The 461,373-nt window shown below is 54.6% G+C and carries 424 protein-coding genes, 21 pseudogenes, 4 riboswitches and 1 other annotated feature (2 of these 450 running past the window's edge); of the genes and pseudogenes, 272 read left to right on the top strand and 173 right to left on the bottom strand.

Features of this window, described 5'->3' with window-relative positions; translation table 11 throughout:
* Positions 1-671, bottom strand: partial view of a glyceraldehyde-3-phosphate dehydrogenase gene (gene gapA, locus PYR66_13805; protein ID WEF26410.1) — the 5' portion only. Its footprint begins 325 nt before the window's first position; 671 of the gene's 996 nt are visible here — the first part of the coding sequence; it begins with the start codon at positions 669-671; its stop codon lies beyond the left edge, outside the window.
* 338 nt (positions 672-1,009) lie between these two features.
* Between gapA and msrB the strand changes: the two genes are divergently transcribed.
* Positions 1,010-1,423: a peptide-methionine (R)-S-oxide reductase MsrB gene (gene msrB, locus PYR66_13800; protein WEF26409.1), complete on the top strand. Its 414-nt coding sequence runs from the start codon at positions 1,010-1,012 to the stop codon at positions 1,421-1,423.
* 43 nt (positions 1,424-1,466) lie between these two features.
* The gene (locus tag PYR66_13795; protein WEF26408.1) at positions 1,467-1,745 is read left to right on the top strand and encodes a YeaC family protein; all 279 of its coding nucleotides are present in this window, start codon (positions 1,467-1,469) and stop codon (positions 1,743-1,745) included.
* 96 nt (positions 1,746-1,841) lie between these two features.
* Here the strand turns inward: PYR66_13795 and PYR66_13790 are convergent, their stop codons facing one another.
* Positions 1,842-3,098, bottom strand: a complete 1,257-nt coding sequence (locus PYR66_13790) for a glycoside hydrolase family 18 protein (GenBank protein ID WEF26407.1) — start codon at positions 3,096-3,098, stop codon at positions 1,842-1,844.
* A 495-nt stretch (positions 3,099-3,593) separates the two neighbouring features.
* Between PYR66_13790 and PYR66_13785 the strand changes: the two genes are divergently transcribed.
* From PYR66_13785 to PYR66_13750, 8 genes are all read left to right on the top strand, one after another.
* A complete protein-coding gene (locus tag PYR66_13785) occupies positions 3,594-4,670 on the top strand; it encodes a zinc-binding dehydrogenase (protein ID WEF26406.1) in 1,077 nt (358 codons plus the stop codon).
* A gap of 26 nt (positions 4,671-4,696) precedes the next feature.
* Complete coding sequence (locus PYR66_13780) at positions 4,697-6,076, top strand: MFS transporter (protein WEF26405.1); 1,380 nt, start codon at positions 4,697-4,699, stop codon at positions 6,074-6,076.
* A gap of 18 nt (positions 6,077-6,094) precedes the next feature.
* Positions 6,095-7,138, top strand: a complete 1,044-nt coding sequence (locus PYR66_13775; protein WEF26404.1) for an NAD(P)-dependent alcohol dehydrogenase — start codon at positions 6,095-6,097, stop codon at positions 7,136-7,138.
* A gap of 24 nt (positions 7,139-7,162) precedes the next feature.
* A complete protein-coding gene (locus PYR66_13770; GenBank protein ID WEF26403.1) occupies positions 7,163-7,999 on the top strand; it encodes a ketose-bisphosphate aldolase in 837 nt (278 codons plus the stop codon).
* A 4-nt stretch (positions 8,000-8,003) separates the two neighbouring features.
* Positions 8,004-8,951 (top strand): sugar kinase, encoded by a 948-nt coding sequence (locus PYR66_13765; GenBank protein ID WEF26402.1) that lies wholly within the window; start codon positions 8,004-8,006, stop codon positions 8,949-8,951.
* 9 nt (positions 8,952-8,960) lie between these two features.
* Complete coding sequence (locus PYR66_13760; protein WEF26401.1) at positions 8,961-9,944, top strand: aldo/keto reductase; 984 nt, start codon at positions 8,961-8,963, stop codon at positions 9,942-9,944.
* 136 nt (positions 9,945-10,080) lie between these two features.
* Positions 10,081-10,839 (top strand): DeoR/GlpR family DNA-binding transcription regulator, encoded by a 759-nt coding sequence (locus PYR66_13755; protein ID WEF26400.1) that lies wholly within the window; start codon positions 10,081-10,083, stop codon positions 10,837-10,839.
* 141 nt (positions 10,840-10,980) lie between these two features.
* Positions 10,981-12,339: an MFS transporter gene (locus PYR66_13750; protein ID WEF26399.1), complete on the top strand. Its 1,359-nt coding sequence runs from the start codon at positions 10,981-10,983 to the stop codon at positions 12,337-12,339.
* A 73-nt stretch (positions 12,340-12,412) separates the two neighbouring features.
* Here the strand turns inward: PYR66_13750 and pncA are convergent, their stop codons facing one another.
* The 3 genes from pncA to sppA all read right to left on the bottom strand — a co-directional run bounded on the left by pncA (position 12,413) and on the right by sppA (position 16,075).
* On the bottom strand, positions 12,413-13,054 hold the full coding sequence (pncA, locus tag PYR66_13745; protein ID WEF26398.1) for a bifunctional nicotinamidase/pyrazinamidase: 642 nt from the start codon (positions 13,052-13,054) through the stop codon (positions 12,413-12,415).
* 10 nt (positions 13,055-13,064) lie between these two features.
* Positions 13,065-14,081: an asparaginase gene (gene ansA / locus PYR66_13740; GenBank protein ID WEF26397.1), complete on the bottom strand. Its 1,017-nt coding sequence runs from the start codon at positions 14,079-14,081 to the stop codon at positions 13,065-13,067.
* A 140-nt stretch (positions 14,082-14,221) separates the two neighbouring features.
* Positions 14,222-16,075, bottom strand: coding sequence for a signal peptide peptidase SppA (sppA, locus tag PYR66_13735; protein ID WEF26396.1), 1,854 nt, complete (start codon positions 16,073-16,075; stop codon positions 14,222-14,224).
* A 165-nt stretch (positions 16,076-16,240) separates the two neighbouring features.
* On the opposite strand from sppA, the gene PYR66_13730 reads away from it, so the two are divergent.
* On the top strand, positions 16,241-16,792 hold the full coding sequence (locus tag PYR66_13730; protein ID WEF26395.1) for an NAD(P)H nitroreductase: 552 nt from the start codon (positions 16,241-16,243) through the stop codon (positions 16,790-16,792).
* 126 nt (positions 16,793-16,918) lie between these two features.
* On the opposite strand, the gene PYR66_13725 is transcribed toward PYR66_13730, so the two are convergent.
* Entirely contained in the window at positions 16,919-17,665 is a 747-nt protein-coding gene (locus PYR66_13725; GenBank protein WEF26394.1) for a phosphatase PAP2 family protein, read from the bottom strand.
* Between the two features lie 225 nt (positions 17,666-17,890).
* Between PYR66_13725 and selD the strand changes: the two genes are divergently transcribed.
* Positions 17,891-18,934 carry a selenide, water dikinase SelD gene (selD, locus tag PYR66_13720; protein WEF26393.1) on the top strand — a complete coding sequence of 348 codons (1,044 nt, stop codon included), beginning with the start codon at positions 17,891-17,893 and terminating at the stop codon, positions 18,932-18,934.
* Positions 18,935-18,938: 4 nt separating this feature from the next.
* Complete coding sequence (locus PYR66_13715) at positions 18,939-20,888, top strand: DNA topoisomerase III (GenBank protein ID WEF26392.1); 1,950 nt, start codon at positions 18,939-18,941, stop codon at positions 20,886-20,888.
* A gap of 43 nt (positions 20,889-20,931) precedes the next feature.
* On the opposite strand, the gene gdhA is transcribed toward PYR66_13715, so the two are convergent.
* Both gdhA and PYR66_13705 read right to left on the bottom strand, forming a co-directional pair.
* Complete coding sequence (gdhA, locus tag PYR66_13710) at positions 20,932-22,275, bottom strand: NADP-specific glutamate dehydrogenase (GenBank protein ID WEF26391.1); 1,344 nt, start codon at positions 22,273-22,275, stop codon at positions 20,932-20,934.
* A gap of 191 nt (positions 22,276-22,466) precedes the next feature.
* On the bottom strand, positions 22,467-22,865 hold the full coding sequence (locus PYR66_13705) for a pyrimidine (deoxy)nucleoside triphosphate diphosphatase (GenBank protein WEF26390.1): 399 nt from the start codon (positions 22,863-22,865) through the stop codon (positions 22,467-22,469).
* A gap of 100 nt (positions 22,866-22,965) precedes the next feature.
* Here PYR66_13705 and PYR66_13700 point away from each other — a divergent pair, with 100 nt between their 5' ends.
* Positions 22,966-23,598: a CDP-alcohol phosphatidyltransferase family protein gene (locus tag PYR66_13700; GenBank protein ID WEF26389.1), complete on the top strand. Its 633-nt coding sequence runs from the start codon at positions 22,966-22,968 to the stop codon at positions 23,596-23,598.
* Positions 23,599-23,603: 5 nt separating this feature from the next.
* On the opposite strand, the gene PYR66_13695 is transcribed toward PYR66_13700, so the two are convergent.
* From PYR66_13695 to xthA, 8 genes are all read right to left on the bottom strand, one after another.
* The gene (locus PYR66_13695) at positions 23,604-24,911 is read right to left on the bottom strand and encodes a sulfurtransferase (protein WEF26388.1); all 1,308 of its coding nucleotides are present in this window, start codon (positions 24,909-24,911) and stop codon (positions 23,604-23,606) included.
* An 87-nt stretch (positions 24,912-24,998) separates the two neighbouring features.
* Positions 24,999-25,631 carry an ATP-binding cassette domain-containing protein gene (locus tag PYR66_13690; protein ID WEF26387.1) on the bottom strand — a complete coding sequence of 211 codons (633 nt, stop codon included), beginning with the start codon at positions 25,629-25,631 and terminating at the stop codon, positions 24,999-25,001.
* Positions 25,631-27,163 (bottom strand): ABC transporter permease subunit, encoded by a 1,533-nt coding sequence (locus PYR66_13685; protein ID WEF26386.1) that lies wholly within the window; start codon positions 27,161-27,163, stop codon positions 25,631-25,633. The genes PYR66_13690 and PYR66_13685 overlap by 1 nt, the downstream gene beginning before the upstream one ends.
* The gene (locus PYR66_13680; GenBank protein ID WEF26385.1) at positions 27,136-28,314 is read right to left on the bottom strand and encodes an ABC transporter substrate-binding protein; all 1,179 of its coding nucleotides are present in this window, start codon (positions 28,312-28,314) and stop codon (positions 27,136-27,138) included. Before PYR66_13680 ends, PYR66_13685 begins: the two co-directional genes overlap by 28 nt.
* A 9-nt stretch (positions 28,315-28,323) precedes the next feature.
* Positions 28,324-28,887, bottom strand: a complete 564-nt coding sequence (locus PYR66_13675; GenBank protein ID WEF26384.1) for a carboxymuconolactone decarboxylase family protein — start codon at positions 28,885-28,887, stop codon at positions 28,324-28,326.
* Positions 28,884-29,594 (bottom strand): TVP38/TMEM64 family protein, encoded by a 711-nt coding sequence (locus PYR66_13670; GenBank protein ID WEF26383.1) that lies wholly within the window; start codon positions 29,592-29,594, stop codon positions 28,884-28,886. Before PYR66_13670 ends, PYR66_13675 begins: the two co-directional genes overlap by 4 nt.
* Entirely contained in the window at positions 29,578-30,309 is a 732-nt protein-coding gene (locus PYR66_13665; GenBank protein ID WEF26382.1) for a TVP38/TMEM64 family protein, read from the bottom strand. Before PYR66_13665 ends, PYR66_13670 begins: the two co-directional genes overlap by 17 nt.
* A 130-nt stretch (positions 30,310-30,439) precedes the next feature.
* Positions 30,440-31,246, bottom strand: a complete 807-nt coding sequence (gene xthA / locus PYR66_13660) for an exodeoxyribonuclease III (protein ID WEF26381.1) — start codon at positions 31,244-31,246, stop codon at positions 30,440-30,442.
* Between the two features lie 446 nt (positions 31,247-31,692).
* Here xthA and PYR66_13655 point away from each other — a divergent pair, with 446 nt between their 5' ends.
* The 6 genes from PYR66_13655 to spy all read left to right on the top strand — a co-directional run bounded on the left by PYR66_13655 (position 31,693) and on the right by spy (position 38,554).
* Positions 31,693-32,913: an aspartate aminotransferase family protein gene (locus PYR66_13655; protein WEF26380.1), complete on the top strand. Its 1,221-nt coding sequence runs from the start codon at positions 31,693-31,695 to the stop codon at positions 32,911-32,913.
* Positions 32,910-33,944 carry an arginine N-succinyltransferase gene (gene astA, locus PYR66_13650; protein ID WEF26379.1) on the top strand — a complete coding sequence of 345 codons (1,035 nt, stop codon included), beginning with the start codon at positions 32,910-32,912 and terminating at the stop codon, positions 33,942-33,944. Before PYR66_13655 ends, astA (PYR66_13650) begins: the two co-directional genes overlap by 4 nt.
* Positions 33,941-35,416, top strand: coding sequence for a succinylglutamate-semialdehyde dehydrogenase (gene astD, locus PYR66_13645; protein ID WEF26378.1), 1,476 nt, complete (start codon positions 33,941-33,943; stop codon positions 35,414-35,416). The genes astA (PYR66_13650) and astD (PYR66_13645) overlap by 4 nt, the downstream gene beginning before the upstream one ends.
* Positions 35,416-36,741 carry an N-succinylarginine dihydrolase gene (gene astB, locus PYR66_13640; protein ID WEF26377.1) on the top strand — a complete coding sequence of 442 codons (1,326 nt, stop codon included), beginning with the start codon at positions 35,416-35,418 and terminating at the stop codon, positions 36,739-36,741. The genes astD (PYR66_13645) and astB (PYR66_13640) overlap by 1 nt, the downstream gene beginning before the upstream one ends.
* 10 nt (positions 36,742-36,751) lie before the next feature.
* Entirely contained in the window at positions 36,752-37,714 is a 963-nt protein-coding gene (astE, locus tag PYR66_13635) for a succinylglutamate desuccinylase (GenBank protein WEF26376.1), read from the top strand.
* Positions 37,715-38,071: 357 nt separating this feature from the next.
* Complete coding sequence (gene spy / locus PYR66_13630; GenBank protein WEF26375.1) at positions 38,072-38,554, top strand: ATP-independent periplasmic protein-refolding chaperone Spy; 483 nt, start codon at positions 38,072-38,074, stop codon at positions 38,552-38,554.
* Positions 38,555-38,713: 159 nt separating this feature from the next.
* Here spy and nadE read toward each other — a convergent pair whose 3' ends face one another.
* Positions 38,714-39,541 carry an ammonia-dependent NAD(+) synthetase gene (gene nadE, locus PYR66_13625; GenBank protein ID WEF26374.1) on the bottom strand — a complete coding sequence of 276 codons (828 nt, stop codon included), beginning with the start codon at positions 39,539-39,541 and terminating at the stop codon, positions 38,714-38,716.
* Positions 39,542-39,835: 294 nt separating this feature from the next.
* On the opposite strand from nadE, the gene osmE reads away from it, so the two are divergent.
* The 9 genes and pseudogenes from osmE (at position 39,836) to cedA (ending at position 46,158) form a co-directional block, all read left to right on the top strand.
* The gene (gene osmE, locus PYR66_13620; protein ID WEF26373.1) at positions 39,836-40,174 is read left to right on the top strand and encodes an osmotically-inducible lipoprotein OsmE; all 339 of its coding nucleotides are present in this window, start codon (positions 39,836-39,838) and stop codon (positions 40,172-40,174) included.
* A gap of 274 nt (positions 40,175-40,448) precedes the next feature.
* Entirely contained in the window at positions 40,449-40,769 is a 321-nt protein-coding gene (gene chbB / locus PYR66_13615; GenBank protein ID WEF26372.1) for a PTS N,N'-diacetylchitobiose transporter subunit IIB, read from the top strand.
* Between the two features lie 43 nt (positions 40,770-40,812).
* Positions 40,813-40,906 (top strand): annotated as a pseudogene (locus PYR66_13610) (hypothetical protein).
* Between the two features lie 11 nt (positions 40,907-40,917).
* Positions 40,918-42,276 carry a PTS N,N'-diacetylchitobiose transporter subunit IIC gene (gene chbC / locus PYR66_13605; protein ID WEF26371.1) on the top strand — a complete coding sequence of 453 codons (1,359 nt, stop codon included), beginning with the start codon at positions 40,918-40,920 and terminating at the stop codon, positions 42,274-42,276.
* A 53-nt stretch (positions 42,277-42,329) separates the two neighbouring features.
* On the top strand, positions 42,330-42,677 hold the full coding sequence (chbA, locus tag PYR66_13600; protein WEF30450.1) for a PTS N,N'-diacetylchitobiose transporter subunit IIA: 348 nt from the start codon (positions 42,330-42,332) through the stop codon (positions 42,675-42,677).
* 27 nt (positions 42,678-42,704) lie between these two features.
* Positions 42,705-43,529 (top strand): transcriptional regulator ChbR, encoded by an 825-nt coding sequence (gene chbR, locus PYR66_13595; protein ID WEF26370.1) that lies wholly within the window; start codon positions 42,705-42,707, stop codon positions 43,527-43,529.
* Between the two features lie 102 nt (positions 43,530-43,631).
* Complete coding sequence (locus tag PYR66_13590) at positions 43,632-44,978, top strand: 6-phospho-beta-glucosidase (GenBank protein ID WEF26369.1); 1,347 nt, start codon at positions 43,632-43,634, stop codon at positions 44,976-44,978.
* 12 nt (positions 44,979-44,990) lie between these two features.
* Complete coding sequence (gene chbG / locus PYR66_13585; GenBank protein ID WEF26368.1) at positions 44,991-45,749, top strand: chitin disaccharide deacetylase; 759 nt, start codon at positions 44,991-44,993, stop codon at positions 45,747-45,749.
* 169 nt (positions 45,750-45,918) lie between these two features.
* On the top strand, positions 45,919-46,158 hold the full coding sequence (gene cedA / locus PYR66_13580; GenBank protein WEF26367.1) for a cell division activator CedA: 240 nt from the start codon (positions 45,919-45,921) through the stop codon (positions 46,156-46,158).
* A 66-nt stretch (positions 46,159-46,224) separates the two neighbouring features.
* On the opposite strand, the gene PYR66_13575 is transcribed toward cedA, so the two are convergent.
* Positions 46,225-47,616: an L-cystine transporter gene (locus tag PYR66_13575; GenBank protein ID WEF26366.1), complete on the bottom strand. Its 1,392-nt coding sequence runs from the start codon at positions 47,614-47,616 to the stop codon at positions 46,225-46,227.
* Positions 47,617-47,805: 189 nt separating this feature from the next.
* Positions 47,806-48,222 carry an IS200/IS605 family transposase gene (gene tnpA / locus PYR66_13570; GenBank protein ID WEF26365.1) on the bottom strand — a complete coding sequence of 139 codons (417 nt, stop codon included), beginning with the start codon at positions 48,220-48,222 and terminating at the stop codon, positions 47,806-47,808.
* A gap of 22 nt (positions 48,223-48,244) precedes the next feature.
* On the opposite strand from tnpA (PYR66_13570), the gene PYR66_13565 reads away from it, so the two are divergent.
* Positions 48,245-49,420, top strand: a complete 1,176-nt coding sequence (locus PYR66_13565) for a transposase (GenBank protein WEF26364.1) — start codon at positions 48,245-48,247, stop codon at positions 49,418-49,420.
* 72 nt (positions 49,421-49,492) lie between these two features.
* Here the strand turns inward: PYR66_13565 and PYR66_13560 are convergent, their stop codons facing one another.
* Positions 49,493-50,083, bottom strand: a complete 591-nt coding sequence (locus PYR66_13560) for a metal-dependent hydrolase (protein WEF26363.1) — start codon at positions 50,081-50,083, stop codon at positions 49,493-49,495.
* Between the two features lie 128 nt (positions 50,084-50,211).
* Positions 50,212-50,880, bottom strand: coding sequence for a hexitol phosphatase HxpB (gene hxpB, locus PYR66_13555; GenBank protein WEF26362.1), 669 nt, complete (start codon positions 50,878-50,880; stop codon positions 50,212-50,214).
* 216 nt (positions 50,881-51,096) lie between these two features.
* Here hxpB and PYR66_13550 point away from each other — a divergent pair, with 216 nt between their 5' ends.
* Positions 51,097-51,633, top strand: coding sequence for a YniB family protein (locus PYR66_13550; protein ID WEF26361.1), 537 nt, complete (start codon positions 51,097-51,099; stop codon positions 51,631-51,633).
* 33 nt (positions 51,634-51,666) lie between these two features.
* Here PYR66_13550 and yciA read toward each other — a convergent pair whose 3' ends face one another.
* The 4 genes from yciA to PYR66_13530 all read right to left on the bottom strand — a co-directional run bounded on the left by yciA (position 51,667) and on the right by PYR66_13530 (position 53,987).
* Positions 51,667-52,065: an acyl-CoA thioester hydrolase YciA gene (gene yciA, locus PYR66_13545; protein ID WEF26360.1), complete on the bottom strand. Its 399-nt coding sequence runs from the start codon at positions 52,063-52,065 to the stop codon at positions 51,667-51,669.
* 144 nt (positions 52,066-52,209) lie between these two features.
* On the bottom strand, positions 52,210-52,749 hold the full coding sequence (locus PYR66_13540; GenBank protein WEF26359.1) for a septation protein A: 540 nt from the start codon (positions 52,747-52,749) through the stop codon (positions 52,210-52,212).
* A 53-nt stretch (positions 52,750-52,802) separates the two neighbouring features.
* On the bottom strand, positions 52,803-53,546 hold the full coding sequence (locus PYR66_13535; protein WEF26358.1) for a YciC family protein: 744 nt from the start codon (positions 53,544-53,546) through the stop codon (positions 52,803-52,805).
* Between the two features lie 57 nt (positions 53,547-53,603).
* The gene (locus tag PYR66_13530) at positions 53,604-53,987 is read right to left on the bottom strand and encodes a YkgJ family cysteine cluster protein (protein WEF30449.1); all 384 of its coding nucleotides are present in this window, start codon (positions 53,985-53,987) and stop codon (positions 53,604-53,606) included.
* Between the two features lie 268 nt (positions 53,988-54,255).
* On the opposite strand from PYR66_13530, the gene ompW reads away from it, so the two are divergent.
* Positions 54,256-54,894, top strand: coding sequence for an outer membrane protein OmpW (ompW, locus tag PYR66_13525; GenBank protein ID WEF26357.1), 639 nt, complete (start codon positions 54,256-54,258; stop codon positions 54,892-54,894).
* 32 nt (positions 54,895-54,926) lie between these two features.
* Here ompW and PYR66_13520 read toward each other — a convergent pair.
* Positions 54,927-55,178 (bottom strand): annotated as a pseudogene (locus PYR66_13520) (integrase).
* A gap of 81 nt (positions 55,179-55,259) precedes the next feature.
* Here PYR66_13520 and PYR66_13515 point away from each other — a divergent pair.
* Entirely contained in the window at positions 55,260-55,346 is an 87-nt protein-coding gene (locus PYR66_13515) for a hypothetical protein (protein WEF30448.1), read from the top strand.
* Between the two features lie 24 nt (positions 55,347-55,370).
* Here the strand turns inward: PYR66_13515 and PYR66_13510 are convergent, their stop codons facing one another.
* From PYR66_13510 to PYR66_13490, 5 genes and pseudogenes are all read right to left on the bottom strand, one after another.
* Complete coding sequence (locus PYR66_13510) at positions 55,371-55,667, bottom strand: contact-dependent growth inhibition system immunity protein (protein WEF26356.1); 297 nt, start codon at positions 55,665-55,667, stop codon at positions 55,371-55,373.
* 3 nt (positions 55,668-55,670) lie between these two features.
* Positions 55,671-56,495, bottom strand: coding sequence for a hypothetical protein (locus PYR66_13505; protein ID WEF26355.1), 825 nt, complete (start codon positions 56,493-56,495; stop codon positions 55,671-55,673).
* Between the two features lie 218 nt (positions 56,496-56,713).
* A pseudogene (locus PYR66_13500) lies at positions 56,714-56,959 on the bottom strand (type II toxin-antitoxin system HicB family antitoxin).
* 281 nt (positions 56,960-57,240) lie between these two features.
* Positions 57,241-57,987 (bottom strand): sialate O-acetylesterase, encoded by a 747-nt coding sequence (locus tag PYR66_13495; protein WEF26354.1) that lies wholly within the window; start codon positions 57,985-57,987, stop codon positions 57,241-57,243.
* Positions 57,988-58,426: 439 nt separating this feature from the next.
* Complete coding sequence (locus PYR66_13490) at positions 58,427-59,374, bottom strand: zinc-binding alcohol dehydrogenase family protein (GenBank protein WEF30447.1); 948 nt, start codon at positions 59,372-59,374, stop codon at positions 58,427-58,429.
* Positions 59,375-59,449: 75 nt separating this feature from the next.
* On the opposite strand from PYR66_13490, the gene PYR66_13485 reads away from it, so the two are divergent.
* Complete coding sequence (locus PYR66_13485) at positions 59,450-59,905, top strand: MarR family winged helix-turn-helix transcriptional regulator (GenBank protein ID WEF26353.1); 456 nt, start codon at positions 59,450-59,452, stop codon at positions 59,903-59,905.
* 30 nt (positions 59,906-59,935) lie between these two features.
* Here the strand turns inward: PYR66_13485 and trpA are convergent, their stop codons facing one another.
* From trpA to PYR66_13460, 5 genes are read right to left on the bottom strand one after another with little or no spacing between them, the layout of a single operon-like run.
* On the bottom strand, positions 59,936-60,745 hold the full coding sequence (gene trpA / locus PYR66_13480; GenBank protein ID WEF26352.1) for a tryptophan synthase subunit alpha: 810 nt from the start codon (positions 60,743-60,745) through the stop codon (positions 59,936-59,938).
* Positions 60,745-61,938, bottom strand: a complete 1,194-nt coding sequence (trpB, locus tag PYR66_13475) for a tryptophan synthase subunit beta (GenBank protein WEF26351.1) — start codon at positions 61,936-61,938, stop codon at positions 60,745-60,747. The genes trpA and trpB overlap by 1 nt, the downstream gene beginning before the upstream one ends.
* 14 nt (positions 61,939-61,952) lie before the next feature.
* Positions 61,953-63,311: a bifunctional indole-3-glycerol-phosphate synthase TrpC/phosphoribosylanthranilate isomerase TrpF gene (gene trpCF, locus PYR66_13470; GenBank protein WEF26350.1), complete on the bottom strand. Its 1,359-nt coding sequence runs from the start codon at positions 63,309-63,311 to the stop codon at positions 61,953-61,955.
* A gap of 3 nt (positions 63,312-63,314) precedes the next feature.
* Entirely contained in the window at positions 63,315-64,910 is a 1,596-nt protein-coding gene (trpD, locus tag PYR66_13465; GenBank protein ID WEF26349.1) for a bifunctional anthranilate synthase glutamate amidotransferase component TrpG/anthranilate phosphoribosyltransferase TrpD, read from the bottom strand.
* Positions 64,910-66,472 carry an anthranilate synthase component 1 gene (locus PYR66_13460; protein ID WEF26348.1) on the bottom strand — a complete coding sequence of 521 codons (1,563 nt, stop codon included), beginning with the start codon at positions 66,470-66,472 and terminating at the stop codon, positions 64,910-64,912. The genes trpD and PYR66_13460 overlap by 1 nt, the downstream gene beginning before the upstream one ends.
* Before the next feature lie 35 nt (positions 66,473-66,507).
* Positions 66,508-66,603, bottom strand: a sequence feature (Trp leader region).
* Between the two features lie 159 nt (positions 66,604-66,762).
* Between PYR66_13460 and rnm the strand changes: the two genes are divergently transcribed.
* The 4 genes from rnm (at position 66,763) to PYR66_13440 (ending at position 71,126) form a co-directional block, all read left to right on the top strand.
* The gene (rnm, locus tag PYR66_13455; protein WEF26347.1) at positions 66,763-67,644 is read left to right on the top strand and encodes an RNase AM; all 882 of its coding nucleotides are present in this window, start codon (positions 66,763-66,765) and stop codon (positions 67,642-67,644) included.
* Positions 67,641-68,261: an L-threonylcarbamoyladenylate synthase gene (locus PYR66_13450; protein ID WEF26346.1), complete on the top strand. Its 621-nt coding sequence runs from the start codon at positions 67,641-67,643 to the stop codon at positions 68,259-68,261. The genes rnm and PYR66_13450 overlap by 4 nt, the downstream gene beginning before the upstream one ends.
* Before the next feature lie 425 nt (positions 68,262-68,686).
* Positions 68,687-70,342 (top strand): site-specific integrase, encoded by a 1,656-nt coding sequence (locus tag PYR66_13445; GenBank protein ID WEF26345.1) that lies wholly within the window; start codon positions 68,687-68,689, stop codon positions 70,340-70,342.
* 82 nt (positions 70,343-70,424) lie between these two features.
* On the top strand, positions 70,425-71,126 hold the full coding sequence (locus PYR66_13440; GenBank protein WEF26344.1) for a hypothetical protein: 702 nt from the start codon (positions 70,425-70,427) through the stop codon (positions 71,124-71,126).
* Between the two features lie 116 nt (positions 71,127-71,242).
* Here the strand turns inward: PYR66_13440 and PYR66_13435 are convergent, their stop codons facing one another.
* Positions 71,243-72,340, bottom strand: coding sequence for a hypothetical protein (locus PYR66_13435; protein ID WEF26343.1), 1,098 nt, complete (start codon positions 72,338-72,340; stop codon positions 71,243-71,245).
* A gap of 673 nt (positions 72,341-73,013) precedes the next feature.
* On the opposite strand from PYR66_13435, the gene PYR66_13430 reads away from it, so the two are divergent.
* The 14 genes from PYR66_13430 (at position 73,014) to PYR66_13365 (ending at position 87,904) form a co-directional block, all read left to right on the top strand.
* Positions 73,014-73,613, top strand: a complete 600-nt coding sequence (locus PYR66_13430; GenBank protein WEF26342.1) for a hypothetical protein — start codon at positions 73,014-73,016, stop codon at positions 73,611-73,613.
* Positions 73,614-74,560: 947 nt separating this feature from the next.
* Positions 74,561-74,734 (top strand): hypothetical protein, encoded by a 174-nt coding sequence (locus PYR66_13425; protein ID WEF26341.1) that lies wholly within the window; start codon positions 74,561-74,563, stop codon positions 74,732-74,734.
* A 123-nt stretch (positions 74,735-74,857) separates the two neighbouring features.
* A complete protein-coding gene (locus tag PYR66_13420; GenBank protein WEF26340.1) occupies positions 74,858-76,327 on the top strand; it encodes a hypothetical protein in 1,470 nt (489 codons plus the stop codon).
* Between the two features lie 26 nt (positions 76,328-76,353).
* Positions 76,354-76,746 carry a hypothetical protein gene (locus PYR66_13415; GenBank protein WEF26339.1) on the top strand — a complete coding sequence of 131 codons (393 nt, stop codon included), beginning with the start codon at positions 76,354-76,356 and terminating at the stop codon, positions 76,744-76,746.
* 30 nt (positions 76,747-76,776) lie between these two features.
* Entirely contained in the window at positions 76,777-77,052 is a 276-nt protein-coding gene (locus PYR66_13410; protein ID WEF26338.1) for a hypothetical protein, read from the top strand.
* A 542-nt stretch (positions 77,053-77,594) separates the two neighbouring features.
* Positions 77,595-77,819 carry a hypothetical protein gene (locus PYR66_13405; protein WEF26337.1) on the top strand — a complete coding sequence of 75 codons (225 nt, stop codon included), beginning with the start codon at positions 77,595-77,597 and terminating at the stop codon, positions 77,817-77,819.
* Entirely contained in the window at positions 77,806-78,156 is a 351-nt protein-coding gene (locus tag PYR66_13400; protein WEF26336.1) for a hypothetical protein, read from the top strand. Before PYR66_13405 ends, PYR66_13400 begins: the two co-directional genes overlap by 14 nt.
* Positions 78,157-78,197: 41 nt before the next feature.
* Entirely contained in the window at positions 78,198-79,238 is a 1,041-nt protein-coding gene (locus PYR66_13395; GenBank protein ID WEF26335.1) for a major capsid protein, read from the top strand.
* A 420-nt stretch (positions 79,239-79,658) separates the two neighbouring features.
* Positions 79,659-81,479: a hypothetical protein gene (locus PYR66_13390; GenBank protein ID WEF26334.1), complete on the top strand. Its 1,821-nt coding sequence runs from the start codon at positions 79,659-79,661 to the stop codon at positions 81,477-81,479.
* A 190-nt stretch (positions 81,480-81,669) separates the two neighbouring features.
* Positions 81,670-81,846 (top strand): DUF3606 domain-containing protein, encoded by a 177-nt coding sequence (locus PYR66_13385; protein ID WEF26333.1) that lies wholly within the window; start codon positions 81,670-81,672, stop codon positions 81,844-81,846.
* 246 nt (positions 81,847-82,092) lie between these two features.
* Entirely contained in the window at positions 82,093-82,995 is a 903-nt protein-coding gene (gene rluB, locus PYR66_13380) for a 23S rRNA pseudouridine(2605) synthase RluB (protein WEF26332.1), read from the top strand.
* 180 nt (positions 82,996-83,175) lie between these two features.
* The gene (locus tag PYR66_13375) at positions 83,176-84,537 is read left to right on the top strand and encodes an MFS transporter (protein WEF26331.1); all 1,362 of its coding nucleotides are present in this window, start codon (positions 83,176-83,178) and stop codon (positions 84,535-84,537) included.
* A gap of 18 nt (positions 84,538-84,555) precedes the next feature.
* Positions 84,556-86,907 (top strand): glycoside hydrolase family 3 C-terminal domain-containing protein, encoded by a 2,352-nt coding sequence (locus PYR66_13370; GenBank protein ID WEF26330.1) that lies wholly within the window; start codon positions 84,556-84,558, stop codon positions 86,905-86,907.
* Between the two features lie 22 nt (positions 86,908-86,929).
* Positions 86,930-87,904 carry an AraC family transcriptional regulator gene (locus tag PYR66_13365; GenBank protein WEF26329.1) on the top strand — a complete coding sequence of 325 codons (975 nt, stop codon included), beginning with the start codon at positions 86,930-86,932 and terminating at the stop codon, positions 87,902-87,904.
* Here PYR66_13365 and cobO read toward each other — a convergent pair.
* Together cobO and PYR66_13355 are read right to left on the bottom strand one after the other, a co-directional pair.
* Complete coding sequence (gene cobO / locus PYR66_13360; GenBank protein ID WEF26328.1) at positions 87,876-88,466, bottom strand: cob(I)yrinic acid a,c-diamide adenosyltransferase; 591 nt, start codon at positions 88,464-88,466, stop codon at positions 87,876-87,878. The two genes, PYR66_13365 and cobO, sit on opposite strands and share 29 nt — an antisense overlap.
* The gene (locus PYR66_13355) at positions 88,463-89,224 is read right to left on the bottom strand and encodes a YciK family oxidoreductase (protein ID WEF26327.1); all 762 of its coding nucleotides are present in this window, start codon (positions 89,222-89,224) and stop codon (positions 88,463-88,465) included. The genes cobO and PYR66_13355 overlap by 4 nt, the downstream gene beginning before the upstream one ends.
* Before the next feature lie 252 nt (positions 89,225-89,476).
* On the opposite strand from PYR66_13355, the gene sohB reads away from it, so the two are divergent.
* Positions 89,477-90,523 (top strand): protease SohB, encoded by a 1,047-nt coding sequence (gene sohB / locus PYR66_13350; protein WEF26326.1) that lies wholly within the window; start codon positions 89,477-89,479, stop codon positions 90,521-90,523.
* Positions 90,524-90,604: 81 nt separating this feature from the next.
* Here the strand turns inward: sohB and PYR66_13345 are convergent, their stop codons facing one another.
* Positions 90,605-90,856 carry a YciN family protein gene (locus PYR66_13345; GenBank protein ID WEF26325.1) on the bottom strand — a complete coding sequence of 84 codons (252 nt, stop codon included), beginning with the start codon at positions 90,854-90,856 and terminating at the stop codon, positions 90,605-90,607.
* A gap of 410 nt (positions 90,857-91,266) precedes the next feature.
* On the opposite strand from PYR66_13345, the gene topA reads away from it, so the two are divergent.
* The 3 genes from topA (at position 91,267) to acnA (ending at position 98,606) form a co-directional block, all read left to right on the top strand.
* A complete protein-coding gene (gene topA, locus PYR66_13340) occupies positions 91,267-93,864 on the top strand; it encodes a type I DNA topoisomerase (protein ID WEF26324.1) in 2,598 nt (865 codons plus the stop codon).
* 312 nt (positions 93,865-94,176) lie between these two features.
* Positions 94,177-95,151, top strand: coding sequence for an HTH-type transcriptional regulator CysB (cysB, locus tag PYR66_13335; protein ID WEF26323.1), 975 nt, complete (start codon positions 94,177-94,179; stop codon positions 95,149-95,151).
* 782 nt (positions 95,152-95,933) lie between these two features.
* Positions 95,934-98,606, top strand: a complete 2,673-nt coding sequence (acnA, locus tag PYR66_13330) for an aconitate hydratase AcnA (GenBank protein WEF26322.1) — start codon at positions 95,934-95,936, stop codon at positions 98,604-98,606.
* Positions 98,607-98,651: 45 nt separating this feature from the next.
* Here the strand turns inward: acnA and ribA are convergent, their stop codons facing one another.
* Entirely contained in the window at positions 98,652-99,242 is a 591-nt protein-coding gene (gene ribA / locus PYR66_13325; GenBank protein WEF26321.1) for a GTP cyclohydrolase II, read from the bottom strand.
* Between the two features lie 163 nt (positions 99,243-99,405).
* On the opposite strand from ribA, the gene pgpB reads away from it, so the two are divergent.
* From pgpB to yciH, 5 genes are all read left to right on the top strand, one after another.
* A complete protein-coding gene (gene pgpB, locus PYR66_13320) occupies positions 99,406-100,164 on the top strand; it encodes a phosphatidylglycerophosphatase B (GenBank protein WEF26320.1) in 759 nt (252 codons plus the stop codon).
* A 142-nt stretch (positions 100,165-100,306) separates the two neighbouring features.
* Positions 100,307-100,615 carry a LapA family protein gene (locus PYR66_13315; GenBank protein ID WEF26319.1) on the top strand — a complete coding sequence of 103 codons (309 nt, stop codon included), beginning with the start codon at positions 100,307-100,309 and terminating at the stop codon, positions 100,613-100,615.
* A gap of 6 nt (positions 100,616-100,621) precedes the next feature.
* On the top strand, positions 100,622-101,791 hold the full coding sequence (lapB, locus tag PYR66_13310) for a lipopolysaccharide assembly protein LapB (GenBank protein WEF26318.1): 1,170 nt from the start codon (positions 100,622-100,624) through the stop codon (positions 101,789-101,791).
* A 193-nt stretch (positions 101,792-101,984) separates the two neighbouring features.
* Positions 101,985-102,722 (top strand): orotidine-5'-phosphate decarboxylase, encoded by a 738-nt coding sequence (pyrF, locus tag PYR66_13305; protein ID WEF26317.1) that lies wholly within the window; start codon positions 101,985-101,987, stop codon positions 102,720-102,722.
* Positions 102,722-103,048: a stress response translation initiation inhibitor YciH gene (gene yciH / locus PYR66_13300; GenBank protein WEF26316.1), complete on the top strand. Its 327-nt coding sequence runs from the start codon at positions 102,722-102,724 to the stop codon at positions 103,046-103,048. Before pyrF ends, yciH begins: the two co-directional genes overlap by 1 nt.
* 110 nt (positions 103,049-103,158) lie before the next feature.
* On the opposite strand, the gene osmB is transcribed toward yciH, so the two are convergent.
* The 7 genes from osmB to PYR66_13265 all read right to left on the bottom strand — a co-directional run bounded on the left by osmB (position 103,159) and on the right by PYR66_13265 (position 109,763).
* Positions 103,159-103,377, bottom strand: a complete 219-nt coding sequence (gene osmB, locus PYR66_13295) for an osmotically-inducible lipoprotein OsmB (protein ID WEF30446.1) — start codon at positions 103,375-103,377, stop codon at positions 103,159-103,161.
* Positions 103,378-103,645: 268 nt separating this feature from the next.
* Positions 103,646-104,395, bottom strand: coding sequence for a DNA-binding transcriptional regulator YciT (locus PYR66_13290; GenBank protein ID WEF26315.1), 750 nt, complete (start codon positions 104,393-104,395; stop codon positions 103,646-103,648).
* 71 nt (positions 104,396-104,466) lie between these two features.
* Positions 104,467-104,649, bottom strand: coding sequence for a hypothetical protein (locus tag PYR66_13285; protein ID WEF26314.1), 183 nt, complete (start codon positions 104,647-104,649; stop codon positions 104,467-104,469).
* A gap of 172 nt (positions 104,650-104,821) precedes the next feature.
* Entirely contained in the window at positions 104,822-106,756 is a 1,935-nt protein-coding gene (locus tag PYR66_13280; protein WEF26313.1) for an exoribonuclease II, read from the bottom strand.
* Positions 106,757-106,837: 81 nt separating this feature from the next.
* Positions 106,838-107,998: a CMD domain-containing protein gene (locus PYR66_13275; GenBank protein ID WEF26312.1), complete on the bottom strand. Its 1,161-nt coding sequence runs from the start codon at positions 107,996-107,998 to the stop codon at positions 106,838-106,840.
* 192 nt (positions 107,999-108,190) lie between these two features.
* Positions 108,191-108,979 (bottom strand): enoyl-ACP reductase FabI, encoded by a 789-nt coding sequence (gene fabI, locus PYR66_13270; GenBank protein WEF26311.1) that lies wholly within the window; start codon positions 108,977-108,979, stop codon positions 108,191-108,193.
* Positions 108,980-109,220: 241 nt separating this feature from the next.
* Complete coding sequence (locus PYR66_13265; GenBank protein WEF26310.1) at positions 109,221-109,763, bottom strand: HutD family protein; 543 nt, start codon at positions 109,761-109,763, stop codon at positions 109,221-109,223.
* Between the two features lie 210 nt (positions 109,764-109,973).
* Between PYR66_13265 and PYR66_13260 the strand changes: the two genes are divergently transcribed.
* Entirely contained in the window at positions 109,974-111,407 is a 1,434-nt protein-coding gene (locus tag PYR66_13260; protein WEF26309.1) for a cytosine permease, read from the top strand.
* Positions 111,408-111,450: 43 nt separating this feature from the next.
* Here PYR66_13260 and sapF read toward each other — a convergent pair whose 3' ends face one another.
* The 7 genes from sapF to PYR66_13225 form a co-directional block, all read right to left on the bottom strand.
* Complete coding sequence (sapF, locus tag PYR66_13255; GenBank protein WEF26308.1) at positions 111,451-112,260, bottom strand: peptide ABC transporter ATP-binding protein SapF; 810 nt, start codon at positions 112,258-112,260, stop codon at positions 111,451-111,453.
* A 1-nt stretch (position 112,261) separates the two neighbouring features.
* Positions 112,262-113,254: a peptide ABC transporter ATP-binding protein SapD gene (gene sapD, locus PYR66_13250; protein WEF26307.1), complete on the bottom strand. Its 993-nt coding sequence runs from the start codon at positions 113,252-113,254 to the stop codon at positions 112,262-112,264.
* Positions 113,254-114,144: a peptide ABC transporter permease SapC gene (gene sapC / locus PYR66_13245; GenBank protein ID WEF26306.1), complete on the bottom strand. Its 891-nt coding sequence runs from the start codon at positions 114,142-114,144 to the stop codon at positions 113,254-113,256. The genes sapD and sapC overlap by 1 nt, the downstream gene beginning before the upstream one ends.
* Positions 114,131-115,096, bottom strand: coding sequence for a putrescine ABC transporter permease SapB (gene sapB / locus PYR66_13240; protein WEF26305.1), 966 nt, complete (start codon positions 115,094-115,096; stop codon positions 114,131-114,133). Before sapB ends, sapC begins: the two co-directional genes overlap by 14 nt.
* Complete coding sequence (gene sapA, locus PYR66_13235) at positions 115,093-116,739, bottom strand: peptide ABC transporter substrate-binding protein SapA (GenBank protein ID WEF26304.1); 1,647 nt, start codon at positions 116,737-116,739, stop codon at positions 115,093-115,095. Before sapA ends, sapB begins: the two co-directional genes overlap by 4 nt.
* Before the next feature lie 258 nt (positions 116,740-116,997).
* Positions 116,998-117,162: a hypothetical protein gene (locus PYR66_13230; GenBank protein ID WEF26303.1), complete on the bottom strand. Its 165-nt coding sequence runs from the start codon at positions 117,160-117,162 to the stop codon at positions 116,998-117,000.
* Between the two features lie 194 nt (positions 117,163-117,356).
* Positions 117,357-119,714 carry a helix-turn-helix domain-containing protein gene (locus PYR66_13225; GenBank protein ID WEF26302.1) on the bottom strand — a complete coding sequence of 786 codons (2,358 nt, stop codon included), beginning with the start codon at positions 119,712-119,714 and terminating at the stop codon, positions 117,357-117,359.
* Between the two features lie 171 nt (positions 119,715-119,885).
* On the opposite strand from PYR66_13225, the gene PYR66_13220 reads away from it, so the two are divergent.
* On the top strand, positions 119,886-121,055 hold the full coding sequence (locus PYR66_13220; protein ID WEF26301.1) for a M20 family metallopeptidase: 1,170 nt from the start codon (positions 119,886-119,888) through the stop codon (positions 121,053-121,055).
* A 24-nt stretch (positions 121,056-121,079) separates the two neighbouring features.
* Complete coding sequence (locus tag PYR66_13215) at positions 121,080-122,471, top strand: MFS transporter (protein ID WEF26300.1); 1,392 nt, start codon at positions 121,080-121,082, stop codon at positions 122,469-122,471.
* Here the strand turns inward: PYR66_13215 and pspF are convergent.
* On the bottom strand, positions 122,462-123,448 hold the full coding sequence (pspF, locus tag PYR66_13210) for a phage shock protein operon transcriptional activator (GenBank protein WEF26299.1): 987 nt from the start codon (positions 123,446-123,448) through the stop codon (positions 122,462-122,464). The genes PYR66_13215 and pspF overlap by 10 nt on opposite strands.
* Positions 123,449-123,600: 152 nt before the next feature.
* Between pspF and pspA the strand changes: the two genes are divergently transcribed.
* The 8 genes from pspA (at position 123,601) to PYR66_13170 (ending at position 130,905) form a co-directional block, all read left to right on the top strand.
* Entirely contained in the window at positions 123,601-124,269 is a 669-nt protein-coding gene (pspA, locus tag PYR66_13205; protein ID WEF26298.1) for a phage shock protein PspA, read from the top strand.
* Between the two features lie 55 nt (positions 124,270-124,324).
* Positions 124,325-124,549, top strand: a complete 225-nt coding sequence (pspB, locus tag PYR66_13200; protein WEF26297.1) for an envelope stress response membrane protein PspB — start codon at positions 124,325-124,327, stop codon at positions 124,547-124,549.
* Complete coding sequence (gene pspC, locus PYR66_13195) at positions 124,549-124,908, top strand: envelope stress response membrane protein PspC (GenBank protein ID WEF26296.1); 360 nt, start codon at positions 124,549-124,551, stop codon at positions 124,906-124,908. The genes pspB and pspC overlap by 1 nt, the downstream gene beginning before the upstream one ends.
* A gap of 33 nt (positions 124,909-124,941) precedes the next feature.
* Complete coding sequence (gene pspD, locus PYR66_13190) at positions 124,942-125,160, top strand: phage shock protein PspD (GenBank protein WEF26295.1); 219 nt, start codon at positions 124,942-124,944, stop codon at positions 125,158-125,160.
* A gap of 103 nt (positions 125,161-125,263) precedes the next feature.
* Positions 125,264-126,661, top strand: coding sequence for a YcjX family protein (locus tag PYR66_13185; protein ID WEF26294.1), 1,398 nt, complete (start codon positions 125,264-125,266; stop codon positions 126,659-126,661).
* Complete coding sequence (locus PYR66_13180; protein WEF26293.1) at positions 126,658-127,719, top strand: YcjF family protein; 1,062 nt, start codon at positions 126,658-126,660, stop codon at positions 127,717-127,719. Before PYR66_13185 ends, PYR66_13180 begins: the two co-directional genes overlap by 4 nt.
* A gap of 346 nt (positions 127,720-128,065) precedes the next feature.
* Positions 128,066-129,607 (top strand): transcriptional regulator TyrR, encoded by a 1,542-nt coding sequence (gene tyrR, locus PYR66_13175; GenBank protein WEF26292.1) that lies wholly within the window; start codon positions 128,066-128,068, stop codon positions 129,605-129,607.
* Between the two features lie 260 nt (positions 129,608-129,867).
* Positions 129,868-130,905, top strand: coding sequence for an AbrB family transcriptional regulator (locus PYR66_13170; GenBank protein WEF26291.1), 1,038 nt, complete (start codon positions 129,868-129,870; stop codon positions 130,903-130,905).
* Positions 130,906-130,936: 31 nt separating this feature from the next.
* Here the strand turns inward: PYR66_13170 and tpx are convergent, their stop codons facing one another.
* Positions 130,937-131,443: a thiol peroxidase gene (gene tpx, locus PYR66_13165; protein WEF26290.1), complete on the bottom strand. Its 507-nt coding sequence runs from the start codon at positions 131,441-131,443 to the stop codon at positions 130,937-130,939.
* Between the two features lie 102 nt (positions 131,444-131,545).
* Between tpx and ycjG the strand changes: the two genes are divergently transcribed.
* Positions 131,546-132,511, top strand: a complete 966-nt coding sequence (gene ycjG / locus PYR66_13160; protein ID WEF26289.1) for an L-Ala-D/L-Glu epimerase — start codon at positions 131,546-131,548, stop codon at positions 132,509-132,511.
* Here ycjG and mpaA read toward each other — a convergent pair.
* Positions 132,502-133,215 carry a murein tripeptide amidase MpaA gene (mpaA, locus tag PYR66_13155; protein WEF26288.1) on the bottom strand — a complete coding sequence of 238 codons (714 nt, stop codon included), beginning with the start codon at positions 133,213-133,215 and terminating at the stop codon, positions 132,502-132,504. The genes ycjG and mpaA overlap by 10 nt on opposite strands.
* Positions 133,216-133,403: 188 nt before the next feature.
* On the opposite strand from mpaA, the gene PYR66_13150 reads away from it, so the two are divergent.
* Positions 133,404-135,020: an ABC transporter substrate-binding protein gene (locus PYR66_13150; protein WEF26287.1), complete on the top strand. Its 1,617-nt coding sequence runs from the start codon at positions 133,404-133,406 to the stop codon at positions 135,018-135,020.
* Between the two features lie 90 nt (positions 135,021-135,110).
* Here PYR66_13150 and PYR66_13145 read toward each other — a convergent pair whose 3' ends face one another.
* From PYR66_13145 to PYR66_13115, 7 genes are all read right to left on the bottom strand, one after another.
* Positions 135,111-135,677 (bottom strand): DJ-1/PfpI family protein, encoded by a 567-nt coding sequence (locus PYR66_13145; GenBank protein ID WEF26286.1) that lies wholly within the window; start codon positions 135,675-135,677, stop codon positions 135,111-135,113.
* Positions 135,678-135,854: 177 nt separating this feature from the next.
* Positions 135,855-136,049 (bottom strand): hypothetical protein, encoded by a 195-nt coding sequence (locus tag PYR66_13140; GenBank protein ID WEF26285.1) that lies wholly within the window; start codon positions 136,047-136,049, stop codon positions 135,855-135,857.
* Between the two features lie 203 nt (positions 136,050-136,252).
* Positions 136,253-137,335 carry an oxidoreductase gene (locus tag PYR66_13135; GenBank protein ID WEF26284.1) on the bottom strand — a complete coding sequence of 361 codons (1,083 nt, stop codon included), beginning with the start codon at positions 137,333-137,335 and terminating at the stop codon, positions 136,253-136,255.
* Between the two features lie 13 nt (positions 137,336-137,348).
* Positions 137,349-138,095 (bottom strand): DeoR/GlpR family DNA-binding transcription regulator, encoded by a 747-nt coding sequence (locus PYR66_13130; protein WEF26283.1) that lies wholly within the window; start codon positions 138,093-138,095, stop codon positions 137,349-137,351.
* 268 nt (positions 138,096-138,363) lie between these two features.
* Positions 138,364-140,181, bottom strand: a complete 1,818-nt coding sequence (locus PYR66_13125) for an ABC transporter ATP-binding protein (protein ID WEF26282.1) — start codon at positions 140,179-140,181, stop codon at positions 138,364-138,366.
* Between the two features lie 3 nt (positions 140,182-140,184).
* On the bottom strand, positions 140,185-141,636 hold the full coding sequence (locus PYR66_13120; protein WEF26281.1) for a M81 family metallopeptidase: 1,452 nt from the start codon (positions 141,634-141,636) through the stop codon (positions 140,185-140,187).
* A 13-nt stretch (positions 141,637-141,649) separates the two neighbouring features.
* A complete protein-coding gene (locus PYR66_13115) occupies positions 141,650-142,783 on the bottom strand; it encodes an ROK family transcriptional regulator (protein ID WEF26280.1) in 1,134 nt (377 codons plus the stop codon).
* 232 nt (positions 142,784-143,015) lie between these two features.
* Between PYR66_13115 and PYR66_13110 the strand changes: the two genes are divergently transcribed.
* The 7 genes from PYR66_13110 to dbpA all read left to right on the top strand — a co-directional run bounded on the left by PYR66_13110 (position 143,016) and on the right by dbpA (position 150,556).
* A complete protein-coding gene (locus PYR66_13110; GenBank protein WEF26279.1) occupies positions 143,016-144,548 on the top strand; it encodes an ABC transporter substrate-binding protein in 1,533 nt (510 codons plus the stop codon).
* A 24-nt stretch (positions 144,549-144,572) separates the two neighbouring features.
* A complete protein-coding gene (locus PYR66_13105) occupies positions 144,573-145,493 on the top strand; it encodes an ABC transporter permease (GenBank protein ID WEF26278.1) in 921 nt (306 codons plus the stop codon).
* A gap of 1 nt (position 145,494) precedes the next feature.
* On the top strand, positions 145,495-146,355 hold the full coding sequence (locus tag PYR66_13100) for an ABC transporter permease (protein WEF26277.1): 861 nt from the start codon (positions 145,495-145,497) through the stop codon (positions 146,353-146,355).
* Positions 146,352-147,281 (top strand): ROK family protein, encoded by a 930-nt coding sequence (locus tag PYR66_13095; GenBank protein ID WEF26276.1) that lies wholly within the window; start codon positions 146,352-146,354, stop codon positions 147,279-147,281. The genes PYR66_13100 and PYR66_13095 overlap by 4 nt, the downstream gene beginning before the upstream one ends.
* A gap of 434 nt (positions 147,282-147,715) precedes the next feature.
* Positions 147,716-148,699, top strand: a complete 984-nt coding sequence (gene zntB, locus PYR66_13090; GenBank protein WEF26275.1) for a zinc transporter ZntB — start codon at positions 147,716-147,718, stop codon at positions 148,697-148,699.
* A gap of 277 nt (positions 148,700-148,976) precedes the next feature.
* A complete protein-coding gene (locus PYR66_13085) occupies positions 148,977-149,168 on the top strand; it encodes a hypothetical protein (GenBank protein WEF26274.1) in 192 nt (63 codons plus the stop codon).
* A 14-nt stretch (positions 149,169-149,182) separates the two neighbouring features.
* Positions 149,183-150,556: an ATP-dependent RNA helicase DbpA gene (gene dbpA / locus PYR66_13080; protein WEF26273.1), complete on the top strand. Its 1,374-nt coding sequence runs from the start codon at positions 149,183-149,185 to the stop codon at positions 150,554-150,556.
* A 47-nt stretch (positions 150,557-150,603) separates the two neighbouring features.
* On the opposite strand, the gene ttcA is transcribed toward dbpA, so the two are convergent.
* The 3 genes and pseudogenes from ttcA to xisR all read right to left on the bottom strand — a co-directional run bounded on the left by ttcA (position 150,604) and on the right by xisR (position 152,064).
* Positions 150,604-151,539, bottom strand: a complete 936-nt coding sequence (gene ttcA / locus PYR66_13075) for a tRNA 2-thiocytidine(32) synthetase TtcA (GenBank protein ID WEF26272.1) — start codon at positions 151,537-151,539, stop codon at positions 150,604-150,606.
* Positions 151,539-151,847: pseudogene (locus PYR66_13070) on the bottom strand (tyrosine-type recombinase/integrase). The gene ttcA and the pseudogene PYR66_13070 overlap by 1 nt, the downstream one beginning before the upstream one ends.
* Before the next feature lie 23 nt (positions 151,848-151,870).
* Positions 151,871-152,064 (bottom strand): annotated as a pseudogene (gene xisR / locus PYR66_13065) (excisionase family protein).
* A gap of 474 nt (positions 152,065-152,538) precedes the next feature.
* Between xisR and PYR66_13060 the strand changes: the two are divergent.
* Entirely contained in the window at positions 152,539-152,673 is a 135-nt protein-coding gene (locus PYR66_13060; GenBank protein WEF26271.1) for a hypothetical protein, read from the top strand.
* A 298-nt stretch (positions 152,674-152,971) separates the two neighbouring features.
* Here the strand turns inward: PYR66_13060 and PYR66_13055 are convergent, their stop codons facing one another.
* On the bottom strand, positions 152,972-154,003 hold the full coding sequence (locus PYR66_13055; protein WEF26270.1) for an alginate lyase family protein: 1,032 nt from the start codon (positions 154,001-154,003) through the stop codon (positions 152,972-152,974).
* Between the two features lie 282 nt (positions 154,004-154,285).
* Here PYR66_13055 and PYR66_13050 point away from each other — a divergent pair.
* Positions 154,286-154,390 (top strand): annotated as a pseudogene (locus PYR66_13050) (IS200/IS605 family transposase).
* A 66-nt stretch (positions 154,391-154,456) separates the two neighbouring features.
* Here the strand turns inward: PYR66_13050 and uspF are convergent.
* The 5 genes and pseudogenes from uspF to PYR66_13025 all read right to left on the bottom strand — a co-directional run bounded on the left by uspF (position 154,457) and on the right by PYR66_13025 (position 160,858).
* On the bottom strand, positions 154,457-154,891 hold the full coding sequence (gene uspF / locus PYR66_13045) for a universal stress protein UspF (GenBank protein ID WEF26269.1): 435 nt from the start codon (positions 154,889-154,891) through the stop codon (positions 154,457-154,459).
* A 145-nt stretch (positions 154,892-155,036) separates the two neighbouring features.
* Positions 155,037-156,179 (bottom strand): porin OmpC, encoded by a 1,143-nt coding sequence (ompC, locus tag PYR66_13040; protein ID WEF26268.1) that lies wholly within the window; start codon positions 156,177-156,179, stop codon positions 155,037-155,039.
* A gap of 363 nt (positions 156,180-156,542) precedes the next feature.
* Positions 156,543-160,070: a pyruvate:ferredoxin (flavodoxin) oxidoreductase gene (gene nifJ, locus PYR66_13035; GenBank protein WEF26267.1), complete on the bottom strand. Its 3,528-nt coding sequence runs from the start codon at positions 160,068-160,070 to the stop codon at positions 156,543-156,545.
* A 102-nt stretch (positions 160,071-160,172) separates the two neighbouring features.
* A pseudogene (locus PYR66_13030) lies at positions 160,173-160,436 on the bottom strand (tyrosine-type recombinase/integrase).
* A gap of 191 nt (positions 160,437-160,627) precedes the next feature.
* The gene (locus PYR66_13025) at positions 160,628-160,858 is read right to left on the bottom strand and encodes a hypothetical protein (GenBank protein ID WEF26266.1); all 231 of its coding nucleotides are present in this window, start codon (positions 160,856-160,858) and stop codon (positions 160,628-160,630) included.
* Between the two features lie 165 nt (positions 160,859-161,023).
* Between PYR66_13025 and PYR66_13020 the strand changes: the two are divergent.
* From PYR66_13020 to PYR66_12980, 9 genes and pseudogenes are all read left to right on the top strand, one after another.
* Positions 161,024-161,743: pseudogene (locus tag PYR66_13020) on the top strand (DUF1073 domain-containing protein).
* A pseudogene (locus PYR66_13015) lies at positions 161,717-161,938 on the top strand (DUF4054 domain-containing protein). The pseudogenes PYR66_13020 and PYR66_13015 overlap by 27 nt, the downstream one beginning before the upstream one ends.
* A pseudogene (locus tag PYR66_13010) lies at positions 161,938-162,057 on the top strand (hypothetical protein). The pseudogenes PYR66_13015 and PYR66_13010 overlap by 1 nt, the downstream one beginning before the upstream one ends.
* Positions 162,045-162,254: pseudogene (locus PYR66_13005) on the top strand (hypothetical protein). Before PYR66_13010 ends, PYR66_13005 begins: the two co-directional pseudogenes overlap by 13 nt.
* A 104-nt stretch (positions 162,255-162,358) precedes the next feature.
* Positions 162,359-163,186: a restriction endonuclease gene (locus tag PYR66_13000; GenBank protein WEF26265.1), complete on the top strand. Its 828-nt coding sequence runs from the start codon at positions 162,359-162,361 to the stop codon at positions 163,184-163,186.
* A 59-nt stretch (positions 163,187-163,245) separates the two neighbouring features.
* Positions 163,246-163,731 (top strand): annotated as a pseudogene (locus PYR66_12995) (Gp138 family membrane-puncturing spike protein).
* A gap of 131 nt (positions 163,732-163,862) precedes the next feature.
* Positions 163,863-165,002 (top strand): hypothetical protein, encoded by a 1,140-nt coding sequence (locus PYR66_12990; GenBank protein WEF26264.1) that lies wholly within the window; start codon positions 163,863-163,865, stop codon positions 165,000-165,002.
* Positions 165,003-165,041: 39 nt separating this feature from the next.
* A complete protein-coding gene (locus PYR66_12985; GenBank protein ID WEF26263.1) occupies positions 165,042-165,206 on the top strand; it encodes a hypothetical protein in 165 nt (54 codons plus the stop codon).
* 470 nt (positions 165,207-165,676) lie between these two features.
* A complete protein-coding gene (locus PYR66_12980) occupies positions 165,677-165,943 on the top strand; it encodes a DUF333 domain-containing protein (GenBank protein WEF26262.1) in 267 nt (88 codons plus the stop codon).
* Between the two features lie 16 nt (positions 165,944-165,959).
* Here PYR66_12980 and hslJ read toward each other — a convergent pair whose 3' ends face one another.
* The 3 genes from hslJ to PYR66_12965 all read right to left on the bottom strand — a co-directional run bounded on the left by hslJ (position 165,960) and on the right by PYR66_12965 (position 168,146).
* On the bottom strand, positions 165,960-166,382 hold the full coding sequence (gene hslJ, locus PYR66_12975) for a heat shock protein HslJ (GenBank protein ID WEF26261.1): 423 nt from the start codon (positions 166,380-166,382) through the stop codon (positions 165,960-165,962).
* Between the two features lie 127 nt (positions 166,383-166,509).
* Positions 166,510-167,499: a 2-hydroxyacid dehydrogenase gene (locus PYR66_12970; protein WEF26260.1), complete on the bottom strand. Its 990-nt coding sequence runs from the start codon at positions 167,497-167,499 to the stop codon at positions 166,510-166,512.
* 146 nt (positions 167,500-167,645) lie between these two features.
* Positions 167,646-168,146, bottom strand: a complete 501-nt coding sequence (locus PYR66_12965; GenBank protein ID WEF26259.1) for a VTT domain-containing protein — start codon at positions 168,144-168,146, stop codon at positions 167,646-167,648.
* 186 nt (positions 168,147-168,332) lie between these two features.
* Here PYR66_12965 and PYR66_12960 point away from each other — a divergent pair, with 186 nt between their 5' ends.
* The 3 genes from PYR66_12960 to PYR66_12950 are packed head-to-tail and all read left to right on the top strand — an operon-like array spanning position 168,333 to position 171,482.
* Positions 168,333-170,966, top strand: a complete 2,634-nt coding sequence (locus PYR66_12960) for a YdbH family protein (GenBank protein WEF26258.1) — start codon at positions 168,333-168,335, stop codon at positions 170,964-170,966.
* A complete protein-coding gene (locus PYR66_12955) occupies positions 170,963-171,148 on the top strand; it encodes a YnbE family lipoprotein (GenBank protein WEF26257.1) in 186 nt (61 codons plus the stop codon). The genes PYR66_12960 and PYR66_12955 overlap by 4 nt, the downstream gene beginning before the upstream one ends.
* 7 nt (positions 171,149-171,155) lie before the next feature.
* Positions 171,156-171,482 (top strand): YdbL family protein, encoded by a 327-nt coding sequence (locus tag PYR66_12950; GenBank protein WEF30445.1) that lies wholly within the window; start codon positions 171,156-171,158, stop codon positions 171,480-171,482.
* 4 nt (positions 171,483-171,486) lie between these two features.
* Here PYR66_12950 and feaR read toward each other — a convergent pair whose 3' ends face one another.
* On the bottom strand, positions 171,487-172,395 hold the full coding sequence (gene feaR / locus PYR66_12945; protein WEF26256.1) for a transcriptional regulator FeaR: 909 nt from the start codon (positions 172,393-172,395) through the stop codon (positions 171,487-171,489).
* A 235-nt stretch (positions 172,396-172,630) separates the two neighbouring features.
* Between feaR and PYR66_12940 the strand changes: the two genes are divergently transcribed.
* Positions 172,631-174,130, top strand: coding sequence for an aldehyde dehydrogenase family protein (locus tag PYR66_12940; GenBank protein WEF26255.1), 1,500 nt, complete (start codon positions 172,631-172,633; stop codon positions 174,128-174,130).
* Positions 174,131-174,291: 161 nt separating this feature from the next.
* On the top strand, positions 174,292-175,242 hold the full coding sequence (locus tag PYR66_12935) for a zinc-dependent alcohol dehydrogenase family protein (protein WEF26254.1): 951 nt from the start codon (positions 174,292-174,294) through the stop codon (positions 175,240-175,242).
* 9 nt (positions 175,243-175,251) lie between these two features.
* Here PYR66_12935 and tynA read toward each other — a convergent pair whose 3' ends face one another.
* Complete coding sequence (tynA, locus tag PYR66_12930) at positions 175,252-177,519, bottom strand: primary-amine oxidase (GenBank protein WEF26253.1); 2,268 nt, start codon at positions 177,517-177,519, stop codon at positions 175,252-175,254.
* 183 nt (positions 177,520-177,702) lie between these two features.
* On the bottom strand, positions 177,703-179,748 hold the full coding sequence (gene paaZ, locus PYR66_12925) for a phenylacetic acid degradation bifunctional protein PaaZ (GenBank protein ID WEF26252.1): 2,046 nt from the start codon (positions 179,746-179,748) through the stop codon (positions 177,703-177,705).
* Between the two features lie 286 nt (positions 179,749-180,034).
* Here paaZ and paaA point away from each other — a divergent pair, with 286 nt between their 5' ends.
* The 13 genes from paaA (at position 180,035) to paaY (ending at position 191,177) form a co-directional block, all read left to right on the top strand.
* A complete protein-coding gene (gene paaA / locus PYR66_12920) occupies positions 180,035-180,964 on the top strand; it encodes a 1,2-phenylacetyl-CoA epoxidase subunit A (protein WEF26251.1) in 930 nt (309 codons plus the stop codon).
* Between the two features lie 11 nt (positions 180,965-180,975).
* Entirely contained in the window at positions 180,976-181,263 is a 288-nt protein-coding gene (gene paaB, locus PYR66_12915) for a 1,2-phenylacetyl-CoA epoxidase subunit B (GenBank protein WEF26250.1), read from the top strand.
* A gap of 7 nt (positions 181,264-181,270) precedes the next feature.
* Positions 181,271-182,026 carry a phenylacetate-CoA oxygenase subunit PaaC gene (gene paaC / locus PYR66_12910; GenBank protein ID WEF26249.1) on the top strand — a complete coding sequence of 252 codons (756 nt, stop codon included), beginning with the start codon at positions 181,271-181,273 and terminating at the stop codon, positions 182,024-182,026.
* Positions 182,027-182,037: 11 nt separating this feature from the next.
* The gene (gene paaJ, locus PYR66_12905; GenBank protein WEF26248.1) at positions 182,038-182,535 is read left to right on the top strand and encodes a phenylacetate-CoA oxygenase subunit PaaJ; all 498 of its coding nucleotides are present in this window, start codon (positions 182,038-182,040) and stop codon (positions 182,533-182,535) included.
* A gap of 7 nt (positions 182,536-182,542) precedes the next feature.
* Complete coding sequence (gene paaK / locus PYR66_12900) at positions 182,543-183,613, top strand: phenylacetate-CoA oxygenase/reductase subunit PaaK (GenBank protein ID WEF26247.1); 1,071 nt, start codon at positions 182,543-182,545, stop codon at positions 183,611-183,613.
* Complete coding sequence (locus PYR66_12895; protein ID WEF26246.1) at positions 183,610-184,377, top strand: 2,3-dehydroadipyl-CoA hydratase; 768 nt, start codon at positions 183,610-183,612, stop codon at positions 184,375-184,377. The genes paaK and PYR66_12895 overlap by 4 nt, the downstream gene beginning before the upstream one ends.
* Before the next feature lie 2 nt (positions 184,378-184,379).
* The gene (gene paaG, locus PYR66_12890) at positions 184,380-185,168 is read left to right on the top strand and encodes a 2-(1,2-epoxy-1,2-dihydrophenyl)acetyl-CoA isomerase PaaG (GenBank protein ID WEF26245.1); all 789 of its coding nucleotides are present in this window, start codon (positions 184,380-184,382) and stop codon (positions 185,166-185,168) included.
* Between the two features lie 3 nt (positions 185,169-185,171).
* Positions 185,172-186,593: a 3-hydroxyacyl-CoA dehydrogenase gene (locus tag PYR66_12885; GenBank protein ID WEF26244.1), complete on the top strand. Its 1,422-nt coding sequence runs from the start codon at positions 185,172-185,174 to the stop codon at positions 186,591-186,593.
* Complete coding sequence (gene paaI, locus PYR66_12880) at positions 186,583-187,005, top strand: hydroxyphenylacetyl-CoA thioesterase PaaI (GenBank protein WEF26243.1); 423 nt, start codon at positions 186,583-186,585, stop codon at positions 187,003-187,005. The genes PYR66_12885 and paaI overlap by 11 nt, the downstream gene beginning before the upstream one ends.
* Positions 187,005-188,210, top strand: a complete 1,206-nt coding sequence (pcaF, locus tag PYR66_12875) for a 3-oxoadipyl-CoA thiolase (protein WEF26242.1) — start codon at positions 187,005-187,007, stop codon at positions 188,208-188,210. The genes paaI and pcaF overlap by 1 nt, the downstream gene beginning before the upstream one ends.
* 26 nt (positions 188,211-188,236) lie before the next feature.
* Positions 188,237-189,553 carry a phenylacetate--CoA ligase gene (gene paaF / locus PYR66_12870; GenBank protein WEF26241.1) on the top strand — a complete coding sequence of 439 codons (1,317 nt, stop codon included), beginning with the start codon at positions 188,237-188,239 and terminating at the stop codon, positions 189,551-189,553.
* Between the two features lie 85 nt (positions 189,554-189,638).
* Positions 189,639-190,565 (top strand): phenylacetic acid degradation operon negative regulatory protein PaaX, encoded by a 927-nt coding sequence (gene paaX / locus PYR66_12865; protein ID WEF26240.1) that lies wholly within the window; start codon positions 189,639-189,641, stop codon positions 190,563-190,565.
* Between the two features lie 9 nt (positions 190,566-190,574).
* Positions 190,575-191,177 carry a phenylacetic acid degradation protein PaaY gene (gene paaY / locus PYR66_12860; protein ID WEF26239.1) on the top strand — a complete coding sequence of 201 codons (603 nt, stop codon included), beginning with the start codon at positions 190,575-190,577 and terminating at the stop codon, positions 191,175-191,177.
* A 36-nt stretch (positions 191,178-191,213) separates the two neighbouring features.
* On the opposite strand, the gene azoR is transcribed toward paaY, so the two are convergent.
* Positions 191,214-191,819: an FMN-dependent NADH-azoreductase gene (azoR, locus tag PYR66_12855; GenBank protein WEF26238.1), complete on the bottom strand. Its 606-nt coding sequence runs from the start codon at positions 191,817-191,819 to the stop codon at positions 191,214-191,216.
* Between the two features lie 258 nt (positions 191,820-192,077).
* Between azoR and hrpA the strand changes: the two genes are divergently transcribed.
* Entirely contained in the window at positions 192,078-195,923 is a 3,846-nt protein-coding gene (gene hrpA / locus PYR66_12850; protein WEF30444.1) for an ATP-dependent RNA helicase HrpA, read from the top strand.
* Between the two features lie 84 nt (positions 195,924-196,007).
* Here the strand turns inward: hrpA and PYR66_12845 are convergent, their stop codons facing one another.
* The 6 genes from PYR66_12845 to PYR66_12820 form a co-directional block, all read right to left on the bottom strand.
* The gene (locus PYR66_12845) at positions 196,008-196,667 is read right to left on the bottom strand and encodes an O-methyltransferase (protein WEF26237.1); all 660 of its coding nucleotides are present in this window, start codon (positions 196,665-196,667) and stop codon (positions 196,008-196,010) included.
* 21 nt (positions 196,668-196,688) lie between these two features.
* The gene (locus tag PYR66_12840; protein ID WEF26236.1) at positions 196,689-198,065 is read right to left on the bottom strand and encodes an efflux transporter outer membrane subunit; all 1,377 of its coding nucleotides are present in this window, start codon (positions 198,063-198,065) and stop codon (positions 196,689-196,691) included.
* On the bottom strand, positions 198,062-199,147 hold the full coding sequence (locus PYR66_12835; GenBank protein ID WEF26235.1) for an HlyD family secretion protein: 1,086 nt from the start codon (positions 199,145-199,147) through the stop codon (positions 198,062-198,064). Before PYR66_12835 ends, PYR66_12840 begins: the two co-directional genes overlap by 4 nt.
* A gap of 27 nt (positions 199,148-199,174) precedes the next feature.
* Positions 199,175-200,827 (bottom strand): MFS transporter, encoded by a 1,653-nt coding sequence (locus tag PYR66_12830; protein WEF26234.1) that lies wholly within the window; start codon positions 200,825-200,827, stop codon positions 199,175-199,177.
* Positions 200,827-201,258, bottom strand: coding sequence for a MarR family transcriptional regulator (locus PYR66_12825; protein ID WEF26233.1), 432 nt, complete (start codon positions 201,256-201,258; stop codon positions 200,827-200,829). The genes PYR66_12830 and PYR66_12825 overlap by 1 nt, the downstream gene beginning before the upstream one ends.
* A 389-nt stretch (positions 201,259-201,647) precedes the next feature.
* Entirely contained in the window at positions 201,648-202,922 is a 1,275-nt protein-coding gene (locus tag PYR66_12820) for a Glu/Leu/Phe/Val dehydrogenase (GenBank protein WEF26232.1), read from the bottom strand.
* A 535-nt stretch (positions 202,923-203,457) separates the two neighbouring features.
* Here PYR66_12820 and PYR66_12815 point away from each other — a divergent pair.
* Genes PYR66_12815 through PYR66_12790 form a run of 6 tightly spaced genes read left to right on the top strand, consistent with a single transcriptional unit; the run spans position 203,458 to position 210,977 of the window.
* Entirely contained in the window at positions 203,458-204,663 is a 1,206-nt protein-coding gene (locus PYR66_12815; protein ID WEF26231.1) for a bifunctional succinylornithine transaminase/acetylornithine transaminase, read from the top strand.
* An 18-nt stretch (positions 204,664-204,681) separates the two neighbouring features.
* The gene (gene astA, locus PYR66_12810) at positions 204,682-205,704 is read left to right on the top strand and encodes an arginine N-succinyltransferase (protein WEF30443.1); all 1,023 of its coding nucleotides are present in this window, start codon (positions 204,682-204,684) and stop codon (positions 205,702-205,704) included.
* Positions 205,695-207,161 carry a succinylglutamate-semialdehyde dehydrogenase gene (gene astD / locus PYR66_12805; protein ID WEF26230.1) on the top strand — a complete coding sequence of 489 codons (1,467 nt, stop codon included), beginning with the start codon at positions 205,695-205,697 and terminating at the stop codon, positions 207,159-207,161. Before astA (PYR66_12810) ends, astD (PYR66_12805) begins: the two co-directional genes overlap by 10 nt.
* 22 nt (positions 207,162-207,183) lie before the next feature.
* A complete protein-coding gene (gene astB, locus PYR66_12800) occupies positions 207,184-208,524 on the top strand; it encodes an N-succinylarginine dihydrolase (protein ID WEF26229.1) in 1,341 nt (446 codons plus the stop codon).
* A gap of 10 nt (positions 208,525-208,534) precedes the next feature.
* Positions 208,535-209,530 carry a succinylglutamate desuccinylase gene (gene astE, locus PYR66_12795; GenBank protein WEF26228.1) on the top strand — a complete coding sequence of 332 codons (996 nt, stop codon included), beginning with the start codon at positions 208,535-208,537 and terminating at the stop codon, positions 209,528-209,530.
* A gap of 10 nt (positions 209,531-209,540) precedes the next feature.
* Positions 209,541-210,977, top strand: a complete 1,437-nt coding sequence (locus PYR66_12790) for an amino acid permease (GenBank protein ID WEF26227.1) — start codon at positions 209,541-209,543, stop codon at positions 210,975-210,977.
* Between the two features lie 64 nt (positions 210,978-211,041).
* Here PYR66_12790 and tnpA (PYR66_12785) read toward each other — a convergent pair whose 3' ends face one another.
* On the bottom strand, positions 211,042-211,458 hold the full coding sequence (gene tnpA / locus PYR66_12785) for an IS200/IS605 family transposase (GenBank protein ID WEF26226.1): 417 nt from the start codon (positions 211,456-211,458) through the stop codon (positions 211,042-211,044).
* A gap of 22 nt (positions 211,459-211,480) precedes the next feature.
* Here tnpA (PYR66_12785) and PYR66_12780 point away from each other — a divergent pair, with 22 nt between their 5' ends.
* Positions 211,481-212,689 carry a transposase gene (locus PYR66_12780; GenBank protein ID WEF26225.1) on the top strand — a complete coding sequence of 403 codons (1,209 nt, stop codon included), beginning with the start codon at positions 211,481-211,483 and terminating at the stop codon, positions 212,687-212,689.
* A 92-nt stretch (positions 212,690-212,781) separates the two neighbouring features.
* Positions 212,782-213,573 carry a YdcF family protein gene (locus PYR66_12775; protein WEF26224.1) on the top strand — a complete coding sequence of 264 codons (792 nt, stop codon included), beginning with the start codon at positions 212,782-212,784 and terminating at the stop codon, positions 213,571-213,573.
* Positions 213,574-213,615: 42 nt separating this feature from the next.
* On the opposite strand, the gene gap is transcribed toward PYR66_12775, so the two are convergent.
* Positions 213,616-214,614, bottom strand: coding sequence for a type I glyceraldehyde-3-phosphate dehydrogenase (gap, locus tag PYR66_12770; protein WEF26223.1), 999 nt, complete (start codon positions 214,612-214,614; stop codon positions 213,616-213,618).
* A 326-nt stretch (positions 214,615-214,940) separates the two neighbouring features.
* On the opposite strand from gap, the gene PYR66_12765 reads away from it, so the two are divergent.
* On the top strand, positions 214,941-215,843 hold the full coding sequence (locus PYR66_12765) for an endonuclease/exonuclease/phosphatase family protein (GenBank protein ID WEF30442.1): 903 nt from the start codon (positions 214,941-214,943) through the stop codon (positions 215,841-215,843).
* A 151-nt stretch (positions 215,844-215,994) separates the two neighbouring features.
* Here the strand turns inward: PYR66_12765 and PYR66_12760 are convergent, their stop codons facing one another.
* The gene (locus PYR66_12760) at positions 215,995-216,456 is read right to left on the bottom strand and encodes a GNAT family N-acetyltransferase (protein ID WEF26222.1); all 462 of its coding nucleotides are present in this window, start codon (positions 216,454-216,456) and stop codon (positions 215,995-215,997) included.
* Positions 216,457-216,582: 126 nt separating this feature from the next.
* On the opposite strand from PYR66_12760, the gene PYR66_12755 reads away from it, so the two are divergent.
* Complete coding sequence (locus PYR66_12755; GenBank protein ID WEF26221.1) at positions 216,583-218,052, top strand: PLP-dependent aminotransferase family protein; 1,470 nt, start codon at positions 216,583-216,585, stop codon at positions 218,050-218,052.
* A 22-nt stretch (positions 218,053-218,074) separates the two neighbouring features.
* Here PYR66_12755 and PYR66_12750 read toward each other — a convergent pair whose 3' ends face one another.
* On the bottom strand, positions 218,075-218,554 hold the full coding sequence (locus tag PYR66_12750; protein WEF26220.1) for a GNAT family N-acetyltransferase: 480 nt from the start codon (positions 218,552-218,554) through the stop codon (positions 218,075-218,077).
* Between the two features lie 413 nt (positions 218,555-218,967).
* On the opposite strand from PYR66_12750, the gene cybB reads away from it, so the two are divergent.
* The 3 genes from cybB to PYR66_12735 all read left to right on the top strand — a co-directional run bounded on the left by cybB (position 218,968) and on the right by PYR66_12735 (position 221,052).
* Complete coding sequence (gene cybB, locus PYR66_12745; GenBank protein WEF26219.1) at positions 218,968-219,495, top strand: cytochrome b561; 528 nt, start codon at positions 218,968-218,970, stop codon at positions 219,493-219,495.
* A gap of 138 nt (positions 219,496-219,633) precedes the next feature.
* Complete coding sequence (locus PYR66_12740) at positions 219,634-219,909, top strand: metal/formaldehyde-sensitive transcriptional repressor (GenBank protein WEF26218.1); 276 nt, start codon at positions 219,634-219,636, stop codon at positions 219,907-219,909.
* Positions 219,910-219,933: 24 nt separating this feature from the next.
* Positions 219,934-221,052, top strand: a complete 1,119-nt coding sequence (locus tag PYR66_12735; protein ID WEF26217.1) for an S-(hydroxymethyl)glutathione dehydrogenase/class III alcohol dehydrogenase — start codon at positions 219,934-219,936, stop codon at positions 221,050-221,052.
* A 41-nt stretch (positions 221,053-221,093) separates the two neighbouring features.
* Here PYR66_12735 and PYR66_12730 read toward each other — a convergent pair whose 3' ends face one another.
* The 4 genes from PYR66_12730 to pcaH form a co-directional block, all read right to left on the bottom strand.
* Positions 221,094-223,466, bottom strand: a complete 2,373-nt coding sequence (locus tag PYR66_12730; protein WEF26216.1) for a glucose/quinate/shikimate family membrane-bound PQQ-dependent dehydrogenase — start codon at positions 223,464-223,466, stop codon at positions 221,094-221,096.
* Positions 223,467-223,791: 325 nt separating this feature from the next.
* Complete coding sequence (locus PYR66_12725) at positions 223,792-224,715, bottom strand: LysR substrate-binding domain-containing protein (protein ID WEF26215.1); 924 nt, start codon at positions 224,713-224,715, stop codon at positions 223,792-223,794.
* Positions 224,716-224,900: 185 nt separating this feature from the next.
* Positions 224,901-225,521: a protocatechuate 3,4-dioxygenase subunit alpha gene (gene pcaG / locus PYR66_12720; protein ID WEF26214.1), complete on the bottom strand. Its 621-nt coding sequence runs from the start codon at positions 225,519-225,521 to the stop codon at positions 224,901-224,903.
* Positions 225,518-226,258, bottom strand: coding sequence for a protocatechuate 3,4-dioxygenase subunit beta (gene pcaH / locus PYR66_12715; GenBank protein WEF26213.1), 741 nt, complete (start codon positions 226,256-226,258; stop codon positions 225,518-225,520). Before pcaH ends, pcaG begins: the two co-directional genes overlap by 4 nt.
* A gap of 279 nt (positions 226,259-226,537) precedes the next feature.
* Here pcaH and PYR66_12710 point away from each other — a divergent pair, with 279 nt between their 5' ends.
* A complete protein-coding gene (locus tag PYR66_12710; protein ID WEF26212.1) occupies positions 226,538-227,881 on the top strand; it encodes a VOC family protein in 1,344 nt (447 codons plus the stop codon).
* Positions 227,882-227,923: 42 nt separating this feature from the next.
* On the top strand, positions 227,924-229,432 hold the full coding sequence (locus PYR66_12705) for a carboxylesterase/lipase family protein (GenBank protein WEF26211.1): 1,509 nt from the start codon (positions 227,924-227,926) through the stop codon (positions 229,430-229,432).
* Here the strand turns inward: PYR66_12705 and PYR66_12700 are convergent.
* Positions 229,371-230,267 carry a LysR substrate-binding domain-containing protein gene (locus PYR66_12700; protein WEF26210.1) on the bottom strand — a complete coding sequence of 299 codons (897 nt, stop codon included), beginning with the start codon at positions 230,265-230,267 and terminating at the stop codon, positions 229,371-229,373. The genes PYR66_12705 and PYR66_12700 overlap by 62 nt on opposite strands.
* 172 nt (positions 230,268-230,439) lie before the next feature.
* Between PYR66_12700 and ycaC the strand changes: the two genes are divergently transcribed.
* Positions 230,440-231,063, top strand: a complete 624-nt coding sequence (gene ycaC / locus PYR66_12695) for an isochorismate family cysteine hydrolase YcaC (GenBank protein WEF26209.1) — start codon at positions 230,440-230,442, stop codon at positions 231,061-231,063.
* Positions 231,064-231,114: 51 nt separating this feature from the next.
* On the opposite strand, the gene PYR66_12690 is transcribed toward ycaC, so the two are convergent.
* The gene (locus PYR66_12690; protein ID WEF26208.1) at positions 231,115-232,461 is read right to left on the bottom strand and encodes a cation:dicarboxylase symporter family transporter; all 1,347 of its coding nucleotides are present in this window, start codon (positions 232,459-232,461) and stop codon (positions 231,115-231,117) included.
* A gap of 289 nt (positions 232,462-232,750) precedes the next feature.
* On the opposite strand from PYR66_12690, the gene PYR66_12685 reads away from it, so the two are divergent.
* The 4 genes from PYR66_12685 (at position 232,751) to rimL (ending at position 237,224) form a co-directional block, all read left to right on the top strand.
* Positions 232,751-233,920 (top strand): pyridoxal phosphate-dependent aminotransferase, encoded by a 1,170-nt coding sequence (locus tag PYR66_12685; protein ID WEF26207.1) that lies wholly within the window; start codon positions 232,751-232,753, stop codon positions 233,918-233,920.
* 11 nt (positions 233,921-233,931) lie between these two features.
* Complete coding sequence (locus PYR66_12680) at positions 233,932-234,705, top strand: ABC transporter substrate-binding protein (GenBank protein WEF26206.1); 774 nt, start codon at positions 233,932-233,934, stop codon at positions 234,703-234,705.
* 237 nt (positions 234,706-234,942) lie between these two features.
* Entirely contained in the window at positions 234,943-236,598 is a 1,656-nt protein-coding gene (locus PYR66_12675) for a glucan biosynthesis protein (protein ID WEF26205.1), read from the top strand.
* Between the two features lie 65 nt (positions 236,599-236,663).
* On the top strand, positions 236,664-237,224 hold the full coding sequence (rimL, locus tag PYR66_12670; GenBank protein WEF26204.1) for a 50S ribosomal protein L7/L12-serine acetyltransferase: 561 nt from the start codon (positions 236,664-236,666) through the stop codon (positions 237,222-237,224).
* A 4-nt stretch (positions 237,225-237,228) separates the two neighbouring features.
* On the opposite strand, the gene ydcK is transcribed toward rimL, so the two are convergent.
* Positions 237,229-238,209: a YdcK family protein gene (gene ydcK / locus PYR66_12665; GenBank protein WEF26203.1), complete on the bottom strand. Its 981-nt coding sequence runs from the start codon at positions 238,207-238,209 to the stop codon at positions 237,229-237,231.
* A gap of 111 nt (positions 238,210-238,320) precedes the next feature.
* Between ydcK and tehA the strand changes: the two genes are divergently transcribed.
* Together tehA and tehB are read left to right on the top strand one after the other, a co-directional pair.
* Entirely contained in the window at positions 238,321-239,319 is a 999-nt protein-coding gene (gene tehA, locus PYR66_12660; protein WEF26202.1) for a dicarboxylate transporter/tellurite-resistance protein TehA, read from the top strand.
* 2 nt (positions 239,320-239,321) lie between these two features.
* Positions 239,322-239,918 carry a tellurite resistance methyltransferase TehB gene (gene tehB, locus PYR66_12655; GenBank protein ID WEF26201.1) on the top strand — a complete coding sequence of 199 codons (597 nt, stop codon included), beginning with the start codon at positions 239,322-239,324 and terminating at the stop codon, positions 239,916-239,918.
* On the opposite strand, the gene pepT is transcribed toward tehB, so the two are convergent.
* Positions 239,915-241,144: a peptidase T gene (gene pepT, locus PYR66_12650; GenBank protein ID WEF26200.1), complete on the bottom strand. Its 1,230-nt coding sequence runs from the start codon at positions 241,142-241,144 to the stop codon at positions 239,915-239,917. The genes tehB and pepT overlap by 4 nt on opposite strands.
* A gap of 112 nt (positions 241,145-241,256) precedes the next feature.
* Between pepT and PYR66_12645 the strand changes: the two genes are divergently transcribed.
* On the top strand, positions 241,257-242,849 hold the full coding sequence (locus PYR66_12645) for an ABC transporter substrate-binding protein (GenBank protein ID WEF26199.1): 1,593 nt from the start codon (positions 241,257-241,259) through the stop codon (positions 242,847-242,849).
* 131 nt (positions 242,850-242,980) lie between these two features.
* Positions 242,981-243,649: a DUF3313 domain-containing protein gene (locus PYR66_12640; GenBank protein ID WEF26198.1), complete on the top strand. Its 669-nt coding sequence runs from the start codon at positions 242,981-242,983 to the stop codon at positions 243,647-243,649.
* A 43-nt stretch (positions 243,650-243,692) separates the two neighbouring features.
* Here the strand turns inward: PYR66_12640 and PYR66_12635 are convergent, their stop codons facing one another.
* Entirely contained in the window at positions 243,693-244,589 is an 897-nt protein-coding gene (locus PYR66_12635; GenBank protein ID WEF26197.1) for a DMT family transporter, read from the bottom strand.
* A 182-nt stretch (positions 244,590-244,771) separates the two neighbouring features.
* Between PYR66_12635 and PYR66_12630 the strand changes: the two genes are divergently transcribed.
* Entirely contained in the window at positions 244,772-245,641 is an 870-nt protein-coding gene (locus PYR66_12630; protein ID WEF26196.1) for an AraC family transcriptional regulator, read from the top strand.
* Here the strand turns inward: PYR66_12630 and PYR66_12625 are convergent.
* Complete coding sequence (locus PYR66_12625; GenBank protein ID WEF26195.1) at positions 245,618-246,784, bottom strand: benzoate/H(+) symporter BenE family transporter; 1,167 nt, start codon at positions 246,782-246,784, stop codon at positions 245,618-245,620. The two genes, PYR66_12630 and PYR66_12625, sit on opposite strands and share 24 nt — an antisense overlap.
* Before the next feature lie 96 nt (positions 246,785-246,880).
* Between PYR66_12625 and PYR66_12620 the strand changes: the two genes are divergently transcribed.
* Both PYR66_12620 and PYR66_12615 read left to right on the top strand, forming a co-directional pair.
* The gene (locus tag PYR66_12620) at positions 246,881-247,426 is read left to right on the top strand and encodes an XRE family transcriptional regulator (GenBank protein ID WEF26194.1); all 546 of its coding nucleotides are present in this window, start codon (positions 246,881-246,883) and stop codon (positions 247,424-247,426) included.
* Positions 247,427-247,653: 227 nt separating this feature from the next.
* Positions 247,654-249,615, top strand: a complete 1,962-nt coding sequence (locus PYR66_12615) for a U32 family peptidase (protein ID WEF26193.1) — start codon at positions 247,654-247,656, stop codon at positions 249,613-249,615.
* A gap of 69 nt (positions 249,616-249,684) precedes the next feature.
* Here the strand turns inward: PYR66_12615 and PYR66_12610 are convergent, their stop codons facing one another.
* Genes PYR66_12610 through PYR66_12600 form a run of 3 tightly spaced genes read right to left on the bottom strand, consistent with a single transcriptional unit; the run spans position 249,685 to position 252,217 of the window.
* Complete coding sequence (locus PYR66_12610) at positions 249,685-249,810, bottom strand: DUF2474 domain-containing protein (protein ID WEF26192.1); 126 nt, start codon at positions 249,808-249,810, stop codon at positions 249,685-249,687.
* A complete protein-coding gene (cydB, locus tag PYR66_12605) occupies positions 249,810-250,820 on the bottom strand; it encodes a cytochrome d ubiquinol oxidase subunit II (protein ID WEF26191.1) in 1,011 nt (336 codons plus the stop codon). The genes PYR66_12610 and cydB (PYR66_12605) overlap by 1 nt, the downstream gene beginning before the upstream one ends.
* Positions 250,820-252,217 carry a cytochrome ubiquinol oxidase subunit I gene (locus PYR66_12600; GenBank protein WEF26190.1) on the bottom strand — a complete coding sequence of 466 codons (1,398 nt, stop codon included), beginning with the start codon at positions 252,215-252,217 and terminating at the stop codon, positions 250,820-250,822. The genes cydB (PYR66_12605) and PYR66_12600 overlap by 1 nt, the downstream gene beginning before the upstream one ends.
* Before the next feature lie 536 nt (positions 252,218-252,753).
* Here PYR66_12600 and PYR66_12595 point away from each other — a divergent pair.
* The 6 genes from PYR66_12595 (at position 252,754) to patD (ending at position 259,845) form a co-directional block, all read left to right on the top strand.
* A complete protein-coding gene (locus tag PYR66_12595) occupies positions 252,754-254,166 on the top strand; it encodes a PLP-dependent aminotransferase family protein (GenBank protein ID WEF26189.1) in 1,413 nt (470 codons plus the stop codon).
* Positions 254,167-254,494: 328 nt separating this feature from the next.
* On the top strand, positions 254,495-255,640 hold the full coding sequence (locus tag PYR66_12590; protein ID WEF26188.1) for an ABC transporter substrate-binding protein: 1,146 nt from the start codon (positions 254,495-254,497) through the stop codon (positions 255,638-255,640).
* 17 nt (positions 255,641-255,657) lie between these two features.
* Positions 255,658-256,671 (top strand): ABC transporter ATP-binding protein, encoded by a 1,014-nt coding sequence (locus PYR66_12585; GenBank protein ID WEF26187.1) that lies wholly within the window; start codon positions 255,658-255,660, stop codon positions 256,669-256,671.
* A 1-nt stretch (position 256,672) separates the two neighbouring features.
* Entirely contained in the window at positions 256,673-257,602 is a 930-nt protein-coding gene (locus tag PYR66_12580; GenBank protein ID WEF26186.1) for an ABC transporter permease, read from the top strand.
* Positions 257,592-258,398, top strand: coding sequence for an ABC transporter permease (locus tag PYR66_12575; GenBank protein ID WEF26185.1), 807 nt, complete (start codon positions 257,592-257,594; stop codon positions 258,396-258,398). Before PYR66_12580 ends, PYR66_12575 begins: the two co-directional genes overlap by 11 nt.
* Positions 258,399-258,420: 22 nt before the next feature.
* The gene (patD, locus tag PYR66_12570; protein WEF26184.1) at positions 258,421-259,845 is read left to right on the top strand and encodes an aminobutyraldehyde dehydrogenase; all 1,425 of its coding nucleotides are present in this window, start codon (positions 258,421-258,423) and stop codon (positions 259,843-259,845) included.
* Positions 259,846-260,131: 286 nt separating this feature from the next.
* On the opposite strand, the gene PYR66_12565 is transcribed toward patD, so the two are convergent.
* On the bottom strand, positions 260,132-260,254 hold the full coding sequence (locus PYR66_12565) for a small membrane protein (GenBank protein WEF26183.1): 123 nt from the start codon (positions 260,252-260,254) through the stop codon (positions 260,132-260,134).
* Between the two features lie 504 nt (positions 260,255-260,758).
* On the opposite strand from PYR66_12565, the gene PYR66_12560 reads away from it, so the two are divergent.
* The gene (locus PYR66_12560) at positions 260,759-260,998 is read left to right on the top strand and encodes a hypothetical protein (GenBank protein WEF26182.1); all 240 of its coding nucleotides are present in this window, start codon (positions 260,759-260,761) and stop codon (positions 260,996-260,998) included.
* A 49-nt stretch (positions 260,999-261,047) separates the two neighbouring features.
* Here the strand turns inward: PYR66_12560 and yncL are convergent, their stop codons facing one another.
* Complete coding sequence (gene yncL, locus PYR66_12555; protein WEF26181.1) at positions 261,048-261,140, bottom strand: stress response membrane protein YncL; 93 nt, start codon at positions 261,138-261,140, stop codon at positions 261,048-261,050.
* Between the two features lie 173 nt (positions 261,141-261,313).
* On the opposite strand from yncL, the gene PYR66_12550 reads away from it, so the two are divergent.
* Both PYR66_12550 and PYR66_12545 read left to right on the top strand, forming a co-directional pair.
* Complete coding sequence (locus PYR66_12550) at positions 261,314-261,487, top strand: GhoT/OrtT family toxin (protein ID WEF26180.1); 174 nt, start codon at positions 261,314-261,316, stop codon at positions 261,485-261,487.
* A 73-nt stretch (positions 261,488-261,560) separates the two neighbouring features.
* Positions 261,561-262,310 (top strand): alpha/beta hydrolase, encoded by a 750-nt coding sequence (locus PYR66_12545; GenBank protein ID WEF26179.1) that lies wholly within the window; start codon positions 261,561-261,563, stop codon positions 262,308-262,310.
* Positions 262,311-262,326: 16 nt separating this feature from the next.
* Here the strand turns inward: PYR66_12545 and PYR66_12540 are convergent, their stop codons facing one another.
* Entirely contained in the window at positions 262,327-263,760 is a 1,434-nt protein-coding gene (locus PYR66_12540; protein ID WEF26178.1) for an aldehyde dehydrogenase, read from the bottom strand.
* 269 nt (positions 263,761-264,029) lie between these two features.
* Here PYR66_12540 and PYR66_12535 point away from each other — a divergent pair, with 269 nt between their 5' ends.
* The gene (locus PYR66_12535) at positions 264,030-265,628 is read left to right on the top strand and encodes an ABC transporter substrate-binding protein (protein WEF26177.1); all 1,599 of its coding nucleotides are present in this window, start codon (positions 264,030-264,032) and stop codon (positions 265,626-265,628) included.
* Positions 265,629-265,644: 16 nt separating this feature from the next.
* Positions 265,645-265,878, top strand: coding sequence for a YdcY family protein (locus PYR66_12530; protein ID WEF26176.1), 234 nt, complete (start codon positions 265,645-265,647; stop codon positions 265,876-265,878).
* A gap of 8 nt (positions 265,879-265,886) precedes the next feature.
* On the opposite strand, the gene PYR66_12525 is transcribed toward PYR66_12530, so the two are convergent.
* Together PYR66_12525 and PYR66_12520 are read right to left on the bottom strand one after the other, a co-directional pair.
* Complete coding sequence (locus tag PYR66_12525) at positions 265,887-266,336, bottom strand: DMT family transporter (protein ID WEF26175.1); 450 nt, start codon at positions 266,334-266,336, stop codon at positions 265,887-265,889.
* The gene (locus PYR66_12520; GenBank protein ID WEF26174.1) at positions 266,333-266,851 is read right to left on the bottom strand and encodes a GNAT family N-acetyltransferase; all 519 of its coding nucleotides are present in this window, start codon (positions 266,849-266,851) and stop codon (positions 266,333-266,335) included. Before PYR66_12520 ends, PYR66_12525 begins: the two co-directional genes overlap by 4 nt.
* A 161-nt stretch (positions 266,852-267,012) precedes the next feature.
* Here PYR66_12520 and PYR66_12515 point away from each other — a divergent pair, with 161 nt between their 5' ends.
* Entirely contained in the window at positions 267,013-267,588 is a 576-nt protein-coding gene (locus PYR66_12515) for an XRE family transcriptional regulator (protein ID WEF26173.1), read from the top strand.
* A 64-nt stretch (positions 267,589-267,652) separates the two neighbouring features.
* Positions 267,653-268,690: an NADP-dependent oxidoreductase gene (locus PYR66_12510; GenBank protein ID WEF26172.1), complete on the top strand. Its 1,038-nt coding sequence runs from the start codon at positions 267,653-267,655 to the stop codon at positions 268,688-268,690.
* A 56-nt stretch (positions 268,691-268,746) separates the two neighbouring features.
* Here the strand turns inward: PYR66_12510 and rihA are convergent, their stop codons facing one another.
* Positions 268,747-269,682: a pyrimidine-specific ribonucleoside hydrolase RihA gene (gene rihA / locus PYR66_12505; protein ID WEF26171.1), complete on the bottom strand. Its 936-nt coding sequence runs from the start codon at positions 269,680-269,682 to the stop codon at positions 268,747-268,749.
* Here rihA and PYR66_12500 point away from each other — a divergent pair.
* A pseudogene (locus PYR66_12500) lies at positions 269,644-269,745 on the top strand (hypothetical protein). The gene rihA and the pseudogene PYR66_12500 overlap by 39 nt on opposite strands.
* A 127-nt stretch (positions 269,746-269,872) precedes the next feature.
* Positions 269,873-270,172 (top strand): DUF406 domain-containing protein, encoded by a 300-nt coding sequence (locus PYR66_12495; GenBank protein WEF26170.1) that lies wholly within the window; start codon positions 269,873-269,875, stop codon positions 270,170-270,172.
* Between the two features lie 77 nt (positions 270,173-270,249).
* Here the strand turns inward: PYR66_12495 and pqqU are convergent, their stop codons facing one another.
* Positions 270,250-272,361: a TonB-dependent receptor PqqU gene (gene pqqU, locus PYR66_12490; protein ID WEF26169.1), complete on the bottom strand. Its 2,112-nt coding sequence runs from the start codon at positions 272,359-272,361 to the stop codon at positions 270,250-270,252.
* A 264-nt stretch (positions 272,362-272,625) separates the two neighbouring features.
* On the opposite strand from pqqU, the gene PYR66_12485 reads away from it, so the two are divergent.
* Positions 272,626-273,687: a YncE family protein gene (locus tag PYR66_12485; GenBank protein WEF26168.1), complete on the top strand. Its 1,062-nt coding sequence runs from the start codon at positions 272,626-272,628 to the stop codon at positions 273,685-273,687.
* A 145-nt stretch (positions 273,688-273,832) separates the two neighbouring features.
* Positions 273,833-274,054, top strand: coding sequence for a YgdI/YgdR family lipoprotein (locus tag PYR66_12480; protein ID WEF26167.1), 222 nt, complete (start codon positions 273,833-273,835; stop codon positions 274,052-274,054).
* 50 nt (positions 274,055-274,104) lie between these two features.
* On the opposite strand, the gene ansP is transcribed toward PYR66_12480, so the two are convergent.
* Positions 274,105-275,562 (bottom strand): L-asparagine permease, encoded by a 1,458-nt coding sequence (gene ansP, locus PYR66_12475; protein ID WEF26166.1) that lies wholly within the window; start codon positions 275,560-275,562, stop codon positions 274,105-274,107.
* 187 nt (positions 275,563-275,749) lie between these two features.
* Positions 275,750-276,637, bottom strand: coding sequence for a LysR family transcriptional regulator (locus PYR66_12470; protein WEF26165.1), 888 nt, complete (start codon positions 276,635-276,637; stop codon positions 275,750-275,752).
* Between the two features lie 139 nt (positions 276,638-276,776).
* Between PYR66_12470 and PYR66_12465 the strand changes: the two genes are divergently transcribed.
* The 10 genes and pseudogenes from PYR66_12465 (at position 276,777) to pptA (ending at position 286,225) form a co-directional block, all read left to right on the top strand.
* A complete protein-coding gene (locus PYR66_12465; GenBank protein ID WEF26164.1) occupies positions 276,777-277,337 on the top strand; it encodes an adenylate kinase in 561 nt (186 codons plus the stop codon).
* 91 nt (positions 277,338-277,428) lie between these two features.
* Positions 277,429-278,430, top strand: a complete 1,002-nt coding sequence (locus PYR66_12460; protein WEF26163.1) for an MsnO8 family LLM class oxidoreductase — start codon at positions 277,429-277,431, stop codon at positions 278,428-278,430.
* Positions 278,427-279,548, top strand: coding sequence for an amidohydrolase (locus PYR66_12455; GenBank protein ID WEF26162.1), 1,122 nt, complete (start codon positions 278,427-278,429; stop codon positions 279,546-279,548). Before PYR66_12460 ends, PYR66_12455 begins: the two co-directional genes overlap by 4 nt.
* Before the next feature lie 24 nt (positions 279,549-279,572).
* Positions 279,573-281,836, top strand: a pseudogene (locus PYR66_12450) (NtaA/DmoA family FMN-dependent monooxygenase).
* A gap of 11 nt (positions 281,837-281,847) precedes the next feature.
* On the top strand, positions 281,848-282,357 hold the full coding sequence (locus tag PYR66_12445) for a GNAT family N-acetyltransferase (protein ID WEF26161.1): 510 nt from the start codon (positions 281,848-281,850) through the stop codon (positions 282,355-282,357).
* Positions 282,358-282,366: 9 nt separating this feature from the next.
* On the top strand, positions 282,367-283,293 hold the full coding sequence (locus PYR66_12440; protein WEF30441.1) for an amino acid ABC transporter permease: 927 nt from the start codon (positions 282,367-282,369) through the stop codon (positions 283,291-283,293).
* Positions 283,277-284,053, top strand: a complete 777-nt coding sequence (locus PYR66_12435) for an amino acid ABC transporter ATP-binding protein (GenBank protein ID WEF26160.1) — start codon at positions 283,277-283,279, stop codon at positions 284,051-284,053. The genes PYR66_12440 and PYR66_12435 overlap by 17 nt, the downstream gene beginning before the upstream one ends.
* Positions 284,050-284,943 carry a transporter substrate-binding domain-containing protein gene (locus PYR66_12430; GenBank protein WEF26159.1) on the top strand — a complete coding sequence of 298 codons (894 nt, stop codon included), beginning with the start codon at positions 284,050-284,052 and terminating at the stop codon, positions 284,941-284,943. Before PYR66_12435 ends, PYR66_12430 begins: the two co-directional genes overlap by 4 nt.
* A 75-nt stretch (positions 284,944-285,018) precedes the next feature.
* A complete protein-coding gene (locus PYR66_12425) occupies positions 285,019-285,723 on the top strand; it encodes a YoaK family protein (GenBank protein WEF26158.1) in 705 nt (234 codons plus the stop codon).
* A 274-nt stretch (positions 285,724-285,997) separates the two neighbouring features.
* On the top strand, positions 285,998-286,225 hold the full coding sequence (gene pptA, locus PYR66_12420; GenBank protein WEF26157.1) for a tautomerase PptA: 228 nt from the start codon (positions 285,998-286,000) through the stop codon (positions 286,223-286,225).
* Between the two features lie 53 nt (positions 286,226-286,278).
* On the opposite strand, the gene PYR66_12415 is transcribed toward pptA, so the two are convergent.
* Positions 286,279-286,863, bottom strand: coding sequence for a flavin reductase family protein (locus tag PYR66_12415; protein WEF26156.1), 585 nt, complete (start codon positions 286,861-286,863; stop codon positions 286,279-286,281).
* A gap of 211 nt (positions 286,864-287,074) precedes the next feature.
* Between PYR66_12415 and PYR66_12410 the strand changes: the two genes are divergently transcribed.
* The 4 genes from PYR66_12410 to nhoA all read left to right on the top strand — a co-directional run bounded on the left by PYR66_12410 (position 287,075) and on the right by nhoA (position 291,377).
* Positions 287,075-287,779: an ABC transporter ATP-binding protein gene (locus PYR66_12410; GenBank protein ID WEF30440.1), complete on the top strand. Its 705-nt coding sequence runs from the start codon at positions 287,075-287,077 to the stop codon at positions 287,777-287,779.
* Entirely contained in the window at positions 287,776-288,744 is a 969-nt protein-coding gene (locus PYR66_12405; protein WEF26155.1) for an ABC transporter substrate-binding protein, read from the top strand. The genes PYR66_12410 and PYR66_12405 overlap by 4 nt, the downstream gene beginning before the upstream one ends.
* 56 nt (positions 288,745-288,800) lie before the next feature.
* Positions 288,801-290,456: an iron ABC transporter permease gene (locus PYR66_12400; GenBank protein ID WEF26154.1), complete on the top strand. Its 1,656-nt coding sequence runs from the start codon at positions 288,801-288,803 to the stop codon at positions 290,454-290,456.
* Between the two features lie 75 nt (positions 290,457-290,531).
* Positions 290,532-291,377: an N-hydroxyarylamine O-acetyltransferase gene (gene nhoA, locus PYR66_12395; protein ID WEF26153.1), complete on the top strand. Its 846-nt coding sequence runs from the start codon at positions 290,532-290,534 to the stop codon at positions 291,375-291,377.
* Between the two features lie 383 nt (positions 291,378-291,760).
* Here nhoA and narI read toward each other — a convergent pair whose 3' ends face one another.
* From narI to PYR66_12365, 6 genes are all read right to left on the bottom strand, one after another.
* Positions 291,761-292,441 (bottom strand): respiratory nitrate reductase subunit gamma, encoded by a 681-nt coding sequence (narI, locus tag PYR66_12390; protein WEF26152.1) that lies wholly within the window; start codon positions 292,439-292,441, stop codon positions 291,761-291,763.
* On the bottom strand, positions 292,438-293,133 hold the full coding sequence (gene narW, locus PYR66_12385; protein WEF26151.1) for a nitrate reductase molybdenum cofactor assembly chaperone: 696 nt from the start codon (positions 293,131-293,133) through the stop codon (positions 292,438-292,440). The genes narI and narW overlap by 4 nt, the downstream gene beginning before the upstream one ends.
* Positions 293,133-294,659 carry a nitrate reductase subunit beta gene (gene narH / locus PYR66_12380; protein WEF26150.1) on the bottom strand — a complete coding sequence of 509 codons (1,527 nt, stop codon included), beginning with the start codon at positions 294,657-294,659 and terminating at the stop codon, positions 293,133-293,135. Before narH ends, narW begins: the two co-directional genes overlap by 1 nt.
* On the bottom strand, positions 294,656-298,396 hold the full coding sequence (locus PYR66_12375; protein WEF26149.1) for a nitrate reductase subunit alpha: 3,741 nt from the start codon (positions 298,394-298,396) through the stop codon (positions 294,656-294,658). Before PYR66_12375 ends, narH begins: the two co-directional genes overlap by 4 nt.
* A gap of 57 nt (positions 298,397-298,453) precedes the next feature.
* The gene (narU, locus tag PYR66_12370; GenBank protein ID WEF26148.1) at positions 298,454-299,842 is read right to left on the bottom strand and encodes a nitrate/nitrite transporter NarU; all 1,389 of its coding nucleotides are present in this window, start codon (positions 299,840-299,842) and stop codon (positions 298,454-298,456) included.
* A gap of 183 nt (positions 299,843-300,025) precedes the next feature.
* Entirely contained in the window at positions 300,026-300,607 is a 582-nt protein-coding gene (locus PYR66_12365; protein ID WEF26147.1) for a TetR family transcriptional regulator, read from the bottom strand.
* A gap of 121 nt (positions 300,608-300,728) precedes the next feature.
* Here PYR66_12365 and PYR66_12360 point away from each other — a divergent pair, with 121 nt between their 5' ends.
* Complete coding sequence (locus tag PYR66_12360; protein WEF26146.1) at positions 300,729-302,219, top strand: MFS transporter; 1,491 nt, start codon at positions 300,729-300,731, stop codon at positions 302,217-302,219.
* Positions 302,220-302,222: 3 nt separating this feature from the next.
* On the opposite strand, the gene PYR66_12355 is transcribed toward PYR66_12360, so the two are convergent.
* On the bottom strand, positions 302,223-303,020 hold the full coding sequence (locus PYR66_12355; GenBank protein ID WEF26145.1) for an IclR family transcriptional regulator C-terminal domain-containing protein: 798 nt from the start codon (positions 303,018-303,020) through the stop codon (positions 302,223-302,225).
* A 213-nt stretch (positions 303,021-303,233) separates the two neighbouring features.
* Between PYR66_12355 and PYR66_12350 the strand changes: the two genes are divergently transcribed.
* The 7 genes from PYR66_12350 (at position 303,234) to PYR66_12320 (ending at position 309,483) form a co-directional block, all read left to right on the top strand.
* On the top strand, positions 303,234-304,397 hold the full coding sequence (locus tag PYR66_12350; GenBank protein WEF30439.1) for a muconate cycloisomerase family protein: 1,164 nt from the start codon (positions 303,234-303,236) through the stop codon (positions 304,395-304,397).
* Positions 304,398-304,409: 12 nt separating this feature from the next.
* Entirely contained in the window at positions 304,410-304,700 is a 291-nt protein-coding gene (catC, locus tag PYR66_12345) for a muconolactone Delta-isomerase (protein WEF26144.1), read from the top strand.
* A gap of 72 nt (positions 304,701-304,772) precedes the next feature.
* Positions 304,773-305,699: a catechol 1,2-dioxygenase gene (gene catA, locus PYR66_12340; protein WEF26143.1), complete on the top strand. Its 927-nt coding sequence runs from the start codon at positions 304,773-304,775 to the stop codon at positions 305,697-305,699.
* 107 nt (positions 305,700-305,806) lie between these two features.
* Positions 305,807-307,189, top strand: coding sequence for a Rieske 2Fe-2S domain-containing protein (locus PYR66_12335; protein ID WEF26142.1), 1,383 nt, complete (start codon positions 305,807-305,809; stop codon positions 307,187-307,189).
* Entirely contained in the window at positions 307,189-307,674 is a 486-nt protein-coding gene (gene benB, locus PYR66_12330) for a benzoate 1,2-dioxygenase small subunit (GenBank protein ID WEF26141.1), read from the top strand. The genes PYR66_12335 and benB overlap by 1 nt, the downstream gene beginning before the upstream one ends.
* Before the next feature lie 9 nt (positions 307,675-307,683).
* Positions 307,684-308,700, top strand: coding sequence for a benzoate 1,2-dioxygenase electron transfer component BenC (gene benC, locus PYR66_12325; protein WEF26140.1), 1,017 nt, complete (start codon positions 307,684-307,686; stop codon positions 308,698-308,700).
* Between the two features lie 9 nt (positions 308,701-308,709).
* A complete protein-coding gene (locus PYR66_12320; GenBank protein WEF30438.1) occupies positions 308,710-309,483 on the top strand; it encodes a 1,6-dihydroxycyclohexa-2,4-diene-1-carboxylate dehydrogenase in 774 nt (257 codons plus the stop codon).
* Here the strand turns inward: PYR66_12320 and yddG (PYR66_12315) are convergent.
* Complete coding sequence (gene yddG, locus PYR66_12315) at positions 309,480-310,358, bottom strand: aromatic amino acid DMT transporter YddG (GenBank protein WEF26139.1); 879 nt, start codon at positions 310,356-310,358, stop codon at positions 309,480-309,482. The genes PYR66_12320 and yddG (PYR66_12315) overlap by 4 nt on opposite strands.
* A gap of 224 nt (positions 310,359-310,582) precedes the next feature.
* Here yddG (PYR66_12315) and fdnG point away from each other — a divergent pair, with 224 nt between their 5' ends.
* The 3 genes from fdnG to fdnI are packed head-to-tail and all read left to right on the top strand — an operon-like array spanning position 310,583 to position 315,178.
* Positions 310,583-313,630: a formate dehydrogenase-N subunit alpha gene (fdnG, locus tag PYR66_12310; GenBank protein WEF26138.1), complete on the top strand. Its 3,048-nt coding sequence runs from the start codon at positions 310,583-310,585 to the stop codon at positions 313,628-313,630.
* An 11-nt stretch (positions 313,631-313,641) separates the two neighbouring features.
* On the top strand, positions 313,642-314,529 hold the full coding sequence (fdxH, locus tag PYR66_12305; protein ID WEF26137.1) for a formate dehydrogenase subunit beta: 888 nt from the start codon (positions 313,642-313,644) through the stop codon (positions 314,527-314,529).
* Entirely contained in the window at positions 314,522-315,178 is a 657-nt protein-coding gene (gene fdnI / locus PYR66_12300) for a formate dehydrogenase-N subunit gamma (protein ID WEF30437.1), read from the top strand. The genes fdxH and fdnI overlap by 8 nt, the downstream gene beginning before the upstream one ends.
* Before the next feature lie 41 nt (positions 315,179-315,219).
* Here the strand turns inward: fdnI and PYR66_12295 are convergent, their stop codons facing one another.
* The 3 genes and pseudogenes from PYR66_12295 to ppk2 form a co-directional block, all read right to left on the bottom strand.
* Positions 315,220-315,537, bottom strand: coding sequence for a CcdB family protein (locus PYR66_12295; GenBank protein WEF26136.1), 318 nt, complete (start codon positions 315,535-315,537; stop codon positions 315,220-315,222).
* Positions 315,538-315,542: 5 nt separating this feature from the next.
* Entirely contained in the window at positions 315,543-315,743 is a 201-nt protein-coding gene (locus tag PYR66_12290; GenBank protein ID WEF26135.1) for a hypothetical protein, read from the bottom strand.
* A 170-nt stretch (positions 315,744-315,913) separates the two neighbouring features.
* Positions 315,914-316,734, bottom strand: a pseudogene (gene ppk2 / locus PYR66_12285) (polyphosphate kinase 2).
* A 196-nt stretch (positions 316,735-316,930) separates the two neighbouring features.
* Between ppk2 and PYR66_12280 the strand changes: the two are divergent.
* Complete coding sequence (locus tag PYR66_12280; protein ID WEF26134.1) at positions 316,931-317,239, top strand: monooxygenase; 309 nt, start codon at positions 316,931-316,933, stop codon at positions 317,237-317,239.
* Positions 317,240-317,252: 13 nt separating this feature from the next.
* Here PYR66_12280 and PYR66_12275 read toward each other — a convergent pair whose 3' ends face one another.
* Together PYR66_12275 and PYR66_12270 are read right to left on the bottom strand one after the other, a co-directional pair.
* Entirely contained in the window at positions 317,253-317,438 is a 186-nt protein-coding gene (locus PYR66_12275) for a hypothetical protein (GenBank protein ID WEF26133.1), read from the bottom strand.
* 56 nt (positions 317,439-317,494) lie between these two features.
* Entirely contained in the window at positions 317,495-317,773 is a 279-nt protein-coding gene (locus PYR66_12270) for a hypothetical protein (GenBank protein ID WEF26132.1), read from the bottom strand.
* Positions 317,774-318,398: 625 nt separating this feature from the next.
* Here PYR66_12270 and PYR66_12265 point away from each other — a divergent pair.
* The 6 genes from PYR66_12265 (at position 318,399) to araJ (ending at position 324,678) form a co-directional block, all read left to right on the top strand.
* Positions 318,399-319,514: a branched-chain amino acid ABC transporter substrate-binding protein gene (locus tag PYR66_12265; GenBank protein ID WEF26131.1), complete on the top strand. Its 1,116-nt coding sequence runs from the start codon at positions 318,399-318,401 to the stop codon at positions 319,512-319,514.
* Between the two features lie 111 nt (positions 319,515-319,625).
* On the top strand, positions 319,626-320,540 hold the full coding sequence (locus PYR66_12260; GenBank protein ID WEF26130.1) for a branched-chain amino acid ABC transporter permease LivH: 915 nt from the start codon (positions 319,626-319,628) through the stop codon (positions 320,538-320,540).
* 8 nt (positions 320,541-320,548) lie between these two features.
* Positions 320,549-321,835: a high-affinity branched-chain amino acid ABC transporter permease LivM gene (gene livM, locus PYR66_12255; protein WEF26129.1), complete on the top strand. Its 1,287-nt coding sequence runs from the start codon at positions 320,549-320,551 to the stop codon at positions 321,833-321,835.
* Entirely contained in the window at positions 321,832-322,704 is an 873-nt protein-coding gene (locus PYR66_12250) for an ATP-binding cassette domain-containing protein (protein ID WEF26128.1), read from the top strand. The genes livM and PYR66_12250 overlap by 4 nt, the downstream gene beginning before the upstream one ends.
* Positions 322,704-323,420 (top strand): ABC transporter ATP-binding protein, encoded by a 717-nt coding sequence (locus PYR66_12245; protein WEF26127.1) that lies wholly within the window; start codon positions 322,704-322,706, stop codon positions 323,418-323,420. Before PYR66_12250 ends, PYR66_12245 begins: the two co-directional genes overlap by 1 nt.
* Before the next feature lie 76 nt (positions 323,421-323,496).
* Entirely contained in the window at positions 323,497-324,678 is a 1,182-nt protein-coding gene (gene araJ / locus PYR66_12240; protein WEF26126.1) for an MFS transporter AraJ, read from the top strand.
* A 66-nt stretch (positions 324,679-324,744) separates the two neighbouring features.
* Here araJ and adhP read toward each other — a convergent pair whose 3' ends face one another.
* Positions 324,745-325,755 (bottom strand): alcohol dehydrogenase AdhP, encoded by a 1,011-nt coding sequence (adhP, locus tag PYR66_12235; protein ID WEF26125.1) that lies wholly within the window; start codon positions 325,753-325,755, stop codon positions 324,745-324,747.
* Between the two features lie 252 nt (positions 325,756-326,007).
* On the opposite strand from adhP, the gene PYR66_12230 reads away from it, so the two are divergent.
* Positions 326,008-326,622, top strand: coding sequence for an inorganic diphosphatase (locus PYR66_12230; protein WEF26124.1), 615 nt, complete (start codon positions 326,008-326,010; stop codon positions 326,620-326,622).
* 65 nt (positions 326,623-326,687) lie between these two features.
* Here the strand turns inward: PYR66_12230 and PYR66_12225 are convergent, their stop codons facing one another.
* From PYR66_12225 to PYR66_12210, 4 genes are all read right to left on the bottom strand, one after another.
* Positions 326,688-328,394 (bottom strand): ABC-F family ATP-binding cassette domain-containing protein, encoded by a 1,707-nt coding sequence (locus PYR66_12225; protein WEF26123.1) that lies wholly within the window; start codon positions 328,392-328,394, stop codon positions 326,688-326,690.
* A gap of 354 nt (positions 328,395-328,748) precedes the next feature.
* Entirely contained in the window at positions 328,749-330,446 is a 1,698-nt protein-coding gene (locus tag PYR66_12220) for an NAD-dependent malic enzyme (GenBank protein WEF26122.1), read from the bottom strand.
* A 184-nt stretch (positions 330,447-330,630) separates the two neighbouring features.
* Entirely contained in the window at positions 330,631-330,771 is a 141-nt protein-coding gene (gene sra / locus PYR66_12215; protein ID WEF26121.1) for a stationary-phase-induced ribosome-associated protein, read from the bottom strand.
* 176 nt (positions 330,772-330,947) lie between these two features.
* Entirely contained in the window at positions 330,948-331,799 is an 852-nt protein-coding gene (locus PYR66_12210; GenBank protein WEF26120.1) for a Vmh family MBL fold metallo-hydrolase, read from the bottom strand.
* 112 nt (positions 331,800-331,911) lie between these two features.
* Here PYR66_12210 and PYR66_12205 point away from each other — a divergent pair, with 112 nt between their 5' ends.
* The 6 genes from PYR66_12205 to PYR66_12180 all read left to right on the top strand — a co-directional run bounded on the left by PYR66_12205 (position 331,912) and on the right by PYR66_12180 (position 337,598).
* Complete coding sequence (locus PYR66_12205; GenBank protein ID WEF26119.1) at positions 331,912-332,796, top strand: LysR family transcriptional regulator; 885 nt, start codon at positions 331,912-331,914, stop codon at positions 332,794-332,796.
* Between the two features lie 45 nt (positions 332,797-332,841).
* Complete coding sequence (locus PYR66_12200) at positions 332,842-333,273, top strand: OsmC family protein (GenBank protein ID WEF26118.1); 432 nt, start codon at positions 332,842-332,844, stop codon at positions 333,271-333,273.
* Positions 333,274-333,389: 116 nt separating this feature from the next.
* Positions 333,390-334,259: an oxygenase MpaB family protein gene (locus PYR66_12195; protein WEF26117.1), complete on the top strand. Its 870-nt coding sequence runs from the start codon at positions 333,390-333,392 to the stop codon at positions 334,257-334,259.
* Positions 334,260-334,444: 185 nt separating this feature from the next.
* Positions 334,445-335,374 (top strand): cation diffusion facilitator family transporter, encoded by a 930-nt coding sequence (locus PYR66_12190; GenBank protein WEF26116.1) that lies wholly within the window; start codon positions 334,445-334,447, stop codon positions 335,372-335,374.
* A 266-nt stretch (positions 335,375-335,640) separates the two neighbouring features.
* The gene (locus tag PYR66_12185; protein ID WEF30436.1) at positions 335,641-336,387 is read left to right on the top strand and encodes a Dyp-type peroxidase; all 747 of its coding nucleotides are present in this window, start codon (positions 335,641-335,643) and stop codon (positions 336,385-336,387) included.
* 293 nt (positions 336,388-336,680) lie between these two features.
* Complete coding sequence (locus PYR66_12180; protein ID WEF26115.1) at positions 336,681-337,598, top strand: bestrophin family ion channel; 918 nt, start codon at positions 336,681-336,683, stop codon at positions 337,596-337,598.
* A 53-nt stretch (positions 337,599-337,651) separates the two neighbouring features.
* Here PYR66_12180 and PYR66_12175 read toward each other — a convergent pair whose 3' ends face one another.
* From PYR66_12175 to PYR66_12165, 3 genes are read right to left on the bottom strand one after another with little or no spacing between them, the layout of a single operon-like run.
* Complete coding sequence (locus PYR66_12175) at positions 337,652-337,813, bottom strand: DUF2474 domain-containing protein (protein WEF26114.1); 162 nt, start codon at positions 337,811-337,813, stop codon at positions 337,652-337,654.
* Complete coding sequence (cydB, locus tag PYR66_12170) at positions 337,813-338,823, bottom strand: cytochrome d ubiquinol oxidase subunit II (protein ID WEF26113.1); 1,011 nt, start codon at positions 338,821-338,823, stop codon at positions 337,813-337,815. The genes PYR66_12175 and cydB (PYR66_12170) overlap by 1 nt, the downstream gene beginning before the upstream one ends.
* Position 338,824: 1 nt before the next feature.
* Positions 338,825-340,234, bottom strand: a complete 1,410-nt coding sequence (locus PYR66_12165; GenBank protein ID WEF26112.1) for a cytochrome ubiquinol oxidase subunit I — start codon at positions 340,232-340,234, stop codon at positions 338,825-338,827.
* Positions 340,235-340,685: 451 nt separating this feature from the next.
* Between PYR66_12165 and PYR66_12160 the strand changes: the two genes are divergently transcribed.
* Complete coding sequence (locus PYR66_12160; GenBank protein ID WEF26111.1) at positions 340,686-342,986, top strand: FdhF/YdeP family oxidoreductase; 2,301 nt, start codon at positions 340,686-340,688, stop codon at positions 342,984-342,986.
* Positions 342,987-343,187: 201 nt separating this feature from the next.
* Positions 343,188-344,078, top strand: coding sequence for a LysR family transcriptional regulator (locus PYR66_12155; protein ID WEF26110.1), 891 nt, complete (start codon positions 343,188-343,190; stop codon positions 344,076-344,078).
* Positions 344,079-344,208: 130 nt separating this feature from the next.
* On the opposite strand, the gene PYR66_12150 is transcribed toward PYR66_12155, so the two are convergent.
* Positions 344,209-345,615 (bottom strand): MFS transporter, encoded by a 1,407-nt coding sequence (locus tag PYR66_12150; protein ID WEF26109.1) that lies wholly within the window; start codon positions 345,613-345,615, stop codon positions 344,209-344,211.
* A gap of 319 nt (positions 345,616-345,934) precedes the next feature.
* On the opposite strand from PYR66_12150, the pseudogene PYR66_12145 reads away from it, so the two are divergent.
* The 3 genes and pseudogenes from PYR66_12145 to mgtR all read left to right on the top strand — a co-directional run bounded on the left by PYR66_12145 (position 345,935) and on the right by mgtR (position 349,404).
* A pseudogene (locus PYR66_12145) lies at positions 345,935-346,063 on the top strand (hypothetical protein).
* A gap of 494 nt (positions 346,064-346,557) precedes the next feature.
* The gene (gene mgtA / locus PYR66_12140) at positions 346,558-349,290 is read left to right on the top strand and encodes a magnesium-translocating P-type ATPase (protein ID WEF26108.1); all 2,733 of its coding nucleotides are present in this window, start codon (positions 346,558-346,560) and stop codon (positions 349,288-349,290) included.
* A 21-nt stretch (positions 349,291-349,311) separates the two neighbouring features.
* Positions 349,312-349,404, top strand: coding sequence for a protein MgtR (gene mgtR / locus PYR66_12135; protein WEF26107.1), 93 nt, complete (start codon positions 349,312-349,314; stop codon positions 349,402-349,404).
* 300 nt (positions 349,405-349,704) lie between these two features.
* Here the strand turns inward: mgtR and PYR66_12130 are convergent, their stop codons facing one another.
* Positions 349,705-350,688: an amidohydrolase family protein gene (locus tag PYR66_12130; GenBank protein WEF26106.1), complete on the bottom strand. Its 984-nt coding sequence runs from the start codon at positions 350,686-350,688 to the stop codon at positions 349,705-349,707.
* A gap of 46 nt (positions 350,689-350,734) precedes the next feature.
* A complete protein-coding gene (locus PYR66_12125; protein WEF26105.1) occupies positions 350,735-351,442 on the bottom strand; it encodes an SDR family oxidoreductase in 708 nt (235 codons plus the stop codon).
* 152 nt (positions 351,443-351,594) lie between these two features.
* Between PYR66_12125 and PYR66_12120 the strand changes: the two genes are divergently transcribed.
* The 3 genes and pseudogenes from PYR66_12120 to zapE all read left to right on the top strand — a co-directional run bounded on the left by PYR66_12120 (position 351,595) and on the right by zapE (position 353,974).
* Positions 351,595-352,536, top strand: a complete 942-nt coding sequence (locus PYR66_12120) for a LysR family transcriptional regulator (GenBank protein ID WEF26104.1) — start codon at positions 351,595-351,597, stop codon at positions 352,534-352,536.
* A gap of 52 nt (positions 352,537-352,588) precedes the next feature.
* Positions 352,589-352,834: pseudogene (locus tag PYR66_12115) on the top strand (Tn3 family transposase).
* Positions 352,835-352,951: 117 nt separating this feature from the next.
* Complete coding sequence (zapE, locus tag PYR66_12110) at positions 352,952-353,974, top strand: cell division protein ZapE (protein ID WEF30435.1); 1,023 nt, start codon at positions 352,952-352,954, stop codon at positions 353,972-353,974.
* A gap of 75 nt (positions 353,975-354,049) precedes the next feature.
* On the opposite strand, the gene katG is transcribed toward zapE, so the two are convergent.
* Both katG and PYR66_12100 read right to left on the bottom strand, forming a co-directional pair.
* Entirely contained in the window at positions 354,050-356,227 is a 2,178-nt protein-coding gene (gene katG, locus PYR66_12105) for a catalase/peroxidase HPI (GenBank protein ID WEF26103.1), read from the bottom strand.
* A gap of 268 nt (positions 356,228-356,495) precedes the next feature.
* Positions 356,496-356,603, bottom strand: a pseudogene (locus tag PYR66_12100) (LysR family transcriptional regulator).
* A gap of 96 nt (positions 356,604-356,699) precedes the next feature.
* Positions 356,700-356,779: riboswitch (ZMP/ZTP riboswitch) on the top strand.
* Positions 356,780-356,796: 17 nt separating this feature from the next.
* On the opposite strand from PYR66_12100, the gene PYR66_12095 reads away from it, so the two are divergent.
* Both PYR66_12095 and mrdA read left to right on the top strand, forming a co-directional pair.
* Positions 356,797-357,429 (top strand): LysE family translocator, encoded by a 633-nt coding sequence (locus PYR66_12095; GenBank protein WEF26102.1) that lies wholly within the window; start codon positions 356,797-356,799, stop codon positions 357,427-357,429.
* Positions 357,430-357,572: 143 nt separating this feature from the next.
* Positions 357,573-359,492, top strand: a complete 1,920-nt coding sequence (gene mrdA / locus PYR66_12090; GenBank protein WEF26101.1) for a penicillin-binding protein 2 — start codon at positions 357,573-357,575, stop codon at positions 359,490-359,492.
* Positions 359,493-359,503: 11 nt separating this feature from the next.
* On the opposite strand, the gene pqqF is transcribed toward mrdA, so the two are convergent.
* From pqqF to PYR66_12055, 7 genes are all read right to left on the bottom strand, one after another.
* The gene (gene pqqF / locus PYR66_12085) at positions 359,504-361,801 is read right to left on the bottom strand and encodes a pyrroloquinoline quinone biosynthesis protein PqqF (protein ID WEF26100.1); all 2,298 of its coding nucleotides are present in this window, start codon (positions 361,799-361,801) and stop codon (positions 359,504-359,506) included.
* Positions 361,801-362,943 carry a pyrroloquinoline quinone biosynthesis protein PqqE gene (gene pqqE / locus PYR66_12080; protein WEF26099.1) on the bottom strand — a complete coding sequence of 381 codons (1,143 nt, stop codon included), beginning with the start codon at positions 362,941-362,943 and terminating at the stop codon, positions 361,801-361,803. Before pqqE ends, pqqF begins: the two co-directional genes overlap by 1 nt.
* Positions 362,930-363,208: a pyrroloquinoline quinone biosynthesis peptide chaperone PqqD gene (pqqD, locus tag PYR66_12075; protein WEF26098.1), complete on the bottom strand. Its 279-nt coding sequence runs from the start codon at positions 363,206-363,208 to the stop codon at positions 362,930-362,932. The genes pqqE and pqqD overlap by 14 nt, the downstream gene beginning before the upstream one ends.
* 2 nt (positions 363,209-363,210) lie before the next feature.
* Complete coding sequence (gene pqqC / locus PYR66_12070; protein ID WEF26097.1) at positions 363,211-363,966, bottom strand: pyrroloquinoline-quinone synthase PqqC; 756 nt, start codon at positions 363,964-363,966, stop codon at positions 363,211-363,213.
* Positions 363,967-363,968: 2 nt separating this feature from the next.
* The gene (gene pqqB, locus PYR66_12065) at positions 363,969-364,886 is read right to left on the bottom strand and encodes a pyrroloquinoline quinone biosynthesis protein PqqB (protein WEF26096.1); all 918 of its coding nucleotides are present in this window, start codon (positions 364,884-364,886) and stop codon (positions 363,969-363,971) included.
* Between the two features lie 54 nt (positions 364,887-364,940).
* Complete coding sequence (gene pqqA, locus PYR66_12060; protein WEF30434.1) at positions 364,941-365,012, bottom strand: pyrroloquinoline quinone precursor peptide PqqA; 72 nt, start codon at positions 365,010-365,012, stop codon at positions 364,941-364,943.
* 139 nt (positions 365,013-365,151) lie between these two features.
* On the bottom strand, positions 365,152-366,171 hold the full coding sequence (locus PYR66_12055) for a dipeptidase (protein ID WEF26095.1): 1,020 nt from the start codon (positions 366,169-366,171) through the stop codon (positions 365,152-365,154).
* Between the two features lie 250 nt (positions 366,172-366,421).
* Between PYR66_12055 and PYR66_12050 the strand changes: the two genes are divergently transcribed.
* From PYR66_12050 to PYR66_12035, 4 genes are all read left to right on the top strand, one after another.
* Complete coding sequence (locus PYR66_12050; GenBank protein WEF26094.1) at positions 366,422-367,414, top strand: alpha/beta hydrolase; 993 nt, start codon at positions 366,422-366,424, stop codon at positions 367,412-367,414.
* An 86-nt stretch (positions 367,415-367,500) separates the two neighbouring features.
* Positions 367,501-368,241 (top strand): response regulator, encoded by a 741-nt coding sequence (locus PYR66_12045; protein WEF26093.1) that lies wholly within the window; start codon positions 367,501-367,503, stop codon positions 368,239-368,241.
* Positions 368,238-369,590: an ATP-binding protein gene (locus PYR66_12040; protein ID WEF26092.1), complete on the top strand. Its 1,353-nt coding sequence runs from the start codon at positions 368,238-368,240 to the stop codon at positions 369,588-369,590. Before PYR66_12045 ends, PYR66_12040 begins: the two co-directional genes overlap by 4 nt.
* An 89-nt stretch (positions 369,591-369,679) precedes the next feature.
* The gene (locus PYR66_12035; protein ID WEF26091.1) at positions 369,680-370,867 is read left to right on the top strand and encodes a cytochrome c biogenesis protein/redoxin; all 1,188 of its coding nucleotides are present in this window, start codon (positions 369,680-369,682) and stop codon (positions 370,865-370,867) included.
* 71 nt (positions 370,868-370,938) lie between these two features.
* On the opposite strand, the gene PYR66_12030 is transcribed toward PYR66_12035, so the two are convergent.
* The 6 genes from PYR66_12030 to PYR66_12005 form a co-directional block, all read right to left on the bottom strand.
* Entirely contained in the window at positions 370,939-372,420 is a 1,482-nt protein-coding gene (locus PYR66_12030; protein WEF26090.1) for an aspartate aminotransferase family protein, read from the bottom strand.
* A gap of 9 nt (positions 372,421-372,429) precedes the next feature.
* On the bottom strand, positions 372,430-373,815 hold the full coding sequence (locus PYR66_12025) for a diaminobutyrate--2-oxoglutarate transaminase (protein ID WEF26089.1): 1,386 nt from the start codon (positions 373,813-373,815) through the stop codon (positions 372,430-372,432).
* A gap of 307 nt (positions 373,816-374,122) precedes the next feature.
* Positions 374,123-375,052, bottom strand: a complete 930-nt coding sequence (locus tag PYR66_12020; GenBank protein ID WEF26088.1) for an ABC transporter substrate-binding protein — start codon at positions 375,050-375,052, stop codon at positions 374,123-374,125.
* A 26-nt stretch (positions 375,053-375,078) separates the two neighbouring features.
* Positions 375,079-375,819: an ABC transporter permease gene (locus tag PYR66_12015; protein ID WEF26087.1), complete on the bottom strand. Its 741-nt coding sequence runs from the start codon at positions 375,817-375,819 to the stop codon at positions 375,079-375,081.
* Entirely contained in the window at positions 375,816-376,541 is a 726-nt protein-coding gene (locus PYR66_12010; GenBank protein ID WEF26086.1) for an ABC transporter ATP-binding protein, read from the bottom strand. Before PYR66_12010 ends, PYR66_12015 begins: the two co-directional genes overlap by 4 nt.
* On the bottom strand, positions 376,538-377,233 hold the full coding sequence (locus tag PYR66_12005) for a TenA family protein (protein ID WEF26085.1): 696 nt from the start codon (positions 377,231-377,233) through the stop codon (positions 376,538-376,540). The genes PYR66_12010 and PYR66_12005 overlap by 4 nt, the downstream gene beginning before the upstream one ends.
* 65 nt (positions 377,234-377,298) lie before the next feature.
* Positions 377,299-377,402: riboswitch (TPP riboswitch) on the bottom strand.
* Positions 377,403-377,654: 252 nt separating this feature from the next.
* Here PYR66_12005 and PYR66_12000 point away from each other — a divergent pair.
* The 3 genes from PYR66_12000 to PYR66_11990 all read left to right on the top strand — a co-directional run bounded on the left by PYR66_12000 (position 377,655) and on the right by PYR66_11990 (position 380,922).
* Complete coding sequence (locus tag PYR66_12000; GenBank protein ID WEF26084.1) at positions 377,655-378,779, top strand: BamA/TamA family outer membrane protein; 1,125 nt, start codon at positions 377,655-377,657, stop codon at positions 378,777-378,779.
* 14 nt (positions 378,780-378,793) lie between these two features.
* Positions 378,794-379,747 (top strand): hypothetical protein, encoded by a 954-nt coding sequence (locus PYR66_11995; protein WEF26083.1) that lies wholly within the window; start codon positions 378,794-378,796, stop codon positions 379,745-379,747.
* Between the two features lie 68 nt (positions 379,748-379,815).
* Complete coding sequence (locus tag PYR66_11990; protein ID WEF30433.1) at positions 379,816-380,922, top strand: DUF4056 domain-containing protein; 1,107 nt, start codon at positions 379,816-379,818, stop codon at positions 380,920-380,922.
* A 33-nt stretch (positions 380,923-380,955) separates the two neighbouring features.
* On the opposite strand, the gene PYR66_11985 is transcribed toward PYR66_11990, so the two are convergent.
* The 4 genes from PYR66_11985 to PYR66_11970 all read right to left on the bottom strand — a co-directional run bounded on the left by PYR66_11985 (position 380,956) and on the right by PYR66_11970 (position 385,674).
* The gene (locus PYR66_11985) at positions 380,956-382,275 is read right to left on the bottom strand and encodes an FAD-binding oxidoreductase (protein ID WEF26082.1); all 1,320 of its coding nucleotides are present in this window, start codon (positions 382,273-382,275) and stop codon (positions 380,956-380,958) included.
* A 120-nt stretch (positions 382,276-382,395) separates the two neighbouring features.
* On the bottom strand, positions 382,396-383,097 hold the full coding sequence (locus tag PYR66_11980; protein ID WEF26081.1) for a GntR family transcriptional regulator: 702 nt from the start codon (positions 383,095-383,097) through the stop codon (positions 382,396-382,398).
* Between the two features lie 171 nt (positions 383,098-383,268).
* Positions 383,269-384,762 carry an aldehyde dehydrogenase gene (locus tag PYR66_11975; GenBank protein WEF26080.1) on the bottom strand — a complete coding sequence of 498 codons (1,494 nt, stop codon included), beginning with the start codon at positions 384,760-384,762 and terminating at the stop codon, positions 383,269-383,271.
* 9 nt (positions 384,763-384,771) lie between these two features.
* A complete protein-coding gene (locus tag PYR66_11970) occupies positions 384,772-385,674 on the bottom strand; it encodes a dihydrodipicolinate synthase family protein (protein WEF26079.1) in 903 nt (300 codons plus the stop codon).
* A gap of 363 nt (positions 385,675-386,037) precedes the next feature.
* Here PYR66_11970 and yddG (PYR66_11965) point away from each other — a divergent pair.
* Both yddG (PYR66_11965) and PYR66_11960 read left to right on the top strand, forming a co-directional pair.
* Positions 386,038-386,948, top strand: a pseudogene (gene yddG / locus PYR66_11965) (aromatic amino acid DMT transporter YddG).
* Positions 386,949-386,986: 38 nt separating this feature from the next.
* Positions 386,987-388,366, top strand: coding sequence for an MFS transporter (locus PYR66_11960; GenBank protein ID WEF26078.1), 1,380 nt, complete (start codon positions 386,987-386,989; stop codon positions 388,364-388,366).
* Between the two features lie 27 nt (positions 388,367-388,393).
* Here the strand turns inward: PYR66_11960 and PYR66_11955 are convergent, their stop codons facing one another.
* Positions 388,394-389,413: a helix-turn-helix domain-containing protein gene (locus PYR66_11955; protein ID WEF26077.1), complete on the bottom strand. Its 1,020-nt coding sequence runs from the start codon at positions 389,411-389,413 to the stop codon at positions 388,394-388,396.
* Positions 389,414-389,590: 177 nt separating this feature from the next.
* Between PYR66_11955 and PYR66_11950 the strand changes: the two genes are divergently transcribed.
* The 4 genes from PYR66_11950 (at position 389,591) to PYR66_11935 (ending at position 392,334) form a co-directional block, all read left to right on the top strand.
* Entirely contained in the window at positions 389,591-390,016 is a 426-nt protein-coding gene (locus PYR66_11950; GenBank protein WEF26076.1) for a hypothetical protein, read from the top strand.
* 5 nt (positions 390,017-390,021) lie between these two features.
* Complete coding sequence (locus PYR66_11945; protein ID WEF30432.1) at positions 390,022-390,582, top strand: RNA polymerase sigma factor; 561 nt, start codon at positions 390,022-390,024, stop codon at positions 390,580-390,582.
* Between the two features lie 181 nt (positions 390,583-390,763).
* On the top strand, positions 390,764-391,021 hold the full coding sequence (gene hipB, locus PYR66_11940; GenBank protein WEF30431.1) for a type II toxin-antitoxin system antitoxin HipB: 258 nt from the start codon (positions 390,764-390,766) through the stop codon (positions 391,019-391,021).
* On the top strand, positions 391,021-392,334 hold the full coding sequence (locus PYR66_11935; protein ID WEF26075.1) for a type II toxin-antitoxin system HipA family toxin: 1,314 nt from the start codon (positions 391,021-391,023) through the stop codon (positions 392,332-392,334). The genes hipB and PYR66_11935 overlap by 1 nt, the downstream gene beginning before the upstream one ends.
* 89 nt (positions 392,335-392,423) lie before the next feature.
* Here the strand turns inward: PYR66_11935 and PYR66_11930 are convergent, their stop codons facing one another.
* From PYR66_11930 to PYR66_11910, 5 genes are all read right to left on the bottom strand, one after another.
* Positions 392,424-393,053: an NrsF family protein gene (locus tag PYR66_11930; protein WEF26074.1), complete on the bottom strand. Its 630-nt coding sequence runs from the start codon at positions 393,051-393,053 to the stop codon at positions 392,424-392,426.
* Positions 393,040-393,594: a sigma-70 family RNA polymerase sigma factor gene (locus PYR66_11925; protein ID WEF26073.1), complete on the bottom strand. Its 555-nt coding sequence runs from the start codon at positions 393,592-393,594 to the stop codon at positions 393,040-393,042. Before PYR66_11925 ends, PYR66_11930 begins: the two co-directional genes overlap by 14 nt.
* Before the next feature lie 19 nt (positions 393,595-393,613).
* Positions 393,614-394,846: a thioredoxin family protein gene (locus tag PYR66_11920; protein ID WEF26072.1), complete on the bottom strand. Its 1,233-nt coding sequence runs from the start codon at positions 394,844-394,846 to the stop codon at positions 393,614-393,616.
* Positions 394,847-394,861: 15 nt separating this feature from the next.
* On the bottom strand, positions 394,862-395,434 hold the full coding sequence (locus PYR66_11915; protein WEF26071.1) for a peroxiredoxin: 573 nt from the start codon (positions 395,432-395,434) through the stop codon (positions 394,862-394,864).
* Positions 395,435-395,584: 150 nt separating this feature from the next.
* Positions 395,585-396,922 carry a glycoside hydrolase family 10 protein gene (locus PYR66_11910; protein WEF26070.1) on the bottom strand — a complete coding sequence of 446 codons (1,338 nt, stop codon included), beginning with the start codon at positions 396,920-396,922 and terminating at the stop codon, positions 395,585-395,587.
* A gap of 225 nt (positions 396,923-397,147) precedes the next feature.
* Here PYR66_11910 and PYR66_11905 point away from each other — a divergent pair, with 225 nt between their 5' ends.
* From PYR66_11905 to PYR66_11700, 42 genes are all read left to right on the top strand, one after another.
* Entirely contained in the window at positions 397,148-397,462 is a 315-nt protein-coding gene (locus tag PYR66_11905) for a DUF2502 domain-containing protein (GenBank protein WEF26069.1), read from the top strand.
* Positions 397,463-398,111: 649 nt separating this feature from the next.
* Positions 398,112-398,606 carry an SH3 domain-containing protein gene (locus PYR66_11900; GenBank protein ID WEF26068.1) on the top strand — a complete coding sequence of 165 codons (495 nt, stop codon included), beginning with the start codon at positions 398,112-398,114 and terminating at the stop codon, positions 398,604-398,606.
* Positions 398,607-398,630: 24 nt separating this feature from the next.
* Positions 398,631-399,137, top strand: coding sequence for a type VI secretion system lipoprotein TssJ (gene tssJ / locus PYR66_11895; GenBank protein ID WEF26067.1), 507 nt, complete (start codon positions 398,631-398,633; stop codon positions 399,135-399,137).
* Positions 399,138-399,161: 24 nt separating this feature from the next.
* Positions 399,162-400,505, top strand: a complete 1,344-nt coding sequence (gene tssK, locus PYR66_11890; protein WEF26066.1) for a type VI secretion system baseplate subunit TssK — start codon at positions 399,162-399,164, stop codon at positions 400,503-400,505.
* 17 nt (positions 400,506-400,522) lie between these two features.
* A complete protein-coding gene (locus tag PYR66_11885; protein WEF30430.1) occupies positions 400,523-401,749 on the top strand; it encodes a DotU family type VI secretion system protein in 1,227 nt (408 codons plus the stop codon).
* A gap of 2 nt (positions 401,750-401,751) precedes the next feature.
* A complete protein-coding gene (gene tssM, locus PYR66_11880; GenBank protein WEF26065.1) occupies positions 401,752-405,366 on the top strand; it encodes a type VI secretion system membrane subunit TssM in 3,615 nt (1,204 codons plus the stop codon).
* Positions 405,367-405,381: 15 nt separating this feature from the next.
* Positions 405,382-406,089, top strand: coding sequence for a type VI secretion system-associated protein TagF (tagF, locus tag PYR66_11875; protein ID WEF26064.1), 708 nt, complete (start codon positions 405,382-405,384; stop codon positions 406,087-406,089).
* A gap of 11 nt (positions 406,090-406,100) precedes the next feature.
* Positions 406,101-407,111 carry a type VI secretion system protein TssA gene (gene tssA, locus PYR66_11870; GenBank protein WEF30334.1) on the top strand — a complete coding sequence of 337 codons (1,011 nt, stop codon included), beginning with the start codon at positions 406,101-406,103 and terminating at the stop codon, positions 407,109-407,111.
* A gap of 75 nt (positions 407,112-407,186) precedes the next feature.
* On the top strand, positions 407,187-407,711 hold the full coding sequence (gene tssB, locus PYR66_11865; GenBank protein WEF30333.1) for a type VI secretion system contractile sheath small subunit: 525 nt from the start codon (positions 407,187-407,189) through the stop codon (positions 407,709-407,711).
* A 3-nt stretch (positions 407,712-407,714) separates the two neighbouring features.
* Positions 407,715-409,214, top strand: coding sequence for a type VI secretion system contractile sheath large subunit (gene tssC / locus PYR66_11860; GenBank protein WEF30332.1), 1,500 nt, complete (start codon positions 407,715-407,717; stop codon positions 409,212-409,214).
* 96 nt (positions 409,215-409,310) lie between these two features.
* Positions 409,311-409,733, top strand: a complete 423-nt coding sequence (locus tag PYR66_11855; protein ID WEF30331.1) for a T6SS amidase immunity protein Tai4 family protein — start codon at positions 409,311-409,313, stop codon at positions 409,731-409,733.
* A gap of 496 nt (positions 409,734-410,229) precedes the next feature.
* Positions 410,230-410,712, top strand: a complete 483-nt coding sequence (locus PYR66_11850) for a type VI secretion system tube protein Hcp (protein ID WEF30330.1) — start codon at positions 410,230-410,232, stop codon at positions 410,710-410,712.
* 581 nt (positions 410,713-411,293) lie between these two features.
* Positions 411,294-411,419, top strand: a complete 126-nt coding sequence (locus PYR66_11845) for a hypothetical protein (protein ID WEF30329.1) — start codon at positions 411,294-411,296, stop codon at positions 411,417-411,419.
* Complete coding sequence (locus PYR66_11840) at positions 411,416-411,829, top strand: hypothetical protein (GenBank protein ID WEF30328.1); 414 nt, start codon at positions 411,416-411,418, stop codon at positions 411,827-411,829. Before PYR66_11845 ends, PYR66_11840 begins: the two co-directional genes overlap by 4 nt.
* 97 nt (positions 411,830-411,926) lie before the next feature.
* On the top strand, positions 411,927-412,331 hold the full coding sequence (locus PYR66_11835) for a hypothetical protein (protein ID WEF30327.1): 405 nt from the start codon (positions 411,927-411,929) through the stop codon (positions 412,329-412,331).
* 189 nt (positions 412,332-412,520) lie between these two features.
* The gene (tagH, locus tag PYR66_11830) at positions 412,521-414,320 is read left to right on the top strand and encodes a type VI secretion system-associated FHA domain protein TagH (protein ID WEF30326.1); all 1,800 of its coding nucleotides are present in this window, start codon (positions 412,521-412,523) and stop codon (positions 414,318-414,320) included.
* Complete coding sequence (locus PYR66_11825) at positions 414,320-415,114, top strand: protein phosphatase 2C domain-containing protein (protein ID WEF30325.1); 795 nt, start codon at positions 414,320-414,322, stop codon at positions 415,112-415,114. The genes tagH and PYR66_11825 overlap by 1 nt, the downstream gene beginning before the upstream one ends.
* Positions 415,115-415,135: 21 nt before the next feature.
* Positions 415,136-416,143: a hypothetical protein gene (locus PYR66_11820; GenBank protein ID WEF30324.1), complete on the top strand. Its 1,008-nt coding sequence runs from the start codon at positions 415,136-415,138 to the stop codon at positions 416,141-416,143.
* A gap of 9 nt (positions 416,144-416,152) precedes the next feature.
* Positions 416,153-416,947 (top strand): type VI secretion system accessory protein TagJ, encoded by a 795-nt coding sequence (locus PYR66_11815; protein WEF30323.1) that lies wholly within the window; start codon positions 416,153-416,155, stop codon positions 416,945-416,947.
* On the top strand, positions 416,944-417,507 hold the full coding sequence (tssE, locus tag PYR66_11810; GenBank protein WEF30322.1) for a type VI secretion system baseplate subunit TssE: 564 nt from the start codon (positions 416,944-416,946) through the stop codon (positions 417,505-417,507). The genes PYR66_11815 and tssE overlap by 4 nt, the downstream gene beginning before the upstream one ends.
* Positions 417,508-417,509: 2 nt before the next feature.
* Positions 417,510-419,381 (top strand): type VI secretion system baseplate subunit TssF, encoded by a 1,872-nt coding sequence (gene tssF / locus PYR66_11805; GenBank protein WEF30321.1) that lies wholly within the window; start codon positions 417,510-417,512, stop codon positions 419,379-419,381.
* Positions 419,378-420,421, top strand: coding sequence for a type VI secretion system baseplate subunit TssG (gene tssG / locus PYR66_11800; protein ID WEF30320.1), 1,044 nt, complete (start codon positions 419,378-419,380; stop codon positions 420,419-420,421). Before tssF ends, tssG begins: the two co-directional genes overlap by 4 nt.
* Positions 420,422-420,471: 50 nt before the next feature.
* Complete coding sequence (tssH, locus tag PYR66_11795) at positions 420,472-423,084, top strand: type VI secretion system ATPase TssH (GenBank protein WEF30319.1); 2,613 nt, start codon at positions 420,472-420,474, stop codon at positions 423,082-423,084.
* A 24-nt stretch (positions 423,085-423,108) separates the two neighbouring features.
* Positions 423,109-424,548 (top strand): serine/threonine-protein kinase, encoded by a 1,440-nt coding sequence (locus tag PYR66_11790; protein ID WEF30318.1) that lies wholly within the window; start codon positions 423,109-423,111, stop codon positions 424,546-424,548.
* Between the two features lie 93 nt (positions 424,549-424,641).
* Positions 424,642-425,031 carry a hypothetical protein gene (locus tag PYR66_11785; GenBank protein WEF30317.1) on the top strand — a complete coding sequence of 130 codons (390 nt, stop codon included), beginning with the start codon at positions 424,642-424,644 and terminating at the stop codon, positions 425,029-425,031.
* Entirely contained in the window at positions 425,028-425,402 is a 375-nt protein-coding gene (locus PYR66_11780; protein ID WEF30316.1) for a hypothetical protein, read from the top strand. Before PYR66_11785 ends, PYR66_11780 begins: the two co-directional genes overlap by 4 nt.
* Before the next feature lie 39 nt (positions 425,403-425,441).
* Positions 425,442-427,700, top strand: coding sequence for a type VI secretion system tip protein TssI/VgrG (gene tssI, locus PYR66_11775; GenBank protein WEF30315.1), 2,259 nt, complete (start codon positions 425,442-425,444; stop codon positions 427,698-427,700).
* A 12-nt stretch (positions 427,701-427,712) separates the two neighbouring features.
* The gene (locus tag PYR66_11770; GenBank protein WEF30314.1) at positions 427,713-428,111 is read left to right on the top strand and encodes a hypothetical protein; all 399 of its coding nucleotides are present in this window, start codon (positions 427,713-427,715) and stop codon (positions 428,109-428,111) included.
* 54 nt (positions 428,112-428,165) lie between these two features.
* On the top strand, positions 428,166-428,555 hold the full coding sequence (locus PYR66_11765; protein WEF30313.1) for a hypothetical protein: 390 nt from the start codon (positions 428,166-428,168) through the stop codon (positions 428,553-428,555).
* 84 nt (positions 428,556-428,639) lie between these two features.
* Positions 428,640-428,987 carry a DUF3592 domain-containing protein gene (locus PYR66_11760; protein ID WEF30312.1) on the top strand — a complete coding sequence of 116 codons (348 nt, stop codon included), beginning with the start codon at positions 428,640-428,642 and terminating at the stop codon, positions 428,985-428,987.
* A gap of 84 nt (positions 428,988-429,071) precedes the next feature.
* Positions 429,072-429,419, top strand: a complete 348-nt coding sequence (locus PYR66_11755) for a hypothetical protein (protein WEF30311.1) — start codon at positions 429,072-429,074, stop codon at positions 429,417-429,419.
* Positions 429,420-429,566: 147 nt separating this feature from the next.
* The gene (locus tag PYR66_11750; protein WEF30310.1) at positions 429,567-429,947 is read left to right on the top strand and encodes a hypothetical protein; all 381 of its coding nucleotides are present in this window, start codon (positions 429,567-429,569) and stop codon (positions 429,945-429,947) included.
* Positions 429,948-430,020: 73 nt separating this feature from the next.
* The gene (locus PYR66_11745; protein ID WEF30309.1) at positions 430,021-430,398 is read left to right on the top strand and encodes a hypothetical protein; all 378 of its coding nucleotides are present in this window, start codon (positions 430,021-430,023) and stop codon (positions 430,396-430,398) included.
* Between the two features lie 9 nt (positions 430,399-430,407).
* On the top strand, positions 430,408-430,806 hold the full coding sequence (locus PYR66_11740) for a hypothetical protein (GenBank protein WEF30308.1): 399 nt from the start codon (positions 430,408-430,410) through the stop codon (positions 430,804-430,806).
* Positions 430,807-430,812: 6 nt separating this feature from the next.
* On the top strand, positions 430,813-431,193 hold the full coding sequence (locus PYR66_11735) for a DUF3592 domain-containing protein (protein WEF30307.1): 381 nt from the start codon (positions 430,813-430,815) through the stop codon (positions 431,191-431,193).
* A 19-nt stretch (positions 431,194-431,212) separates the two neighbouring features.
* A complete protein-coding gene (locus PYR66_11730; protein WEF30306.1) occupies positions 431,213-431,584 on the top strand; it encodes a hypothetical protein in 372 nt (123 codons plus the stop codon).
* A gap of 57 nt (positions 431,585-431,641) precedes the next feature.
* Complete coding sequence (locus PYR66_11725) at positions 431,642-434,182, top strand: DUF2169 domain-containing protein (GenBank protein ID WEF30305.1); 2,541 nt, start codon at positions 431,642-431,644, stop codon at positions 434,180-434,182.
* The gene (locus PYR66_11720) at positions 434,179-435,249 is read left to right on the top strand and encodes a pentapeptide repeat-containing protein (protein ID WEF30304.1); all 1,071 of its coding nucleotides are present in this window, start codon (positions 434,179-434,181) and stop codon (positions 435,247-435,249) included. The genes PYR66_11725 and PYR66_11720 overlap by 4 nt, the downstream gene beginning before the upstream one ends.
* A gap of 11 nt (positions 435,250-435,260) precedes the next feature.
* Positions 435,261-435,866: a DUF3540 domain-containing protein gene (locus PYR66_11715; protein ID WEF30303.1), complete on the top strand. Its 606-nt coding sequence runs from the start codon at positions 435,261-435,263 to the stop codon at positions 435,864-435,866.
* 10 nt (positions 435,867-435,876) lie between these two features.
* On the top strand, positions 435,877-436,269 hold the full coding sequence (locus PYR66_11710; protein ID WEF30302.1) for a DUF4150 domain-containing protein: 393 nt from the start codon (positions 435,877-435,879) through the stop codon (positions 436,267-436,269).
* A 23-nt stretch (positions 436,270-436,292) separates the two neighbouring features.
* Complete coding sequence (locus tag PYR66_11705) at positions 436,293-437,255, top strand: hypothetical protein (protein ID WEF30301.1); 963 nt, start codon at positions 436,293-436,295, stop codon at positions 437,253-437,255.
* Complete coding sequence (locus PYR66_11700) at positions 437,255-437,842, top strand: hypothetical protein (protein WEF30300.1); 588 nt, start codon at positions 437,255-437,257, stop codon at positions 437,840-437,842. The genes PYR66_11705 and PYR66_11700 overlap by 1 nt, the downstream gene beginning before the upstream one ends.
* A gap of 68 nt (positions 437,843-437,910) precedes the next feature.
* On the opposite strand, the gene ivy is transcribed toward PYR66_11700, so the two are convergent.
* Positions 437,911-438,360 (bottom strand): Ivy family C-type lysozyme inhibitor, encoded by a 450-nt coding sequence (gene ivy / locus PYR66_11695; protein WEF30299.1) that lies wholly within the window; start codon positions 438,358-438,360, stop codon positions 437,911-437,913.
* 226 nt (positions 438,361-438,586) lie between these two features.
* Here ivy and PYR66_11690 point away from each other — a divergent pair.
* The 3 genes and pseudogenes from PYR66_11690 (at position 438,587) to PYR66_11680 (ending at position 440,690) form a co-directional block, all read left to right on the top strand.
* Positions 438,587-439,007, top strand: a pseudogene (locus tag PYR66_11690) (hypothetical protein).
* Positions 439,008-439,054: 47 nt separating this feature from the next.
* Positions 439,055-439,843, top strand: a complete 789-nt coding sequence (locus PYR66_11685; protein WEF30429.1) for a mechanosensitive ion channel — start codon at positions 439,055-439,057, stop codon at positions 439,841-439,843.
* A gap of 7 nt (positions 439,844-439,850) precedes the next feature.
* Complete coding sequence (locus PYR66_11680) at positions 439,851-440,690, top strand: GNAT family N-acetyltransferase (GenBank protein ID WEF30298.1); 840 nt, start codon at positions 439,851-439,853, stop codon at positions 440,688-440,690.
* 87 nt (positions 440,691-440,777) lie between these two features.
* Here PYR66_11680 and PYR66_11675 read toward each other — a convergent pair whose 3' ends face one another.
* Positions 440,778-441,221, bottom strand: coding sequence for a MarR family transcriptional regulator (locus PYR66_11675; GenBank protein ID WEF30297.1), 444 nt, complete (start codon positions 441,219-441,221; stop codon positions 440,778-440,780).
* Positions 441,222-441,312: 91 nt separating this feature from the next.
* On the bottom strand, positions 441,313-442,800 hold the full coding sequence (locus PYR66_11670; protein ID WEF30296.1) for a UbiD family decarboxylase: 1,488 nt from the start codon (positions 442,798-442,800) through the stop codon (positions 441,313-441,315).
* Positions 442,801-443,270: 470 nt separating this feature from the next.
* Positions 443,271-443,331, top strand: a riboswitch (Fluoride riboswitch).
* Between the two features lie 124 nt (positions 443,332-443,455).
* Here PYR66_11670 and PYR66_11665 point away from each other — a divergent pair.
* The 4 genes from PYR66_11665 to PYR66_11650 all read left to right on the top strand — a co-directional run bounded on the left by PYR66_11665 (position 443,456) and on the right by PYR66_11650 (position 448,420).
* On the top strand, positions 443,456-444,655 hold the full coding sequence (locus PYR66_11665) for a cation:proton antiporter (GenBank protein WEF30295.1): 1,200 nt from the start codon (positions 443,456-443,458) through the stop codon (positions 444,653-444,655).
* Between the two features lie 51 nt (positions 444,656-444,706).
* Positions 444,707-445,126, top strand: coding sequence for a universal stress protein (locus tag PYR66_11660; GenBank protein WEF30294.1), 420 nt, complete (start codon positions 444,707-444,709; stop codon positions 445,124-445,126).
* Between the two features lie 238 nt (positions 445,127-445,364).
* Positions 445,365-446,903: a DNA mismatch repair protein MutS gene (locus PYR66_11655; GenBank protein WEF30293.1), complete on the top strand. Its 1,539-nt coding sequence runs from the start codon at positions 445,365-445,367 to the stop codon at positions 446,901-446,903.
* Complete coding sequence (locus tag PYR66_11650) at positions 446,900-448,420, top strand: DNA mismatch repair protein MutS (GenBank protein ID WEF30292.1); 1,521 nt, start codon at positions 446,900-446,902, stop codon at positions 448,418-448,420. The genes PYR66_11655 and PYR66_11650 overlap by 4 nt, the downstream gene beginning before the upstream one ends.
* Positions 448,421-448,484: 64 nt before the next feature.
* Here the strand turns inward: PYR66_11650 and PYR66_11645 are convergent, their stop codons facing one another.
* From PYR66_11645 to PYR66_11620, 6 genes are all read right to left on the bottom strand, one after another.
* Positions 448,485-450,824 carry an HAD-IC family P-type ATPase gene (locus PYR66_11645; protein ID WEF30291.1) on the bottom strand — a complete coding sequence of 780 codons (2,340 nt, stop codon included), beginning with the start codon at positions 450,822-450,824 and terminating at the stop codon, positions 448,485-448,487.
* Between the two features lie 100 nt (positions 450,825-450,924).
* On the bottom strand, positions 450,925-451,299 hold the full coding sequence (gene crcB / locus PYR66_11640; GenBank protein ID WEF30290.1) for a fluoride efflux transporter CrcB: 375 nt from the start codon (positions 451,297-451,299) through the stop codon (positions 450,925-450,927).
* A 221-nt stretch (positions 451,300-451,520) separates the two neighbouring features.
* Positions 451,521-452,807, bottom strand: coding sequence for a phosphopyruvate hydratase (gene eno / locus PYR66_11635; protein WEF30289.1), 1,287 nt, complete (start codon positions 452,805-452,807; stop codon positions 451,521-451,523).
* Between the two features lie 15 nt (positions 452,808-452,822).
* Positions 452,823-453,251, bottom strand: a complete 429-nt coding sequence (locus PYR66_11630; GenBank protein WEF30288.1) for a universal stress protein — start codon at positions 453,249-453,251, stop codon at positions 452,823-452,825.
* 3 nt (positions 453,252-453,254) lie between these two features.
* Entirely contained in the window at positions 453,255-454,217 is a 963-nt protein-coding gene (locus PYR66_11625; GenBank protein ID WEF30287.1) for a manganese-dependent inorganic pyrophosphatase, read from the bottom strand.
* Between the two features lie 42 nt (positions 454,218-454,259).
* A riboswitch (Fluoride riboswitch) is annotated at positions 454,260-454,336 on the bottom strand.
* A gap of 49 nt (positions 454,337-454,385) precedes the next feature.
* Entirely contained in the window at positions 454,386-454,637 is a 252-nt protein-coding gene (locus PYR66_11620) for a UvrD-helicase domain-containing protein (protein WEF30286.1), read from the bottom strand.
* Between the two features lie 712 nt (positions 454,638-455,349).
* On the opposite strand from PYR66_11620, the pseudogene PYR66_11615 reads away from it, so the two are divergent.
* The 3 genes and pseudogenes from PYR66_11615 (at position 455,350) to PYR66_11605 (ending at position 458,580) form a co-directional block, all read left to right on the top strand.
* Positions 455,350-455,457 (top strand): annotated as a pseudogene (locus tag PYR66_11615) (N-acetyltransferase).
* 368 nt (positions 455,458-455,825) lie between these two features.
* Positions 455,826-457,043 carry an FAD-dependent oxidoreductase gene (locus PYR66_11610; protein ID WEF30285.1) on the top strand — a complete coding sequence of 406 codons (1,218 nt, stop codon included), beginning with the start codon at positions 455,826-455,828 and terminating at the stop codon, positions 457,041-457,043.
* A 133-nt stretch (positions 457,044-457,176) separates the two neighbouring features.
* Positions 457,177-458,580, top strand: coding sequence for an MFS transporter (locus PYR66_11605; protein ID WEF30284.1), 1,404 nt, complete (start codon positions 457,177-457,179; stop codon positions 458,578-458,580).
* A gap of 73 nt (positions 458,581-458,653) precedes the next feature.
* On the opposite strand, the gene PYR66_11600 is transcribed toward PYR66_11605, so the two are convergent.
* A complete protein-coding gene (locus tag PYR66_11600; protein ID WEF30283.1) occupies positions 458,654-459,172 on the bottom strand; it encodes an Rrf2 family transcriptional regulator in 519 nt (172 codons plus the stop codon).
* 263 nt (positions 459,173-459,435) lie between these two features.
* Between PYR66_11600 and PYR66_11595 the strand changes: the two genes are divergently transcribed.
* The 3 genes in view from PYR66_11595 to PYR66_11585 are tightly spaced (at most 15 nt apart) and all read left to right on the top strand, a layout consistent with a single transcriptional unit that may run on beyond the window.
* Positions 459,436-459,888 carry a MarR family transcriptional regulator gene (locus tag PYR66_11595; GenBank protein ID WEF30428.1) on the top strand — a complete coding sequence of 151 codons (453 nt, stop codon included), beginning with the start codon at positions 459,436-459,438 and terminating at the stop codon, positions 459,886-459,888.
* Positions 459,889-459,903: 15 nt separating this feature from the next.
* Positions 459,904-461,082, top strand: coding sequence for an efflux RND transporter periplasmic adaptor subunit (locus PYR66_11590; protein WEF30282.1), 1,179 nt, complete (start codon positions 459,904-459,906; stop codon positions 461,080-461,082).
* Positions 461,083-461,092: 10 nt separating this feature from the next.
* Positions 461,093-461,373, top strand: partial view of a DHA2 family efflux MFS transporter permease subunit gene (locus PYR66_11585; protein ID WEF30281.1) — the start only. 1,258 nt of this gene lie beyond the right edge of the window; only the first 281 of its 1,539 coding nucleotides appear in the window; the start codon lies at positions 461,093-461,095; its stop codon lies beyond the right edge, outside the window.

Here is a 461,373-nt window from a genome sequence, read left to right as displayed (position 1 = left end):
CCGTTCAGTTCTGGCAGTACTTTACCTACTGCTTTAGCAGCGCCGGTAGAGGACGGGATGATGTTCTGAGCTGCGCCGCGGCCGCCGCGCCAGTCTTTGTGAGACGGGCCATCAACGGTTTTCTGAGTAGCGGTGGTGGCGTGAACGGTGGTCATCAGGCCTTCAACGATACCGAAGTTGTCGTTGATGACTTTAGCCAGCGGAGCCAGGCAGTTGGTGGTGCAGGATGCGTTGGAAACGATGTCCTGGCCTGCGTAAGTTTCGAAGTTAGCGCCACGAACGAACATCGGGGTGTTGTCTTTGGACGGGCCAGTCAGAACAACTTTTTTCGCGCCAGCGGTGATGTGCTTACGAGCGGTTTCGTCAGTCAGGAACAGACCGGTTGCTTCAGCAACGATGTCTACGCCTACTTCGTCCCATTTCAGGTTAGCCGGATCGCGCTCAGCGGTAACACGGATTTTTTTACCGTTTACGATCAGATGACCGTCTTTCACTTCAACGGTACCGTCGAAACGGCCGTGAGTGGAGTCATATTTCAGCATGTAAGCCATGTAGTCAGCGTCTAACAGGTCGTTGATTGCAACGATCTCGATGTCAGAACGTTTCTGAGCAGCACGGAAAACAATGCGACCGATACGGCCAAAACCGTTGATACCTACTTTGATAGTCATATATTCCACCAGCTATTTGTTAGTGAATAAAAGGTTGCCTGTAAAATTACAAAAACCTTACGCAGCGTCAAGCGGAATCGTGTCAATCATTGCGACAAATCAATCCTGAGCAGACCTTTGCGCGATTGATGTGCCTCACTCTCCCTTTGAGCCCAATTCCATATGGGGACTGCGCCCGGAATTTTAAAGGTCATTTAGGATAAAAACGTGATTTGCATCACAATTATCCGGCTGCCTGATGGCATCGGATAAGTTTAGAACAAAAGTGCAGGTTTCATTGTTAATGTTTTGTTAGAATCGACGCGTAAAGTTGCCCTTTCAAAGCGAGAAGTAATCACATGGCTAATAAACCATCTCCTGACGAGCTCAAACAAGATTTGAGCGAGATGCAGTTTTATGTGACGCAGAATCACGGTACCGAACCGCCGTTCACCGGACGGTTGCTGCATAACAAAAAAGACGGCGTCTACCACTGCCTGGTCTGCGATGCGCCGCTGTTTAACTCGCAATCCAAGTATGATTCTGGTTGTGGCTGGCCGAGCTTCTACGAGCCGGTCAGCGACGAGGCGATTCGTTATCTCAATGATTACTCCCACGGTATGCAGCGTACTGAAATTCGCTGCGGTAGTTGCGATGCGCACCTTGGTCACGTCTTCCCCGATGGCCCTCAGCCGACGGGCGAGCGTTTTTGCGTCAACTCGGCCTCTTTAAGCTTCACCGACGATCAAAACGGCGAGCAAACCAAAGGCTAAGAAACGATTCAGCAAATTATTCCAATACGGAGTGAAACAGACGATGGATATCGAGCAAATTATTGCCAGTATGACGCCGGAACTGTATCAACGTTTAGCCACGGCGGTGGAGTTAGGCAAGTGGCCGGACGGCGTCGCGCTGACCGAGGAACAGAAAGAGAACAGCATGCAATTGGTGATGTTGTGGCAGGCGCGTAACAACGCGGATGCGCAGCATATGACTATCGACACCAATGGTCAGATGGTGATGAAAAGCAAACAACAGCTGAAAGAAGATTTCGGTATCGTGCCGAAGCCGATTGCCACGCTGAAAATGCAGTAATTGCATATGCCTGTAACCCGGCAGGCGGCGTGAGCGCCTTAGCCGGGCTACCTTTCCTTGTGGCCCCGATAGCGTAGCGCCATCGGGGATCGCGCGCTACTGCGCTTTGATACCTAGCGACGCGGCCAACTGCCGGGCGAGCTGGTTTTTGTCATCGGCGCCATACTCCCAAAACATCCCGCCGGCTAATCCCTTGCGCTTGATATAATCCGCTTTAATGGCTACCGAACGCGGGTTCTCGTAGGAAATGGCGAACAGCGCTTTCCCATCAGCCGATTTTACGGATAGCCACGGCACCTTCGCCTCGTCATCCCAATGTTCCGTAAAACGCTTCTGCGGATCGTTCAACAATTTCGCCACAATATCGTTGTATTTCACATAGGTATCTTTGCTCAGATCATAACCCAACGACTTAAACAGCTCGACTTGCTGCGTGCCGAAGTAGGGTTCGGTGACGGGGTTTTTCTGTGCGTCTGGCTTACTCCAGTCAATACCCGGCTCGACGGCGCGTTTCGGTACCCGGCCATAGAAACCGATCCCGAGGTTCATCTGGCTGGGTTTAAGCCCGGCGGCCAGATAGTTGTTCACCACGAAATCGGCGCTGTATTTATCCGCGGCGGCCACTGTCGGCCAGTGGCGGGAGTCATACAGGTTTGAGTTGAAGTACTGGGTACCGTAGGCCATGGCGTAGGTCATCAGGTTGATATAATTCAGCAGTGGGGCGATGGCTTTCACATCGATCCAGCTCTTCGGGCTTTCCGCGTTAGCACCTACCGCAATGGTCAGCAGTTTTTTATCGCCGATGGCCGCACGGAGCTCTTTGAGCAGGGCGGTAAAGTTATCGCGATCCGCTGGTTGACTGGCGACCAGCCCCCAGGCGCCATTCACCGGATACTCCCAATCGAGGTCGATACCATCAAGGCCATACTGGTTAATGACTTGCTGGACCGAGCGGATAAATACCGCGCGGGTTTCCGGCGTTGCCGCTGCGCCCGAGAAACCTCGCGCGCCCCAACCGCCGACAGAGAGCAGAACGTTGAGGTCAGGATTTTGTTTACGCAGTGTGGGGAGTTTTTGTAAATCCGCCTGTACCTTTGGCGACAGCCAGATTTGGTGGAGATGGTCAGGATCTTTCAGGGCATCATTAGTCTCATCTTTCTCATCGTTGTAGATAAGGCCGAAGGAGTAATTGAGATGGGTTATCTGCCGGACATCCAGCTTGTTGATATCACCGCCAGGACCTGCGGTGACGTCGCCGCCGCCGTTAAAGTAACCCACTGACATCCAGGATTGCGCGGAAACGACAGAGGCGCAGAGCAGGGGTAATGCTGCCAGCAAGGGCAAAAGTTTCATCGGATTTCCTCTTTGACAATGATATACCCGTCATACTTCAAGCTGCAGATGCGTTGGCTGCGTGCACTCACCCCAGTCACATAGTTATCTATGCTCCTGGGGATTAATGAGGGACATCCTTGTCCCTCACCGAAGGCCAGCCTTTGGCTGGTCAAATTCGTTCCTGACGAATTTGTCGCGCCCTTGCCGCCTTTCTACAACTTGAATTATTTAGGGGATAAACAGGCACACGCCACGGAAATGGCGTGGCGAAAAAACAACCTGTCCAGTCTAGAGGTTTCCATCGAGCAAAACTGCGAAGGTGTTCACGGCACTGCCTGCCAGACGCCACGAGAGCCTCTTTTCTCCTCCTTTGAGCCGCATTTATCGGTATTTGTGATCTTGGTTGTGAAATGAAGATCATTGTCTGTGTTTTAAAGATTTTGTGTTGACCTTAAAGATTGTGTGGTTGAGTATGCTCCCACTGAAGCAAAAACCAACACAAAGGAAGACGCAATGAAAGCACTGGCAAGATTTGGTAAGGCCTTTGGCGGCTATAAAATGATTGATGTACCTGAGCCGTTTTGCGGCCCGGATGACGTAGTGATTGAAATTAAAGCGGCAGCCATCTGTGGCGCGGATATGAAACATTACAATGTGGACAGTGGCTCTGACCAATTCAATTCAGTTCGCGGCCACGAATTTGCCGGGTTGATTGTTCGGGTCGGCGATAAGGTCAAGGATTGGAAAGTCGGACAACGCGTGGTGTCTGATAATAGCGGGCACGTTTGCGGTGTGTGTCCGGCCTGTGAACAGGGCGATTTTCTGTGTTGTACAGAAAAAGTAAATTTGGGGCTGGACAACAATACCTGGGGCGGCGGTTTCTCTAAATACTGTTTAGTACCGGGAGAGATCCTTAAAATTCACCGCCATGCGCTGTGGGAAATCCCACAAGGCGTTGATTATGAAGAAGCGGCGGTGCTGGATCCTATCTGTAACGCCTACAAATCTATCGCTCAGCAATCCAAATTTCTTCCCGGCCAGGACGTTGTGGTTTTCGGCACCGGCCCATTAGGGCTCTTTTCCGTGCAAATGGCGCGCATCATGGGGGCCGTAAATATCGTGATGGTCGGGCTGGAAGAGGACGTCACCGTACGCTTCCCGATCGCCAAAGAGCTGGGGGCGACAGCGGTTGTCAACGGTTCCATCGAAGATGTGGTCGCGCGCTGCCAGCAAATCTGCGGCAAAGACAACCTGGGACTGGTTATCGAATGCTCCGGCGCCAATATCGCCCTTAAACAATCGATCGAAATGCTGCGTCCCAACGGTGAAGTCGTTCGCGTCGGCATGGGCTTTAAACCTCTGGATTTCTCCATCAACGATATCACCGCCTGGAACAAAAGCATCATTGGCCATATGGCCTACGACTCCACTTCCTGGCGGAACGCTATTCGCTTGCTCGCCAGCGGCGCGCTCAAAGTCAAACCGATGATTACTCACCGTATTGGCCTATCGCAATGGCGCGAAGGGTTTGATGCGATGGTCGATAAGACCGCGATAAAAGTCATCATGACCTACGACTTTGATGAATAGCCCCTTTATAAAAGGAATGTTATCGGATGGAACAGATTACAAAACCGCATTGCGGCGCCCGGTTGGATCGCCTACCTGATTGCCGCTGGCATTCATCAATGTTTGCCATGGTTGCCTTTGGGCTACTGGTTTGTTGGAGTAACGCGGTTGGAGGACTCATCCTCGCACAGTTAAAAGATCTCGGCTGGACCGATAATTCAACGACCGCCACGTTTTCTGCCATGACTACTGCAGGAATGTTTCTCGGCGCACTTGGCGGAGGCATTATCGGCGATAAAACCGGGCGTAAAAATGCGTTCATCCTCTATGAAGCGATTCATATTATCGCCATGGTGGTGGGGGCATTTTCCCCAAATATGACCTTCCTTATTGCCTGTCGATTTGTGATGGGGGTTGGATTAGGCGCGTTGTTGGTCACTTTGTTTGCCGGATTTACCGAATATATGCCAGGCCGAAATCGTGGCACTTGGTCCAGTAGGGTCTCATTTATCGGCAACTGGTCTTATCCGCTGTGTTCGCTGATCGCGATGGGGTTGACGCCGCTAATCAGCGCGGAATGGAACTGGCGTATACAGTTACTGATCCCGGCCATACTGTCGCTGGTGGCGACCGTTATTGCCTGGCGCTGGTTCCCGGAGTCGCCTCGTTGGCTGGAATCCCGCGGACGCTACGCTGAAGCTGAGAAGGTGATGCGGGCCATTGAAGAAGGGGTTGTTCAGCAGACCGGCAAGCCGCTGCCGCCTGTGGTAATTGAAGATGACGGCAAAGCCCCGCGTACGGTTCCTTATTCGGCCTTATTAACGGGTGTGTTACTGAAGCGCGTTATTTTAGGTTCCTTTGTCCTGATTGCTATGAACGTTGTGCAGTACACCTTAATTAACTGGCTGCCGACCATATTTATGACTCAGGGGATTAACCTGAAAGACTCGATTGTCTTAAATACCATGAGCATGTTCGGTGCGCCGTTCGGGATTTTTATCGCCATGTTGGTGATGGATAAAATACCCAGAAAGACCATGGGGGTGGGCTTATTAGTATTAATCGCCGTGCTGGGATATATCTACTCGCTGCAAACCAGCATGCTGCTGATTACGCTAATTGGCTTCTTCCTGATTACTTTTGTCTATATGTACGTTTGCTACGCTTCGGCGGTGTATGTACCGGAAATATGGCCGACCGAAGCGAAACTTCGCGGTTCTGGTCTGGCGAATGCGGTAGGGCGTATCAGCGGTATCGCCGCGCCTTATGCGGTCGCGGTATTGCTTAACGGTTATGGCGTAACGGGGGTTTTTGTCCTGCTGGGTGCGGTCTCCATTATTGTCGCTGTCGCCATTGCTACCATCGGAATTGAAACCAAAGGCGTCTCTGTCGAAAGCCTCGGTATTGATGCAGTTACCAGCAAATAATATTGATGGGGAAATAAAATGAAAAATTCAAAAGCGATATTAAAAACGCCGGGCACGATGAAAATTATTGCCGCCGATATCCCGGTACCCGAAGAGCATGAAGTACTGATCAAAATTGAATATGTCGGTATTTGCGGTTCAGATGTTCACGGTTTCGAATCAGGTCCCTTTATTCCGCCAAAAGACCCGAACCAGGAAATTGGCCTCGGACATGAATGTGCCGGTACGGTGGTGGCGGTAGGAAATCGCGTCAGTAAATTTAAACCGGGCGACCGGGTGAATATTGAACCTGGCATACCCTGCGGACATTGTCGCTACTGCCTGGAGGGCAAATACAACATCTGCCCTGACGTCGATTTTATGGCTACGCAACCCAATTATCGCGGCGCGTTAACCCATTATCTGTGCCATCCGGAAAGCTTCACTTATAAGCTGCCCGATAACATGGACACCATGGAAGGCGCGCTGGTAGAGCCTGCGGTGGTAGGGATGCATGCCGCAATGCTGGCGGACGTTAAACCGGGCAAGAAAATCGTCATTTTGGGGGCAGGATGTATCGGTTTAATGACCCTGCAAGCCTGTAAATGTTTGGGGGCTACCGACATCGCCGTTGTTGATGTCCTGGAAAAGCGTCTGGCCATGGCCGAGCAGCTTGGCGCGACGACGGTGATCAACGGAGCGAAAGAGGACACTGTTGCCTGCTGTCAGCAGTTCTCCGGCGATATGGGGGCCGATATTGTTTTTGAAACTGCCGGCTCGGCGATCACCGTCAAGCAGGCTCCGTACCTGGTGATGCGCGGCGGGAAAATCATGATCGTGGGGACGGTTCCCGGTGATTCGGCGATTAATTTCCTCAAAATTAACCGTGAAGTCTCCATTCAGACCGTTTTCCGCTACGCCAACCGCTATCCGGTCACTATTGAAGCTATTTCCTCCGGGCGTTTCGATGTCAAGTCGATGGTGACGCATATTTATGATTATGAAGATGTTCAGCGCGCGTTTGATGAGTCAGTCAACAACAAACGCGAAATTATCAAAGGCGTTATTAAAGTTAACCATTAATTTATTAAAAAGGGAGAAATAACCATGTTGGCAGATATCAAATATTGGGAAAACGATGCCCAGAATAAACATTATGCAATTGCCCACTTTAATGTGTGGAATGCGGAAATGCTTATGGGAGTTATCGATGCAGCGGAAGAATCTAAATCGCCGGTGATTATCTCTTTCGGCACCGGTTTTGTCGGCAACACGTCATTTGAGGATTTTTCGCATATGATGGTCTCTATGGCGAAAAAAGCCTCGGTGCCGGTGATTACTCATTGGGATCACGGGCGTAGCATGGAGATTATCCATAACGCCTGGACCCACGGCATGAACTCGCTGATGCGCGATGCCTCCGCCTTTGATTTCGAAGAAAACATACGCCTGACGAAAGAGGCGGTGGACTTCTTCCATCCGTTGGGTATCCCGGTTGAAGCTGAGTTGGGCCACGTGGGGAATGAAACGGTTTATGAAGAAGCGTTGGCGGGCTATCACTATACTGACCCGAGCCAGGCGGCGGAATTTGTCGAGCGTACCGGATGTGACTCACTGGCGGTGGCGATTGGCAACCAGCACGGTGTCTATACCTCTGAACCGAAACTGAATTTCGACGTGGTCAAACGCGTGCGCGAGGCAGTCTCCGTTCCGTTGGTACTGCACGGCGCGTCCGGCATTAGCGATGCGGATATCAAAAAAGCCATTTCATTAGGTATTTCGAAAATCAATATTCACACCGAATTGTGCCAGGCGGCGATGGTAGCGGTGCAAGAAAATCAAAATCAACCGTTCCTGCATGTTGAACGGGAAGTACGTAAAGCTGTAAAAGAACGCGCGCTGGAGAAAATCAAACTGTTTGGTTCTGACGGTAAAGCGGAATGACATTATGGATAATATCGAGGTTATTTGCATAGGGGCGGCAATCGTCGATATTCCTTTGCAGCCAGTGAGTAAAAATATTTTTGATGTAGACTCATATCCATTAGATAGAATCGCCATGACCACGGGTGGAGACGCAATTAATGAAGCAACAATTATTTCACGTCTCGGGCACCGTACGGCGTTAATGAGCCGCATAGGAGATGATGCCGCCGGTCATTTTATTGTTGATCACTGTCGTCGGGAAAATATCAATATTCAGAGCTTGAAGCAGGATGCTGATATTGATACTTCCATTAATGTGGGATTAGTTACCGCAGATGGTGAGCGCACCTTTGTCACCAACCGCAACGGCAGCCTGTGGAAACTGAATATTAACGATGTTGATTTTGACTGCTTCTCGCAGGTGAAGCTGCTGTCACTGGCCAGTATTTTTAATAGCCCTTTACTGGATGGTGAAGCATTAACGACGATTTTCACGCAGGCGAAGGCGCACCAGTTAATTATCTGTGCCGATATGATTAAGCCACGGCTTAATGAAACCCTCGACGATATTCGGCAAGCATTGAGTTACGTGGATTATCTTTTTCCCAACTTTGAAGAGGCAAAGTTGCTTACCGGAAAAGAATCACTGGATGACATCGCCGATAGTTTTCTGAATTGTGGCGTGAAAACGGTGGTGATTAAGACGGGTAAGCACGGCTGCTTTATCAAGCGTGCCGATATGAAAATGGTGGTCCCCGCCGTTTCCGGGATCACTGCCATTGATACCATCGGCGCGGGTGATAATTTTGCCTCGGGGTTCATCTCTGCGCTGCTTGAAGGCAAGCCACTGCGTGACTGCGCAATGTTTGCTAACGCAACGGCAGCGATATCGGTACTTAGCGTTGGCGCCACAACGGGCGTGAAAAACAGAAAATTGGTTGAACAATTTCTTGATGAATATGAAGGGTAATAGCGGCAGATGAAAATGATTCCTTTAGGCAGTACGGATATAACATTGTCCCGTATGGGATTAGGCACATGGGCCATCGGCGGCGGCCCGGCATGGAATGGCGATCTTGATCTGCAAATTTGCATTGATACCATTGTTGAGGCGCATCGCTGTGGTATTAACCTGATCGATACCGCGCCGGGATACAATTTTGGCAATAGCGAAGTGATTGTCGGTCAGGCGCTGAAACAACTACCGCGCACTGAAATCGTGATTGAAACCAAATGCGGTATCGTCTGGGAACGGGAAGGCAGTCTGTTTAACAAAGTAGGCGATCGCCAACTGTATAAAAACCTCACTCCTGATTCGATTCGTGAAGAGGTGGATGCCAGCCTGCAAAGACTGAGCATTGATGCCATTGATATTTACATGACTCACTGGCAGTCGGTGAAGCCCTGTTTTACACCGATTGCGGAAACTGTCGATACACTGAACGCACTGAAGAAAGAGGGGAAAATTCGTTCTATCGGTGCGGCGAACGTCGATGCTGGACATATCAGGGAGTATCTCAAACACGGTGAGCTGGATATCATCCAGGCGAAGTACAGCATCCTTGACCGGGCGCTGGAAGCTGAACTGCTGCCGTTATGCCAGCAGAATGGCATCATCGTACAGGTCTATTCACCGCTTGAGCAGGGGCTGTTGACCGGAACTATCACCCGGGATTATGTTCCCGGCGGCGCGCGGGCCAACAAAGTCTGGTTTCAGCGGGAAAATATGCTGCGGGTGATTGATATGCTTGAGCAGTGGCAGCCGCTGTGTGAGAAATACCGCTGCACGATCCCCGCGCTGGCGCTGGCGTGGATTTTAAAGCAAAGCAATCTCATCACCTTGCTGAGCGGGGCAACGGCGCCAGAGCAGGTACGCGAGAATGTCGAGGCGCTGAACATCAGCCTGACGGATGATGATTCATTATTGATGAGGCAAATGGCAGAGGTGTTAGATACAAAATAGGAGAGATGTTATTGACCTCTGTTTCTGTGTAAAATAGTATTTAAATCTGTGATTCAAACATGTTTTTTTGAAAATAAACATAGCCTGTGAGATACTACGGTTTTATTATTGCTTTGCAGGAAACAGAGGTATTATCGTGGCGGCAAAAGACAGGATTCAGGCCATCAAGCAAATGGTGGTTAACGATAAAAAAGTGGTGGTTTCTAATTTAAGTTCAATTTTTCAGGTTACTGAGGAAACAATTCGTCGCGACCTGGAAAAACTGGAAGATGAAGGCTTTTTGACCCGTACCTATGGCGGGGCGGTATTAAACACCAGCGCGCTGACTGATAATATTCATTTTTATAAACGTGCAAAATCTTTCTTTGAAGAAAAACAAATTATTGCCCGTAATGCGTTGCCATTTATTAAAAATAAAACGACTATCGCTGCTGATTCCAGTAGTACCGCGATGGAATTATTAAAACTGCTGAAGGATAGAAACGATCTCACGTTGCTGACCAATTCGGCGGAAGCCTTTCATGAATTAGCGCAGTCAGAAATTAACGTCGTTTCTACCGGGGGGGAGTTGAATAAAAATACGCTGTCGCTGCAGGGGAGGATCACCAAGGAAATTATTAGTCGCTATCATGTTGATATTATGGTGATGAGCTGCAAAGGCCTGGATATGCTCAGTGGGGCGCTTGATTCCAATGAGGCTGAGGCTGAGATCAAGAAAACCATGATTCGTCAGGCGACAGAAGTGGCACTACTGGTCGATCACTCCAAGTTCGATCGTAAAGCTTTTGTCCAGTTGGTAGATTTTAGCCATATTAATTACCTTATAACCAATAAGGCGCCAGGTGCGGAATGGATAGTATTTTGCAAAGAAAATAATATTCAACTCGTTTATTAACTTTAATGCTGCACGTGTCGATGTTATTTTAATTTGCACCTGGATAATGCCATGGAAATTTAATAATGATGGATGGCTCGGTAAAACTAACTTTGCCGCGGTCGCCATGTTTTATATTTTAGCTGAATTTGAGGCATCCAGATGGAACAATGTGACCCTATCGGCGCAAGATTAGACCGCTTACCCTTATCTCGATTTCATTTTCGTATTTTCAGTATTATTAGTTTCAGCTTATTAGTCACCGGGTTTCTCAGCTATTCCGGAAATGTGGTGCTGGCAAAATTAATCAGCAACGGTTGGTCAAACAATTACCTCAATGCGGCATTTACTTCCGCGCTGATGTTTGGCTATTTTATTGGCTCGCTGGCCGGCGGTTTTATTGGTGATTATCTTGGCCGACGTAAAGCATTTCGCGTGAATTTATTGATTGTCGGTGTTTCTGCCTGCGCGGCAACGTTTGTGCCCAATATGTACTGGCTCATCTTTTTCCGCTGCCTGATGGGTACTGGAATGGGATCGCTAATTATGGTGGGCTATGCCTCATTTACCGAGTTTATCCCGCCCGCGGTGCGCGGAAAATGGTCAGCTCGTCTGTCGTTTGTCGGCAACTGGTCGCCCATGCTGTCGGCGGCCATTGGCGTCGTGGTGATTGCCTTTTTAAGTTGGCGAATGATGTTCCTGCTCGGCGGCGCGGCAATGCTGTTAGCTTGGTATCTGTCGGGGAAATATTTCATTGAATCGCCGCGCTGGTTGGCGAGTAAAGGGCTGCGAAGCGAAGCAGAAAACCATCTTTTGCAGGTGGAATCGCAAATTGAGAAAGAGAAAAATATCACCTTGCCTCCCTGCCAGAGCGCTAGTCTGACCACGGAGCTATGCGCGGAAAACGGTTCATTCTGGCTCTTGTTTAAAGGTCAGATGCTGCGGCGTACTCTGGTGGCAATTACGGTGCTTATCGCGATGAACATTTCGCTTTACACCATAACGGTGTGGATCCCGACGATTTTTGTTAACTCGGGGATCGATGTGACGAAATCTATCTTTATGACAGCGATTATTATGGTTGGCGCACCGGTGGGGATATTTATTGCAGCGCTGATTATTGACCGTTTTTCGCGGCGATTGTTTGGTTCATCTCTACTGATGATTATTGCGCTACTCGGATATTTCTATTCGATTCAAACTGAAGAGCGGGCCATTTTAAGCTATGGTCTGGTGATGATTTTTTTCCTGTATATGTATGTCTGTTTTGCCTCTGCGGTGTATGTACCGGAGCTTTGGCCAACGCATCTCCGGTTACGCGGGTCTGGTTTTGTTAACGCGGTGGGAAGGATTGTCGCGGTATTTACACCCTATGGCGTTGCGGTTCTGCTTACTCGCTACGGTTCAATTACGGTATTTGTTGTCCTCGGTGTGGTGTTGGCGCTTTGCGCATTGATTCTGTTCTGCTTTGGTATCGAAACCCGGCAGATCTCAGTGGAGGACATTTCGAACCTGGGATGATTATCCTGCCAACAGCGAAGACAAGCGGCCTACAAGCCTTTTCGCAGAGATGGCTTGTAGGCCGCTTAAATGATTAAGGCTGGGTTTCCAGCCAGTCGTCGAGGGTATAGAGCGTAGCGCCTTCTGCCGCCATCTCCATAAAGGCGAGGGCGCTGTCCTGCGGTTGCAGGTTGACGCCGCGACAGCCGTCGGTAATCACGTTGACGGTATAGCCCAAATCCAGCGCGTCGAGCACGGTAAACTTGACGCAGTAATCCGTTGCAAGGCCGAGAATAGTCAGCTCCGATACGCCGTGCGCGCGCAACCAGCCGTCAAGTTCGGTTTTCTGCCGGTGGCCGCTATCGAAAAATGCGCTGTAGCTGTCGATCGCCGGGTTTTGTCCCTTATGAAACACCGCATCAATGGATTGCTGCTTCAGCAACGGATGCAGCGCAGCGCCATCGCTGTGCTGCACGCAGTGATCCGGCCAGTAAGTTTGCGCCAGGCCATCGAGCTCGCCCTGCGAATAAGGTTCGGCCTGGTGCTGGCTGGCAAAGCTGCCGTGGTTGGCCGGGTGCCAGTCCTGGCTGGCGACGACGGCCTCGCCGCGCGCCAGGCTCCAATCAATGAGCTGATTAGCGACATCCACGGTGCTATCGCCTTCGGGAACGGCTAACGCGCCGCCAGCGCAAAAATCATTTTGCAGGTCTACCAGTAGCAGGGCGCGATGGCTCATGGCATTCTCCTCACTCATCAGGGGTCAGCTCGCCGCGCAGGTTTTGCTGCATCGCGCCGCGGATGGCCTCAACGTCAAGATTCTGGCTCAGCAGGTAGTGCAACTTGGTCAGCGTCGCTTCTACGGTCATATCGAAGCCGCTAATCACGCCAGCTTGCGCCAGCGCGTTGCCGGTGGCGTAGCCGCCCATATTCACCTTGCCGGACATGCATTGCGTCAGGTTAATCACCACGATGCCGCGCTGGCTGGCTTCCGCCAGTACCTGGATAAACTCGCCGTTCTGCGGCGCGTTACCGACGCCATAGGAACGCAGTATCAGCGCTTTTACCGGCTGGCGCAGGAAGTTACGCACCACATCGGCGGAGATCCCCGGATAAATGGTGACCACGCCAATCGGCTGCGGGGTGATTGGGTGGACGATCAGCTCGCCTTCGCTGTGCGGCGCGGGTAGCGTACCGAGGCGGCGGATATGGATACCGGCTTCCAGCAGCGGCGCCAGGTTCGGCGAAGCAAATGCATCAAAGCCGTCTGCGTGGGCTTTGGTGGTGCGGTTGCCGCGATACAGCCGATTGTTGAAGAACAGCGAGACTTCGTTGATCGGGTAATTGGCCGCCACGTAAAGCGCATTGAGCAAATTGATTTGCCCATCGGAACGCAGCTCGGCGAGAGGGATTTGTGACCCTGTCACAATCACCGGTTTACCTAAATTTTCCAGCATGAACGACAGCGCCGAGGCGGTGAAGGCCATCGTATCGGTACCGTGCAGGATCACAAAGCCATCGTACTGGTCGTAGTGGTCGCAAATGTCGTCGGCGATATGTTGCCAGTCTTCCGGCGTCATATCCGACGAGTCCATCAATGGCGCGTATTCGTGAATGGTGAAATCCGGCATTTCCGGGCGGTGGAACTCAGGCATCAACGCCAGCTGGCGCTGCAGATGGCCGGAAACAGGGATATATCCGTGCTCGGAGCGCTGCATACCGATGGTCCCACCGGTGTAGGCAACGTAAATCGATTTCTTTTGCATGGCATCGCTTAGGTTGTACGTGAACAGGCGCAGTATAAAGTGGCAGGCAAAAAAATAAAGCGCTAACCCCGCGAGTTGCAGAGAAGCGCTTGAATTTTATTACGTTGAAACGCTGCCCCGCGGCGGGGGCAGACGGAGGATTAACGAATGTTGGCGCAGGTTAGACAGAAGGCGTAGCGGTTTTGCGGGTCATTGAAGGCCGCCAGTTTATCGCTTTCCGCTTTCACGGCGTCCGCTGCTGCTGCCACCGGCGCAGGCAGGTATGCCTGAATGGCTGCTGGCAGAGAGGCGCGAACCAAACCTGTCAGGCTATCCATCACCATGGCGAAGAACGTCGGCTCTTCCTGGTACCAGGTGATATGCCACTGTTTCAGTTTTGCCAGTTCCGCTGCTTTCGCTACCGCATCGTCGAAGTCGCCGAGGCTATCGACCAGGCCGTTCGCCTTCGCGTCTTCACCGGTCCAGACGTGTCCCTGTGCGATTTGGTCAACCTTCTCCGGCGTGCTCTTACGCGCGGTAGCCACCAGGGTGATAAAGCGCTGGTAGCCGTTCTCGATGCTCAGTTGCATCAGCTGCTGAACTTCCGGCGGCAGCGACTTGGTGGTCGATACATCAGCCAGCGGCGAGGTAGCTACGCCGTCGGTGTGGACGCCGATGGAGCCCAGCGTATTCTCCACGGTGTTGATCACGCCGAAGATGCCGATCGAGCCGGTGAGGGTGCTTGGGTTAGCCACGATGTAATCCGCTGGCGTGGAAATCCAGTAGCCGCCGGATGCCGCCATGCCGCCCATCGAGACCACTACCGGTTTGCCCGCCGCTTTCGCCGCGGCCAGCTCTTCGCGAATCACTTCCGAGGCGCTGACGCTCCCGCCCGGGCTATTGACGCGCAGAACGATAGCTTTCACTTTCGCGTCCAGACGTGCGTCGCGGATTTGCGCTGCGGTGGTGTCGCCGCCGACGTTGCCCGGGGTTTCTTCGCCATCCATGATCGCGCCGTTCGCAAAGATGACCGCAACAGCGGAACCTTGCTCAGTTGGCGCTTTGACGTTGTAATCGTAGTAGCTGATGGAACGGTAGTTGTTGTCCGTTTTGCTCCAGCCGAACTGCTTGGTCAGCGCTTTCTCCACTTCCGTTGAGGTGGCCAGTTCATCAACCAGCTTGTTATCCAGCGCGTATTTCGCCGTATCGCCATCCACCTTACGTAGGCCGTCGAGCACGCCCTGCGCGCCCGGGAACAGTTGCTGCGCGGTGATTTGGCGGTTGGCGGCGATAGTGTTGAGGTAGTTCTGCCACAGCTCGCCAATCCAGCGGCTATCCGCTTCACGTGCGGCCGGCGACATATCGTCGCGGATAAACGGCTCGACGGCGGATTTATACGTGCCGACGCGGAAAACGTGGGTCGAGACTTTCAGTTTATCCAGCAACGACTTGTAGTACAGGCCGTTAGTGGCGAAACCGTGCAGGTCGACTTCACCCTGCGGCGAGAGCCAAATTTTGTTGGCAAAGCTCGCCAGGTAGTATTGACCCTGGGTATAGCTGCTGCCGACGGCATACACCGGTTTACCGCTGTCGCGGAATTCGCGCAGCGCTTTGCCGATATACTGCATTGAAGGCTGATCGCCGCCGACGAAGTTTTTCAGATCCAGCACGATGCCCGTGACGTTGCGGTCATCTTTCGCCTGGCGGATGGTCTGCACGATATCGAACAGTGAATTTTCCTGCAAACGATCGGAGCTGGCGCCGAACAGCTGGCGGCCGATAACCCCAAGCTTGCTGCTGGCTGACGGTTTATCCACCACCACGCCGGTGATGTCCATCAACAGCGCGCCGCGAGCGGTATGTTCAACTGCATTGTTGCTAAACTGCGCCCAGATGCCGACGCAAATCAGCACCAGAACCAGGAACACCAGGTTCAGTGCAACCTGGCGAATGAAGTTAAGTATTCGCCATGTCCATTTAAAAAATCCGGCAAGTAAGCGCCAAAGGGTTCGCATGTATTCTCCCTAACATTTTCGATGATGGGTCAGCCGCAGGGGCTGCCGCGTCTGGCTATCCTAAAGAGAGTGCCGACGCTTGTCAGCAGGAATCACCCTCCGGGCTGTAACAAAATCCATGCGCATGTTAATTTTATGCAAAATGACATCACAGGAGTTACATAGATGGATGCTCTCGAACTACTGGTTAATCGCCGTAGCGCGTCGCGCCTGATCGAGCCGGCGCCAGTTGGCGAACAGCTGGAAAATATCCTCCACGCGGGGATGCGCGCGCCGGACCATGGGACGTTACAGCCGTGGCGATTCTTTATTATCGCCGATGATGGCCGCGAACGCTTTAGCCAACTTTTAGAAAAAGGGGCGCAGGCAGCCGGTCAGGATGAAAAAGCCATTGAAAAAGCGCGTAATGCGCCGTTCCGCGCGCCGCTGATTATCGCCGTGGTCGCACGCTGCGAAGATCACCCGAAGGTGCCGAAGTGGGAGCAGGAGATGTCCGCGGGATGCGCGGTGATGGCGATGCAGATGGCTGCGGTGGCTCAGGGCTTTAACGGCATCTGGCGCAGCGGCGCCTTAACCGATAGTCCGGTCGTCCGCGAAGGCTTTAGCTGCCGCGAACAGGATAAAATCGTCGGATTCCTTTATCTGGGTACACCGCAGCTGAAGGCTTCGACGACGATTGCGTTACCGGACACCGCGCCGTTCGTCACGCGCTTCTGAGTCAGTGTTTGTTATGCCGGGTGTCGGCTTGCGCCTTACCCGGCCTACGGTTCGAATCAATCGCGGGTTTTGTCGCCCGGATAAGGCGCATCAAGCGCCTTATCCGGGAATTCAACGGCGATGAAATTACTTCTGCCTGTTTGCGAATTCATCCTTTGCTTTCTGCAACTGCTGCTGGAAGGCCGGGTTGGTGTGCAGGGTGGCCACGACCGCCGAGCCGACAATCCGCGCCGCATCAACATCGCTCTGCCAGTGATAGCCGCAGATAACCCGGCTTTCGCCCAGTTCATAGCCGCGCTGAAGGATCTCATTCTGCCGTTGAGGGTTGATTTCGGCGAGGACCAGCGCGGTTGCCCAGCCAATAGACGTGTGGCCGGAAGGGTAAGAACCGTTTTTCGCGAGCTTGTCCTGCTCGGTGGTATTGCAGGTTGAGACGCCGTAGAAGGCGAACGGGCGGATACGCATGTATTTTTCTTTCGCACCGCGCGTCGCCAGATCGCCGGCATCCTCAATCATGTTGGTCAGTAGCTTATGCAGCTGCGGCGCGTCTTTCTCGGTGATCGGCGAACCAAACGCGCCGGAGAAAGCGTTCGCCACGCCGCCGCCGCTGAGGTTCGCATCTTCCGCCGCCAGCTTGCCGCGTTCGGTATTGCGCAGCAGGCGTCCTTTCTCATACATCGCCTGATCGTTTAAGAACGCAATACTGCCGACTTCCGGCGGCGGCGGTAGCAGCGCCAGGCTATCGATGGCCTGTGCGTTCTTCAGATAATAGAGATCGGGTTTAGTGGTCGCATCGTTACCGGCTGGCGCCAGGGCGAAGGCGCCGACGGAGAACAGACTGGCCAGGCAAAGGGCGAGAACGCGCTTTTTCATCTACATTTCCTTACGGTGTTATATGTCCAGAAGAAGGTTTTTGTTTTTGTCACATTTCTGTCATATGTAAGTAAAAGTTAAAATGGCGTTGAAAAAATTGTCCGGCATCGCAAAAACGCATATTTGTCTGCTTAATGAGCAACCACTCGCGATTTCAGACTGTCGCACTTATCACCTCGCCGTTTGAGCGCTACCATAGCGGGATTGCAATGACAGGAGATGTCCATGAGCGAGCAAGCTATTCGTTTAACGCAATACAGCCACGGAGCCGGTTGCGGTTGTAAAATTTCCCCCAAAGTGCTGGAAACCATTCTACATAGCGAACAGGCGAAGTTTGTCGACCCGAACCTGCTTGTCGGCAACGAAACCAGCGACGATGCAGCGGTTTACGATCTGGGTAATGGCACATCGATCATCAGCACCACCGACTTTTTCATGCCGATTGTTGATAGTCCTTTCGATTTTGGCCGTATCGCGGCGACCAACGCCATTAGCGATATCTTCGCGATGGGCGGCAAGCCGATTATGGCGATTGCGATTTTAGGTTGGCCAATCAACACCCTGGCGCCGGAAATCGCCCGCGAAGTGGTTGAGGGCGGGCGTTTTGCCTGTCAGCAGGCCGGTATTGCGCTGGCAGGCGGCCATTCCATCGATGCCCCGGAGCCGATTTTTGGTCTCGCGGTGACCGGCGTCGTGCCGACCGAGCGCATCAAGAAAAACAGCACCGCGCAGGCGGGCTGCAAACTGTATCTTACGAAGCCATTGGGTATCGGCGTGTTGACGACCGCTGAGAAAAAATCGCTGCTGAAGCCTGAGCATCAGGGGCTGGCGACGGAAACCATGTGCCAGATGAACCTTGCTGGCGCAGCGTTCGCTAATATCGAAGGCGTGAAAGCGATGACCGACGTCACCGGCTTCGGCCTGCTGGGGCATCTTAGCGAAGTCTGCCGCGGTGCGGGCGTTCAGGCGCAGCTGACCTATGCCGCTATCCCGAAACTGCCGGGCGTTGAAGCCTATATCGCCGCAGGCGCGGTGCCGGGCGGCACCGGCCGCAACTTTGCCAGCTACGGCCATCTGATGGGCGATATGCCAGCGGAATGGCGCGATCTGCTGTGCGATCCACAAACCTCCGGCGGCCTGCTATTGGCGGTTGCCCCGGACGCGGAAGCCGAAGTGCAGGCGGCTGCGGCGGAGTTTGGCATCAAGCTGGCGGCCATTGGCGAACTGGTAACCGCCCGCGGCGGGCGCCCAATGATCGAGATCCGTTGATTCGATGCGGCTGTTTATTGCAGAAAAACCGAGCCTTGGTCGCGCTATCGCCGAAGTGTTGCCTAAACCGCATCGTAAAGGCGATGGCTTTATTGAGTGCGGCAACGGTCAGGTGGTCACCTGGTGTATCGGCCACCTGCTGGAGCAAGCGCAGCCGGACGTCTATGACGGCCGCTACGCGCGCTGGAACCTGCTCGACTTACCCATCGTGCCGGAAAAGTGGCAGTTGCAGCCAAAACCGTCGGTCACCAAACAGCTGAATGTCATTAAGCGCCTACTTGGCGAGGCGCAGGAAGTGATCCACGCCGGCGACCCGGATAGAGAAGGGCAACTGCTGGTCGACGAAGTTCTGGATTACCTGCAGCTGGCGCCGGAAAAACGCCAGCAGGTGCAGCGCTGCCTGATTAACGATCTTAATCCGCAGGCGGTTGAGCGGGCGATTACTCGCCTGCGCGCCAATAGCGAATTCGTGCCGTTATGCGTATCGGCGCTGGCCCGCGCCCGCGCCGACTGGCTGTACGGGATCAACATGACCCGCGCCTATACCATTCTCGGGCGCAATGCCGGTTATCAGGGCGTGCTGTCGGTCGGCCGCGTGCAAACGCCGGTGCTTGGGCTGGTGGTGCGTCGCGATGAAGAGATTGAAAACTTCATCGCCAAAGATTTCTTCGACGTCAAAGCGCATATCGTTACCCCGAAGGACGAGCGTTTTGTCGCCTCCTGGGTGCCGAGCGAAGCCTGCGAGCCTTATCAGGACGAAGAAGGGCGTTTACTGCATCGTCCGCTGGCCGAGCACGTAGTGAAACGCATCGAAGGTCAGCCGGCGATGGTGACCGGCTATAACGATAAGCGTGATTCTGAACCGGCGCCGCTGCCGTTTTCGCTGTCGGCGCTACAGATTGAGGCGGCTAAGCGTTTCGGATTCAGCGCGCAGAATGTGCTGGATATCTGCCAGAAGCTGTATGAAACCCACAAACTGATTACCTACCCGCGCTCGGATAGCCGCTACCTGCCGGAAGAACATTTTGCCGGGCGCCATGCGGTGCTGAACGCGATTAGCGTTCATGCGGCGGAACTGCTGCCGCAACCGGTGATGGATCCGGAGATCCGCAACCGCTGCTGGGATGATAAAAAGGTCGATGCGCACCACGCCATTATCCCGACCGCGCGCAGCAGCCAGGTTAAACTCAACGATAACGAAGAAAAGGTATACAACCTGATCGCCCGTCAGTATCTGATGCAGTTTTGCCCGGATGCGGTGTTCCGCAAGTGCCAGATTGACCTTGAGATCGCTAACGGCAAATTTGTCGCTAAAGCGCGCTTCCTCGCCGAGGCTGGCTGGCGCGCGCTGCTCGGCAACAAAGAGCGCGATGAGGAGAACGACGGCACGCCGCTGCCGGTGGTGGCCAAAGGTGACGAACTGCTGTGCGAAAAAGGCGAAGTGGTGGAACGGCAAACCCAACCGCCGCGTCACTTTACCGATGCTACGCTGCTGTCGGCTATGACCGGCATTGCACGTTTCGTGCAGGATAAAGACCTGAAAAAGATCCTCCGCGCTACCGATGGTCTGGGGACGGAAGCGACGCGCGCTGGGATTATCGAGCTGTTATTTAAGCGCGGTTTCCTGAACAAAAAGGGGCGCTATATTCACTCCTCTGAAGCCGGGCGGGCGTTGATTCACTCTTTGCCGGAGATGGCCGCGCGCCCGGATATGACCGCCCACTGGGAATCGGTACTGACGCAGATCAGCGAAAAGCAGTGCCGCTATCAGGACTTTATGCAGCCGTTAGTGGGGACGTTGTTCCAGCTTATCGATCAGGCGCGGAGCACGCCGGTGCGCCAGTTCCGCGGGCTGGTGGCGCCTGGCGGGGCGAAAAAGTCGTTTAGTAAAGGTAAGGGGAAGTCGAAGGGTAAAAAACCGGCGGCGGACTCGGCAGCTGAAGCCTCGTCATAACGTAAAAAGCCCCTGCAGGCAGGGGCTTATGCGCGATCGCGGCTTAAATGACGCCCTGCGCCAGCATGGCATCAGCGACTTTAACGAAGCCGGCGATATTGGCGCCGCGCACGTAGTTAGTCTGTTTCTCTTCACCGCCGAACTCGACGCAGGCATGGTGAATATCCAGCATGATATGATGCAGGCGCGCATCGACTTTCTCTGCTTTCCAGCCCATACGCGCGGCGTTCTGCGCCATTTCGAGACCCGATGTGGCGACGCCTCCAGCGTTTGCCGCTTTGCCCGGCGCAAACAAGACGCCTGCTTCGAGGAACAAATCGGTGGCGGCGATGGTGGTCGGCATATTAGCGCCTTCGGCAACAGCCTTCACGCCATTGGCGATAAGGATTTGCGCGGACTCGACGTCCAGCTCGTTCTGCGTCGCGCACGGCAGGGCGATATCCACCGGGACTGACCACGGTTGCTGACCTTCCAGGTAGGTAAGGCCGAATTCGCGGGCGTAGTCAGCGACACGGCCGTGGCTACGTTCTTTAATATCGATAAGACGGGCCAGTTTCTCTTTGGTGAAGCCCGCCTCGTCCACGACGGTGCCATTGGAGTCGGAGGCGGTAACGACGCGCGCGCCGAACTCCATCGCTTTCTCAATGGCGAACTGCGCGACGTTGCCGGAACCGGACACCGCGACGCGCATCCCTTCAAAGCCCAGACCATGGCGCTTGAGCATCGCTTCGGTGAAGTACACCAGACCATAACCGGTGGCTTCCGGGCGGATCAGGCTGCCGCCGAAGGACAGACCCTTACCGGTGAAGACGCAGGCGCTGTTATTGGAGAGTTTACGCATCATGCCCGCCATAAAGCCGACCTCGCGACCGCCGACGCCGATATCACCTGCCGGTACGTCGGTATCCGGACCAAGGTGACGATACAACTCGGTCATCAAGGCCTGGCAGAAGCGCATCACTTCGCCATCGCTCTTACCTTTCGGGTCGAAATCGCTACCGCCTTTACCGCCGCCCATAGGCAGGGTGGTGAGGGCATTTTTAAAGGTTTGTTCAAAACCGAGGAACTTGAGAATCGACAGATTGACCGACGGATGGAAACGCATGCCGCCTTTGTACGGACCAATCGCGGAGTTGAACTGTACGCGCCAGGCGCGGTTAACCTGAACCTGATTGCGGTCGTCAACCCAGACGACGCGGAACTGGATGACACGCTCCGGTTCGACCAGGCGTTCCAGCAAATTGAGCTGACGATAGCGCGGATTCTGCTCAAGGAAAGGCCACAGCGTGGTCATTACCTCGCGGACGGCTTGAGCGAATTCAGTTTGATGCGGGTCGCGCTGTTGAACGCGGGCGAGAAAACTTTCCAGAGTACACGCCTGATCCATAGATGTAATTTCCCCTTACGGTTGTGGTTGCTTGTTATTTTTTATACACGGCCTTGAAAAAGCCGTTTTTCCGACTATAACACCGGCAATCGTTAGGCAGGCAAGGAAAAATTGAGCTGGGAGAAAAATTTATAATCCGACGGCGGTCATCACTAAAACCGATGACGCGCCAGCGGCAGTGTGAGGGAGAACTAGCTAGCCTGTTGAGCGATAAAGGCATTCAGCAACGGGATATCAGCCGGAGCCAGATCAAAATCTAATGCTTCCACCGGCGTACACCAGCGTAGCTCGCGATGATAACGGGCGATAGGCTCGCCGCTAAACTCGTTGACCCACCAGGCATGCAGATGAATTAACCGGCCGGAGACCTCCCGCTGGTGGCTGGCGATATAGCGCGTCGGTTGGGCGATGATAGCCAGCTCCTCTTCCAGCTCGCGCGTCAGAGCCGTAGGCTGGCTTTCGCCAGGCTCGACTTTGCCGCCAGCCAGTTCCCACATGCCGGGTTGATCGGCGTGGAGCGGGCGCTGTGCCAGCAAAATTTTGCCGTCCCGCTCAATAACTGCGGCGACCACATCAATGATTTTTTGCATATCTATCCTGAATCATTCAAATATCGGGCTGGTACATAATGGCGTATTATCACCGTCTTTACCGTATACCGACAACCTCTTAGCCAACTGGAGTTCCACCGTGCTTGATAGCCGCCTGCACCCCCGATTGAAGCCCTTACTCAACGCCATTGCCCGCGTGCTCGATCGTCCGGGGATTTCCGCCGATGGGGTGACGCTATTCGGCTTCGCCATTGGTGTGCTGGCGTTGCCGTTTCTGGCGCTGGGGTGGTACGGCGCGGCGTTGGCGGTCATTCTGATAAACCGGTTGTTGGATGGTCTGGATGGTGCGTTGGCGCGGCGACGCGGGCTCAGTGACGCCGGTGGTTTTCTGGATATCTCGCTCGATTTTCTGTTCTACGCGCTGGTGCCGTTCGGCTTTATTCTTGCCGATCCAGCGCACAATGCGCTGGCCGGCGGTTGGTTGCTGTTTGCGTTTATCGGCACCGGCAGTAGTTTCCTTGCGTTTGCCACGCTCGCCGCAAAACACCAGATCGCCAATCCGGGCTATGCGCATAAATCGTTTTACTATCTCGGCGGCCTGACGGAAGGGACGGAAACCATCCTGCTATTTGCGCTGTGCTGCCTGTTCCCGGCTTATTTCGCCTGGCTGGCATGGATCTTCGGCGCGCTTTGCTGGCTGACCACCTTTACCCGCATCTGGAGCGGGTACGCGACGCTGAGGGAGGCGCAGCGCCAGAGCCTCCCTCGGTAGGGCGGTTATTTACTGCTGTCCGGACCGCGGTCTCCGCGGGCTACCGGGTTCTGCGGGTTGCTGCTCCATTCGTACCAGCCGCCGTCGTAGACGGAGACGTTATTCCAGCCCATCGCGCGGGCGTACATAAAGGTCTCCGCCGCGCGCCAGCCGGTGCCGCAGTAAAACGATACCTGCTGCGTCGGCAAAATGTTCCACTGCTTCCACATGGCCGCAATGTCATCGGCGCTGCGCATGGTGCCGTCCGGGTTATGGAAATCTTCCATATGCGTGGCATCGCTGCCCGCATGACCCCAGCGTGCGCCGGCGATATCGCCCTTCGGCTTAATGTAGCTGTAGCCGCTGGTGGTGCCGATAAATTCAGGCCGCGAGCGAATGCTGACCAGCGAGGCATCCTGACGGTGCAGCAGCGCGCGCGCCTGCTCGGTGTTGAGCATCAGCTGCGGTTGGCCGGGGATTGGCGCGCCAAAATCAGCCTCCGCTTTTTCTTTTGCCGGCATGCCGCGTTCGACCGGCAGGTTGGCGTCGGACCAGCTTTTCCAGCCGCCGTCGAGCAGGCGTACGTCTTTCACCCCTGCGTACAGCATGATCTGCGCGACGCGCGCGGCGGCATAGACGTCGCGGCCGTACAGGATCACGGTGGTGTCATGACGAATACCGTGTTTCGCCAGCATCGTTTTCAGTTGTTCATCAGACACTTTGTTCCACAGCGGTTCGCTTTCGACTTCATTGGTATCGATGTAGCCGGCGCCGGGAATATGGTTCAGCAGATAAAATTTTGGCGCGCCCCAGGCCGCTTCGAACAGTTTCCAGTCGCCCTGCGGGGCGGCGGTAACGGTTTTACCCTGTTGCAAATCATGGATCCACTGCGGATAAACCAGTTGCTCAAAGTGCGGCAGCTTTTGCAGGCGTTCGCGCTGGCTGAATGCGTCGCTGAGCGTGTTGATCTTAGCGAATCCGGCCTCTTTCAGGCGCGCGGCGACCTGCGCATTATCGTCAGCGCTGCCGTACAACGCCATCGGCGTGTCGGCCTGTAGCTGATGCTGTTTGGCCCAGGCGCGCAACTGCTCGCCGTTCATCGCGCTAAGCCAACTGGCGGCGAGGTTTAACGCCTGCGGTTCATGGCCCTGAGGGCCGGTGGCGCTTTGTGGCCAGCCGTTATAAAAGGCGCTAAGGCGGGTGTCTATCGCCACGCCGTGCTGTTGTTGCAGCGTTGATAAATTCAGCGTTGGCATGGTATCAGCGGCGAAGGCGGTGGAAGCAGCAAGCCCCAGCAACAGGGCGAGTGCGGTCAATTGAGAAACACGTTTCATCGAAATGCCCGACGGTAGGAAAAGGAGGGCTCATTCTGTGCTCCTGATGGGTGAATTTCTTTGCGATAGCGCAGGTTAGGTGAAACTTCACTGCCAGGCGGTAAGATTCATACAGCGCCCGTGCGCGGGGAGATCCTGGCTATCGTGGGTCACCAGCACGGCCGGAACCGCCAGCCGCGCGATTTCGGCGAATACCCATTGGCGAAAATCGGCGCGCAGCGCTGCATCGAGACGGTTAAAGGGTTCATCCAGCAGCAACGCCCGCGGTCGCGCCAGTAGAGCGCGCAGCAGGCTGACGCGTGCGCGCTGGCCGCCGGAAAGGGTGGCCGGATCGCGTGAGGCAAAACCCGCCATCCCCGCTCGCGTCAGCGCCTGTTCGACTTCGGCCTGACGCGCCGCGCCGCGGACTTCAGCGGGTAGCGCCAGCTGTAAATTCTGCCCTACGCTGAAGTGGTCAAACAGCAGCGCATCCTGGAACAGAATGCCAATTTGTCGGGCTTCGGTGGCAAGCCCATCGCAGCGACGCTGGTTGAGCCACAGTTCGCCCTCAGCGTGAAACGTGTCCGCCAACGCGCCAATCATCCAGGTGAAAAGCGTGGATTTGCCGCTGCCGGAGGGGCCCATCAAGGTTAGCACCTCGCCAGGTGCGACGGTAAAATTCACCGCCCGCAGCAGCGGCTGGCGGTGAAGCGTTAATGTCAGGTTGTTCACGGTCAGCATTAGCGTAATCCCCGGCGGTGACGGCCAATAAACCAGGCCGTAAGCGCAGTCATCATAAAACAGAGCGTCGGCAGCAATAATTGCCACAGCGCCTGCGCGGCAAGCTGCATATTATCACCGCCGCTACTCAGAGCGACCGCTTCGCTGGTCAGTGTTGGCGTTCTCCCGCCTCCCAACCACATCGTCGGCAGATATTGCGCAATGCTGACCGAAAAACCGACCGCCAGCGCGGTCAGGATCGGACGTGCCAGAGAGGGCAGCGTGAGCAACCAAAAACGACGGCCGCGCCGCCAGCCGAGCGTGCGGGCAATGAGTTCCTGGCGCGGGTCGCGATGACGCCACGCCGGGCGCAGGATAAACAGCATCCATGGCACCACCCACAGCAGATGCCCCCACAGTACCGTTGTCAGTTGACCGTCCAGCCAGCCGTACAGCGCCAGTTGGTATTGCCCATCGGCGAGCGGCAGCGCCGGGATAATTAACGGCAACCATAAGCCGTTATATTTTGCCGGTCCGCACTCCAGCCACAGCAGGCATAGCACGGCTCCAAGTATCGCCGAGCCCGCTGCCAGCCACAGGCTATTGTAGATGGTATCGGCCGAGGGCAGCGTCATCTGCGACAACCCGCCCAGCAGCAAAGCGCAAACCAGCCCACAGGCGGGAACGGCCAGCGCCAGCGTATGTCCGGTCAATCCGACAGAGGGCGCGCGACGCAGGCCGCGAAGGTCGGGAATGCCTCGTCGCCACCCGCGCCAGGCAGCCCACGCCGCGGCGGCGAAGAGTAGCGTCAACGCCAGCAGCAGTAGGCTGACCAACGCCCCTTTAGCGTGCTGCTGCGCGCCGCCCTGATTGAGCCATTGCCAGGCCAGCACCGCCAGCGTCGGCGGGTTGCCTGGGCCAATCACCAGCGCGACATCGACCGCCGACAGACTCCAGGCGACGGTCGCCAGCAGAACCACGCTCATCGACGGCAACAGGCCAGGCAGAATAACCCAGTTCAGACATTGCCAGCGGTTGTAGCCGAGCGTTTTTAGTACCACGGCCTGAGCGGCAAGCTGTTTTTCACCCAATAACCCGTAGGCGACCCACAGCAAAAAGGAGCTCTCTTTGACCGCCATCGTCAAGCCCAGGCCGATGCCATAACGATCGGCCAGCGGGCTGAGCGCAGGGAACAGGCGATACAGCCAGCCGCCTTCGGCGAACAGCAGTAGTGCCCCGGTGGCGAAGGCGACATGGGGAACCGCCAGCAGCAGCGGCAATCGCCCGGCCAGCCGTTGCCAGCCATCAGAGGGCCACAGCGCGGCAATCACCGTCAGCGTGATGAGCAACGCGCCGCCCACCGCCAGCAGCGTGGACGCCAGCGTTGCCGTTAGCGCCTGTGCCAGTTGCGGGTCGCTAAACAACGCGCGCCAGGCTTCGGCATTGACCGCCGGGGCGGCCATCAGCGCGGCTGCGGGAAGCAGAGGCAGATAGATAAGCGCTATCGCCCCCCACGTCAGCAGGATTAGTGCGTACCGTAACGGCGCAGCCATTCCTGCTCCAGCGCATCGACCCAGGCGGCGTGTGGTTCCGCCAGCATCGGCGGCGTCTCTTTCGGTAGCGCGACGTAAAATGCGGCGCGCTGCGTCTCGTTTAGTTTCATTGGATCCAGCACGCTCGGATCGCCCCAGACTTGCGGATCGGCTTTGCGTAGCTGAGCCAGCGGCGACAGCAGAAAGTTAGCGACGACCTGCGCGCCTGCCGCCGCGCGGGCGTTGGCGGGGATGGCGACGAAATGCACGTTGCCGATCATTCCCTGGTTGAAACCGAAGCTATAGCTGTCTTTCGGCAGTTCGCCGCTGGCGGCCTTTTGTTGTGCATGTAATGGATTAAAGCTCAGCGAGAGCTGTAGCGTACCCTGTGCCAGCATCGCGTCCATGCGCGCCGGTGAAATCGGAAAGTCACGGCCCTGGCGCCAGAGCAGTGGATGTAGTTGATCAAGATAGCGCCACAGCGGCGCGGTCACCGTGGCGAAGTTTGCGTCTTGCGGCGGCTGGCGCAGGGCGTTCGGCCGATCGGTCAGCGCAAGCAGTAATTGCTCAAGGAAAGCGGTGCCGGTGAAATCGGGCGGCCGCGGATAGGTCACGCTTCCGGGATGCGCTGCGGCGAAAGCCAGCAGCGCCTGTGGGCTGCCCGGCGGTTTGGCAAGCTGCGAACGGCGGGCGATAAAGTTTAGCTGCGCGCCGCCCCAGGGGGATTCCGTGCCGTCGGTGGCGATTGAAAAATCTTCACGCACCGGCTTTTGCATATCGACGTAGCGCCAGTTCGGCAGGCTTTCCGCCCAACCGCTACGCAGTAAGTTTGCCTGTTTCAGCGTGCGAAAATTCTCGCCATTGATCCACAGTAAGTCGATGGATCCGCCGCTGGTGCGTCCGGCGCGCGCCTCGGTCTGGATACGTTTAACCGCGTCGGCGGCATCGGCGATATGTACGATACGTAGATCGATGGCGTAATCGCGTTTCACCTCGGCGCTGACCCAATCGAGATAGCGGTTGACCGCCGGGTCGCCGCCCCAGGCGTTGAACCATACCGTCTGGCCGCGCGCCTGCTGGCTGACACGCTGCCAGCTATCATCAGCGCGGACGATAGCCGGGGCCAGCAGCAGCGCGGCAAGCCAAATCAAACCATAACGCAGACTGCGCATAGTGACTCCTTAAGGGTGAGTATCGGAAGCGGGCGGCGCCGGAGGTTGGCACAAACCTTGCGCGGGGATCGCCAGCGCGGCATTAAAGCGCGCGGATAAATTTTGCAAGCCGATCAGGGCGGTCAGCTCAGTTAACGCCTGGGCAGTAAACTGCTGCGCTAACCGCGCGCGCAGCGCATCGTCGACGGTGGGTGGCGTCATGCTTGTCGCTTCCGCGTATTCCAGCGCCAATCGTTCGCTCTCGCTGAATAATGCGCTCTTGCGCCAGTCGTTCAACGCCCATAATTTATCGTTGCCGTCGGCGCGTTCCGCCAGCTTCATGCTGGTGATATCAATGCAAAATTCGCAGTGGCAAAGCTGCGCAATACGGGCGCTAACCAACGCGCGTAGCCGCGGGTCGAGCGGCGAACGCTTGCGATCCAGATAGCCGACGAACATCGAGACCAGATAAAACACCAACGGGATGCGTCCCCACCAGCGGATGGGGCTGAGAACCGCGCCATAGTGGCGGCGGTGCAGCCACGCCTGCGGGCGCAGGATAACGGGAATCGATTTTAACGGCGGTAAACTCATGGCGATTTCCTGTTGTGATGAGCAGCATAGTGCGTTTTAGCCACCGCAATAACGATCGCCAGCGCGAACAAAATAGATAAACCGGTGACCAGCCAGAAAAGTCCGCCAGTCAACAGGCTGCCAGCCCACGAATAGACGATAGTAGCCGGTAGCTGGCCGATGCCGGTGGCGAGCATAAAATGGCGAAAACGGATTGAGGTCAGTCCGGCGGCATAGCTCACCGGGTCGAAGGGGACGAACGGCAGCAGGCGACAGACCAGAATAGTGTGCTTGCCGTAACGCGTGAAGAACCCGTCCATACTCTGTAATACCGCTTTACCGGTTAGTTTTTCTACCACTTCGCGGCCCAACACGCGGGCGATAAAAAAGCACAGCGCCGCGCCAGCCATCGCGCTGACCCACGACAGTACGCCGCCCCACAGCGCGCCGAATAGCGAAGCATTGGCGAGGGTAATGAGAAACGCCGGCAGTGGCGCGACAACCGCCTGCAGGATCATCAGCGCGAAGGAGACCAGCGCCGCCTGCGGGCCATAAGAAGCAATAAAACGCTCAAGCGCCTGCTGATCGAGTGTGGCAAACGCATTCAGGCTATGCTGCAGAAAGGCGTGCATACCCGGCAGTACCCACCAGCCGCACAACACGGCTAGCGCCAGCGCCGCCATTGCCGCGCGGTAGAGCCACAGTCGTCGGTTATCCCTTTTCATCATTGACCCCAGGCGCTCCGGTGGTGACGTGTTTATGCCGGGCGTAACGTTTGGCGGCTTGAACGAGGGCAAACAGCGCCACACCGGCGATACCTATCTTAAAGACGAATGCCAGAGTGATGCCGTCGCGGGCCAGTTCGCTGGCCATCACAGTATAAATAAACAAACCCGGCAGGGTGGTGATGGCGGAGATGACGGTAAACGACCAGAATGGGATCGCGGTCAGACCATAGGCGTAGTTCTGAATATTATAGGGAAACAGCGGCACCAGCCGGGTCAGGATCAGAAAATCGCCGCCGCTGCGGACGATACCCCGTTCGATTGCCTGAAAGACGGCGCTGTGGCCGAAGTAGCGTTGCAGCGCTTCGCGACCAAGCGCGCGGGCCAGTAGAAACGACAGCGACGAGGCGATTGTTGCGGCGATGAGCGAAAGTAGTGTACCCAGCCATGGGCCGAAGATCATGCCGCCGGCGATAACCAGTACGCTGCCTGGCATCAGGCACAGGGTGGCGATGACAAATAGCAGAATATAGAGCGCATAGCCTGCGTTGCCGCTGTGCAGGATCAACGCCTGCAGGTCGTGGAAATGGGTCACCAGCCTGGCGAGTTCGGTGCGCCGGGCAATCAGCGCCAACAGGCCAAACAGGAGAAGGGCAAGCGGCAGTTTATAGCGTGTCGGGTAGCGGCTTCTTTTGCATGGGGGGTCTCCTGTCTCCATCTGCCCGGCAGGGAAAGCCGAGTGCGCGCGACAGTATAGTAAATTGCCGTTAGCGACAACGTATACCGTTCACTTTATTGATTTTGCTCAGGATAAGTTGAGGCTCCACGCGGGAGCCTCACAGGAAGGGTCAGGATTTAAAGGTTGCCCATACCGGCGCGTGGTCAGAAGGTTTTTCCATGCCGCGGATGTCGTAATCGATGCCGGTTTCAACGCAGCGCTGGGCCAGCGGCGAACTTGCCAGCAGCAGGTCGATGCGCAGACCGCGATTATCGTCGAAGCCTTTAGAACGGTAATCGAACCACGAGAAGTGGTCCTGGTTATCCGGGTTAGCCTGGCGCCAGGTATCGACCAGGCCCCAACCCAGCAGGCGGTCCATCCATTCACGCTCTTCCGGCAGGAATGAGCACTTGCCGGTGCGCAGCCAGCGCTTGCGGCTCTCTTCGCCAATGCCGATATCAAGATCGGTAGGGCTGATATTCATATCGCCCATGATCAGCACCGGATTCTCTTTGTTCAGCTCGGTTTCGAGGTAGTTCTGCAGGTTCTGATAAAACGCCGCTTTCGCCGGGAATTTGGTCTCGTGGCTACGGCTTTCGCCCTGCGGGAAGTAGCCGTTAATGACCGTGACATTGCCAAACGGCGAAGGGATCTCTGCCATGATGATGCGGCGCTGAGCGTCTTCGCCGTCGCCCGGGAAGCCGCGGCGTACGGCAACAGGCGTCTCTTTGGTCAGCAGCGCGACGCCATAATGGCCTTTCTGCCCGTGATAAAAGACGTTATAGCCCAGCTTTGCCACCTCTTCGAGGGGAAACATATCGTCGTGAACTTTGGTTTCCTGAAGACCGATAACATCAGGTTGATGTTTATCGACGATGGCGGCCAGTTGATGAGGTCGGGCACGCAGGCCGTTGATATTAAAAGAGATGAATTTCATAGTCGCTGCCACTGTGCAAGGTGAATAGTGCAGGGATGGTAGCAGAAATTAAGCGAACTGGCTGCCGGGAGGTGGTTAATTCTATCGATTGCTGCGGTTGGCGAGTTAATCGCACAAAATGTGCACCGTTATGGCGCATGTCGCGCCAAAAAAGCGCAGATATCTACGATAAATTTCGTAGAGGATCACAATTACAGAATTATATCTTATCCCTGCATAACTTCTCTTTGTTTTCCACTATCCAGCGCCGTTTATCAGATATTTATTCACTATTTATGCGTTTAAATTGAATAATTAGTATTTGTAACTGATTGATATTGCGTGATTGGGCTCAATTTATGCAGTTTTGCCTCTGGCTGGCACGAAGCGTGCAATCTACATTTACAGCGTAATAACTCATAATTTTTAACATTGCGCTTACTTTTAATTTACCGGAAGAGGTCGATATGTCTCAGTCAATTACGCGTAGCAATTTTGATCAATGGATGATGCCGGTTTATGCGCCGGCGGCTTTTATTCCGGTACGCGGCGAAGGTTCACGTTTGTGGGATCAACAGGGGAAAGAGTATATCGATTTTGCTGGCGGCATTGCGGTGAACGCCCTTGGACACGCTAATCCGCAGTTGGTTAAAGCGCTGACCGAGCAGGCGGGGAAATTCTGGCATACCGGCAACGGTTATACCAACGAACCCGCGCTGCGCCTTGCTAAACAGCTGATTGACGCCACTTTTGCGGACCGGGTTTTCTTTTGTAATTCCGGCGCCGAGGCCAATGAGGCGGCGCTGAAACTGGCGCGTAAATACGCCCACGATCATTACGGTAGCCAGAAAAGCGGCATTGTCGCCTTCAAAAACGCGTTCCACGGACGCACGCTGTTCACCGTTTCCGCTGGCGGCCAGCCGTCGTATTCGCAGGATTTTGCGCCGTTGCCGCCGCAGATCCAGCACGCCACCTACAACGACCTCGACTCGGCGCGCGCGCTGATTAACGACGATACCTGCGCGGTGATCGTCGAGCCGATGCAGGGCGAGGGTGGCGTGGTGCCGGCAACGGTCGAGTTTCTGCGTGGCCTGCGCGAGCTGTGCGACCAGCACAATGCGCTACTGATTTTTGATGAAGTGCAGACCGGCGTGGGGCGCACCGGCGAACTGTATGCCTATATGCACTATGGTGTCACCCCGGATGTCCTGTCGACGGCGAAAGCGTTAGGCGGCGGCTTCCCGATAGGTGCGCTGCTGGCGACGGAAAAATGCGCCAGCGTGATGACCGTCGGCACTCATGGCACGACCTATGGCGGCAACCCGCTGGCCAGCGCCGTCGCCGGGGAAGTCTTGTCCATCGTTAACACGCCGACGGTATTGAACGGCGTTAAGCAGCGTCACCAGTGGTTTAGCGAACGCTTGCGCGCGATTAACGCCAAATATGGCCTGTTCAAGGAAATTCGCGGACTGGGGCTGTTGATTGGCTGTGTGCTGAACGACGAATATGCCGGAAAAGCAAAAGCTATCAGCACCCAGGCGGCGGAAGACGGGCTGATGGTGCTGATTGCCGGCGCCAACGTTGTTCGTTTCGCTCCGGCGCTGATCGTGAGCGAGGAAGAGGTCAACACCGGCCTGGATCGCTTTGAACTGGCCTGCCGACACTTCCTCGCGGGAGTGTCATCATGATGGTGATCCGTCCGGTTGAAAAAAGTGATTTGCCGGGGCTTATGGCCCTGGCGGGGGAAACTGGCGGTGGCCTGACGTCGCTGCCAGCGGATGAGGCGACCCTGGCGGCGCGCATTGAACGCTCGCAGCAGACCTTGCGCGGCGAACTGCCGAAAAGCGAGCAGGGCTATGTATTTGTACTGGAAGACAGCGTCAGCGGTGCCGTTGTGGGGATTTGCGCTATTGAGGTCGCCGTCGGTCTTAACGACCCCTGGTACAACTACCGCGTCGGCACTCAGGTACATGCTTCAAAAGAGCTCAATGTTTACCATGCGCTGCCGACACTGTTCCTCAGTAACGATCACACCGGTTGCAGCGAACTTTGCACTCTGTTTCTCGACCCGGCATGGCGCAAAGAGGGCAACGGTTATTTGCTGTCGAAATCACGCCTGCTGTTCATGGCCGGTTTCCGCGACCGCTTCAATGACAAAGTGGTCGCCGAGATGCGCGGCGTCATTGATGAGCACGGCTCTTCACCATTCTGGGAGAGTCTCGGTAAGCGTTTCTTCGCTATGGAGTTTCCCCGCGCTGATTATCTCTCCGGCACCGGCAAAAAAGCGTTTATTGCCGCATTGATGCCGAAACATCCGCTGTATATCGACTTTTTATCTGCTGAAGCGCAGGCGGTGATAGGTCAGGTACATCCGCAAACGGCGCCTGCGCGAGCGGTGCTGGAAAAAGAAGGATTCCGCTTTCTTAACTACGTCGACATCTTCGATGGCGGCCCGACTCTGGAGTGCGATATTGACCGGGTGCGGGCGATACGTAAAAGCCGCCTGTTGGCGGTTGTCGAAGGCCAGCCTGCGCCGGGAGAGTGGCCGCTGTGTCTGGTCGCCAATGAACAATATCAGCAGTTTCGCGCCATCCTGGTACATGCCGACCCGGACAGCGACACCTTACTGCTGAGCGCGCGTGAGCTGGATATGCTCAAATGCCATCCTGGCGATCGGGTACGCATGGTTCGTCTGATCCCGGAGGAGAAAACATCATGAGTTTATGGATTAACGGTGACTGGCAATCCGGGTGCGGTCCGCAGCGCAGCAAGCATAACCCGGTGAGCCAGACGCTACTGTGGCAGGGGAATGACGCCGATGCCGGACAGGTAGCGCAGGCGGTTGGCGCCGCGCGCCAGGCTTTCCCTGGCTGGGCGCGTGAACCTTTCGCCGTACGCCAGGCGATCGTCGAAAAGTTCGCTGCGTTGCTGGAGGCAAACAAAAGCCAGCTGACGGCGATTATTGCCGCCGAGACCGGTAAACCGCGCTGGGAAGCGGCAACGGAAATCAGCGCCATGATTAACAAAGTGGCGATCTCGGTGCGCGCTTACCACCATCGCACCGGAGAGACTCAGACGGCGATAGCCGACGGCGCGGCGACGTTGCGCCATCGGCCGCATGGGGTGCTGGCGGTGTTCGGACCCTATAATTTTCCCGGGCATTTGCCGAACGGTCATATTGTTCCGGCGCTGCTGGCGGGGAACACCCTTGTCTTTAAGCCCAGCGAGCTTACGCCGCATAGCGGAGAGGCGATGGTGAAGCTGTGGGCCGAGGCGGGTTTACCTGCCGGAGTATTGAACTTATTGCAGGGCGGTCGTGAAACCGGCGAGGCGCTGAGCGCGCAAACAGATCTCGATGGGTTGCTGTTTACCGGAAGTTCCGCGACCGGTTTCCAACTGCATCGTCAATTGGCCGGGCAGCCGGAAAAAATCCTCGCCCTCGAAATGGGGGGTAATAACCCGCTGATTGTTGATGAGCCGCAGGATATCGACGCCGCGGTGCATCTGACTATCCAGTCGGCGTTTATTACCGCCGGGCAGCGCTGTACCTGCGCGCGTCGTTTGTTGGTCAAACGCGGTGAAGTGGGCGACGCATTTTTACAACGATTAGTGACGGTGTCACAAAAACTTATTCCCGCTGCGTGGGATGCGGAACCGCAGCCGTTCCTCGGCGGGCTGGTATCGCCACAGGCGGCGCAGAAGGTGCATCAAGCCTGGCTTAGCCACGTTGCGAGCGGCGGACAAACGCTGCTTGAACCGCGCTTATTGCGCGATGGCACCTCATTGCTGACGCCGGGGATTATCGAGATGAGCGACGTGCAACAGGTGGCCGATGAAGAGGTGTTTGGCCCGCTGCTGTGCGTGTGGCGCTATGACGATTTCGATGACGCCATCGCCATGGCCAACGCCACGCGTTTTGGCCTTTCTTGCGGGTTGATCTCCGCCGAACGCGAGAAGTTCGATCGTCTGTTGCTGGAGGCGCGTGCCGGGATAGTGAACTGGAACAAACCGCTGACCGGCGCCGCGAGTACCGCGCCTTTTGGCGGAACCGGCGCATCGGGTAATCATCGTCCCGGCGCCTGGTACGCCGCTGATTATTGCGCCTGGCCGATGGCGAGTCTGGAGTCTGCCGACCTGGTGCTGCCGGAGACGCTCAGCCCCGGTCTCGATTTTCAGCCGGACCCAAGCTGATGGCCGCCCGTGAGGTCAACTTTGATGGTCTGGTGGGGTTAACCCATCACTATGCCGGACTGTCGTTCGGCAATGAGGCGTCGACGAAACACCGCCTGCGGGTCTCGAACCCGCAGTTGGCGGCAAAGCAGGGGCTGCGGAAGATGAAAGCGCTGGCGGATGCGGGTTATCCGCAGGCGCTGATCCCGCCGCAGGAACGGCCGAACATATCGTTACTGCGCCAGCTCGGCTTTTGCGGCAGCGATGAGCGGGTGGTGGCAGTAGCTATGCAGCAGGCGCCGGATCTGTTGTCCGCCGCCAGCTCGGCGTCGTCGATGTGGGTAGCGAATGCCGCGACAGTCTCGCCTTCGGCCGATTCGCTGGATGGCCGGGTGCATCTGACCGTCGCTAACCTCAACGATAAGTTGCATCGCGCCAGTGAAGCGCCGACGACGGATGCGCTGCTGCGGGCGATTTTTGCCGATCCGCAGCGTTTTGTCATACATCAGGCGTTACCGCAGTCGCCGCGGTTTGGCGACGAAGGGGCGGCTAATCATAATCGTCTTGGCGGCGACTATGGCGCGCCAGGCCTGCAGCTCTTTGTCTATGGTCGTCAGCAGGAAAACGACAGTCGACCGCAGCGTTATCCGGCACGGCAGACGCTGGAGGCCAGTCAGGCGGTTGCGCGGCTTAATCAGGTCAATCCACGGCAGCTTATCTTCGCCCAGCAGAATCCGGCGGCGATCGATAGCGGCGTGTTCCATAACGACGTTATTGCAGTGACTAATCAGCAGGTGCTGTTTTGTCACCAGCAGGCTTTTGTCGATCAACCGCGGTTATTGCAACAGCTGGCGCAACGGGTTCCCGGATTTACGCCACTGGTGGTACCGACGAGCCGCATCTCGCTGGACGATGCCGTTGCTACCTATCTGTTTAACAGTCAACTGTTGAGCAACGCCGACGGTACGATGCAGCTGATCTTGCCGCAGGAGGCCCGGGAACATGCCGGGGTTTGGCAATATCTCAATGAGCTGGTAGAGCAGGACAACCCTATCGCAACTCTGCAGGTGTTTGACCTGCGTGAAAGTATGGCTAACGGCGGCGGTCCGGCTTGTTTGCGCCTGCGGGTTGTTCTGAGCGATGAAGAATATCAGGCGGTGAATCCAGCGGTCATGATGAGTGACGGGCTGTTTACCGTGCTTAATGACTGGGTGGATCGCTACTATCGCGATCGCTTAACGCAGGCGGATCTGGCAGATCCTCTGCTGCTGCGTGAAGGGCGTGAGGCGTTGGATGCGCTGACGCAGATCCTGCGCCTGGGCTCAGTCTATCCGTTTCAGCAATAGAGGAGGCGTCGTGGACGACTTTCTGGCATTAACTTTGGCGGGGCGCTGGCCGCACCATTTTCATGGCGAAACGGCCCATTTCCGCTGGCACTGGATCGATTGCGGTATTCTGCTGCTGACTCCGCACGCGCGCTGTGAGCGCTCCCTGGTGCTTTCCTGCGGGATCCACGGTAATGAAACTGCGCCGGTCGAGATGGTGGATGTACTGCTCAAGCAGTTGTTTGCTGGCGAACTCCCGCTACGCTGGCGCCTGCTGGTGATATTGGGCAACCCGCCGGCGCTGCGGCAAAACAAACGCTACCTCGATAGCGATATGAACCGCATGTTCGGCGAGCGCTGGCGCACGTTTGAACCCAGTGGCGAAACGGTGCGGGCGCGGCAGTTAGAGGGTGCCGTAACGCGTTTCTTTGCCGATAGTCACGGTACGCGCTGGCATCTGGATATGCACACCGCCATTCGCGGTTCGCTGCATCCGCGCTTTGGCGTGTTACCGGCGCGTGAGGAACCCTGGAGTGAAGATTTTCTTAGCTGGCTCGGCGCCGCCGGACTGGAGGCGCTGGTATTCCATCAGCAACCGGGGGGAACCTTTACCCACTTTAGCTGCGAACGCTTTGCCGCGCTGGCCTGTACCCTCGAACTGGGTAAAGCGCTGCCTTTTGGCGAGAATGATTTAGCCCACTTTGCGGCGACGCAGCGGGCATTAACCCGACTGCTGGTGGGCGATATGGCGGTGGAAGAGGCGTCTGCGCCGCTGCGCTACCGGGTGGTGCAGCAGATCACGCGTCATAGCGACCGCTTCCAACTGCATATGTCAGGGCAGACCCTCAACTTCACGCCGTTTAGCGCCGGGACGCTATTGGCGGAGGATGGCGACACGCATTACGTCGTTGAAAAAGCGCAAGAGTATGTGCTGTTTCCCAACCCCAGCGTCGCGGCAGGATTGCGGGCCGGACTGATGCTTGAGCGGTTTTAGTTGAAATTTACAGCCGCATCGCCTTGCGGCTGTAAATATTTTGCGAACCATCTCAATGCGCTTATCTTATTTATTCGTGCCATCGATATTGTTTGCAGATTATTCCTGGTTAAATGCTTTGTTTTTAATCTTTACTGCTTTATAATCTCCATAGTTTCCTTTTAAAACAGTCTGTTATTTATTTTTTGTTGCACATCTCTTCTCATTTTCCTTATTTTCTCCACAATTGGTGAGAAAATGTTTTTTACACTTTCATTGTTTTACTCTTGCACTGACTAATTGACGATAAAGTGCGTAAAGTTAATCTCGTCAACACGGCAATGCGCCGTCAGAATAACTGAAAGTAAGGATATAACCATGAAGAAGATGACTGCTCTGTTTGTTGCCTCTACTCTGGCTCTGGGTGCTGCTAACCTGGCTCACGCGGCCGACACCACCGCGGCCACCCAAACCGACAGCAAGCCGATGATGCACCACAAAGGCATGCCTGGTCACCACGATATGATGTTCAAAGGTCTGAACCTGACCGACGCGCAAAAACAGCAAATTCGCGACATCATGAAGAGTCAGCGTCAAAATATGAAACGTCCGTCTCTTGACGAACGCCGTGCGATGCACGACCTGATCGCCAGCGATACTTTCGACAAAGCGAAAGCCAGCGCGCAGATCGACAAAATGGAAGCACAACATAAAGATATGATGCTTTCCCGCATGGAAACGCAGAACAAGATTTACAACATTCTGACTCCGGAACAGAAAAAACAGTTCAATGCTAATTTTGAGAAGCATCTGACAGAACGTAAAGCGCCGGAAGGTAAAATGCCTGCACCTGCTGAGTAATTCAGCGCGCTGAATGAAGACCGCCGGTCTTGCCCAATTATTGCCATCACGGCTTTGGGCAGGGCCGGCGGTTTTTTTTCGTCGTTAAGAAAACTCAGCGAGCGGAAATGGCCAGAAGGGCAACCATCACCCCGGCGTTAGCCGGGGTGATGAGAAGGCTTATTTTTTCCAGAAATCGTCGAAGACGGTAATCGGCGGACGGCGTTTATGCTCGGTTTTCAGATACCAGCCTTCGATGGTGTTGGCGATCTTCTCGTCCAACGTTTTGCCTTCCAGATAGTCGTCAATGTTTTCGTAGGTCACCCCTAATGCCACTTCATCCGGTAGGGACGGGCGATTATCTTCCAGGTCGGCGGTTGGCAGCTTCATATATAGGTGTTCCGGACAACCCAGTTGCGCCAGCAGTTGTTTACCCTGGCGTTTGTTCAAACGGTAGAGGGGGTTGATATCGGTGCCGCCATCGCCGTATTTGGTAAAGAACCCGGTAATGGCTTCCGCCGCATGATCGGTACCGACCACCACGCCATGGGTCATTCCGGCGATACTGTACTGCGCTTTCATGCGTTCGCGCGCTTTCTCGTTGCCGCGGACAAAATCGCTTAGTTCAATGCCAGCTTCGCGTAAAGCCTGTTCGCTGGCCAGCACTGCGCCTTTGATATTGACCGTTAACACGCGGTCGGGCTGGATAAACGCGATGGCGTCCTGGCAATCTTGCTCATCCGCCTGTATGCCGTAAGGCAGGCGTACGGCAATAAACTGCAGGTGTTGGTCGCCGCTTTCCGCGCGCAGTTCATCGATAGCCATCTGGCACAGTTTACCGGCGAGGGTTGAATCCTGGCCGCCACTGATACCCAGCACCAGTGATTTAATAAATGGATAGGTCTGCAGATAGGATTTAAGGAAATCCACGCTGCGGCGAATTTCGCCTGTGACATCAATCTGGGGTTTTGCGCCCAGTGCCTGAATAATTTGTTGTTGAAGCGTCATCGCGCCCTCCGAAAAGTGAGCCTGTATGGCAACCCGCATGGTTTAAAGCTACCTCTTTGCCGCTGAAACGACAAGGCTGGCGCGGCCGACTGACCGAAAAGAAGGCAATCAACAACATAGCTTTTTTTTATGCCCGGGAACGCGGTCATCAGCGTAGGTATACGTAACGCGGTTTTTTGCTCACACCTGGTTACCAGAAAGGCGCTAAATTTACATGTAGGCTACATTCGGCTTGAAAAATAACGTTTTTTATTCCAGGCTTAAAACACGCCGATTACGTAACGAGGACGAAATATGAACAAGAAATTAGTAGGATTTATGGGCGCAGCGGCAGTATTGACTATGCTGGCAGGGTGTACGGCCTATGACCGTACCAAAGACCAGTTCACACAGCCAGTCGTTAAAGATGTCAAAAAAGGGATGACCCGTAGCCAGGTGATGCAGATCGCCGGCAAACCAGCGTCCGAGGTCACCATGATCCACGCACGCGGTACCTGTCAGACCTACATCCTGGGTCAACGAGATGGTAAAATGGAAACCTACTTTGTCGCGCTGGACGATACCGGCCACGTGATTAATTCTGGTTACCAGACCTGTGCGGAGTACGATACTGACCCGCGCAACAGCAAATAACCCGCGTGACTTGCTGATAGCTACGTAAGCCTGACCACGAGTCGGGCTTTTTTACGACCACTGATGCTTATTTAATTGCGCGAATTATTTGGGTGAAATGTGAGGGTAGTCAAAACGCGAGGTCAATGAGAGACAATTCTGTTCAACAGGGAATTATCCTGGTGCCAAATGTTGCCGTATACTCAATGCATAAACAAAATTAACCGAATGTTACAAGTCTTACCGGCTCTCAGTCGTTACTGAGGCCCTGGTCCTACAAATTGAGGAAGCGTTCATGGAAAAGAAACATATCTATCTGTTCTGCTCGGCTGGCATGTCCACTTCATTACTGGTATCCAAAATGCGTGCCCAGGCGGAAAAGTATGAAGTCCCGGTTATTATTGAAGCTTATCCCGAAACGCTGGCCGGTGAAAAAGGCCCGGAAGCTGATGTCGTTTTATTAGGACCGCAAATTGCTTATATGCTGCCTGAAATTCAGCGTCTGCTGCCGAGCAAACCGGTAGAAGTGATCGATTCAATTCTGTATGGCAAAGTCGATGGTTTAGGTGTTTTAAAAGCGGCCGTTGCGGCCATTAAGAAAGCTGCTGCACAATAATTTTATATTTTAAAACTCGCGATATTTTGGCGTCTGGCAATTCATTAGTGCTGGCCGCCACGATATTCAACAGTTTATTTTCCCGTCAAAGAGTAATTTCATACATCATCGCCGTAATATTTTATTGCGGCTCTTAAGGGTATTGACTATGAGTAAAGTGATCGATTCGCTTGAAAAGGTACTCCTTCCTTTTGCTGTTAAAATAGGAAAGCAACCGCACATTAATGCGATTAAAAACGGCTTTATTAAATTAATGCCGCTGACCCTCGCCGGGGCCATGTTTGTATTAATTAACAACGTTTTTCTGAGCTTTGGTGAAGGTTCTTTCTTTTATTCAATGGGGATTCGCCTGGATGCCTCCACCATTGAAACGTTAAACGGTTTTAAAGCCATCGGCGGTAATGTTTACAACGGTACGTTGGGCATTATGTCGCTGATGGCGCCGTTCTTTATCGGCTCGGCGCTGGCGGAAGAACGTAAAGTGGATCCGATGGCCGCCGGTCTGCTGGCAGTCGCCGCCTTTATGACCGTCACGCCTTATAGCGTTGGCGAAGCCTATGCCGTCGGCGCGAACTGGTTGGGCGGGCAAAACATCATCTCCGGGATGATCATTGGCCTGGTGGTAGCGGAACTGTTCACTTTCGTAATTCGTCGCAACTGGGTCATCAAACTGCCGGATAGCGTACCGTCATCGGTGTCGCGCTCCTTCTCGGCGCTGATCCCGGGTTTTCTGATCCTCTCGGTCTTCGGCATTATCTCGTGGATCCTGTCGAACTACGGCAGCAACTTCCACCAGATCATCATGGACTCTATCTCCACGCCGCTGGCGGCGATGGGCAGCGTCGTCGGTTGGGCGTACGTTATCTTTAACTCCCTGCTGTGGTTCTTTGGCGTACACGGTTCACTGGCGCTGACCGCGCTGGACAACGGGATCATGACCCCATGGGCGCTGGAAAACATCGCGCTGTACAACCAGTACGGTTCCGTTGACGCGGCCCTCGAAGCGGGTAAACAGTTCCACTTCTGGGCGAAGCCGATGCTCGACTCCTACATCCTGCTGGGTGGTTCTGGTGCGACGTTGGGTCTGATTATCGCCATCTTTATCGCCTCCCGTCGCGCTGACCATCGCCAGGTCGCTAAGCTGGCGCTGCCGTCAGGTATCTTCCAGATTAACGAACCGATTCTGTTCGGCCTGCCGATCATCATGAACCCGGTGATGTTCATCCCGTTTGTCCTGGTACAACCGATTCTGGCGGCGATTACTCTGGCGGCTTACAGTCTGGGGATTATTCCACCGGTGACCAACCTGGCGCCGTGGACGATGCCGACCGGTCTGGGCGCCTTCTTTAACAGTAACGGCAGCGTCGCTGCTTTGCTGGTCGCGCTATTCAACCTCTGTGTCGCTACTGCCGTCTACCTGCCGTTCGTTGTGCTGTCGAACAAAGCGCAGAGCACTATCGAGCAGGAAGAGAGCGAAGAAGATATCGCTAACGCACTGAAATTCTGATGTCGAGCGGTACGGGAGTCTTCCCGTACCGCCTGAGAAACGAGGGAAATATGATGTTTGATCTGGATAATATCGACGCGGTAGAGACCCCGGAAAATGACCTCGAAGAGGTGGTGATGGGGCTGATTATCAACTCCGGACAGGCGCGTAGCCTGGCCTACGCCGCGCTGAAGCAGGCAAAGCAGGGTGATTTCACTGCTGCGAAATCAATGATGGAACAATCGCGAATGGCGCTGAGCGAAGCACATCGCGTCCAGACCCAGCTTATCGAAAGCGATGAAGGCGAGGGTAAAATGAAGGTGAGTCTGGTGCTGGTTCATGCACAGGATCACCTGATGACCTCAATGCTGGCTCGCGAGCTGGTTGCTGAATTGATCGAGCTGCACGAGAAGGTACAATAGGCTATCCGAACGATGAGGCAGCCAAAGATGATGACCACAGAGATCAGTACCGCCAGGGAACAACAGCTGTTTAACGGGAAAAACTTTCATGTGGTCATCTATAACAAAACGGAGAGCGTCAGCGGGCTTCACCAGCATGATTATTACGAGTTCACCATCGTTTTAACCGGGCGCTATTATCAGGAAATCAATGGCAAACGGGTGTTGCTGGAGCGTGGGGATTTTGTCTTCATCCCAATGGGGTCGCACCACCAGAGCTTTTATGAATTTGGCGCGACGCGTATTCTTAACGTTGGCATCAGTAGACGTTTTTTTGAGAAGCATTATCTGCCGCTGCTGCCGTTCGGTCTGGTCGCCTCTCAGGTCTATGCGGTGCAAAGTGCCTTTCTCAGCTATATCGAGTCGGTGATTGCTTCGCTGAATTTTCGCGAGACTGAATTTGACGAATTTATTGAACTGGTCTCGTTTTATACCATTAACCGCTTACGTCATTATCGTGAAGAGCCGGTTGAGGATGTTATCCCGCACTGGCTGAAAAATACCGTCGAGGATATGCACGATAAGAATAAATTTGGCGAAGGCGCACTGGATAATATGGTGCAGCTTTCCGGTAAGACCCAGGAATATTTAACCCGGGCGACGCAGCGCTATTATGGTAAAACGCCGATGCAGATGATTAATGATATTCGCATCAACTTCGCGAAAAAACAGCTGGAAATCACCAACTATTCGGTCACTGATATTGCGTATGAATCAGGTTATAGCAGCCCAAGTTTGTTTATTAAAACATTCAAGAAACTAACCTCATTTACGCCAAGCAATTATCGTAAGCAATTGACCAGTATTAATTAACTCACAGCGGTATTTGCCGCGTAGTTTATACATTCAAGTTAACTGTCCGTTTTCAGGCGGAGAGCGGTCTACGCGCACGCGTAGCGCCTAAGGGAGAAATATATGAGCCAGAAATTGAAAATCGTGACCATCGGCGGTGGCAGCAGCTATACCCCGGAATTACTGGAAGGTTTCCTCAAACGCTATCACGAACTGCCGGTGACGGAACTGTGGCTGGTGGACGTAGCAGAAGGACAGGAGAAGCTCGATATCATCCATGCGCTATGCCAACGGATGGTGGAAAAAGCTGGCGTGCCGATGAAAGTCTACAAAACGTTGGATCGTCGCATGGCGCTGGAAGGCGCGGATTTCGTCACCACCCAGTTGCGCGTTGGGCAACTGAAAGCGCGTGAAAAAGATGAACGTATTCCGCTGAGCCACGGTTATCTTGGCCAGGAAACTAACGGGGCGGGGGGCTTGTTTAAAGGCCTGCGTACTATCCCGGTGATTTTCGATATCGTAAAAGATGTGCAGGACATTTGCCCGGACGCGTGGATCATCAACTTCACCAACCCGGCGGGTATGGTGACGGAGGCGGTGTATCGTCACACTAACTTCAAACGCTTTATCGGCGTGTGCAATATCCCAATCGGCATGAAAATGTTCATCACCGACGTACTGCAGCTGAGTCCGAGCGACGAACTGAATATCGATCTGTTCGGTCTCAACCACTTGGTCTTTGTTCGCGACGTGCTGGTGAATGGCGTCTCGCGCTTCGATGAACTGCTGGACGGCGTCGCGTCAGGCCGCCTGACGGCGAATTCGGTGAAAAATATCTTCGACCTGCCGTTTAGCGAAGGGTTGATTCGTTCTCTACGCCTGATCCCGTGCTCGTACCTGCTTTACTATTTCAAGCCGAAAGAGATGCTGGCTATTGAGATGGGCGAGTACTACAAAGGCGGCGCTCGCGCTCAGGTGGTACAGAAGGTTGAGAAGCAGCTGTTCGAGCTGTATAAAAATCCGGACCTTAACATTAAGCCGAAGGAGCTTGAGCAGCGCGGCGGCGCTTACTACTCTGATGCTGCCTGCGAGGTGATCAATGCCATCTACAATGATAAGCAGGCCGAGCACTATGTGAATATTCCGCATCATGGTCATGTTGATAATATCCCGGCCGATTGGGCGGTAGAAATGACCTGCACGCTGGGTCGCGATGGTGCGAAACCGACGCCGCGTATCAGCCATTTTGATGAGAACGTGCTGGGGCTGATTTATACCATCAAGGGCTTTGAAGTGGCGGCCAGCCAGGCGGCGATGAGCGGCGAGTTAAATGATGTGCTGCTGGCGTTGAATTTAAGCCCGCTGATTCATTCGGATCGTGATGCCGAGCTGTTGGCGCGGGAGATGATCCTGGCGCATGAACAGTGGCTGCCGAACTTTGCGACAACCATCAAAAAATTGAAACCGTAACAGGAGCTGCCGATGGAACGCGTATTGATCGTCAATGCCGACGATTTTGGCCTGAGCAAGGGGCAGAACTACGGCATTATCGAAGCCTGCAAGAATGGGCTGGTAACGTCGACTACGGCATTGGTCAACGGCGCGGCCATCGGCCACGCCGCCCAACTGAGCCGCAGTGTGCCGGAGCTAGCGGTGGGGATGCACTTTACGCTGACGCTGGGGGAGCCGTTATCATCCATGCCGGGGTTAACGCGCGAAGGACGGCTGGGCAAATGGATTTGGCAAATGGCGGAGGAGGACCGCCTGCCGCTGGATGAAATCGCTCACGAGCTGACGTGTCAGTATCATCGGTTTATTGAACTCTTCGGCAGCGAGCCGACGCATATCGACAGTCACCACCATGTGCATATGATTGCGCAAATCTATCCTATTGTCGCTGCCTTTGCGCGCGACAAGGGGGTCGCTTTGCGTATTGATCGCCAGGTGGCGGAATTGAGCGGCCTTGAGCAAGAGGCGGCACGCAGTAGCGATGGCTTCAGCAGCGAGTTTTATGGCGAAGCGGTATCGGCAGCGCTATTCCTGCAAACCCTGGATGCGTCGATTGAACGCCGGGAGCATTCGTTGGAAGTGATGTGTCACCCGGCGTTTGTCGATAACGCCATTATGGGGAGCGCCTACTGTTATCCGCGCCTGACGGAACTGGAGGTGCTGACTTCCAGCGCGCTCAAATACGCGGTAGCGGAACGCGGCTACCGGCTCGGTAGCTACCGTGACGTGTAAACACATTCAGCCCGAGGTGAACGCTTCGGGCTTTTTCCTGGTTCTCTTTTCTCCTGGCGCCTGAAAATTCGGCGCGCCGCTATTCCCGCACACAATGGGCGACGGAAGGCATCACAATCAGCTATGATAGGGGTTTATGTTCCCGCTTTGCTTAGTGAATCCATCTGTTATGAAATCATTGCGCCAACAAAATCGCCCCGTCATTAGCTATGTGCCGCGCGTCGAGCCTGCGCCGCCGGATCATGCCGTTAAAATGGACCATTTTCGTGATGTCTGGATCTTGCGTGGCAAGTATGTGGCCTTTGTACTGATGGGCGAGCATTTCCGCCGCTCACCGGCGTTTACCGTACCGGAATCGGCGCAACGTTGGGCGAATCAGGTGCGCCAGGATGGCGAAATAGAGGCCTGAACCTGCGAGTAGAAATAAAAAAAACCGCTGAGAATGAACTCAGCGGTTTTTTTGTGCCTGATAGATTTAGCGGTGCGCCAGTTCGGCGTCTTCTTCGCTATCGAGGATTGATTTATCGGTCTGGCGTAACCACTGGCTGGTCAGGGTACCGGCGGTCATTGAACCATTCACGTTAAGCGCGGTACGGCCCATATCGATCAGCGGCTCGACGGAAATCAGCAGCGCGACCAGCGTTACCGGCAGGCCCATCGCCGGCAGCACGATCAACGCCGCGAAGGTTGCGCCGCCGCCGACGCCAGCGACGCCAGCGGAACTGACGGTGACGATACCGACCAGGGTGGCAATCCACATCGGATCCAGCGGGTTAATACCGACAGTCGGCGCGACCATGACGGCCAGCATCGCCGGGTAGATACCGGCACAACCGTTCTGACCAATTGTCGCGCCGAAAGAGGCGGAGAAGCTGGCAATGGATTCTGGTACGCCCAGACGACGGGTCTGCGCTTCAACATTCAGCGGAATGGACGCGGCGCTGGAACGGCTGGTAAAGGCGAAGGTAATTACCGGCCACACTTTACGGAAGTATTTCAGCGGGCTAACGCCGTTGACGGCCAGCAGCACGCCGTGTACGACGAACATAATGCCCAGCGCGATATAAGAGGCGACGACAAAGCCGCCGAGCTTGATGATGTCCTGCAGGTTGGAACCGGCAACCACTTTGGTCATCAGCGCCAGGACGCCGTATGGCGTCAGCTGCATCACCAGACGCACCAGCTTCATCACCCAGCCTTGCAGGGTGTCGATGGCGGTCAGTACGCGCTGGCCTTTTTCCACGTCATCTTTCAGCAGTTTCAGCGCCGCGACGCCGAGGAACGCGGAGAAGATAACGATGCTAATAATTGAAGTCGGGTTAGCGCCGGTCAGGTCAGCAAACGGGTTCTTCGGTACGAAGGAGAGGATCAGTTGCGGAACGCTCAGGTCTGATACCTTACCGACATAGTTGCTCTGAATGGCATTCAGGCGAGCGGTTTCCGCGCTGCCCTGCACCAGGCCTTCGGCGGTCAGGCCAAACATGTTGGTCACCAGCACGCCGACCAGCGCGGCGATAAGGGTGGTGAACAGCAGGGTGCCGATGCTCAGGAAGCTGATTTTACCCAGCTGCGAGGCATTGTGCAGGCGCGCCACCGCGCTCAGAATTGAGGCGAAAACTAACGGCATGACGATCATCTGCAGCAGCTGAACATAGCCGTTACCGACGATATTGAACCACTGAATAGAATCTTTCAGCACCTGGCTATCGGCGCCGTAAATCAGCTGCAGGCCGAGACCAAAAATGACGCCGATAACGAGACCGACCAGTACTTTTTTAGCGAGGCTCCACTGTTTGTGGCGGGTTTGGGCCAGCGCAAACAGCAAAACCGCGAACACGACAACGTTCGCTATTAATGGAAAATTCATCCCCGTTCTCCTGATATCTTGTTACCTGGGTTGGTCTGACACCAACTCTTATGGCGCAAGAGTAGCAGAAGGCTTTATGGCTTTCTTATACTCAAATGGAATGGATTATAACTAAAAATGAGTTTGGCTTATCAGGTGCGCCGTAAAACCCCGTCCTTCAGGGCGGGGATACAATGCGCGGTTTTTCGGCTAACTTGGTGTTTGCTGCTGCTCGATGTATTGCCGGATGATCGAAATTGGCGCACCGCCGCAACTACTCGCAAAATAACCCGGTGTCCACAGAACGCCTTTGTAGTAATAGCGCAGTGCGATATCTGGCCGGTCACGGCGAAGCAATCTGCTGGAAACGCCTTTAAGGCTGTTGACCAGATTCGATACTGCGAGTTTTGGCGGGTAATTAATCAGCAAATGTACGTGATCGCATTCCCCGTCCATCTCAACCAGTTCAACATCAAAATCAGCGCATACGCTGGCAAAGTAGCTGCGGAGCTTTTCGATGGCATCCAGATCAAATATTTTTCGTCGATATTTGGCGACGAATACCAAGTGAACATGCATCAGGAAAACGCAGTGTCTTCCTCGGCGAATATCAGTTTCTTTTGTCATAGACCAAAGTATAATAGTACACATGAAACGACTTCAAGCCTTCAAATTCCAGTTAAGACCAAATGGTCAGCAGGAGCGCGATATGCGGCGCTTCGCTGGGGCTTGTCGCTTCGTTTTCAACTGTGCGTTAGCGATCCAAAATGAGAATCATGAGGCAGGAAATAAGTATGTTCCCTACACCAAAATGGCCTCATGGCTCATTGAGTGGAAAACACACCCTGATACCCTATGGCTCAAAGATGCGCCATCACAGCCGTTGCAGCAGTCACTAAAAGATCTGGAGCGCGGCTACAAGAATTTCTTCCAGAAGCGCGCAGCATTCCCCCGTTTCAAAAAAAGAGGTCGAAACGATGCTTTCCGCTACCCGCAAGGGGTGAAGCTCGACCAGATCAACAGTCGTATATCCCTGACAAAGTTAGGGTGGATAAGCTATCGCAACAGCCGTGAAGTCATGGGCGTTGTGAAAAACGTCACGGTCAGCCAGTCATGCGGCAAGTGGTACGTCAGTATCCAGACCGAATACGAAGTGGCTGAACCCGTTCACAACGCCGAGTCAATGATCGGACTCGATGCCGGAATAACGAAACTCGCCACACTTTCAGATGGGACGATATACCAGCCCGTAAATAGTTTTAAATCAAGCCAGCGCAAGCTGGCAAAGTTCCAGCGCCAGTTAAGCCGCAAAGTTAAATTCAGTGCCAACTGGCAGAAACAGAAACGAAAAATCCAGCGTCATCACTCGCACATTGCCAATATCCGGCGCGACTACCTTCACAAAGTCACGAATGAAATCAGCAAAAACCACGCAATGATAGTCATTGAGGATTTGAAGGTCAGTAACATGTCGAAATCGGCAAAAGGTACGGCAGAGCAGCCCGGACGGAATGTCAGAGCCAAATCAGGTCTGAACCGTTCGATACTGGATCAGGGCTGGTATGAAATGCGCCGTCAGCTTGAGTACAAGCAGCTCTGGCGCGGTGGTCAAGTTCTGGCGATACCACCGGCATATACCAGTCAGCGTTGCGCCAGCTGTGGGCATACAGCGAAAGAGAACCGCCTGTCACAAAGTCGATTCGAGTGCCTTGAATGCGGATATACCGAGAACGCCGATATAAACGGCGCTCGTAACATTCTAGCGGCAGGACATGCCGTGCTTGCCTGTGGAGGGATGGCGCATTCAGGCCACCCGTTGAAGTAGGAACCCACCGAGGTGATTCAGGCTCCGGTCTGAACGCGGTAGGAATCCCCGTCCTTTAGGGCGGGGAGGATGTCAACGTTCGCTTTGTTGGTTAATAAAACGGTTAAAGGTCACCTGCAGTGAGTTAATCATATTTGATGACCAGCGTACGGCGCTGTTTTCGGCCATGCTTTGCGGCATCCAGACGGCATAGACAAACAGCGCCATGCACAGCGCGCGCTCCAGTTGATTACCTTTGCGCGGAGCGAGGATCGGCAGACGGAAGCGCCAGCGGCAAGGCCACAGCAGCGGTACGCCAGCAGGGGTAAGCATATCGGCGAGGATATGGCTGAGGTAGCCGAGCACTAACCCCTGCAGCGCATCGGCCGGGATAATCCAGCTTTCCGGCACTTTTAAATAGAACAGCGCCAGCGCGCCGAATACCGCCAGCAGGCTATGGGTGAACCCGCGGTGACCGAAGGCGCGCGCCACCGGCTTTGCAATCCAGCTTAAACGCTGCCCGAGGAAAGATTTAGGGTGATCGATATCGGGCAGCAGACAGGTCAGCACGGCGGAAGGAACGATGTGCCACCAGTCGCCTTGCGCCAGTACAGGGGTTAATTCTGCATTTTTTGCAAATACCGCACAGGCGATAGAAAAGAAGAGGTGGCCTTCCGCCGTCATGATAAAAACCCTAAACTGTCAATTCATACAGTATAGGGTTTTTATACAGTATACGGAAGCGGTGACGTTGTAACTCTTTGTCACAAGACTGACATATCCTGACGACACCGCCGTAGCTTGTGCGGTGTTTACCCGCGCAGATCGGCTACCGTCAGTTGTTCCAGCGATGCCAGTTTGACATCGGCCAGCACAAAGCGCGGATCGCGGCTGTTCTCTTCTTCCGGGACGACGATCGATCGCATCCGCGCCGCTTTACTGGCGATCATTCCGTTGACGGAGTCTTCCAGCGCGACACAGCTCTTCGGATCGACGCCCAACTTAGCGGCGCAATCGAGATAGACCTGCGGATGCGGTTTGCTATAGGGTAGATGTTCGGCGGAGGCGAGGGCATCAAACTGGTCGCGCAGCTCAAACATGTCCAGTACTTTTTCCAGCATAGCTAGCGGTGATGCAGAAGCGAGACCAACCTTGAGCCCCTGCGATTTACATAGGGCTACGGCTTCACGCACGCCAGGCAGCAGCGGGCGCGACTCTTCCACCAGTTGAATCGCCCGGCGAATAATACAGGCGGTGACTTCCGCACGGTCCGGGCCGCTCCATGGCTGCTGGGCAAACCACAAATCGACCACCAGGTCGATACGCAGACCCAGCAGGTCCGGCAGTTCGTCACGGCGGCTAATATCCACTCCGAGGCTTTCCAGCACCTCCAGCTCTGCGCGATCCCACAGCGGCTCTGAATCGATAAGCAGGCCATCCATATCGAAAATAGCGGCAAGAATATTGCGCTTGGCTGACATAAGTTCCTCTCCATTGGCGTAAGTAGATAACGAATTTGTCCATATGGTATATCATACCGCGCTTAAGCAGGCGAAATTCGCCGACGAAGATAGACTTATACCCTAAATAATTCGAGTTGCAGGAAAGCCAGCGCGCATGCAACTTGAAGTATGACGGGTATAAACCTGATGGCATTTCGGGGATTGAGAATATAGCGTCTTAAACAAGGGGAACTCATGACGTATCAACAAGCTGGACGCATTGCGATCATTAAACGCATTTTGGGATGGGTTATCTTCATTCCTGCCGTGCTGTCTACGCTGATCTCCGTACTGAAGTTCATGTACGAGCACAGCGAAAAGAAACCAGGTATCGATGCGGTGATGATGGACTTCGCCCACCTGATGATCGAGATGGCGCGCTTCAATACGCCATTCCTGAATTTCTTCTGGTACAACTCGCCGCTGCCTGAGTTCAAACATGCGCTGAACATCGGCTTCTGGATTATCTATGTGCTGGTCTTTATTGGCATGGCGCTGCAGGCTTCCGGCGCGCGGATGAGTCGTCAGGCAACGTTTTTACGTGAGGGCGTTGAGGATCAGCTTATTCTGGAGCAGGCCAAGGGGGCGGAAGGCTTAACTCGCGAACAGCTTGCCGAGCGTATTGTGGTGCCGCGTCATACGATTCTGAAGCAGTACTTCACCCTTTACGTGCTGCCGATTGTGGTGATTGTGATCGGCTATCTCTTTTTCTCGCTGCTTGGTTTCCTGTAAGCAGGCGAACTGCCCGGCAAGCCGGGCAATGACTTATTCGGCAGGCAGCGCCCGCGGCTTGCCTTCATTATCTACCGCGACGTAGATAAACAGCGCTTCCGTCGCTTTATAGCGCTGACCAAGGGGTTCTGATGACACCTTCTTCACCCACACTTCAATATTAATGGTTATTGAGGTATTGCCGCGCTTGACGCAGCGGGCATAGCAACACACCACGTCGCCCACCGCGACCGGACGTAAAAAGGTCATGCCGTCGACACGCACGGTCACCACGCGACCTCGGGCAATTTCTTTGGCCATAATCGCGCCGCCAATATCCATCTGCGACATGAGCCAGCCGCCAAAAATATCGCCATTGGCATTGGTATCCGATGGCATGGCCAGGGTGCGTAAAACCATTTCGCCCTTCGGGGCGAGATCTGTTGTTGTCATTCTATACTCTGTACTGGTCAAAGAAGATCAGCGCGATGCTACTATGAAAACGGTGTAGAGAGAATAGGGGAATATGTAGCGTAAATTTGCGCAGTAGTCAGGGAAGGCGCGGTACGCGCCTGATTGCGCGTACCGTAGAGAAGATTAGTGCTTGTCGTCCTGCGGCATGTGGCGGTAGATATACACGCCGCTCAGCAGGGTAAACACCAGAGTCAGCGCGGTTAAGCCGAAGACCTTGAAGTTGACCCAAATATTCTGCGGCAGCCAGAACGCGATGTAGATGTTGGCCAGCCCGCATAGGATAAAGAACAGCGCCCAGGCCAGATTCAGCCGCGACCATACCTGTTGCGGTAGCGTCAGCTCTTTACCCAGCATGCGCTGAATCAGCGGCTTCTTCATCACCCACTGGCTGAACAACAAAGCGCCAGCAAACAACGCATAGATCACGGTCACCTTCCACTTAATAAACTCATCGTTATGGAAGAAAATGGTGAGACCGCCGAACACGGCGACCAGTACAAAGGTGATCAGCGCCATTTTTTCGACTTTGCGATAGCGTACCCAGCTGTAAATCAGTACGACAGCGGTAGCGACAATCAGCGCGGTGGTCGCGGCGTAAATATCGTAGATCTTGTAAAAAGCAAAGAACACTACGAGCGGTAAAAAATCGAGAAACTGCTTCATACATCAATTCCGTCGTTCAGGATGAGCCGGGGAGATCCCGGCCCAGATTAAAGTTAGTTGCGGATAAGCATATACAAGCGGAACAAATAGATCAGCAACAGCGCAGAGAACAGGTTGCTGATGGTATTGATAACCACCGCGCCGACGTTTGGCGACAACACGGCAAAGCTCGAAGCCACCAGTAACAGTGCGGTTTTTGCCAGCAACCAGCCAAGCACTGCTGGCGCGACCAAACGCATATTTGCCCATGCCAGACGCATGCTGCCTCGCATGGCGCCAAAGATGCCCATTTTATCCTGCACCAGCATTACTGGCGCAAACGCCAGTACAATGGCCAGCAACACGCCCGGCACCAGCACCAGCATCATTCCCATTTGCACCACGAAGGTGGTGAACAGGATCAACAGCAGCAGTTTAGGTAGAACCGGCGCCGCGGCGCCAATTGCCCGCAGCGCGCTAACGCGATGCCCGGCGGAGATCAATTGGATCAGCAACAACACGCCACCGACGAGGATGGCATTACCCACCAGGCCGGAGAAGGTCGAGGCTGCCGACGCGCGCAGCAGGATTTGCTGCTGTTCCGGCGTCATGTTCTGCACCAGTTCAAACAAACCAGCGCTGCCCGCCAGATTATCGCCTTCGCTAAGGATCGACAGTTGCTCTTCACTGGGTGAAAAGGCATGGCCAATGACTACCGTGATGAACGCGCATAACAACGCAATCAGCAGGATAGTAACGAACTGATTACGAAAAAAATTCCCCGTGTCACGGTAGACGGACTTCGCCGTGATAGACATGCATTCTCCTTGAGTCTTGCAGGTGTTTTAACTAGCCGGCGATTGTACCGCAAAACGTTACCAGGTAGCAGCCTCTGCTGTGGCCACGGTAAGTATATCTTTGTAAAGAGAACCCAGCGGCGGCAGGCCGTAGCGGGCACGGGCGCGATGGCACGCGTCGTTGAGCACGCCGTCTTCGCCGGACATGGCGAATTCGCGACAGGGAGAAGGACGCTGCTGATAGATAGAGCAATGCACTGATTCGCCGATTTCGCCGCTTAAGGCTGAACAGCGACACTGTCGTTGATTGGTGCCGCGCATGCAGCGCAGAAAAGGGGTAAGGGGTTCGGTGAGCTGCGTGGGCACGACGCCGCCGGCGTCGTCGGCTTCAGCCCAGTAGAAGGAGACTCGAAAATACGCACAACAGGCACCGCACGTCATGCACGGGTTGATTTCACTCATAATGACACCTGAAAAAAACGCATCAACAAAATTGTCGGTAATTAAATTATCGACCTGCGCGATCGGCGACAAGAGGGGGCAAACAATTTTTCATGGGGAAAGGTAAAAATTGATGTGGAAGCAAATCAGCGTGTTGCGATCTGCTTCAAAAATTAATCTGGATCAATAAATGTTAAATCTAATGACTTAGTGTGATCTAAAACAGATCAAAGCTAACCCGTTGTAGGTATATTTGCAGCCGCTGAAAAACCATAATGGGGAAGTGGATATGAAGAAAATAGCAGCGGCGGCTTTGGTTTTAGGAACTCTCTCTGGCGGTAACGCCTGGGCGCACGAAGCGGGAGAGTTCTTTATTCGCGCAGGGACGGCGACGGTTCGCCCGACAGAAGGTTCTGACAACGTGCTGGGGAGTCTTGGCGGTTTTAACGTCAGCAATAACACCCAGTTGGGTTTAACCTTTACCTATATGGCGACCGATAATATCGGTATTGAACTGCTGGCGGCGACGCCATTTCGCCACAAGGTCGGCACCGGGCCGACCGGCACTATCGCCACCGTACACCAGTTGCCGCCGACGTTAATGGCGCAGTGGTACTTTGGCGATGCGCAAAGCAAAGTGCGCCCGTATATCGGCGCCGGTATCAACTACACCACCTTCTTTAACAATGATTTCAATGATACCGGTAAGGATGCCGGACTTTCCGACCTGAGTCTGAAGGATTCATGGGGCGCGGCGGGACAGGTTGGCCTGGATTATCTGATTAACCGCGACTGGCTGCTGAACATGTCGGTGTGGTACATGGATATCGACACTGATGTGAAATTTAAAGCCGGCGGTGTAGACCAGAAAGTCAGCACCCGTCTGGATCCGTGGGTGTTTATGTTCTCTGCGGGCTACCGGTTCTAAATTCTTCTGCAAAACTCCTGCAAAACTGGTCATTATATGACCAGTTTTTTCCACTCTTTCCCGCGTGAATCATTGTATCGATCGGCCATTGTTTTACTGGTATGTCCGAGCAGAATTTGAGTATCAATTCCTTGTTCACGATAAAGCCGTTCAGATAACGATCTTTGTTCGTGAAAGCTTGGAGGTGTCCCATTTTTTGACCAATCGTAATCTACCTCATCCCTTGCTTTACTGAATGCCACTGTGAGCGTAGCAGATTTAACTTTGCCACCTCTAACCGATGAGATGCAGTTTCCTGCGGTCCATTCTTTGGTAAAGATATATCCAAACGGGCTCTTGGGCGAAAGCACTGCTTTTCTGAAGGGATGATCCGAATTAAGTTCCAGATGACTGAGGGGTTTATTGAAGAGTGCCTGGCTATGTTGGACATTCGACTGGAGATGGCTCATTAATACGGTATGGGCCTGAAGAGGCCCTCATTTAATGTTATCCAGATAACGAGATGCCTGGGCGGATATTATACTGAGAAATTGCTTTGCCGTAATTCCCCATAGTGCCGGATTAAAGTCAAATTTATACAGTTCGACAAATTCGAGTTCCGGATCACCACTTTTGTTGATGAAATTATGACAATCGTCAATGAGCCCCCTGGCATACTCCGGGCCCTCACATTTAAGGTATTCATCCATCACCTCTTCGATAGTTTCACCGAACAGGTCATAATCCTGATTGAAGTAAGCTCCCATCAAATGGTCTAAATATTTATTAATCATGATTTATCTCAGCACAGGGAACGCGGTTAGTACGTAGTATGGTTTATTATTGTAAATTTGTAGCTCTAGTACGACCCGCATTTTAGATGATTTAATTACGGGACCTGTCGCAGATTCAATACCAAATCCCACTTCCTTACCTGCGAAAAAATCAATATTTAATTTCGCACCGGTTCTTGCTGTTTTTGACCAGTTGGTAATATAAAGGGCATTGAATTTTAAAGCCTGCGAAATAGCCTCTTCTGCTAGACGACTGTTATAAAAAGTGCTACTCCCCGATAGTGTTGGCCTGTTAACCAGACGGGCTCTCAGGGCTTCTTCGCTTAATCCTACATGACGAGATAATGTATGCCCGCCGGGTTTGTATCCAGTGGTGGATTCGTGTTCTGTAAGCTTAATTCTGCCGACGCGAACGGATGCAACACGCACAGCACCGAGAGCCAGGCCAAAGGCAATCGGCACAGCAATATCTACCGTCAGGCCAATATTCATTGCTGTCTTTTCATCTGCACCCAACTGTTGTGCAGCATCAACTGCTAGCTGATAAGCCGCTGTACGAGTGTCGCGACCAGTGATTGTCTGGTCTATTGCCGTATGAAGACTGTCCAGTCCATGGGTACCTACAACAGCACATGCTGCTTTGGTCAGCATGGTAGGGTCTGGCGCAGCACACAACGCAGTAGCACCAACCAGCTCAACGGTACTCATTGCTACATTAAGACCACCAAGCAATCTGTTTTGCAGGGTTTCTGCCTCAGTAACTGTTTTATCAGATATGACTGCCGCCAGTTGAACGGGAGACATTACAACCTGTAATCCGTCACTCATAGTGCTACTCCTTTGTCTTTCAGGATATGGTAAAAAATATTAGTGCGTTACGCAAAAAGTATTGTAGTCTGATAAGAGTGGGCACTTCGACACATCGCTTAACAATCGAAACCCTGCCAACCGGCGGTTTTCTTGCTTTCCGTCGATACGACAGGGGTATTCGCGAGATGCATTGCATCAGTACCCCTGTCATAGCGCCGGAGAATTCTACGCTGGTCTCACTGCTTCAGTTCGTGTCGGGTAGCTTCAGCCAGAAAATGGCTTCTGTCACGATAGCTGGCGTTACCCTTTACGGCATTATCGATGCGCTTAATCAGCGTATCAGGCAGTGAAATATTGATACGTTGTGGCTTGCTTTCGAACTCAGACAAATCAACTTCAACCAGGGCCCAGCTGTCAAAGTCCTTATATTCTGGGTTATCTGCATACACCATATAACCGGCGTCTTTGATTTCATCGACACTGCGCCCAGCATCTTCGTTCAGGCACTCAACGCTTAACAGAATGATTACGGGTGCAAATTTTTATTCATACGCTGGTAATGATGGTTCCTGCGCAATTCTAGCGAAAACAGCAAGTCCAGGCAGTCTCTCTGGGAAAGGTACTGGCTCCGCTTTTGGCAAGGGAGGGAGTGCAGTATCCATTCAGGGCGATGGTATGGCTGCTTCAGGTCGAGGAGCTGGTGGTATCGTTATTGTAATGGAATATTTGTAAGGATAATGGAATAGGGGAATGTCCCCTATTATTATTTTATAGAATTACTGAATAACTCACCTAGTTTCACAATACCTTTCGTATCATAATGAAGGTTATCAGGCCCTTTGGTTAGGTCATCACAGCTAAACCATTTGTAACCCTTCATCTTAATACTTTCTTGAGCCTTTCTAACAATTGGGGTGTATTTGAAATATGGTGCTGGCGATGTTACACGACAGACAGAAAATGTAAGATTATTATTTCCTGTTTCTTTTTTAATATTTTTAATGAAAACTTCAAGGTTATGCTTATATGCTTCTGCATGCTCTTTAGTGATGCCGTCACTTTCGCCTTGCATCCACATGACACCCTTTATGGCTATGTTTTTAGTTTTCTCTGCTGATTTAATTTCAGAAATTGTCTTTTCGTAAAGGTATCCTTTAGGGGCTGAATTCCACTCTAAGGCTAACTTTGTATCACCTGCAGATACTTTAATAATGCCAACTTTTCCTTTTTTTGCTAACTCATGAGCAAAAGATACCTCTGGGCCAAACCCTTTGATCTCGAATGATGAGGGGGATACAGGTATCCATTTCCCGTCTTTATAAATGAGAGCGTTTTTATTAGGTTTTTGCATATTGCTGGGAAGATCAGCAGCTACAGATCTCATTCCAACCATGTTGCTCTGACCAAGTAGGAGATAAACCGGCATGGCGTTAGCCGCCTCTGTTTTTTCACACACAGAAATGAATAAGGCGGATGCCAATGTGACTGCAACAGCATATCTAATTTTCATAAACAACCTAGTTACTTATTTAAATAATGCCATAGAAAACGGCGAAACATGTTGATGATAACCCTCACAAACAAATAGCTGAAGTCCTAAATTGCAACAATGTTCACGTTAAAGGGGCAAGCGGATTCTGTAACACCTATAACGAAATCAAGGCCTATCACGCATCTACTTTGCTTGAAACAACGGATATAAAAACAACTGGTCATCAGGTGACCAGTTGTTTTATCTCTTAGCACGGTGTATGACTCTTCAGCTTCACTCTCGGTATACACCGCTCGCAAAAAAAAGCCCGCAACAAGTGCGGGCGAAAAATACTGGAAGCAATGTGAGCAATGTCGTACTGAATACCTGAGTTGTTTACTCAACTATTCAGTAATGAGAAAGATAATATTTCTCATTTGAGATATCAACCCCAGAGTTTGTGCGGAAGCGAATTTTTTTAATCGAGAGTGAAGACCGTACGTTTCTGACTGTTGTCACACGGCCAGGCCGCCGCGATGTCCCGCAGAGGTAGCGGGGTTTTGGCGATGGTAAATTTACCGGGTACCGCAGCTTGCAGCATTTCGCCGGTCGCCGCCAATAGCTGCGGCATCGATAAACTCCCTATGCCGCTGCCCATTAGCTGTAGCGGCGCGGCGCGCAGAACCGCGCCATTTAGCGCAATATCAGCCCCGGCAAGGGAACCCACCTGCACGTAACGCACCGGCCTATCGCCGGGAGTATGTTTCGCTAGCGCGGGTAGCAGCAGCTCTGCGCTACGTCCCCATAAATAATCCACCACCACATCAATTTGACCGGCGCTGGCCGCCGCAAATTGCGCGCTTAGTGTCTGCTCATCGTCGGTTAAGTTAATGCACTCATCGGCAGATAATGCGGCCAGAGCCTGTGCATTACGCCCGGTGGCAATGACTTTTTTCGCCCCGAGATAGCGGGCAATCTGCACCGCCAGTTGCCCGGCGCTGCCGGTGGCGCCGTTAATCAGCACCGTCTCGCCGGCCTGAAACTGCGCTCGCTTGACCAGCGATGCCCAGGCTGACATTCCCGGATTGGCCATCGCCGCAGCACTCACGTCATCCAGATCATCCGGCAGCGGCAGGCAGTTTTGCCGCGCGACCGGCGCGCGTTGCGCCATACTACCGAAAGGCGCGCTGGGGAAGGCGAAATATACGCGCTGACCGTCAGGGGTTGTACCCACGCCATCAATGCCGACGACGAACGGTAGGTTGCCGTCAAAACTGTAATGGCGCCCGGATGCCCGCGCCTTGACCACGTGACTGATGGCGGCGGCATGGACATCGATCAGCGTGTGTCCGGCTGCGGCCTGCGGCTCGGTAAAATCGGCCCATACCGGACCTTCGTTCAGATCAAACACCACGGCGGCTTTCATCACATTCACTCCTGACAGTAATTACGTGTAAGATGCACATATTGTTCAGGAGAACTATACGCGGTTAACTAATATATGCAAGATGCACATAATAATTACGACGTCACCGATTTTCACAGCGCGCTGTTGGATATCATCAGCGTGATGAATCAACCGCTGCGCGATGAGCAAATACTACAGGCGGCAGGCGTACAGCTTGAGCAGATGCTGTTTCCGCTACTGGTGGCGGTAGGGCGCTACGGCCCGGTGGGCGTGGTTGAACTGGCCGATCATTTGGGGCGTGATTACACCACCGTCAGTCGCCAGGTGAAAAAACTGGAGGCTCAGGGGCTTGCCTGCAAGCAAGCCAATGCCAAAGACCGGCGGATAAGCGAAGTGACGCTGAGCGCAAACGGGCAACGGATGATCGACAGTATCGCCGTTGCACGGCGGCGGCTAATGAATCAGATCCTGGCGGAGTGGCCGGAAGACGAGGTGTTGGCGCTGTTTCGTTTAACGCGTAAATACGCCAACAGTTTGCAGCAGAAATAGCCGCCCGGCGTGATGCCAGGCGGCGAGCGGTCAAGCGGCTTTGGTCGCCGCCTTCAGGCTTTGCACGAAAGCTTTCAACTCGTCGAGCATCTTTTGCGGCTGTTCGAGGTTGCGCTCGATAATCTTAACGATAGCCGAACCGGAGATAGCCCCGGCGGCCCCGGCGTCAATCGCGGCAGTCACCTGTTCCGGCGCGGAGATGCCGAAGCCCTGCAGCGGCGGCGCGGCGTTATATTCCGCCAGTTTTTCAATCAGATGGTGCAGCGGTAGCGCGGCGCGGTTTTCCGCACCGGTCACCCCGGCGCGTGACAGTAAATAGGTATAGCCGCGGCCATAAGAGGCAATCTGGCGCAGTAAATCGTCATCGGCATTTGGCGGGCAGATGAAAATCGGCGCGATGTTATGACGCAGCGCCGCCTGGCGGAACGGCGCCGACTCTTCGACCGGTACGTCGGCGACCAGCACTGAATCCACGCCGACGCGGGCGCACTCGGCATAAAACGCATCAATACCCGGGCTAAACACCAGGTTGGCGTACATCAGCAGGCCGATTGGAATCGTCGGATGCTTCTGACGGATCGCCGCCAGCATTTCGAAGCACTGCGCCGGCGTAACGCCAGCGGCAAAGGCGCGCAGCGTCGCCCCCTGAATCGTCGGGCCATCGGCCAGCGGATCGGAAAACGGGATCCCCAGCTCCAGCGCATCGGCGCCGGCTTCAATCAACGCGTCGATGATTTTTAGCGACTGTTCCGGCCCCGGGTCGCCGAGGGTGACGAAGGGGACAAATGCGCCTTCCTGGCGAGTTTTTAAGTGTGCAAACAGCGTTTCATAACGTTCCATCAGATTTCCCCTCGCGCTTTCAGGATGTCGTGTACGGTGAAGATGTCTTTATCGCCGCGACCGGATAGGTTAACCACCAGCAGCTGCTCTTTTTCCGGATTCTCGCGCATCATTTTCAGCGCGTGCGCCAGGGCGTGGGAAGATTCCAGCGCCGGGATAATGCCTTCATGGCGGGAGAGCGCTTTAAAAGCGTCCAGCGCTTCGTTGTCGGTGATCGACACATAGTCGGCGCGGCCGGTGCTGTTAAGGAACGCATGCTGCGGCCCAACGGACGGGAAATCCAGCCCGGCGGAGATGGAGTAAGATTCCTCAATCTGGCCGTCGGAGGTTTGCATCATCGGCGACTTCATGCCGAAGTAGATCCCAACGCGGCCGTGCTTCAGCGGCGCGCCGTGTTCGCCGGTTTCGATACCATGCCCGGCAGGCTCTACGCCGATAAGTCCAACGCTGGTTTCCTCGATGAAATCGGCAAACATGCCGATGGCGTTAGAGCCGCCGCCTACACAGGCGATAACGGCATCCGGCAGACGGCCTTCTTTCTCAAGGATCTGCGCTTTGGTCTCTTCGCCGATCATGCGCTGGAATTCACGCACGATAGTCGGGAACGGGTGCGGGCCAGCGGCGGTGCCAAGCATATAGTGCGCTTTTTCATAGCTGCCGGACCAGTCGCGCAGCGCCTCGTTACAGGCGTCTTTCAGCGTGGCGGAGCCGCTATGCACCGGGATCACTTCCGCTCCCATCAGGCGCATACGGAAGACGTTCGGCGATTGGCGTTCAACGTCTTTGGCGCCCATATAGATGCGGCATTTCAGGCCGAGCAGAGCGCTGGCCAGCGCCGACGCGACGCCATGTTGACCGGCGCCGGTCTCCGCGATAATTTCGGTTTTGCCCATGCGCTTAGCAAGCAGCGCCTGGCCCAGTACCTGGTTGGTTTTGTGCGCGCCGCCGTGCAGCAGGTCTTCACGCTTGAGGTACAGCGTGGTGCGGGTGCCTTCGGTCAGGTTGCGGCATTTGGTCAACGCAGTCGGACGACCGGCGTAGTTTTTCAGCAGGTCGGTGAATTCCGCCTGAAATTCAGGATCTTTTTGCGCGCTGACGAAAGCCTCTTCCAGCTGGCGCAGGGCAGGCATCAGGATCTGCGGAACGTACATCCCGCCGAATTCGCCGAAATACGGGTTCAGTAAAGTGCTCATTATTGCATTGCTCCTTAATATGCGCGCAGCGTCTGGAAAACGGCAGCCACCAGGCTTGCCTCTTTAATACCCGGCTGCGACTCTACGCCTGAATTGAAATCGAGTCCGGCACAGCCGCTTTTCGCGGCCTCTACACAGTTATCGGCGCTCAGGCCGCCTGCCAGCATTACATTACGCAGGTCCTGGCCTTGCAGCAGGGACCAGTCGAAGCGTTGGCCGCTACCGCCCTGGCCATTGTCAAAGACGTATCTGGCCACATGATTCAGGTTACGCGGCGGCAGCGTGTCGCTGACGCTCAGCGCTTTCCAAATCTGTATCTGCTCCGGCAGCGTCGCGCGCAGGGCGTCAATGTAGGCTTGATCTTCGCTGCCGTGCAGTTGAACGGCGGCGAGCTGCAGTTTTGCCGCGCGAGCGGCGATCTCCCCGATGGGCGCGTTGCGGAACACGCCGACGTAGCTGAGCGGAGCCGCGTCAATCACCACCTGCGCCTGCTGGTCATCAACGGCGCGCGGCGAGCTGGCAACGAAAATCAGGCCGCCGTAGATGGCTCCCGCGTCGTAGGCCGCCTGCGCATCCTGTGGACGGGTCAGGCCGCAGACTTTATTTTCCCCGAGCAGCACGCGCTTAACGGCAGCATTGAGATCCTGCTGTTCCATCAGCGCCGAACCAATCAGGAAGCCATTGGCAAAGTGGCTCAGCTCGCGGACTTCGGCATAGGTATGGATGCCGGATTCGCTGATCACGGTGACATCCGGCCCGAGACGCGGCGCCAACTGACGGGTACGATTCAGATCAATCGACATATCACGCAGGTCGCGGTTGTTAATCCCGACGACTTTGGCCTTCAGCGCAATCGCGCGTTCCAGCTCCTCTTCGTTGCTGACTTCGGTCAGCACGCCCATATTGAGGCTGTGGGCGACGGCGGCGAGCTGACGATATTGATCGTCATCGAGCACCGACAGCATCAGCAGACAGGCGTCGGCCTGGTAGTAACGCGCCAGGTAAATCTGGTAAGGATCGATGGTGAAGTCCTTACACAGAATCGGCTGCGGCGCGACCTGGCTGACGATCGGCAGGAAATCAAAACTGCCCTGGAAATATTTCTCATCGCACAGCACCGAAATAGCCGAGGCGTAGTGCTTATAAACCCCGGCGATAGTCGCCGGGTCGAAATCTTCACGAATCAGTCCCTTTGACGGCGACGCCTTTTTGCACTCAAGAATAAACGCGGTGCGGGCGCCCGCCAGCGCATCGTAAAAATGGCGCCCGGACGGAACGACGTCGTTTTGAAAACTGGCTAATGGTTGTTGTTGTTTGCGGGCTTCTACCCAAATCGCTTTGTCGGCAACGATTTTTGCTAAAACGGTCTGCATTATTTACCCTCTTGCCGCTAATGCGGTCACTCTGTCATAGGCCGCTCCGCTGTGCAGCACATCCAGTACCTGCTGGGCGTTAGCTTTCAGGTCTTCATGCCCGTGTAAACGCATCAACATGGCGACGTTGGCGGCAACGGCGGCCTGGTGAGCGGCTTCACCTTTACCTTGTAGCAAGCGCGTCAGAATGTCACGGTTTTCTTCCGGCGTGCCGCCCGCCAGCTGTTCCTGATGATAAGGCGTCAGGCCGAAGTCGGCGGCGGTCAGCTGATAGCTCTTGATTTCGCCGTTATGGAGTTCGGCGACCACCGTCGGCGCATGCAGCGACACTTCATCCATACCGCCGCTGTGAACCACAGCGGCGCGTTGATAACCGAGCACGCGTAAGGTTTCGGCGATAGGCAATACCAGTTCCGGGCTGTAGACGCCAATCAACGCCAGCGGCGGATGCGCCGGGTTGATCAGCGGCCCCAGCACGTTAAACAGAGTGCGCGTTTTCAACTGCTGGCGCACCGGCATCGCGTGGCGGAATCCGGTGTGGTATTTCGGCGCGAACAGGAAGCAAACCCCCAGTTCATCCAGCGCGGCGCGCGACTTATCGGCATTCATATCCAGATTGATGCCGAACGCGGCCAGTAGGTCGGACGACCCTGATTTGCTGGAGACGCTGCGATTGCCGTGCTTCGCCACTTTTAACCCGCAGGCGGCGGCTACAAAGGCGCTGGCGGTTGAAATATTGATACTGTTGCTGCCGTCGCCGCCGGTACCGACGATATCGGCAAACAGATAATCCGGGCGCGGGAACGGCGCCGCGTTTTCCAGCAGCGCGGTAGCGGCGCCGGCGATTTCCTGCGGTTGTTCGCCGCGTACCTTCATGCTGACCAGTGCGGCCGCCAGCTGCTCCGGCTTCACTTCACCGCGTACGACGGCGGAAAACAGCACGTGGCTCTCCTGTTGGCTCAACGTTTCCGCCTGGTACAGTTTTTCCAGAATCGGCTGCACGACATTCGTCTGCTCCAGTTTCTGCAGCGCCCATGCCAGCGTTTGTTCCAGCAGCAGCGCCCCCTGGGTAGTCAGAATCGACTCCGGGTGGAACTGGAAGCCGCAGACGCGATCGGCGTCGTGACGAACCGCCATCACCATGCCGTTGAAGTTGGCGTTAATGGTCAGCCCGGCCGGAATATTGCTCCCCACCAGCGAATGGTAGCGGGCCACCGGCAGCGGGTTAGTCAGACCGGCGAACATCGCCTGGCCGTCATGCTCAATGCTGGAGGCTTTGCCGTGAAGGATCTCGCCGGCCTGGCCGACATAGCCGCCGTAAGCTTCGACGATGGCCTGATGGCCGAGGCAAATCCCGATAATCGGCAGCTTGCCGCGCATGCGGGTTAGCAGCTCCGGCATACAGCCCGCTTCGCCTGGCGTCCCCGGGCCTGGAGAAAGCATCAGTACCGGGTTGTCCATGGTGCCAATGCGTTCAATCAGCGATTGTGCCGGGACGGTATTGCGATAAATCACCACGTTGTGACCGTTCGCCCGCAGCTGGTCCGCAAGGTTATAGGTAAAGGAGTCGATGTTATCGAGCAGCAGGATGTCGGCCATTAGAAAGTCTCCTTCGCGTGATGGGCCTGAGCAATGGCGCGCAGCACGGCGCGAGCTTTATTACGGGTTTCATCCGCTTCGGATTGCGGAACGGAATCGAGAACGATACCGGCGCCCGCCTGCACGGTGGCAATGCCATCTTCTACGTAGGCAGAACGGATCACGATGCAGGTATCGAGATCGCCATGGGCGGTAAAGTAACCGACGGCGCCGCCGTAACTACCGCGGCGTTTACCTTCGGCCGCGGCGATCAGCTGCATGGCGCGAACTTTCGGCGCGCCGCTGAGGGTGCCCATATTCATGCAGGCGCGATAGGCGTGCAGCACGTCGAGGTCGCGACGCAGTTCGCCGACAACGCGGGACACCAGGTGCATCACAAATGAGTAGCGGTCGACTTTCGTTAAATCCGCCACGTAGCGGCTGCCCGGCGTACAGATGCGAGCGAGATCGTTACGCGCAAGATCGACCAACATCAGATGCTCGGAAAGTTCTTTATGGTCGGTGCGCATTTCCAGTTCAATGCGACTATCGAGATCGCGGTCCAGCGAACCGTCGGCGCGACGGCCGCGCGGGCGAGTACCGGCAATCGGGTAAATTTCAATCTGACGGTTAACGGCGTCGTATTTCAGCGAACTTTCCGGCGAGGCGCCGAACAGGGTGAAATCGTTATCCTGCATAAAGAACATATAGGGGCTTGGATTGCTCTTTTTCAGTACGTCGTAAGAGGCCAGCGGCGACGGGCAGGGCAGTGAGAAACGACGCGAGGGCACGACCTGGAAGATTTCCCCTGCACGGATGGCGCGCTGCATTTTGCGCACAACCGCGCCATACTCTTCATCGCTCTGATCGACATCGCAGCGCATTTCCGCAAGGGTAGTGACCGGTAGCGGCGCAGGCGGCTCATTCAGCTGCTGGCGGAGCTGAGCGATACGTTGCAGCAGGCGCTGCTTTTCATTTGCCAACGGGGTAAACAGACTCGCCTGGATGCGGGTATTTTTGGTCTGATGGTCGATAACCAACAGGGTTTCCGCGAGATAGAAGCAGTAATCCGGGCAGGCGGTGTCGTTGTCAAGCTGCGGCAAATCTTCAAAACCGGCGACCAGATCGTAAGCGAACAGACCACCGAAGAACATCGCTTCGCGTTCCGCCTGCGGCACGCTTACCAGCTCTTGTAACAGACGGAAAGCGTCGAAGACGGATAATGAACACAGGCGCGCATCTTCATCCAGCAAGGCGCTAACCGGCGGGAAGGTTAAGACCCGGCTATGCGGCTGGCGGAGATTGTCAATGCCTGACGGCAGCGCGTTATCCAGCAGATCCAGCAGCGCCGCGCCGTTCGCAGAGAGCGCCTGGAGGGTGACGGTATTGCCAAGAGCGGTGATGCGCAGCGCGCTATCGACCAGCAGCAGGCTTTTTAAATCATCTTTACTATCGATATCCGCGGATTCCAGCAGTAAGGTTGCCGGACGTGCGCCGCACAGTTGATGGAACAACGCCGTCGGGTTTTCCCGGTAGATGGCGTCGCTGGTGAGAAGCTCGAGCGCTGGTTTTGATGTTTGCATTATCATTCTCGCCTGTTCTGTTCATTATTTTGTTCAAAAAAAAGCCCGCTCAGTGGCGGGCCGGGTATCTGTTTGCTGAGTGCAATACGCGATCACGCCGCCCGATTCCAGGAGAGACGCCACCAGCTATGGAGAGTGATAAATTGCGTTTTCATCAGAGATACCCGTTGTGTGAACTTTCGTACTAGTTAACTAGTCCATGAAAATAAAGTCAACCCTTGTTTGCAGATTTTCTTTCTGAGTCGTTATCATAATGCGCTTATTTCTGTTCAGGTTCAGTGGGAGCCATCTTGAGCGACACAAATTACGCAGTCATTTATGACCTGCACAGCCATACCGTTGCCTCCGATGGGCGATTGACTCCAGAAGAGTTGGTACACCGCGCTCACGAGATGCGAGTGGGCACCCTGGCGATTACCGATCATGACAGCGTAGCCGCGATCCCGGCGGCACGCGCCGAAATTGCGCGCGCCGCACTGCCGCTAACACTCATCACCGGGGTTGAGATTTCAACCCTGTGGGAAAATCACGAGATTCATATTGTCGGGTTGAATATCGATATTGAGCATCCGACGATGACACAACTGTTATCGGAACAGACTGAACGCCGCCAGCAGCGCGGGCGTATGATCGCCGAACGTCTGGAAAAAGCGCGCATCCCCGGCGCCTGGGAAGGGGCGTTAACCCTTGCCAACGGCGGAGCGGTGACTCGCGGTCACTTTGCGCGTTTTTTAGTGGAAGCGGGCTTTGCTGGCAATATCGCCGACGTTTTCAAAAAATACCTCGCCCGCGGGAAAACCGGATACGTTCCGCCGCAGTGGTGTACAATAAAACAAGCGATTGATGTCATTCATCATTCTGGCGGCAAAGCGGTGATTGCCCATCCGGGGCGTTACGATCTCTCCGCCAAATGGTTGAAACGGCTGTTGGCCCATTTTAGCGAGCAGGGCGGCGATGCGATGGAAGTCGCCCAGTGCCAGCAGGCGCCGCACGAGCGCGCGCAGTTGGCAAGCTACGCGAAACAGTTTGGCCTGATGGCGTCGCAGGGTTCGGATTTCCACCAGCCCTGTCCGTGGATCGAGCTGGGGCGCAAACTTTGGCTACCCGCTGGCGTAGAAGGGATCTGGCGCAGTTGGGAAGTGGCCGCAGAACAACTTGAGAGGGAAGTATGAGCCAGTTTTTCTATATCCATCCAGACAACCCGCAGGCGCGGTTGATTAATCAGGCGGTGGAAATCGTGCGTAAGGGGGGGGTCATCGTTTATCCAACGGACTCTGGCTATGCCCTGGGATGCAAAATCGAAGATAAAGGGGCGATGGAGCGAATCTGTCGCATCCGTCAACTGCCGGATGGCCACAACTTTACGCTGATGTGCCGCGATTTGTCCGAGCTGTCGACCTATGCGTTTGTCGATAACGTGGCGTTTCGCCTGATCAAAAACAATACGCCGGGTAACTACACCTTCATCCTGAAAGGGACGAAAGAGGTGCCGCGCCGCTTGCTACAGGATAAACGCAAAACCATCGGTATGCGCGTGCCAGCTAACCCCATCGCCCAAATGCTGCTGGAGACGCTCGGCGAACCGATGCTCTCGACGTCATTAATGCTGCCGGGTAATGAATTCACCGAGTCGGATCCGGAAGAGATTAAAGATCGTCTGGAGAAGGTCGTCGATCTGATTATTCATGGCGGCTACCTTGGCCAGCAGCCCACCACGGTTATCGACCTGACGGAAGATGCGCCGGTGGTACTGCGAGAAGGCGTCGGCGATATTAAACCTTTCCAGTAATACTCTCCGTGGGTGGCGCATCAGGCGCCGCTCGCAGGTTAAATGCCTTGCGGCTCACCGCGGTTTGTATCGCGTAGACCTTTTCCCCCTCCGACTGATAGACCAGGATTAAGTTTAACCATTAGCCCATACTTACCCGGTAACGAGTAAGCGGTATGGTCGTATTCAGCGAAATGAAACGCAGAGAAGCATTCATTTTGAAGTTAGTGTAGTATGTTCGCCCACGCAGGCGCGTGTACTGCATTTCAGTACTGACGAACAGCGCCTTAAAATGTGTAAAGTATTTATATAACAACAGGTTGGTGATTTGTCTTGACCTGTTGTTTGCCAAAGCATGTCAGACGCCTGGGAAGGCCATAAAACTATATAAGAAATCAAGTCGTTAGCGTTAACTCTATGAAATGAATAACAAAAGGGTCAACGCAATGGGTAACAGAGTGGACAACAAAGCCCCGAAATTCACTACCAAACGCGGCAACACTTTCTACATCAATTTTCGTCTCCCTGACGGGACTTTCTTTCGCCGTAGTTTAGGCACTGATTCACTAAGAGCGGTTGAAGTGACTATGAGCCGCCTAAGCCCTTACATTCCCCTTGTTCAAAATGGCTCGCTGTCTGTCGGGCAATTCAAAATGCATATTGATGGTTTCCGTGAGGCCACTCAGCGCGATTTTGATACCTATCTGTTGGACTGGTTGAGAATGGGAGTGGAAGAAGCTCAACGGATGCCGGAACTCGGACGAATACAGCGGCAGATCGATTCTGAGGCTACCATATCACCTACTGCCAGTGTCACAGAGGCAAAAGGCCGTACGGATATACATTTGAATCGTGTTTATAGCGGGGATGATTCTACTGCCCGAATGATGCTTGCCGCCCTTCACCAAAAGAAGGTTGCTTTCAGTCAAAAGGATTTAGATCAGGCCTATGAGGTGGCAGGGCAGATAGACATGCATCAAGCTATGCTGCACCAGGCTTATGAGGCGTTCTATTCTGGCGATATTGTCCGTTACCGCGCTCTTGTTGAATCCATGCAATCTCAATTAGCTGATACTGAAAAACTGAAGAAGCCAGTAATTAAACAGGCTGTAGCAACTGTTGAAGCTCCTGAAGCTGACAATACGCCGTTACTCTCGGAAGCGTGGAAACTGTTTGTTGCGGAGAAGGGGAAAACCTGGGCCATTACCATAGCTCGGGAGAATAATCGCTTCTACGAGGTGCTGATGTACGTTTTAGGGGATGTTCCTGTAGGGAGTATTACCAAACAGCACATACGCCAAACACTGGCAGTGATTGAGAACCTTCCACGCCGTAATCTCAAACCGTATTCTGATTTGAGCCTTTCTGAGTGCATAGATTTTGATGTTCCTGAAGACGATTTGATCAGTAGTGCTAACGTTAAAAAACACCTCAAGATTTATTCCTCGTTTTTCAAAGTGTTCCTTAAAGATGAAAAGGACATTTTAGAAAAAGCGCCAACTGAGGGGATCAAGTATGAGGTGACAGAGAACAAGGGCGGGCATTATTCAAAGCCAGAAATGAAACGTTTAATAGAACGGTTATCAACTTATACTGATTGGCGTAAAGATTACTTCCTGACCTTGATCTACACAGGTGCTCGCCGGGGTGAAATGGCGGCTATCCGTAAAGAACATATCCGCAAAGATGAGGAAACAGGGCGTTACTATATCTTTATCGAGGGAGGTAAAACTGAGCATGCGCAGCGGCAGATTCCCCTTAGTAAAAAGATAGAAACGCTGCTGTTAGCGCGTATCAAGCCCCTTAAGTCAGATGATCTTGTGTTTGGAGACCTGCCAACTTACGAGCATATTGCTCTCGTGTGGCGTAGCTTAATGAATGAGTGCAATATCCCTAAATACAACGAGTTTGGGCAGAAACGTGTGATTCATGCCTTGCGCCACACTTTCATATCTGAGGCTATAGCTAAAACTGGCAATGCAGCATTGGTGCAGTTTGTAGTAGGGCATAGTCGTACTCAGTCTTTGGGGATCACGGCGAGATATACGCATAGGCCAGCGCTGAGCCAACTGCTACCAGTGGTAGATTGCATTAGCTATTGAAAGGGATACTCTAATTGTTGAACGTGAGTATTTGATGAACAGAGGAAAGCAAAAATGCTAGCAGGCAAAGTAAGGGAGTCAAATGAGTATATCTGATGGAGTCAAGGTTCTTATTATAACAGTGTGTGGCTATACTTTCACATATGCTTATTATTTGGGGTATTATTTCGCTAAAGAAATTCCTATTGAATTTATTGATGTTTCGTTATTAAGCATGATGAAAATCGGCTTTGGTACATGTGCTATATTATCTTTTATATTGTATTGGTTTGATCTTTTTAAAGAGGAAATAGAAGATCCTGTTGGTATAAGTGTAAATACAAAAAGATTTCTAATTCGACATTCGTTAGGAATTATTACAATGTTATTATTTTCTGTTAACATGACATTGTCAGGGAAGTGGCTTTCTCTTATCCCTCCATTTATGATCTGGTATATTAGTTTAAAGCAAGATATTACCATTTCGTTTAAAGATTCAGAGATGAAACGCTTTAGATTTAAAATTGCATTAAAACCTTTGAAAAAATTAGGAAGCACTATAGTTGCAGAAAAACTAAATATCCATTCATATTATGCGTATTTTAGTTGGTATTTGGCTTTGTTATTCCTTCTGTTTAATATAGGAGGGGTGTTTTCGCACATTGCCAAAGAGACTCTCATTTGTAATGATAACAATTATGTAATTAATGTTAGTAGTTCTGATGTCCTAGTAACAAAAAATCATAAAATGTTCGAGTTTATGGATAAGAAAGATTGTAAATTTAGTATTCCAGAAGTAAAATAAAGACGATTTTTGGGTTGTAACATCTATGCTTTTTTGATTTATAGTGTGCTTTCCTTTGTAAAGTATATAATAGTGGAGCTTTGATATATAAAACTCCATTAATTATAATATTGGGCTTACTCCAATGATAGATTATTGTTTTTTAACAGTTCTGATATATCTGTGTACTGAGGTTTCATAAGGTTCGAATATTGGGAAATCTTCTTTAAATCATCACTGCTTACTGTGTTTATCATCTCTTTTGTCTGAGTTGATAATGAGTGCAGTTGTGGATATTGATTCTGAATAGAGTTAATGCTCTGAACTAATTTATGGAGCTTCTTATAGTTTGGACTATTGAAAGCATCGTTTGTGCTAGATATCAATTCCACAATATTAGGGTTTTTTGATAGCGGTTTTCGAATGTTCTCTAAGGCTGACTTATATTCTTTCTTAGAGCCATCGGTTTGTGGTAAAAGTGCGGCTCGATACGCTTTATTTATGTTTCTTAAAACACTAGCTGCTTCTTTTTCAGAAGGATCTTGTTTAGGGTTTGATATTACATTATTGAAGATTGTAGATATCTCATCTAAAAATCGCTGAATACTTTCATGATTGCTAGGAGAGTTGTATCTATTGAATATTTCTACAATGCTCTTAACCTTGAGCTGTAATGAGTCAATTTCTTTGTCTAGTTGATCTTTCTGTTGGTTATAAATCGAAATGTCGTGCTCAAGACTTGAACATTGCTCAGTCAGCACACCATGTTCCTTTATTAAACTTTCAGTATTGTATGGAAGTTGTTTTTTAGTTTCTTCAATTTCAACTAATTCTTTTTGCTTATCTGCCTCAGCAATTCTAGCTGCAAAATCACGTTCAACTTTTTTGTTCGCGGTATCTATATCCTTTTGATATGCAGCATTAATCCGACGCTTGTCAACTTCATTAAGCATTGATTCGCCGTACTCATGAGCTTTAGAAAAAGCCCATTTGATATATGGTGCGCTAGCTGCGAGCACACAACCAACAACTACTGGTATTATTAGGTAATGTAGGTAAAGATAGTCTTGGCTAGTAACAACTTTGATTCTTTCTTCAATTGTTGATTTACTAAAAAATAGTATCGCAATGTTTTTCCAGTTAAAACCAAACCAAGAAAGTGCTATATACCCCCACATGGGATTGCCAAAACGTTCACGAATAGTTTGAATTATTGAATCCTTTATATCATCCATGCTTATTCTCATCTGGTTATATTATACTTTCTAACTTCTAATTGGGTAGGACACAAGATCATTGGAATAATTTACCATATCCTTTGATTGATTTACTACCATTTATGCATCATTTAATCCCTATTTAAATCGATTTAAACAGACCTCTTTTGCTCTATAGCTAGGGTGCTAAGCACTGTCAAAGGCAACAGAACCTCATCGCTGATAATTTCAAAATATCATGGTCTTATTTCCTTACGACTTGCATAACCATGCATGTAACAGGTCAAACGGGTGGTTGATAACTGTTATATCTAAACTAATAACCATAACTCATTGTATTTATTGTATCTTTACTCTTAATATGAACTACACGCCAAGGTAGGCGACTAAGAAACTCACCTGATCACCACGCAATCACTCTCTCATTCCACGCAAATCTACCGACATTGCATCATGATATTTCCCTCATTGATCACCACTCAATCAAGAATTATTCTCACCTAAAGAACTGATCATTTATACAGGAAAAAATTTATTCAAAAAAATGAAGATTTTTATAATTGTTATATTATAACAATGAGAAGAGAGATAGCGTTGTTAAGTAATCTTGACCGTTAACTAAAAATAGGTGGTTTGGTTTACAAATAAAATGTTCTACTTTTAACATTTTGCCGTGTACAATGAAAATAAAATGAATAACAAAGATGGATTTATTCAAATGAAATTTATTATAGTCTTTTTATTATCAGTTGTAGCCTTCAATATCAATGCTAAAGAAAAAGGTTTCACAGGAGTATGCAGTGAAGGAAGAGAGTTAACTGGTAAGATTCTTAATGATTTTGATAACGCAGCATCATGTAACAATGATGATTCTTTTTCCAGAGAATTTAAGCGAGTTCAAGATTATTATCCTACATACACAGCATCAGAATTACATAAGATAGTTAAAGAAAATGAATTTACTTTGCAGAAAGATATTAAAGCAAAAGCTTATTTTCTTGTTGTAAAGGTAAAAAAGATAGAGAAAACCCAAATTGGTGAAAAATATGTGGTATATAATGGTGATCGAAACCCATATGCTGATTCGTTTGTTTTCACCGCATCCCAAGATTTTGATTTAACTTTCGGGAAGACGTTCTTTGGCAGACTTATGAAAAACTCTCGTGAAAATGACTTGCCAACAATAGGGAAGGGAGATGTTCTTACATTCATTTGCCCTAGTACCACTCCGAAATCTGTAGGTTCTTTATCAGAAAAATACACTGGGTGTTTTTATTTCTCGAAGAACTGAATTTATTTTAGTCGGGCGGCTTTAGTTGAATTTATGCTTCTCGTTAGAGAAGCATAATTCACCATGCTATAAAATGTATAATGGATAGATCACCATAGCATAATAGGTAATGCATAGTTTGCCATAGTTAATAATCATATAATGCATTAAAGGTAATACGCGATGCTGGAGCGATAGCGAACAGATTAGCGTATAGTTATTAATCATAATAGTTAATAAATTTAATTATATTAACTTTAAATTTTTTATAAACTATTAACTATGATCATCATACGCGACTCCACTGTCGCGGGAACATTCAGGCTATATCAAAGGATAAAACCATTAACATAGCCTGATGATATACACATAGCGTCATAGCTAACGATTGAACGATAGAGACTATTCAATCTATTACCTATTCCTGTTATAACCATAATAACACTATTAACAATCAAACGTGGTAAATCTTACTTATTGTTAATACTATTATTATGATAACTGATTCTAAGTTGCTAACTCATTTCATTCGTGATCAACCAACAATCAGTCACGTTCTCTATCCTCTCCTAATTTCAAAAGGGGTAATTTTAAGTCTTAAGTATCTTTAGAGTTATTTTTACCCTTTTTAGTGATGCTGTGATCTACCGGAGAGGAGAACGTAAAGGTCAACTAAAGCCGCCCAGGCTCCCCAGCCCACAACCTTAAACCCAACTTCAGATTTATAACAGGTCAAACCCCTTTACAAACACTGCTAACTGCTATAAGATATGTTGGGGTAAATATAAGTATTGACATATATATGCATATTAGTGTAAGATAATCTTAGATAAACACATTTCTTGTTTTATCCTCTAGCCAAGCAGTATCCCCGGCTGAACATACCAAACTAAACATAGCCCGTTTACGGGTGAACTTCATTCACTTCGTGAACAAAAATTTAATAACCTCACTGAGGAGGAACCCCTATGCGTAAACCTAAATGGCAAACCGTAGAGCAAATTGTAGCCGCTCTGCATGATGGAACAGCACGACTGGCAAATATTGAAAACCTTTACTATGCCGCGATCCGCAACAACTATCCAGACCGATTAGAACTTTTTAAAAATGCACTGGAACAGTACAAACAGGAGAAAAAATAATGCAAATCAGATTTGAACCTGAACTATTCACGAAACTGTACAAACTGGCCCACGAGGAGGATATGCATATCCCGGCCCTAGTAAATAAACTTTTAAACGAAATCCTTAGCGAAGAGGAAAAAAATGAACAAAACGGAACAATCCCTAACAGTAAAAATCGTTAACGCTATCTGTGGTAGTGGCAAGAGTTACAAACTCAAACAATATATAAAGGACAATCCTGATAAACGAATCCTAATAGCTGTCCCGACACACGATCTTGCTTCTCAAACACAAACCGACCTCCAGAAACTCGGCATTCCTGCATATCACAATCAAGTAGATAAAGGCGAAAGCGCAACACGATCATTAATAAACGCGCTGGATGATGATTTTGGGCGAAACGTTGTTATTGTGACTCACGAATGCCTACTACATTTTTGCCTATATGCGTATCGTGATGAGAAAACCCAGAATAAATTAAGTCTGTTTGAAATCTATATTGATGAGATCCCCTCTGCGTGGTATGGGGCTGAGATTGATTATAAAAATGAGGAATATCGAGATTCCAACTTTCCATTTCTCGGATGGTTAGAGGAACGGGACGGTCTAAGTTTTGTTCGTGATGAGGACAGAGAAAAATTTCTTGCATATTACGAGAGTGAACACGCTAATAGCAAACTTCTGAAACAAGCTCTATTCGCCATGTTGACGGGTCAGGGAATGCTCTTAGAGGAGGACAAATATTTTTTCTCATTTACTGCTAACCCAATCCTGTATAGCGCCCTCTGGGCTAAATCATTCACCGTATTGGGCGCTAACGTTGGGATTAGTGAGTTTGCCTACGCTGCTAAAACCATTCTGAATGCAGAAATCTCGCTGGCTGAGGATGAGTTGCAGCCTGACCTGATGCGCCGTGTCCACACTGACACAAAAAGAATCGAACTGATCCCTGTGTTTAGTCAGAAATGCACCAAAAAACTACTGAGTGAACACTACAGCGATATCCTGAACGGGACACGCAGAGCACTGAGAGACGGTTTTCTCTATACCAGCAACAACGATGAACAGTACAGCAACGGTTTCTATTATTCATCGCGTGCTGACGACGTGTTAGAGGGTGGTGAGCGTGTTTCGATGGCCTCCTATGGTCTGAACCATTTTCAGCACCTACATAAAGCGGCGTTTCTGGGGTGTGCAAACCTTGATGGGACAACTATTGGACACTGGCGCAAATACTGTGATCTGAACGGCTGGGACTGGCAGGAACTCGAAGAAAAGCGGCAAGCTGCATTGAACTATGAAAAGGTGTATCAGTTCGTTTCCCGTTGTTCTGTCCGTGTAAGGGGAAATAGCAACAAACAGGTTTATGTCATCCCGGATGTCGGTTGTGCTGAATATCTCAAACAACATTATTTTCATGATGCTGTGATCAAACCGGAAATGATAAAAACAGAGAAGAAAAAAAGAGATACGAGCAAGGGCGATGATAAATTTAACTTGGTTAAATCTCTAGTTGATCAAGGTTTGAAGAGAAAAGATATCGTAGAAAAAACCGGATTCAAAATAGACACTGTTAAGTTTTATTTAAAACAAATCAAAAAAGCAGCATAAAAAATCAACGGGGGCCGAAAGTTCTGGTGCCGTTAAATAAAAAAGAAGGGGGAATATTGGCATATGCACGACAAAATGTAGTATTTGAAGAAACAATTGAATTAGGATTTAATAACAGAAATCACAAGCTTAAGGTTTCTAAAAAATTAAAACCATTAGCAATCATTAAACTCTACGAAGAATCCCCGCCACTAACACCAGAAGAACAATCAATAATTAACTCTATGACTGGTGTTAAATGGGAGCCTCGCCAGAGGTATATAGGTTTTGAATTCAATAGAGAGCCACTAAAATTTGAATATCTTTTTGATAATATAAATGAGTATGAGGGGTGGCTTGAGTTCAACCGCTTGGAGAATGAAAACTTTAATGGGAATGATCTCGGGCTTGATTTTGATGCACTAGGCATCAGCGATTAAAAAAATAAAAGTAATAAAAGGAAGAAAAAAATGATTGATTTTGAACAGCATAAAAATATTGTAGAAGAGTTTGTAGAACAGCACTACACGCTGGCGCATAGCCTGATGAATGATAGCTACGCTGACCCAGCAACCTACTTTTCAAACTATCAAATGTTGCTGGAGGCAATGAATAAACTGCCTGAACATCCTGAGTACTTTTTAGAGTGGCTATTAGAAGATGATGCAGCTTTGTATATTAACCTGATGGAGTTAGTTGTCATCACCAGAACTGTTCACAACGTCTTTGAACAAGTAACAGCATAAAAGTTACCAAATAAATCATAGAACCTCTCAGAATGCGTTGCAGCGCGTTTTAAGGGTATATTTGAATGCTCCATGAGAACAATTATCCCTACAATAGAAATATTAATAAAAGCCTCCATTTATAGTCTCTAAATATTGACAGGTTATGTGTTTTTAATATATAATAGAGATATGAGGAACATAATTTAAATGGCTCTCCTCATCTTCTTGTTAATTTAAATCTGAGTTCGGTGATTCTCAGATTTTATCCTGATAGTTCTATGGATAATGCGAGCGCAAATCGCGAACTACAGGCGGAAACGGACCTAAGCAATCCTTGCCTCCGCCTTCCTTGGGAATCCTCACAGTAAGCTCCGGGCTTAATTCACCCATCCATGATAACTGTGAGGCAATTCTCAATATATATTTTCATGAGTGTATATTGAGAATTAAATCCTCCAAAAAGTTTAATTCGAGTTAATCAACGTTCTCTTCTGTATCAAGGCCACTATTTAGGTGGCCTTTCTTTTATTCTTTGCAAAGAAACAAAAGGATTTAAAAAAATGGTAACTATTAAAAAGGGCGTCAAAACGTTTGATGGGAAAATCCCCGTTACACTGTTAGTTGATGATGTCGAAACGGCTAACGAGTTAATTAAGCTCGCTAAAGCTGCAAATGTCCCTGTAGTAGAACAGGAAGATGATTCAAATAAATCTAAAAATAAAACCACTCAAGATAAACTAAAACGGATTATTAAAAATAAAGGGGTACCTGATGACACTAATTAAATTCCCACAACCTAACCTCAGCGTCTGCGACGTTCTAAGTCGTGAATTAAACGGCTATAGCCGAAAAGTGAAAGTTTTTCCAAAAATTCCTGATTGCGTCCCTGGCACCGTGATTGATGATAGCGGCGAAATTGTCGGTTCGGCTTCTACCTCTGCAAACGTGGTCCTTGAGTATAAGGATGCTGACACTACGCCTGTCGCTGTTCTGGTAGCAAATACGAACATTCATATTAAAGATTTCAGTTTGGTTTGTGATGATGTAGCCAAGGCTAAAGAACTTCTTTCTGCTGATCCCGCTGTTTATTTCAGCACTGGCAAATCATTGCCAACCACCTGATTAAAACAATCCACAAACTAAAATAATAAAGGATGACTAATATGTTTTCTTATGACGCCTATAAAATGGTAGACCTCGCCCCGATTTTTGAAGTCGCCCCTAGCGAGGGTTATCTGCTACAGAATTTGAATATTTTCGATAAGTCTTCGAGTAATGGTATTTACGTTATGCTTGACCGTCTGATTGAGGATAACAAAACCCTCCTGAACCAACCGAAAAAACGTTACAGTTTTGAACACGACTCAACGGCTCGGACTGCTGCAAACAGTTTCCCAGTAGAACTCTTACACCTGCATCGCGAGGATACTGTGAGCGCTGTTGATTTTCAGAAAGCTGGACGCAAACCGGGGACAGATGTTCAGGAAACCATGCTTGATATCGTCGCAGATTACACCATCAAACACGCTAAATCCTATAAGCGTTATATCGAGGCTGCATACGGTGATGCTCTGTTTCGTGGGCTGGTTCAGACCCCGTACACTCAGGAAGCGCCAGTTATTGATTATGCGGACAGTTTCGATGCTCCGATGATGGCAGACACTATTACTCTGTCCAACGGCTCTACCGATGCGCTGGAAGTGTTTAATGGCTTCCTGGATAAAATTAGCACTGCTACAGATGGTTTATGGACTGACGTTCGCCGTGTTGTCTGTTTTGCATCTGCAAGTTTCTATAATAGTTTGCGTTTCCATGCTTCTATGAAAAGTGCCTACCAGTACGTTGATCCATTCAACGAGATGAACATTGTTTATCAGCGTAAGGAGGTTCTCCCAAATGTGCAGACCTTCACCTTGCCAGGACTGAGCATAGACGTGATCAAGGTGACTGACCCGCTTCTGACCCCGTTTATAGCTGATGGTACAGCGGTCATGCTGCCAGTATTCCAAAGCAACACGAACGTTTATCAACATCTGTATGGTCCTGCCTCAGTTGATACTAACCTTGCGGCGTCTGGCATCACTCAGGAATATTTTTCTTATCAGTACGAGAAAGAGCGTGGTGAGGTTGAAATTGTATCAGAGGCGTCGGTGTTGCCTGTAAACCACGGTACCAATTTCAGTCTGGTTATTACTGCCAATTAATGATCCTCGCAGCAGCATTAACCGTGCTGCTTGTTGAATTATGGATTGGTGAGCAAATTCCAGTTCATATAATAATTATTCTATTGTGGAGATTGTTAAAAAATGACAGCACAAATAATTCTTAAAGATGAAAACGGAAACTTCGCTACTATTGACAATCTCAGCGATTGGGATTTATTTAGGTTAATCAATATTACACGGTTAGCTGAGAAAACTGGTGGGAATCGTCATACTATTGCAGCACGCGTATGCAGGCAATACCCCGATGGTGAGTATAGAAGTCTCGTTACAGCATTGAACAAATAAAAATAAATTATACAAAGCCTCTGCCCTCAATACCCCCGCTTGCGGGTGAGCAAAGCTCATTCCTGTTTAGGAAGGTTTACGGGTCAGGGGCTTTTTTATTAGGAGAATGTCAATATGGCAACTAAGGTAGAAGCAGCAACACTGGTTAACAGGATTGTTTATAAATCTGATTTAAACAGTCTGAAAAAAGTCAGAAACGATATGAAGAAGCTTCAACAGGAATTTTCTAAATCAAACAACCAGGTAGCTAAAGCGAAACAGGCAGCAGATAAACAAATTCATCAACAACAATTAAAACAACAGCGTGAATTTGATAAACAACAGAAACAAGCAGCAAAACAGGCGGCAGTAGATGCTAAAGCTAAACAGAATGAACAGAAAAAATTAGCGGCAGCGCAAGCTCGTGCTTTGAAAATTCAACAGCAGCAGGCAAAGAGGATGGCAACTCAGCAGGAAAATGCTGACTTAGCAAGAAAACGTGCCGCTTTCACTCTGGGGCGTCTTCAGAATATGGATGGTGCATCACGATATCAGGCGATAAAACAGGCTAATGCTATTGTAGATGCATATGCCAGGGGCAATACCAGCCTCAAGGCGATGAATCAGGCTCTGAGCCAGCATCTCGTCACCCAACGCAGTCTCGCAAGAAACAACGCCAAACAACAAAAGCAATCAGGAAGTAAAAATAAATCAAAGTCTGGTCGGTCTGGTAGTTCTGGTTGGTTATCCCAAAATGTTAACGCAATTGTCCCACAGCAATTATTATCAGGGGCAGCAGGTGTATATCTAGGACAACAAATGTACGCTATATCATCACAGGCAATCTCTGATTCACTCGCCAGAAATCAGGGACGAAAAATGATTTCAAGTATGGGTTTAAACCCATTAGAAGCTGATGCAGCCATTCAAGAGACATTAAAACGGACTGGTTTTAATATGAGTTACGAGAAAATCTCTGATATCTCTAAAGACGTACAGGATAAAATTGGTCAGTTAAGTCTTGGAGAGTGGAAAACTGATAAGAAAACAGGGCAATCCACATATTCAGGCGGTGGAGAAATGTCGGACTGGCTGCAAATAATGGTTAATCGTGGGGGGTATTCTCAAGAGGGCGCATTAGCAACATTAAGAAGTGTTAAAGGTCCAGTGGAACTAGCAGCCCTCTTAAAATCATTGCAGAAGAGCGCCAAATTAACAGATTCAGAGTTTACCGCCTTAGCCGAGACCATAAATGATTTTTCCTATCTGGCAAAATCTGTTGATTCAAATGGTCAGAATGTCATCGACACTATGAATATGATGGTTAACAGTGGATTAGCACTGAACAGTACTCAACAGAAAACTATTGACGGATTAAATCAAATGGGGATTGTGTGGGGCGCTATTAAGGATTCAGGGGCTGATCATTTTACATTAGGATTTGCTGAGGCAATGAAAGAGGCTAATTTAAATTCTGATAATCTGGTTAAATCATTCTCTGGGTTAAATCCTCTTATGGAGAATTTAGGCCAATCTGCTGGCGAACTCTCAAGAGTATTTCTGGATTTTGCAAACAAAATAGGATTGAACGTTGGGAAAGGGCAAACGTTGCCAGATGCTGTTTATAATACCGTGGTTGATAGCAGTGCGAATAGTGCCGCTGACTGGATACAAAATATGATCGGATTTGATACTCGCAGTGTAGGGCGCTTTTTTGGTTCTGAGTCCTCAGTCGCAGCACAAGTGCAGTCTGGAACGCTAATGAATCAAATGATGGTACAGACCCCAGCTATGCAATATCAGCCGATCATCCCGGATTTAAAAGCTGATTTTAATCTTACTGTGAATCCTAGCCCAGAGTTTGGAATGATGGTAGAGGCGGTAGCCGATAAACGCATAGAGTGGGCTTTTGATGACCAAAACTTCCAGATTAACCAGAGTATTTTAGGACAGTAAGCGGACAGGGGTGTTAAGTCCACGCTTTCCAAGTGGTAATGCCTAAACAGCAAATCTGCAAATCCGATAGCGACTTTTTACTGGTTTTATGATCAGTCGCAATTACTAGGGATATTCCGCTTTGTTGCCTTTATTTTGTTCAGTATAACTAATGAGCAGGCACAAGCCTGTCTAACTCAAGGCAATTCACATGGTAGATAATCTACAACGTCGCCAACCAGAAGATAAGCATTTCATAAGCTTGAGTGAGTCATGGGAGGTTGCCTACTGGACGAAAGCACTTGGTGTCACAGAAGCTCAACTTCGCGCCGCGGTTAAAGCAGTTGGAAATAGCACAGCTAAAGTAAAAGCCCATTTAGGCAAATAACACTGCCGGAATAGCTACAAGACTCAATGACATAATATATGAAGGGGCATTTCGCCCCTTTTTTCATGTCTAAAATTCCCTATAGAGCTAAACTTTTTATTACCAACGTACTGTACAACAAACAGGGTTACAAACTGGTGAAATGTGCGTATAATAGCATGCAATGAAATGTGCTAACGCATTGATTTATATAAGTTTATATAAAATATCCCGACGCCTGGGAAGGCGACACCTAAAGGAAGCTCAATGAGCGAGAAATTACAGAAAGTGCTGGCCCGTGCCGGCCATGGCTCCCGCCGTGAAATTGAAACGATCATCGAAGCTGGCCGCGTCAGCGTCGATGGTAAAGTCGCTACCCTTGGCGATCGCGTAGAAATCGTACCGGGTTTGAAAATTCGTATCGACGGTCATCTGATTTCGGTGAAAGAATCCGCCGAGCAGATTTGCCGCGTGCTGGCGTACTACAAACCGGAAGGTGAGCTCTGTACCCGTAACGATCCAGAAGGCCGACCAACGGTGTTCGACCGTCTGCCGAAACTGCGCGGTGCGCGCTGGATTGCAGTAGGTCGTCTTGATGTTAATACCTGCGGTCTGTTGCTGTTCACCACCGATGGCGAACTGGCTAACCGCCTGATGCACCCAAGTCGTGAAGTGGAACGCGAATATGCCGTTCGCGTATTCGGCCAGGTAGACGAAGACAAGCTGCGTCAATTGGCGCGCGGCGTGCAGCTGGAAGATGGCCCGGCGGCCTTTAAAACCATCAAATTTACCGGCGGTGAAGGGATCAACCAATGGTATAACGTGACGCTGACCGAAGGGCGCAACCGTGAAGTTCGTCGTCTGTGGGAAGCCGTTGGCGTGCAGGTGAGCCGTCTTATCCGCGTTCGCTACGGCGATATTCTGCTGCCGAAAGGGCTGCCGCGCGGTGGCTGGACCGAGCTGGATCTGGCGCAAACTAACTATCTGCGTGAACTGGTCGAACTGCCGGCGGAAACCGAAACCAAAGTGGCGGTAGAAAAAGATCGTCGTCGTATGAAAGCGAATCAGATTCGCCGCGCGGTTAAACGTCACAGCCAGACCAGCAGTAACCCGCGTCAGGGCAATAACGGCAATCGTCGTTCCAGCACCCGCAATAAGACTAACGGTTAATACATTACGTTCCGGCGGGCCTGCGCCGGGACGCTTCTCTTTCTCCCCCCTCGCTTGTGATATTTTTCACACTTTTGCATAAAGACAAGAAACAGGAATGACGCAGACAAATAACGCAAAGTGATGTTATTAGCATCGCCATATACTGTCGGCACTGATTACAAAAACAGGTAGCCCGGAATGAGTACGACAACAAAGTTATCGGCAAGCTATGTGGTCATCGGCGTTAAAGAAAAGATAGGCTATGGCTTCGGCGATTTTGCTTCTAATTTGTCATTCGGTTTTGTCTCTTTATTTTTACTGTTTTTCTATACCAATATTTATGGCATCAGCGCGGTACAGGCCAGTCTGATCTTTGTCATTGCGCGGGTGATTGATGCGATATTTAATATTCTGATAGGTTTCGCTATCGACAAAACGAAAAGTAAATATGGCAAACTGCGTCCCTGGTTGTTATATGGTTCGGTACCCTTAGGCTTTTTAACGGTTCTCTGTTTTGTACCATTCGGCGGAGAGACTAAATTTTACTTTGCCCTCGCGTCCTATACCATTTATTGCCTGGCGTATACGGCGGTTAACACGCCTTATTCCGCGTTGACTAACCGTCTGACGCAGCATGAAGCCTCGCGATCATCGCTCTCAGTATACCGTTTTGTACTGGCTATCATCGGCTATCTGATTGTTTCAACGACTGCTGATATGCTGATTTCGCCGTTCGACGATAAACAGTTAGGCTATGTCTTTGCCGTTTCCTGTTTTGCGTTATTGGCGACCTTTATGTTCCTGGCCTGCTTTGGCATGACCAAAGAGCGGGTCGGTGAAGAGGACGAAATGAGCGCGCCGACGCTGCGAGAGATGTTCCGCGCGGTATTAGGTAATGCGCCGCTGATTCATTTGTCATTATTTACCGTATTTTTCTATATCGCTTATACCGTATGGATGGCGATCGCCATTTACTTTATTAAATATATTATTGGCAGCGAAGGGTTTACCGCTACTTTCTTTATGATTCAGTCAGCCGCTTATATCGTCGGGACCATTGTTTCCGAGAAGGCGATTGCGCTGATGGGGAAAAAGAAAATGACGCTGCTGGCGCTGTTGATCGGCGTGCTGGGGGTGCTGATGCAATATTTTATTGCCGGCGATAATCTCTGGTTAATGATGACCGGCGTGTGTCTTTACAGTATTACGCTGGGTATGGGGTTTGTTGCGATGTGGTCGATGATTGCCGATACCGTCGAGTATGCGGAATGGCATCACGGCGTGCGCTCGGAAGGCGCGATATACGGTTTCTTTAATTTCATCACCAAAATTGCGATGGCTATTGGCGGCGGCTGCGCAGGATGGATGCTTGATTTCTACCACTACGACGCGGGCAATGTGACTGCCGACGCGATTAACGGCATCAATATCCTGATGACCCTGTTCCCCGGCGCGATGTTCGCCATCAGCGCCATATTCGTGGCCTGCTATTCGCTGGATGAAAAAACTTATCGCGACATCGTGCAAAAAATTAGCCTGCGTAAGCAAAACGCACTTTAACCTCAAGGACTCAGAGAGATGAACAGAGATTTCAATACCATTATCGCCGCCATGACGGCAGAGGAAAAAGTGGCGTTGCTGACTGGCAGCGGCTTGTGGCGTACGGCGTCTTTGCCGCAACATGACATCAGCGATATCGTGATGACCGATGGTACTTATGGCGTGCGCTATAGTAGCGCGCAAATAGACGGCAATGAGAAGTGGAGTATGGATGACTTCATTTCGGTGATTACCCAAACCGCCGACCAGGCCAGCGCCGAAGAGCCCGCGGCGAAAGGCGGCAGTGAAGCGCTGTTCAGCGCCTCGCTACCGGCCACCTGCTTTCCGAATGGCTCCAGTCTGGCCTGTAGTTGGGATGTTGAACTGGTGCAGGAGATGGGGAAGGCCCTGGGTCGTGAATGCCAACAGATGGGCGTCGGTATTCTATTAGGCCCTGGCATTAACATTCGCCGTACGCCGCTGGCAGGGCGCGGCTATGAATATTATTCCGAAGATCCGGTGGTCAGTGGCGATATCGCCGCAGCGTTAATCAACGGTTTACAGGCAGAAGGCGTCGGGGCCAGTCTTAAACATTTTGCCGCCAATAACTCAGAATATCGGCGTACTGAAATGGACTCGATTATTGAGGAGCGGGCGCTGCGCGAAATCTATCTGGCTGGTTTTCAGCGGGCGATTGCTAAATCCCAGCCGTGGACGGTGATGTCTTCTTATAACCGTCTCAATGGCGTACAGACCTCGCAAGATCCGTTTTTACTGACCCAGGTATTACGCGAGGAGTGGGGATATGACGGTCTGGTGATGTCTGACTGGTACGGCATTAAAGATCGTCCGGCGTCGCTGCTGGCTGGCAATGACCTGGCCATGCCGGAAACGCGGCGCGACAAACAAACTCTGCTGGCGGCAATCTCTTCCGGCGATGTACCAATGGCGGTGGTCGATCGCGCCTGTTTGCGGATGCTGGAACTGGTCGATAAAGTCCAACGTCATCGCCGCCCGCATACGCGCGCCGATTTTGCCGCACATCATGCGTTATCGCAGCGTTTAGCGGCAGAATCCATCGTATTACTCAAAAATGAAAATAACCTGTTACCGCTGGATGCGCGTAAAACGCCACGTATTGCGGTCATCGGTAAGCCTGCGCAGGAGCCGGTTATTCAGGGGTCCGGTTGCGCCACCACGGTGCCGTATTTCCTTGACCGTCCGCTGGACGAAATTTTCGATCTTGCCGGGGATGACTTTAACGTGACCTGGGCGCCAGGTTCGCCTGATGATAACCAAAGCGACGAGCAGGCTCTGGCGCAAGCGTGTGAAGTTGCCCAAGCCGCCGATGTTGCGGTGATATTCGTTAGCACGGCGGTGGGTGAAGACGGTGAAAATGGCGATCGTCAGGATCTGAATATTCTGTCGGTACATGAACGATTAATCCGCGATGTCGCGGCAGTTCAGCCGAATGTGGTGGTGGTGCTGGCCAACAGCGATGCGGTTGTGATGCCGTGGCTTAGCGAGTGTCGGGCGCTGCTGGAAACCTTTTTTGCCGGGCAGGGAATGGGGCGCGCCGTTGCCGAAATCCTGTTCGGCAAACGTAACCCTTGCGGTAAATTAACCGTCACGGTGCCAAACACCCTCGAAGAGACGCCGGCCTGGCTGCAGTATCCCGGGGAAAACCTGCGTCATCACTATGGCGAAGGTTTATTTGTTGGTTATCGCTATTACGATAAACGTCGCCTCATGCCACTGTTCCCATTTGGCTTTGGTCTCAGTTATACCCGCTTCAGCTATGCTAATCTGTCGCTTTCCGCAGCGCGGGTTACGCAAGGGGATACGCTGCGCGTGGCGTTTGATTTAACTAATGCGGGTGATCGCGATGGTAAAGAAATTGTTCAGTTATATGTTGCGCCCCCGGCTGGTGAGCTGATTCGCGAAGTACAGGCGTTGAAGGCGTTTACTAAGGTGTCTTTGGCGGCGGGCGAAACGCGCCGCGTTGAGCTCTCGCTGCCGGTTGCTGATTTAGCCTGCTATCATCCGGGGTTGGCAGATTGGGTGGTGACGCCGGGCCAATGGCAAATCCTCGTCGGGGCCTCATCCCGCGATCTCCCGTTATCCGCCAGCGTTGAGATTGATTGCCCTCCGCGCTATGTAGCGCTACGCGACGACAATTCGCTCCAGCAGCTCATTCAGCAACCGGAGGCGTTCTCCCGTGTTGTGGCGCTGCTCTCGGCGAAGAGCGGCGTCGCGCCCGCGCAGGTACGTGAAAAGCTAATCCGTCTGGCGCCGGATCTGTTCTGCGGGTTGTTCATCGCATTAACGGAATTCCTGGCGCTGGATATCGATCGCGACGAGCTCAATGCCGTGCTGGCAGGCCAGCAATAAGCACAGACTCTGGAGGTAATCCGTGTTCCCGTTTTCAGTGACTCATCCTCGTCAGGCGGCGCAAACCGGGCTGCAGACGGCAAATAGCGGCTATGAGCTGATCGCCTTCGATGCCGAGAAACTGAATGTCTTCGCCGCGGAGGTTCGTTACTGTGAACCTCACTGGCACCCGGCGCCCGAGCTTATTACCGTGCTTCGCGGCGGTTTTACGCTTGCCGTCGGGCTGCGGGAGTGGGCATTGCGCGAGGGCGATATGCTGTATATCAACGCGGAAGAGGTGCATTCGCTCCGTGCAGAGGGCGCCGATAGCCAATTGGTCACGGTGCAATTCTCGCCAGGCCTGTTCGATGAAATGCATCCGTCTCCGCGGCTTCACTGGTGTACCGCCGGGCGTGTTCTGGATAGCGGAGATCGGCAGGTGCGCCAGCGGTTAGCGGCCCTGCTGGAACAGATTGTCGATAACCGTACGCCGTTTCAGCGTATCGCGGCAATTTATCTGCTGCTTGATGCCCTGGTCGCGGCAGGGGAGCCGCTAGCACGCGAGGAGAGTTCGTTACGTGAGGAGTCGATGATCAAAAAAGGGATCGACTATATTAATCTGCATTACGATCGGCCATTGACGCTAAGCGAGGTGGCCGGGCATAGCGGCATGAGTTATTCGTGGTTTTCCCGGCTGTTTAAGAAGGTGAGCCGCTACAACTTTAAAGAGTATCTGACGCTGGTGCGTTTGAATAAGGCCCGCCACTTGCTGCGCGATACGCGCACGCCCATCACCGAAATCAGCCATAGCTGCGGTTTTCAGGAGCATAAATATTTGATCGCCGCATTCAACAAATACTGTGGTCTGACGCCGACGGAGTACCGTAAGCGCTTTATTTCGCGGCAAAACGTCCTCGACCACGAGCTGGAGCTCGGCGAGGACTGTTTATGTCTGCCGCTCAATCGCGCGCTACTGGCGCGGCTGGCGCTTAGTAATCAATCCCCATCTGCGCTTTAACGCCAGCGTCAAAGGCATGTTTCACCGGGCGTAGTTCGCTGACGGTATCGGCCAGCTCAATAATATCGCGATGACAGCCGCGGCCGGTAATCATCACCGTCTGATGCGCAGGGCGGTTTTGTAACGCCGTCAGCACCTCTTGTAGCGGCAGATAATCATAGGCCACCATATAGGTAAGCTCATCCAGCAACACCAGATCCAGCGTTTCGTCGGCTAACATCCGTAGCCCGTGCTGCCAGACGTCGAGGCAGGCGGCGGTATCGCTGTCGCGGTTTTGCGTATCCCAGGTAAAACCGGTGGCCATCACCTGGAACTCAACACCGTGCGGCTCCAGCAAATTACGCTCGCCGTTAGGCCAGGTACCTTTGATAAATTGCACAACACCGGCTTTTTTACCATGACCGACGGCGCGGGTGACGGTCCCGAAGGCCGCCGTCGTTTTGCCTTTACCGTTACCGGTAAAAACCATGATCAGACCGCGTTCTTGTTGGGCGGCGGCGACTCGTGCGTCGACCTTATCTTTTACCCGCTGCTGGCGTTCACGGTAACGTTGATCGTTCATTGGGAAATCCCTGGCTTACGCCCCGGTTGGGCATCAAAGGTCATGCCGGTTTTCCGCCGGCTATCGTCACCCATCAACCATAAATAAACCGGCATGATATCGGCGGGCGTTTTCAGTTTTTTCGGATCTTCGGTCGGGAAGGCGCTGGCGCGCATTTTGGTGCGCGTGCCGCCTGGATTGATGCAGTTTACCCGCAGATGGCGGCTTTGGTACTCTTCGGCCAGTACCTGCATCATCCCTTCGGTGGCGAATTTTGACGCCGCGTAGGCGCCCCAGTTGGCGCGTCCCTGGCGACCGACGCTGGAAGAGGTAAAGACCAGCGAGCCGGAATCAGACTTGAGTAATAAAGGAAGAAGCGCCTGAGTGAGCATAAAGGTGCCATTGACATTGACCTGCATCACCTGCTGCCAGACTTCAGGATCCTGCTGATCCATTGGACAGACGTCGCCGAGCAGGCCGGCGTTGTGCAGTACGCCATCCAGGCGCGGGTAGTGAATGGCGATTTTCTGCGCCAACTGCTGGCACTCTTGCGGTGTGCAGGTGAGCAGATCGAGGGTAAACCAGCGGGCCGGAATACCGCCAGCCTGTTCAATTTCTTGCGCGACGCCGCGCAGTTTCTCTTCACTGCGGCCAACCAGCACCACGCTTGCGCTGTAGCGCGCATAGGTAAGGGCGGCTTCGCGGCCGATGCCGTCGCTGGCGCCGGTGACCAGGATAATACGGTCTTTAAGTAGGTGATATTGCGGTTGATAATGCACGGCGACTCCTCTGCTGGCCGGTGGGCGGCCACGTCTTGTTCGGTATCTTACTTTTGCGCTTTATGCCTCAAACAATTGATGATTGCAATCAGTCAAAGGGAAACTCTTCGCAGAATTAATATCTTGCAACGATTTCATCACCGTGAAAAAAAACGGGAATCCGCCTCGCAGCGCACGGAAAGCGCAGAGACGCGACGATAAAGGCTGATGTACACTGTGCTTCAACGTCAGTGCTTTACACAAGGTGAAAACGTGGAATTACTTGCGCAATACGGCTTATTTTTGGCTAAGGCTGCGACTATCGTCGTCGCTATTGCGGCTATCGCCGCCATTATCGTTAATCTGACTCAGCGGAAGAAGCAGCGCGGCGAGCTGCGGGTGACGAATCTTAGCGAGCAATATAAGGAGATGAAAGAGGAGCTGGCGGTGGCTCTGCTTGATGGCCCGCAGCAAAAACTCTGGCACAAAGCCCAGAAGAAAAAACACAAGCAGGAGGCCAAAGAAGCCAAAGCACGGGCGAAGTTGGGCACGGCTGAGCCCAGCGGTAAAGCGCGTATTTGGGTACTTGACTTCAAAGGCAGTATGGATGCCCACGAAGTCAGCAGCCTGCGTGAAGAGATAACGGCAGTGCTCGCCTCGGCGAAAGCGCGCGACCAGGTGGTGGTGCGTCTGGAAAGCCCCGGCGGGGTGGTCCACGGCTATGGTCTCGCGGCTTCTCAGCTACAGCGCCTGCGCGATAAACAAATCCCGCTGACAGTGGCGGTAGATAAAGTCGCGGCCAGCGGCGGCTACATGATGGCTTGCGTGGCGAATAAAATCGTTTCTGCGCCGTTCGCTATCCTGGGGTCGATCGGCGTCGTTGCGCAGATCCCTAATATCAATCGCTTCCTGAAAAACAAAGATATTGATATTGAGCTACACACGGCGGGCCAGTATAAGCGTACCTTAACGATGCTGGGTGAAAATACCGAAGAAGGGCGACAGAAATTCCGCGAGGATTTAAATGAAACCCATCACCTGTTTAAGGATTTCGTGCATCAAATGCGTCCGGCGCTGGATATTGAGAGGGTCGCGACCGGCGAGCATTGGTACGGCGTACAAGCACTCGAGAAAGGGCTGGTCGATGCGATCCAAACCAGCGATGAATTACTGCTGAGCCTGATGGATAACCATGATGTTATTAGCGTGCGTTATCAGCAGCGTAAGAAATTACTCGATCGCGTTACCGGTAGCGCGGCTGAAAGCGCGGACCATTTATTGCTTCGATGGTGGCAGCGTGGGCAAAAACCGCTAATGTAAGTAAAGCAACGCGAGGGTGATACCTCGCGTTGTCGTTTCTGGTTGGCTTAAACCAGTGGCGGTCGTATTAAGGACCGACGCTTAATCCACCAGGTGATACTTATCAGACAATTCGTGGGCGAGATACTTGAACATGTTAAATACGGCGGTGCTTTTCGCCGTCGGCAAACCTTGCTCATCAAGATAAAACTCGCCGCTAAACACCAGAACTCCGCTACGCTGAACGACGTTGGTGGCTTCGATTCCGGCTAACGTATCTTCATGATCGCGAATGAGTTGGTTGGCAATTTCAAGTAACGCCTGGCGTTCAATAGGTTGGGTTGTACCTTGCATAACTGACTCCTGTAGTTCTTCGCCGATAGTCTACGCCGCGAGGCGGCGGTGGGCAAATTTTCCATTGATTGTGCAGGGGTAATGGTAACCGGCTAAGAAACATCACTTTACTGGCGGAGTTAGCTTTTGCATGCTAATAAAGTTGCGTAACGAATTTTATCAGGTACAGTGTGACGCTTTCAGCGATCTGGCAACAGATTTGCTTGACATTCGGCCAAAAATTCTTCGTGCTATGCAACCTGACTCGCAAAAGTCAGCAAACTCAGCTATCTGGTTTTATGGATGTGAAACTGGGCGTGCAGAGGGTTGATATCCACCGACGCGGCCGCAACATATGAGGCACGTCGCCAGTGGATGGTGAATCAATGTGCGATGTATTCCTGGATGAATTAAATTAGGTAAAGGTGAATATGGGTAAAGCTCTCGTTATCGTTGAGTCCCCGGCAAAAGCCAAAACGATCAATAAGTATCTGGGTAATGACTACGTGGTGAAATCCAGCGTCGGTCATATCCGCGATTTGCCGACCAGTGGCTCAGCTTCCAAAAAGAGCGCCGACTCTACCTCCACCAAAGGGGCTAAAAAGCCTAAAAAGGATGAACGTGGCGCTCTGGTCAACCGTATGGGCGTAGACCCATGGCATGACTGGAATGCGCACTATGAAGTACTTCCGGGTAAAGAAAAGGTAGTTTCAGAACTCAAACAGTTGGCGGAAAAAGCTGACCACATCTATCTCGCAACCGACCTTGACCGCGAAGGGGAAGCCATTGCATGGCACCTGCGGGAAGTTATCGGCGGTGATGAACAACGATACAGCCGCGTGGTGTTTAACGAAATCACCAAAAACGCGATTCGTCAGGCTTTTGATAAGCCAGGCGAGCTGAATATCGATCGTGTTAATGCCCAGCAGGCGCGTCGCTTTATGGACCGCGTGGTGGGGTATATGGTTTCTCCACTGCTGTGGAAAAAAATCGCCCGCGGCCTGTCCGCCGGTCGTGTGCAGTCCGTTGCGGTGCGCCTGGTGGTTGAACGCGAACGCGAAATTAAAGCCTTTGTCCCGGAAGAATTCTGGGAAATCGACGCCAGCACCACGACGCCGGGCGGCGATGCTTTACCGCTGGAGGTCACCCACAAGAACGACAAGCCGTTCCGTCCGGTTAACCGTGACGAAACCATGGCTGCCGTCGCGCTGCTGGAAAAAGCCCGCTACAGCGTGCTGGAACGTGAAGATAAGCCGACCAGCAGCAAGCCTGGCGCGCCGTTCATTACCTCCACGCTGCAGCAAGCCGCCAGCACCCGCCTGGGTTTCGGCGTGAAGAAAACCATGATGATGGCGCAGCGCCTGTACGAAGCGGGGCACATTACCTATATGCGTACCGACTCGACCAACTTGAGTCAGGATGCGCTGAACATGGTCCGCGGCTATATTGGCGATAACTTCGGTAAAAAGTACCTGCCGGAAAACGCCAATCAGTACGCCAGCAAAGAAAACTCGCAGGAAGCGCACGAAGCGATTCGTCCTTCCGACGTGAGCGTGATGGCGGAATCGCTGAAAGATATGGAAGCCGATGCGCAGAAACTGTATCAGCTGATTTGGCGCCAGTTTGTCGCCTGTCAGATGACGCCAGCGCAGTACGACTCGACGACCCTGACGGTGCAGGCAGGGGAGTTCAAACTGAAAGCCCGCGGCCGTACGCTGCGCTTTGACGGTTGGACGAAAGTCATGCCGGCGCTGCGTAAAGGCGATGAAGACCGTACGTTGCCGATGGTGAATCAGGGCGATAGCTTAACGCTGGTGGAATTGACGCCGGCACAGCATTTTACCAAGCCGCCTGCGCGTTTCAGCGAAGCGTCACTGGTGAAAGAGCTGGAAAAACGCGGTATTGGTCGTCCGTCTACCTATGCGTCGATCATCTCGACCATTCAGGATCGCGGATATGTGCGTGTCGAAAACCGTCGTTTCTATGCTGAGAAAATGGGTGAGATCGTCACCGATCGTCTGGAAGAAAACTTCCGCGATTTGATGAACTACGACTTCACCGCGCAGATGGAAGACCGCCTCGATCAGGTGGCTAACCACCAGGCGGAATGGAAACAGGTTCTGGATCACTTCTTCGGTGATTTTACGTCACAGCTGCAAACGGCTGAAAAAGATCCGCAAGAAGGCGGCATGCAGCCGAACCCAATGGTGCTGACCAGCATCGACTGCCCGACCTGTGGGCGTAAAATGGGTATCCGCACCGCCAGTACCGGGGTGTTCCTCGGCTGCTCCGGCTACGCGCTGTCGCCGAAAGAGCGCTGCAAAACCACCATTAACCTGGTGCCGGAAAACGAAGTCCTCAACGTGCTGGAAGGCGATGATGCCGAAACCAACGCGCTGCGCGCCAAACGCCGCTGTCAGAAATGCGGTACGGCGATGGACAGCTACCTTATCGATCCGAAGCGTAAACTGCACGTCTGCGGCAATAACCCGACCTGCGATGGCTACGAGATTGAAGAGGGCGAATTCCGTATTAAGGGTTACGACGGGCCGATCGTCGAGTGCGAAAAATGTGGTTCTGAAATGCACCTGAAAATGGGGCGTTTTGGTAAGTACATGGCTTGTACCAACGACGAGTGCAAAAACACGCGTAAAATCCTGCGTAACGGTGAAGTGGCTCCGCCGAAGGAAGATCCGGTACCGTTGCCGGAACTGCCGTGCGAGAAGTCAGACGCTTACTTCGTTCTGCGCGATGGCGCGGCAGGTGTTTTCCTGGCGGCAAATACCTTCCCGAAATCACGTGAAACGCGTGCGCCGCTGGTGGAAGAACTGTTCCGCTTCCGCGACCGTTTGCCTGAGAAGCTGCGTTATCTTGCCGATGCGCCGCAGCAGGATCCGGAAGGGAATAAAACGTTGGTGCGTTTTAGCCGTAAAACCAAGCAGCAGTACGTTTCTTCTGAGAAAGAGGGTAAAGCGACCGGTTGGTCCGCCTTCTTTATCGATGGCAAATGGACTGAAGCGAAGAAGTAATCCTTTAAAGGGCCGCAATGCGGCCCTTTCTCTCCTCGAAAGCCCACGCATGATGGCCCGATACGCGGCTTCCTTATAACTGACTTATTATTTTTCGTTACCATCTATACACTGTAGATATAAATGATATAGTGGTTATAGTTAATCGCTTTTTTATTATCAAATCGTCTTATACATCATCGTCTTCAGGATGCGTTGTGGCGCCAGTACGGCGAACTGCAGGGATTGTCTGGCCAGTTGTCGCCAGCAGGAAGTGGCCTGAACGTAAAATGTATTAAGCGGATTCATTTGACGCGTTTACGGATATCAGCCATGAAACTACAGCAACTCCGCTACATCGTTGAGGTTGTTAACCATAACCTGAATGTCTCCTCCACCGCCGAAGGACTGTATACCTCGCAGCCCGGCATCAGCAAGCAAGTACGCATGCTGGAAGATGAGCTGGGAATTCAGATTTTTGCCCGCAGCGGTAAACACTTAACTCAGGTCACTCCAGCGGGGCAGGAAATTATCCGCATTGCGCGCGAGGTGCTGTCCAAGGTTGAGGCAATTAAATCGGTGGCAGGGGAGCATACCTGGCCGGATAAAGGTTCTCTGTACGTCGCCACGACCCACACTCAGGCTCGATACGCGCTGCCGGGCGTGATTAAAGGCTTTATTGAGCGTTATCCACGCGTCTCTTTGCATATGCATCAAGGGTCGCCGACGCAGATTGCAGAGGCGGTATCGAAGGGTAATGCTGATTTTGCCATTGCCACCGAAGCGCTGCACCTGTATGACGATTTGGTGATGCTGCCGTGCTACCACTGGAACCGTTCGATTGTGGTTACGCCGGATCACCCGCTGGCGTCTAAGGGCTCGGTGTCGATAGAGGAGCTGGCGCAGTACCCATTGGTGACTTATACCTTCGGCTTTACCGGCCGTTCTGAGCTGGATACCGCGTTTAATCGCGCCGGGCTGACGCCACGGATCGTCTTCACTGCCACCGATGCCGATGTCATTAAAACCTACGTACGTTTGGGGCTGGGCGTGGGGGTTATCGCTAGCATGGCGGTGGATCCGGTCTCCGACCCGGATCTGGTGAAGCTTGACGCCAACGGCATCTTTAGCCATAGCACGACCAAGATCGGTTTCCGTCGCAGCACGTTCCTGAGAAGTTATATGTATGATTTCATTCAGCGTTTTGCACCGCATTTGACGCGAGATGTGGTGGATACGGCGGTTGCGTTGCGTTCAAATGAAGACATCGAAGCGATGTTCAAAGATATAAAACTGCCGGAAAAATAATCGATTCTTAAAAATGGCATTTCCTGTGGGGAGTGCCATTTACTAGCATGGCTCTTATTGGAACTTACGAACCTCGTTGTAATCACAATTCTGCTGATATCTTCTCATTATTTTCCCATTATGCCCGTCTCGATCAAAATAACGACTAAAAGTCATTTCGCGTAAACAGGATTAACTGGATTAATTCAATATACATAATTAAGATTAATCTGTACCTGATAGTTTTAGCAATTGGTGGTGATGAAATGATAACTAATATCGATTATGCAAAGCTAGTGATTCCGAACGATAGCGATGAAGTGGAAGTCGATCCTTTACTGCGTAGTAGGGTCTGGGCGCTGACGCTTGTGGGTCTCAGCGCGTTTTGGTGTGCTGTAGCATTGTTTGTATGGATTATTAGTTAGGGTAGTTTATCAGCGAGGGTTTTATTTCACTTTTATGACAAATGGAGGTTTGTAAAATTAGCACCTGGAATTGTGAAACACAGTGGAAGAATTTACTTTCCGATTTCTCATCTTTAAATACTAATCATCCCTGAGCTAATCACGATACATTTGTGATTAGCTCTTTTTCATTTCTGCCGGTTTGTAAAATTAAAAGTTAAGTTTTCTCTTCGAATAAATCCACGCTGTAATAACGATATCATCAAAATTTCTGAATCATATGGTTTTGTCAATTTTAGCAATTTGAGTTGTTATCAAAGTGTTATGTTGGCTTTGTGTTATCTTTAATAAAGACCCTGAGGAGTTCAGGGCATGAATCCCTGTGATAAAGGAGGAGCTATGTCGTCAACACTACGAGCAGCCAGCAAGGATACGCTACAGGTCAAAGACAAAACCTACCATTACTACAGTCTGGCGCTGGCCGCGAAACAACTGGGCGATCTCAGCCGACTGCCCAAATCCCTGAAAGTCCTGCTCGAAAACCTGCTGCGCTGGCAGGACGGTGACTCGGTAACAGAACAAGACATTCAGGCCCTGGCCGGTTGGCTGGAAAAGGCGCATGCCGACCGTGAGATTGCCTATCGTCCGGCGCGCGTGCTGATGCAGGATTTCACCGGCGTACCGGCGGTGGTTGATTTGGCCGCCATGCGCGAAGCGGTAAAACGGCTGGGCGGCGATACGGCGAAAGTGAATCCGTTATCGCCGGTTGACCTGGTGATTGACCACTCGGTCACGGTGGACCGCTTCGGTAATGAAAACGCCTTCGAAGATAACGTGCGTCTGGAAATGGAACGTAACCACGAACGCTACGTCTTCCTGCGCTGGGGGCAGCAAGCCTTCAGCCGCTTCAGCGTCGTACCGCCGGGAACCGGGATCTGCCACCAGGTGAATCTTGAATACCTCGGCCGCGCCGTCTGGAGCGAACAACAGGACGGCGAGTGGGTGGCCTACCCGGATACGCTGGTTGGTACCGATTCACACACCACCATGATTAACGGCCTCGGCGTACTCGGCTGGGGCGTCGGGGGGATTGAAGCGGAGGCCGCGATGCTCGGCCAACCGGTATCGATGCTGATCCCTGATGTCGTGGGTTTTAAATTGACCGGCAAACTGCACGAAGGGATCACGGCGACTGACCTGGTGCTGACCGTGACTCAGATGCTGCGCAAACACGGCGTTGTCGGCAAGTTTGTTGAATTCTATGGCGATGGTCTGGATTCTTTACCACTTGCCGACCGCGCCACTATTGCCAATATGTCGCCGGAATACGGCGCGACCTGCGGTTTTTTCCCGATTGATGCCGTAACTTTAAGCTACATGCGCCTGAGCGGGCGCAGCGAAGAGCAAGTTGCATTGGTTGAAGCTTATGCCAAAGCGCAGGGGATGTGGCGTCAGACGGGCGATGAACCGGTATTCAGCAGTACGCTGGCGCTGGATATGGGCACAGTAGAGGCCAGTCTCGCGGGGCCTAAACGTCCGCAGGACCGCGTCGCATTAGGCGATGTGCCAAAAGCCTTTGCCGCCAGCAATGAACTGGAAGTCAATCAGGCGCGTAAAGCGCGCCAGCCCGTTGATTATACGCTGAACGGTCAGCAATATTCACTGCCGGAAGGGGCGGTGGTGATTGCGGCAATTACCTCTTGTACTAACACTTCCAACCCGAGCGTGCTGATGGCTGCTGGCCTGCTGGCGAAAAATGCCGTTGAGCGCGGCCTGAAACCGCAACCGTGGGTTAAGGCCTCCCTGGCGCCGGGGTCAAAAGTGGTTTCCGATTATCTGGCGCATGCGAAGTTAACGCCGTATCTCGATGAGTTGGGCTTCAATCTGGTGGGCTACGGCTGCACGACCTGCATCGGTAACTCCGGGCCGCTGCCTGAACCTATCGAAGAGGCGATCAAAAAAGGCGACCTGACCGTCGGTGCGGTGCTTTCTGGTAACCGCAACTTTGAAGGCCGTATCCATCCGTTGGTCAAAACCAACTGGTTGGCATCGCCGCCGCTGGTGGTAGCCTATGCGCTGGCCGGCAATATGAATATCGATTTGACCCGTGAAGCGCTCGGCGTTGGCAAAGACGGTAAACGGGTGTACCTGAAGGATATCTGGCCAAGCGGCGACGAGATCGCCTGCGCGGTTCAGCAGGTATCCACCGAGATGTTCCATAAAGAGTATGCTGAAGTTTTTGAAGGCACCGAGGAGTGGAAAGCCATTGAGGTTGACCGCTCGGATACCTATGACTGGCAGGATGATTCCACCTACATTCGGTTATCGCCGTTCTTTGATGAAATGGGCGTTGAACCGAAGCCGGTGGAAGATATCCATGGCGCGCGGATCCTGGCGATGCTTGGCGACTCGGTGACCACCGACCATATCTCACCGGCGGGAAGCATCAAGCTGGACAGCCCGGCGGGACGTTATCTACAAGAACACGGCGTCGCGCGCGGTGATTTCAACTCCTATGGTTCACGGCGCGGCAACCATGAAGTGATGATGCGCGGCACCTTTGCCAATATTCGTATCCGCAACGAAATGGTGCCGGGAGTGGAAGGGGGGATGACGCGTCATCTGCCGGACGCAGAACCGATCGCCATCTATGATGCGGCCATGCTGTATAAAGCCGAAGGTACGCCGTTGGCGGTGATTGCGGGTAAAGAGTATGGCTCCGGCTCCAGCCGCGACTGGGCGGCGAAGGGCCCGCGCCTGCTTGGCGTGCGCGTGGTGATTGCCGAGTCCTTTGAGCGTATCCACCGTTCGAACCTGATCGGTATGGGGATATTACCGCTGGAGTTTCCGCAGGGCGTCACGCGTAACACGCTACAGCTGAGCGGTGAGGAACAGATCGATATCAGCAACCTGCAGTCGCTGCAGCCGGCGGCAACGGTTCCGGTCACGATTACCCGCACCGATGGTAAACAAGAGGTGGTTAACTGTCGCTGCCGTATCGATACCGCGACTGAACTGACCTACTATCAGAACGACGGCATCCTGCACTACGTGATTCGCAATATGCTGTAAAAAAAGGGCCAGCAAATGCTGGCCCTCATTCATTCTGGCGCTGAATTACTTGTTCAGCAGATGGCCCATTTTGGCCGCCTTGGTATCCAGATAGTGTTCGTTTTTCGGGTTGCGCCCGACGATCAGCGGCACGCGCTCAACGATATTGATCCCGGCTTCGGTCAGGATTTCGACCTTCTTCGGGTTGTTGGTCAGTAAACGTACCTGATCGACGCCGAGCAGTTTGAACATGTCCGCACACAGCGTGAAGTCGCGTTCATCGGCGGCAAAGCCGAGCTGGTGGTTAGCTTCGACGGTATCGTAACCCTGATCCTGTAGGGCGTAGGCGCGGATTTTATTCAGCAGGCCGATGTTGCGGCCTTCCTGACGATGATAAAGCAGGATCCCGCGACCCTCTTCCGCGATATGCGACAGTGCCGCTTCCAGTTGAAAACCGCAATCACAACGCAGACTAAAAAGGGCATCGCCCGTCAGACATTCGGAGTGTACGCGAGCCAGTACCGGGGATTGCCCCGAAATATCGCCATACACCAGCGCGACATGATCCTGCCCGGTTGCCAGTTCTTCAAAGCCCACCATCAGGAAATCGCCCCAGGGGGTTGGCAGTTTGGCTTCTGCCACACGTTTAAGCTGCATGTGATTCTCCAGATTCTGACAGCACCTGAATGTGCTTTCTGTTTACCACTATTTTGCCACAATGCCGCGACGTTCTCCTAATTACCAACGACTGCCTGCGCGGAAAGCGCACAAACGAACCACTTTCCGTTATGATATTGAGGAGGAAAGTGAAGGAGATACGATGCTGTTAATTGCCAGAAGGACCGCTGTTGGGGCGGCACTATTGCTCGTTATGCCGATTACGGTATGGTTATCCGGCTGGCAGTGGCGGCCCGGACACGCGCAGGCGTGGCTGAAGATGTGGTACTGGGTGACTGAAACCGTGACCCAGCCGTGGGGGATGATTACCCATGTGGTTCTATGCGGTTGGTTTTTGTGGTGCTTACGCTTCCGTCTGCGCGCGGCGCTGGTGCTGTTTTTGATCCTCGGGGCGGCCATTCTGGCGGGCCAGGGGATAAAATCGTGGATCAAAGACCAGGTGCAGGAACCGCGGCCGTTTGTTATCTGGCTGGAAAGAACTCAGCAGGTTCCCGTGGCGCAATTCTATGAGTTAAAACGTAAAGAACGCGCTAAACTGGTGCATGAACAGCTGGCGGAAGAACCGGCGATACCTGGGTTCCTGCGTAAACACTGGCAGAAAGAGACCGGCTTCGCATTTCCGTCCGGGCACACTATGTTTGCCGTCAGTTGGGCGCTGCTGGGCGTCGGGCTGCTGTGGCCGCGTCGGCGCTGGGCGACTATCGGCGTGTTGTTGGTGTGGGCGACGGCGGTGATGGGGAGCCGCCTGGCGTTAGGGATGCATTGGCCGCAGGATCTGATGATGGCGACGGGGCTGTCCTGGCTGTTGGCGATGGCGGCGATCTGGCTCACGCAGCGTGTTTGCGGTCCGTTAACGCCGCCGCTCGATGCGGCGGAAGGTATCAAAAAACGCGCAACCTGATCGGGTAATCGTTGAATTTCGCGACATCCGGCCGCATATCATGATGGGTGTCATGCTTTTCCATTTCACCGCTGCGGTGAAAATGATACTTTATAGGGCTTGAACGCGTTTTTTTCGCGCAACCCACATAACGGGAAGTCATGTGAAATATTTACTTATTTTCTTACTGGTGTTAGCTATCTTCGTCATTTCCGTGACGTTGGGTGCGCAAAACGATCAACTGGTCACGTTCAATTACCTGCTTGCACAGGGCGAATTCCGTATTTCTACGCTGCTGGCGGTGCTATTTGCTGCTGGCTTCGTTATCGGCTGGCTGATTTGCGGCCTGTTCTGGCTGCGCGTGCGCGTATCGCTGGCGCGCGCCGAACGCAAAATCAAACGCCTGGAGCAGCAGATTGCGCCGGCGACCGTCACGCCAGCTGACGCCAGCGTCCCTGCGGTCAAGGAATAACTTTCTATGCTGGAGTTGTTGTTTCTGCTTCTTCCCGTTGCCGCAGCATATGGATGGTATATGGGGCGCAGGAGCGCACAACAGTCCAAACAGGACGATGCTAATCGCCTGTCGCGTGATTATGTGGCGGGGGTTAACTTTCTGCTGAGCAACCAGCAGGATAAAGCCGTGGATCTGTTCCTCGATATGTTGAAAGAGGATACCGGTACCGTTGAAGCCCACCTGACGCTTGGCAACCTGTTCCGTTCGCGCGGCGAAGTAGACCGCGCTATTCGCATTCACCAAAGTCTGATGGAGAGCGCTGCGCTCACCTACGATCAGCGTCTGTTGGCCGTGCAGCAACTGGGGCGTGACTATATGGCCGCTGGCCTCTATGACCGCGCGGAAGACATGTTCAAGCAACTGGTGGATGAAACCGACTTCCGTTTGAGCGCCCTGCAGCAGTTGCTACAAATTTATCAGTTGACCAGCGACTGGCAGTCCGCCATTGAAGTCGCCGAACGACTGGTAAAAATGGGCAAAGAGAAGCACCGCAGCGACATCGCTAACTTCTGGTGCGAACTGGCGCTGCAGCAGATGGCCAGCAACGATCTGGATAAAGCCATGACGTTGTTGAAGAAAGGCGCATCTGCAGACCGCAACAGCGCGCGCGTCTCTATCATGATGGGGCGGGTGTGGATGGAAAAAGGCGACTACGCGAAAGCGGTAGAGAGCCTGGAGCGGGTGATCGGCCAGGACAAAGAACTGGTGGGCGAAACCCTCGAAATGTTGCAAACCTGCTACCAGCAGTTAGGTAAGCACGAAGAGTGGGAAGCGTTTTTACGCCGTTGTGTGGAAGAGAACACCGGTGCGACGGCGGAACTCATGCTGGCGCAGATTATTGAGCAGCAAGAAGGCGCCGAAGCCGCGCAGAGCTACGTTACCCGCCAACTGGAGCGCCACCCGACGATGCGTGTGTTCCATAAGCTGATGGACTACCACCTCAATGAGGCGGAAGAAGGGCGTGCGAAGGCGAGCCTTGGGGTATTGCGCAACATGGTTGGCGAGCAGGTACGCAGCAAGCCGCGCTACCGCTGCCAGAAGTGCGGCTTCACCTCCCATACGCTGTACTGGCACTGCCCGTCCTGCCGTTCGTGGGCGACTATCAAGCCAATTCGCGGCCTTGATGGTCAGTAGTTTCTAAAAAAAGCCCGACTTTAGTTACAACATACTTATCAATTTTTAACTCGCCCGAATCTGCCGCGCCGTACCTGGTTTTGTCTCCAGGTGGGGAAAAGCAGCCTGTCAATTTCCCCACTTCGCAGGTAGAATGCTGCCCGTTTACCTTTTTTGCGCTGCATCGGCGCTCATCAACAATTAAGGTCTGGTCATGACGTCTACTGCTACCTCTTCTCCTCGCGTTATTACATCCTCTCCCGTCGTTGTTGCGCTTGATTACGATAACCGCGACAAGGCGCTAGCCTTTGTCGACCGTATCGATCCGCGTGACTGCCGGTTGAAAGTGGGTAAGGAAATGTTCACGCTGCTGGGGCCGCAGTTTGTTCACGATCTACACCAGCGTGGCTTTGAAGTGTTTCTCGATCTGAAATTCCACGATATCCCGAATACCACCGCCCGCGCGGTAGCGGCCGCAGCCGATCTTGGCGTGTGGATGGTGAATGTCCATGCGTCCGGCGGCGCGCGAATGATGACCGCCGCTCGTGAAGCGTTGCTGCCATTTGGTAAAGATGCGCCATTGCTGATTGCGGTCACCGTACTCACCAGCATGGAAGCCAGCGACTTACAGGATCTCGGCATTACGCTTTCCCCGGCCGACCATGCGGCGAAACTGGCGGCGCTGACTAAACGCTGCGGTCTTGACGGCGTGGTCTGTTCCGCTCAGGAGGCGGTGCGTTTCAAACAGGAATTGGGTCAGGCGTTTAAATTGGTCACCCCGGGTATTCGTCCGCAGGGCAGCGATGCTGGCGACCAGCGCCGTATTATGACTCCGGAGCAGGCGCAGGAAGCCGGTGTTGATTATATGGTGATTGGTCGTCCGGTCACTCAGTCTGCCGATCCGGCGGCAACGCTGGCCAGCATTAATGCTTCTTTAAAACAGGGGGCGTAATGAGTGATGCTAACAGTCGTCTGGTCTATTCGACCGACAGCGGACGCATTGACGAGCCGAAAGCAACGCCGCAGCGGCCGAAAGGCGATGGCATCGTGCGCATTCAACGTCAGACCAGCGGGCGCAAAGGGAAGGGCGTATGTCTGATTACCGGCATCGAGTTGGATGACGATGCTTTGGCTAAGCTGGCTGCCGAGTTAAAAAAGAAATGCGGCTGTGGCGGTTCGCTCAAAGATGGCGTGATTGAAATTCAGGGCGATAAACGTGATTTACTGAAATCGTTGCTGGAAGCCAAAGGCATGAAAGTAAAATTAGCCGGCGGCTAAATTTCCTGCCAAATAAACAACAAGGCCACGGTAATTACCGTGGCCTTAATTATGGGCGTATGCGTGTGTTAGTTACTACGAAATTATTATTAGTTTAATATGCGGGGTGGTTATTTACCAACCTGGTGGCCAATGATGCCGCCAACCGCTGCGCCACCGAGGGTACCCAGGGTGCTGCCGTCGGTTAATACCGCGCCGCCCAGTGCGCCAGCGCCTGCGCCGATGGCGGTATTACGGTCGCGTTTAGACCAGTGTCCGCAAGCGCTCAGAGACATTGCTACAGTCACAACCAGTACGGCCGCAGCCATTTTCTTGCTCATTGAAGTCATCATTTTATTCTCCTGAATAATCTATTCATGGATACAACTTCCTTTAAAGCATAGCAATTGACTATGACTTAAGGGCTATTCCATGAAGTTAAGTTGCGCAGGTATTGCTCTAATCACGCAGGTGATAGTCACTTCCTGTTATATCGCTAATAATAATTCTACTTATTTTAAATTTTAACGTCAGGTAAAAAATCTTAATTGCGGCTCGGAATTCTCTCAGACGCGGGAACGCCGCCAACGCCGCAGAACAGGGCGCTGGCGAGCGGCATCAGGCGGGGTTAACGATATCGACGGCTAAGCCTCTGGCCGCCAGCTGCTGACGGATGGTTTCGCTCAGATTATTATCGGTAATGATGCGATTGAAACGGCCTATTGGCCCCAGTGGATAGGGGTGAACCATGCTGAATTTAGAGCTGTCGCTCAGCACGATAGCTTCGCAGTTTTTATCCAGAACCGCGTTAACCACATCGGCGCGCATCATGTCGCGGCCGGTGAAGCCGGTTTCCGCCTGCCAGCCGTCAATACCGATAAACGCTTTGCTGAAGTGTACCTGCTGAATACATTGACGGGTCAGCGGACCAACCATACTCTCGCTGCGCTTTTGGTATATGCCGCCCAGCAGAATCACCTCGGCAGGTGTTTCCTTCAGCAGATGCGCGATATAGCTACTGACGGTAATGATTGTGATATCGCCGCGCTCGGCTAATGTGCGGGCCAGTAGCGCGTTTGAGCTGCCGTTCTCGATGAATATGGTCTCTCCAGCCGCGACCAGCGTAGCGGCTCGGGTGGCCAGTTCACGCTTAATGGCGAAATGGGTCATCATCCGCGTTTCAACGTCTTCACTATCCAGCGGAATGGCAAAACCGTGAGTACGGCGCAGATAGCTTTGCTTTTCCAACGAGTTCAGGTCCTGACGAATGGTGACTTCGGAGACACCGGTCATTTTGGCCAGATCGGCAACGCTCATGCGGCCTTTGTCGATGACCATTTGCAAAATACTTTGTTGTCGGGCGTTCATAGCTACATCACAGTTAGAGGTCTATACAGTGCCCCGGCGGGTGCCTGGGCGCTCCCTGAGGCACAAAAGGGTCAGATTTCCCACGGGGCTTTGGGTTGCCCTGGCGCCGTTTCTGGCTCGTCATGAGAAAGTGCCTGGAGCTCGGCTTTGAGGATCTCCAGATTATGAATGGCGGAGTGATAGTCCCCGGCAACCAGAATATCCAGCACGGTATCGATACGTTGGGCGAGCAGGCGGGCATTCAGATCAGACATAGCATTATCCTGGTTACAAAAGCGAATGAAATCAATGATGCAAAAAACGGCTGCAAAAGAGAAGTGAAAAAAACGCAGATCCTTTAGCCACCAGCGATAATAGCCGAAAGCGCAGGGCAAAACGATGGGAGTGTAGAAAGAGATGGCCCCTGCGACGGGGCCATACAAGCGCTTACGCCGCCGGGCGGGCGATCACGCTACGGGTTTCCATACGGACTTCGGCAATAGTGACATCGATAACGTCAGTGACCTTATAAACGACTTCGCCTTTGATCTGCACGGTGCCATTTTCCTGGCTGCAGACCAGTTCGTCGCGAACGGCGTGCAGGAACGGCGCCGGAATAAAGGCGACAGCGCCGTTGTCGACCAGACGTACGCGCATGCCGCCGCGGCTGATATCAATGATTTCCGCCGGATAGCGAGTATCGGTACCGGCTTTATCATTGAGGAAGCGGGCATACAGCCAGTCTGCGACGTCGCGTTCCGCCATGCGGTTCAGACGACGGCGCTCCGCCATCTGTACGGTGACGTCATCCTGAGGGCGACCGATAGTTTCGCCTTTGATGATGGCTTTCAGCAGGCGGTGGTTGATCATATCGCCGTATTTACGGATCGGTGAGGTCCAGGTCGCGTAAGCTTCCAGACCGAGGCCGAAGTGCGGGCCTGGCTCGGTGCTGATTTCAGCGAACGACTGGAAGCGACGGATACGGCTGTCGAGGAAGCCTGATGGTTGGGCATCCAGCTCACGGCGCAATTTACAGAAGCCGTCGAGCGTCAACACTTCCACCGGGTCAACGTGTACATCGTGGGTTTTCAGCAGCGCGGCCAGTTGTTCGGTGTTTGCCGGATCGAACCCGGTATGGACGTTATAAACGCCAAAGCCCAGTTTGTCGCGCAGCACGCGCGCCGCACAGATGTTGGCGGCAATCATCGATTCTTCAACGATGCGGTTGGCAATGCGACGTGGTTCGGCAACGATATCCAGCACTTCGCCTTTGTCACCCAACACGAAACGGTAATCCGGGCGGTCCTTGAATACCAGCGCGTGGGTTTTTCGCCACTCGCTACGGCGCAGGCATACGTCCTGAAGCAGTTTGATCTGCTGGGCGATAGCGTCGTTGCCTGGCTGCCATTCACCGCTGTTTTCCAGCCAGTTAGAGACATCGTCATAGGCCAGTTTGGCTTTAGATTCGATAGTGGCGGCGAAGAATTCGATATCATCTTCAATGGTGCCGTCAGTTGCCAGAGTCATGCGACAGGCAAGTACCGGACGCACTTCATTAGCGCGCAGCGAGCACAGGTCGTCAGACAGTTCGCGTGGCAGCATCGGGATGTTAAAGCCCGGCAGGTAGTTGGTGAAGGCGCGAATTTTCGCGGCATTATCCAGCTTGCTGCCTTCGGCAATCCACGCGGTGGGATCGGCGATGGCGACGGTGAGGTGCAGTTTACCGTCGGCGGCGTTTTCGACGTACAGCGCATCGTCCATATCTTCGGTGCTGGCGCTGTCGATGGTGACGAACTCAAGTGCCGTCAGGTCGCGACGCGGCAGACCTTCGTCGAGCATCTCGGTTGCGACGCCGTTCGGTGCTTCTTTTTCCAGATTATGGCGCGCCAGGGTGACCCACCACGGCACGAAATGATCGTCGCTGAAGGTGATGAACTGCGTCAGTTCGGCATAGAAGCCGCGATCGCCTTTCAGCGGATGGCGACGCATTTCGGCAACCGCCCAGTCACCCTGTTTAAAGTCATGCTCAACACCGCGCGCGGCGCGGCAAGGAATGGCGTCTTTCAGCAGCGGATGATCGGGAACGATAGACAGACGATCGTCTTTTTTATGCACTTTACCGACGAAACGGGTCAGGAAAGGTTCAACCAGCTCTTCCGGTTCGGCGCTTTCACGTTCTTTTTCCGTATGGACCACGGCAATAATACGATCGCCGTGCATCACTTTTTTCATTTGCGGCGGCGGAATGAAGTAGCTTTTCTGCGAGTCGACTTCAAGGAAGCCAAAGCCTTTTTCCGTCCCCTTCACGACCCCTTCAACGCGCGGAGTCTGGGAATGCAATTGCTGTTTAAGCTGCGCTAGCAGCGGGTTGTCCTGAAACATAGTTTGGTATTTTCGTGGCTAAAAGAGCGGCTGACATTTTTACGCGAATATGCCTGCCTCAGCAAGCGCTGTTTCAGCATTTTACGTCGCTTGACGTACCTCGCCGAGAGCAATTTTAAGTCGATTAAGCCAGCCGCACAGCCCGCACCACGCCAGCAAATCGATAGCGTCAGCGCGGGAAAGCCCATATTCTGTGAGGGGAGTTAACTGCGCGGCGCTAAAACGGTCCGGCGCGCGGGTGAGTAGCTGTGCCGCCTGCAGGAAAACCTGCTCTGGCGGATGGCGCTGCGACCAGCGCTGAACGGCGCGTTCGTCGTGGCGCAACGCCTGTGGAAGTTCGTTATCGCCTGTCCACCTTGCGGTCCAGGCGTTAAAACAATCAGGGCTGCCATTTATCCGCGCCGCCAGCAACCCTGCGAGGGCAGTCAGGGGTTGGCGTGAGTTATCAAGCTGAGTCAGTAGCTGGTGTTGTAGCGTCAGCGTCGGCTCATCGCTGGCGAGCAGCGGCGCCAATGGCTGCAGGCCAGGATGGTTTTTCCATACGGCGAGCCTGGCTTGTCTATCGTCATTGGCGTAACGTTGGTCAGCGTCGTCCACGCCGGGAAGCCATTCTCCCGCAACATCAGCGAACAGTTCCGCGGGCGCGTCATCTTGCTGCGGCATGCCAGGGAGCCAGCGTACCGGCATGCCGACTGCGGCCTGGAAGGTGGCGATTGCGCGCGCCTGAAAGCCCACGAAGCCAATTATTTGGTTGATTAACACAATATCGCGGCTGGTCAGGCCGACTTCATCAAGCTGGCTGCGGGCTACTCCGGTGATAACCGACGGTGAACTTGCCAACTGGCGGGCATACTGGGTGATTTGCGCCAGCCGTCGATTGCTTTCCCGAGAAGAATCAGGGCCGGGCAGCGGCGCCAGGCGGGCGGCATAGTGATTACACAAGCGCTGTACGCCATAGACCTGAGCGACGGTTAGTGCGGTGCTTAGACGTTCGTAAGCGCTGAAGGTTTGTAATCGATTCACCGTGACGGTCGTTGGGAAAAACACCTTTGCTAACTGGCGAGCGGGCGTAAGCCAGCCTTCGTGAGGATGGCTGAGTTCGTCCGGGAGCGTCAGGTCAAGTAAAAACCGGTCTTCAACGTGAGCGGCCTCAGGAACCAGAGGCAGAACCTCGACCGGACTATTTGTTGACTGGGTCTCGTGATACCAGTGGTTTTTGCCATACACGCGGCGTTGCTCCATGGGCGTTCCTTGTTCGGTAGGTGGCGAACCGCCGTTTCGCGGTACCTCTATGCGCAACTATCCTGGCGTAACCCTGAAGCAGTAGAAAATATTGATACGGACTAATAAATAGCGGATTGGAATAACAGAGGGCAGGTGTAAGAAGAAAGAGGGGGAGAGACCCTCCTCACCAGGGCGAGGAGGGTAAAGAACTTATTTCAGTTCCAGTTCGTTCATCGCCGCGATGCTGAAGCCGCCGTCAACGTGAACGACTTCGCCGGAGATGCCCGCAGACAGGTTGGAGCACAGGAACGCTGCGCTGTTGCCGACGTCTTCGATGGTGACGGTGCGACGGATCGGGGTGACCGCTTCGCAATGCGCCAGCATTTTACGGAAATCTTTGATACCGGATGCCGCCAGAGTACGGATCGGGCCTGCGGAGATCGCATTGACGCGAACGCCTTCCGGACCCATCGCATTCGCCATGTAACGTACGTTCGCTTCCAGAGAGGCTTTCGCCAGACCCATCACGTTGTAGTTCGGGATCGCGCGCTCAGCGCCCAGGTAGGAGAGCGTCAGCAGAGCGGAATTCGGGTTCAGCATAGTACGGCACGCTTTCGCCATGGCGACGAAGCTGTAGGCGCTGATGTCGTGAGCGATTTTGAAGCCTTCGCGGGTTACCGCATTAACGTAGTCGCCGTCTAACTGATCGGCCGGCGCATAACCGATGGAATGCACGAAACCATCGAATTTAGGCCATACTTTTTCCAGTTCGCTGAACAGCGCGGTAATGCTCTCGTCTTCAGCGACGTCGCACGGCAGCACAATGTTAGAACCCAGCGCAGCGGCAAACTCTTCTACACGGCCTTTCAGTTTTTCGTTCTGATAGGTGAATGCCAGTTCAGCCCCTTCACGGTGCATTGCTTGCGCAATACCGTAGGCGATGGACAGTTTACTGGCCACGCCAGTGATCAGAATGCGCTTACCGGAAAGAAAACCCATAGCTTTAATCCTTATCGTTATTGCTTATTTTTACTCTAACAATCAAATGGTTAACGTTGTTATTTCAAAATAACTCAAATTTAGCCGGGAATTATATCCCACTGAAGACCCTTTGTGTCACGATTTTTCGTGACAACAGGCGCAACGAAACGCGTATTGATAAATGCGCTCATTCCAGTATATCACCGGATAACCACCGCGTTTTTCCGCCTTATCCCGGGCGTTACCGACATTTCTGCGGTTAACGGCGCACGATCGTGGTCAGTAGCAGCAGGGCGTCTGCGGTCAGCGGTGTGAATAAGCCCGGTGATTGCTGCTGCCAAAAAATGCCTGATTCCGCCTCACAGCGCTGTCCTCCCAGTTGCCAGCGGCCCTGGAGCACCCATGCCACTCCTTCTTCGCCGGGATGTTGCTCATCGCCGACGACCTTAACCTCAGCTGCGGCACGGCTGCGCTGGGTCATGATGTTAAAGTCCAGGCCGCGTTCGCTAATACCTTCGCTGCGCAGCGGCCATTCGCCGGCAAAAGCCCAGGGACGCCACAGCGCCAACGGTTGATCGATATTATCGCCTTTCAGGCGAAACGCTTTCCCGGCCAGCAAAGTGATGACCCGGTCGACGCCGGGAAAACAGGAAAACGGCCCGTCACATTGTAGGGTGGCGATGCTGGCGCGCCATAAAAAAGGCGCGTCGGGGGAGGGTACGCAGACTATCTCACGGGTTTCGCCACCGCCGTTTTTCCACGGCGTGACAGGGAGAGTAGACAGCTGGAAAGGGACGATCATGGATGTGATACCTCAGTTCAGTAACGCAAGCGCAGGCCTTATTAAGCGGCTTATCCATACAGTTGTTATGTTTTTGTTACTTTTTGCAATACAAAGAATTTACATATTCATCACAAAAATAGGATGCGTGCGGTGCGGGCGGTTGTCAATGCTTGTATATACAGGATCGGTCAGATGGGGAGTCAGTGAAATAATAATAGTGAGGAACCTATGTCTTCTTTTTCATCCACAGATGGGCAATCAAAGAATAATGAAGCGGGATTAACCGAAAGACGGTCGATTGATTACATTCCCGAACGCGAAAGGCATGGGCATCCGTTTAGTCAGTTTACCCTGTGGTTTGGCGGTAATCTGCAAATTACCGCCATTGTCACCGGCGCGCTGGCGGTGGTGTTGGGCGGCGACGTGGTATGGTCACTGCTCGGTCTGCTGCTTGGTCAGGTGCTGGGCGCGGCGGTGATGTCGTTGCACGCCCTGCAGGGGCCGCGTCTGGGCTTGCCGCAGATGATCATCAGCCGCGCGCAGTTCGGCGTATTTGGCGCGGTGGTACCGCTGGTGCTGGTGTGCGTGATGTATATCGGTTTCTCCGCCAGCGGTACCGTTCTGGCCGGGCAGGCGATGGCGAAACTGTTATCTATCAGCAACGTTGCCGGAATGCTGTTATTCAGCGCAATTATTATTGTTATCGCGGTGCTGGGCTATAAGGTCATCCATAAGCTGGGCAAACTGGCGAGCATTGTCGGCATTCTGGCTTTTGTCTATCTGTTCGTGACGCTGATGATGTCCGCTGATCTGAGCGCCATCGTGCAGAATAACCATTTCTCGCTACCGATGTTCCTGCTGGCGGTGTCGTTGTCTTCGTCATGGCAAATCGCTTTCTGTCCCTATGTCTCTGACTATTCACGCTACCTGCCTCGTGACGTTTCGGCGACGAAAACGTTCTGCTCGGTCTTTTTTGGTACCGTACTGGGCACACAGGCATCAATGACATTGGGCGTGTTCACCGCAGCGATCGCCGGTAGCGCTTTCCCCGGCCATGAGGTGAGCTATCTGGTGGGATTGGGCAAGAGCCAGGTGATGGCGATGGTTATCTACTTTGCTATCTGCTTTGGTAAAATTACTTTCACGACGCTGAATGCGTACGGCAGCTTTATGTCGCTGACGACGATTGTTTCCGGTTTTCGTCGCCAGACCGCGCTGTCGCAGAGGTGTCGTGTTGCCTTTGTGGTGCTCATGGTGGCGGCCTCCTGCGTCATTGCACTGCTCAGCGAGCCCGCGTTCTTAAAGAATTTCACCCATTTCCTGTTGTTCCTGCTGGCCTTCTTTGTTCCCTGGAGCGCCATCAGCCTGACGGATTACTATATTCTTTCCAAAGGCGCGGTCGATATTCCGGCGCTTAGCGATCCGCATCAGCGCTATGGTTTCTGGAATCTGTATGCGATTACGATCTATATCGTCGGTGTGCTGATCCAGCTGCCATTTATTGAGAACCCGCTGTTCCATGGTTCATTGACGTGGCTATTCGCCGGTAATGACGTGTCGTGGATTATCGGTTGGTTCGGTACCGGGCTGCTGTACTACGCGTTGCGTCGCTTTGATCGCCGCCCGCTGCCAACGGAGAGCGTGTTCCCGCAATCGTCATGATGAAGCAGGGGCGGCCAGCGGGCCGCCCCTGAGAGGAGGAGGTTTATTTACCGTCTTTACGCCAGGCATCGGCGGTCAGCGCTTCGCCGAAGTGGCCGGCAATCAGCCGTTTGGTTAACTCATGCAGCGGCGAGGCCAGGACATCGGCGGTGCTACCGCGTTCAACCACTTCGCCTTCATGCATCACCAGCACCTGATCGCTGATATGCTTCATCATCCCCAGGTGCTGAGTCACGTAGATGTAGGAGATCCCCTGTTTTTCCTGCAGCTCCAGCATCAGGTTAATGAGCTGCGAGCGCATCGACATATCCAGCGACGCCAGCGCTTCATCGCAGATAATCACTTTCGGGCGCAGGATCAGCGCACGGGCGAGCCCCAGACGCTGTTTTTGCCCTGGCGCCAGCATATGCGGATAGTAGCTGACGTGATCCGGCAGTAGGCCAACCATACGCATGGTTTCGATAATCTGTTTTTCCCGCGCCTCCGGTTCGAGGTCGGTATTGAGGCGCAGCGGGAAGTCGAGGATCTGCGAGATACGCTGACGCGGATTCAGCGAGGTCGATGGATCCTGGAAAATCATGCGAATACGCTGGCTGCGGAATGAGTAGTCGCCAAACTCCAGCGGATGGTCGTCAATGAGCAGCTCGCCAGTGGTCGGTTCCACCATACCAGCCAGCATTTTGGCCAGCGTCGATTTCCCCGAACCGTTTTCGCCGATAATCGCTAATGTCTGCCGTTCGCGCAGGGTAAAGCTTAACGGTTTCACCGCTTCTACCGTCTGGCGATGGAACCAGCCGGTACGATAGCGAAAGGTCTTACTCAGATTGCGTACTTCCAGCAACGTTTCGACCATTTCACTCTTTCTCCATGTTCAGCGGGAAATGACAGGCGTACAGATGATTACGCGCGCCGGTCAAACGCGGCGTGACAATACACTCGCGTTGGGCGTAGGGGCAACGAGGCCCCAGTCGGCAGCCAATTGGCAACTGCTCAAGCAAGGGAATCGCGCCGGGTAGCGTGTTCAGCCGGCTTTTGTGCGGCATGGAGCTACCGAAGTCCGGGATCGCGCGAATCAACGCCTGGGTATAGGGGTGGTGCGGAATGGTCACCAGTTCTTCGCTAGGGGCGGTTTCCACCGTTTGCCCGCAATACATGACATTAATCTTATCCGCCCATTTGCTGAGCATCTGCATGTCGTGGCTGATCAGTAAAATCGTGGTGTTGTTGTTCTGGTTGAGACGGGTTAGCAGGCGAATAATCTGCGCCTGGGTCGTCGGCTCCATCGCGTTGGTTGGTTCATCGGCGATCAGCAGGCGCGGCTGGTTGGCGAGGGCGATAGCGATCATCACCTTCTGACATTCTCCGTCGGTCAGCTCATAGGGAAAGCTGCGCATAATGTCTTTATGGTCTTTGATCCCTACCCGGTGTAGCAGTTCGATGGCGCGGCGTTTGCGCCAGCCAAAGCGTTGCCACCAGTGGCCTTTAAAGGTCCAACCGGGGATGTTTTGCATCAACTGCAGGCCGATGCGTTCGGAAGGATCAAGGCAAGACTGCGGCTCCTGGAAAATCATCGATACGTTGTGGCCAATGAGCTTACGGCGCTCGCGATTAGACAGGCGCAACAGGTCGATATCATCAAAGCGCATACGGTCGGCGGTCACCCGCCAGTTATCTTTGGTGACTCCGCAAATCGCCTTGGCGATTAAGCTTTTACCTGAACCGGATTCACCGACCAGGCCGCGAACTTCGCCCTCCGCCAGCGTCAGGCTGACGCGGTCGACGGCCTTCACCCAACCCTCGTTGGTTCTAAATTCAATGGTTAAATTGCGAATATCAAGTAACGGCATTATTGCACCCCGGCAATGATTGCACGGCGGATACCGTCGCCCAGCAGGTTAACCAGCAGGACGCTAAGCATAATTGCCGCGCCTGGCAGCATCACCGTCCAGGGGGCAACGTAAATCAGTTCCAGCGCGTCGCCGAGCATCGCGCCCCATTCCGGAGACGGTAGCTGGGCGCCGAGATCGAGAAAGCCCAGCGCGGCGATATCGAGGATTGCCATCGACAGCGCGCGGGTGATTTCAGTCACCAGCCCGGCGGTGATATTTGGCAGGACGGCAAACCATAAAATGTTCAACGTCGATGCACCGTCAAGACGGGCAGCAATGACATACTCTTTTTCCAGCTCGTCGTGAACCATGCTGTAGACCGAGCGCACCATACGCGGCAGCAGCGCCAGCCAGACGGCGAACATGGCGTGGCTGAGGTGCGGGCCGGCGAAAGCGACGACGATAATCGCCAGCAGCAACGACGGAATCGACAGCAGCGTATCGAGGATATGATTCATGATCGCAGAGCGCAGACCGTGGGTGGAACCCGCGACAACGCCAAGCACCAGACCGAACAATGTTGCGCCAAGGGTAACGACAAAGGCGCCGCCGACGGTGGGGGCCGCGCCGCTCAGCAGACGGCTGAGGACATCGCGGCCGAGGTCATCGGTTCCGAGGAAGAACGACACTTCGCCATAGCGCGACCACGAAGGCGGCAGCAGTTGATAACCGAGGAACTGCTGATCGATGCCATACGGCGCGAACCAACCGCCAAATACGCACAGCAGCACCAGCGCGCCGCAGCCATACAGACCAATCATCGCGGTGGTATCGCCGTAGAATTTACGCCATACGGTGCGCAGCGCGCCGGGCGGGCGCTTTTCGAGATAAACGCTATCGTAGGGCATACCATTCCTTATGCTTCAGTGGATTCGCCATGGCGCCTAAAATATCCGAGATCACGTTGACGATGATCACCAGCGCGCCGATAACCATAACCCCGGCGGAGATTGCCGCGTAATCCTGTTGGCGGATGGCGTTGATCAACCAGCGTCCCAGCCCCGGCCAACTGAAGACCATTTCGGTAATCATCGCCAGCGTTAACATGGTGGAAAACTGCAGACCCAGGCGCGGGATCACCGGCGGCAGGGCGTTGTGCAGCACGTGGCGATGCAAAATAGTCCGCCGGGTGACGCCGCGAGTCGCCGCCGCTTTGACGTAATTGGTATCGTAGACTTCGCTGGTGCTGATGCGCATCAGGCGGATCACTTCGGTGGTTGGGGCAACGGCCAGCGTTAGCACCGGCAGCACCATGTGGCGCGCGGCGCTAACGATCATCTCATGGCGCCACGGTGAATCGGAAAGCCAGGCGTCGATCAGCGCGAAACCGGTCACCGTTTTTACTTCGTACAACAGGTCAAAACGCCCGGATACCGGGAACCAGCCTAACGTCAGCGAGAAGAACAGCGTAAACAGCAGCGCCAGCCAGAACACCGGGATGGAGAAGCCAACCAGCGCCAGCGCGCTAATCAGGGTGTCCGGCCACTTATTGCGCATGATCCCGGCAATCATCCCCACCGGGATGCCGATCAGCAAGGCAAAGCCGAAGGCGAGGATGCACAGCTCCATCGTCGCCGGGAAGACCACTTTCAGCTGTTCGGATATCAGCTGGCCGTTGATGCTGGAGACGCCGAAGTCCCAGTGCAGCACCCCTTTGAACCAGAACAGCCAGGCGTTCCACAGCGAAGCGCCCTGCAGCGGCGCGTGCGGTGTGAAGTAGCTGAGGCTAAAACCGATAAAGGTGAGGAAAAAGAGCGTCACCAGCAACAGAAGCAGGCGGCGTAGGGTAAAAATAATCATGGTTTTTTCACCTCTTCTTTTTCACGCGACACGCCTGCGAAGGAGGCGTTGCCAAACGGACTTAGCACCAGACCTTTCATATCATAGCGATAGGCCTGCAGCCGCAGTGAGGAGGCCAGCGGCAGCACCGGCAGCTCGCGGGCGAGGATATGCTGCGCCTCTTTGTAGGCTTCGATGCGCGATGCCAGCTGCTGTGAAATCAGCGCTTTCTGCAGGACATCGTCAAACTCGCGGTTGCACCAGTGGGCGAGGTTGGTTTGCGAGCCAATCGCCGCGCAGCTCAACAGCGGGCGGAAGAAGCTGTCCGGGTCGTTACTGTCGGTCGCCCAGCCGGAAAGCGTTAGATCGTGGCTCATGTCCATCAATCGTGCCTCCTGGAAACGGCCTTCTACAGGAATAATAATGACTTTTACGCCAACCTGCGCCATATCCGCCTGAATGAGCTCGGCGGTTTTTAGCGGACTTGGGTTCCATGCCTGCGAACTGGTTGGCACCCACAGTTTCAACGTCAGATTATCAAGCCCCAGCGCCTGCAGGCGACGGCGCGCCTCCGCGGGGTTGTACTCGGTAATTTTAGCCTCGTTGTCGTAGGCCCACGAGGCGCGCGGCAGCATTGACGCCGCGGTTTCCGCGGTACCGTAGTAGATCGACTGCATCAGGCGCTGGTTGTTGATCGCCAGCGCCAGCGCGTGGCGTACTTTCGGGTTATCCAGCGGCGGCTTGGCGGTGTTGAAGGCCAGCCAGGCGATATTCATCCCCGGGCGCAGCGTCAGACGCAGACGCGGGTCGTCGCGCAGAATGGTGAGCTGGCTGGCGGCAGGCCAGGCCAGCACGTCGCATTCGCCGGTCAGCAGTTTTGACAACCGACCGGTGCCGCCGGAGCCAAGATCCACCACCACCTGCGGCATCAAAGGTTCGCCACGCCAGTAGGCGGAGTGGCGCTGCAAGCGGATATATTGACCGGTACGGTACTCTTCCAGCTTAAAGGGACCGGTGCCAACCGGCTCACGGTCGAGTTGTTCTTCACGGTCGGCTTTCGTCAGTTGAGCGGCATATTCCGCCGACATCACTGAGGCGTAGTGGGTGGCCAGATGCCACAGGAACGAGGCATCCGGGCGCTTGAGACGGAATTCAACGGTGCGGTTATCCAGCTTGCGCACGCTTTCGACGGTGTCGGCAAACTGCAGGCTATCGAAATAAGGGAAGCTGCTGCCGTTAACGTTATGCCACGGATCGTCGCGGTTAAAGATACGTCTGAAGGTGAAGATGACATCATCAGCGTTAAAGGCGCGGGTCGGCTTAAACCAATCGGTGGTCTGGAACTGCACCTTGTCGCGCAGATGGAAGCGGTAGGTCGCGCCGTTATCGAGCACCTCCCAGCTTTCCGCCAGCTCAGGCACCAGACGATAAGTATAAGGGTCGACGTCGAGCAGACGATCGTAGAGTTGGGCGGCGAGGGTGTCGACAATCAGGCCGCTGCTGACTTTTTGCGGGTTAAAGGTATTTACCTGCCCGCTGACGCAATAGACAAAACCGCTATCGCGAATATCGGCATGGGCTGGCAGCGCCGGGGTCGGTGCGGCAAAAGCCTGCCCGCACAGCATCGAGGCTACCGCCAAAAGAGAGGACAATTTCAGGCGCATATTTTCAGTTTGATCATAGAGCAAGGCTCTATCTTATTAATATTAAATGACATTTACCACCACCTTTACGACATCGAGGGGGATAATGCGGTCACCGGCAGCGCATGTTGTCCAGCCAGTTGGTCAAAATAGTGTCGGAAATAAACGTGTAATATGAAACATGGTATCTTTTTATTGCTGATTTCTCCAGTTAGCCGTCTGCCGGCCGTCAGGAAGACGGCGTGCCCTGAACGCAGGCACGCTCGGAAAAGAGGGCGATCAGAGCGGAAGTAGCTGGTTGTAGCGGGCAATATAATCTTTCGGCGTGATTTCCAGTTCTCCGCCGTCGCGATGAATGGCGACGAAAGTGCGCAGCACCAGTCCGCTTTTACGCTCTGCAATCTCCCAGCCTTGTTCGCTATAGGCATCGAGCGTGGAGCGCACGCAGAGATCGGAGAAATCATCATTAAAGAGAGGGCCGGCGCATGATGATTTTTCATGGTGTGGATCAAACTGGCATGGGCGGCGTAGCGGGTCAACGTATGAGAATTAACCGGAATCATGTGAGTTTTCAGTCCATTGAACGATATTGCCGCTGATGATAATTCACATCAAGACATCTTACCAGTTACAAATTGTTAACCCTTCATGCTTTCTCTGGTTGTATTCAGAATATCCGTGGTGACGTTGTCACGTAGCGAATTGTCGAGCGGCGTGAATTCATACAGCGCCAGCGCATTGCTTTGCAGGGAATCCACCCGCAGCCAGCCATCCTCCAGCTGTTCTTCATACACGCTCAACGCCGGGCGGGCATGGTGCTGTAACCAGCGATAGTCCTCCTCGTCCGGACCGCTGCGGCTACGAAACGCCTCAAACAGTGGAAACAGCGCGCCGTGGTGCTGATCGAACAGATGCTGCTTAATACGCCAGCGTCCTGTCATCCCTTCGAGTCTGACGGTATAGGGCTGGCGGAAGCGCTGAATAAACGCCTCTTCACTCGATAGCCAGGGGTTGAAAATCACCGTGTTGCGCAGCAGTAGCTGATAGTGACCGTGATGGCGCAAGAGCAGTAGATGTTTGTCGTTGATTAATACTTCGCCGCGCAACCGCCGCCATAGCCACAATACCCAGTACACCGGGCGCGGCAGACCATGCAGGTAATGCAGCGCCAGGCTGGAGGTATCGAGTTTACCGTTGGCCCGCGCTTCGCCCTGTAGTCCCGAGTTGAGCCAGAAGCCCGCCAGCCATACCTGATCGGCAATGCCCAGTAGGTTATCCATCAACAGCGCGCCGCGAAAGAAACGGCCATTCGTGTCGCGGGTGTCGCCGGTCAGGGTATTCCACGACAGCAACCACAGGGGCAACGATAGCTGCCGTTGGCGCAGGGCGCTGTGGATTTGGCGCAGCTTTTGCCGTGGATAGCTTTCGCTGGCGGCTAGCTTGCTGCTATCGGCCTGCGCCAGATCGAGCAGTTCATTTGCATCCGCCTGGCAAGCGAGAAAATCAGCCTCAATCAGCAAGGGAGAATGCAGCAGCGGGTCGGCGGCAATATCGCTTTCCGGGAAGCGATGCCAGATACCCATCTGCGGCTGTGGGAGCGTTGCCGCGAGCACCTCGCGCTGCTGTCGCCACGCCTGTTGGCGCGCCGCTTCACTGGCCTGCGGCGACCAGTGCCAGACGAACCGCCAACTAGCCAACGTGGCTGGCGAAAAGTGATTGGCGGCAAGTTGTAAAAAGCTCTGCAGCAAATCGCACCGAGTGGTTAAACCGGTATGGAGTGTTACCGTCCAATTCTTCTGCGCTAGCCAGCTAAATAGCTGCTGCAGATTGTACCAGCAGGCATAGCCTGCCAGCGTCGGGTCATCCCAGCCATCGCCGAACAAGCGGCTGCTGAGAAACGGATCGTGGATATCGATACCGTAGATGGGTAGCGTTTGCTGCAATTGTTCCAGTTCGCGGCGGACATCTTCGCGGAGTAGATCATCGAGTTCACGGACGGTGACGATCGTTCGGGTATGTCGTAGCGAGGGCGCGCGAGCCGTGAGCTGGCGTACATCTATCCGTCGCGTCTGCCGGGGGTTGAGCAGCAGCGGCGGCGCATCCTCGTTGTTTTTTTCCGCCTCGTTGAGGCGGGCGTACAACCGTTCCACTGCCACCGGATACCAGACTTCACTGGGATTAACCCGCGGTCTGGCGGCGGGCTGTGGCTGCTGCTGGCGAAATTGCCGCGGCGTCATGCCATGCTGGCGCTTAAACAGATCGCTCATGATACGGGTGCTGGCGAAGCCGTTGTCCTGCGCCACCTGCTGAACCGATCGCCGCGTCGTCAGGAGCTGCTCGGCGGCTTTGCCAAGACGCAGCGCGGTAATGTACTGCACGAAGCTGACGCCGACCTCTTTATGAAACAGGCGCGAGAGCCAGGCCTCTGAGACGAATTCGGCGGCGGCGACTTCCTGCAGCGAAAGTCGTCGCTGGTAGTTGGCCTCAATGCGCGCCACCACGTTGATTATTCGTCGGCTCCAGTTCTCGGCACCGCGACGCAGGCTGGGGACGATGGGCTGGGTAAAGCGGGTCGCCAGCAGTAGGGCAATTTCACTTAACCAGCGGTTAGCCTCCAACCGATAACGGGGCTGATGATTAACCAGCCCGGCGACCAGCAATTGGCGCATCAATTGGCGCAAATGGTCTGCCGCATCAATGTTTTCGACACTAACACGATAATCACTGGCAAAAAAATCGCTATCCAGCCGGGTTAGCCAACCCGCGGCAAGGTTCAGGATCATCACGGCATTCGCCTGCTCGCCAGAGAGCTGCCAACGCTGGCGACGATTAATCATCGCCAGTTCATCAACCCGCATCTGCCGCGGCGTTTCGCCGTGGTGCAGCGTCACACTGCCTTCCAGCAGCCACAGTAGCGTCAGGCTGTCGCTTTCCGGCGGACTGAACTGGCGAATATCGCGAACCGTGATGCTGAAATCGCCGAGATGGTGTTCCATGCGCCGCTCCTCGTGAGACAAAAAATAACAGGCTATTTTTTGTCATAACAGAATTGTATAGAAAACAGTCATTGATAATTCGTCAATATAAAACAAAAAAGCGCATTTTAAAGCCAGGTGGGGCGCATAAACTCGAAAGTGTCGTGCAAACACAACACAGGAATAATAAAAATGACACATCCACTGATTGAATCTTTACAGGTTAATGAAGCGCAGTTTGTAGCCTTACGTCGCCGTTTCCACCAACAGCCGGAACTCGGCTTTGAAGAACATAAAACCAGCGATGAAGTTGCTCGTCTGCTCAGCGAATGGGGTTATGAGGTGCATCGCGGTCTGGGCGGCACTGGCGTAGTCGGTACGCTAAAAGTTGGCAGCGGCGAGAAACGACTGGGGCTGCGGGCGGATATGGATGCGTTGCCGATGCAGGAAATGAGTGGTAAAGACTGGGCAAGCCAGGTGGACGGGCGCTTTCACGGTTGCGGCCATGACGGTCACACCACCACGCTACTGTACGCTGCGGAATACCTGGCGCGTACCCGCCAGTTTAACGGTACGCTGCGCTTAATCTTCCAACCGGCTGAAGAGTTATTGTATGGCGGTCGGGTGATGGTGGAAGACGGGTTGTTTGCGAAATTTCCCTGCGACGCCATTTTTGGCCTGCATAACATGCCTGGGCAGAAATTGGGCAAAATTGGCTTGCGCGACGGCGCAATGATGGCTTCATCCGATACGCTGCATATTGAAGTTAAGGGTGTCGGCGGCCACGGCGCGGTGCCGGAGCACACCGTCGATGCGACGCTGGTCGCCTGCCACATTACAGTAGCCCTGCAATCGATCGTTTCGCGTAATATCACGCCATTTGAGCCCGCTGTCGTCACCGTCGGCAGCATTCAGGCTGGTCATGCGCCGAATATCATCAACGATAAGGTGTTGATGAAACTGACCGTGCGTACGCTCAATCAGCAGGTCCGTGAGACGGTACTGCAGCGTATTCACGATATCGCCGTGGCTCAGGCGGAAAGCTTTAACGCCAGCGCCACCTTAACGCACGTCAACGGCAGCCCGGTGCTGCGTAACGATCCGGCGGCGAATGAACTGGTTCGTGAAGTGGCGACCACGCTGTTCGGCGAGGAGCAAGTAGGTACCGTGAATCCATTTATGGGCAGCGAAGATTTCGCCTTCATGCTTGAGCACAATCCAAACGGCTGCTACTTCACCATCGGCGCCGGTGATGAAGCGGACCGCTGCATGGTGCATAACCCGGGATACGATTTTAACGATCAAATTCTGGTCACCGGCGCGGCGCTGTGGTGCGGCCTGACGGAACGCTATCTGCGTTAATCTTTCGCTACGGGGGACCTGGTTATGAGTTCTGTATCGTTAAGCGAATCGCAGTTTGTCGGCAGCGATCGTCTGCTGGCAGGGATCGTTCTCAGCGTGTTGACCTTCTGGTTGTTTGCCCAGTCGGTCATTAACGTGGTTCCGGCGATGAAAAACAGCCTCGATATTTCGCTGGAGACGCTGACCCTGGCAGTCAGCCTCAGCGCCTTATTCAGCGGCTGTTTCGTGGTAGCCAGCGGCGGGTTGGCAGATAAATTCGGCCGGGTGCGAATGACCTTCATCGGCCTGGCGATGAGTATTATCGGCAGCGCGTTTTTGGTTGTGGCGCAGGGGCCGGGGCTATTTTTAACCGGCCGAGTCCTGCAGGGATTATCAGCAGCCTGCATTATGCCAGCGACGTTGGCGCTGATTAAAACCTGGTACGAAGGCAAAGCGCGGCAGCGAGCGGTGAGCTTCTGGGTGATCGGTTCATGGGGCGGCAGCGGGCTGTGTTCTTTTGTCGGCGGGGCGATCGCGACCGGTCTCGGCTGGCGGTGGATCTTCGTTTTTTCGATTGCGGTCGCGCTGCTGGCGTTGCTGCTATTGCGCGGGACGCCTGAGAGCCGCAGCGCTGGCGCCGATCGACATAAACTGGACGTTGGCGGCTTGTTAAGTCTGATTGCCTCGCTGGTGCTGCTTAACTTGTTTATCAGCAAGGGGCATCAATGGGGCTGGAGCAGCGGATTATCATTGTCGATGCTGGGCGGCGCATTGGCGGCGGGAGCGTGGTTTATCCGCAGCGGCCTGCGCAAAGGTGAGGCGGCGCTCATCGATTTTGCTTTATTCCGCAACCGCGCCTACGGGGCGGCGGTACTGTCGAACTTTATGCTTAACGGCGCCATCGGCACCATGATGATCACCAGCATTTGGCTACAGCAAGGCCATCATCTGAGTCCGTTGCAAACCGGAATGATAACGCTGGGCTACCTGGTGACCGTACTGGCGATGATCCGCGTCGGCGAAAAGCTGTTACAGCGCTACGGCGCTCGGTTACCGATGATGACCGGACCAATCTTTACTGCCGTCGGTATCCTGCTGATTTCCTGCACCTTCCTCGATAAATCTCTGTATATAGGCACCGTCTTTTTTAGCAACATTCTGTTTGGATTGGGTCTCGGTTGTTACGCCACGCCATCGACTGATACCGCCGTCGCTAATGCGCCGGAAAATAAAATTGGTGTGGCGTCAGGGGTTTATAAGATGGGTAGTTCACTGGGCGGGGCGATGGGGATAGCCGTGACGGCGTCACTTTTTGCCTTGTTCCTGCCGCTCGGCATGGCCAGCGCCGCGCAGTATGCACTGTGGTTCAATGCCGCCCTGTGTCTGGGATCTATGGCGGTCAGCGCGGCGATGCTGCCGCGCGCCACTCACAGCTGATGTTTCTTCAACAACGCGCGTAGCTGGTGGTAGGTGAGCCCCAGCAGCTCCGCCGCCTGTTTTTGATTGTACTTTGCCTGTTGCAGGCTTAACTGCAGCAGGCTTTTTTCTTGATCCTGCTGGTAAGCGCGCAGATCCAACGGCAACTCGGGCGTCCTGCTGGGTTCGGCGGCGGCGGGTACCGGCAACGCGCTGCGGAACGGGTTAATGATGATATTGTCCAGCTCGCTATCGCTACTGCCATGGCGGTAGACCGAGCGTTCGACGACGTTTTTCAGCTCACGAATATTGCCCGGCCAACGATAGCCGAGCAGCGTGTCGACGGCGCGCTCGCTAAACCCCGGAAATAACGGCAACCCCAGCTCGCGGCACATCTGAATGGCAAACTGGTTGGCAAGCAGCATGATATCGCTCTGGCGTTCGCGCAGAGGGGGCAGTTGCACAACGTCAAAAGCCAGTCGGTCGAGCAGGTCGGCGCGGAAATGTCCTTCCTCTACCATCTTCGGTAAATCGGCATTGGTGGCGCACACCAGACGCACGTTGACCTGCAGCGGCTGGCTGCCGCCGACGCGTTCCAGCTCGCCGTATTCAATCACCCGCAGCAGTTTTTCCTGAACCAGCATCGGCGCAGTTGCCAGTTCATCGAGAAACAGCGTGCCGCCGTCGGCGCGCTCGAAACGCCCCGGATGACGTTTGCTGGCGCCAGTAAACGCCCCGGCTTCGTGACCGAACAGTTCCGAATCCAACAGATTTTCATTTAGCGCCGCGCAGTTCAGGGAAATAAACGGCCCCTGCCAGCGCGAGGAGAGGAAGTGCAAGCGGTTGGCGATAAGTTCCTTGCCGGTGCCGCGTTCGCCGATGACCAGCACCGGCTTATCCAGCGGCGCTAGCTGTGAGACCTGCTCCAGTACCTCCAGAAAGCTGTTTGCCTCGCCGAGCAGGTTATCCTTGTATTCCGCCATGATGAATTTCGCCATTAAGTAGTGTGATTCGCCAACTCACTGTAGCAAGCAGGCGCGCACATCTCAATCAGCTTATTTAAAATCAATAAGATAAAAAGTTGGCACGGCATTTGTATTAGCCATGGCACAGGCCGCTGCCTGCTATCAGAACTATGAGGATTGAAATTATGGGTATTTTTTCTCGCTTTGCCGACATCGTGAACGCCAACATCAACTCTCTGCTGGAGAAAGCAGAGGATCCGCAGAAGCTGGTCCGCCTGATGATTCAGGAGATGGAAGATACGCTGGTTGAAGTGCGCTCCACTTCTGCCCGTGCGCTGGCGGAAAAGAAACAATTGACCCGCCGTATTGAACAGGCGCTGGCGCAGCAGGTGGAATGGCAGGAGAAAGCCGAACTGGCCCTGCGCAAAGAGAAAGAGGATCTGGCGCGTGCGGCGTTGATCGAAAAACAGAAGCTGACTGACCTTATCAGCAGTCTGGAGCACGAAGCGCAACTGGTGGATGAAACCCTGGCGCGCATGAAAAAAGAGATTGGCGAGCTGGAGAACAAGCTCAGCGAAACCCGCGCCCGTCAACAGGCGCTGATGCTGCGCCATCAGGCCGCTAGCTCTTCTCGCGATGTTCGCCGCCAGCTGGATAGCGGCAAAATGGATGAGGCGATGGCGCGTTTTGAATCCTTCGAACGCCGTATTGATCAGATGGAAGCGGAGGCGGAGAGCCATCGTTTTGGTAAACAACAGTCGCTGGATCAGCAGTTTGCCGAACTGAAAGCGGATGATGAAATCAGCGAGCAACTGGCAGCGCTGAAAGCCAAAATGAATCAGAATAACCAGTAATATTTATTGCGCGGCGCGGTGTTGCGCCGCGGCTCACCATCTGTAAGGAGTACACATGAGCATGCTTTTTCTTGCCATCCCGCTCACGCTGTTTGTGCTGTTTGTGTTGCCGGTCTGGCTGTGGCTGCACTACAACAATCGCTCGGCGGACGGCGCGTTAACCCAGAATGAACAGCAGCGTCTGTTGCAACTGACCGATGATGCGAAGCGGATGCGCGAGCGTATTCAGGCGCTGGAAGCGATTCTTGATGCTGAACATCCGAACTGGAGAGACAAATAATGGCCGGATTGGATTTTAATAAAAAATTGTGGCGGATTCCGCAGCGCGGAATGGTGAAAGGCGTCTGCGCCGGTATTGCGCAACACCTTGATGTACCGGTAAAACTGGTACGTTTGATCACTGTGCTGGCGATGATTTTTGGGCTATTTTTCTTCGTGCTGGTGGCCTACATCATCCTGACTTTTGCGCTAGATCCGATGCCGGATAGCGAACTGTATAGCGAGAAAGCCCCGAGCAATGGCGATTTGCTGGCTGCCGCTGATGCCGAACTGGCCTCCGGCGAGCGGCGTCTGCGTGAGATGGAGCGTTACATTACCTCCGACACTTTCACGTTGCGCAGTCGTTTTCGTCAACTGTAATTCCTTTTACTATCACCACCATTGAGGCAACGCATGAACATGAAATGGCAACAGGCAGGGCAAAAAGTGAAACCGGGTCTGAAGATCGCCGGTAAGCTGGTGCTGCTGACCGCGCTACGATATGGCCCGGCGGGCGTTGCCGGTTGGGCGGTAAAATCAGTGGCGCGCCGGCCGTTGAAAATGCTGCTGGCGGTGGCGCTTGAACCACTGCTCAGCCGTCTGGCCAATCGTTTTGCGCGCGGTATGAAATAATTCCTCAGTGAGAGGTATATCAGCGCGCTTTATATTGGCCTGTTTATCCCCATCTAATAGCTTATGATTAAACGACATTCCTTCTGGGCATAACGGATTGGCGATGAAGCGACTCAAAACTGAATTCAATGCGCTGGTCAACCGCGGGGTTGACCGGCATCTACGTCTTGCCGTCACTGGCCTGAGCCGAAGCGGCAAAACGGCTTTTATCACCGCGATGGTCAATCAACTGCTGAATATCCACGCCGGAGCGCGTTTGCCGCTGCTGAGCGCGGCGCGCGAAGAGCGCTTGCTGGGTGTGAAGCGGGTGCCGCAGCGTGATTTCGGGATTCCGCGTTTTACCTATGATGAAGGTCTTGCGCAGCTTTATGGCCAGCCCCCGAGTTGGCCAACGCCGACCCGCGGGGTGAGCGAAATTCGCCTCGCGCTGCGCTACCGTTCAAATGATTCACTGCTGCGCCATTTCAAAGATACCTCCACACTGTACCTGGAGATCGTTGATTATCCCGGCGAATGGCTGCTCGATTTACCAATGCTGGCGCAGGATTATCTGAGCTGGTCGCGGCAGATGACTGGATTATTGCAAGGGCAGCGCGCGGAGTGGTCTGCCCGTTGGCGGCAATTGTGCGCGGGGCTGGATCCGCTGGCGCCTGCCGATGAAACCCGGTTGGCGGACATTGCCGCCGCCTGGACCGATTACCTGCACGCCTGCAAGCGTGAAGGGCTGCACTTTATTCAGCCGGGGCGTTTTGTGCTACCTGGCGAGATGGCGGGGGCGCCGGCCCTGCAGTTCTTCCCCTGGCCGGATGTCGATGCCATTGGCGAAGCCCGGTTGGCGCAGGCGGATAAACATAGCAACGCCGGTATGCTGCGCGAGCGCTTTAAATACTATTGCGAGAAAGTGGTGAAGGGCTTTTACAGAGACCACTTCCTGCGTTTTGATCGTCAGATTGTGCTGGTGGATTGCCTGCAGCCGTTAAACAGCGGTCCGCAGGCGTTCAATGATATGCGCCTGGCGCTGACGCAATTGATGCAAAGCTTCCATTACGGACAGCGAACGCTGTTCCGCCGTCTGTTCTCGCCAGTTATCGATAAGCTATTGTTCGCAGCCACCAAAGCCGATCACGTCACCGTCGATCAGCACGGTAATATGGTGTCGCTGCTTCAACAACTGATTCAGGACGCCTGGCAGAATGCCGCTTTTGAAGGCATCAGTATGGATTGTCTTGGGTTGGCGTCGATTCAGGCCACCCAGGGCGGGTTGATTGAGGTCAATGGCGAGAAAATCCCGGCGCTACGCGGCGATCGTTTGAGCGACGGACAACCGCTAACGATTTTCCCGGGTGAAGTGCCGGCGCGGCTGCCGGGGCAGGCCTTTTGGGAACAGCAGGGCTTCCAGTTTGAGAACTTCCGCCCGAGAACGATGGATGTCGATAAACCGCTTCCGCACATTCGCCTCGATGCGGCGCTGGAATTTTTGATTGGAGATAAATTGCGATGAGCGAGCCGATAAAACCACGGATCGATTTCGATGGCCCTCTGGAGACGGAAAAAAACCAAACCTTAAAGTCGGCCCGGGCCTTCGACGCCGCCGATGCGGAAACCTTCGCCCCGGCGCTCATTGAAACGGCGGCTGAGGAAGAGGGGGCCGCCGAAGCGGTCGTCGAATCGGTACTGCGTCCAAAACGCAGCCTGTGGCGGCGGATGGTGAGCGCTGGGTTGGCTATTTTTGGCATCAGCGTGGTGGCGCAGGGCGTGCAGTGGACGGCGACGGCCTGGCAGACGCAGGACTGGATTGCGCTCGGCGGCTGCCTGGCTGGGGCGCTGATTGTCGGCGCGGGTGTGGGCTCGGTGGCGACCGAGTGGCGACGACTGTGGCGTTTGCGCCAGCGTGCGCATGAACGTGATGAAGCGCGGGATCTGATGCACAGCCACGCGGTGGGCAAAGGTCGCGCATTCTGCGAAAAACTGGCGCAGCAGGCCGGGTTGGATCAATCGCATCCGGCGTTGCAACGTTGGTACGCGGCAATCCATGAAACGCAGAACGATCGTGAAGTCGTGAGCCTGTATGCGCAACTGGTACAGCCGGTTTTGGATGCTCAGGCGCGGCGGGAAATCAGCCGTTCGGCGGCGGAATCGACACTGATGATCGCCGTCAGCCCGCTGGCGTTGGTCGATATGGCGTTTATTGCCTGGCGTAACTTGCGCTTGATTAACCGTATCGCCACGCTGTACGGCATTGAACTGGGCTATTACAGCCGCCTGCGTTTGTTCCGCCTGGTACTGTTGAATATCGCTTTTGCCGGCGCCAGCGAACTGGTACGGGAAGTAGGAATGGACTGGATGTCGCAGGATCTGGCGGCCCGCTTGTCGGCGCGCGCTGCACAGGGCATCGGCGCCGGGCTGCTGACCGCCAGGCTTGGCATTAAAGCGATGGAACTGTGCCGCCCGCTGCCGTGGATTGCCGATGATAAACCGCGGCTGGGCGATTTCCGCCGTGAGCTGATTGGTCAGTTGAAAGAGACGCTGCAGAAAAGCAAAACCAACGCAGAGAAATAGTCCCGATAACCGCAGGAACCGTAGCCCTGCTAAGCGTAGCGCAAGCAGGGACAATCCCGGTTATGCCGCTATGTTGTCGGGTGGCGCTACGCTTACCCGACCTACGTTTTCCCTGGTAAGTACCGGAACCGTAGCCCTGCTAAGCGCAGCGCAAGCAGGGACAATCATTTTGCGCTCCCAATGACCGATCCGCCGATCGGTCATTTTTGCTTATGCCTGCCTGACTTTACGGCATAAAGCCCATTTTTCCGTCATACTGTCAATAATTGTTGACAGCTATCTTCCCGTAAGAACATAACTGTCCTATCATTCATCCGTCATTGGCCTTTTTAGGGTGAAAACTCTTATGCGTCTGGAAGTCTTTTGTGAGGACCGTCTTGGTCTGACCCGTGAATTACTCGATTTACTGGTGCTGCGCGGCATCGATCTGCGCGGCATTGATATCGACCCAATTGGCCGAATCTACCTTAACTTCGCCGAGCTGGAGTTTGCGAACTTCAGCAGCCTGATGGCGGAAATCCGCCGCATTGCTGGCGTGACCGATGTGCGCACCGTCGCGTGGATGCCGTCGGAGCGCGAACATCTGGCGCTCAGCGCGCTGCTGGTCGCGATGCCGGAACCGGTGCTATCGCTGGACGCCAAAGGCAAAGTGGAACTCGCCAACCCGGCCAGTTGCCAGCTGTTTGGCCAAACTCAGGCCCGCCTGCGTACCCATCCGGTGGCGCAGCTGATTACCGATTTCAACCTTCAGCGCTGGCTGGAGGGTAACCCGCTGGAATCGCATACCGAGCATGTGGTGGTCAATGGGCAAAACTTTATGCTGGAAGTGACCCCGGTATATCTTGAAGGCGAACATGCCGAGCGCGTACTGACCGGCGCAGTTGTGATGCTACGCTCCACCGTGCGTATGGGGCGTCAGCTGCAAACGCTGACCACTCAGGATACCAGCGCCTTTAGCCAAATCCTCGCCGTCGGGCCGAAAATGCGCCACGTTGTCGAGCAGGCTCGCAAGTTGGCGATGCTCAGCGCGCCGCTGCTGATTGTCGGCGATACGGGTACCGGCAAAGATTTGCTCGCCCACGCCTGCCATCTGGCAAGCCCGCGCGCGGCGAAACCTTATCTGGCGCTGAACTGCGGCTCGATTCCGGAGAACGCCGTCGAAAGCGAACTGTTTGGCGATGCTTCCCAGGGGAAAAAAGGTTTCTTTGAGCAGGCCAACGGCGGCTCGGTACTGCTGGATGAAATTGGCGAAATGTCGCCGGGAATGCAGACTAAGCTGCTGCGTTTCCTCAACGATGGTACTTTCCGTCGGGTGGGTGAAGACCACGAAGTTCACGTCGATGTACGGGTTATCTGCGCCACGCAAAAGAATCTGGTCGAGCTGGTGCAAAAAGGGCTGTTCCGCGAAGATCTCTATTATCGCCTGAACGTGCTGACGCTGAATCTGCCGCCGCTGCGCGATTGTCCGCAGGATATCATGCCGCTGACCGAGCTGTTCGTCGCACGCTTTGCTGATGAACAGGGTATCCCACGGCCAAAACTGTCTGCCGATCTTAATACCGTGTTGACTCGCTATAGCTGGCCGGGCAACGTGCGTCAGTTGAAAAACGCGGTTTACCGCGCGCTAACCCAGCTTGATGGCTTTGAGCTGCGTCCGCAGGACATTCTGCTGCCGGATCACGATGTCGCCTCGTTACCGGTGGGGGAAGAGGCGATGGAAGGATCGCTTGACGATATTACCCGTCGCTTCGAGCGCTCGGTGCTGACCCAGCTGTACCGTAGTTTCCCCAGCACCCGTAAACTGGCTAAGCGCCTGGGCGTCTCCCATACCGCCATCGCCAACAAATTACGCGAATACGGTCTGAGCCAGAAGAAGGGCGAGGAGTAAATTGCTATAGCCGGCCGCCTTCGCGCGGCTGGCGTATTTTGCGTTTTTTCGACGACGTTTCTGTCTACATTTCGTTTCTATACCCTAAATAATTCGAGTTGCAGGAAGGCGGCGACGCAGAGAACCCCCAGGAGCTTACTTTAGTAAGTGACTGGGGTGAGCGAGGAAAGCCAACGTGCATGCAACTTGAAGTATGACGGGTATATTCATTTTTACTGGGAGGGTGACAGTTGGCGCTGCAACGGGATTGGCCTCAGTGGATGATGTTACTGGCACTTTCCGCCGTGCTTTCTTTTGTGCTGTTCTGGCTCCATCTCCCCGCGGCACCGCTGCTGGGCCCATTAATCGCCGGGATTACCCTCAGCCTCCGTGGCGCCAAAATTCGTCTTCCACGCCCATTCTTTATCGCCGCTCAGGCCATTATCGGCTGCATGATTGCCCGCGCGCTAACGTCGTCGATTTTCGGCGTATTAGCCGCCAATTGGGTACTGGTGCTGATTATCCTTGTCTCCACGCTGGCTATCAGCGCGCTCACTGGCTGGTTGTTGGTGCGCTATAGCTCGCTGCCGGGGGCGACGGGCGCCTGGGGCAGTTCGCCGGGCGGCGCGTCGGCGATGGTGGTGATGGCGCAGGAGTATGGCGCCGACGTTCGACTGGTGGCCCTGATGCAGTATCTGCGGGTGCTGTTCGTGGTTGGCGCGGCGGTGATGGTGGTGCGTTTCGCGCTCGGCGGCGAAGCGCAGGAGATGACCCAGCAGATCGTCTGGTTCCCGCCGCTCACGGTTAACCTACCGCTTACGCTGCTGCTTACCGCCGCTGCCGGCTGGCTTGGGCTACGTTTACGCATTCCTTCCGGGGCGATGCTGTTACCGATGCTGGCTGGCGCATTGGCGCAGGGCGGAGAGTGGGTTTTGCTGGAGTTGCCGGAATGGCTGCTGGTACTGGCCTATACCGCGCTTGGTTGGACGGTCGGGCTGCAGTTCAATCGCGAGATTTTTATGTTGGCGCTGAAGACGCTACCGCAAATCATCACGGCGATCGTCGGGTTGATCACGCTGTGCGCGCTGATGGCATTAGCGTTGACGCATCTGCTGCCGCTGGATTTCCTGACCGCCTATCTGGCGACCAGCCCCGGCGGGCTGGACACGGTGGCAATTATCGCCGTCGGTACCCGGGCGGACATGTCTTTTATAATGGCGATGCAGACGCTGCGTCTATTCACCATATTGCTGACTGGCCCGGCTATCGCGCGGTTGATTTCGCGCTATGCGCCGCGCAAAGAAAAAAGCCTCCGGTGAAGGAGGCTTAGCAGGATAGAAACTGAAGCGATTACGCTTTCAGCGCAGCCAGCGCTGCGTCGTAATCCGGCTCTTCGGTGATTTCATTAACCAGTTGGCTGTAGACTACCTGGTCGTTTTCATCAATAACCACGACGGCGCGAGCGGCCAGACCCGCCAGCGGGCCTGCGGAGATAGCCACACCGTAATCTGCCAGGAACTGCGGGGCGCGCAGGGTGGACAGCGTCACGACATTGCTCAGGCCTTCTGCGCCGCAGAAGCGGGATTGCGCGAACGGCAGGTCAGCGGAGATGCACAGCACAACGGTGTTGCTCAGCTCAGAAGCCAGTTGGTTGAATTTGCGAACCGATGCCGCGCATACGCCGGTATCGATGCTCGGGAAAATATTCAGTACTTTACGTTTGCCAGCGTATTGGCTCAGCGTGACGTCAGAGAGATCTTTGGCGACCAGCGTAAACGGCTGCGCCTTAGCGCCTGCCTGCGGAATGGCGCCCTGAACAGAAACTGGGTTACCCTGGAAATGTACGGTTTGGGACATGGTTATCTTCCTGTTTACATATAGTTAACGTCATAGTTAGTGTATGACATCAGCCAGCAACACGGCAAACTCTATTTAACATTTACCGATGAGGCCCAGGGAATGCGCAATTTTCGAGTGTTTGAAGAATCATGGCCGCTGCACACGCCGTTTGTTATCTCTCGCGGCAGCCGCAGCGAGGCCAAAGTTGTGGTGGTGGAAATAGAAGAAGACGGCATAAAAGGGGTGGGTGAATGTACGCCCTATCCGCGCTACGGCGAGAGCATCGCCTCGGTGATGGCGCAGATTGTGACGATCGGCGAACAGCTTGAACGCGGCGCCACGCGCGAACAGGTACAAAGCCTGCTGCCGGCAGGGGCCGCGCGTAATGCCGTAGACTGCGCGCTATGGGATTTAGCGGCGCGGCGCGTGGGCAAAACGCTGCCACAGTTACTTAGCGTGAATCTGCCGCGCGCAGTGACGACGGCGCAAACCGTGGTGATCGGCACCCCGGAACAGATGGCGGCCAGCGCCGCCGCGCTATGGGAGAAAGGGGCGCGGCTGCTTAAGATTAAGCTCGACGACTATTTGATTAGCGAACGGTTGATTGCGATTCGCGGCGTCGTGCCGCAGGCAACGTTAATCGTTGACGCTAACGAAGCGTGGCATAGCGAAGGGCTGGCGGCGCGCTGTCAGCTGTTGGCTGATATTGGCGTGGCGATGCTTGAGCAGCCGTTGCCAGCCGGAGCGGACGAGGCGCTGGACAACTTTATCCATCCGCTGCCGATCTGTGCCGATGAGAGTTGCCACACCCGCGAAAGTCTGGCGGCGCTGCAGGGGCGCTATGAAATGGTCAACATTAAGCTGGATAAGACCGGCGGCCTGACCGAAGCGCTGTTGTTAGCACAGGAGGCGGAACAGCTGGGCTTCGAACGGATGCTGGGCTGCATGCTCTGCACGTCTCGGGCGATAAGCGCCGCGTTGCCGCTGGCGCCGCTGGCCCGTTTCGCTGACCTGGACGGCCCGACCTGGCTGGCGGCGGATGTGGAGCCGGCGCTGCGTTTCAGCACCGGCGTACTTCATTTGTGAGTGTGCCAGTGCAGTAAATCGGTCATCGCCGTGAGGTACTTTTCTGTGGCGTCGTCGGCGGATACCGGCGGGAATTCGGCGGTAATGCAGGGCAGGCCGATATCGGCGCACCAGCTGCCGAAGGAACCGGGCGTTTCATAACCGACGCTACTCACCAGCGGCAAATTAAACGCTCCGGCGAGCCATTGCCCCAGCTCGCTATGGCCGGGATCTTCAATGCAGGCCAGCGGATCGTGGAAAGAGACCACCCACGCCGGGTGGATCTGATGGATCAGTTGGCATAGCGCCTGGGTTTCCGGTTCGGACCCCGGTTTTTCGCCGGTTAATAGCACCACATCGCGTGCTTCCGCGGCGCTATTCCAGCGATAGACCGTTTCTCCCGCCTTCCAGTTGGCGGCCGGGAAGTTGCGATTGAGATCGATGCCGCGCGCGTTGGCGCGCAATCCCAACTGACAACCATCCGGGTTAACCGTCAACACGACATGGTGGCGGCGAAGCTCTGGCTTGAGCGTGCGTAGCGCGCAGGAGAGGGTGACGATCGACGAGTTTTCATCGCCGTGGGTGCCAGCGATAATCAGCCCGCTACGGCTATCGGCCAGCGGAGCGGGAAACCATAACAGCGGCGCGCCGAGATGCGACTGGCCGTAGCGTTGCGTGCCTGGCGGGAAAGCGCCGCGTAGGGGGCGAGGGCGTGAAACGGGCATAGAGTATCCTGTCAGCAGGTTATTGTTAGCAGTGTTGTAGAAAAGCGTCCCGGAATCAAACAGTTTCCATCTCTGGCGAAAAAACTCGCCATGTCAATTTTCTATCACAAGCCGTTTGCAATTTCAGGTGGGGAAACAAATAATTATCGCTCTGCCAGCACTGGTTTGTTCATTTCAAAGGGGATCTTATGAAGTATCCTGTCACATTGACATGCGGCGCGCTGTGGTTAGCCAGCGTTTCTTCTCTTGCCTGGGCGGCGGATGTGCCTCCGGGAACCGTATTAGCCGAAAAACAGCAGCTGGTACGCCATATTAAAGACGAGCCCGCGTCATTAGATCCCGCCAAAGCCGTCGGCCTGCCGGAAATTCAGGTGATTCGCGATCTGTTCGAAGGGCTGGTCAACCAGGATGGCAAGGGCAATATCATTCCTGGCGTCGCGACGCGCTGGCAGAGCAATGATAACCGCGTCTGGACCTTTACCCTGCGTGACAACGCGCGCTGGTCAGACGGTACGCCGGTGACGGCGCAGGATTTCGTCTACAGCTGGCAGCGGCTGGTGGATCCGAAAACGACCTCGCCGTTTGCCTGGTTTGCCGCGTTAGCGGGTATCAACAATGCGCAAAATATTATTGATGGCAAAGCCGCGCCGGATACCCTTGGGGTCACCGCCGTCGATGCCCGCACGCTGCGCGTGCAGCTGGATAAGCCACTGCCGTGGTTCACTAATTTAACCGCCAGTTTTGCTTTCTACCCGGTACAGAAAGCCAATGTCGAAAGCGGCGCTAACTGGACTCGTCCGGGCAGCCTTATCGGTAACGGCGCCTATGTGCTGAAAGACCGGGTGGTGAACGAGAAACTGGTGGTCGTGCCGAATAGCCATTACTGGGACAACGATAAAACTGTGATTAAACAGGTCACCTTTGTACCGATTAATCAGGAATCGTTGGCGACTAAACGCTATCTGGCGGGGGATATTGATATCACGGAATCCTTCCCGAAAAACATGTATCAGAAACTGCTGAAGGATATCCCCGGCCAGGTTTATACCCCACCGCAATTGGGAACCTATTATTACGCCTTCAACACGCAAAAGGGGCCGACCGCTGATGAGCGCGTGCGCCTGGCGCTGAGCATGACCATCGACCGACGGATCATGGCGGAGAAGATCCTTGGCACTGGCGAGAAACCCGCCTGGCGCTTCACCCCTGACGTGACCGCAGGCTTTACGCCGCAGCCATCACAATTCGAGAGCATGAGCCAGGCCGAACTCAATGCGCAGGCTAAAGCCCTGCTGGCGGCAGCCGGCTATGGCCCGAACCGTCCGCTGAAGCTGACACTGTTGTACAACACCTCGGAAAACCACCAGAAAATTGCCATCGCGGTGGCGTCAATGTGGAAGAAAAACCTGGGCGTGGATGTAAAGCTACAGAACCAGGAGTGGAAGACCTATATTGATAGCCGCAATACGGGCAACTTTGACGTCATTCGCGCGTCGTGGGTCGGAGATTACAACGAACCGTCGACCTTCCTGTCGCTGCTCACCTCCACCCATAGCGGCAATATTTCGCGCTTTAACGATCCGGCATATGACAAAATCCTCGCCCAGGCGGCGCAGGAGACGTCTGAAAAAGCGCGCAATGATGATTACAACGCGGCGGAAAAGATCATCATGGCAAAAGCACCGATCGCGCCGATTTATCAGTACACCAACGGGCGTCTGATTAAACCGTGGCTGAAAGGATACCCGATCAGCAACCCGGAAGACGTGGCCTACAGCCGCACCATGTATATCGTGAAGCACTGATGCAGAGTGGTTGTCTGCGCACGCAGCAACCACGGCTACATTTGAAACTGGCGCAGTGCGCTGCGCCAGTTCTCGCCTGAAGTATACGATCTACTGTTGCAACACCTCGGCAAATTTTGCCAACCACTGTGGATGGGCGGGCCAGGCCGGGGCGGTCACCAGATTGCCGTCAACATGCGCCTGATCGATACCAATATCGGCGTAATGCCCGCCGCTGAGCCGGACCTCCGGGGCGCAGGCCGGATAAGCGCTGCAGGTACGTCCTTTAAGAATGCCCGCGGCGGCCAGCAGTTGCGGGCCATGGCAAACGGCGGCGATCGGTTTCCGCGCGGCGTCGAATGCCTGTACCAGTTTAATCACCTGATCGTTCAGGCGCAGATACTCCGGCGCGCGGCCGCCAGGGATCAGCAGGGCGTCATAGTCCTGCTCTGCGGCGGCGGCAAAATCGGCGTTAAGCACAAAACGGTGGCCGGGTTTTTCGCTGTAGGTTTGCGCGCCGTCAAAATCATGAATCGCCGTCATGATGTAGTCGCCTTTGACTTTATCAGGACAGACGGCATCGACCTGATGGCCAATCATCTGTAACGCCTGAAACGGCACCATGGTTTCGTAATCTTCCGCGTAATCACCCACCAGCATCAAAATTTTCTTGCCCATATCCTTGTTCCTCCCACGATAAAGATGAATAAGATATAGCCTGCCACAGGTCAGAAAGCGAACCGCGAGGAGGCTCAATTATCCTTATTGATGGCGGTTGGATGCAGAGATTTAGTCAGGGGAGTGGGGAAAGCTTTGCCGCCGCCAGCGGTAGCGGCAAAGAGAAGCGGTCAGATATTAATCCACGTTAGTGAAGTAATCGCGAGCGACCGCTTCAACACGCTTCGCTTCGAGGCCGGTCTTTTCGCTGATCCCGGCGATAAACGGCTTGAACTGCTCGGTCATGACGTGGCCGCCATCCCAGTGGGCGACGTAGTAGCGGCACTGATAGCGATAAAAGTGGAGGGTTTTTTCTCCTAACGTGTAATACATGACAATCTCCTGTCCAGTGTGTCGGGCGGCGTCCGCAAAGCTAGTGGGGCGTTACCACAATAATCAGGCATTCGATTATATCCTGCGCCCAATTGTGGGAAATTTCCAGTAAGCAATAGGCGACCGAAATGGCCACCTGTGCTCGTCAGGAAAGGGAGGAGTAGCGGCTGCGTTGAGGCGCAGCCGCAAGTCGTGGAGCAAACTTACTTAAGCCCGGCCAGCTCGTCGGCGGTTAACGCCAGCGTCTGCACGCTGCCGTTTTCTGACGAGGCAACCGCGGCTTCCAGTACCGCCATGACTGCCAGTGCCTGTAGCGGCGGCACCGGGTTGGCGATTTTGCCGACCAGGGCATCGCGCACCTGCATATAGTACTGGCGCTGATCGCCTTGCGGCGTGGCGAGCGTTTGCGCCTGCAAGCTGGCGTCAAACCACGTCATGTTGTCGTCATCCTGGCCCCAGCTTTCGCTGCCCGGAACGACACCTGCCAGCAGTTGGCTTTCCTGCTGATCCGCTTTCAATTTCACGACGCTGCCGCTATCGCCATGTACCGTAAAGCGCGAGACGCCGCCGGCCACCAGCATGCTGCTGTGCAGAATCACCTTATGTTCCGGGTAGTTCAGTACCACGTGCGCCCAGTCATTAATTTCGGCACCCTGACGCAGGGTCGCGATGTTGCCCTGTACCGACTGCGGCAGACCGAACAGTTGCAGAGTCTGGTCGATCAGGTGGGGACCAATATCAAACCACAGGCCGCTTCCCGGTACGTTCTGCTCACGCCAGCGCACGCGCACTTCCGGGCGGAAGCGGTCGATATGCGACTCAAAATGCTTAACCTTGCCGATCACCCCCTGTTCGATGATCTGTTTGATCCCGAGGTAGTCGCTATCCCAACGGCGGTTATGGAACACGGAAAGCAGCAACTGTTTTTCTTCAGCCAGTGCGATGAGCTCGCGCGCTTCCTGCATATCAAGGGTAAAGGGTTTATCCACCACCACATGCTTGCCAGCGTTGAGCGCCAGACGAGCCAGCGGAGCGTGGGTGGCGTTAGGGGAAGCGATCACCACCAGATCAATGTCCGGGTGCTGAATGGCTTCTTCCGGGGAGGTGATGACCGTGACATCGGTCAGATCCTGTTTGACCCTGGCTTCATCGCGGGAGGCGACGACGGCAAGCTTTAACCCTGCAACCGAGTTGATCAGCGGCGCGTGAAACGTTTTGCCGACAAACCCATAGCCGATCAGCGCGATGTTAATGTTCTTACCTTCGCCTGCGATAACTTTATGCATGACTTCCTCCACGTTATTCAGCGTCAGCGATGCTGACCTGTATTGCACTCTCTTCGCCAAGCTCGTGCCACGGCTTGTCGAGGAACAGACGATCGATGTATTTCAGTTCGGCGACCAGATAAGGCTCGCAGTGATTGAGTTTCAGATGGTCGGCCACCAGCCAGTGTTCGACGCTGGCCGCCAGCATGGCGCGTTTGACTTCCGCATCCGCTTCCTGGCTGGCGCTGAGCCCTTGCTGCGCATGGATCGCGCAGGCGCCGAGGATAGCGATATCGGCGCGGTAGCGCGCCAGCAGCGCCAGCGTTGCGCTACCGGCAAACAGCCGCTGCTGCATATCCCACTTTCCTCCCAGCAGGATGAGCTGGATGTCGGCGCGTTCGCCGAATAACCGGGCGATATCCATGGAGGCGGTGATCACCGTCAACGGGCCTTTAAGGCAGGAGGCAACGGCCAGTACCGTGCTTCCGGCATCTAAAAATAATGTTGATCCAGGCGGAATATGGCTGGCGACCAGCCTACCGAGACGTTGTTTGGTCTCCGGCAGCAGCGCGTTGCGTCCCTGACGATTCATTGCTGAGAGGTCGAGGGCGATCGCGCCGCCGTGGTTCTTCTGCAATAGCCCGCGTTTTTCCAGATCGCCCAGATCGCGGCGGACGGTATCAGCGGAAACCCGCAACCGTTCAACCAGATCGCTGATGCTGACCTGGCCGTTTTCGCTCAGGAGTTCGAGCAGGAATTTTTGTCTGGCGGTTTTGTGCATAAGAAGTAATTCCGCAAAATGCTGCAATAGGTTGCATAATACAGCATATAAGGCGAATGTGAACGGCAGAATGCTGCAAAAGATGCGATAGTCGCTGAGGGGGTCACTTTGATAGCGACTGGATGGCGGCAGGGAAGTCAGTATGGCGTCAGCGTGTAGCGCGATGCCGGGTTCCATGATATCGGCCTGACCTAAGAGCACTGTAGCCAAACCGCTCAATTTCTGCCGCGTCATCCGCCAGTCGCGCTGGCCGGGTTAACGATCTGTCTCAGCGCATAACCCAGTGCTGATTGCCGACCTGTTCATAACGGCGGGTCGGCGGCTGCCAGTTTTTATCGCGAAACGGCGAGGGCAGTTCATCGTTGTTGGCCTCACGCAGTAGATGGCGGCGAGACGGATCGGTTTTCGGAATCGCCGCGATCAGTTTTTGCGTATACGGGTGCTGCGGATTGGCGAAAATCGCCTGGCGCGGGCCAATCTCAACGATTTCGCCGAGATACATCACCGCCACCCGATGGCTGATGCGTTCAATAACCGCCATATCGTGCGAGATGAACAGGAAGGCGATTTTCATTGTCCGCTGTAACTCGATAATCAGGTTGACCACCTGCGCCTTCACCGACACATCCAGCGCCGACACCGATTCGTCGGCAATAATCACCTTTGGATTCATCGCCAGCGCGCGGGCGATACAGATACGCTGGCGCTGACCGCCGGAAAATTCATGCGGATAGCGATTAAGCACCGCGACGCTGAGGCCCACTTTTTCAATCAATTCATGGGAACGCGCCAGCGCCTGCTGGCGGGTGGCGAGGCCGTTCTCCAGCAACGGTTCAATCAATGTCTCCTGGATTTTTAGCCGCGGATTGAGGCTGGCGAACGGATCCTGAAAAATCATCTGGATATCCTGCCGCAGTTGCTTTTGCTGGTGGCGATCGGCCTGCAGGACGTCATAGCCATTAAGTCGCACATCGCCGGATTGCGCCTGAATCATGCGGATAAGGCTGCGTCCGGTGGTAGATTTACCACAGCCTGATTCGCCTACCAGTGATAGGGTTTCACCGGGCCATAAATCAAAACTGACGTTTTCTACAGCGTGAATATGTCCGGCTAACTGGTTAAAAAAGCCTTTTTTTACCGGAAAGCGGGTGATCAGGTTTTTGACCGACAGCACCGGTTCGTTGCTGGTCAGGCTGAGATCCGGTTCCGGCGGATAGCGCAGAGTCTCCCCTGTTTGCAGGTTCACCGACGGGAACTTACAGGGGGTGGAGGTTACATCCATTTCGCCTGCTGCTGGCACGGAGGCCAGCAGCGCGCGGGTATAAGGTTGCTGCGGGGCGGTGAACAGCGTCGCCGTGCGCTCGCACTCAATGGCATCGCCGCGAAACATCACCAGCGTATCGTCGGCGGTTTCCGCGACCACGCCCATATCGTGGGTGATAAACAGCACCGCGGTATTGTTTTCCGCCTGCAGGGTTTTAATCAAATCGAGGATTTGCCCCTGGATAGTGACGTCCAGCGCGGTGGTGGGTTCATCGGCAATCAGCAGTTTCGGCTTGAGAGCCAGCGCCATGGCGATCATCGCGCGCTGACGCATTCCGCCGGAAAACTGATGCGGGTATTCATCGAAACGCTGCGCGGCGTGTGGAATGCGAACCTTTTCCAGCAGGGCGATGGCTTCCTGCTTCGCCTGGCGTGCCGATAAACCCTGATGGCGAATAAACACTTCGGCGATCTGGTTGCCGATGGTAAAGGCCGGGTTGAGGCTGGTCATCGGCTCCTGGAAAATCATCGCCACCTCGGCGCCGCGCACGCGACGCATCTCCTCTTCAGGGAGTTCGAGCAGGGATTTGCCGCCGAGCAGCACCTGACCTTCGGTCCGGCTATGGCGCGCGGAAAGCAGCCGCATAATCGCCATCGCCGTTACGCTCTTGCCCGAGCCTGATTCGCCGACAATTGCCAGCGTCTCGCCCGGATTAAGACGAAAACTGATATTACGCACCACTTTCTGCCAACTATCGCCGTGGCGGAAGGCGACGCTTAAATTGTCGACGGTTAGCACCGGGGCAGGTGTTTCGCGGCTCATCACTCAGCACTCCCGGGCAAACGGCGCGCGGGCGGACATCAGCACCTGCGGCGTGAATTCGAGGTCGCGATGGAACGGCCAGGTCGGGGTCAACATTCGCAGGCGCGGCACGCGTTCGATATCCTGGTCGACGACGCCTTCCGATAGCGCCATCAGGTTGGGGTTGGCCAGCGGCGCCAACTCCGGCGACAAATACCCGGATTTAACCAGCAAAATTTTCACCTGCCGCGGGTCGAGCCCCAGAGCGCTAAAGTCGGCAATATCATGATACGGGCGACGACGGTCGGCCACGACCACGGTAATACCGCCAGTCTGCAGAACCGCCTGGTTCGCCGGACGCTGCGGACCGGCCGCCAGCAGGCCCGTGACGGTAAAGCGCGCGCTAACGCTGGCACCCGCCGGATCGAGGCTCGCGCCCAGCGTCAGCGGCAATTCGGCGCCAATGCCGACTTCAAACGCGGAATGCGTAGCCGGCGCATCGGTGATGCCAGCCACCAGCGTATTTTGCGCTCGCTGGCGCAGTAGCTCCGCTAAGACGTCGCCGCGATCGCCGACGCCGCCGCCGGTAGGGTTATCACCAGAATCCGCAAGGATCACCGGGCCTGTGGGGCTGGCGATGGCCTGGGCCACGCAGTCGGCGACGCTGCCGGTCTGGCAGCCGAAGACGAAATCTTCGCGCGCGTCCCAGTAAGCCTGCGCCAGCTTTGCAGCCTGTTGCTCCAGCACCGCGTGATCGGTACCGGTAAAAATGGCCGCGGCGGTAGCGCGCGGTTCATCGGCCCATACGTAGCCGACCATCAATGAACTATCGAGCACGCCGTCAAGCCGGTCGCTATGCGGCAGCAAGGCGTACAGGCTTTTCGCCGGCTCATCTTCCGTACTGGTGCGCTCGCCGGGCAACAGGACCGGGATCGGCGCCCATACCACGCCCGGACGCACGCCACTCTGCAGGCTATTCACCAGCATGGTGACCGAGCGGCGCATGGTCTCTTCAATATCGATATGCGGCGCGGTGCGGTAGGTTGAGTACATGTCAATGGCGTCAATGATGCGCTGGGTGACGTTGCCATGCAGGTCGTAGCTGACGGCAATCGGACAGTCGTCGCCGACGCAGGCGCGGGCGGCGGTGATCCAGTCGCCTTCGGCATCTTCCATGCCTTCAACGTACATTGCGCCGTGCATCGCCAGATACAGGCCGTCGATCGGCAACTGCGCCTGCAGGCGGCTGAGGAATTCGGCTTTGAACTGTTCGTAGGTTTCACGCGCTACCGGGCCGCCGGGGATCGCGCGGGTGTGCAGCGTCGGCAGAAACGTCGCCGGATAGTCGCGCAAGAACTGGAAGTAGGGCGCGTCCAGCAGAGCGTCGCCTTTGACCGTGCGAAACTCGGCTTCATGAGTCAGTACAGGGTTGAACGTGCTGCATTCAATATGTATTCCGCCAACGGCAATGCGCATAGAGACCTCGAAATTATTCTGGGAAAAGAACGTGAGTAAGAGCGACGCTCGCCGCGGCAAGCGCCCAACTGTCCTGCGCCAGCGGGCGATAAATCAGCGGTGTTTTGCCCGCCATTCCCGGAAGCAGGTTGGTTTCAATCGCTTGCTGCATCACGGTATTCAGTAAACCGTTAAAGCTCTCCGGCTGGTGAGCAAGCATGATCGCCGCCGGATCGTGGGTCTGGATCTGATGCGAGATAGCCATACCTAAGGCGTCGCCAGCCTGGTGCAGGATCTGGATGGCGGCGGTGTGACCTTTACGCGCCATCGCCTCCAGCTCATCCAATTGTTCTGTATCGATACCGGCCATGCGCGCCTGTTCGAAAATGGCCGTGAGCGACGCAATGGTGTCGAGACAGCCGCGTTTCCCGCAGCGGCAGGGTTTACCGGCCGGCGCGATGGTGCAGTGGGCAATCTCCCCGGCGCCGCCGTGGGCGCCGCGCCAGATTCGGTTATAGATAACCGCTGCACTGCCGATCCCGCTGCCGTGTGAAATCACCACCGCGCTGTCCAGCTTGCGCAAATAACCAAAAGTCTTTTCCCAGGTGGCTAACGCGCGGGTGTCATTTTCAATGAATACCGGGATCCCTCCGGTGGCGTGGCTTAACAGCGCGGCCAACGGCACCTGATGCCAGCCCAGCAGCGCCGACTGCACACAGACCGACTGGGCGGCATCAACAAACGCCGACAGGGCAAAGCCAATACCTACCAGCCGCTGGCGATCGATAGTCGCGTCGTTTAACAGGCGGTGGATCGCCTCTGCCAGTTGTTGGATGAGCGCGGGGATCTCGGTTTGCGGTATCAACTGACATGCGGCGATTTTTTCGCCGCTGGCGTTCATCAGCACCAGCATCAGTTGGCTATCAATCAACGAAATGCCGATGGCGTAAGCCGCATCCGGCGCCAGCGAGAGGGTGACGGATGGACGACCCTGGCCGCCGGAGGCGGCGATGTCGCTCTCCTGCAACAACCCGTCGGCCAGCATCTCTTTAACCAGCGCGCCAATAGCCGCTTTACTCATACCGGTCAGGCGGGCGAGGTCGGCGCGGCTGGCGCCTTCCTCGCTGCACACCAGATGAATCAATTGTTGATGGAGTTTATTCAGCATAGTTACTCAGCCATGACGCTTTTTTTTGAACATAATCGCGGGCTGGCGCTTTAGCAACCAGTTTATTTTCAAAAATAACTAAATCATCACATATAAGTTAAATTTATTACCTAATTAAGCGCTAATCATGGCTAATATCACATTTATGGGAATCTGTTTTGGGTAAAAAGAAAACCTAATAGCAACATAACAGCCACAATTGGCGACATAACAGACAGGTAGGGGTTAACGGATGAAGGCAATTATGAATAAATATCGACTTGCCGTTCTGGCAGGCTTACTGGCGGCGGGCGGGGCGACGGCGCTGCAGGCGGCAACGCTCAATGTCATGCAAAACGAACCTCCGCGCAGTATGGATCCGGGCGATCAAACTGCGACCTTTACCGATACTGTATTGAAACCGATGTATGAAGGCCTGGTGGATTTGTCGCCGGATTTCAAAATCGCTCCCGCGCTGGCAACCGCCTGGAAGGTCAGCGATGACGGCAAAGTCTGGACCTTTACTCTGCTTAAAAACGTCACGTTCCACGACGGCACGCCGTTTAATGCTGATGCGGTGGTGGCCAATATCGAACGACATATCGATCCGAAAGGCGGACTGGCCGCCAGTTCCCGCATGCGTAATGTCATCGCCTCGGTAAAGAAAATCGATGATGACAACGTCGAAATCGTGCTGAAAAAGGTTTATCCCTCCTTCCTCAACCTGCTGACCGGCGGCTCGGCGAAAATGGTGAGCCCGGCGGCGGCGAAAGCCGGCACCATTGGTCGCAAAGCCGATGGCACCGGCCCGTATATGTTGCAGGAGTACAAAACCGGCGAATACGTGCTGGAGAAGAAGAACCCGAAATATTGGGGCGAGAATCATGGCCCGGATGAGATTAAGTGGACCTGGAGCGCGGAGCCGTCGGTGATGAACATGGCGCTGCTTTCCGGCCAGGTTGATGTGATTAACCCGGTTCCGCCGCAGTTTGGTCTGCAACTGAAAAGCAACCCGCAGGTCAAGCTGGAGCAGGGCCAGGGGGCGTCGGTATTCTGGGTGGCGTTGAACGTCGAGCAGAAACCGCTTAACGATGTTCGCGTGCGTCAGGCGCTGAACCTGGCAACCGACAAAGAGGCGCTGCTGAAGGCGGTGATGTTTGGCTTCGCCTCGGCCGCCAACTCGCCGCTGGCGCCGGTTAACGAAGGTTATGATAAAACCCTCAACGACTACCCGTGGAATATCGATAAAGCGAAAGCGCTATTAAAAGAGGCCGGTTACCCGCAGGGCTTTGACATGAACATCGCCGTGCAGGGACCGGATGCGCGCACGGCGCAAATCCTGCAGGCAATGTGGGGCAAAGTCGGCGTGAAACTCAATATCCAGCAAATGGAGAGCGGCGTCTGGAGCAAAGCGGCGTTTGCCCCGGCAGCGGAAAAGCTCGCCAACCGTACCGACTCGGTGCTCGCCTCCTGGTCCTCCGGCCTTAATGGTTCTGATTTGCAGCTGCGTCCGCTGTACTACTCGCAGAGCGCCGCGCCAGCAGGGGCCAACCTTGGTTTCTACCACAATCCGCAGGTGGATATGCTGTTAGATAAAGCTGCCACCACCATGGACGACAATACCCGTATCGCCGAGTACGTCGCCGCGCAAAAAGCCATTATGCAGGATGCGCCGCACGTGATGCTTTACTTCCAGGATGACCTGTATGCCACCCGCGCCGCTATCAAAGGTGTGCGGATGGAGCCGGGCGGTGAAATTATCGTTACCGAAGCGCAAAAACCGTAACGCTGGGGTCAGTCTGGAGTTGTTATGAAAGCTTACGTCATCAAAAAACTGCTTTCTCTGCCGCTGATCCTGCTTGGCGCATCGCTGATCGTCTTTCTGGCGATCAGAATGCTCCCCGGCGACCCGGCCCGTCTGATGGCCGGGCCGCAGGCCACCCAGGATGATGTCAGCCGTATGCACACGCGTCTTGGTTTGGATGATCCGCTGGCGGTGCAGTATGGCCATTTCGTTAGTGGAATGCTGAAGGGCGATTTTGGCACGTCTCTGAAGTCCGGACAGCCGGTCTCCGCCGAGATGAGCGAACGCGTACCCTATACCTTAGGGCTGGCGCTGCTGGCGTGGATGATGGCGGTGATCCTCGGTATTCCGATGGGCATGTGCGCGGCGATTTACCGTAACCACGTTGCCGACCACGTGCTGATGCTGGTGGCGATTGCCGGGGCGTCGATTGCCAACTTCTGGCTGGCGCTGATCGCGATGGATACCTTTTCAGTGAAGCTGGGCTGGCTGCCGCTGCTGGGGGCGGAAGGCTGGAAAAGCTACCTCCTGCCGTCGGTCTGCCTGGGGATTTTCCCGATGGCAGTGATGTCGCGGATGACCCGTTCCAGCATGGTTGACGTGCTGGGCGAGGACTATATTCGCACCGCGCGCGCGAAGGGGCTGGCGCCATTCCAGGTCTATTTTAAACATGCGCTGCGCAACGCGCTGATCCCCATCGTCACCATTATCGCCCTTAACTTCGGCAGCCTGATTGGCGGCGCAGTAGTGACCGAATCCGTGTTTAACTGGCCGGGCATTGGCCGCTATCTGGTGGACTCGGTGCGCTATCGCGATTACCCGGTGATCCAGGGCGTGACGATGATTACGGTGGCGAGCGTGGTGGTGATGAATCTGGTCGGCGAAATGGTTATCGCCAGAATCAACCCGAAAATAAGGTTTGACTGATATGTCGGAAATCTCACTCGCCAAATCGCGCAGCGGCGTCATCAGCGGCCTGCGCTGGGGGATGGAACATCCCTCGCTGACCCTCGGCGGCGTCATTGTCGCTTTAATCCTGCTATGCGCCATCTTCGCGCCGTGGATCAGCCATTATGATCCTTACGCCCAGGATCTGCTGAATATTCTCTCGGCGCCGTCAGCCGACCACTGGTTGGGCACCGACGACTATGGCCGCGATATTTTTTCCCGCACGATTTACGGCGCGCGGATTTCGCTGATTGAAGTGGTGGTGAGCGTGGCACTGTCGTTATTGATGGGGCTGCCGCTGGGAATTATCGCCGCGTTATGCGGCAAAAGCGTTGATCACCTGATTATGTGGGTGATGGATGTGATTTTCGCCTTCCCCGGCATTGTGTTGGCGATCCTATTGGTTAGCGTACTTGGCGCAGGGTTGATGAATATGCTGCTGGCGATCGCCATCTTTTCGGTGCCGGTTTACGCTCGCTTAAGCCGCAACCTGACGCTGGGCATCAAGAATATGGAGTATATGGAAGCGGCGCGGGCGCTGGGGATTGGCTATCGTCGGCAGATAATCCACTACATCCTGCGTAATACGCTGGGGCCGATTACCGTGCAGGCGACGCTGACCGGCGGTTCGGTCATTCTGGCTGCCGCGTCGCTCTCGTTCCTTGGCATGGGCGTTCAGCCGCCGATGCCGGAGTGGGGAACCATGATGAGCGATGGACGTAACTTCCTTGGCATCAGCCTTGGCATTTCACTGTGGCCGGGGCTGGCTATTGTCTTCTCGGTATTGGGTTTCAACCTGTTGGGCGATGGCCTGCGTGATTTAATGGATTCTCGCCTATGAGTAACCGTGTGCTGTGTCTGGATATTGGCGGCTCCTTTATTAAAAGTGCGGTTTCTCCGGCGCCGGGGCAGCTGGTGATGTCGCGCCAGCGTGCGGTGCCGCTGACTTCATGGTCGGCGTTCGTCTGTGCTGTGCAGCAGATTATTGCGCAATATGGCGATGCGATTGACGGGCATAGCCCGCTGGCGCTCTCCTGCGCGGGCGTGGTGGACGTCGCTAATGATCGGATATTGTCGAGCAACATCCCACCGTTTGCCGGTATCGATATCACCCAGTCGCTACAGGCGGAGCTTGGGCGTCCGGTGGTGATGGCCAACGATGCTGACTGTTTTACCTTAGCCGAGGCGCGTTTCGGCGCGGCAAAAGGGTTACCGATCGTGCTGGGAGTGATCCTCGGTAGCGGTATCGGCGGCGGGATCGCCATCGACGGCAACATTCTCTACGGTAATCAGGGGATCGGCGCCGAGTGGGGGCACGGGCCGATTACGCGTACCCAATTGACTGTCGGTAAGCGGGTGATTGATTTGCCGCGACTGGCCTGCGGCTGCGGGCAGCAGGGCTGTCTGGATACGCTTGGTGGGGCAATAGGGATGCAGCGACTGCATCAACTGCTCAGTGGGCAGACGCTGACCAGCGTGGAAATTGTCGCCCAGGGGAAGGCGGGAGAAGAGACGGCGGCGTTAACCCTTGAAATCTGGCTGGAACTGGTGAGCGAACCGCTGGCCCACGCGGTGAATACCCTCGGGCCGCATAAAATCGTCGCTGGCGGCGGGCTGGCGAGCGAAACGGCATTGCTGGCGCGTCTTGATGCGGCGCTGCGGGCGAAAACTTTGCTCAAGACGAGCGAACCGCTGATTGTCGCCGGGCAATTTAGCCGCGAGGGTGGACTGCTGGGGGCGTCGATACTGGGTTGGGAAAAATTTTAATAAGCAATGTGGCAGATTTGGCGGTACCTTCTACGCTTAATTTGCTTATAACAATGGAGTAATAACCATGTGCACAAATTTACACGATAATGCCCGCCAGTATGCGGAAGAGAAAAAATGAACGTGTGCCGCTAATCCGCCGCGGCGCCAGCATCATGTATGGCGCGGGCTAATAATATGGATTAGCCGACGACTCGTCAGAATCAACCAGAACCCGCCAGCGGCGGGTTCTCTCTTTTGGGCGGCCTGGGTAGTTTGTGATAGACATAGAAATTTGGATCTAATCGTATTAGCAATACCATCGGATACCTCAAAAAACGGAGCCACTGATTTTTTGTTACGTGATCGCCTTGATTCCGTAAGGCGAAACACAGTTGAATAGCGTATCTTATGGATTATTATCGCTTTTTGAAGGCATTGTAATGGGAGGTTCAGTGGACGTAATCAAGGGCTCGGAACTGAAAGTACCGGACGCCATCTTTGCGTGGGTGCTCGACGGTCAGGGTGGGGTGAAACCGCTGACCGATAACGACATCATTGATAAGAGCAACCCCTGCTGGCTACATCTCAATTATACCCATACCGACAGCGCCGACTGGCTGGCCGCGACGCCGCTGCTGCCAAATAACATCCGTGATGCGCTGGCCGGGGAAAGTACCCGTCCGCGAGTGACGCGCATCGGCGATGGCGCGTTGATTACCCTGCGCTGCATTAACGGCAGTACTGATGAGCGCCCGGACCAACTGGTGGCGATGCGCCTGTATATGGACGAGCGGCTGATCATCTCCACCCGTCAACGGAAAGTGCTGGCGCTGGATGATGTGCTGGGTGACCTACGGGAAGGCAATGGGCCGACGGACTGCGGCAGTTGGCTGGTGGAAATTTGCGATATGCTGACCGATCACGCCAGCGAATTTATTGAACAACTGCATGACCGCATTATCGATCTTGAAGACGACTTGCTCGATCAGAAGGTGCCGCCGCGCGGTTTTCTGGCGCTGTTGCGTAAGCAGCTCATTGTGATGCGCCGCTATATGGCTCCGCAGCGCGACGTCTATGCCCGGCTTTCCAGTGAACGCCTGCCGTGGATGAGCGACGATCAGCGGCGACGGATGCAGGATATTGCCGAGCGTCTGGGGCGCGGCCTGGATGAGATCGATAGCTGTATCGCCCGCACGGCGATCATGAGCGATGAAATCGCGCAGATCATGCAGGAGTCGCTGTCGCGACGCACTTATACGATGTCGCTGATGGCGATGGTGTTTCTGCCCAGCACTTTCCTGACCGGTCTGTTTGGCGTCAACCTGGGCGGGATCCCGGGAAACAGTTGGCATCTTGGGTTTTCAATTTTTTGCGTAATGTTAGTAGTTATAATTGGCGGTGTTACTTGGTGGTTACATCGTAGTAAATGGTTGTAAGAAATCGCCTTTTCAGGCGATTTTGCGCCGCAAACCCCGGCAATAGTTGAGCGAAATCAATAAACCATCTACCCATTCAGGGCAATATCTCTCTCGCAGGTGAATGCAACGTCAAGCGATGGGCGTTGCGCTCCATATTGTCTTACTTCCTTTTTTGAATTACTGCATAGCACAATTGATTCGTACGACGCCGACTTCATTGAGTCGGCTTTTTTTTGCTCTCTGTCAGCCAACTTCTACGCTTAAATAATAGACCTGTAAATAGAGGGGATAAAATATGCGTAGAGACGCGTTATTGTTGCAGTCAATCCCAATCGGGCCTGAGCCAAATGATCCGGTGCCGGTTCCCGACCCACGCCCCCGACCGCATCCGCTTCCCGACCCGCCGCCGGACGATGAACCGATTAAATTGTCGCATCAAGAGCGGAGATCTGCGAGGATACGCGCCTGCAGATTGTCCGCCCTTTAATGCGAGAAAACATTGTGACCGCTTTTTCAACACTGAACCTTTTGCCCGAAGCTCAACTGAACAACCTCAACGAATTGGGATACCACGCGATGACGCCGGTGCAAGCCGCCGCATTGCCTGCGATCCTGGCGGGGCAGGATGTACGTGTACAGGCGAAAACCGGCAGCGGTAAAACGGCGGCCTTTGGTCTGGGATTGCTGCAACACGTTGACGCCGGTCTGTTCCAGACCCAATCACTGGTGCTGTGCCCGACCCGCGAACTGGCGGATCAGGTTGCCGGCGAGCTGCGCCGCCTGGCGCGCTTCCTGCCGAACATTAAGATTTTAACGCTCTGCGGCGGTCAGCCTTTCGGCGCGCAGCGTGATTCCTTACAACACGCGCCGCATATTATCGTCGCCACGCCCGGTCGCCTGCTCGATCATCTGCAGAAGGGCACCGTATCGTTGGATGCCCTGCAAACGCTGGTGATGGATGAAGCTGATCGTATGCTTGATATGGGCTTCAGCGACGCCATCGATGAAGTGATTCGTTTTGCGCCAGCTTCGCGCCAGACCTTGCTGTTCTCCGCCACCTGGCCGGAGGCGATTGCGGCGATTAGCGGCCGGGTGCAGCAAGACCCGCAAACGATTGAAATTGATAGCGTTGATGCGTTGCCAGCCATCGAACAGCAGTTCTTCGATGTCTCCCGGCATAGCAAAATCTCGCTGCTGCAGAAATTGCTCAGCCAGCATCAGCCAGCGTCCTGCGTGGTGTTTTGCAATACCAAACGCGATTGCCAGGCTGTCTGCGATGCGCTAAACGCCGCCGGGCAGAGCGCACTGTCGCTGCATGGCGATCTGGAACAACGTGACCGCGACCAGACGTTGGTGCGTTTTGCCAACGGCAGTGCTCGTGTACTGGTGGCCACCGATGTCGCGGCGCGTGGACTGGATATCAAATCGCTGGAGCTGGTGGTTAACTTTGAGCTGGCGTGGGATCCGGAAGTTCACGTTCACCGCATTGGCCGTACCGCCCGTGCAGGCGAGCGCGGGCTGGCGATTAGCTTCTGTGCGCCGGAAGAGGCACAGCGCGCCAATATTCTCGCGGAAATGCTGCAAATAAAGCTGAACTGGGTCAATGCGCCGACGGGCAGCCACATTGCGCCGCTGCAGGCGGAAATGGCGACCTTGTGTATCGATGGCGGCAAGAAGGCGAAAATGCGTCCGGGCGATGTGCTGGGCGCGTTAACTGGCGATATGGGATTTGATGGTGCGGATATCGGTAAGATTAACGTGCATCCCGCGCATGTCTATGTCGCAATCCGTCAGGGAGTGGCGCAGAAAGCGTATAAGCAACTGCAAAATGGCAAGATCAAGGGCAAGTCCTGCCGCGTACGTCTGCTGAAGTAAGGGCGGGCAAGAAAGCGTCTCGGGCGATTGCCTGAGACGCGTTAGTATTATTTCACTTCAACCACGTTCAGACGCAGTTCATCTAACTGAGTCTCTTCTTCTTCCGGCTGCCAGCCCGCAGGCTGCAGTGGGATCTCTTCGCGGTCAAATGCCAGATCGCCGCCGTCAACCACCGCAGAGCCGTGGGTGATCGCTTTAAAATCAAACAAATTGACATCACTCAGGTGCGACGGCACCACGTTCTGCATCGCGCTGAACATCGTTTCGATCCGGCCAGGATAGCGTTTATCCCAATCGCGCAGCATATCGGCGATCACCTGGCGTTGCAGGTTCGGCTGGGAACCACACAGGTTACAAGGAATGATCGGGAAGCCTTTGGCCTGCGAGAAACGCTCAATATCTTTTTCGCGGCAGTAGGCCAGCGGGCGGATAACGATGTGCTTGCCATCATCGCTCATCAGCTTCGGCGGCATACCTTTCATTTTGCCGCCGTAGAACATGTTGAGGAACAGGGTCTGCAGGATGTCGTCGCGATGGTGGCCGAGGGCGATTTTAGTCGCGCCCAGTTCGGTCGCGGTGCGGTAAAGGATGCCGCGGCGCAGACGAGAGCACAGGGAACAGGTGGTTTTACCTTCCGGGATCTTCTCTTTCACGATGCCGTAAGTGTTTTCTTCGACAATTTTGTATTCGACGCCCAACTGCTCCAGATACTCTGGCAGAATGTGCTCCGGGAAGCCTGGTTGCTTCTGGTCGAGGTTAACGGCAATCAGCGAGAAGGAGATCGGCGCGCTTTTCTGCAGGCTACGCAGAATTTCCAGCATGGTGTAGCTATCTTTGCCGCCGGAAAGACAGACCATAATGCGGTCGCCATCTTCAATCATGTTGAAGTCGGCGATCGCTTCACCGACATTCCGGCGCAGACGTTTCTGCAGTTTGTCGATGTTGTATTTTTCTTTTTTGCTAATTTCTTGATTTTCTTGCATTATATCTGTTCTCTAAATCCAAAAGAGGCATATAGGGGGCAAAGCCCAAGCCGGGAATTCAACATAGAAACCTGGTCGCCGTTCATCTCTTCTATCCATGTACTATAAACTTCGTACACCATTTGCGCGTTTTCATGCCCCATCTGATTGTCTATAAAAGACGGGTTTGCACCAGCCGACAGAAGCCAGCAGGCAAAAGTATGCCGCGTATGGTACGGATTCCTGCGACGAATGCCAGCGCGTTTTACTGCAGCTTCCCATCTGCTCCCAATGCTACTACGCGAATAGCAGGGCTTTTGTTTGCCGTTCCGTCGCCGTGGCTTCTATTACCTCAAACCTCTACGCCTGTAGGTGGTTTTGCCATTTTACTAATCTTGGATAAATTTATTTCCGGATAGTTGTACATGTAGCCTCACGTAAAGTTTTTCTGCCAGAAGGAGATACTCTTTTAAAGTGAATACCTTCTACCCATGCCACTTGCCGGTGGCTTTCAATCTGCCGGGCTCCAGGACTAGTTCGCGCCATTAGAGCTTTACGGTAACTTCGATGCCACGTTCTATACGTGGCGCAAGAAATACGGTGGCATTTCGCCCTCTGAGCTGAAGCACATACGCCAGTTGGAAGAGGAAAACCTGCGACTGAAGAAGCTGGTTGCCGATCTGAGCCTCAACAAGACCATGCTGCAGGACGTGCTGGCAAAAAAGAGCTGACGCTAGCACGCCTGCGCGAGTGGGGCAGGGATTTGCTGGTCCGCTACGGTGCCAGTGAGAGACAGGTCTGTTTTGCGCTGCGGGTCAGCCGCAGCTCGTTTTGCTATCGTTCTGTGGCCACTGACGACAGCGTACTGCGGCTGCGCATCCGTGAGATCACCGAAACCTGGGTGCATTACGGTTACCGCCGGGTACACGTGATGCTCAGGTGGGAAGGCTGGTGCGATAACCACAAAAGGATTTACCGGCTTTACAGCGAACAGGGGCTGTATCCGAATCATGTCTGGGCATGGACTTTGTTTCTGACGCCCTGTTTAACGGGCGACGGCTGCGCCTGCTGACAGCTATCGACCAGTATACTCGCGAATGCCTGGAGATCTGCATGGGACAAAATCTGCGTTTAACAGAAGTGGCAGAATGCTGAACAGCATCGCGCTCAGACGGCCCTTACCTCAGTTGTTGAAAACCGATAACAGATCTGAATTCGCCGAGAAATCTGCCGGTTGCCAGAATATGCAACCAACATGAGGTCGGTTATTCCTGATTATGACTGGGGCATCTTCGGGGTCAGGGTCAGATCTCTCCCTGTGTATCGTCGCGATGAACGCTAGAGCTGGTGCATCATTGCTCGCAAAGTTGATGGCATTTTATCAAGATGTTTATGGTCTAAGTTTGTAATTAAATACCAGACCGAGATATTATTTTCTCAGTCTGGTTTGAGATTAATTACACCAGTCCATGAATAGTGGCGGGGTTGGCGAGAGTTTTTGCGCTAATGATGCCAGGGAAGGTTCGAAAGCTGATGAGGCCCAATAAAGCTCCTTAGCCATTTCTGGACGGAATAAGCCATTAAATCCCTTAATGCCGTCCTGCTTTCTTACAGCATCGAATTTAACCCGGGAGTTAACAAATTCATTATGAGTCTGCTCCCCGTTAACATAAGGTGTGAGCCAGTTTACTGCTTTTGCTAGCGATGCCCCGTCAGGAGCGGTCCAGTGATACCAGTCCTCGCCCATTCTCTTGGCTGCCAGCGCCGCCTGCACTAATGGCTGTAAGTCATAAACAACATAGTGGATAGCATCGCGCTGCTTGAAATCAAGAGTTTCTCCATCACTATCAATATTTGCGTTAATTTGTTTCTGGAATAAACGTCTTGATTCAGCAAAGAGATGATCATTGTTTGTAGCAACTGCCATCAAGGTTATCAATTTCACTCTGTGGCTTTGCCAGTTATTAGACCATGTACTTTTGTTTGGTGCATTGTTCATCTGAGAAATATATTCACTTGCCCAGTCATAGAAATATTTGTTGATAGTTCTTCTTTGTTCTTCAGATAGACTGGGCTTCACAATTGAATAAGTTTGAATCATTTGATCAAATGCACTTTCATCGATAGGATTGAGGTTCGGTTGATATATGCCAACCCATGCAAGCAAGTGTTTTTTTGCGGTATCCAGCCATTCATCTCCCATACCATTTCTCCAGGCTACAGCGCTTACTTGCATCAATCTCAGGTCTTTCTCTGCTTGAATGCTTTGATCATGAATGCCCTGGCCTGGTAACAAACCTTCGGTATGCACATGCTGCATGGCCGAAGGTGAAAGCGCGGCATCTGAGCTCTTAACTTTTTGGATTTGTGAACGCACAAACTTCATATCATACGTTGTAGAACAGGTATTTGCCGAGGCGAACGATGCGGTGCTATAGGTACTCAGCATCAACGTGGTTATAAATACTATGTATGAAATACGCATGAGAATCACCAACTAAGAGAGAAGTTTGAACAAATTGTAGATGTTTTATGATTTATGAATAGGGATATGTTGTTACATTGTAATTCACGGTTAAAAACATGTAAGTATTTCGGTAAGGCGAATCATTCACTTTTAGAGATCTTCCAACATACTGAATATGTCCTTTAAGGAGATCGCCATGCGCAAAGCCCGATTTACTGAACACCAGATCATCACCGTGCTAAAGTCCGTCGAAGCAGGCTGGAGCGTCAAATATGTCTACCGGGGTGGGGTCAGTCTAACTTTGTAGATACCGTCGGTGTGAACGAGGAAATTATCAGACGATATGTGCGGCATCAGGAGAAAACGGAACAAACGCATGAACAGCAGATGGAATTGCTAGAGTAGTAAGCGGAAAGTGACAATAGCCCCCCTTACAGGGGGCATTCTCACAAGCCACCTTCTCAGAAGGCGTTACCTGACGACCAGTACCGAACATTCGGCATGGCGTACCACCGCTGCGGCATTAGAACCCAGCAGGTAGGTGGTAATGTCCGGGCGATGCGAAGCGATAATAACCAGATCGGCGGGCAACGATTTAGCCAGCGCCAGAATCTTGTCTTTTGGCGAGCCTTCTGCCACGTGGAAATGCATTCTGTCTTCCGGGATGGAGAACCCTTTGGCCAGTTCGCGCAGTTGCGCTTCCGATTCGGTACGCAGTTCATCCATGGCTGGGAGTTCAGCGGTGTAGGCCATACCCAGAGAAGCATAGTAGGGTAGCGATGGGATGACGGTCAGGAAATGCACCTGTGCGTCATCGACGCGGGCTTCGGATTCAACGTGGCGGATCACACGTTGAGTAAATTCTTTATCAGAAATATCAATGGGTACCAGAATCATTCTACTCATAAAACCTCCTGTTTTAATAACCACCAAAATAGTATGCCATCAGGGTTAAGGTTCTACTATAGCGCGAATCACAAATTACGATTGTGGTTGATAAATCTGGGGGATGCTGAGGGTAAAAGCCCGCCGCGGGCGGCGGGCCTAAGTATTAGAACTGATATACCAAACCCAGTGCTACGATATTGTCGGTAGAAATACCGTTGTCTTTATAGAAGTTGTCATTGCCGTCTAGCAGATTGATTTTGTAATCAACATAGGTAGACATATTACGGTTAAAGTAATAAGTCGCGCCGACATCCATATATTTAACCAGATCTTGATCGGCATACTGACCTTTGTAGACCAAATCCTTACCTTTGGATTGCAGGTAAGAAATCGCCGGACGCAGACCGAAGTCGAACTGGTATTGTGCGGTCACTTCAAAGTTCTGAGTTTTGTTGGCAATCGTGCCACTCTGATTGCCGTACGGAGTCATGTTGCGGGTTTCAGAATACATCGTCGCCAGATAGATGTTGTTCGCATCATATTTGACGCCTGCGGTCCAGGCATCCGCTTTATCGCCGCCAGCAGTTGATTGATGGGTCTGTTCATTGGTGCGATCAGATGACGTATACGCTGCGCCTACGCTGACGCCCATACCTAAATCATAGGATGAGGAGAGACCGAAACCGTCGCCGTTGGAGTTTTTAACGCTGCGGCCATCGCCATTTGCGGTACCGTCCTGGTCGGCGGAAGGATTATATTCATGGCTGGACTGGTTTTCGTTTTTCCCCTGATACTGCAGGGCGAAGTTCAGGCCGTTGACCAGGCCGAAGAAATCGCTGTTACGGTAGGTGGCAACCCCATTGGCGCGGCTGGCCATAAAGTTGTCGGACTGGGTATAAGAGTCGCCGCCGAACTCCGGCAGCATATCGGTCCAGGCTTCCACGTCGTACAGGACACCGTAGTTACGACCATAGTCGAATGAGCCGTAGTCGCCAGCTTTGATCCCGGCGAACGCCAGACGGGTCCATGCCTGATCGCCAGAGCTTTCCGTATTGTTAGCCTGAACGTTGTATTCCCACTGGCCATAACCGGTCAGCAGATCGTTGATTTGCGTTTCGCCCTTAAAGCCGAAGCGCAGGTAGGTCTGGTCACCGTCTTTACTGGAGTCGCTGGAGAAATAATGTAAACCGTCAACCTTGCCGTAGAGATCTAATTTGTTGCCATCTTTATTATAAATTTCCGCCGCGTGAACCGCGCCAGCAGCCAATAATGCCGGGATGACCAGTGCCAATACTTTTCTTTTCATTTGGATATTCCTTTAGCTATTTTTGTTTTAACTTCCTGACTGGAAGTAAAACCATGCTAAAGGAGCGCATTCGGATATGATAAGTATCAATTGTTACAATATGAGTAAATTCTAAAATAAATAATAATACAGTAATGATGATTTTTCGTGTGAATATATTATCGTTGATATATATAAAATAAAAATTATACATCATGATAGTAATATCGTATTCTGCGCGGGTTATATGCCTTTATTGTCATCAGAGATTTATATTATTGCCGTCTCATTCATATTGAATGATTAATTTCGTCGGAAAATGACAAGCCCGAATAGTGAACTATTCGGGCTTTTTTTACACCGCGACGATGCTGTCAACGGCGGTTAGCTTTCGGTCGCCGGTTTCTCCGCTTTGCCTGCCATTTGGGCCAGGAAGTCATAGCGTTTCTGCAGGTCCGCGGCCGCGTCTTTCCATAACTGCTCGGCAACCTCTGGTTGCTGGGCGTTCAGGCGGCGGAAACGTTGTTCATTGAGCAGCGTTTCGGCCAGCGCGTCTGACGGCGGGCGCGAGTCCAGCGCCAGTGGCAGTTTACCTTCATCGGCGCGACGTGGATCGAAGCGGTACAGCGGCCAGAACCCGGTTGCCGTCAGTTGGCGCATCTGATCGTGGCTCAGCGCCAGGTCATAGCCATGTTCTTCACACGGGCTGTAGGCGATGATCAGTGAAGGCCCTGGATAGGCTTCCGCTTCCTGAATCGCTTTCACCGTTTGGTTAAGCTGCGCGCCAAGCGAAATCTGCGCCACATACACATGACCGTACATCATCATGCTGACGCCAAGATCTTTACGCGCCTTGCGTTTACCGTGTTCGCCAAACTTGGTGACCGCGCCCAGCGGCGTTGCCTTCGATGCCTGGCCGCCGGTGTTGGAATAACACTGGGTATCCAGCACCAGAATGTTGACGTTTTCTGTCAGGCTCAGCACGTGGTCGAGACCGCCGAAGCCGATATCGTAGGCCCAACCATCGCCGCCGATAAGCCAGATCGATTTTTCAACTAACGCGTCGGCGTCGGTCAGTAATTCCTCGGTGCCTGCAACGCCCGCCAGCGCCTGGCGCAGCGCGGCGACCTGTTCACGGCGCACTTCTGGCGTGGCTTGCGTATGCAGCGCGGCATTCAGTTCAGCCGGCAGTTTGTCGGCAAATTCGCTTAACAGGCGCATCACCCGCTGACGATGCTGGTCGACGGTTAAGCGGAAGCCGAGGCCGAATTCGGCGTTATCTTCAAACAGCGAGTTGGCCCACGCCGGACCGCGACCGTTAGCGTCGGTGGTATATGGCGTAGAGGGCAGGTTGCCGCCGTAAATAGACGAACAGCCGGTGGCGTTGGCAATCAACATCCGGTCGCCGTACAGCTGGGTCAACAGTTTGATATACGGCGTTTCACCGCAGCCGGAACAGGCGCCGGAGTATTCAAACAGCGGGCTAATCAGCTGCGAGGTACGAATATCGATACGCTCCAGTTTAGTGCGGTCGATTTCCGGCAGGTTGAGGAAGTAATCGTAATTCACTTTCTCTTCTTCAACGTGTTCAAGGCGCGACATCATATTGATGGCTTTGATTTCCGGGTTCTGACGATCTTTCGCCGGGCACACCTCAACGCACAGGTTACAGCCGGTGCAATCTTCCGGCGCGACCTGCAGAACATATTTCTGTCCGCGCATATCGCGTGATTTAACATCCAGCGAATGCAGGCTGGCAGGGGCGTTTTCCATCGCTTCCGGGGCGACCACTTTAGCGCGGATCGCCGAGTGCGGACAGGCCGCTACGCAGTGGTTGCACTGGGTGCACAGCTCTTCCTTCCAGATAGGGATCTCTTCGGCAATATTGCGTTTTTCCCAGCGGGTGGTGCCCATCGGCCAGGTACCGTCCGGCGGCAGCGCGGAGACCGGTAGCGCATCGCCGAGACCGGCAAGCATCGCGGCGGTAACCGTTTTGACGAAGTCCGGCGCCGCATCGGAGACGACCGGCGGGCGGTTCGGGCTGCTGGCGTTGACCGGCTGTAGCGGCACTTCCGCCAGCGATTCGCGAGCCAGTGCCAGCGCCTGCCAGTTGCGCTCCACCAGCTCCTGGCCTTTACTACTGTAGCTTTTGGCAATTGCCCCCTGCAGTTCGGCCAGCGCGCTGTCGCCCGGCAGGATCCGGGTTAGGTGGAAGAACGCCATCTGCATGACGGTGTTAATGCGTGCGCCGAGGCTACATTCGCGGGCGATTTTCGCGGCGTTGACCACGTAAAAACGCGTTTTCTTTTGATTCAATGTCGCCTGCACTTCCTGCGGCAGACGCGACCACGCCTCATCGGCGCCGTATGGCGTGTTGAGCAGGAAAATACCGCCGGGTTTCAGTCGCTCGGCCATTTGGTACTTATCGATAAACTGCAGCTGGTGACAGCCAACGAAATCGGCCTGCGAAATCAGATATGAGGAACGAATAGGTTTTTCGCTGACGCGCAGGTGAGAGACGGTCAGGCCGCCAGCCTTCTTCGAGTCATAGACGAAATAGCCCTGCGAGAACCACGGCGTCGAGTTACCGATGATCTTGATGTTGTTTTTGGTCGCTGAGACGCTGCCGTCGCTGCCGAGTCCGTAGAACAACGCTTCCAGTTTCGCTTCTGCCGGCAGCGTATTTTCCGCTAATGGCAGTGACAGGTTGGTGACATCATCATAGATGCCGACGGTAAAGCGCGGTTTCGGCTGCGCCGCCTGCAGCTCATTGTAAATCGCCAGCACGCATTCCGGACCAAACTCTTTTGATGAAAGCCCGTAGCGGCCGCCGATGGTACGCGGCAACGTTTTGCGCTCGCCGCGGTTAAAGGCTTCCGCCAGCGCGGTCATCACGTCGAGATACAGCGGTTCCGCATGCGCGCCGGGTTCTTTGGTGCGATCCAGCACGGCAATCGCACGGGCGCTTTCCGGCAAGGCCTGTAGCAGATGCGCGGCGGAGAACGGACGATAGAGACGAACTTTCAGTACGCCGACTTTTTCACCGCGGCTCAGCAACTCATCGACCACTTCTTCACAAGTGCCAATGGCGGAACCCATGATAACGATAACGCGTTCCGCCTGCGGATGGCCGTAGAATTCAAACGGCTTGTACTGGCGACCGGTCGCGGCGGCGAAATCGTTCATCGCCGTTTCAACGTGGTCGTACACGGCGTCGTACCACGGGTTAGTGGCTTCACGCGACTGGAAATAGGTGTCCGGGTTCGCCGAGGTCCCACGAATAACTGGATGCTCCGGGTTGAGCGCGCGCTGGCGATGCTCGGCGATTTTATCCTGCGGCAGCAGGGTACGAATGGTGTCATCCGCCAGTGGGGCGATTTTGTTAATTTCGTGTGAGGTGCGGAAACCATCAAAGAAATGAATAAATGGCACGCGGCTTTGCAGCGTGGCAATATGGGAAATCAGCGCGAAGTCCTGCGCTTCCTGCACGCTGCTGGCGCACAGCATGGCGCAACCGGTCTGGCGTACGGCCATCACGTCGGAATGGTCGCCAAAAATCGATAGCGCATGGGTGGCGATGGTACGAGCGGCGACGTGCAGCACAAACGGCATCAGCTGGCCGGACAGTTTGTACAGTGTCGGGATCATCAGCAGCAGACCCTGCGATGAAGTAAAGGACGTGGAGAGGGCGCCAGTCTGCAGCGCGCCGTGTACGGCACCAATGGCCCCGGCTTCCGACTGCATTTCGACCACGCGGGGAACATCGCCCCAGACGTTCTTCAGCCCATCGCCAGACCAGGCGTCGGCCTGCTCCGCCATCGTTGAACTGGGCGTAATCGGGTAGATGGCGATAACTTCACTCGTGCGAAACGCGACTGAAGCGACCGCGCCATTACCGTCAATCGTAATCATAAGAAGACACCCTTACATTGCGCAAAAAGAAGGGACCCGTGATACGGCGACGAGTCCTGTAGTTATTCTTCTATTATAGGACTTCACGCTATTCCCTTGAAGTTATGAGGCTTTGGACTGCACAAAGAAACAAATGGGGCGCGTTTGGGACAAACTCTCTTTTAGTTTCTCGTTCAACATATCTACTTGTGAACCATCAAGTTCTCCGATCCACTTAGAATAAACTTCGTAAACCATCTTTGCATTTTCATGTCCCATCTGGCTTGCTATGAATGCAGGATTAGCGCCAGAGGAAAGCAACCAGCATGCAAATGTATGCCTCGACTGGTAAGCGTTGCGTACTCTAACACCTGCGGCCTTTAGTCCTATAATCCACCGAGGTTTTTGCAAAGTATGCTGTTCTTGTCCTGGGTTGAGGGCAGAAGACAAAGCGCAGGCGATGTTCTTCCGTCTTGACATTGGACAAACTCACCACAGGTATCTGGGAAGCGTTGGGGAGAGGTTAAAAGCCCTAGCTTAGTGATACTTCGCGTAGGGCACCTTTGTTGTAGTGGTGACTAACTGATGGCTTTGGCTTTTTCGAGGCCTACTGGAGTCAAAATACCTCCAGTACGTTCCTTTCTGGCCCTGACATTACCCGCCATCATTTTTGTGACCCTGTAATTACTTAAGCCTTTATCAAAAAGGTTTTTGAGGCCTTCGTAATTTTCGATTGCAAAATCAGAAGTTAATGATTCGTTAGCTTCATGCATTCGCAGTAATTCTATCAGTAGCTCTTGTTCGTTCATTTTTAGCCTCGCGAATCCGGTCTTATAGGAAAGCTGATTTATTCAGCTTAATCATCTGTAACGCTCTCCATCGAGAAGATGAGGGCATCGACATTATATTAAAGCTGGATATTTTTTAACAAATTATCTGATCTGTCACGGGTATCGAAAAGCCGGAGTATCACCATGGCGAAAAAAACGGTACGAGTCGCCAGGGCGGATTCGTACGATAACTTTATTGCCCGTGTCGGCATGCAGCAGCCAAACCAGCATGCCGCATCGACCTACCGGGCGAACTATACAAGCCGCAACCGTCTGCTTATTGAGTGGGCTTATCGTTCCTCCTGGATTATTGGCACTGCCGTCGATTCAAAAGCAGACGACATGACGAAAAAGGGCGTGCGCATCACCAGCGAGATAGACCCGAAACGCCGTGGCATTCTGGAATCACGCTTTGATGAGCTTCAGTTGTGGGATTGCATCAACGAAACGTTGAAGTGGTCCCGGCTGTATGGCGGGGCCGTAGCGGTGATTCTGATTGAAGGGCAGGCACCACTGACGCCGCTGATTCTGGACAAAGTTGGTAAGGGCAGCTTTAAAGGGCTGGCCGTTCTTGACCGCTGGATGATTAACTCACAGCTCACCAGGCGCATAAAAGCGCTTGGGCCTAACCTCGGCAAGCCTGAATTCTACGACATCGTGACGACGGCGCAGGGGCTTCCTGCATGGAGCGTTCACCACAGCCGCCTGATTCGTATGAATGGTGTGAAACTGCCTTACCAGCAGAAAATCACCGAGAACGAGTGGGGTATGTCCATAGTCGAGCGTATTTTCGACCGTCTGACAACCTATGACAGTACCAGTGTTGGCGCTGCCCAGTTATATGCGGCTGATATGCGAAGCGCTGCTGTTGGCGCTGCTAGTGGGGCAAATAGTGGCGTACAGACATCTAAATCAGTGGATAAGGTTTCTGTGGGATATGACGCCAGCATGACGCTAAACCCTGATGCGGGTTTCTGGAATAACACACGCTATGGCTCCGAGTTTTGGGAATACCTCATGATCTTCGGGGCCGGGGCAATCCAGTTGGGGACGCCTTAATAAAGTCCGGGTTAACGATTACCGCAGATAACGCTGAGTCTGTTCTGAAGTCTCTACGCCAGCTTTCAGGTATGGATGTGCTGGTGGGGATCCCGGACGGCCCAAAGCGCGAAGACGCGCATTTTTGGGGAAAGATGGTGACTACTCAAACATGAAAATGGAAATGGGGCTGATGCCAGCGCGAGACGGGAACAATTATGGCTTTGAGTTCGTTAAACGTAACGGAAAAGCTTTCCTTCACGTTCAACTGCTGCAGAACAGCATGGATACGTCAAAGTTGAACGATTCATATCCTTGCCATAGTCATAATGTTTGATTTGAGCGGCGCATTTTACCTCTCCGTAACCAAGCCTTCATTGAAGTTCTTTTTTTCGCCGCTATAATCGGAGAAATTACAGAGTTATCCTATGGGGTCTTGGCGTGGAGTATGTTCCAAAAGATTTGTATGTTAAAAAGAAAATGCGTCCTTACATTATCGCTATGGTGTTAGTGTCTATTTTCTTGCTCAATTCCAGCATTGAAAAACAGTTTGTAATTGTTTTAATTCTCGGTGGTATTATTGCGATAATTTATTTCTCTAAAGTTTATCACCCCGAAAAGTGGGATAAAACAATTGGTGACCTTGTAAGACAGGCAAGAGAAATTGATGAGCAACAGTTTAGGGATGCAGTATCGAAACATCTTCCTGTATTAGCAAGAAAGAAAAATGTTTTAATTACTGAAGATGATTATGGAAATGTAATAGTTGAAAAATGGATCAAAGAAAAAAACTATTATTTATCCAAGTTGAGATATATCCCTTATGCGAAGCCGTATTATCCCGGCATGGATGAGATGGACCAAGTTTTTATTTTGGATGAGCTTATAGAGGATTATGTAGATGATAACCCTCTACGAAGTGAGTTTGATGACAATCTCTCACCTATTGAGTATGAGCATCTTTGTGCGGATATTTTACGTGCTCAGGGCTGGGAAGCCAGGGTAACCCAGGGTTCAGGTGATCAGGGTGTTGATGTACTGGCAATCAAAGATGGAATAATGTTAGCAGTTCAGTGCAAGAAGTATTCAGCACCAGTTGGGAATAAAGCAGTTCAAGAAGTCATTGCTGGCGTAGGTTTCTACGGTGCAAACATTGGTGCAGTAGTTACAAACAACATATATACACCATCTGCGAGACAGTTAGCTAACTCTCATAATATTCTACTCCTACATCATGATGATTTGCACACCATCAACGATTATGTATAACGTTAAAAATATCTGGTACAACCCGCCTCGGCGGGTTTTTTCATATATGGAGTTTGCGAATGCCTTCTTCTAATCAAACCCGTAGCGGCTCCCTTGATGAAACTTTCGATTCAGAACGGAAAGCCCTTAACGAACAATTGCGCGTTGCACTACCGGGGATTGTGCAATCTTTCGATCCTGAAACCGTTACCGCTGTAGTGCTGCCAGCTATCCGCTACATTGAGCGAGATAACGATGGCAAAAAATCAACACGGGATTATCCGCTGCTGGTGGATGTCCCGGTCATTTTCCCTTGTGGGGGGGGGACCCTGACATTTCCAGTCAAAGAGGGTGATGAATGCCTGGTGATATTTGGTGACCGCTGTATCGATTTCTGGTGGCAAAGCGGCAGCATTCAGGAGTCGGTAGACGACAGAACGCACGATTTATCCTATGCGTTCTGCATTGTCAGCCCGCAGTCACAGGCGAAGAAAATCAGCGGCGTTAGCCCTACGGCCACGCAGCTGTGTACCGACGACGGATCGGCGTTTATTGAGCTGGAGCCGGGTGGCGCTGTGACCATCGACAGCCCGCAGATATTCGCCCATTCCGAATCCGCAGCACGGACGGTGTAATTGAGTTTGAGTCAGTCGCGCAGTTGTTGACAGGAGACTCTGGTCTCAACTTCAACGAAAGCATGATTGACAACAATGCGCCGGATGGCTGGCTGTTCCTGATTTATTCGCGTAACGGTCTGGTAATCGCCGGGGTTAAGGAAGACGGGACTAAAGTCGGCTGGGGCGGGAGTGGCGGCGGTGGCGGGCAGGCTGGCGGGATTACTCCTGGCGATACAGCAGTGGGTTATGACGATAATTCGTACACTGGCGATGCCACGGTTCGTGATGTTGTGGGCGAGCGCATCAATGGCCGGTTCGTTGTCGATGCCTTTGACACGACTTCACCCGATGATAACGGCGGCGTGCTGGTCGGTACGGATGGGCGTCGCTGGGTCCGTCAGTGCGACTTTGTCTCTTATGACATGTTTGGCGCACCCCGCATCCCCGAGTCGGTATATCAGAATTATGCCACGCTGTCCGCACAGGGTAATGAGTCGGCAGCGCAGGCGTTACTGACTGATATCGAGCCGGCGGAACAGGCCATTGCCCGTTGCTGTGCCTTTGCGGCTAAGCACGCAATCCCGGTTGTCCAGAATATCGGGCGGTTCCTGTGGGTGAGTGGCGGGATTGTGGTGAGGACGTCTTCCTGTCTTAGCGGTTCTACAATCGTCACCTGCAATCGCAGCGGAACGGATGAAACCCGCTGGGGGAAAGTGGATGGTGTGGACGATGACGCCCCCGACCCGATGTGTATGTTTCGCATCCAGAGTAAGGCACGCGTCAACTTCACCGCGGCTGAACTTAACGAACTCAATACCTCTTATTCGGGAGTATGGATATCCCTATGCCGAAACCGGGGCGGGTTGTTCGGCTTCATTTCTTCTTCCGTCGAGCTTTACCGCGGCGGGGATAAAACCAACGTCCGTAGCCAGGTGCATTTCCGGGACTTCACCAGCGTTGGTCGTAATGGCGCGGTTTCTGATGTACTGGTGAAAAATATTCTGGCGGGCACCATCACGGAAGTCTGGATACAGCCGAAAGAAAATGCCTGGCTTAACTTTGAACCTCCGGCGTTTTTTGAGGCAGGCAATGGGCGCAAGTTCGTAAACATTCAGGTCGAGCGCTCGCAGGTTAACATTGAAAATCTGGTGATGGATAACTGGGCGACGGGTGATGTCGAATCCCGCGTGGTTATCCTGCAAGAGTGCAGACTGGTCTAGCCGAAAAAGTAATGACGGGTAATTTCACCCGGTAACCGTATGCAAGAGTTACCGGGTATCCTAAAAGAGAACCATCCGGCATGGGGATTTTGGGGCATATTTTGGGGCAAAACGGCGATTGGGGCACGATTTGGGGCGCTGAAATGTACGCATTTGTTCTGCGGTGAAAATTTTTATCTCATTGAAATTATGGTGGATTATTGATTTTTGAGGAGTGATTTTTTTCTTGCCATAATAATCCTCCTATTTTAGCAAACGCCCACAGAGACCATTTTCGCATTTGTGTCCTTGGGAATGTCCTTATTCTATGTCTGGATCAAGTTTTTGGTGGAAAAACCATAAAAAGTGAATATATAGCCAGACATCGACGGCACAGATAAAAACAATTGAAACCGGAAGCGGTATTAGCATGCAATGGGTGGAACCCGTTAATTAACCCGGCGACGACCGACCATCGATTGCGGCGATTTACTCTCGAGCGAAACATTTAACAGCGGAATAGAATGAGGTTTGTGGCGCTGCTTTGCCTGACGAGATCAACCTTTAAGCGGAAAATTTGCTAGGAAATGTTAATGAGGCGCATAAATACGTATTTCGCCTCTCGACGTCAGGCGCTGCGCTGCCTATTATTCTTGAGTTTGTTCATTCTAAGATGTTTCTGAAAGGGGAAAAGGATGCGAGCTGCGTTTTTAGTGGGGTGTGCTGCGTTATTACTGTCGGCCTGTAGTAGCGAGCCGGTGCAACAAGCGACTGCGGCGCACGTGACGCCCGGCATGCGCGCTGCGATGAGCGGCAGCGGCCAGGCGAACTGCGCAATGGTTGGCGGTTCATTATCCGTCGCCCGCCAACTCGACGGCACCACCATCGGCATGTGCGCGCTACCTAATGGTAAACGCTGCAGCGAACAGGCATTAGCGGGCGGAAGCTGCGGAAATTACTAATCCGCGCAGAGTTTGGCTACATTAAGTCGGCGAGTTTATATACCAGCGATTGATCGGCGGTCGCCAGCGTTAGCTGATTTTCCGTCAGGTCGACCTGTGCGCCATTGCGCAGCATTTTGCTGAGCGTATTATCCAGCGCATTCCGTTGTGGATCCGCGCACAGCTTGCGCGTCATCGCCAGTTGTTTGACTTTCAGCTCGCCGTCAGACAGTTTACCCTGGCCGCTAAAGCCGTTGCACATCGTGCCTGAAACATACATTTTTTCGCCGAAGCTAATTTCCGGCGGTGGCGTCTGGCTGGCTGGTAGTGCCTGGCCGTTGACGCTGGTCAGGATAAAACGGTGGTGTTGCAGCTGATCCGCGCCCGTCGATACTTTGCTGTTGTATACGCAGCCTGATAGCAGCATGCCCGCCGCCAGCAGTGCAGCAAACTTGTTCATTCTTACTCCAAAAGCATTTGTCATATCAATAAAAGCAAAAAGCAGTGTAACTGTAATGCAGGTGAGATCTGTGGGGATTGTCTGAATGTGCCCCCCACAGAAGGGGGGCACAAAAGGGGAAAGAGGCTTAAACCAGTGCGTTCGGGCAGTTTTCGCCTTTATCAACCTGTTGCAAATTGTCAAGGGTGGTCTCTGAAATACTGATCAGCGCTTCCGCCGTCAGGAATGCCTGGTGGCCGGTAAACAGCACGTTATGGCAGGCGGACAGACGACGGAATACGTCATCCTGGATGACATCATTCGACTTATCTTCAAAGAACAGATCGCGTTCATTTTCATACACGTCCATTCCCAGCGCGCCGATCTTCTGGTGTTTCAGTGCCTCAATGGCCGCTTGTGAATCAATCAACGCGCCGCGGCTGGTATTGATGACCATCACTCCGTCTTTCATCTGATCAAATGCCGCTTGATTAAGCAGGTGATAGTTATCGTCGGTCAGCGGGCAGTGCAGGGAGATCACATCGGACTGCGCGTACAGCGTCGGCAGGTCGACATATTCCACCCCGAGATCCAGCGCTGCAGCGCTTGGATAGGGATCAAACGCCAGCAGGCGCATACCGAAGCCTTTCAGGATCCGCAGCGCAGCGACGCCGATTTTACCTGTGCCGATCACCCCGGCGGTTTTACCGTACATGGTGAAGCCGGTCAGTCCTTCCAGCGAGAAGTTCGCGTCGCGGGTGCGTTGATAGGCGCGGTGAATGCGGCGGTTCAGCGACATCATCATGCCGATGGCATGCTCAGCGACGGCTTCGGGTGAATAGGCCGGAACGCGTACGACGCGCAGCCCCAGTGCTTTAGCGGCATCAAGATCGACGTTATTAAATCCGGCACAGCGTAGGGCGATGTATTTCACGCCGTGGGCTTTTAGCTCTTCGAGTACCGGGCGGCTACCGTCGTCGTTAACGAAGATACATACCGCTTCGCAGCCGTTGGCGGTTTTGGCAGTTTTTTCAGTCAACAGAAAGTCAAAAAATTCAAGTTCAAAGCCGTATGCGTCGTTAACTTGCTGCAGGTACTTTTTATCGTACTGCTTTGTACTATAAACCGCGATTTTCATAAGACTTTTCTCCAGTGATAATACCGTCACGGTAGCATAATTAAAATAATCTTACAAATATTAAAAATTAGTTTAATTATCAGGTTATGATATTAATTCTAGAGCATATCGCAAGCTTAAGAAATCTCTTTAAAAGACAAGGCGTTTCACCAAAAACTGAGGCTGAATGCGCCCGGTGCCAGCAGGATTAATGGCCAGAGTACACCTGATGTGATATTGGCGACCTGGAAACGCCACAGCGACGTACCGCTGGCGCCAGTGACCAGCGGCAGGGTCGCACGTAGCGGCGATAGAAAACGGCCAAAGAACACCGCCCAGTCGCCATAGCGACGCAATAACAGCTGGCAGCGCAACAATCGCTCGGTGCTCAGCCAGCGCAGGTGCTGCAGGTGATGTTGATAGTGATGGCCAATTTGCCATGAGAGCCAGAATCCGCCGATTGCGCCGAGACTGGCGCTTAGCCACATTAGCAGGAAATGCTCGATGCTTACCGACGCCAGCGTGCCGAGAACCAGCAGGCCGGAGGTTCCAGGGATCACAAAAGAGATCAGTGCGCAGGATTTACTGAAGGCCAGCAGAAAAACAATCAGTAATACCAATGAATAGTGGCTCTGTGCGCTTTCGATGAGCGAGATAATGAGCTCCACGAAATAAAGGTTCCTTATTAGCTATGTTTCCGTGTGTCGCAGGAATAATTTAACCAAAGTCTAAATAGTTTTTCAGCGGAAATGAGTGCGACTATCCTTAATCTGGACGCTAACTTTCACTCGCGGGTCGAACGTGCCACAATAGGCACTTCTCGGCTTTAACTTAGAATCAGGATCTGACTGCCCATGAAGGGTAAATATAAAGCCGCCGTTGCGCTGTTATTAGCACTTATTCTGCTGCCGCTGGCATTGTTGGCAACATTAACACATTGGGTTCCGACGCTGGCGGGTATTTGGCTGCCGGTTGGCACACGCATTTCTCTGAGCGAAAGCCCGCGACTGACGCGTTCCTCTCTGATTATCCCTGATTTACGTTATCTGGTCGGCGACTGTGAAATTGCCCGCGTCAGTCACGCGCAGCTGTCGCGTCCCAGTCGCTGGCGGCTACACGTCGGCGAACTCGACATTAATAGCGCCTGCCTGAATAAAATCCCCGATAGCGAGCCGATGTCCGGCGCGCCGCGCACCCTCGCCGAATGGCAATCGATGCTGCCTTATAGCTGGTTGACCATCGACAACTTGCGCCTGTCGCCATGGGAAAAATGGCAGGGGAAACTGGTGATGTCGCTGACGCCTGCGCAGCAGGATATTGGTTATGCCGGTAAAGAGGTCACCCTGCAGGCGAAACTGCGCGGGCAGACGTTAGCGATCAGTCATTTCACTGCGCAACTGGTGGAAGGCCAGGCGCCGGTCAAGCTGGTGGGTGAATTCCATATGCCGCTGGTGCCGGATGGCCTGCCGGTGGACGGCCATCTGGTCAGCACCTTCGAATTCCCGCAAACGCCGGGTCTGGTGGATGCTGAACTGGAATGGCAGAAAAATCGCGGCCAGCTGTTGGTGACGCCGCGCGGCGAGGTTGAGCCGATGCTGGATCTGCCGTGGGAAATCACCCCGGAACGCATCACGATTAGCGATGGCCGCTGGAATACGGTGTATGCCGGTTACCCGCTAAGCGGGCGGGTGGCGCTGTCGGTCGGCGACTGGCAGAAAGGCACTGAGGAGATGGAAATCAGCGGCCGTCTCAACGTATTAACCCACGGTGAGGCCGGTAAGGGCAACGCCGTGCTGACCATCGGCCCCGGCAAGCTGAGCATGGATAACAGTGATATGCCGTTGAGCCTGAGCGGTGAAGCGAAACTCGACGATATGATTTTTTACGCCGTGCTGCCTGCTAAACTCAGCGGCCCGCTGACGGCACCGACGTTGGCCTTCCATCCCGGCGCATTGCTGCGCTCGCGCGGGCGGGTGATCGACGCGCTTAACATTGATGAGATCCGCTGGCCGCTGGCAGGGGTTAAGGTGACCCAACAGGGTGTGGACGGCCGTTTGCAGGCGATACTGCGCGCCCATGAGCAGGAGATGGGTGATTTCACGCTGCATCTGGACGGCCAGGCCGACAACTTTATGCCTGACCGTGGCCGCTGGTCGTGGCGCTACTGGGGCGATGGCCATTTCACGCCGATGCAGGCGCGCTGGGATGTAAAAGGCGCGGGCGAGTGGCGCGATAGCTCAATTATCCTCAACAGCCTGTCGACCGGTTTCGATAAACTGCAATACGGCAGCATGCTGGTCAGTTCGCCACGTCTGACCCTCGACAAGCCGATTCACTGGCTGCGTGATGAACAGCATCCGAAGTTCAGCGGCGCCTTGTCGCTCGATGCGGGTAAAACCACCTTCAGCGGCGGTAGCGTGCTACCGCCTTCAACCCTTAAATTCAATATCGACGGACGCGACCCAACCTGGTTCTTGTTCAATGGTTCGTTGCACGCCGATAAAATCGGCCCGATACGTCTGGCAGGGCGCTGGGACGGCGTGCGTCTGCGTGGTCAGGCCTGGTGGCCGAAACAGTCGTTGAGCGTTTTCCAGCCGCTGATCCCGCCGGACTGGAAAATGACCCTGCGTGAAGGTGAAATGTATGCCCAGGTCGCCTTTTCCGCGGCGGCCGATCAGGGCTTTGAAGCTGGCGGTCATGGCGTATTGAAAGGCGGTAGCGCCTGGATGCCGGACAACCAGATCAACGGCGTCGATTTTGTCCTGCCGTTCCGCTTCAGCGGCGGTACCTGGCAGCTCGGTACCCGCCGTCCGGTTTCGCTGCGGATTGGCGAAATCGTTAACCAGTTTACCGCCAGGAACCTGAGCGCCGATCTGCAGGGGTCATGGCCGTGGAGCGAGCAGAGTCCCTTGCAGCTCAGCAACGTCAACGTCGATATCCTCGGCGGTAAGTTGACGATGCAACAGCTACGGATGCCGCAGCATCAGCCGGCGCTGCTGCGTCTGCAGAATATCTCCAGCAGCGAATTAATCAGCGCCATCAAGGTCAAGCAGTTTGCGGTATCCGGCGCGTTTAATGGCGCGTTGCCGCTGTGGCTGAATGACGATAAATGGATCGTCAAAGACGGCTGGTTTAGCAACCCGGGCCCGATGACTATGCGCCTGGATAAGGATACCGCGGATGCGCTGGTGGCCGATAACGTCTCTGCTGGCGCCGCGATCAACTGGTTGCGCTATATGGAAGTGTCCAAATCGTGGACGCGGATTAACCTTGATAATCTCGGCAAGCTGACGATGAGCGCAGCAATTAGCGGTACCAGCCGGGTAGAGGGAAAAAGCAGCACGGTGCATTTAAACTATACCCATGAAGAGAATATTTTCGATCTGTGGCGCAGTTTGCGCTTCGGCGATAATTTGCAGGCATGGCTTGAGCAGAATGCGAAACTGCCCGCCCCGAGCTGTACGGACACATGTAAGGAACCAAAATGATAAAACTGTTCGCCGCGGCGCTGGCGACCCTGCTGCTGGCAGGTTGTACGCCGCGTATTGAAATCGCCGCGTCCAAGGAACCGATTACCATCAATATGAACGTCAAGATCGAACATGAGATTCATATTAAGGTGGATAAGGACGTCGAGAATTTGCTGAAATCGCGTAGCGATCTGTTCTGAGGCGATGATGAAAAAACGACTGCTGATCGCCGCACTGGCGTTAACGTTGTTTAGCACGTCGGCGCTGGCGCTGACGTTGAATGAAGCGCGAGCGCAGGGACGGGTGGGGGAAACCCTTAACGGCTATCTGGCGCCGCTAAAACAGGATGCGCAGACCCTGGCGTTAGTCAAACAAATCAACGCCGCGCGTAGCGAAAGCTATCAACAACTGGCGGATGACAATAATCTGCCGGTAGATGAAGTGGCGAAGATGGCCGGGCAGAAGCTGGTGGCGCGGGCGCAGTCTGGCGAATATGTGCAGGGTATTAACGGCAAATGGCTGCGCATACCCTAAAGGGTTAACGACAGCGCTTGCGGTATTCGCCGGGCGACACGCCGAAGCGTTGCTTAAAGGCGGTGGAGAAGTGGCTATGATCGCTGAACCCCCAACGGTAGCCAATCCCCGCCAGCTTTTCGTCGTCGTGAGCGTTTTGTAACGCCCGGGCGCACAGGTCGAGACGGCGGTTTTTAATGTACTGTGCCACCACCAGCCCCCGGTCGGCAAATAAGCGGTACAGGCTGCGTACCGACATTCCGGTTTCCCCCGCCAGCCACTCCGGGCGCAGATGTTCCGACTGTATTGACTCATCAATCAACGCCATAATCTTTTGAAACTGCTTCTCGCGGCGTGACGGCGGCGCTTCCTGTTGCTGCAGCATGGGGCGCAGCAGGCAGGCGATGGCCTCCAGCGCCGCTTCGCTTTCACTACCGGAAAGTCCCGGGCTGCTCATGCTCTCCTGCAGCAGACGCTGACTGAGTTGAACCATCGGCAGGGTTTTATTCAGCCGGGTGGCGATACTGATATCGCTGCTGCGTAAATGGCTTTCCAGTAGCTGGCGGGGCAGCAGCAGCGAAGCCTGCTGAGACGTCTGCTGCCAGAAAATAGAACAGGGGCGAGAAGCATCAATCAGCGTGATATCGCCGGCTTCCAGCACCACCTGGCGTTCATCCTGTTCGAGGGAGGCCTGGCCAGAGAGCTGGAAGACGGTATAGAACCAGGCGTCGTTATCGCGCTTGATCTCATTGCGGGTACGGTAAAGATTGACGCCGCGGGCGGTGACGGTACTGACCTTGAGACTACCGGCGTAGCTGGCGTCGATCTCGCCGTGGAAATCGCCGTCCAGCGGGCGAGCGGCAAAATGACCGCACACCTGATTGATTTTCGCCAACCAACGCTGATAGTCCTGTCCGCTCTCTGCCGTCGCCATCGTTCGCACCTTGTAATAATAATGTTTCTGCATTGTTGCATTTATGACGTTACTGGCAAGAGTGACGCGCGGAGTATATGAAAGAACTATTACCTGCGGCACATTTCACCTGAATTTAACGCGCTTAATTGCGGTACCTGTCACAGTGGCAACAATGATTGTCACAGAGAAAAAAGCGTAAATGTCCGACCCGTCCTAGACTGTGAGCACTATCCGCGAACAATAAGGAAGTCGCATGTCCACATCACAGGTCGCGCTGCTTGCCAGCGTACAGCAGTTTCTCGACAAACAGCATGGCTTATATATTGATGGCAACCAGCAGGCGGCGCAGAGCGAAAAGCGCTTAACCGTCTGGGATCCGGCAACCGGGCAGGCGATAGCCACCACGGCGGACGCCAATGCCGCTGATGTTGACCGAGCGGTGATGTCCGCCTGGCGCGCTTTTGTTTCCCGCAGTTGGACCGGACGCACCCCGGCCGACCGCGAGCGGATCCTGCTGCGTTTCGCCGATTTGGTGGAGCAGCATGGCGAAGAGCTGGCGCAACTTGAGACCCTTGAGCAGGGGAAATCGATCAATATTTCCCGGGCGTTTGAAGTCGGCTGTACTCTGAACTGGATGCGCTACACCGCCGGGCTGGCGACCAAAATTAGCGGCCGCACGCTGGATGTTTCCATTCCGTTCCCGGAAGGCGCGCGCTATCAGGCGTGGACCCGTAAGGAGCCGGTTGGCGTGGTGGCGGGTATTGTCCCCTGGAACTTCCCGCTGATGATCGGTATGTGGAAGGTGATGCCGGCGCTGGCTTCCGGTTGTTCGATTGTGATCAAACCTTCTGAAACCACGCCGTTAACGCTACTGCGAGTGGCGGAATTGGCGACGGAGGCCGGGATCCCGGACGGCGTCTTTAACGTGGTGACCGGCAGCGGCGCCGAGTGCGGCGCGGCGTTAACCACGCATCCGCATGTTGCTAAGGTGAGCTTTACCGGCTCGACGGCGACCGGAAAACATATCGCTCGCGCGGCAGCCGATCGCCTGACCCGGGTGACGCTCGAACTGGGCGGCAAAAATCCGGCCATCGTGCTGAAAGACGCCGATCCGCAGTGGGTGATTGAAGGCTTGATGACCGGTAGCTTCCTGAATCAAGGGCAGGTGTGCGCCGCCAGTTCGCGGATTTACATCGAAGCGCCGCTGTTTGATAACCTGGTCGCTGGATTTGAGCAGGCGGTTAAGTCTCTGCAAGTTGGCCCGGGGATGGTAGAAACCACCCAGATTAACCCGGTGGTCTCGCAGGCGCACTGCGCCAAAGTCGCCGCCTATCTGGATGAAGCGCGTAAACAAAACGCCGAGCTGATTAGCGGTAATGTTGGGCCGAACGGCAACGGTTTTTACATCGCGCCGACGCTGGTGATTAACCCGGATGCCGGGTTGCGCCTGAATCGCGAAGAGGTGTTCGGTCCGGTAGTTAACCTGGTGCGCGTCGCCGACGGCGAAGAGGCGCTGCGGTTGGCGAATGACAGTGATTTCGGTCTCACCGCCAGCGTCTGGACCCGCGACCTGACGCAGGCGCTGAACTACACCGATCGGTTGCAGGCCGGTACGGTATGGGTGAATAGCCATACGCTGATCGATGCCAATCTGCCGTTCGGCGGGATGAAACAGTCCGGTACCGGTCGCGACTTCGGCCCGGACTGGCTGGATGACTGGTGCGAAACCAAATCGGTTTGCGTGCGCTACTAAGTTTATGCCGGGGCTCCGTATTTTGTCGGGTGGCGCTACGCTTACCCGACCTACGTTTAAGCCCTGGTCAGCACAGCGCAGATAACCGTATCGACGATCCCTCTCTCCCTTGAGCGCTGATTTGCTATTATTGGCGCTCTTTTCTTTGATGTTGTCTCGCTATGTACAATGATGCCCTTTGCTATCAGCAGTATGGCGCGCCGGAAACGGTGCTTGCGCTGCATCACTCGCCGTTGCCGCCGCTGGCGGACGGGCTGGTGCGGGTGCAAATGCGCTATGCACCGGTCAACCCTTCCGATTTGATTCCCATTACCGGCGCTTACCGCCATCGTACGACGCTGCCCGCGGTGGCGGGGTACGAGGGGATCGGCGTGGTGGTTGAAACGCCGACGAGCGGGCATCCGCTGCTCGGGCGGCGGGTACTGCCGCTACGCGGTGCCGGTACCTGGCAGCGTTATCTCGATATTGATCCACACTGGCTGGTACCGGTGGCGGAAGGTATTGACGACGTATTGGCCGCACGCGGCTATATCAATCCGCTGACGGCAATGCTGATGCTTAAACGTTGGCCAGTGGCCGGAAAGCAGGTTCTCCTGACCGCGGCGTCATCTTCCTGCGCCAGCCTGCTGGCGCAATGGTCGCTCGCCATGGGCGCCCGTTCGGTGAGCGGCATTATTCGCTCGCCGCAGCATAGTGCGCGCCTGGAACAGTCAGGCGTTTATCCGCTGCTTGAAGGCGACAGGGCGCGGATTGAACAGGTCAGCCAGTACAGCGAGCTGGTGTTTGATGCGGTTGGCGGCGGACTGGCGGACTTTTTGCTGTCGGTGTTGCCGGTTACCTCGACGCTTGTCTCTTACGGGTTGCTATCCGGACGAGCGCTCACCCAGATGCGGGGCTGCGCGGTAGTGCGCAAGTTTCATCTGCGGGAAGCCTTACCGACGCTGAGCGTTGAAGAGTGGCAGGGGGCGTTTGCCGAGATCTGGCGGCGGCTGCCGACGACGATGCAGCCACCCGCGCAGGTGGTGCCATTATGCGGCTGGCGCGAGGCGATTGCCGCCGCCGGCCAGCCGGGGAGAAGCGGTAAAATCCTGATCGATTTTACCGCCGGTTAGGATGGCGGGTTACTTTTTCTTCTCGCCTAACGTCGGCGTTTCGTCAAAGAAGTTCCACGGTTTCAGCAGCGCATGCGCCCACTCGGTCGGCATGATGGGCCACTCTTCGGCGCGCGCCACGTGAGTGGTACCGGTGGTGATCCACACGACATCATCATGGTTGCTCAGCGATTCATCGTCCTTCGCGTACTGACCTAAACCGGTATCGTGGTCGGAGCGGTTCGGATACTTCCCTTCCGGATAACGTTCGCTCGGATGGTAGCGCGTTACCCACAGCTGTTTATCCATAAAGCTCAGACGGTGGTAAATCCACTCATCCGGGGCGAATTTGGCGCCGGTCGCCGCCGGATGAGTCCCGCCTGCATAAGGGATAATCTGGTACGAGACCGGGTTGCCCATACGGTTCTCTTTGCTGGTGTTGCTCAGCAAGCGAATGGTGCCCGGATCGAATTTCTGCGCCGCTTTCTGCTCGCTATCGATGGTGTACTGATTGACCTGCATGGTACTGGTCCGCGGGCCACCAGCGGTATTCGGCTTCACTTCCGGATCCATGGCCACCAGGGTGTTGTTCTCGCCGTCAACATCGAGATCGAGACGGAAGTTATAAATATGCTGGTGGGTGGTGCCGACAATATTATGGTCGATCAGCGTACCGTAGCGGGTGTCGTCTTTGGCGCTTGGGTCATGCATGGTCTTCGCCTTCACGCCTTTCACCGCTTCAATACCGGTCGCTCCGGCGTCAATGCCGATGGTACCGTTTTCGTGGAATACCCAGTCAAAGATGTAGTCATAGTTGCCGACGGTACTGATCCAACGCACCACCAGTTCGCGGCGTTCGGTACTGACGTTTGGCTGCCCCATCTCCTGATGCTTATATTCCGGCCCGGCGTAGCGCTCGAAGATCGCCACCGCGCGCGGAATAGTCATCGGTTTACCGGTATAGTCGGCGATGGTTTCATCCAGCAGCACTGCATTCGATGGCGCATCTTTACCACGGGCGATAGGCGAAGTCAGGGTACCCATGCCGTAGTCGCCGGAGTCCAGGTAGGCCTTAAAATACCAGCCGATATCCGGGTCGCCGTAAGGGACGATCATGCCGCCCAGCGACCCTTCATACATGACCTGACGTTTTTTACCGTTATCGTTATAGGTCACCGTTGAGAGGATTGGCCCCACGCGGGAGTTGAGGCGCAGATGGAAATCCCAGTTCTGCCAGTGAATGGTATCGCCGGTGATGGTGTAGTTTTTCCCTTCCGGCTCGCTGATATCCAGCGGTTTCACCGCCGGGGCGACGCGGTCGCGGCCATCATACGGGCGTGGCGCCATTGGTACCGGGATCACCGGACCTTCTTCAATTTTGATAATTTTCTTCGCTTCGAGATCGACCACCGCCACCAGATTTTCAATGGGATGCGCCCAGTAGTTGCCGTCGCCGGTGTCAAGATAGCTCACTACCTTCAGCAAACGCGCGTCCTGTTTCAGGCCGTCTTTACCGTCAAAGTAGCCAACGGTAAGCGGGGTGGTGACCACCTTGCTGGGATCCTGAATACCGTGTTTTTTCAGCACCTCAGCAAATTCGCTGCTGGCGTTAATAATGTTCTGCACGCTGGCGAAATCGTCGAGCAGCACCATGCCGTGCGCATTTTTGATCGGCGTCCATGACAGCACTTTTTTGTTCTGTAGATCGACGACGGCTTCAATGACATGTTTGCCATCGAGCATCACCACATCGGCGGTGCGCGGAGCATCGACCGGAGTGCCCTTCAGCGCAAAGGCCCATACCGCCGCTTTATCCGGTTCATGCAGGGAAATTTCGGTAAAGCGGGTATTCGGCTGGAATTCCGGCGCGGCTTTCACAATGGTGACCGCCTCGTTGATTTCCACCGCGGAGAGCGAGTTCAGCGGGTGGGGGCGCTTTTCCACCTGGAAGGTTTGGTCAAGACCGGACTGGAACACATCGTTGATGAAGGTATCCGAGACCCAGGCTTTTCCTTCCTTCATCACCACCGGTACCTGCAGGTTAAGCGTTTTGCCGTTGACGATCGCCGTTTTCGCGCCGGGCTTCACTTTGACGTAGGCGCCATCTTTCATCAGGGTAAACATCTGCGCGTAGTCATCCCACTGCACGTCGGCGCCAAACTCCTGCAGCGTTTTATCCATTGGCACCATGTGCGCTTCGCTGCCGTGAGCGAAGACCGGTGATTGCCAGGCGCAAAGCGCCGCGATGGCTAAAGCCAGCGCGGTTTTACGAGGGGAAAGCATCGAACCGTTTGCCATTGTGACCTCATCTTATTGTTGTGTTGTATCTTGCCGCTGCGACAGTCGGCTTTATCAGTCTTAACCTAACAGCCCGGCATGCCGGGGCGTTTGCCTGCTCTTGCCAGGTTGTTTGTCAGTTTTGCCAGACAGACGTAAAAAATGCCTCCGCAGAGGCATTAAGCGCGTAGTCCCCCTAGCGGATTACGCCGGGAAGTCTCCCTGCTGCCGGGCGACCAGGGTCAGAATCGAATACAGGGCCACCGCCTGCTGGTGCTGGTTGAAAATCTCTACGGCCCATTCGACGACGCCGGTGGCTTTCTCTTCGGCGCTACGCTGGCGTTTGACCGTCTTACGCTTACAGGTCAGGCGAACCTGGATGGTATCGCCCGGTTTAACCGGTTCGATAAAGCGCAGGTTTTCCATCCCGTAGTTGGCGATAACCGGCCCGACGCCCGCATCGACGAACAGCCCGGCGGCGGCGGAAATCAGGAAATAGCCGTGTACCACGCGTTCGCCGAAGATCGACTCTGCGGCGGCGATTTTGTCCATGTGGGCATAGAAATGGTCGCCGCTCAGGCAGGCGAAGTTGACGATATCGGCTTCGGTCAGCGTCCGGCGCGGCGTCAATAAACTGTCGCCAGGCTGGATCTCTTCGAAATATTTACGGAACGGGTGAACGCGGTCTTCGCTAACCTGCGCGCCGCGTACCCATTGTTGGCCGATTGTCGCCAGCATTGTGGGGCTGCCCTGAATGGCGGTACGTTGCATGTAGTGTTTCACTGAACGTAGCCCGCCGAGCTCTTCTCCGCCGCCCGCGCGGCCGGGGCCGCCGTGTACTAGCTGCGGCAGTGGCGAGCCGTGGCCGGTTGATTCTGCCGATGACTCTTCGTTCAGCACCTGGATACGGCCATGGGCGCGCGCCGCGCCGAGGATAAACTCGCGCGCCAGTTCGCCACTGGCGGTCACCAGGGTTCCGGCCAGGCTACCGCCGCCAGCGCGGGCCAGCGCGAGCGCATGTTGGCGGTGCTGATACGGCATCAGGGTCGCCACCGGGCCAAAGGCTTCAATGGCGTGGACTGCTGGCGTTTCATCCGGCTGCGCGCAGAACAGCAACGTCGGCGGGAAGAAGGCGCCATCAGCGCTCAGATCCGCTTGTCCGCCGAGCAGCGTGTCGCAGCCAGCGGCAACCAGTTTATTCACGTTGTCCTGCACATCCTGGCGCTGTTCGGCATTGACCAGCGCCCCCATCTTAATGCCTTCCTGTGCCGGGTCGCCGACGGTCACTTTTTGCAGACGAGCGATTAACGCTTCGCTGACCGCCTTGACCTGTGCCTGCGGCACGATGATGCGGCGAATGGCGGTACATTTTTGCCCGGCTTTCGCGGTCATCTCGCGGACCACTTCACGGATAAATAGCGCGAACTCCGGCTGCTCCGGCGTGACATCTTCGCCTAATACGCAGCAGTTGAGTGAATCGGCTTCCATGGTGAAGGGAATCGATTTCGTCACCAGGTTGGGGTGTATCCGCAACTGCTGGCCAGTGGCGGCGGAGCCGGTAAAGGTCACCACGTCCTGGCTATCGAGCTGGTCGAGTAGATCGCCCGCGCCGCCGCAAATCAGGCTAATCGCGCCTTCGGGCACCAGCCCGCTGTCGACAATCGCCTTGACCATCGCCTGCGTCAGTTGGGCGGTCGCGGTCGCTGGCTTAACGATCGCCGGCATGCCGGCAAGCCAGGTCGGCGCCAGCTTTTCCAACATTCCCCAGCAGGGGAAGTTGAAGGCGTTGATATGCACGGCGACGCCCGATTTCGAGGTCAGCACGTGACGCGCGGCAAAGCCGCCCTGTTTGGATAACGGGATCAGTTCATCTTCCGGCCACAGGGTATCGTCCGGCAGTTCACGGCTGCCGAGCCCGGCATAAGTGAAGAGGGTGCCGATGCCGCCTTCGATATCCACCCAACTGTCGGCGCGAGTGGCGCCGGTTTGCGCGGAGAGGGCGTAGAACTCGGCTTTCTGCTCCAGTAGGTGTTTAGCCACCGCTTTCAGCATCGCGCTGCGTTCGATAAAGGTCATGGCTTGCAGGGCCTTACCGCCGCGCTCGATAGCGAAGCGGCGCGCCTGCGCCATATCCAACCCCTCGCTGGTCACTTCCCAAAGCGCCGCGCCGGTGATGGCGTGATGGATAGTACGGGCGCGGCCCCGGCCGGTCTGCCAGGCGCCGGATAAGTAGCTGGCTAACTGCTGCATCGCAAATCTCCAAATATGTTACGTGATATCACTATAAATAGTTCTTTTATGAATCATAAAATGCAAGCTTCTATTTAATAATTTATTAACATTGTGATCGCGGATGCGCTTCGCCTTTCATTTATATTGCTGTTTTTATTGTAATTTACAAAAGGTTTTGCGGTTGTCATCACAAAAAGAACAAACAAAATTTGTGGTTTTATTTAACCTGCATGTAACTTTTAATAAACAAAGTGATTCACAAAAATTGATTTGTTGAATTTATCGGAATCATAAAGGTGATGACGTGACAGAAGAACAACGCTTTGACCAGCGCATCGCGCAGGAAACGGCCATCGAACCGCAGGACTGGATGCCGGATGCCTATCGTAAGACCTTGATTCGTCAGATTGGTCAGCATGCGCACTCCGAAATCGTCGGCATGTTGCCGGAAGGCAACTGGATCACTCGCGCGCCGACTCTACGCCGTAAAGCAATCCTGCTGGCTAAGGTACAGGACGAAGCCGGGCACGGTTTGTATTTGTATAGCGCCGCGGAAACGCTCGGCTGCGCGCGAGAAGATCTGTATCAGAAGATGCTCGACGGGCAGATGAAATATTCCTCCATCTTTAATTACCCGACGCTGAGCTGGGCGGACATTGGCGTGATTGGCTGGTTGGTCGACGGCGCGGCCATTGTCAACCAGGTCGCGCTGTGCCGTACCTCCTACGGCCCTTATGCCCGGGCGATGGTTAAAATCTGCAAAGAAGAAAGCTTCCATCAGCGCCAGGGGTTTGAAGCCTGTATGGCGCTGGCGCAGGGCAATGATGCGCAGCGTCAGATGCTGCAGGACGCCATCAACCGATTCTGGTGGCCGGCGCTAATGATGTTTGGCCCGAACGACGACAACTCGCCGAACAGCGCCCGCAGCATGGCGTGGAAAATCAAACTCCACTCCAACGATGAACTACGCCAGCGCTTCGTCGACAACACCGTGCCGCAAGTGGAAATCCTCGGCATGACCGTACCGGACCCGGATTTGCAGTTTGATGAAGCCAGCGGCCACTACCGCTTTGGCGAGATCGACTGGCAGGAATTTAACGAGGTGATTAGCGGTCGTGGAATTTGCAACCACGAGCGGCTGGCCGCCAAGCGTAAGGCCTGGGAAGAGGGCGAGTGGGTGCGCGAAGCCGCACTGGCCCATGCGCAAAAACAACAGGCCCGTAGCGCGGCGTGAGGAGAGACAACATGAGCAAAGTGTATTGGCCGTTATATGAAGTATTCGTTCGCAGCAAACAGGGATTATCCCACCGCCACGTCGGCAGTCTGCACGCCGCCGATGACCAAATGGCGCTGGAGAATGCCCGCGACGCCTACACCCGTCGCAGCGAAGGCTGTTCGATTTGGGTGGTGAAGGCCAGCGAAATCGTCGCCTCGCAGCCGGAAGAACGCGGCGAATTCTTCGATCCGGCGGAAAGTAAAGTTTATCGCCATCCGACTTTCTATACCGTGCCGGACGGCATGGAACATATGTGAGGCCGCGATGAACAACGACAACCCTGTAGCCACGTACGCACTGCGCCTTGGCGATAACGGCCTGGTGCTGGCTCAGCGTTTAGGCGCCTGGTGCGGCCACGCTCCGGAGCTGGAGATCGATCTGGCGCTGGCCAATATCGGCCTCGACCTGCTTGGTCAGGCGCGCCATTTTTTAAGCTACGCTGCCGAGCTTAACGGCAGCGGCGACGAAGACACGCTGGCCTTTGGCCGTGATGAGCGTCAGTTCAGCAACCTGCTGCTGGTGGAGCAACCGAACGGCAATTTTGCCGACACTCTCGTTCGCCAGTTCTTTATTGATGTCTGGCACATCGCGCTGTTCAGCCGTCTGGTTAACAGCCGCGACGCGCAGATTGCCGCCATTGCCGCCAAAGGGCTGAAAGAGGTGCGTTATCACCTGCGCTTTAGCCGCGGCTGGCTGGAACGTCTCGGTAACGGTACCGAATTATCGAATCACAAAACGCAGCAAGCGGTCGACAATCTGTGGCGCTTCACCGGCGAGTTGTTCCTTGCCGATGAACTGGATATCAGCCTGGTTGAACAGGGTATTGCGGTTGACCCGCGCGATCTGCAGGTCGAATGGCAAAACACAGTACATACCGCCTTGCTCGACTCTGGTTTATCGATCCCGCAAGAGGCGGCGTTCCGCAGCGGTGGGAAACAGGGGCTGCATAGCGAACATCTCGGACCGTTGCTGGCGGAAATGCAGTATCTGCAGCGCTCTCATCCAGGCCAGCGGTGGTAAGTGAGGTGATTATGCAACGTCTCGCCGACATCGCTCCCCCGGAAGTTCATGCTATCTGGGGATTGTTAAGCGCGATCCCGGACCCGGAAGTACCGGTATTGACCATTACCGATCTCGGCATGGTCCGCAGCGTGGCGCGTCACGGCGACGGCTGGGTGATTGGCTTCACGCCGACCTACTCCGGCTGCCCGGCGACGGAGCACCTGCTGGGCGAGATCCGCGCGGTGATGAGTCAACATGGCTATCTGCCGGTACACATCGTACTGCAGCTGGATCCGCCGTGGACCACCGACTGGATGAGCCAGGACGCCCGCGAGCGTCTGCGCCAGTACGGCATCAGCCCGCCGCAGGGGCACGCCTGCCATGCGGACATGCCCGCGGAGGTGACCTGCCCGCGTTGCGGCAGCACCCATACCTCGCTAATCAGCGAATTCGGTTCCACGGCCTGCAAAGCGCTCTATCGCTGTGACAGCTGCCGCGAACCCTTTGATTACTTTAAATGTATTTGAGGTTGCCATGACGACGTTCCATTCGCTTAAAGTGGCGAGAGTCGAGCCGGAAACCCGCGATGCGGTGACCATTACTTTTGCCATTCCTGAAGCCTTACAGGCGGACTACTGTTTTCGTCCGGGCCAGCATCTGACGCTGAAAGCGCATCTGGGCGGCGAAGAGCTGCGCCGCTGCTACTCCATTTGCCGTAGCCGTACGCCAGGCGAAATTAGCGTCGCGGTCAAAGCCATCGACGGCGGGCGCTTCTCGCGCTTCGCTCAGCGCGATATCCAGCAAGGTATGGAGCTGGAAGTGATGGTGCCGCAGGGGCATTTCGGTTATCAGCCGCAGGCCGGGCGGAGGGGCGAGTATCTGGCGATTGCCGCCGGTTCCGGGATCACGCCGATGATGGCGATTATTAGCGCTACGCTGGCGACCGAGCCGGAAAGCAGTTTCACCCTGATTTACGGTAACCGCAGCAGTCACAGCATGATGTTCCGCCAGGCGCTGGCCGATTTAAAAGACCGCTATCCGCAGCGCCTGCAGATCGTACACCTGTTTAGTCAGGAGTCGATGGACAGTGATTTACTGCAGGGGCGCATTGATGGCGACAAACTGCGCCAGCTCTCCGCCCATTTACTGGATTTTAGCCGTTTCGATGACGCCTATATCTGCGGTCCGGCGGTGATGATGGATGAAGCGGAAGCGGCGCTGCGCGAACTTGGCGTACCAGAGAAATCTATCCATCTGGAACGCTTTAATACGCCGGGTTCCAGCGTTAAGCGCGCCACCGGCGTGCAGGCGGAAGGCCGTACGGTGACCATTCGCCAGGACGGCCGCGATCGCCTAATCGCCCTCAGCGCGGAAGACGACAGTATTCTGGACGCCGCGCTGCGTCAGGGCGCAGATCTGCCGTTCGCCTGTAAAGGCGGGGTGTGTGCGACCTGTAAATGCAAAGTGCTGCGCGGCGAGGTGGCGATGGCTGCCAACTACAGCCTGGAAGCCGATGAGCTGGCGGCGGGTTATGTCCTGAGCTGTCAGGCGCTGCCGACCAGCGGCGACGTGGTGGTCGACTTTGACGCGCGGGGGATGGCATGAGTGAGTTGCTGATCCAACGCCATGGTCGCGTGCTACAGCTGACGCTAAACCGTCCGCAGGCGCGCAATGCCCTGAACAATGCCTTATTAACCCAGATTGCCGACGTGCTGGACGCGGCGGCGGTCGATGCCAGCGTCAGCGTCTGCGTGATCGGCGGTAACCCGCGTTTCTTCGCCGCTGGAGCCGATCTTAATGAAATGGCGGAAAAAGATCTGCCCGCCACCCTCGATGATATTCGTCCGCGATTGTGGGCGCGTATCGATACCTTCAGCAAACCGCTGATTGCCTCGGTAAACGGTTATGCCCTCGGCGCGGGCTGCGAGCTGGCGCTGCTCTGCGATCTGATTGTCGCCGGCGATAACGCCCGCTTCGGCCTGCCGGAAATTACCCTCGGTATTATGCCGGGCGCTGGCGGCACTCAGCGACTGATCCGCAGCGTTGGTAAAGCGCTGGCTAGCCGGATGGTACTGAGCGGCGAGAGTATTGACGCGCACCAGGCGCAACAGGCCGGGCTGGTCAGCGATATTCATCCGGCGGCTTTAACCGATGAGTATGCACTCAAGCTGGCAACAACCATCGCCCGTCATTCGCCGCTGGCGCTGCGGGCGGCGAAACAGTCGCTGCGCCTGTCGCAGGAGGTGAGCCTGCAGGCTGGTCTGCAGCAGGAGCGCCAGCTGTTTAGCCTGCTGAGCGCGACCGAAGACCGCCGCGAAGGTATTGACGCCTTTTTACAAAAACGTACGCCGGAATTTAAAGGACGCTAATTGTGGAAGCTTTTATTCTCAGCACAGTGGAACAGGGCGTAATGACCATTACCCTCAACCGCCCGGACCGACTGAACAGTTTTAACGACCTGATGCACCAACAGCTGGCGGAATGCCTGAAGCAGGCCGAGCGCGATGAGAACGTGCGCTGCCTGTTGATCACCGGCGCCGGTCGCGGCTTTTGCGCCGGGCAGGATTTGAACGACCGCAATGTTGACCCCAACGGCCCGGCGCCGGATCTCGGTCTGTCGGTAGAACGTTTTTATAACCCGCTGGTTCGCCGCCTGGCGGCGTTGCCGAAACCGGTTATCTGCGCGGTCAATGGCGTTGCCGCCGGTGCTGGCGCGACGCTGGCACTGGGTTGCGACATCGTGCTGGCCGCGCGTTCGGCCAAATTTGTCATGGCGTTTAGCAAGCTCGGCCTGGTGCCGGATTGCGGCGGCAGCTGGTTCCTGCCGCGGGTTGCCGGTCGCGCCCGGGCCATGGGACTGGCATTACTGGGCGATAGCCTCAGCGCCGAACAGGCCGCGCAGTGGGGGATGATCTGGCAACTGGTGGAAGATGCCGAACTGGCGGACACCAGTCTGCGGCTGGCGCGCCATCTGGCGGCGCAGCCGACCTTTGGCCTGGGGTTGATTAAAAAGGCGCTGCTGGCTTCTGAAACCAATAGCCTTGATGCGCAGTTAGATCTGGAACGCGATTATCAACGCCTGGCCGGGCGCAGCGACGACTATCGCGAAGGGGTCAGCGCATTTCTGGCCAAACGTCCACCACAGTTCAGCGGGAAATAGGCCATGACGACATCTTTAGCCACCGTGGCGGTGATCGGCAGCGGCACCATGGGCGCCGGCATTGCCGAAGTCGCCGCCGCCGCCGGGCATCAGGTATTGATTTACGATATCGCCGCCGACGCGATAACACGCGCGATCGACGGTATAGGCCTGCGTCTGGCGTCGCGCGTCAGCCGCGGCAAACTGGCGGCGGAACAGGCTGATGCGCTGCTGGCGCGTCTGCATCCGGCACACGATTTAGCGGCATTGGCCGATGCCAGCTTGGTCATTGAAGCGGCCTCCGAGCGTCTGGAGGTTAAAACGGCGCTGTTCGCGCAGCTGGCGGAAATCTGTTCGCCGTCAGCGTTGCTGACCAGTAATACCTCGTCCATTTCAATTACCGCTATCGCCGCTGGCGTGAAGCATCCGGAGCGCGTGGCCGGTCTGCATTTCTTTAACCCGGCGCCGGTGATGAAACTGGTCGAGGTGGTGAGCGGGTTGGCGACATCCGCCGAAGTGGTCGAACAGCTGTGCCAGTGCGTCAGCCTCTGGGGGAAACAGCCGGTTCGCTGCCGCTCGACTCCAGGGTTTATCGTCAACCGCGTGGCGCGTCCGTTCTATGCCGAAGCCTGGCGCGCGCTGGAAGAGCAGGTTGCCGCCGCTGAAGTTATCGACGCCGCTCTGCGTGACGGCGGCGGCTTCCCGATGGGGCCGCTGGCGCTGACCGACCTGATCGGCCAGGACGTCAATTTCGCCGTGACCTGCTCGGTATTTAACGCCTTCTGGCAGGAGCGCCGTTTTTTACCGTCGCTACTGCAACAGGAGCTGGCGCTGGCCGGGCAACTCGGCAAGAAGAGCGGTCGCGGCGTCTACCGCTGGCCCGCTGAGACGCCACCGGAAGCGGCGCTGCCGGTGGTGGCGACTGGCGCAAAAACCGTCGTCGAGAAAGGTGACGGCGTCACAGAATTAGATGAACTCCTGCTGCTGGAGACCTGCGGCGAGACCGCGCTGGCGCTCAGCCTGCGGCATGGCCGCCCGGTGGTGGTCTATGACCTCTGTGCGGGCGATACCGTGGTGCTGGCCGCGGCGGCAACCAATGCGCCAGCGGCGACCGGCAAGGCCGTGCACTACTTCCAACAGCAGGGCAAAAAGGTGCTGAGCATCGCCGATTATCCCGGCCTGCTGGTGTGGCGCACGGTGGCGATGCTGGTTAATGAAGCGCTGGATGCGGTGCAAAAAGGGGTCGCCAGCGCGGGGGATATTGATACCGCCATGCGCCTTGGGGTCAATTACCCGCGCGGCCCGCTGGCATGGGGGGAAAGCCTCGGCTGGGGTCGTGTGCTGCATCTGCTGGAAAACTTACAACAACATTACGGCGAAGAGCGCTATCGCCCGAGTTCCTTGCTGCGCCAGAAGGCGCTGATGGAGAAGCACCATGAGCAATGATGCCTGGCGCAACGCGCGCGCGATGTACGAAAAAGATACCTGCGCCAAAACGCTGGGTATTGAGCTTATCGAAATGGATGACGGTTTCGCGCAGATGACCATGACCGTCTCACCCAATATGCTCAACGGTCATCAAACCTGCCATGGCGGCCAGCTATTTTCTCTGGCCGATACCGCTTTCGCCTATGCCTGTAACAGCCAGGGGCTGGTGGCGGTGGCCTCGGCGGCGAGCATTGATTTTCTGCGTCCGGCCTTTGCGGGCGACAGGCTGGTCGCCACCGCCCGAGTTAAACAGCAGGGCAAGCTAACCGGCGTCTACGATATTGAAATTGTTAATCAACAGCAAAAAATTGTGGCCCTGTTTCGCGGCAAATCGCACCGCATCGGCGGCACAATCACAGGAGAAGTGTAATGCGCGACGCCTTTATTTGTGACGGGATCCGCACGCCGATTGGCCGCTACGGCGGGGCGCTGGCCAGCGTTCGCGCCGACGATCTGGCGGCGATTCCGCTGCGTGAGTTGCTGAGCCGTAACCCCAAACTGGACCCGGCAGCGATTGATGATGTGATTTTTGGCTGCGCTAACCAGGCGGGGGAAGACAACCGTAACGTGGCGCATATGGCGACGCTGTTGGCGGGCTACCCGCATACGGTGCCGGGCACGACGATTAACCGCCTGTGCGGCTCCGGTCTGGACGCTATCGGTTTTGCCGCTCGCGCGATCAAAGCCGGTGACGCCGATCTGCTGATTGCCGGCGGCGTGGAGTCGATGTCGCGTGCGCCGTTCGTGATGGCGAAAGCCAGCGCGCCGTATCAACGCCAGGCAGAACTGTTTGATACCACCATCGGCTGGCGTTTTGTGAACCCGCTCATGGCGCAACAATTTGGTACTGACAGTATGCCGGAAACGGCAGAGAATGTAGCTGAATTGTTAAATATTAGCCGCGCCGATCAGGACGCCTTCGCCTGGCGCAGCCAGCAGCGCACGGCGCAAGCTCAGCGTAACGGTATCCTGGCGCAGGAAATTGTGCCAGTACAGATTATCGGCAAAAAAGGGGCGGTCAGCGCAGTGCGTGATGATGAACATCCGCGCGCGGAGACGACCCTGGAGCAGTTATCACAGTTGAAAACGCCGTTCCGTAAAGGTGGGGTGATTACCGCGGGTAACGCTTCCGGCGTGAACGACGGCGCGGCGGCGCTGATTATCGCCAGCGAGCAGCAGGCCAGCGCCCAGGGGTTGACGCCGCGCGCGCGCATCGTTGCGATGGCGACTGCTGGCGTCGAGCCGCGCCTGATGGGCTTAGGGCCGGTACCGGCGGTGCGCAAAGTGCTGGAGCGGGCGGGACTGAATATTAACGATATGGATCTGATCGAACTGAATGAGGCCTTCGCCGCGCAGGCGCTGGGCGTACTCAGACAGCTCGGCGTGCCGGATGATGCGGCGCATGTGAACCCCAACGGCGGCGCCATTGCTTTAGGCCATCCGTTGGGCATGAGCGGCGCGCGACTGGCGCTGAGCGCAAGCCTGGAGCTGCAACGCCGCGGCGGGCGTTATGCGCTGTGTACGATGTGTATTGGCGTGGGTCAGGGCATTGCCATGATCCTCGAGCGAGTGTGAGCTAATTTACCTGCGAGTACCCTAAAATGATAACTACTACAAAATTAGATCCGATTGAAACCGCATCGCGTGATGAACTGCAGGCCCTGCAAACCCAGCGTCTGAAATGGACGTTGAAACATGCGTATGAAAATGTGCCGATGTATCGCCGCAAATTCGATGCCGCGGGCGTACACCCTGACGATTTCCGGGAACTGAGCGACCTGAAAAAATTCCCGTGCACCACTAAGCAAGATCTGCGCGACAACTACCCGTTCGATACCTTCGCGGTGCCGATGGAGCAGGTGGTGCGTATCCATGCCTCATCCGGCACCACCGGCAAACCGACGGTGGTGGGCTACACGCAAAACGATATTGATAACTGGGCCAATATTGTCGCCCGTTCGCTGCGCGCCGCCGGTGGTTCGGCGAAAGACAAGATTCATATCGCCTACGGCTACGGCCTGTTTACCGGCGGTCTCGGCGCGCATTATGGCGCGGAACGTCTTGGCGCAACCGTGATCCCGATGTCCGGCGGCCAGACCGAGAAGCAGGCGCAGCTGATCCGAGATTTCCAGCCGGATATGATCATGGTCACGCCATCCTACTGTCTGAATCTGATTGAAGAGCTGGAGCGCCAGATGGGAGGCGATGCGCGTGGTTGTTCATTACGCGTCGGCGTTTTCGGCGCCGAGCCGTGGACGCTGGCGATGCGCGCGGAGATCGAGCGCCGTCTGGGGATCACCGCGTTGGATATTTACGGCCTGTCGGAAGTGATGGGGCCGGGGGTGGCGATGGAGTGTCTGGAGACTGTCGATGGACCAACCATCTGGGAAGACCATTTCTTCCCGGAAATCGTCAACCCGGACGATGGCACGCCGCTGGACGATGGCGAGCACGGTGAACTGCTGTTCACCACGCTGACCAAAGAAGCACTGCCGGTGATTCGCTATCGTACCCGCGACCTGACGCGTCTGCTGCCGGGAACCGCCCGCACCATGCGCCGTATGGATCGCATCAGCGGACGCAGCGACGACATGCTGATTATCCGTGGGGTTAACGTTTTCCCGTCGCAGGTGGAAGAAGAGATCCTCAAGTTCGAACATCTGGCGCCGCATTATCAGCTGGAAGTGAATCGCCGCGGTCATCTTGATTCGCTGGCGATCCGCGTCGAGCTAAAAGAGAGCGGGCTGGCGCTGAGTCATGAACAGCGCTGTCAGATTTGCCACCAGTTGCGTCACCGCATTAAGTCGATGGTCGGGATTTCTACCGATATCACCATCGTCAACTGCGGCAGTATTCCGCGTTCCGAAGGTAAAGCGTGCCGGGTCTTTGATCTGCGTAAAGCGGTGGTCAGCGGTTAATTTTTTCCCCGGTGGCGCTGCGCTTACCGGGGAATTTCCTGTGCTATGATTCATAAAGGAAAAATATAACAACAGAATGAATCAGATGAGTAAACTCGATACCTTTATCCAACAAGCCGTGGCGTCGGTGCCAATCAGCGGCACCTCATTAATCTCTTCGCTGTACGGCGATGCCTTATTACAACGCGGTGGGGAAGTCTGGCTCGGCAGCGTCGCGGCGCTGTTGGAAGGGTTAGGATTCGGTGAGCGCTTTGTGCGCACCGCGCTATTTCGCCTCAATAAAGAAGAGTGGCTCGACGTCGTGCGCATTGGCCGCCGCAGTTTCTACCGCCTGAGCGACAAAGGCTTGCGCCTGACTCGTCGCGCTGAACACAAAATCTATCGCGCGAATACCCCGGAGTGGGATGGCACCTGGCTGTTGCTATTATCGGAAGGGTTAGAGAAAAACGTCCTCGCCGACGTTAAAAAACAATTGCTGTGGCAGGGGTTTGGCGCGCTGGCGCCGAGCCTGTTGGCGTCGCCGTCGCAAAAGCTGGCGGATGTGCAGTCGCTGCTGCACGAAACGGGCGTGGCCGAAAACGTCATCTGTTTCGAGGCGCACTCGCCGCTGGCGCTCTCAAGAGCGGCGCTGCGCGACCGTGTGGAAGAGTGTTGGCATCTGACCGAACAAAATGAGATGTATGAGGCCTTTATCTCGTTGTTCCGTCCTTTGTTGCCGCTGCTGCGCGACTGTGAACCGTCAGAGTTGACGCCGGCGCGCAGTTTCCATATCCAACTGTTGCTGATTCATTTCTATCGCCGGGTAGTACTGAAAGATCCGTTACTGCCTGAAGAACTCCTGCCTGCACACTGGGCCGGGCAAACCGCCCGCCAGCTGTGTATCAATATTTATCAACGCGTGACGCCTGGCGCGCTGGCGTTTGTCGACGAGAAAGGCGAAAGCTCGGTTGGCGAGCTGCCTGCGCCGGGGCCGCTTTATTTTCAACGCTTCGGCGGTTTGCCAGGCGTTTGAGGAGATGACATGCCGATTTACCAGATTGATGGATTGACCCCGGTAGTGCCGGATGAGAGCTACGTTCACCCGACGGCGGTATTGATTGGCGACGTGATCCTCGGCAAAGGGGTTTATGTTGGTCCCAACGCCAGCCTGCGCGGCGACTTTGGCCGCATTGTGGTGAAAAACGGCGCGAATATTCAGGATAACTGCGTGATGCACGGCTTCCCGGGTCAGGATACTGTCGTGGAAGAGGATGGTCACATTGGTCACGGTGCGATCCTGCACGGCTGCGTGATTGGCCGCAATGCGTTGGTGGGGATGAGCGCAGTGATTATCGACGGGGCGGTGATTGGCGAAAATAGTATTGTCGGCGCCTCGGCGTTCGTAAAAGCGAAAGCGGAAATGCCCGCCAATCATCTGATTATCGGCAGCCCGGCGAAAGCGATTCGCACCCTGAGCGAGCAGGAACTGGAGTGGAAAAAACACGGCACTCGCGAGTATCAGGTGTTGGTCGAACGCTGTAAGCAATCGCTACACCAGGTAGAGCCATTGAAAGAGATGGAAGAAGGACGTAAAAGACTGGAATTTGACGAGAATCTGCGGCCAAAATCGGCGAATTGCAGATAGAGAAAAACCTCCCGCTGATGCGGGAGGTTGGTATTATCAGGCGGCAACGACGCTGTCGATTGCTGCTTTAGCGTCAGACTGCGCTTTGGCTGCCACTTCCGGACCATAGGCGATACCTTCAGCAAACACGAAGTTCACGTCGGTGATGCCGATGAAGCCGAGGAAGGTGGACAGGTACGGGGTCACCAGGTCAGTCGGGGTATCTTTATGGATGCCGCCGCGGCTGGTCAGGACTACCGCACGTTTACCGGTCACCAGACCTTCCGGACCTTTCTCGGTGTAACGGAAAGTCACGCCAGCGCGGGCTACCAGGTCAAAATAGTTTTTCAGCTGAGTCGGGATGTTGAAGTTATACATCGGCGCAGCGATAACAATCACATCGTTCGCTTGCAGTTCAGCGATCAGCTCATCGGAGAGCGCCAGCGCTTCCTGTTGACGTGCAGTCAGCTGAGCATCGCTCGGACGCAGCGCGCCGACCAGTTCGCCATCCAGTACCGGAATCGGGTTTGCCGCCAGATCGCGCACGGTAATCACGTCGCTGGCGTGTTTCTCGCGCCATTGTTCAACAAAATAGTCGGACAGCTGGCCGGATTGCGAGTACCCTGCAAGAATACTGGACTTCAGGACTAATACTTTGCTCATGGGTGTTTCCTTTTAATGTGATTGACGGGCCAATGCCCTGGTGCTTGTTGACACTCTATTCACAATCATGCCGCAGAGATAGCGCAATATATCGAATTCTATGTTCAGTTTTTTTGAACAAGGCATGAATTCTACAGATGTGGTAATCTACCGCACTATTTCATTACAGATTTTTCCGGCAGAGCTCTGCCCGATAACGCTATGACAGAACAACAAAAACTCACTTTCTCACAGCTCTATCAACGGCTCGATAGCCTGATGCTGCGCGATAAAACGCGTTACAGCCGCCGCCTGCACGGTGTGAAGAAGGTTAAAAATCCTGATGCCCAGCAGGCCATTCTGCAAGAGATGGCGCAGGAAATAGAACAAGCAGTAGGTAAAGTCCTGCTACGTGAAGCCGCGCGCCCAACGATTACCTATCCGGAAAACCTGCCGGTTAGTCAGAAAAAACAAGATATTCTCGAAGCAGTACGCGACCATCAGGTAGTGATCGTCGCCGGTGAGACCGGTTCAGGTAAAACCACGCAGTTGCCAAAAATCTGTATGGAGCTGGGGCGGGGGCTAAAAGGTTTGATTGGCCATACTCAGCCGCGGCGACTGGCGGCGCGTACCGTGGCGAACCGTATCGCTGAAGAGCTGCAAACCGAACCGGGCGGTTGCATCGGCTATAAAGTCCGCTTTAGCGATCACGTCAGCGATAACACCATGGTTAAGCTGATGACCGACGGTATCCTGCTGGCGGAAATCCAGCAGGACCGCCTGCTGATGCAGTATGACACCATCATTATCGATGAGGCGCATGAGCGTAGCCTGAACATTGATTTTCTGCTTGGCTACCTGAAAGAGTTGCTGCCGCGTCGCCCGGATCTCAAGGTAATCATCACCTCGGCGACCATCGATCCGGAACGTTTCTCACGCCATTTCAACAATGCGCCGATTATTGAAGTCTCCGGGCGAACTTATCCGGTTGAGGTTCGTTACCGTCCCATCGTCGAAGAAGCGGACGATACCGAACGCGATCAACTGCAGGCGATTTTTGATGCCGTTGATGAACTGGGGCGCGAAAGCCCTGGCGATATTCTGATCTTTATGAGCGGCGAGCGGGAAATTCGTGATACCGCCGATGCGCTGAATAAGCTCAATTTGCGCCATACCGAAGTGCTGCCGCTGTATGCGCGCTTATCGAATAGCGAGCAAAACCGCGTCTTCCAGTCGCATAGCGGGCGGCGCATCGTACTGGCGACCAACGTCGCCGAAACCTCGCTGACGGTACCGGGCATCAAGTATGTGATTGACCCAGGTACGGCGCGTATCAGCCGCTATAGCTATCGCACCAAAGTGCAGCGTCTGCCGATCGAGCCGGTATCGCAGGCCTCCGCTAACCAGCGCAAAGGCCGCTGTGGCCGCGTATCGGAAGGTATCTGTATTCGTCTGTATTCCGAAGATGATTTCCTGTCGCGCCCGGAGTTTACCGATCCGGAAATCCTGCGTACTAACCTGGCGTCGGTTATTCTGCAAATGACCGCGCTGGGCTTGGGCGACATCGCCGCGTTCCCATTCGTGGAAGCGCCGGATAAACGCAATATTCAGGACGGCGTGCGCCTGCTCGAAGAGCTGGGCGCTATAACCACCGATGAGCAGGCCACGGCCTATAAACTGACGCCGATGGGGCGCCAGTTGAGCCAGTTACCGGTGGATCCGCGTCTGGCGCGTATGGTGCTGGAAGCGCAGAAACACGGCTGTGTCCGCGAAGCAATGATCATTACCTCGGCACTGTCGATTCAGGATCCGCGTGAGCGGCCGATGGACAAGCAGCAGGCGTCCGATGAAAAGCATCGCCGCTTCCACGATAAAGAATCTGATTTCCTCGCCTTCGTGAATCTGTGGAACTACCTTGGCGAGCAGCAGAAAGCGCTATCGTCGAACCAGTTTCGTCGCCAGTGTCGGGTGGATTTCCTTAACTACCTGCGCGTACGCGAGTGGCAGGATATCTATACCCAACTGCGCCAGGTGGTGAAAGAGCTCGGCCTGCCGATCAACAGCGAACCGGCGGAATACCGGGAGATTCATACCGCGCTGCTGACCGGCTTACTGTCGCATCTCGGGATGAAAGATTCTGATAAGCAGGAGTTTACCGGCGCGCGCAACGCACGGTTCTCTATCTTCCCGGGATCCGGTTTGTTCAAGAAGCCGCCGAAGTGGACGATGGTTGCTGAACTGGTGGAAACCAGCCGCCTGTGGGGGCGCATCGCTGCTCGTATTGAGCCCGAATGGGTCGAGCCAGTGGCGCAGCATTTGATTAAGCGTTCATACAGTGAGCCGCACTGGGAACGGGCGCAGGGCGCGGTGATGGCGACGGAAAAAGTCACTGTCTATGGCCTGCCAATTGTGGCTGCGCGCAAGGTGAACTACAGCCAAATCGACCCGGCATTGTGTCGTGAACTGTTTATCCGCCACGCGCTGGTGGAGGGCGACTGGCAGACGCGCCACGCCTTCTTCCGCGACAACCTGAAGCTGCGAGCGGAAATCGAAGAACTGGAACATAAATCCCGCCGTCGCGACATTCTGGTGGATGACGAGACCCTGTTCGAGTTTTACGACCAACGCATCAGTCATGATGTCATCTCTTCACGCCATTTTGACAAGTGGTGGAAACAGGCCAGCCGCGAGGCGCCGGATTTGCTCAACTTTGAGAAGAGCATGCTGATTAAAGAAGGGGCGGAGCAGGTCAGCAAGCTGGACTATCCGAATTTCTGGCATCAGGGCAACCTGAAGCTGCGTCTTACCTATCAGTTCGAGCCGGGAGCCGATGCCGATGGCGTAACGGTACATATTCCGCTGCCGCTGCTTAATCAGGTTGAAGATGCCGGGTTTGAATGGCAAATCCCCGGTCTGCGTCGCGAACTGATTATCGCGTTGATTAAATCGCTGCCGAAACCGGTACGGCGTAATTTCGTCCCGGCACCAAACTATGCGGAAGCGTTCTTAGGCCGCGCGACGCCGCTTGCGTTACCGTTGTTGGATTCGCTGGAGCGCGAGCTGCGCAAAATGACCGGCGTCACCATCGACCGTGAGGCCTGGCAGTGGGATCAGGTGCCCGATCACCTGAAAATCACTTTCCGGGTGGTGGATGATAAAAACAAAAAGCTGCAGGAAGGACGTTCGCTGCAGGCGTTGAAAGATACGCTGAAAGGCAAAGTACAGGAGACGCTGTCGGCGGTCGCCGATGACGGTATCGAGCAGAACGGGCTGCATATCTGGAGCTTTGGTGACCTGCCGGATCGCTACGAGCAGAAGCGCGGCAACTATAAGGTGAAAGCCTGGCCGGCGCTGGTGGACGAGCGTGACAGCGTGGCCATCAAGCTATTTGATAACCAACTGGAACAGCAGCAGGCGATGTGGCGTGGTTTGCGCCGGTTGTTACTGCTTAACATCCCGTCGCCGATTAAGTATCTGCACGAGAAGCTGCCGAATAAAGCCAAGCTGGGGCTCTACTTCAACCCGTACGGCAAGGTGCTGGATCTGATTGACGACTGTATCTCCTGCGGCGTTGATAAACTTATCGATGAAGCGGGCGGCCCGGTGTGGACCGAAGAGGGCTTTAGTCAGCTGCACGAGAAGGTACGCGCCGAGCTTAATGACACGGTGGTCGAGATTGCCAAACAGGTTGAGCAGATCCTGACGGCGGTATTCAACGTCAATAAACGGCTGAAAGGGCGCGTGGATATGACCATGGCACTGGGGCTGTCGGATATCAAAGCGCAGATGGCGGGACTGGTCTATCGCGGCTTTGTCACCGGTAATGGCTTCCGTCGCCTCGGCGACACGCTGCGTTACCTGCAGGCGATTGAAAAGCGTCTTGAGAAGCTGGCTATCGACCCGCACCGCGACCGCGCACAGATGCTGAAAGTGGAAAGCGTGCAGCAGGCGTGGCAGCAATGGTTGAATAAGCTGCCGCCAAACCGCCGCGATGACGACGACGTCCAGGAAATCCGCTGGATGATCGAAGAGCTGCGCGTCGGCTTCTTTGCCCAGCAGTTGGGTACCCCGTATCCGATTTCTGACAAACGCGTGTTGCAGGCGATGGAGCAGATCGTCGCCTGATCCCGGCGGCGCTGCGCTTGGCCGGGCTACAGAAATTATGTAGCCCGGGCGAGGCGTATGCCGACCCCGGGGCTTCACTGCGGCCTACGCGTTCACCCACGCCAACGTAAATCCATCCCACCCCTTAATCCCGACCGTTTGCAGCGCCGTGACCGTCAGGCGCGGGTCGTTATGCATCATCTCAATAAACCGGCGCACACCCTGCACGCGGGCGTCGGTACTGTTGGGGTTGGTGACTTCACCGTCGCGCACCACGTTATCGCCAATAATCAGCGTGCCCGGGCGAGAGTATTTCAGCGCCCATTGCAGGTAATAAGGGTTATTCGGCTTATCCGCATCAATAAAAATCACGTCAAACGGCGCGGCATCCTCAAGCATCGTCAGCGTGTCCAGCGCCGGGCCTTCGCGCAGCGTCACCACCTTATCAAGCCCGGCGAGGGTGATATTCTCCCGTGCCACGCGGGCGTGCAGCGGATCGGCTTCGAGGGTGATTAAGCGCCCACCTGGCGGCAGCTCGCGTGCCATCCAGATGGTGCTGTACGCGCCTAGCGTACCTATTTCCAGAACCGACTTCGCGCCCACCATGCGAATAAACAGCGCCAGCAGTTGCCCCTGATTAGCCGCCACATCGTGCGCGGGCAGCCCGTTTCGCTGGTTGTTTTCCAGCACGTGAGACAGCACGGCATCGCCGGGAATCAGGTTCTCTATCAAATAATTATCAACATCTGACCACTGTTTTTGCATTGTGACACCCCTTAGGATTTGTCAGCCCGACAGCGAAGACCAGCCGCCTCCCAGCGCCCGGTAAAGATCGATTTGCGCCAGCAGCAGATTATTTTTCACCTGCACTACGCTCAGCTGTGTAGAGAACAGTGTGCGTTGCGCATCGAGCACGTCAAGATAAGAAGAGTAGCCGTTGCGATAGCGGTTCTGCGCGATGCGCAGCGTCTCCTGCGCAACCGACTCCTGTTCTTGCAGTTCGCTTAACTGTTCGTCGTAGCGGCTGATAGCGTCGAGGCTGTCATTCACCTCTTGAAACGCGCCGCGTACCGTTTTCTCATAGCCGTAGAGCGCTTGATTGCGCTGAGCCATCGACACATCAACCTGCGCATTCAGCGCCTGGCGGTTGAGTATTGGTGCCAGAATACTGCCACCAATACTCCATAACCGCAGCGGATTGTCGAGCAGATCCGGTAGCGTTCGGTCCTGCAGGCTGCCGGTTGCGGTGAGATTGATGGAGGGCAGCAGTTGCGCCTGTGACGAGGCGAGGGTGGCATCGGCGGCGACCAGCTGGCGTTGGGCCTGCACGATATCCGGACGGCGGCTCATTAACGTCGATGGCAGCTGCGATGGCAGGCGCAACGGCGTGAGCTGAGCGAAAGTATTACGTTTTACCGCGCCGGGGTTGTTGCCTGTCAGTACGCTAAGGGCGTTTTCCTGCTGGGCTATCTGGTGTTGTAACGGTGGGATCTGCGCCCGCGTCGAGCGCAGCTCTGAATCCGCCTGCATCAATTCGAGGCGTGAGGTATAGCCGGTCTCATACTGGCGTTTAGCGAGATTCCACGCATCTTCGCGCGATTTTAGCGTCTGCCGGGTGACCCGTAGCTGCTCGTCCAGCGACAATAGCGTGACATAGCCAACGGCGACCGACGTCGCGACGGTCAAATTCGCCGCGGCGGCGGCAGCTTTCTGCGCCTCAAGGCTCGCCTCGGCGGCGCTGGCGGCGCTGCGGTTCGCGCCCCAAATATCAACGTCATAGCTGGCGGTCAGGCCGCCTTTATACAGCGAACTGTGAATCGGCAAGCCGGTGGCGGCAGACTGCGCACGGGCGCGGGTACCGGTCAGGCTGGCGTCGAGCGATGGAAACAGACTGCTATCGGCGGCGTAGGCGCGCGCCTGATACTCATTAACGCGCTCGCGGGCAATCAGTACGTCGCTGTTGTAGCGCAGCGCCTGATCGACATATTGATTGAGCGCGCTATCGTGAAAATTGCGCCACCATACGCCTTCCGCCGGACTGGCGGGGCCCACATCAGCCCGCCAGGCAGAAGGGATTGCCAGCGTCGGTTCGGCGCGCTGCACGTCTGCGGATTGGCAACCGACCAGCGCCAGCGCCACGATAAGCGTTAACGGGCGGATCATGGTTTTGTCTCCGCGCGGGTATTAATCGTCACTTGTACCGACATTCCAGGACGCAGGCGGTAGCTGTTTTTCTGCCCGTCATCGACGGCGATGCGTACCGGAATACGCTGGGCGATTTTAACGAAGTTGCCGGTGGCGTTATCCGGCGAAATCGCGCTGAATTCAACGCCGGTCGCTGGCGAGATACTCTGTACCGTACCGCGGAAGGTTTCGCTATTCAGCGCATCGACCGAGAAGGTCACCGGTTGGCCGATACGCACTTCGGCAAGCTGCGTCTCTTTCAGGTTGGCGATAATCCAATGCTGCGGCGGCACCAGTGAGGTCAAATGCGTCCCGGCGCTGACGTAGGCGCCGAGGCGCACGGAGATTTGCCCCAGTTGCCCGGTGGCCGGGGCGATAATTTGTGTATTCTGCAGATCGATTTGCGCCAGTTCCAGCGCCGCTTTGGCGCTGGCGACATCGGCCTCTAACGCATCACGATTGACGATGGTCGATTGCAGATCCTGACGCGACATCTCCAGCGTGGCTTTTGCCTGTTCAATATCCGCAGCTCCCTGTGCAGCGCTGGCGCGCGCGGAGTCGCGTTCGCGAATCGACAGCGAACCGTCGGCGGTCAGATCCTGTACGCGTTTTAAGTCGGCCTGCATTTTTTGATTCTGCGCGCGGGCGTTTTGCAGCGCGGCTTCGTTTTTGGCGATCGTCGCTTCAGCGCTTTTACGCTGTTGTTGGTTATTTTTCAGCGCCGCTTGTTTCATCGCCAGCGTGGCCTGCGCCTGGTGTACGCGCTGTTTATAAATGCGATCGTCGATCTGGAACAGCACCTGTCCCGGCTGAACGGTATCGAAATCCTTCACGTTCACCGCGGTGATGTAGCCGTTGACCTGCGGGCTGATAAAAGTGGTCTGCCCGCGAACATAAGCGTTATCGGTAAACTGGCTATGGCGAGTGAAAGGGGGCAGTTGCCAGGCGTACAGAATAACCAGTACGCCGACGATGCCGATTGCCGCGGCGGTAAAAATGGAAACTACACGGATATTGTTGCGGGTGTTGGCCTGTTGTTTGGCTGCATCCTGCTGACTCATAACGACTCCAGAGTAAAATTATCTTTATTATTTGTTGCCGGTGGCGCGTTTTAGCGCGATACGGGCAGTGATTCGCAATCTGATCAAGCGCCAGAAAATCCACACTAAGGTCCCGGCAGAGATAGCCGCCGTCAGGAGATAAGTGTCATTGTAGGCGAGAATATTGGCCTGTAGCGTCGACGCGTTTTGCAGCAGCGTCGTGGCCTGCACATTCAGTAAGGCGCTGTCGCCAATCTGGCTTTGGTACATCTGACTGTACTGCTGCAGTCGCTCGGTGATGAGCGGGTTCAGCGTGGTTATCTGATCGGCTAACTGGCTGGAGTGAAACTTTTCGCGCCAGGTCTGGAAGGTGCCGAGGATCGCTGAACCGAGTAGCCCGCCGATGTTCTGGCTCATACCGAACAGGACCGAAAAACTGACCAGGTTACGCTGGTCGGCGATAACGCCGCCGATCCCCGCCAGCATGGCTGGCGCCAGGAAGAAGGCGCTGCCAAAACCGAGTAAAAACTGGCTGAACATCAGCTGCTCCGGGCGAGTCAGAATGGTGGACTGACTATCGAGCAGCGAGGCGATCATAATCAGCGCCAGCGCGGTGGCGGTGGGCCAGTAGAGGCGCTGTGGGTTCAGCGTCAGGCAACTGGCGACAATGCCGCAGAGGATACCGGCGAAAATAGACCACGCCAGATTGGTCATCTGTTCATTCTGCAAGCCGACGTACTGTAACCAGCCAATGACGCCGGTGTTTTGTTCCGCCAGCACGATACGCATCAGCAGCATGATCAGCCCCAGGCGGATAATACTGCCGCTGGAAAGCCATTTAGTATTAAGCAGCGGGTTGGTGCGGTTGTGTTCGAAGGCGATTGCCGAGACGATCAACACCACGGCGCCCGCCAGCGACCAACCTATCCACGGCGCTTCAAACCACCAATCCAGCCGCCCCAGCGACAGCACGGCACACACCAGCGCCATGCCCGGCGCCAGCAGGAAGAAGGTAATGAAATCCTTCTTCTCGAACACTTTTTTACGGTCGCTTGGCGGCAGTTTTAGCGCCATCACGCAGGCGAGTGAAATCAGTGCCAGACCGAGTTCAAAGAAGTACAGCCCGCGCCATTCATCGATCTGCAACAGCTCGGTCGAGAACAGGCGCGCCAGCGGGATCGCCAGCGACGACCCGGTGATGCCGATGGTCAGCGCCTTCAGGCGATGGCGCGCCGGCCAGGCCTGCACCTGGTAGTAAATTCCCAATGAACTCAGCGCCGCCGCCACCATGCCGTGCGCGGCGCGCACCATCATTGCTGAACTTAAATCGTTGACGAACAAGTGGAAGAAGGTGACCAGCACGTACAGCACCAGAAAGCCTTCGGTAAAGGCGCGCAGGCCAAACTGCTGGCGGAATTTCACCAACAGCAGGTTGATTGAGACGTTGGTCATCACGTAGACCGCGGGCAGCCAGGCGATTTCCGTCGACCAGGCGGCAAAGGTTCCCTGCAGCAGTTGCAGGTTGGCGGTGACGACCGCATTACCCAACGCCCCGGTCAGGCACACCAGCAGCCCGACGACACCGTAAGCCACGCGTTTCGGCGTGCTGTGAATCGGCGTCGACGGCGAGCCGAGGATCGCCGGTTTCTCATGTGGCGCCCAGTCGTGAGGGGCATATGGATTGGGATGACGACGAGGCATTATTTCTTTTCCACCTCGTGCAACAGTTTTTCCAGTACCAACTGGGTCTGTTCACGTTCCTCTGGGGTGATGGCGGTGAGGATCTCTTCACGTAGTTCATCGGCGACCGCCTTCACCTGATGAAAAAGCGCCATGCCTTTATCCGTGGCCACCAGCAGGCGCTTGCGCTTATCGCTGGCGGGCTTGACCCGTTCGACCAGTTCGAGTTCGACGAGCCGGTTAATCAGCGGCACGATAGTGGCGCTTTCCACGCCCAGTTCCTGCGCCAGCTCGCTTTGGGAAAGGGGCTGCGCATGACGGGCAATAGCCGATACCGCGACCCACGATGCCTGGCTCATGCCGAGGTTTTTCAGCCGACGGTTAACCGCCAGCCGCCAGTGATGCGCGGTTAAATATAAAAGATGGGAAAAGCTAAGCTGTCGGTTATCCATGTTCCGCCTGCGAAAAAATCATTAGAGCTCTAATAATTTTATGCCCGACGATTCAGCGAATTCAAGTCGCAAAGATAAAAATAGGTTAACGCAATGTGCGTTTTTTGTGGCGAAGACGCAGTCGCTACCCGACAAAATATCGGCACAACCGGGATTTTTCCCTGCTCGCGCTGTGCTTAGCAGGGCTACAGATGGCACGACATGTAGGTTGGGTAAGGCGTTAGCCGCCATCCGACACATAACCGCATAACCGGGATTTTCCCTGCTCGCGCTGCGCTTAGCAGGGCTACAGATGGCACGGCATGTAGGTCGGGTAAGGCGTTAGCCGCCACCCGACAGAAACAAAAAACCCGGGCGAACCCGGGTTGAATCTCTGGATTACTCAGGCATTAGCCCGGGTAGATGCCGCGATCTTTACGTGCCAGCAGGATACGCTCACAGGCAACGATGTAAGCTGCGGTACGCAGAGAACACTCTTTCTCGGCGGCTTTATCGCAAACGTGAACGATAGCGTCAGTCATGATGCGGTCCATCTTGGCGTTGATCTCTTCTTCGCTCCAGAAGAAGCTTGCCATGTCCTGTACCCATTCGAAGTAGCTGACGGTCACGCCACCGGCGTTACAGATAACGTCTGGCACCACGATCACGCCGCGGTCGGCCAGCACGTCGTCGGCGTCCGGATAGGTCGGGCCGTTGGCGCCTTCGAGCACCAGCTTACAGCTAATCTTCTCTGCGCGTTCACGGGTGATCTGCCCTTCCAGCGCCGCCGGGATCAGGATGTCCATCTCGGTGCTCCAGAAATCTTCTTTGGCGATTTCACGTGCGCCCGGGAAGCCAGCGATTTTTTTGTTCTCGATCTGCCAGGCGGTCAGCGCCTGCATGTCGATGCCGCCTTCGTTGAACAGAGTCGCGGTATGGTCCTGAATCACCACTACGCGCGCGCCTACATCAGCGAACAGACGGGCCGCTTCGCTACCCACGTTACCGAAACCTTGCAGCGCCACTTTCGCGCCTTCGATTTCGATACCGTTGCGGCGAGCCACCTCACGACCTGTAACGAATACGCCGCGGCCGGTCGCTTTTTCGCGCCCCAGAGAACCGCCGAGGTGAATCGGCTTGCCGGTGACTACGCCGGTGATAGTGGTGCCATGGTTCATGGAGTAGGTATCCATCATCCAGGCCATCACTTTACCGTTGGTGCCAACGTCCGGCGCCGGGATATCTTTCTGTGGCCCGATGATAATGCCGATTTCGCTGGTATAGCGACGGGTCAGACGTTCCAGTTCGCCTTCAGACAGTGAGAACGGGTCGACGCGGATGCCGCCTTTCGCCCCGCCGTAAGGAATATTGACCGCGGCGCACTTGATGGTCATCCAGGCAGAAAGCGCCATTACTTCGTTAATATCGACATCTGGATGGTAGCGAACACCACCTTTACCCGGTCCACGCGATAGATTGTGCTGTACGCGATAACCTTCGAAATGACGGATAGTGCCGTCATCCATTTGTACCGGGATATCAACGATCAGCGCACGTTTCGGGTGGCGCAGGGTTTCCACCCAGTAGGCGAGGTCGCCCAGATGCGGCGCGACGCGGTCGATCTGGCGCAGGTAGGTGGTCCATGGAGATGTACTACTTTCAGATGCGTAAGATAACTTTTCCATAAGAGTCCTGTATCTCAATGTTATTTGTGTCGTGTAAAACCGTGGAATAGGTACAGCAGTAAAATCTGTGTGATGAATGTTATCACCAATTTTATAAACCAGTATTTGACGGCTATTCCGAATTTTACATTTTTGTTAGTTTTTTGGACTTGCAATTGAATAAATAAGCAGGGATTAACGTCGACATGTAACGCATAAATATTCGTATTTTATGCAATTAAGTGAATGGTGAAATATTTTTTTCATATTTTTCATTACCTTGATGATCTTCAAAAAGTGAATAAAATGATACCTGGTTGTATTGACTTTGTTGCGTATCAGGGCCCAGCATTAGCTCACGCAATACACAAGGTATTAACCGTGAATTAACATATATCCATACAAATAAAGTGGCTTATTTCAGTTGTGGTGAAAATATTTGTCATCGCAACGGGACGCGTGCGCCCTGAAAACAGCTGAGGGAGAGTGTTAATTTCGACTATTCACGATTGGCCAATGCAATGAATGCCGCCGATCCTCGTTCCGGAGAATTGTTATGTCAGGCAGTATCACTCGCGAAGATTTTGATGCTTACATGGTTCCCTGTTTCGCTCCCGCGCCGTTTATTCCGGTGAAAGCGGCGGGCTCCCGCGTTTGGGACCAGCAGGGTAAAGAGTATATCGACGTGGCGGGCGGCATTGCCGTGAACGCCCTGGGTCATGCCAATCCGGAGCTGGCTAAGGCGCTGAAAGCGCAGCTGGATAACCTGTGGCATATCGGCAACGGCTACACCAACGAACCGGTGCTGCAACTGGCGAAGACTCTGGTGCAGTCGACCTTTGCCGATAAAATTTTCTTCTGTAACTCCGGCGCTGAGGCCAACGAGGCCGCGCTGAAGCTGGCGCGCAAGTATGCGCACGACAAATTCGGCGCCGACAAGAGCGAAATCATCGCCTTCAAAAATTCCTTCCATGGCCGCACGCTGTTTACCGTGACCGTCGGCGGCCAACCAAAATACTCCAGCGACTATGCGCCGCTGCCGCAGGACATCACGCATCTGCCGTATAACGATATCGAGGCGGTAAAAGCGGCGTTCTCATCCCGTACCTGCGCGGTGATTGTCGAGCCGATTATCGGCGAAGGCGGCGTGATGCCCGCGGATCCGCAGTTCCTGCAGGCGCTGCGCGACCTGTGCGACCAGCATGACGCGACGCTGATTTTTGACGAAGTCCAGACCGGCGCCGGGCGTACCGGCCAGTTGTATGCTTATCAGCATTACAATGTGGTTCCGGATATCCTCACCAGCGCCAAAGGGCTGGGCGGCGGCTTCCCGATTGGCGCGATGTTGGCGAAAGAAGCCTGGGCGCAGGTTTTCCAGCCAGGGACGCATGGCACCACCTTTGGCGGCAACCCGCTGGCGGCGACGGTCGCCAATAGCGTGCTGGCCCAGATGGACGCGGCGCTGCTGGCGGGCGTGGGCGAACGCCATGCGCTGATTGTCGATAAACTCAACGCGCTGAATGCCAAATATGATGTCTTTAGCGCCGTGCGCGGCATGGGGCTGCTGATCGGCGCCGAACTGGCGAGTCATCTGCGCGGCAAAGCCAAAACGCTGACCAATCTGGCGGCGGAAGAGGGATTGATCGCGCTGATCGCCGGACCGGACGTACTGCGTTTCGCTCCTGCGCTCAATATCCCGCTGGCGGATATCGACGAAGCTTTCGTACGCCTTGAGCGCGCTGTCGCCCGCTTAACCAGCTAATACGGGAGACAGCCTATGATGTTATTTCGTCCCGTACGGGAAAACGACCTCGATGATATTGTCCGCCTGGCTTCCCGGGCGGGCGTGGGCATGACCTCCTTGCCGAATGATGCCGTGCGCCTGGCCGCGCGAATCAAACGCAGCGTAGAAACCTTTGCCGGCAAACTGTCGCGCGGCGAGCAGGGATTCCTGTTTGTGCTTGAAGACACCGAGCTGGCTCGGGTGGTGGGCGTTAGCGCTATCGAAGTGGCGGTCGGCCTTGATGAGCCGTTCTACAACTTCCGCATTCAGAAGACGGTACGCGCGTCCAAAGAGCTTGGGGTTTACAAGAATCAGGAATTGCTCAATCTGAGTTACGACCATACCGGCCACAGCGAACTGTGCACGCTGTTCCTTGACCCTGAGTATCAGAAGAACCGCAACGGTCTGCTGCTCTCGAAAGCGCGTTTTGTCTTTATCGCTGCCTTCCGTGAATGGTTTTCGCCGCATCTGTTTGCCGAGCTGCGCGGGCGCAGCGACGAGCAGGGGAACTCGCCGTTCTGGGATGCGCTGGGGCACCACTTCTTTGATATCCCCTTTGCCGACGCCGATCGTCTGACCGGTACGGGGATGAAAACCTTTATCGCCGAGCTGATGCCCGCTTATCCGATTTACGTTTCGCTGCTGCCGGAAAATGCCCGCGACGTGATAGGCCAGGTACATGCGAACACGTCGCCAGCCCGCGCGATTCTGGAAAAAGAGGGCTTTAGCTGGCGGGGGTCCGTCGATATTTTCGATGCCGGTCCGGTGCTGGAAGCCGAAACCGACGCGATTCGTGCGGTCAGAGAAAGTTACTCGCTGCCGGCAATGCAGCTGATGACGCCGCAGGCGACGCCGACCATCGTCGCCAACGGCCAGTTTGATAATTTCCGCGCGGTGCTTATCGCACAAGAGGCGCCGGGGGCGCTCGACCAACAAGCGCTCGACGCCCTACAGGTTAACGCAACCGACCGGATTCACGCGGTGACACTCAATCCAGAGGAAAACAGATCATGGCGGTAAACGCACAGTTCATAGCAGGCCAGTGGCAGCAGGGCGCAGGCGCGCCGTTAACGAAATTCGCCCCGGAAGACCAATCCGTTTTATGGCAAGCGCAAAGCGCTGGCGCTGCCGATGTGCAGGCCGCCTGTGCCGCCGCGCGCGAAGCGTTTTATGCCTGGTCGCATCGCCCATTAAGCGAGCGTATCGCCGTGGTTCAGCGTTTCGCTGCGCTGCTGGAAGCGAACAAAGAGGCGCTGGCGACATTAATTTCCCGCGAAACCAGCAAGCCGCTGTGGGAAACCCGCACCGAAGTGCAGGCCATGATCGGCAAAGCGGGGATCTCCATTGACGCCTATGCCGAGCGTACCGGTTATCGCGAATCGGCCATGCCGGACGGCAAAGCGCTGCTGCGTCATAAGCCGCACGGGGTGATGGCGGTGTTCGGCCCTTACAACTTCCCGGGGCATCTGCCGAACGGCCATATTATTCCAGCGCTGATCGCCGGTAACACCGTGGTGTTTAAACCGAGCGAACTGACGCCGGCGACGGCGGAATTAACCGTCCAGCTGTGGCAACAGGCCGGGATCCCTGATGGGGTGATTAACCTGGTGCAGGGGGCGAAAGATACCGGCCAGGCGCTGCTGGAAAACCGTGACATCGACGGCGTGCTGTTCACCGGTAGCGCCGCCGCCGGGTTCCATTTCCACCGCTACCTTGGCGGTCAGCCAGAGAAAATGCTGGCGCTGGAGATGGGCGGTAATAACTCGCTGATCGTGGCCGACGTCGCGGATCGCGATGCGGCGCTGAACGTGATTATTCAATCGGCCTTTATCTCCGCAGGACAGCGCTGCACCTGCGCGCGCCGCCTGCTGGTTCAACGCGGCGAAGAGGGCGACGCGCTGCTGAGTCAGCTGGTCGAGGCCAGCCGTCAGATCCGCGCTGGCAAGTGGGATGCGCAGCCGCAGCCGTTTATGGGCGGGGTGATTTCACTGACCGCCGCGCAGGGAATGCTGGCAGCGCAGGAGAAGCTGGAAGCGCTGGGCGGTAAGGTGCTGCTGCGCATGAGCCAGCCTGACTCGCAGTCTACCGTACTGACGCCGGGCATTATCGACGTTACCGGCATCTCGGTACCGGATGAAGAGTACTTCGGCCCGCTGCTGACCGTGATCCGCTATGACCAGTTCGATGAAGCTATCGCGATCGCCAACAATACCCGCTACGGTCTGGCGACCGGATTGATTTCCGCCGATCCGGCGCTGTTCGACAAGCTGGCCGATGAAGCGCGCGCCGGGATCGTCAACTGGAATAAGCCGCTGACTGGCGCCTCCAGTAAAGCGCCGTTTGGCGGCGTCGGCGCCTCCGGCAACCATCGCGCCTCGGCATGGTATGCCGCCGACTATTGCGCCTGGCCGATGGCCTCTTTGGTCAGCGAAACGCTGACGCTTCCGGCGACGACATCGCCGGGTCTGCCATTCTGATAACGGATTCTGTGAGGACACTATGTCTGGATTTGAAGCTAATTTTGACGGCCTGGTGGGGCCAACGCACCACTACGCCGGGCTGTCGGTAGGCAACGAGGCGTCGCAAAACAACCGCGATGGTTTATCTAACCCGAAAAAGGCGGCGCTGCAGGGGCTGTATAAAATGAAGACCCTTGCCGATCGTGGATTCGTGCAGGGTATTCTGCCGCCGCAACCGCGGCCAAATATGGCGATGCTGCGTAGCCTCGGTTTTCAGGGCAGTGACGAGCAGGTGATCCAACGCGCTGCCGCCGCCGCGCCGCAGTTGCTCTCCGCCTTCAGCTCCGCGTCATCGATGTGGACCGCCAACGCCGCCACCGTATCGCCATCGGCCGATAGCGCCGATGGCAAAGTGCACTTTACGGTGGCGAACCTCAACAACAAGCTGCATCGGATGCAGGAAGCGCCAATTACCTCGGCTATCCTGCGGGCGACTTTCGCCGATGAGCGCTACTTTACTCACCATGCGGCGCTGCCGCAGCACGGCGATTTAGGTGATGAAGGGGCGGCTAACCATAACCGCTTCTGCCGCGAGTATGCGCGTCAGGGCGTACAGCTTTTTGTTTATGGCAAGCGAGCCAGCGGCGGTATTGCGCCGACCAAATACCCGGCACGCCAGACGCTGGAGGCCAGTGAAGCGGTGGCGCGTCTGCATCAACTCGATCCGCAGTACACCGTGTTTGCCCAGCAAAACCCGCAGGCTATCGACCATGGCGTTTTCCACAATGATGTGATTGCGGTCAGCAACCGCCACGTGTTGTTCCATCATCAGCATGCTTTCCTGCAACAGCAGGAGGTGCTGGCGACGTTGAAAGCGAAAAACGAAAGTCTGGATATTCCGTTTACCAGCGTCGAAGTCCCACAGGATCAAGTTAGCCTTGATGATGCGGTAGCGTCTTATCTCTTCAACAGTCAGCTACTGAGCAAAGCCGATGGCAAGATGCTGATTGTGGTGCCGGAAGAGTGTCGCCAGCGGGAGAATGTCTGGCGTTATCTCACCGCGCTCGCCGCCGATAGCGCGTCGCCTATTAATGAAGTCGCGGCATTCGATCTGCGTGAAAGCATGCGCAACGGCGGCGGCCCGGCCTGTCTACGCCTGCGCGTGGTGTTGAACGACGCCGAGCGCGTGGCGGTTAACGCCCATAGCCTGATGAACGACGAACGCTATCAGCAGCTTACCGCGTGGGTTGAAAAACATTATCGCGACCGCCTGCACGCGAGCGATCTCGCGGATCCGCAGCTGCTGCGCGAGGTCTACCAGGCGTTGGACGAACTGACGCAGATTTTACATCTGGGCGCCATTTATGATTTCCAGCGATAAGGGGCCGGGGATGGAACAAAATGTCAACGATTTACTGCACTGCAAACTGCAGACATGGACCTTTCCAGCCGGTATTGAAGCCAGCTGGTTAGGCGATGGCATCCTGCAATTGCTGCCGACGACGCCGTGGCGTCAGGCGACGATTCTGTCTGCCGGGGTGCATGGTAACGAAACCGCGCCGATCGAGATGCTGCTGCAGATCCTGCAGGCGCTGAGCCAGGGCGAGCAGCCGCTGACCCACGCGCTGCTGGTGGTGTTCGGCAACCTACCGGCTATTCGCGCCAGCCGTCGCTATCTGCACAACGATCTCAATCGTCTGTTCGGCGGCCGCCATCTGGCGGTGGCGCCGGGCAATGAATCGCGCCGCGCATTTGAACTGGAGATGGCCGTTCAGGCCTTCTTCCGTACCGCCGACGCGCACGGCAAGGCGACCCGGACGCATCTCGATCTACATACCGCGATCCGCGGCTCGAAGTATCGCCAGTTTGCGTTGCTGCCTGCCCATGATGGCGACTACTGCGCCGAGTTTTACCAGATGCTGCAGGCCAGCGGCATGGATGCCATCGTGCGCCACACCGAACCAGGCGGCACCTTTACCCATTTCACTAGCGAGAAGTTCGACGCGCAAAGCGCCACATTGGAGCTGGGGAAAGTGATGCCGTTCGGTGAAAACGATTTGCGGCTGTTTGCCGCCACCGAACTGGCAATTGGCGCGCTGATCGCCGACGGCATCATGCCGCCGCGCAGTAAAGCGCCGGTTGAGTATTTCGTGGTGCAGCAAAGCATTATCAAGAGCGAAAACGGTTTTACCCTCAATCTCGATCCGAAAATTGAAAACTTCACCGCGCTGCCGGCGGGCTATGAAATTGCCCGTCAGGCGGAGAAAACCTGGGTGGTCAACGCCGACGCCCCCTACATTCTGTTTCCGAATGCGGGCGTCGCCGCCGGTCAACGTGCCGGGTTGCTGCTGACATCTACCGCGCCATGCCTTTCTTTGCCAGCTTGAAGGAATCGACATGACTGAACATCAACGTGAGGGGCAGGTTCAACCTGCCATCGACGAGGAGTGCCCGTCGCAGCTCAAACGCGGCCTTGGCGCCCGGCACATTCAGATGATTGCGCTGGGCGGCGCTATCGGTACTGGGCTGTTTATGGGCGCGGGCAGGAACATTGCCGTCGCCGGTACGTCCATTTTGCTTATCTATCTGCTGGTCGGTTTCTTTACTTATATGGTCATGCGGGCAATGGGGGAGTTGTTGCTCACCCGCCTGGATTACCGATCGTTTGCTGATTTCGTCGGCGACTACCTTGGTCCGCAAGCCAGTTTTTACCTCGGCTGGACTTACTGGCTCAGTTGGGTCGTCACCTGTATCGCCGATGTGGTGGTTTGCGGTAGCTATATGCAGTATTGGTTCCCGGAGATGTCGGCGTGGATGCCCGCGCTGAGTACCCTCGGGATCCTGTTCCTGTTTAATCTGCTGTCGGTAAAAATGTTTGGTGAAGCCGAATTCTGGTTTGCGCTGATTAAAGTGGTCACCATCATTGCGCTGATTTTAACCGGCGCGTGGATGATCGCCATCGGCTGGACCTCGCCGGACGGCGTTAAGGCCTCGTTAGGCCATATCACTGACCCGACGGCCTTTATGCCGCACGGCGTGACCGGTTTCTTCGCCGGTTTCCAGATAGCCATTTTCTCCTTCACCGGGATTGAACTGCTCGGCACCATGACGGCGGAAACGCGCGATCCCGAGCGGATCCTGCCGAAGGCGATTAACGCGCTGCCGCTGCGGATTATCATTTTCTATCTGCTGTCGATGGTGGTGATTATTGCCGTGGCCTCCTGGCCTGGTGTGTCGCCGGATGCCAGCCCATTCGTGACCCTGTTTGCTAAAGCCGGACTGCCAGCCGCCGCCGCGGTGATTAACTTTGTTGCCTTAACCTCGGCCATGTCGTCGGCCAACAGCGGCGTCTACTCTAGTACCCGCATGTTGTACGGCTTGTCGGTGGAGAAACATGCGCACTGGCAGTTCCGCATTTTGTCGCGCAATACTCGCATTCCGGTGCGCAGCCTGCTGTTCTCCTGCTTCTGTATGCTGAGCGGTACGCTGCTGCTGTTCCTGGTGCCGAACGTGATGACGTTGTTCACTATCGTGTCAACGCTGGCGGCGATCATGGTGGTCTTTAGCTGGGGAATGATCCTCGTTGCGTACCTGGTGTATCGCCATCAGCGCCCGGATCTGCACGCGCAGTCGAAATTCAAAATGCCGGCGGGCGTGGTGATGTGCTGGTTGAGCCTGCTGTTCTTCGCCTTTTCGATTTTCATTATGATTTTCGATCCGGATACGCTGTTGGCGTTAATTGCTTCGCCGGTCTGGTTTATCGCGCTGTGGTGCTTCTGGAAAGTGAAACAGAAGCGAGAAGGGCAGCTGGCGCTGGATAATATCAGCGCCTGAGCGACCCCCGGCGGCTACGGAAGGCTGCCGGGGTTTTCCCTTTCATCGCACTGCGGTTTTTCGGCTAACCTGGTGTTTGCTGCTGCTCGATGTATTGCCGGATGATCGAAATTGGCGCACCGCCGCAACTACTCGCAAAATAACTCGGTGTCCACAGAACGCCTTTGTAGTAATAGCGCAGTGCGATATCTGGCCGGTCACGGCGAAGCAGTCTGCTGGAAACGCCTTTAAGGCTGTTGACCAGATTCGATACTGCGAGTTTTGGCGGGTAATTAATCAGCAAATGTACGTGATCGCATTCCCCGTCCATCTCAACCAGTTCAACATCAAAATCAGCGCATACGCTGGCAAAGTAGCTGCGGAGCTTTTCGATGGCATCCAGATCAAATATTTTTCGTCGATATTTGGCGACGAATACCAAGTGAACATGCATCAGGAAAACGCAGTGTCTTCCTCGGCGAATATCAGTTTCTTTTGTCATAGACCAAAGTATAATAGTACACATGAAACGACTTCAAGCCTTCAAATTCCAGTTAAGACCAAATGGTCAGCAGGAGCGCGATATGCGGCGCTTCGCTGGGGCTTGTCGCTTCGTTTTCAACTGTGCGTTAGCGATCCAAAATGAGAATCATGAGGCAGGAAATAAGTATGTTCCCTACACCAAAATGGCCTCATGGCTCATTGAGTGGAAAACACACCCTGATACCCTATGGCTCAAAGATGCGCCATCACAGCCGTTGCAGCAGTCACTAAAAGATCTGGAGCGCGGCTACAAGAATTTCTTCCAGAAGCGCGCAGCATTCCCCCGTTTCAAAAAAAGAGGTCGAAACGATGCTTTCCGCTACCCGCAAGGGGTGAAGCTCGACCAGATCAACAGTCGTATATCCCTGACAAAGTTAGGGTGGATAAGCTATCGCAACAGCCGTGAAGTCATGGGCGTTGTGAAAAACGTCACGGTCAGCCAGTCATGCGGCAAGTGGTACGTCAGTATCCAGACCGAATACGAAGTGGCTGAACCCGTTCACAACGCCGAGTCAATGATCGGACTCGATGCCGGAATAACGAAACTCGCCACACTTTCAGATGGGACGATATACCAGCCCGTAAATAGTTTTAAATCAAGCCAGCGCAAGCTGGCAAAGTTCCAGCGCCAGTTAAGCCGCAAAGTTAAATTCAGTGCCAACTGGCAGAAACAGAAACGAAAAATCCAGCGTCATCACTCGCACATTGCCAATATCCGGCGCGACTACCTTCACAAAGTCACGAATGAAATCAGCAAAAACCACGCAATGATAGTCATTGAGGATTTGAAGGTCAGTAACATGTCGAAATCGGCAAAAGGTACGGCAGAGCAGCCCGGACGGAATGTCAGAGCCAAATCAGGTCTGAACCGTTCGATACTGGATCAGGGCTGGTATGAAATGCGCCGTCAGCTTGAGTACAAGCAGCTCTGGCGCGGTGGTCAAGTTCTGGCGATACCACCGGCATATACCAGTCAGCGTTGCGCCAGCTGTGGGCATACAGCGAAAGAGAACCGCCTGTCACAAAGTCGATTCGAGTGCCTTGAATGCGGATATACCGAGAACGCCGATATAAACGGCGCTCGTAACATTCTAGCGGCAGGACATGCCGTGCTTGCCTGTGGAGGAATGGCGCATTCAGGCCACCCGTTGAAGCAGGAACCCACCGAGGTGATTCAGGCTCCGGTCTGAACGCGGTAGGAATCCCCGTCCTTTAGGGCGGGGAGGATGTCAAGATGTTGCGCAGACATCATTGATGGACCTGAACAGAAGAAGGAAAGGGTATGGCAGAACATTTTCCGGCGCTTTCGCGTGAGACGCTAGCGGCGGCTAATCTGATAGGCGACTGGTTGGCGCAGGATGATTTAGCGCAAAACGCGCAGCCGCAACTGGTGGTGTTGGCGGGTAACGCGGTGATCCCCACGATCGACGCCGCTTGCCAGCTGGCGGCGCAGACGCAGGTTCCGCTGCTGATAAGCGGCGGCATCGGTCATTCGACGGTTTTTTTATACGATGCCGTGCGCCAACATCCGCATTACCACACGCTGCCGGTCGAGGGGCGTCCGGAGTCGCATATTCTGGCGGACATCGCTGAACGCTTCTGGAACATCCCGCGTGAAGATGTTGTGGTAGAAGACCGCTCGACCAACTGTGGCGAGAATGCCTGGTTTACCCGCGAGGTGCTGGAAGCCCGGGGGTTGGCGCATACCCACGGCGTGGTGGTCCAGGATCCGACGATGCAGCGACGGACAATGGCGACCTTTACCCGCGTCTGGCAGGGCGTCACGCCGCCGCCGCAATGGTGGAGCTATCCGGGCTGCTCGCCACAGTTGGAAAACAGCGCCAGCGGCCTGAGATTTAGCGGCGAGCAGGCGGGGTTGTGGCCTGTGGGGCGCTATCTGGCGCTGCTGCTCGGCGAGCTGCCGCGTCTGCAGGATAATCCGCAGGGCTACGGCCCGCAGGGTAAAGGTTTTATCGCCCACGTCGATTTTCCGCCACACATAAGCGAGGCGTGGCGGCAACTGCGCGAAGATAGCCTGCTGAGCGAAGCGCTGGCCGCGAGGACGCTGGGATAGAAGAAATGCGGATAGCCGCGGCTATCCGCATTATAGCGTCGGTTATTTAGCAAATTTATCCAGCACGCGAATCAGCTGGGTGACAAAACCGTATTCGTTGTCATACCAGGCCACGGTTTTCACCAACTGCACGCCGCCAGCCTCCATGACCTCCAGCTGCGTCGCATCGTAAATCGAGCCGAAATGGCTGCCGATGATATCGGAAGAAACAATTTCTTCTTCGGTATAGCCGAAAGATTCATTGTTCGCCGCCGCATTCTTCATCGCCTGGTTGACTTCTTCGGCGGTGACTTTTTTCGCCAGCACTGAAACCAGTTCCGTGACCGATCCCGTTTTGGTCGGCACGCGCTGGGCGTGGCCTTTCAGTTTGCCGCTCAGAGCCGGGATCACCAAACCGATGGCTTTGGCCGCGCCGGTGGTATGCGGAATAATGTTCTCCGCCGCCGCACGCGAGGCGCGCAGGTCTTTGCCGCGGGGGCCATCGACCAGCGACTGCGTGCCGGTATAAGCATGGATGGTGGTCATGGTGCCGACGGTGATACCGAAGGCGTCGTTGAGAACTTTCGCCATCGGCGCCAGGCAGTTGGTGGTACAGGACGCCACGGAAATAATGGTGTCATCCGGGCTCATGGTGTCATCGTTGACGTGATAAACGATGGTTTTCATTTCGCCAGCGGGGGCGGAGATCAGCACTTTTTTCGCGCCAGCAGTCAGGTGAGCCTGCGATTTCTCCGCGGAGGTATAGAAGCCGGTGCATTCGACGATAACCTCAGCGCCCGCCGCTTTCCACGGAATGTGCTGTGCCTCTTTTTCCGCATAGACGGTAATTTTTTTACCATTAACGATTAGCGCATCTTCCGTAAAATCAACGCTCCATGGGAAAGGACCGTAGTTAGAGTCATGTTTGAGCAGGTAAGCCAGCACCTTTGGCGACGTGAGGTCATTGATGGCCACCACCTCCAGCGGGCTATTCACTTCTAACAAACGGCGAAGTACCAAACGTCCAATACGACCAAATCCATTAATCCCAAGTTTGCTCATGGATAATCTCCTGGTTGTGAAGTCGAGACATGAAAACTTCTCCAGGCATAGCCCTGCGCGGCCGATTGGTCAACCAGTAAAGCAGGGCGTGGACGGTTGTCTGACGTTGAGATGGTGGTAAAAGCGCAAGGAATTCGGTGAGTTATCCGGTGCCGGCGGTTTTTAATAATCTTTCGTTTCAACGCTATGCGTTTCGCAGCGAGGGAACAATAATGGGCTACTTAATTCTCATCGCGTTATAAGTTTGCGTGATTTATCACGATAATCAATGCTTTCACTCGTTACCCTTACAGCACAACCACGTGAACAAAGGGAATATAAGAATGATGAAAAAGAAAATCGCACTGACCATGGCGGCGTTGGCGTGCCTGGCGGTTAACGTCCAGGCGGCAGAAAAACTTGCAGGTAATGAGATACTTGCCGTACAGAAAGGTGGTGTGCCTGATAAAGTCTATACCCACAATAAACCGACGCTGCGGATCGCAACCTACAACATCGGTAAGAATGAGGCCTCCGATAATGTGGCTGACTTCACGGCGCTTAATTCAGCAATTAAAAAAATCAATGCCGATATTATTGCCGTGCCTGAAGTCGATAACAAAACGCAGCGCAGCCAAAAAGTTGATCAATTAAAAACTATCGCCGACGCCAACAATATGCACTATGCGTTTGGTAAGGCACTGGATTTCGATGGCGGCGAATATGGTTTAGGATTGCTTTCAAAATATAAGATTCTGCATTCGCAGGTAATAAAACTACCGTCAGGGGATGCCGAACAGCGCGTTGCGCTACTGGCGCAAGTTGACGTGCCCGGGTTTGATTCCGCGCCGATTATCATGGTGACTCATCTCGACTGGCAAAAAGATCCGGCTATGCGGACCGAGCAGGCGCGCTATCTGTTAGATCTAAGCATTGGCGATGCAGCGTCTGATTTTAAGGATATTGCCTCTTCGATTAAAATCCTTGCCGGTGATTTTAACTCCACGCGTGAAGAACAGCCGGTGAAAGAGATCGGTTTTTTCTTTAATGAAGTGTCGAAAAAGGGGACCGATACCCGAAGCTGGCCTGCCGTTAACCCGGCGATTGATATTGACCATATATTCACTTTCAAAGGCCAGAAATGGGATGTGAAGAAACTGGACATTCCGCATAACTCACCAGAATTTAACTGGTCGGCGGCCAGTGACCATCTGCCGGTCATCGCCGAGCTTGAACTCACTGAACAGTAATGTTGTGTGGGGCTTTTGGAAGAAAGCCCCATTTTTTAGGTTTCGCGGTGTTCACAATACCAGCGAATGACAAACGGTTGTATATTTCGGACTCTGGGTTATTTGAGTAGTATGGAAATAATAAGTCAGCACAAGTATCCGTGAGCGCAACTTACATTCGATATTCAATCATGCCGCTTTTTTTAGCGACCCAGTCATAAAGGCGTTGCCCACGGAGGTTCGTTTCATGAGTATGCCAGTATACTCTGGATGAATGGCGTTTGCGGGCGCTCTGTTGAACATACTCGATAAGCTTTTTGCCGATATTCTGACCACGGACGTGCTCACTTACAAATAAATCTTCCAGATAACAATAATCTGATTCCGACCATGTTGAGCGATGGAACAAATAATGAACAAAGCCGACAACTTCGCCATTATATTTAGCAACAGCACCGAAGACGGGTTCTACAGGATTAAAAAAACGGTCCCAGGTTAATTGAGTAATACTTTTTGCAAGCGCAGTTCGATAAAATGTCAGATAGTTTTGCCATAGCGGAGCCCAGGCGGCATAATCCGCTGGCGCTACTGGCTCGATAGTCATTTTGTCAGTATCAATAATTATATTTTTCATGATGCTCCAGATATTTTGATAAACAGTGTTATTCTGTAAAGATGATCCTAATTGTCTTCACTTCTATCGCATAGAGACACTTTATAGATATTTGTAGGATCCACTTTTAACCGCCGAGTCATAACGATGAAGAAAGCAAACGCCCCTTTGTTTCAGGAGCTTTTTCTGGAGAAAGGTGTTATCAAAGATCAGGTTTACTCTGCACTGCGTAAAGCGATAGTGGAGGGGCGGTTGGCTTTGGGATCCAAGATTCCATCAACACGCGCGCTGGCGGAAATGATGGCGATATCTCGCAACTCAGTCATTGCCGGATACGACAGATTGTATGATGAAGGCTATATCGTCACGTTAAAAGGGGCGGGTACCTTCGTCGCGCAAAACATCCCCGATCGCAGTATCAGCAACCCTAACGCGTTGCAGTCGCAGGGTGATGACATTTCTCTGGATGGCGCGCTAAATATTGATATTACTCACGTGCGCAACCAGTGGTCAGAGCAGCTTACAGTGGATGAACGTAACCCGCTGTTCCGCATAGGTGTCGGGTGTATTGATCTCTTTCCTCATGGTTTATGGGGACGGCTACTGGGGCAAGTCTGGAAGGCGTCCCGCAATGAGCTCGGTTTGCACACCAGCCCCAATGGGTTTCAGTCTCTGAGAAAGGCTATCAGTCACTATATTCAGTCGACCCGCGGCGTTAACTGCCACGAGGATAATATTATTATTGTCAATGGCATCCAGCAGGCGATGAGCATTACTGCCCGGGCTCTGCTATCGAAGGGAGATGAAGTGTGGCTTGATGATCCCGGATATAAAGGCGCTCGTGGCGTGTTTATGTCGGCGGGCGCACTCGTCAGGCCCGTACAAGTCGATGGCGAAGGTATGGACGTGAGTGATGGGATTCGCCGTTTCCCTGGCGCAAAACTGGCCTACGTCGTACCTTCTGATCAATACCCGTTAGGCGGAACGTTGAGTTTATCGCGCCGCCGTGAACTGCTGGCATGGGCAGAATCTAACCGGGCGTGGATCTTTGAAGATGATTACAACAGCGAATTTCGCTATGTCGACCGCGCGGTACAAGCCCTGCAGGGGCTGGATACGCAGCAGCGGGTCATCTACGCCGGGACATTCTCAAAAATGATGTATCCTGAATTCCGTATCGGTTTTTTAGTGGTTCCCCCAGGTCTCAAAGAACAATTTGTGGTGACCAAATATCTTGCCGATCTCAGCACCGGTTACCTTGAACAGGCTGTATTGGCGCGCTTTATTGAAGACGGGCATTACGCTCGCCACGTCCGGCGAGTCCGCAAGACCTGTTATGAACGAAAAACGGCGTTGGTTAAGGCCATTCAGCACTATCTTGACGGAAAAATGACCGTCCAGCCGTCAGACTCAGGTGTGCACATTGTTTGTTGGTTGCACAATGGATTAACGGGAAGAGACGTTGAAGAGAAAGCCCGTCAGTTAGGAATGGGAATACAGGCGTTGGATCACTATTATCACGGAGGGCGTTCTCGTGAAGGGATCCTGATTGGTTTCGCTAATCATTCCCCACAGTCAATGATTGAAGGGATCCGCCGCCTGGCAGAGGTCATTTAAATGTCAGTAATACACTGAGATGTTACTGGTTTTTCGCCGTGGCGAATAAACGGAAGCGGCGAAAACAGATATTATCAAATATCATTTCACCATCAGGGTGAAAACCAAGTCGTAAAATGGTTTTAATTTTCACTCTGCTGAGCGGTAGTAAAATAGTAATACTTTCTAATTTCAACGTTGAAAAAGCGTAGTTAACGATTTCATCATAGATAATTTTACCCGACCCCCAGTAATCCGGATGCAGCACCAGCGCCAGGTCAGCATCACCGTCTTCATATTGCAGGCCTCCCCATCCGGCGAAATGACCATCGATCATGAACGCCCAAGGCCCGTAGCCGTGCTGCTGCCACTGTGCATCTTTTTGCGCTGCCCATTCCAGACATTTTTGACGATTGAAGTCCGGGGTCCCTAATGGCATGTGGCGTAATACATCAGGGTGATTGTTGAGGGCGATAATATCATCAGGGTTAACCTGAGTCAGTTTTCTAAATTCTAAATTCATATGTCGCTTTTAAAAGGTTTACCATTATGGGGACATAATGAAAATATCAGTTTTTTGATTTCATGCAACATAAAAAGTAAATGTGAGAAATATTGATGTGTTAATTCCGTGTGGAACGGAAGAAAATATCTAAAGTGGCTCTATATTGTCGTCTGTATATATGTCTATGTGCGTTTCATTTTCTTCTCGCTGAGGTTTTCTATCCCGTCGGGATCCGGCGTGTTTGTGGTTGTGTGTGCTTTTTACCGCAACGCCGGACTGCAACCAGAAAGCGTTAAGTAAAACTTTAACTCCCTGCTTTTACTGGTGATATTGGGCGTAAAGAGGCATTTTTAATGCTACGTAAAAGTTAATGAAATTTTAAGGAAAGACCGTTATGTTGGCGACATCACACTTTCCATTAAGGGTTTTTCATGCGCGACAAATATTCTGGCCTGCAGATAGGGATTCACTGGCTGGTTTTTTTACTGGTGGCGATTGCCTATGCAGCGATGGAGCTACGCGGCTTTTTCCCGCGCAGCGACCGTCCGGTAATCAATATGATTCACACCACCTGTGGTATCTCCATTTTTGTCTTAATGGTCGCACGCCTGCTGGTACGCCTGAAATCGCCAGCGCCGCCGATAGTTCCTAAGCCGACGCCGATGATGACCGGGTTCGCGCATCTTGGGCACCTGGTGATTTACCTGCTGTTTATTGCGCTACCGACGATTGGTATGGTGATGATGTACCTCCGTGGTAACCCGTGGTTTGCTTTCGGATTAACGATGCCCTATGCCGCACAAAGCAATTTCGCGTTAGCCGACACCCTGAAAGAGGTGCATGGTCTGCTGGCGAATACCGGCTATTTCGTCATTGGTCTGCACGCGTTAGCCGCGCTGCTGCATCATTATCTGTGGAAAGACAACACGCTGCTGCGCATGATGCCGCGCAAGCGCTGAATTTTACCTGGTAGCCGGATTCCTGGTACTGGACGCATTGGTCTGCGCCGCTATGCTACTGTTGATAGCGGCGTTTCAATTTGCCAGCTCTGACAAATAAATATAGTATACCCCCCTATACAATATGGAGGGCATGTTGTGCCACACTCACCAGAAGACAAGAAGCGTGCGCTAAGCCGTGTGCGCCGTATTCGCGGACAAGTCGAAGCGCTGGAGCGGGCGCTGGAGTCCGGCGAACCCTGCATGACTATCCTGCAGCAGATTGCTTCTATTCGCGGTGCCGCCAACGGCTTGATGGGCGAGCTGGTGGAGATGCATCTGCAGGATGAGCTGGTTAGCGGTGAGACTACCCCCGACCAGCGCGCCGCCCGCATGGCGGAAGTCGGTCATCTGCTACGATCCTATTTAAAATAAAATCACGACGAGGAAGAGACAGTTATGAAATCACGCGCAGCAGTCGCTTTTGGCCCCGGCCAACCGTTAAAAATCGTTGAGATTGACGTCGCACCGCCGAAGAAAGGCGAAGTTCTGCTCAAAATCACCCACACCGGTGTTTGCCATACTGATGCCTTTACCTTGTCCGGTGATGATCCGGAAGGTGTATTCCCGGCGGTACTGGGCCATGAAGGCGGCGGTATTGTGGTTGAAGTCGGCGAGGGCGTCACCAGCCTGAAGCCGGGCGATCATGTCATCCCGCTGTACACGGCGGAATGCGGCGAATGTAAATTCTGTAAGTCTGGCAAAACCAACCTCTGCCAGGCGGTTCGCGCGACCCAGGGGAAAGGGCTGATGCCGGACGGCACCACCCGTTTCTCCTACAACGGCGAGCCGATTTATCACTATATGGGTACCAGTACCTTCAGCGAATACACCGTCTGCGCCGAGATTTCGCTGGCGAAAGTTAACCCGCAGGCGCCGCTGGAAAAAGTGTGTCTGCTGGGCTGCGGCGTGACCACCGGCATCGGCGCGGTGCACAACACGGCGAAGGTGAAAGAGGGCGACAGCGTGGCGGTGTTCGGGTTGGGCGGTATCGGTCTGGCGGTCATTCAGGGCGCGGTGCAGGCGAAAGCCGGGCGCATTCTGGCGGTCGATACCAATCCCGATAAATTCACCCTGGCGAAAGAGATGGGCGCGACTGACTTTATCAACCCGAACGACTACGACAAACCGATCCAGGATGTGATTGTCGAACTGACTGATGGTGGCGTTGACTTCAGCTTTGAATGTATCGGTAACGTCAACGTTATGCGCGCGGCGCTGGAGTGCTGCCATAAAGGCTGGGGCGAGAGCGTCATTATCGGCGTGGCCGGCGCCGGCCAGGAAATTAAAACCCGTCCGTTCCAGTTGGTCACCGGCCGCGTATGGCGCGGTTCCGCATTCGGCGGCGTGAAAGGGCGCAGCCAATTGCCGGGAATGGTTGAAGATGCGATGGCGGGTAAAATTCGCCTCGATCCGTTTATCACCCACCGTTTGCCGCTCGATCAGATCAACGAAGCCTTTGACCTGATGCATGAAGGGAAATCGATTCGTACCGTTATTCACTTCGGCGACAAATAATCCCCCAACAATAAAAAAGGCCCCAGAACGGGGCCTGAATCTTATTTCTGATCGGCTAACGCGTAGGCGATGATGTCATCGCCGCGATCCGGAGACTGACGTGCGCCGCCCGCGTTGATGATGATGTACTGTTTGCCGGTTTTCGGCGAAACGTAGGTCATCGGGCCGGATTGGCTGCCCACCGGCAGGCGTGATTTCCAAATCTCTTTACCGTTGGCGGTATCGAAGGCGCGCAGGTAGAAATCCTGGGTGCCCGCGAAGAACAGTAGACCAGACTGGGTTGAGAGCGAGGCCCCCAGCGTCGGCATACCGATGGGGATTGGCATGTGCATGCGGATTCCCAGCGGACCGGTATCCTCTACGGTGCCAACCGGAACCTGCCACACCAGCTTCCCGCTTTTCAGATCGACAGCCGACATGGTGCCGAACGGCGGTTTCTGACACGGAATACCCAGCGGTGACAGGAAACGTTCGCGCATGGCGCCATACGGCGTTCCTTCCATCGGCACGATGCCCATTTCGATACCGCTGGCGTCTTTCGCGACTTTTGCCCGCGGTACCATATAGTTCGCCAGCCCCAGGCGCATATCATTGACGAACATCAGGCCGTTATTCGGGTCGACCGAGACGCTGCCCCAGTTCATCCCGCCAAGTGAGCCCGGATATTGCAGGGAGCGGTCTTCACCCGGTGGGGTAAAGACGCCCTGATGGCGCATCTCTTTGAACTGAATGCGGCACAGCAGCAGGTCAACCGGCGTCGCACCCCACATATCCGACTCTTTCAGCGTTTCATTGCCGATCATCGGCATGCCGACTGAGTAGGGTTGCGTCGGAGAATAACGCTCGCCTTTGACATTGCCTGCTGGAACCGGACGCTCTTCCACTTTGGCGACCGGTTCGCCCGTCGCGCGGTTGAGCATGAAGATCATGCCTTGTTTGCTGGTTTGAACCAGCACCGGCGTGGTGCCGCCTTTGCCGTCTGGTAAGTCGTACAGCAGCGGTTGCGAAGGGAGATCGAAGTCCCACAGATCGTGATGAGTGGTCTGGAAGTGCCAACGTACTTTGCCGGTGGTCGCATCGACAGCAACGATAGAGGAGCTGTATTTATCATCCAGCGCGGTGCGTTCGCCGCCGAAGAAGTCAGGCGTGGCGTTACCGGTTGGCAGATAAATGAGATTCAGTTTGGCATCGTAAGACATCGCCGACCAGACGTTCGGCGTCCCGCGGGTGTAGGTCTGACCTTCCGGCGGTACGCCGGTCAGTTCCGGGTTACCCGGATCCCAGGCCCAGGCCAACTTACCGGTATGTACGTCATAGGCGCGAACCACGCCCGGAGGCTCGCCGGTAGAGAAGTTATCCGCCACGCGGCCGCCAACGACCACGACGTTGCCAGCGACCAACGGGGTCGAGGTCTGCTGGTAGTAGCCCGGCTTGATGTCGCCCATGCCGACGCTGAGGTCGACAATACCGTGTTCACCAAATGATTCACAGGTCATGCCGGTGTTGGCATCGATGGCGATCAGGCGCGCATCGGTGGTTGGCAGGAACAAACGGCGTGCGCAGGCGGCAGGCTGAAGCCCGGCGGCGACATTGCCCTGCGCCTGGCTATCCTCGTAGTAGCCTAAACCACGGCAGCGCTGCCAGTTTGGCGCGCTTGCTTTGGCGTCATAGCGCCATTTTTCTTTGCCGCTATCGACATCCAATGCCAGTACCTTGCTGTACGGCGTACAAACATACAGGGTATCGCCAATCTGCAGCGGCGTGTTCTGGTCTTCCGCGCCGGAGCCGTTGCTCTGTGGAATATCGCCGGTATGGGCAATCCACGCGACCTGCAACTGGTTGATATTCTGCTTATTGATTTGATCTAACGCGGCGAAACGATCGCCATGGGTGGTATTCCCCCAGTGCGCCCAGTTTTTTTGCTCTTCGCCCGGCTGTACCGGTTTCACCGGCACTGCTTCGTTGGCGCTAACCAGCGGCTGGGATTTAAACATCCAGCCAAAGCTTACCAGCAGCACAACGGCAAGCACGCCTGCGAGGGTAAAGGCGGCGCCTTTTTTGGCCCGCTCAGGGGAGAGGAAAGGCCAGACGATGGCGCACAGCAATGCCAGCACGCCGAGGGCGAACAGGCGGGAGAACAGCGGCCAGTAGGTCCACCCGGCGTCGCTGATCGCCCAAATGATTGAAGCAATGAATGCGATGGCATAGAGCATGATGCCACCGCGCCGATTGCGAAAGATAAGCAGGGAGGCGATAACCATCACCAGTCCCATGATGGCGAAATACCAGGTGCCGCCAACGCTTGCCAGTTTGGCGCCTAAAACGCCGATAGCCAGACCGATGATAAGCATCAGTCCGGCGAGTAGCCACTGCAGGATCCGGGGGAATCCGCGCGGCACGTTGCCTGTAGCCATGTTGTCTCCTTAAACCACCCCTTGCCAGGTGTGTACCAAATGAATCAAAAACAAAGCAATTATGCTTTTGAGTGACGCGATATTACGTTTCATAAAGCTGATTTCAGCAGGGGCCATATTTTTTATGAACCAAATGGTGAAATCATGGCTATGATAAGTCTGTTAATGAAATGGGTGCAATTGTTAATAAATAATTTCGCACTAATTGATTATTGTGCTGTGGGAATGAAAAGAGAGAGACAGGGAGAGAACGACAGAAAGTGAGGGGGATACCGGCGTTGCTCCCCCGCTGGCGGCGCAGCCGGGGAGGGCCGGCGTGAAATGCTCAGCCTGGCATCGATTTGCGCAGCGCGCTCAATAGCGTTTGCGCGCCTTGTGACAGGGGGGCATCCACGCGGGTAAGGATGCCGATCGGTTCACCGGCGCCTTCGGTGGCGACAGGCAGCGAAGTTAACAGCCCGCGGCGTAGATCGTCTTTTACCGCGCCGGAAGGGACGAACCACACGTAGTCGTAATCTACCGTTAGCTGGCGAGAGAGCGATGCCGACAGCGTTTCAATGCAGCCTGGCGGAATTTTGCAACCCTGGCTTTGCAGCAGCGTTTCCGCATTCTGCCGCGGGATCGTGCCTTTAGGCGACACCACCACCGGCCATTCCATCACCCGGCTGAGCGTGACCGTCTCCTGCAGCAGCGGGTGGCCTGGACGCACAACCAGCTTTAAGGATTCGAGGAACAGCAGTTCATAATTGAGGCCGCTCATCAGCTCCGGGTCGGACATGCGTCCGATACCGATGTCGACATCGCCGGATTTCAATCCCGCTAGCAACATGGTGTTATTCATGGTGGCCACTTGCAGGGTGATATCTTTCTGCTGCTTATGAAACTGGCCGATCACGGTTGGCAGAATACCGAGCGCCGCGGTCGGCAACGCGCCAATCCGCACCACATCGTTATGCAGCCCTTCTTTGCGATTCAGCGCTTGTCCCGCCGTATTCAGCGCGTCGAGCACTTTTACCGCGTGGGTAAGAAATTGTTCGCCGACCAGCGTCAGTTGTGCGCCGAGTCGGCCGCGTTCGAACAGGCGGGTGCCGGTCAACTGCTCGAGCTCGTTGAGCGTTTTTGATAACGCCGGTTGGCTAAGATTCAGCGTTTCTGCCGCCCGGCCCAGGGTTCCCTGTTGTGCGACGGCGACGAAGGTGTGTAGATGGCGCAAGCGAATGCGCTGACTGAAGAGACCATTTTTTTCCATAATCGATGTTAAAAACAGAGCTGTCTCGGTAGCAAGCGAAGTTGTTTAATTTTGATAACTAGTTAGCAAAATATTATTAACATTTGATCTTATTGTCTTACAAGTGGTTTTTGCCGACGCGTCAAAAAAGCCGCCCCGCGGTCAGCGGGGCGCAGAAAAATGTCACCTGCAGCATGGTGGGGAGATTAAATATCGAAGAAAACGGTCTCTTTATCGCCCTGTAAATAAATATCAAAGCGGTAGACGATTTCATTTCCGCGTACTTCACGCTGGGCGATGAGCGTCTGACGGCGTACCTCCCACTCAATCAGATTCAGTACCGGATCCTGGTCATTCGCCGTCTGCTCATCGGCAAAATACATCCGCGTATTAAGGCCGATGTTAATACCGCGCGCTACCACCCACAGATTGACGTGCGGCGCCATTATGCGCCCGTCGCGGCCCACGACAGCGCCGGGTTTAATCGTCTCAAAGCGCCAGATGCCGGAGGTGAAGTCTGAACAGCTACGGCCCCAGCCGCGAAAATTCGGGTCAAGAGATTTGTTCTGCTGGCGGTCGTCAGGATGGTTATATCGCCCCTCGGCGTTGGCCTGCCAGATTTCCAGCAGGACGTCGCGTACCGGCGTGCCGGAGCCATCGAAGACCCGGCCTTCGATGGTGATACGCTCGCCTGCGGTTTCAGCGGTGGTTAAATGAGGGCCGAAATTTTTTTCGAAAATATGAAAGCCGGCCGCGTCAGGCGCCAGGCCAATATGCACGTAGGGCCCGGCGGTCTGCGAGGCGGTTTCAGCTAAATAGTCTTTCATCGGGCAGCCCCTTGGGTACGGTTTTCAAACAGCGTGGCGCGATGGCCGCGCAGCACCAGGTCAAAACGATACGCCAGGCAGTCGAGCGGCACGGCGGCGTGGGTATCCAGCTCCGCAATCAATGTGCGCACGGCATCGTCGTTATTGAGGGTTCTGACGATCGGGCACTGTTTGATGAGCGGGTCGCCTTCGAAGTACATCTGGGTAATCAGACGCTGGGCCCAGGCATCGCCAGAGAGTGAAAAGTGGATATGCGCCGGACGCCAGTCGCTGACCTGATTGCGCCATGGATAGGGGCCGGGTTTGATAGTGCGGAAACAGTAATAACCGTTTTCATCGGTCAGTACCCGGCCACAGCCGCCGAAGTTAGGGTCGATCGGCGCCAGATACTGGTCTTTCTTATGGCGATAGCGGCCGCCGGCGTTAGCCTGCCATACCTCAACCAGCGTATTTTTCATCGGCCGGCCAAAACCGTCGCGTACGTAACCGTGAACAATAATTCGCTCGCCAATCGGCAGCCCGTCTTTGGCGTAGTTGAGGATCAGATCGTTATCCAGCGCGCCGAGATCCTGGCTGCTAAACACCGGGCCGGTAATTTCAGAAAGTGAGTTTTGCAACGAGATCAGCGCATTGCGCGGTGAACGCAGCACGCTGGTTTTGTATCCCGGCGCCAGCGCCGGCGGGTGGCTATTGTAGTCGCGATGTACGACCTCGCGTGGTGACCATTTATCATTCATAGGGTACTCCGTGAAATCGGGTGAGGGATGTCTGCTTGCTTTGTCGTTATCAGCCGAAACCATCTCGGGCATGTTGTTGTAATTTCGCCAGAAACAGTCTCTGTAAATATTTTGTTAATTTAAAGTGAAATTAAATCTTATTTTTCATAACTCTGGGTTATGGTTAGTCCGCGGCGAAACGCGGTAGCAGGTTATCCGCATCACAGTTTGTAAATTCTTCCCGCCACTCTTAACGCGCTTTCCTACACTCCAGGAAGTATTCACTGGAGGTAAGACATCATGGCGAACACCATCACGGCTGATGAGATTCGGGAAAACTTTTCACAGGCTATGTCGGCAATGTACCAGCAGGAAGTTCCGCAATACGGAACCTTGCTGGAGTTGGTGGCGGATGTGAATCTGGCGGTCCTGGAGCATAACCCGAAATTACATGAACAATTGGCTAATGCCGACGAACTGGCACGGCTGAACGTTGAGCGCCACGGCGCTATCCGCGTGGGAACGGCGGAAGAACTGGCGACCCTGCGTCGCATGTTTGCCATTATGGGAATGTACCCTGTTAGCTATTACGATCTGTCGCAGGCCGGGGTGCCGGTGCACTCCACCGCGTTTCGTCCCATCGACGATGCCGCGTTGGCGCGTAACCCGTTTCGTATTTTTACCTCGCTTCTGCGCCTTGAGCTCATTGGCAACGAGGGGCTGCGTCAGCGGGCGGCCGATATTCTCGCCCGTCGCGATATTTTTACCCCGCGCTGTCGCGAACTGATCGCGCGGCATGAAGAGCAGGGCGAGTTCACCGTCGCCGAGGCGCGCGAATTCGTTAAGGAGGCGTTAGAAACCTTCCGCTGGCACCGTCATGCCACCGTCGACGACGATACTTACCACGCTCTGCATAATGAACACCGGCTGATCGCCGACGTCGTCTGCTTCCCCGGTTGCCATATTAATCACTTGACGCCGCGTACGCTGGATATCGACAGAGTACAAGCGCTGATGCCGGAATGCGGTATCGAACCGAAAGCGCTCATTGAGGGGCCGCCGCGCCGCGAGGTCCCGATACTGCTGCGACAAACCAGTTTTAAAGCGCTTGAGGAACCCGTCATGTTCTCGGGTGAGCATAAAGGTACGCACAGCGCGCGTTTTGGCGAAATTGAGCAACGCGGCGTGGCGCTCACCCAGAAAGGACGCGCGTTGTATGACCGTTTGCTGAATGAGGCTGGAGTGGGCAAAGATAACCTGAACCACCAGCGGCATTTGCAGGAAGTCTTCAGCCAGTTCCCGGATAGCGAATTTCTCCTGCGTCAGCAGGGGCTGGCCTGGTTCCGCTATCGCCTGACGCCGGCAGGCGAAGCGCATCGCCAGGCGTTTAGGCCGGGCGACGATCCGCAGCCGCTCATTGAGCGAGGTTGGCTGGTCGCGCAGCCGATTATTTATGAAGATTTTTTACCGGTCAGCGCGGCCGGGATATTCCAGTCCAATCTTGGCAATGAGACTCAGGCCCGCAGTCACGGTAATGCCAGCCGCGATGCCTTCGAAGCCGCGCTTGGCTGTACGGTACTTGATGAGTTTGCATTGTACCAACAAGCGGAGGAACGCAGTAAACGCCGTTGCGGTCTGCTCTGAAATCGGTACTCTGCATGGCATAAACTGTAAAAGGACGTCGTTATGCAGAATCCGTCTATGCCGCTGGCGAAAACGCGGCAAGGTACGTTATCCGGTACCACTGAGCAGGGCATCCATATCTGGCGCGGCATTCCCTACGCGCAGCCGCCGGTTGGCGAGCTGCGCTGGCGCTCGCCGCAACCGCCTGCGCGCTGGCAGGGCGTTCGTCCGGCTGAGACCTTTTCCGCCGCCAGTTGGCAGGATATCGAATACTGCCGCGAACTCGGCGGCGGGGACCCCGGGCGCTTCTCGGAAGATTGCCTGTATCTCAATGTTTGGGCGCCAACCTCCAGGACGCAGCCGTTGCCGGTCATGGTCTGGTTGCATGGCGGCGGTTATACCATCGGCGCTGGCAGTCTGCCGCCCTATGATGGTCAGGCGCTGGCCAGCCGTGAGGTGGTGGTGGTTACCGTCAACTATCGTCTGGGCCATCTTGGATTCTTCGCTCACCCGGCGCTGGAGAACGAAGAGGGCGAACGGCTGTATAACTTTGCGTTGCTTGACCAGATCGCCGCGTTGCGCTGGGTGCAGGAGAATATCCACGCCTTCGGCGGCGATGCCGCCAACGTAACCTTATTCGGTGAGTCCGCAGGGGCCCGTAGCGTGCTGTCGCTGATGGCCTCGCCAAAAGCCAAAGGCCTCTTCCATAAAGCGATCGTCCAGAGCGGTTATACGCTGCCGGATCTCCCGCGCGAAAAAGCGTTGTCCAGGGGGACGCTACTGGCTGAACACTTTTCTCTTGTTGACGCCAGCGCCGAACAGCTGCGGGCGATCCCCGCCGAAGCCTTCTGGTCGTTGACGTCGCCGCTCAATATCGGCCCGGCGCCGATCGTCGGCGACGCGGTACTCCCGGAACCGATGCTCGAAACCTTCTTTAACGGCCGGCAACATGCTATGCCGGTAATGATCGGCTCCAATAGCGATGAAGCCAGCGTGATGGCGGTGTTTGGCGTCGATATCGCCGGCCAGATCCAGAAGCTGCGTCGCGAACGCCGTTTTGGCCTTGGGCTTATCAAACTGTTGTACCCCGGCGTCAAGGGCGATGAGGCGTTAGGTCGGGAAGTGTGCCGTGATATGGCCTTTACCACCCTTGGTTATGTGGTGATGCAGGCGCAGCAGCGTCTGGGGCAGCCGTGCTGGCGCTACTGGTTTGATTATGTAGCGGAAGCGGAGCATGAAACGTATCCTCATGGCGCGTGGCACGGCAATGAAGTGGCCTATGTTTTCGATAACCTCACGCTGGCCGAGCCGGTCTGTCAGTACGCCAGCGCTGCCGATAAGGCCTTCGCTGCGCAGGTCGCCGATTACTGGGTTAATTTTGCCCGTCTGGCAGGTAATCAGTGTAGCGAGCTAACGGGACCGGTGCGCTGGCCTGCCTGCCAGCGCGGGCGGGATCGCCTGCTGCGTATTGGCCTGAATAAGCGCGCCGGTTTTAAAGTTGAGAACCGCTTTATGCGCGCACGGCTGGCGTTGTTTCGCCGGGTAATGAAGCATCATGTGACTCTGGATTAACCAGCGCGGCACGAAACCGCGCCAGGCCATCGGCTTTGCTTTGCGAACTCCGGACGACCAGTCGATAGCTGGCGCCAGTTTTGACGCTAAGGGCAAAGGGGCGACATAGTCGTCCGGTGCGCAAGTCTTCGGCGACCAGCGTTTCGTCCGCCATCGCCACGCCGAGCCCCTGCATCGCGGCGGTGATCGCCAGGTCCATAGTGTCGAAATGCTGATTTTTATGCATTTTCAGCGTGGGCTCATGCGGATAGTGGGCCAGCCATAACGACCAGTCGGTTTTATCGCACGTTGGGTGGAGAAAAGTTACGCCGCGCAGATGCGCATCGCAGGGCGTATCCGGGTTTGCGACCGGCGTCAGCGCCTCGTCAAACAGCAGATCGCCCGCGCTATGGTGGGTACCGAAAATGATCGCCGCATCATAGGGCTCGGTCTTAAAGTTGACGCTATGTTCGGTGGTGGAGGTCAGCGCCACCTGCAATTCCGGGTAACGCCGCTCGATCTCCAGCAGTTTCGGCACCAGCCAGCGTATCGCGCAAGTGGGCGCTTTCAGGCGTACCACGGTTTGCTGCTGGCGCGCCTGCTCGGCGACCGTCACCAGGCGGCCGAACGCGGATTGTAGCTCGGGGTACAGCGCGCTCCCCTGCGGCGAAAGACGCAATCCACGCGCATGTCGCTCAAATAACGGAAAGCCGAACCAGCTCTCCAGCGCGGCAATTTGCCGACTGACCGCCCCCTGCGTCAGACAGAGTTCCTGCGCGGCATGGGTTAAGTTGAGATGCCTCGCGGTTATCAGAAACGTTTCCACAGTATGAAAAGGCAGGGCGCGACGCGACATGTTGGCTCCAGCTATGAATTTTTATCATGGGGCAGTATGCCACGCATCGTTACGGAAATGGGACGATGTGTCCTGTTTTTGCCATCTAATCTTCAGCCCGCGCTTACACTATTATCAGTCTCGTTGATACAACGTCCGTTACTGACTAGTTAGTGTGTCTATAGGAGATATCATGTCTAAACCTTACGTTCGCCTGGATAAAAATGATGCCGCGGTACTGTTGGTCGATCATCAGACCGGGCTACTGTCGCTGGTTCGCGATATCGAGCCGGATAAATTCAAGAACAACGTCCTTGCCCTCAGCGATCTGGCGAAATACTTCAAATTACCCACCATCCTGACCACCAGTTTTGAGAATGGCCCTAACGGCCCGCTGGTGCCGGAACTCAAAGAACAGTTCCCGGATGCGCCCTATATCGCCCGTCCTGGCAATATTAACGCCTGGGATAACGACGATTTCGTTAAAGCAGTCAAAGCCACCGGCAAGAAACAGCTGATTATTGCCGGTGTGGTTACCGAAGTGTGCGTAGCGTTCCCGGCGTTGTCGGCGATTGAAGAGGGGTTTGACGTCTTTGTTGTGACCGATGCCTCCGGTACTTTCAATCCGATTACCCGTGATGCGGCGTGGGATCGCATGTCGCAGGCGGGTGTACAGTTGATGTCGTGGTTTGGCGTTGCTTGTGAGCTGCATCGCGACTGGCGTAACGATATTGAAGGTCTTGGCGCGCTGTTCTCCAACCATATTCCGGACTACCGCAACCTGATGACCAGTTATAACCTGCTGAGCAAGAAATAAACGACAGGCGGCCGGCTTTCAGGACCGGCCGTCGTTGCATTTTTCTACGGATTACTCAGTCAGCGAGGCGCTACGTCGCGCCTCTTCACTCTGTTTTTTCAACAGTCGCGTCGCCAGTACCCCTGACATCATCGAACCATTCACATTTAGCGCGGTACGCGCCATGTCGACAATCGGTTCGATCGCAATAAAAATCCCTACCAGCGCGACCGGGAAATTCAGCGTCGACAGCACGATCAATGCCGCAAAGGTCCCGCCGCCGCCAACGCCCGCTACGCCGATTGAACCCAGCGCAATGGCTGGAAGCAGAGTGGCTAAAAACGAAAACGACAGTGGGTCAATACCGAGCGTTGGCGCGATCATCGCCACCATGATCGCTGGATAAATCCCGGCGCAGCCGTTTTGCCCCATGCTGGAGCCAAAAGAGGCGGCAATATTGGCAATAGTATTAGGTACGCCGAACTTTTCCTGCGCGGTAATCGCTAATGGAATAGAGGCCGCGCTGCTGCGGGAAACAAAAGCGAAGGTTAGCACCGGCCATACCGTCTTATAGTACTGGAGAGGATTATGACCGCTAATCATTAACAGGATGGCATGCACAATAAACATCATAGCCACCGCCAGATAACAGGCGGCAATAAATCCAAGCAGGCTGGTAAATTGCGCCAACTGGTAGGTTGAGAAAACTTTCGCCATCAGCGCCATGACCCCGTAAGGCGTCAGCGCAATCACGATGCGCACCATCTTCATAACCCAAATTTGAATCGCGTTAATCCCGCTGCTTAATTTTTTACCTTCTTCCGGCGCCTCTTTTTTCACCTTCAATAACGCCACGCCTGCCAGAAGGGTAAAGATAACAACCCCGATCACCGATACGCTGCGCGCACCGCTCAGATCGAGAAAAATATTGGTCGGGATCAGCGATGTTACCAACTGCGGTAGCGAAACGGCGGCAGTTTTGCTGACGTCATCGGCGGTTAGCGTTGATTGCATATGGCTAAATGCGCTGGCGTCGAGGCCGATCAGATTAGCGGTAAACAGCCCGACCCAGCCCGCAACCATCACCAGACATAGCATGCAGGCGACGATGGTTAAGGACATTCGGCCAATTCCGGCGCTGTTTTCGAGTTTATTGATGGCGGAAAGAATAGAAATAAAGATCAGCGGCACCGCTACCAGTTTCAATAAATTAACATAGCCGTTACCGATAATACTGTACCAGGCAATGACCGTTTTACCGTGTTCGCTGGCAATAAAATGTAGCGAAAGTCCGAGAAGGGCGCCAAAAAAGATGGCGATAAAAACGCTTTTTGATAATGAATGGCTTTTTTGGTCGAGCTTAAATAATCCCCATGATGCGATTAAAAATAACGCAATATACGCCGGTGTAATAAACATAAGATTTGCCTCTTGCCCCATTCAGCACCTGAAATGCCGGAAAGAGAGTGTGTTCTAAATTTCTCTATTGACCGTTAATGGCCATAGAACCGCTGCGGATTATAAATAAATGGCTGTCATAAGACATATAAAAATTGTGGTTTTTTGGTGGGTTGTTAGCTACATCATGTTTCATAGGCGTAAGCTCAGCCATGATCAAAATGCATGGCTCTTATGATAACAATTCGCTTGTCGCTTTATGGGGCATTGGTTTGAATGGTTATGCAAATAAAATGAGAAAGGATTAACCATGGCTCTTCGTTCTTCGGTCACCACCTGCTCGAAATTGCCGGATGTCGGCACCACGATTTTCACCGTTATCGGTCAGCTCTCAGCGCAGCATAATGCGATTAACCTTTCTCAGGGGGCACCCAACTTTGCCTGTGATCCACAGCTGGTAGCCGGCGTAACGCAAGCGATGACCGCCGGACATAACCAGTATGCGCCGATGACCGGTCTGCGAGCGCTAAAGGAGCGTATCGCGGAAAAAATCACCGCGCTGTACGGCACACAGTACGACGTCGATAGCGAAGTACTGGTCACCGCCAGCGCCAGTCAGGGGATTTATTCGGCAATTGGTGGGTTGGTGCATCCAGGCGACGAGGTGATTTACTTCGAACCCTCTTTTGATAGCTACGCGCCTATTGTCCGTTTGCAGGGGGCGACGCCGGTGGCGATTAAGCTTACCGTGCCGGATTTCACGATTAATTGGGACGAGGTGCGCGCCGCGATTACCCCGCGCACGCGGATGATCATTATTAATACTCCGCATAACCCCAGCGGCCAGGTGCTATCTGCCGATGATCTCACTGCGCTGGCGGCGTTAACCCGCAATACCGATATCGTGATCTTGTCGGATGAGGTCTACGAACACGTCGTTTTTGATGGCGAGAAGCATCACGGTATGGCGACCCATCCGCAGTTGGCTGAGCGTAGCGTGATCATTTCGTCGTTCGGTAAAACCTACCATGTTACCGGTTGGCGCGTCGGCTACTGCGTGGCGCCAGCGGCGTTGATGGATGAGATCTGCAAAGTGCATCAGTTCCTGATGTTCTCTGCCGATACGCCGATGCAGTATGCCTTCGCCGAACATATGCAGGATCCCAATTCGTGGCTGTCGCTGTCTGCTTTCTACCAGCAAAAACGTGATTTGCTCCAGCAACTGCTGCAGGATTCGCCGTTCCGCTTATTGCCGAGCGCAGGTTCTTTCTTCATGCTGGCCGACTATCGCCATGTCAGCGAGGAGAGCGACAGTGAAATGGTCAAACGGCTGATTACTGAATACGGCGTCGCCACCATCCCGCTATCGGCGTTTTATACCGATGGTACTGATAACAAACTGATTAGGCTCTCTTTTGCTAAAGATGAAGCCACTCTGCGGGCCGGCGCGCAGGCGCTGTGCCGTGTTAAGCCGCGTTAAGGAGCCAGACGATGAAAATAAAAGCCCTTACTCTTGCTTTGGGAATGTTGTGTGCTTTTTCGACTTTCGCCGCCAGCGAATTGCGCTACGGCGTGGAGGCGGAATACCCGCCGTTTGAAAGCCGTAACCCGGCGGGGGAACTGCAGGGATTCGATATTGATCTCGGCAATGCCATTTGCCAGGCCGCGCAGCTGAAGTGTAGCTGGGTCGAAACCTCCTTTGATGCGCTGATCCCTGGACTGGTGGCGAAAAAGTTTGACGCGATTAACTCGGCCATGAACATTACCGAGCAGCGGCGCAAGAGCATCGATTTCACTCAACCGATTTACCGTATTCCTTCGCAACTGGTAGGAAAAGCCGACAGCGGAATGCAGGCGACGGCTGAAGGGCTGAAGGGGAAAACCATTGGCGTGCTGCAGGGTTCGATTCAGGAGACCTTCGCCAAAGAGCACTGGGAAAAGCACGGTGTGACGGTGGTTTCGTATAAAGATCAGAATATGGCGTGGGCCGATCTGCTTAACGGCCGCATCGATGCCTCGCTGGTGATGTCCGCCGCCGGGCAGGCCGGTTTCCTTAGCAAGCCGCAGGGTAAAGGTTTCGGCTTTATCGGCAAGCCGGTCGCTGATGACACCATCCTGGGGAGCGGTATTGGCTACGGCCTGCGTAAGGGCGACGAGACGACCAAAAAACAGCTCGACGCGGCAATTGATAAAGTACGCGCCGACGGTACCATCACCCGGTTGGCGGCAAAATACTTCCCGGGTATCGACGTCAGCGTGAAATAATTTTTTCATGCCCCGCGCGTATAACGGCGGGGCACTCCTTGCTCATCTTACCTACTGAACTTTACAACTGCGCCGGTCGGAATCAGTCTGTTCCGGTGGACATCATTTTTTTCATGCTTTTCGACCGTCAACAATTGGATTATCAATCATTTTTGTCTAGAGTGAGCGGAATTCACGACGCAGATGTTTGCCGCGTTGCGTATCCGTTGAACTCTCAAAAAGGACGCTTTCCCAGGCATGAACCGCAGACGTTTTCTTAAATCTTCCATGGCTGTTGCCGCCGTATGCGGAACGTCAGGAGTCGCCTCGTTATTCACTAAAGCGGCGTTTGCCGCGGATTCCGGCATTGCCGATGGCCAGACGCGTCGTTTCGACTTTTCCGTTCTGCAGGCGATGGCCCATGATTTAGCCCGTCAACCGTGGGGCGGCGCGCCGCGCGACCTGCCGCCGACGCTGGCTAATCTGACCCCGCAGGCTTATAACAGCATTCAGTACGATGCGGCGCATTCGCTGTGGAACAACGTTGAAGAGCGCAAGCTGGATATTCAGTTTTTCCACGTCGGCATGGGGTTCCGCCGCCGGGTGCGTATGTTCTCGCTGGACGCGCAGTCCCAGCAGGCGCGTGAAATTCACTTCCGCCCGGAGTTGTTCCAGTACAACGACGCTGGCGTTGATACCAAACAGCTGGAAGGGCAGACCGATCTCGGTTTTGCCGGTTTCCGCGTATTTAAAGCGCCGGAACTGGCGCGCCGCGATATTGTCGCCTTCCTCGGCGCCAGCTATTTCCGCGCGGTAGACAGCACTTATCAGTATGGTCTGTCGGCGCGCGGTCTGGCCGTCGATACCTTTACCGATACGCCGGAAGAGTTCCCGGACTTCACCTCATTCTGGTTTGAAACCGTTAAGCCTGGCGCGACGGTATTCACCGTTTATGCGCTGCTCGATAGCCCGAGCGTCACCGGGGCCTATAAGTTCACCATCAATTGCCAGGACACGCAGGTGATAATGGATGTGGAAAACCACATCTATGCGCGTAAAGATATTAAGCAACTGGGCATCGCGCCGATGACCAGTATGTTCAGCTGCGGCAATAACGAACGCCGGATGTGCGACACTATCCACCCGCAGATCCACGACTCCGACCGCCTGTCGATGTGGCGCGGCAACGGCGAGTGGATTTGCCGTCCGCTGAATAACCCGCAAAAGCTGCAGTTCAACGCGTTCCAGGATAAAAACCCGAAAGGATTTGGCCTGCTGCAGTTAGATCGCGATTTCAGCCACTATCAGGATGTGATGGGCTGGTATAACAAGCGCCCAAGTTTGTGGGTCGAGCCGCGCAACCAGTGGGGCAAAGGGGCCGTCAGCCTGATGGAGATCCCCACCACCGGCGAAACGTTAGATAATATCGTCTGCTTCTGGCAGCCGGAAAAACCGGTGAAGGCGGGCGACGAACTGGACTTCAGCTATCGTCTGTACTGGAGCGCGCAACCGCCGGTTCGTTCTCCGCTGGCTCGGGTATTGGCTACCCGTACCGGTATGGGCGGTTTCCCGGAAGGATGGGCGCCGGGAGAACATTATCCGGACAAATGGGCGCGCCGCTTCGCCATCGACTTTGTCGGCGGCGACCTGAAAGCCGCCGCGCCGAAGGGCATTGAACCGGTGATTACGCTCTCCAGCGGCGAGGCGAAACAGGTCGAGATCCTCTACGTCGAACCCTTTGATGGTTATCGCATTCTCTTTGACTGGTACCCGACATCGGATTCCACCGAACCGGTTGAGATGCGGATGTTCCTGCGCTGTCGCGGCGATGCCATCAGCGAAACCTGGCTGTATCAGTACTTCCCGCCAGCGGCGGATCAGCGTAACTACGTTGATGACCGGGTCATGAAGTAACCCTGGTTGTCCAATCTCGCCCGCAGCCCTGCGCAGCGGGCGTCTTCCACCCGTGAGAGACCGCCATGACAGCTGAAACCAACCCTACCATTGAAGAGATTCCGGTCAGCGAACAGTTGGTGCTGCGCGCGGTTGATGAACGCTACGTCAGCGAACTGCATCAGCTGGTGCTGAAAAATCGCGACTGGCTGCAGCATACCTTAAGCTGGCCTGCTGAAGTGTTGAGTGAAAATGAAACCCGCCGCCATGTGCAGGGTAACGTGATGCTGCACCAACGCGGCTACGCCAAAATGTTTCTGTTGTTTTTGCAGGACAACATGGTCGGTGTTCTGTCGTTTAACCAGATTGAGCCGCTGAACAAGACGGCTTATATCGGTTACTGGATTGATCAACACCATCAAGGTCAGGGACTGCTGTCGCAGGCGCTGCAGGCGTTTATCCATCATTATGCGCAGACCGGCACCGTGCGCCGCTTCGTGATTAAGTGCCGGGTCGCCAACCAGCGCAGTAATCAGGTGGCGTTGCGTAACGGTTTCCAGCTTGAAGGCTGTCTGAAACAGGCCGAGTTTTTGAATGGCGCATATGACGATCAGAATATCTACGCGCGGATTATCGACCCGCAGTAAGCCGCTATAGCGAACCCAGCAGCGGCGTACGGGTGAGATGCTCGTCGCCGCGAATGACTTTGCGTCCGCGCAGATGGATGCTTTCTCCTTCCAGCGCTTCAATGCAGGCGTGATCGGTAATTTCAATCTGATGTTCGATGATCACATCGCCGCGAATGGTCGCGTGTCCCTCGATGAGAACCTCATCGTCCAGCAGAATCGGCCCGCCATACAGATGAGCATGGCCGCCGACCATGACCCGATGTTTGAGTAAGCAATTACCTTCGATAAGGGCGTTTTCGCCGACCTGCGAGCTGTACCGCAGGGTCGGGATCTGATCGTCGCCGCGACCGGCGACCAGTCGCGCATGGCCGTAGACGCGGGCGTTATCGCACACCCAGACGTCATTATCGTCGTTGCCTTCGAGGCGGGCATGATCGAATACTTCCGCGCGATGCTCGACAAAAGCATGCTCAACCACCGCATCGCCATAGATTTGCGCCTGATGAACAATACGCGAGGCGCTGATCGTCGCCCGCTGATAAATTTGCAGCATTTTGTCCGTATCAGAGGTCAAACCCTGAGCGGCAATGACCAGACAGTGGGGGAGGATGCGCGCCTGGTCGGCGATCCGGCAGCGGCCGCGGATCTGTGAATGCTTTATAGTGACGTTGTCACTTATTGTGGCGTGATGGCTCGCCTCAACGTGGTCAAGCCAGGCTCTGCCGCTGACGATCGCCCCGTGGCTAACAATGCAGGCGCCGGTTAAGCGGGCATTACCTTCAACGCGCGCGCCAGCGAAAACCACGCTGTTGACATCATAAATCCAGCAGTCGCCGCTGTGGCTTAGCGCGGTTTCTTCATCCAGCCAGCCGCCTTCGCTGCCCGCTTTTACGTCAGAAAAATCAATCAGCGCCACTATTTGCCGCAGATTTACGCTATGTTTGATCCCGTCTTCTTCGAAGTGATACAGGCGAACTTTCTCGCTCAGACGATATTTGTTCATCAGTATTTCTCTTTACTGCTGGTTAACATAAACATAGCAAAAATCTCCGTAGCGCGTTTTAGAAGGTTCTTTTAAAATGCAACTTAAAGCTAAATTGAAAGTTTAAACAAAATGAAGAGAAACGCAGCAGGCGGCCAGGTACTAAATCTACCGGCAGGCTATTTTGGCATGGTTCTGGGTATTATCGGCATGGGCTTCGCCTGGCGCTACGCCAGTACGATCTGGCCGGTGAGCCATGTGATTGGCGACGCGCTGGTGGTGCTGGCGGCGACCATCTGGGCGCTGCTGGCGATGGCGTTTATCTCGCGCGCAATACGCTTTCCGTGGAGCGTTCTGCAGGAGATGCGCCACCCGATCGCCAGCAGCTTTGTGAGTCTGTTCCCGGCGACCACCATGCTGGTGTCGATCGGTTTTGTTCCCTGGTACCGCCCGCTGTCGCTGGTGCTGTTTACGCTGGGGGTCGTGCTACAACTATCCTATTCGGCCTGGCAAAGCGCTGGATTGTGGCGGGGTAAACATCCGGAAGAGGCGACGACGCCCGGTTTATATCTGCCGACGGTGGCCAATAACTTTATTAGCGCCATGGCCTGCGGCGCGCTGGGGTTTAACGATGCCGGGCTGGTGTTCCTGGGCGCGGGCGTCTTTTCCTGGCTCAGCCTGGAACCGGTTATCCTGCAGCGCTTGCGTAGTGACGGCGAGCTGCCGACAGCGATGCGCACCTCGCTGGGTATCCAGCTGGCGCCGGCGTTGGTAGCCTGTAGCGCCTGGCTTAGCGTCAACGGCGGCGATGCTGATACTTTCGCCAGGCTGCTGTTTGGCTACGGGCTACTGCAGCTGTTGTTCATGCTGCGCCTGATGCCGTGGTATCTGCAACAGCCGTTTAATGCCTCGTTCTGGAGCTTCTCGTTCGGTATTTCCGCATTGGCGACCACGGGTCTGCATCTTGGCCACAGCCAACCGAACGGTTTTTTCCATACGCTGGCAATCCCATTATTTATCTTTACCAATCTGATTATCGGGCTACTGCTATTCCGTACCTTTCTGCTGCTGGTGCGGGGCAAGCTATTGATTCGCGTAGATCGCGCCACTTTATTGCCAAACAAGGATTAATCATGACCACTCGTGACGAAAACTACTTTACTGAAAAATACGGCCTGACGCGCACCCACTCTGAGGTAGTGCATGCCGCCTCGCTGATACCGCCGGGCAACACCCTCGACCTTGGCTGCGGTAATGGCCGTAACAGCCTGTATCTGGCGGCTAACGGTTACAACGTCACCGCGTGGGATAAAAATCCCATGAGTATCGATAATCTGGAAACGATTCGTCAGGCTGAAGGGCTGGAGAATCTACAGGCGGCCATTAAAGATCTGAATGCGCTGAGTTTTGACGGTGAGTATGATTTTATTCTGTCTACCGTGGTGTTGATGTTCCTGGAGGCGAAAACCATCCCTGGTCTTATCGCCAACATGCAGCGTTGCACTAAGCCTGGCGGCTACAACCTGATCGTGGCGGCGATGGATACGGAAGATTATCCCTGCACCGTCGGTTTCCCGTTTGCTTTTAAACCTGAGGAACTGCGCCGCTATTACGCCGGTTGGGAATTCCTCAAGTACAACGAAGACGTCGGCGAACTGCATCGCACCGACGCCAACGGCAACCGTATCAAGTTACGCTTCGCCACGATGCTGGCGCGCAAACCGGCTTAATTCGCCGCCAGCAGGCAGAGCTGCAAGGCGGTGAGATACGAGGCCTCAAAGGCGCGCAGCGGCAGAAACTCGAATTTCGAGTGGAAGTTGTGCGCGCCGGTAAAGAAGTTTGGCGTCAGCAGGCCTTTTGCCGACAGCGCCGCGCCATCGGTACCGCCGCGCATCGGCGTGGGTTTTGGCGTAATGCCGAGACTTTCCATCGCCGTAAACAGCAGATCGATCGCCCGGCGGTCTTCGCCGATGGCATTGCTGATATTGCTGTAGGTGTCGCTGATCGTGAACTCAACTTTCGCTGTAGGGTACTGCGCGGCGATTTTCTCCGCCACCTCGCCAATCTGCTGTTTCCGGCGGGTAAAGCCTGCCAGATCGAAGTCGCGAATATTCGCCTGCAGCCGCGTGCTGTTCTGATCGCCGTGAATACCGTTAAACCAGATGTAGCCTTCGCGTCCGGCGGTGTGCTCTGGCGTCTGCTGACGGTCGAAATGGCTCATAAAGTCGGTCGCCATTAACAGCGGATTGACCAGCACGCCTTTGGCCGACATCGGATGCGCGGTTACGCCGGTGAAGCGAATTTCCGCGGAGGCGGCGTTAAAGTTCTCATAAACAATTTCACCGAGCTCGCAGCAGTCGATGGTCCAGGCAAAATCAACGGCAAAGCGCGATAAATCCAGCGCCTTAGCGCCGCGCAATCCCACTTCCTCATCAGGCACAAACGCCACCACGATATCGCCATGTTTATGCTCGGCGGTGAGGTTCTCCAGCAGCGTCATCACCACGGTTACCGCGGCTTTGTTATCGGCGCCCAGCACGCTGGTGCCGTCGCTGAAAATAATCTCTTCGTCATGATACGCGAGAATTTCCGGATGCTCGGCGACGCGTAGCCAAATTTGCTGTTCCGGGTTCAGGCAGAGATCTTCACCGGTAAAACGCAGAATTTGCGGATGAATCTCCGGTGACAGACCGACGTCGACGGTATCAATATGGGTGATAAAGCCAATCCGCGGCGCGCCGGGGACGGTGCCTTTTTTCACCGCAGTGACGGTGGCGTGTTCGTCGATCACAATGTCGTCGAGACCAAACTGACGTAGCTCATCGGCTAGCTCTTGCGCCATCAGGTGTTGTCCGGGCGTGGTGGGTAATGTTGTCGCGCGCGGATCGCTTTGGCTGGTGATGGCAAGGTAGCGAAAGAAGCGATGGGTTAATTGTCTGGTTAAGGGAGATGCCATAGTGATTCCTTCTTTATTTATGTTTTCAGGTGTTTGCAATCTGGCTTTAGTGTTATGTATGGACAACAAAACAACAAGCTCTTCATTGGCCAAAAAATGAAAAGGGAAACACATGCAACGCACATTTACCTCGATAGCTCTGACGATAGCAGCATTAGCGGTGAGTTCTGCCGTGAATGCAAAGACCCTGGTTTATTGTTCTGAAGGTTCGCCGGAAAACTTTAACCCCCAGCTTTATACCTCCGGCACCAGCGTTGATGCCAGCGCGGTGCCGATATATAACCGGCTGGTGGATTTCAAAGTGGGCACGACGGAACTGCAGCCCAGCCTGGCGGAAAGCTGGGAAGTGAGCGACGACGGCAAAGTTTATACTTTCCATTTACGCAAAGGGGTTAAATTCCAAAGTAATAAATACTTTAAACCGACCCGTGATTTTAATGCCGACGACGTTATTTTCTCGTTTATGCGGCAAAAGGATCCGAATAATCCATACCACAATGTCTCTAACGGCAACTACTCGAATTTTGAAAGCCTGGAATTCGGATCGTTAATTACCGCAATTGATAAACCTGATGAATATACGGTGCGATTTACGCTCGCCCATCCGGAAGCGCCGTTTGTCGCCGATCTTGGCTGGTATTTTGCCTCAATCCTTTCGGCTGAATATGCCGACGCGATGCTAAAAGCCGGCACGCCGGATCGAGTGGATCGGGACCCGATCGGCACCGGGCCGTTTAAACTGGCGCAGTATCAAAAAGATTCGCGGATCTTGTTTACCGCGTTTCCTGAATACTGGCAGGGAAAAGCGAAAATCGACCGTTTAGTCTTCAGTATTACCCCCGATGCTTCGGTGCGTTACGCCAAGCTTGAGAAGAATGAGTGTCAGGTGATGCCGTTCCCCAATCCTGCCGACTTGCCGCGGATGAAAGAGAATCCGCAGATTAACTTGATGAGTAAAGCCGGGCTCAATACCGGTTTCCTGGCGTTCAACACGCAGAAGCCGCCGCTGGATAACGTCAAGGTGCGTCAGGCGCTGGCCATGGCGATCAACAAACCGGCGATTATTGACGCGGTGTTCCACGGCACCGGAACCGCCGCCAAAAACCTGCTACCGCCAGGCGTCTGGAGCGCAGACGCTGATTTGCAGGACTACAGTTGGGATCTGGAAAAGGCCAAAATACTGCTGCGGGAGTCAGGGGTGAAAGGGCCGATTACCATTGACCTGTGGGCGATGCCGGTCCAGCGTCCCTATAACCCGAATGCGAAACGTATGGCGGAGATGATTCAGGCTGACTGGGCGAAAATCGGCGTACAGACCAAAATTACGACCTATGAATGGGGTGAATACCTTAAACGCGTGCAGGCGGGTGAGCATCAGGCGGCGCTGATGGGCTGGACGACCGCGACCGGCGACCCGGATAATTTCTTCGGCCCGTTATTTACCTGTCAATCAGCAAACGGCGGCTCTAATTCGGCGAAGTGGTGTTATGCGCCGTTCGATAAAATTATCGCCGAAGCGAAAACCATCACCGATCGGCCAAAACGTGAAGCGTTGTATAAACAAGCGCAGCAAATGATGCACGATCAAATGCCGGCCGTGATGATTGCGCACTCAACTATTTTTGAACCGGTCAGTAAATCGGTGACCGGGTATGAAATTGACCCCTTCGGGAAACATATTTTTTATCAAGTGGACGTAAAATAAACGCCATAAATAAATCCGCCGCGCTGGCGGATTTATTTTTTGCAATGAGTTGACGGACCACCTTTTTTGTCACAAAACTTAGCGTGGGATTTTGCTATAAACGTTGCCGACAAACTTTACAGGGATCATCCATGCGTACAAAAATGTTATTTAAAGTCGCCGCGCTGGCCGGGCTGCTGGCATTAACCGGCTGTGCATCCAAACTGGCGCAACCGAATCAGTATTCCGGGTTCTTAAAAGATTACTCCAATTTAAAAGAGACCACTTCCGCTTCCGGTAAACCAGAGCTGCGTTGGATCTCTGCGGATTATAACCCTGCGAACTATGACAACGTCGTCTACAACCCAATTACCTACTACCCGGTGCCGAAACCGACGACGCAGGTCGGGGAAAAAGCGTTGCAGGATATCCTCAACTACACCAACAAGCAGATGAAACAAGCGATCAGCGAGCGCAAGCCACTGGCGACGACCGCGGGCCCGCGCAGCCTGATCTTCCGCGGCGCGATTACCGGTGTTGATACCAGCAAAGAAGGGTTGCAGTTCTATGAGGTGATCCCGGTGGCGATGATTGTCGCGGGCACTCAGGCGGCAACCGGTCATCGTACGATGGATACTAATCTGTACTTTGAAGGTGAACTGATTGACGCGAAGACCAACAAGCCGGTCATTAAGGTGGTGCGCAAAGGCGCAGGCCAAACGCTGTCGAATGAGAGCACGCCGTTGACCGTGGATACCCTGAAGCAGGTGATTGACGATATGGCGATCGACGCGGTGAAATTCGACCCGTCACAGAAATAAAATGTGATACCCCGACAGGCGCGATGCCTGCCGGGGTCATTTATTATGCCAGCCGACGACGCATCAAGAGCAACTCGGGGCGGGCGAACATCACCAGATTCCCGACCAGTATTAACGCCAGGCCAATAACCGCATTGCTATGCCAGATATAACCTTCGTAGAAGGTGGAGATCGTCAATGCCACCAGCGGGAACAGCAGGGTGCTGTAGGCGGCCTTGCTGGCGCCGATACGACCCACCAGCGTGAAATAAGCGCCAAACGCAATCACCGAACCGAACAACGCCAGGTACAGCAGGGCGCCCATATAGCTCCATGTCCACTGCGGCATAAAGTTATCGCCGCGCAGCAGGGCAATCGCTCCCATCACCACTGTGCCGTAGAGCATCGCCCAGCTATTGGTGGTTAATGTTTCGAGGCCGCGGCGCTGGTGGCGAATGCTCAGCATATTACCCAATGAGAAGCCGTAGGTGCCTAATGCGCTCAGGCCGATCCCCCACAGCAGTGAGGCATTGAGGCCATTAGCCAGTAAATCATCCCAGAACAGGGTGACGATCCCCGCCAGCCCTAAAGCCGCCGCCAGCCAGAAACGTCCCGGCGGCTGTTGGCGGAAGAAAATAAAGCTATTGATGGCGTTAAACAGCACCGCCATCGAGAAAATTACCGACTCAAGTCCGGTATTGATGTGCGCCGCGGCGGTGTAAAAACACCAAAAGTTAAAACAAAAGACGCAGCAACCCTGCAGCATACAGAACAGGTGGTCACGTATTGCCAGCGGGCGCAGGCGGCGGGTCGCCAGTAAAATAGTCAACATGGTGACGCTGGCGACGGCAAAGCGCCAGAAAATCGACACTGGCGCGGCGACCGGCCCTTGTTGTAAAAAGATAGCGATCCACGTAGTGCCCCAGATAACCACCACCAGCCCGTAGAGTAATGCGTTCAAAATGTCTCTCCCGTTAACATGCCAACCACGAGTGTGAAGCTTTCAATTCATCGGCGCTGTCATGCGCTTGTTGCTGACTTGCAAAATCTTGCGCTTATTTTTTACAACGCCGGTGTCAATGCTGGTCAGCGGCGATGACAATTCATAAACTAGTGGTCTGCGGATAAGGCAATGTGAAGGCTATGACTTACGGGACGTTCGAAACATTACAACAACAAAACGCGGTGCTACGGGGAACGGTTGAGCTCAACTCCGGGATTCAACTCGCCGCGTGGTACAACCACCTCGACAGGATAACGGTTCGCAGCGACCACCATACGTTGAGCCTTTATATTGCCGATGGTTACGAAAGCTACCAAAAAACGCCGCACGGCTGGAAAAATGGCGGCGGCCCGGATCGTTTTTGCCTGATGCCGAAAGGCGATGAGAGCACCTGGGATATTCGCGGCGATCTCTCCTTCGTTCATCTGTACTGTACCGATGAGCATTTGCGCTCGGTCGGCGAACAAATCTGGGATCGCAGCCCGGCCAGCTTCACACTGCAAGAAAAGACTTTCGCCAGCGATGACAAAATCACCGCCGTCTATCGTCAGTTTTTGCTGGAGAACGACTGGCGACAGCAGGCCAATCAACTGCTACTGAGCTCGGCCAGCACCTTGCTGTTGACCCACCTGATTCAGCATTACTCAACGGCGCAGTGGCGTTTGCCGACGGTGACCGGTGGCCTGGCGCCGCATCTGCTGCGCAATTTGTTGGCGTGGATTGAAGAAAATCTCGACCAGCCGCTCACGCTGTCCGACCTCGCTGCGCAGGTGTCGCTGAGCGAATACCATTTTGCCCGCATGTTCCGCCAGTCGATGAATCTGGCGCCGCATCAGTACGTGATGCAGCGCCGGATGAGTAAAGCGCAAAACCTGATTTGCCACGGTAGCCAATCGCTGACTGAAATTGCGATGCGCTGCGGCTTCAGTTCCGCCAGCCATTTCAGCCACCGGGTGAAAAGCGCCACTGGCCTGACCCCCAGTCAACTACGCGCGGCGCAGCGCGGTTAATAGCGCATAGCTGACGCCGCCGACGACCAGCCCCCAGAACGCTGAACCCACCCCGGCCAGAGTGATGCCGCTGGCGGTGACCAAAAACGTCACTACCGCGGCATCGCGCTCGTTTTCCTGCCCCAGCGCCTGATACAGGCTCCCGCTGATGGTTCCCAGCAGCGCCAGTCCCGCCAGCATCTGGATCCACACCGGCGGCAGCGCCGCCATCAGCGCGGTTATTGAACCGCCGAACACGCCAGCCAGCAGATAAAAGCAACCGGCGGCCGCGGCGGCGAGCCAGCGTTTACCGGCATCGGGATGCGCATCCGGGCTCTGGCAGATGGCGGCGGTAATGGCGGCAATGCAGATGGAATAGACGCCGAACGGCGACAGTATCAGCGCCAGCGCGCCGGTGAAGACGATCAGCGCGGAGACCGAAACCCGATAACCGGATGCCTGTAGCGTCGCCAACCCTGGCGCATTCTGCGACGCCATGGTAACGAGGAAAAACGGTACGCCGACGCTGAGTAGCAGCGAAGGGGTAAACTGCGGCGTTACCCACCGCGGAGCGACAAACGTCATTGCATGCGTCAGCGGCGCAAGCGCGCCGGTTAACACGGCGATGATCCCGCCAACCAGCAGCGCGGCGACGACCGCAAAACGTGGAGAGAGCGCTTTACACAGCAGCCAGGCGACAAACATCCCGCCGCACAGCGCCAGGTTATCCTGCAAGCCGCTAAATGCCTGAAGACCAAAACGCAGCAGGATCCCCGCTAACATCGCCGCCGCCAGCGAGTGGGGAATGATCTTCATGAGACGGGCAAACAGTCCGGTCACGCCGCACAGCAGAATGAGCGCATTAGCGAAAACAAAGATTCCCACGGCCTGCGCGAGCGTCGCGCCTTGTAAGCCGCTGACCAACAATGCCGCGCCGGGGGTTGACCAGGCGGTGAGAATCGGTACCTTACGCCATAGCGTTAACGCCAGCGTACTGACTCCCATCGCCAGGCCGAGGGCGGTCATCCAGCCGGCGATTTGTTTGGCATCGGCGCCCGCGGCGGCGGCGGCTTGCCAGATGATGGCGGCTGAGCTGGCATAACCGACCAGCACGGCGACAAATCCGGCGAGCAGCGTCGGGACAGGAAGAGTAAAGGACCGCATAAGAGCCTCTCTGTGCGTTATAACATACGAAGAAGGTAGCATTGTGCGTTATAGCGTACAACTGGTAACATCAGGAAAATGGCGAGGAGCGACTCTATGAATATTGCGCAACATCTGGCATTGACTCTGAAAACGCTGCGTCAGCAGCGTGGCTGGAGTTTGTCGCGACTGGCGGAAGAGACTGGCGTATCAAAAGCGATGCTGGGGCAAATTGAACGCAATGAATCCAGTCCGACGGTCGCGACGCTGTGGAAGATCGCCACGGGCCTCAATGTGGCGTTTTCGACTTTTATCGTCGCCGACGACGCGGCCGCGCCTGCGGCTTTCGATCCGCAACAGCAGGCGATGGTGGTGACGCCGATTTTCCCCTGGGATCCTGAACTGCGTTTTGACCACTTTTCGATAACCCTCGCGCCTGGCGCGCTCAGTGAATCGACGCCGCATGAAGCTGGGGTGATCGAACATGTGGTGGTCATTAGCGGCGCCCTGGATTTATGTCTGCAGGGCCAATGGCATACGTTGCAGGCAGGTGAAGGGCGCCGCTTTGCCGGCGATCTGGCTCACGCATATCGCAACAGCGGGGCGCACACCGCGCATTTTCATTCGCTGATTCACTACCCAAAAGAAAAAGCCGCGAGCTAGCCCGCGGTTAATCAAGATGACTATAATTCACAACGTGACGAGGAACATCCGGAATACGCAACCACTGTAACCTTAGCGTGTTTTCCTGAGAAATAGCTTTTTGTTCAATGCTTTGCTGAATTATGCAAATTCACCCTGCGCGCATGGTGGAAAATGTTTTCGTCTGCGCCCGGTTCTGACTACAATAGCCGCCATTTCGACCCCCTATAACGGATAACGACGAGCGTATGCGCCTGCAAAACCATCATCTTGAACTTCTTAGTCCTGCCCGCGATGCCGGGATCGCCCGTGAAGCGATTTTACACGGCGCGGACGCGGTCTACATCGGCGGGCCGGGCTTCGGCGCGCGCCACAACGCCAGCAACAGCCTGAGCGATATCGCCAATCTGGTGCCGTTCGCCCATCGCTTTGGCGCGAAGGTATTTGTGACGCTGAATACCATTCTTCATGATGATGAACTGGAACCGGCGCAGCGCCTGATTACCGATCTGTACGAAACCGGCGTTGACGCGCTGATTGTACAGGATATGGGGATCATGGAACTGGATCTGCCGCCAATTGAACTGCACGCCAGTACCCAATGCGACATTCGCAGCGTCGAGAAAGCAAAGTTCCTTTCCGATGCAGGGTTCAGTCAAATCGTACTCGCCCGCGAACTGAACCTCGATCAGATCCATGCGATCCACGAGCATACCGATGCGACCATCGAGTTCTTTATCCATGGCGCGCTGTGCGTCGCCTATTCCGGCCAGTGCTATATTTCGCATGCCCAAACCGGGCGCAGCGCCAACCGCGGCGACTGTTCGCAGGCCTGCCGCCTGCCATATACCCTGAAAGACGATCAGGGACGCGTGGTGGCGTATGAAAAACACCTGCTGTCGATGAAAGACAATGACCAGACCGCCAACCTGGCAGCGCTGATTGATGCCGGCGTGCGCTCCTTTAAGATTGAAGGGCGCTATAAAGATATGAGCTACGTGAAGAATATCACTGCTCATTATCGTCAGATGCTTGACCGTATTATCGAGGACCGCGGCGATCTGGCGCGTTCTTCTGCCGGGCGTACCGAACATTTCTTCATTCCTTCGACTGACAAAACCTTCCATCGCGGCAGCACCGATTACTTCGTTAATGCGCGCAAGGGCGATATTGGCGCGTTCGACTCGCCGAAGTTCATTGGCCTGCCAGTGGGTGAAGTGCTGAAGGTGAGCAAAGATCACCTTGATGTCGCCGTTACCGATCCGCTGACCAACGGTGATGGGCTGAATGTGATGATCAAACGTGAAATTGTCGGCTTCCGCGCCAATACCGTGGAGAAAATTGGCGAAAATCGCTATCGCGTGTGGCCAAACGAAATGCCCGCCGATCTGCATAAAGTGCGTCCGCACGAAGCGCTTAACCGTAACCTCGACCATAACTGGCAGCAGGCGTTGCTGAAGACGTCAAGCGAGCGTCGCATTGCTGTCGACATAACGCTGAGCGGCTGGCAGGAACAGTTGGTGCTGACGATGACCTGCGAAGATGGCATCAGCGTGACGCATACGCTGGACGGCGAGTTCGCCGAAGCGACCCAGGCGGAAAAAGCGTTGGCTAACCTGCGTGACGGCGTCGCCAAACTTGGACAGACGATTTACTACCCACGTGAAGTGCAGATAAACCTGGCACCGCTATTTGTACCGAATAGCCAGCTCAACCAGCTGCGTCGTGAAGCGGCGGAGATGCTCGATCAAGTGCGCCTTGATGCCTGGCAGCGCGGTACGCGTAAGCCGGTCTCCGTGCCGCCGCCGGTGTACCCGGAAACGCATTTGTCGTTCCTGGCGAATGTGTATAACCACAAAGCGCGCGCTTTCTACCAGCGCTATGGCGTACAGCTGATTGATGCGGCCTATGAGGCGCATGAAGAGAAGGGCGACGTGCCGGTGATGATTACCAAACACTGTCTGCGTTTCGCCTTTAATCTGTGTCCGAAACAGGCCAAGGGCTCGATTAAAAGCTGGAAGGCGACGCCGATGCAGCTGATCCACGGCGACGAAGTGTTAACGCTGAAATTTGATTGCCGTCCGTGCGAAATGCATGTGGTGGGTAAAATCAAAAATCACATTCTCAAAATGCCGCATCCAGGCAGTATTGTCGCCTCCGTCAGCCCGGATGAGCTGATGAAAACGTTGCCTAAGCGCAAAGGCGCTTAATGGCCATTAAATAACGCCTGATGACGATGCCTGGCGCGAGCGCGCCAGGCGGGAAATCGTCGTTTTCGATCAGGTACGCAGTCCTGCGGCGGTCATCAACAGGCGAAACACCATGCTGACCGCGCCTAATGCCAGTACGCTAATGCCCCAGATCGCCGCCATCCATAGCAGTCGCTTACCCCATGATTGATTCATCAATGATACCCCTCGCCAGGCTGAACTTTGCCGCGGAACACGTAGTAGCTCCAGAAGGTATAGCCGAGGATGACGGGAATAATCAGCAACGCGCCAACCAGCATAAAGCCCTGACTTTGCGGCGGCGCGGCGGCCTGCCATAAGGTGATGCCCGGTGGGATAATATACGGCCAGATGCTGATCCCAAGCCCGCTGAAACCAAGGAATACTAGCGCCAGCGTTAAGGCAAACGGCAACACATGGCTGACGTGTCGGCCAAGCGAGCGCCACAGCCAGGCGCTGATGGCGACCACCAGCAGCGGTACCGGCAGCAGGAAAAACAGGTTCGGCAGGCTGAACCAGCGAGCCGCAATCGTGGGTTGTGACAGTGGCGTCCAGAGACTAATCACCGCGATCGCGACCAACAATGCCAACAGCAGGATACGCGAGATTCTGCGCATGGTGCGCTGTAGTGGATCCTCACTTTTCATCACCAGCCAACTGGCGCCCAGAAGCGCATACGCGATAGTCAATCCGAGGCCGCAAAACAGGGTGAACGGCGTGAACCAGTCGAATATCCCGCCGCTAAAGCTGCGGCCGCTAACGGGAAAACCATTAATGACCGCGCCAACGACCATCCCTTGAGTGAAGGTCGCCAGCAGCGACCCGCCGAGAAAGGCCTTATCCCAGAAAGGACGGTGCGCAGGCGTTGCTTTGAAGCGAAACTCAAACGCGACGCCGCGAAAAATCAGGCCGATCAGCATCAGCGTGAGCGGCACCGACAGCGCATCGATAATCACCGCATAGGCCAGCGGGAAGGCGCCGAAAAGACCTGCGCCGCCAAGCACCAGCCAGGTTTCGTTGCCATCCCACACCGGGGCCACGCTGTTGACCATCACGTCGCGTTCTTCGCCACGGCGCACGGCGGCAAATAAAATCCCAATCCCGAGGTCAAAACCGTCCATCACGATATACATCAGGGTGGCGAAGACGATGATCACAAACCAAATAATCGATAAATCAATGCCCATTAGCGGGACTCCTTATGCGGAAAACCATCCGAGGCGGCGGAAAGCGGACGCGCGGCCGTGCCTGATGGCGCTGATATCTGTTCCTGCGGCCCTTTGCGGATCAGACGCAGCATGTAGCTATAACCCACGCCGAACACCGAGCTGTAGACAGCGATAAAAGCCAGCAGGCTGATGGTCATATGCAGGTCGCCATGTGCCGATACCGCGTCAGCGGTGCGCTGTACGCCGTATACCACCCACGGCTGACGCCCGACTTCGGTCGTGACCCAACCGGCAAGAATGGCGATCAGCCCGGATGGCCCCATCCATAGCGCGAAGAGCAGGAAAGGTCTGGAGTGATAAAGGCGTTGGCGATAGCGTAACCACAGCGCAATGATGCCAAGCGCAATCATTAACATGCCCAGCCCGGCCATCAGGCGGAATGACCAGAAGACGATGGTGGAGTTAGGGCGATCTTCCGCAGCGAATTCCTTCAGTGCCGGAACCTGTTTCTCCAGACTGTGGGTGAGGATCAGACTCCCGAGCGCCGGGATCTCAAGGCCATAACGGGTGCGTTCTTGCTGCATATCCGGCCAGCCAAATAGCAGCAGCGGCGTGGGTTCGCCCGGCGGGTTTTCCCAGTGCCCCTCAATAGCGGCAATTTTCGCCGGCTGGTGTTTTAGCGTGTTGAGGCCGTGCATATCGCCGATCATGGCTTGAATTGGGGCGACGATAAGCGTCATCCACAGCGCCATGGAGAACATGGCGCGAATAGCGGGCGTTTGGTTGCCGCGCAGTAAATGCCATGCCGCTGATGCGCCGACGAACAGCGCGCTGCTGAGGAAGGCGGCGACAGACATATGCAGCAATCGGTAGGGGAAAGATGGATTAAAGATAACGGCCAACCAGTCAACGGGCACGACCTGACCATTAACGACCTCAAAGCCTTGTGGCGTTTGCATCCAGCTGTTGGAGGCCAGGATCCAGAAGGTGGAGATAATGGTTCCCAACGCCACCATGCAGGTGGCGAAAAAATGCAGACCGGGGCCGACGCGGTTCCAGCCAAATAGCATCACGCCAAGAAAACCAGCCTCCAGGAAGAAAGCGGTGAGCACTTCATAGGTGAGTAAGGGACCGGTGATACTGCCGGCGAATTGCGAGAAACCGCTCCAGTTGGTCCCGAACTGGTAGGCCATGACCAGCCCGGAAACCACGCCCATCCCAAAGTTGACGGCGAAAATTTTCGACCAGAAGTGGTACAGCGAACGCCAGGTGGGGTTGTTGGTTTTTAACCACAAACCTTCCAGTACCGCCAGATAGCTGGCAAGACCGATGGTAATGGCGGGGAAGATGATATGAAATGAGACGGTAAAGGCGAATTGGATTCGCGCCAGATGAAACGCATCAAGACCGAACATGCGGGGCTCCACAACAAAATTGATTCAACGCAATTTTAGGAGTCCGGGAGAGGCGATTGCAGGCGCAAAAACGGTGTTTTTTATGATAACAGTTGCTGAACTGTCATCGTTCTTCATCGATACCTCTTTTATTCGTTGTGTTATTGAATCCGTTAATAATGCGTTTTGTGTTCAAATGCTTTTTTATTTTTTATCTCAATGTCACTACTGTTTTTTATTTTTGCTGTGTTTATAGTTTTGTCTCAATTAATTTATTTGCAATATATTTGAGTAAAACGGAGGGCGCCTTGTTAAGTAATGGCTTAAGGAGTTTATGTATTGAATTTTAGATATCACATTAAATTAATGTTGTGTATGTATTGAGTTTGTATGAGTAATTTAAGTGCTGGCAGGGATGGTTGTGACGTATGACCAGGAAACCACGCCGCTAAAGCGAAGTACCGTCTTTTTATTGTTTTTATATCAGTTATAAATAAATGCCATTTTTCTTCATCTGTTATAAGATATGGCTCTCGTTTCCTTCATGGCGTCTCGTGATGAAAAAATACCAGCAGCTTGCGCAGCAACTCACCGAACAGATTGCCCTTGGCGTCTGGCAGCCGGGCGATCGGTTGCCTTCATTACGTGAACAGGTCGTGAGTAGCGGCATGAGTTTTATGACGGTGAGCCATGCGTACCAGTTACTGGAGAGTCAGGGGCGGATTATCGCCCGTCCGCAGTCCGGTTACTACGTCGCGCCGCAGCCGGTAAAGCAGCGCCAGCCGGAGCCGCCCGCCCAGGTGACGCGTAACGAATCCGTCGATATCAACACCTACATTTTCGATGTACTGCAGGCCAGCCGTCAGGCATCGATGCTGCCGTTTGCCTCTGCTTTTCCCGATCCGCGTCTGTTTCCACTGCAGCAGCTAAACCGTTCGCTGGCGCAGGTAAGCAAAACGGCCACCGCCATGAGCGTGATTGAGAATTTACCGCCAGGTAATGACGAGTTGCGCCATGCCATCGCGCGCCGGTATGCCTTGCAGGGGATGAACGTCGCGCCGGATGAGATTGTGATTACCGCTGGCGCGCTGGAGGCGCTGAACCTCAGCCTGCAGGCGGTTACTGAGCCAGGCGATTGGGTAGTGGTGGAAAACCCCTGTTTTTACGGCGCGTTGCAGGCGCTGGAGCGTTTACGCTTAAAGGCGCTATCGGTGGCGACCGATGTCAAAGAGGGCATCGATCTGGCCGCGCTGGAACAAGCGTTGCAAAGCTATCCGGTGAAAGCGTGCTGGCTAATGACCAATAGCCAGAATCCGCTGGGATTTACCCTGAGCGCCGAGAAAAAAGCGCGGCTGGTGTCGCTGTTAACCCGTTACAACGTGATGTTAATTGAAGATGATGTCTACAGCGAACTGTACTTTGGCCGCGATAAGCCGCTACCGGCAAAATACTGGGATCATCAGGAAATGACGCTGCACTGTAGCTCGTTTTCTAAATGTCTGGTTCCGGGTTTTCGCATCGGCTGGGTCGCCGCCGGCAAGCATGCTCGCCGCATCCAACAACTGCAGTTAATGAGTACGCTTTCCACCAGTTCGCCAATGCAGCTGGCGCTGGTGGATTACCTCTCGACTAAACGCTACGACGCGCATTTACGCCGTCTACGCCGCCAGCTCGCCGAGCGTAAACAGCTGGCCTGGCAGGCATTGCTGCGTTATCTTCCCGCGGAAGTGAAAATTCACCATAGCGATAGCGGCTATTTTCTCTGGCTGGAGCTGCCTGCTGGCGTCGATGCCAGCCAGCTCAGCACGCTGGCGCTGCGTGATAACATCAGTATTGCGCCGGGGAAAATGTTTTCTACCACCGCGAACTGGACCTCGTTTTTCCGCTTTAATACCGCGTGGGGATGGGGAGAAAAAGAAGAATTGGGCGTTAAGCGGCTCGGTGAGCTTATTCGTACGCTTTTGGCGTAATATTATTTATGACTTCAGCGTCATAGCAAATGCCGGTTTTTATTTTACCGGCATGATTCCGCGTAATGATTCCACGGCGTGCCAGCCATTAGAAAAAAACCATCGACACGGTGCCACCATAGGGAAAAGGTATCGCCAACACGCGTCCATAACTCCTTGTCTATAATCCATATTATCAAAATGCGGCAGCGATTTTTGCGTAATGCGCACCTGGTCACAACCTGAGTAAATTTCCCCAGAGGCCCGCAGGCCGCCGTCTACCCTTATTAAGGGAGATATTTTTACGGCATGGCTGCCGCTACTTTTATTCTGACAGGAGTAAGTTCAAATGAGCAAAAAATTTGCCCGTGGCAGCCTGTGCGTGCTGAGTATGGTTTTTGTGACGGCGCAGGCCGCCGAACCGCCAACATCGCTGGATAAAGGGGAAGGGCGACTCGATATTATTGCCTGGCCGGGCTATATCGAGCGCGGTCAAACGGATAAGAATTATGACTGGGTGACCCAGTTTGAAAAAGAGAGCGGCTGTCAGGTCAACGTGAAAACCGCTGCCACCTCAGACGAAATGGTGAGTCTGATGGCAAAAGGGGGTTACGACCTGGTTACTGCCTCCGGCGACGCGTCTTTACGCCTGATTATGGGCAAACGCGTGCAGGCGATAAATACCGCGCTCATCCCGAACTGGAAAACGCTCGATCCGCGCGTCGCCAAAGGGGCGTGGTTTAACGTCGGCGACAAAGTCTACGGTACGCCGTATCAGTGGGGGCCAAACCTGCTGATGTATAACACCAAAACCTTCCCGACGCCGCCAGATAGCTGGAAAGTGGTGTTCGTTAAACAAGATCTGCCGGACGGTAAAAGCAACCAGGGGCGGGTACAGGCCTATGATGGCCCAATTTACATCGCCGATGCCGCGCTGTTTGTGAAAGCGACGCAGCCGCAGTTGGGTATCGACGATCCTTATCAGTTGACCGAAACGCAGTATCAGGCGGTATTGAAGGTTCTGCGTGACCAGCACTCGTTGATTCACCGCTACTGGCACGATGCCACTGTGCAGATGAGCGACTTCAAAAATGAAGGCGTTGTCGCTTCCAGCGCCTGGCCGTACCAGGCCAACGGCCTGAAAAGCGAAGGGCAGCCTGTTGCTACCGTATTCCCGAAAGAGGGCGTGACCGGTTGGGCCGATACCACCATGCTGCACAGCGAGGCGAAGCACCCGGTCTGCGCATATAAGTGGATGAACTGGTCGCTGACGCCGAAGGTACAGGGCGATGTCGCCGCCTGGTTTGGATCGCTTCCGGTGGTGCCGCAGGGTTGTAAAGCCAGCACGCTGTTGGGTGACAAAGGTTGTGAAACCAACGGGTACGACCAATTCGACAAGATTGCGTTCTGGAAAACGCCGATTGCCGAAGGTGGAAAATATGTGCCTTACAGCCGTTGGACTCAGGACTACATTGCGATTATGGGCGGCCGCTAAACGGTTGGAGGCTGAACATGACGTACGCGGTTGAGTTTAATGACGTTTCGCGTCTGTACGGTGACGTGCGCGCGGTGGATGGCGTCAGCATTGCCATTCGTGATGGCGAGTTTTTCTCCATGCTGGGGCCTTCCGGCTCCGGCAAAACCACCTGCCTGCGTTTAATCGCCGGCTTCGAACAGTTGTCCGGCGGATCGATTCGTATCTTTGGCCAGCAGTCCAGTGAGCTGCCGCCGTGGCAGCGCGACGTCAATACGGTATTTCAGGATTATGCGCTATTCCCGCATATGTCGATTATCGACAACGTCGCGTATGGTCTGATGGTGAAAGGGGTTGGCAAAAAAGAACGCCATCTCCGCGCCCAGGAGGCGCTGGAAAAAGTGGCGCTGGGATTTGTTCACGCCCGTAAACCTTCACAACTTTCCGGCGGCCAGCGCCAGCGTGTGGCTATTGCCCGGGCGCTGGTCAACCAGCCGCGGGTGCTGTTATTAGACGAACCGTTGGGCGCGCTGGATTTAAAACTGCGTGAACAGATGCAAGTGGAGTTAAAAAAACTACAGCAGTCGCTGGGTATCACTTTCATCTTTGTCACACACGATCAGGGGGAAGCGCTGTCAATGTCCGATCGGGTGGCGGTATTTAACAATGGCCGTATTGAACAGGTTGATTCGCCGCACGATCTCTACTTACGTCCTAAAACGGCCTTTGTCGCCGGGTTTGTCGGTACCGCTAACGTTTTTACGCCCGAACTGGCGCAGCGGCTTTGCGGCGTGTCGGGAACCTGGTCACTGCGACCGGAACATATTCGGCTTAATAGCGGCGGCGACGTTCAGGTTCCCGGCATCGTCCAGGCGGTGCAGTATCAAGGAGCCGCAACGCGGATTGAATTGAAGCTGGCCGATGGCGACAAATTGTTAGTTAGCCAGGCCAACACGGATGGCGGCGCGGCGCTCGGCGCGCCGCAACCGGGGCAAAATGTGCTGGCTTGCTGGTCCCGTTCGGCCATGGTTCCCCTGGAAAGCGGAGGCTGAGATGACCATGGTATTACCGCAACCTGCCACCGGGCGTGTTTCAGGGATGTTCTGGCGTAAACCTGCGCTGGGGCTGTTTTTACTGCTGCTGGGGCCGCTGATGTGGTTTGGCATCGTCTATCTGGGATCGCTGCTGACGCTGTTGTGGCAAAGCTTCTATACCTTTGATGATTTTACGATGTCGGTCACTGCTGACCTGACGCTCGCCAACCTGAAAGCGCTGTTTAATCCGGCGAATTACGACATCATTGTGCGCACGCTGGTGATGGCGCTAAGCGTGACCCTTGCCAGCGCGATCCTCGCGTTACCCATGGCGTGGTACATGGCGCGCTATACCCACGGCAAGATGAAAGCATTCTTTTATATCGCCGTGATGCTGCCGATGTGGGCGAGCTATATTGTGAAGGCCTATGCCTGGACGCTACTGCTGGCAAAGGATGGCGTTGCGCAGTGGTTTCTTGGTCACCTTGGCCTGGAAAGTCTATTGAATATGGTGTTGACCATTCCGGCGGTGGGCGGCAATACGTTGTCTACTTCGGGGCTGGGGCGATTCATGGTGTTCGTCTACATCTGGCTGCCGTTTATGATCCTGCCGGTGCAGGCGGCGCTGGAACGTCTGCCGCCGTCGCTGTTGCAGGCTTCCGCCGATCTAGGCGCCCGCCCGCGGCAAACCTTCCGTTATGTGGTGCTGCCGCTGGCGATCCCCGGTATTGCGGCGGGTTCCATTTTCACTTTCTCTCTGACGCTCGGCGATTTTATCGTTCCGCAACTGGTAGGGCCGCCCGGCTTCTTTATCGGCAACATGGTCTACTCCCAGCAAGGCGCTATTGGCAACATGCCGATGGCGGCGGCGTTTACCCTGGTGCCTATTGTTCTGATTGCACTGTATCTGGCGTTCGTGAAGCGCCTGGGAGCGTTTGATGCACTCTGAACGCGCGCCGTTATTTCTCAAAATCGCTACCTGGGGCGGGGTGATTTTCCTCCATTTCCCTTTGGTCATTATCGCGCTCTACGCTTTTAACACCGAGGACGCCGCTTTTAGCTTTCCGCCGAAAGGACTGACGCTGCGCTGGTTTAGCGAGGCGGCAGGGCGTGGCGATATTATTGATGCAGTGACGTTGTCACTTAAAATCGCTGCGCTATCAACCGGTATCGCGCTGGTCCTGGGTACCCTTGCTGCGGGAGCGTTATGGCGCAGTACGTTTTTTGGTAAGAACGCCGTGTCGCTGCTGCTGCTATTGCCGATAGCGCTGCCCGGCATTATTACCGGTCTGGCGCTGTTGACGGCGTTTAAAGCCATCAACCTTGAGCCCGGCCTGCTGACCATCGTGGTGGGTCACGCGACCTTCTGCGTGGTAGTGGTGTTTAACAACGTCATTGCCCGATTTCGCCGGACATCATGGAGCCTGGTGGAAGCATCGATGGATCTCGGTGCAACCGGCTGGCAAACCTTTCGCTATGTCGTGCTCCCCAATCTGGGGTCGGCGCTGCTGGCGGGCGGCATGCTGGCGTTCGCCTTGTCGTTTGATGAAATTATCGTCACTACTTTTACCGCCGGACACGAACGGACGCTGCCGCTGTGGCTGTTGAATCAGCTGGGACGTCCGCGCGATGTGCCGGTCACCAACGTTGTCGCGCTGTTGGTGATGTTAGTGACGACGGTACCCATTTTGGGGGCCTGGTGGCTAACCCGCGACGGCGAGAATAACGCTGAAAGCGGAAAATAATACACTTGTACAGGATCATGCTATGCAACATAACCTTTTGATAAACGGTAAATTAGTAGCGGGTGAGGGCGAGGTGCTGCCGGTATTTAATCCTGCTAATGGTGAAGCGATTGTTGAGATTGCGGAGGCGACCGCGGCGCAGGTTGATGCCGCGGTCAATGCGGCAGATCGTGCGTTTGTCAGCTGGAGCCAGACAACGCCGAAAACCCGCGCCGAATGCTTACTCAAAATGGCGGATGTCATCACCGAACATGCGCAGACGCTGGCAAAACTGGAGTCATTGAACTGCGGTAAACCCCTGCATTGCGTCATTAATGATGAAATGCCGGCAATCGCCGATGTTTTCCGCTTCTTCGCTGGCGCGGCCCGCTGCTTGCCGGGGATGGCGGCGGGAGAGTACCTGGAGGGGCATACTTCGATGATTCGCCGCGATCCGGTAGGCGTTGTCGCCTCTATCGCGCCATGGAACTACCCGCTGATGATGGCGGCCTGGAAACTGGCGCCTGCGTTGGCAGCCGGCAACTGCGTGGTCATCAAGCCGTCGGAAATCACGCCGCTCACGGCATTAAAACTGGCTGAGCTGGCGAAGGACATTTTCCCCGCGGGCGTTATTAACGTCCTGTTTGGTCGCGGGCCAACGGTGGGCGATCCGCTCACCGGCCACAGCAAAGTACGTATGGTATCGCTCACCGGGTCGATCGCCACCGGCGCGCATATTATTGGTCATACGGCTTCTTCCATTAAGCGTACTCATATGGAGCTGGGAGGAAAAGCGCCGGTCATCGTGTTTGACGATGCGGACATTGACGCCGTCGTTGAAGGCGTGCGCACCTTCGGTTTTTATAACGCAGGCCAGGACTGTACCGCTGCCTGCCGCATTTATGCGCAGCAGGGGGTTTACGATCGACTGGTTGAAAAGTTAGGCGCCGCCGTCGCCAGCCTGAAAATGGGCCAACCTGATGATCCCGCGACGGAACTTGGACCGGTGAGTTCACTGGCGCATCTTGAGAGGGTGACCGCCGCTGTCGATGCTGCGCGCGCATTGCCGCATATTAACGTCGTGACCGGCGGTAGCCGGGCGGCGGGTAAGGGGTACTATTTCCAGCCGACGTTACTGGCTGGCGCGCGGCAGGAGGATGCGATTGTCCAGCGTGAAGTATTTGGTCCGGTTGTCAGCGTGACGTCGTTTAGTGACGAGGAACAAGTATTAACCTGGGCTAATGATTCGCAGTATGGGCTGGCGTCATCGGTATGGACGCAAGATGTGGGTCGCGCCCATCGTTTGAGCGCGCGCTTGCAGTATGGTTGTACCTGGGTAAATACCCATTTCATGCTGGTTAGCGAAATGCCTCATGGCGGGCAAAAACTTTCCGGTTATGGGAAGGATATGTCGATGTATGGTCTGGAGGACTATACCGTGGTGCGCCACGTCATGGTGAAGCATTAAACATTACCGCACTGTCAGCATTATCAGGCTAATAATTGCGATAGCAATAAATGGTAAACACGAGAAGGGGAAATATGAGAGCATTCCTATACCCCTTCAAGAGCTAAGCCATTGTGAGTGCCGGAGATAAGCGCCGGATGGGGTGTAGACCGTTCGGGTGATGATACGCTGAGCGCGTGGATAAAAAGAGAGAGAAAGTCCCTGACGGCAATATAGTTGAATCCCTGCAAATTCTGCGGGGATTTTTTTATTTGCAGAATGGGTTACTCCAATAGAATGAAAAATATTAGCGTTTGTTCTTTTTAGTCGGTAGGCCAGAATGACGACGTTCACGAATATAAGAAATAAGACTGTAGATAGCGACCACCAATAAGACTAATGCAATAACCAGGGCGGCAATTCCAGACATAAGCAACCTCAAAATATTAATGAGCAAAACGAGTTGGCTCTTACTAATGTTGACGAATGTATGTGAAAATTCTTAAACTTGCAAACGATAATTTTTCTCATTTGAGTATGGGGATCGCACAAAAGAACAACTGAAAAATCAGGAACCCGCATTAAATATAGGGCTGCCAATGTCAGTTCGCCACTGTCAATACCAAACAATTTAAGATATTTCGCACTCAATGAAGACTGCGGGTAGCCATGCTGCCGTTTATCGACGGTAGCCTCGTTGAGCTTCTGTTTATATATACAAATATAAATATTAGTTTAAATCCCAGGGAAAATTCTGATACCGACGATTTAATTCTGCCCTGCGTTCGGTGGAATAACGCAAATTGTAGCAAAAATGTAACAATCATGTTTAAGACAGCAGCGTGGTGAGCGCTCGCTGTGTTTGCGATTTGACTTTGTTGTCCCCCTCGTGAGAAAATTTGACATAATTTGTTACTTTGAAGTTGAATTGGTTTTGAAAAAGATAGCATTTCTCCTGTTACTGACCGGCGTGAGCGCGATGCTTTACGGCAATTTCCCTGCCCAACGTATTACTGGTTGTGAAAATCAAGGGGTAAACGAGGGCGTTTGCACGGCGGTGGAATGGGATAATGAAAAACTGAATTTACTACCGGAATATAACCCGGAAAACCTTAAGTCTATTGTGGCGCAGCAGCAAAAGAATGCCGGGGATCATGCGGTAGTCAAATCATAAAAAAGCAGCCATAAAGGCTGCTTTTTTAGGTTTAGTTGCTGAAAAATTACTAAAACCAACCAAAACGAACAGATAACAGGCTAATAAGCGCCAGCGCTACGCCGACATTAATCAGAATTACGGTTTTGTGAGAAACATCCATAACGCCACCTTTATGAGTAAGCCCCTACATATATAGTCGGTGGCGTAGGGTTGCGCTATCGGACAACGCTGAATCAACCGTTTTTCCGTCGTCTTAGCCGATGTTCGTTTGGTGAGATACTGAATCCCTGACGTACCGGGTGGTGCGTGGTGTTCGCCAGGGAAGGAAGAAAAATGACGTTATACCAAAAAATGCTGATTTTCTATGCCGTGATGGGTTGTATTTGCGCGTTGATCAGTTGGTTTTTAACGAAGGAAAGCCGCTGTGTTCGTCTGCTGGCGGCACTGTTGATTGGCGCGACCTGGCCGTTTAGCTTCCCGATGGCATTACTGGTCTCGTTATTCTGAGCTGAAAAACGACTGGCATATCCTTTACGATAACTGTATAAAAAACCAGTTAAAGATAAAAGGATATGCTCTGATGAACCGTTTTTATTCCTCGCTCGCCGGTGCAACGGTCCGCTGGTTCGATTACCCGGGCCAGGGCGCGCCAATTGTTTTCATCCACGGGCTGGGCTGCGCTTCTTCTTACGACTACCCGCATGTTGTATCTGACCCTGCGTTAGCGGGGCGGAGAATCCTGCTTGTCGACCTTCCCGGCTATGGCTACAGCGATAAACCACAACAATTTGGCTACCGGATTAGCGACCAGGCCGCCGTCGTCGTTGAGTGGCTGGATCACCTGTGTATTAAGCGCTGCGCAATCTACGGCCACAGCATGGGCGGCAGCGTGGCGATCGAGGCGGCGCAACTTCTCGGCGCTCGGGTTGAGGCCTTAATTGTCGCCGAGCCCAATCTTTATGCGGGCGGAGGTCTGTATAGCCGGAAAATTGCCGCGCAAACGGAAGCCGAATTTATCGCCAGCGGGTATCACGCCATGCTGGCGGCGGAAACTTCGCCATGGGCGGGGTGTCTGCAAAACAGCGCTCCCTGGGCGCTGTGGCGCAGCGCCAGTAGCCTGATTGCCGGGGCGACTCCCTCGTGGTTCACGCGTTTTATCAACCTGCAATGCCGGAAGGCGCTTATCTACGGTAGTTTATCGTTGCCGGCGCAAGAAGCGATGGATGTCGAAAATGAAGGCATCACGGTGGCGGTGGTGCCGCAGGCCGGGCATTCGATGGCATGGGAAAACCCGGCAGCGCTGGCGGGCGTCATTGCCGGGTTAATCTGAAACAGAGCGCTGGAGATCAGAACGGTAGCTCGCGTGGGCGCGTTTGCAGGGTTATCCAGCGTAATTCAGTGAATTCGGCAATGCCGGCGCGCCCGCCAAAGCGGCCATAACCGGAGGACTTGCAACCGCCGAACGGCATCTGAGCCTCATCATGGACGGTTGGGCCGTTAATATGGCAGATACCGGTTTGTAAGTTTTGCGCCACGTTCCAGGCTCGAGCGCTGTCGCGGCTATATACCGCGGCGGACAAGCCGTATTCGCTGTCGTTGGCAACCGCCAACGCTTCGTCCTCGCCACTGACGCGAATCACTGCTTTAACCGGACCGAATGACTCTTCTCGCCATAACCGCATCTCGCGAGTCACACCATCCAGCAGGGTGGCGCGCATTTGCGTTGATTCAGATTTCCCGCCACAGAGCAGACGGGCACCCTTCGCCAGCGCATCGTCAATGAGCGCATTGCAGCGATGTACGGTTTTCAAATCGGCCACCGGGCCGAGCAGCGCGGGCGGTAGGGCGGCGGCACGCTGGCTGATTAAGGTGATAAACTCATCGGCAATGGCGTTATCAACAATGATGCGTTCGGTCGACATGCAGATTTGACCGGCATTGGCGAAGGCGCCGAACACCGCTCCTGCCGCCGCTTGCGCTAGATCGGCGTCATCCAGCACTAAGAGCGGCGCTTTGCCGCCGAGCTCCAGGACGGCAGGTTTCAGGTGCTCGCCGCAGGTGCGGGCGATAATGCGGCCAACCGGCGTCGAGCCGGTAAAATTCACCCGACGAACGGCAGGATGCGCGATTAGCGACTCGACTAATGCTGGCGCATCGGCCGCTGAGCAGGTGAGGTAATTGACTACGCCATCGGGAAAACCGGCTGCGGTTAGCGCATCGACTATCAGCCCCTGGGTTGCTGGCGAGAGTTCTGAACCCTTGAGGATCACCGTATTGCCGCAGGCCAGTGGTGTGGCAATCGCCCGGGTGGCCAGAATCAGCGGCGCATTCCACGGCGCCATCGCCAGCACTATGCCTGCGCCCTGGCGCACGCCCATCGCCAGATTTCCCGGGACGTTGGAGGGAATAATCTGCCCTTCGATTTGCGTGGTTAACGCTGCGGCTTCGCGCAGGATATCCGCCGCAAGATGGACGTTAAACCCTGCCCAATGTGCGGTGGCGCCGGTCTCGGCAGCCATGGTGGCAATAAATTTGGCTTCTCTTAACTGCATTTGCTCGGCGGCTTCCAGCAACAGGCGGCGCCGCTCTGCCGGGGAGGTGTCGCGCCAGCGCGGGAACGCTGCCGCCGCGGATTGCGCGCAGCGGCGAGCATCATAGAGACTGGCGGCAGGAGCGACAGAGGCTATCTCCCCGCTCAACGGATTACGGCGGGTAAACGTGGCGTTGCCTTCGGCATCGTGCCATTGGCCGCCGCTATATAAGCTGCAGGTTATTGTCATTAGCGTAACCTCATTGGTCTGCGGTGGGGCGAGTTTACCGGTTTACCATATTCTGCAGATATGAAAGGGCGGTTATCGCACAACTTTTTTGCCGTGTTCAGCGTCGGTCACATCTTTGGCGGATAACGCTGTCGCGTCGTACCTGGATGGCGAATAAATCTGCGAAAACACCCGTTTGCGCATAACGTTACGTTAATTGATTATTTGCTGGTTGCATCCCGCTGTGCTGTTATTAGTGGGCATATAACAAATTCATAAGGTTTATAACCATGTCTACAGGGAAAACACTACTTGCGCTGGCGTTGAGCGCGCTGCTGCCAGCCAGCGCTGCGTGGGCGGCAGGCAACGACACGCTGGTCTATTGCTCAGAAGCCTCGCCGGAATCTTTCAACCCGCAAATCGCCAGCTCCGGCCCTTCATTCGTCGCCAGCTCGCAGGTGCTCTATAACCGTCTGATTACTTTTGATCCGGTCAAAAACACGCCAATCCCTTCGCTGGCGACCGAGTGGCAGGTGTCACCGGATGGTAAAACCTGGACCTTCACCCTGCGTAAGGGCGTGCAGTTCAACAGCAATAAGTACTTTAAACCGACTCGCGACTTCAACGCCGATGACGTGTTGTTCTCGGTGCTGCGCCAGCAGGATGCAAAACATCCGTATCACAACGTCTCGCAGGGTAATTATGAATATTTCCACGACGTTGGCCTGGATAAGCTGATTAAAGAAGTGAAGAAGGTCGATGATTATCACGTTCAGTTTGTGCTGACCGAGCCGAATGCGGCCTTCCTTGCCGACTGGGGGATGGACTTTGCCTCTATTCTTTCCGCTGAGTATGCCGATGCGATGCTGAAAAAAGGCACGCCGGAATATGTCGATAGCTGGCCTATCGGCACAGGCCCGTATGCGCTACAGCAGTACAAGGTGGATTCGCAAATCCGCTATATCGCCAACCCGAACTACTGGGAAGGCGAGGTCCCCACTAAGCATCTGATCTTCTCCATCACGCCGAATGTTGAAACCCGTCTGGCCAAGCTGCAGACCAATGAATGCCAGATTATCCCGGCGCCATCGCCGGTGCAGTTCCCGGTGATCAAGGGCAATAAAGATCTGGCACTGCACTCGGTAGAGGCGTTGAACGTGGGTTATCTGGCGTTTAATACCGAGAAGAAACCGTTTGATAACGTACTGGTGCGTAAAGCGTTGAACTACGCCACCGACAAGCAGGCGATTGTGAAAGCGGTGTTCCTTGATTCCGGAAGCGTGGCGAAATCGCCGATCCCGGCCAATATGCTCGGTTATAAGAAAGATCTCCCGGATTACGACTACGATCCGCAGAAAGCAAAAGCGCTGCTTAAGCAGGCGGGTCTGGAGAAAGGGGCGGAAGTGACCCTATGGTCGATGCCGGTGCAGCGGCCATATAATCCGAACTCCAAACGTATCGCTGAAATGATCCAGAGCGACTGGAGTAAGGTCGGCATTAAGGCAAAAATCGTCAGTTACGAGTGGGGTGAATATCTTTCCGGTATGCGTAAGGGCGAGCACGACAGCGCGCTGTTTGGCTGGATGTCTGACAACGGCGACCCGGACAACTTTGCGGGCACGCTGCTCAGCTGTGATAACATCAAAACCGGCTCCAACGTCGCGCGCTGGTGCGATAAGTCGTACGATGCGTTGGTGAAGAAAGCGCTGCAGGTGAGCGACCCGCAGGCCCGTGCCAAACTGTACGAACAGGCTCAGGAGATCTTTTACCAGCAGGCGCCGTGGATCACTCTGGCGACCGGTAAAACCTTCTATGCCACCCGCAGTAACGTCAGCGGCTATAGCGTGAGTCTGATGGGGAGCGATTTTTCTAAAGCTAAGCTGAATTAATCGAAAGGAGAGCAGGATGGCACATCTGGATGAAGTCATTGCCAAAGTCGATGACACGATTGCCGAAGGGGTGATTACCCATATGAACGAGCTGCTGATTGCGTTAAGCGATGATGCCGAACTGAGCCGCGAGGCGCGTTATACCCAGCAGCAGCGCCTGCGCACGGCTATTGCGCATCATGGGCGTCAGCATCAGGAAGAACAGGAAGCGCGTCGCGAGCAGTTAACCAAAGGCGGCGCGATCCTCTGAGGACGGCTTCAGAACTGGCGTCTGGCGATTAGCCAGGCGCCGATCACCAACATTACCGCGCCGCATAATGGCCCGATCAATGCCCGAACAGGCACCCCGTGAGCGCGAATGACGTCAATCACCAGCCCGCCAACCAGTTGACTGGCTACCAGAACGGCAATGGTCGTTGCCGCGCCAACGTGTTGATAACCACTGATACTGGCGAAGACGAAAAACGATCCTAACAGCCCGGGGATCAACGTCCACCATTTTACGCTCAGCGCCAGCTCCTGAAAGCCGGCGGCGCCGTGGCGCAACAGCAAAATCGTCACAAAAATCACGATCCCTACCAGTGAATTCAGCAGCATGGCGATGAGTATCGTCGATGCCGACTGAGTGATGCGCACCATCAGGGTATTTTGCAGCACCAGCCCGACGCCGGCGGCAATCAGGCAGGCGAGGGTCAGCGACTGGTTCATGCCTCGCCGTCCGGATCGCGACGATCGTCGAGCTGTAGCTGCATAAAGGTCAGATCCAACCAGCGGCCAAATTTAGTGCCAACCTGCGGCATCTGCCCGGTGGTGACAAAGCCCAGCGTTTCATGCAGATGCAGCGAGGCGTGGTTTTGAGTTTCAATTCCGGCCACCATCACATGTTTTTTCAGACGTCGCGCTTCGCCGATTAAAGCGATAAGCAGTTTGCGACCGAGACCTTTACCTTGATGGTCGGGATGTACATAGACCGAATGCTCGACGGTATGGCGGAAACCGTCAAACGCGCGCCAGTCGCCAAACGAGGAATATCCAGTAATGACGCCGTTTTCTTCGCTCACCAGCACCGGGTAGCCAGCGATGCGGCGGGCTTCGAACCAGGCAATGCGGTTATCGGTATCGACGGTTTTATCGTTCCAGATGGCCGCGGTATGTAGCACGGCGTGATTGTAGATTTCGGCGATCGCCGCGCAATCGTCTTTACTGGCATGGCGGATGGACATAGCAAACCTCAGGTTTTGTACACTATAGTAGTACGATATTATTACAATAATGAACGGCTGGCTGTCATCAGTTTTAGCCATAAATTTTACTGATGACTGGTTGAATACTGGGTTTTTCTGGCAGTTGTGTCACGCTGGGATGCACACTATATTATTACGTTATGAATACTATAGAAGACAATCTTAACCAGCGGATCAGTGCGCGCATCCGCATCGAACGCGAGTCGCGCGGCTGGTCGCTTAACGATTTGGCCGAGCGGGCAGGCGCGTCGCGGGCGATGATTCATAAGATCGAACGCGGCGAAAGTAGCCCCACGGCGTCGATGCTGGGTCGTCTTTCCGGCGCCTTTGGCATCAGTATGTCAACATTAATCGCCCGCGCAGAGATGCAGGAGGGCAAGTTACTGCGCTTCGCCAGCCAGCCGGTGTGGCGCGATCCGCAAAGCCATTATCTCCGGCGCCATGTTTCTCCGCGTAGCGATCTGCCGATTGATCTGGTACAGGTTGAGCTGCCGGCCGGTAGCGATGTACCAATGCCCGCCTCCTCGTACGCGCTGGCGCGGCAACTTATCTGGCTACAGCAGGGTGAGTTGGTGTTCATCGAAGGCAATACTCGTCATCAGATGCAGGCAGGGGATTGTCTGGAGCTGGGGCCGCCGAATGACTGCCGATTTATCAATGAAACCAACGACACTTGTGTTTACCTGGTGGTGCGTCTGAATCAATCCGCCTCATAATGTCAAAGCGCGTTGTGTATAAAGCGACTAGCCTCAGTACAGTCCTCTTATTAAGGAATTTACTATGACCGTTAATTCGCAACGCCATCGCCGCTGGGTGCTGTCTTCCCGTCCGCACGGTGAACCTACGACAGCCAATTTCCATCTGGAAGAGGGGGAGATCCCGACGCCAGGGCCGGGACAGATTCTGCTGCGTACCGTTTTTTTGTCTCTCGATCCCTATATGCGCGGGCGCATGAGCGATGCACCGTCTTACTCTCCGCCGGTGGATATTGGCGCGGTGATGGTCGGCGGTACCGTGAGCCGCGTGGTGAGTTCCCATCATCGCGATTTTCAACCCGGAGAGTGGGTGCTTGGCTATAGCGGATGGCAGGATTATGAGCTTTCCGATGGCAGCGGGTTGGTAAAATTGGGAGCTAATCCGCAGCATCCTTCATGGGCACTTGGCGTGCTCGGTATGCCGGGTTTTACCGCCTATATGGGGTTGCTGGATATCGGTCAGCCGAAAGCAGGAGAGACCCTGGTGGTGGCTGCCGCCACGGGTCCCGTGGGGGCGACCGTCGGGCAAATCGGCAAAATCAAGGACTGCATCGTGGTCGGCATTGCCGGCGGTACTGAGAAGTGTCGCTATGCGGTTGAGACGTTGGGTTTTGATATTTGTCTGGACCACCGGGCGCCTGATTTTGCCCAGCAGCTAGCGCAGGCCTGTCCGCAGGGGATTGATGTTTACTATGAAAACGTCGGCGGCAAAGTCTTTGATGCGGTACTACCGCTGTTGAATACCTCGGCGCGAGTGCCGGTATGCGGGTTGGTGAGTGGCTATAACGCGACGGGACTCCCGGATGGGCCGGATCGTTTACCGTTGCTAATGGCGACTCTTCTCAAGAAACGAATCCGGATGCAGGGTTTTATCATCGGTCAGGATTATGGCCACCGTATTGCAGAGTTCCAGCGGGACATGGGACGTTGGGTACAGGAAGGCAAAATCAAATACCGTGAGCAGATGGTAGATGGTCTGGAACAAGCGCCACAGGCGTTGATTGGTCTGTTGAAGGGCGAAAACTTCGGCAAGGTGGTGATCAAGGTATCAACGGATAAGTAAATATTAACTCTGTAAATTCCCCGGTTGCGCTGTTGCGCTTCCCGGGGTTACGCCATCTATGCGTAAAACGCTAACCGCTGCGCGAGCAAATCGACGAATGCCTGGCGATCGATGTCCAGCATCACCGTGGCATTGGGTGGGTTTCCGGTCAGATTATAATAATCCACCACCGTCATCCCCTGGGTGTATTTGCCTTGCGTTTCGACGCCGACCCAGCGCTCGATGGTGGTGAACATGTCCGGTTTTAATAGCCAGGCGATGGTGCAGGGATCGTGCAGCGGTGCACCGATAAAGCCCCATTTTTCATCCTTGTGATATTCCATAAAGAAGTCCAGCAGTTCGGCGACGACGGTCGCGACCGGATTGCCGATCAGACGAAAACGCTCGATATCGGCGGCATGAATTTGCGCTTTGTGCGTCACATCTAATCCGGCCATTACCACCGGGATCCCGGACTGGAACACCATCTCCGCGGCCTCTGGATCGACGTAAATATTAAACTCCGCCGCCGGCTGCCAGTTCCCCAACACCATCGCGCCGCCCATGATCACAATGCGGGCGATGTTAGCGCGCAGTTCCGGATGGCTGGCAAGCAGCAGCGCGATGTTGGTCTGCGGGCCCGTTGCGACCAGCGTTACCGGTTCTCGGCTTTCGCGTAACACTTTCGCCATCAGCGCCACGGCCGTGTAGTCCTGCGGCGCAAACGCCGGTTCCGGCAATGCAGGGCCATCAAGCCCGCTTTCGCCGTGAACGTTATCGGCAATGATTAAATCGCGCATCAGCGGTTTCAGCGCGCCGCCAGCAACGGGAATGTCGTGACGCTTTAACAGCGTCAGCATCCGCAGTACGTTGCGCAGCGTCTTATCCGGCGTCTGATTGCCAGCGGAAGAGGTGACGGCTTTGACTTCAAGTTCAGGTGAGGCGAGGGCGAGGACCAGCGCGATCGCGTCGTCATGACCCGGATCGCAATCGATGATAATCGGCAGTGCCATAGCAGCTCCTTATTGGCGTTATTCTGTGACCAAGCTAACGCTGCGAATCGCGATAGACGAGGTTAAATACAGGAGAGTGTGATGGTGTTCACGAAGCTTGTCGTTATAAACGGCTAATCCATACAATCATTAAGGTTTGCTTTTCCGCTAGCGCCTTTTTATCCTTAGGAAAACTTAAGAGGTTAATGCGATGAAAGATGTAGTGGATAAATGCAGTACTAAAGGCTGTGCCATTGATGTTGGGTCGATTATTGATAATGACGATTGCGTCTACCGGGTAGAAAAATGTTTCCCTACCCGCGAGGAGGCGGAATCCGCACTAGCGGCTATTCGCGAACGCGCGGCGAAGGCGGCGGCTGCTAGCGAGGCGCCAAAAGTGGAATATAACATCGAGTCAGTGGGTAGCGAGGCGAAGCTAGACGCCGCGGTCGCTTTCTCCTGCCAGGCGGAAAAGATTATTTTCGAATTGTCCTTAAGAAGTGCTTTCTAACGAGAGCGCAGGCGGCAAGACAACAGGATCCGGCAAGCGATCCTGTTGTTATCGTCAGAGCAAAACGGCTAACGCCGTTACTCGAAGCGCCAGGCGATATTCATGCCGATGCCGTAGTTACGCCCCGGAGCCGGTTCGAAGTAGCGCCCGTTGGATTCATTGACAATAACCGAGCCGACATAGTTACGGTCAAACAGGTTATCGACGCGGCCAAACACATCCATATCCATTTTACCGTAGCTCCATTTATAGCCGGTGGTCAGGCCGACCACGGTCCACGATGGTGCTTTCGCGGTGTTGGCGTCGTCGGCCATAATGTCACCCATATAGCGGATATCGCTGCCAGCGTACCAACCGCTTTCCGGCTGATAGCCGAATGAGGCGTAGCCCATGTTACGGGCAATACCCGGAATACGATTGCCATTGCAATCAGATGAGCCGCAAACGTTGGTGCGGTAGGTGGCGTCAAGCCAGGTCCACGCCGCTTTTAACTTCCAGCTGTCGCCAAATTGCTGATCGAGACCTAACTCCATGCCCTGACGACGCGTCTTACCCGCGTTTTTATAGCTGGTGCGGCCGCCGCTGCTGGTATCCACGACAATTTCATTGTCGGTATCGGTCTGGAATAACGCGGCGGTGAACAGACCGTTGCCGACTCGCGTTTTACTACCTATCTCTACCGTTTCGTTGGTTGATGGCTGTAGAGCAAAATTTAATCCGCTCTGGTTGCCGGAACGGTACGACAGCTCATTGATGGTCGGTGTTTCAAAACCACGACCAGCGGAGAGATAGACGTTCCACGCGTCCGTTACCGCATACTTTAATGAACCGGCTGGCAGCCATTTGTGGTAGCTGGCATCGCCGCTATCGTCGCCGTTATCCGGCGTGATGTAGTGATCGTTAGAGTCAAACCATACCGAACTGTAACGCACGCCTGCATCAAGGGTGAGTTTTTCCGTCAGCTGCCACTGGGTCTGCAGATAGGGATCCAGATTCCACATCAGGTTACGTTCATTACGCCGCAGATCGCCCTGTTCGCCATATTGCGGCGCGCCGTTCACCATGACGTAGTTTTCGTAACCCTTACGTCGCTCGCTCATATTTTCGTAATCAAGACCGGTGGTAAAGGTCACCGGCACCAGCAGTTCGCCGCGGTGAGTCCAGCGGGTATCGATACCCTGGTAATGTCGGGTCAGATCGATAACCCCGCCGGAATGTGACGGATTCTTTTGCGGCGCCATCGGGATTGACTGATATTGCGTAGTCTCACGCTCACCGGCATACATCATTACGCTGAGATCGTCTTGCTGGCTCAGTTGGCGCTCATAGCGTAACCCGGCCTGGGTTTGTTTCACCGTTTTCCGCGTGTTGTACTGATCGCCTCGCGGCGACTGGCGCGGGTTATTCTGCCATTCGTCGTAGCTCAGTCCGCCCGGATCGTTGGCTTTAATATCAACGCTATTGAACAGCAACGTTAATTTGCTGACCTCGTTAATACGCACGCCCAGTTTGGCGTTAGCGAGATTTTTACGCGCGCCGCTGTGATCGCGAGAACCGTGGGTGGTGAAACGGTTGGTCGATACAGTGTAATCGACATCGCCGGCCTGGGATCCATCGCCGACAGCGCCGGTGGCCTTCAACCCGTAGTGCCAGGTGCCGAAGCTGCCGTAGTAGCTGCTGGCTTCAATCGTCGGCGGCTGGCTGCCGGTTTGGGTGTTGACGTTAATCACGCCGCCGGAGGAGTTACCGTATAGCGCGGAAAAGGGGCCGCGCAATACTTCAAGGCTATCGATGCTGCCAATATCGATATTCGACGTCTGGCCCTGGCCATCAGGCATGGTGGCCGGAATACCGTCAACGTAAAGGCGTAGTCCCCGCACGCCATAGGTGGAACGGGAACCGAAGCCGCGAATCGACAACTGTAAATCCTGGGCGTAGTTCTGTCGGTTTTGCACCTGCAGGCCGGGGACTGCGCCGAGCGATTCCGAGAGGTTAACTCGCGGCGCCGCCTGGCGCATCTCATCGCCGTTGACCACGCTGACGGCAGCGGGCGTATCCAGTTCGGATACCGTCGTGGGTGTTGCGGTGACCACCATGGTGTGTTCTTCAGTAATGCTGGCGTGCACGCTGGCGACAAAGGGGAACAATAAAGCGGGGAGCGCGACCGTGCGCACGACAACAATTTTCATGAAAGCGACTCGCAAAAAGAAACGTACCAAATGGAACATATGTATATATGTTACACCTTTTGTAAATTATTTGAAAATCACTAACTAATCGTTCGTTAAGTAATAGTAGGCGACGGCTATTTTTTTACCCAAAAACAACAATTAACGCTCCACATTAAGATGAATAATGATTACTATTCTCATTTATAAAAAGTGAAGCTCGAACTTCACGCTATGGAAGCGATGTCGAACCAGTAAACTGTTGTTTCATCAAAGGGAGTCGTTATGTCATTACGTCAGTTATCCGCGCCGCGTTTGCGCCGTTCTCTGTTATTAACCTCTTTACTGTTAGCGGGTAGCTTCAGCGCCCACGCCGCGGAAGAGTTACTGCGCAAGGCGGTCGGTAAGGGCGCATACGAAATGGCTTATAGCCAGCAGGAGAATGCGCTATGGGTGGCGACCTCGCAGAGCCGTTCACTGGATAAAGGCGGTATCGTCTATCGCCTGGATCCCACGACCCTCGACATCACCCAGATTATCCATAACGATCTGAAACCGTTCGGCGCCACCATCAACAACACCACCCAGACGTTGTGGTTTGGCAACACCGTTGATAGCACCGTTACCGCGATTGATGCGAAAACCAGTGCGGTGAAAGGCCGTCTGGTGCTTGACGATCGCAAACGCAGCGAAACTGTGCGCCCGTTGCAGCCGCGTGAGCTGGTGGTGAATGAGAAGACCAATACCGTTTATATCTCTGGCCTCGGTAAAGAGAGCGTGATTTGGGTGGTGGATGGCGACAAACTGACGCTAAAAGACACCATCGCGAATACCGGGGCGATGGCGACGGGCCTGGCGATCGACAGCGATGCCAAACGTCTTTACACCACGAATGCCGATGGCGAACTGCTGACTATCGATACCGATAGCAACAAAATTCTGTCGCGTAAAAAGCTGCAGGACGACGGTAAAGAGCACTTCTATCTGAATCTGAGTCTGGATACCGCCGGGCACCGTGCTTTCATTACCGATAGCAAACAACCGGAAGTGCTGGTGGTCGATATTCGCGACGGGAAGGTGCTGCAGAAAATTGCCGCGCCGGAATCTTTAGCGGTGTTGTTCAACCCGACCCGCAATGAAGTTTATGTCACCCATCGTAAAGCGGGTGAAGTGAGCGTGATTGACGCGAAGACCTACAAGGTCGTCAAAACCTTCAAAACTCCGACCTTCCCGAACAGCCTGGCGTTGTCTGCCGATGGTAAGACGCTGTTTGTCAGCGTGAAGCAGGAGTCGACTCGTCAGAAAGAAGCAACCGCGCCAGACGACGTGATCCGCATCGCGCTGTAATCTCTACCGGAGGGGGGAACCCCCTCCTTATCCTCTTACTTACCCTCTGTAACAAACCGCTATTAGCCTGATTACTATAAAGGTTATACACTTAACTTTTCCCGCTCGCAGGCAGTGGGAAGGTGGTTATCATCCTGGAGAAAATATGAAAAAGCCATATATGGTGATCTGCGCGGCGGCAATGCTGGCGCTTCTGGCTGGTTGTAGCTCTAATTACGTCATGACGACGAAAAGCGGACAAACGATCGTCACGCACGGTAAACCGCAACTGGATAAAGAGACCGGCATGACCCGTTATACCGATGAGTCAGGCAACAAGCGCGAAATTAACAGCAGTGACGTCGCTCAGTTGGTAGAAGATAATTAAGTGCGTTGTGACGGTTTGCCCGTGATGAGGCAAACCGCCATGGTGATGGGTTACGGCTTTGCAACGCCCGGCGCGGTACTGTGAATTGCCGCAACGCGTTTACGTACGCCGAACCAGCCCGCGACCAACAGTACGGCCAACAGCGGAATGGAACCGATAGTGTAGGTGCCATTCGGGTAATCGAAGGCCATCAGCACCAGCACGCTGAGCAAGAATAACAGCGTCAGCCATGAGGTAAATGGCGCACCCGGCATTTTGAAACCGACATCCGCCGCTCTCCCTTCTTTGATAGCCTTACGCAGGCGCATCTGACACACCACGATAAAGCCCCACGAGGCGATGATCCCCAGCGACGCGATGTTGAGCACGATCTCAAACACCTGCGATGGCACCAGATAGTTGAGGAATACCCCAACCACGTATACCGCAATCGTCGCCAGGATCCCGGCGTAAGGGACGTGATGACGGCTCATCCTCGACATGAACTTCGGCGCCGAACCGCCCATTGACATCGAACGCAGAATACGCCCGGTGCAGTACAGCCCGGAGTTCAGGCTGGAAAGCGCAGCGGTGAGCACCACGATATTCATGACGCTACCGATATAGGGTACGCCAAGCTTCGAGAAGAAGGTCACAAACGGGCTTTGCCCGGCCTGATAGGCATTCCACGGCAGCAGTAGCACCAGTAGGACCACGGAGCCGACATAGAACAGACCGATGCGCCAGATTACGCTGTTGATCGCCTTCGGCACCATGGTTTGCGGGTCTTTACATTCGCCTGCGGCGGTGCCCACCAGTTCGATGGAGGCAAAGGCGAAAACGACGCCCTGCACCAACACCAGCGCAGGTAGCAGGCCGTGGGGGAAGAAACCGCCATTGTCGGTAATCAGATGGAAACCGGTGGTATTGCCGTCCAGTGGTTTGCCGGTGCCGAGGAAAATCGTCCCGACCACCAGGAAAGCCACGATGGCCAATACTTTCACTAACGCGAACCAGAACTCCATTTCGGCGAACCATTTTACGCCGATCATATTCATGGTACCGACAATCGCCAGCGCGCCGAGGGCGAACACCCACTGCGGAACATCGCCAAAAGCGCCCCAGTAGTGCATATACAACGCGACGGCGGTGATATCGACGATCCCGGTCATCGCCCAGTTAATGAAATACATCCAACCGGCGACGTAAGCGGCTTTTTCACCGAGGAATTCACGAGCGTAGGAGACGAAACTACCGCTGGAGGGGCGGTGGAGAACCAGTTCGCCGAGGGCGCGAAGGATGAAGAAAGAGAAGATACCGCAGACCAGATAAACCAGCGCCAGCGCCGGGCCTGCCATTTGCAATCGCGCTCCGGCGCCGAGGAAAAGACCGGTGCCGATGGCGCCGCCAATGGCGATCATTTGTACTTGTCGGTTGCCCATCGCCTTGTGGTAGCCCGACTCGTGAGAGTTGAGCCAGTGGCGTTTTGCGGCATGGTGCTCTGCCGCATCAGTGTGTTTGGTATTCATGATGTACCCATTTTCCTGTCAATGTCCATGAGTGGTCGCTGTACCCCGGAGTGGCAGTACATTGTGCTGGTTTTCTCGCCATTCTGTCGTAGAGATAAAACCAGGCACGGCGCAGCATCCTACACGTTACGTGATAGTGACGCACGTAAAACATTTCACAACAGCACTTACTTAAATATCAATGAATTCAATGACGCAACGCGTCGACGAGTAGCGCAAACGCGGTGGTATGCTGACGACGGCTGGGGTAATACAGGTGATATCCCGCGAAGGAGGGCGTCCAGTCTTCAAGTACGCGCACCAGACGGCCCGCCGCCAGCGCCTGCTGCACGCAGTCATCCGGTACGTAGGCCAGCCCAAGCCCGGATTCCGCGGCATCGATACGCTGCGGCAGATTGTTAAGTGTAATCTGGCCTTCGACGCGGACTCGCACCTCCTGCCCGTCACGCTCGAACTCCCACGCGTAGAGCCCGCCGCGCGTCGGTAGTCGCATGTTGATGCAGCGGTGCTGCTCAAGTTCATAAGGCGTCTGCGGCGTCCCGAAACGCTGTAGATACTCTGGCGAACCGATCACCGCCATGCGCATATCCGGGGCGATGCGTACTGCAATCATATCCTTCGCTACCTGCTCGCCAAGGCGCACCCCGGCGTCAAAGCGGCCATCGACGATGTCGGTCAGGCCGTTATCGACAGTAATTTCAATATTAATGTCCGGATACTGCAGCATAAATGGCTTCAGCGCTGGCCAGAGAATGGCGCTGGTGGCGTGTTCACCTGCGGTAAGACGGATATTGCCCGCCGGACGCTCGCGAGTATCGCGCAGGGCGCTGAGCTCGTGCTCAATCTCGGTCAGATGCGGGCTCAGGCGCTGAAATAACCTTTCACCGGCTTCGGTAGGGGCGACGCTGCGGGTGGTACGGGTCAGCAGACGGACATCCAGGCGAGCTTCAAGGTTGCGCATTGCATGGCTCAGCGCCGATTGCGAGACCCCCAACTGGGCGGCGGCGCGAGTAAAACTGCGCTCGCGGGCGACCACCATAAACGACAGCAGATCGTTAACGTTATCTTTTAGCATCAATTTTCCGCATTAATGAATTGAGCTCATGGCTGGAGGTTGAGTCTAAGCCGTGCAGGGGGATTTCGCCAGAATGACCCATCGGGTAGGAGATCGACTATGCTGAGTCTCACTGGGGGATAATCGGGAAGTGACCGTCATGAAAATCAACGTGGTAGGCACCAGCGGCGTAGGCAAATCAACCCTTGCGCAACGGCTGGCGACGGTGCTTTCTCTGCCGTACATTGAACTGGATCGCCTTTATTGGCGGCCGCAGTGGCAGGGGGCGCCGGATGATGTGTTTTTCGCGAATATTGCTCAGGCAACCGCAGCGCCGGGTTGGGTGCTGGATGGTAACTATAATCGCAGCCGGGCAGTGAAATGGCGCGATATCGATGTGGTCGTGTGGGTGGATTACGGTTTCTGTCAAACCTTATACCAGGCGGTCGGACGGGCGGTGAAACGAGCCTGGCGTCATCAGGAGCTTTGGCCGGGGACCGGCAATTGTGAAAGTTTTCGCCGTTCCTTCCTTCACCGGGAATCTATCATCTGGTGGACAATCAAAACCTGGCGCGCCAACCGACGGCGCTACCTGGCGGACATGCATAATCCGCAGTATCGCCATATTCGCTTCGTCCGTTTGCGTAACAGACAACAGACGGAGGTATTTATCGCGGAATTGGTCAGGTCGCAGATATCTTCCAATGCACCGTATATCTAATTTCCGGCAGAGCACATGTAAATAAATTGTTTCTCAGCGCACGCAGCAGATCCTAATAATGCAGGCATGTTAATTAAAACGAGCCTGCGAAATGTCTTATCGAATCAGTATCCTGGATAAAAGTCCTCTCGCCGCTGGCGAAACCGCCGCTCAGGCGCTGGCGCGAACGTTAACGCTGGCGCAACAGGCGGAGCACTGGGGCTATCATCGCTTTTGGATTGCCGAACATCACAATGCCGAGCAGCTGGCGAGCCCGTCGCCGGAACTGCTTATCGCCTGGATCCTCGGACAAACCCGCCGGATCCGCGTTGGGTCCGGCGGGGTGATGCTGCAGCACTACAGCCCGTACAAAGTCGCCGAGAACTTCAATGTGCTGGCCAGCATTGCGCCGGGCCGCGTCGACCTTGGCGTCGGTAAAGCGCCGGGCGGCCTGCCGCTCGCCACCCGCGCTCTGCAACAGGGGCTGCATCAGGATGAGAAAGGCGGCTTTGCCGAACAACTCGCACAACTGGATAACTGGCTGGCGCTGACCGAAAGCCAGGGAGAAGAGAGCCTGCGCGCCACGCCGATCCCGCCGCGCCGTGCGGACGGTTTCCTGCTGGGCGCCAGCGTTGAGAGCGCGCGCCTGGCGGCGAGTCTGGACTGGAATTTTGTTTTTGCCGCCCACCTCAACGGCGATAAAAACCTGCTGCGCGACGTACTCGCCCAGTGGCGTGAATTAAGCCGCCGCGAGATTATCGTCGCCGTGCAGGCGATCGTCGCGCAAGATACCGTCAGCGCCGCCGAACTGGCGAAACAGGTGGAAGTGTGGGGCGTTGAACTGGAAAACGGCCAACGGGTGACGGTGGGTAGCGAAGCGCAGGCGGCGGCATTTGCCCGTCAGGCCGGTAGCTCGCCGAAGCACATTGAGCGCCGCGAATCTTCGCTGCTCTTCGGCACTGCCGACGCGGTTAAAGCGCAACTCGATGAGCTGCAGGCGCAGTGGCGGATTGACGAATTTATTATCGACACGCCGATTAGCGAAGGCCGGGCGCGGTTGGCCTCTCTGGCTCTGTTGGCGCAAGCGCACCTTGGCGCGGAGGTGGCGCGATGAATTTTGCACAACAGTTGATTAGCTGGCGGCGTGAACTGCATCAAAATCCGGAACTCTCGTTACAGGAGGTCGCCACCACCGTGCGCGTTCGCGACTGGCTGCAAAGCGGCGGCCTGACCCTGTTGCCTTACGAGTTAGCCACCGGCGCGGTGGCGGAAGTGGGCAGCGGCGATACGATCATCGCGTTGCGGGCGGATATTGACGCCTTGCCGATTGACGAAGCGACCGGGCTGCCGTTCCGCTCGCAGAATCCGGGCGTGATGCACGCCTGCGGCCACGATATTCATACCAGCGTGATGCTTGGCGCGGCGCTGTTATTGAAAGAACGCGAAGCACGATTGCCGGGCCGGGTACGGATCCTGTTCCAGCCTGCGGAAGAGAGCTTTGGCGGCGCGAAAACGCTGATTCGCGCCGGGGCGCTCGACGGCGTATCGGCGATTTTCGGAATGCACAACGAACCGAATTTAGCCGTTGGGGAATTCGCCACTCGCGGCGGCCCGTTTTATGCCAATGTTGACCGCTTCGTCTTTAACGTCACCGGAAAAGGCGCGCATGCCGCCCGCCCGCATGAAGGTAAAGATGCCATCCTGCTGGCGAGCCAGTTGGTGACGTTGCTGCAGAGCGTCGCCAGCCGCGAGGTCAATACCCTCGATTCGGTGGTGCTCAGCGTGACGCGAATTCAGGGCGGTAATACCTGGAACGTGCTGCCGGAAAGCGTTGAACTGGAAGGCACGTTGCGAACCCATAGCAGCGAGGTGCAGCAGCGGGTGAAAGCGCGAGTCAGCGAAATCGCCGCGGGCTTCGCCAGCGCCTTCGGCGCGCAGATAGACGTTTTCTGGTACGCCGGACCGACAGCATTGGTCAACGATGCGCGTTGGGCGGAATTCGCCAGCGCCGTGGCCGCGCGATCGGGTTATCACACGCAGCACGCCGATCTGCATTTAGGCGGCGAGGATTTTGCTGTGTACCTGCAACATATTCCCGGCGCCTTTGTCAGCATCGGCAGCGCCAGCGAATTCGGCCTGCACCATCCAGCTTTTAATCCGGATGAAAACATCATTGCTCCCGCCGCTCATTATTTTGCGGATCTGGCGGAGCAAGCGCTACAGCATATTTAATTTTTGACAGGGTAAGGGGTCATTATGTCTGAAAAACGGCAATTGCGCCTGGGCACCATTTTGCATGGCGCGTCGGGAAATATGTCCGCCTGGCGTCATCCGGCGGCGCTGGCAGACGCCAGTATTAATTTTTCATTTGTTAAAGAGACGGCGATTAAAGCTGAGCAGGGAAAATTAGACTTTATTTTTGTCGCCGATGGTTTATATATCAATGAAAAATCTATTCCTCATTTTTTAAATCGCTTTGAGCCGTTAACCGTATTATCGACTCTGGCGGCGGTGACTCAGCGCCTGGGGCTGGTGGGTACCCTCTCTACCTCCTACAGTGAGCCGTTTACTACCGCGCGGCAGTTCGCCAGCCTTGACCACTTAAGCCAGGGGCGCGCTGGCTGGAACGTAGTGACCTCACCGTTAGAAGGTTCAGCGAAGAACTTTTCTCGCGCCCGGCATCCCGACCATGCGCTGCGCTACCGCATTGCTGATGAATATCTGCAGGTGGTGAAAGGGTTATGGGACTCCTGGGAACAAGATGCTTTTGTGCGTAATAAAGAGACCGGTCAGTTCTTTGATAAAAATAAACTGCACACACTTGACCATCATGGCGATTTTTTTAAGGTCGCCGGGCCGCTAAATATCGCCCGCACGCCGCAGGGACGACCGATTATATTTCAGGCCGGGGCATCTGACGATGGTAAAAAATTAGCCGCGCGTCACGCTGACGCCATTTTTACCCATCAGGAATCGCTGGCCGAGGCTCAGGCGTTTTACCGTGATGTGAAAAGCCTGTTGGCGGCTTATCAGCGTAACCCGGATGAGCTGCATATTTTCCAGGGCGTCAGCGTGATCGTTGGCGATGATGCCGAAGATGTTGAACGCCAGTATCAGACCACCGCCGCGTTAATATCGATCGAAGATGCGCTGAACTATTTAGGGCGTTATTTCGAACACCACGACTTTACGCAATACCCGCTGGATGAACCTTTTCCGGATATCGGCGATCTTGGGCAGAACAGCTTCCGCAGTACTACCGATGAGATTAAACGCAATGCCCGCGAACGGGGATTAACCCTACGTCAGGTAGCGTTGGAAGCAGCTAGCCCACGCCCGCGTTTCTCTGGTACCGCCAGCGAGGTCGCCGATGGATTACAGCAGTGGTTCGAACAACGTGCCGCCGACGGTTTCATTATTCAGGGCGGGACGCCAGAAACGTTCCCGCGCTTTGTCGATGAGGTGGTGCCGCTGCTACAGGCGCGCGGGCTATTCCGTCACGACTATCCGGGCGCCACCCTGCGAGAAAGTTTGGGGCTGGCATTACCCGTTAACCAATTCGAAAAACAATAACAGGGAAGTACGCTATGCAGAAAACCACATTATTACTGGCGTTCACGTTGGCCTTTAGCGCCTCTACGTGGGCTCAGGACGTTAACATTAACGGCACTGGCGTTAGCCTCGAAGCAAACAAAACGCCGATTCATGCGGCCAAAAACCCGCAGGCGATTGCGCTGCTGCCAAAAGACCTCCATCTGGCGACGCCGGGGAAATTCACCGTCGCGGTAGCGGCGCTCAATTCGCCGCCGCTGACGGTATTCGCGGATGACAATAAAACGCTGCTCGGCAGCGAAGCGGATATCGCTCGCCTGGTGGCCGACAGCCTTGGTCTGGCGGTTAACGTGGTGCCAACCTCATGGGAAGACTGGCCACTGGGCGTCGCCTCCGGCAAATATGATGCGGCGATCAGCAATATTACCGTTACCAAAGAACGCAAAGCGAAGTTTGATTTCGCCACCTACCGGAAGGATTCGTTGGGCTTCTACGTGAAGAACAGTAGTGCGTTGAACAAGATCGACAAGGCTGAAGATATCGCCGGGCTGAAAATTATTGTCGGCTCCGGCACTAACCAGGAGGCCATTTTGCTGGCGTGGAATGCTGAAAACATCAAGAAGGGATTGCAGCCGTTCACCCCGGTGTACACCAAAGATGATGCCGCGCAAACGCTGGCCCTGCAAACCGGGCGCGCCGATGCCTTCTTTGGCCCTAACGTGATTGGTGCGTGGAAGGCGGCTCTGACCGGTAAAACCAAACTGGTCGGTAGCGTCGACGGCGGCTGGCCGAAAGCGGCGCATATTGCGGTGACGGTGAAAAAAGGTAGCGGGTTGGTCGATGCTGTACAGGCGGCGCTGAATGGCGCGATTGCCAGCGGGGACTACGCCAAAGTATTGCAACGCTGGGGCGAGGGCGTGGAAAGCATCCCACGCTCTGAAATCAATCCGGCTGGGCTGGGTGACTGACAGGAGGCGCTATGAGTGAAGCATTTCGCGATATATCTCCGGATGCGCCGGAGTTGCAACCGATTATCCACGGCTTATTTGCCGAGTATGCGGCCCGCTATGGCGACTATTTTTCCCGCGATGGCGAAGTGGAATTAAGTGAGTGGTATCTGGCGCCACAGGGGCTGTTTATCGTGCTGGAGCGCGACGGCGACATTATCGCCACTGGCGCCTATAAGCCGAAGGATCCGCACACGGCGGAAATCAAACGCATCTGGACCCACCGGCGCCTGCGTCAGCAGGGGCTGGCGGCGAAGGTCGTACAAGAGCTGGAACGGCGGGCGGCGCTGGCAGGGTATCGCCATATTTATCTGACCACCGGTTTTCGCCAGCCGGAGGCGGTAAAGCTCTATCTCAGTCAGGGTTATGAGGCGCAGTTTGACCTTGCCCGTGACCCGGAAACGTACAGCCAGCCGCCCTATGATGGCCGGTTGCGGTTCACCAAAGCGCTGGTGGTTAGCGCATTTAGCCACAGTGTCTGAGGAGGCATGATGCATTCATCTGAAACCATTAAGGTGGTCCCGGCGCGCTACCCGATGCGCGTTGTGGGCGCGCTGCTGGCCCTGCTGGCGCTGGCGGTTGTTGTGCAATCGGTGGCTTTCAATCCGCGTTGGGAGTGGGGTGTTTTCGCCCGTTGGTTCTTCGACCCGGTGATACTCGAAGGGTTAGGGCAAACGCTGTTGTTGACGTTGCTCGGTACCGTATTAAGCGTGATCTTCGGCGGCCTGCTGGCGCTGGCGCGCCTGTCATCGTCATGGTTGCTCAGCAGCCTGGCATGGGGCTACATCTGGTTGTTTCGTTCGCTGCCGCTGATTGTGGTGCTGATCATTCTGTATAACTTTTCCTACCTGTACGACAGCTTATCGCTGGGGATCCCCTTTACCGGCGTCACCTGGGCCAGCTATCAGACGATCAACGTACTGGGACAGTTTTCTACCGCGGTAGTTGGCCTGACGTTAGTACAAAGCGCCTACACCGCCGAGATTATTCGCGGCGGTTTTTTGGGCGTCGACCATGGGCAATACGAGGCTGCCGCGGCGTTGGGGCTACCGGCCTGGCGACGCACGCTGCGGATTATTCTGCCGCAGGCGCTACGTACCATTTTACCCGCCGGGTTCAATGAAATCATCAGCCTGGCAAAGGGGACGGCGATGGTTTACGTGCTGGCGATGCCGGAATTGTTCTACACCATTCAAATGATTTACAACCGCACCCAGGAAGTGATCCCGCTGCTGATGGTGGGGGCGGCCTGGTATCTGGCGATCACCAGCGTGCTTTCGGCCATTCAGTATCTGGTTGAACGCGCGCTGGCGCGCAGCGAACGCCGTTCGGCGGTAAACAGCGCCCGTCATCAGCGGGGAAACGACCCGATCCGCCAACCGCAGCCGCAGGAGGCCGTACATGCCCAACTCTCATAGCGGACATATTTCGATAACCGGCGTGAGTAAATACTTTGGTCGTCATAAAGCGCTGGATGACGTGTCGCTGGACATCGCGCCGGGGACGGTGACGGTTATTCTCGGGCCGTCTGGTTCCGGTAAATCGACATTACTGCGTACCATTAACCATCTCGAACGGGTAGACGCAGGGCTCATCCAGATCGATGGCGACTACATAGGTTATCGCCGTAAAGGCGACAAACTGTACGAGCTGAAAGAGAAGGAGATCCTGCGTCAGCGGGTCAATGTCGGTTACGTGTTTCAGAACTTCAACTTGTTTCCGCACCTGACGGTGCTGGAGAACCTGATTGAAGCGCCGATTGCCCATAAGCTCGCCAGTCGCAAAGAAGCCACCGCCCGCGCTTATGAACTGCTTGATGTCGTTGGATTGCGCAATAAAGCCGATGCCTGGTCGCGGCACCTTTCCGGCGGTCAGCAGCAGCGCATCGCTATCGCCCGCGCGCTGGCGCTGAATCCGCGGGTGATGTTGTTCGATGAACCCACATCGGCGTTAGATCCGGAACTGGTTGGCGAGGTGCTGGATGTGATTAAAAAGCTGGCGCGCTCCGGCACGACGTTGGTTGTGGTGACCCATGAAATCGGCTTTGCCCGCGAGGTGGCCGATCGGGTGGTCTTTATGGTCGACGGGAAAATTGTTGAACAGGGCAGCAGCGATGAGGTGCTGAATCATCCGCAACATCAGCGCACCCGGCAATTTTTATCGCGGGTGCTGGCATGAAAACACTCATCGCAGCGCTTGCGCTGTTACTCCTGATTGGCAAGGCGCAGGCCGCGCTCGATCTGCGCGCCAATGAGCGGCCGCTGCCGGTCACGCGGGATGATAACGCGATCGGTAAGATCCCGGCGAACTACCGTTTCGTGGAGCCTGGCGTGTTGACGGTGGCGATCTCGGCGCTGAATTCGCCGCCGCTGGCGCTGTTGGCCAGTGATAACCGCACGCGTATCGGCAGCGACCCGGATATCGCCCGACTGCTGGCCGGTAGTCTTGGCCTGAAGCTGAAGCTGGTGCCGACCGCCTGGGAAGACTGGCCGTTGGGCATCGCCTCCGGGCGCTACGATGTGGCGCTGATTAACATTGCCGTGACCGAAAAACGCAAAGAGAGGTTCGATTTTGCCACTTATCGCGTCGATTCACTGGCCTTCTCGGTGAAGTCAGACAGTGACATCGCGCATATTAGCCATGCTGAGGACCTGGCGGGACGCAAAGTCATTGTTGGTTCCGGCACCAACCAGGAGCGGATCCTGCTGGGATGGAATGCGCAAAACGAGGCTGCGGGTCGGCAACCGGCGCTGCCGGTTTATCTGACCGATGACGCATCCGGCAATCTTTATATTCAGTCGGGCCGGGCGGATGTGTTCTTTGGCCCGCAGTCGGTTGCCGCCTACAAAGCCGCGTTGACCGGCAAAACTAAAGTCGTCGGCCTCGGGCCGAAAAAAGCGTGGGTCGCGACCACCAGCAAAAAAGGCAATGGTCTGGTGTACGCGCTACAGGCGGCGCTGGATGGCGCGATCGCCCGCGGTGAATATCAACAGGTCCTGGCGCGCTGGGGCGAACAGGGGGAGGAGGTCGCCCATTCGGAAGTGAATCCTCCGGGGATAACATATTGATGACGTGATTATTAACAGCCAGGGGATTGCTATAATGATGTCTCCATCGCGTTCATGATTAAGGGACTATCCTCAGTGGCCGAAAACCAACTCTTACTGGAGCAACGCTGGCAACACCACCGCGAACCCGCGTTGCTCGCGGCGTCCGGCGGCGCTATCGACACCATCAGCTTTATTACGCTATTTGGCCTGTTTACCGCCCACGTCACGGGAAACCTGGTGGTCGCCGGAGCCGCTCTGGCGACAAACAGCGAAGGTATTTTATCCAAGCTGCTCGCCATTCCGGTTTTTATGCTGGCGGTGGCGGTGACCACGCTGGTCATTAAGCGTCGTCAAATCATCACGCCAAAATTTCTTGGCGGATTATTCATTGCCGAGATCCTGTTGCTGCTGCTTTTCGGCCTGTTAGGGCTGTTGTGGCAGCCGTTCGTCGGCGCTGACAGCATGACCGCGTTGATGACCGGGATGACGGGCGTGATGGCCATGGGCGTGAGGAACGCCACGACGCGTTTACTGCTGCCGACAACCAGCCCCAGCACGATGATGACCGGTAACGTGACGCAACTGACGATCGATGTCGTTAACTGGTGCCAGTCGCCCAATCGGGAAAATGGCGAAAAAATCAAAAAGTCGGGTGCTTCGGTGCTCGGTTTTTTACTGGGCGCAGGGCTTGGCGCCTTGGGATATATCCTTGCGGGGTTTTATTCGGTGCTGATCCCGGTGGTATTGGTGGCCGTTGTGGCCTGGCGTGAGTGTACGGCGGGGCGAAACAGGCTGTAATTATTTGTTTGTTGAATGAGAATCATAAAAGCATCGTATTGATGAATGTAATGCAATAGCGATAATAGCGTTTGAGGTTTCCCCTCTGAACAAACCCACATTGACGTTTTGTCGCCCGCCTTTATGGCGGGTTTTTTATGCGCTTACGACGGGATATCGGCAACCGGCGCGACAGCAGGTGTTACGCGCTAACGGTCTGGTTCAAGGCACAAATTGAGAATTAAAGCGTCGATCCTATGATAGCTTTAAATCCTTAATCAAAAAGGAGCCTGCTATGCCACATGTCGATATCAAGTGTTTTCCCCGCGAACTGAGCGAAGAACAAAAAACCGCGTTGGCTGCGGATATCACCGACGTTCTGATTCGTCATCTTAATACTAAAGACGGCTCGGTCAGCGTCGCCCTCAATCAGGTGCCGCAGAGCGACTGGCAGCAGGTATGGGATAGCGAGATCGCGCCGCAGATGGAACAGCTGATAAAAAAACCGGGCTACAGCATGTAACCCCCGGACGGTACGCCTGAACGGCATTTCCGGGGGTACCGTCTGGCTGAGCCTTACTCTTTTTCCGGCGTGTTCGCCTGCACATGGCGGCCGCTGGCGACAAAATTGCCGGTGCCGAGATGGTGAATGGTATTCAGTTTGTCATCGTCGAACTGCCAGCGCCCGCTGGCGAAGACGCGTTCATCGGCGGCGGCGGAAACCACTTCGCCGAACAGCGTATCGTATTGCTCTTGCGCCGCCGTAGCGGGCAGCAGGCGACACTCCATCCATGCCAGACACTTCTCTTCAATCAACGGTAGCCCCAGCTCAGGTCCATTCACGACCGGAATCCCATAGGCGTTGAACTTATCCTCATCCCGGCCACTCACGCTGCCGACCGCATAGGCCCAACTGGCGGCGGCGACGCCGGGCACCACAATGCCAAACGCGCCGTTGCGTTCGATGATTTCCCGCGTCCAGGTGCTTTTATCGACCACTATGGCCACCCGCGGCGGCGCGAACTCAACCGGCATCGACCAGGCGGCGGACATCACATTGCGGCGCCCGGATTGCGCATCATAGCTGGTAATCATAATAGTCGGGCCGTGGTTGAGCAGACGGCTGGCGTACTGGAGTTCAACATGGCGAAAACGGCTCATATGCGTTCCTTTGTGAATGGAGGCGAATGCCTGTCACAAGTTTATTCGCAATGAAAATGTAATCAATACGTCATCCGCAATGCTTATAGTCGGCGGTACTAAGTCCCAAAGAGGATAACAATATGTTTGCTCCCCTGTTTTTATCACAGGTGAGCGCGCGCCGTCGGCTATTAGCCGGGGTCCAGACATCGCTTCCCCGTTCGGGAGGGCGATAATGCGCGCGCTGACCAGTATCACCCTCGATGGCGTTTCTTTCGCCTTCGGCGCTCATCCCGTGCTGGATAATATCAACCTACACATTGCTGCGGGCAGCATCGTGGCGCTGCTCGGCCCCTCCGGCTGCGGCAAAAGCACGCTCCTGCGCCTGCTGGCGGGTTTAACCATCCCCGACCGCGGCGACATCCGTTTTAACGACCGTCTGGTAGCAAAACCCGGCTGGGGTATGCCCCCGGAACAGCGCGATCTCGGCATGGTTTTCCAGGACTATGCCCTATGGCCGCATATGACGGCGGCGCAGAACGTCGCATTCCCGCTACGAATGCGCGGCGTGGCGCGTGATGAACAGCGTAAGCGGGTCAGCGACGCGCTGGCGATGGTTGGCTTGAATGGCTTTGCTGAACGCAAACCCTCCGGGCTTTCCGGCGGCCAACAGCAGCGGGTGGCGCTGGCGCGAGCGATTGTCGCTGAACCGCGGGTGCTGTTGTTCGATGAACCGCTTTCTAACCTCGACAGCGAACTGCGCGAGTCGTTGTGCATCGAGATGGGCGGCCTGCTACGCCAGCTTGGGATCACCGCCGTTTACGTCACTCACGATCGCCGCGAGGCCGAGCTGCTGGCGGATCGCATCGTGCATCTTTCTGCAGGCAGCATTGCCGCTGTCCGCACCGTTACGCCAACCTCAGGGGAACTTGCATGAAAACCACCATGACCATAAAAAAAGGAGCGGCGCTCGCTATGTTGCTGTCGGCTACGATGATCTCCAACGCTCACGCGCTCACCGTCTATACTGCCGGACCGGGAACTCTGGCAAAGGGGCTGGCCAGCGGTTTCGAACAGAAAACCGGGGTAAAAGTGAATATCTTCCAGGCCACCACCGGCAAGGTGATGGCGCGGCTTGAGGCCGAACAGGCCAATCCGCAGGCCGATGTATTGATTTCCGCGTCCTGGGATACCGCTGAAGATCTGCATCATCGCGGCTGGTTGCTGCCGTATCAGAGCGCCAATGCCGACAAGGTGCCAGCCAGCCTTAAATCGGCTGATTATGTCGCGCAGGGGATTTCGGCACTCGGTATCGTCTGGAACAGTAAAAGCGGTACCCCGGAGCCGAAGGAGTGGCGCGATCTGACCGAGGCGGCGTTTAAAGGCAAAGTCACTACCCCGGATCCGGCGCTTTCCGGCGCATCGCTGGATTTGCTGATCGGGCTGCAAAATGGCATGGGTGATAAAGCCTGGGCGCTATTCGACGAACTGAAGAAAAACGGCATGGTCGTCAGCGGGCCAAACGCCCAGGCGGTCACGCCGGTGATGCAAGGGGCGAAAGCCGCGGTGTTCGGCGCGGTGGATTACGTTTCCTACGGTAATATTAGCCAGGGGGAGTCGCTGAAGGTTATTTTCCCGGCCAGCGGTACGGTGATTGCGCCTCGCCCGATGATGATCCTCAAAACCACTCAGCATGCGGATGAGGCGAAAGCCTTTGTCGATTACGTGCTCTCGCCGGAAGGCCAGGCGCTGGTTGCCGATGCCTGGCTGATGCCCGCGCGCAGCGATGTCGCGGCAAAACGCCCGCTGCTCAATGAGCTGAAAATTCTGCCGACCGCCAACGATGGCAACAGCGAGCGCAGCGCCGTGCTGTCCCGCTTTAATCAGCTCTTCGCTCAGTAACCCGCCTTTTCCCCGGCGGCAGGGTGGCCGGGGATGCTTTTCTCCTGGAATATACCGTGAAACAAAAACTGATCTCCGGGGTGACGCTGGCGGTACTACTGGTGCTGGTGGCATTACCGTTGTTATTCATTCTCCTGCAGGCCGTGTTCCCGCAATTCAGCGCGGGTTCGCTGCGCCATGCGTTTGGCGGCATCCTGCCGCTGCTGGCTGACCCGCAGTTGCCGGGAATGCTCGGCGGCACATTGTGGATCGCCTGTGGTGTGGCGCTGATGAGCATGGTGATAGGTCTGCCGTTGGGCGTACTGCGTGGGTTGTTTAACCTACCGCTGCCGCGCTTATGGGATCTGCTGTTTTTAGTGCCTTTTCTGACGCCGCCGTATATTGCCGCGCTGTCATGGATGCTGGTACTACAGAGCAACGGCTATTTACAGCAACTGACCGGCTGGGATCTTAACGATCTGCTGTTTAGCCGTACAGGCATCGTGTTGGTGATGACGCTGAATATCTTCCCGGTGGTTTACTTTGCGGTATCGCGGAGCCTGTTGGCCAGCGGACAGCGGCTGGCGGTCGTCGCGCGGGTACACGGCGCGACGGCCTGGCGGGCATTCTGGCACGTGACGCTGCCGATGTTGGCTCCGGCGCTGGCGGCGGGAATGTTACTGGCCTTCACGCTGGCGATTGAAGAATACGGTGTACCGGCGGCGCTGGGATCGCGCGCGGGTATCGTGATGCTGACCGTGGGAATTGAGAAAAAGTTGGCCGACTGGCCGATTGATCTGCCCGGCGCTTCGCTGTTGTCGCTGTTGTTGATTGCAGTAGCGTTGTTGGCCTGGTGGCTACAAAAACGGCTGGTGGGAGACAAAGAGGTGACCAGTGTGACTGGCAAGCCGGGGGAAAACAGCGGGGCGGAATTAGGCTGGTGGACGGCGCCAGCGGTCGCCGCGATGGCATTGGTGGGCGGACTGGCGGTGGTATTGCCGGGGGCTTCGATGGTTATTACCAGCCTGATGGGGACGCTTTCAGGCGGGATCGGTCGCGATAACTTTACGCTGCGCCACTTTACGGCGCTGTTTGCCGAACAGGGCGACGCGTTGGCGGCGCTGGGGACCAGCTTGTCGTTGGCATTCGTCTCGGCATTGGTTGTTGGGGTACTTGGTCTGGTCGCCGCGTGGCTGGTACTGGTGCGTAAGATAAAAGGCAGCGCGTTTATCGATGCGCTGTCGCTGATGCCGGCCGCCTTGCCCGGCGTGGTCGTCGGGGTGGGGCTGATACTGTTGTGGAATCAGCCATTCTGGCCGGTATCGCCCTATAACAGCTGGTTTATGCTGCTGTTGTCATATTGTTGCCTGCTGCTGCCGTGGCCGGTGCGCTATGTCGGCAGCGCACTGCGCCAGTTGGGCAATAACCTTGAACCGGCGGCGCGGGTGCATGGCGCGTCGCCGCTGCAGGCGCTACGCCTGATTGTCCTGCCGCTGGTCTTTCCCGCGCTGCTGGCGGCAATGCTGATGGTGTTTGCGGTCGCGTCGCGCGAGTTGGTGACTTCGCTGTTGTTGGCCCCGGCAGGCACGCAAACCGTCGCGGTGTTTATCTGGCGGCAGTTTGAACAAGGTTCTGTGGGTCAGGGGATGGCGATGGCCAGTTTGACGTTGTTTTGCGGGTTGGCGCTGATGCTGAGCGCGCTGGCGCTAATGCAGCGCGGCGCACGAAGCTAACGCGATCGCACAAAATATGCTGCCGGGCGGGAAAAATAAGCTATAAATGTCGGACACCAAAAGCTGGAGGCGTTGATGACCCCATTTTTAAGCGCGTATTTTTCTCGTCTGGCCTGGACGGGAAGCCCTGATGTGACCCTCGATACTCTGCGGGCGCTGCATAGCCATCACAATAGCGCGATACCGTTCGAGAACCTGGACGTTTTGCTACCGCGTGAAATCCACCTTGACGATCGCGCGCTGGAGGAGAAGTTAATCACCGCCCGCCGCGGCGGCTATTGCTTTGAGCAGAACGGGCTTTTTCAACGGGCGTTAAGCGAGATCGGTTTTTCGGTACGTAGCCTGCTGGGGCGAGTGGTGTTGGCTAATCCGCCGCAAATGCCGCCGCGAACTCACCGTTTATTGTTGGTGGAAGTGGAAGGTGAACGCTGGATTGCCGATGTTGGCTTTGGCGGCCAGACGCTGACCGCGCCGATTAAACTGCTGGCCGATATCCCGCAACACACCCCGCACGGAATCTACCGTTTGGTGCATGAAGGCGACGAATGGACGCTGCAGTTCAATCATCACGAGCACTGGCAGTCGATGTACCATTTCGATTTGGGGCGGCAATACGCCTCTGATTATGTGATGGGTAATTTCTGGTCGGCTCACTGGCCGCAGTCGCATTTCCGCCATCATCTGCTGATGTGCCGTCATTTACCTGACGGCGGCAAAATGACCCTGACCAATTTCCATTTCACCCATTGGGAAAACAACCATGTAGTGGAGAAGACGGATCTCCCGGACGTCCCGGCGCTGTATGAAGCGCTGCAAACCCGCTTCGGCCTTGGCGTAGACGATCCGAAGCACGGTTTCAGCGAAGCGGCGCTGGCGGCAGTTATGGCGGCGTTCGATACCCACCCTGAAGCCGGGAAATAACGACTTTAACCCCGATACCAGGCGCGAGGACAGTGCGTTGTTCGGGAACCTCTCCCCGGTGGCGCTGCGCTTACCGGGGCTACAAATCGGCGCAACAGGCAACCCGGATGAGGCGCTGCGCTTACCGGGGCGACAAATCAGCGCTACAGGTAGCCCGGATGAGGCGCATCGCGCCGCTGTCCGGGAATATCCCCGGTGGCGCTGCGCTTACCGGGGCGACAAACCGGCGCTACAGGCAACCCGGATGAGGCGCATCGCGCCGCTGTCCGGGAATATCCCCGGTGGCGCTGCGCTTACCGGGGCGACAAATCGGCGCTGCAGGTAGCCCGGATGAGGCGCATCGCGCCGCTGTCCGGGAACATCCCCGCTGGCGCCACGGCTTCTCAGCGCCGGGAACGCACCACCTGGTAACGGCGGGTAAAATACTCTATCGGCGCGCTCCAGACGTGGACCAAACGGGTGAATGGGAAGATCAGGAAGATGGTCATCCCCAGCACCAGGTGCACGCGGTAAATCCACGCCACACCATCCAGATGCGCCGATGCCCCACCCTGGAAGGTGACCACCGTCTGCGCCCAATCCACCAGTTTAAGCATTTCACTGCCATCCGGGTGCTGAGCGGAGAACGGAATCGTCGTCAGCCCCAGCGCGCACTGAATCAGCAGAATGCACAGAATCAGGATATCGGCGGTGGTGGAGGTGGCGCGAATACGCGGATTGGTCAGACGGCGCACCAGCAGACCGATCCCGCCGACCAGCGTCAACACCCCGCAGACGCCCCCCAGCACCATCGCCATCACCTGCTTCTGCGACATCGGCAGGAACCACGAATAGACCCAGTGCGGCGTCAGCATACCAAAGAAGTGGCCGAAAAAGATGCCGAGAATGCCGATATGGAACAAGTTCGACCACAGCACCATCCCACGCTTATCGAGCATCTGGCTGGAGGACGCACGCCAGGTATACTGCCCATAATCGTAGCGCAGCCAGCTGCCGACCAGAAACACGGTGCCGCAGAGGTAAGGGTAGATATCGTAAAAGAAGACGTTTAAGTACTGTATCATTTCGGGCCTCCGGCACGGATGTCGACGTACTGCGGCGCCACATCCTGGCTAAAGCGTCGTTGATAGGCTTGCATCGGCGAACTGTCGCAAGCGGTCGCATTATCTTCGATAAACTTCACCTGTTCCTCTTCCCACACTTCATCCAGCGCCTGACGCGTGTCGTCACGCTTCTCGCTGGCCACCTGTTTAGTGACACTGTCACTACTGAGTTTGCTGTCCGCCAGCGCCAGAAGAGTGTCAAAGAGTTGATAATACTCACATTCCCGCTGCTTTAAGCGCCCGCCGATCAGCGCCAGAATCGGCGCGATGTTCTGTAAACCTTCGCGGGCATCGGCGACGGGCAGAACGCTGAGATATTCCAGGTACAGCGGCAGGTGGTCCGGCAGTTCGCGGCAATCGATCTGCAGACCCACCTGTTCATACTGGTTCATCAGGTCGACCATCGCCTGGCCGCGGTCGCGCGATTCGGCGTGAACGTGTTCAAACAACAACAGCGAGGTGGCGCGACCGCGTTCGAACACTTCACACCATTCGGCCTGGCGGTCGAGCAGCGGCGCCGCCAGCAGCGGCTCGACGAACGGCGTCAGGGCCGGCGCATCGGCGCTGACCAGCGCCAGCGCCTCCTCGCGGTTTTCCCACAGCACCTCGTCCGGATACTCCAGCAGCAGACCGATGACTTTGAGGATCCGCATTACTCTTTCTCCCCAACGTTGATGGCGTCAATGCGACGGCTGTTGAACAGGTTGAACTTGGTATCAGAACCGTGGCAGCCGTCGCCGAAGGTAAAGCCGCAGCCATTGCGCTCAGGGAAGGCGTCTTCCGCCAATTCGCGGTGGCTGGTTGGGATCACGAAGCGATCTTCGTAGTTGGCGATCGCCAGGTAACGATACATCTCTTCGACCTGTTCTACGCTGAGGCCCACTTCTTCAATCGCGCGGGTATCGGTCACGCCTTCAACGGTTTGCGAGCGTTTGTAATGACGCATCGCCATCATGCGTTTCAGGGCGCGCAGCACCGGGCCGGTGTCCCCGGCGCTCAGCAGATTCGCCAGATACTGTACCGGAATGCGCAGGCTCTCTACCGCAGGCAGGATGTTGCCGTTGCTCGGTAGGCCGCCGGCATCAGCGACGGATTGAATCGGCGACAGCGGCGGGACGTACCAGACCATTGGCAGCGTGCGGTATTCCGGGTGCAGCGGCAGCGCCAGTTTCCAGTCCATCGCCAGCTTGTAGACCGGTGATTTTTGCGCCGCTTCGATGACGTTATGCGGAATCCCCTGTTTCAGCGCTTCTTCGATAACCGCCGGATCGTTCGGGTTAAGGAATACGTCGCACTGGCGCTCGTAGAGGTCGGTTTCATGTTCGGTGCTGGCTGCCTCTTCGATACGGTCCGCGTCATACAGCAGTACGCCAAGATAGCGGATACGGCCGACGCAGGTTTCAGAACAGACCGTCGGTTGCCCGGATTCGATACGCGGGTAGCAGAAGATACATTTTTCCGACTTGCCGCTCTTCCAGTTAAAGTAGATTTTTTTGTACGGACAACCGCTGATGCACATGCGCCAGCCGCGGCATTTATCCTGGTCGATCAGCACGATGCCGTCTTCTTCACGCTTGTAGATGGCGCCGCTCGGGCAGGTCGCCACGCAGCTTGGGTTGAGGCAGTGTTCGCACAGGCGCGGCAGATACATCATGAAGGTGTTTTCAAACTGGCCGTACATCTCTTTCTGCATGGCTTCGAAGTTGCGGTCTTTGGCGCGTTTTTCAAACTCGCCGCCGAGCAATTCTTCCCAGTTCGGGCCCCATTTGATTTTATCCATTCGCTCGCCGCTGATCAGCGACCGCGGGCGGGCGGTTGGCAAATATTTACCTTCCGGCGCGTTATGCAGGTGCTGGTAATCGTAGGTGAACGGCTCGTAGTAATCGTCAATCGCCGGCAACACCGGGTTGGCGAAAATCTTCGACAGCACGCTGACGCGGTTGCCCAGACGCGGCGTCAGCTTGCCGCTGATGCTGCGGATCCAACCACCTTGCCACTCATCCTGATCTTCCCAGTTTTTCGGATAACCGATGCCCGGCTTGGTTTCCACGTTATTGAACCACGCGTATTCCATGCCTTCGCGGCTACTCCAGACGTTTTTACAGGTGACGGAACAGGTATGGCAGCCGATACATTTATCCAGATTCAGCACCATCCCAACTTGTGAACGTATTTTCATTTCTTCGCCTCCTGTACCTGATCGCGACCTTCGCCATCCAGCCAATCAATATTTTTCATTTTGCGGATCATGATGAATTCATCGCGGTTAGAGCCGACGGTGCCGTAGTAGTTAAAGCCGTAGGCCAACTGGGCGTAGCCGCCAATCATATGCGTCGGTTTCGGACACACGCGGGTGACGGAGTTGTGGATACCGCCGCGGCGACCGGTTACTTCCGAGCCCGGAATATTCATAATGCGTTCCTGGGCGTGGTACATCATGGTCATGCCCGGCGGCACGCGTTGGCTCACTACCGCGCGAGCGGTGAGGGCGCCGTTGGCGTTGAAGGCTTCAATCCAGTCGTTATCCTCAATACCCAGCTCTTTCGCGTCGGTTTCGCTGATCCACACGATTGGCCCGCCGCGTGACAGCGTCAGCATCAGCAGGTTTTCGCTATAGGTGGAGTGGATCCCCCATTTCTGATGCGGCGTCAGGAAGTTAAGCGCTTTTTCCGGGAAGCCGTTCGGCGGCACTTCCTTCATATGACTGACGCTGCGGGTGTCGATTGGTGGACGATAGGCCACCAGGCTTTCGCCGAAGGCGCGCATCCAGGGATGATCCTGATACAGTTGCTGGCGGCCAGAAAGGGTGCGCCACGGGATCAGTTCGTGAACGTTGGTATAACCGGCGTTATAGGAGACGTGCTCGCTTTCCAGCCCTGACCACGTTGGGCTGGAGATGATCTTGCGCGGTTGCGCTTGAATATCGCGGAAGCGGATCTTCTCATCCTCTTTATTCAACGCGAGGTGCGTATGGTCACGGCCGGTGAATTCCCCCAACGCTTCCCAGGCTTTTACCGCCACCTGGCCGTTGGTCTCCGGCGCGAGGCTCAAAATCACTTCAGTGGCGTCGATGGCGGTGTCGATCCGCGGGCGGCCTTTTGCCGGGCCGTCGAGTTTGACGTAGTTAAGTTTGCCGAGGAAATCGACTTCGGTTTGCGTATTCCACGAAATGCCTTTCCCGCCGTTGCCAAGCTTATCGAGCAGTGGCCCCAGTGATGTGAAGCGTTCCCAGGTGGCCGGGTAGTCGCGTTCTACCAGCACAATCGACGGCGCGGTTTTCCCCGGGATCAGCTCGCATTCGCCTTTACGCCAGTCGAGGACGTCGAACGGCTGCGCCAGCTCGCCCGGGGAATCATGCTGCAGCGGCACCAGCACCACGTCGGTCTCTTTATCGAGATGGCCAACGCACACTTCAGAGAAGGTTTTGGCGATGTCTTTGTAGATCTCCCAGTCGCTTTTGGCCTCCCAGGCCGGATCGACGGCGGCGGAGAGCGGGTGGATAAACGGGTGCATATCCGAGGTGTTCATGTCGTCTTTTTCGTACCAGGTGGCGGTCGGCAGGACGATATCGGAGAACAGACAGGTACTGGACATACGGAAATCCAGCGTCACCAGCAGATCGAGCTTGCCCTCGATCGCTGCGGTCTGCCATTCGACCTCTTCCGGCTTCACGTCATCGGTGGAACCGAACTCTTCCCCCTGAATGCCGTTATCGGTACCGAGCAGGTACTTCAGCATGTACTCGTGACCCTTACCGGACGAACCCAGTAGGTTCGAACGCCAGATAAATAGGTTGCGCGGGTGGTTTTTACCGCTATCCGGCTGCTCGGCGGCAAAGCGAATTGCCCCGGATTTTAGCGACTGGGCGGTGAACTCAGTTGGCGACAGCCCTGCGGCGTCAGCCTGTTGTTTGATAGTCAGCGGGTTAACGTTAAGCTGCGGCGCGGAAGGCAACCAGCCCATACGCTCGGCGCGAACATTAAAATCGATCAGGTGGCCGCTGAATTTACTGGCGTCGGCCAGCGGCGACAGCAGCTCCTGAGCGGTCAGCTTTTCATAGCGCCATTGGCTGGCGTGGTTGTAGAAATAGGAGGTACTGTTCATCTGCCGCGGCGGACGGTTCCAGTCCAGCGCGAATGCCAGCGGTAGCCAGCCGGTTTGCGGGCGCAGCTTCTCCTGGCCGACGTAGTGCGACCAGCCGCCGCCGCTCTGGCCGACGCAGCCGCAGAACACCAGCATGTTGATCATCCCGCGGTAGTTCATGTCCATGTGGTACCAGTGGTTAACACCGGCGCCGAGGATAATCATTGAACGGCCATGGGTTTTATGCGCCGTATCGGCGAATTCGCGGGCGATCTGTTCAATATGCTGACGCGGCACGCCGGTGATCTGCTCGGCCCACGCCGGGGTATAGGCTTTGACTTCGGCGAAATCTTTTGCCGCATTGGCGTCGTCAAGGCCGCGATCCAGACCGTAGTTAGCCAACACCAGGTCGTACACGCTCACCACCAGGCCATTTTCGCCATTGGCCAGCGGCAGTTGCTTTGCCGGGAGCTGATGAAGGGTGACCGGTTCTTGTTTCACGCTGCGGAAGTGTGGGTTTTCGTTGCCGCCGAAGTAGGGGAAACCGACCGACACTACGCTATCGCGAATATCCAGTAGCGACAGTGCCAACTCGACGTCTTTGCCGTCCGCCAGTTGTTCGAGGTTCCATTTGCCTTTCTCCCCCCAGCGGAAGCCGATAGAGCCATTTGGCGCGACCAGTTCGCCGTTGGCGTTGTAAGCGACGGTTTTCCATTCCGGGTTATTGCTTTCGCCCAGACCATTAAGCAGGTCGGAGGCGCGCAGCATACGGCCCGGTACGTAGCTGCCGTCGTCGCGACGCTCGAGCATCACCAGCATCGGCATGTCAGTGTAAGTGCGGCAATAGTTGAGGAAGTAGTCGCTCGGGTTATCGAGGTGGAAGGCCTTGAGGATCACATGGCCCATCGCCATCGCCAGGGCGCTGTCGGTGCCTTGCTTCGGCGCCAGCCACTGGTCGCAGAGTTTGGCGACTTCCGAATAGTCTGGCGTGATGGCGATGGTTTTGGTGCCTTTGTAGCGCACTTCGGTAAAGAAGTGGGCGTCCGGGGTACGGGTCTGCGGGACGTTAGAGCCCCAGGCGATGATGTAGCTGGAGTTGTACCAGTCGGCGGACTCCGGCACATCCGTCTGTTCACCCCAGGTCATTGGGGAGGCGGGCGGCAGGTCGCAGTACCAGTCATAGAAGCTCAGGCAGGTGCCGCCAATCAGTGATAAATAGCGGGTGCCGGAGGCATAAGAGACCATCGACATCGCCGGGATCGGCGAGAAGCCGGCGACGCGGTCAGGGCCGTAGTTTTTAATCGTCCACACGTTGGCCGCGGCGATCAGCTGGTTCAGCTCTTTCCAGCTCGAACGAATAAAACCGCCTTTGCCGCGCGCTTGTTTATAGCTGCGGGTTTTCAGCGGATCCTGCATGATGCTGTCCCATGCCTGCACCGGATCGGGATGCTGCGCCAGCGCCTCGCGCCACAGCTCGATAAGCCGCTTGCGCGCCAGCGGATACTTCAGTCGATTGGCGCTGTAAAGGTACCAGGAGTAGCTGGCGCCGCGCGGGCAACCGCGGGGTTCGTGATTCGGCAGGTCCGGGCGGGTGCGCGGATAATCGGTCTGTTGGGTTTCCCAGGTGACCAGGCCGTTTTTAACGTAAATCTTCCAGCTGCATGAGCCTGTACAGTTCACGCCGTGCGTGGAGCGGACTATCTTGTCGAATTGCCAGCGCTGACGGTAGCTATCTTCCCAGTCACGATTATTGTCATAGACCTGACCGTGACCGTTGGCAAAGGTCTCGCCTTTCTGCTTAAAGTAGCGAAAGCGATCCAGTAGTTTGCTCATGACATTCTCCTGACGGGAGATGACTCCCCCGTGGTTACATTGCTTCGTCGTTTATTCTTATTTAGCGGACGGTTTGCGGCGACCGTAGACCAACCAGGTGACCAGCACGCATACAACATAGAACACAAAAAACACTTTCATCGCGCCGACCGGCGAACCGGTCATTGCCAGTGAGGTGCCGAAGGCTTTTGGAATGAAGAAACCGCCGATGGCGCCGATAGCGGCGATAAAACCGAGTGCGGCGGCGGTATCGGTTACCGCCTCATGCTGGGCCTCTTCGTCGCTGCCGCCGCGTTTTTTCACGCTATCAATGGTGAGCTGGCGGAAGATCACTGCGATCATCTGGAAGGTTGAACCGCTGCCGAGACCGGCGGTTAAGAACAGGCCCATAAACACCACGTAGAAGGCGAAGAAACTGCCGGAACCGGAGCCCGGAAGGGTCAGGAATAACAGGCCGGTAAACAGCGCCATCAGGATGAAGTTGACCAATGTCACCCGCACGCCGCCCAGACGGTCGGAAATAATCCCGCCGAATGAGCGCGCCAATGCGCCGATGAATGGGCCAAAGAAGGCCAGTTTCAGAATATCGACATCCGGGAACTGGGTTTTCGCCAGCATGGCAAAACCGGCGGAGAAACCGATAAATGAGCCGAAGGTTGCCAGATACAGCAGACTTAACAGCCACATATGCGGGCGTTTAAGCACCGGCAACTGATCGCGAATCGATGCTTTCGAGCTGGCGATATCGTTCATGCCAAACCAGGCGAAGACGGTGGCGATGACCAGCAGCGGCACCCATAGCAGCGGCGAGTTGCCCAGCCATAACATCGCGCCGCCCGGCTGTTCGACGCCGCGTACGCCAAGGAAAGTGAACACCGGCAGGAAGACAAAAATCGGCGAGACCAGCTGCATCACGCTGACGCCGAGGTTGCCAAGGCCGCCGTTGATGCCCAGCGCGCTGCCTTGTTTCGCTTTCGGGAAGAAGAAACTAATGTTGCCCATGCTCGAGGCGAAGTTGGCGCCGGCAAAACCGCAGAGCAGGGAAATGATGATAAACACTTCGTACGGGGTAGTCGGATTTTGTACGGCAATGCCTAACCACAGGCAGGGGATCACTAAAATGACGGTGCTGATCACCGTCCAGTAGCGTCCGCCAAACATTGGTACCATGAATGAATAGGGGACGCGTAATATTGCCCCGGAAAGCGACGGTAGCGCCGTTAATAGAAACAGCTGATCGGTGGTGAAATTAAAGCCGACTTTATTGAGATTGACCGCTACGGCGCTAAATAACATCCAGACGCAGAAAGCGAGTAATAAACAGAAGACGGAAATCCACAGATTCCTGCGCGCAATCGCTTTTCCTTTATTTTCCCAGAACGCCTCATTTTCCGGTCGCCAATCCTCCAGGAGATAATGATTCTTCTTATCATTTTCTATCGACATAACGCCCTCGCTAAAGTGCACGAAATGAAAAAGATAAATAAGCAAAAACAGCGGATTATGAGGAGGTGGTAATAGCGGGTCGGCTGTTTTTAATTATTGTATTGTTTGAAGAATAGATAAGAATCGGCACGTGAAAGCAATCACGTAGTGAATGTGGGGAGGTTAATTGTTACTAAATGTAAATTATATCTGAGGGAGTTCTATCGCTATATAATATTTTATATAACGCATAAATGTCGCATCGTCAATGGCCTTCATCCCCAGCGCGTAAATGCCATCCAGCCCGCAAACCAGAGCTATCAGCCGCCAGGCAATATTTTCTGCCGTATCCTGCGGCTGAAACTCGCCAGCATCGGCGCCGCGTGTAATGGCCGTCACCGTTTCGTCATGCCACATGGTCATGGTGAGCAGGTAAGCGGCTTTAACCTCGTCGTCGCTATCGGACAAAATCTGCGCTTCCCGCCACAAGCGGATGTAGGGATCAAGACGACCATCCTCGCTGCCGAGTAACGAGAACAAGCGTTCGCTCCAGCTGGCTTCATCAGTCAGCAGTTGAATATCAAGCATTTCGCGGATCAAACGGATAAAAGTCTGAGCTTTAAGTTCGCCGGTCGAGGCAAAGTGATGGTGCAGTTGCCCTGCGGCGACGCCGGCTTCGCTGGCGATCTGGCGTACGGTCATCGCACTGAAACCGCCGTTAAGCGCCACCCGCATGGCGGCCTGCATAATGACTTCCCGACGTGCTTCCCGATTTAAATAGTGCATAACGACCTGCGGCAAAGAGGTGATGGCGTCATGGTAACAAAAAGTTGGACAGTCGTTCAACAATCCGGCAGGATCGCAATTCTGGACGTGTGTCCAATTTAAAAAATCGAGGAAAAGCGGTATGTCTCGGCAATGGTTAACGCTGATGGCGATTTTGTTGGTTTATATCCCGGTGGCAATTGATGCGACGGTGCTGCATGTTGCTGCGCCGACGCTAAGCGTGGCGCTGGGCACCAGCGGCAATGAGCTGCTGTGGATTATTGATATCTACTCGTTGGTGATGGCCGGTATGGTTCTGCCGATGGGGGCATTAGGCGATAAAATCGGCTTCAAACGTTTATTACTGCTCGGCAGTTCTATTTTTGGCGCCGCTTCGCTGTGCGCCGCGCTGTCGCCAACGGCGATGACGCTGATTCTCTCCCGCGCGTTGCTGGCGGTGGGGGCGGCGATGATCGTCCCGGCGACGCTCGCCGGGATCCGCGGTACCTTCGCGCAAGCCAGCCAGCGCAATATGGCGCTGGGGTTGTGGGCGGCGGTCGGATCCGGCGGCGCGGCGTTTGGGCCGTTGGTCGGCGGCCTGTTGCTTGAGCATTTCTACTGGGGCTCGGTGTTTCTGATCAATGTGCCGATTGTGCTGCTGGTGGTCGCTATCAATGCCCGAGTGGTGCCGCGCCAGCCTGCACGTCGCGAGCAGCCGCTGAATCTGCTGCAGGCGCTGATCCTGATTGCGGCGATCCTGATGCTGGTATTCAGTGCGAAATCGGCGTTAAAAGGCCAGTTGGCGCTATGGCTGACCGCGCTGGTGGCTATCAGCGGGGCGGCGATGCTGACCTGGTTTATCCGCAAACAGCTGTCGATGCCGACGCCGATGGTGGATATGCGTCTTTTCACCCATCGTATTATTTTAAGCGGGGTGATGATGGCGATGACCGCGCTGATTACGCTGGTCGGCTTTGAGCTGCTGATGGCGCAAGAGCTACAGTTCGTCCATCAAAAAACGCCGTTTGAGGCCGGATTGTTTATGCTGCCGGTGATGGTCGCCAGCGGCTTCAGTGGGCCGATTGCCGGGATGTTGGTTTCGAAACTGGGGCTGCGCCAGGTGGCGACCGGCGGGATGCTGCTCAGCGCATTCAGTTTCCTCGGCCTGTCAATGACCGACTTCAGCACGCAGCAGTGGCAGGCATGGGGGTTGATGATATTGCTCGGCTTTAGCGCCGCCAGCGCGTTGCTGGCTTCGACATCCGCGATTATGGCGGCAGCGCCAAAAGAGAAAGCCTCGGCGGCGGGGGCCATTGAGACGATGGCCTATGAACTGGGCGCGGGACTCGGTATTGCACTGTTCGGCCTGATTCTGACCCGTAGCTACAGTCATGCGATTGCGTTACCTGCCGGGATTGGCGGCGAAGCGGCGGTACAGGCGTCGTCGTCCATCGGCGAAGCCATGAAGGTGGCGCAATCGCTGCCGGCGATCCCTGCTGATTCATTGATCGCGGCGGCGAAAACAGCCTTTATCAGCGCCCACAGCATCTCGTTGGCGACGGCTGGGGTACTGCTGTTATTACTGGCCGTTGGCATCTGGCGCGGACTGGCGAATACGCCAACGCCGCAGTAAATCCTACAGCTGCAGAGAAAGTTCCATCGCTGCGCGACGCAGCGGGGCGAGGGCTTTCTCCTTCAGCGCCGCTGCGCTCATCGAAGAGGCGGGTACGCCAACGTTGAGCGCCGCCACCACCTGACCGCCACGCGACAGCAGCGGTACCGCCAGCGAACATAGTCCCACTTCAATTTGCCGGTCGGCCAGCGCATAACCCTGCATCCTCACTTTGGCGATTTCCGCGCGCAATGCGGCGAGATCGCAGAGGGTGTGCGGGGTATAGCGTATAAGATTTGCTCGTGACAATGTCACTTCAAGCTGTTCTTCCGGCAGCGCGCTGAGCAATACGCGGCCCATCGAGGTGGTCCACGCCGGCAGGCGACTGCCGCGACCTAAATCGACGCTCAGTAAATTGTTGACCGCCGCGCGGGCGATATATAACACGTTGTCGCCATCAAGCGTGGCGGCGGAACAGCTTTCCCCCAACGCCTTGCCGAGATTATCCAGCGCCGATTGCGCAACTTTCGCCAGCGGCGTCCCCGCCAGATAGGCGTGGCCGACCGCCAGTACGCGCGGCAACAGTTCATAGCTGCGGCCGTCCGGGCTGTGCACCATGCCTAACGCCGCCAGGGTGTACAGGCAGCGGCGCACCGCGGCGCGGGAAATCTGCGTTTTCTGACTGAGTTGTGAGATGGTCAGTCGTTGCCGTTGCGGGGTGAAGGCGTTAAGCACCTCCAGCCCGCGGGCCAGCGATAGCATAAAGTTGGGATCGTGCTCGGCCTGCCTGGCGCTCAGGGTGGTAGGGGTATTGTCGCTCATTGCTGCATCCCTCTCCGTTGCAATTCAAAGCTCACGGGGCATCACTATACCGCGCGCAAAATGGGTCGTGACGAATTGTGCCTGTTTTACCACCTTGATCACATTATTAACCGCAATTTAACAAGCGTGCCGATAATCGCACAACATTTCGATTATCGCCGTTGACCATCCGCTTAGCTGGACCCTATTGTCAAAGGCATAGGCATCCCCGTTATAAATGTGGGTACGAAAAGTTATACATCTCACCAGGAACAAAAAATGACTGCGACCGTAGAACGCGTTGAGAGCTGGATCGTGGATGTGCCGACCATCCGGCCACATAAATTGTCGATGACCACTATGGGCTGCCAGACGCTGGTTATTGTGCGTATTACCCGCTCCGATGGTATTTGCGGCATCGGCGAGGCCACCACCATTGGCGGACTGAGCTACGGCGTGGAAAGCCCGGAAGCGATTTCTTCAGCGTTGACTCACTACCTGACGCCGCTGCTGAAAGGGCAGCCAGCCGATAACCTGAATGCGCTGACCGCCCGCATGAACCACGCCATTAAAGGCAACACCTTTGCGAAATCGGCGATTGAAACCGCGCTACTTGATGCCCAGGGCAAAGCCTTAGGTCTGCCGGTGTCGGCGCTGCTCGGCGGCGCGCTGCAAACGTCGCTGCCGGTGCTGTGGACGCTGGCGAGCGGCGATACCGATAAAGATATCGCCGAAGGGGAGAAACTGTTGGCCGAACGTCGCCATCAGGCCTTCAAGCTGAAAATCGGCGCTCGCGAATTAGCCACCGATCTGCGTCATACCCGCGCCATTGTCGAAGCATTAGGCGATCGTGCCAGTATTCGCGTTGACGTCAATCAGGCCTGGGATGCCGCTACCGGTGCGAAAGGCTGCCGCGAACTGGCGGCGATGGGCGTTGATTTGATCGAACAGCCGGTCAGCGCGCAGGACAACGCCGCGCTGGTGCGCCTGAGCCAGCAGATTGAAACGGCGATCCTCGCCGATGAAGCGGTGGCGACCGCCGGTGATGGCTATCAGTTGGCGCAGCAGGGCTTCACTGGCGCTTATGCGCTGAAGATAGCCAAGGCCGGGGGACCGAATAGCGTGCTGGCGCTGGCCCGCGTCGCGCAGGCGGCTGGGGTTGGCCTGTATGGCGGCACCATGCTGGAAGGCACCGTCGGTACCGTCGCGTCGCTACACGCGTGGTCAACGCTGCCGCTGCAGTGGGGGACCGAGATGTTCGGCCCGCTGCTGCTGAAAGACGATATTGTCAGCGTGCCGCTCAGCTTTGCCAACGGCCAGGTGGTGTTGCCGCAAACGCCGGGCCTTGGTGTGGAATTGGATGAAGACAAACTGCGCTTCTATACCCGTAAAGCATAACAGGAGAAAATAATGCTATTTAAAGTTGATATGACCGTCAATATTCCCCTCGGTTTTCCTGCCGCCGAAGCGGATGAAATTAAAAAACGCGAAAAAGCCTATTCGCAACAATTGCAGCGTGAAGGCAAATGGCGACATATTTGGCGCGTCGCGGGGCTTTACGCCAATGTGAGTATTTTCGATGTCAAAGATGCCGAAGAATTGCATCAGATTTTAATGGGATTACCGCTGTATCCTTTTATGGATATTCGCGTAGAGGCGCTTTGCCGTCATCCCTCGTCTATTCGTGAAGACGATAGCTAATAATAATAATAACGCCTGACCTCTTGCCGGGATAACCCGGCAAATATCCTACAACGATAAGAGAGAATAATTATGAGTAATGCTTTCGTACAACAAGAAGCCGTGCAGAAATTATTACGTGAAGGCGCGGGTTTAAACGTCCCTGGCGGTAATGAACGTTTTAAAGCCATCGTCCACCGTCTGCTGGAGAATATTTGCACGCTGATCGACGACTATAACGTCACAGAAGAAGAGTTCTGGCATGCGGTGAATTATCTGCACGAACTCGGCGGGCGTCAGGAAGCGGCGCTGTTGGCGGCAGGACTTGGTCTTGAACACTTCCTCGATCTGCGTCAGGACGCCCTCGATGCGGCGGCGCAGCGCGAAACCGGCACCCCGCGCACTATTGAAGGGCCGCTGTATGTGGCCAATGCGCCGCTGGCCGATGGCCACGCCCGTATGGATGACGGTACCGATGCCGGGGAAGTGATGTGGCTGCATGGCCAGGTGAAAGACAATCAGGGCCAGCCGGTGGCGAACGCCATTGTTGATATCTGGCACGCCAATACCCTGGGCAATTACTCGTTCTTCGATCAGAGCCAGAGCGACTATAACCTGCGCCGCCGTATTCGCACCGGCGCCGATGGCCGCTACAGCGTGCGCAGCATCATGCCGTCCGGCTATGGCTGCCCGCCAGATGGTCCGACGCAGAAACTGCTGGATCAGTTAGGCCGTCACGGCAATCGCCCGGCGCATATTCACTTCTTCGTTTCCGCCCCAGGCCACAAGCATCTGACCAGTCAGATTAACCTCAGCGGCGATCAATACCTGTGGGATGATTTTGCGTTTGCCACCCGCGACGGTTTGATTGCCGACCCGGTAAAAGTGAGCGACCGCGAGACCATTGCGCAGCGTGAACTGGACGGCGAGCATACCGAAGTGTGCTTCGATTTTACCCTGTGTAAAGCGCTGAACGCCGACGAAGAGCACCGCGGCGCCCGTTTACGCGCCAAAGAATAATCTGCGTTACCGGCCCCGGGCGCCTGGCCTGGGGCACACTCTGCACTCGCTTGTGAATTAAATTACCCGATTTATTTCATCCTGAATTCTGCAGGAGGAGCTGACTCATGCAAAAAACGCTTTCAGCGCTCAAAGATAAAATCAACAATGCGTTAATTGTTGACCGTGAAAATCATATTTACCGCTGCCATCGTTCTATTTTTACCGACCCGCAGTTATTTGATTTTGAAATGAAGCATATATTCGAAGGTAATTGGGTTTTTCTCGCTCATGAAAGCCAGATCCCCGAGGTGGGGGATTATTATACCCTGACGTTAGGGCGGCAGCCGGTCATTATTACCCGCGATAAAAAGAATGAGCTGCATGCGTTAATTAATAGCTGCGCCCACCGCGGCGCGATGCTATGCCGCCGGAAAACGGGGAATAAAAATTCATTTACCTGTCCGTTCCACGGTTGGACGTTCAGCAATAACGGTAAATTATTAAAAGCCAAAGATGAAAGCACCGGCGGTTATCCTGAAACCTTTAAACATGAAGGTTCCCACGATCTGCAAAAGCTGCCACGTTTTCAGTCATACCGCGGTTTCTTATTCGGTAGCCTCAGCGCGGATGTGCAGCCGCTGGAAGACTATCTCGGCGAAACCGGCAAGATTATCGACCTTATCGTCGACCAGGCGGCAGAAGGGCTGGAAGTGCTCAAAGGCTCGTCCAGCTACGTTTACGAGGGTAACTGGAAGCTGGGTGCAGAGAACGGCGCCGATGGTTATCACGTCAGTGTCGTGCACTGGAACTACGCATCGACCATGTCGCGGCGTAATTATGAAGCGGAAGGGACGCACGCGGTTGACGCTAACGGTTGGTCAAAAAGCATCGGTGGCGGCTACGGATTCGATAATGGCCACATGCTGCTGTGGACCCGGGCGCTGAACCCGGAAGTTCGTCCGGTGTATGCCCATCGTGAGCGCCTGCAGGCAGAGTTTGGCGAACGGCGCGCTGACCAGATGGTGAACGAAACCCGCAATTTGTGCATTTACCCTAACGTCTACCTGATGGATCAATTTTCCACCCAGATCCGCGTGATCCGCCCGATCGCGGTCGATAAAACCGAAGTCACTATCTGGTGCTTTGCGCCGAAAGGGGAATCGGACGAGGCGCGAGCGTTGCGCATCCGTCAGTACGAAGATTTCTTTAACGTCAGCGGCATGGGGACGCCGGATGACCTCGAAGAGTTCAGCGCTTGCCAGCGCGGCTATCTCGGCGAAAACCTGGCGTGGAGCGATCTGAGCCGCGGCGCGTTGCACTGGGTCGACGGCGCGGATGAACACGCCCGGCATGCTGGCTTTACGCCGCGTTTAAGCGGGGTGAAATCCGAAGATGAAGCGCTGTATATCGCTCACCACCACCACTGGCAAACGGTGATGCTGGCGGCGCTGGAGCAGGAGCAGCAGCGTTATGACCAGTCGATTACTCAGCGTGTGGAGGTGGCCTGATGTTAAACCTCGAACAGGTTCGTCAATTTCTTTACTACGAAGCCCGCTTGCTGGACGACCGCCAGTGGGATGAATGGTTGAGTTGTTATAGCCCGCAGGTGGTCTACTGGATGCCAGCATGGGGGGACGATGACCGGCTTACACGCGATCCGCAAAAAGAGATTTCGCTTATCTATTACCCCAACCGCGAGGGGCTGGAAGATCGCGTTTATCGCATTAAGACCGAGCGTTCCGGCGCCAGTACGCCAGAGCCGCGCACCACTCACATGATTAGCAATGTTGAACTAATGGGCGAAAACGATGAGGGCCTGGCCGTGCGCTACAACTGGGTTACCTGGAGCCATCGCTATCAGCACACGGATGCCTATTTCGGCACCACTTGTTGCACATTGATTGAGCAGGACGGCAGACCGCAGATCATCCGCAAAACCGTGTGTCTGAATAACGATTATATCCGTCAGGTGATCGACGTTTACCATATTTAAGAGGCGCTTATGACCTTTACGATTGCTCTCAATTTTGAAGACGGCATGACCCGTTTTATTCAGTGCAATGCCGGAGAGAAAGTGCTGGATGCCGCCTACCGGCAGAAGGTGAATTTGCCAATGGATTGCTCGGACGGCGTCTGCGGAACCTGCAAATGCCACTGCGCCAGCGGTGAATATGGTATGGGCGAAGACTACCTCGAAGAGGCGTTAAGCGATGATGAGGCGCAGGCCCGTCAGGTGTTGACCTGCCAGATGGTGCCGACCAGCGATTGCGTTATCGATGTGCCGGTGGCCGCCGCCCAGTGTAAAACCGCGCTGGCGAGCGTTGAGGCGGAGGTGCGGCAGGTGGATTTGCTGTCGGATACCGCCATTGAGTTGGTCGTCGCGCTGGATGAACCGCTGGCTTTCCTGCCGGGGCAGTACATCAATATTCAGGTGCCGGGTACGGCGCATGTCCGCGCCTATTCGTTCAGTTCACCGTCGGGTTCTCTTGAAGGGCGTTTTCTGATCCGTAACGTGCCTGGCGGTATGATGAGCCAGTGGTTGACCCAGCAAGCGCGGCCGGGAGACCGCCTGACTCTCAGCGGCCCGATGGGCAGTTTCTATCTGCGCAGCGGCGAACGTCCGCTGTTGATGCTGGCGGGGGGCACCGGTCTGGCGCCGCTGTTGTCAATGCTACAGACCCTACAGACGCAGGGTAGCCAGCGCCCGGTGACCTTATTGTACGGCGTCACTCGCGACTGCGATCTGGTGAAAACCGAGGCGCTGGACGCGTTTAATCAGCATCTGACGGGCTATCGCTGGTTGCCGGTGGTGGCGGATGAACATAGCGCCTGCCCGCAGCGCGGTTTTGTGACCGAACATCTTGATGACGCGATGCTGAACAACGGCGATGTTGATATTTATCTCTGCGGGCCGCCGCCGATGGTGAACGCGGTGTCGACGGCGCTACGTGAAAAAGGTATTTCACCGGCAGGTTTTTGGTACGAGAAATTTATCGCCAGCCAGAGCGCGGCGGCATAAGGAGGCATGATGCGTTTTAGCGATAAAGTCGTCGCCATCACCGGCGCGGCGCAGGGGATTGGCCGCCAGACGGCGGAACAGGCAGCGCGCGAAGGCGCGGCTCTGTTGTTAATTGACCGTTCGACGTATGTACACGAACTGGCGGCGGCGCTGGCGCCATTCGCGAGTCAGGTGCTGGCGCTGGAAGCGGACCTCGAACAGTGGGAGAGCGCCGAACAGGTGTTTGCCACCGGGGTTGCGCACTTTGGCCGCATCGATGTACTGATTAATAACGTTGGCGGCACCATTTGGGCGCGACCCTTCGCCGAGTATCAAGCGGATCAAATCGAGAAAGAGATCCGCCGCTCGCTGTTTCCTACGTTATGGGGTTGCCGCGCGGTGCTGCCGTGGATGCTCAAACAGGGGAAAGGCAGCATCGTGAATATCTCCTCGGTGGCCACGGCAGGGGTGAATCGGGTGCCTTACTCGGCTGCGAAAGGCGGCGTTAACGCGCTGACCCGCTCGATTGCCATGGAGTACAGCAACAGCGGCATTCGTATTAATGCAGTCGCGCCGGGCGGTACCGAAGCGCCGCCGCGCCTGACGCCACGCAACGACGAGCAGCCCACCGAGCAGGAGAAAGCGTGGTATCAACAGGTCGTCGATCAGACGGTGGAGAGCAGTCTATTGCATCGGTACGGTACGCTGGCGGAACAGGCGAATGCGATTCTGTTTCTCGCCAGCGATGAGGCCAGCTATATCACCGGCGTGACGCTGCCGGTAGCGGGCGGCGATCTCGGCTAACGGCGAGTCGCATACCAGCAGAGCAGGGAGCCGAGACATACCATTCCGGCGCCCTGCCAGAACGACCACGACAGGGCGGCGCTAAGCAGTATCGCGGCCAGAGCGGAAGAGAGCACTGGCGTGAAGTAAGAGGCCGCCGCCAGCAAACTGACATTACCGTGCAGGATCCCGACGTTCCACGCCGCGTAGGCCAGCCCCAGCGCCACGGAAACCGTGACCAGCTTAATCGCCACCGGCCAGCTAAACAGCATCGGCGGCTGGTCGCTGGCGAGAAATTTCAACCACAGGGTGAGTGCCGTTAATAGGACGAAAAGGGTGATTCCATTTTTGCCTTTGGCATACTTCGCGGTCACCGTGCAATAGGCTGCCCAGATAAAGGCGCCGATAAACGCCAGAATATAACTCAGCGGACTGGACACCACGTTATTGATAATTTCATCGAGATTTAGCCCGTGTTCGCCGCCGAGCACCCAGGTTACGCCGAACAACGCCAGCAATAATCCGGGGATCACCAGCCAGCTGCTTTTCTGGCCGTTAAACAGAATGGCGAACAAAATCGTCAGGCTGGGCCACAGATAATTGACCATGCCGACTTCAATCGCCTGCTGACGGGTGGCGGCAAAGCCCAGCGATAGCGCGAGGCAGATTTCATAGCTGACGAACAGGACGCTGCCGGCCAGCAGATAGCGGCGCGGGATCTGGCGCAGGTGGGGAAAGCCGACGGTAAAAATCAGCAGCAGGCCGCTGAGGCTATAGATCATCGCTGCGCCGCCGACCGGCCCTAATCCTTCGCTGACGCCGCGGATCAAACCGACCATTGTGCTCCATAAGATAATGGCGGCGAAGCCTACCGACGTCGCTCTCTTTTTTTCCATGTTAAACCTGATAGTTAGCCAAACGCAGCCGGAATTTATAACACCTTTTACCCGCCGATGGTCGATCTTTTCCGCCTGCGTTAACCCTTAAGGATTAGTAAAACCCGCCAGCGCTGACTATTAAGGGGGCGAGCGTTTTCGACCTTGATTTGACGCAAAAAAAACAGGGGCATTGCTGTTAGTTTCCTCCGCGCGATGAACAAACATCCTGCATGGAGGAATCAATGGACGTCAGCCGCAGAAAGTTTTTTAAAATCTGCGCAGGCGGTATGGCCGGAACAACAGCTGCTGCACTGGGCTTTGCCCCCAAAATGGCGCTGGCTCAGGCACGCAATTTTAAATTGCTGCGCGCAAAAGAGATCCGCAACACCTGCACTTACTGTTCCGTGGGCTGCGGGCTATTAATGTATAGCCTGGGCGACGGCGCGAAAAACGCGAAAGAAGCGATTTACCATATTGAAGGGGATCCGGATCATCCGGTGAGCCGCGGCGCGCTATGCCCGAAAGGGGCCGGTTTGCTGGACTATGTCCACAGCGAAAACCGTCTGCGTTATCCGCAATACCGCGCGCCGGGTTCCGATAAATGGCAGCGCATTTCCTGGGATGAGGCGTTTAGCCGCATCGCCACGCTGATGAAGGCCGACCGCGACGCCAACTTTATTGAAAAGAACGAGCAGGGCGTCACGGTTAACCGCTGGCTGTCCACCGGGATGTTGTGCGCCTCCGCAGCGAGTAATGAGACCGGCATGCTGACGCAGAAATTCGTGCGTTCGCTGGGGATGCTGGCGGTAGACAACCAGGCGCGCGTCTGACACGGACCAACGGTAGCAAGTCTTGCTCCAACATTTGGTCGCGGTGCGATGACCAACCACTGGGTTGATATTAAAAACGCCAACGTCGTGATGGTGATGGGCGGTAACGCCGCTGAAGCCCACCCGGTCGGATTCCGCTGGGCGATGGAAGCGAAAAACAACAACGACGCCACGCTTATTGTCGTCGACCCGCGCTTTACGCGTACGGCGTCGGTGGCCGATATCTATGCGCCGATTCGTTCCGGCACCGACATTACCTTCCTGTCGGGCGTGCTGCTGTACCTGATCGAAAATAACAAAATCAATGCCGAGTACGTAAAGCATTACACCAACGCCAGCCTGCTGGTGCGGGATGATTTTGCCTTCGAAGATGGGCTGTTCAGCGGCTACGATGCGCAAAAACGGCAGTACGACAAATCGTCCTGGAACTATCAGTTCGATGAAAACGGCTATGCCAAACGCGATGAGACGCTAAGCCATCCGCGCTGCGTGTGGAACCTGCTGAAACAGCACGTTGCCCGCTATACGCCGGATGTCGTCGAAAACATTTGCGGTACGCCGAAAGCGGACTTCCTGAAAGTCTGTGACGTGTTGGCCTCGACCAGCGCCGCAGACAGAACTACGACCTTCCTGTATGCGCTGGGCTGGACGCAGCATACCGTCGGGGCGCAGAACATTCGCACCATGGCGATGATTCAGCTGCTGCTTGGCAACATGGGGATGGCGGGCGGCGGCGTCAACGCGCTGCGTGGCCACTCCAACATTCAGGGGTTAACTGACTTAGGTCTGCTGTCGACCAGCCTGACCGGTTACCTGACGCTGCCATCGGACAAGCAGACCGATCTGCAAAGCTATCTCAGCGCCAATACGCCGAAAGCGACGCTGGCCGAGCAGGTAAACTACTGGAGCAACTATCCGAAATTCTTCGTCAGTCTGATGAAGTCGTTCTACGGCGATGCGGCGACGAAAGAGAATGACTGGGGCTTCAACTGGCTGCCGAAATGGGATCAGGCCTACGACGTTATCAAATACTTCAACATGATGGATAACGGCAAAGTCACCGGCTACATCTGCCAGGGCTTTAACCCGGTTGCGTCGTTCCCGGACAAAAATAAGGTAGTACGCAGCTTAAGCAAGCTGAAGTACATGGTAGTTATCGATCCGTTAGTGACCGAAACCTCGACCTTCTGGCAGAACCACGGAGAGTCTAATGACGTTGACCCATCAACGATTCAGACTGAAGTGTTTCGCCTGCCGTCTACCTGTTTTGCCGAAGAAGACGGCTCTATTGCTAACTCCGGCCGCTGGCTGCAGTGGCACTGGAAAGGCCAGGATGCACCGGGTGAAGCGCGTAACGACGGCGAGATTCTGGCCGGGATTTATCACCGTCTGCGTGAGATGTATCGCAACGAAGGTGGTAAAGGCGTTGAACCGCTGCTGAAAATGGGCTGGAACTACAAACAGCCGGATCATCCTGAGTCTGAAGAAGTGGCGAAAGAGAACAACGGCTACGCGCTGGCGGATCTCTACGATCGGGACGGGGTTCTGCTGGCGAAAAAAGGCCAGTTGCTGAACAGCTTTGCCCTGCTGCGCGATGACGGTAGTACCGCCTCGTCTTGCTGGATCTACACCGGTAGCTGGACTGAGCAGGGCAACCAGATGGCTAACCGCGATAATGCCGACCCATCGGGGCTTGGCAATACGCTGGGATGGGCCTGGGCCTGGCCGCTGAATCGCCGTGTCCTCTATAACCGCGCCTCGGCGGATATCAACGGTAAGCCGTGGGATGCGAAACGGATGCTGATCCAGTGGAACGGCAGCAAGTGGGTCGGTAACGATATTCCGGACTTCAACACCGCGCCGCCGGGGAGCAAAACCGGGCCGTTTATCATGCAGCAAGAGGGGCTTGGCCGCCTGTTTGCGTTGGATAAGCTGGCGGAAGGTCCATTCCCGGAACACTACGAGCCGATGGAAACGCCGCTGGGTACCAACCCATTGCACCCGAATGTGGTTTCCAGCCCGGTGGTCCGTCTGTATGACGACGATGCCATCCGGTTAGGCAAGAAGGATAAGTTCCCGTATGTCGGCACCACTTATCGTCTGACCGAGCATTTCCACACCTGGACCAAGCATGCGCTGCTCAACGCGATCGCGCAGCCGGAACAGTTTGTTGAAATCAGCGAGGGTCTGGCGCAGAGCAAAGGTATTGCCAACGGCGACTGGGTGAAAGTCAGCAGCCAACGCGGCTTTATTCGCGCGGTCGCCGTGGTGACGCGTCGTCTGCGGACGCTTAACGTTAACGGCCAGCAGGTGGAAACCGTCGGTATCCCGCTGCACTGGGGCTTTGAAGGCGTGGCGCGTAAGGGCTATATCGCCAATACCCTGACGCCTAACGTCGGCGATTCCAACTCGCAAACGCCGGAGTATAAGGCGTTTCTGGTCAACATCGAGAAAGCGTAAGGAGCGATTAAATGGCGATGGAAACACAAGACATTATTAAACGCTCTGCGACCAACCCGATCACTCCTGCGCCGCGTGCGCGGGATTATAAGGCAGAAGTCGCCAAGCTTATTGATGTCTCTTCCTGTGTCGGCTGTAAAGCCTGCCAGGTGGCCTGTTCCGAGTGGAACGATATCCGTGATGAAGTGGGGCATTGCGTCGGGGTGTATGACAACCCGGCGGATTTAAGCGCCAAATCCTGGACGGTGATGCGCTTTAGCGAAACCGAACAAAACGGCAAACTGGAGTGGTTGATCCGCAAAGATGGCTGCATGCACTGTGAGGAGCCTGGCTGCCTGAAGGCTTGTCCGTCTGCCGGGGCGATTATTCAGTACGCCAACGGGATCGTCGATTTCCAGCAGGAAAACTGCATTGGTTGCGGCTACTGCATCGCCGGGTGTCCGTTTAATATTCCGCGCCTCAATAAAGAGGATAACCGGGTATATAAATGCACTCTGTGCGTGGATCGGGTCAGCGTGGGTCAGGAGCCAGCCTGTGTGAAAACTTGTCCTACCGGCGCTATCCACTTCGGCACCAAGAAAGAGATGCTGGAAGTGGCGCAGGAGCGGGTGGATAAGCTTAAAAAACGCGGCTATGCCAATGCCGGGATCTACAACCCGCAGGGCGTTGGCGGGACGCACGTGATGTATGTGCTGCACCATGCCGATCGGCCGGAGTTGTATCACAAGCTGCCGAAAGAACCGCAGATCGATACCAGTATCAATCTGTGGAAAGGCGCGCTGAAACCGCTGTCGGCGGCGGGCTTTATCGCGACCTTTGCCGGGTTGATTTATCACTACATCGGTATCGGACCGAATAAGGAAGTGGACGACGACGACGAGGAGGAGCATGATGAGTAAATCGAAAATGATAGTGCGCACGAAGTTTGTTGACCGCGCCTGTCACTGGACGGTCGTTATTTGCTTCTTCCTGGTGGCGTTATCGGGGATTTCATTTTTCTTCCCGACGCTGCAGTGGTTGACGGAGACGTTCGGTACGCCGCAGATGGGGCGTATTTTACACCCATTCTTCGGCGTGCTGATTTTTATCGCGCTGATGTTTATGTTTGTGCGCTTCGTGCACCACAACATCCCTGATAAGCAGGATATCCCCTGGCTGAAAGGCATCGTTGAGGTACTGAAAGGCAACGAGCATAAGGTTGCGCGCGTCGGTAAATACAACGCCGGGCAGAAGATGATGTTCTGGACCATCATGAGCATGATTTTCGTGCTGCTGGTGACCGGGGTGATTATCTGGCGTCCGTATTTCGCGCCGTACTTCCCGATTCAGGTGATTCGCTACAGCCTGCTGATTCACGCCGCGTCAGCGATTATTCTGATCCACGCGATCCTCATTCATATGTATATGGCATTCTGGGTGAAAGGGTCGATTAAAGGAATGATCGAAGGGAAAGTCAGCCGCCGTTGGGCGAAGAAACATCACCCGCGCTGGTATCGCGATGTCGAACGCCTGGAAGCGAAAAAAGAGAGTCGTGAAGGACTGAATTAAGTCTTGTTGTGGTTCCCCGCCCCGGAGATTTCGGGGCGGGTTTACGTGTTAGTGATTAATGCATCAATAGCTGAAATTACCGCCGTTCTTTCTTTACGTAAATTACAGACAAAATATTTTTTATCCAGCCGCTGTTTTGCCACGCTGGTTATTCCAGGCGTGTTGAGAAATAACTTCTGAAACTCGAGGTTTATTCGTGGGGCTGCAGCGTGATAGTGACCAGCCAGGTGGGTATGATAACTCAGTGGCAGAATTAATCTCGACGATAAATCATCATAGTAATCATGTTGAATCACCATAAGATAAGGTTGTAATTCATTTGTCCGTGACGATGGATTACGATAAACATCAAATTGCATGGTCACTAAATCCCTTCGAAAAATGGATCTTCCGACAGTAAACCGGCGCGCGCGGTAAATTCATTCATCGCCTTTATGAATCCCCGCTCTTGCTGACCACTTTCCGTATCAACAACGTCTTGCTGTTGGCAAGACGGCTTAACCGTTACAACATGCTCATTCACCAGAATTTTCTTCGCCGCATTGTCTTTCATCATCGCCTCCATGTGGTTGGTCACCTGATTATCTCGCCGCCAAACATAAAAATAAACGCCAGCAGCGGCTTTGTTTTATTTTTGCGAGGCGCATTCCAGCGTAAGGCAATAGCATGAAATACTAACGATAGCCGTAATACACCTCTGCGATGAGGGGATTCAGCGCAGAGGCCAGGAACGTATTAAAATTTCTCAGGAATAAAGCGGAAAGGGAAATTAGTCGGTTTTACTTTGCCTATTTTGCGTTTTGGTAAGGTCACGTGTTCCGTTGGCAGAGACTCATAGGGAATTTGCGAGAGCAGATGCGTAATAATATTCAGACGCACGCGTTTTTTATCTTCCGAGCGGGCGACAAACCACGGCGCCCAGGCGGTATCGGTGGCGGCAAACATCGCGTCGCGGGCTTCCGTATAGTCATCCCAGCGGTTGAAAGACTTAATATCCATTGGCGATAGCTTCCAGATTTTGCGACCGTCATCGATACGATCGCGCAGGCGGCGCTCTTGTTCTTGCGGCGTCACCTCCAGCCAGTATTTCAGCAGAATAATGCCTGATTCAACCATCCCGCGCTCCACCATTGGCGCGCCCTCGAGGAATTTCTGCACCTCTTCCAGCGTACAAAATCCCATCACCCGTTCCACACCGGCGCGGTTGTACCAGCTACGGTCAAAAATCACGATTTCGCCAGCAGCGGGAAGATGCTTAATATAGCGCTGAAAATAAAGCTGGCTTCTTTCACGCTCGGTTGGCGCGGGCAGGGCGACGACGCGGAATACCCGCGGGCTGACGCGTTCGGTGATGGCGCCTTAATCGTACCGCCTTTGCCAGCGCCATCGCGACCTTCGAACACGATACAGACCTTAAGCCCTTTATACACCACCCACCGTTGCAGCTTCACCAGTTCGACATGCAGCTTACGCAGCGCCTGCTCATATTCTTTCTCGCTCAGTGGTTCCGTTTTGGCGTTCACGACGGGCGTAACGATTTTTTTCTTGTTTCCCATGGCTTCCTCATTGCGTGGTGGCCTGTTATGCAGGTCGCTCTTTGAAGTGTAATCAGGCCATGGAAAAGCGACGGAAAACTTCTTACCTAAGCATGATTGCCGGGACGAACACTCATCGCATCATCTGGCTGCGGCCTTAAGCGGGAATCGGGTAGGATAGCACTGTCATTTAGCCCAATGCATTCAGGGAGAGAGTATGTCGAACACACTATTGCAAGTGCATTTTGCCTTTAACGGTCCGTTTGGCGATGAAATGTCTACCCAGTTAGCCGAGCTCGCGGAGTCGATTAACCACGAACCCGGTTTTATCTGGAAGATTTGGACAGAGAACGCGTCCGCGCAGGAAGCGGGTGGGATTTATCTGTTTGCCGATGAACAGACTGCGCAGGCGTATGCGAAAAAGCACGCCGCGCGCCTGCAGCAGTTTGGCGTAGAGGAGATGTTTTTCAAGATTTTCGACGTCAATCTGCCGCTAAGCCACATTAACCATGGACCGGTGACCTGATCGAGTGCCGTGGCTACATGTAGCGTTCAAACTGCCATGCCGCCACGGCTTCCAGAACGAAAAACCCGCACACGATTACGCCAGTGATACGATGACGGCTATAGAAAAGTATTCCGGCGACGATGGCTAACACCGGCAACGTAATCGGCCAGCAGGCCACAAGGGTAATCCAGGCGACGATCAGATAATCCTTCATCATGATGAATGCTCCGTATTCAGCATTTATTTCCGGCGCACACCATACGCCGGGATATATCAGAATTCGACGACGCCGCCTTGTTCGATCTGGTCAATATCGTTGGTTACGGGATTAACCTTTTCGTTGTAGTAGGTATAGGCGTTGACGTCCGGGACGATTGCCAACGCGGATTGTTCGGTTTTCGATTCAGGTGTTTCTGAAGGGGGATTAACGGCAAGGTCGGCCGGTTCCGGCGGCGTATAATGCAACGGGTCGGCAATACCCTGTGCCGCGGTGGCGCTGGCATTAATGAATAACGCGCTAACTGAGATAATAATTAATGTTTTAAAAGTCATTATTTTCATCCATGAGGTTAAACCCGTGATGACGGCAGGTAAAAGAACAAGGCTTAGGATAATACGTAAATTTAATTAATGATTCAAAGCGTAACCTCATTCTCATCGCATAAAATTACCATTCCTCGGCGAACCATGCGTTGTAGCTGCCTGTATTACCGAGTATTCCGCTGACCCTCGGTATCAAATTCACATTAATGCAGCAAAATTTTCACTACTTTTGATCATCTCCGCACTTTTGCACCAGTCCAGTGCGCAAGGATGAAAAAATCATCCTATACACTAAATAGTTCGGGTTACGCGCAGCCAACGCACACGCGACCTGAACGATGACGGGTATATGTTTAGCTTGCTGTCGGTACGGACACCAAAGTTCCCGACACGCCACGTGATGGCAACAGACCTCCTGACTTGTAAAGATGGGCGCATTGCCGGGGTGGTAACGATGGCTGTCACGCTTCCTGACTGTTCGTCATCGATCTGGCTTCACCTCTCTTCCTGGCAGGTTTTTTGCTACTTCCACCAAAGCCGCTGCGGCTTATTCCAGCATTGGCACATTACGCTGTTAGTGGTTTTTACTGCGTCAGTTCATGGCGTCTGTTTGATATCACTGAGGACTATCCGAATGTCTTTAACACTTAAAAAGTTGACTCTGCATTTTGCAATAGCAGGTTGTTTGAGCGCGGCATTTTATGCACAGGCGGATGTAAAGATTGGCGTGGCGGGGCCCTTTACCGGGCCAAACGCGACCTATGGCGCCCAGTACTGGAAGGGGGCGTCGCAAGCGGCGGCAGATATTAATGCCGCGGGGGGGATTAAAGGTGAAAAAATCGTGCTGGTGCAGGGTGACGATGCCTGCGAGCCCAAGCAGGCGGTAGCGGTCGCTAACCGGTTGGTCGATGAAGCTGGCGTTTCTGCGGTGGTCGGACATTTCTGTTCTTCATCGACGATGCCCGCCTCCGAGGTGTATGACGAAGCCGGGATCCTGACCATTACTCCGGGCTCGACCAACCCGCAGATCACCGAACGCGGTATGAAAGATCTGTTCCGCATGTGCGGGCGTGATGACCAACAAGGGGTTATCGCCGCCAATTATATGCTGGACGTGCTGAAAGCGAAGAAAATTGCCGTCATCCACGATAAAGACACCTACGGACAAGGGTTAGCCGATGCGACGCGCGCGGCGTTGGCCAAACGTGGAACCAAAGAGGTGCTGTATGAAGGCTTATCCCGTGGCGAAAAAGACTTCAATGCGCTGGTGACTAAAATCGGCGCGCTGAAGCCGGATGTGGTCTACTTCGGCGGTTGCCATCCTGAGGCCGGGCCGCTGGTGCGCCAGATGCGCGAGCAGGGCGTGCAGGCCAAGTTCTTCTCCGGCGATTGTATCGTGACCGAAGAGCTGGTAACTGCAGCCGGTGGCCCGCAGTTTACCAATGGCGTATTGATGACCTTTGGGCAGGATCCGCGCACCATCCCGGAAGGTAAAACGGTGATCGAGAAATTCCGCGCCAGCGGTTTTGAACCCGAGGGTTATACCCTTTATGCCTATGCCTCGATTCAGGCCATAGCCGCAGCCTACAACGCGGCTGGCACCGATAATGCCAAGGCCAGCGAATGGCTGAAAAACCACAGCGTCGATACCGTGATGGGCAAGAAAGCCTGGGATGGTAAAGGAGACCTGAAAGTGTCGGATTATGTGGTTTATCAATGGGATGATAAAGGCAAATACCACCAGTTGTAACCCGGGATTGCAGTGCGCATAACGCTCTCATCAGAGGGGCGTCGTACCACCACAGGCAGCAGACGGTAAAACATCACCGCCTGCTGCACCTTGACTGGCAGGATGGTTCTTATGGCGGCATTTTTTCTGCAACAACTGATCAATGGCTTAACGCTCGGCGCGGTCTACGGATTGATCGCCATTGGCTACACCATGGTGTATGGCATTATCGGCATGATTAACTTCGCCCATGGCGAGGTGTATATGATCTCCGCTTACCTGTGCGCCATCGGGCTGGCGCTGCTGGCTTACTTCGGTATCCACTCCTTTCCGCTACTGATTTTCGGCACGCTGGTGTTCACTATTATCGTCACCGGGGTATACGGTTGGGCTATCGAACGCATTGCATACCGGCCGTTGCGTAACTCGACCCGTCTGGCACCGCTGATTTCGGCGATCGGCATGTCGCTTATCTTGCAAAACTACGTGCAACTGAGCCAGGGGCCCAACCAGCAGGGGATCCCCACGTTGATGCATGGCGTGCTGCGTATTACGGTCGGCGATGGCGTGGTGCAAATCACCTGGACCAAAATCTTTATCCTGCTGGCCGCATTGGTCGGCATGATAGTACTGAGCTGGGTAATCAATCACACCCAGTTGGGGCGGGTGTGCCGCGCGACGCAACAGGACCGGCGGATGGCGGCTATCCTCGGGATCAACACTGACCGGGTGATCTCGATGGTGTTTATGATTGGCGCGGCGATGGCTGGGCTTGCCGGCGTTCTGGTCACCATGAACTACGGCACCTTTGATTTCTACATCGGTTTTATTATTGGTATTAAGGCATTTACTGCCGCGGTGCTGGGCGGCATTGGCTCGCTTCCGGGCGCGATGCTCGGCGGCCTGCTGCTGGGCGTTGCTGAGGCGCAATTCGCCGGGTTGGTGAACTCGGATTACAAAGATGTCTTCTCCTTCGCCTTACTGGTGGCGATCCTTATTTTCCGTCCGCAGGGGCTGTTGGGCCGTCCCGTCGTGGCTAAGGTCTAGGGGGAAATATGACGGACGTTTCTCGTTTAGACGGCATCGATATTAAGCGTAGCGTGATCGATAGCGTGTTGGCCGGTCTGTGCGCGTTGATTGTCTTTGGTCCGATCGTCGGCATTGTGCTGAAAGGCTACAGTTTTACGCTCTCCACGCAGCGCGTGGTCGTACTGGTGGCGATAGTGATGGCCGGACGCTTGCTGTTAAGCCTGTTGCTGCAAACCCGCGGCGGTAGGCGGTTTGCCGGGCGCTTTGACGGTAACGACCAGGGGGTCTATGTGCGTCCGCCCGGTTATCGTAGTCGGCTGCGTGTTGTCATCCCGCTGCTGGTGGTGCTGGCGGTGGCTTTTCCGTTGCTGGCGAGTAAATACCTGCTCACCGTGGCGATTCTGGGTCTGATCTACGTGCTGCTGGGGCTGGGATTAAACATCGTGGTCGGTCTGGCCGGGTTGCTGGATCTTGGTTACGTCGCGTTCTACGCCATTGGCGCGTACGGACTGGCGCTCGGCTATCAATATCTCGGTTTAGGCTTCTGGGCGGTGCTGCCGCTGGGGGCGGTGATGGCGGCGCTGGCCGGGGCGTTGCTGGGGTTTCCAGTCCTGCGTATGCACGGCGATTACCTGGCTATTGTCACTCTGGGGTTTGGTGAGATTATTCGCCTGGTGCTCAACAACTGGGTCAGCTTCACCGGCGGGCCTAACGGCGTTTCGGTACCCTCACCAACCTTATTTGGTCTGGAGTTTGCCCGCAGGGCGAAAGAGGGCGGCGTGCCCATTCATGAGTTTTTGCATACCAGCTACAACCCCAATCTCAAGTTTATCTTTATCTATGCCGTGCTGTTTATCGTGGTGCTGCTGGTGCTGTTGATTAAACATCGCCTGACCCGCATGCCGATCGGTCGCGCCTGGGAGGCGTTACGGGAGGATGAGATCGCCTGTCGGGCGATGGGGCTTAACCACGTGCTGGTGAAGCTGTCGGCTTTTATGTTGGGCGCATCGACCGCGGGGATCGCCGGGGTGTTTTTTGCCACCTATCAGGGGTTCGTCAATCCCACCTCGTTTACCTTTTTCGAGTCGGCATTAATTCTGGCTATTGTGGTGCTAGGGGGGATGGGATCAACGCTGGGCGTGGTGCTGGCGGCCTTCGTGCTGACGGTCACGCCGGAGTTGCTACGCGGTTTTGATGAGTATCGCGTCCTGCTGTTCGGCGTTTTAATGGTTCTGATGATGATCTGGCGGCCGCGCGGTCTGGTGCGTAGCGGACGAACGGGCGTTGAAATCCGCAAAGGGGTGGCGCCATGAGTGATGCCATTTTACAGGTCGAGCACCTGATGATGCGTTTTGGCGGTATTAAGGCGCTGAATGATGTCAATCTTGCGGTGGAACGCGGATCGATAACCGCGCTTATCGGTCCAAACGGCGCAGGGAAAACCACGGTCTTTAATTGTCTGACCGGATTTTATCGCGCCACCGGCGGCGCTATACGTCTCCATGCCCATCAACGAATGACCGATGTTATTCAGGTATTAGGGCAGAAACTGCATGCCGACGATTTCTTACATCCCGCCAGACTCGGGCGGCAGATGTACTACAAAATGTTCGGCGGCGCGCATCTGGTAAACCGCGCAGGGCTGGCGCGGACGTTCCAGAATATCCGCCTGTTTCGCGAAATGACGGTCATTGAAAACCTGATGGTGGCCCAGCATATGCAGGTTAACCGCCATCTGATCGCGGGGATCCTCAATACCCGCGGCTATCGGCAAGCAGAAAACCGCGCCTTAGAACGGGCTTTTTACTGGCTGGAAGTCGTGGAGATGGTCGATTGCGCCAACCGTCTGGCGGGTACGCTCTCCTATGGGCAACAGCGAAGGCTGGAGATTGCCCGCGCGATGTGCACCGGGCCGGAAATACTGTGCCTTGATGAACCGGCGGCGGGGCTTAACCCGGTGGAAACTCGCGCTCTGAGCCGAATAATCCGTTTTCTGCGCGAGCATCACGGCATTAGCGTATTGCTGATTGAACATGATATGAGCATGGTGATGGAGATTTCCGATCAGGTGATTGTTCTCGATCATGGCGATGTTATCGCCCATGGCACGCCTGCTGAGATCCAATCCAATCTGAGCGTCATCGCCGCATACCTCGGCACCGATGAACAGGAGATCGCCTGATGAGCCAACCGCTGCTGCAATTTTGCGAGGTTAATGTCTTTTACGGTCAGATTCAGGCGCTAAAGTCGGTATCGCTCGATGTTAATGAAGGGGAAACCGTGGCGTTAATCGGCGCGAATGGCGCTGGTAAATCCACGCTGCTGATGTCGATTTTCGGCCAGCCGCGCATTAGCGACGGGAAAATTATCTATCGCGGCAATGATATCAGCCGCCAGTCCACCCACTTTATCGCCACTAATGGCATTGCTCAGGCGCCGGAAGGGCGGCGAATATTCCCCGATATGACGGTGGAGGAAAATCTGCTGATGGGCACTATCCCCATCGGCAATCGCTTTCAGAATGAAGATAAGGCGCGGATGTTTCAGCTGTTCCCGCGCCTGGAGGAGCGCCGTGCGCAACGGGCGATGACGCTCTCCGGCGGCGAACAGCAGATGCTGGCGATAGCGCGCGCGCTGATGAGCAGACCGAAGCTATTACTGTTAGACGAACCGAGCCTCGGTCTTGCGCCGCTGGTGGTGAAACAGATTTTTACCGTGTTGCGTGAACTCACTGCGCAGGGGATGACCCTGCTGCTGGTGGAGCAAAATGCCCATCACGCGCTGAAACTGGCCAACCGCGCCTATGTGCTGGTTAACGGTGAAATTCGCTTGAGTGGTACCGGTGCGGCGTTACTGGATAACCCGGACGTCAGAAATGCTTATCTGGGGATGGGGTGAAGTGGCTTGTTAAGAATAAAATAGCGATGTGAAATCGGTTACACTAGCATTTTGCTGTCTTATAGCGACCGACTGTATGAAGAAAACTATTTTTTCCTTAGCGCTGGGTACCTTTGGCCTCGGTATGGCGGAGTTTGGCATCATGGGCGTGTTGCCGGAGATTGCTCATGATGTCGGCCTTTCTATTCCCGTCGCCGGCAATATGATCTCCTGGTATGCCGTCGGCGTCGTGATCGGCGCGCCAGTCATGGCGCTGTTCTCCCGCCGTTTCTCCCTGAAATCGGTCATGTTATTTCTGATGACGCTGTGTGTTGTGGGGAATGCGCTGTTTACCTTCTCCTCCAGTTATTCCATGCTGGCGCTGGGCCGTCTTATCTCCGGATTTCCTCATGGCGCGTATTTTGGCGTCGGCGCTATTATTCTGTCGAAAATCGCCCCTCCGGGAAAGGTGACGGCGGCGGTGGCCGGGATGATTGCCGGTATGACCGTGGCCAATCTGCTGGGCGTGCCGGGCGGCACCTGGCTTGGCCACCAGTTCAGCTGGCGTTACACCTTTACGGCTATCGCGCTGTTCGATGTGTTGGTGTTGCTGGCGATATTACGCTGGGTCCCGACGCTGTACGACCCGTCTACGGCGCGGCTGAGCGAACAATTCCACTTTCTCAGATCACCGGCGCCGTGGTTTATTTTTGCCGCCACCCTGTTCGGCAACGCCGGGGTTTTCGCCTGGTTTAGCTATATCAAGCCGTTCATGATGAATGTCTCCGGCTTTAGCGAATCGGCAATGATGTTAATTATGATGTTGGTTGGGTTGGGGATGGTGCTGGGGAATTTGTTGAGCGGCAGGATCTCAGGACGCTACAGCCCACTGCGTATTGCGGCAATGACTAATGGCCTGATTGTCGTGGTGCTGTTGCTGATCTTTACGTTCGGCGCCAATCCGTTGGCCTCGCTGACGCTGTCGTTTATTTGCTGCGCCGGGTTGTTTGCGCTGGCTGCGCCTTTGCAAATATTATTGCTGCAGAACGCGAAAGGCGGCGAAATGTTGGGAGCCGCGGGTGGGCAAATCGCGTTTAACCTGGGCAGCGCCATCGGCGCATTCTGCGGCGGAATGATGATGACCTTTGGCGCAGGTTGGCGTGCGGTGGCGCTGCCTGCGGCCGCGCTTTCATTCCTGGCGATGAGTGCGTTACTGCTGTACGCCCGCTACCAGCGACGGATGGCGCATCAACACGCCATCCGCGTGGAACAGGCCTGATTATCTTTTGGGCGAGAATAGTCAGTGGTTTAGCCTCTCCCTGAAAAGGAGAGGCGTGGGGGGAGGTTAACGGCGGAAGTCGATAACCATACGGCCACGAATCTGGCCCTGTTCCATCTCCTTAAAGATGGTGTTGATATCGCCCAGCGGACGCAAGGTAACTTTTGGCACCACTTTGCCTTCGGCGGCGAACTGGAAGGCTTCAATCAGGTCCTGGCGGGTACCGACCAGCGAACCCACCACTTCAATTCCATCGAGCACCAGACGCGGAATATCGAGGCTCATTGATTCCGGCGGTAGACCCACGGCGACGACACGGCCGCCGGCGCGTACCGCATCAACGGCGGAGTTAAACGCCGCTTTGGCGACGGCAGTCACCACTGCCGCGTGGGCGCCGCCGGTTTTCTCCTGAATAATTTTCGCTGCGTCTTCATTACGCGAGTTAACGGTCAGATCCGCGCCCATCGACGCGGCCAGTTCCAGTTGCCCGTCGTTGACGTCAACGGCGATCACTTTGGCGTTAAAGACATTTTTGGCATACTGCAGCGCCAGATTGCCGAGGCCGCCGAGGCCGTAAATGGCGATCCACTGGCCGGGTTTAATGTACGAGACTTTCACGGCTTTATAAGTTGTGACACCCGCGCAGGTGATGCTGCTGGCGGCAGCAGAATCCAGACCATCCGGTACTTTGACCGCGTAATTGGCGGTTACGATGCACTCTTCGGCCATCCCGCCATCGACGGTATAACCGGCATTTTTTACCGTACGACACAGGGTTTCGTTGCCGCTATTACAATATTCGCAGTGGCCGCAGCCTTCGAAGAACCACGCCACGCTGGCGCGGTCGCCCGGTTTCAGGGACGTCACTCCAGGTCCGACTTTTTCAACGATACCGATGCCTTCATGACCAAGAATGACGCCGGTTTTATCGCCGAAATCGCCATTTTTGACATGCAGGTCAGTGTGGCAAACCCCGCAACATTCCATTTTCAGCAGCGCTTCGCCGTGTTCGAGCGGGCGCAGCGTTCTATCGGTCACATCGATCTGGTGGTCATGGGTGACTACAGCAGCTTTCATGCGTTTCTCCTTGTGAGTGATACGAAATGGCGAACTGGGAAAACATTACCCATTAAGGATTAGTACATCCGCGGTGAATGACAAGACAGATGGCCGGCAATGTGGTTATTTGCCACTGATTTAGCTCGAAATTCATACGGTTGTATCAATTTTGGTAGGTCATTGAATTGCCATGAAATCGTCATCGATTTTTCATCCGTGATGTCTACCGTTGCGTTGAACCATTTCTAATAACGATAGAGTGACGACACAATGCATCTGGTAAAAACGCATCTGGCAAAAACTATTTTTGCCGCTACGCTGTTTCTTTCCACCACCGCTGGGGCGCACAACGTGCTGGAGTTCCCGCAGCCGGAAAATACCCCCGAGGAGTTTTACGCGGTGACCGAAATCCCGGCAGGCGGCATCATCAAGTATGAAACTGATGCCAAAACTGGCTTCATCATCGCCGATCGCTTTCAGTCAATGCCGGTCGCCTATCCGGCTAACTATGGCTCGTTAACCCAATCTCTGGCTGGTGACGGCGACCCGTTGGACGTGGTGTTTTACACCCGTGCGCCAATGGCGCCGGGGACATTGATTAAACTCCGCGCCATCGGGGTGTTGAAAATGATCGACGGCGGAGAGAAAGACGACAAAATCATTGCCGTACCGGCGAGCAAAATCGACCCGACCTATGACGACATTAAAAAGGTAGGCGATCTGCCGAAAATTGAGCAAGAACGTTTGCAGGCTTTCTTCCGCGTGTATAAACAACTGCCGGACGGACGTAAGAAAGTTGAACTTGATGGTTTTAACGATGCTGCTGCGGCAAAGCAGGAAATCAAAGCTGCATGGGATGCCTGGAAAGCTAAAAACCCGTCATAAATGGCGCCCGGCGGCGCCTGTAGACCCGTATTTCGGCAAGGTCTGACCTTGCCGAAATGTAACGGTTAGCTCAACTGAGTATTAATGTCTGCAATCTCCTTTCGCCACTGCGCCTGCAACTGAGGCTTCTGATGTTTCGGTTTACGTGCCAGATCGTCTGCTAACCGCTGCTCCAGCATGATCAATCGCTCCAACAGGTCATCGTGAACCTCAGTGGATGGTGTTGCCGATTTCTCTATGGCATCCACGGGGCGTTCGTCGCCGCGAAGACGGACATACACCTCGTCAACGTCGTGCCATTCGCTTAGCCCGTTTTCGTCAATCAGCCAGAAGCGGTTGCAGCTCTGGCTGATTAGCTGGCGGTCATGACTGACCAGCAGCAGGCCGCCGGGGTAGTCTCTCAGCGTGGCAGCCAGCGCCTCTTTACCGTCCATATCCAGATGGTTGGTTGGTTCATCGAGCAGCAGCAGGCTATAGCGCGCCAGCGACAGACCGACAAACAATAGTCGCGAACGTTCGCCGCCGCTCAACGAGCTGACCTTTTGCCCGTGACGCACCCAGCCAAATCCGGCGGAAATCAGCGCGCGTTTGCGTGTTTCCGACGAGGGCTCGAACGTTTCCAACGCCTCCAGCAAACTGGCATCATCCGCTAATTGGCACAGCGTCTGATCGTAATAACCCGGGTGTAACCGCGGATGCAGACGCAGACCGGCATCGGGAGACGGCTGGTGCATTTGCCGCCATAGCAGGCGCAGCAGAGAGGATTTACCGCCGCCGTTGCGCCCGATAATTGCTACCCGATCGCCGCTTTGCAGCCGCGCCAGTCCGGTGGTGAAGAGGGCGGGTAGCCCCGGCGCAGGCGGTACCGGCAGGTTCTCCATTTCCAGCAGGCGATCGGCGCGAACCGCATCGCCGTGCATTTCCAGACGCCATGGGGTACCGGCAGTGAGTTCCGTCTGGCTCTCCTTCAGGCGTGATACCTGTTTTTCCATCTGCTTGGCTTTGCGCGACAGATCTTCGTTATCGTACACCCGTCCCCAGACGGCCAACCGTTTGGCGCTGGCGGCGACGCGATCGATCTCTTTTTGCTCGGCCTTGTGACGCAGAGAATCGCTTTCATCCTGCTCATCCAGCGCCTGACGGGCGGCGCTGCAGGGCAGCGAGAACGCATGCAGAGTCTTGTCGCGTAAAATCCAACTGGTATTAGTTACAGCATCCAATAAGAGATTATCGTGTGACACCACGACGAAGCTCCCCTGCCAGGTTTGCAAGAAGCTTTCCAGCCAGAGCAGGGTCGGTAGGTCAAGGTGATTGCCCGGTTCATCCAGCAACAGCAGGTCGGGCTGCTGAATCAGGGCGCGGGCGAGCAGCAGTCGGGTATGTTGCCCGCCGCTGAGGGTGGAGGCTTGCTGATGGTTTTGCAGCCCGGTAAAACCCATTTCAGCCAGCAGCCGCTCTGCTTGCCAGCGCAGGGATTCCCGCTCGCCGAGCGGAAGCTTCTCCAGCACGACCTGCAACAACGGCTGGCGAAGTAACGCAGCAGGAAGATGCTGCTCAACCCGCGCCATCAGACAGTGGTTGGCCAGTGATACGCTGCCGGAGGTTGGCGTCAGGGTGCCGTCCAGCACCTGCAATAGCGTGCTTTTGCCGCAACCGTTATAGCCAATCAGGCCAATGCGATCGCCTTTTTTCAGGGTAAAGGAGAGGTCGTTGAACAGTGGGCCGAAGGCCGTATCAACATGCAGAGATTGTGCGCTTAATAATGTGCTCATGGTGAACTTACTCAAGAGTTACAGGCATGAAAATGCCTCGTCAAACATCGCTGACGATAACCCGGTAAGCCCGAGGAAGGGATTTAGTGGTTGGCTTCTTCGCTCAAGCTAAAGTTATCGCAGCACGATATCGATAACACTTGAGCTGGCACGATCGCCAAATGTATGTGAAACATTGAAAATTTCACAGTACAGCATGGGGATCCTCCTTATCTATTCAGTTAGTTAATGGGTGCAGGCAGTGTAGCGGCTAAATCGTCATTTGACCAGGTACAGTGATGGAATTAGCGGGAAAGCGGGGGATAAAAAAACGGGTCTGAATTGCAGACCCGTGATGAGGGTATAGATGCTGTATTAAATCGATGTCCGGCGATAGTTGCGGTATTCCGGATGCCAGAAATTATCGCTGATCGCCTGCAACAGCGCTTCGGCAGAGGTTTTTACCGCCACGCCCTGTTCCTGAGCCACTTTACCGACCGCAAAAGCGATGGCGCGCGACACGGCCTGAATATCTTTCAGCTCCGGCAGTACCGGGCCTTCACCGTTGTTCACCAGCGGCGAATGGTTGGCCAGGGTTTCGCTTGCCGCCATCAGCATCTCGTCGGTGACGCGTGAGGCACCTGCGGCAATGACGCCAAGGCCGATACCCGGGAATATATAGGAGTTGTTGCACTGTGCGATGGCGTACTGTTTCCCCTTAACGGTAACCGGGGTGAACGGACTGCCGGTCGCTACCAGCGCTTCGCCATCGGTCCAGGTCAGGATGTTCTGAGGGGTGGCTTCAACGCGGGAGGTTGGGTTCGACAGCGGCATCACGATCGGACGCGGGCAATGCCGGTGCATCTCGCGAATGATCTCTTCCGTGAACAGCCCAGGCTGGCCAGAAACGCCGATCAAGATATTCGGCTTGACGTTACGCACCACATCCAGCAGAGAAAGCGCCTCATTGGTGGTGTCCCACTGTTGCAGATTTTCACGTTTCTGCACCAGCTTATTCTGGAACGACAGCAGATTCGGCATGCCGTCGGTCAGCAGGCCGAAGCGGTCTACCATAAATACGCGCTGGCGAGCTTCTTCTTCGCTTAATCCTTCACGCACGATCTGCGCGATGATCTGTTCGGCAATACCGCAACCGGCGGAACCCGCGCCGAGGAAGACGATTTTTTGTTCGCTCAGCTGGCTGCCTGCGCCGCGACTGGCGGCGATCAGCGTACCAACGGTGACCGCGGCAGTGCCCTGAATATCGTCATTAAACGAGCAAATTTCGTGGCGATAACGGTTAAGCAGCGGCATGGCGTTTTTCTGCGCGAAGTCTTCAAACTGCAGCAGGACGTCCGGCCAGCGGTTTTTAATCGCCTGGATAACGTCGTCGACGAACTGATAATACTCGTCGTCAGTGACGCGCGGGTGACGCCAGCCCATATACAGCGGGTCGTCGAGTAACTGCTGGTTGTTGGTGCCGACATCCAGTACGACCGGTAGCGTGTACGCCGGGCTGATACCGCCGCAGGTGGTGTACAAGGACAATTTGCCGATCGGGATGCCCATGCCGCCGATACCCTGATCGCCGAGGCCGAGGATGCGCTCGCCGTCCGTCACTACGATCACTTTGACGTTGTGGTTCGGTACGTTTTGCAGGATATCGTCGAGATTATGCCGATTCTGGTAGGAGATGAACACGCCGCGCGCGCGACGGTAGATTTCTGAGAAGCGCTCGCAGGCGGCGCCGACGGTAGGGGTATAGATAACCGGCATCATCTCATCGAGATGATTGCCAATCAGGCGATAAAACAGGGTTTCGTTGGTGTCCTGGATGTTGCGCAGATAAATGTGCTTATCGATCTCGGTTTTAAACCCCTGATACTGGATCCACGCGCGTTCGGCTTGTTCTTCGATGGTTTCGACAACTTCCGGCAGCAGGCCCAGCAGGTTGAAGCTGCTGCGCTCTTCCATGCTGAAGGCGCTTCCTTTGTTGAGTAACGGGAACTCAAGCAGAACCGGGCCAGCGTAGGGGATATACAGAGAACGGTTTTTCTTATAGATGAATTGCATCGCACTAACTCCTTGATGTTCACTTCAGACCCGGGCGCGGCGATAAGCGAGCGGGCTGGCAGGAAATGCAGCGGGCAGAGTATAGAGCAGATGGTAACAAAGAAGGTAACGAAGCGTTGGATTGTTGTAAAAAAACACCATCCTGTTTAACGGATGGTGTTTTTATCATCACTCAGCTGAAAAATTAACCACCGCGGCGTTTGCGGCCCGTGGCGTGGATGTGGTTGACGGTAGTTTCTTCGTCGCCTTCCAGCACCACTTTTTTCTGGCGGGAAAGCTTGTAGTTCAGACCGAGAAGATGACGTGCCTGATGGTTCGATTTCATTCTTACTCCTTAATCCTGTTCTGGTTTCAAGGACAAGCCCGACGCAAGCCGGACGAAACGTAACCCTAAGAATGTCGCGTGTTGTAAATACGACGGGATCATCGTGGTCCATTTTGGGACGAATAGCAACCTTGCGCCGGTAGATTAAGAGCGTTCTTGATTCAGGCGCGGGTATATCACCATTTCATCTCGCCGGTATTCACTTTCGCGCTCAGCTCCAGCGAGCTTTCTTCTGCCAGCCCCGGATACTGCGCCTTCATGGATTTGATAACGTTGGCGGAATCTTTATGCGCTTTCAGCGTCTGCTCGAATTTTTGCAGATAGTCACGAGTAAAGACGATGGCTTTATCGCCAGCCGGCGGTGTTCCCAGATAGTGGCCCGGGATCACCTGCTGCGGATGCAGGGTCGCCATATCATCAAGGGTTTGGCGCCACTGCTGACGGCTCTCTGCGCTTTGGGTGTCGGCGGTCCACACGTGCATCCCCCAGGCGACGCCGGTGCCGCCGAGGATCGCTTTATTCGCAGGGATCCAGACGAACGCAGCATAGTTTCGTGGCTGAAGAATCGTTACTTTTTCGCCGTCGATGGTGAAGGTATTCGCGGCCAATACTTGTGGAACATAAACCTGTTTCGGCGCGCCGTCTTTCATTTGTGGGCCCCAATAAGCCAGCTTCGCGGCATGGGTTTCTTCGATATGTTTAACTACTTCGGCGGTGGCGACGATTTTGGCCTGCGGGAAGGCTTTTACCAGCGGCTCAAGACCAAAGTAGAAATCCGGATCGCCGGAGGTAATCACGATACGGGTCAGCTTTTTACCGCTTTTGTTGATCATCTCGACTAGCTTCTCGCCGTCTTTAACGCTGAACTGCGCATCAAACAGCACGGCCTCATGCGGGCCGGAGGCCAGCGTCGAGTTTACCGCGAAAATACCGTTCTCCTGCGGGTTATAGGTTTGCAGGGTCAACGGTGCGGCAAAGGCGGTGGTACTGAACAGGGCGGCGGCAACGGCCAGGGCGGATAATTTCATGTTGGTTTTCTCTCTATCAGGTGAATACGATTATTTTACGTTAATCTGGATTTGCGAAAATTCCTGAAAAAAGAGATGCTGAGTTTCATAAATCGTGCAGATGGATACGAGTATGGATCGAGTTATCGCCGCCCAGGTGTATATGCGCATATGCGAACTGGGTAGTTTAAGCGCGGCAGCCAGAGCGCTGGGGATGTCACGGCCGATGGTGAGCCGCTACCTGGAACAGATGGAGCACTGGGCCGGAACCCGGTTAATTCACCGTTCGACGCGCAAACTGACCCTAACCAGCGCTGGCGAAAAGGTATTGCAGAAAACGCGCAGCCTGACGCAACTGGCGGATGAGATTGCCGGGCAATCGGAACGCGCGGTGCCGAGCGGCACGCTGCGGGTCGCCTGCGCGCACTTTACCGCGATGCAGTTGCTATCGCCGCTGTTGCCGGAATTTCTCGCCCGTTATCCCCAGCTTCGTCTTGAACTTGATATCAACAACCACCCGGTCAGCCTGATTGGCGAACGTATTGACGTCGCCATTCGGATCACCGACAACCCGGAGCCAGGGGCGATCGCCCGTCGCCTCGGCGTCTGCCGTTCGGTACTTTGCGCGTCGCCGCGCTGGCTGAAACGGCACGGCCAGGTCAATACGCCGCAGGAACTGAGCCAGCATAACTGCCTGCACTATAGTCATTTCGCCACATCGACCTGGCAGTTTACCGACCCGCAAGGCGAGGCGGTCTCGGTAGCCGTTTCCGGCAACCTGAGCGCTGGGATTTCGTCGCTGTTACTGGAAGCGGCGGTTGCTGGCTGCGGTATCGCGATGTTGCCGGAACTGGAAGCCCAACGCGCGCTGAATAGCGGGGCGCTAAAACCGGTGCTGCCGGGTTACACGCCAAAATCACTGAGCGTCTATGGCATCTATTTGTCGCGGGATTATCAACCCAGCGCGCTGCCGTTATTCCTTGAGGCTATTCAGCAACAGTTGGCTCAGGCGAGTTAGACCTGTCCTATACTTACTCCTTTAACGTCCAAAAGGGGTGAAACGATGGCCATTCATAAGAAAGGTCAGGCGCATTGGGAAGGGGATCTGAAAAGCGGTAAAGGCACCGTCTCGACGGAAAGCGGTGCGCTCAACCAGCAGCCTTATGGCTTTAATACCCGCTTTGAGGGGGTAAAAGGAACCAACCCGGAAGAGCTGATCGGCGCGGCCCACGCCGCCTGTTTCTCGATGGCGTTGTCATTGATGCTCAGCGAAGCGGGCTATAAGGCAACCTCAATTGATACTGTGGCGGTGGTCACACTCGATAAAAGCGGCGGCGGCTTCGCCATCACGCAGGTCGCGTTGCAGAGCAACATTGTGCTGCCGGGTATCGATAAAGCGGTCTTTGAGCCGATTATCCAGAAAGCCAAAGCCGGGTGCCCGGTTTCCCAGGTACTGAACGCCGATATTTCCCTCGATTATCAGCTCAACGCATAATCCGATGTGTGTCCGCGATAGCGGGCACGCCTGCGTCTTAAAGTCACCGTCGGCAAATGCCTCCTGCCGCGAATAGTGGTATGTTGGGCTCGTTATGGATAGCGACGGGCAACGTAATGACCAGCATACGCGGCATGATTGAATCACAGGTCCTGGGCTTGACCGGGATGGCGTTAAAAGAGATTGATTTTGAAAACCCGAAGGGTGAGCCGGGATTATTCGGCCCGCAGTCGGCTATCTGGCAGGTACACGGCGATTTTACCTCGATGCTCTGCGGCGGGATTAGCGCGCTGTTATTACAGATGCTGCATCCGCTGGCGCTGGCCGGGGTATGGGATCATTCTCGCTTTCGCGAGGATATCTTTGGCCGTCTGCGCCGCACCAGCCAGTTCATCTCTGCCACCACCTTTGGCGCCACTGACGATGCCGAGAGATTGATTGCCAAAGTGCAAGGGATCCATCAACGCATCAGCGGCGTGGATAGAGACGGTACGCCGTATCGCGCCAGCGATCCGGCGTTATTAACCTGGGTCCACGTCGCGGAATGCAGCAGCTTTATGGCGTCTCATCTGCGCTATAAACGCACGATTATCACTGCCGCGCAGCAGGAACAATATTATCGCGAAGCGGCGGAAATCGCGCGGCGGCTCGGGGCGGAAGATATTCCGCAGACCCCGCGTCAGGTGGCGGACTATCTGCAGGATATGCGCCCGCATTTGCGTTGCGATGAGCGTACCGCGGAAGTCGCTCAGGTGTTGCTCGCCACCCGGCTGCCCGGGCGTTTAAGCCAGCCGGTGGGGCGCTGGATGATGATTGCCGGAATCGATTTGCTTCCCGACTGGGCGCAACAGATGCTGGCGATACCGATAAATCCGTTACAGCGCCACACTGCCAGAGCGGCCGTTCACGGCGTGGCGCGGGTGCTTCGCGCGTCGGTGCGCAACGGCGCTTATCATTGTGCGATGCGCCGGATGGCAACGTCATAAAAATAGCGCGCATACCATCGCGGATAAGGTATCGGCTATCACTCGCGCGACTAAAGCGAAATCATTCGTATTTATATTTTATAACCGTGGCTATTTATTTTAAATTTATTATCAACGGTCGCATTGATATTTGACGCCTCCGATGACGAGTAGGTTATTATCCCCTGCGTTATTGCGGAGGGGATATGGAAAATATAAAACAAAAAAATGATAATAAATATCATCAGCGTTCACGCGCAGCGCGAAAAAGCACGTTGGTTAGCGTGGTCGTTAATCTATTTTTATCAACGGGACAAATTATTGTTGGTCTGCTTTCAGGATCACAGGGACTTATTGCCGACGGCGTTCATTCTTTCTCCGATTTAATTGCCGATGGTGTGGTGCTGCTCGCGAATAAGAAAAGCCGTAAACCCTCCGACAGCGATCACCATTACGGTCACTGGCGCTATGAAAATGGCGCCTCACTGGTGCTGGGCGCCATACTGATGATCGTCGGCGTCGGCATGCTGTGGTCGGCGATGAATAAGCTGCTCCATCCGGAAACTATTCAGTCGGTACATATTACCGCGCTGTGGGTGGCGCTCGGTGCATTAGCTGCTAAAGAAACATTGTTCCGCTATATGCTGGCGGTAGCGAAGCGGATTCAATCCTCACTGTTAATTGCCAACGCCTGGCATGCGCGCTCGGATGCGGCATCTTCGGTTGTGGTGGCGGTGGGGATTGTTGGTAACCTGGCGGGAGTCGCCTGGCTGGATCCGGTGGCGGCATTGTTAGTAGGGGTATTGATTTCCCGAATGGGTTACACTTTTGCTGGCGATGCCTTACATGATTTAATGGATCGTTCCGTCGATGAACAAACCCAAAACGCGATACACGATACTATCGCTGCGACCCACGGCGTAGTGGGGTTACATGATTTAAAAACGCGTAAGGCGGGCGACTTGATTCTTGTCGATGTCCACATCGACGTGCCGGGTGAATTGTCGGTACGCGCGGGCCATGATATCGCCCTGGCGGTGCGGGAAAATGTACTGGCCCAGCACGAGGTGCTACAGGTGATGATTCACATTGACCCGTGCGAAGCGTCCGCCAGTGAGCTGGCCCACGCTGGATAACTCCATTTCGACTCCTGGCTGCAGGAGCCAACGCTATCTTGCCGTTAATTGGCAATAACAGAGGATGATATGAAAATTAACGAACCTCAGGCGATTACTTTACCCCTGCCGCGGACGGCGATCTTCATCGTGGCGACCATTGCCCGTAGCGCTGAACATCTGGCCCGCGTTCGCGATTGGTGTGACGATTTTGCCGCGGTCGTGCGTTCAGTTGGCACCCGGATGCCGAGGCAGGGATCTCCTGCATTTGCGGTTTCGGCGCCGATATCTGGCCGCAGCTGTTTGGCCAGCCGATGCCGCAGCAGCTGCATCCTTTCCGTCGCGTGGGCAGCGGCGAGCGCGTGGCGGTCTCCACGCCGGGCGATCTGTTACTGCATATTCGCTCCGATGACATGGGGTTAAGCTTTGAACTGGCGACGCAGTTGATGGACAAACTGGGTGATGCGGTGACGGTAGTGGATGAAGTCCACGGCTTCCGCTATTTCGACCGTCGGGCGATGATCGGCTTCGTCGACGGCAGTGAAAATCCGCAGGGGCGCGAGGCAGCAGATTTCACCATTATCGGCGATGAAGATACCGATTTCGCCGGTGGTAGCTACGTTATCGTACAAAAATACCTGCACGATATGGCGGGCTGGAACGCCTTAACCGTTGAGCAGCAGGAGCGTATCATCGGGCGTAAAAAAATGACCAATATCGAACTTGATGCCGAAGTGAAACCTACCTGTTCCCACAGTTCGCTGACCACCCTTGAAGAGAATGGCGAAGAAATTAAAATCCTGCGCGATAACATGCCGTTCGGTAAACCCGGCATGGGGGAGTTCGGGACTTATTTTATCGGTTATGCGCGCAGCCCGGCGCCGATCGAACAGATGCTGGAAAACATGTTTGTCGGCCGTCCGGCAGGCAACTACGATCGCTTGCTTGACTATAGCCGCCCGGTTACCGGCAGTCTGTTCTTTGTGCCTTCTGCGACGCTGCTTGAAGAATTATCCAGCCGCCAGGGCGAATAACCCTACGTAATATCAGTCATTACGCTGATTCTGAATTTTAATTTCCCCGGCCTGCTATGCAGGCCGCATATTGCCTGCCAAATAAAAAGAGCCCATAATTAAACCGCCGTTAATTTATCGCTAATTAATGGAGGGTATCAACGCGATGTCGTGTTTGTGTACAATAAAATAAAGCAATAAGTTAATAGATAATATCTATCCCCGTCATACTTCAAGCTGCATGTGTGTTGGCCGCAACTCGAATTATTTAGGGTATATACTGAGCTTAAATTGGCCTTTCAGGAAGTAATACAATGATCATCCGGCCAGAACAACACTGGTTTTTTCGTCTGTTTGACTGGCACGGCTCCGTGCTGTCGAAAATCGTTTTCCGCCTGCTGCTGAACGTACTGATGTCGGTTATCGCCATCATCAGCTATCAATGGTATGAGCAGCTTGGTATTCACTTAACCGTTGCGCCGTTCAGCCTGTTGGGGATCGCGATTGCGATTTTCCTCGGTTTTCGTAATAGCGCGAGCTACAGCCGCTTCGTTGAAGCGCGCAATTTATGGGGAACGGTACTGATTGCCGAAAGAACCCTGGTGCGGCAGCTAAAAAATATCCTGCCCGCCGAGCGCGAGACGCATAAGACACTGGTCAGCTATCTGGTGGCGTTCAGCTGGAGCCTGAAGCACCAGCTGCGGAAAACCGATCCGGCAGCCGATCTTTACCGTTTGCTACCCGCAGAGAACGTCGCGGAAATTCTCGCCAGCTCCATGCCGACTAACCGTATCTTGCTATTAATTGGCAATGAGTTGGGCAAACTGCGCGAGCAGGGCAAACTCAGCGATATTACCTATGGCCTAATGGATAACAAGCTGGATGAACTGGCTCATGTGTTGGGCGGCTGCGAGCGGCTGGCCAGTACGCCGGTGCCGTTTGCCTATACCTTGATTTTGCAACGTACCGTTTATCTGTTTTGCACGCTGCTGCCGTTCGCCCTGGTCGGGGATTTACATTACATGACGCCGTTCGTCTCGGTATTTATCTCTTACACCTTCTTGTCATGGGATTCACTGGCGGAAGAACTGGAAGATCCGTTCGGCACTTCGGCTAACGATCTGCCGCTGAACGCGATGTGCAATACCATTGAACGTAATCTGATGGATATGACCGGGCAGCATCCGCTACCGGAAAAAATGCAGCCCGACCGCTATTACAATCTCACCTGAGTCTGGCCTGCAAAGAGAAACGCCGGGCGGGGTATCCCGTCCGGCGTTGATGATTAGTGAGTACGCATTCCCGCCGCCGTCATCAGCAGCTTAAAGAAGGTGGCGACCACGCCGAGCGCCAGCACGCTGGCCCCCCAGATAATCACCAGCCACATGAGTTTTTGCCAGAATGGACGAGCGGGCGTCTCGACCGGTTTCTCCGAAGGCGTTGCCATCAATGATACCCCTCATCTGGTTTAACTTTGCCGCGAAACACATAGTAGCTCCAGCAGGTATACATCAAAATGACGGGAATAATCAGTAGCCCGCCGACCAGCATAAAGCCCTGGCTCTGCGGCGGCGAGGCAGCCTGCCAGATAGAGACCGACGGTGGAATGATATTTGGCCAGATACTGATCCCAAGCCCGCTAAAACCGAGGAACACCAGCGCCAGCGTGAGCATAAATGGCCCGTAACTGGCCTGACGATTGTAGGCGCTACGCACGATCCCCCAGCAGCACACCAGCACCAGCAGCGGCACCGGCATAAACCAGATGATATTCGGCATCGTAAACCAGCGGCGAGCGATCTCCGGATGGGTCAGCGGCGTCCAGATACTGATTAACGCCACAACCGCCAACAATGCCAGGGTCAGTGGAATGGCCAGTTCGGACATTTTGCGATGCAGCGGACCTTCGGTTTTCATAATCAGCCAGGTGCAGCCTAACAGCGCGTAGGCGATCACCAGCCCAACGCCGCAAAACAGCGGGAAGGGCGCCAGCCAGTCGAGGGTAGAACCGCTAAATTCGCGGCCGGTCACACTAAGCCCGTTCAGCAACGTGCCGACGGCGATGCCCTGGCTAAAGGTGGCGAGTAGCGAGCCGCCGATAAACGCTTTATCCCAGATTGGCCGATGTTCCGGCGTGGCTTTAAAGCGGAATTCGAAAGCGACGCCGCGGAATATTAGCCCTAACAGCATGGCGGTCAACGGGATGCTGAGCGCGTCGATAATCACCGCATAGGCCAGTGGGAAGGCGCCATACAACGCGGCGCCGCCGAGCACCATCCAGGTCTCGTTGCCGTCCCACACCGGCGCCACGCTGTTCATCATCATGTCGCGGTCGGTTTCATGTTTATTGAACGGGAACAGAATGCCGATGCCGAGATCGAAACCGTCCATCACGATATACATCAGGGTGGAGAAAACGATGATCGTGAACCAAATAATTGACAGATCGATACCCATATTATTTTCTCCCCGAAGTATTCATAGGTTCGCGTACCGCCGAAAGCGGGCGCGCTGGGGTCTGGTTCTGATGCGGGTCGTCAGACGATGGCTCGCTTTCCGGCCCTTTCTTAATCAGGCGAATCAGATAGACATAACCGACGCCAAATACCGAGGTGTAAACCACGATAAAGGCCAACAGGCTGAGAGACATATGCAGCTCGCCATGCGCCGAGACGGCATCCCGGGTACGCTGGACGCCATAGACCACCCACGGCTGGCGGCCAATTTCAGTGGTGAACCAACCCGCCAGCAACGCGACCAGCCCGGATGGCCCCATCAACAGCGCAAAGCGCAGGAACGGTTTCGAGGTGTAAAGTCGGCCGCGCCAACGTAGCCAGACGCTGACCACGCCGAGCAGCACCATTAACATGCCGAGACCCGCCATCACCCTGAACGACCAGAAGATGATCGTGGAGTTCGGACGATCCTCTTTCGGGAAGCTTTTTAACGCCGGCACCTGTTTGTCGAGGCTATGAGTCAGGATGATGCTGCCGAGGTACGGCACTTCGATTTTGTATTTAGTGCGCTCTTCGGCCATATCCGGCAGCCCCACCAGCACCAATGGCGTCGCTTCACCTGGTTTATTTTCCCAATGCCCTTCAATAGCGGCGATTTTCGCTGGCTGGTGTTCAAGGGTATTAAGCCCGTGCGCATCGCCGATCATGGCCTGAATAGGGGCGACGATCAGCGCCATCCACAGCGCCATGGAGAACATCTTACGGATCGCTGGCGTATCGTTGCCTTTGAGCAGATGCCAGGCCGCCGAGGCGCCGACGAAAAAGGCGCTGGAGAGAAACGCCGCCGTTGACATATGCAGCAGGCGGTACGGGAAGGAAGGGTTGAAGATGACTTTCAGCCAGTCCACCGGCACCACGACGCCGTTTTCGATGATGTAGCCTTGCGGCGTATGCATCCAGCTATTGGAGGCGAGGATCCAGAAGGTGGAAAACAGCGTCCCCAGCGCCACCATGCAGGTAGCAAAGAAATGCAGACCGCGGCCCACGCGATGCCAGCCAAACAGCATGACGCCAAGGAAACCGGCTTCGAGGAAGAAGGCAGTTAGCACTTCATAGGTCAGCAGCGGGCCGGTAATACTGCCGGCGAATTGTGAAAATCCGCTCCAGTTGGTCCCGAATTGATAGGCCATCACCAGTCCGGAAACGACGCCCATGCCGAAGTTTACCGCAAAGATTTTTGACCAGAAATGATAAAGCTGACGGTAGGTATCCTCTTTGGTTTTTAACCACAGGCCTTCCAGGACGGCGAGATAGCTGGCGAGGCCAATGGTAATGGCGGGAAAAATAATGTGGAAAGATACAGTAAATGCAAACTGTATCCGGGCTAAATAAAAGGCGTCTAATCCGAACATGATCCACCCCTGTACGACATTACTTCATTGTATTTATGGAATATTTTCTGCATAGCGGATATCGCTTTACCTGCGTAAAGCGTCCTGTTGATGACGATTGAATTACGGCGTTGTCGGGCATTGAAATATGTTAATGTCCTGGATAGTAAAGTTTAAAAATAATTCTTTAATTATCAAATAGGTTAAATTTAACACCCGATAGATAACATCTATTATACAACACGGTTCAGCATGTTATTATTTGGTTAACGAAAAGACTTGCTCATTTCATTTCAATCAGACATTTAGTTAGAGATTAAAAACAACGAGTTAATCCTGATTTTCATCATGCGACATGAATGAGAAATCTTTATTTCCCGCTTATTTGTTGTGGTTATTTAACATCACGGCAAACAACCGGGCGATGTTGTTAATAATCCCCGTTAGCTGAATAGAGTATTCAGGAGTTCATATGAATAAGAAAAAACGTGCGGTGCCCGGTGTTCATCCTTACGATGGCCCGGCAGGGGGATGGGGGGCGTTAAAAGCCACCGCAATCGCCGTGCGCACGCAAATGGACGCATTCGACGCCCCTGTAACGCTGCTGCGCACTAACCAGCCTGACGGCTTTGACTGCCCCGGCTGCGCCTGGCCGGATAAAGAACATAAATCAACCTTCCAGTTCTGTGAAAACGGCGCGAAAGCGGTCACCTGGGAAGCCACCAACAAACGCGTCACGCCGGAATTTCTTGCCGCTAACACGGTCACGTCGCTGTTGGCGAAAAGCGATTTCGAGCTGGAAGGCTACGGACGCATTACCCATCCTCTGGCCTACGATCGCGAGAGCGACACGCTGCGCCCGGTATCCTGGGAACGTGCGTTCGCCCGTATTGGCGACATTCTGCAAGGTATGCAGCCCGATGAAGTCGAGTTTTATACCTCCGGGCGCGCCTCAAACGAAGCGGCGTACCTGTTCCAGCTGTATGCCCGCGAGTTTGGCACCAACAACTTCCCGGACTGCTCCAATATGTGTCACGAGGCCACCAGCGTAGGGTTGCCGCAGTCGATAGGTATCGGTAAAGGAACGGTATCGCTGGACGATTTCGAAAATACCGAACTGGTTATTTCTATCGGCCACAATCCGGGCACCAACCATCCGCGGATGATGGGAACGCTGCATGAGCTGTCGCGCCGTGGCGTGCCGATCATCGTTTTTAATCCGCTGCGTGAACGGGCGCTGGAGCGTTTTGCCGACCCGCAGAACGTGATTGAAATGGCGACCTACAGTTCGACCAATATCGCCTCAACCTATTTCCAGGTCAAAGCGGGCGGCGATGCGGCGGCGCTGAAAGGGATCGCCAAGGCGCTGCTCGAAATCGAAGCGGATCAAGGCCAGGTGTTGGATCAGGCATTTATCAACGAACATACCCTCGGTTTCGCGGCGTTTGCGCAAGATTTATCCGACACTCACTGGCAGGAGATTGAGCGTGAGTCTGGCCTTACTCGCGACGATCTTGAACGTGTTGCCGTCGCTTATGCGCAATCGAACGCTACCATCATTACCTACGGTATGGGGATCACCCAGCATAACAAGGGGACCTCTAACGTGCGCTTGATCGCCGATCTGTTGCTGATGCGCGGCAACATCGGCAAACCGGGCGCCGGGATCTGCCCGCTACGCGGTCACTCCAACGTGCAGGGCAACCGTACTGTTGGTATCACCGAGAAACCGAGCGCCACGTTCCTGAACCGTCTTGAGAGCGTGTTTGGTTTTGTGCCGCCGCAAGGCCACGGCCATGATGCGGTTAAAGCCCTGCAGGCGATGGTCGCCGGTGAGGCCAAAGCGCTGTTGTGCCTCGGGGGTAACTTTGCGGTAGCCATGCCGGATCATGAACGGGCGTTCCCGGCGATGCGCGGGCTGGATCTCAGCGTGCATATCGGCACCAAGCTCAACCGTTCGCATCTGCTGGTGGCGAAAGAGACTTTTATTCTGCCGTGTCTTGGCCGTACCGAATTGGATGTACAGGAGAGCGGACGGCAGTCGATTACCGTGGAAGACTCGATGTCGATGGTTCACGCCTCATCCGGCAAACTGAAACCCGCCTCTGACCGCCTGCGTTCAGAACCGGCGATCGTTGCCGGTATGGCGATGGCGACGCTGCCGAACAGTAAAATCGATTGGCTATCATTGGTGGCCGATTATGACCGGATCCGCGAGCTTATCGAGCAAACTATCCCCGGATTCGAGGACTACAATGCGCGTATTCGCCATCCGGGCGGTTTCCGCATGCCGCTGCCGCCAACCGAGCGAATCTGGCCGACGCCGACCGGCAAAGCAATGTTCTCGGTGTTCAAGGGGGTGCATGAAAACCTTCATGTTGACGGCGACGATGTCATGCGTCTGGTCACGCTGCGCAGCCACGATCAGTACAACACCACTATCTATGCGATGGACGATCGCTATCGCGGGGTGTTTGGCCGTCGTGATGTGTTGTTCATGAATGAGCAGGATATGGCCGAGCAGGGGCTGGAGCATGGCGACCGTGTGGATATTACCACTGCGCTGCCGGATAGCGATCTGCGTCTTGAGGATATCACCGTGGTCGCGTATAGCATTGCGCCGGGGACCGTGGGCGCTTATTACCCGGAAGCCAACGTGTTGGTGCCGCTGGATTACATCGATGAAGAGAGCGGCACGCCGTCGTATAAATCGGTTCCTATCCGCCTGACCTTGCGTTCGAAAGAGATCCGCGCCGTCGCTGGCCTTCGTTAACCTGCCGTTGGTCGCCCGTGAGCTGTCCCCAGGCCACGGGCGCCATTTATCCTCGTGAATCCCATTGCGTCCCTGTCCCTCGATCCAGTGGCTTGAAAACCTTTCGCACCGCAAGTAACATTTAAATAACATATGTAGCTGCAGCTGTGTTCTGCATCGCGTTCGCGTATGACCCGCGGGCGTTAATATTCTGGAAATAAGATGGACATCAAACAGCTGAAATACCTGATCGCTCTCGATCAGACGCGCCATTTTGGCCAGGCTGCTGCGGCCTGCCATATCACCCAACCGACGCTTTCGATGCGTATTCGCAATCTGGAAGACGAACTTAATCTGACGTTGATTCAGCGCGGCCAACGCTTTGAAGGCTTCACTCCGGAAGGTGAACGGATTCTGGCATGGGCGCGGGCGTTGCTCGCCGCGCACGACGGGCTGGCGGCGGAAGCGGCGATTTGTCGCGGGCAGATGGTCGGCCAGCTGCGGGTTGGCATGGTGCCGTTGGCCAGCCTGAATCCCATGCAGTTAATTAAGCCGCTGGCGGAGAAATACCCTGAGCTGCAGTTCAGTCTGCTGTCGATGACCTCGGAGCAAATTATTGACGGCGTCAGTCGCAACCAGCTCGACCTCGGTATGTGCTATTTGCACCATGTAGATAGCGAATTGTTCAATGTGGCCTGGCTACCGGCCACGCGCATGGGGCTATTGCACGACAAGCGTCATTTTCAGTTCGACGACGCCATACCAGAGTGGGATACGCTCGCGGGGCTGCCGCTCGGTTTCCTCACTAAAGGGATGTATTACCGTGAGTCGATCGAAATGAGCTTCAAAGCCAAGGGGTTAACGCCGAAATACGTCTTTGAGAGCGATTCGACGTTTCAGATAATCCAGGCGGTGCAGGCGGGGATCTGCTGCGCCATTATGCCGCTTAACAACGGGCTGGAAGCGCTGAGCGATAATCTGGCGATTATCCCCATTGCGGAAACCGAAGTGGATTCGATGCTGGCGCTGATCATGCGCAAACAGGAGCCGGTCTCGTCGCTGGCGGAAAAATGCTTCGCCGATGCGCAGATGATTTTTAGTGAATCGCCATAAGCTGACTCGTGTAATGGCTGATGGTATTAAGTGGGGTGAGCGCCTTGCTAATGCCAGGTTTACTTCGCTATCAAGAAACAAAACTCGCGCGCAACGCCGCCGCACGCTTCAGCGACGGCGTTGCCGGGCTTTAGATATTTTCCAGGCGAATACCGCGTGTCTTCGGCCCGAACACGCCAACAGAGAGCATGACCATCAGCATACTGGCGACGATAAAGCTAATCACCCCTGGGGTGCCCGCATACTGCAGGATCACGCCGATCATAATGCTGGTGACGGCGGTCGACAGGCGGCTGAAGGAGTAACAGAAGCCGACCGCGCGAGCGCGGATGTGAGTGGGAAACACTTCCGCCTGATAGGCATGGTAGCTAATGGTCAGCCAGGCGTTGGACCAGGTGATCATAAAGCCGCAAACGATCAGCAGCACCGGATTGTTCTGCAAAGCAAACAGGGTGCCGAAGACCACCGTCATCAACGCTGATAGCACAATTTGCCATTTGTTTTCAAAACGATGAACAAAGCGGGTGCAGAACAGGCAGCCAATCGGGTAGGCGAGCGTAATAAAGAAGGCGTACAGCAGGCTGTGGGTAATACTGGCGCCCTGACCGGAGAGCAGGGCGGGCAGCCAGTTGCCAAAGCCGAAAAAGCCGATGGCCTGGAAAAAGTTCATTACCATTAACATGATGGTGCGCCGACGGTACTCCGGTGCCCAAATTTCTTTAAAGGTGCCGCGTTTTGGCGCTTCTGCCTCGGGGCTGTCGTGGCGCGGAGAAGGCGACAAACCGCAGCGTTGTTCCATTTCGCACATCACCTGATGTGCGTCGTCGTGGCGGCCTTTGGTTTCCAGCCAACGGGCCGATTCCGGTAGCCTTTTACGAATGACCCAGATAACCAGCGAACACAGCGCGCCGATAATAATCACCCAACGCCAGCCACTGAGACCGAGGAAAGTTATCGGCACCAGCAGCCATGACATCAGCGCCACCGCCGGTACCGAGAGAAACTGAATAAAGAAGGCGTAAGCAAAGGCTTTGTTACGTAAATGTGTCGGCATCCACTCGCTGAGATAGGTGTCGATGGTGACCAACTCAATCCCCAGGCCTATCCCCACCAGGAAGCGGAAAAAAATCACCCCTTCGGCGCTATTCTGCAGCGCCATAATTAGGGAGAAGATGCCATACCATGCCAGCGCGAACATAAATGTCAGGCGGCGGCCCAACTTGTCGGCCAGCGGCGCGAGCAGGCTGGCGCCGATAAACAATCCCATAAAGGTCGAAGAAGCGAAGGCCGCCTGATCCGGGATACCGAAGATCCCCTCTTTGCCGACATGGAAAATGTTGTCGGCCAGCAGCCCGGTACTGATGTATCCCGTTTGGAAAAGATCGTAGAGCTCGAAAAATCCGCCTAACGACAGCAGGGTGATAAAAGACCATAAGCCGAAGGAGGAGGGCAGCGCATCAATGCGCGCGGTTAAACTTGCGCGATGTTGTCCTGGCGGGCTAAAGGCGGCCTCGCCGAGAACCTGGGTGGTAGACATATTATTATTTTCCTCAGGAGAAATGTTTGCCTGCTAATGTTAATTGATTGTTAATAGTTTTAAATTTTTAATCGTTAGCGGCATTGCATTTTAATAGTTAAAAATCATGCTGTTTGCGTTTTTTTATAATGAATATGCTGCTTTTTCATCTTCGCTAGCGCCAGAATTGAAGTAAATGACCAGAGGTCGAAACCAGGAATAAGTGAAATGGTGACGCGAGCAAAACCACCTACATTTGCAGCGTGTACTCTATGCATGAAAGCGTCAGGCAGTAAAAGCGGCCATCGCCGTGGTGCTGTCGTTAACGATGACTGCCGCACCGGCGTCGATGCTCAATCAATTGCCGTATTATCCGGGCTATGAGTGGCGGGTGGTTGGTGATGATCTGGTGTTAATAGCACTGAGCACCGCGGTGGTTACGACAATTATTAACAGCGTGTTCGATTAAATTAATACTCCCCGTAAAATCGGGGGGCTCTTTTTATTCCCTCATTTTTTCTTAAACCAATCCTCACTGGAGGGCGTATTTAACTTTACACCTTTTATTTCCGAACTATACTAAGCACAACTTCACACAGGAGAGATATGTTGGACAGTCACCCTTATTTAAACATCAAGGCAAACTGACGCTATCTACTCTGCGCTGTTTGCCAACCGGCAGGCAGCAATCCCATCCCGACCATGATTGCCTCCTGAAAACCTGAGTTCGCAATTTTTTGCGAGGTAAATCATCATGCTATTATTTTTCTACGCCCTGTTTCCTCCGCCTTTTCGGCGGTAATTAACGCTCATTTACGGCTTATTGATGTTGTCTCACTGCGGATCAAAAAATCCAGGCGGCGATATCTAATGCGCGTATTCGGTGAGTAAAAATAAATAACATCAAAATATGCATGATTTATTTATGCAGGGATCACTACAGCTAAATTTTGGGGATGAATCATGACTGACATGAAATTAGAAAACCGGAATGCCAACCGGTCTGCGTCAGAAAATGATAAGCAGCATAAAAAGAGTTTTGCCATTGAGACTGAGGCTTTTAACAGCCCGGACCATACGCTGGCGCGATTAAACAGTAGCCGCCAGGGACTCACCATGGCTGACGCACTGGAACGGCTGGAAGACTATGGCCGCAATGAAGTAGCGCATGAAACCGCGCCGCCGTTTTTAATTCAATTACTGCAGGCGTTTAACAACCCGTTTATTTACGTGCTGATGGCGCTGGCGGCGGTCAGCTTTATTACCGACTACTGGCTGCCGCTGAGCAATGGTGAAGAGACCGATCTGACCGGGGTCATTATTATCCTGACGATGGTGAGCCTGAGTGGACTGTTGCGATTCTGGCAGGAGTTCAGAACCAATAAAGCGGCGCAGGCGCTGAAATCAATGGTACGCACCACCGCCACGGTACTGCGTCGCGGGCCGGGTCATGTCGGCCCAGGCCAGGAGGAAATTGCGATAGAGGAGCTGGTGCCGGGAGATATTATTTTTCTCGCCGCCGGTGACCTGGTGCCAGCGGATGTTCGTCTGTTGGAATCACGGGATCTGTTTGTTAGTCAGTCAATTCTCAGTGGTGAATCACTGCCGGTAGAAAAATATGACGTCATGGCCAGCGTGTCAGGTAAATGCAGTGACCGTTTACCCGCGCCGGATAAAAATAAAAGTTTGTTGGAGATGGGCAATATCTGCCTGATGGGGACGAACGTCACCAGCGGTAGGGCGCAGGCGGTGGTCGTGGCGACCGGTAATCGAACCTGGTTTGGTTCGCTGGCGAAATCGATCGTCGGCACCCGCACGCAAACCGCCTTTGACCGCGGGGTCAATAGCGTGAGTTGGCTGCTGATCCGCTTTATGCTGATCATGGTGCCGATCGTGCTGCTGATTAACGGCTTCAGCAAAGGCGATTGGGTCGAGGCCTCGCTGTTTGCCCTGGCGGTGGCGGTCGGTTTAACGCCGGAAATGCTGCCGATGATTGTGAGCTCGAATCTGGCGAAAGGGGCGATAGCGATGTCGCGGCGCAAAGTCATCGTTAAGCGCCTGAATGCCATCCAAAACTTTGGCGCAATGGATGTCTTGTGTACGGATAAAACCGGCACGCTGACTCAGGACAATATCATTCTCGAGCACCATCTTGACGTCGGCGGCGCCGAAAGCAACCGGGTATTAATGCTGGCGTGGCTGAATAGCAGCAGCCAAAGCGGGGCACGCAACCTGATGGACAGGGCCGTTCTGCGCTTTGGTGAAGGGCGGTTGGCGCCGACGGAGAAAGAACGTTTCGTTAAGCTTGATGAATTGCCGTTTGATTTTATACGTCGCCGCGTATCGGTCTCGGTTGAAGATAGTCGTTTTGGCGACAAGAGTTTGATTTGCAAAGGTGCGGTCGAAGAAATGCTGCGGGTCGCCAGCCATATTCGCGAAGGCGACAAGGTGGTTGAGCTGGACGCGCTGCGTCGTGAACTGCTGCTGGCGAAAACCGAAGACTTTAACGCCCAGGGCTTCCGGGTACTGCTGGTCGCCACCCGCAAGCTGGATGACGCCATGCCAAACGTGCCGCTGACTGCGGCAGATGAGCAGGGACTCACCGTTGAAGGCATGCTGACATTCCTTGATCCGCCGAAAGAGAGTGCGGGCAAAGCGATTACTGCGCTGCGGGATAATGGCGTCGCGATGAAGGTGCTTACCGGTGATAATCCGATGGTGACAGCGCGAATTTGCCTTGAGGTCGGTATTGATGCGCATGACATCCTCACCGGCGATCGGGTTGAGACAATGACTGACCGCCAGCTGCAACAGGAGGTGGAGAAACGCGCGGTATTCGCCAAACTGACGCCATTGCAGAAGTCGCGCATTTTGCAGATGCTGCAAAAAAACGGCCATACCGTCGGTTTCCTTGGCGATGGGATCAATGATGCGCCAGCATTGCGTGATGCCGATGTCGGCATCTCCGTCGATAGCGCGGCGGACATCGCCAAAGAATCCTCGGATATTATTCTGCTGGAAAAAGATTTGATGGTGCTGGAAGAAGGGGTCATCAAAGGGCGCGAGACCTTCGGCAACATTATCAAGTATCTGAATATGACCGCCAGCTCCAACTTCGGTAACGTTTTTTCAGTCCTGGTCGCCAGCGCGTTTATCCCGTTTCTGCCGATGCTGGCGATTCATCTGCTGATTCAGAACCTGATGTACGACATCTCCCAGCTGTCGTTGCCATGGGACAAAATGGATAAGGAGTTTTTGCGTAAACCGCGTAAGTGGGATGCGAAGAATATTGGTCGCTTCATGTTATGGATTGGGCCAACGTCATCAATATTTGATATCACCACCTTCGCCCTGATGTGGTACGTCTTTGCCGCTAATCACGTCGAAGCGCAGGCGTTGTTCCAGTCCGGCTGGTTTATCGAAGGGTTGCTGTCGCAAACGCTGGTTGTGCACATGTTGAGAACGCAGAAAATTCCGTTCATCCAGAGCCGGGCGACGCTGCCGGTGATGTTAACCACCATCGCCATTATGGCCATCGGCATCTATATTCCCTTCTCGCCGCTTGGCGCCATGGTGGGGCTTGAACCGCTGCCGTTGAGCTATTTCCCGTGGTTGGTCGCCACGCTGCTGAGCTACTGCCTGGTGGCGCAGGGTATGAAACGTTTCTATATCAAACGTTTCGGCCAGTGGTTCTGATAACAGCAAGGAGAGATGACGATGAATCGTTCACCGGAAGATCTCATCGCCTGGATGTTTTTGCTGGCCGGTTTGCTGGTACTGGCATTGGCGATACGGCAAATTATTGAATAACGAGGTGCGCTATGCGAAAAGCGTCGTTGGACCACCTATTTATCCGGGTCGCGCTGATGATGGTGATTATCATCTTGTTGACCGTCTGGATTAGGTAGTAGAAATGGCCCGGGGCATCATCACCCCGGGCTTCGTGTTATTTACCCGGCGGTTTAACTTAGCAGCGGCAGGGAGCCGGGCATTTTCTTCAGATTAGGGGTTCGAGGGCCAATGATGTAAAAAAAACACGTTAAGGGCATATCATGCTGTTTTACAAAGCTAATATTAGAGGTCATATAAGTTGCTTTATTGCAGTTTAAGTTAGTCCGCGTTTCTGTCACGAGTCAGGCGCATCCAGTTACTGTGAGCAAAAGCCGCCTTCTCATTTTCATTGAGGTTACATTTTTCCAGAAATTGCCTCGCATCATTACCAGTGCGATATTGAAAAGGATAATCGGTCGAAAAAAGAATACGTTCCGATCCTACTATCGCAACCGCCCTGTCGAGGAAATGAGGAAGGAACATTCCGCTCGCCGTAACATACAGATTTTCCCGCAAGTATGATGCGATGGGTAATTTCAGATTTGCAACCCGGTTCATTGCTGCCACGCGTTCTGCATAAAATAATACCAGCTCTCCCCAGTGCCCAAGGATCATCTGGAGGCCCGGAAGGCGGTCAAATGTGCCCGACAACACCAGACGGATAAACTGAATTCCCGCATCATAGTGCCAGCCAAGGCCATAAGTGGCGAAAGCCGTATTAACCTCCGGACTAAAGCCTGAGTAATACGCAGTTCTGACGGCTTCATCCGGCGTTCCCGGATGAATTAATACCGGCACATTCAGGGTTTCAGCACAGCTAAGAACAGGGAAATATGCAGGACTGTCTAAATGTTCAGCCCCACCGCTGCATAGCATCGTTCCTTTCAAACCCAGGGTCTTAATACAACGTTCCAGTTCGATAGCGGCTTCATCAGGCATAGAGACAGGCAGGGTTGCCAGCGCCTGAAACCGATCTGGATATCTTGCGACAACTTCGGCAATACTATCGTTGATTCGCTGCGCCATATCGAGACTCTCCGGCCCCAGGCCCTGAAGCGCAGGTGACGTCAGAGACAGTACCTGCACATCCAGACCCGTTTCATCCATCAGGGCAATGCGCTCATCAGCAAGATCAAACAGTCGGCGCTTAGTGATTCCGGAGTTAAACGCAATGCTGGGGTCTTTTGCTTCCAGACCCGATGCTTTCCAGGCCTCACAGACATCTTCTGTCAGAAAATGCTCTTCAATACCAATCAGCTTCATGTTCACTCTCCTTTCTGAAAACACCGGGTCTGTACTGGCGTACTGATCACCACGGTACGGTTTTCCCTTCACGATCGAGGTATTGCAGTCCTGGCTTACCCTGCTGTGAAAGTATGACGTTTACGACTTTCGGAATGCTTTGCTCAATGCTGAGTGGCGCATCAGGCCCGCCTAAATCAGTACGCACCCAGCCAGGAGCCATTAATAGCAACGTCCGCGACTCTCCGGCATGGCGAGCGGCGTAGCTTCTCATGTACATGTTCAGCGCGGCCTTTGAACCCCGATAAACTTCATGCCCACCGTTCGTATTGCTGCTCACGCTGCCCTGTCCTGACGACATAATACCGATAGTACCTTTTTCAGACACAAGGTCCTGCAGGCTTTCAATAACGCGCATTGGGCTTAACGCGTTGGTCACCATTACCTGTGTAAACTCTTCAGTTGATACCTCTGCGATGGTCTCATTCTGGTTCTTGTCGGCGGTACCGGCATTATGGAAGAGGATATCCAGGACCCTGTTGGACAGCCGCTCCCGAAGCGATTTAATTTGTTCCTGATCGGTGACATCAAGATGTTCAATTTCAATGCGGCCTGGATTTTTATCCGACAGATCATGTAACAACGTTTTGTCTTTTCCGCGCACGGTACCAATGACGTGCCACCCTTTGGTCACAAATTCCGCGGCCATTGCATGGCCAAGACCACGTGAGGCACCGATGATGAGGATAGTTTTTGGTGTAGTTGAATTGTTCATAGATAACTCTCCAGATTATAGAGCGAAAGGTGGTGTCCTTTCGGTATGTGAACAACTCTATGCCTGATGAAGATAATGCGGAAGACGCACAGATTACATTTATACTATGCACCAGACGCCTCACTTCTTTTCAAAACCGGATATCATGAAGCATGACTGACCCCGATCTTAATTTACTCATCGCACTCGATGCGCTCATCGCTGAAGTCAATGTGACGCGCGCCGCGCGCCGTCTGGGATTAAGTCCTTCGGCAATGAGCAGAACGTTAACTCGTCTTCGTGCTACGACAGGTGATCCTCTTTTAGTTCGGGCAGGACGTCAGATGGTACTGACACCCTATGTTGAAGCTATACGTGAAAGCACCCAACACACTGTCTCTGCGGCTTTGGCCATACTCCGCCCTTCAGTGGTACCGCCAGATTTATCCAGACTGGAAAGGACATTTACAATAAGGACGAACGAAGGTTTTGTTGAGGCTTTCGGTGCTGCACTTATCGCAGCGGCGGCTGCAAAAGCACCTCTTGTTCGTCTTTGTTTTGCAGCCAAAGAAGAAAAAAGTGCAAAGCATTTACGTGAAGGTCTGGTTGATCTGGAAATTGGTGTTTTAGGTGAGATGGGGCCGGAAATACGCTTACAAGCGCTGTTCAGGGATCGATTTGTTGGTGCGGTGAGAAAAGGTCATCCACTGCTTGATCAGAAAGATAGTATTACTGCTGCGAAATATGCTTCATTTGACCATGTCATTACTTCCCGTCATGGACTCGCCAGTGGCCCCATAGACAAGGCACTGACTGAATTAGGATTCGAACGGAGAATTGCGGCTGCGGTGCCGAGTTTTCCTGCTGCAATGGCTGTGATGATGGCATCAGATTTGGTTGCGCTCGTACCCGCTTCCTTCCTCATAAACCGGATCAGTAGTCATGAACATGATACTGCAGCATTCTGCACGTTCGAACTTCCGGTAAAAACCCCGGAAATAACCATATCTCAGATGTGGCATCCACGCTTAGATGCCGATCCTGTCCATCGCTGGTTGCGACAACATGTTTTAGAAGTTTGTCGGCAACAAATGCAGCGGATCACTAAAAGCTGATGATCTTGATGTTGTTTCTGGAATGAATAAAATTCGGCAGAGACGCTCACATATCGGTGCTCTGGGCCTGGTGACGAATGCGGTTGTGCTGTGGAATACTCTTTACATGCAAGAGGCATTGTCACATCTTCGCAAATCGGGGGAAACGCCTGAAGAAGAACATCTGGCAAGATTATCGCCGCTGATACATGGCCATATAAATATGCTGGGGTATTATACGTTTTCGTTACCGGAAGATATTTTGAAGGGTGTGCTAAGGCCACTAAATTTCAATACAAACAATGAATTAGTGTCTTAGCGTGGTTTTTTACATCATTGGACCTCGGACCCCAAATGTTAAATAATTCAGAAACGTACCATAAGCTGATTGTCGCCGCGGCGGCATGTTTTGCCGGAAATAGCGGTGGCGAGTCCCATGTTGCAGCGTGCTGATTTTTGTTTTAGCGCCGTGATGGCAGAGGCGGCGACAAAAGAAAATTTAACCCTCGATGGCGATCAGCTATCGTTAATCGCCGATTTGCACACGCTGAGCCAGCAAATACTCCAGCCACAGGTGGCGGTGAAGGGCTTGTACGTCTGGGGGCGTACCGGACGCGGTAAGAGTTTTATCCTCGATCATTTCTTCGCGAGTCTGCCGCTGTGTGAAAAGCGTCGGGTTCATTTTCATCACTTTTTCCGTGAGCTGCATCAGCGCCTGAATGCGCCATCGGCACCCTCTTTACCGCACGTCGTCGCGCAAATGACGCAGAATTGTCGTTTGCTGTGTTTTGATGAATTCCACCTTCACGATCCTGCCGATGCGATGCTGATAAAAGTGCTGTTGGAACATCTGTTCACGCAAAACATTGTCTTGTTGGCCACCTCAAATTATCCCCCGGATCGTCTGCTGCCAAATCCGCTTTATCACGATCGCTTTTTACCCTCTATCAATCTTATCAAACAACATATGACGGTCGCTGCGCTCAACGGCGATCAGGATTACCGTGAGCGGCATGTCTCGCGGGAAAATGACTTCTGTCATGGAAAACTGCTGGTGCAGCCGACACGCCATCTGCGCGCAACGCTTGATTTACCGGAAGTCGCGGAACACCCTCAGCCGCTGACCGTGGGGTATCGCACCTTGCACACGGCGTCGGGCAACGGCGCGTTTCTGCATTTCACCTTCGACCAACTCTGTCAGGCGCCGACATCGGTCATGGATTATCTGACCTTGTGCGAGCAGCATCGCAACTGGTTAGTCGAGGGGGTTCCGGCGTTGGGGGCGGTTAGTCCGGCAGCGCAGCAGCGCTTTATCAACGTGGTGGATGTTTTGTATGAAAAACAGTGTCGATTAACACTGATTGCCGATTGTGTGCTGGAAAAAGTCGTGGAAGGGGTGGCGTTGGATGATATCCAGCGAACCTACAGTCGGTTACTGCAACTGGCGCGCGAAGAATAAAAAAGAGCCACTCCTGAATGAGCGGCTCTGTTAGACCGGATCCCACCGGCGGTTATTCACCGCCGGGTAGGGTGATTACAGATCGAAACGGTCCAGATTCATCACTTTCGTCCATGCGGCAACGAAATCGCTGACGAATTTCTGTTGCGCATCGGCACAAGCGTACACTTCCGCCAGCGCGCGCAGCACTGAGTTCGAGCCAAACACCAGGTCTACGCGGGTAGCGGTATATTTTGCTTCGCCGCTCTTACGATCGCTGCCGGTAAACAGTTCAGATTGTTCATCAGCGGCTTTCCACACGGTCCCCATATCCAGCAGGTTGACGAAGAAGTCCGTACTGAGGACGCCGACGCGATCGGTGAAGACACCGTGTTGGCTACCGTCAAAGTTAGCGCCCAGAACGCGTAAACCGCCAACCAGCGCCGTCATTTCCGGTGCCGTCAGGGTCAGCTGTTGCGCTTTATCCAGCAGCAGGGTTTCCGTCGACACGCCGCCTTCAATACGACGATAGTTACGGAAGCCGTCGGCCATCGGCTGCAGCAGATCAACAGATTCGATATCAGTCTGATCCTGACGCGCATCAACGCGACCCGGCGCAAATGGCACGTTCACACGTACACCCGCCGCGGCGGCGGCCTGCTCAACGCCGACGACGCCAGCCAGCACGATGATATCGGCAAGGGAGGCTTTACCCGATGCTTTCTGGATGGCCTGGAGAGTGGGCAGCACTTTGCTGGCGATAGCGTTCACCGGCCACTCTCTTTGCGGCAGCAGCGCCAGGCGAGCGCCGTTGGCGCCGCCGCGTTTATCGCCGCCGCGGAAGGTCGATGCGGAAGCCCAGGCAACAGACACCAATTCGCTAACCGACAGACCGGCATCGGCAATCGCCGTTTTCAGCGTGGCAATATCAGCCGTGGTTGGATTATGTGTGGCTGCCGGTAACGGATCCTGCCAAATCAGATCTTCTTTTGGTACTTCCGGGCCGAGATAGCGGGATTTTGGCCCCATATCGCGGTGAATCAGTTTAAACCAGGCGCGGGCGAAAGCTTCGTTGAAGGCCTGCGGGTCGTTGAGGAAGCGGCGAGAAATCTTGCCGAATTCCGGGTCGAAGCGCAGCGTCAAGTCGGTAACCAACATGGTTGGCTTGCGTTTTTTACCAGGGTTAAACGGATCCGGAATGATCTCCGGCGCGTCCTTCGCTTCAAACTGAATCGCGCCTGCCGGGCTGCGAGTTTGTACCCACTCATATTTGAACAGGTTCTCGAAGAAGTAGTTGCTCCACTGGGTCGGCGTTTGCGTCCACACCACTTCCAGACCGGATGTGATCGCGTCGGTGCCGCTGCCGCTGCCGAAGCTGCTGGCCCAACCGAGACCCTGTGATTCCAGCGGGGCGGCTTCCGGCTCTGCGCCGACGTGGGTAGCCGGTGCGGCGCCGTGGGTTTTACCCAGCGTATGGCCGCCAGCGATCAGCGCGACGATTTCTTCATCGTCCATCGCCATGTTGCCGAAGGTCGCGCGGATAGCGTCAGCCGCGGAGAGCGGGTCGCCGCTGGCGTTCGGACCTTCCGGGTTAACGTAGATGAGGCCCATTTCGGTAGCGCCCATCGCTTGCCTTTCCAGGCTTTCCGGGTGACGGTGCTTCAGCCACTCTTTTTCATCACCCCAGTCAACGTCCAGATCCGGTTCCCAGACGTCTTCACGACCGGCGCCGAAACCGAAGGTACGGAACCCGGCGTTTTCTAACGCCACGTTACCGGCCAGCATATACAGGTCGGCCCAGGAAATTTTCTGGCCATATTTTTGCTTCACCGGCCACAGCAGGCGACGCGCTTTATCAAGGCTGACGTTATCCGGCCAGGAGTTGAGCGGGGCGAAACGCTGTTGCCCACGGCCAGCGCCGCCGCGACCGTCAACGGTACGGTAGGTACCCGCGCCGTGCCATGCCATACGAATAAACAGACCGATGTAACTACCCCAGTCCGCTGGCCACCACTCCTGCGAGTCGGTCAGCAGCGTGCGGAGGTCGGCTTTCAGTGCGGCGTAGTCCAGTTTTTTGAACTCTTCCCGATAGTTAAAGTTTTCACCCAACGGGTTAGAGCGGTTGGAGTGCTGATTCAGCAGGTCCACACGAAGTTGGTTCGGCCACCAGTCACGGTTGGAGGTACCGCTGCCGGCGCTTTGCTTCGGCGTTTCGGCATGAAAAGGACATTTCCCTGTGGATGCGTTGTTAGCGGGATCTTTAGACGTGCTCATATCAGGCTCCGTTTGCTTTTGTGAATGCCATTACGATATACACTGCTACCAATAAGCGATATTTGAATGAGTCTACGGATTTAATAGTTTTTACCGTTCAACAAAGGTAAATAAAACCATAGTTTTATTATGTTAAATCGGCGATTAATTAAAACCACATCTTTAACCATAGTCGTAACGGAACAGTAAAGGAAACGTTATAACGACTTAGCCTGCACGGATCGCCACTTGTTTGAGATATGACAATTTTACTGCGATGAAAGGATGAGCGTTGCCAGTAGAGTGGTGAGCCAAAAACCGCAGTAAAATAATCAATGACGGCGCTAACATTGAGCGAAGGATGGCGGGCATGCGGATAGATTGCCGCAATCTCTGAACGTCTGGCTGCGGGGATTGGCGCTGTATTTTATTCACGCGTCCAGAATCTGATAGCGCGCAGGCGTTGTCGGCAGGCAAAGAATAAGCTAATACTTAGGCACCATGTTACTGGCGCTAAAGACAGAAGACTGTCGGGGAGCATGGTCGCCGTCGCCGCGCGCCTGGGCATCACTGACATCTGTGGAGACGTTATGCCTGAGTTTGCTTCATTAATCACGTTTGCCGCCGTGGCGCTGGGGCTGGTGCTGACGCCCGGCCCGAACATGATGTATCTCACCTCGCGCTCGATTTGCCAGGGGAAACGCGCCGGTTTGATCTCGCTTGGCGGCGTGGCGCTGGGTTTTATGTTCTACATGCTGTGTGCGGCCTTTGGCATTAGCGCGCTGGTCTTCGCCGTCCCTTATGCCTACGATGCATTGCGTGTTTGCGGCGTCGCTTATCTGTTATATCTGGCATGGCAGGCGATTAAACCAGGGGCGCGGTCGCTCTTTGCGGTACGTGATTTACCGGATGATAGCGGACGTAAGCTGTTTCTGATGGGTTTTATTACAAACCTGGCCAATCCTAAAATCGCCATCATGTATTTATCGCTACTCCCACAATTTATCACCCCCGGGCACGGCAGTGTCCTCAGTCAGTCACTGGTGTTAGGCTTTATCCAGGCGTTAATCAGCGTTGTGGTTAACGGAATCATTGTGGTGATGGCCGGTCAGGTCGCGCGGTTTATTGGCCAGCGTCCAGGCTGGCAACAATTTCAACGCTGGTTGATGGCGAGTGTGCTCACGGGAATGGCGGTGAAGATCGCTTTTGAGAGCCGGAGATAGCCGACAACATTGGATGCCTAACAAACTGATACATTTCTGTTAGTTCATTAGCAACCTTTCAATAGGGCGCTGGCGCCAATAAGGCTATTCTTCTTCGCCTTTAATTTTTTGTGCTATCCAGTGACTTAGGTAAATTGCCGCCAATGGCCCTATTGAGAGATGAGATCCGCGACCACTCGGCGGAAGAGATGCTATTTATCCGCCGTGCCGTCATTGCCTTCTTATTGGTGGTGGTCTGTTTTGGGGTGTTGATTTTTAATCTCTACCATTTACAAGTGGAACAGCACGACTTTTATCAGACTCGTTCAAACCAGAACGACATCAAAATGCTACCGATCGCGCCCAGCCGTGGGTTGATTTTTGATCGTAACGGCATACCACTGGTACAAAACATTACCCTCTATCGTCTGCAGGTCATTCCCAGCAAAATTGCCAATATGTCGGCGCTGCTACAGGCATTAACGCCGATTGTTGATCTGACGCCGGATGATATCGCCAGCTTCCGTGACGATATGCACCACAACAGTCGCTATAAAGAAGTCACGCTGAAATCTGACCTCAACGACGTTGAAGTGGCCAGGTTTGCGGTCAACGAATTCCATTTTCCAGGCGTTACCGTCGAGAGCTATCAGCAGCGTAGTTATCCGTACGGCGCCGAGCTGGCACACGTCGTCGGCTATGTCTCTAAAATTAATGATAGCGATTTACAGCGGCTGGCGAAAAATGGCGAAGAAGAAAACTATGCCGCTGACCATAACATCGGTAAGCAGGGCATTGAAGGCTACTACGAGAAAGAGCTGCATGGCACGACCGGCTATCAGGAAGTTGAAGTCGATAACCACGGCCGGGTCGTGCGCTTATTGAAAGAAGTCCCGCCGATCGCTGGTAAAAACATTTATCTGACGCTCGATCTGCATTTGCAACAGTATATTGAATCGGTACTAAAAGGGCAGCGTGCCGCGGTGGTGGCGGTCGATCCGCGCGATGGCGGGGTACTGGCAATGGTCTCCAGCCCGAGCTACGACCCAAATCCCTTCGTCAAAGGCATCGGTTATCAGGCTTATAAATCTCTGCTCGATAATCAGGATCGTCCGCTGATTAACCGCGTGACGCAGGGCTTATATCCGCCAGCATCAACGGTAAAACCCTATATGGCGCTCTCGGCGCTCTCTGCTGGCGTGATTACGCCGAACACCACCTTCTTCGGCGCGCCGACCTGGACGCTTCCCGGCACTCAACGTCGCTATCGCGACTGGCTGAAAAGTGGCCACGGCATGCTGAATGTGACTAAAGCCATTGAAGAGTCGGCGGATACCTTCTTCTATCAGGTGGCTTTCGAAATGGGTATTGATCGTATTCATGAATGGCTGAGTAAATTCGGCTATGGCCAATCGACGGGCATCGATCTTAACGAAGAATATGCAGGGGTGCTGCCGAGCCGCGAATGGAAGCAGCGGGTACATAAAAAACCATGGTATCAGGGCGATACTATCTCTGTCGGCATTGGACAGGGTTACTGGATCGCCACGCCGATTCAAATGGTGAAAGCGCTGACCACGCTGCTTAATAACGGCAAAGTGCAGGATCCGCATCTGCTGTATTCGATGAAGCAGGGGAATAAGGTCGAACGCTACCAGCAACCGGCTAACCTGCCGCAGGTTGGCGATCCGAAATCGCCATACTGGGGCATTGTGCGTAATGGTATGTACGGGATGGCGAATTTGCCGAACGGGACCGGGTATAAGCTGTTCCATACCGCGCCGTATCAAATTGCGGCGAAGTCAGGAACATCGCAGGTATTCAGCCTGAAAGAGAACCAAACCTATAACGCTAAAATGATCCCGGTACGCCTGCGCGACCATATTTTCTATACCCTGTTCGCGCCGTATCAGCATCCGAAGGTGGCCATGGCGTTAATCCTCGAAAACGGCGGCGGCGACGGCGTCGTGGCCGGGCCGACGGCGCGTGCGATTCTCGATCATATCTTCGACCCGGCCAATGCGCCGGCAGCGGACAATGCGCAACACAATGTCCCACAGGTCGATAGCGCCGATGCGCAATAATGGCGCAGCTGTCAGGATATGGGAATCGGCGGGGCGCTGAATAAGATCCGCCAGCGGCGGCGACGGCGAGTCAGTTCACGCCATAGCGCTATCACCTCGTCATAACGCAGTTCGTCAATGCTCTGCGGCGTGATATCCGGTAAACCATATTGCTGGCGCAGCGCAGATAATGCCGTCGCGCTGGCTTTCGTTGGCGACCGCGCCTGCTCGGCCAGCTGTTGTTGCAATATTCTGAATTCCCCGGTGTTGCACAGCGTCAGCTCACGTAAAAACGTTTTACAGCAGCGCAGCAGATTCAACACGGAACGATCCGGAGACTGGAGCGCCAGCAACAGACCATCGCGATCGGCGAGGCGCTGATAACGGCAACTGACCACGTAGCCAATTTGCTGCTCCACGCGCAGACGTTGAAAAAACTGTGGCTCGCAAAGCAGCGCCAGCAGCCGCAGTGCAGCAAGCGGGGCGCCTTCCGGCAGTGGGATGAAAATCAGCAGCGCCGTATCGTTGCTGGCGTGGGGAAGGCGTTCAATACCGCCGCGACAGGGAACAAACGATGTCGTTTCCGCATTGATCGGCACGCCGGGCAGGTTCAACTGACGGGCAAGCCGCTGCGCCTGCCCGGCGCTGCCGCCAACCAACGCCGCCAGCCAGCCGTTTTTCCCGGTTGATGATGTCAGGCGCTCAGGTAAATGATTCAGTAACTGACGAATGGCGATGCTCTCAGGCTGCGGCGCGATAGCGGGCACCGGTGAGGCGATCTGACGAACGATCGCCGTGATGGCATGATCCGCTGCGCGACCTGGTTCAGGAAGCTGCAGAGTCAGCTGCCAACTGCCATCAACCGTTTGCCACTCGCCGCTGCCGCCGATGTGGCGCAGTTCAGCCAGCAAAGGGCGCAGTTGTTCGCCCAACGCCAGCCCCTGCGCCTGATAAAACCGCGCATAAAACGGTGCGCGCAGAATCAGCGTTGGTGGCCGAGTATCCGCTGATACATGCAGCAGCGGGGCGGCTTCCTGTGCCAATTCGGGAAGAGAACGGTCAACAACCTGCGGATAAAAGGTAAATGCGATAGATTCAGCCGCCGCTGGCTGGCGTCGCCAGCGACTAAGCGGCAGCGTAAACCCCTGTGTCGTTATGGTTTCGCGGGGCGCGTTTTTTCGACAGGCCAGATACGATGTCGGCGCCGCCAGTAAGTCGGCGCAGAAGGCGGCAAAACCGGTCGGCGCGGCGGCGGGCGCAAAACCAAATGCCCGCTGGCGTAATTGGTCGAGCGGCGACAGGGCGCTAAAACGCCGCCACGCCAGCTGAGCGTAGTGGTTCTGCTGCTCGTCAGTTGTGTGTTGGAGCGCCCGCAGCCACTGCGTAAGCAGGCCATTGACGGCATCCGGCTGTTCGCTACTCAAAACCAGCGCCAGCCAGCCGAGGCTGTCATCCTGATACAGCCAGTTCAGCGCCACATCTTCAGCCAGCCCGCGTTCTCGCAGCCCGGCCATGAGGCTGCCGGGAGCCTCATCCAGTAAAAACTCGCGCAATAGAGTGACGTTGTCACTGAGGGGGATGAGCGGACATCGCCATAGCGCGGGCTGCTCCGTGACCGCCAGTTGGCCATCAGCATCGGCGCTAAGGGCGAGCGGCGGCGCCGCGTCAGGCAGTGCGCCGGGGCGAAAACCAGCCGCGAAAGCGCTCGCCAGTTCGGCCAATTCATCCAACGTTTGCGGCCCCTGTAGCCACAGTTGCAGATGACTGGCGACGTAATAGCGGTGGTGAAAGTGGTGTAGTGCGGCATGCAGCGACGCAGCGTCGCCTCCCAGCGAATCGGTATCGCCAACCTGAAACCGGCGGAAGGCCGCGGGTTTCACCATCGCGTGCCGCGCCGCCGCTTCGCGTCGTGCCGGTTCATGCTGTTGGATAAGCTGATTCTCCGCGCCGATTACCGCCACTTCCCGTGGTATGTCATTGAGCGAAAGCAGCGGTGTCTGCAGCATATCCTGCAGGCGCGCGACGCCTTCGGCCAGTCTGTCAGCGGCGACCTCGAAGAAAAAAGCACTGTGGCGGGCCAGGGTCGTAGCATTCACACTGCCGCCCTGGCGTTGGACCCAGGCCATTAATCGCTCATCACCCTGATAGCGCTGACTGCCGCTGAATAGCAGGTGTTCCAGTAAATGCGCGAGACCGGCGAAGCGCTGCGGTTCGTGGTGACTTCCGACGCTGACTTGCGCCAACGCCGCCGCGCGCGCCGCTTGCGGCTGATGGAGAAGCGTCGCCCGCAGGCCGCCTGCCAGTTCCACTACGCGGGTGGCCAACGCCATCACAGCTCCCGGGTTTTATAAATAAGCTGCGAACGGGTACGGTTACGGAACTGCAGCTGGCCGACTTTCATATCGCTGCAGGTCGCTTCGCGCCGCGCGTCGAGGATTTTATGATGGTGCGGCGATTTACTGCATACCGGGTCGGCGTTATCGGCATTGCCGGTCAGCATAAAGGCCTGACAGCGGCAGCCGCCGAAGTCTTTCTCTTTTTCATCACAAGAGCGGCACGGCTCCGGCATCCAGTCATAACCCCGATAGCGGTTAAAACCGAAGGAGTCATACCAGATCGATTCCAGGCTCTGTTCCAGCACCGATGGGAACGCAACCGGCAACTGGCGCGCGCTATGACACGGCAGCGCGGTGCCTTCCGGGGTCACGCTGAGGAAAACGGAGCCCCAGCCGCCCATGCAGCCTTTTGGGCGTTCTTCGTAATAGTCAGGGGTAACGAACAGCAGATTGGTCAGATTACCGTTCGCGGCCATTTTCTGTCGATAATCGGCAACGACCTGTTCGGCGAGGGCGATCTGCTCACGCGTCGGCAGCAGGCCCTGGCGGTTAAGGAACGCCCAGCCGTAGAACTGACAGGTGGCAAGCTCAACGTCATCGGCTTCCAGTTCGATACACAGCTCGATGATTTTATCGATCTGATCGATGTTATGCCGATGCAAAACGAAGTTCAGCACCATCGGGTAATCGCGCGCTTTTACCGCTTTGGCCATCGCCAGCTTCTGCTGGAAGGCTTTTTTGTTGCCCGCCAGCGCGGCGTTGAGGACCTCATCGCTGGCCTGGAAGCTAATCTGGATATGGTCCAGACCGGCCTCGCTGAAGGCGTCGAGTTTGCTTTCCGTCAGACCAATCCCTGAAGTAATCAGGTTGGTATAGAAACCCAGGTCGCGGGCGGCGCGGATCAGTTCTGGCAGATCTTTGCGCGTGAGCGGTTCACCGCCGGAAAAGCCCATCTGTACGCTGCCCATCGCCCGCGCCTGGCGGAAGACGTCAATCCATTGTTCGGTTGTCAGCTCGTTGTCCTGCCGGGCGAAGTCCAGCGGGTTAGAGCAGTAGGGGCACTGCAGCGGGCAACGGTAGGTCAGCTCCGCCAGTAGCCACAGCGGCGGATTGACGGCGGGTTTATTCTGGTTCACGGAAGATAATCCACTTCTGTTGACGGGCAATCTGCAGGAACTCGCAGACGTCGTCATCGACGCCCCCGGCGTCCGGGAAACGCTCATTGAGTACGGCAATAATAGCTGCCGCATCGCGTTGACCATCGACCAGTTCAAGGATCGCGGCCGCGGTTTCGTTAAGTTTAGCCATACCTTCCGGGTAGAGGATCACATGGCTGTCCTGGGCGGCTTCCCACTGCAGGCGATAACCGCGACGAAAGGCGACGATTGAAGTCTTTTGCATGTTTATACCAGTCGGGTAGTGTGCCAGGCCGCCGTGTCGGTGACCGTATGATAAGGCGGGCGTTGCAGCGCATAGGCCATGGTCATGGCGTCGAGCATTGACCACAGGATGTCGAGCTTAAACTGCAAGATTTCCAGCATCCGATTCTGCTTTTCCGCGCTATCACAGTAGATCTTCGCCAGCTCCAGACCATGTTCAACGTCCCGGTTAGCCTGGCTGAGGCGGCTGCGGAAGTAAAAATAACCGTCCTCTTTGATCCACGGATAGTGCTGCGGCCAGCTATCGAGACGCGACTGATGGATCTGCGGGGCGAACAGTTCGGTCAGCGAGCTGCAGGCCGCCTCCTGCCAGTTAGCGCGGCGGGCAAAATTGACATAAGCGTCGACGGCAAAGCGCACGCCGGGTAGAACGTGACGTTCGCTCAGCAAATCGTCGCGGCTGAGCCCTACGGCTTCGCCTAATTGCAGCCAGGCTTCGATCCCGCCCTCATGGCCATTGCTGCCATCGTGATCGAGGATCCGTTGCACCCATTTGCGGCGGGTGTGTGGATCCGGGCAGTTCGCCATAATCGCCGCATCTTTCAGCGGAATATTGGTCTGGTAGTAAAAACGGTTCGCTACCCACCCCTGAATTTGCTCGCGACTGGCCTCGCCGTTGTGCATCGCAATATGGTATGGGTGGTGAATATGGTAGTAGGCGCCTTTCGCCCGCAGCGCTTGTTCAAACTCCTGCGGCGATAGCGTTTCGCTAATGTGCATAGTTAGTCCTGAAGAGTGATGTTCATTCCGTCCCAGCTCACTTCAATACCCTGCTGCGCGAGGGCATGGCGCTGCGGCGAGCGTTCGTTAAGGATTGGGTTGGTGTTATTGATATGAATAAGGATTTTGCGCTTTGCCGGTAGCGATGCCAGCAGCGCCATCATGCCGTGTTCATCGCCAAGCGCCAGATGCCCCATATCGCGGCCGGTATTGCGCCCGACGCCAGTGGCCTGTAATTCGTCATCTTGCCAGACGGTGCCGTCGATCAGCAGGCAGTCCGCTTTCTGAAGCCACGGAAGGATCGCGTCATCCGGCTCGCCGAGTCCCGGTGCATAAAACAGCGTCTGGCCGTTGCGGCGGTTTTCGATAAACAGCGCGACGTTATGACCCGGTAACGGACGATCGCGCCACGGTGAATAAGGCGGCGCATTGCTGGCGATCGGCACGGCGGTAAACTGTAAATCAGGGCAGGCGTCCACCTGAAAAGGCGTCAGCGGCACTACCGGATGATGAACCAGACCACCGTTCCAGTGCTGCAACATGGTAAAAATCGGGAAGCCGCTGGAGAGATCGTCATGAACCTCCGGCGTACACCACACCTGATGCGGGCAGCCTTCGCGCAGGCTGAGCAGCCCGGTGGTATGGTCAATCTGGCTATCGGTAAGAATAATGCCGCCAATATGCGTGCCGCGCAGAACCTCTTTTTTATTGAGCTCGGGCGTGTGGGCAATCTGCTGGCTGATATCGGGGGAGGCGTTACACAGCACCCATTCTTCGCCGTTGTCGCTGACGATGATCGACGACTGGGTGCGGGCGGTTGCCTGAATCGTGCCGTTGCGCAGGCCCTGACAGTTAGCGCAGTTACAGTTCCACTGCGGGAAGCCTCCGCCAGCGGCGGAACCGAGGACTTTAATAAACATGAAGACGGACCAGGTAGTAAAACAAAATGCCCGCGCGGACGGCGGGCGGGGCGATTAGCGGTTGGAAATGTACAGCGTGACTTCCAGACCGAGACGTAAATCGATAAAAGCAGGTTTCTTCCACATAGTTTTTTCCTCTATAAAAATACGACACCAGTGCCATCGCGTTATCTGAATTTTGTGATGGCCGTCAAATACTGCGCTTCAGGGGGACAGTTATCAACCCGTAAGATGTAAGGAATTAACTTAATATTTACAATGTATCCTATTGTTGCCAAACATTTTTTAATACCCTTTGCCAGTTTCCCCACAGCAGCTTATCCAGCACCAATTGATCATAGCCGCTATGGCGCAACGCATTGATTAGCCGCGGCAAACCGCTAACGTCGCCCAAATCATCAGGTAGCGTGATGCCGTCAAAATCGGAACCCAGCGCCACATGATCGTCACCCATGATGTTAATAAGATAGTCGATATGGCGGATGATGGTGTTGAGCGGCGTATCGCCATCGCGTTTACCGTCGGCGCGGAGAAAAGCGTTGCCGAAATTGACCCCCACCACACCGCGGCTATCGCGGATCGCCAACAGTTGCGCATCGGTCAGATTACGCGGCTGCGGGCACAACGCATGAACGTTGGAATGGGTCGCGACCAGCGGCGCTTGCGAATGGCGGGCGGTATCCCAGAACGCTTTTTCGTTCATGTGCGAAACATCAATCTGCATCTTCAACGCGTTGGCTTGCTTAATCAGGGCGATGCCTTCGGCGGTGAGCCCTGGACCGCTGTCCGGGCTGCCGGGAAACGTGCCATTGACGCCAACGCCGAAGCGATTGGCAATATTCCAGAAGGGACCTATGCTGCGCACGCCAGCGGCGTAAAAAGCCTGCAGATCGCGGCCTTCGCCGTCAAGACCACCCGCGCCTTCAATATGCGCCACCATCGCCAGTACCTTATCCTGACGGCAGCGTTCGATATCCGCCGCACTCAGGCATAACCGCGCACGGCCAGCGGATTGCGCGATCACCTGCTTAAGGATCGCCAACTGCTGCCAGAGAATATCGACCGGCTCCCACGGTTGGTTGGCGTACTGCGGCGCCATGCGGGCGATATACTCTCGCGGTGGCACAAACAGCGCGAATAGCCCGCCAGTTAATCCGCCTTGCTGCATACGTGGATAGTCGAGGTGTCCGTGCTTAATACCGGAAAAGAAAGCCGTTGCTGGATCCTGGCGATGGTGGAGCCATAAATTCAGCAGTAGGTCATTGTGACCATCAAAAATCGCCATAGCGCGTTCCAGAATGTTCTTGCAGAGAAAGTGTCTGACGACACGGTAACTGATTGGCTCCAGCGGGCAAGTGGAAATTTACAAGTTAGCAACAATCGCAAAAAGTCACGTTTGTATCACACTGTATCCGCTGGCATGAAGCATACATGGCGATGCAAAACCGCGCCTGGCTCCGCACATGCCGGATACAAAAACCTGTTTAACTGTTGGCGTACTCTCTTAAAACATCCTGACAAAAGGTGAGGTAGCGATGAACAGATTATCCCTGAGTCGTAATGCCAGCGCGGTGGCACTGTGTTTATCTGCGCTGTGGTCCGCCGGTGTGTGCGCCGCGCAAGACGCTGGCGCGTTCGATAAGGTTCAACAGATTAACGCCGGCGATTTGAGTATCGGCTATGTCGATCTTGGCCCACGCGATGGTCAGGCGGTGATTTTACTGCACGGCTGGCCGTATGATATTCAAAGCTATGCGCAGGTGGCACCGGCGCTGGCGCAGAAGGGGTATCGGGTCATTGTGCCGTATCTGCGCGGCTACGGCAGCACGCGTTTCCTGTCCGATAAAACGCCGCGTAACGGCCAGCCGTCGGCGATGGCGGCGGACATTGTGCATCTGATGGATGCGCTGAAGATTAAGCAAGCGGACATTGCCGGGTTTGACTGGGGCGCGCGCACTGCGGATATCATCGCGGCGTTATGGCCGCAGCGGGTCAAGTCGCTGGTTTCGGTGAGCGGTTATCTCATTAGTAGCCAGCAAATTGGTGAAAAACCGCTGCCGCCGCAGGCGGAATTGTCGTGGTGGTATCAATTCTATTTTGCCACTCCGCGCGGTGAAGCCGGCTATCGGCAAAACACCCATGACTTTGCCAAATTTATCTGGCATCAGGCTTCACCACAGTGGAAATTCAGCGATGCGGAGTTTGCCGACAGCGCCAAAGCGCTGGATAACCCGGATCACGTCGCCATCACTATCAGCAATTACCGCTGGCGCTTAGGGCTGGAGTCGGGCGAAGCGAAGTATGCGGATGACGAACAGAAACTGGCGACGCTGCCGACGATTAGCGTACCGACGGTGACCATCGAAGGGGAAAACAACGGCGCGCCGCACCCGACGCCGGCAAGCTATCGCGCGAAATTTACCGGCAAATATGAGCACCGTGATTTTAAAGGCAAGGTAGGTCATAACCCGCCGCAAGAGGCGCCAGCGGAGTTTGTACAGGCGGTGATTGACGCCGATCGACTGTAAGGACAAGCTAGCCGGCAGCATTGAGTTGCGCTTTCGACGAAGCCGCATATGCTTTTCAATAGCTTATTTTGTCGCAGGAGCCGCTTTTGGAACGTATTGACCACATACTGGTTGTCGATGACGACCGTGATATCCGTGAACTGATCGTCGGTTATCTGGAAAAGTCGGGCTACCGCGCCAGCGGCGCGGCGAGTGGTAAAGCGATGTGGTCGTTACTAAAAAACCATCAAATCGATTTGATTGTGCTCGACATCATGCTGCCCGGTGACGATGGCTTAACGCTGTGCCGCCAGCTACGTAATGACAGTCAGCAGGATATTCCGGTGCTGATGTTGACCGCGCGTAGTGAAGATAGCGATCGCATTCTTGGCCTGGAGATGGGGGCTGACGATTATCTGGTGAAACCCTTCGTCGCCCGCGAACTGTTGGCGCGGATTAAAGCGATTTTACGCCGTACCCGCGCACTACCGCCTAATTTGCAAATCAGCGAGGCTGGCAGGCTGATCGCCTTTGGCGATTGGCTGCTGGATACCTCTGCGCGGCATTTGCTGGACGACAGCGGTACTATCGTCGCCCTGAGCGGGGCGGAATATCGCCTGTTGCGGGTGTTTCTTGACCATCCGCAGCGGGTACTAAACCGCGATCAGCTGTTGAATCTCACTCAAGGGCGCGATGCCGAACTGTTCGAGCGTTCTATCGATCTACTGGTGAGCCGCCTGCGCCAGCGGCTGCGGGAAGATGCGCGCGAACCGGCTTATATTAAAACCGTGCGTAGCGAAGGCTATGTGCTTTCCGTCCCGGTATCGATCCGCGAGGCGCGAACATGACGCTGTGGCCCGCATCATTGCAGTCACGCTTGATGTTGATGATTTTCCTCGCGCTGTTGATCGCTAACGCTCTGACGTTGTCGTTGCTCCTGTACGAACGGATGAGCAGCGCTCGCAGCGTGATGTTGGGCAACCTTGAGTACGATGTCGCGACCAGCGTGGCAATCCTCGACAGGTTACCGGCGGCGGAGCGCCCCCATTGGTTGACGCGGCTGGCGCGAGGTAACTACCGCTATCAATTGACCGCCGGACAGTCTGGCGACTATCCCACCAACTGGCGCGCCCGTGATGCGGTGCGCTCAATACAGGAAGCCTTGAGCGGTCGCTATCCCGTCAGCATTGTCTCCGTCCCTGGCCCCCGCGAACATATTCAGGCTCACATTACCCTACATGACGGCGCGCCGCTGAGCATCGACCTGTGGCCCCGGCTGCCAGCCATCGCGCGCTGGTTGCCGGTGGTGCTGGTCGCGCAGTTTTTCTTGTTGCTGTTTTGCGCCTGGTATGCCGTCCGCCAGGTTGTCGGGCCGATGACCCGCTTTACCCGCGCTATCGATGCGCTGCAACCCGCCGCCACGGCGGCAGGACAGATGGCGGAGCAAGGGCCGCAAGAGGTACAGCGGGCGGCGCGCGCCTTTAATGCGATGCAGACGCGCATTCAGGACCATTTGCAGGAGCGTGCGCGGATCCTGGCGGCGATCTCGCACGATCTACAAACGCCGATCACCCGCATGAAACTGCGGGTGGAAATGGCCGACCAACCGGAACTCCGCGACAAGTTGCTACAGGATCTCGATAGCATGACGCGCTTAGTGCGTGAAGGCATCGCGCTGGCGCGCTCTTCAGAATCGCTGGCGGAAACGCGTCAGCGAATGAGTCTCAACGCGTTACTGGATAGCATCGTCTGCGATTATGCCGACGTGGGCAAAGCCGTCAGTTTCCAGGCTGGCAAAGGGCCGGATACTTTACTGCTACAACCGCAGGCGTTGCGCAGAATCATGAGTAACTTAATCGATAATGGACTGAAATTCGCCGAACATGTGGAAATAGGCCTGAGTTACCCACAAGGCGGCGATGTCATCATCCATGTTGCCGATAACGGCCCCGGCATTCCGGAGGAGGAACTTGTCGCCGTGCTGCAACCGTTTTATCGTCTTGAACCGTCGCGCAACCGTAATACCGGTGGTACCGGTTTAGGACTGGCGATTGCCGCCCAGCTTGCCGGGCAGATGCAGGGGCGCTTAACGCTGCACAACCGACCGCAGGGCGGTCTCGAAGCGCAAGTACGACTGAGCGCTGTCGCTTTGTATCCGTCTGTATCTGTCTCTTCATCAGATAACCCAGCACACTAAACCGCCGCGTTGCGGACACATCCGCCATACATTCGCCTGTTGTAATGCCTGCGTTGCCGATAGGGCATCGCTTGCGAAGGAGAGTCATCATGGCTGTTGTGATTGCATTTTTGGCCGGTATGTTAACGCTGCTGAGCCCTTGTACCTTACCGGTGATCCCGCTGGTGTTTGCCAGCGTTCGCGGGCAAAAGGGGCAACTGGCACTGCTGTTACTCGGTATGGTGTTGATGTTTACCGCCGTCTCACTACTGGCGACGGCGGCAACCGGCTGGCTGGTGAGCCTGACGATTGTCGGACGCTGGCTGGCGCTGGGTTTTCTGGCGGTGGTGGCTATCAGCTTGATCTCGCCACGTATGGCCGGGTGGCTTAGCTCCCCGGTGGTGGCGCTGGGTAACCGCATTAACCAGCAGAGCTATCGCGGCGGTGGACTGGCCTCACTGCTTGCCGGTCTGGCGATTGGTTTGCTGTGGGCGCCGTGCGCTGGTCCGGTGCTGGGCGCCATTCTAAGTCTGGCATGGTTGAAAGGCCATTCAGCGGCCACCGGTATCCTGTTGCTCGCGTATGCCAGCGGTTGTGCGTTGATGTTGCTGCTGTTGGGGGGGGTTGGCTCACGGCTGATAACCCGCTTGCGCGGTGGGCTGGTCATGAGTGGACGTTTACGTCAGCTGGCCGGAGGCGCGATGCTGGCGGCCGTGGCGTTAATCGCCAGCGGGGCCGATCGCTATTTGCAGGGCGCCAGCGAGTTGACCAATCGTCTTGAGCAGCGCCTGAGCGTGTTTTTGCCGCAGACAAATGAGCGCGTGCGGCTGGAACCGGTCGTCGCGCCGCAGCCAACCAGCGCCATGCCGGAGTTGCGGGGCGGTACTGCGTGGCTGAATAGCCCGCCGCTCAACAATGCGGTGCTGAAGGGGAAGGTGGTGCTGGTTGATTTCTGGACTCGGGATTGCATCAACTGCCAGCATACGTTGCCCTATGTACGGGCCTGGGCCAATAAGTATCGCGACGCGGGACTGGTGGTGATTGGCGTACATACGCCGGAATATCCGTGGGAACGGTCATTACCGCAGCTACGCGCGGCAGCCAGCCAGCAGCAGCTGAGCTATCCGATTGTCGCAGATAACAATTACGCTATCTGGAACGCGTTCGGTAATCAGTACTGGCCTGCGCATTACCTCTTCGACGCCCGCGGACAGTTACGCTATACCGCTTTCGGCGAGGGGGATTATGCTCAGCAGGAGCAGGTGATCCAACAGCTGCTGCGTGAAGCACGGACGTGAGAAGAAGGAATAAAAAAAGCCGATAACAGTAGTTATCGGCTTTTCAGGACTCACGCTATTCAGGTCGCGTTTTATTTTGCCAGCAGTTCCTGCGCGGTACGTTCCACCAGGCTCAGCAGAACTTTTACGTCGTCAAGCGTCACGATCGGGTTCAGCAGCGTCAGCTTCAGGCAGGTTACGCCGTTATGCTCGGTCACGCCGACGTTCGCCCGGCCGGAATCGAGCAGGGCGTCGCCCACGCGCTGGTTGAGCAGGGCAATCGCCGCCGCGTCGCTGTTGGCCATCTGCGCCGGACGGGAGCGGAACAATACGCTCGCCAGCTGCGGCTGCATCACCAGTTCCAGCGTCGGCTGAGACTGAACGTATTCCGCGACGTTTTTCGCCATGGTTACGCCGTGATCGATGATTGAAGCGTACTGTTTCTGGCCCAGCGCTTCGAGGCCCATCCACAGCTTCAGCGCATCGAAGCGGCGGGTGGTCTGCAGCGATTTGGATACCAGGTTCGGCACGCCGTGTTCTTCGTCAAACTCGGAGTTCAGGTAGGCCGCCTGATAACGCATCAGCTCATAGTGACGCGCATCTTTCAGCAGGAACGCGCCGCAACTGATGGTCTGGAAGAACTGCTTGTGGAAGTCCAGGGTAACGGAATCCACGAGCTCCAGGCCATCGAGATAGTCGCGATATTGCTCAGAGAGCAGCAGCGCACCACCCCAGGCCGCATCAACGTGCAGCCAGATCTGATGCTCCGCGGCGATACCGGCGATATCACGCAGCGGGTCGATAGCCCCCGCATCGGTAGTGCCAGCCGTGGCGACGATCGCCATGATCTGCTCGCCGTTCGCCTGTGCTTCAGCAATTTTCGCCTTCAGGTCGGCCACGTCCATGCGCGCGAATTCATCGGTTTTCACCAATGTCACCGAGCGATAGCCAAGGCCCATCAGCGCCATATTTTTCTGCACCGAGAAGTGCGCGTTTTCCGAGCACAACACTTTGTACTTACGGATATCGCCCGGCAGACCATCCTGCTGGATAGAGTGTCCCTGGCGGGCGAAGAAGGCGTCGCGCGCCAGCATCAGACCCATCAGGTTGCTCTGGGTGCCGCCGCTGGTGAAGACGCCGGCATCGCCAGCCGGATAACCGACCTGCGCGCGCAGCCACTCGATCAGCTTCATCTCGATGATGGTTGCCGACGGGCTCTGATCCCAGGAGTCCATGCTCTGGTTGGTGGCGTTGATCAGCACTTCCGCCGCCTGGCTAATCACCAGGCTTGGGCAGTGCAGGTGCGCCACGCACTGCGGGTGGTGTACCGACAGGCTGTCTTTCAGGAAGTACTCGATCGCACGTTCAATCGCCGCCTGGTTGCCCAGACCCTGTTCGGTAAAATCAAGGGTGATGCGCTCACGCAGATCGTCAACGCTTCTCCCCTGATACATCTCAGGCTGTTGCAGCCACTGCGCAACCGCCTGGCTGGTCTGGGAAATGACCTGCTGGTAAGCGTCAATGCTTGCCGCGGAACCAGCCAGAATCGGATTCAATTTGGACATTGCGGTCACTTACTCCACTCAGACCGGTTTTACGCCGGCGGCCAGCAGGGCCTGTTCAAACTTATCGAGGAACACTTCCAGTTCCGCGTCGCTGATCAGCAGGGACGGCAGCAGGCGCAGAACGCAACCATGACGACCGCCGCGCTCAAGAATCACGCCCGCTTCGAAGCATTTCTTCTGCAGCAGCGCGGAGAGCTCGCCGTCAGCCGGGTAGCAGCCCATATGATCCGGAGCTTCAGTCGGCTTAACGATTTCAATACCGATCATCAGGCCGAGACCGCGAACGTGACCGATAACCGGGAAACGTTTCTGCATGTCAGCCAGTTTGCCTTTCAGCCACTCGCCCTGGGCGGCGACTTTGTCGGCAACATTGTTGTCACGCAGATGGCGCAGCGTGGTCAGGCCGGTGGCCATCGCCAACTGGTTGCCGCGGAAGGTGCCGGTGTGGTGGCCTGGTTCCCAGGCATCGAACTCTTTCTTAATGCCCAGTACGGCCATTGGCAGACCGCCGCCGACGGCTTTCGACATGACGATGATGTCCGGCTCGATACCGGCGTGTTCGAAGGCGAAGAATTTACCGGTACGGGCAAAGCCTGCCTGAACTTCATCGATAATCAGCAGGATGCCGTGCTCTTTGGTGACTTTGCGGATGCGCTGCAGCCACTCAACCGGAGCCGGGTTCACGCCACCTTCGCCCTGAACGGCTTCAAGGATCACCGCCGCCGGTTTACGCACGCCGCTTTCCACGTCGTTGATCAGGTTTTCGAAGTAGTAGGTCAGCGCTTTCACGCCCGCGTCGCCGCCGATGCCCAGCGGGCAGCGGTACTGGTGCGGATAAGGCATGAACTGGACTTCCGGCATCATGCCGTTGATCGCCGCTTTCGGCGACAGGTTGCCGGTGACGGACAGCGCGCCGTGGGTCATCCCGTGATAACCGCCGGAGAAGCTGATAACCGCGGTGCGGCCAGTGTATTTTTTCGCCAGCTTCAGTGCGGCTTCTACGGCGTCAGCGCCGGAAGGACCGGTGAATTGCAGGCAGTACTCTTTCCCTTCGCCCGGCAGGCAAGAGAGCAGGTATTCAGAGAAGCGATCTTTTAACGGAGTCGTCAGATCGAGGGTATGTAACGGCAAGCCGCTGGTAATGACACTTTGGATGCTCTGCAGTACTTCAGGATGGTTATGGCCCAGAGCGAGGGTCCCGGCGCCAGCAAGGCAGTCCAGGTACTGTTTGTTATCCGCATCGGTCAGCCAAACGCCTTCAGCTTTGGTGATGGCGAGCGGTAACTTACGCGGGTAACTCCTGACGTTTGATTCGAATTCAGCCTGACGGGCCAAAAAGGTTTCGTTGTTCGCGTCCAATAAATCTGCACTTAAAGTATCAATACGGACTTTATCCGTCATCATATCACTCCCACAACCAGCGTTACGCTTGAACTCTGGTTGAATAAAAAGGTTTAAGAAATTGAATCGGCATTCATAAAGCGCGCACAATATATGGCTTTTTAAATCCGCATTCAATGTTTTATTTATGGAGGTATTTTGACGCTAATTTTACATGCAGGAATGTCAATATAATTGACTGATTTGTAAGGTTAATGCCGGGATACATTAAAACCATTGAAAGTGTAATTATTAGTGAAAAAGTGACTCTATTTTTATTACCGTTTCGCTGAAAGACTGACGGAAATACTTCCGCCAGTCTTATGGTTACTTAGCGAAGTTCAACCGCATAATTTGCTAAAGGTGTAACTTTTTTCACCAACTTATTGTTATATAAAAATTGTTCATAGGCCTCGTAGCGTGGCTTATCCAGCGCCGCCGGATCGGTGGCGAACAACGGCGTCGTTTGCAGCCATGCCTGCTGGTTTAGCTCGGTATTGAGTTCAGGGTGATCCTTGGCAAACTTCAGCCAGGTTTCCTGCGGATGCGCGCGCAGATAGTTCACGCCTTGCTGTAGTGCGCTAAGGAATTTTTTGATTTTGGGTTCGTTGATGTCGGCTTTATTGGCGACAATCACCAGCTCATCGTAGGTCGGCACGCCGAAATCTTCCACGTTCATCACCACGGGCTCTTTACCCTGTAGCTTGAGCTCCAGCGCTTCAATATTACGATAACCGCCGATCACCGCATCGACCTGGCCGGCCAGCAGGGCGCTGGTCAGTTGGAAGTTGACGTTAATCAGTTTGATGCTGTTCGGATCGATGTGTGAGTGCTGCGCCATGGTGGCCAGCGTCGCCTGTTCGATGCCGCTTACCGAATAGCCTACTTTTTTGCCTTTCAGGTCAGCGGGGGACTTTATGTTCTTATCCAGCGCAATCACTGTGTTGAGCGGCGAGTGGATCAATGTGCCGACCCTGACCAGCGGCAATCCTTCATCGGCGAAGAAATGCACTTGTGGCTGGTAGGTGATGGCCAGATCCGCCTGGCGGGCGGCAACCAGCCGCGGCGGCAGCGCCGGGTCGGAAGGCGGCACGATTTTAACATCCAGCCCGGCATCCTTGAAGGCGCCGATTTGTTCCGCCACCATAATCGGCGCGTGATCCGGATTGATGTACCAGTCCAGCACCAGCGTGAGTTTCTCATTCGCCAACGCCTGGCCGCTGACCAACAACGCGATCCCGGCTAACAGAGGTTTACGCATGTCTCTTCCTTATTCTCTTTTATGGATTATTCCGGCGACCAGTTAATTAGCCGGTGTAAAAACGCATCGACCGCCAGCCACAGCGCAATGGTCAGCAGCACTAAAATAAACAACGCGGCGAAACAGATATCGGTTTGCAGCCGGGCATTGGCGTTCAACATCACGTAGCCAAGACCTTCCGCAGAGCCGACCCATTCGCCAATAATCGCGCCGATAGGGGCGACGGCGGCAGCCATTCGCAGACCGGAACCGAGCGCCGGTAGCGCCGCCATCAGCCTGACGTGGCGGAGCTGCGCGCCGAAAGACGCCCCCATGGTGCGCGCCAGATCGAGATAATCACGATTTACCCGTCGCAGCCCGTCGAAGAAAGCCGAGGTGACGGGGAAAAAGATGACCAGCACCGCCATCATGACTTTGGCGCTCATACCAAAACCAAACCACAGCACCAGCAGTGGGGCGAGTGCGAACACCGGGATAGCCTGGCTGGTCAGCACCAGCGGCATCAGCCAGCGTTGCAATCGCGGCGACATCACCATACACAATGCCAGTATCACGCCGAGTGCCACACCAAGCGCCAGTCCGCTGAGGATTTCGCTCAGGGTGACCAGGGTGTGGCTGGCCAGATAGCCACGGTTGTTCCACAGCGCCCCGGCAACCGATGCCGGGGAAGGCAGCAGGAACGCCGGAATGCCGCTGCGGGTCGCCAGTTGCCAGAGCGCCAGCAGGCCGCAGAATACGATAGCCGCGCGCAGTAACTTGCCGCTCATCCGTTAGCCCTCACCAGTTGCTGTAGCAGTTCCGCCTGGCTTGCCAACAGCGCTGGATCGTCCGGCGCGCGCGGCGGCGCGCCGCTTAAATGATGCGTATCATCAATCCCGTCCGTCGGTGAGAGCACCAGCAGACGCTGGCTCAAACGGCAGGCTTCCATCGGGTCGTGGGTGATGAGCACAACGGTACGGTTGGCCAGCAACTCAGCGGCCAGGGTTTGAATACGCGTGCGGGTGATGGTATCCAGCGCGGAAAACGGCTCATCCATTAGCACAATAGGACGATCCTCATACAGCGTACGCGCCAGCGCCGCCCGCTGGCGCATCCCCCCGGAAAGGGCGGCGGGACGCTCATCGGCGCATGATGCCAAACCCACCTGATCGAGGAGCCGGGCGACGCGCGCCTTATCGACCGCTTCGCCGCGCAGCCGCGCGCCGAGGGCGACATTTTCACGTACGCTCAGCCATGGGTAGAGCAGATCTTTTTGCCCCATCCACGCTAGCCGATGGGCGATCGGTAAACCATCGCTGGCGCTGATTTCACCGCCGCTTGGGCGCGCCAGCCCGGCGATAATTCGCAGCAGGCTGGTTTTGCCCGCGCCGCTGGCGCCCAGCAGCGAAACCCAGTGCCCGCCGGCAATATCAAAGGAGAGATCGCTGAATATCGTCCGTGCGCCAAAGCGCAGGCTTAAATGACGAACGCGAATGCCTGGCGCCATCACGCCTCATCCTGCGCGACGGCATTCAGTCCCATCTGCCAGAAGTTGCCTTCCAGCCGGGTGGCGGTGGTGAAAATTTCGCTGAGTTCGGCGAATCGCGATTCCGCGCCACGTTGTTGCCAGACAGATTCCAGCAGGTTGATCGCGGCGTTAACCCCCTGAAGATAGCCTTCGTCACCGTAGTTGCGGATCCACGAGGCGTAAGGGTTATTGTGCAAATGGGTTTGCGGATCGTGCAGCAGGCCAAGGCCGATTTCCGCATAGCCCGCCACGCAGGGCAGCAGCGCCACCAATAGATCCAGGGCGTCGCCGGAGTGGCCGATATCCAGCACGTAACGGGTATAATTAACGGTTTCCATCGCTTCGACTTCCCGCGCCATCGACGCTTCATCCAGCCCCCATTCGGCGCAGTAGCCGACATGCAGCGGCAGTTCGCCGAGAATGGCATTCATCGATGCGGCGGCGGCGCGCATTTCCGGCAAGGTCCGTAGTTTACTGACCAACAGGGCGTAGCTGCGGGCGAAGTGGATCAAAAACAGATAATCCTGGGTCAGGTAGCGGCGAAAGGCGGCCTGCGGCAGCGTGCCGTCGGCTAATTGCTTGAGGAAGGGATGCGCCACGTAGCGCTGCCATTCGGTGCCGGCTTGCTCGCGCAGACGGCCGTAAATACCTTGGGTAAAAGCGGGAATTATCATGGGACCTCCTGAAAAAGGGGAGATCCGGGCGTGCAGAAGTGTGAACAGGTAAGGATTGAAAACTGGCAACGATGCCGACCCGTCCCTTCGCTGGCATGACCCAGATCAGGTTCAAAGGGTTCGGTTTTTACGCCATCTCAGCCCTCACGGGACACCCCTCGGTTGCGCCATGTTATACGTCATTCACTTTTTGATTACAATGCCGGCGGGGGAAATTGCCATTTTTACGTGACACTGTCACCAAAATGCAGCGTTATGGTCACGAAGAAGATTGCCGTTTTGTGCGTTCGCTTGCGTTTTTTCATCCAAAAATAAGCAGATTACACGTGGCGTAAATTGGCGAAGAACAACAGGTTACGATATATTTTTAGTACATGCCCCGCCCATTCGTTGGCATCAATGCAGCAGACCTGGAGACCGCATGAAACTCGCAGGCCTTACCCTCATACTGATGTTGACCTGCTTTCCCGGCGCCGCTTCCGCAGCCGGTCTGTTCGACCCCGAGGACGGTATGCTCGATATGAGCGACTATTTGCAGGATAGCCCCTACGGATTTTTGCCCGTGCCAATGGTGATCACTGAACCGGCTATTGGCTATGGCGGAGGTCTGTTCGGCCTGTTCTTGCACGGTAAGGGGACGCGCGAGGGCGATCGTTTTATCCCGCCAGCCATAACCGGTTTCGGCGGCGGAGGGACGCAAAACGGGACCTGGTTCGTTGGGGCCGCACATCGCCATACCTGGGATCACGATCGTATTCGCTATCTGATCGGCGCCGGTTACGCCAACGTTAATCTCGATATCTACGCCGGTGATATCGCTGGTTTTAACAAAAACCGGGCGGTGCAAACCCATACCAGGGGCTTCGGCGGCCTGCAGAAACTGTTATTTCGCGTCGGTGATTCACCGGTATTTCTCGGCGCTTCACAGGTTTATGCACGTACGGAGGTGACCGCCGACAATCCGCTGATTAACCACGTATGGCAGCGGGTATTGGGGCAAAACAGCACCTCGTCGGCGCTCGGGGTGGTGGCGGAATATGACACCACGGACAACTTTTTCTATCCTAAGAAGGGGTTATCTCTGCAGGGTGAATATCGTTTTTATCGATCTCTGCTCGGTGGCGACTATCATTACAATCAGCTGGCTGTGGATGGCAAATACTTCATTCCGCTGGCGCCGACGTTAACCCTGGCGCTGGCGGGAAATTACCAATCGCTGACCCATCACGACAAGCATCTGACCCCGATGGCCCGGCCTTATATCGAACTGCGCGGGATCTCGCGTTTCCGCTATCAGGGGGATTATGTCGCTGCCGCGCAGACGCAGTTGGCCTGGCAATTTCAGCCGCGCTGGATCCTGCAGGGATTTGTCGGCGTCGGCAGCGCCGCCGATGAGGCGCATTCGTTGTGGCGGAAAAGCGAAGCGGCGTGGGGAACGGGTATTCGCTATCTGGTTGCCCGCCAGTACGGTTTATACACCGGCGTCGATGTCGCCTTCAGCGAACACGAACAGGCGGTCTATTTTAACGTAGGTTCCGGATTGTAAGGGCAAGAATAAAAATGAGATGGACAACGACCGTTTTCACGTTGCTGTTGACTTCGGGCGCGGTGTGGAACGCCTGCGCGGCAGAAAGTAGCGACAGCGAGAGTTATTTTCCTATCTGGGGCGATGAAGCGCGCGCCCGCGGCTATTCCATCCCGCTGCCTTTTGGCGTCAATCTCAGCTATATGAATATGCGTCAGGATATTATGGTCGACAGCATCGCCTTTTCCGGGTTGAAGCTGGGTAATCATCCTATCCCCAGCGACATGTTCGCCATCGATGCCGGACACACTCGCGAGCAGAGTAAAACTGAGAACCTACGCCTCGATATGTGGGTTTTTCCGTTCCTGAACGTTTATGGGATAGTAGGGCATACGCGGGGATCGTCGGTTTCTAACGTCTCGGTGGATGCCGACCCAACGCAATTCCGCGGCCTGGATCGCATCATCGCCAGTGCGGTACATGGCCTTAATCAAAGCGGTGATTTGCAAAACATTGATTTTGTCCTTGATTTTAAAGGCACAACCTGGGGTGGTGGTTTTACGTTGGCCGGAGGCTATGAGAACTGGTTTGCCCTGGTGGATACCAACTATACCCGCACGGACTTTGATATTCTCGACGGTAGCATTTCAGCCGTGACAGTGTCACCTCGCGTCGGCTATCGCTTCAACTTGCAGGGTATTTCCGGGCCATCACACTTGAGTCTGTGGGTCGGCAGTATGTATCAGGATGTGCAGCAGGAGTTTAAAGGCGATCTGGCTGACCTGCACATGCCTGCGCAGTTACAGCCGCTGATTGCCGCGGTAAATAAAGACGGTGACGGTAAGTTTGATGTCAAACAGAAGCTGACTTCGCCGTGGAATATGCTCATTGGCGCGCAGTACGAAATCACGCGCAACTTCAACGTTCTGACCGAATTGGGTTTTAACGATCGCAATAGTTTCTTTGTTGCCGGTGAATACCGTTTTTGACTTAACAGCGGCCACTCATCTGCAGGTAAGATGCGCGCTGTTTTTTTGTGGGGTGGAGAGCGCCTTTGATGCGTAAGAGTGTGTTGATTTTCCTGGCGGCCGCCTTTTCGGTATTTGCGCAGGATCCGATGTTACCGAATATTCCCGTCACTCGCGTTAGCCCGGTGGCGGGCGAACTGTCGGCGCCGGAATCGCTGCGCCCGTGTTGCGCCTTTGGCTTTGACCTGCGGGTGCGGGCTATTGGCGTGCCCATTCCGGTTTATCAGATTGGTAATGTATTAACGCTCGATACATTGGGCGAGCACCACTACAACGATAGCGCGCTGGGGGCGGTCAAAAACCTGGTTGGGTTAAGCGATGAACATAATGGCCTGATTTATACCCGCCGCGGCGGATTTATTGATATTGCCCACGTCCGTGATACCGCTGATTACACCTTCTATTTATTCAGCCGCATTTACCCCACGCTGGGTCAGTCGGGAAGGATTTTCTATAGTGAAGAGCTGGGGGTACGCCGGGTACAGTTAAACGCCTTTACGCCGCCAGCGTCTATGGTGCAGCGTTACACCATCGCCGCCTGGCTCGCCGGTCATCTGGCTTTCGAAATTGCCCAATGGCACGAGATCGCGCAATGGTATGGCTTCCAGTCGGTGCCGGGATTTTCGGAAGAGATATCGGCATTTTCGCCGGAAGACCTCTACTCAAATCTGCTCGGCGCGCGGCTGGCCATTAATGTCATTTTGCAGGGGAACGCCGGTTCGGTCGATGACTACAATCGGGCGATGGAAGCGGCATTAAAACAGACGCTGGTCAAACTGCTTGTCGCGCCGCAAAGTGAAACTGAACGTAAATTTCGCGACATCGACGGCGACTGGTGGAACAGTAAGCGTCGGGTACCGGACAAATTCCTGGTGCTTAAACGTAATTACGATCTCAGTGAAAACCGTCTGCCGACGCCGGTGCCTTTTGAACGCACGCCGCCGTATCGCCTGACGATGCCAAAGCAGGTTGACGGATTCACGCTGTCTGAGCTGGGTCAGCTCCAGATCCATCCAGGGCAGGACATGCAGTCACTGCCGGTTCCGCCGCGTTTTTACACCCCACAGCAGTTCCAGCTACTGGCGAATAAAGCGCAGCAGGCGGATGCTATCCAGCTGCAGCGCATTGAAAAATAACCCACGGCCGCCTCACCGGCGGCCGTTAACGCGTTAAACTTCAAGACCCGCGCGGTATTGCCCCCATTTCAGCACCGAATTGACGCCAATGGACAGGAACGGCTGCGGCGGGGTTTTGTTCGGCCCCGGCGAAGAGAGCAGGAAATCAATATGCTCGTTGCGTTCCCCGGCTATCATATCCGCCAGCAGTTTGCCGGTCGCTGTACCACGCGTAATGCCCAGACCATTGCAGCAGAGGGCGCCATAAACGTTATGCGCCAACTGGCCGAAGAAGCCTTCATGATTTTCGGACAGGCAGATCGCGCCGCTCCACGAATATTCGAAATCAACATCCGGCAACATGGGGAAGCGGCGGGCGAATGATTTGCGGTGGGTGGCGATATATCGCTGCAAAATTTGCTCGCGCGGGCGGCCATTGGGATGGAAGCTAAAACTGTTGCGTATCAGAATCCGATTATCAACCGTGCGGCGCACGGTGCTACCAAACGGATGCGCCGGGATAACGCCCCATACCGGTTTCCCGCCGAGCCGCGCCTGTTCGGCATCGTTGAGCGGGCGGCTGAGACTGCCGTACAAGAAAGTCGGCAACAGGCGGCCTTTCAGGAAACCAAAATGCGAGGCAAAAGCGTTGTTTGCCAGTAGCAGATTATCGCAGCTGATGCTGCCGTTCTTATGGACCAGGGTGACGATGTTGCCATAATCGATGCTGGTAATTGGCGTGTATTCATACAGCGTGACGTTAGACGGAAGGGTATCCGCCAGTCCTTTAACCAGCGCCGCAGGCTGTAACAGAACGGTGCCGGGAATATACAACGCTTTCTGGTAATACTCGGTGCCAATATGCGCGGGGAGATCCTGGGCATCAATCATCTGCGTGTCGCGACCGATTTTCGCCAGCCCGCTGCGATAGGCTTCCAGTACGGCAATACCGGCGCTGCCGACCGCCGCCTGATATTTACCGGACTCGCTCATCTGGCAGTCGATGTGATGCGTTTTGACGATCTCCCGCAGGTAGTTTTGCCCAAGGGTATTGAGTTTAAGGATCCGATTGGCGGTGGCGATATCGCCGATATAATCCCTGGCGCCAATATCGTGTGGCACATCGATAGCGAATCCGGCATTACGCCCGGAGGAGCCAAAGCCGACTTCCTGCGCATCGATCAAAATGACTTCGTCATCAGGATAATGCGTCGCCAGCTGCCGCGCTGCCGCAAGGCCGGTGAGCCCGGCGCCGACGATAGCCCAGCGGGCATGGCTCTGGCCAACATGGGCCGGACGCGGAGGGCGAGGTTGACTGGTGTGATACCAGCCTGGCAGCGCGTCGTCTGCGGGCAGAGAGGTGATCTTTTGCACGGTGGTGACTCCAGTTTATTCATCGATAAATTCTGCTCGCAGGAGAAATGCGCGCAGAAGAGATCAAGCCAGCGTTCCCTGTACTAAACGCGGTAATAAACCGGAGTCAATCAGCGACAGTCACAATCCATTGCCGGGCATCTGTATCCGATCATCTACGGGTAATCCCTGCGGCGCGACAAACAGCTCCATGGTTTCACGCGACAGCTCCCAGTGTTCGAAGACCAGATCAACGACCGCCTGCTCGTTATGTTCCTCAAGAGCGGCAATAAAAGCATCATGATGATCCGCCGCCCGGCTCAGGCGCCGTTCCATATCCTCATTGCTCGGGCGAAAGAAAGTATGGCCAATCCGGCTATGGTCGATAAGCAGCCGCCCTAAGCTGGGTTGCAGGTAGGGGTTTGCAGCCATCTCGCCCATAATTTCATGGAAGCGGTTGTTTTCGAGCACCAGCGCTTGGTTGTCCCGACTCCGCACCGCTTTGCGAAAACGTTTTTGCGTCTCTTTCAGCGCCTTCAGCTGCGCAGGTTTACCGTTTTGCACCGCCAGGCGGCCCACTGCGGCATAAATCATCGGCGCCACGAGAAAGAAATTGCGCAATGAATGATGGTTCATTGGACTGACGCGCACGCCGCGCTTTTCGATGATCTCCAGATACCCTTCGCCAGCCAAACGCTGGAATACTTCTCTCACCGGGGTACGGGATAGCCCGTACTGGTTGCTGAGCCGGGTTTCGTCGAGATCGGCATCCGGGTCGATTTCCATTGTCAGGATGAGACGTTTTAAATCGTCATACAGCGCTGCTTTGCCAGATCGTTTCACAAGACTCCTGTGGTATTCGGTCGAGGTAGTTGAACGTTAATTGTATACAGAAAAAATAATAATAAAGTCTATCTGACCAGCAAAACGTTGGCTTGAAGTTGTTAAAGAGCGAACCCAACGGCTGCCAAAGCAGCCGTTTTAGCGGGCAAACAGCAAAAACAGCAGGCCGCATCAGCCTGAAATATCGATCCAAATCGTTTTCAGTTCGGTGTACTGATCGTGGGCGAAAATGGATTTATCCCGCCCACCGAACCCCGACTCTTTATAGCCGCCGAATGGCGTCGTGGCATCGCCTTCGCCAAAGCAGTTAACGGTAACCGTACCGGCGCGTAGGGCACGCGAGACGCGCACCGCCTTGCGCAAGTTGTCGGTATAGACCGAAGCGGCCAGACCATAGTCGGTATCGTTGGCAAGCACGATAGCCTCCTGCTCGTCGCGGAAACTGGTCACGCACAGCACCGGGCCGAAAATTTCTTCGCGGAACAGGGCGCTTTGCGGGGAAACGCCATCGACGATCGTTGGCTGAACATAGATCTCCTGCGCCGTCCCGCCGCCGTGAAGGACGGTTAACCCTTCCTCACGCGCGATATCCAGGTAGGATTTGACCTTATGGAAATGCGCCTCGCCGATCATCGTTCCCAGGCGATTTTGCGGGTCGAGTGGGTTGCCTTGCGTCCAGTCATCAATGTGCGCGGCAATGGCAGCCAACAGTTGCGGCTTGATCTCCTCTTGCACCAGCAGGCGTGAGGTCGCGGAGCAGTTTTCGCCCATATTCCAGAAAGCGCCGTTGAGGATGTGCTGTGCGGCCTGTTGCAGGTCTTCGACATCGGCAAATACAATCGCCGGGTTTTTACCGCCGCATTCCAGCACCACCTTTTTCAAATTCGAGTCCGCCGCGTAGCGCAGGAAGCGTCGACCGGTGGCGGTAGAACCGGTAAAGCTCACCATATCCACATCCGGGTGCAGGCCGATGGGTTCACCCACCGCTTTACCCGTGCCGGTGACGACGTTTAACACCCCGGCCGGGATGCCCGCCTTAAACGCCAGATCGGCCACTCGCAGCGCGGTTAAGGAGGTTTGTTCCGCCGGTTTGACGATCACCGAGCAGCCTGCGGCCAGCGCCGGGCCGATTTTCCATGCCAGCATCAACAGCGGGAAATTCCATGGCAGCACGCAGCCAACGACGCCAATCGGTTCGCGAACCACTAATGCCATCGTCTGATTGTTGGTCGGCGCACTGTGATCGTACAGCTTATCGATCGCTTCAGCATGCCAGCGTAGGACGTGAACCGTTTCCGGGACGTCGACCGCCAGACACTCGCCAAGCGGTTTGCCGCTATCGAGGCTTTCGAGTAGCGCCAACGACTCGCTCTGCTGCTCGATAAGATCGGCCAGCGCCAGCAGGGTGGTTTTGCGCTCGGCAGGGGCGACGTGTCGCCAGTCTCCGCGTTCAAATGCCGCACGCGCTTTGGCGACGGCGATGTCAACATCGGCTTCGTCACACGCGGCAAGATGGGCTAATACTTCGCCGGTTGCCGGGTTAGTGGTTGCTAACGTATTGCCGGATTGGGCATCGACGAAGCGACCATTAATAAACGCCTGACCCGATATCTCGAGATCGCGCGCCAGCGCGGTATAGTCGTTGAGAGTGCGTACCTTGCTCATCGCTACCCCTTACGCCGCAATTGCCGCAGCGACATTGCGTTTGACATCCGCGATCACCGACTGCAGTTGGGCTTTTTCACTGTCATCCAGATCCTGCAGCGGCGCACGCGCGGAACCGGTCGCCAGCCCGTTGAGATCGCAGCCGTATTTAATCGCCTGGACAAATTTACCGGCATCAAGGAAGTTCATCAGCGGCATCATCGCCGCCATAATTTTGCGTCCTTTAGCAAAATCTTTATCCACTACGCAGGCCTGGTACAAGGCGACGTGCTCAGCAGGGATGAAGTTGGAACCAGCGCAAACCCAGCTGCGAGCGCCCCAGGCGAAGAATTCCAGCGCCAGATCGTCCCAGCCGCAGGAAAGGGCGATGTTAGGGAATTTACAGGCCAGCAGATGCAGGTTGTTCATATCGCCGGAGCTTTCTTTGATCGCCACGATATTTGCCGACTGGCTGACAGCGTTGAAGTAGGTTTCGCCCATCGAAATCCCCATCCGGCCCGGATAGTTGTAAAGCATCGCCGGCAGCCGGGCTGCGTCATCGACGGCCAGCGCGTGCCGGGCATTTTCCTGTTCTGTCGGTAAGGCATACGGCGGCGAGGTTATAAGGATGGCGTCGGCGTTAATCTCACGCGCGTGTTTGGCATACAGTACCGCGTCTTCGGTGCGAATGGCGCCGGTGCCGACAATCAACGGCAGGCGATTCGCGGTCACTTTACGCGCCCGCTCGGCCAGCAACAGTCGTTCTTCAACCGTCTGTGCATAGTATTCGCCGGTCGAACCGCCGATGATAATGCCGTGAACGCCGCCGCTAATTAAGGATTCGAGCACCGCTTCAAAACGATCGATGTCGATCGCGCCATTGGCGGCATAAGGCGTGACTGCCGGGGTATAGATACCTTCAAATTTGAACATATTCACCTCTATCAATGATCTGTTGACCTGTTTTGTTAACAATCTGCCAACATCGATTATGACGGTCAATATGTGCATTTTTTTTGCATACAATAAAAATACAACGTTAATACAAAATAATAGTATAAAAATACATTGTTAAAACTAAATAATCATTAATAACAATGATTTGTGTTATTTTATTTTTTGTTTAAATTTTATAATCGATATCCAATCAAGATCACAATATCGAAGAATAGCGCGTTAAGTCATATTTACAGTCGTCATTCATGAGCATAGCTTTAGGCGTGAATTTAACTTCGTTTTAACAGAAGCGCGGCCGACGCGGCATGCGGGTTCTGCTTAATGAGAGAGGCGGGCGAAATGACCCAAAAGCGAGCAACCCTAATCGGATTGATGGCTATCCTGCTGTGGAGCGCGATCGTCGGTTTAATCAAAAGCGTCAGTGAAGGCTTCGGCCCATTGCTGGCGCGGCGATGATATATAGCTGTAGCGCCGTATTATTGTTATTTACCGTTGGTTTTCCGGATGTAAAAAAATTCCCACGCTGCTATCTGCTACTCGGCAGCCTGCTTTTTGTTTGCTACGAACTGTGCTTGTCATTATCGCTGGGTTTTTCTGGCAGCGGCCAACAGGCGATTGAAGTCGGGATGGTCAATTATCTATGGCCCAGTTTAACTATCGTATTATCGGTCATCGTGAACCGACAAAAAACCCGTCTGGTGATTATTCCGGGGATCCTGATCGCGATAGCGGGAATTTGTCGCATATTGGGTGGCGAACAGGGATTCTCGCTCACGGAAATAACAGCCAACCTGCAATCCAATCCATTAAGTTATGGACTGGCATTGAGCGGTGCAATGATCTGGGCAATTTATTGCGTGGTGACCCAGAAAATCGCCAAAGGCAATAACGGCATTACGCTATTTTTTATTCTGACCGCGCTGGTGTTGTGGAGTAAATATATTTTTACGCCACAACCGGCATTCACATTAATCAGCTGGACATGGATCAGTCTGGCCATGTCGGCAGTTGCCATGGGCTTTGGTTATGCGGCCTGGAATACGGGTATTCTGCACGGCAACGTCACCATCCTGGCGACTGCATCCTACTTCATTCCGGTTATTTCGGCGTTGATAGCCGCACTGATGCTCCATTCCACGCTGACCATGGTGTTCTGGCAGGGGGCGGCGATGGTCAGCCTGGGCTCGCTCTTATGCTGGTGGTCCACCCGCGCAAAAACCGTCGTCAAAATCAGTGAACAAACGCAATAGAAGCCTATACCGCTATGCAACACAGACAGGAGTATATAATGTCTAACACTATCTCGGTTGAAGATGTTCCGCTGAGCCGTTTTCACCGACTGCTCACCGTTCGCTCTGGCGGCGGTTCTTATGTTGATGGTTATGTATTAAGTATTATTGGCGTGGCGATGGCAAAAATGTCACCGGCATTAGGACTGAATTCTTTTTGGGAAGGATTAATTGCCGCTTCGGCGCTAATCGGTATTTTCTTTGGCGGTTTTGTTGGCGGTAAATTAACTGACCGGCTGGGCAGGAAGAAAATTTATTTTGTCGGGCCAACGTTATTTATTCTTACTTCGCTGGCGCAATATTGGGTACAGAGCGGGGAGACGTTATTTATGTTGCGTTTTCTCAGCGGCGTGGCGGTAGGAATTGAATATCCGGTGGCGACCGCGTTTCTGGTGGAGTTTCTCCCGAAAAAATATCGCGGTCCTTGCCTCGCCACGCTAACCATTTTGTGGTTCGCGGGGGCGGCGACAGCCTATATCGTTGGTGAAATGATTATTCATTTTGCTGGCCCCAACGCCTGGCGTCTGGCGCTCGCCAGTACGGCGCTCATTGGCGCGGCGTTGTTTGTTGTCCGCCTTGGCACGCCGGAGTCTCCGCGTTGGTTAATCAGTAAAGGGCGCAGCCAGGAAGCGGAAAGCATCATCAAACAGGTCTATGGCGCTAATTTTGGTTTACAAAATCTGCCGGAGCATAAAGAGAGCGGCAAGCTGTCTTTTAAAGATCTGGTGTTCTCCGGTTACGGTAAACGGATGGCGTTTGTCACTATCTTCTGGACCTGTTCCGTGATCCCGGTGTTTGCCGTCTATGCCTTTGCTCCTAAGGTGCTGGATGCCCTACATCTTAACGGCGACTGGGCGGCGTATGGTTCGGTTGCCATTACGCTGCTGTTTGTTGTCGGCTGTATCATTGCCACCTGTCTGGTGAACAGTATGGGGCGCCGCCGCCTGCTGTTACAAAGTTTCCTCTATTCCGGATTGGCGCTGCTGCTGCTTGGTTTTCTGCGAGATGGGCCCTCGGCGATTATCCTGCTATTGTTTGGCGCCTATGCGCTGTTTATCGGCGGCGCTCAGGTGCTGCAGCTGGTCTATCCGAATGAAATTTTCCCCACCCGAATCCGCGCCGAAGCGGTTGGCGTCGGCACGTCAATGTCGCGGATCGGCGCTGCAGCAGGGACTTATCTGGTGCCGGTTTCACTGCAATCGCTGGGGATTGGCCCGACGATGTATATCGCCGCCGGAATCACCTTTTTCGGCCTGTTGGTCTCGTGGTTCCTCGCGCCGGAAACCAGTGCTAAAAATCTCGAAGACGCCGCCGCGCTCGATGATAACGGTCCGCCGTCTAAACAGGCGAACGGCCATTTCAAACAACACTCATTGTAGAATAAGGGCCGCGTTGCGGCCCTTATTCTATGGGTTATCCATCAGCTGATCGACTTTACGCCGACGTTTACGGTAGGCGCTCGGCGTTTCGCCATACTGCTTGCGAAACCAGGCAATCAGGTGTGATGCATCGGAAAAACCGCAAGCGGTGGCGATGGCATTAATGCTGTGGCTGCTATCGGCCATCAGTTTTCGGGCATGAGCCAGGCGCATCTTCCGCCAGTAGGCGGCCGTGGTTTCCCCGGTGCTGCGTAGAAAAATGGCATTCAGTTGGCGTACCGGAACGCCGGTGAAGTCGGCGATGTCGTTGACTGGCAGCGGCGAATCGAGATGATGCTTCATAAAGTCGATCACTTTCTGCACCAGATCGTTGGCGTAGATCTCTTCAGCATCAGCCGTTTTACGGGCTTTTTTCGTCGTTTTACGGCCATCAGGTTCATCGATCAGCAAATACTTTAATACCTTACGCATGCGCAGCGTACCGCAATGCTGGCGAATCAGATCGGCGGCGAGGTCAATGCCGGTGCCGCCTGGACAGGAAATAATGCCGCCGTCGCGAATATAGGTTTTATCAATAACCGGGATCGCTTTAGGAAATCGCCTTTTGAACTCATCACGGGTGGTGAAGTGAATCGCACAGCGATGGCCGTCCAACAGACCGGCATTACCCGCGATAAACGCGCCGCTACAGAGGGTAATGATCGGAATGTTACGCGCATGCAGATCGCGCACCGCCTCCAGCAACCAGATCGGCGGGTTGCGGGTCTCCTCCAGCAAGCCGCCAGCGAGCACGAAATAATCCCAGCGTTTGCTGAAATCCAGCGGCGCGGTCGGCGTGACCGGCAAGCCGCAACTGGCCGTCACCGGGCGGTCGTCGCAGGTCATCCACTGCCACTGGCAAAAAATTTGTCGGCTGGCAAAGGACTCATCGGCGGCGAAACGCAGAGACTCCACCAGGCCCGCCACGGCGGCAAGGGTGAAGTGGTTCATTAGCAGAAAGCCGATCGTCAGGTCAGGTCTGGCGTCGGTTAACGGCGCATCGTGCATCGGCAGGTATCCGGTTAATCACTGTCAGGAAAATCTAACATAATTGCGGCGCTGGCTATACTCAATCAAACGGGATTTGCCGGTGTTTATCTACGTAACTTTTTTCACTTTTCCTGGCAATATTTGTATCGCTGATTCGTCTACCTCAATACAGACAACTTAATGAGGTATCAGACGATGAGAGATTTTGATTTGCACGGACGTCATCAACATGGATGGGGTCGCCATCGCATGGCGCGGCCGTTGATTATCGGCATAGTGATTATCGCCGTACTTGGACTGGTGGTCATGTCGCTGTGGAATGCTTTGCTACCGGCGTTGATTGGCGTGAAAAGTATCGGCTTCTGGCAGGCGTTGGGGCTGTTGGCGCTGTGTCGTATTTTGTTTGGCGGTCTGGGTGGTTTTCATCGCGGCATGTTTGGCATGGTGCAAGCGCGTCGGCGGATGCACGAACGTTGGATGACGATGACCCCGGAGCAGCGCGAGGAGTTTGCCCAACGTTTTGGTCGCCATGGTCGCCATGGTCACTGCGGTTGGCATGAGCGTCGCGCTGAACAGCCGAGCGCGGATACCCAGACGACGAAAACGCCGGGTGCCGAGTGAGTGAGGTGAAAAACGCGATGGTGGGGGAATCACGGCTGTTGTCCGCGCTTGCCGCCTGTCGCTCGCGCTTAAGTGCCTTTATTCGTGGCCGTACGGCAATTCGCGACGATGCGGATGATATTTTACAAGAGGTGTCGCTGCAGTTAATGAAGGTTGAACAGCCGGTGGAGAATGTCGCCGCATGGCTGTTCCGCGCAGCGCGCAACGAAATGACCGATCGTTCGCGGAAGAAACGCGAGTTGCCGTTCTCTTCAGGCTTCGCTGATGAAGACGATGTGACGTTTGCCGAGGATGAACTCGCTGAAACTTTGTTTGGCGTCGCGCAAACGCCGGAAGAAGACTATCTGAAAGAACTGTTGTGGGAGGCATTAACCGAGGCTCTGGCGGAGCTTCCCGCGTTGCAGCGAGAGGCTTTTGAAAAAACGGAGCTGCAGGGTTACAGCTACAAGGCGCTGGCGGCCGAGAGCGGAGCCAGCGAGCAGGCCTGGCTTTCACGCAAACACAAAGCCGTCCTTTATCTACGTAGCCGGTTGCAGACGCTTTATGATGAATTGACTGCCCCTTAATAACGGCCCGGCCTCATTAGCGAGCGGGCCGTTATTTTTCTTAATTATCCCCACCAAGGGATAATTCTTTCAATATCCCTTAGTGGGGATAAAAAATTGCGAATTGACATTATCCCTTCATAGGGATAACAATCACTATATCCCCACAAGAGGATATGGAACAATCGTGAATCCACAGCCGATGATTTATAGCCCCGTGCAATTGGCGAACCATCTCAAACTGGTTCGCCAGAAAAACCAGTGGACCCAAAGTGATTTAGCTCGTCGCATTGGGATAAAGCAGGCGACTATCTCTAATTTTGAAAATCATCCCGAGAAGACAACGCTCGCCACCGTATTTAAGATTTTACAATCGCTTGAGTTGGTCATGTCTTTGAGTGCCAAAGGTGAGTCAACCGCACCGGCTGCCGGGAACCCACAACAGGATCTGGAGTGGTAATGGCTGCACTCAGTACATGGATGAACGATGAGCTGGTCGGTACCCTGACCAAGCAGGCAAATGGCGCACATACCTTTCGCTATGCCGAAGCCTGGCTGCTCAACCCGCGGGCGAGGCCGCTCTCTTTATCACTACCGCTGCAGTTCGGTAATATCACCTCCGATGCGGTGTTCAATTATTTCGATAACCTACTACCGGATAGCGTGAAAGTCCGCGAGCGCATCGTAAAACGCTACCAGGCGCGTTCAAAACAACCCTTTGACCTGTTGGCGGAAGTAGGGCGAGATAGTGTTGGTGCTGTCACCCTGCTGCCTGAGAGCGAGCAGCCGATACTCGGCCATTTAGCCTGGGATTCTCTGGATGAAAAACGGCTACAAACGTTGCTCACCGCCTATCAGTCCGATATTCCGTTAGGCATGATTGCGGGCCATGATGACTTCAGGATTTCAGTCGCTGGCGCCCAGGAGAAGACCGCACTATTAAAAATCGACGGGATTTGGTCGATACCCAAAGGTACAACGCCCACAACGCATATCATCAAATTGCCAATCGGCGAGATAAAACAACCGAACGCGACGTTGGATCTCCGCGAAAGCGTGGATAATGAGTTTTTATGTCTGACCCTGGCGAGGGTGTTGGGTTTCAAGGTGCCAGACGCTGAAATAATACGTACGCCAGATATTCGGGCGCTTGCGGTTGCGCGTTTCGATCGCCGCTGGGCGCGCGATAATACGGTGCTACTGCGGCTGCCGCAGGAAGATCTCTGCCAGACCTTCGGGTTGCCATCGTCGATGAAATATGAGTCTGACGGCGGTCCGGGGATCCATGAAGTCATGAATTTTCTGCTTGGCTCCAGCGAAGCACTAACAGACCGCTATGATTTTATGAAATTCAATGTGTTCCAGTGGCTAATTGGCGCCACAGACGGTCATGCAAAAAACTTTTCCATATTCCTGCAGCCGGGTGGCAGTTATCGCTTAACGCCGTTTTACGACATCCTCTCTGCTTTCCCGGTATTAGGCGGCACGGGTCTGCATTTACGAGATCTGAAATTATCGATGAGCCTGAAAGCAAGCAAGGGACGGAAGGTGGACATCAATACGCTTTATCCACGGCATTTCCTCGCGACAGCCAAAGAGGTGAACTTCCCACAAGATCAGATGCAGGAGATTCTGCGTTTCTTTGCCGAAAATATTCCATCCGCTCTTGAGACTGCACTGGCTCGTTTGCCACATGATTTCTCTCCTGCCGTTTATCGTTCGGTGACGACTCATACGTTGAAACTGCATGCACGGCTGATGGCTTCGCTATAACAACGTTGCCAGCCATTCGGCGAAAATTCTCACTTTGCGCGGTAAGTGACGATGCGGATAACCCCGCGACAGGCGCGGGGATAACATGTTTATGCAAGCGTTACCCAGCGTTTACCGACCGCCATTGTCAGGCCGACGATCGTCACAATGGCCGCCAGGTGCATCACGAAATCGAGCGCATGCAGATGTACCGGATGGCAAAAGGCGAGCAAACTTACCGCCATGCACGAGACGCCGAGCCCGGCCATCGCCAGACTGCGTAGCGGATGCAGCGCCCGGGTGCGGCGCAGTGTTGCGATGATAAGCGCCATCATCGGCAGGCTCACGACCAGCAGGAAGGTGAAACAGCGCACGCTGTCGTTATCGGCAACCGGCGGAGCGGTACCGGGAATGCTGCTCAGGCTGAGTCCCAGCCACAACAGCCCCATCGGCAGCAGCGCCTTCCAGCTAATACTGCGTCTCCCGGCTATCGACATTGCCAGCGCGCTACGTAACGCCAGCACGCCTAATATAAACGCCGTCAGCAGTTGCCCTACGGCCTGCAACGCGCCCGGCTGGGACCAGTCGGTCAACCCGCGCGGCACGAGAAAACTGGTGATGAAGGCACACGGCAGAGCAACGGCCAACCACGCCAGCACGCGCCAGCCCGTCGGCCACGGGCGTTTTACCGGCCGAACCTGCTGGCCAAGTTTTTCGATTAACAGATCATGATCGGTCATGATGGGCTCCAATGCGCCGCAGGTTTTGCAGCGCCCGATGCAGCAGCGACTTCACCGCTGAAATGCTGAGATTGTTATATACCGCCGCTTCCGCGAGGCTCATCTCACGCAGATGAACGTGTTCGACGATATGGCGCTGGCGCTCAGGGAGTTGACGCAGCCACTGCGCCAGTTCTTCCTCAGAATCGCCCGTCGCGGCGTGAGTTGCGACAGCTTCTGGGACCTCGTCGTCGGCCACCTCCCAGTGCTGGCGACGACCACGACGGCGCAAGGCATCAACGCAGCGAGCGGAAATGATCGCCAGCAACCACGGCAAAAAGGGCCAGTTGGGATCGTAGGTATGGCGTACCCGATGTATCGTCAACAGTATGTCCTGGATAACGTCATCAACCAACGCCTCATCGGCCAACTGTTTACGCACCTGCGAGCGGATCACCGGTAGCAACGCTTTGAGCAAACGGGTATAGGCGAGCCTGTCGCCCGCCTGCGCGCGTTCCATTAACGTTGGCCAGTTTTCCCGTGCGTTATCGTTGGTTTGCATTAGCCGCCTTGTTATTCATTCATGCCTTTTTCCCGGCGGCCTGGTTCAGGGCTTTCACCACGATACCCGGGGTTAATACCTGAGGCAGGACCTTCGGCGGTCCGCCGTCTGCCGGATAGACGACATACAGCGGCAATCCGCCCTGACCGAACTGGTTTAGCGCGTCATCGACATCCGGGTTAAATTTGGTTGAATCGGCCACCATATACAACGTACCGGTATTGGCCAGCGCGGTTTTTACCGCCTGAGTCGAGAGAGAGGTCTTCTCGTTGACCTGGCAGGTAATACACCAGGAGGCGGTGAAGTTAACAAAGATAGCTTTACCGTGCCCACGCTGGGCCGCCACATTTTGCGGCGTCCATTTTTGTGGACCAGTCCGCGCAGCGGCTTGCAACGCGGCCGGGGCATCGACAGGTTTTATCAGACCCGGCAGCGGCGCGATGGCCACGATCAGCAGCGCGACGGTGGCACTCAATAACCACCGATGGCCTTTACCCTGATAGCGACGTTGCTGCGCGATCCCGTACAACCAGGCGCAAAAGCCCAACACCACCGACGCCGCCAACAGCGCCGCCAGCGCAGTGCTGCCGGACTGCTGCGCCAGCACCCACACTAACCAGGCATAGGCGCCGAACATCGGAAACGCCAGCACCCGTTTCAGAATATCCATCCATGCGCCGGGGCGAGGAAGGACGCGCGCCAGTGCCGGGAACAGCGAAATTAAGGTAAAGGGTGCGGCAAAACCGAGGGCGAGGGCGAAGAAAATTGCCAGCGCCGAGGCGGGCGGCTGCACCAGCGCATAACCAATGGCGCTGGCCATAAACGGCGCCGCACAAGGGGTTGCCACCACGATGGCCAGCACGCCGGTCAATGCGGAACGAACAAATGCCCCGCGTCCCAGCTCGATCTCACCAACGCGCTGTGCCGCCAGTCCGACTTCAAAGACACCGAGTAGATTGAGCGCCGCGCCGAGGATAACCAGCGCCAGCAGGGCGATCACCAGCGGCGACTGCAGCTGGAACCCCCAGCCGACGGCGGTTCCCCCGGCACGTAACGCCAACAGGACTCCGGCCAGTGCCATCATCGCCACCATCACGCCCAGCAGAAACGCTACCCCTTCGCGGCGGGCATGAGCGGCATTTTCGGAATGACGCAGCAATCCTAATGCTTTCAGCGAAACCACCGGGAAAACGCAGGGCATAAAGTTAAGAATAATGCCGCCGATAAAGGCGGCCAGCATAGCGGTCAACATCGCTGGCCTCGTTTTTTAGTGGGTTTGCGGATGCGCGGCGTCGTACTGTTTCACGGCGGCGAGCGTTTTCGTAATATGCGTTTCCGGGTTTCTATCAGTGTAACTCAGCAGAATGTCGCCATTCGGCGCAATGACATAAGACGTGCGATCGGACAGCGTTTTGCCTTTCATTTGCATCAACGTGTCATACTGCGCGGCGACTTTGGCCCCTGGGTCGGCGGCGACGGCAAACTTATCGCGGCACTCCAGCTTAGAGAAATCGCTGACCTGATCGGTATTCCCGGCGGTGACGCCAATCACCGTCGCCCCCATCTTGCTGAAGTCATCGGTGGCTTCGGCAAAATCATGCGCTTCGATAGTGCAGCCGGCGCTGAAGGCGGCCGGGAAGAAATAGAGCACGACGGGACCTTTCTGTAGGGCTTTTTGCAACGAGAAATCGATGGGTTTACCGGCCAGCGCGCCTTTTAATTCAAAATCCGGCGCTTTTGCGCCCACCGCCAGCGCGGCGTTGGCGGTAAAGGAAACGGCGCTGACGCCAAGGGCGGCGGCGAAGGTGAGGGCGGTGATTAAGGTTTTGCCAGGTTTCATTCTCTGCTCCTGCGATGTAAGAGTCATTGATTCGATACTCTCTTCAATTCGCTGGCGCGGGCAGAAAAGTTGCGCTGAGGTGAAAAAAAATTTAAATCGAAGTAGCAAAACTCCCCGTTCAGCGGAAACGGGGAGCCTGGCCGCAGGGGATCAACTTCCCCAGCGGCTCTTCAGATAACGCACCGCCTGCTGGGTTTGCGGTTGGTTAAGGTTGTTCTCGCGAAACAGAATCGTGCCCTGAATTCCTGGCGTGGTTTCATTGAGGTCGATCTGTTTTTTCAACTCCGGCACGCCGCCGTCAACCATCCAGTCCGGTTCGTTTTTTGACGGTTCGCCGACCTTATACAGCGCCACGCCGATATACAGCCGTGTATTGGTCGGTTTCACCACCTCGGCCCACCATTTAGCCAGCACATCATAGCGGGCGGCATCGCGGGCGAACGGCCAGTACAACTGCGGCGCGATATAGTCCAGCAGCCCTTGTTGTACCCAACTGCGGGTATCGGCATAAGACTCATCATAGGCTGCCGCGCCGCGGGTGTCGGAACCTTGCGGATCGTGCGAACGGTTACGCCAGACCCCCGCCGGACTCACGCCGAATTCAACCTGCGGGTTAAGCTTTTTGATGGTGTGCGAAACCTGCACGATGAGTTGCTGGGTATTGTGGCGCCGCCAGTCGGCTTTCGAGGCATAGCCCTGGCCATATTGCTGGTAGGTCTGATTATCGTTAAGCGCCGAACCCGGCGTTTCGGTATAGAAGTAGTCATCAAACTGTACGCCATCGATCGCGTAATTCTGCACCACCTCCGCCACGATGCTGGTTATCCAGTCACGCACTTCCGGGATCCCCGGATCGAGGACAAAACGATCGCTGGCGGTGCGTATCCAGCTCCGGTGCAGCACAAACACGCTGGCGGGCACCTGGGTCAGGGTGTTGTTAAGTTCAGCGATTGTGGCCGGTTTAGTATTGACTGAGACGCGATAAGGGTTGAACCAGGCGTGAACTTTCATCCCACGCTTATGCGCTTCCTCGATCACGAACTGCAGCGGGTCGTAGCCGGGATTTTCGCCGATTTTGCCGGTCAGCATATCCGACCAAGGCAGAATATGGGACTCCCAAAGCGCGGTGCCGTCAGGTTTCACCTGGAAGAAAACGGTATTGATACCGAGGCGTTGTAGATTATCGAGCTTGGCGATCAACGCCAGCTTTTGCTGACTGATGCGGCTTTCAGGACTACTGGCGATAATCGAACCCACCGGCGGCCAGTCAAGCCGGGAAACGGTGGTTAACCAGACGCCGCGCACCGGTTGCTGGCGCTTCGCCGATTTTTGCGCGACAGGCGATTGACTGGTGCTCACCAGCGATTTCGGCGGTTTGTTGGAACAGGTCACGAGCAAGAGCACGGCAGCAGCGATAGCGCCGAGTCGGGTCACCGTGGTGACAGAGGGGAGGCGACGAGAAGCGATGATAAATACTCCCGTAGGCATGTAGACGCTTGAAAAGCCACATTGTCTTATGATTCGCCTGTCAGGGCAAGGCGCGCTCATCTCCCGCGATCAATAAACCACATGTGTCTGGCTGTCGTTTCCATAACACGCCAGACGAATAATTTCCTTTATCGGCCGTAAGCTGAAAAAACGGAATTTACCTGGATAACCGGGGGGGCGGTTATGTTACAACATATTACTAAACGCACAGCTAAGGAGAATCCGATGCGAAAAATATTATTGTTAGCCGCCGTTTTGCTGGCATCCGCACCGTTCGTGACTCAGGCCGAAGAGATTACGCTATTACCGGCTATTAAACTGCAAATCGGCGATCGCGATTCCTATGGTCACTACTGGGATGGCGGCACCTGGCGTGATAGAGACTACTGGCATCGCCATTACGAATACCGTGATAAGCACTGGCGCAAACTTGAGAAAAAACAGCGTAAAGCCTATGAAAAAGGCTATCACGATGCACGTAAAGACTATAAAAAGCGCGAGAAAGAGTACGACAAGCACCACAAGAAACATCACCATTAAAATAACATCGGGGCCAGCAAGGCCCCGTTTTCGTCTCTACTCCACTATGCGTCTAAGAATCATCCGATTATTCATTGTTTTTACAAAGTCGTCATAAGTTGGTCATAGAAGCCACCAGCGATTATGTCAAATCACGTGCCTTTCCGATGCTATATCAGCATTGCCTCATAATATCGAAAATAACCTACCAAGATTGGTGGGGACATTTGCCGCAAAATATTTTTTAGGACTTTTCCATCTTCTCAGACAGTGAAAACTCCGATTTACATGTCAATTAAATATACCTTTCAAATCATCCAGTTAAATTACTCTTTCTTTTAGAGTGGTTATGGGATTACACTTTTTCGGCGCATGAGCATTTCGCTGGATAAAAACGGCATGTGAGATTATTCCTAAAAATTTAAATACGATAACCACTCATAACTATTGGCTGAAAATGCGAGTTGAATTGACTCGATCGATCTGTAAAATTGTGTGGTGATAGTTAATGAAATGTAATAAAGGGATCCACTCCGGTGATGATTCGTGCGGTAGCTATGCATTTACCGTGCTCATCAGCCCTTTGACACACAGTGATTAAGGATATTTAGGCCATAATTTCGGCATAAATAAACCTTAAGAAAATAAAAGCATTGCAATGGAAAAGCATATGAAAACGCGAGTATTTTTGGCCGCTATAATTGCGGTTTCACTGGCTGGGTGCGAAGCGCCACCAAAGCCGCAAATTACCGATGATACGATTGAAACCACGCAAATTAATGGCGTGAATTTAACCCATCGCCATATTGTTGTGCCGCCCACCGAATTTACCCCGATAAACGCCGAGTATCGTGCGCTGTATTCCGCAGCGGTAATGAGCCAGGCCGGTTATGGTGGAAAAGTCATCGTCCAGTTAGTTCCCGGCGCCAGCTACCTCGCGCTTGGTCAGGCTCAAGATGGTTGGATCGCCTTAGCTAACGAAGGGCAGGAAAACCTGATTGGCTACGCGCCGGCTAACGCCGTAGTGAAAAGCGAACTGTACGATAAAACGTTACGCAATCAGTCCCGGCGTCCAGTGGCGCGTAAAAAAGCGACCTGCGTGAGCGTTGACGGAAATACCAAAGCCTGTAAGAACGGCAATAACGGTACCTGGATTCTGGATTAATCCCGCCTTTACGAGCGACACCGTATGAATAATAAATCTCTTTTACGCCAGGTATTGCTGGCGTTTTATTTGTTTCTTTTTACGTTGGTTAGTGGATGTGGCTCGTCTTCACACAGCGACCCCGCCCGATACAATCTTCAGTTTCAAGCCCACCCGCAAATTAACAGCTCGGCACCATTAAAGGTCAGAGTGTTAGTGCTGAAATCCGATGCGGAATTTATGTCCGCCGATTTCTACTCCTTACAAAATAACGCGCAGAAGGTCCTCGCTGGCAACTTGCTTAACAGCGATGAATTTTTCCTGATGCCTGGCCAGCTGGCAAAGACCCTTAACGGGCAGAGCTCGCCGGAGGCGCGTTATATCGGAGTCATGGCGGAATACCAGTCCCTGGACGGTAAAAAGTGGCGCATTTCTCTTCCCCTCCCAACTCCTGGCGAAACACCTTTCTGGCAGTTCTGGAAACTGTCGGCGGATCAACTGCAGGCAAATCTTTATCTTGACGTAAATGGGATCCGCGTAGTGCAGCAATAGCGCGAACTCTAACAGGAAATTTGTATGAATAAAGCAGAAAAGGTGGTCTGGACCGAAGGTATGTTTTTACGTCCGCATCACTTTCAACGGGCGGAAAGCTACCTGCAAACGCAAATTCGCGAGTGGGGCGGGTTACAACGCTCCTGGCTGTGGGGTTTTCTCGATATTGAACTGGATGACGCGATGCTACGTCAGGGCTGCATTGCGCTGAGCTATGCCAGCGGCCTGCTGCCGGACGGCACGTTCTTCCAGTTCCGCGACGCCCGTCAGGGCCCGGCGCCGTTGCAGGTACCGGATAACGTCTCTGGCGAAAAAGTGGTGCTGGCGTTGCCGGTACGCCGTGGCGGACGCGAAGAGGTGATCTTCAGCGAGGAGAAGGACTCACTGGCGCGCTTTACCGCATTTGAACAGGATGTGGAAGATGACAATGCGCTGTCGGTTGGCGACGCCACGGTCCAGTTCGGTCGTCCTCGTCTGACGCTGATGCTGGAAAAAGATTTGACCGCCGAGTGGACCGCGATTGGCGTGGCGTTTATTGCCGAGAAGCGCAATGATAATGCCGTGCGTCTCGATAACGGCTATATCCCGCCGATGCTCAATGGCATCAATCATCCGCTGATTTACGCGATGATCAACGACTTACATGGCCTGCTGGCGCAGCGCAGCCAGCAAATCGGTAGCCGGTTGAGGCAACCGGGACGCTTTAACACCTCCGAATTAATTGAATTCACACTTCTGGCGCTGGTGAACCGCCATCTCGGTCATCTCTCGCATCTTAAAATGCAGCCGTTAGTCCATCCTGAATCGCTGTGGAACAGCTGGCTGCCGTTTGCAACCGAACTGACCACCTGGATGGCGCAACGCAGCCCCGATGCCGCGCTGCCGGTATACGACCATGACGATCTCGCCAGCTGCTTCGGCAAACTGGTACTGCTGCTGCGTCAGGGGCTGTCGCAGGTGATGGAAGACAACGCCATTCAACTGCCGCTGATCGAACGCTCGCACGGGCTGAACATCGCGACCGTGCCGGAAAGCAGTATGGTGCGCGAGTTTGGTTTTGTGCTGGCGGTAAAAGCCAGCGTACCTGGCGACGTGCTGCAAACGCATTTCCCCGCGCAGATGAAAGTCGCTCCGGTGAGCAAAATTCGCGATCTGGTCCAGTTGCAGCTACCGGGCCTGATCCTGCGCGCTATGCCTGCCGCGCCGCCGCAAATTCCGTGGCATGCCGGCTATAACTACTTCGCTGTCGAGAAGGGCGGCGAGCTGTGGAATGAAATGGAAAAATCTGGCGCCTTCGCGCTGCACCTGGCAGGCGAGTTTCCCGGCCTGGATATGGAGTTTTGGGCTATCCGTAGTCCGTCAGAATAAGAAAGCGAGCGCTCATGATGCAGGAACAACAGGCCGCCGCCAGCCACGGCGTCAGCGGCAACAATCCCCTGGTGACGGCCGCCAACCCATTACTCAATGCGATACCGCAAATCCGCCATTCGGTGTCACACGACGATCAGGTCGGTTTACGCCAGCGCTTGATCGATGAAATTCGCCGTTTTGAGGTACGCGGTCAGCAGGCGGGGCTACCGTACGAGGTGATCGTCGGCGCGCGCTATTGCCTGTGCACCGCGCTGGATGAAGCGGCGGCGTTGACGCCGTGGGGCAGTAGCGGCGTGTGGTCGGGAAGCGGTCTGCTGGTCACCTTTCACAACGAAACCTGGGGCGGCGAGAAGTTCTTCCAGCTGCTGGCGCGCCTGTCGCAGAATCCGCGCGAGCACATTAATCTGCTGGAATTAATTAACTATTGCCTGTTGCTCGGTTTTGAAGGGCGCTATCGGGTGATGGATAACGGCCGCACGCAGCTGGAAACCATCAAGCAGCGTCTGTGGCAGATGATCTGCGGCGTACGCGGCGGCTATGCGCCGCCGCTATCCGCCCACGGCGAGGATCGCCCGGTGTTGCGTAAGCTGTGGCGCCCGGTTGTGCCGCTATGGGCCTGCGTCGCCCTGGCCGGTTTCGCCGCCTGCCTGTTCTACATCATTCTCAACTGGCGACTGGGCGACGCGACGAATCCGGTACTGGCGAAAATTTATCAAACGCCGCTGCCGGAAGCGGCTATCGCCCAGCCGGCGGAAAAATTACCGGCGGTACTTAACCTGCGCGGCTTCTTGCGCCCGGAAATTGCCGAAGGGCTGGTCGCCGTGCGCGATGAAGCCGACCGCAGCGTGGTTATTCTCAAAGGTGACGGCCTGTTCGCCTCGGCGTCAACGGTGGTGCGCGACCGTTACGATCCGGTGATCGATCGCATCGCTCAGGCGATGAACAACGTCAGCGGCCGCATTCTGGTCGTGGGATACAGCGATAACGTGCCTATCCGCAGCGCGCGCTTCGCCTCGAACTATGAACTGTCGCTGGAACGCGCGCGTTCGGTACAGAAACAGCTGCAAAAACATCTGGCGCAACCTGACCGCGTGAAAGCCGAAGGGAGAGGGGAAATGAACCCTATCGCGCCGAATACCACTCCTGAGAACCGTGCCCGTAACCGCCGTGTGGAAATTACTCTGCTGGTGTCGCCCGATAATACCCGGGCTGAGCTGAACGGATTGCCCCAAGGAAATTAAGGATGCTGACACTTCTGCTTTCCATTCTGACCAACCGGCTGCTGTGGGGCTTTCTCGGCGCCACGGCGGTGGCTGCCGTCATCTGGATGATTGGCCCTCTGCTGTCGATTGTTGATACCCGGCCGCTGGAATCGGAACAAAACCGTATTATCTCCATCGCGGTGGTGTACCTCATCTGGGCGCAAAGCCATATTCTGCCGCGCTTGTACAACGCCTGGCTCAACCGCAAGCTGATGGATAACCTGAAGGAAGAGCCGCAGGGTAACGATCCGCAACAGCGTCTCAACAGCGAAGACCAGATCCTCGCCGATCGCTTTGATGAAGCGGCGCAGATGCTGAAAAAAGCGCACTTTAGCAAAACCGGTAACGCTCACGCGCAGTGGACCCAGCGTTTCGGTACGCAATATCTCTATCAACTGCCGTGGTACGTGATTATCGGCGCTTCAGGCTCCGGCAAAACCACCGCGCTGGCCAATTCCGGATTGCAGTTCCCGCTGGCCGACCGTTTCGGTAAAACGGCGCTACGCGGCATCGGCGGTACGCGCAACTGCGACTGGTGGTTTACCAACGAAGCCGTCCTGTTGGATACCGCCGGACGCTATACCACTCAGGAGAGCGAGCAAGCGCAGGATGCCGGTGAATGGCTGAAGTTTATTGGCCTGTTGCGTAAATACCGCCGTCGCCAGCCGATCAACGGCGTGGTGGTGACGGTGAGCATCTCTGACCTGTTGACCCAATCGGCCGATGCATCGCGCCAACAGGCGGTCAATTTGCGCCAGCGTCTCTCCGAGTTGCACGAGCAACTGGGTATTCGCTTCCCGGTGTATGTGTTGGTCACTAAAGCCGACCTGCTTAAAGGCTTCCGCGCCTGGTTTGCCGATTACGACAAAGCGCAGCGCGATCAGATCTGGGGCTTCACTTTCCCATGGGAGCAGTCCAGACTCGCCGATTTCGACCTGATGGGCAGTTTCACGCAAGAGTTCGCGCTGCTGCAACAGCGACTGGAAGCGGGCCTGCCGGACACTATGCTGCGCGAGCATGATGCCAAAACCCGCGCTGAAGCCTGGCTGTTCCCGCAGGAGTTCGCGGCGTTGCGCCCACTGCTGGCGGATTATCTCAGCACGGTGTTTGCCCGCTCGAATTTCGAAACGGAATTTTCGCCGCGCGGCATTTACTTCGCCAGCGGAACCCAGGAAGGGCTGCCATTTGACCGCGTGATGGGCGAACTCAATCGCGCGCTGTCGTTGCCGCAGGGTAAGGATAACGACAACTGGGATTCGGTCAGCAAAGAAGCGCCAATCCCCGGCGGTAAAGGCCAGAGCTACTTCATTAAAAACCTGCTGCAAAATGTCATTTTCCAGGAAGCCGGTATCGCCGGACAGAACCGCTGGTGGGAGCTGCGTAATCGTGCGGCGATCTGGTCAGGTTATGCGGTACTTGCCGCGCTGCTAGTGGTATTGGGCGTCCTGTGGCTGACCAGTTACGGCAAAAACAAAGCCTACTTGCAAGAGGTGTCGGCGAAGGTGCCGCTGGTTGAGCAGCAAAGTAAAGCGCTACAGAATCCTGGCCAGCGCGATCTATTCACCATGCTGCCGTTGCTGAATGGACTGCTGGAATTGCCGAAAAGCGCCGATTTTGAAGTCAACGATCCGCCGGTCACCCGCCGAATGGGGCTCTACCGCGGATATGACGTCAGCGATGCTTCACAGACGCTGTATCAGAAAGCGCTCCAGCAAATGCTGCTGCCGGATGTCGCCATGCGCATCGCCACCTGGTTGCGTAACGATGACGGCAGCGATGCCGAATATAGCTACGAAGCGCTGAAAGCCTATCAGATGCTGTATCAACCTAAACATTATGATGGCAAATTCCTGCTCTCGTGGGTGATGCTTAATCTGCAGCGCAATCTGCCGCAAAACGTCACTCAGGCGCAGTTGCGACAGCTGGAAGGGCATCTGATCCAGTTACTGGAACCGCAAATTCAGTCTTCGCCGTATGCCAAAGACGACGCGCTGATTGCCCGCGAGCGGACATTGATCAACCAGCAACCGCTGTCTTCGCGAGTTTACGGCCGCCTGAAACGCCTGCTGGAACATGATGACAACCTCAAAGCGGTATCGCTGGCTACTCTCGGCGGCCCGCAGAGCGAACTGGTGTTTTCGCGCAAAAGCGGTACGCCGATCGCCGAAGGGGTTCCCGGCCTGTATACGCCAAACGGCTATTGGCAGGTTTTCAATAAACAGATTGATAACGTCACCAGCGCGCTGCATGACGACGATATCTGGGTGCTGGGCGCCGCCACGGCGCAGGAAGATAAGCAGCAAACAGATAATGCTGTACGCCAGCTGTATATGCGCGACTTTATCGCCAACTGGGATCGCTTCCTTGCCGATATTCAGCTGAACAACAGCGCCGATTTGTCTTCGCGGATCAATACCGCGCGATTACTGTCCGCCAGTAACTCGCCGCTGCGCCGGTTGGTCATCAGCCTGAGCCAGGTGTTGAACCTGGCGCGCGCCGAAGCGGAAACCGTCAAAGGTGAAAACAACGCCGAACAGGGGAATCGCGCCACTCGGACCCTGGAAGCGCTGTTCCGCCATGATGACGGCCGGGCGACTCAGGGCGCGGCGATTAGCCAGACGCCGGAACAGCTTGTCACTGAACATTACGCGCCGCTGATCGAACTGGCGCAGCCGCTGGAAAAAGGCGGCAAGACGATTGTGTTTGACGATTTTCTTAAACAAATCGATGAGCTTTATCGCTACCTGACCGCCGTACAGGACGCCGCCAACAGCGGCATGCAGCCGCCGGGCGGCGATGCGATCAGTCGCTTGCAGGCCAGCGCCGGGCGTTTGCCGGGCGGACTGCAAACCATGTTCAGCAAAATGGCGGTCGGCGCCAGTAGCGATACCCAGCGCCGCGATCTTGATAACGTGCGCAAACGGGTAAACGTCGAGGTCGGCGGGTTCTGCCGTCAGGCCATCGCCGGACGCTACCCGTTAGTCCGCGGCGCCAGTAGCGAAGTCACTCCTGACGATCTGGCGCGGATGTTCGCGCCAGGCACCGGCATGATGGATACTTTTTTCCGTGACAACCTGACGAATAAAGTGGATACCACGCAGGCCAACTGGCGCTTTATGCCGGGTATCGACGGTAAAACGCTGCCGGGAAGCGAAGGGGTGTTAAGGCCATTCCAGCAGGCGCAGTCGATTCGTGATGCCTTCTTTGCCAACGGCGCGACCACGCCGTCATTTAAAGTGACGATACGTACCATCAGCATGGATAACCAGATCCTCAACCTGACGCTGGATGTCGATGGCCAGCAGTTGCGTTATAGCCACGGTCCGCAGGCGGTACAGATGATGAGCTGGCCGGGGCCGGGCGGGACTAACCAGGTGCGTATGCAGCTTGGGCTGGCCGATGGCACCACCTCGACGCTGGTGACCAGCGGCTCGTGGGCGCTGAACCGCTTTTTCGACAAAGCGCGTACCGCTCCGGGCAGCAGCAGTTTAGGCCGTCAGGCGACGTTTAACGTCGATGGCCATCAGGTCACGCTGGAGTTTGCGCCGAACAGTATTCGCAACCCGTTCCAGCTCCCTCGTTTCTCATGTCCATAACCGCAAGGAAAGCCAATGACTTACTCCCCTGCGATGAGCTGGTACGGGAAACTCCCCAGTACCGGCGATTTTTTGCAACGCCGATTTCCTGACATTCTGGTTCGCCAGTGGTCGCAATGGTTTCAGGTAGGATTACTTGCCTGGCAGCAGGAGCAGGAACGCAGTGGCGAACGCCAGTTCAGTAATGCTCCGGTCTGGAATTTTATCGTACCGCCGATGTTAAGCGGCCAGATGGTGCAAATGGGCTGCCTGATCCCCGGGCGCGATCGGGTGGGTCGTCAGTATCCCATCTGCGCGCAAATGGCTTTTAACCCGCTGGAGTGGTCGGCATCGACCCTGACGCAGGCAGGAGAATGGTACCAGCAGGTGGGAAGAACGCTGCTGCATGCGGTCCGTAATGGTTTCTCCGCCGAACAACTGGATCAGGCGCTGCTCGCGATTCCGGCGCCGAAAATGATCGAAGCGGAAAAACGCTCGGAAATTCTCGACGTGATTGGTTATCAGCAGGACGGGCACAGTTCTATCGGTTGGCAACAAGCGGCGGACTGCTTTGACCCGCAGCGGCAAACCAGCTTTTGGTGGACTAACCGCGCCGATGGTTATCCGCTCTACACTCACGTCCATAGCGGTAATTTGACCGGCCAGCTGTTCACGCTGCTGTTCGATCCCGCCGGCGGCGCGAGACCGGGCCGCCACGGCCTGTATCCGCCGATGTTTGAATAAGCAGGTAGGCAATGAATATTGATGAATTTCTTGCTCCGGTCACTGCGGAGCAGCCCTGCGGTGAAAACCTCGAATATGACGCCGACTTCCAGGCGATGGAACAGGCGATGCAGGGCAAAGCCGAGCAACAGTTCGGCGACACTATTATCCCGGCGGAGCCCGCCGACTGGACGACGGTAGAAAAGCTGGCGGTGGGTTTGCTCAGCCGCACCAAAGATTTACGCGTCATGCTGGCGCTCACTCAGGCCTGGACCAAACGCCGTGGCCTGACCGGTTATGCCGATGGCTTGTTGCTGGTTCAGCAGGCGCTGTCGCTCTACTGGCAACCGATGTATCCACTGCTGGAAGAGTTCGGCGAAACCGACCCGTTTTATCGTATCAACGCCCTGGCGGGGCTCAGCGATAAATCAACGCTGACCAGCGCGCTACGCAACGCCATTCTGCTACGCAGCAACGGCGACGACCTGATACTGCGCGATGCCCAGGCGCTGCTTGATGGCAGTAAAACCGAATGCGCCGATTATCCCGGCGGCCGTTCACGGCTGATTGACGAACTGGCGCGCGGCGGACAGCCGGGTATCGACGCCATCGTCGCCATTCACCAGCGGCTGCAAACCATTCGCGAAATATTGACCGAACATCTGGGCGCAAGCGGCGTGCCGGAGATGGAGCAACTGCAAAAGACCGTTGGCATCGTCGCGGACGCCTGCCAGGTGACCGACATTTCGACCTTTCACGCGTCCCGCGAGGAGAGTGCCGTGAGTGAACATGAAGCGATTCCCGGCGCGACGCCAGCGTCTGTTGTGGACTGGCGCAGCGCGCAAATCAGCAGCCGCGCCGAGGCGCAGCAGATGCTGGAGAAAGTGAAACAGTACTTCGCGCAGCATGAACCGAGCCACCCCGCGCCGCTGATGATTGAACGAGTACAGCGGCTGATTGAACTGGATTTTATGGACATTATCCGCGATTTAGCGCCGGACGGCGTTCATCAGCTGGAAAACATTTTTGGACGTCGCGACTGACGCGTTCGGACATTATGGCGACAGGCATAAGGTCTGGCGCTCAACCTTTACCGCGCATCTTCGATGGAGAGCATCATGGCAATAAGTAAAAGTGGGCAGAAATTCATCGCACGCAACCGTGCGCCCCGCGTACAGATCGAGTACGACGTAGAGATTTATGGTGCGGAACGCAAAATTCAGCTTCCGTTTGTGATGGGCGTGATGGCGGATCTGGTCGGTAAACCGGTCGATAATCAGCCGTCAGTGGAAGAACGCAAGTTTCTTGAGATCGATATCGATAACTTCGATGAACGAATGAAGGCGCTGAAACCGCGCGTCGCTTTCCAGGTCGACAACACCCTGACCGGCGAAGGCAAGCTGAACGTCGATCTGACCTTTGACAGCATGGACGACTTCCTGCCGGACGCGGTTGCGCGCAAAGTGGAGCCGCTGAACAAATTGCTGGAAGCCCGTACCCAGCTTTCGAATCTACTGACCTATATGGACGGTAAGAATGGCGCAGAAGAACTGATCGCCAAAATTCTGCAAGATCCAACGCTGCTCAAATCGTTGAGCCAGATGCCGAAACCAGACGACAGCGCGAAAGGTAGCGAGGAGTAATCGATGAGCAACCCGACTCAACAACACGAGCAGCAGTCCGGCCAGGCATTTAGCCAGGATGAGTTCAGCTCGCTGCTGAACAAAGAATTTCGCCCGAAAACCGACCAGGCGCGTTCCGCCGTCGAGAGTGCGGTAAAAACGCTCGCCCAGCAGGCGCTGGAAAATACCGTCACTTTTTCCAACGATACCTATCGCACCATTCAAAACCTGATTGCCGGTATTGATGAGCAGCTGTCGCGTCAGGTGAATCAGATCCTGCATCAGGATCAATTCCAGAAACTGGAAAGCGCATGGCGCGGCCTGAGCTACCTGGTCAACAACAGCGAAACCGACGAGATGCTGAAAATTCGCTTTATGAGCATCTCCAAGCAGGAGCTGGGCCGCACCCTTAAGCGTTACAAAGGCGTGGGCTGGGATCAGAGCCCGATCTTTAAGAAAGTGTATGAGCAGGAGTACGGCCAGTTCGGCGGCGAACCGTTCGGCTGCATCGTGGGCGATTATTACTTCGACCATAGCCCACAGGATGTTGAACTGCTGAGTGAAATGGCGCGTATCGGTTCCGCCGCGCACTGTCCGTTTATCACCGGTACCGCGCCGGATGTGATGCAGATGGAGTCCTGGCAAGAGCTGGCGAATCCGCGCGATCTGACCAAAATCTTCCAGAACACCGAATATGCCGCCTGGCGTTCGCTGCGCGAGTCGGAAGACGCGCGTTATCTGGGGCTGGTGATGCCGCGCTTCCTGTCGCGTCTGCCGTACGGCATTCGTACCAATCCGGTGGATAGCTTTGATTTTGAAGAGCAAACCGACGGCGCGGATCACAACAATTACGCATGGGCAAACTCGGCGTATGCGATGGCGGCGAACATCAACCGCTCGTTCAAAGAGTTCGGCTGGTGTACCTCGATTCGCGGCGTGGAGTCCGGCGGCGCGGTGGAAAATCTGCCTTGCCACACCTTCCCAAGCGACGACGGCGGCGTGGATATGAAATGTCCGACCGAAATCGCTATTAGCGATCGTCGTGAAGCGGAACTGGCGAAAAACGGTTTTATGCCGCTGATTCACCGCAAAAATTCTGACTTTGCCGCCTTTATCGGCGCGCAATCGCTGCAGAAACCCGCTGAATATCACGATGCCGATGCCACGGCAAATGCCCGTCTGGCGGCACGCCTACCGTATCTGTTCGCCTGCTGTCGTTTTGCCCACTACCTGAAGTGCATCGTGCGCGACAAAATCGGTTCCTTCCGCGAGCGTGACGACATGGAACGCTGGCTGAACGACTGGGTGATGAACTACGTCGATGGCGACCCGGCCAACTCGTCGCAGGAAACCAAGGCGCGCAAACCGCTGGCCGCCGCAGAAGTACAGGTTGCGGAGATCGAAGACAACCCGGGTTACTACACCGCGAAGTTCTTCCTGCGCCCGCACTATCAGCTGGAAGGGCTGACCGTGTCGCTGCGTCTGGTATCAAAACTGCCGTCGCTGAAAACCAAAGAAGCGTAATACGTTGCCGCCGGGAGGTGACTCCCGGCGCAAATATGACCTCATGGACGCAGGAGAATACACGAAGTTATTACCGTTATGTACGCTGGAGCTGCCATGAAAAGAATGATTATTGGTCTGCTTCTTGCCGCAAGCTCCTCCGCTTATGCTATTGATGATCCGGTATTGTTTGTGAAACAGCTACCTTATAAGCAGGTTGTTAAAGACGTGGTTTTATCCCGTTGCCTGGCGCAGGTTGCCGATGATAAAAGCCAATTCTCTCTGGATGCCGCACGTAGCAGCAATGCGTTGTTAGAGTGGGTGCCTTTCGATGTTGAAAGCGGGAGTGATAAAATCAATGTCATTATCGATAAATATAAAAATGCAACAAATGGCTTTCATTCCGAGAGAAAACCGACAGTGCAGGGCGTTACGTTAAACTGCTTGCGTCTTTACCATAGTACGGAACTGGATGAATTAACTTCGCAGGTAATTATTGGCGATCCGAATAAAAGCTGGCACCAGGATAACCCGCAATAATTTCAACTCAAGATTGTAATGTGCGATGTAATTTAACAAAAATACGCCCCCCCGCAAAAGCAAGTATGGTAAAAATTACTTTCCCGGCAAGTAACCCGACATTCATTGCAGTGAATGATTCAAATGAAATAATGTACCACAATGATTGAAGTATATTGATAAGAGAAAAGATACCAATAATTAAAAGTATAATTACAAATACTACCGATAGTGTTTTTTCATTCGTCAATCCTTTTATTGCTGTAGTTAGTTGGGTTTATTCTAGATTAACTGGACATTAGTTGTCCAGCATCCAGTCGACATACTGAACGACTGAGAGAAATTTAGAGTGGTTGCTGTCATAGTGCGGCTATTCTGGAGAAGTCTGTACGGTTTGATTCGTCAGACTTGAGGCAGAGGTAAAATATGGATGGTTTTATTCAGCCCCATGCTTTCCTGTTTGCCATATAAGTGCTTTTTCGAAAGCAATAATTTTCATTAACGAAGAGTAGATATTATGGCTATTGATATGTTTCTGAAGGTCGAGGGTGTTACCGGCGAATCGAAAGATTCTAACCACAGCGGCTGGACTGATATTACCTCTTTCTCCTGGGGCGCATCCCAGCCGGGTAATATGAGCGTGGGCGGCGGCGGCGGCGCAGGTAAAGTGAATTTCAACGACCTGCACGTGAATGCGCTGATCGACAAATCTACCACCGCTATCCTGAAGCATTGCTCCAGCGGCAAGCACCTGACCAAGGTTGAGCTGTCGGTCTGCAAGGCAGGCGGCCAGCAGGTTGAGTACGCGCGTATCACCCTCGAAGATGTACTGGTGACCTCCGTGCAGTACACCGGCGCCGATAACGGCGACACCGTTGGCGTAACCTATGCCTTCCAGGCGGCGAAAGTGAAACAGCAGTACTGGGAGCAGACTTCCGCTGGCGGTAAAGGCGCAGAAAGCAGTGCTGGCTGGAATATCAAAGAAAATAAAGAATCATAATTAAATGATTCATCCGAACCAGGGAGTGACTCCCTGGTTCGACTGTTTTAATTCATTAAGGATGAAGAATATGGCAGGGCAATCAAACTTACTGCCTGGCTATGAAGTACTTATTCACTTTATTGACAGTTACATTAATGGCAAGCGGCTGTGTGTCTCACCCAGCCCAATATCAACCGCTTTCGGTTACGCTAAAAAACAATGAACCTTGCTTTGCTATCCTGCTAATTCCGGGTTAGAAGAACCTATCACAAGTCATTCGCCTACCATTATGAAAAACGAAGGGTGAATGGAATACTATATCACCGTCATCGACGTTCAGCCTTGCGATAACGTTAAATACTCAGCAGTGTCACCAATGGTAGGGTATTGCATGGCAAGCCGGAGAATATAATATCGCTCTGAAAGTGTCGGGTAAAAATGACTCTGTTCGTTATGGTGCCCGATTCACCTTGGAAGAAAAACCCTCGGGCCAATTTCGCTTACGCAGACTGAATAGAGTTTGTTAACTCGCAAACGCCACCGTTCTTATTTCAAGAGCGGCAACGTTTGTGCGCTAATCATCTCAGCAGGAATAGGCTATGCGATTCACGATTATTTCGACCAAAGCCGAACATCAGACGCCGCAGGGAAACTGTGACTTTTATGCGCCGGGCGGTGAAATTGCAGATGGGGCTACCGAATATATCATGGATAAATTACTGTGAAATTAGAGATATTATTATTGGTTCTTGTTGTAATATTATTTTTCATTGTTGTAATAATGGATTTTCTGAGTTCTCGATTTTTTAAAAAACATGAGAGTGATTATAATCGCCTTCTTTCTGAATACAGACAAAAAGGATACGATCTTGATCTCATGACAAATTACGCATCATTTTTTGGCTCACTCGCAAACTATCAAAAAATAATTTGGTTTGTTCGTCTTCGCAAAGGTGTGAAAATAAAGTTCACCAGCGATCGCTATGTGCAAAATGAAGCCTATCAATATATACAAAATTTACCTGGGGAGGAAATTGATTGGATATTGAAATTACATCGACGTTATATAATACAAGCTTTGATTTTTACTTTATGGATCGTCATTGGCCTGATTTTTATAAGTTATAAAAAATAGCTTTCCCTCACTACATTTTAGTATGGGGTGAATCATCATCTTTTGATGATGGTTCGTTTTACTTACTGAATTCTAAAGCTAAGCATAGGGTAAAAGCATGTTTATAGATAAAGCCCTAAACTACCACCTTGATATAGCCTACATATTCTTTGTGATTATATTTATCATCTCTATTGTTTTTCCTGTTTTATTTTATCGCCGCCACTCGAAGCAAGTGGAAGCAATGTATCGATTACTCGCGAAAGAGGGGTTGCTGAGAACTCAGGATTATGAGTTTTGGCAACGGTTAGGTTATTGGGGCTTTGGTTTTCTCGTGGCAATGATTTCACGAATTCGTAACGGTAAAGTAGTTAAACTGAGCGATGCCAGGATATTAGATGCTAAAGAAAGTCAGAACTGCATCGCAGAATTTGAACTTGGTTGGATTCATAATTATTACAAATGCGTAACTATAATGGCTATTAGTTTCTTAGTGCTTCTGTTATGGACGCTTATGCGCTAACTAAAATGTCTATTGCTAATTAATTTTATTTATGGTGATGATCGTCCTGCCCTTTATGGGCGATAATTAATTAACTCATTTTTCTTCTCCCCTTTTTATACACAACTCAATTACTCGCCCGCAAACGCCGCCGTTCTTATTTCAAGAGCGGCAACGTTTGTGCGCCAATCATCTCAGCAGGAATAGGCTATGCGATTCACGATTATTTCGACCAAAGCCGGTCATCAGCCGCCGCAGGGCAGCTGTGACTTTTACGCGCCGGGCGGTACCATTGGGCGCGGCACGGACAACAACCTGGTGCTGCCGGATGACGACCGCGCCATTTCTCGCTTGCAGGCCATCGTCCACGTGGCGACGGACGGCGAGTGCCGGATCACCAACCGCGGCAACGTCACCCGGGTGGTGCTCAACGATATCCCACTGGAGCGGGGGCGTCAGGTCGAACTGCAGGACGGCGACATCCTCAGCATCGACGAGTACCGCATCGAAGTGAACGATTTGCTGCAGGATAGCCAGCCGGTCAGCCGGATGGCGGCCAGCGGACAGCCGCCCATCGCGGTTAAACCGGTCACGCCGCCGCCAGTAGCGCCTGTTACGCCCGTCGCCGCAGAAGAAGCCGCGCCTACCGCTGTCCCGTCGGAAATCTGGGATAGCCTGATGCAGGAGTTTTCCATCTCCGACAGTATCTCCAGCGGCCGGAGCAAACCGCAGCCTGAAGCCGCGCCGAATCCCTTTGCCGAGCCGAAGGCCGCCGAGCGCAATCCGGAAGATCCGCTGGCGATGTTCTCGGACAGCGAGCCGCTGTTCGAGCGTCCGCCGGTCGCGACGGATGACCTGTTCGCCGACGATACGCCATTTAACGGCAACAGCATTTTTGCCGACGTTACGCCGACCACGCTGGTGCCGCCGGTTGAAACACCCGCGCAACCCGCGCCAGTCGAGCCGCAGGAAGAGCAGGATCCGCTGGCCCTGTTTGGCGGCGACACCAGCGTGCAAACCGCGCGTAATGACGATCCGTTGGGATTACTCGGCGGCGCGCCGCTGACGCCGGTTGACGCTTTCAGCACCGCTGAACCGGCCAACGCGCCGGAAGCGGAAACCGCTGTCGAGCCGGATGCCACCTTTGATTCGCCATTATTTATGAATCAACCGCCGCAGGACGAACCGCCGATTGCCGCTGCGCCCCCAACGCAGGAACCGGTTCGCCCGCAGCCGGTACAGGCTGAGCGCGAAGATGCGCCGGAGATTACGTTACCGACGCCGCAGACCGTCGTACGCCAGGCGGCACAGACGCCGAAAGGGCGCCTGCGTATTGACCCGGTACGTCATGAAACCAGCGCCGCCAGCACGCCGCAGCCGGGTAACGGCGAGGTACTGCAGGGCGAGTTGCTGGAAGCGTTGCTTGAAGGCATGGGGCTTGGCGACATGCAGCCGGTGCCGCAGTTTGACCGGGAAAATATGCGCCAGCTTGGGCAGATGCTGAGTATGTTCTCGCAAGGTACCGTGGCGCTGCTCTCTTCGCGCTCCATTCTGAAACGCGGCGTGAAAGCCGATATGACCATGGTGCTGGATGATGCTAACAACCCGTTCAAGCTGCTGCCATCGGGTAAAACGGTGCTGATGCAGATGTTCGGCGCGCGGATGCCGGGCTTTATGCCGCCGAAGAAATCGGTCCGCGATGCGCTGATTGACCTTCAGGCCCACCAGTTGGGGATGATCTCCGGGATCCGCGCGATTATTGCCGCGATGCTGCAATCATTTAACCCCGAACAGCTGGAAGAAGAGGCCAAGCGCGACGGCGCCACCTCGCGCCTGGCGCTACCGGCCAGCCGCAAAGCAGCGCTGTGGGACTATTTCGTGCGCACCTACGGCGAAACCGCCGGTGAAATTGAAGACGATTTCCATACCTTATTTGGCGAGGCGTTCCTTTACGCCTATGACATGGAAGTCAATCAATACAAAGACTCACAAAGCGGATCGGAAGAATAATGGACATCACCACGGCTTCTCTTTCCCGTCAGGGAACGCGCGCCACTAATCAGGATCAAACCGGCGAAAGCGTCGGCGATCGTTCCGCCTGTTTTGTGGTCTGCGACGGCATTGCCGGGCTACCCGGCGGCGAGGTGGCGGCGGAACTGGCGCGTAATGCGATTCTGGATCAGTTTGACGGCGACAATCACCTCAATGCCCAGACGATTCGCCAGTATGTCCGGCAGGCCAATGGCGCCATTCTAAACCAACAGCAGGAAACGCCGGATTATCGCCGGATGGGCACGACGCTGGTCAGTCTGTTTATCGACCGCGATTACAAACTGGCTTACTGGGCCCACGCCGGCGACAGCCGACTGTACCTGTTTCGCCGCGGCTGGCTGTACCACGTCACCACCGACCACAGTCTGGTTCAGCAGATGAAAGACGCCGGTCATCAGACTGATGATATCAACAGCAACTTGTTATACCGGGCGTTAGGCATGGCCAGCGACGGGGCGGAAGCCAGCTACAGCGATGTCGTGCCGGTAGAAGACGGCGATGCCTTTTTGCTCTGCACCGACGGCTTCTGGCACGGCGTTGGCGAAGAACAGATGAAATCCTCCCTGCAGATGGTGAACACCCCGCAGGAGTGGTTGACGCTGATGAATCAGTACCTTCAAAAGAACAATGACGGCGCTCAGACATCGCAAGATAACTACAGCGCCGTGGCGGTATGGATGGGCAGTCCGGAAGAGGCGACGTTATTACACTCGCTGGCGGACGCCGCGCAATTTTTCCCCCTGCGGGATTGATACAGGCAGAGAAGGATTTTTATGAAACATTGGTTATTAGGTGCGGCGATCCTCGCCGCCACCGGCGTCGCGCAGGCGGAAAACTACCGTATCGTGCAATCGCCATCGCAAAAGCTGGATGTCTGGATCGATAACATCAAGGGTAATAATGCGCAAAGCTGGTGCGCCAATGAGGTCGCGCTGCGTGTCGTCGCCAACGGCAGTAAAAATCCGAAGGTGCTGGATAACTTCCTGCCGCGCGTCGGTGCGTTGATGGAGCACCAATGTTCCCGCCTGCAGCAACTCAACTGGACGCTGGTTGACGGCAACAACGGGCGTATCGCCCAGGGCACCGCAGCGAAAAATAAAAAGTGGGCGGTAAAAATCACGCCAAGCGAAACATCCACCCCAACGGAAGCGGCCGCACCAGCGGAGAAACTCGTACCGCCAGCCTGGCTGCCGCCGCAAGAGAAGGCGGAGAAACTGTCTCCCGCCGCAGACCGTACGCCATGGCAGGAATTTACGCTACAGGGCGGCTGCCGGTTGCGTACCTTCTGGCAGGATAACGCCAATGCGCCAGCATTGTTTATTCCGGCTGTCGAATCCGGCAGCTGCGAAAAGGGCGGCTGGCTGAGCGGACGCACGGTCATTACCCAATCGGCTGACGGTAAAGAAAAGCAGAGCACCGTGACGTTTGTCCACGGATTCCCGGTTGTCGGTCTTAACGCCGCGGCTGACCCGAACAAACTGCTGATCACCGCAGTCAATAATCAACGCATGGTGGTCAGCAATGAAAATGCCCAGCAAAGCTGGATGATTCTGCCTTACGTCGCCAGAGAGAACGGCTGGCAGATGACCGGTACGCTGGCTATCGAAATTTCCCGTGAACTGGCGAACGACCCGGCGCGTTTACAGGCGCGAGTGGACGCGGCGCGTAGCGTCTGGACGCCGTGGCTGGCGCCGGATGTCAAACTCAACGTTGTGCTGATCGACGGCCTGCATCCGCTGCTGCGCAACCCGGCAGCCAGCGCCTGGCGTGCGGCAAACTAAGGAGCGGCGATGAATACTCTCTATCAACAACTGGCTGGCGAAAGCGTCGGCGCGGCGCTGGCGCGTCTGGAAAACGAGATCAAAAGCCGTCCCGCCGATGCCGACCTTCGTGCGGCATTCGTCCAGTTTTTATGCCTCAGCGGCAACTGGTCGCGAGCGCGGGTTCAACTAAAAAGCTGGCTGGCGCTGAAACCGCAGGCTCATCCGACGGTGACGTTGCTGGAACAGAGCATTGAGGGCGAACAGCAGCGCGCCGGGGTGTTTGCCGGTACCGCGCGCCCGCAGATGCCGGATAGCCAGTGGCCGTGGTTGTCGGCGCTAGTCTCCGCGCTTTCCGAAGCGCCAGACGTTGCCCATCCGCAGCGGCTGGCGGCGTTTGAACAGGCGCCGCTCAACCCCGGCGAACTCAATCTCCCGGATGCGCCCACGCAGTCATTTACCTGGCTGATGGACGGCGATGCCCGCCTGGGACCCGTGTGCGAGCTGATCGTCAACGGCCGTTATTTCTGGTTGCCGTTTGCCGCCATTGCCGAAATTCGTTTTCAGGCGCCGGTCAGCGTCACCGACCTGGTGTGGCGTCATGCGCTGGTACGTCTGACGGACGGCAGCGAGCAGGTTTGCCAGATCCCGGCGCGTTACCCTGTCACGCCGGAGTCGGAGGTACGCTTCCAACTGGCGCGCGCCACCGAGTGGCAGCCGCTGGATGACGACGGGGCGCTGTATCAGGGCCAGGGACAGAAAGTGTGGCTCAACGATAGCGATGAATTCCCAATCCTCTCTCTCGACGTGGTGAGTTTTGCATGAATAAACCGGTACGCGACGGTGATGCGCTGCGCAGCGGCTGGCAGGCGCGGAGCAAACAAGAGACCATTGGCGCGCGCGATAAAATGCAGCCGTCGTTGCTCGATCGCCTGACCGATAACCAGCCGCAGAAAAAATCAGAGCCGATCAACAGCAACCTGATTACCCACAGCACGCTGCGCCGTCACGTGCTGCGCGACCTGCAATGGCTGTTCAACACCATAAATCATGACGATCCGCAGGCGCTGGCCGAACTGGCGCAGGTGCGCCGTTCGGTGGTTAATTTTGGCGTTGCGCCGCTGGCCGGTAAGCGCATGTCGGATATTGAATGGCAGGATATTCAGCGCAAGCTCACCGAGGCGATTATCAGCTTTGAGCCGCGCATTCTGCCGCAGGGGCTGCAGGTACGCTGTATTTCTGATACCCAGTCACTGGATTTACACAACGTCCTGTCGATTGAAATCAAAGGGCGCCTGTGGTGCGTGCCGTACCCATTAGAGTTTTTGTTCCGTACCGATGTGGACCTTGAAAATGGCCACTTTGAATTGAAAGACGCGGGGTAACGATGGAAGGCAAGCTGCTCGAGTATTACAACCGCGAACTGGCCTATCTGCGCGAGATGGGCGCTGAATTCGCCGAACGCTATCCAAAAGTGGCCGGACGCCTGGGGATGCGCGGCATCGAGGTCGCCGATCCTTACGTCGAACGGATGATGGAAGGCTTCGCGTTTCTGACCTCGCGCGTCCAGATCAAAATGGACGCTGAGTTTCCGCGCTTCTCGCAGCGCCTGCTGGAGATGATCGCGCCCAATTATCTGGCTCCTACGCCGTCAATGGCGATAGCCGAACTGCAGCCGGACATCAACAAAGGCGATCTGAGCAAAGGATTCGTGGTGCCGCGCGGCACCATGATGGGCAGCCAGGTGCTGAAGAAAAACGGCGTCACCTGCAGCTACACCACCGCGCATGATGTCACTCTGTTGCCGCTGCGCATCGAAAAGGCCGAGCTTGGCGGGATCCCGGCCGATGTACCGCTGGCCGCCCTTGGTCTCAGTCAACGCGGCGCCGCCAGCGCCTTGCGTATCCGTATTACCTGCGAAGGGGCTCAGCATCTTGGCCATTTGACCTTCGACCGCCTGGCGTGTTTCTTAAGTGGCCCGGATATTGAAGCGCTGCGCCTGCTGGAGCTGATCCTCGCTCACCAGGTCGGCGTCGTGTGTCAGACCACCGGACGTCATCCCGTTCGCCTGTCGCTGGGCGAAGACGCGCTGCAGCAAGAAGGCTTCGCCGCCGATCAGGCGCTGCTGCCGGAAGATCTGCGCAATTTTGACGGTTACCGACTGCTGCACGAATATTTTGCATTCCCGGCGCGATTCCGTTTCATCAGTATTAACGGGCTTGGCAAGCTGATCGTTCAGTGCAAGGAAGAGAAATCCTTTGATATTATTATTCTGCTGGATAAAACCGATGAGCGCCTCGAACAGGTGGTTGAAGCCAGCCATTTCGCGCTGCACTGCACCCCGGTCATTAACCTGTTCCCCAAAATCGCCGCCCGACAAACGCTGAACGATAGCCAACATGAATACCATCTGGTGGTGGATAATATCCGTCCGCTGGATTACGAAATCTATTCGGTGAGTAAAATCCATGGCAGCGCCGACGGCCATCGCGATGACCGCGAATTCCGTCCGTTCTGGAGCTCATGGAGCCAGGATGCCGGCGACTACGGCGCCTATTTCTCTTTACGCCGCGAGCAGCGAGTGCTCTCTGAACACGCGTTGCGCTATGGCACCCGTACCGGCTACACGGGTTCTGAAACGTTCGTCTCGCTGGTCGATGAACAGCACGCACCGTGGCAGGAAGATCTGCGCTATATCACCGCTGAAGTGCTGTGTACCAGCCGCGATCTGCCGCTGATGCTACAGCAGGAACTGGGGCAGTTTGTCCTGCCGGATTCACTGCCGGTAAAAACGCTGAAAATGCGTAATGGCCCAACCGCGCCGCGCCCGGCGCTGGCGGAAGGGTTAAGCACCTGGCGGTTGATTAGCCAACTGCAAATGAACTATCTCAGTCTGATGGACGGTGAAAACGGCGAAGGGGCCGCGGCGCTACGCCAGTTGTTGGGGCTGTACGCGGGGCTTGCGGAAACCGCTGTCGCCCGGCAAATCGAAGGGGTGCGCAACTGCGTGCTGGAGCCGGTGCATCGCCGGGTGCCGGAACCGGGGCCAATCGTTTTCGCTCGTGGTATCGGCATTACCTTAACCGTCGATGAACGCGCCTTCTCCGGCGCCAGCCCATGGTTATTCGGCAGTGTACTTGAGCGGGTCTTCGCCCGGCTGGTATCGCTGAACAGTTTTACCGAATTCACCTTGTGCAGCCAGCAGCGCGGCGAGATCGGCTACTGGGCGCCGCGGATGGGTAAAAGGGCGCTGATATGAGTGAGACGCTGGCCACTATTCACCGCCTGACGCCGCTGGCGGAAGGCTTCTGGCGCGGCGTGACGACCGCTCCCTGGCGTTATGATTTGTTTCATCTGCTGCGCCGCGTGGATGCGCAGGGAGGCGAGCGCTACCCGCTGGGACGCGCGCCGCTGCCGAAGTTTGAATCGCTGCGCATTGGCCAGACGCCATCAATGGGGTTTGCGCCAGCGACCTTAGCCAGCGCGCAAAAACGCGAAAACAGCGGCGTTCATGAGATTTCGATTCTCAGTTTTGGCTTGTTTGGCCCTAACGGCCCGCTGCCGGTGCATATGACCGAATACGCCCGCGAGCGCATCCATCATCATCAGGATGACAGCCTTAGCGCTTTTGCCGATCTGTTTCACCACCGTCTGACCTTACTCTTTTACCGCGCCTGGGCGGATGCCCAGCCGACGGTCTCGTTAGACCGCCAGGACAACCGCCGCTTCGAGCGCTATCTCGCCTCGTTAATCGGCATGGGGCAACCGGGACAACTGGAAAAGGGCGAACTGAGCCCGCACGCGCGCTTTACCCACGCCGGGCATCTCAGCCGCCACGCCCGGGATCCGGAAGGGCTGGAAAAGATCCTGCGCCATTATTTTCAGGTCCCGGTCAACATTATCAGCAACGTACCGCAATGGATGCCGCTCACTCCGCGTGAACAGGCGCAATTAGGAAGCGGAAGACGGGTGCCGCGGCTGGGCGTTTCGGCGTTTCTCGGCGTTGCGGTGCGCGATGTACAGCATAAATTTCGTCTCGAAATTGGTCCGCTCAGCGCCGAGGCCTACGCCCGTTTCTTACCGGGCGAGAAAGCGGTCAACGAACTGCGTGACTGGATCCGCCAGTATCTCGGGATCGAGTACGCCTGGGAGGTCCGGGTACTTATCCGCAGCGATGCGGTGCCGGGCGCGGTACTCAGCGGCGGCGGCAAACTCGGCTACAGCACCTGGCTTGGCCACCAGCCGACCCCCGCACCGCGGGGTGATTTAGTGTTTAGCGTGGAGAAGGCCGACGCCTGACGTCGCCTGCTCTCTGACACCTTTATTTAATGTTATCAATGGAACCGAACATGTCAGAAATCAGCCGTGCCGTACTTTTCGGCAAACTGGATACGCTGTTGTTTACCTCGCTGGAAAGCGCAACCGCCTTTTGTAAACTGCGCGGCAACCCTTACGTCGAGCTGGTGCACTGGCTGCACCAATTGATGCAGCAGCAGGATGGCGATCTGCAACACATTATTCGCCACTTCGCCCTTGATGAGCAGGCGTTGACCCGCGACATCATCGCCGCGCTGGATGCGCTGCCGCGCGGCGCCAGCTCGGTCTCCGATCTCTCCGAACATATCGACAGCGCGGTTGAACGCGCGTGGGTCTACGGCTCGCTTAAGTATGGCGTTAGCCGGATCCGCGGCGGACATTTGCTGATTGGCCTGCTAAAAACCTGGAATCTGGCCAGCCTGCTGAAGGGGATTTCCCCGCAGTTCACCAGGATTAACGTCGAAGCCTTGAGCGACAACTTCGATACGCTGCTTGCCGACAGTAAAGAGAGCCAACAGGCGGTAGCAGAAACCGCGAACCACGGTGCGGTGCCCACGGCGCAGGGGACGTTGGCCCAATACGGGCAGAACCTGACGCAGCGGGCGGAGGATGGCAAAATTGATCCGGTTGTCGGTCGCGACGAAGAGATCCGCCAGATGGTGGATATCCTGATGCGTCGCCGACAGAACAACCCGCTGCTGACCGGTGAAGCCGGCGTCGGTAAAACGGCGGTGGTGGAAGGGTTAGCCCGGCGTATTGCCGCAGGCGACGTGCCGGAGCCGCTGCGCAATATTCAGCTGTGGCTGCTGGACATCGGCATGTTACAGGCTGGGGCGGGCATGAAGGGCGAATTCGAAGCCCGTCTGCAGGCGTTAATCAACGAAGTGCAGTCCAGCCCGACGCCTATCGTGTTGTTTATCGACGAGATCCATACGTTGATTGGCGCAGGCGGCCAACAGGGTACCGGCGATGCGGCGAACCTGTTGAAGCCAGCGCTGGCGCGCGGACAGCTGCGCACCATCGGCGCGACGACCTGGGCGGAGTACAAAAAATATATCGAGAAGGATCCGGCGCTAACCCGTCGCTTCCAGACGGTGCAGATCCACGAGCCGGACGAAGAGAAAGCGCTGCTGATGCTGCGCAGCACCGTTTCGCCGCTGGAGAAACACCATCGGGTGCTGCTGCTTGATGAAGCGGTGAGCGCGGCGGTGAAACTGTCGCATCGCTATATTCCCGCGCGCCAGCTGCCGGATAAAGCGGTGGCACTGCTGGATACCGCCTGCGCACGCGTTGCCGTCAGCCAGAGCGCGCCGCCGCCGCAGTTGGAAGATTGCCTGCAGCGTATTGCCGCATTGGATGTCGAGCTGGAGATCGCCCGGCGCGAGAACCGGGTAGCGATAGGCGATGCTCAGCGCATTGAACAACTTCAACAGGCGCGTCAGCAGCAGGAAAGCGAGCGCGATGCGCTGAATAGCCGCTGGGAGCAAGAACGCGCGTTGGTTGATGAGGTGATTAACCTGCGTGCGCAGCTGCAGGATGCCGACGAGGAAGCGCAGCCGGCGTTACGCCAGACGCTCAATGAAAAGCAGATAGCGTTGAAGACGCTGCAGGGCGAGATGCCGCTGCTGTTCGCGGCGGTGGATGAAAATGTGGTGGCGGCGGTGGTCTCTGACTGGACCGGGATCCCGCTGGGCCGGATGGTCAAAAACGAAATTGATGCCGTACTGAGCCTGGCCGACACGCTGAACCAGCGGGTTATCGGCCAGCGTCACGGGCTGGATCTGATCGCTAAACGCGTGCGCACTTCCCGCGCGAGACTCGATGATCCCAATAAGCCCGTCGGCGTATTTATGCTCTGCGGCCCGTCCGGGGTGGGTAAAACCGAAACCGCGCTGGCGCTAGCTGAATCGCTGTACGGCGGCGAGCAGAACGTTATCACCATCAATATGAGCGAATTCCAGGAAGCGCATACCGTGTCAACCCTGAAGGGCGCGCCTCCGGGCTACGTTGGTTACGGCGAAGGCGGGGTGCTGACCGAAGCGGTGCGCCGTCGCCCTTACAGCGTAGTGTTGCTGGATGAAATCGAAAAAGCGCACCCGGATGTGCACGAAATCTTCTTCCAGGTCTTTGATAAAGGCTGGATGGAAGACGGCGAAGGGCGTCATATCGATTTCCGCAATACCATCATTATTTTAACCTCCAATGTGGGGACAGAGCTTATCAGCGCGATGTGCGCCGACCCGGATCTGATGCCGGAACCGGAAGCGCTGAGCGGCGCGCTGCGTCAGCCGCTGCTGCAGGTCTTCCCGCCAGCGCTGCTCGGCCGCCTGCTGGTGGTGCCGTATTATCCGCTGAGCGACGCGATGCTCGCACAGATTGTGCGTCTGCAGTTGGCGCGTATCCAGCGCCGCCTGCAGGATAATCACAATATCGTCTGCGACATTGACGACAGCGTGGTTGAGCAGGTGGTTCAGCGTTGTACCGAAGTTGAATCCGGCGGGCGTATGGTCGATGCGATTCTGACCAACACGCTACTGCCGCAGATGAGTCAAATCCTGTTAACCGCCAACCGCAACGATGAGCAGTTTAAACAGCTGCGCATTAGCTATGCGCAGGGCGAGTTTCATTGTCAGTTTGCCGCGTAACACCATCAGAAAGTGAGTCTTAAGATGACGGATCACGAAAACAACCGGACTGTCCTGAACGCGCTGCCGATCGGGTATCGTTTTAACGAATTTGAAATTAAGGAAGTGATTGGCGGCGGTGGTTTTGGCATTGTTTATCGCGCCTGGGACCATCAGCTGGAACGTACCATCGCGATTAAAGAGTTTATGCCTTCGTCGCTGGCGGTACGTAATGACGATATGACCCTGGTTCTGCGCAGCGATCGCTTCAGCAAAGCATTCTCCGCCGGACTGAACAGCTTTATTCAGGAGGCGCGGCTGCTGGCGCGCTTTAACCATCCTAACCTGCTGCACGTACTGCGCTTTTGGGTGCAGAACGATACCGCGTATATGGGCACGCTGTTTTATAGCGGCACCACCTTAAGCCGCCTGCGCGAGCAACAGCCGGAACTTATCGATGAGGCGTGGATCCGCCGGATGCTGCCGATGCTGTTCGGCGCGATTCGAACCATTCACGACGCCGGTTATCTGCATCGCGATATCTCGCCGGAAAACATCCAGATTCAGGATAACGGTTTGCCGGTGCTGCTCGATTTTGGTTCAGCTCGCCGGACCATCGGCAATCTCTCTGACGAGACCGAAACCATGCTGCGCCCGGGCTACGCGCCTATCGAGCAATACACTGACGATAACGAAAGCGAACAGGGCGCCTGGACCGATATCTATGCCGTCGGCGCGGTGCTGCATACGCTAATCGTCGGCTCGCCGCCGCCGGTGAGCGTGGTGCGCAGTATTCAGGATAACTACCAGCCGCTGGCGGAGCTGAAACCCGCAGGCTATTCGCTGCCGCTGCTGCAGGCGGTGGATAAAGCGCTGGCGCTGCGGGTCGAGGATCGTCCGCAATCGATCGAAGCCTTCGCTGAACTGATCGAAATGCCCGTTTCCAGTATCGACGATGTCTTGTCGGTGAAAAAACCGGGAACCATGCTGGCGCTGGTCGGCGATGAAGAAGAGGAGGCGCCAGCCGCCAACGACTGGCGGCGCTATAAAGTACCGGGGATGGTCGCCGCGGGGGTGCTGGTCGGTGTTATCGCCGGCGGTATGATGTTCAGCGGCGGCAATAGCGAGGCCCAGCCGACAGAAAGCGCCAATACTCAGCCGCAAACACCGGTTGCGCCAACCGCACCGCCGGCGGAAACCCATACCGCAGCGGCACAGCCAGCGCCGCCCACCGCCGTCAAAGAGAGCAAACCAGCCGTTGCGCCGGCAGCGCCGATTGCCCAGGTTTATGTACGGATGAGGGATGGAGAAAAGCTGAAATTGAACGGCGAGCCTCACGACACACAGCCTGCGACTAACGGTTTCGCGTCGCTGAAGTTGGCTCCGGGGCATTACGAAATTACCCTCCAGGGCAATGGCCAAACCCGTGCGCAGACGCTGGATATCGCCAAACCGGGAACCTGGCTTGTCAATCCATCGAGCTAAATGGCGTGATGGAGAACGGAATACCCCCGCCGGGAATGATTGGCGGGGGGGGAATCATTTAGCGGGATATCATTGATAAACAAGGAGTGTTAAATGACAGTCGGCTGGGTTATCAATGCAGTACTGACACTGATCATTATTTTTATCAGTTTTTACTTAGCTAACCGTATTGTTAAAAACTCACAGCGGCGAGAACAACGGATTATTGAAAACGGGAAAGATGCTCAGGTTACGATACTCACGATGCAGCAAACCGGTTTGTTCATCAATAACAACCCGGTAATCGAAATGGATCTGCGAGTAAAAGATTTAGCTAATGGCAAAACGTGGCTACTCGAGAAACACAAAGAAACGGTGTTGCTAATGACTCTTGATGCCTGGCAGGTTGGCGTGAACTATCAGGCAAGAGTAGAGCCAGAAGATAACGCTATTGTGTTCATAAGAGACATTAACGATAAGCCAAAAATGACGAGTGAAAGATGAGCATTATTACCGACTTAATCGTTCTGGCCGTTGCCTTACTATTTATTTATATTTTTGTATCGCTGCTGATTCGCGATGCGAAAAATAAAAAACTAAAAGCGGCCATCAACAACGATGGCGTGGCTGTTTTGGGCACGATCACGAATCTGAGAAGCCGCTCGGGCGGTAATTCCGGGTTTATCAATATCAGCGTCGATTTTAACTACGTTAGCGAGAAAGGTGAATCGCTGGCGGGCCAGAGCGATATCGTTATCGATATTACCCGTATTCAATACTTCCAGCCGGGAAATACCCTCCCGCTACGCTACTTGCGCCAGCAGCCACAGCGGGTACTGGTGGATCTGCCAAACCCAATGTTGAAACGCAGCTAACGCTGCAGCCACCTGAAACACACTGAATGGAATAATATTATGGCTAACAGGATCACCGTTCAGCTCCCCGTTGAGGGGCTACTTTTCTGGAAACTCACCGGGCACGAAGCGATGTCGGAAATGTTCGAGCTCGGCTTAACGCTGCTTAGCACCGATGCGCGCCTGGATCGCAGTAAACTGCTCGGTCAGCCGGTTACCGTGACCATTCCAACGCAAAACGCGCTGAGTTCGCGTTATTTCAACGGTAAAATTACCCGCGTAGCGGTCAGCGCCGTTGAAATGAGCGGTACCCGCTATGCTGCCTATCAACTCACCGTAGAGCCGGATTTGTGGCCGATGAAACGCGACCGCAACCTGCGTATTTTCCAGGGGCAGACGGTACCACAGATTATCAATACGCTGCTGAGTGAATATCAGGTCAACGTTGAGGATAAACTGAGCGGCAGCTATCGGGTCTGGGATTACTGCGTCCAGTATCAGGAGAGTAGCCTGGCGTTTATCAGCCGACTGATGGAGCTGGAGGGCATCGCCTACCATTTCCGCCACGAGGCGGATAAACATACGATGGTATTGACCGATTCGGCCACCCAGCACCAACCGGTGAGCGGCTATGAGACTATCCCTTACCATCAGACGCCGTCAGGCGCGATCACCACTGAAGAGGGGATCAGTCTGTGGGCGCTGGAAGATAGCGTGACGCCGGGGATCTACAGTCTCGATGACTATGATTTCCGCAAACCCAATGCCTGGCTGTTTCAGGCACGGCAGAACCCCTCATCGCCATCGCCGGGGAGTATTGACGTTTATGACTGGCCTGGGCGGTTTGTTGAGCACGGACACGGTGAGTTTTACGCCCGTATTCGTCAGGAACGCTGGCAGGTAGAGCATCAGCAGATTCAGGCGACCGCCACGGCGGTTGGCATTGCCCCTGGCACGACCTTTACTCTGAGCAATGCGCCGTTTTTCAGCGATAACGGCGAATACCTGACCACAACCGCAAACTACTATTTTGAAGAAAATCGCTACGCCAGCGGCGGCAATAGCGATGTCTCGCATCAAATCCACTTTACGGTGATCCCCTCATCGGTGGTCTATCGTCCCGCGCAGGCCACCGCCTGGCCACGTACTTACGGCCCGCAAACGGCCAAAGTCGTGGGACCGCAGGGGGAAAGTATCTGGACCGACAAATATGGTCGCATCAAAGTGAAGTTTCACTGGGACCGCAACGCCAAGGGCGACGACAGCAGCTCCTGCTGGGTGCGTGTATCGAGCGCGTGGGCAGGCCAGGGCTTCGGCGGCGTGCAAATTCCGCGCGTGGGCGATGAAGTGGTCATCGACTTTATCAACGGCGATCCCGACCGTCCCATCGTCACCGGACGTGTGTATAATGAAGCCAGCATGCCGCCATGGGATCTCCCTGGCGACGCCACCCGGATGGGCTTTATGACGCGGAGTAAGGATGGGAATATTGATAACAGCAGTTTCTTGTTCTTCGAAGATAATCCGGGCAATGAATCTGTCGAGATGCATTCAGAAAAAGATATGAAGATCTCGGTAGAGAATGACCAAACTATCAATATTGATGGTTGCCGAAGCACTAAAATAAATAAAGAACAAAGCGATGATGTCATTGGAAATGCGACTTTGCATTTTCATGCAAAACGTACAATAACCGTTGATGATAACGAAGCAAGAACATTTAACAACGGTGAAAACATAACAATTAAAAACGGTCGGAAAACAGAGATACTAAACGGAGGTGACATTAGAAATATAAAGGGTGATCGAGAGTTAACTCTAGATGGAAATAATAATAAAAAAATACTTGCTAATGAAACCATAAGTATTAGTGGTAAAAAAGAAACTACAATCGATAACGGAAATTCATTCACCATAAAGTCTGGAGGGCAAAAACAAGATATTCATGGCGAAGTTAATGTGGATATAAATGGAGCTTGGATGCAAACTGTTACAGGAAAAGTAAAGATTGAATCACCAGAAGAAATAGTAATAAAAAGCAAGACAAAAGTTTTTATTGACTCTCCCATTTTTGAACATAACGATGTGGAAAAGAAAAGCTTTGCCCAAAATGCAATAGATTTTATCGGCCAATATGTTACAATTTCAACAGGGAGTGTCGCCTTTAAGGGTGTTAGCTATGCAGCCACAGGAATAAATATTTCACATCAAGGAATGACATTTGGTCGTACCGTTATCAATGCTCAACGAGTCGAAGGGGCTCGAGTTGACAGTGGTAGTCTAAGAACCGCATTATTTGCACTTCATATGTTAATGTAGTCAGAGGATTATATGTCTATCTCTTGGATTATAAATGCAGTATTGACATTTTTAATTATTTTTGTGTGTTTTTATTTCGCAAATAGAATTGTGAAAAATTCACAACAGCGAGAGCAAAATATAATAGAGCAGGGGGATGATGCTTACGCTACTATTTTATCAATGAAACAAAGTGGGCTTTTCATAAATAACAACCCTGTGGTGACAATGGATTTGAGGGTAGCTAATGCAACTGATGGTAAAACATGGTTACTAGAAAAACATGATGAAACTATACAGTTAATAACCCTTGATGCCTATCAAGTTGGTTCTGTTTATAAAGTGAAATTGGATAGTAAAAACAATTCCATTGTCTTTATCAAAGATCCATCTAATGGAAAGCCTTTGACAATATCTAACTCGCCTCGCTAGAGGCGATACACTTAAAAGACCAGTCCTTGCATTTAAAATCAAAAAGAACTAACAATGAACTTTATTTATCAACACTCCTTGTTAATTGTCATTGCATCCGTTGCATTTAGTTTTTTTCTATTGTTCGGTTCGTTGCGAAGTCTCAAAGGACAAGGGGGAGATCTTACCGAAATAAAAAACTGGCTAAGTCGTGAGCGCTGGCCCGGTGAGATTAAAAACGCATCTCTGGTAAGTTGGCGTCAAACTAATGCGACTAATAATTTCGATTATTACTTTGTATTTACCTTTAATGCGAACATTGAGGGTACGACAAAACAGTATAATGCCGCTGCAGTGGTACGTGCTTCAGAAATCCCAAAATTAAAATCGGGGCTTCAATTAATTATAAAACATGAAGGTATTCCACCAAAGAGAATGGCCGTTATGGATGCGGATTATGAATAAATAGGGCATCCGCTAGGCTTACTATGCTTGTGGCCATTTAGGTAGTCATTTCAAAACATTCACCTTCATTATTAATGGATCATTATGTTTGACTCTATGTGGGGAACGTTAATATTAGCCATTTTAATTTTAGTTGGTTTATTCTTATATTGTTATCGTTCAGGCTCCAATTATGATAAGTTTAAGGCAAATGGCATTCGTACCGAGGCTAAAATATTAAACATGGAAAAAATTGGTGCGAGTGGCGGAGGTAGCACTAAACTTAAAATGGAACTATTATTTACCACGGAATCAGGGCAGGTGACAGCAATAGCTAAACAGTATATTTCTCCGCAAAACATAGCAAAAATTATGAGGAATAATACTATTTATATTTATTATCTACCTGAAAACCCCAAAAAGTTATTACCCGTTCCTTGGGAGATGGGGTAATACTATTTCCTGTGTTGTGGCATTGCTCGCTATCGTTGGCCTCCTGGCGAGGTTCTGCTGGTACGCTTAAAATAAGAACTTAAGATGTCAAATTCAACGTTGTGGTCTATTTTTATTACCATTTTAATTTTAGGGTGGTTTTTATACAGTATAATCAAATCAGGCAATGATGATGAGAAATTCCGTAAGAGGGGTGTTAAAGTTGAAGCTAAAATCATTAGTAAAAAACGCATAGGTACCTCTGGCACCGGAAATATGAAATTTAACTTTGAATTAGAATTTATGACCCCCGACGGAGTCGTCATCGCACATGCTCGTCGTTTTATAACTCCGGAAGAAATGGTTAAGATTGGCAGGAAAAATACAGTTTATTTATATTATCTCCCAGGCACACCTGAAAAAGTATACCTTGTTCCTGGAGATATGGAGTAAACTATCGATGTAAGTGGTTATGCTTAATAATGTGAACCTTAATCCTAATTATTAAAGGGAATAGAGGGAAACCATGCCACTTGCCAAACATCTGAAAAGAGCACTCATCGCAGGACTTATTTTTATACGTTTATGTAAGAGCTTGATATGATTTTTCTCTCTGAACACTCAGGACCTATTGCATTAGGTGTCATGCTGGTATTCATTTTCATTTGTCTCAGAGGAATAAAGGGACAGAAGGAAGATTTTAATGAAATAAGGAACTGGGTTGCAAGGGATAATTGGAAAGGTGAACTGGCAACAGGAAAATTAAAAGAATGGAAACAAACATCAACCACCAATAATTTTGATCATTACTATATTTTCACTATTGAGTCTGATTTGAGTGGTGAACCAAAGACATATAAAGCGGCAACTGTGTTAAAAAACGCAGAAGTTATTAAAATAAAGAAGGATATGCCGGTAACCATCAAATATCAAGGTGTCCCTCCAAAACGAATGGCTGTTATGGATGTGGATTATGAATAAATTACACCTTGTTCCTGGGGCTATGGAGTAAACTATCGATGTCAATTTTCGTTAACAGCACAGATGCAAACCTATGAACCTCATCACGGAACTGTCTTTTATTTTTGGGATCATTGTCACAATTATCGCATTGGGTATATCATTTGCTGCATTTAAACCGAACAAAACTGAAGTCTCTGCAATTAAAAACTGGTTATCTAGAGATAAGTGGGCAGGTCAAATAATCCAGGTCCCGGCAGAATCGTGGCGTCAGACAGAAACAAAGTACGGCAACGATTATATTTATGATTTCTATTTTAGTGCAAACATACACGGTTCTGCTAAAAAATACATTGCTAAAGGTATTGTGAGACCTAATGACATTCATAAATTAAAGAAAGGAATGTTATTATCAGTAAAGTACAGTAATGACACACCTATAAAGATAGCAGTTATTTCTGTTGATTATTAAAGGAGCATCATGTCATTTGAAGAATGGATAGCCAGCATGTCAGGATTTGAAATGACACGCCTTATTCTCGGATTGGCGGTATCGTTAATTTTCCCGATCGTCATATATTTCACATGTAGAAAAACGTCGTTACAAACCAAGTCAGTAACTATGTTTTTACAACGTGAAAGCTGGCGTGGGGAATTACTGAAGTCGCGGATTGAATCCTGGCAGCAAACTAATGTGATACACGGCAATAATCTATTTTTCGATATCTATTTTCACCTTGATGACATGTCTCAATTGCTTTGCGCCAAGGCGCTGATTGCACCAACACAAATACATCTATTACGCAAAGGGCTGTCCATTGTCGTTAAGAAAGGACGGGGCAATAAGATTGCTATTATGCAAATCGGTGATGTGGGTTAATTCACGATGGATATACTCTTTTTTGTCGTTATGGGACTCATTGCCCTGGTGTTTGGCATCTATCCCATGGCTCGTTTTCTTTATCAGGACGTTTATCCGCATTTAAAAGATGGTTTCACCCAGAGCGAGGTCCTGCAATCCGGGATTGCGGTCAACGCGGATATCATTGCCGCACACCAGACCAGCGTATGGAGTGGAAGTCAGCCTGTCTACCGTATCACCTTTAAATTTAAGACGCTCGAACAGGTTGAAGTTGAAGCAAGTCTGAATCACACCCTGAGTTTCAGCGACATTGAACGTTTTAAACCGGGCAATGGCACAACGATTAAATACGATCCGGCAAACCCGCAGAGAATTGCGCTATACGACAGACCGCTTTTTTTGTGATAAATAATCAGGAGATAACATGGAAATCGTCTCTACCATAATGTTAACCATGGCATGGGCCATTCCTCTGCTGGTGTTGCTCTTCGCGGCCTGGGTCGCGATGCAGAATATACGCTCTGCGCGGGAAGATAAAAAAACGAAAATGAATGGTGTCGATGTTGAGGCCACCATCCTGCAGATCAAATACGATCGCGACCAGCGAATCAACAACCACTACTCAGCCATTTTGACCCTTCGTTATCATTGGCATGGGCAAGAACAGCAGGGCACCCGCGGCGTTATTTTCCCCGCTCAAGACCAATCTGAGGTTCAGGTGAATCAATTAATCAATATTCGCGTTCGCCAGGACGATCCTCAACATTTTTACTATCTCGATTATCGTAATGTCTAATACCAGATATCATGCTTCCTTTAAGCCCAACTCAGCAGCATAAAAAAAAGATCTCCTATGAAAATCATTAAACCCTTACGCCTGAGCGTACTTAACCGGCCATTCCGTTGGCAGGGCAAAAATTATCTTGGCGTTTCGGTGTTGGCGTTGGCGGATATGGGGCCGAATCCGCAGCTGCGCCCTGAAATGGAGCTGTGGCAGCTTGCCGCTGACGAACTGCAAACCAGCGGCGGCGTCGTGGATATGGCGATCCCTAAAGTCCGCGCCGAATTTATGGCCACCGGGTTTGCCTACACCCATCATCAGGAAGAAAAAAGCGCCTGCGTAGCGCGAATTGATATCGACAAGCTCAGTAAATCGCTGGTGGTGTTCGGCGATCGCGACTGGGCGGGTAACCGAATGACCCGACCGCAGCCGTTTAGCGAAATGCGCCTCGACTGGAGTCGCGCCTATGGCGGCGGCGACTACGCCGACAACCCGCACGGCATCGGTTTTGCGCCGCTGAAACAGCAAGGGGTTGAGCGTCATCCTCTGCCGAATATTGAACCGCTGGACGGGAGAATGACCTCGCCGAAGCAGAAACCGCAACCGGCAAGTTTTGGCCCGTTGGATATTCAATGGCCGCGGCGCTTTAGCCGGATGGGCAAAAAGTACGATGCCAGCTGGTTACAAAACGAGTTTCCTGGGTTTGCCCGCGATATTGACTGGAAAGTATTTAACGCCGCCAGCCCGGATCAGTGGTGGGATGACCGGGATACGCTGCCGCCGCAGGCAAAGTGGCGGATCTGGAATATGCATCCCGAGAAACCCTTGCAGGAAGGTCAGTTGCCGCCGTGGCAGGCACGCTGTTTCATCAATCGCCAGCGTGGTGATGAAAGCGTATTCGAAGAGATTGCGCTACGCGCTACCACGGTATGGTTCTTCCCGCATCGGGAACAGATGATGCTTATCTGGCAGGGACACATCCGCATCAATGAAGACGATGCCGCCGACGTTCTGCAACTGATCCCAGCGCTGGAAAAAGAGGGCGCTTCCCGTTCGCTGAACCATTATCGCAAGATTCTGGCCCAGCGCATGGATAAGGAGAAGGGCGCGCTGTTCTCTTTTCGCGAAAAAGATCTGCTGCCGGAAGAAACGATTGGGCCGTGGATTGACAATGAAATTGAACAGTCGCCCAGCCCGCAGCATGACAATATGAAAAATCGCGCCCGGTTGTTACGCGATCAGCATCGGGCCGCTATCGAGGCCAGCGGCGGCGACATCAATACCCTGCTGGCGGATATCGACGAGCCCGCGTTGCCGAAGCTTGAGGATCTGCCCGAGTTTATTGCTGACATGGAGCGTCAGGCGCAGGAGATGCAGGAGAACGCAGAACAGCGTAAACGCGAGATGGAGGCGCAATATCCGCAGCGGGATAAGGATGAAAACCAACCGCGCGGCCCCGAATCGATGCACCGGATGCAGGAGATGCTGCATCAGCACCAGCAAGAGCTAAGCGAGAAAAAGCGCGCGCAAACACGCGAGGCGCTTCATCAAATGTATCTGGCGGCCGTCCAGCATCAGCCGCCGGCAGTCAGGCTGAAGGGCGATCTGGCGAAGATCCTGCGCCAGCGTGCTGAACGCACCATGGCGCAGGGAGGTGACTTTAGCGGCATGGATCTGACTGGCGTCGATTTCTCCGGGATGGATTTTCGCGGCGCCAACTTTAGCAAGGCGCTACTTGAATGCGCGGACCTTAGCCACTGCCAACTGGATAACGCTCGTTTTCACGGAGCGGTGATGGCCAGAACAGAACTACAGCACTCGTCGCTGCGCGGCTGCGATTTTAGCGGCGCCAGCCTGGTACTGGCGGAGTGTCATCAAAGCGACTTCAGCGGCGCCCGTTTTGACGATAGCCAGCTACAGAATGCGTTGTTTGATAGCTGCATTTTTGATAACGCCATCCTGAAAACGTTAATCCTGCGGGAAATCAGCCTGATTCACTGCCGCTTCCATCATGCGGATCTTGATGGCTGCGTCTTTATGGAGCTGACGCTGGCGGAACCTGATTTCAGTCACGCGCGGCTGCACAAATGCTCGTTTTTACAATCTGAACTGGAGAACGCGGTCTTCCATCAGGCCACGCTGGAAAGCTGTTCACTGGTGCAAACCAGAGCGGAAAGCGCCGATTTTAGCGGCTCGACGTGGATTGCCAGCGCGGCAGCGTCAGAAAGTTCGCTCATCGGCGCTGATTTCAGCCAGGCCACGCTGCGGCAGAGCAATCTGCGCCAGACGCCATTGCAGGGCGCTCGCTTTGAACTAGCGAAAATTGAAAACAGCGATCTGAGTGAAGCCGATTGTCGCGATACAAACTTTGTGCGGGCTAATCTGGTCGGCAGCCTGTTTGTCCGCACCGATTTTCGCGACGCCGATTTTACCGACGCCAACCTGATGGGAGCCCTGCTGCAAAAAAGTCAACTTGGCGGCGCCCGGTTCAATGGCGCGAATCTGTTCCGCGCCGATCTTTCACAATCCTTTACCAGCAAGACCACGCAGTTGGATGGCGCATGGACCAAACGGATTAAAACGCTGCCGAAGCGTGATGGAGAAGTGATATGACGACGCTGACCCCAGCGGATATTGTCCAGCGCATTAAAAACGGTGAACCGCTCAGTGAAATGTCGCTGGATGGTCTGAATCTGCAGGGTTGCGATCTGTCAGGAGGCATTTTTCAGGAAGTCTCTCTGCGCGGCGCTAACCTGCAAAACGCCAACCTGCATGAGGCGCTGTTTACCGAGTGTCTGCTTGATCAACTGCTGTTGAGCGGCGCGCAGCTCAAACAGACCACCTTTAATCAGTGTGAAATGGCTCATCTGCAGGCACCGGAGACAACGCTTGATAGTTGCGTGTTTAATCAGTGCGCCTTGCAAGAGAGCGATTTCTCGGCGACGACGTTGCAAAGCAGCCAGTTTATGCGTTGCCAGTTGCGTGGTAGCCGTTTTACGGGTTCGGCGCTGGAACGCAGCGTGTTTTATGAATCTGAGCTAACCGACGCCAGCTTTGCGCAAAGCCGTGGTTTGCTGACCACCTTTTTTAATATCGACCTGCGCGCAACGGCGCTTGACGGGATGCAGTTTGACCGCGTGGTATTCTTCCAGTGCGACCAGCGCGGGAAGAATTACTCCCGTCAGGGCTTCACCGGCTGCCAGTTTACCGATTGCCCGCTGGACGGCGCCAACTTTAACGGCGCTCAGCTGACGCAATGTAACTTTAAAGGCGCTTCACTGCATGATGCCCAGCTCAATCAGGTGAATGCCAGTCAGGCGCTCTTTATGGAAGCGGATATGCGCGGCGCCCAGTGCCGCGGCAGCCTGTTCGACCAGGCGATATTTGTTGGCGCGGTGCTGGAGCAGGCTGATTTTAGCCAGAGCCGCTTGTTCCAGAGCATCCTGCAACAGGTCCACGCCGCCGGGGCGCGATTCGCGCTATGCGACCTGACGTGGAGCGATTTTTCCGGCGCCGACCTGAGTCGGGCCGACCTGCGCGGCGCAACCTTTTCCCGCACGCGTTTGCATCGCGCCCGTCAGGAAGAGGCATTGTTTACCGGTCGCCAGGGGATCCTGGAATATGATGAAGAGTTATTAGCCGCTGAAGCGTGGAGCGCGCAGCGTCACAGCCGTTGTTGAGGAGAGAACAGATGACAACCATTAACCATAAACTCGCGCAGGCGGTGATGCCGCCAGCTCACGCCTCCGGCACGGTAACCCATTGTTTCGCCGACGGCAGCATGACCGTTGAAAGCGAAGGGCGCGGCTGGCACTGCCGCCGGGCGGTCAGTTGTCTGATTGCGCCGCAGGCGGGCGACAGGGTACTGATTAGCAGCGTCGACAACCAGATTTGGCTGCTGGCGGTGCTGGAGCGTGATGAGAGCCGCCAGGCGGAATTAAGCGTGCCGGGCGACCTGCATATCCGCAGCGCCGGGGAGCTCAGCCTCAGTGGCCAGAGCCTGCGCGTCGCTGCCGAACAGGGCGACTGTCATATCAATGAGATGAACTACAGCGGCGATAAGCTGTCGGCATGGGTGACGCTGTCACGTATTGTTGGTAAGCGCGCCGAATCCGTCTGGCACACCGTGACGCAAATCAGCCACAACCTGCTGCGCACGACCCGCCAGACCGAGCAAGTCCGCGCCGGGCAGTTAGACATGAAAGCGGAAGATTATGCACGGCTGCATGCGCACAACACGGTGATCACCTCAAAAGCGATCACCAAGGTTGATTCTGAACAGATCCATATGGGATAAGGAGCTCACGATGTTTGCCAACTGCCAGTTGTTCGGCGTCGATTTAGCGTTTCCTGATGTCTGCCTGACGCCAATGCCAGCGCCGACGCCGATCCCGTATCCGGATATCGCATTAGGGCCGACGGCTATCCCAAACGCGCTGAATATTCTGTTTATGGGGATGCCTGCGCATAATATGGCGACGGTCACGCCGCTCACTAACGGTGATAACCCTGGTGTCGCCACCGGCGTGGCGTCGGGAACGGTCATGGGTCCGTCCCGCCATCTCACCGGGGCATTTACTGTCCTGTTGAAGGGTACGCCGGCGACGCGCTTAACCAGCGTCAGTCTGCAAAACTCGACGAACGCGGTGGGTATGCGTATCGTTCCCAGCCAGTTCAAGGTATTGATGCTGGCGCCGTAATCCATAACTATAAGGAATATCAAATGGCTTTACCTGGGATGAATCCTGAGAACCACTTACCCGGCTACGATTTCGCGCGAATGACCGGTAACGGCGCCGCCGATTTTGATTTTAAAGCGTTAGGCGCCGCCATGGATTGTAACCGCGACTTTTATCAGGCGGGTATTATCTATTCTGACGGCAATCAGCGTTACGTGGTACGTCCAACTAAACGATATCCCAACGGACAAAGCGGCATCGCCACGCACGTGATTGTGACCAAAGCGGCCTCGTTGCCTTCTGCTTCGACGGCGGGCAAGGCGTTAACAGAAGCCGTCTCTTCAACGTCAATGGGGACGGAGATCGCCTCGACCGTACTTTCCTGCGGCGCCATGATCATTACCGGCGGCGTGATGCTCGCGGGGTCTGCGGCAACACCGCTGACCGCAGGGGGGAGTAGCGTATTGGTCGCCATCGGTTATGCCGGTACTGCGGCAACCGGGCTGCAATGCATCAATGGTTTGTATCGAATTTATGATCTGGTCGAAAACGGTGGTGAAACCGTTAGTTGGCTCGATTCCCAGGAGTGGTATGTCGCGACGTCAACGTCATTAGACGCCATCTCTCTTATCAGCGCGGGCGGGGCATTAAAAGAGGCCCTCGCCACCTGGAAAGCCATGAAATCAGTGTCGTCATTAAAAGCGACCGAGTGGTTGAAAAGCTATCCGCGCCAGGATCGCGCCCGGTTAACAGAATTGATTATTCGCGCGCAAAATCCTGGTATTAGTAATAAAGAAATTAAAGCGGTGATTCGTGCCGGTTTTTATCCGAAACGTTTTCCAACCGGCCCGGTACAGGTTGAGCTGACCCGGCAACTGGGACAAGTCGTCACCAGCGCCGCTGCGCTGGCAGGAAGCGCCGTCAGTGGGATTATTGCCGCGCCTGGCAACGTTCCTCGCTCTGGTAAATATATCATTGGCACGATTCAATCGCTGGCGGTGTACTGATGGGGATTCTGAATCTGGTCGCCGGGGGTATTTTTTGCGACCTTATACAGCATGGGCGGGAGATCGACCGCGCTATTGCGCGCCGTGACACCAGCCTGCTGAATCATTCCACGCCAGAGCTTGAGCGCTATTTTTCGCGCCCGCCCGGCGAGCTTCCCCGGCAGAACCCCTTCCCGGTAGCTACGCTGTTCCCGCTGTTCATACTCGCTTTTGCGTTTAATCTGCTGCCGTTCCTGCATACGCTACCGGGTCTGTCCCCGCCGACGCAGGCGCTGAGCTTTTTTGTGCCCTCGCTGGCGCTGGTTATTTTTTTGATAACCAGCGGCGTACTGCTGGCGCGCGGCTATACCGCCGGGTTGAAGGGGTTTCTGACGTTATTCCTTATCCTGTCAGCGCTCACGGTCGTACAGGGGATCAGGGCGTTGCTGAGCGCAGGTGAGAGCGCCTGGCCTCTGGCGATTGCCGCGCTGGCATTACTGAGTTGCCGATTCATCTTCAACCGTCGGGGCTTTGTGCTGTTTGCCATTTATTGTCGTAGCCAGCGGCTTGCTGTCGTGGCGCGCAACATGCGTCAACAGAACGGTTGAATCTATCCGAAGCGTGATTAACCCCGCGATCCATCGATAACGGGGTTACTCATTTTTATTGCTGATTTTTATTGCTGATAGTTAAACGCGTCAGGGTGATTCTCAAGACTACCGCTCAGTGCGGCATATAGTACCGTTTTCCCATCAATCGACAGGGCATCGTTGACATTAAGCCAGGTCAGTTTTTCCTGTGCGGTTTTCTCGTCAACGACCGAGAAAACACCCGACATCTGTTTTGACTTCTCCGACCAGATCACGGCGATACGCTCGCTCGCGCAGTTATGCGGCTTACAGGCGCTTAACACCTGCCAGGATTCAGATCCTAACTTCACGGTCTGCGCCGGGGATCCGGTCCCGCCGCTACTAACCCAGGCAGGCAGTTTATGGCCTTTGACCATTTGGCTGAATGCCGCTTTGGTCGCATTGTCTTTTGCCAACGAGGTGAGCGTGACGTCGCTTTGCGCCAGAACGCTGGTTGATACGGCGAGTGCGACGATGGCGGTAACTGCTTTAAACATGAATCCTCCTGAACCTTCTCTGTCCTCATTTTTCGCCTCTTAATAGTGGGCGCAGAAGAGGATTAATGCAAACCGTCATATATATAACGCGAATGAAAAGGGCGATCGCAAAGCGTGGACTTATCTGTCCATGACATGTCATGATGCGAATTAGTTAAATTTTTGTATAAATAGCCTCCAGGTGAACGGCTAATACAAAATGGCATACTCATTCAGGCGATAAAGCATGGCGTACTTGAATCATTTATTGACGTTTATTGAAAGCAACCCGGCGCTGGCCGTCGGTTTTAACCTTATCCTGCTGCTCGTCTCCGGCATATTTGCGCACCTTTTGTGCAAATTCTTGTTGATAAAAGTGATACGTAAAGTCTTCTTCGGAAGCCATAAACAGGATGTACCGCTGGAGAAAGACCGGCGTATTGCAGAAAAACTATCAAACTTCATTCCGGTTATTATCGTCTATTACGTCCTGCAGTTTATGCCTAATATGCCGGTATCACTGGTGACGGCGATTAATACCATTTGCGGTATTTTGTTTTTTATTTTCCTGTCGGTCTTCTTCAATGAAATGCTGGATATTGTTAATAGCTCCTATCTGCGTAAGACCAAGCGTAAAAACCACTCCATTAAAGGCTATATCCAGATAGGGAAAATCCTGGTTCACATTCTGGCGGCAATTATGATCCTGGCCGTGATGTCGAACAAATCGCCGGTGATTATTATTTCCAGTCTTGGCGCCGTCGCGGCGGTACTGATGCTGATCTTTCAGCACACCTTGCTGTCGCTGGTGGCCAATGTTCAGTTGTCCTCAAACGATGTGCTGCAACTGGGCGACTGGATTGAAATGCCCGATAAGAACTTGAGCGGTGAGGTGACGGATATTGCGCTACATACCATCACCATCCGTAACTGGGATAACACCATTTCGCGTATTCCGACCAAGAATTTCCTTACCGAAACCTATACCAACTGGCAGGCGATGTTCTCGTCCGGCGCGCGCAGAATTATGCGCAGTATTAATATCGATCAGCATTCGGTGAGCTTCCTCAGTCAGGAGATGCTCGCGCCGATGCTGGCGATACGTGGGGTGAATGAACCGCTGACAAAATTGCTGGATGGTCGGGATCCTGGCGGCGTCGCGGATCGCTGGTTTATTGATAATGGCCTGACCAACTTAACGTTGTTTCGCCATTATCTGATGAACTATCTCGCCGAAAGACCCGATATTATTAAAGATATGTATATCGTCGCGAGAACGCTAAAACCGTCGCCGTCCGGGATGCCGCTGGAAATTTACTGCTTTACCTCATCGACAATGTGGATGGATTACGAAAACACGCAATCCGCGATCTTTGAATACATTACCGCCGTCGCCGGACAGTTTTCACTGCGTTTGTATCAATATCCCGCCGGGCATGATTTCTGGCGTTTATCACAGGAAAACACTCGCCAGGGTAACCCCCCGCCGTCAGTAGAAGGGTGATCAGAATATGACAATCGTGTTGCGAACAATGCAGGCGACAGATGTTACCGGCGGCTTAATGCTAAGTCAGCAGATGGGCTGGCCGCATCGCCTGGAAGACTGGCAATGCGCCTTTACGCTGGGCGAGGGGATGCTGGCGGAAGAAGGGGGCGAACTGCGCGGCACCACGCTATGCTGGCGCTGGGGTCACCATCATGCCACTATCGGCCTGGTGCTGGTGGCCAAAGATCAACAGGGAAAAGGGGTTGGCAAAAAGCTATTTGCCGCCCAACTGGATACGCTTGCCGATCGCCATGTCCGGCTGCACGCCACACCCGCCGGCGAACCGTTATACCGTCAATTTGGTTTCCGTCCGGCGGGATTTATCCAGCAGTGGCACGCCGTTGCGCTTCCCGCCGTCGCGGCGCCGGGTAGGGTAACGTCTGCCGCGACGGCTTCGGATATACCGGACCTTGTGTTGCTGGATAGCAATGCCTGGGGCGATGCGCGAGAAAATCTTATCCGTTGGCTGGTGGCCCACGCGCGCGTCGCGACAATCCGCGATAGTCAGGGCTGCGTTATCGCCTGGGCGGGCTGTCGACGCTTTGGCCGCGGCTACGTCATTGGGCCGGTGGTGGCTAGCCACAGCGAGCAGGCTCAGGCGCTATGCGCCCATTTTCTGACAACGCTCGCTGGCGAGTTTGTCCGCCTGGACTGTCCGGAAGGTCATCATGAACCTTTTACCCACTGGCTGGGGCAAAACGGGTTCGCGCTGGTGGATCGACCGCTGGCAATGGTGAAGGGAGAGATTGCGCGGCATAGCGATGAGGTACGCATGTTTAGCTTAATGTCGCAGGCGATGGGATAAATATCCCTGTTGATGGCATATGTCAGGACTTCCGCTGGCGTATCCAACGTCAAAGTCTGCGCGGTAGAACGAGAGAATAATGTTGCGTTATTCCTGCATTCTCTGCGGTATCCGCTGCAGAAGTGCGGCCAGTAATTGGCGATCCTCCTCAGATAAACGCTCGATCATGCTCGCGTCATAGTCGGCAACCAGGGCATAGGCTTGATGATAAATGTTGACGGAGGCCTCCAGGTAACGCACCCGGAACGCACGTTTATCGCTCGGATCCGCCAACTTTTCGACCCATCCCCGATTAACCAGTTTGTCGACCGTTCGGCCAAGCGTACTGCGGTCGGACTGCGAATGTTCAATCACGATACTCATGGGGATGGCTTCGGGGAAACTATGGATAATCCGCAGGACTCGCCATTCAGGTAGTGTTAGTCCAATCGATGTAAGTTTTTCACTCAATGCGCGTTCGCGAAATCTGACGATATTGGTCATGTCATACAGCGCGCCGGAGGAAAGGGACATTTGAGGTCTATTTTTCATACCAACCTGATAAAAATTAACGGCTTTACGATCGCCGATTTTAAGGGCGCGGTGGAAAAAGGTCCATCACCGCGCGATACCTTTGTCGCTATCAATAGCCGTATTGCTGCCAGTTAGCCACGACCTTGTCCTTAATGGCTTGCGGATAAGAATGCGCAAAAGAGGCCGTCGTGGCGCGCATCTCTCCGTTAAATTGTTCCGGCAACAGGCAGTTAATCACCATATTGCCGCCAGCGCCTTTTGCCAGATCGTCCTTATTCAGGTAAGGCACCATCGGGAAGCCCGGGATATCCGGGTAGGCAATAAAATCGGTTTGCGGATGCGCTCTGGTCGCCAGTACCCATACCACTTCATCAATACGGGTGATATCAATATCGTTGCCGGTAATGATTAATTTTGGCACCAGGTATCCTGCATGGGTGCGGTAATAGACTTCGGCTACGCGGTCGGCAAACTCGCGAGCCGTGGTGTTGAGCGCCGCCAACCGCTGCGGATCAACAGAGATCACCGTCCAACAGGTTGCCGCTTCATAGGAACACCAGGCCATATCCACCGGCAGCCCGGCACGCTGTAAATCGCTCAGCACCTGCGCCGAAATCATGGTTCCCCAGATAGTATGGTTTTCTTCCGGCGGCAGACCAGCCACGCAGATCGGTAATATCGGCTGTTGACGGAAGGTTACCGCTTTAACGTGGAACAACGGCTGCACTTTACCTTTATTGTGTTGGTATCCGTGATATTCTCCCATCGGTCCTTCAGCGGCCGTCTCATCAATACTGATTTCCCCTTCGATAATAATCTCGGCGTTAGCCGGCACCCGCAAATGACTTAACTCCGACTTAACCACATCCACAGGTTTGCCCAGCAGCGCGCCGACATAGCCCGGTTCGCTGACGAATGCCGGCAGCGGCATCCCGGCGACGGCAACCGCCGCGGGCGGCCCACCGAGAACAAAAGCCCACGGCGTCGGCTTGCCGAGGGTTGTCCACATTTCGCGGATCATACCGATATGCTGGGTAGGAATGGTCGGTCCGGTCATCTTATTTTTATCAACCAGCATCATGCGGCCAATACTCCAGCTGTCCCAGCTACCGTCCGGAGACTGAACCACGTGGAAACCATAGGTGCCGATATAGCGACCACCATCTTTTTCATGCAGTAGCGGTACCGGCAGCCGAGTCAGGTCGATCTCATCACCCAGCCAGCGATTCTCTTTACAGGGGGCGGAATCGCATTCGCGCGGTGCAATGGGATCGCGCTGCATCGCATCCAGAATGGTTTTTATCAGCGCTTTAGGCCGGGTATCCTCAGGCAAGCCAAAGTGCAGCGCCAGCCGAGCATACTCTTTTTCTTTATCCGCCAGCATACCGGCTGGCGCGCCCAGAATACGCGATCCTGGTAAAGCCGATTTGATGTGGCTGAACAGCGGGGCGGCCAGACGTTTTTCATAGACGCGGCGAGTAATGGCTGCGACTTCGAGGTCGGCATCTACCGGCAGTGAAACGTCAACCAGGTCATTTCTCTGGCGCAACGTCTGCAAAAAAACACGTAAATCCAACGCACTATCAACAAGATTCATCTATCAGTTCCTTAGCGATAAAGGGCAGGATTGTCATCGGTGCTGGATGACGACACGGAGATGGGGTCAATCTGATAATAATATGCATGCGTGCGCATGCATATATATTTCTCGGTTTGCGTTGCTGACAAAGAATGTGGGTAGAGAACTCCAGGGATCGATAATCTGTAGAGGACGCTGGCTGTGGGCCATCACAACACTGGAACCAATCTGCCGCAATGATTATGGCGAGTCAGAAGAATCGGGTTCCGTAGATAAGGGTAAACGGTTAAATATGGTCGAGAGACGCAAATATACTTCATGAACTAGCACCAAATAGCTGCTTTTGAGGCTATTTTGATTTTTGTACCTGTTGCATTATCCCTTGGTAGGAGGTGAGGGTGTTTGTCACAGTCAGCAGAAGCATATCTGAAAAACATTATTCAAATCCTGTCTTCAACTGCTGGTAAACAGTAGTATTTCTTGCTAGGGTTTTTACAGGAGATGGCATTCTCCTCTAACCGCCTTCCGGCTGATGATGCCTACACATTCTGACTGTTCACCCCGTTGCGGGTGAGACGTTGCATTGTGTAGGAGCCAATATGCCGCTTACCTTTTCTGGCCCCTTTCATTGCCTGTCAGTTCTGCAAACCACCGGTTACCATCGGGAGTTTATATGACTGAAATCTGGTTCCAGGCTGCACTGTGGCTGGGTCTCGCATTAATCGCCACCATCCTGTCCATATACCTGCGTATCGCGACAGCGCTCTCCGAAATTGTAGTGGGGACAATTGCGCAGCTCATTATTGGTGCCTTGTTAGGTGCCAGCATACTGGCCGGAGATGCCAGCTGGGTGCAGTTTTTATCCGGTGCAGGCGCAATACTGCTGACTTTCCTTGCCGGAGCGGAACTCGACCCGGGCGTTTTCCGAAAACAGTGGAAACAGGCGCTGATTATTGGGCTGATCAGCTTTTTCCTGCCGTTTCTCCTCTGTGCTGCACTGGCCAGATGGTGTCTGGGATGGACGCCCGAAGCCAGCTGGCTGGCCGGGATCGCCATGTCCACGACATCGGTCGCGGTGGTGTATGCCGTGATGCTGGAGCTTGGGTTCAATACCTCCGGATACGGGAAAACGGTCCTTGCCGCCTGCTTTGTCACCGATCTGGCGACCGTTATTGCTCTGGGACTAATTTTCGCCCCCTTTACGTTCAGATCCGTCGCATTTACCGGCGCCATGGTGGTGGCGGCTTTTCTCCTTCCCTGGCTTACCCCCCGTTTCTTCAAGCGCTTTGGCGATCGGCCTTCCGAACTGGAAGCCAAGTTTTTAATGTTATGTCTGTTCGCCCTCGGTGGACTGGCCACCTGGGCTGACAGTGAGGCGGTACTGCCAGCGTATCTTATCGGGATGGTGCTGGCGGGAACCGTCGGTAAGGACCATGTGCTGATACGTCGTCTCAGGACGCTGACGTTCGGCCTGCTGACGCCGTTTTATTTTATCCGGGCGGGCTCGCTGGTTTCTCTTCCGGCACTGGCCGGCGCACCTGGTGCTTTTTTGATCCTGCTGTTGGTCAAAATGCTCACCAAGCTTGCCGGGGTCTATCCGGTGTGCCGCTGGTATGGATCTTCCCATCAGGAAAGTATGTACACCACATTGCTGATGTCCACCGGGCTGACCTTCGGCACGATTTCGGCACTGTTTGGCCTGTCGCATCACCTGATAAATGAGGCGCAGTACTCATCGCTGGTCGCTGCGGTGATCGGCAGCGCCGTGCTTCCGACGCTGATAGCAAATGCATTTTTCTTACCACGCCACTTACTGCCGGAAAACGACAACACCCGGCGTGTGACGGATGAAGGGGTGAATAAAGGAGAATAATGTTCGCAACTGTCGATGTTCAGTGTCCGTTACGTTGAAGAGGAAATAATCATGATGAACCGAATACTGGTTGCCTATGATGGCTCCGAACCCGCAAAAGAGGCGATGAGTTTTGCGTCTGAACTTGCCCGTCATTATAACAGTGAATTGTACGTTATTGCCGTATGCCAGCTGCCGGAGTTTGGTGGTGAGGTGGAGATGCAGGATTTTGTCAGCCGGACACAGTCCTACTTTAACCAGATGATGCGGAATCTGAAAAAACAGTACCCTGAGCTGAAAAAAGAGACCAAATTCCATGTGGCAATGGGCCATCCCGCCGAACAAATACTTCGTTATGCTGATACACACAGTATCGACCATATCGTGGTCGGGCACCGTGGCAAAACGTTGTTTTCTCGCTGGCTGCTGGGATCCGTTGCCCGCCAGGTCGTTGACCATGCCCTGTGTCCAGTCACGGTGGTCAGAAAATAACGTCCTGAAGAAATTAATTACTTTTTATGTTTTTTTCGCGCCACACGATGTTGTGACCATAATGCGAAAGCAAATACACATATAAGGGCCAGAATCATGAGAGCGAATACGATTAAGACATAATCCATGATGTTCTCCATTCATTGCATGGAGATGAGTATAGCAGGACGGCCCGGTGATATATACACGAGGATCCGTTATTAAACTAAATTCTCAGGAAAGTCATTCCGGAGGGATTATGAATTTTATCAGCATATTGTTCGCGACGCTTGATGAAAACAGAAAACATAAAATAAATACCCGGCAGCCTGAATGCTTTGTTGATTTGAATCTTGATAAAGTTGTGATGGCGATTGTCAAAGGTCGGGAGGAGTATGATATCTCTCCATTCTTTTATACTCCACTGGAATACCCTGACGATATTTACTACCGTCAGGGAGTTATTCAGGATGTGGCTAAAGACGACCTCTACAATGCCCTGGTGGAATATTCAACGACAATGCAGAAGATAAGGGAGATTGGTTCGCGAAAGGAGAACCGCTACTACCACTACCAGCAACGGCGATGGGAGCTGGAGTGTGTTTTGCTGTACTGCCGTGCTGTGATCGTATTGCATGAGCGGCTGGAAACCCTGTCATTTACGTCCTGCGGGATGACGAATTTCAGAAATTATCTGTCTGAATATATCAACAGTGATGGATTTACTGATTTATCTACCGTTGCTCAGACCATCAGAAGTCAGCTTGAAGATATCCGCTACAGTCTGAGGATCAAAGGCGACACCATCAGCGTGGAACATTATGCGGATGAGATAAATTACAGCCATGAAGTATTACGGGTCTTTTCCCGATTTAAACAGCATGATGTCCAGGTTGACGTCGATTTCAGGAGTCATGATGGCATCATGAATAATCTTGAGGCCAGAATTCTGGACTGTGTGGCGAAACTTTTCCCTGCTGTTTTCGCAGGGCTTGATGCCTTCATTGAAGCTCACTCTGATTATCAGGAACATACGCTGAAGGTCTTTGAGCGAGAGGTTCAGTTTTATCTTGCCAGTATCCATTATATCCGCCAGTTTCAGGTGGCAGGATTAACGTTTTGTATTCCTGAGATTAATCGCGAAAGAAAAAATATTACGGTCGCATCGGCTTTTGATCTGGCGCTTGCAGACAGTCTGCTTAATAAGCAGACACCGGTTATCTGTAATGATTTTTATCTCCACGGGAGAGAGCGTATTTTAGTGATTTCCGGGCCTAACCAGGGCGGGAAAACCACGTTTGCCAGAATGGTCGGACAGTTACACTATTTTGCCCTGCTGGGGTTATACGTTCCCGCGCAACAGGCAACGCTGTATCTGGTTGATAATATTTTTACCCACTTTGAAAAAAGTGAAAATATTCATAATTTACGTGGAAAACTGTATGACGATTTGGTGAGAATTAAAACCATACTGGATAAATCCACTGCCCGCAGCCTCATCATTATGAATGAGATATTCACTTCTACAACCTCACACGATGCGATTTATCTGGGTACGCGGGTCATTGAAAAGGTCATCGCGCTGGATGCCATTTGTATCTGCGTGACGTTTATAGATGAATTGACGGCACTGGATACGTCAGTCGTCAGCATGATGAGTACGGTGGAAGAGGATAATGAGGCCTCCCGGACCTATAAAGTTATCAGGAAACCTGCTGATGGCGTGGCATGGTCGGTCACCCTGGTGCAGAAATATGGACTGACCCACGAAAAAATAAAAGCGGGGTTAAACGGATGAAAGCATACCTGATGTATAAACATGATGATTTTATCGTGGATGAATCATTTCCTGCCCACTTTACCCTTCTGACTAAAGATCTGGAACTGGAGGTCCTTTTTCAGGCGCTTTCCGGCGGGGATGATTTTCTGTATTCGGTGGTAAGAAAAGCGTGTTCACAACCATTGACCGAGGTACAGGATATTGAATACCGGCAGGCTATCCTGCGCGATTGTCTCTACAATCCTGAAATTTTCAGGGAATTTTATAAAGTTGTGGTGGATTGCCTGTTAATGGAAAAGGAAAAACTCCATTACGGTGTTTTCGGGCGGTATCCTTCCGCCATTCTTCATCAGTCCATTTCGTTCACCCGTTTTCTGCTGGACAATTTACGTAAGGTCAGGGGGATTGCGGAAAAAAACCTTCTTCATGTCGCCTCACCAGGCATGGAACACCTGTTTGTCATGATTATGCAGGAGCTGAATGATGAATATCTTGAAGTGATCGAGGGACACCTCAGGCAGATGACATTTAAAAAAGGGGTCTTGCTGAGCGCCAGACTGGGGGCGGGAAACCGGGGGGAGGGCTATGTGCTTCGCCAGCCTGCCGCAGAGAACAGAAACTGGTTCCGGCGTCTGTTTTCCCGCAAACCGGAACATTATACGGTACAGATTGCTCCGCGGGATGAAAACGGGTTCCGGGCACTCAGCGACCTGCAGGATGAGGGACTGGTGCTGGTTGCCAGCGCAATGGCCCAGTCTACAGCACATCTGCTCAATTTCTTTCGCGCGCTGCGTGCTGAGCTGGGTTTCTATATCGCCTGCCTGAATCTTGCTGAGGTGCTGAATCACCGGAATATGCCACAGTGTTTTCCGGTTCCGATCTACAAAAGGGAGCGCTATCTGATCTTTGATGCATTATTTGATACCTGTCTGGCGCTGACTTCTCCGGATACCATCATCAGCAATACCCTGAAAGCGGATAATAAAAACACCTTTATTATTACCGGGGCTAACCAGGGAGGAAAATCGACGTTCTTACGCAGCATCGGTCTGGCCCAGATCATGATGCAGACGGGGATGTTTGTGTCTGCCGAATGTTTCAGTGCCGATATCTGCCGGCAGATTTTTACCCATTATAAATGTGAAGAAGACAGCCATATGGTCAGCGGAAAGCTTGATGAAGAGCTCAGGCGTATGCGGGATATCGTCAGCGAACTGAAGTCGGATGATCTGGTGCTGTTTAATGAATCGTTTTCCGCCACTAACAGCCGGGAAGGAGCAGGCATTATCAGGGGGATAGTGACCGCGCTGGCAGAACGTCATGTGAAGCTGTTTTTCGTCACACACACCTCGGAATTTGCCTGCGCATTTTATCAGGAGTATCACCAGGATACGGTTTATCTGTGCGCGGAAAGGCGTGAGGATGGCGAAAGAACGTTCCGTATTACGGAAGGGGCGCCACTGGATACCAGCTATGGTGAAGACCTCTATCGTGAGGTCTTCACGCCTCCGGCACAATCCGCCGAAAGCGGCTGAGCGCCCCGTCATAGTCCGATCGGTGATAACCGTTCTGGCTATGGTGAACGGATATAATCTGTGTTCAGCTTTTCGGTAAGTCCTCAACAGGTCTTTTGGCAAAGAGCCATATTTTGATCTGATCGAGCAGCAGGGCGGCCAGCAAAACCAGAGCAAACATGATGGCCAGCAGTGTCAGTGAGACCGGCGTCATAAGGAAACCACCGGCAGCCAGTACGGTGGCAATGATGATATTGCCCACCGTGGCCAACACAACAAACCGGTCCGGACGGAGTGACCAGCAGCGGCCCGGCGTTCGTGAAAGATAAATCGTCATCTGGGCCGTATACATCAGATAGGCGAACATCAGGGCCTGGATTTGCGGGACAGGAAGCTGCAACCGGGTAAGGACGAACCACAGGATCATGAATGCCAGAACCAGCCAGCCTGCGGCCAGGACACCTCCCAGCCGGGCAATGTCACCAACGTTCCATCTTTCCGGTGATGAAGAAACCCACGATCGGTCTGTCGCCAGCGTGATTGTCACCACATCATTGAGAACCACAATCACGGCAATCAGAACCAGTGGTGTGACGAAGAATCCTGTCGCGATATAGCCGATGGTCAGCAGAGCCGCCAGCTCAACGGTCCGGGCTATTTTTGTTATTGTCCAGGTCAGCATGCGGCGAAAAACGCGGCGGCCCCCCGATACGACGGCGGCAACACCGTCTAACCCGGGGTGGGTCAACACCACCTGAGCAGCCGCTTTTGCCACGTCAGACGCTGTCTGTACGGCAATACCCACTTCAGCTTGTTTCAGTGCCGGCGCATCATTCACACCGTCCCCCGTCATGCCGACTATACAGCCCGTCTGTTGCAGGGACCGCACCAGACGAAATTTTTCTTCCGGATAGAAGTTAGCAAAACCATCAAAGCGGAGAGGTGTCTGCAGATCCCTGACCGCATCGCCGAAGCGGTCACCGAGCCCTGCCTGGCGGCTGATAACTCTGGCGGTATCAACCGTATCACCGGTGACCATGATTATCCTGATACCCAGTGCCCGAATATCCCTGACGAGGGCTGCGGCATCATCGCGTAGTGCATCGGCTAGTGCCAGCAACCCGCGAATACGGAGATGGCCGTCGGTGCCGGTTGCGACTGCCAGGATCCTGGCGCCGGACGCCACCATGGCCTGCTGGATCGTGGTGAACTCAGAAGGAGATTCGGCGAGTGAGGCAACGACCACTGGTGACCCCAGAATGATGTGAACGGATGATCCGTCATTGTCTGAACGCACACGGGCTTCGGAAAGTTTCGTGGCAGGATCGAACGGGATGAATTGCTCTCGGATATGCGGCGGCATTCCCCCCCGGCATCGTAGCGCATCCAGAATCGCCATCTCAAGTTGCCCCTGTGTCGTTTCGTCACAGGCCGCGGCAGCCCAGGCCAGAACCTCGTCCTCATTCTCTCCCGGAAGCGCCGCTATGCCGGCAACTGACTGCTGGTTTCTGGTCAGTGCACCGGTCTTGTCGATACACAGCACATCCATGGTTGCCGCTTCCTGTACCGCCGACAGACCGGTGACAAGTACCCCCTGATTCGCCAGCCTCCGGGCTTCCACTGCATTGGCGACCGTAAAGGCTGCCGGCATTGTCACCGGGACGGTCGCAATAATGAGAACAAGGAAGAAGGGGACAAGGGGCAACAAATCTTCACCGCGCCAGAGTGCAACAACGGCCAGAATGACCGCAAGCATGGCATCAATGGTCACAAGATAGCGCACAACAGCGAACAGAAGCTGTTCAAGATGGCTGGCAGAGCTGGCCGTTCGTACCAACTCTGCCGTACGCCCAAAGTAGCTTCGGGTACCGGTGGCGGTGACGGTTCCTGTCGCCTTTCCGCGCGTAATCGTCGATCCTGAATAGAGAGTATCCCCCTCGTTGTGTGACTCCGGGGTTGACTCCCCGGTCAGGGCCGCCTGGTCAACATCCACAGTTCCCTCATCAATCATACAATCGGCAGGGACCAGGTCCCCCGCTGTTAAGGCGATACCATCACCGGGGACAAGCTCTCGGGCCGGTATCAGTCGCCAGGTGCCATCACGACATACACTGGCATTAACTTTCAGCCGGGTGCGCAGCAGGTCAAGTGCTGACTGTGCCCGCCGTTCCTGAATGCCGCCAAGGATCGCACTGAAAGCGAGCCACCCTGCAATGATGGCGGGTTCGATCGTCTTCCCCAGAGCCACTTCGAGTACCAGCGCAATTTCGAGCATCCAGGGTATGGGGCCCCACAGACGTTTGAGGATCGCACGCAACTGGCCCGGAGGCTGTTCACGCACTTCGTTGTAGCCATATTGCGCCAGCCTGGCCCGCACCTCGGCTTCGGAAAGTCCCTTCACGTTATTCTCAGGGGGCATCTCCATACATCCTTCTCCGGAAAAACCTGACCCGACGGGTCAGGCGTGTTGTTATGCCGATAAAATGAAAGTCTGACGGAGACATAGCGCCGGTTAAGCGTATGGCTTACAACAGTGTCATCACAAAAAAACCGGCGGCAGTCATCAGAAGCGAGCCAGTAACGTGCGTTAGTACGGAAATGACAGCCCATGCATAATTGCCATTCTGCAGTAACACCACTACCTCAGCAGAAAAGGTGGAAAAGGTGGTCATTCCGCCACATAAGCCGGTGGTAATAAAAAACTTCCAGGCGGGATCGAGGTGAGGCTGCCGGACAAAGAAGGCCAGTGCCATACCGATGATAAATCCGCCAACCAGATTAACCACCAGGGTGCCAGGAGGAAGATTGGGGAAAAGCGCATTGAGCCGCATGGACAGTATCCAGCGGATCACACAGCCGATCGATCCGCCTATCACCACCGCGAATAATGATTTGTACATACCACCTCGCTGAAATCAGAGCACCATCAGACCGTCATTCAAGGGAACAACGTGCGGTGATGGCCCGTTTTTCATTCATTTCATACAGTACGGGGATTCCCGTCAGGACATGCAGATCGGGTTGCCAGGATGCCCGATGCTGTTGACAGTATGAGTATTTTTCCGTTCACAGGATCACCTTACCCCTTCCCGTATCTGAGCATACGGGAAGGGTGACGGAATCAGCGTTTTTTGAAAGCGGCTTTACCGGCAAAGATGGCGGCATCACCTAATTCATCTTCAATACGCATCAGTTGATTGTATTTCTCAATGCGCTCCCCACGGCTGGGTGCACCGGTTTTCAGGTGACCTGCCCGCAGGCCGACGGTCATATCTGCAATGAAGCTGTCCACGGTTTCCCCGCTCCGGTGCGAAATAAAGGTTCCCCAGTTGTTATCCTGACACAACTGGACGGCTTCGATAGTTTCACTCAGGGTGCCTATCTGGTTCAGCTTGATCAATGCGGCGTTGGCCAGATTCTCATCGATACCCCTCTGGATATATTTCACGTTGGTCACAAAGATATCATCACCAACCAGCTCAACTTTACCGCCCAGGGCAGCATGCAGAATTTGCCAGCCAGCCCAGTCATCTTCCGCCAGGCCATCTTCAATCAGCACAATCGGGAAGTCATTCACCAGTTGTTCATAGTAACGGGTCATCTCTTCAGCACTGAGCTGGGTATTTTCGGTACGAAGGGTATATTTGCCATCTGCATAAAACTCACTGGAGGCCGGATCCATACAAATAACGATATCCTCACCCGGGCGGTATCCCGCCTTGTTGATGGCCTCCACGATCAGCTCCAGCGGCTGGCGGTTTGAGGAAACGGCCGGCGCAAAACCACCTTCATCGCCCACGCCGGTGGATAAACCTTTTTCCAACAGGACCTGACGCAGGGTTTGGTAGACCTCGCTACCCCAGCGAATAGCTTCGCGCACGGAAGAGGCCCCCCATGGTGCAATCATAAACTCCTGAAAATCAGCGCCTTGCCAGCGGGCATGAACCCCGCCGTTAATGATATTCATACAGGGAACCGGCAGCAGATTCGCGCCGACGCCACCCAGATAGCGGTAGAGCGGGGTAGAGGAGAGTTGTGCTGCCAGGCGGGATACTGCCAGCGACACGCCAAGGATCGCATTAGCACCCAGGCGGCCTTTGTTTTCTGTGCCATCAAGGGTAATCAGGCAGTTGTCGATTTCTTTCTGGCGGCGTACATCGTAACCCTGCAGGGCATCGTTAATTTCGGTATTGACGTAGCGGACCGCATCCTGTACGCCTTTACCGCCAAAACGGGTCTTGTCACCATCGCGATGCTCGATGGCTTCACGGGACCCGGTGCTGGCACCGGAAGGAACGGAGGCTCGCGCCACACTGCCCCCCACAGAAGTCACTTCAACCTCTACGGTCGGGTTACCGCGGGAATCCAGAATTTCTCTTGCGACGATACGTTCAATTTCAAAGCTCATAAGTTTGACCTTCTTTTAAGGGGCTGGAATATGTTTAATCAGAACATCAACAGAAAGGTGATTGATGAATTCGAAAGAAAAGGAGGAAAAAACCCCGAACAGGCGGTTTTTATGTCCCAGCATGACCAGATCGATATCTTCATGCTGAACAACGGCCTCAACGTCCCGGAAACGATGGATGCTGACGATGGACCTAACGCTGATATCAATACTGCTGGACTCAACCAGGCGGCTCAGCATAGCCTTTGCATCAATAACTTCACGGGACTGACGGTCTTTGGTTAATGAATCACTGGTATAATCCAGTTCCCGATAGTCAGCGCTGAGATGCCCGACAGTAATACGGGTCCCCATCTCTTTTGCCAGACGTTCTGCCTGCTCAAGCAACAGCAAACCATCGGTTTCATTCTGTACAAGTAACAAGGCATGCCGGTAAATTTGCATAAATCACCTCTTATAAGAAGCGAAGCGGTCTGTCAGCCAGGGAAGGATTTCTTTCTTCCGGCTTGTCATGCCGGGCAGCGACACCTGGCGGGAGCCTGTCAGGCTGCGGTCAGAAAAAAGCAAAACGGAGTTCCGACTGGTAATGTCTGTCACCATCAGGATCACCATGTCCAGCGCACTGTCCTTGCAGGTTTTATCCATTTCCTGCAATAGCTCAGGCAACAGGGGAGTAATATCAGCCATGTCGCGTACCTCAATTTGTGACAACAACAGCGGCACATCATGGATCCGGTAATTTTTGGCGTCACGATTGAGTAAAACCGACGCGGATTGCCCGGTTATATCTGTTTTGGCTCGGAGCAGTCCGGCCACAAACTGGTCATAATCGATGCCGGCGATTTCCCGCAAAACAGCTACGGCTTCCTGATCCTGAGTGGTGGTGGTGGGGCCGGTCAGCGCAACGGTATCACTGAGGATCGCCCCCATCAGCAACACAGCCTGAGCGGCAGTCAGCGGCATAGGAATGTCATGCATCAGAATTGAGAGAATTACGGTTCCGCAGCATCCTACCGCCCGCACCCAGACATCCGGTGGGTTGCGGGTAATTAGGGTGCCAATACGATGATGATCAATGATGCCGATGACGTTGCTGTCCATCAGCGAAGACGGTCCTTGCTCCGCATCCGTAAAATCAACCAGCCATACGGTTTTATCGGTCAGGTCAGCGGTGAGTAAATCAGGTTGTGAAACACCCGCGACGTTGAGGATGTAACGGGTTTCCGGGGTGATATCCCCCAGGCGCCAGGGCGTTGCGGGACGACCGGTGTAATTAAGCCAGTCAGCCACAACCAGCGCGCTGCAGATAGCATCGCTGTCAGGGTTTCGATGGCCGAAGACATAAATCGGATTATCTCTTTGAAAAGAGAGAGATTCTGAGGTAAGCGGTAATGTGGTTTGATTTTTCATAGCGATACCTGACATACATGCCTATAAAAGGACTAATTCAACTGTATATCAGGCGTCATCATCCGGTTTTGAAAGAAACCGGCGGTTGGGAAAGGTGGAGCACCATCACCTTGTAGATAAATCTTATATGGACCGTTGCATTAAATCAATACGTTGTTCTCGATATGTTCACCAGGAGACCGATAGGCTGGGAAATGTCATACTCACCGGACAGCAAGCTAGCCCAGCAGGAGTGATAGTACGGTTCCAGTCTGGCATAGGGCCGCTGAAGCTGAAGATACACTGCATCGGGTCACCAAAGACGACCGTTGGTAGCAAACGTGAAAGCGCACAAGCCAGTTCATGCTGCTCACTATTGCAGTCCTTGTATTCATCGACCAGCAAATGCGAATAAGTAGCTGTGGTGATTTCGCTAATCATAAAAAAACTTAAGAGCCTGTAGCGAAGCAGGCTGCGTAGACAGTGAACGAGTTGACAAATTATCTATGTGATAGTGGAGTGGGATCAACAATGGCAGACAGGTGACCATGTCCATCAAAATCCACTGACGTTCGTGAGCAACACGAAACTGCATGAGTGAGATGAAGTTATTGGTGCTGCATATCATTTAACATAATATACATTATGCGCACTAACATTGAAGTAGCTAAATTGAGATGTCCGTCTCTGACCAACTTACAGTCTCACCACAGCGATCACTGCTTTCAAAGGATGAGACTCATGGCGGCATACGGAACGGAGTTTTTCTCAATGAACGATGTGAACCGACTCAGGATCCTTCAGGATGTTATCGACCGGCATCTTACCCACGTGCGGACATCTTAATTTAGTCACAAAGCGGACTTCTAAAAACGGCCCAGACAAGGCTCAATGATAATGTCTATTTGTGGGCTGCGCGGATGTTTTTCTGGACTGTTATGTTGTGATCCCAAGATGCTGCCGGTACTTCACCGGACTCATTGCACCTAATGTTCGACGGCCCGGATCCGGTCCTCGTATGAATGCATAAATTAACTCCTGAAGGTCCAGGAATTCGTCTGCACCCCATTGTGGCTCATTAGGAATGTCCAGGCTATATTTTAGACCTGCGTTCCTGAACACCTTAACGCATCCTGTAGATAGTCCACTGTATACAGAATCATGGGGAAAAGGTCTGGCGACAGAGTTTGCTAAGTATGCAGTCAGCTATGGGTTTGGTATTTTAAATCTGGTAGAAATATCTGCTGTAGTGAGACCAAACTCACCCATAAGCCATTAGAGTCCCGGCATAACGCTCTGTCCGAGATCCTTTAGACGGCCCATTATCACCCCACCCTGCCTCGTATGTTACTGCCGATGGAATGGCTGATCAGGCAACAATCACCACTAATTATGTGAGTTCACGTCGCAGCCATTCGAGCCAGTCATTTGCAAAGCAGATAGCCCAGCGATGCTGTGCTTCATTCCCATGTATCTTCATCCGGCCCGATTCATTCATCAGCAGAAAATATTTGCGCCCGATAACTACGATCTATATAGTCGTAGTTATCGACGCGGCATTCAGAACAACCCTCTCGGGTTGCTGCAGTAGCGATAAAACTAACTACGTATTGAGAACAAGGAAAAATTATGACGACACGTATTCTCGTGATTGGTGCCGGTTTTGCCGGTATGTGGAGTGCTTTGGGCGCGGTTCGTCTGCTGGAACAAGAAGGACGTGATGATGTTGAAGTTGCCCTGGTGGCACCAGAAGCGTCTTTGCATGTTCGCCCACGGTTGTATGAAGAATTTCCAGAAGGCCTGAAAGCCCCGCTGCAGGACCTTTTTAACACGACGGGCGTACGTTTTATTCCCGGCCTGGTGGAAAATATTGATGTTGAGAATAATGTGGTAACAATCAAGCCGGTAGGCGATGCCGGTGATATCTATCCACTGCAGTATGACCGCCTGGTGCTTGCCGCAGGTAGCCGCCTGTTCTGCCCACCTATCCCGGGCCTGCAAGAGCACGCGTTCAATATCGACCAGATTACCGCGGCATCCCATCTGGAGTCTCATCTCAAGTCGCTGGCGGCCAAACCCGCCAGCGACTCACGAAATACCGTCGTGGTAGCCGGAGCCGGCTTTACTGGTCTGGAAATTGCCGCAGAACTCCCGTCACGTTTGCGTGAAATCCTCGGACAGAACACGGATGCCCGGGTCATTCTTGTTGATCGCAACAGTGAAGTCGGTGCGGGTCTGGGGGAAGGTCCACGTCCGGTGATTATTGAAGCGCTGACAGAACTGGGTGTCAGCTGGAAGATGGGGGCGGGTGTGGCTGAGGTCAGTGAACAGGGTGTCAGACTGGAAAATGGCGAATTTATCAGCACCGACACCGTTATCTGGACTGCCGGTGCCCGCGCCAGCCAGTTGACCGCGCAGGTACCGGCAGAGCGCGATAATTTCGGGCGTCTCCATGTTGACCGTAACCTGAAGGTGAAAGGCCTGAACACCATTTTCGCCACCGGTGACTGCGCGCTGGCCGCCACCGATGATGAAGGAAACTATGCGATGATGTCCTGTCAGCACGCTAACTTCCTTGGTCGTTCTGCTGGCCATAATGTGGCGGCCGATTTGCTCGGTGTGAAACCTATCCCTTATTCACAACCGAAGTATGTCACCTGCCTCGCTCTGGGGCCATGGGGTGCTGTATACAGCGAAGGCTGGGAACGAGAAGTTAAACTGACCGGTGCGGTGGCTGGAGATCTGAAAAAACAAATCAACACCGTATGGATTTATCCGCCAAAAGGGAGTCGCGACGAGATCCTGGCGGCAGCGGATCCTGAGCAACAAATCCCGGATGTCGTGTAACTTTTGTACCACTGAACTTAACAGGCACCCGACAGGTGCCTGTTTTTCGTTTCTGCAGAAATATTCTCCCCGGAATAAAGAGAAGAAACACCCTGCATGTCACTCTTCATCTGCTGTAAAAAGGGATCCATACATGCCTAATCGTTTTCAGATACCGACGCCCCTCTTTCTGTTTATTGTGCTGATCGGCGCTTTTCTCGGACAATTCGATCTGTTTGTTGTTAATGTTGCTGCCCCCTCTATTCAGCATTCTCTTGATATCTCCGATGCCAGTCTGGAGCTGGTTGTGGCTGGCTACGCTTTTACATTCGCGGCTTCCCTGATAACCGGGGGGCGGTTGGGTGATCTTTATGGATACCGACGTATTTATGTTCTGGGGATGCTGGCTTTTTCTCTGACCACTCTGCTGTGCGCCCTGTCCGCGAACGGATTAATTCTGATTACCGCCCGGTTATTACAGGGAGGTGCCGCAGGTCTGATGATCCCCCAGGTTCTTGCTTTACTCACTACCAGTCTGCCGGCAGATGAACGCCTTCCGGCAATGGGGTGGTACGGCGCTGCGACAGGCCTGGGGTCTGTGCTGGGCCAGTTTGCCGGTGGTGCGCTGGTGACCTGGAATGCCTTTGAACTGGGCTGGCGCTGGATCTTCCTGGTCACGGTTCCGCTTGGGTTGCTGGTTGCCTGCATAGCCTGGCGTCTCCTGCCATCAGGATCAGGACATCGTTCACGAAAATTCGATATTCCGGGAACCCTGGGACTGGCGGGCGCATTCGGGCTGATTATTGGAGCTTTTCTGATTTACGGTCATCGTCGCGAATGGGTAGTGCCTGCTTTGCTGGCCAGTTCGGGACTGATACTGCTTGCCATCACCCTTTCACATGAATGGCGCCTGCTGCGTCAAAGTGGAGACCCGGTTATCGATATCCGTCTTTTCCGGATCCCTTCACTCTGGCGTGGCCTGCTCGCCATTTGTATCTTTATGCTCTACTTCTCCAGCTTTATTTTTCTGTTAACCAATGTACTGCAGAGGGGGCTGACATTGTCCCCGTTCCTGGCCGGGCTGGTATTTGTTCCCTCCGGAGTGGCATTTATTATGTCTTCTCTTCTGTTTCGCCGGTGGGCTGCCGGGCATCAGTCGCTGGCTATTTTTATCGGCTGTTGTGTCACCGCTGCGGGGCTCGGCATGGCTGCCTGGGGGACGTTATTTACCGTATCCCCGGTCTGGTTCCTGCTTGCGGCAGTGATCACGACAGGTTGTGGAAATGGACTGATTTTACCGGTGTTGATGGGTTTTTCCCTGAGGCAAGTTCCTGTCATACACGCGGGAATGGGCAGCGCATTACTCAGTACGGCCCAGCAGTTTTCTTCAGCTCTGGGGATCAGTATTTTTGGTACGCTGTTTTATGTGATGTCAACATCACTGGGCCTGGTACAGGCAATGGGCTGGTGTGTCCTGCTCCAGATAGTGTGTCTGGTTGTTGTTGTGCTCATGACCAGAACAGGCCGGAAACGGATTCACCGTTCTGCTCTACAGTAATAATAAGCTAAGCAAAGAGCGGGTTCGCACCAGTGCGTACCCGCTGTGTCCAAACGATGCTAAAGGTGCCGTTTTATTTCGCCCGGCGATTTTCAGAGCGATCGGATAACCACTGAATAATCTGTTCACCGTAAATCGCGGGGGTCTTCTCTGACACACGCTGAGCCAGATCAGCCAGGGTATGACGCATAAGCTCCTGGCGCATTGCCTTTTCAGCGGCAAGCATCACAGCATGTACAGAACAGGTTCCCTGGGTCGCCCAGGCGGGAATATCAGAAGAGAATAAAGCGCAGCGGCTACGTATTTCCCGACAACTGAACAACGGTTTCTCACCGTCAATGGCGATGACCACATCATGAACGGTGATTTGCTCTGCAGGACGAGCCAGCCTGAATCCCCCCTTAATTCCTTCGGTGGCGATGACCAGCTTAGCCCTTGATAGTTTTGTAAACAGTTTGGCAAGATATTCGCCTGGAACTCCCTGAAGTTCAGCCAGATCGCGAACGCTGGCCTCACCGGTCATGCCGTCCGACCTGATAAGGTAAAGCAGACAGTGCACGCCATACTCCACTCCGGCACTCATATAAGACATTAACAAACTCCGATATGTATACTCGCTGTTTTTATCTTAGCATTCTTCGGCTGTGATGCGCTATGTTTCCTGTCGGGAGAGTATTATTCATTACGGCGCCGCCGTCGTTGAATCCGCGAGCAACGAATCTCATTACGGCTCCGAACGCAAAATACGCTCACTGCTCTCCTCTATTTGTCAAAATGTGTGCTTTGCGCTGACATAATTTGACAATTGATGACCAGGCAGTAATCATTATTTTGATTACTGACCAGGCAGCTATTATGACAACCCTCACTGAATCCAATAAAAACCTGCATCTCGGTTTGCTGTTTCATCTGGCAAACCAGTTCAAGGACCAGCTTATCGGCCATTATTTTTCTGGCGCAGGTATTACCGCCGCGCAATTTAAGGTGCTGATTAATATATATAAAGGAAATACCAGCCCGGCAGAAATCTGCAAAAGCTTGCAGATGGATACCGGGGCAATGAGCCGTATGGTTGAACGTATGGTGAAGAGCGACCTAATCGCGCGCCACCCGAATCCGCAAGACAAGCGCCAGGTGATCCTGGCCCTGACAGCAAAAGGTCAGACGCTATGCAATACGTTTCAGAATGAAGCACTGAATGCCATCCTCGCGGACTTAACGGCGCGCCTGACGCTCGAAGAATCCCGGCAGCTCGCAGAAATTCTTATCAAAATGCTGCCCGATGAATTCACGGCACCCCATCGCTAATTAAGGTCACCGGTTATGTCTATGGAAAATAACGCGCCTCCCGCGGAAAAACGCCCAAGCAAGCGTACAAGAAACTTTGCCATTTTATTACTGATCCTGATCCTCGCGGCAGGAGGCTGTCTGGCCTGGTACCTGCTTTACGCCCGCTATTACGAAAGCACCGACGATGCTTACGTCAACGGCAATCAGGTCACCCTGACACCGCAAATCACCGGTACCGTAACCCAGGTGACCGTGGATGAAGGCGATTTTGTCGAGAAAGGCCAGCCCCTGGTTCTGCTGGACCCGAGCGATACCGCCATCGCCCTGCAGCAGGCAGAAGCCAGCCTCGCCAGCACAGTGCGTCAGGTGCGTGGCCTCTACAGCACCGCCGACAACTACCGTGCACAAGTTGCTGCCAAAAAAGTGGCCCTGCAAACAGCGAAAAGTGACTACGCGCGCCGTGAAAAAATTGTCAGTTCCGGCGCCATTGCGGTGGAAGATCTGGCGCACTACCGTGATGCTGTGACCAGCGCACAAAGCGATTTACTGGCTGCAGAGCAAGCGCTCAAAACCAATCAGGCGATGGTCGATGACACCGTGGTGGAAAACCACCCTGAAGTCAAAACAGCCGTTGCGACACTGCGCCAACGCTATCTCGATAACTCCCGAAGCACTATTGTTGCGCCCGTCAGTGGTTACGTCGCCAAACGCGCGGTGCAGCTCGGGATGCGCGTCACTTCCGGCACTACGCTGTTGTCCATCGTGCCGCTCAACGAAGTGTGGGTGGATGCCAACTTCAAAGAGAGCCAGATGCAGGATATGCGTTTAGGCCAGAAAGTGACGTTGAATGCCGACCTGTACGGCGATGACGTGAAATATCAGGGCACTATCACCAGCCTCGGTATTGGTACCGGCAGCGCGTTCTCCCTACTGCCTGCACAGAACGCCAGCGGGAACTGGATCAAGATTGTTCAACGCCTGCCGGTGCGCATCACCCTCGATCCGCACGACATGCAGAAGCATCCGCTGCGCATTGGTCTGTCGATGAACGCCCGCGTGGATATCCGCAATCTGGATGGTCACCTACTGCCACAAAAAACCGTCGAGCAGCCGCGATTTACCACCGACGTGTATCAAACGCCAATGGAAGCGGCGGACAAACTGGTGGCCAAAATCCTTCATGACAACAGCAGCGCTGTAGCTCAGCGCTAAGAGAGAAGCTATGTCAGAGCCGAAGGCGGCCTTTACGCCGCCCAGCTTGTTCCTGGCGACGCTCGCGTTGTCGCTGGCGACATTCATGCAGGTACTGGACTCTACCATCGCCAACGTGGCGCTGCCGACTATTTCTGGCAACCTCGGCGTCAGCGCGGATCAGGGCACCTGGGTTATCACCTCGTTCGCGGTGTGTAACGCCATCGCCCTGCCGTTGACCGGCTGGTTTACCCGCCGCTTCGGTCAGTTGAAGCTGTTTATCGGTTCGGTGGTGTTTTTCACCCTGACCTC

Origin of the sequence: Klebsiella aerogenes (assembly GCA_029027985.1) — a bacterium.
GTDB classification, from domain to species: Bacteria; Pseudomonadota; Gammaproteobacteria; order Enterobacterales; family Enterobacteriaceae; genus Klebsiella; species Klebsiella aerogenes_A.
This window is presented reverse-complemented; position numbering and strand designations above follow the sequence as displayed.

Coding starts and splice junctions, on each gene's coding strand:
- msrB (WEF26409.1), top strand. CDS start 1,010: ATGGCTAATAAACCATCTCCTGACGAGCTCAAACAAGATTTGAGCGAG.
- PYR66_13795 (WEF26408.1), top strand. CDS start 1,467: ATGGATATCGAGCAAATTATTGCCAGTATGACGCCGGAACTGTATCAA.
- PYR66_13790 (WEF26407.1), bottom strand. CDS start 3,098: ATGAAACTTTTGCCCTTGCTGGCAGCATTACCCCTGCTCTGCGCCTCT.
- PYR66_13785 (WEF26406.1), top strand. CDS start 3,594: ATGAAAGCACTGGCAAGATTTGGTAAGGCCTTTGGCGGCTATAAAATG.
- PYR66_13780 (WEF26405.1), top strand. CDS start 4,697: ATGGAACAGATTACAAAACCGCATTGCGGCGCCCGGTTGGATCGCCTA.
- PYR66_13775 (WEF26404.1), top strand. CDS start 6,095: ATGAAAAATTCAAAAGCGATATTAAAAACGCCGGGCACGATGAAAATT.
- PYR66_13770 (WEF26403.1), top strand. CDS start 7,163: ATGTTGGCAGATATCAAATATTGGGAAAACGATGCCCAGAATAAACAT.
- PYR66_13765 (WEF26402.1), top strand. CDS start 8,004: ATGGATAATATCGAGGTTATTTGCATAGGGGCGGCAATCGTCGATATT.
- PYR66_13760 (WEF26401.1), top strand. CDS start 8,961: ATGAAAATGATTCCTTTAGGCAGTACGGATATAACATTGTCCCGTATG.
- PYR66_13750 (WEF26399.1), top strand. CDS start 10,981: ATGGAACAATGTGACCCTATCGGCGCAAGATTAGACCGCTTACCCTTA.
- pncA (WEF26398.1), bottom strand. CDS start 13,054: ATGAGCCATCGCGCCCTGCTACTGGTAGACCTGCAAAATGATTTTTGC.
- ansA (WEF26397.1), bottom strand. CDS start 14,081: ATGCAAAAGAAATCGATTTACGTTGCCTACACCGGTGGGACCATCGGT.
- sppA (WEF26396.1), bottom strand. CDS start 16,075: ATGCGAACCCTTTGGCGCTTACTTGCCGGATTTTTTAAATGGACATGG.
- PYR66_13730 (WEF26395.1), top strand. CDS start 16,241: ATGGATGCTCTCGAACTACTGGTTAATCGCCGTAGCGCGTCGCGCCTG.
- PYR66_13725 (WEF26394.1), bottom strand. CDS start 17,665: ATGAAAAAGCGCGTTCTCGCCCTTTGCCTGGCCAGTCTGTTCTCCGTC.
- selD (WEF26393.1), top strand. CDS start 17,891: ATGAGCGAGCAAGCTATTCGTTTAACGCAATACAGCCACGGAGCCGGT.
- PYR66_13715 (WEF26392.1), top strand. CDS start 18,939: ATGCGGCTGTTTATTGCAGAAAAACCGAGCCTTGGTCGCGCTATCGCC.
- gdhA (WEF26391.1), bottom strand. CDS start 22,275: ATGGATCAGGCGTGTACTCTGGAAAGTTTTCTCGCCCGCGTTCAACAG.
- PYR66_13705 (WEF26390.1), bottom strand. CDS start 22,865: ATGCAAAAAATCATTGATGTGGTCGCCGCAGTTATTGAGCGGGACGGC.
- PYR66_13695 (WEF26388.1), bottom strand. CDS start 24,911: ATGAAACGTGTTTCTCAATTGACCGCACTCGCCCTGTTGCTGGGGCTT.
- PYR66_13690 (WEF26387.1), bottom strand. CDS start 25,631: ATGCTGACCGTGAACAACCTGACATTAACGCTTCACCGCCAGCCGCTG.
- PYR66_13685 (WEF26386.1), bottom strand. CDS start 27,163: ATGGCTGCGCCGTTACGGTACGCACTAATCCTGCTGACGTGGGGGGCG.
- PYR66_13680 (WEF26385.1), bottom strand. CDS start 28,314: ATGCGCAGTCTGCGTTATGGTTTGATTTGGCTTGCCGCGCTGCTGCTG.
- PYR66_13675 (WEF26384.1), bottom strand. CDS start 28,887: ATGAGTTTACCGCCGTTAAAATCGATTCCCGTTATCCTGCGCCCGCAG.
- PYR66_13670 (WEF26383.1), bottom strand. CDS start 29,594: ATGATGAAAAGGGATAACCGACGACTGTGGCTCTACCGCGCGGCAATG.
- PYR66_13665 (WEF26382.1), bottom strand. CDS start 30,309: ATGGAGACAGGAGACCCCCCATGCAAAAGAAGCCGCTACCCGACACGC.
- xthA (WEF26381.1), bottom strand. CDS start 31,246: ATGAAATTCATCTCTTTTAATATCAACGGCCTGCGTGCCCGACCTCAT.
- PYR66_13655 (WEF26380.1), top strand. CDS start 31,693: ATGTCTCAGTCAATTACGCGTAGCAATTTTGATCAATGGATGATGCCG.
- astA (WEF26379.1), top strand. CDS start 32,910: ATGATGGTGATCCGTCCGGTTGAAAAAAGTGATTTGCCGGGGCTTATG.
- astD (WEF26378.1), top strand. CDS start 33,941: ATGAGTTTATGGATTAACGGTGACTGGCAATCCGGGTGCGGTCCGCAG.
- astB (WEF26377.1), top strand. CDS start 35,416: ATGGCCGCCCGTGAGGTCAACTTTGATGGTCTGGTGGGGTTAACCCAT.
- spy (WEF26375.1), top strand. CDS start 38,072: ATGAAGAAGATGACTGCTCTGTTTGTTGCCTCTACTCTGGCTCTGGGT.
- nadE (WEF26374.1), bottom strand. CDS start 39,541: ATGACGCTTCAACAACAAATTATTCAGGCACTGGGCGCAAAACCCCAG.
- osmE (WEF26373.1), top strand. CDS start 39,836: ATGAACAAGAAATTAGTAGGATTTATGGGCGCAGCGGCAGTATTGACT.
- chbB (WEF26372.1), top strand. CDS start 40,449: ATGGAAAAGAAACATATCTATCTGTTCTGCTCGGCTGGCATGTCCACT.
- chbC (WEF26371.1), top strand. CDS start 40,918: ATGAGTAAAGTGATCGATTCGCTTGAAAAGGTACTCCTTCCTTTTGCT.
- chbA (WEF30450.1), top strand. CDS start 42,330: ATGTTTGATCTGGATAATATCGACGCGGTAGAGACCCCGGAAAATGAC.
- chbR (WEF26370.1), top strand. CDS start 42,705: ATGATGACCACAGAGATCAGTACCGCCAGGGAACAACAGCTGTTTAAC.
- PYR66_13590 (WEF26369.1), top strand. CDS start 43,632: ATGAGCCAGAAATTGAAAATCGTGACCATCGGCGGTGGCAGCAGCTAT.
- chbG (WEF26368.1), top strand. CDS start 44,991: ATGGAACGCGTATTGATCGTCAATGCCGACGATTTTGGCCTGAGCAAG.
- cedA (WEF26367.1), top strand. CDS start 45,919: ATGAAATCATTGCGCCAACAAAATCGCCCCGTCATTAGCTATGTGCCG.
- PYR66_13575 (WEF26366.1), bottom strand. CDS start 47,616: ATGAATTTTCCATTAATAGCGAACGTTGTCGTGTTCGCGGTTTTGCTG.
- tnpA (WEF26365.1), bottom strand. CDS start 48,222: ATGACAAAAGAAACTGATATTCGCCGAGGAAGACACTGCGTTTTCCTG.
- PYR66_13565 (WEF26364.1), top strand. CDS start 48,245: ATGAAACGACTTCAAGCCTTCAAATTCCAGTTAAGACCAAATGGTCAG.
- PYR66_13560 (WEF26363.1), bottom strand. CDS start 50,083: ATGACGGCGGAAGGCCACCTCTTCTTTTCTATCGCCTGTGCGGTATTT.
- hxpB (WEF26362.1), bottom strand. CDS start 50,880: ATGTCAGCCAAGCGCAATATTCTTGCCGCTATTTTCGATATGGATGGC.
- PYR66_13550 (WEF26361.1), top strand. CDS start 51,097: ATGACGTATCAACAAGCTGGACGCATTGCGATCATTAAACGCATTTTG.
- yciA (WEF26360.1), bottom strand. CDS start 52,065: ATGACAACAACAGATCTCGCCCCGAAGGGCGAAATGGTTTTACGCACC.
- PYR66_13540 (WEF26359.1), bottom strand. CDS start 52,749: ATGAAGCAGTTTCTCGATTTTTTACCGCTCGTAGTGTTCTTTGCTTTT.
- PYR66_13535 (WEF26358.1), bottom strand. CDS start 53,546: ATGTCTATCACGGCGAAGTCCGTCTACCGTGACACGGGGAATTTTTTT.
- PYR66_13530 (WEF30449.1), bottom strand. CDS start 53,987: ATGAGTGAAATCAACCCGTGCATGACGTGCGGTGCCTGTTGTGCGTAT.
- ompW (WEF26357.1), top strand. CDS start 54,256: ATGAAGAAAATAGCAGCGGCGGCTTTGGTTTTAGGAACTCTCTCTGGC.
- PYR66_13515 (WEF30448.1), top strand. CDS start 55,260: ATGATCCGAATTAAGTTCCAGATGACTGAGGGGTTTATTGAAGAGTGC.
- PYR66_13510 (WEF26356.1), bottom strand. CDS start 55,667: ATGATTAATAAATATTTAGACCATTTGATGGGAGCTTACTTCAATCAG.
- PYR66_13505 (WEF26355.1), bottom strand. CDS start 56,495: ATGAGTGACGGATTACAGGTTGTAATGTCTCCCGTTCAACTGGCGGCA.
- PYR66_13495 (WEF26354.1), bottom strand. CDS start 57,987: ATGAAAATTAGATATGCTGTTGCAGTCACATTGGCATCCGCCTTATTC.
- PYR66_13490 (WEF30447.1), bottom strand. CDS start 59,374: ATGAAAGCCGCCGTGGTGTTTGATCTGAACGAAGGTCCGGTATGGGCC.
- PYR66_13485 (WEF26353.1), top strand. CDS start 59,450: ATGCAAGATGCACATAATAATTACGACGTCACCGATTTTCACAGCGCG.
- trpA (WEF26352.1), bottom strand. CDS start 60,745: ATGGAACGTTATGAAACGCTGTTTGCACACTTAAAAACTCGCCAGGAA.
- trpB (WEF26351.1), bottom strand. CDS start 61,938: ATGAGCACTTTACTGAACCCGTATTTCGGCGAATTCGGCGGGATGTAC.
- trpCF (WEF26350.1), bottom strand. CDS start 63,311: ATGCAGACCGTTTTAGCAAAAATCGTTGCCGACAAAGCGATTTGGGTA.
- trpD (WEF26349.1), bottom strand. CDS start 64,910: ATGGCCGACATCCTGCTGCTCGATAACATCGACTCCTTTACCTATAAC.
- PYR66_13460 (WEF26348.1), bottom strand. CDS start 66,472: ATGCAAACATCAAAACCAGCGCTCGAGCTTCTCACCAGCGACGCCATC.
- PYR66_13450 (WEF26346.1), top strand. CDS start 67,641: ATGAGCCAGTTTTTCTATATCCATCCAGACAACCCGCAGGCGCGGTTG.
- PYR66_13445 (WEF26345.1), top strand. CDS start 68,687: ATGGGTAACAGAGTGGACAACAAAGCCCCGAAATTCACTACCAAACGC.
- PYR66_13440 (WEF26344.1), top strand. CDS start 70,425: ATGAGTATATCTGATGGAGTCAAGGTTCTTATTATAACAGTGTGTGGC.
- PYR66_13435 (WEF26343.1), bottom strand. CDS start 72,340: ATGGATGATATAAAGGATTCAATAATTCAAACTATTCGTGAACGTTTT.
- PYR66_13430 (WEF26342.1), top strand. CDS start 73,014: ATGAATAACAAAGATGGATTTATTCAAATGAAATTTATTATAGTCTTT.
- PYR66_13425 (WEF26341.1), top strand. CDS start 74,561: ATGCGTAAACCTAAATGGCAAACCGTAGAGCAAATTGTAGCCGCTCTG.
- PYR66_13420 (WEF26340.1), top strand. CDS start 74,858: ATGAACAAAACGGAACAATCCCTAACAGTAAAAATCGTTAACGCTATC.
- PYR66_13410 (WEF26338.1), top strand. CDS start 76,777: ATGATTGATTTTGAACAGCATAAAAATATTGTAGAAGAGTTTGTAGAA.
- PYR66_13405 (WEF26337.1), top strand. CDS start 77,595: ATGGTAACTATTAAAAAGGGCGTCAAAACGTTTGATGGGAAAATCCCC.
- PYR66_13400 (WEF26336.1), top strand. CDS start 77,806: ATGACACTAATTAAATTCCCACAACCTAACCTCAGCGTCTGCGACGTT.
- PYR66_13395 (WEF26335.1), top strand. CDS start 78,198: ATGTTTTCTTATGACGCCTATAAAATGGTAGACCTCGCCCCGATTTTT.
- PYR66_13390 (WEF26334.1), top strand. CDS start 79,659: ATGGCAACTAAGGTAGAAGCAGCAACACTGGTTAACAGGATTGTTTAT.
- PYR66_13385 (WEF26333.1), top strand. CDS start 81,670: ATGGTAGATAATCTACAACGTCGCCAACCAGAAGATAAGCATTTCATA.
- rluB (WEF26332.1), top strand. CDS start 82,093: ATGAGCGAGAAATTACAGAAAGTGCTGGCCCGTGCCGGCCATGGCTCC.
- PYR66_13375 (WEF26331.1), top strand. CDS start 83,176: ATGAGTACGACAACAAAGTTATCGGCAAGCTATGTGGTCATCGGCGTT.
- PYR66_13370 (WEF26330.1), top strand. CDS start 84,556: ATGAACAGAGATTTCAATACCATTATCGCCGCCATGACGGCAGAGGAA.
- cobO (WEF26328.1), bottom strand. CDS start 88,466: ATGAACGATCAACGTTACCGTGAACGCCAGCAGCGGGTAAAAGATAAG.
- PYR66_13345 (WEF26325.1), bottom strand. CDS start 90,856: ATGCAAGGTACAACCCAACCTATTGAACGCCAGGCGTTACTTGAAATT.
- topA (WEF26324.1), top strand. CDS start 91,267: ATGGGTAAAGCTCTCGTTATCGTTGAGTCCCCGGCAAAAGCCAAAACG.
- cysB (WEF26323.1), top strand. CDS start 94,177: ATGAAACTACAGCAACTCCGCTACATCGTTGAGGTTGTTAACCATAAC.
- acnA (WEF26322.1), top strand. CDS start 95,934: ATGTCGTCAACACTACGAGCAGCCAGCAAGGATACGCTACAGGTCAAA.
- ribA (WEF26321.1), bottom strand. CDS start 99,242: ATGCAGCTTAAACGTGTGGCAGAAGCCAAACTGCCAACCCCCTGGGGC.
- pgpB (WEF26320.1), top strand. CDS start 99,406: ATGCTGTTAATTGCCAGAAGGACCGCTGTTGGGGCGGCACTATTGCTC.
- lapB (WEF26318.1), top strand. CDS start 100,622: ATGCTGGAGTTGTTGTTTCTGCTTCTTCCCGTTGCCGCAGCATATGGA.
- pyrF (WEF26317.1), top strand. CDS start 101,985: ATGACGTCTACTGCTACCTCTTCTCCTCGCGTTATTACATCCTCTCCC.
- yciH (WEF26316.1), top strand. CDS start 102,722: ATGAGTGATGCTAACAGTCGTCTGGTCTATTCGACCGACAGCGGACGC.
- osmB (WEF30446.1), bottom strand. CDS start 103,377: ATGACTTCAATGAGCAAGAAAATGGCTGCGGCCGTACTGGTTGTGACT.
- PYR66_13290 (WEF26315.1), bottom strand. CDS start 104,395: ATGAACGCCCGACAACAAAGTATTTTGCAAATGGTCATCGACAAAGGC.
- PYR66_13285 (WEF26314.1), bottom strand. CDS start 104,649: ATGTCTGATCTGAATGCCCGCCTGCTCGCCCAACGTATCGATACCGTG.
- PYR66_13280 (WEF26313.1), bottom strand. CDS start 106,756: ATGTTTCAGGACAACCCGCTGCTAGCGCAGCTTAAACAGCAATTGCAT.
- PYR66_13275 (WEF26312.1), bottom strand. CDS start 107,998: ATGGAGCAACGCCGCGTGTATGGCAAAAACCACTGGTATCACGAGACC.
- fabI (WEF26311.1), bottom strand. CDS start 108,979: ATGGGTTTTCTTTCCGGTAAGCGCATTCTGATCACTGGCGTGGCCAGT.
- PYR66_13265 (WEF26310.1), bottom strand. CDS start 109,763: ATGATCGTCCCTTTCCAGCTGTCTACTCTCCCTGTCACGCCGTGGAAA.
- PYR66_13260 (WEF26309.1), top strand. CDS start 109,974: ATGTCTTCTTTTTCATCCACAGATGGGCAATCAAAGAATAATGAAGCG.
- sapF (WEF26308.1), bottom strand. CDS start 112,260: ATGGTCGAAACGTTGCTGGAAGTACGCAATCTGAGTAAGACCTTTCGC.
- sapD (WEF26307.1), bottom strand. CDS start 113,254: ATGCCGTTACTTGATATTCGCAATTTAACCATTGAATTTAGAACCAAC.
- sapC (WEF26306.1), bottom strand. CDS start 114,144: ATGCCCTACGATAGCGTTTATCTCGAAAAGCGCCCGCCCGGCGCGCTG.
- sapB (WEF26305.1), bottom strand. CDS start 115,096: ATGATTATTTTTACCCTACGCCGCCTGCTTCTGTTGCTGGTGACGCTC.
- sapA (WEF26304.1), bottom strand. CDS start 116,739: ATGCGCCTGAAATTGTCCTCTCTTTTGGCGGTAGCCTCGATGCTGTGC.
- PYR66_13225 (WEF26302.1), bottom strand. CDS start 119,714: ATGGAACACCATCTCGGCGATTTCAGCATCACGGTTCGCGATATTCGC.
- PYR66_13220 (WEF26301.1), top strand. CDS start 119,886: ATGACACATCCACTGATTGAATCTTTACAGGTTAATGAAGCGCAGTTT.
- PYR66_13215 (WEF26300.1), top strand. CDS start 121,080: ATGAGTTCTGTATCGTTAAGCGAATCGCAGTTTGTCGGCAGCGATCGT.
- pspF (WEF26299.1), bottom strand. CDS start 123,448: ATGGCGAAATTCATCATGGCGGAATACAAGGATAACCTGCTCGGCGAG.
- pspA (WEF26298.1), top strand. CDS start 123,601: ATGGGTATTTTTTCTCGCTTTGCCGACATCGTGAACGCCAACATCAAC.
- pspB (WEF26297.1), top strand. CDS start 124,325: ATGAGCATGCTTTTTCTTGCCATCCCGCTCACGCTGTTTGTGCTGTTT.
- pspC (WEF26296.1), top strand. CDS start 124,549: ATGGCCGGATTGGATTTTAATAAAAAATTGTGGCGGATTCCGCAGCGC.
- pspD (WEF26295.1), top strand. CDS start 124,942: ATGAACATGAAATGGCAACAGGCAGGGCAAAAAGTGAAACCGGGTCTG.
- PYR66_13185 (WEF26294.1), top strand. CDS start 125,264: ATGAAGCGACTCAAAACTGAATTCAATGCGCTGGTCAACCGCGGGGTT.
- PYR66_13180 (WEF26293.1), top strand. CDS start 126,658: ATGAGCGAGCCGATAAAACCACGGATCGATTTCGATGGCCCTCTGGAG.
- tyrR (WEF26292.1), top strand. CDS start 128,066: ATGCGTCTGGAAGTCTTTTGTGAGGACCGTCTTGGTCTGACCCGTGAA.
- PYR66_13170 (WEF26291.1), top strand. CDS start 129,868: ATGATGTTACTGGCACTTTCCGCCGTGCTTTCTTTTGTGCTGTTCTGG.
- tpx (WEF26290.1), bottom strand. CDS start 131,443: ATGTCCCAAACCGTACATTTCCAGGGTAACCCAGTTTCTGTTCAGGGC.
- ycjG (WEF26289.1), top strand. CDS start 131,546: ATGCGCAATTTTCGAGTGTTTGAAGAATCATGGCCGCTGCACACGCCG.
- mpaA (WEF26288.1), bottom strand. CDS start 133,215: ATGCCCGTTTCACGCCCTCGCCCCCTACGCGGCGCTTTCCCGCCAGGC.
- PYR66_13150 (WEF26287.1), top strand. CDS start 133,404: ATGAAGTATCCTGTCACATTGACATGCGGCGCGCTGTGGTTAGCCAGC.
- PYR66_13145 (WEF26286.1), bottom strand. CDS start 135,677: ATGGGCAAGAAAATTTTGATGCTGGTGGGTGATTACGCGGAAGATTAC.
- PYR66_13140 (WEF26285.1), bottom strand. CDS start 136,049: ATGTATTACACGTTAGGAGAAAAAACCCTCCACTTTTATCGCTATCAG.
- PYR66_13135 (WEF26284.1), bottom strand. CDS start 137,335: ATGCATAAAGTTATCGCAGGCGAAGGTAAGAACATTAACATCGCGCTG.
- PYR66_13130 (WEF26283.1), bottom strand. CDS start 138,095: ATGCACAAAACCGCCAGACAAAAATTCCTGCTCGAACTCCTGAGCGAA.
- PYR66_13125 (WEF26282.1), bottom strand. CDS start 140,181: ATGAGCCGCGAAACACCTGCCCCGGTGCTAACCGTCGACAATTTAAGC.
- PYR66_13120 (WEF26281.1), bottom strand. CDS start 141,636: ATGCGCATTGCCGTTGGCGGAATACATATTGAATGCAGCACGTTCAAC.
- PYR66_13115 (WEF26280.1), bottom strand. CDS start 142,783: ATGCTGAATAAACTCCATCAACAATTGATTCATCTGGTGTGCAGCGAG.
- PYR66_13110 (WEF26279.1), top strand. CDS start 143,016: ATGAAGGCAATTATGAATAAATATCGACTTGCCGTTCTGGCAGGCTTA.
- PYR66_13105 (WEF26278.1), top strand. CDS start 144,573: ATGAAAGCTTACGTCATCAAAAAACTGCTTTCTCTGCCGCTGATCCTG.
- PYR66_13100 (WEF26277.1), top strand. CDS start 145,495: ATGTCGGAAATCTCACTCGCCAAATCGCGCAGCGGCGTCATCAGCGGC.
- PYR66_13095 (WEF26276.1), top strand. CDS start 146,352: ATGAGTAACCGTGTGCTGTGTCTGGATATTGGCGGCTCCTTTATTAAA.
- PYR66_13085 (WEF26274.1), top strand. CDS start 148,977: ATGCGTAGAGACGCGTTATTGTTGCAGTCAATCCCAATCGGGCCTGAG.
- ttcA (WEF26272.1), bottom strand. CDS start 151,539: ATGCAAGAAAATCAAGAAATTAGCAAAAAAGAAAAATACAACATCGAC.
- PYR66_13060 (WEF26271.1), top strand. CDS start 152,539: ATGGACTTTGTTTCTGACGCCCTGTTTAACGGGCGACGGCTGCGCCTG.
- PYR66_13055 (WEF26270.1), bottom strand. CDS start 154,003: ATGCGTATTTCATACATAGTATTTATAACCACGTTGATGCTGAGTACC.
- uspF (WEF26269.1), bottom strand. CDS start 154,891: ATGAGTAGAATGATTCTGGTACCCATTGATATTTCTGATAAAGAATTT.
- ompC (WEF26268.1), bottom strand. CDS start 156,179: ATGAAAAGAAAAGTATTGGCACTGGTCATCCCGGCATTATTGGCTGCT.
- nifJ (WEF26267.1), bottom strand. CDS start 160,070: ATGATTACGATTGACGGTAATGGCGCGGTCGCTTCAGTCGCGTTTCGC.
- PYR66_13025 (WEF26266.1), bottom strand. CDS start 160,858: ATGAACGAACAAGAGCTACTGATAGAATTACTGCGAATGCATGAAGCT.
- PYR66_12990 (WEF26264.1), top strand. CDS start 163,863: ATGATTGACAACAATGCGCCGGATGGCTGGCTGTTCCTGATTTATTCG.
- PYR66_12985 (WEF26263.1), top strand. CDS start 165,042: ATGCAAGAGTTACCGGGTATCCTAAAAGAGAACCATCCGGCATGGGGA.
- PYR66_12980 (WEF26262.1), top strand. CDS start 165,677: ATGCGAGCTGCGTTTTTAGTGGGGTGTGCTGCGTTATTACTGTCGGCC.
- hslJ (WEF26261.1), bottom strand. CDS start 166,382: ATGAACAAGTTTGCTGCACTGCTGGCGGCGGGCATGCTGCTATCAGGC.
- PYR66_12970 (WEF26260.1), bottom strand. CDS start 167,499: ATGAAAATCGCGGTTTATAGTACAAAGCAGTACGATAAAAAGTACCTG.
- PYR66_12960 (WEF26258.1), top strand. CDS start 168,333: ATGAAGGGTAAATATAAAGCCGCCGTTGCGCTGTTATTAGCACTTATT.
- PYR66_12955 (WEF26257.1), top strand. CDS start 170,963: ATGATAAAACTGTTCGCCGCGGCGCTGGCGACCCTGCTGCTGGCAGGT.
- PYR66_12950 (WEF30445.1), top strand. CDS start 171,156: ATGAAAAAACGACTGCTGATCGCCGCACTGGCGTTAACGTTGTTTAGC.
- feaR (WEF26256.1), bottom strand. CDS start 172,395: ATGGCGACGGCAGAGAGCGGACAGGACTATCAGCGTTGGTTGGCGAAA.
- PYR66_12940 (WEF26255.1), top strand. CDS start 172,631: ATGTCCACATCACAGGTCGCGCTGCTTGCCAGCGTACAGCAGTTTCTC.
- PYR66_12935 (WEF26254.1), top strand. CDS start 174,292: ATGTACAATGATGCCCTTTGCTATCAGCAGTATGGCGCGCCGGAAACG.
- tynA (WEF26253.1), bottom strand. CDS start 177,519: ATGGCAAACGGTTCGATGCTTTCCCCTCGTAAAACCGCGCTGGCTTTA.
- paaZ (WEF26252.1), bottom strand. CDS start 179,748: ATGCAGCAGTTAGCCAGCTACTTATCCGGCGCCTGGCAGACCGGCCGG.
- paaB (WEF26250.1), top strand. CDS start 180,976: ATGAGCAAAGTGTATTGGCCGTTATATGAAGTATTCGTTCGCAGCAAA.
- paaC (WEF26249.1), top strand. CDS start 181,271: ATGAACAACGACAACCCTGTAGCCACGTACGCACTGCGCCTTGGCGAT.
- paaJ (WEF26248.1), top strand. CDS start 182,038: ATGCAACGTCTCGCCGACATCGCTCCCCCGGAAGTTCATGCTATCTGG.
- paaK (WEF26247.1), top strand. CDS start 182,543: ATGACGACGTTCCATTCGCTTAAAGTGGCGAGAGTCGAGCCGGAAACC.
- PYR66_12895 (WEF26246.1), top strand. CDS start 183,610: ATGAGTGAGTTGCTGATCCAACGCCATGGTCGCGTGCTACAGCTGACG.
- PYR66_12885 (WEF26244.1), top strand. CDS start 185,172: ATGACGACATCTTTAGCCACCGTGGCGGTGATCGGCAGCGGCACCATG.
- paaI (WEF26243.1), top strand. CDS start 186,583: ATGAGCAATGATGCCTGGCGCAACGCGCGCGCGATGTACGAAAAAGAT.
- pcaF (WEF26242.1), top strand. CDS start 187,005: ATGCGCGACGCCTTTATTTGTGACGGGATCCGCACGCCGATTGGCCGC.
- paaF (WEF26241.1), top strand. CDS start 188,237: ATGATAACTACTACAAAATTAGATCCGATTGAAACCGCATCGCGTGAT.
- paaX (WEF26240.1), top strand. CDS start 189,639: ATGAGTAAACTCGATACCTTTATCCAACAAGCCGTGGCGTCGGTGCCA.
- paaY (WEF26239.1), top strand. CDS start 190,575: ATGCCGATTTACCAGATTGATGGATTGACCCCGGTAGTGCCGGATGAG.
- azoR (WEF26238.1), bottom strand. CDS start 191,819: ATGAGCAAAGTATTAGTCCTGAAGTCCAGTATTCTTGCAGGGTACTCG.
- hrpA (WEF30444.1), top strand. CDS start 192,078: ATGCTGCGCGATAAAACGCGTTACAGCCGCCGCCTGCACGGTGTGAAG.
- PYR66_12845 (WEF26237.1), bottom strand. CDS start 196,667: ATGCAAAAACAGTGGTCAGATGTTGATAATTATTTGATAGAGAACCTG.
- PYR66_12840 (WEF26236.1), bottom strand. CDS start 198,065: ATGATCCGCCCGTTAACGCTTATCGTGGCGCTGGCGCTGGTCGGTTGC.
- PYR66_12835 (WEF26235.1), bottom strand. CDS start 199,147: ATGAGTCAGCAGGATGCAGCCAAACAACAGGCCAACACCCGCAACAAT.
- PYR66_12830 (WEF26234.1), bottom strand. CDS start 200,827: ATGCCTCGTCGTCATCCCAATCCATATGCCCCTCACGACTGGGCGCCA.
- PYR66_12825 (WEF26233.1), bottom strand. CDS start 201,258: ATGGATAACCGACAGCTTAGCTTTTCCCATCTTTTATATTTAACCGCG.
- PYR66_12820 (WEF26232.1), bottom strand. CDS start 202,922: ATGGAAAAGTTATCTTACGCATCTGAAAGTAGTACATCTCCATGGACC.
- PYR66_12815 (WEF26231.1), top strand. CDS start 203,458: ATGTCAGGCAGTATCACTCGCGAAGATTTTGATGCTTACATGGTTCCC.
- astA (WEF30443.1), top strand. CDS start 204,682: ATGTTATTTCGTCCCGTACGGGAAAACGACCTCGATGATATTGTCCGC.
- astD (WEF26230.1), top strand. CDS start 205,695: ATGGCGGTAAACGCACAGTTCATAGCAGGCCAGTGGCAGCAGGGCGCA.
- astB (WEF26229.1), top strand. CDS start 207,184: ATGTCTGGATTTGAAGCTAATTTTGACGGCCTGGTGGGGCCAACGCAC.
- astE (WEF26228.1), top strand. CDS start 208,535: ATGGAACAAAATGTCAACGATTTACTGCACTGCAAACTGCAGACATGG.
- PYR66_12790 (WEF26227.1), top strand. CDS start 209,541: ATGACTGAACATCAACGTGAGGGGCAGGTTCAACCTGCCATCGACGAG.
- tnpA (WEF26226.1), bottom strand. CDS start 211,458: ATGACAAAAGAAACTGATATTCGCCGAGGAAGACACTGCGTTTTCCTG.
- PYR66_12780 (WEF26225.1), top strand. CDS start 211,481: ATGAAACGACTTCAAGCCTTCAAATTCCAGTTAAGACCAAATGGTCAG.
- PYR66_12775 (WEF26224.1), top strand. CDS start 212,782: ATGGCAGAACATTTTCCGGCGCTTTCGCGTGAGACGCTAGCGGCGGCT.
- gap (WEF26223.1), bottom strand. CDS start 214,614: ATGAGCAAACTTGGGATTAATGGATTTGGTCGTATTGGACGTTTGGTA.
- PYR66_12765 (WEF30442.1), top strand. CDS start 214,941: ATGAAAAAGAAAATCGCACTGACCATGGCGGCGTTGGCGTGCCTGGCG.
- PYR66_12760 (WEF26222.1), bottom strand. CDS start 216,456: ATGAAAAATATAATTATTGATACTGACAAAATGACTATCGAGCCAGTA.
- PYR66_12755 (WEF26221.1), top strand. CDS start 216,583: ATGAAGAAAGCAAACGCCCCTTTGTTTCAGGAGCTTTTTCTGGAGAAA.
- PYR66_12750 (WEF26220.1), bottom strand. CDS start 218,554: ATGAATTTAGAATTTAGAAAACTGACTCAGGTTAACCCTGATGATATT.
- cybB (WEF26219.1), top strand. CDS start 218,968: ATGCGCGACAAATATTCTGGCCTGCAGATAGGGATTCACTGGCTGGTT.
- PYR66_12735 (WEF26217.1), top strand. CDS start 219,934: ATGAAATCACGCGCAGCAGTCGCTTTTGGCCCCGGCCAACCGTTAAAA.
- PYR66_12730 (WEF26216.1), bottom strand. CDS start 223,466: ATGGCTACAGGCAACGTGCCGCGCGGATTCCCCCGGATCCTGCAGTGG.
- PYR66_12725 (WEF26215.1), bottom strand. CDS start 224,715: ATGGAAAAAAATGGTCTCTTCAGTCAGCGCATTCGCTTGCGCCATCTA.
- pcaG (WEF26214.1), bottom strand. CDS start 225,521: ATGAAAGACTATTTAGCTGAAACCGCCTCGCAGACCGCCGGGCCCTAC.
- pcaH (WEF26213.1), bottom strand. CDS start 226,258: ATGAATGATAAATGGTCACCACGCGAGGTCGTACATCGCGACTACAAT.
- PYR66_12710 (WEF26212.1), top strand. CDS start 226,538: ATGGCGAACACCATCACGGCTGATGAGATTCGGGAAAACTTTTCACAG.
- PYR66_12705 (WEF26211.1), top strand. CDS start 227,924: ATGCAGAATCCGTCTATGCCGCTGGCGAAAACGCGGCAAGGTACGTTA.
- PYR66_12700 (WEF26210.1), bottom strand. CDS start 230,267: ATGTCGCGTCGCGCCCTGCCTTTTCATACTGTGGAAACGTTTCTGATA.
- ycaC (WEF26209.1), top strand. CDS start 230,440: ATGTCTAAACCTTACGTTCGCCTGGATAAAAATGATGCCGCGGTACTG.
- PYR66_12690 (WEF26208.1), bottom strand. CDS start 232,461: ATGTTTATTACACCGGCGTATATTGCGTTATTTTTAATCGCATCATGG.
- PYR66_12685 (WEF26207.1), top strand. CDS start 232,751: ATGGCTCTTCGTTCTTCGGTCACCACCTGCTCGAAATTGCCGGATGTC.
- PYR66_12680 (WEF26206.1), top strand. CDS start 233,932: ATGAAAATAAAAGCCCTTACTCTTGCTTTGGGAATGTTGTGTGCTTTT.
- PYR66_12675 (WEF26205.1), top strand. CDS start 234,943: ATGAACCGCAGACGTTTTCTTAAATCTTCCATGGCTGTTGCCGCCGTA.
- rimL (WEF26204.1), top strand. CDS start 236,664: ATGACAGCTGAAACCAACCCTACCATTGAAGAGATTCCGGTCAGCGAA.
- ydcK (WEF26203.1), bottom strand. CDS start 238,209: ATGAACAAATATCGTCTGAGCGAGAAAGTTCGCCTGTATCACTTCGAA.
- tehA (WEF26202.1), top strand. CDS start 238,321: ATGAAGAGAAACGCAGCAGGCGGCCAGGTACTAAATCTACCGGCAGGC.
- tehB (WEF26201.1), top strand. CDS start 239,322: ATGACCACTCGTGACGAAAACTACTTTACTGAAAAATACGGCCTGACG.
- pepT (WEF26200.1), bottom strand. CDS start 241,144: ATGGCATCTCCCTTAACCAGACAATTAACCCATCGCTTCTTTCGCTAC.
- PYR66_12645 (WEF26199.1), top strand. CDS start 241,257: ATGCAACGCACATTTACCTCGATAGCTCTGACGATAGCAGCATTAGCG.
- PYR66_12640 (WEF26198.1), top strand. CDS start 242,981: ATGCGTACAAAAATGTTATTTAAAGTCGCCGCGCTGGCCGGGCTGCTG.
- PYR66_12630 (WEF26196.1), top strand. CDS start 244,772: ATGACTTACGGGACGTTCGAAACATTACAACAACAAAACGCGGTGCTA.
- PYR66_12625 (WEF26195.1), bottom strand. CDS start 246,784: ATGCGGTCCTTTACTCTTCCTGTCCCGACGCTGCTCGCCGGATTTGTC.
- PYR66_12620 (WEF26194.1), top strand. CDS start 246,881: ATGAATATTGCGCAACATCTGGCATTGACTCTGAAAACGCTGCGTCAG.
- PYR66_12615 (WEF26193.1), top strand. CDS start 247,654: ATGCGCCTGCAAAACCATCATCTTGAACTTCTTAGTCCTGCCCGCGAT.
- PYR66_12610 (WEF26192.1), bottom strand. CDS start 249,810: ATGAATCAATCATGGGGTAAGCGACTGCTATGGATGGCGGCGATCTGG.
- cydB (WEF26191.1), bottom strand. CDS start 250,820: ATGGGCATTGATTTATCGATTATTTGGTTTGTGATCATCGTCTTCGCC.
- PYR66_12600 (WEF26190.1), bottom strand. CDS start 252,217: ATGTTCGGTCTTGATGCGTTTCATCTGGCGCGAATCCAATTCGCCTTT.
- PYR66_12595 (WEF26189.1), top strand. CDS start 252,754: ATGAAAAAATACCAGCAGCTTGCGCAGCAACTCACCGAACAGATTGCC.
- PYR66_12590 (WEF26188.1), top strand. CDS start 254,495: ATGAGCAAAAAATTTGCCCGTGGCAGCCTGTGCGTGCTGAGTATGGTT.
- PYR66_12585 (WEF26187.1), top strand. CDS start 255,658: ATGACGTACGCGGTTGAGTTTAATGACGTTTCGCGTCTGTACGGTGAC.
- PYR66_12580 (WEF26186.1), top strand. CDS start 256,673: ATGACCATGGTATTACCGCAACCTGCCACCGGGCGTGTTTCAGGGATG.
- PYR66_12575 (WEF26185.1), top strand. CDS start 257,592: ATGCACTCTGAACGCGCGCCGTTATTTCTCAAAATCGCTACCTGGGGC.
- patD (WEF26184.1), top strand. CDS start 258,421: ATGCAACATAACCTTTTGATAAACGGTAAATTAGTAGCGGGTGAGGGC.
- PYR66_12565 (WEF26183.1), bottom strand. CDS start 260,254: ATGTCTGGAATTGCCGCCCTGGTTATTGCATTAGTCTTATTGGTGGTC.
- yncL (WEF26181.1), bottom strand. CDS start 261,140: ATGGATGTTTCTCACAAAACCGTAATTCTGATTAATGTCGGCGTAGCG.
- PYR66_12550 (WEF26180.1), top strand. CDS start 261,314: ATGACGTTATACCAAAAAATGCTGATTTTCTATGCCGTGATGGGTTGT.
- PYR66_12545 (WEF26179.1), top strand. CDS start 261,561: ATGAACCGTTTTTATTCCTCGCTCGCCGGTGCAACGGTCCGCTGGTTC.
- PYR66_12540 (WEF26178.1), bottom strand. CDS start 263,760: ATGACAATAACCTGCAGCTTATATAGCGGCGGCCAATGGCACGATGCC.
- PYR66_12535 (WEF26177.1), top strand. CDS start 264,030: ATGTCTACAGGGAAAACACTACTTGCGCTGGCGTTGAGCGCGCTGCTG.
- PYR66_12530 (WEF26176.1), top strand. CDS start 265,645: ATGGCACATCTGGATGAAGTCATTGCCAAAGTCGATGACACGATTGCC.
- PYR66_12525 (WEF26175.1), bottom strand. CDS start 266,336: ATGAACCAGTCGCTGACCCTCGCCTGCCTGATTGCCGCCGGCGTCGGG.
- PYR66_12520 (WEF26174.1), bottom strand. CDS start 266,851: ATGTCCATCCGCCATGCCAGTAAAGACGATTGCGCGGCGATCGCCGAA.
- PYR66_12515 (WEF26173.1), top strand. CDS start 267,013: ATGAATACTATAGAAGACAATCTTAACCAGCGGATCAGTGCGCGCATC.
- PYR66_12510 (WEF26172.1), top strand. CDS start 267,653: ATGACCGTTAATTCGCAACGCCATCGCCGCTGGGTGCTGTCTTCCCGT.
- rihA (WEF26171.1), bottom strand. CDS start 269,682: ATGGCACTGCCGATTATCATCGATTGCGATCCGGGTCATGACGACGCG.
- PYR66_12495 (WEF26170.1), top strand. CDS start 269,873: ATGAAAGATGTAGTGGATAAATGCAGTACTAAAGGCTGTGCCATTGAT.
- pqqU (WEF26169.1), bottom strand. CDS start 272,361: ATGAAAATTGTTGTCGTGCGCACGGTCGCGCTCCCCGCTTTATTGTTC.
- PYR66_12485 (WEF26168.1), top strand. CDS start 272,626: ATGTCATTACGTCAGTTATCCGCGCCGCGTTTGCGCCGTTCTCTGTTA.
- PYR66_12480 (WEF26167.1), top strand. CDS start 273,833: ATGAAAAAGCCATATATGGTGATCTGCGCGGCGGCAATGCTGGCGCTT.
- ansP (WEF26166.1), bottom strand. CDS start 275,562: ATGAATACCAAACACACTGATGCGGCAGAGCACCATGCCGCAAAACGC.
- PYR66_12470 (WEF26165.1), bottom strand. CDS start 276,637: ATGCTAAAAGATAACGTTAACGATCTGCTGTCGTTTATGGTGGTCGCC.
- PYR66_12465 (WEF26164.1), top strand. CDS start 276,777: ATGAAAATCAACGTGGTAGGCACCAGCGGCGTAGGCAAATCAACCCTT.
- PYR66_12460 (WEF26163.1), top strand. CDS start 277,429: ATGTCTTATCGAATCAGTATCCTGGATAAAAGTCCTCTCGCCGCTGGC.
- PYR66_12455 (WEF26162.1), top strand. CDS start 278,427: ATGAATTTTGCACAACAGTTGATTAGCTGGCGGCGTGAACTGCATCAA.
- PYR66_12445 (WEF26161.1), top strand. CDS start 281,848: ATGAGTGAAGCATTTCGCGATATATCTCCGGATGCGCCGGAGTTGCAA.
- PYR66_12440 (WEF30441.1), top strand. CDS start 282,367: ATGCATTCATCTGAAACCATTAAGGTGGTCCCGGCGCGCTACCCGATG.
- PYR66_12435 (WEF26160.1), top strand. CDS start 283,277: ATGCCCAACTCTCATAGCGGACATATTTCGATAACCGGCGTGAGTAAA.
- PYR66_12430 (WEF26159.1), top strand. CDS start 284,050: ATGAAAACACTCATCGCAGCGCTTGCGCTGTTACTCCTGATTGGCAAG.
- pptA (WEF26157.1), top strand. CDS start 285,998: ATGCCACATGTCGATATCAAGTGTTTTCCCCGCGAACTGAGCGAAGAA.
- PYR66_12415 (WEF26156.1), bottom strand. CDS start 286,863: ATGAGCCGTTTTCGCCATGTTGAACTCCAGTACGCCAGCCGTCTGCTC.
- PYR66_12405 (WEF26155.1), top strand. CDS start 287,776: ATGAAAACCACCATGACCATAAAAAAAGGAGCGGCGCTCGCTATGTTG.
- nhoA (WEF26153.1), top strand. CDS start 290,532: ATGACCCCATTTTTAAGCGCGTATTTTTCTCGTCTGGCCTGGACGGGA.
- narI (WEF26152.1), bottom strand. CDS start 292,441: ATGATACAGTACTTAAACGTCTTCTTTTACGATATCTACCCTTACCTC.
- narW (WEF26151.1), bottom strand. CDS start 293,133: ATGCGGATCCTCAAAGTCATCGGTCTGCTGCTGGAGTATCCGGACGAG.
- narH (WEF26150.1), bottom strand. CDS start 294,659: ATGAAAATACGTTCACAAGTTGGGATGGTGCTGAATCTGGATAAATGT.
- PYR66_12375 (WEF26149.1), bottom strand. CDS start 298,396: ATGAGCAAACTACTGGATCGCTTTCGCTACTTTAAGCAGAAAGGCGAG.
- narU (WEF26148.1), bottom strand. CDS start 299,842: ATGTCGATAGAAAATGATAAGAAGAATCATTATCTCCTGGAGGATTGG.
- PYR66_12365 (WEF26147.1), bottom strand. CDS start 300,607: ATGCACTATTTAAATCGGGAAGCACGTCGGGAAGTCATTATGCAGGCC.
- PYR66_12360 (WEF26146.1), top strand. CDS start 300,729: ATGTCTCGGCAATGGTTAACGCTGATGGCGATTTTGTTGGTTTATATC.
- PYR66_12355 (WEF26145.1), bottom strand. CDS start 303,020: ATGAGCGACAATACCCCTACCACCCTGAGCGCCAGGCAGGCCGAGCAC.
- catC (WEF26144.1), top strand. CDS start 304,410: ATGCTATTTAAAGTTGATATGACCGTCAATATTCCCCTCGGTTTTCCT.
- catA (WEF26143.1), top strand. CDS start 304,773: ATGAGTAATGCTTTCGTACAACAAGAAGCCGTGCAGAAATTATTACGT.
- PYR66_12335 (WEF26142.1), top strand. CDS start 305,807: ATGCAAAAAACGCTTTCAGCGCTCAAAGATAAAATCAACAATGCGTTA.
- benB (WEF26141.1), top strand. CDS start 307,189: ATGTTAAACCTCGAACAGGTTCGTCAATTTCTTTACTACGAAGCCCGC.
- benC (WEF26140.1), top strand. CDS start 307,684: ATGACCTTTACGATTGCTCTCAATTTTGAAGACGGCATGACCCGTTTT.
- PYR66_12320 (WEF30438.1), top strand. CDS start 308,710: ATGCGTTTTAGCGATAAAGTCGTCGCCATCACCGGCGCGGCGCAGGGG.
- yddG (WEF26139.1), bottom strand. CDS start 310,358: ATGGAAAAAAAGAGAGCGACGTCGGTAGGCTTCGCCGCCATTATCTTA.
- fdxH (WEF26137.1), top strand. CDS start 313,642: ATGGCGATGGAAACACAAGACATTATTAAACGCTCTGCGACCAACCCG.
- fdnI (WEF30437.1), top strand. CDS start 314,522: ATGAGTAAATCGAAAATGATAGTGCGCACGAAGTTTGTTGACCGCGCC.
- PYR66_12295 (WEF26136.1), bottom strand. CDS start 315,537: ATGCAATTTGATGTTTATCGTAATCCATCGTCACGGACAAATGAATTA.
- PYR66_12290 (WEF26135.1), bottom strand. CDS start 315,743: ATGGAGGCGATGATGAAAGACAATGCGGCGAAGAAAATTCTGGTGAAT.
- PYR66_12280 (WEF26134.1), top strand. CDS start 316,931: ATGTCGAACACACTATTGCAAGTGCATTTTGCCTTTAACGGTCCGTTT.
- PYR66_12275 (WEF26133.1), bottom strand. CDS start 317,438: ATGATGAAGGATTATCTGATCGTCGCCTGGATTACCCTTGTGGCCTGC.
- PYR66_12270 (WEF26132.1), bottom strand. CDS start 317,773: ATGACTTTTAAAACATTAATTATTATCTCAGTTAGCGCGTTATTCATT.
- PYR66_12265 (WEF26131.1), top strand. CDS start 318,399: ATGTCTTTAACACTTAAAAAGTTGACTCTGCATTTTGCAATAGCAGGT.
- PYR66_12260 (WEF26130.1), top strand. CDS start 319,626: ATGGCGGCATTTTTTCTGCAACAACTGATCAATGGCTTAACGCTCGGC.
- livM (WEF26129.1), top strand. CDS start 320,549: ATGACGGACGTTTCTCGTTTAGACGGCATCGATATTAAGCGTAGCGTG.
- PYR66_12250 (WEF26128.1), top strand. CDS start 321,832: ATGAGTGATGCCATTTTACAGGTCGAGCACCTGATGATGCGTTTTGGC.
- PYR66_12245 (WEF26127.1), top strand. CDS start 322,704: ATGAGCCAACCGCTGCTGCAATTTTGCGAGGTTAATGTCTTTTACGGT.
- araJ (WEF26126.1), top strand. CDS start 323,497: ATGAAGAAAACTATTTTTTCCTTAGCGCTGGGTACCTTTGGCCTCGGT.
- adhP (WEF26125.1), bottom strand. CDS start 325,755: ATGAAAGCTGCTGTAGTCACCCATGACCACCAGATCGATGTGACCGAT.
- PYR66_12230 (WEF26124.1), top strand. CDS start 326,008: ATGCATCTGGTAAAAACGCATCTGGCAAAAACTATTTTTGCCGCTACG.
- PYR66_12225 (WEF26123.1), bottom strand. CDS start 328,394: ATGAGCACATTATTAAGCGCACAATCTCTGCATGTTGATACGGCCTTC.
- PYR66_12220 (WEF26122.1), bottom strand. CDS start 330,446: ATGCAATTCATCTATAAGAAAAACCGTTCTCTGTATATCCCCTACGCT.
- sra (WEF26121.1), bottom strand. CDS start 330,771: ATGAAATCGAACCATCAGGCACGTCATCTTCTCGGTCTGAACTACAAG.
- PYR66_12210 (WEF26120.1), bottom strand. CDS start 331,799: ATGAAATTATCCGCCCTGGCCGTTGCCGCCGCCCTGTTCAGTACCACC.
- PYR66_12205 (WEF26119.1), top strand. CDS start 331,912: ATGGATCGAGTTATCGCCGCCCAGGTGTATATGCGCATATGCGAACTG.
- PYR66_12200 (WEF26118.1), top strand. CDS start 332,842: ATGGCCATTCATAAGAAAGGTCAGGCGCATTGGGAAGGGGATCTGAAA.
- PYR66_12195 (WEF26117.1), top strand. CDS start 333,390: ATGACCAGCATACGCGGCATGATTGAATCACAGGTCCTGGGCTTGACC.
- PYR66_12190 (WEF26116.1), top strand. CDS start 334,445: ATGGAAAATATAAAACAAAAAAATGATAATAAATATCATCAGCGTTCA.
- PYR66_12180 (WEF26115.1), top strand. CDS start 336,681: ATGATCATCCGGCCAGAACAACACTGGTTTTTTCGTCTGTTTGACTGG.
- PYR66_12175 (WEF26114.1), bottom strand. CDS start 337,813: ATGGCAACGCCTTCGGAGAAACCGGTCGAGACGCCCGCTCGTCCATTC.
- cydB (WEF26113.1), bottom strand. CDS start 338,823: ATGGGTATCGATCTGTCAATTATTTGGTTCACGATCATCGTTTTCTCC.
- PYR66_12165 (WEF26112.1), bottom strand. CDS start 340,234: ATGTTCGGATTAGACGCCTTTTATTTAGCCCGGATACAGTTTGCATTT.
- PYR66_12160 (WEF26111.1), top strand. CDS start 340,686: ATGAATAAGAAAAAACGTGCGGTGCCCGGTGTTCATCCTTACGATGGC.
- PYR66_12155 (WEF26110.1), top strand. CDS start 343,188: ATGGACATCAAACAGCTGAAATACCTGATCGCTCTCGATCAGACGCGC.
- PYR66_12150 (WEF26109.1), bottom strand. CDS start 345,615: ATGTCTACCACCCAGGTTCTCGGCGAGGCCGCCTTTAGCCCGCCAGGA.
- mgtA (WEF26108.1), top strand. CDS start 346,558: ATGACTGACATGAAATTAGAAAACCGGAATGCCAACCGGTCTGCGTCA.
- mgtR (WEF26107.1), top strand. CDS start 349,312: ATGAATCGTTCACCGGAAGATCTCATCGCCTGGATGTTTTTGCTGGCC.
- PYR66_12130 (WEF26106.1), bottom strand. CDS start 350,688: ATGAAGCTGATTGGTATTGAAGAGCATTTTCTGACAGAAGATGTCTGT.
- PYR66_12125 (WEF26105.1), bottom strand. CDS start 351,442: ATGAACAATTCAACTACACCAAAAACTATCCTCATCATCGGTGCCTCA.
- PYR66_12120 (WEF26104.1), top strand. CDS start 351,595: ATGACTGACCCCGATCTTAATTTACTCATCGCACTCGATGCGCTCATC.
- zapE (WEF30435.1), top strand. CDS start 352,952: ATGTTGCAGCGTGCTGATTTTTGTTTTAGCGCCGTGATGGCAGAGGCG.
- katG (WEF26103.1), bottom strand. CDS start 356,227: ATGAGCACGTCTAAAGATCCCGCTAACAACGCATCCACAGGGAAATGT.
- PYR66_12095 (WEF26102.1), top strand. CDS start 356,797: ATGCCTGAGTTTGCTTCATTAATCACGTTTGCCGCCGTGGCGCTGGGG.
- mrdA (WEF26101.1), top strand. CDS start 357,573: ATGGCCCTATTGAGAGATGAGATCCGCGACCACTCGGCGGAAGAGATG.
- pqqF (WEF26100.1), bottom strand. CDS start 361,801: ATGGCGTTGGCCACCCGCGTAGTGGAACTGGCAGGCGGCCTGCGGGCG.
- pqqD (WEF26098.1), bottom strand. CDS start 363,208: ATGCAAAAGACTTCAATCGTCGCCTTTCGTCGCGGTTATCGCCTGCAG.
- pqqC (WEF26097.1), bottom strand. CDS start 363,966: ATGCACATTAGCGAAACGCTATCGCCGCAGGAGTTTGAACAAGCGCTG.
- pqqB (WEF26096.1), bottom strand. CDS start 364,886: ATGTTTATTAAAGTCCTCGGTTCCGCCGCTGGCGGAGGCTTCCCGCAG.
- PYR66_12055 (WEF26095.1), bottom strand. CDS start 366,171: ATGGCGATTTTTGATGGTCACAATGACCTACTGCTGAATTTATGGCTC.
- PYR66_12050 (WEF26094.1), top strand. CDS start 366,422: ATGAACAGATTATCCCTGAGTCGTAATGCCAGCGCGGTGGCACTGTGT.
- PYR66_12040 (WEF26092.1), top strand. CDS start 368,238: ATGACGCTGTGGCCCGCATCATTGCAGTCACGCTTGATGTTGATGATT.
- PYR66_12035 (WEF26091.1), top strand. CDS start 369,680: ATGGCTGTTGTGATTGCATTTTTGGCCGGTATGTTAACGCTGCTGAGC.
- PYR66_12025 (WEF26089.1), bottom strand. CDS start 373,815: ATGATGACGGATAAAGTCCGTATTGATACTTTAAGTGCAGATTTATTG.
- PYR66_12020 (WEF26088.1), bottom strand. CDS start 375,052: ATGCGTAAACCTCTGTTAGCCGGGATCGCGTTGTTGGTCAGCGGCCAG.
- PYR66_12015 (WEF26087.1), bottom strand. CDS start 375,819: ATGAGCGGCAAGTTACTGCGCGCGGCTATCGTATTCTGCGGCCTGCTG.
- PYR66_12005 (WEF26085.1), bottom strand. CDS start 377,233: ATGATAATTCCCGCTTTTACCCAAGGTATTTACGGCCGTCTGCGCGAG.
- PYR66_12000 (WEF26084.1), top strand. CDS start 377,655: ATGAAACTCGCAGGCCTTACCCTCATACTGATGTTGACCTGCTTTCCC.
- PYR66_11995 (WEF26083.1), top strand. CDS start 378,794: ATGAGATGGACAACGACCGTTTTCACGTTGCTGTTGACTTCGGGCGCG.
- PYR66_11990 (WEF30433.1), top strand. CDS start 379,816: ATGCGTAAGAGTGTGTTGATTTTCCTGGCGGCCGCCTTTTCGGTATTT.
- PYR66_11975 (WEF26080.1), bottom strand. CDS start 384,762: ATGAGCAAGGTACGCACTCTCAACGACTATACCGCGCTGGCGCGCGAT.
- PYR66_11970 (WEF26079.1), bottom strand. CDS start 385,674: ATGTTCAAATTTGAAGGTATCTATACCCCGGCAGTCACGCCTTATGCC.
- PYR66_11960 (WEF26078.1), top strand. CDS start 386,987: ATGTCTAACACTATCTCGGTTGAAGATGTTCCGCTGAGCCGTTTTCAC.
- PYR66_11955 (WEF26077.1), bottom strand. CDS start 389,413: ATGCACGATGCGCCGTTAACCGACGCCAGACCTGACCTGACGATCGGC.
- PYR66_11950 (WEF26076.1), top strand. CDS start 389,591: ATGAGAGATTTTGATTTGCACGGACGTCATCAACATGGATGGGGTCGC.
- hipB (WEF30431.1), top strand. CDS start 390,764: ATGATTTATAGCCCCGTGCAATTGGCGAACCATCTCAAACTGGTTCGC.
- PYR66_11935 (WEF26075.1), top strand. CDS start 391,021: ATGGCTGCACTCAGTACATGGATGAACGATGAGCTGGTCGGTACCCTG.
- PYR66_11930 (WEF26074.1), bottom strand. CDS start 393,053: ATGACCGATCATGATCTGTTAATCGAAAAACTTGGCCAGCAGGTTCGG.
- PYR66_11925 (WEF26073.1), bottom strand. CDS start 393,594: ATGCAAACCAACGATAACGCACGGGAAAACTGGCCAACGTTAATGGAA.
- PYR66_11920 (WEF26072.1), bottom strand. CDS start 394,846: ATGTTGACCGCTATGCTGGCCGCCTTTATCGGCGGCATTATTCTTAAC.
- PYR66_11915 (WEF26071.1), bottom strand. CDS start 395,434: ATGAAACCTGGCAAAACCTTAATCACCGCCCTCACCTTCGCCGCCGCC.
- PYR66_11910 (WEF26070.1), bottom strand. CDS start 396,922: ATGCCTACGGGAGTATTTATCATCGCTTCTCGTCGCCTCCCCTCTGTC.
- PYR66_11905 (WEF26069.1), top strand. CDS start 397,148: ATGCGAAAAATATTATTGTTAGCCGCCGTTTTGCTGGCATCCGCACCG.
- PYR66_11900 (WEF26068.1), top strand. CDS start 398,112: ATGAAAACGCGAGTATTTTTGGCCGCTATAATTGCGGTTTCACTGGCT.
- tssJ (WEF26067.1), top strand. CDS start 398,631: ATGAATAATAAATCTCTTTTACGCCAGGTATTGCTGGCGTTTTATTTG.
- tssK (WEF26066.1), top strand. CDS start 399,162: ATGAATAAAGCAGAAAAGGTGGTCTGGACCGAAGGTATGTTTTTACGT.
- PYR66_11885 (WEF30430.1), top strand. CDS start 400,523: ATGCAGGAACAACAGGCCGCCGCCAGCCACGGCGTCAGCGGCAACAAT.
- tssM (WEF26065.1), top strand. CDS start 401,752: ATGCTGACACTTCTGCTTTCCATTCTGACCAACCGGCTGCTGTGGGGC.
- tagF (WEF26064.1), top strand. CDS start 405,382: ATGACTTACTCCCCTGCGATGAGCTGGTACGGGAAACTCCCCAGTACC.
- tssA (WEF30334.1), top strand. CDS start 406,101: ATGAATATTGATGAATTTCTTGCTCCGGTCACTGCGGAGCAGCCCTGC.
- tssB (WEF30333.1), top strand. CDS start 407,187: ATGGCAATAAGTAAAAGTGGGCAGAAATTCATCGCACGCAACCGTGCG.
- tssC (WEF30332.1), top strand. CDS start 407,715: ATGAGCAACCCGACTCAACAACACGAGCAGCAGTCCGGCCAGGCATTT.
- PYR66_11855 (WEF30331.1), top strand. CDS start 409,311: ATGAAAAGAATGATTATTGGTCTGCTTCTTGCCGCAAGCTCCTCCGCT.
- PYR66_11850 (WEF30330.1), top strand. CDS start 410,230: ATGGCTATTGATATGTTTCTGAAGGTCGAGGGTGTTACCGGCGAATCG.
- PYR66_11845 (WEF30329.1), top strand. CDS start 411,294: ATGCGATTCACGATTATTTCGACCAAAGCCGAACATCAGACGCCGCAG.
- PYR66_11835 (WEF30327.1), top strand. CDS start 411,927: ATGTTTATAGATAAAGCCCTAAACTACCACCTTGATATAGCCTACATA.
- tagH (WEF30326.1), top strand. CDS start 412,521: ATGCGATTCACGATTATTTCGACCAAAGCCGGTCATCAGCCGCCGCAG.
- PYR66_11825 (WEF30325.1), top strand. CDS start 414,320: ATGGACATCACCACGGCTTCTCTTTCCCGTCAGGGAACGCGCGCCACT.
- PYR66_11820 (WEF30324.1), top strand. CDS start 415,136: ATGAAACATTGGTTATTAGGTGCGGCGATCCTCGCCGCCACCGGCGTC.
- PYR66_11815 (WEF30323.1), top strand. CDS start 416,153: ATGAATACTCTCTATCAACAACTGGCTGGCGAAAGCGTCGGCGCGGCG.
- tssE (WEF30322.1), top strand. CDS start 416,944: ATGAATAAACCGGTACGCGACGGTGATGCGCTGCGCAGCGGCTGGCAG.
- tssF (WEF30321.1), top strand. CDS start 417,510: ATGGAAGGCAAGCTGCTCGAGTATTACAACCGCGAACTGGCCTATCTG.
- tssG (WEF30320.1), top strand. CDS start 419,378: ATGAGTGAGACGCTGGCCACTATTCACCGCCTGACGCCGCTGGCGGAA.
- tssH (WEF30319.1), top strand. CDS start 420,472: ATGTCAGAAATCAGCCGTGCCGTACTTTTCGGCAAACTGGATACGCTG.
- PYR66_11790 (WEF30318.1), top strand. CDS start 423,109: ATGACGGATCACGAAAACAACCGGACTGTCCTGAACGCGCTGCCGATC.
- PYR66_11785 (WEF30317.1), top strand. CDS start 424,642: ATGACAGTCGGCTGGGTTATCAATGCAGTACTGACACTGATCATTATT.
- PYR66_11780 (WEF30316.1), top strand. CDS start 425,028: ATGAGCATTATTACCGACTTAATCGTTCTGGCCGTTGCCTTACTATTT.
- tssI (WEF30315.1), top strand. CDS start 425,442: ATGGCTAACAGGATCACCGTTCAGCTCCCCGTTGAGGGGCTACTTTTC.
- PYR66_11770 (WEF30314.1), top strand. CDS start 427,713: ATGTCTATCTCTTGGATTATAAATGCAGTATTGACATTTTTAATTATT.
- PYR66_11765 (WEF30313.1), top strand. CDS start 428,166: ATGAACTTTATTTATCAACACTCCTTGTTAATTGTCATTGCATCCGTT.
- PYR66_11760 (WEF30312.1), top strand. CDS start 428,640: ATGTTTGACTCTATGTGGGGAACGTTAATATTAGCCATTTTAATTTTA.
- PYR66_11755 (WEF30311.1), top strand. CDS start 429,072: ATGTCAAATTCAACGTTGTGGTCTATTTTTATTACCATTTTAATTTTA.
- PYR66_11750 (WEF30310.1), top strand. CDS start 429,567: ATGATTTTTCTCTCTGAACACTCAGGACCTATTGCATTAGGTGTCATG.
- PYR66_11745 (WEF30309.1), top strand. CDS start 430,021: ATGAACCTCATCACGGAACTGTCTTTTATTTTTGGGATCATTGTCACA.
- PYR66_11740 (WEF30308.1), top strand. CDS start 430,408: ATGTCATTTGAAGAATGGATAGCCAGCATGTCAGGATTTGAAATGACA.
- PYR66_11735 (WEF30307.1), top strand. CDS start 430,813: ATGGATATACTCTTTTTTGTCGTTATGGGACTCATTGCCCTGGTGTTT.
- PYR66_11730 (WEF30306.1), top strand. CDS start 431,213: ATGGAAATCGTCTCTACCATAATGTTAACCATGGCATGGGCCATTCCT.
- PYR66_11725 (WEF30305.1), top strand. CDS start 431,642: ATGAAAATCATTAAACCCTTACGCCTGAGCGTACTTAACCGGCCATTC.
- PYR66_11720 (WEF30304.1), top strand. CDS start 434,179: ATGACGACGCTGACCCCAGCGGATATTGTCCAGCGCATTAAAAACGGT.
- PYR66_11715 (WEF30303.1), top strand. CDS start 435,261: ATGACAACCATTAACCATAAACTCGCGCAGGCGGTGATGCCGCCAGCT.
- PYR66_11710 (WEF30302.1), top strand. CDS start 435,877: ATGTTTGCCAACTGCCAGTTGTTCGGCGTCGATTTAGCGTTTCCTGAT.
- PYR66_11705 (WEF30301.1), top strand. CDS start 436,293: ATGGCTTTACCTGGGATGAATCCTGAGAACCACTTACCCGGCTACGAT.
- PYR66_11700 (WEF30300.1), top strand. CDS start 437,255: ATGGGGATTCTGAATCTGGTCGCCGGGGGTATTTTTTGCGACCTTATA.
- ivy (WEF30299.1), bottom strand. CDS start 438,360: ATGTTTAAAGCAGTTACCGCCATCGTCGCACTCGCCGTATCAACCAGC.
- PYR66_11685 (WEF30429.1), top strand. CDS start 439,055: ATGTCGAACAAATCGCCGGTGATTATTATTTCCAGTCTTGGCGCCGTC.
- PYR66_11680 (WEF30298.1), top strand. CDS start 439,851: ATGACAATCGTGTTGCGAACAATGCAGGCGACAGATGTTACCGGCGGC.
- PYR66_11675 (WEF30297.1), bottom strand. CDS start 441,221: ATGAAAAATAGACCTCAAATGTCCCTTTCCTCCGGCGCGCTGTATGAC.
- PYR66_11670 (WEF30296.1), bottom strand. CDS start 442,800: ATGAATCTTGTTGATAGTGCGTTGGATTTACGTGTTTTTTTGCAGACG.
- PYR66_11665 (WEF30295.1), top strand. CDS start 443,456: ATGACTGAAATCTGGTTCCAGGCTGCACTGTGGCTGGGTCTCGCATTA.
- PYR66_11660 (WEF30294.1), top strand. CDS start 444,707: ATGATGAACCGAATACTGGTTGCCTATGATGGCTCCGAACCCGCAAAA.
- PYR66_11655 (WEF30293.1), top strand. CDS start 445,365: ATGAATTTTATCAGCATATTGTTCGCGACGCTTGATGAAAACAGAAAA.
- PYR66_11650 (WEF30292.1), top strand. CDS start 446,900: ATGAAAGCATACCTGATGTATAAACATGATGATTTTATCGTGGATGAA.
- PYR66_11645 (WEF30291.1), bottom strand. CDS start 450,824: ATGGAGATGCCCCCTGAGAATAACGTGAAGGGACTTTCCGAAGCCGAG.
- crcB (WEF30290.1), bottom strand. CDS start 451,299: ATGTACAAATCATTATTCGCGGTGGTGATAGGCGGATCGATCGGCTGT.
- eno (WEF30289.1), bottom strand. CDS start 452,807: ATGAGCTTTGAAATTGAACGTATCGTCGCAAGAGAAATTCTGGATTCC.
- PYR66_11630 (WEF30288.1), bottom strand. CDS start 453,251: ATGCAAATTTACCGGCATGCCTTGTTACTTGTACAGAATGAAACCGAT.
- PYR66_11625 (WEF30287.1), bottom strand. CDS start 454,217: ATGAAAAATCAAACCACATTACCGCTTACCTCAGAATCTCTCTCTTTT.
- PYR66_11620 (WEF30286.1), bottom strand. CDS start 454,637: ATGATTAGCGAAATCACCACAGCTACTTATTCGCATTTGCTGGTCGAT.
- PYR66_11610 (WEF30285.1), top strand. CDS start 455,826: ATGACGACACGTATTCTCGTGATTGGTGCCGGTTTTGCCGGTATGTGG.
- PYR66_11605 (WEF30284.1), top strand. CDS start 457,177: ATGCCTAATCGTTTTCAGATACCGACGCCCCTCTTTCTGTTTATTGTG.
- PYR66_11600 (WEF30283.1), bottom strand. CDS start 459,172: ATGTCTTATATGAGTGCCGGAGTGGAGTATGGCGTGCACTGTCTGCTT.
- PYR66_11595 (WEF30428.1), top strand. CDS start 459,436: ATGACAACCCTCACTGAATCCAATAAAAACCTGCATCTCGGTTTGCTG.
- PYR66_11590 (WEF30282.1), top strand. CDS start 459,904: ATGTCTATGGAAAATAACGCGCCTCCCGCGGAAAAACGCCCAAGCAAG.